The sequence below is a fragment of the Burkholderia sp. HI2500 genome (assembly GCF_002223055.1).
Lineage (GTDB): Bacteria > Pseudomonadota > Gammaproteobacteria > Burkholderiales > Burkholderiaceae > Burkholderia.
In genome coordinates this window covers 1,762,449-2,158,372 of the sequence record NZ_NKFL01000004.1, presented here as the reverse complement: position 1 = coordinate 2,158,372, position 395,924 = coordinate 1,762,449, and the positions used below count along the sequence as shown (strand labels likewise).

Sequence of the window (395,924 nt, the reverse complement as noted above, 5' to 3'; positions counted from 1 at the left end):
TTTGCCTGATGACCATAGCGAGTCGGTCCCACCCCTTCCCATCCCGAACAGGACCGTGAAACGACTCTACGCCGATGATAGTGCGGATTCCCGTGTGAAAGTAGGTAATCGTCAGGCTCCCTAAGCCAAGAACCCCCGCCCGAAAGGCGGGGGTTTTTGCATTTGGGCGGCGGAAATGCATGTGTGGTGAGAGAAGAGCGCTTCATTCATCACATCCCAACGGCACGCACACCAGATCAATCAGCCGCCATCCTGCAGTCGATCCTTATCCCGGAACGAAACCACGCGATTTGATACGATCGACGTGTCGTCGGCGATTGCACACGTCGACGTTCATGTTTGAAACCAGGGCTTGATGGAGAGAGCGGAAATGAATATCGGCGACGCGTCGCGCGAATCCGGAGTCAGCGCAAAGATGATCCGGTACTACGAACAGGTGGGCCTGCTGGCGCCAAGCAAGCGTACCGACGCCGGTTACCGGATCTACGGCGCAGACGAGATCCATATCCTGCGCTTCATCCGTCAGGCGCGACGCCTTGGCTTTCTCGTCGAGGACATCCGCAAGCTGCTGATGCTCTGGCAAGACCGTTCCCGCGCGAGCGCCGAAGTGAAGTCAATCGCCCTCGAGCACGTGGCCGAACTCGACAAGCGCATCGCCGAGCTGAGCGACATGCGCGACACACTGGCCGATCTTGCTGCGCACTGTCATGGTGACGGGCGGCCCGAATGCCCGATTTTGGCGCGTCTGTCCGACCCTGTCGGTGAACCAAATTAGTGCGTTCGCTCGACGTCCCAATCAGGCATTGACTCGATTTTGATAAAAATCAATGGGTTATGAAGTGGCGTCGGTCAGCCATTCCGATTTGGAATGGTTCCCATGCAAGTATTTCACTAGCATCTTGGTGCGGCATCGCTATAATTAGGGATAACCCTATACGGGAAATCCCTGAACACCGATTCACCAGGGGTCCCCCTTCCTTGGAGAATGTCATGATCGCCTACATCGTCGAAAAGCTGAGCAACTGGTTCGAATCCGCAGAACGTGAACGCCGTGAGGCCTACCTTGCCACGTCGTCGGACATCGTCCAGCTCGAGAGCCGCATCCGCTCGCTCGAAACCAACGGCTACTCGCTGTAATCGAAGTCACCGTCAGGTGCCACGTGGCACCGAACGATAAGCAAGCCCCGTATTTGACGGGGCTTTGTTTTTTTGTGCGTCGGATCTGGCGCAATCGTCAGTGCAGCGCTATGGTATGCACCTGCTTTTCATCCTGAAGGACACGATCATGCGTTTGCGTCTCGATGTGCGTCGAAGTGCCCGCGCGCGTCTCGTTGTGGGCGCGGCGGTGCTGGTCCACGGACTCGCGGCTGTTGCTGCGACGTCGTCCAAGCCGCTGATTCTCGATACGCAACGCGGTATCCAGGACGGCAAGGGCGGGTTGGTGCTGCAGACGGCCCCGTTGTCTTCCGAGCCGATCGTCGAGCCGGCAGGGATGCGCGCTCCGGCCGGGCAGGCGCCGAACACGTCGGTTCCGCTGTTCGTCGCGCCGTATATCAATGTCCCCGCATGGGGTGGGCAGCCGGTCAACCAGCCGAGGCTCGCGCCGAGACCTCAGCCGTAACGGCCAGTCACCCGATCAGTTTCCGCGGTGCTCGATCTGGCAGCGGGCGCCGCTATCCTGTCCGAGCATCTCGACCAGGTAGGGCAGTGCCTCGTTCATGCTCTGGGCGAGCGTATACGGCGGATTCAGAATGAACATCCCGCTGCCGTAGAGACCTAGCCCGTCAGTCGGCGGATTCGACACCGTCAGTGTCAGGTGCAGCCAGTTGTTCGGTTGCAGGCGCTTCAACTGCTCGGGAAAACGCTGCGATTCCGTCCGGGTCACCTGCGGGTACCAGACTGCATAGCAGCCCGTCGCGAAACGCTTCAGACACTCCGTCACGCAAGCCACCGTGCGCGCGTAATCCTTCTTGTCCTCGTAGGACGGGTCGATCAGCACGAGTGCGCGTCGCGGCGGCGGCGGCAGCAGCGCCTTGATGCCTTCGAAGCCGTCGCCGGCGAAGATCATCGCGCGTCGGCCTGCATCGCGGAAATTATGGCGCAGCACGTCGATTTCCGTCGTGTGCATTTCGAACAGGCGCATGCGGTCCTGCTCGCGCATCGATCGCCATGCGATGTACGGGGAACCCGGGTAGAAGCGCAGTTCACCGTCGTCGTTCAACGCGCGTACTTCATCCACATAGTCGCCCAGCGCCTCCGGCAGGTTCTTCTCGTTCCACAGTCGGCCGATGCCGGTGTCGAATTCCGACGTCTTCGCCGCGTAGCCGTCGCGCAGCGAGTACACGCCGGCACCTGCATGCGTGTCGATGTACCAGTAAGACTTGTCCTTCTTGTTCAGGTAGCGCAGCAGCTGAACGACGACGGCGTGCTTGAGCACGTCCGCGTGGTTGCCTGCGTGAAAACCGTGACGATAACTGAGCATGGCGGGCTGCCTGAAACGAAAGGTGAATCGATGAAAGCGGTCGATCGTGCGCGGCCGTCAGGCCGGGCGCCGATGCGGGCCGCGTATTGTACGCGAGTGACCGCGCATCGCCTTACTCGTACGCATCGCCGACCACCTCCTCGATGCGTTGCTTCACATCCGGCGTCAGCTTCGCGGCAACGTCGAGCGCGCGCATGTTGTCACTGATCTGCTCGATCCGCGACGCGCCGGTGATGACTGAACTCACACGCGGATTTGCGAGTACCCACGCGATCGCGAGTTGGGCCGTGCTGCAGCCGAGTTCGGCTGCAATTGTGCCGAGCCGTTCGACGATGTCGTTGGCGGCCGGATTGGTCAGGCGGTCGCGCATCCAGTCGTAACCCTGTAACTGGGCGCGGCTGCCGGGCGGCACGCCGTTACGGTACTTGCCGGTGAGCAGGCCCGATGCCAGCGGGCTCCAGGTCGTGAGGCCGAGACCGTAGTCTTCGTAGAGCCGCGCATATTCCTGTTCGACCCGCGTGCGGTGGAACAGGTTGTACTGCGGCTGCTCGACGACCGGCTTGTGCAGGTGATGCCGCTCGGCGATCTCGCACGCAGCACGGATCTCGTCGGCACTCCATTCCGACGTGCCCCAGTACAGCGCCTTGCCGCGCACGATCATGTCGCTCATTGCCCAGACGGTTTCCTCGATCGGCGTGTTCGGGTCGGGACGATGGCAATAGACGAGGTCGACATAGTCGAGTTGCAGCCGGCGCAGCGAGCCGTCGATGGCGTTCAGCAGGTATTTCCGGTTCAGCGTGTGATACTGGTTCGGCGCTTCGGCGAGCCCCCAGAAGAACTTCGTGGACACGATGTAGCTGATGCGCGGCCAGTCGAGTGCCTTGAGCGCGTGGCCCATGATTTCCTCGGATTTGCCGCCGGCGTAGACCTCGGCATTGTCGAAGAAATTGACGCCAGCGTCGCGCGCCGCAGCCAGGCATTCGCGTGCGACCCGCTGGTCGACCTGGTTGCCGTACGTTACCCACGAACCGAGCGAAAGCTCGCTGATCTGCAGGCCGGAGCGGCCTAGCCGTCGATAGTGCATGCGAATCTCCTGCGTGATGGAACCGACCTTAAGCTTAGACGTTTTGCGCGCGAACGGCGGGGCCGATCGTGCACAATGACGGCTGGCCCGCCAGCACGATCGCGCGACGGTAGCGGATGCGGCGGGCGCTTGTTTTATCGATCCGACAACGGGAGGAGACGGACATGGCAGCAGATCTGAGCGGCAAGACCGCAGTCGTCACGGGCGCCGCGAGCGGCATCGGCAAGGAAATCGCACTCGAGCTCGCGAAAGCGGGCGCGGCCGTCGCGATCGCCGACCTGAACCAGGACGGCGCGAACGCGGTCGCTGACGAGATCGTCAAGGCGGGCGGCAAGGCGATCGGCGTCGCGATGGACGTGACGAACGAGGAAGCCGTGAACAGCGGTATCGACAAGGTGGCCGAAACGTTCGGCTCGGTCGACATCCTGGTGTCGAACGCGGGCATCCAGATCGTCAATCCGATCGAGAACTATTCGTTCGCCGACTGGAAGAAGATGCAGGCGATCCACGTCGACGGCGCGTTCCTGACGACCAAGGCCGCGCTGAAGCACATGTACAAGGACGATCGCGGCGGTGTCGTGATCTACATGGGTTCGGTGCACTCGCACGAGGCGTCGCCGCTGAAGTCGGCGTACGTGACGGCCAAGCACGGCCTGCTCGGCCTGGCCCGCGTGCTGGCGAAGGAAGGCGCGAAGCACAACGTGCGCTCGCACGTCGTGTGTCCGGGCTTCGTGCGCACGCCGCTGGTCGACAAGCAGATTCCGGAGCAGGCGAAGGAGCTCGGGATCAGCGAAGAGGAAGTGGTGAAGAAGGTGATGCTTGGCAATACGGTCGACGGCGTGTTCACGACCGTTCAGGACGTCGCGCAGACGGTGCTGTTCCTGTCGGCCTTCCCGAGCGCCGCGCTCACGGGCCAGTCGGTCGTCGTCAGCCACGGCTGGTTCATGCAGTGATGCGGGTGCGGGCGGGTCGCTGCCCGCCGGTGAATGGCATAAAAAACGCGCTCCACGGAGCGCGTTTTTCATTTTGGCAGGGCGGGGCCGATGACGGCTGCCGCCTGCTCAAGCCGTGTTACTTCAGGACGGCTGCGACCGCATTGGCGACCACGTCGAGGTTGCGCGTGTTCAGTGCTGCGACGCAGATCCGGCCCGTGCCGACTGCGTAGATGCCGAACTCGTCGCGCAGGCGATCGACTTGCGCCGAGGTCAGGCCCGAATACGAGAACATCCCGCGCTGCTCGTTGATGAAGCTGAAGTCGCGATCGACACCGCTTGCCTTCAGGCGCTCGACGAGACCATTGCGCATTGCGCGGATGCGATCGCGCATTTCACCGAGTTCCTGCACCCACGAAGCGTGCAGTTCCGGCGAAGCGAGCACCGCTGCGACCACGGCGCCGCCATGGGTCGGCGGGTTCGAGTAGTTCGTGCGGATCACGCGCTTCAGTTGCGACAGCACGCGCGTCGCTTCTTCCTTGCTCGACGTGATGATCGACAGTGCGCCGACGCGCTCGCCGTACAGCGAGAACGACTTCGAGAACGACGACGACACGAATGCGTTCAGGTCAGCCGCGGCAAACAGGCGCACGGCAGCGGCATCGGCCTCGATGTTCTCGCCGAACCCCTGGTAGGCCATGTCGAGGAACGGCACGAGGTTGCGCGCCTTAACGACGTCGACGATCTGCTGCCATTGCGCTTCGGTCAGGTCCACGCCGGTCGGGTTGTGGCAGCATGCATGCAGCACGACGACCGTACCTGCCGCGTAGCTGTTCAGTGCCGACAGCATGCCTTCGAAGTTCACGCCATTGGTGGCAGCGTCGTAATACGGGTACGCAACGACTTCGAAGCCGGCTGCTTCGAACAGCGCGCGGTGGTTTTCCCAGCTCGGATCGCTGATCGCGACCTTCACGTTCGGGTTCACGGTGCGCAGGAAATCCGCGCCGATCTTCAGCGCGCCCGTGCCGCCCAGTGCCTGGGCCGTGACCACGCGACCTGCCGCGATCAACGGCGAGTCGTTGCCGAGCAGCAGCTTCTGCACGGCCGCATCGTAGGCGGCGATGCCGTCGATCGGCAGGTAGCCGCGCGGCAGGCCGGCTTCGACACGCACCTTCTCTGCTTCACGAACCGCGCGCAGCAGCGGAATCTTGCCTTCTTCGTTCGTGTACACACCGACGCCGAGGTTGACCTTGGTCGGACGCGTATCGGCGTTGAAGGCTTCGTTCAGGCCCAGGATCGGGTCGCGGGGAGCAAGCTGGACAGCGGAGAAGAGCGACATGATGATTCGGCAGTAGTGAAAAGAGGGTCAGGCTTTCAACGGGCGGGGCGGGCGCGGTGGATGGACCGCGCGCAGGCAGGCACGACGCCGGAAAGCGCAGCAGCCTGACATTGTAGCGAATTCACGCAGGCGGGGGCGGCGTTTCGGCGGCGAAATTCGGCCGGGAATCGCGATTTCGGGCGGCCGTCGCGCGTCAGGAGCCGGCAGCAGTTCGCGAGGCCGCGAAGCGCTAGAATGCTTTCTTTGCCCTCGCTCCGGCCGCATTCCATGTCCGAACATAAAGCCGAAACCGGCGACGCGCTCGACGAATCGAAATTCGTGACCTTCGAAGGGTCGCCGTTCCAGCTGTATCAACCGTATCCGCCCGCAGGCGACCAGCCGACCGCGATCCAGACGCTCGTCGAAGGGGTCGAGGACGGCCTCTCGTTCCAGACGCTGCTCGGCGTGACGGGCTCGGGCAAGACCTTCACGATGGCGAACACGATCGCGCGGCTCGGCCGCCCGGCGATCGTGTTCGCGCCGAACAAGACGCTCGCCGCGCAGCTCTACTCGGAATTTCGCGAGTTCTTCCCGCGCAACGCGGTCGAGTACTTCGTCTCGTACTACGACTATTACCAGCCTGAAGCGTACGTGCCGCAGCGCGACCTGTTCATCGAGAAGGACTCGTCGATCAACGAGCACATCGAGCAGATGCGGCTGTCGGCGACGAAGAGCCTGATGGAGCGCCGCGACGTCGTGATTGTCGCGACGGTGTCGGCGATCTACGGTATCGGCAATCCGTCCGAATATCACCAGATGATCCTGACGCTGCGCGCCGGCGACAAGCTCGGCCAGCGCGACGTGATCGCGCGGCTGATCGCGATGCAGTACACGCGCAACGAGCAGGATTTCCAGCGCGGCACGTTCCGCGTGCGCGGCGACACGATCGACATCTTCCCGGCCGAACACGCGGAACTGGCCGTGCGCGTCGAACTGTTCGACGACGAGGTGGAGACGCTGCAGCTGTTCGACCCGCTGACGGGGCGCGTGCGGCAGAAGATCCCGCGCTTCACCGTGTATCCGTCGTCGCACTACGTGACGCCGCGCGACACCGTGATGCGCGCGGTCGAGACGATCAAGGACGAATTGCGCGAGCGCCTCGAGTACTTTCACAACGACGGCAAGCTCGTCGAGGCGCAGCGCCTCGAGCAGCGCACGCGCTTCGATCTCGAGATGCTGCAGGAGCTCGGCTTCTGCAAGGGCATCGAGAACTACTCGCGACATTTCTCGGGCGCGGCGCCCGGCGATCCGCCGCCGACCCTCGTCGACTACCTGCCGCCCGATGCGCTGATGCTGCTCGACGAGTCGCACGTGCTGATCGGCCAGCTGAACGGCATGTACAACGGCGACCGCGCACGCAAGGAAAACCTCGTCAACTACGGGTTCCGACTGCCGTCGGCGCTGGACAACCGGCCGCTGAAGTTCCCCGAGTTCGAACGCAAGATGCGCCAGGTCGTGTTCGTGTCGGCCACGCCGGCCGACTACGAGAAGAGCGTGACCGGGCAGATCGCCGAACAGGTCGTGCGGCCGACGGGCCTGGTCGATCCGGAAATCGAAGTGCGGCCGGCGAGCTCGCAGGTCGACGACGTGCTGGCCGAGATCAACGCGCGCGTCAAGGCCGAGGAGCGCGTGCTGATCACCGTGCTGACGAAGCGCATGGCCGAGCAGCTCACCGAGTTTCTGGCCGATCACGGGGTCAAGGTGCGTTACCTGCACAGCGACATCGATACGGTCGAGCGCGTCGAGATCATCCGCGACCTGCGGCTCGGCACGTTCGACGTGCTGGTCGGGATCAACCTGCTGCGCGAAGGGCTCGACATTCCCGAGGTGTCGCTCGTCGCGATCCTCGACGCGGACAAGGAGGGCTTCCTGCGCGCGGAGCGCTCGCTGATCCAGACGATCGGCCGCGCGGCGCGGAACGTGAACGGCAAGGCGATCCTCTACGCGGACAACATGACCGAGTCGATGAAGCGCGCGATCGGCGAGACCGAGCGGCGCCGTGCGAAGCAGATCGCGCACAACGAAAAGATGGGCATCACGCCGCGCGGGGTCGTGAAGCGCATCAAGGACATCATCGACGGCGTCTACAACGCGGACGAGGCACGCGCGGAGTTGAAGGAAGCGCAGCAGCGCGCGAAATTCGAGGACATGTCGGAAAAGCAGCTCGCCAAGGAAATCAAGCGCCTCGAAAAGCAGATGGCCGACTACGCGAAGAATCTCGAGTTCGAGAAGGCCGCCGCGACCCGCGACCAACTTGCGCTGCTGCGCGAGCGTGTGTTCGGCGCGAACGTCGGCGATCACGTCAACGGCGGCCGGTAAATCTTTCCAAGCGTCACCGAAACCCTGCGGTAACGAACCTGTAAGCCTTGTCGGATCAGGGGTTTACACGGCTCTCCGTTTGTTCCGAAACAGGTTCGGTGCTAAACTCCGTGATTATTGAGAATTGTTCGCATTAACGTTCTTTGTCGCGTTAGTGTTTTCAGTGGGCCGGCTGGCGGTCGGTCCGCATGGTTCCAGATCAAATAACAAGGAGTGTCCATGTTGGGTTCTTCGTTCATCCGCACGACGGTTGCGGTAGCGGCGGCGCTTGCCGCGATGTCGGCCTTGGCTGCCGAATATCCGATCGGCAAGCAGCAGATCCAGGGCGGCATGGAAATCGGCGCGGTGTACCTGCAGCCGATCACGATGGACCCGGAAGGGATGATGCGCAAGGCGTCGGATTCCGACATCCACCTCGAGGCCGACATCCATGCGGTCAAGAACAACCCGACGGGTTTCGCGGAAGGCGACTGGATGCCGTACCTGCAGGTCACGTACAAGCTGACGAAGCAGGGCGACACGAAGTGGAAGGCTGAAGGCGACCTGATGGGCATGGTCGCGAGCGACGGTCCGCACTACGGCGACAACGTGAAGCTGAACGGCCCGGGCAAGTACCACCTGACGATGGTCGTCAAGCCGCCGATGCAGACGGGCCACATGGCGTTCGGCCGTCACATCGACAAGGAAACGGGCGTGGGCGCATGGTTCAAGCCCATTACCCTCGAGTACGACTTCCCGTTCGCCGGTATCGGCAAGAAGGGCGGTTACTGATCGGTGGCATCACGAACGGCGCGCTTCGGCGCGCCGTCGGCGTAGAGAACCCAGAATGAAAATTCCCCAGAAAATCGTTGCCGCAGCCGCTGCGTTGTGGCTTGCCGGCGCAGCGTACGCTGCCGATCTGCCGACGTTCAAGCTCGAGATGACGGACGGCAAGCTGAATCCCGCCCGCATCGAAGTGCCGGCCGGCCAGCGTTTCAAGATCGAGATCAAGAACACCGGCAAGGGCGCCGCCGAATTCGAGAGCGTGCAACTGCGCAAGGAGAAGGTGCTCGCGCCGGGCGCCGATTCATTCGTGGTCGTCGCACCGTTGTCACCGGGTGAATACAAGTTTTTCGACGATTTCCACCAGCAGGCGCAGGGCGTGATCGTCGCGAAGTAATGCGTTTTATCTGCGCGCGGGCGCACCTGCCTGGTGTACCGCGCGTCAGGAGGTATCGATGGGTCAGATCTTGTTCATCGTCTGGCGGGAGAGCGTCGAAGCGCTGCTCGTCGTCGGCATTCTCTATGCATGGCTGAAAAACGGCGACGACGACGCGCGCCGCGGCCTGCCTTTTCTCTGGGCCGGCGTCGGTGTCGGCTTGCTGATGGCCGTCGGCCTCGGTGCCGCACTGGTCGGTTTCACCGAAGTGCTGTCCGGCGACGCGCAGGACTACTTCCAGACTGCCATGGTGCTGATCGCATGCGTGCTGATCGTGCAGATGGTGCTGTGGATGCGCCGGCACGGCCGCACGCTGAAGCGCGACATGGAGCAATCGCTGCAGCAGAGCACGCGCGATTCGAACTGGTGGGGTGTCGCGGTGCTGGTCGCGCTCGCGATCGCGCGCGAAGGCAGCGAGACGGTGATCTTCCTGTACGGTCTCGGTTTCGGCCAGTCGGGTCACGTCGACGGCAGCCAGATGCTCGCGGTCGTGATCGGCCTCGGCCTCGCGTTCCTCACGTTCTATCTGCTGCAACTCGGCGGCAAGTATTTCTCGTGGCGGCATTTCTTCCGCGTCACGGAAGTGATGCTGCTGTTCCTCGGCGCCGGCCTGTTCCAGACGGGCGTCGACAAGCTGATCGACAAGGAAATCCTGCCGCTCGGCATTTCGCAGGTGTGGGACACGTCCGCGATCCTCGATGATTCGGGCACGTTCGGCTCGCTCGTCGCCACGCTGACCGGCTATCGTGCCCACCCGGCGCTGACCAACCTGGTCGCGTATGCGGTGTACTGGGCGGTGGTCTGGCTGCTGATGAAGCGCGCGAGCCGTCGTCCGGCAGTCGCGGCAGGTCGCGCGGCATGAGCGTTGTCGCCGCAGCCAAGCAAGGCTGGCTCGCGCAGGCCGGCCAATGGATGCAGCGCCACGGTGCGCTGATCCGCGGCATCCAGTGGGCCGTCGTCGCCGTCTATGCGTTCCTGATCATCGTGCCGGCGGTGTTGCCGCTGCCGGACGACTCCGCACACCTGTGGAACAACCTCACGCTGATCGCGCAATTCACGTTCTGGGGCATCTGGTGGCCGTTCGTACTGCTGTCGATGGTGATGCTCGGCCGTGTCTGGTGCGGCGTGCTGTGTCCGGAAGGGGCGCTCACCGAATTCGCGAGCAAGTTCGGCCGCGGCGGCCCGATTCCGCGCTGGATGCGGTGGGGCGGCTGGCCGTTCGTCGCGTTCGGGCTCACGACGATCTACGGGCAGATGGTGAGCGTGTACCAGTACCCGCTCGCGGTGCTGTTCGTGCTCGGCGGCTCGACCGTCGGCGCGATCGTGATCGGCGTGCTGTACGGCCGCGAAAAGCGCGTGTGGTGCAAGTACCTGTGCCCGGTCAACGGCGTGTTCGGGCTGCTCGCGCGGCTCGCGCCGATGCGCTACAAGGTCGACGAGGATGCATGGCGCCGGTCGTACAAGAACGGCGAGCATGGGCATCGCGTGATTCCGATCAACTGCGCGCCGCTCGTGCCGTTGCGCAACATGAAGGGCGCGGCGGACTGCCACATGTGCGGCCGCTGCAGCGGGCACCGGGATGCGATCTCGCTGTCGTTGCGCTCGCCGTCCGACGAGGTCGTGAACCTCGGCGCGCAGCAGGCGAACCCGTGGGACACCGCGCTGATCCTGTACGGCCTGCTCGGCGTCGCGATCGGTGCGTTCCACTGGACCGTCAGCCCGTGGTTCGTGCAGATCAAGCAATGGCTTGCGGGCTGGCTGATCGACCATGACATCACGTGGCCGCTCGAGACCAATGCGCCGTGGTTCCTGCTCACGCACTATCCGGATCGTAACGACGTGTTCTCGTGGCTCGACGGCGGGCTGGTCATCAGCTACATCGTCGGCACGGGGCTCGTGTACGGCACGGCACTGCTGGTGCTGCTGGCCGGCGCGACGCTGATGCTCGGCCGCTTCGATCGCGTGCGGCTGCATCATCTTGCACAGGCGTTGATTCCGATTGCAGGAGCGGGGGTGTTCCTTGGCCTGTCGGCCACGACACTGTCGCTGCTGCGTGCCGAGCAAGTGCCGCTCGGCTGGGCGACCGATGTGCGCATCGCGATCCTGGTCGGCGCCAACGCATGGAGTGCGTGGCTCGCGTGGAAAGTGACGGGGCGTTATGCGGGCTGGCCGCGCCGGCTTGCGGCGTTCGCGTGGTTCGCCGTCGCGCTTGCCGTCATCGACAGCGCCTGGTGGTTGATGTTCTGGGGTTTCTGAAGCGGATCGCGTGCCGCTTCGGCGGTCACGCAGCGACGCGGTAACGAACCTGGGCGGCATGCTTCACGCATCGGGCGCCCAAACAAAAAAGCGACACGTCGAAGGACGTGTCGCTTTTTTTCTTCCTTGTGCGAGAACCAAAAAAAGTGGCTTGGCTTGCTGCAACGGCTGCTTGAGTGTGTTTGCACGAAGGGGTCTAGATCTCGCGTGCAAGCCGTTACGCTGGCTACTGCCCAACACCTCTCAGGGAGGTGGTCCCCACAATACTCTGTCTTACTTCGTCAGGATCAGTTTGCCGAGCCGTGTGGCGCGCAACTGATAGGTCTCTCCGTTATGCGCGATGCTGACGTGGCTTTGGCCTTGCAGCAGCGCATCGCTGCTGACGACCCGCGTGCCTGCTTCGCGGTTGCCGGCGGGTTTCGCCGGCGTGGTGACCGCTGCCGTCTTCTGACGGCTGCTGCCTGCGGTGCCGGTCGTGCGGCGCAAGGTCAGCGTGGTCGGGGTCGGGCGCATGGTGTCGGTCATTCGGTTGATCGGTGACTGTCGATACGATGGAATGAATTCTAAATGATAACTATTCCCATTTACAAAAACTCTTTATCGATCGAAACGACGAGCCTGATAGCTTGAGTCAAAGGAGCGGCCCGTAGGCCGCGATCGGGTTCAGTGCAGCGGATCGGGGTCCTTGCGGCCCTGCGCGTATTCGCGGATCAGGCGGACCGTGTCGATATCCGACGTGCGGTACGCTTCCTTGACGATCCCGTGCGTCTGACGCGCGTCTTCGCTGTCGTCCGTGACGACCAGCGTCGTGCGGTATTCGAAACGCAGGAACAGCTCGTGGTCGTCGCGCTCCTCGATCGTCATCGTCAGCGAGCCGCCGATCTCGCCATCGGCGGCGAGGATGTCGTAGCGAACCTGCTGGTTCGGCGTGAACGTGACGTGGTCGCGCACGGTCGCGTGACCGTAGTGCAGCTCGCGTTCGAGCGTAGTGTCCGTCCGTTCGTGGACGACACAGCTGTCGAGACCGAGCACGAACAGTTGCGGCTGTTCGGCGCGCAACACGAGACCTTCCCAGAGCTGGTCGCGGGTGAGGGTCGGCACGGCCGGATCGTCGGAATTGATCTGGATCAGATGTTCGAAGTTCAAGGGGACGAGTTCCTTCTGGTGGCGGGCGGCCACGTGGTTCAAGAAGTCATTGTGACGCAAAACGGGCGGTTTCGCGGCACCTGCGCGCCCGTCCGTGCGTCATGCTTCGATGCGCCCCATGCGACCGGTCTGGTAGTCGACGACCGCCTGCCGGATCTCTTCCTCGGTGTTCATCACGAACGGCCCGTAGCGGACGATCGGCTCGTTGAGCGGCACGCCGCCGATCAGGAGCAGGTCGAGCGGCGTGTCGCCGGCGGCGAACGTGACGGTGTCGCCGTCATCGCAGTACACGACCATGTGTCGTGCGTCGACCGCCTGCCTGGCGGGCCCGTAGAGGCCTGTTCCGTCGATCGGATAGGCGAACACACGATAGCCTGCCGGGACGGCCTGCGTGACCGTTGCGCCCGGTTGCAGCGTGAAATGCTGGTAGAGGATCGGTGTGCGTGTCTCGATCGCGGCGCGGACGCCGAACGCTTCGCCGGCGATCACGCGCACCCGTGCGCGGCCGTCAGGTGAGGTCGCGGTCGGGATGCGGTCGGCGGGGATCTCCTGGTAGCGCGGCGCGATCAGCTTGTCGCGGCGCGGCAGGTTGACCCACAGCTGGAAACCGTGCGAGCGGCCGCCCGTTTGCGCGAATTCCGGGTCCGGCATTTCGCTGTGCACGACGCCGGCGCCCGCCGTCATCCATTGCACGTCGCCCGGGCCGAGCGTGCCGGCATGGCCGGACGAGTCGCGATGGCGGAAGCGCCCGTCGAGCGCGTAGGTCACGGTCTCGAAGCCGCGATGCGGATGGTCGGGGGCGCCCTTGGCTTCGCCGGGCGCGTAGTCGACGGGGCCCATTTCGTCGAGCAGCAGGAACGGATCGAAATCCATCAGCAGCCGGGTCGGGAACGGGCGGTGAACCACGAAGCCGCCGCCTTCGGTCGTGCGAAGCGCGGGGAACGTACGGTCAAGCGAGCGAGCGGTCGTCATGCGGAAGCCCTCGAAATCAACGGAATAGCGTTATTTTTGAAACATAGCGCTATTATATTGGGCGTTTTACCGTTCAATTCGCGAAGGTTCGCAATGGATTGTTCTGAAATTGGAACGATGACATGAATATCGATGCACATAACCTGAACGACCTCATGTACTTTTCGCAGGTCGTCGAACATGGCGGTTTCTCGGCCGCGGAGCGCGTGCTGGGCATCTCGAAATCGCGCCTGTCGCGGCGCCTGACCGAACTCGAGGCGGCGCTCGGCGTGCGCCTGCTGCAGCGCTCCACACGCAAGCTCGCGCTGACCGAGGCGGGGGAACTGTTCTACCAGCATTGCCAGGCGATGCTGGCCGAAGCGCAGGCGGCGATGAACGCGGTGCAGCAGTTGCGCTCATCGCCGCGCGGCTCGGTGCGCGTCAGCGTGCCCGTGACGCTGTCGCAGACGATGCTGTCGCGCATCCTGCCCGAATTCCTGCGTCGCTATCCCGAGGTGAAGGTGCACGTCCGCGTGACGAATCGGGTGATCGACCTGTTCGAGGATTCGATCGACGTCGCGCTGCGCGTGCGCTCGGAGCCGCCGCAGAACGCGAACATCGTCGTGCGGCCGCTGTGGCGCACCGAGCAGATGCTGGTCGGCGCGCCGAGCCTGCTGAGCCAGAATGCGCCGCCGCTGGTACCGGACGACCTGAGCGGCTTCGAGACACTCGATACGCCGAGCGTCGACGGGCGGCACGTGTTCAACCTGATCGCGCCGGACGGAACGCGTCACGTGCACGAGCACGACCCGCGGCTTGTGACGGCTGACCTGATGACGATCCGTGAAGCCGTGCTCGATGGCCTCGGCATCGCGGCATTGCCGGAGATGATGTACGGCAACGCGCTGAGGGCGGGGCAACTGTCGCCAGTGATGCCGGGCTGGACGCTGCCGGTGCCGCAACTGTACGCGGTGTTCGTGTCGCGGCAGGGGATGCCGCCGGCGGTGCGTGCGTTCGTCGACTATCTGGTGGAGAAGCTCGATCACGGCGCCTACCAGGATCCGGGGTGCCCGGAACGCGCGAAGAAGGAAGCGGCGGCGGATGTTTCGGCGACCTGAACACGACGCGCACGGCGACGCAAATTTGTTTTGTCATTGAAGCGTCGCCTGCAATCGCAAGTTTCAATCGCCGGAACCTTGAATGCGCGTGCGCGCGGGCCTATATTGAAATCCCATTTCGTGAAGGAAGTTCTGAGCGAAATCAGGTGGCCGCATATATTGTGAGCCAGATAGGGCAGAACGCGCAGTCCGTGCAGACCACGGCAGAGTCGCATTTGCGTTGCTCGAGGCGCAACCGATACCGCCAAAGAGCCCGCCGCCCGAAGGCGCCCGCGTGCGCATGAAAAAAGGCCTTCATCTGGCGATGAAGGCCTTTTACTTTGTGCGCGGCCGGCGAGGTGCGGCCGGCTAGGCGCCGGCGATGCGTTACCGCAAGACGTGCGCGCGTTACTTCGCTTTCGCGCCCGGCTCCGTCACGAAGCCGAGCTTCGTCAGGCCGCCTGCCTGCGCATCCGACATCACTTCCGCGACGTGTTCGTACGCGACCTTGCGATCCGCACGAAGGTGCAACTCCGGCTGCGGCGTGCGTTTTGCCGCTTCCGCGATGCGTTCCTGCAATTGTGCGCGCGTGACCGTGTGGTCGTCCCACAGGATCGTGCCGTCACCCTGGATCGCGACGTCGACCGTCTGCGGCTTTTCGTCGACGGGCTGGCTGCTGGCGTGCGGCAGGTCGATCTTCACCGCATGCTGCATCGCCGGGATCGTCACGAGGAAAATGATCAGGAGTACGAGCATGACGTCGACGAGCGGCGTCATGTTGATCTCGCTCATCACTGCATCGTCGTCATCGTCGCTGAAACCGGTGTTCATTGCCATGGTTCACCCCGCCTCAGCTGGCGCGCGTCGCGAGACGCAGGCCGTCGCGCGTCGACGACGAGGCCAGGCTCGCGCCCGTCACGAAGTACGCATGCAGACCGTGCGCGAAGCGACGCAGCTTGCTGACGACACCCTTGTTCGCGCGGGTGAGTGCGTTGTAGCCGAGCACGGCCGGGATCGCGACGAACAGGCCGAAGGCGGTCATGATCAGCGATTCGCCGACCGGGCCCGCGACCTGGTCGATCGACGTCTGGCCGGATGCGCCGATCGCGAGCAGGGCGTGATAGATCCCCCAGACCGTGCCGAACAGGCCGACGAACGGCGCCGTGCTGCCGATCGACGCGAGGATCGCGAGACCGCTCTGCATGCGCGAGATGCCTTCGTCCATCGTGTCCTTCAGGCAGCGCGTGACCCAGTCCGACACGTCCATGCGATCGTGCAGGTGCGGTTGCGTCTGGTGGTGGTGATCGGCGGCTTCCTTGCCCGACAGCGCGAGCGCGAGGAACGGGTTGTCGTTCGGCGTCGATGCGGCGAGGCCGAGCTTCTTGACGCCGTCGTCGAAATTGTCCGAATGCCAGAATGCCTGTTCGGCGTTCTTCGTCAGGCGGTTCAGTCGGATCACGTTCCAGCCCTTGATGACGATCACGATCCACGACAGGACCGACATCACGAGCAGCGTGATCGCGATGGCGCGCGTGACGAAATCACCTTGCGCCCAGACGTGCGCGATACCGTAGCTTTGCATTTTCTTGTTTCCTTTGAATCTACCGAATATGACGGGTTAGTCGTCAAGCGTGAAGTTGAAGGGCAGCGTATGGGCGGCGCGGATCGCCTGGCCATTCTCGATATACGGCGGGCAGGTGCTGGCGCGCGTCGCGTCGAGCGCGGCTTCGTCGAGACGCGGGTAGCCGCTGCTCTTCTGCAGCTGGACGCTTTCGATCTTGCCCGTCACGCCGATGATGAAGTGAACATAGGCCGTGCCCGTTTCGCCGCGACGGCGCGACATCGACGGATAGGTCGGCTTGACGAAATTGCAGCTGAGCGCCGACACGTTCTTCGGCGCGCTGACCTGCATCGTCTCGCGCGCCGGGCCGGGTGCTGCAGCCGGTGCAGCAGGCGCCGGCGCGGCCGGAGCCGGTGTCGGGTCGGCCACTGCCGGCGCGGGCGTCGGCGATGGTGCCTGCGAGACGGGTTGAGGCGTCGGGACCGCCTTCTGCACCGGCTTCGGCTCGACCTTCGGCTTCACGCGCGGCGTGGGCTTGGGCGGCGTAGGCTGCTGCGCGGCCGACTGGACCGCGACCGGCTGGGCAGGAGGGGCAGGCGGAATGAGCTGCGCGGTGATCGACTGAACCTCGATCTCCTTCGGCGGCGGCGGCGCGTTGCGATGGAGCCAGGCGGCCGTCAGCATGATCGCATGTGCGGCAAGCACACCGACCGCGACGACGATCACTCGGGGATTCATACGTGGTGCAGCCGGCACGGCGCCGGCAGGAGCGAGATGCGAAGCCTGCATGTTAGCTTGAAAGAACGATGTCGCACCCGGGGCGCGGCGGGTGAATCGGCATCACTTGCGGAAGATCAGCAGCGAGATGCAAACGGTGGTCACAAATCCGATCAGCAATTCCATGACAGGCTCCTGGGCAGGTAAGCCGCTGGCTCGCGCAGACGGTGGCTTGCTGACGGTCAAAACAAAAAATGCGGCCTGGGCCGCATGCGCACACTCGGCGCCGGTCAGGCGGCCTTGCGTTCGTAGAACGTGACCGGGATCGGGTGAGCGTGATGCTCGACACCGCACCGGCTCGCGCAGACGCCTTGTTCGGCCATGAGGTCGCGTACGGACTCCTCGCACTTGCCGCAGCAGGTGGCCACGCCAAGCTCGAACTGGAGTTCATCGAAAGAGTTCACGCCCTCTGCGAGGGACGCGCGAATCTTGCGATCGGAAACAGACTTGCACACGCAGACGATCATGATGAGTTGCGATAGCTAACGGTAATGCGAATTATTATCATTAAATTTGTGGACGTTGACAAGCCTGGGGCAGGCTTTTTTTAAGGGCATCGGACCCTTGAAACGTCGGGAGGGTGGAACGGCACGCGGAAGAGGGCGTGCCGGCCGGTATCAGGCGGTCGCGCAGGCGCGCGCGTTCGGCGAGGAAATGGTGACGGATTCGACCGGTGCGGCGAGGCCGAGCAGCGTCGAGGCGAGCACCTGCAACTGGCGGCCGTCGCTGGTCGAGCAGAAGCGGGGCGGTGCTGCGCGCGTGCCGGCCGGTGCGCGCAGGTTGCGCTCGTCGAGCACCCGCACGAGCTGGCGCGCGATCGCGTCGCTGGTGTCGACGAGCGTCAGGCGGTCGCCCACAAGGTCACGAATCGTTTCCGTGAAGAACGGGTAATGCGTGCAGCCGAGTACCAGCGTATCGGCGCCGTCGTCGAGCATCGGTTGCAGGTAGCTGTCGAGCAACGCGCGCAACGCGGGCGAATTCGTATCGCCGCGCTCGATGGCTTCGACAAGCCCGTGGCCGGGCTGACAGATGAAGCGGCGGCCGGCGCCGTAGCGGTCGAGCAGCGCCTGGAAGCGCGGGCTGTTCAGCGTCGACTGCGTGGCGAGTACACCCGCGACGCCGCTCGCGGACACGGCGGCGGCGGGCTTGATGCCCGGCTCGACGCCGACGAGCGGCATCGACAAGTGTTCGCGGACCGTGGCGATCGCACGTGCGGTCGCCGTGTTGCACGCGATGACGAGCGCTTTCGCCCCTTCGCGGGCCAGCCACTCGCCGATTGCCAGCGTGCGTTCCGTAATGAACGCCTCGTCGCGCGGACCATACGGCGCATGGTGCGAATCGGCGACGTAGATGAACGATTCGTCGGGCAGCTGCGCGCGCACGGCGCGCAGCACCGACAGGCCGCCCAGCCCTGAATCGAAGATGCCGATGGGCGCGACGGTCGTGGCCGTCGCAGGAATAACGGAGGGTGTCGACATGAACGGGCCGGGGGCGGTAACGGGAAGCGTGGAGCGAGTTTACTCCGGCGACCCCATCATCGTTTGCTGGTAGTTCTGCAGGCCGACCTTGCCGATCAGGTCGATCTGCGTTTCCAGCCAGTCGATGTGCTCTTCGGTGTCGTCGAGGATCTTTTCGAAGATCTCGCGCGACACGTAGTCACGCACCGATTCGCAGTAGGCGATCGCTTCCTTGCACGTGGACTGCGAGATCTGCTCGAGCTTCAGGTCGCACTTCAGGATCTCTTCGGTTTCCTCGCCGACGAGCAGCTTGTGCAGATCCTGCAGGTTCGGCAGGCCGTCGAGCATGAAGACGCGTTCGATCAGCCAGTCGGCGTGCTTCATTTCGCCGATCGACTCGTCGTACTCGTGCTTGCCGAGCTTCTCGAGGCCCCAGTGCTTGTACATGCGCGCATGCAGGAAGTACTGGTTGATCGCCGTGAGTTCATTCTTCAACTGGGCGTTCAGATATTCGATGACTTTCTTGTCGCCTTGCATGGCTTGTTCCTTGTTCAGTGGGGCTTCAGAAACCGAACGATAATCGCTCGAACGAGAAAAGCCAAGCCTCGAAGCCTTGCCGGGCCTGCCTTTTGCGTGTAATGAGAATCAGCCTCGAACAACCGGCCACACACAATAATGAGAATGAGAAGTAAAAAGGCCGGACTCGCGTCCGGCCTTTCGTTCGATCGCGCTTAAGCGGCTGCGACCGGGATCTTGCCGATCTTCGCTTGCCACTCCTTCGGACCGGTCTGGTGCACCGACGTGCCCGACGAATCGACGGCGACCGTCACCGGCATGTCCTGTACGTCGAACTCGTAGATCGCTTCCATGCCGAGGTCTTCGAACGCGAGCACCTTCGCACCGCGGATCGCCTTCGACACGAGGTAAGCTGCACCGCCGACGGCCATCAGGTAGGCCGCCTTGTGCTTCTTGATCGCGTCGATCGCGACCGGGCCGCGCTCGGCCTTGCCGACCATCGAGATCAGCCCGGTTTGGGCGAGCATCGTCTCGGTGAACTTGTCCATGCGCGTGGCCGTCGTCGGGCCTGCCGGGCCGACCACTTCGTCGCGGACCGGATCGACCGGGCCGACGTAGTAGATCACGCGGTTCGTGAAGTCGACCGGCAGCTTCTCGCCCTTCGCGAGCATGTCGGCGATGCGCTTGTGCGCAGCGTCGCGGCCGGTGAGCATCTTGCCCGACAGCAGCAGCGTCTGGCCCGGCGTCCAGCTCGCGACTTCTTCCGGCGTCAGCGTGTTCAGGTCGACGCGCTTGCTGGTTTCCGTGTTCGGTTCCCAGTTGACCTTCGGCCACGCGTCGAGCGACGGCGCTTCAAGCTTGGCCGGGCCCGAGCCGTCGAGCACGAAGTGCGCATGGCGCGTCGCCGCGCAGTTCGGGATCAGCGCGACCGGCTTCGATGCCGCGTGCGTCGGTGCCGCCATGATCTTCACGTCGAGCACGGTTGCCAGGCCGCCGAGGCCCTGCGCGCCGATGCCGAGCGCGTTGACCTTCTCGTGCAGCTCGACGCGCAGTTCCTCGACCCAGTCCTTCGGGCCGCGCGCGATGATTTCCTGGATGTCGATCGGCTCCATCAGCGATTCCTTCGCCATCAGCATCGCCTTTTCGGCGGTGCCGCCGATGCCGATCCCCAGCATGCCGGGCGGGCACCAGCCCGCGCCCATCGTCGGGACCGTCTTCAGCACCCAGTCGACGATCGAGTCGGACGGGTTCAGCATCACGAACTTCGACTTGTTCTCCGAGCCGCCGCCCTTTGCCGCGACCTGCACGTCGACCTTGTCGCCCGGCACGATCTCGTAGTGGATCACGGCCGGCGTGTTGTCCTTCGTGTTCTTGCGGGCGCCTTCCGGCGGATTGACGATCGACGCGCGCAGCACGTTGTCCGGGTGCGTGTAACCGCGGCGCACGCCTTCGTTGATCATGTCGGTGAGGCCCATCGTCGCGCCGTCCCAGCGCACGTCCATGCCGACCTTCACGAAGATCGTGACGATGCCGGTGTCCTGACAGATCGGGCGCTTGCCTTCCGCGCACATGCGGCTGTTCGTGAGGATCTGCGCGATCGCGTCCTTCGCGGCCGGGCTCTCTTCCAGCTCGTACGCGCGGCCGAGGGCCTGGATGTAGTCGAGCGGATGGTAGTAGCTGATGTACTGCAGCGAATCCGCGATGCTCTGGATCAGGTCTTCCTGTTTGATGACGGTCATGGCTGAGACTCTGTGGGGACAGTGGGGAATGCGTTTATGCGTTGACGGCTGCGTCGGCCGGCTTGCGGGACTCGTTCGCCGCGGGCGCGTGCGCGCCGTGGGCGTGCGGCTCGTGGAAATGGGCCGGGTGCGTGTGCGTCGTCAGGCGGTCGACCCACGCCATCACGAGCGCCGACACCAGGAACGACACGTGGATGATCACCTGCCACATGATCGCGTGCATCGTGTGCTGGTCGGGGTTGATGAACGTCTTCAGCAGGTGGATCGACGAAATGCTGATCAGCGCCATCGACAGCTTGACCTTCAGCACGCCCGCGTTCACGTGGTCGAGCCACTCGGGCTCGTCGGGGTGACCCTCGATGCCGAGGCGCGACACGAACGTCTCGTAACCGCCGACGATCACCATGATCAGCAGGTTCGAGATCATCACCACGTCGATCAGGCCGAGCACCGCGAGCATCACGCTGATTTCGTCGAGGCTCGTCGCATGCGACAGCAGGTGCCAGACTTCCTTCAGGAACAGGAACACATAGACGGCTTGCGCAACGATCAGGCCGAGGTAAAGCGGAACCTGGAGCCAGCGGCTCATGAAAATCAGCGCGGGAAGCGGGCGAAGCGGGCGACGCGCGGGGCGGCCGGGCGAATGCGGGGCAGACATGGTGGACAGTCGGGCGCGGTGCGCAGGTATCGGGGGTAATCTTGAAAAGGCGCGCTATTGTAACGCGTCGGCCGGCGCGACTGCAGTGACGCGCCGGCGCTGCCGGGGACGGATCAGGAGGCGGCGGCCGGCACGCGTTTCACGCGCAGGCTGGCCAGCACGATGCCGGTGACGACGCACGCGAGCGCGATGCCGTGGGCGAGCGTCGGGCGCTCGCCGAGGAACGCGATGCCATACGCGGCGGCCGCGACCGGCAGCACCGCGCTGAACACGCCGGCGAGGCTGCCCGGCACGTGCCGGATGCCTTTCATCCACAGCCAGAACGAGAAGATGCTGGCCGACAGGCCATACCAGACGATGAGCGCCCAGGTGCCGGCCGGCACGCTCGCGTAATCGAAATGCCACATGGCCGTCGCGCCGAGCGGCAGCATCAGGCACAGGCCGAACAGGTGCGTGTACGCGCAGATGTCGATTGGCGCGAGCGTCTGCGTGAGGCGGCGCGACAGGATCACGTAGATCGATTCGCAGCACACCGCGCCGAGGATCAGCAGGTTGCCGGTCAGCGACGACGTGCCGTGCCCGGCCGCGCTGCCGTTCGCGAGGTTGATCGTCACGACGCCGGCGATCGCGAGTGCGATCGATACGAGCGCACGGCCGTTCGGTTTTTCACGCAGGATCAGCCACGCGAACAGCGCGACGATCGCCGGGATCGTGCTGGTGATCACGCCGGCCGCGACCGCGCTCGTGCGCTGCACGCCGTTCAGCATCAGCAGCGTGAACATGAAGGTGCCGAAGAACGCCTGCAGGAACAGGTTCAGCCATTCGCCGCGCTTGACCGTGCGCATTTTCACCGGGCTGAACAGCGGCCACAGCACGGCGATCGCGATCACGAAGCGCAGCGTGGCGAGGATGGCGACGGGGACGAAGACGACGATCGATTTACCGATACCGACGTTGCTGCCGACGAACAGCATCGACAGCACGAGAAAGAAAGCGTAGCGATTCAAGCTGGAATCCGGAAGGCGAGTTCAGTTAGGATTGTAGGGTCGCGCTCGTTACAGCGTAAAGCTGCACGCGGGCGCCGCCCGAAGGGCGAAACGGCCGTGCCGCGTAAGTGACGGGTAAGTTCGAGCGCTTATCGTGGAAACTGTCGGGTCGCCCGGTCGCCTTCGTGCGACGTGGTGCGGCGCAGCATCGCGCAGCGGCCTTCGGGCCGTGCGCGGGTGGTGGGTAGGAGACAGCGGCGCGCTTGCGCCGGCCAAGACGCGCGGCGCGCACGATCGCGCCGCCATGCAGAGGATTCATGTTCACCAAGGGGTAGTCGATGTCTGCGATTGAATCGGTTCTTCACGAAACCCGTCAGTTTGCGCCGCCCGCGGCGCTCGAACAGGCGGCGACCATTTCCGGCATGCCGGCCTATCGTGCGCTCGCCGCCGAAGCCGAGAACGATTACGAAGGATTCTGGGCGCGTCTCGCGCGCGAGGGTCTTGCGTGGCACAAGCCGTTCACGAAAGTGCTCGACGAGTCCAACGCGCCGTTCTACAAGTGGTTCGACGACGGCGAGCTGAACGCGTCGTACAACTGCCTCGACCGTCACGTCGAAGCCGGTAACGGCGAGCGCGTCGCGGTGATCTTCGAAGCCGACGACGGCACCGTCACGCGCGTCACCTACGCGGATCTCCTCGCACGCGTATCGCGGTTCGCGAATGCGCTGAAGAAGCGCGGGATCGGCAAGGGCGACCGCGTCGTCATCTATATCCCGATGTCGATCGAAGGCATCGTCGCGATGCAGGCCTGCGCGCGCATCGGCGCGACGCATTCGGTCGTGTTCGGCGGCTTCTCCGCGAAGTCGCTGAACGAGCGGCTCGTCGACGTCGGCGCGACCGCGCTCGTCACGGCCGACGAGCAGGCGCGCGGCGGCAAGACGCTGCCGCTGAAGAGCATCGCGGACGAAGCGATCGCGCTGGGCGGCTGCGAGGCCGTGAAGAGCGTGATCGTCTATCGCCGCACCGGCGGCAAGATCGACTGGCACGCCGAGCGCGACCTGTGGATGCACGAACTGACGGCCGGCGAATCCGACCAGTGCGAGCCGGAATGGGTCGGCGCCGAGCACCCGCTGTTCATCCTGTATACGTCGGGCTCGACCGGCAAGCCGAAGGGCGTGCAGCACAGCACGGGCGGCTACCTGCTGTGGGCCGCGCAGACGATGAAGTGGACCTTCGACTGGAAGCCCACCGACGTGTTCTGGTGCACGGCCGATATCGGCTGGGTCACCGGCCACACATACATCACGTACGGCCCGCTCGCATGCGGCGGCACGCAGGTCGTGTTCGAAGGCGTGCCGACCTATCCGGACGCCGGGCGTTTCTGGAAGATGATCGGCGACCACAAGGTCACCGTGTTCTACACCGCGCCGACCGCGATCCGCTCGCTGATCAAGGCGGCCGAGGCCGACGACAAGGTGCATCCGAAGAGCTACGACCTGTCGAGCCTGCGCATCATCGGCACCGTCGGCGAGCCGATCAATCCGGAAGCATGGATGTGGTATCACAAGCACGTCGGCCAGGAGCGCTGCCCGATCGTCGACACGTGGTGGCAGACCGAGACGGGCGGCCACATGATCACGCCGCTGCCGGGCGCGACGCCGACCGTGCCCGGTTCGTGCACGCTGCCGCTGCCGGGCATCATGGCCGCGGTGGTCGACGAAACCGGCCAGGACGTGCCGAACGGGCAGGGCGGCATTCTCGTCGTCAAGCGCCCGTGGCCCGCGATGATCCGCACGATCTGGGGCGACCCGGAGCGTTTCAAGAAGAGCTACTACCCCGAGGAACTCGGCGGGCGCCTGTATCTGGCCGGCGACGGCACCGTGCGCGACAAGGACACCGGCTACTTCACGATCATGGGCCGGATCGACGACGTGCTGAACGTGTCGGGCCACCGGCTCGGCACGATGGAAATCGAATCGGCGCTGGTCTCGCACGAGCTCGTGGCCGAGGCGGCCGTGGTCGGCCGTCCGGACGATACGACGGGCGAGGCGGTCGTCGCGTTCGTGGTGCTGAAGCGTTCGCGTCCGGAAGGCGAGGAAGCGGCGGCGCTGGCGAAGACGCTGCGTGACTGGGTCGGCAAGCAGATCGGGCCGATCGCGAAGCCCAAGGACATCCGCTTCGGCGACAACCTGCCGAAGACGCGCTCGGGCAAGATCATGCGGCGCCTGCTGCGTTCGCTCGCGAAGGGCGAGGCGATCACGCAGGATACGTCCACGCTCGAGAACCCGGCCATCCTCGAGCAACTCGCCGAAGTGCGCTGATCGTACCGGTTGCGCATCACGCGCACGAGCCCCTGCGCGGCAATCCCGATTGCCCGCGCAGGGGCTTTTTGTTACATAACGGCATGACCGTTCCGACCCGTCCCGCGCCTGCCGCGCCCCCTCCCGTTCCCGAGCCGCTCGCGCGTGCCCACGCACGCTACTGGCGCTTCAACGTCGCGCTGATCGCGGTGCTGATGGTGATCGGCTTTTCGGTATCGTTCATCGTGCCGTTCTTCGGGCCCGCGCTCGCCGGGATCCGTTTCGCCGGGTTCAGCCTGCCGTTCTACGTCGGCGCACAGGGCGCGATTCTCGTGTACCTCGTGCTGATCGTCGTCTACATCGGGCTGATGCAACGCGCGGACCGCACGCTGCGCCGTGCGTACGACGATCATGCGGCACGCGCCGGCCACGTGAACGGTGGGCGCTGATCCATGCTGACGCGCCGACTGATCCGCGCCTACGCGCTCTACACGCTGGGGTTTCTCGGGTTCGTGCTGCTGATGTGGCGGATCGAGCGGGCCACCGGCTCCGGCGTCTGGATCGGCTACGTGTTCCTGTTCGTGCCGATCGCCGTGTATGCGGTGATCGGGCTGCTGTCGCGCACGTCCGATCTCGTCGAATACTACGTGGCCGGGCGGCGCGTGCCGTCTGCCTTCAACGGGATGGCGACCGCGGCCGACTGGCTGTCGGCCGCATCGTTCATCGGCCTGGCCGGATCGCTCTACGCGACAGGCTACGATGCGCTCGCCTACGTGATGGGCTGGACGGGCGGGTTCTGCCTCGTCGCGTTCCTGCTCGCGCCTTATGTGCGCAAGCTCGCGCGCTACACGATTCCCGATTTTCTCGGGACGCGCTTTTCGAGTACAGCCGTGCGCGCGCTGGCGGCCGGTGCGGCGATCCTGTGTTCGTTCGTGTACCTGGTCGCGCAGATCCAGGGGATCGGCCTGATCGCGACGCGCTTCATCGGCGTCGATTTCGCGATCGGGATTTTCTGCGGGCTCGCGGGCATTCTCGTGTGCTCGTTTCTCGGCGGGATGCGCGCGGTCACGTGGACGCAGGTCGCGCAGTACATCATCCTGATCAGCGCGATCCTGATTCCGGTGTCGCTGATCGCGATGAAGAACGGGCTCGGCCCCGTGCCGCAGTTCAATTACGGCAAGCTGATGGAGCGGGTCGCGGCGCGCGAGGCGCAGGTGCGCGATGCGTTCGACGAGCAGCAGGTGCGCGACACGTACCGCCGGCAGGCCGCGGATATCCAGACGCGGCTCGACCGGCTGCCGGCATCCCATGCGGACGCCCGCCGGAATCTCGCCGACCAGCTGGCCGACCTGCGCCGCCACAACGGGCCGCTGCGCGAGATCAGCCAGCGCGAGCGCGAACTGGCCGATTTCCCGCGCGATCCGGCGGCGGCGCGCGTCGCGTGGACGCAGGCGCGCGACGATCTGCTGGCCCGTGCCGAGCCTCCCGTGCCGATGCACGAGCCGTTTCCCGCCGCGAGCGAAGACGAACGCAAGCCGCGCGAGCGGAATTTCCTTGCGCTGCTGCTGTGCCTGTCGCTCGGCACCGCGAGCCTGCCGCACATCCTGACGCGCTACAACACGACCACGTCGGTCGCGTCCGCACGGCGCTCGGTCGGGTGGACCTTGTTCTTCATCGCGCTGTTCTACCTGAGCGTGCCGGTGCTCGCGGTGCTGATCAAGTACGAGATCCTCGCGAACCTCGTCGGGCGGCCGTTCGCCGAATTGCCGGCGTGGGTCACGCAATGGCATCACTTCGAGCCCGACCTGATCAGCGTCGTCGAGGTGATTCGGGACGGCATCGTGCACTGGTCGGAAATCCAGATGCAGCCGGACATGGTCGTGCTGGCCGCGCCGGAGATCGCCGGGCTGCCGTATGTCGTGTCGGGGCTGATCGCGGCCGGTGCGCTGGCCGCGGCGCTGTCGACCGCGGACGGGCTGTTGCTGACGATCGCGAACGCGCTGTCGCACGACGTCTATTACTGCATGGTCGCGCCCGATGCGTCGAGCCAGCGGCGCGTGACGATCTCGAAGGTGCTGCTGCTCGGGGTCGCGCTGTTCGCGTCGTATGTCGCGTCGCTCAATACCGGGAAGATCCTGTTTCTCGTCGGCGCCGCGTTCTCGCTGGCGGCCTCGAGCTTCTTTCCAGTGCTCGTGCTCGGCGTGTTCTGGAAGCGCACGACGACGCGTGGCGCGATCGCGGGGATGGTGACCGGGCTCGCCGTGTGCGTGTACTACATCGTGTCGACCTATCCGTACTTCACGCAGCTGACGGGGTTCGCGGGGAGTACGTGGTTCGGGATCGAGCCGATCAGCTCGGGGGTGTTCGGGGTGCCGGCGGGGTTCGCGGTGGCGATCGTCGTGAGTCTGTTTGACCGAAAGCCGGATGAATATACGCGGGCGCTGGTGGATTACATCCGGCATCCGTGACGCGGGTGTCGTCCGGCGTTGCTCAAGTGCCGGGACCCGTTCGTGTTGGCGCCATGACGGGTGGGTCAGAGCGCTGAAATGCCGAGCTCGGCTCCCTTGGTCGTCTGCACCCGGTTGAAATCACAGCTTCCATCCGTCACGCCTTTGGCGTTCGGGATGGCGACGCAGACATAGGCACGGATGCCATGCGGCAAGGCCACGTGGCGGAACTCGCCAACCTTGATCGTCGCGACCCGATCGACGGCAAATTGATCGTTGATCGGTGTCACGCCGGACGGGATCGACATGATTACTTCCGACGTGGCGTTCCCGGCTTGCGATGTCAGCGTCTGGCTGCTGCCGATCTCTCCGTTGACCGAGAACCGTATCGCCGCCTGTCCCTCGGACACGCGCTGGACCGTGACCGCGAGCGTCGGCTTGGCAATTCCCGCTGCGCATTTGCCTGCGGCGCAGTCGCGAACGGAAAGAAGCGTGCGAAATGGAGAGGCGGGCTGACCGATGACCGACAGGTCGGTCGACGATCCGCCGTCGCGCAGCGATTTTTCGAGCGGCGGGGGAGCGGTCACCGCGATGGTCGTGCTGATCGACGCGGGCGAAAATGCCGTCGCGCAAGCTGACAGCATCGTCGCAGCAACAGCCATCATGGCGAACCGTGGACTCAATCGCATGGATCTGACTCGCGGTGATGAAACCCTGGATATCGTCAGGAGAATACGCTTCTTTAGCGTGGGGTGTTCGGGATTTGCTGTGTGCTGCACGCTCGGATCAAGCAGGGAAGCGAGCCGGCTGCGCAGGGGCGGGGCCGCTTCCTGGTGATCAGTTTGAACCGAATTTGTCGATCGGCAGATTGACTGCGCTCAACTTCCACGACCAGAGGCCGTCGCGTTTGAAGATAAACGTCACCTCGTCGTCCGTTCCTTTTCGAGAGGTTGCAGCGACGGTCGCCCCGTTCTTGTAGCCGACCGACTCCCTTCGAATTCCCCGTGCCAGCCGACCTGTCGGCTTGCCTCTCTCCGGAAACGAAAATGCCCGCTGGCGCGGGCATTTTTGAATACTGGCGGAGAGAGGGGGATTCGAACCCCCGATAGGCGATTAACCTATACACGCTTTCCAGGCGTGCGACTTAAACCACTCATCCATCTCTCCGGAAGACCGAGAGTATAGCAAACTCCGGGGGCAGTCCGCCACTCCGTCCGACGATCCATGCAAATCGAACGGGGCGCGAGGTCGGCGGCCCGCCGGACAACCGTCGAGCGGGCGGTCGCGCCATCATGCGATTATGCTCCGTCCGCCTGCATTTTCCAGCCCTTCGTTCAACAGGAACGCCCCCGCCATGTCGCTGTCCGCCTTGCTCGCATTTGCCCTGATCCTGTCCGTCGGCGTCGCGACGCCCGGTCCGACGGTGTTGCTCGCGATGAGCAACGGCTCGCGGTACGGATTGCGTCACGCGATGGTCGGCATGCTGGGGGCTGTCACGGCCGATGTCGTGCTCGTTGCGCTGGTCGGGTGCGGTCTCGGGATGCTGCTCGACGCGTCGGAAACGGCATTCGTCACGCTGAAGCTGGCCGGTGCGGCGTGGCTCGCCTATGTCGGCGTGCGGATGCTGCTGTCATCCGGCGGCTCCGCCGCTGCGCAGGCGCTCGATCACGCGACGCCCGATCGCCGGACCGCGTTCCTGAAGAGCTTTTTCGTCGCGATGAGCAACCCGAAGTACTACCTGTTCATGTCCGCGCTGCTGCCGCAGTTCGTCGACCGGTCGCACGCGATCGCGCCGCAGTACGCGATCCTTGCGGCGACGATCGTTGCGATCGACGTTATCGGGATGACCGGCTATGCATTGCTCGGCGTGCATTCGGTGCGCGTGTGGAAGGCCGCGGGGGAGAAGTGGCTGAACCGTGTCAGCGGGTCGCTGCTGTTGATGCTCGCGGGCTACGTCGCGCTGTATCGCAAGGCCGCGAACTGACGCGGCGATGCATCGGGAACAAGCCCTCCACCAGCTGGCTCGGCGATGAAGCCGATTGAGCGCTTCACGCTCGAAACGCACGACGGTCCGTATGAAGTGTGGCCGTCGCGCACGCATGTGCTCGTGAACGGCGAACGTTGCGGCCTCACCGTTTCCGGCTATGTGCTGCTTCGCCAGTTCGAGACGCCGGACGCCTATCTGCTCGTCACCGACTACGACTGCCTGTTCGAGGAGGCCGTCACGTTCACGCTCGTGTCGAAGGATCCGTTGAAGGAACTCGCGCGGCGCACGGTCGGCGCGATGTACGCGTCGTGCCATCTGGACGACATGACGTGGGCCGACGACCGCCATTTCAGCGCGACGTTCGTGGACGTCGAAGGACGGTGGGATTTCACGATTCGTGACCGATCGGTGCCGTTCTTCCTGCCTCGGCTCGGGATGAATCGCGTGCAGGACCGGTAGCGCGCGATCGGCACTCGCGCGCGTCTCGTCCACGTAGGCGCGCCGTCTGAAACCCGCCGGAACAGGCGGTTTCATTTCTCTTTCACATTGATCTGACATGTAAGTTTCGATGCGCTCGAATCTTGCGTGGCCTGCATGCACGACGGCAGAAGCAGCGACGATCGGGCTTCGCGTCTACCCGTCACATTACAAAATGAATGGAAATTGAAAGAATTCCTTCCCTTGACGCAACGCGCTCGGGCCATTTATTGTCCGTCTGCCGCCCGTGAGAGAGCACGGCGGCAATCGCGGATGCGCGCCTCGCGCGCATGACAACACGCAGCAGAAAGCAGAAAAGGAAACGTGGTAGCCACATGAAGCCGCTCTTCGACGACAAGAATTCCGATGCGGTCAGCGATCGTCCTTCCACCCCGTCTTCGTCACCCGTTGCAGCGCCCGTCATCGTGCCTGCCGCCGCCGTTGCCACGCCGGCGGCACGCCCGACTGAGAACGTCCGCCTGATCACCGTCGACGAGATCGACCAGCTCGGCGCGACGCAGGGCACGCGGATCGCGGCCTTCTCCCAGCAGATTCTCGCGAGCGTCCGCGCGTCGGATGCCGACCAGTTCGGCGACAAGCTCAACGAACTGATCGCGACCGCCAAGGGGCTCGACCCGCGCGGCGCCGACAAGGGCGGGCTGCTCACCCAGGTCACGCGGCTGTTCCGCTCGACCAAGGAGAAGCTGCTGTCGCAATACGAGTCGGTGAGCAAGCGGATGGACACGCTCGTCGTCGAGCTCGAGAACCATGCGCAGCGCCAGAAGGCCGGCATCGACGAGCTCGAGCGGATGTACAACGACAACTACGCGCTGCACCAGGAGCTCGCGCAGTCGAAGGCGCACGGCGAAACGGCGCTCGCGACGCTGCGTGCGCATCTTGCGGCCGGCGAGCAGCCGGTGGACGACGCGTTCGCCGCACAGCGCCTGCTCGACGTGAAGCGCAAGGTCGACGCGCTCGAAAGCAAGCTCGACGATCTCGACCGCGCGATGCTGATGTCGAAGCAGCTCGCGCCGCAGATCCGGATGGAGCAGGACCAGAAACGCACGCTGACGTCGAAGTTCATGACGATCAAGACCGTGCTGATCCCCGCGTGGACCAACGCGTTCGCGCTCTACCTCGAGCAGCTCAGCACGAAGCGCGCGGCGGCGCTCGCCAATGCGACGTACGACGCGGCCGACGAGGCGATCCGCGCGCAGGCCGACCTGAACCGCCAGAACGCGCAGGAAGTCGCGAAGCTGAGCCAGCGCCCGGTGATCTCGACCGACACGTTCGAATACGCGCAGCAGCAGCTGTTCGGCGCATTCGACGACATCACGCAGATCATCGCCGACGGCCGTCGCCAGCGTGAGCAGGACGCACCGCGCCTGCGCCAGCTCGAACAGGACCTGATCACCCGATTCGCTCCGAAGCACAACTGAAAGAACCGAGAGAACACCGCATGATTACGCTTGAGAAACGCGCGGCGAAGGTCGCGATCGTCCTCGAAAAACGCCAGATCCTGAAGCCGCCCGTCGTGCGCGTCGGCGCGGCGCTCGACATCTCCGGCTCCGCGAAGCCGCTGTACCAGTCGGGCGTGATCCAGGACACGCACGACCGGATTCTCGGCATCGCATTGAAGTTCGACGACAACGGTGAAGTCGATACGTGGACCTTCACCGAAGGCTACGACCGCCTGCCGACCGCAACGCCGGACAACTACGGTTCGTATATTTCCGACCACGTGCTCAACGCGCGGATCGACAAGTGGGGCGGCACGCAGTACGCACCGGTGATGAACGACATCGTCGACTTCTTCTTCCGTGCGCCGGCGCCGTCGCCGAAGCGCGAAGAGAAGCGCGGCTTCCTGAGCCGGCTGTTCGGCGGCGCGGACGAGGCGCCCGCGCCGGCCGCCGCCGCGCCGGTGAACGGCCATCTGCCCGCATGGGTGCTGTTCGTCACCGACGGCCAGAACCCGAAGAACGACCGCAAGCGCGTGCGCCAGCTGCTCGCCGAGTCGCGGCACTACCCGCTGTACTGGTCGCTCGTCGGCGTCGGCGATCCGAGCGAATTCGGCTTCCTCGCGGAAGTCGCGGACGAGATGCCGAACGTCGGCTTCCTGCATCTCGAATCGCTCGACGTCAGCGACGAACAGATCTACGAACAGCTGATCACGCAGGAATTCTGCGACTGGGTGCGCGCGAAGTAAGTGCAGCCCGCCCGCCTTTTATCCCGAACTCGATTACCCCCATCATGTTGAAAGACTTCAAGATCCCGTTGTCGCTCACGGTGCTCGCGCTGATCGCGGCCTATCTCCTCGGCGGCGTGAAGGACATGCTGATCGTCGCGGTCCTGTCGGTGCTCGAAATTTCGTTGTCGCTCGACAACGCGGTCGTCAACGCATCGGTGCTCAAGAACTGGTCGGAGAAGTGGCGCAACCGCTTCATGGTGTTCGGCCTGCCGGTCGCCGTGTTCGGCATGCGGCTCGTGTTCCCGCTGCTGATCGTCGCGGTGATCGGCCACATCGGCATGTGGGACGCGCTGAAGCTCGCGATCGAGTCGCCGGCGCAGTACGCGTCGATCCTCACGTCCGCGCATCACCAGGTATCCGCATTCGGCGGCGCGTTCCTGCTGATGGTGTTCTTCAAGTTCATGCTCGACACCGGCAAGGACGAGCACTGGATCGGCTTCCTGGAAGGCCCGATGAGCCACCTCGGCCGCATCACGGCGCTGGAAGTGGCACTGACGCTCGCCATCGTCATCGTCGCGTCGCTCTACGTGCCGGCAGCCGAGCAGGTGGCCTTCCTGCTCGCGGGGGCGTTCGGCGTGATCAGCTTCGTGATCGCGCATGGCATCGGCGATCTGATCGGCGGCGAGGACACGGGTACGCGCGTGGTGCGCGAGGGCGTCGCGGGTTTCATGTACCTCGAAGTGCTCGATTCGTCGTTCAGCTTCGACGGCGTGATCGGTGCGTTCGCGCTGTCGAACAACATTTTCCTGATCGCGCTCGGCCTCGGCGTCGGTGCGGCGTATATCCGGGAGATGACGCTCGTGCTGCTGAAGAAGGGCACGCTCGCGCAATACCGCTATCTCGAGCACGGCGCGTTCTGGGCAATCGGTGCGCTCGCAACGATCATGTTCCTCGGCGTGAAGTTCGAGGTGCCCGAGGTCATTACCGGCCTGGTCGGTGCGGCGATGATCGCGGCGGCCGTGTGGTCGTCGATCGTCGTGCAACGCAAGGAAGACCGCACGGCTGTAGCGGGCGAGTGACCTGGCGTCGCGCGCGGGTCGAACACCATCAACGAGGGGCCGCGCAGGGCGGCCCGGCATTGCCGCCGGCACAACGGCGGTTCCAGCAGAAGAGGTTCAGATGATCAATTTGTCGAAAGGCGGTCGCGTCAACCTGTCGAAGGAAGCGCCCGGCACGCAGAAGTTCCGCATCGGTCTCGGTTGGGATGCGAACGCGACGGACACGGGTACGGACTTCGATCTCGACGTGTCGGTGTTCCTGTGCAAGTACGACGCGCAGAGCAATCCGAAGCTGATCTCGGATCAGCACTTCGTGTTCTACAACAGCGAAGTGCGCACGATGGAGCGCAAGGACACGTTCATCCAGCCGGGCGACGATTTCCCGAAGCGCGGGATGCCCGCGTCGAAGTGCCTGGGTGTCGTGCATAGCGGCGACAATCGCACGGGCAGCGGCGACGGCGACGACGAGGTGATCTTCATCGACATGACGAAGTTGGCCGCGGACATCGAGGAAATCTCGGTGGTCGTGACGATCGACCAGGCCGAAGCGCGTCGCCAGAATTTCGGCCAGGTGCGCAACAGCTACATCCAGATCGCCGACGAAGTGTCGGGCGCGGTGATCGCGAAGTACGCGCTCGAGGAAGACTTCTCGATGGAGACGTCGGTGCAGGTCGGCAGCTTCTATCGCCGCGACGGTCACTTCATGTTCAAGGCGGTCGGCGCCGGCTACAACCGTGGCCTGGGCGACTTCGTGCGCGCGTACGGCGGCGCGGTCTGACTGGCGGCAGCCCGGCCGGCGGGATACCGCCGCGCCGGGCAGGAAGCAGCGATGACGAATCCGTCCGACGAGCCGAAGCGGCTCGAATTCGATACGACGCCCGAGCGCACGCCCGGGCGTCTTGCGTTCGACGCGCCGCCCGCGGCCGCGGCGCCGGTTGCGCGCGGGCCGGAGCGGCCGGCGCCGCAGGCGCTCGACTTCGGGCCGGCGCCTGCGTCCGGCAAGACCGTGCGCACGGCGCCGGCCGAGGCGGTCGGCCGTGCGGTGTTCGGCGAATCGAACCATCCGCAGCTCGAAGCGTGCTTCCGCGCCGCGCAGGCCAGTTTCCCGAATCTCTATCCCGACTACGCGCCGCGCATCGAGCGGCACATCCGGCAACTGGTGCCGCTCAAGCTCGCGACGATCGCGACGATCGGTGACGGCGCGCTGGAGACGGCGGGCAACCTCGTCGAAGCCGTGGCGGCCACGACGCGCGAATTCAACGAGCTCGGTGCGGCCGACATGATGGCCGGCATGCTCGCGCAGGCGACACGCAAGGCGGGCATGTTCGAGCGCTGGTTCGGCGCGGCGACGGGCCATGTCGACTACCGCGCGGCGATCGGGGCGCTCAAGCAGTCGCTCGGCTTCTTCCCGCGTCGTACCGAAGAACTCGCCGCGAAGGTCCGCCATGCGGAAGAAAACCTCGTGGTCGTGCTCGCGGCGCTGAGTGCGGTGTCGGACGTCGTGCGCGCGCCGGACGATGCAGGTGTCGAGCGCACGCTGTTCGACCGCCGCAACATCGTCGGGCAGGCGGTGCAGCAGATCCGCATGCAACCCGCGCAATTGCGCGGGCTCGACGAGCGCGTGACCGATCTGCTGTCGCGCGCCGATCATCTGATGAACGTCGTGCTGCCGGCGGCGTTGGCGGCGCGGCCGCAGCGCTGAGCACACGGCGCGACGGGCACGAACGCGTGCGCTGCGGCGCGCGTGTTCGCTGCGCAGGCCACGTCGCGTCACGCCATTTCACGTGCGCCGGCGCGAGTCTGCTATCTTCCCGGGCATCTCATCGCTTTCCCGCCGATTCTCCATGACTGACCGCATCGTTGCCGCATTCGATTTCGACGGCACCATCACGACGACCGACAGCTTTCGCCATTTCGTCCGCTATGCGGTCGGCACGCCGCGCTTCGCGTGGGCCGGATTGCGCGCGCTGCCGTGGATCATTGCGATGAAGGCCGGGCTGCTGTCGCGTGGCGACGCGAAAGCGAAATTCGCATCGTTCGCGTTCGGGCCGGTGCGCGAGGATGCGCTCGATGCGCAGGCGCGCACGTTCGTCGACACCTATCTGCCGAGCCTCGTGCGCCCGGAAATGCTCGAACGCATCCGCGAGCATCGGGCACGCGGGCACGAAGTCGTGCTGGTGAGCGCGTCGCCGTCGCTGTATCTGGAGAAGTGGGCGAAGACGGCCGGCTTCGATGCGGTGCTCGCGACGCGGCTGGCATTCGAGCGCGGCGCCTTCGCCGGCCGGCTCGACGGCGAAAACTGCTGGGGGCCGCAGAAGGTCGTGCGGCTGCGCGGGTGGTGGGGCGACCGGCCGCCGAAGCAGTTGTTCGCGTACGGCGACAGCCGTGGCGACAAGGAAATGGCCGAACTCGCGAACTGGTCGTGGATCCGCGGGCAAGGGCCGATGCCGCCGATCGGCGCTTGAGGTGGTGCGTTACGCGTCGGCTTGAGCCTGGCGCGTGCCGCGCGCCGGACGATAACTGCCCCAGCGATTCGCCCGCGCGAACGTGCCGACGTCGTTGAAGCGCACGCCGACTTCGCGCAGCGCCGCATGCGCGGTGCGTGCGGTCAGCTGGCGGATGTAGAACGGGTCGCGCACCACGAAGTGATGGATCGCGTGCGTGCTGCCGAAGTTGAAGCAGAACAGCTGGAACGGCAGCATCCACCACGGGTTGAGCACCTGCGTCTGCTGGATCACGTTGCGTGAATCGATATCGCCGAAGTAATGCATGTTCGAGCTGACGAAGTTGATGCAGAAGCTGCGCACGAAGTTCGGCCCGAGCCACACCACGGCCAGGAAATCGACGACGCTCATCACGCGCTCGACCATGGCCGGCACCGTCACCGGGTAGCCGAACGCACGCAGCGCGAACAGGCCGACGTGATAGACGATGAACGCATGCCACAGCACGTAGTACACGTGACCGACCGGCATGTACGACGACACCTGCTCGACGCGTAACTGCAGGCGCTCGGACGGATCCTGCACCGGCTGCGCGGCCACGTACTGCTTCACCTTGCGGCGCATCGCGGTGGGCCGCAGCACGACGGCGAGCATGCCGTCCGCGATCATCAGCAGGCGCTTCACGCCCCAGCGCTCACCGTTCGTGATGCCGTATTCCTCGAGATCCGATTCGCCGCCCGACACCTTGTGGTGATGCAGGTGCATGCGCCGCCGCGTCCACGGGTTGATCGTGCCGGGCCGCGTGAGCCAGCACAGCGCCATCATCAGGTGATAGGCCCACGGCGTCTTCTTGAAGTACATCAGGTGGATCAGGTCGTGCTCGAGCTCGTGGATCAGCGACGTGACGAACGCGGCGAGCGGCAGCGCGACGTACCAAGCGATCGATCCGCGCGCATAGAGCCACGCGATCGCGAGCATCGCGCTCACGGAGACGGCCATCACGGTCGCGCCGACGAGGTTCTGGTTGTCGAGCAGCGGAAAGCGCGCGCGAATCGCGTCGCTCGCGGCGTTGACCTCGCGGCGGACGTACGCGACCTTGTCCGCGTCGTGGCGAAAGGCGGTTCGTGCGGGTTGGCTCATCGACCGGGATTCCTGCGGAAAGGGTGGGGCGCAATGCCGATGTGACAAGCATAGGCGCGCACCGGACCGCACGCGAGGGCCGCCGGTGCCAATGGTGGTGTCATTTCGGGCCACGATGGCCGGCCGGCGCGGCTAGAGTCACGCCCCGGTGTCATTGCGGGCCAGCGACGCTACAATCCGCCGAAACCGCTCCGGAGTCCGCCGCATGGTCCTGTCCGTCCCGGATGCCGCGCGCCAGCTGAACAAGGCGACGGTGTCGTCCGCGTATGCGCTGTTCATGCTGATGCTGGCCGAGGAGCGCGGCATCGACGGCGCCCGCGTGCTGGCCGGTTCGGGCGTCGAGCGCGACCGGCTCGCGCAGCCCGATGCGCGCATCACGCCGCTGCAGCAGGCAGCGATCGTGTTCAACCTGCTCGACGCGACGGACGACCCGTCGATCGCGATCGAGATCGGCCTGCGCAGCAGCCTGACGAAAGCGGGACTGATCGGCTTCGGGCTGATGAGCTGCGCGACGCTCGGCGAGGCGATCGCGCTCGGCATCCGCTACCTGCCGACGCGCGTGCCGTTCTTCTCGGTGCGGCTCGCGCAACTCGACGGAATCGTCGACATCGACGTGTTCGAAGCGTTTCCGCTCGGCCGGTTGCGCCAGTTCGCGGTCGAGAACTTCCTGGTCGAGACGGCGATCCTGTTCAACTCGCTGCTGCATCCGGTGCCGGGGCGCACACTGCAGTCGCGTGCCGAACTCCATTTCGAATGGCCGGAGCCGCCGTGGTTCGAGCGTTATCGCGCGCGGCTGCCGCGCTGTCATTTCGACGCGAGCGCGAACCGCATCCGCTGCGATGCCGCGTTGCTCGACGAGCCGATCGGCACCGCGAACGCGCACACCGCGCAGATGATCGTGCAGCAGTGCGAGGCCGAACTCGCGCGGCTCGGCTATGCGGAAAGCATCGTCGAGCGCGTGCGCAACCTGCTGATTTGCGGTGAGGGCGGCTATCCGTCGGTCGATGACGTCGCGCGCGAGCTGCATGTGTCGGCGCGCACGCTCAAGCGCAAGCTCGCCGAGTACGGCGCGACCTATTCGACGCTGCTCGACGAGATCCGGTTGCGCGACGCGCTGCGGTTGCTCGAAGGCACGCGGCTGCCGGTCGACGAGATCGCCGCGCGCGTCGGCTATACGGATCGCGCCAATTTCACGCGGGCGTTCAAGCGCTGGACGGGCGTCGCGCCGAGCGAGCGGCGCTGAACGCGGTTACGCACCGGCCTGCGTGGCGGGCCTGCTGCGGCATGCGCCGCGTGTCACGGCTTCAGACGATCGCGACCCAGTTCGCCCCACGTCCGCCCGGCACGCGTGCGCGCGGCGACAGGACGCCGTCGTCCGGCGCGATCGCATACACCGACACGAATTCAGACTGTTCGCCGCAGGCGACGAGCCAGCGTCCCGACGGGTCGATTGCGAACCCGCGCGGCTGCGTTTCGGTGGCGGTCGCGTGCGCGGGTTCGAACGTGCCGTCTTCGCTGCGGCGATAGCAGAGCAGGCGGCTCGACGTGCGTTCGCTGACATAGGCGAAACGCTCGTCGGGCGTCAGGTGCAGGTCGGCGGCCCAGACGGACGGTTCGGTGGGCGCGGGCGGCCGCGCATGGCCTTGCGCGAGTTCGGCGACGGCCGGATGGCGCGCGCTCACATGTGCATCACCGAGCCGGCCGGTGTCGGGGTCGCGCGCGAACGTCGCAAGCGTGGCCTGGAATTCGCTGACGACGACGAGCGTGCGGCCGTCATCCGCGAATTGCAGGTGACGCGGGCCGAACCCGGCCGGCACGCGCGTTTCGCCGTGTTCGAGCGCGCGCAGGCCGGCTGCGTCCTCGACGAGCGCGAAGCTGAACACGCGATCCGAGCCGAGCGAGCTGACGTATGCGAAACGGTTGTCCGGCGACACGATCACCGCGTGCGCGTTCGCGATGCTGCCCGTGACCTGCAGCGGCGTACCGTCGCCGTCGCGCACGCGCGCGGCGTCGTAGAGGCTCAGCGAATTCCCGCCGTACGACGCGCCGAGCAGCCAGCGCCCGCTGCGGTCGAGCGACAGGTACGCATGGCTCGCGTCGATCGCGGTGGTGCCGATGCGCACGAGCGCGCCGGTGGCCGCCACGACGCGGAACGCGACGATCGTCGGTTGTTCACCGCGCGTCGCGACGTAGAGCCGCGCACGGTCGGCCGGCACGGCGATCGGCATCGCGACGTCGGCCGCGGGATAGCGGGTGAGCGGCGCAAGCGTGCCGTCGGCCGCGAGCGAGAAGGTGGCGAGGTCGCCGTCGGCGGCATTCGAGACGACGACGGTCAGGCGGTCAGTGTTCGGCATGGCGGAGCATCGAAGCGTTCGTGAAGGACGCGTCGGCCGGCAGGCCGCGCGGCGGATCGCTGCGCCGGTGCGTGCGCGCGAACAGCGCGGCGACCGCGGCGACGAGCGAAGCGACCGCGAGCGCATACAGCCCGCCCGTGATCGAACCCGTATGTTGCTTCAGATAGCCGAACGCCGTCGGTGCGACGAAGCCGCCGAGGTTGCCGACCGAGTTGATCAGCGCGATCACGGCCGCGGCCACGCGCGTGTCGAGATAGCCCTGCGGGATCGGCCAGAACAGCGACGAGGCGGCCTTGAAGCCGAGCGCGGCGAAGCAGATCGACGCGAACGACCACACCGGATCGTGCGACGTCGACGCGAACAGCCCGCACGCGGCGAGCACCAGCGCGACCGCGAGCCAGCGCTGCGGATGCCTCCACTTCGACGACAGCACCGCGAAGCCGTACATCGCGCCGATCGCGATCATCCACGGAATCGTGTTGTACAGGCCGACCTGGAAATCGGTGAGCCCGCCCATCTTGCGGATGATCGTCGGCAGCCAGAACGTGGCCGCGTAGATCGTCAGCTGGATCGAGAAATACAGGAAGCAGAACAGCATGATCTGCGGATCGCGCAGCAGCGCGGTGGCGCGCACCGGCACGTTCGAGCGGACGTCGCGCGTCGCGCGCTCGTCGTCGAGCGCGTTCTGGAGCGCCGTGCGTTCTTCGGCCGTGAGCCAGGTCGCGTCGCGGATATGCGATTTCAGCAGCAGCCAGCTCGCGCCGCACAGGGCGACCGAGAACAGCCCTTCGATCAGGAACATCCATTGCCAGCCTTCGAGGCCGAAACCGCGGATCGACAGCAGCGCGCCGGTAACGGGCCCGGACAGCACCGACGCGAACGCGGAGCCGCCGAGGAAGATCGCCATCGCCTTGCCGCGCTCCTGCGGCGGCAGCCATTGCGACAGGTACAGCACGACGCCGGGGAAGAAGCCGGCCTCGGCCGCGCCGAGCAGGAAGCGCAGCGCGTAGAACGACGTGTCGTTCCACACGAACGCCATCGCGGCCGCGACGATGCCCCACGTCGCCATGATCCGGGCCAGCCAGATGCGTGCGCCGTAGCGCTGCATCAGCAGGTTCGACGGCACCTCGAACAGCGCATAGCCGACGAAGAACAGCCCGGCGCCGAGGCCGTACGCGGCCGCGCCGATGCCGATCGACGCCTCGAGGTGGCGATCGACGAAGCCGACGTTCACGCGGTCGATGTAGTTCGCGATGAACATGATCAGCACGAGCGGCAGCACGTGCCACTTCACTTTCGAGACGGCGGACGCGAGCGGGTCGCGTCCGGACAGGGCGGGCGAGGGCGGGTTCAAGCGTGTCTCCGGTCGGGCGGCGGCGGACGGGGCGGTGGCCCGCGTCGGCATCCGGGTGGCCGTTTGTGTAGTATGTCGTCGTATGACATGGTACGCCTGAGTGTCGATGAAGACGTCGCGGGTTTACCCGGAAATTGCCCAGAAATTGGGGAATTTCATGAGGAGCGTCAGTGACTCGTTCATGTCTGATGACGTATGACATGAGACGGGTAGGCGCCCATTGCCGCGTCTTCGGTCGCGGCCCGCACTGCGCGCGGGGGGCATCGGACGGGCCGCCCGTCCGGCGGCTGCCGTCGCCTTTGCTACGCCATCGACACGACGCTGTTGAGCAGCGTCTTCACGAGCACGGCCTGCCGTGTGGCGCCCGTCTTCGCGAAGATGCCGCGCAGGTGCGCACGTGCGGTGTTCTTCGTGATGCCGGTCGCGGCGGCCGCTTCGTCGAGCGTCAGCCCGTCGACGAGCAGCAGCGCGATTTCGGTTTCCATCGGCGTGAGCCGGAACAGCCGGTGCAGCATGTCGCGCGACGTCTGCGGCGACGACGCCGGATCGCGGACGAACACGGCGACGGCTGGCCGATGCTGGCGGTCCTCGGCGCCGCGGTAGGGCGCGAGCGGGCGCAGCAGCACGCTCAACGGCATCGCGCCGCCGGGGCGCGACAGCGTGGTGGCTTCGATGCGCGCGAGCGCGCCCGCACGGAAATGCTCGAGCGCGGCCTGCAGCGCCTTCTGCAGCCGGCGCTCGTCGAGCGGGCACGATGCGTGGAGCCGCTCCTGGCGCACGCACAGCCCGTCCTGCTGCTCGATCAGCCGCTCGGCGATGCGGTTGCGCTTGATCACGCGGCCGTCCTCGTCGACGATCGCGGTGCCGACGTCGAGCCGGTCGACGGTGCCCGCATACAGCGCGCGTTCGGCATCGAGCACGTCGAACGCCGCGTGCAGCTCGACCGCCCGCTGCAGGTGCGGCAGCAGCGTCGCGACCTGCGCGCGCTCGGCCGCGTCGAAATCGCGGCCGCCGTGCGCGCGGCTCACGAAGAACGCGCATTCGACGCCACGTTCGCCACGCAGGTTCGCGCCGAGGATGTAGCGCAGGTCGAGCGGCTGCAGGTACTGCCGGTAGAAATCGTGCGCGCGCCACGCGGTTTCGCCGAACAGCCGGTCGGCCGTGAAGACCTGGCCGGGCGGCTGGTCGAGAAACGGGCACAGCGCGTAGAACTGCTCGCTGTACGACGGCTCGCCGGGCAGCAGCGGGCCATGCGCCGACGCGTTGATGATGAGCCCGTGCCGCGCGCCGCCGGGGTTGCGCAGCACCAGCGTCGTGAAGCGCGCGTCGAGCCGCGCGCGGACCGCTTCGAGGAAGCCGGCCCACGGGGTTGTCTCTGACGGGCCCTGATAGACGAGCCCGAGCCACGCGCTGAGTTCGCGCGCCGTCCACGCCGCGTCGTCGAAACCGTCGTGCGCGGCCGGGTCGCCGGGCGCCAGCGCGATGGGCATGCTCGTGTTCTCCTGGTCGGGATGAAGGATTCCCGGACCAGCATACCGGCCGCCCGGCGGCCCGCGTCATCCGAACGGAGTAGGCGACGCGGGCAGGCCGGCAACCGCCGGGCTGCCCGCTTGCGGCGCTTACGCCGCGCGCTCGCGCAGCAGGTACGCGACGATCCGATCGGCCGCTTCTTCCGGCGACTCGGCGACCGTGTCGACGCGCAGTTCGGGCTGCGCGGGCGGTTCGTACGGCGAATCGATGCCCGTGAAGTGCTTCAGCTCGCCGCGCCGCGCCTTCTTGTACAGGCCCTTCGGGTCGCGCTCTTCGGCCACCGCGAGCGGCGTGTCGACGAACACTTCGACGAACTCGTCGGGGCCGACCCGCGCGCGCGCCATGTCGCGCTCCGCGCGGAACGGCGAGATGAACGACACGAGCGTGATGAGCCCCGCGTCGAGCATCAGCCGCGCGACTTCGGCGACGCGCCGGATGTTCTCCACGCGATCGGCCTCGGTGAAGCCGAGATCGCGATTGAGCCCGTGCCGCACGTTGTCGCCGTCGAGCAGGTACGTGTGCTTGCCGAGTGCATGCAGGCGCTTCTCGACGAGATTCGCGATCGTCGACTTGCCGGCGCCCGACAGGCCCGTCAGCCACACGATCCGCGGCGTCTGCGCCTTCTGCGCGGCACGCGCGGCGCGGTCGACGTCGACCGCCTGCCAGTGCACGTTGTGCGCGCGGCGCAGCGCGAAGTGCAGCATCCCGGCGCCGACCGTGTCGTTGGTGACGCGGTCGATCACGATGAAGCCGCCCGTGTGGCGGTTGCGGTCGTATGGGTCGAACGCGACCGGCCGGTCGAGGCTCAGGTTGCACACGCCGATCTCGTTGAGCGCGAGCGTGCGCGCCGCGAGATGCTCGCGCGTGTTCACGTCGATCTTGTACTTCGGCGTCGCGCAGGTCGCGCCGACCGTCTGCGTGCCGAGCTTCACGAGATACGGGCGGCCGGGCAGCAGCGGCGCGTCGTGCATCCACACGAGCGTCGCCTCGAACTGGTCGGCCACCTCGGGCGGCGCATCCGCGCGCGCGATCATGTCGCCGCGGCTGATGTCGATCTCGTCGGCGAGCGTGAGCGTCACCGCTTCGCCGGCGCGCGCGAGGTCGCTTTCGCCGCGTTGCGTGATCACCGACGCGACGCGGCTCTCCTTGCCGGACGGCAGCACGCGCACGCGCTCGCCGACGCGGACCTCGCCCGATGCGATGCTGCCCGCGTAACCGCGGAAGTTCAGGTGCGGGCGGTTGACCCACTGCACCGGCAGCCGGAACGGTTCGTCGCTGGTCACGCGCGCGGCGAGCGGCAGCGTGTCGAGATGCTGCATCAGCGTCGGGCCCGCGTACCACGGCATCCGCGCGCTTGGCGCGATCACGTTGTCGCCGCGCAGCGCCGACATCGGGATGCTGACGATCTCCGCCAGCCCGAGCTCGGCCGCGAACGCACGATAGTCGGCGTCGATGCGCTCGAACACGGCGCGGTCGTAGTCGACCAGGTCCATCTTGTTGATCGCGAGCACCACGCGCTTGATGCCGATCAGCGCGACGAGATGACTGTGGCGGCGCGTCTGCGTGAGTACCCCCTTGCGCGCATCGATCAGGATCACGGCAAGATCGGCGGTCGACGCGCCGGTGATCATGTTGCGTGTGTATTGCTCGTGGCCGGGCGTGTCGGCGACGATGAACTTGCGTCGCGCGGTCGCGAAGAAGCGGTACGCGACGTCGATCGTGATTCCTTGCTCGCGCTCGGCCGACAGGCCGTCGACGAGCAGCGCGAAATCGAGTTCGCCGCCTTGCGTGCCGACTTTCTTCGAATCGGCCTCGAGCTGCGTGAGCTGGTCGTCGAACAGCATGTTCGATTCGTAGAGCAGGCGGCCGATCAGCGTGCTCTTGCCGTCGTCGACGCTGCCGCACGTGATGAAGCGCAGCAGGTCCTGGGTTGGCGCGTGCGCTTCGCCGGCGGCGCTTGCCTCGGGCGCGGTGAGAACGTGTGCCATCAGAAATATCCCTCCTGTTTCTTCTTTTCCATCGAACCGGCCGAATCGCTGTCGATCAGTCGTCCTTGCCGTTCGGACGTGCGCGTCTCGCGCATCTCCTGCAGGATGTCGTCGAGCGACGTCGCGTCGCTGTCGATCGCGCCCGTCAGCGGATAGCAGCCGAGCGTGCGAAAGCGCACCTTGCGCATCTGCGGCACTTCGCCGTCGCGCAGCGGCAGGCGTTCGTCGTCGACCATGATCAGCGCGCCGTCGCGTTCGACCACGGGCCGTTCCTTCGCGAAGTAGAGCGGCACGATCGGGATATCGTGAAGCTGGATGTACTGCCAGATGTCGAGCTCGGTCCAGTTCGAGATCGGGAACACGCGCAGGCTTTCGCCCTTGCGCTTGCGCGCGTTGTACAGCGACCAGAGTTCGGGGCGCTGGCGCTTCGGGTCCCAGCGGTGCTGTTCCGAGCGCAGCGACACGATGCGCTCCTTTGCGCGCGATTTCTCCTCGTCGCGGCGGGCGCCGCCGAACGCGGCGTCGAAGCCGTAGTGATCGAGCGCCTGCTTGAGCCCCTGCGTCTTCCACACGTCGGTGTGCACGGCCGAGCCGTGCGTGAACGGATCGATGCCGTTCGCGATGCCTTCAGGGTTGATGTGCACACGCAGGTCGAGGCCGAGGCGCGTGGCCGTCTCGTCGCGAAACGCGATCATCTCGCGGAATTTCCAGGTCGTATCGACGTGCAGCAGCGGAAAGGGCGGCTTCGCCGGGTAGAACGCCTTCATCGCGAGATGCAGCATGACCGAGCTGTCCTTGCCGATCGAGTACAGCATCACCGGGTTCTCGCTCTCGGCGACCACCTCGCGCATGATGTGGATGCTTTCGGCCTCCAGCCGCTCCAAGTGGGTCAACATCGTTCGTCTCCTTGTTTCATGCCGGCGCCGCGCGACATGTGCGGCGTTTCGTGCATGACACCGACGGTATCGGGCGAGCGGCATGCCGATCTTCGTCCGGGTGGACTAAGCCGCGGCACGGCGGTGACGCGGATCTTTCCTTAGTCCACCCGGACGAAGTGGCGCGCGACGGCGACGCTTAAGGTGAGCGCTCGACCATCGGCGGAGACGACACATGACGGACGACAAACGTGCCACGCAATTGCTTTCGGGCCAGACCTGGGCCGACTTCTGCGACACCCTGAAACGCAGCGGAGAACAGATCCTGCGCGCCGAGGCGCCGGACGATCCGCTGACGCGCGCGGAAGGATTCCGCTACCTGAGCCGGCTGATGCGCATCGCGCTCGAGATGCACGTCGAGTTCGCGGACGGTGCATGGCCGGGCTTTTTCTCGCCGTCGCACGAGACCGCGAAGATCGGCGCCGACAATCCCGACAACCTGTACCAGTACGCGCGTCTCGACGGCCGCTGCGAATATCGCGTGACGGGGCGGCGCGGCACGGTGGCCTACCTGAGCTTCGGCACGCAGAAGGGCGGCTACGAGACCGACGGCAAGATGCTGCAGACGGGCTTTCTCGACGCGAAGCAGCTCGATATCGCGCCGGACGGCAGCTTCGAGATCGTGCTGAGCGAAACGCCGCGTGCGGGCAACTGGGTGCGCATGGAGCCGGGCACCAACGCGCTGCTGGTGCGCCAGACCTTCCTCGACCGGCGCGCGGAAACGCCGGCACAACTGAAGATCGAGCGCATCGGCGCCGACGATCGCCCGGCGCCGCTCGACCCGCTCGTGCTGCAGGGCGGCCTCACGCGCGCCGCGCAGTTCGTCGAGCAGACGTCGAAGCTGTTCGCGGACTGGGCCGCGAGCTACCGGTCGCACGTGAATGCGCTGCCGGCCGCCGACCAGGCGCTGTGCCAGTCGGTCGGCGGCGATCCGAACATCTATTACTACCACTCGTGCTGGTCGCTGGCCGATGACGAAGCACTCGTGATCGACGTCGACACGGTGCCCGACTGCGATTTCTGGAACGTGCAGCTCAACAACTACTGGATGGAATCGCTCGATTACCGGCACTTCGATATCTGCGTAAACAAGCACAGCGCGCGGCTGAATGCGGACGGCGGCGTGACGGTGGTCGTCGCGGCCGCACGGCCGGGCGATGCGAACTGGCTCGATACGGCCGGGCATCGCACCGGCACGATCTGCTGGCGCTGGGTGGGCGCCGCGCAGCCGGTGCATCCGCGCACGCGGGTGGTGAAGCTCGCGACGCTGAAGGAGGCCGCATGAACGCGCCGCTGGATCGAACCCGCACGCTGCTCGCGCCCGACGGGTTGATCGCCGAAGCCGTGTCGCGCACGGGCGGACTGACCGCATTCGGTGACGGGCCGTATCGCGAAGCACTCGACGTGATGTGCGCGTCGCTGATCGACGAAGCGACGCTGTCCGCACGCGGCGCGGAGATGATGCGCGAGAAGCTCGTCGGCCAGCTCGTGAACCGGCTCGTCATCGAGGATTACTTCCGGCGTCATCCGGAAATCGCGGAGATCGCGATCGACGATCCGCTCGTGATCGTCGGCCTGCCGCGCACCGGTACGACGCTGCTGCAGCGCCTGCTGGCCGTCGACCCGCGCTTCCATGCGGCCGCGTGGTGGGAAACCCGCTACCCGGCGCCGCTTGCAGGCGAGACGCTCGCCGAGCCGACGGTGCGCATCGCGCGTGCGCGGGCCGAGGTCGCGACGATGATCGACTGCATTCCGCAGATCCTGACGATCCATCCGCTCGATGCGATGCTCGCGGACGAGGAGTTCATGCTGATGGAGCATGCGTTCGTGTGCGCGATGGATTCGTATGCGAACGTGCCGCGCTACACCGCGTGGCTCGCGCGGCAGGATCTCACGCTGGTCTATACGTACCTGAGGCGGATGCTGCAGTTCCTGCAATGGCAAAAGGCGCAGCGCGGCGTCGCGCCGGCTGCGCGCTGGCTGCTGAAGACGCCGCAGCACCTGCATGCGCTCGACGTGCTGTGCCGCGTATTTCCGCGTGCGCAGGTCGTGCTCACGCATCGCGATCCGGCGCAGACGATTCCGTCGATGGCGAGCATGGCGCACACGTTGTGGCAGATGTATGCGGACGATCCGGATCCGCTTGCCGTCGGTGCGCAGTGGAACGCGGGGATGGCACGCGCGATCGGTGCGGCGATGGCCGCGCGCGATGCGCTGCCGGCCGACCGCTTCCTCGACGTGCGCTTCGAGGACACGGTGTCGAATCCGCTCGGCGTTGCCGAGGCCGTGTACGCGTTTGCCGGGATGCCGCTCGATGCGCGGCAGCGCACGGCGATGACGGACTGGATGGCGCGCAACGGCCGCGACAAGCGTGCCCCGCACGACTATTCGATCGCGCGCTTCGGCTTCACCGATGCACAGCTCGCGCGCGACTTCGCCGCGTATCGCGCGCGGCACCTGCGGGCAGCCGGCTGACGGCCATTGCTCGCGAGATCAACGACAACCAGGAGACAACCCATGTTGCTGAAGGACAAGATCGTCGTGATTTCCGGAATCGGGCCCGGGCTCGGCGTGAAGCTCGCCGTCGAGGCCGCGCGCGAGGGTGCGCGCGGCGTGGTCGTCGCGGCGCGCACGCTCGAAAAGCTCGATGACGCCGAAGCGCGAATCCACGCACTCGGCGTCGACTGCGACGTGCTGAAGGTGCAGACCGACATCACCGACCGTGCACAATGCCGCCAGCTCGCGACGCAGGCCGTCGAGCGCTTCGGCCGGATCGACGCGCTCGTGAACAGCGCATTCGTGCACGGTACGTTTCCGGAACCGGTGGAGGAGGCCGACCTGGATGGCTGGCGCGTGGTGTTCGACACCAACGTGTTCGGCACGATGGCGCTCACGCAGGAAGTCGTGCCGCACATGAAGCGGCACAAGCGCGGCGCGATCGTGATGATCAACACGCAGGCGACCCGCAAGCCGTTTGCAGGGGAAGGCGGCTACGCTGTATCGAAGGGGGCGCTCGCGGTTGCGGCAAAATACCTGGCGCGCGAACTCGGCGTGCACGGCATTCGTGCGAACAGCATCCACATGGGGTGGATGTGGGGCGTGCCGACCCAGACGTATTTCCGGCAGGCGGCTGCCGAGTACGGCATGACGGAAGAGCAGGTCATCGCGCCGATCGCGTCGAGCATCGCGCTCGCGAAGCTGCCGACCGACGACGACTGCGCGCGCGCGGCGCTGTTCCTCGCGTCGGACTATGCGAATGCGGTGACGGGCGCGACGCTCGACGCGAATGGCGGCGATTTCATGCCCTGACGATGGAGCAAAGGATCATGCAGGACAACCACGAAATACGACACTTCTTTGCATTCAACGGCGATGCGGACGGGCTGTGCGCGCTTCAGCAGCTGCGGCTCGCGGAGGGCGTGCACGGCACGCTCGTGACCGGCGTGAAACGCGACATCAAGCTGCTCCAGCGGATCGACGCGCGGGCGGGCGACATCGTCACCGTGCTCGACGTGTCGCACGACCAGAATCGCGACGCGTGTGCGCGGCTGCTGCGCGACGGCGCGACGGTCCGCTATTTCGACCATCACTTCGCGGGTGAACTGCCCGACGATCCGCGCTTCGACGCGCATATCGACACGGCGGCCGACGTCTGCACGAGCGCGATCGTGAACCGCTATCTCGACGGCCGGCACGTGCGCTGGGCGATCGTCGCGGCGTTCGGCGACGAGTTGCCGGCGCTCGGCCACGCGCTGGCGAGTGAGCACGGGATCGACGAGGCGCAACGCGACACGCTCGCCGAACTCGGGCTCTACCTGAACTACAACGCGTACGGCGAGTGTGTCGGCGATCTGCATTTCGACCCGGCCGCGCTCGCCGATGCGATGCTGCCGTGCGTCGACCCGCTCGATTTCGTGCGCGAGACAACCGTGTTCGCCGCGCTGCGCGACGGCTACCGCGACGACATGGCGCGCGCGTGCGCACTCGCGCCGCTGCGCGAGGTGCCCGGTGCGACGCTGGTCCGGATGCCTGATCATCCGTGGGCGCGGCGCGCGACGGGCATGCTCGCGAACGAACGGATGCGCAACGCGCCGCATGCGGCGCTCGCGGTGCTGTCGCCGCGCGCGGACGGCGGGCTCGTCGTCAGCGTGCGCGTGCCCGATGGCCGGCCGCTCGGCGCCGACGAATTCTGTCGCGGCTTTCCGACCGGCGGCGGGCGCAAGCGCGCGGGCGGCATCAACCATCTGCCGGAAACCGAGTTCGACGCATTTGCCGAGCGATTCGAGGCCGCGTTCAGGCTCGATTGACGCAGCGGGCTGCGACGATGCGTGCGCCGTGCACCTGCGCACGACGCGCGCATCGCGAATGGATCAACCGGTCGCGCCCGCGAGCACGGCCGGCACGTTGTGACCGTAGCAGCGTTCCTCGACGCGCTCGGCGATGCGCCAACCTTGCGCGGTGCGCACGAACCGGTCGACGTACCACAGCCCGAGAAACATCACCTGCGTGCCGCCGTCCGGCAGCGCGACTTCCATCGGATTGAAGCAGATCGTGCGGCCGCGTGCGGTATCGCCGTCGAGCCGGATCGACAGGTTGGCGACCATGTGCTGGTACTGCGGAAACTGCGGCAACACGGTGCGCAGCCAGACCTTCACCTCCGGATAGCGGCCGGCGATGCCGCCCATCGAGCGATAGTCGATCGCGGCATCGGGTGTGAACACCGCGTCGAGCGCGTCGAAGTCGCGCGTGTCGATCGCGCTCGAATACGCGACGATCAACTCGCGGATGTCGTGATGGTCGGACAGCGTTTGCAGATCGGGCATCGGCGGCTCCCGGTCACGCGCCGTTGCGCCGGCGTGCCGCGTGGAGCGCTTCGGCGCGCTGCTTCACGTCGCGCGCGCACTGGTCGAAACCCTGTTTCACCCAAGCGCCGTGGTTCTGCATGATCGTGTCCGCATTGATGCCGAGGAACTGGTCGGTCGTGAAATAGCGGCAGCGCTCCGCGCCGATCGCGTCGATGTACTGGTCGCGGCGCGCGGCGTCCTTGTTGTCGTCGGTCGGGCGCTGCTCCCACGACAGCAGGCGTTCGGGTTCGTACGCGACGAGGATCTCGTTGACGGGAATCACGGTCTCCGTGCCCGGGATGCGCACCTGCATGTGCACGAAATCGCCGAGCCTGCCGGTCGTTTCGAAGCCGACGCAGAACGTGTTCCATTCGCCGTAGCGCGGGAAGTCGGTCAGCACTTCCCAGACGACGGAGGCCGGTGCGTCGATGTCGACGGTGATCGAGGTGACGAGATTCGAGGGTTTGGTCATGGCGATGTATCGGATCGGATGAAACCGCGCCTACCCGGGTGGCGGGACGCGTCGCGGCAGTCGCAAGGAGTCGCGCCGGTATCGGTCGGCGCGCGTGACGGGTGTGGCTCGGGACGTGCGGGGGCGTTTTCGCCGGCACGTGCCGCGCAGCGCAGCGCACCCGACATCGAGCGTAGGCCGGCGCACGCGGCGAAGAATCGTCGGAATGGACTAAGGCGTTTCACCGGGGCGGCAGGGGGGGGGCGATCGCCGCGACGGTCGGCGGCAGGGGCGCGCCGGCGCATCATGCACGCAGAACGTCGACACCACGCAGCGCAGCCGCGACAATACGGGTCTCTTTCCGCTTTCGTCTTCGAGGTGCCCGTGTCCGCCAAGTCGTCCATTGCTCCCGTGATCGTCTGGTTTCGCGACGATTTGCGCGTGACCGACCAGCCCGCGCTGACGCGCGCGGTGGAATCTGGTCGGCCGCTCATCTGCGTATTCGTCGACGACACGGGCGACGGCGCCGGACGAACGCTCGGCGGCGCGGCGCGCTGGTGGCTGCACGGGTCGCTGGCCGGGCTCGACGCGGCGCTCGCGCGTCATGGCGGGCGCCTGCTGCTGTTGCGCGGCGACGCGCCGCGCGAGATCGAGCGCATCGTGCACGACACGGGCGCGCAAGCCGTGTACTGGAACCGCCGCTACGCGCAACCGCAGCGCGACGCCGACGCGGCGCTGAAGGCCTCGCTCAAGGCGCGCGGTGTCACGGTCGAGAGCAGCAACGGCAGCCTGCTGAACGAGCCGTGGGAGGTGCTGACGGGCGGCGGCACCCCGTATCAGGTGTTCACCGCGTACTGGCGTGCGGCGCGACGGGATCGCACGGTCGCCGCGCCGCTGCCGGAACCCGAGCGGATCGCGTTTCATCCGTGGCCGAAAACCCTGCGTGACCGCGCGCTGGCGCTCGACGCGCTTGCGTTGCGGCCGCATTCGCCGGATTGGGCCGGCGGCCTGCGCGATGCGTGGCCCATGCCCGACGAAGCCGGCGCGCACGCGCAGCTCGACGCGTTCCTGACGACATCGCTCGCCGGCTATGCGGACGCGCGCGATCTTCCCGACCGTCCCGCGACGAGCCGGCTGTCGCCGTTCCTGCGCTTCGGCAACGTGTCGCCGCGACAGGTGTGGCACGCGGTGCAGGGTGCCGCGAGCGCAGGCGGCGCGGCGGTTGCCGCGGACGCCGACAAATTCCTGAGCGAACTCGGCTGGCGCGAGTTCAGCTACACGCTGCTGTACCACTTCCCGGCGCTCGCGACCGACAACTTCCGCGCGCAGTTCGACGCGATGCCGTGGCGTGACGATCCCGCCGCGCTGCGCGCATGGCAGCGCGGGCTGACCGGCTATCCGCTCGTCGACGCGGGCCTGCGCGAACTGTGGACGACCGGCTGGATGCACAACCGCGTGCGGATGGTCGTCGCGTCGTTCCTGATCAAGCACCTGCTGCTCGACTGGCGTGCGGGCGAAGCGTGGTTCTGGGACACGCTGGTCGACGCCGATCCCGCGAACAACGCGGCGAGCTGGCAGTGGGTGGCCGGCTGCGGCGCCGACGCCGCGCCGTATTTCCGCATCTTCAATCCGGTCGCGCAGGGGCAGAAGTTCGATCCGGACGGCGCGTACGTGCGGCGCTGGGTGCCCGAGCTTGCCGGCCTCGACAACGCATCGATCCACGCGCCGTGGGAAGCGTCGCCGCTGGAACTCGACGCGGCCGGCGTGCGGCTCGGCGTCGATTACCCGGCGCCGCTCGTCGAGCATGCGGCCGCGCGTGCCCGTGCGCTCGATGCGCTGGCGGCGTTGCCGAAGCGCCGCTGACCGCACGCGCCGGACGGCCGCATCAATTGCAGAACGCGACGTGTTCGAGCAGCGCGTACACGACGCCCGAACTGAAATAGGCCGCGCCGCACCACGCGACGAACGCGAGCGTGCCGGCGGCCAGCGCCGCGCGGATCATGCCCATGCCGCGTTGCCCGATGCCGGGCGCGCGACGCGCGCGTCGTTGATCGGCAGGTGCAGCAACGCCGCGAGTACGCCGAGGGCGATCGAGCCGATCCACAGCGGCATGTACGAATGCGTCGCGTCGTACACCACCGCGCCGAGCCAGACGCCGAAGAAGCTGCCGAGCTGGTGCCCGAAGAACACGAAGCCGAACAGCGTCGCGATGTAGCGCACGCCGAACATCTGCGAGATCACGCCATTCGTCAGCGGCACGGTGCCGAGCCACGTGAATCCCATCACGGCCGCGAACACGTAGACGCTCGCGGGCGACAGGGGGGCTGCGACGAACGCGGCCATCGTGAGCGCCCGCACGAGGTACAGCACCGACAGCACGTACTTGCGCCGCAGCAGCCCGCCGAGATGGCCGCACGCATAGGTGCCGGCCACGTTGGTCAGCGCGATCAGCGCGAGCGCGACGCTCGCGTGGCGTGCCGGCAGCCCGTGGTCGAGCAGGTACGCGGGAAGATGCGTCGCGATGAACGCGAGCTGGAAGCCGCATGCGAAGAAGCCCGCGTTCAGCAGCCAGAAGCCGCGATGCGCGAACGCCTCGCGCACGGCTTCGCCGATCGACTGGTCGGGGCCGGCGGCGGCAGCCCGCGCGGGTCGGTCGCGTAGCAGCAGGGCGAGCGGTGCGAGCAGCGCCGCGACGAGCGCCAGTGCGATGAACGCGTGCCGCCAGCCGATGCCGCCGATCAGCGTCTGCGCGACGGGCACCATGCAGAACTGGCCGAGCCCGCCGATCGCGCCCGCGACGCCGAGCGCCCAGCCGCGGCGGTCGGGCGGAAACAGGCGGCTCAGCGCGCCATAGATCGACGCGAACGCCGAGCCCGACAGCGCGATGCCGATCACGAGCCCGGCGCCGACCGTGAACATGCCGGTCGTCGCCGCATACGCCATCGTGACGAGCCCGGCCGCATACAGCAGCATCCCGGCGACGATCACGCGCAGCGAGCCGAAGCGATCGGCGACCATCCCGGTGAACGGCTGCGCGACGCCCCAGATCAGGTTCTGCAGCGCGAGGGCGAGCCCGAACGCTTCGCGCGACCAGCCGTGGTCGAGCGACACCGGCGCGAGGAACAGGCCCTGCACGTGGCGGATGCCGAGCGCGGCGCCCATGATCAGGCCGCCGGCCAGGACGGGCAGCCAGCGGCGGCGGACTTCCTGCTCGATCGGGGTCATGCGTGTCTCCGGATGAAGGCGCGCGGCAACACGGCCGCGCTCGATCCGATTAGACGATCGCGCCCGTCGTCGCTCAAGCGATCATTCGGTCAGGTTGGCATGCGTGGCAGGAATGCGATGTGGGGCGCGCGGAGTGGGGCGGAGCGCCCGCCACAGGTCGGGATCGTTTGCTGACGCCGCGCCGGCTTAAACCGACGCAGTGCCATGCGCACGCATCGCGGTATCGCATTCGGCCGCTTCGGCGAGCATCCAGTCGCGCACGTCGGCGACTTCGCGGCGCGGGGCCGGATCGTGCTGGAACAGCCAGTAGCCGTACGCATCCGTCAGCGCCTGCGTGTGCGGCCCAAGCACCGCGAGCCGCCCGTCCGCGAGCATCGGCGCGACGAGCGCGAGCCGGCCGAGCGCGACGCCCTGGCCCGCGATCGCCGCCTGGATCACCTGGTCGTACTGGTTGAAGCGCAGCACGCCTTTCGGGCGCGCGTCGCCGAGCCCGGCCGCGTGCAGGTGCGCGCGCCACTGCAATTGCGGCTGCGGCGGCCCGTCGAATTCGAGCAGCACGTGGTCGGCGATCGCGGCCGCGTTCGTGACAGGCCGCGCGGCGAGCGCCGGATGCGCGACCGGCACGACGATCTCGTCGAACAGGCGCAGCGCGCCGGCCGGCGCGCGGTCGCGCGGACAATAGCGGATGCCGAGGTCGATGCCTTCGGCGCGCAAATCGAGTACCTTGTCGTTCGCGGCGACGCGCAGGTCGATCTCCGGCAGGCGCGCCTGCAGCCGCCCGAGCCGCGGCAGCAGCCACAGCGCGGTGACGCCGATGCTGGCGGTGATCGTGACGGGCTGGCGCTCGCGCGTGGCCGCGAGCGAGGCGATGGTGTCCTGCAGCCCGTGCAGTGCCGCATCCGCGACGCGAAACAGCCGCTCGCCTTCCGGCGTGAACGCGATCTTCCGGTAGCCGCGCTGCAGCAATGCGACGCCGAGGTGCGCTTCGAGTGCATGTACCTGGCGACTGACCGCCGATTGCGTGACGCAGAGGTCCTGCGCGGCGAGCGTGATGCTCATGCGGCGGCCGACGGCGACGAAACCGCGGACGAGGTCGAGCGACGGGAGACGGGAGACGGACGAGCGGCGTTGACATGCGCGTGACTCATGCGAACGGAGCAGCAAGATTGGTTGAGAACGCGGGGCGCGTCAAGTTCAATGGAGGCTGGCGCGGGCGGTGAAGGCGGCGCAGGCGCACGTGCGTTGACGCCCCGGCCGGCTGCGAAGCATGGACGTGGGCAGGCACTGACGCGCTCACCCGGACGGACCGCGAAGCATGGGACCGGAGACACGATGACGATTTCGAACGAAGGCAGCGAAATGACGCAGGGCACCCGCGCGGCGGACGCATTGCCGCCTGAGCCGGTGACGCTGCGCGCGGCCGACGGCTATGCATTGCGCGGCCATGTATGGCGCCATCGCGGCGGCAGTGTCGTGCGGCCGGTGACGGTCATCAATTGCGCGACGTCGGTGCGTTGCGACTACTACTTTCGTTTCGCGGCCTGGCTGTTCGCCCAGGGGCGCGACGTGCTCGTCTACGACTATCGCGGCATCGGCGGGTCGCGCCCGGCGCAGCTCGCGAAGCTGCGCGCGAACTGGCTCGACTGGGGGCGGCTCGATTGCGAAGCCGCGCTGCGCTACGCACGCGACGCGTTTCCGGGCCAGCCGATCGACGTCGTCGCGCACAGCATCGGCGGGTTCGCGCTGGGGCTCGCCGCATCGAACGTCCACGTGCGGCATGCGGTGACGGTCGGCGCGCAGTATGCGTACTGGCGCGATTACCGGCCGGCCGAACGGCGGCGCATGTGGTGGAAGTGGCACGTCGCGATGCCGGTGCTCGCGGCCGTGTTCGGCTACGTGCCCGCGAAGCGGCTCGGCTGGATGGAGGACACGCCGCGCGGCGTCGCGTTGTCGTGGGTGCGCTCGCAGGCACGCTTCGAGGAGGGCTATACGAGCGGCCCGCTCGCCGAACCCGCCGCGAGCCGCGCCGCGTTGCCCGCCCGCTTCGCGGGGCTGTCGGCGCCGATGCTCGCGATTGGCCTCGACGACGACGGGTTCGGCACGGTCGCGGCGATCGAGCGGCTGGTCGGCTACTACACGGGCAGCGACGTCACGCATCTGCGGATCGCGCCGGCCGACATCGGCGTCGACGCGATCGGCCATTTCGCGTTTTTCCACAGCCGCTTCACCGAAACACTGTGGCCGCTCGCGCTCTACTGGCTGCAACACGGCGCGCTGCCGGCCGATGCGCCGGGCAACGTGCATGCGATTCACCCGGCATCGCGCGGGCGCGGGCCCGGTAGCGGCGTGCCGGGCGTTGCAGCGAACGGGCGATAGGGCGGCCTCGTCATGCTTGGCGCATGCCGAGAGGACAAGCGCCGGCGCTCGGCATCGACGCCGGCGGGCCGCAACGGTTCGCCATGTCGCCTGATCGATTAACATCGGACGTTTCCTTCCACAGGCCGCCGCACGTCGATGCTCGTCCCGCCCGATTCCGTTTCTCCGTCTGAAAGCTCCCGCGCCTGGCGCATGCAGCGGCTCGACGCGCCGCCCGCCGCGGCGCGCGCCGGCGTGCAGATCGCGCGTGTCGATTTCGACTGGTGCGTACCGCTTGCGTCGCCAGCGTATGCGGCCCTGAGCGACGGCGAGCGCGCGCGGGCCGCACGCTTCATGCGGCATGAGGATACGGTGCGCAGCGCCGCGACGCGCGCCGCGCTGCGCGACGTGCTCGGCACGGCCCTCGGCATCGCGCCGCGGGCGGTGGCGATCGTCGTCGATGAATCGGGTCGGCCGTCGCTGGACGGCGCGCATCGCGCGTCGCTCGACTTCAACGTGTCGCATGCGGGCGATCATGCGTTGATTGCGTGGGCCCCCGCGGGGCGCGTGGGCGTCGATATCGAGTGCTGCAACCGCGCGACCGACTGGCGCGCGCTGACGCGCGAAGTCTGCGCGCCCGCCGAGGCCGCCTATCTCGACAGCCTGCCGCCGGCCGAACGCGCCGGCGCATTCATGCGCGTCTGGAGTGCGAAGGAGGCGCTGCTCAAGGCGCTCGGCACGGGCATCGTCGGCGGGCTGAGCGCGTTCGCGGTCATGCCGCCGCGCGATGGCGCGACCCCCGCGACGACGATCGTCGAGCCGGCCGCGCCCGCCGCCGGCGTCGCGGCGTTCGATGCGGCGTGGCTCGACGCGGCGCCCGGCTATGCGGCATGCGTCGCGTGGACGCGTGCGTGAGCCGCGGTCAGCGCGCGGCGCTCATTCAAGCGGCGCGTCGTTCGGCGCCGCATAGCGCGCCTTGATCACGTCGCTCATCGCGAAGTCGAACGACAGCCCCTTCGGCGGCACCGGCTTCATGAACCACTTGTCGTACAGCGCGTCGATCTCGCCGTGCTTCATCAACTGCACGAGCACGCCGTCGACGAGCGCCTTGAACTGCGGATCGTCCTTGCGCAGCATGAACCCGTAGGCCTCCGACGATTGTGGCGTGCCGACGATCTGCCAGTCGGCCGGTTTCGCAGCGAGCTGGCGCACGCCCGCGAGCAGCACGTCGTCCATCATGTACGCGGCCGCGCGGCCCGATTCGAGCGTGAGGCGTCCTTCGCCGTAATCCTTCGCGCTGATGATCTGCATGTTCATCTTCTTTTCCTCGTTCATCTTGCGCAGCAGGCGTTCGGACGTCGTGCCCTGGTTCGTCACGACCGTCTTGCCGGCGAGGTCGGGGAAGTCGCGGATCCCCGAACTCGTGCGCGTGAGCAGGCGCGTCGTCGCGACGAAGAAGGTGGTCGAGAACGCGACCTGCGCGTGACGCGCGGCGAGGTTGGTCGTCACGCCGCATTCGAGATCGACGGTGCCGTTCTGCACGAGCGGAATGCGGTTCTGCGACGTGACCGGAATGAAGCGCACCTGCAGGTCGGGCTTGCCGATGCGCGCCTTCACGGCGGCGATCACGCGGTCGCACAGGTCCTGCGAGAAGCCGATGACCTTGCCGTTCGCGTCGGCGTAGGAGAACGGCACCGACGTTTCGCGGTGGCCGATCGAGATCAGGTTGCTCTGCCGGATCTTCTCGAGCGTGCCGGACAGCGGCTCCGCGGCGAGCGACGCGCCGCACGCGAGTGCGCACGCGGCGAACAGCAGGGGGCGGCCGAACCGGATGGCGAGTCGTGACGGGAAGGACATGGCGGTCTCCATGGCGAATGGTGATCCGTATGTTGCCAAAAACAAAATAATTGCAACAACTGTTAAGCGCCGGATCGCACGGGCCGATGCGGCGGGCCGCGCCGGGCATCAGGGAAACTCCCGAGTCGAAATCGATGAAAAACGGGTTGTCTAGACAAGTTGGCGTGGCTACACTTCAATCCATTCCGAACTTGTCTAGACAGGATTGCTCACATGATTACGTTGACCCCCGGCCATCTGACCCTCCCGCAACTGCGCCAGATCGCACGCGAATCCGTGCAGCTCGCGCTCGACCCGGCCAGCTTCGCGAAGATCGACGCCGGCGCGAAGGCCGTCGCCGACATCGCTGCGAAGGGCGAGCCGGCCTACGGCATCAACACGGGCTTCGGCCGCCTGGCCAGCACGCACATCCCGCACGACCAGCTCGAACTGCTGCAGAAGAACCTCGTGCTGTCGCACGCGGTCGGCGTGGGCGAGCCGATGGCACGCTCGTCGGTGCGCCTGCTGATGGCGCTGAAGCTGTCGAGCCTCGGCCGCGGCCACTCGGGCATCCGTCGCGAAGTGATGGACGCGCTGATCAAGCTGTTCAACGCGGACGTGCTGCCGCTGATCCCGGTGAAGGGCTCGGTCGGCGCATCGGGCGACCTCGCGCCGCTCGCGCACATGTCGGCCGTGCTGCTGGGCGTCGGCGAAGTGTTCATCCGCGGCGAGCGTGCGAGCGCGATCGACGGTCTGCGCGTCGCGGGCCTCGCGCCGCTGACGCTGCAGGCGAAGGAAGGCCTGGCGCTGCTGAACGGCACGCAGGCATCGACCGCGCTGGCGCTCGACAACATGTTCGCGATCGAAGACCTGTACCGCACCGCGCTCGTCGCCGGCGCGCTGTCGGTCGATGCCGCAGCCGGCTCGGTGAAGCCGTTCGACGCACGCATTCATGAGCTGCGCGGCCACCAAGGCCAGATCGACGCGGCCGCGTCGTATCGCGACCTGCTCGAAGGCTCGCCGATCAACCAGTCGCACCGCGACTGCGACAAGGTGCAGGACCCGTACAGCCTGCGCTGCCAGCCGCAGGTGATGGGCGCGTGCCTGGACCAGATGCGCCATGCGGCCGACGTGCTGCTGGTCGAAGCGAATGCCGTGTCGGACAACCCGCTGATCTTCCCGGATACCGGCGAAGTGCTGTCGGGCGGCAACTTCCACGCCGAACCCGTCGCGTTCGCGGCCGACAACCTCGCGCTCGCCGCAGCGGAAATCGGCGCGCTGGCCGAACGCCGCATCGCGCTGCTGATCGACGCGACGCTGTCGGGCCTGCCCCCGTTCCTCGTGCGGGACGGCGGCGTGAACTCGGGCTTCATGATCGCGCACGTGACGGCGGCCGCACTCGCATCGGAAAACAAGACGCTCGCGCACCCGGCGTCGGTCGACTCGCTGCCGACCTCGGCGAACCAGGAAGACCACGTGTCGATGGCGACGTTCGCCGCGCGCAAGCTCGCCGACATCGCGGACAACACGAAGCACATCCTCGCGATCGAACTGCTGGCCGCCGCACAAGGCGTCGACCTGCGCGCGCCGTACCACACGAGCCCGAAGCTGGCGCCGGTGATGGAAACGATCCGCGCCAAGGTCGCGCACTACGAGCTCGATCACTACTTCGCACCGGACATCGCCGTGATCGCCAAGCTGGTCGGCGAGCGCGCGTTCGCAAAGGTCGCGCCGTTCTCGTTCGCGTCGGAACAGTAAGCCCATGAGCGCGCCGGTCTACCAGGAGATCAAGGATTTCATCCTGGCCCGCATCCACGCAGGCGAGTGGGAGGAGGGCGATCAGGTGCCGTCCGAGAACGAGCTGGCGCGCGAATTCAAGGTGGCGCGCATGACCGTCAACCGCGCGCTGCGCGAGTTGACGGCCGAGCAGGTGCTCACGCGCATGAAGGGGGCGGGCACCTACGTCGCGCGGCCGAAGTACGAGTCGACGCTGGTGGCGATCCGCAGCATCTCGGAGGAAGTCGGCGCACGCGGGCATGCGTATCACGCCAGCGTGCTCGGCCTCGACACGATCCGCGCCGACGACGCGCTCGCCGACGAGATGCAGGTCGCCGTGCGCACGAAGCTGTTTCATTCGCAGGTGCTGCACTTCGAGAACGACGAGCCCGTGCAGCTCGAAGAACGATGGGTGAATCCGGCGGTCGCGCCGGATTACGCCGAGCAGGATTTCACGAACACGACGCCGAACCTGTACCTGATGCGCGCGGCTCCGCTGCAGCGCGTCGAGTACCGGATCGAAGCGGCGGCCCCGGCGCCGGAGCGGCGCGAGCAGCTGCGGATGGACGACGTCGAGCCGTGTCTGGTTTTACATCGACGCACCTGGTCGCAGGGCGTCGTCGCCTCGGTGGCGAATCTGTGGCATCCCGGCAGCCGTTATCGCTTCACCGGGCATTTCTGATTCCTATTTGATAGTCATTTTCCTTCGGGAGCAGTCGTCATGAACCATCCGAAACACATCGATCCCCGTCTCGATCCGACGCGCACGATCCGCGCGCCGCGCGGCAGCGAGAAAGTCTGCAAGACCTGGCTGGCCGAAGCGGCCTACCGGATGATCCAGAACAACCTCGACCCGGAAGTCGCCGAGCACCCGCATGCGCTCGTCGTGTACGGCGGCATCGGCCGTGCGGCACGCAACTGGGAATGCTACGACCAGATCCTCGCGTCGCTGAAGGATCTCGAAGAGAACGAGACGCTGCTGATCCAGTCGGGCAAGCCGGTCGGTGTGTTCCGCACGCACAAGGATGCGCCGCGCGTGCTGCTCGCGAACTCGAACCTCGTGCCGCACTGGGCGAACTGGGATCACTTCCACGAGCTCGATCGCAAGGGCCTGATGATGTACGGCCAGATGACGGCCGGCAGCTGGATCTACATCGGGAGCCAGGGCATCGTTCAGGGCACCTATGAAACGTTCTTCTCGGTCGCGAACCAGCACTTCAACGGCGATCCGTCGGGCCGCTGGATCCTGACGGGCGGCCTCGGCGGCATGGGCGGCGCGCAGCCGCTGGCCGCGACGATGGCCGGCTTCTCGATGATCGCGGTCGAATGCGACGAGACCCGCATCGACTTCCGCCTGAAGACGCGCTACGTCGACAAGAAGGCGACGACGCTCGACGAGGCGCTCGGCATGATCGAGGAAGCGAAGCGCACCGGCAAGCCGGTGTCGATCGGCCTGCTCGGCAACGCGGCCGACGTGTTCGCCGAACTCGTCACGCGCGGCATCACGCCGGACTGCGTGACCGACCAGACGAGCGCGCACGACCCGATCAACGGCTACCTGCCGCAAGGCTGGACCGTCGCGCAATGGCGCGAAGCGCAGAAGGTCGATCCGCAGAGCATCGTGAAGGTCGCGAAGCAGTCGATGGCCGTCCAGGTGCGCGCGATGCTCGCGCTGCAGGAACGCGGTGCGGCGACGCTCGACTACGGCAACAACATCCGCCAGATGGCGCTGGAAATGGGTGTCGAGAACGCATTCGACTTCCCGGGCTTCGTGCCGGCCTACATCCGCCCGCTGTTCTGCGAAGGCAAGGGCCCGTTCCGCTGGGTCGCGCTGTCGGGCGATCCGGAAGACATCTACAAGACCGACCAGAAGGTGAAGGAGCTGATCCCCGACGATCCGCACCTGCACAACTGGCTCGACATGGCGCGTGAGCGCATTGCGTTCCAGGGCCTGCCGGCACGGATCTGCTGGGTCGGCGTGAAGGATCGCTATCGCCTCGGCCAGGCGTTCAACGAGATGGTCAAGAACGGCGAGCTGAAGGCCCCGATCGTGATCGGCCGCGACCACCTCGACACCGGCTCGGTCGCGAGCCCGAACCGCGAGACGGAATCGATGAAGGACGGTTCGGACGCCGTGAGCGACTGGCCGCTGCTGAACGCACTGCTGAACACCGCAGGCGGCGCATCGTGGGTGTCGCTGCACCATGGCGGCGGCGTGGGCATGGGCTTCTCGCAGCACTCGGGCGTCGTGATCGTCGCCGACGGTACCGCCGAAGCGCACGAGCGTCTCGGCCGCGTGCTGCTGAACGACCCGGCGACGGGCGTGATGCGCCATGCGGATGCCGGCTACGAACTCGCGCAGCAGACGGCCCGCGAAGCCGGCCTGAAGCTGCCGATGCTCGGCCGCTGAGCATGACGGCGCTCCACCAGGCGCCGGCGATTGCGACGATGATCCGCGCGGCGGATCTCGTCGCGTCGCCATGGAAGAACGGTGGCGGCGTGACGCGCGAAATCGGCGCGTTCCCGCCGGGCGCCGCGCTCGACGCGTTCGCGTGGCGCGTGAGCGTCGCCGACGTCGGCACGGCCGGGCCGTTCTCGCGTTTCGACGGGATCGACCGCACGCTGGTGCTGCTGTCCGGCGCGGGCATGACGCTCGCCGAGGCAGGCGGCGCCCGCCACGTGCTCGACGCGCCGCTGGCCCGCGCGGATTTTGTGGGGGAAGCGGCGATCGACGCGACGCTGCACGACGGCGCGACGCGCGACTTCAACCTGATGACGCGCCGTTCGGCCGCGCGCGGCGCGCTCGACGTATGGCGCGCAGGCGCGCACCGCATCGAGCATGCCGATACCGTGCTGCTGCATTGCGCGGCCGGCGAAGCCGCGGTCGAAATCGACGGCACACGCTACACCCTGGAAGAAATGGACACGCTGCGGCTCGACGGGCCGCGGCGTGCGTTTGACGTCGTCGTGAGCGGGAGCGGCGCGTTGCTCGCCGTGTCGCTCGCCATCGGCGAACGAGACTGAACGCATGAAACCGACTGTCTGGCATCACCTGAGGCTGTGTCCGCACGGCCATCCTGACGAGACGATCGACGACGCGGCGATCGCCGTCGACGAAACCGGCACGATCGTCTGGCTCGGCGCGATGTCCGCGCTGCCGCACGGTTACGCCCACTGGCAGCGCGAGGATCTGCACGGCGCGTGGGTGACGCCGGGCCTCGTCGACTGCCATACGCACCTCGTGTACGGCGGCACGCGTGCCGACGAATTCGCGCAGCGCCTCGCGGGCGTGAGCTACGAGGAGATCGCGCGGCAGGGCGGCGGGATCGTGTCGACGGTGCGCGCGACGCGCGCGGCCGACGAGACGACGCTGTTCGTGCAGGCTGCAGCACGCCTGCAGCCGCTGCTCGCCGAAGGCGTGACCGCGATCGAGATCAAGTCGGGCTACGGGCTCGACCTCGCGAGCGAACGCAAGATGCTGCGCGTTGCACGCCAGCTCGGCGAACGCTTTCCGGTCACCGTCTACACGACCTTCCTCGGCGCGCACGCGCTACCGCCCGAATATGCGGGCCGTGCGGATGCGTACATCGACGAAGTGTGCGACCGGATGCTGCCGGCGCTGGCCGACGAAGGGCTCGTCGACGCGGTCGACGTGTTCTGCGAACGCATCGGCTTTTCGCTCGCGCAGACCGAGCGCGTGTTCGAGGCCGCGACGCGGCGCGGGCTGCCCGTGAAGCTGCATGCGGAGCAACTGTCGAACGCGGGCGGCACGGCGCTGGCCGCGCGTTATCGCGCGCTGTCCGCCGATCACCTCGAATTTCTCGACGAAGCCGGCATCGAGGCGATGAAGGCAGCCGGCACGGTTGCCGTGCTGCTGCCCGGCGCGTACTACTTCATCCGCGAGACACAACTGCCGCCGATCGAGCTGCTGCGCAAGCACGGCGTGCCGATCGCGCTCGCGACCGATCACAACCCCGGCACGTCGCCGCTCGAATCGCTGCTGCTGACGTTGAACATGGGCTGCACGCTGTTCCGCATGACAGTGCCCGAAGTGCTGCAGGGCGTCACGCGCCATGCGGCCGCGGCGCTCGGCCGCGCGGATCGCCACGGCGCGCTCGAGGTCGGTCGCCAGGCCGACTTCGCCGCGTGGTCGGTCGGCTCGCTGGCGGAGCTCGCCTACTGGATCGGCCGGCCGCTGTGCGAGCAGGTCGTACGCGGCGGCACTACCGTGTTTCGCCGGATGAATGGATAGCCTCATGACCGACACGACGTTGTTCGCAGACCATGCGTACCTGCCCGATGGCTGGCGCCGTAACGTCCTGCTGCGCTGGGACGCGGCCGGCACGCTGACCGGCGTGACGCCCGACACCGACGCACCCGCGGGCGTCGCTCGCGCGGCGGGGCCCGTGCTGCCCGGCATGCCGAACCTGCACTCGCACGCGTTCCAGCGCGCGATGGCGGGGCTCACCGAATACCGCGCGAATCCGTCCGACAGCTTCTGGAGCTGGCGCGACCTGATGTACCGCTTCGCGCTGAAGATCACGCCCGACGCGCTCGCCGCGATCGCGCGCTGGCTGTATGTCGAGATGCTCAAGTGCGGCTACACGTCGGTGTGCGAATTCCACTACGTGCATCACACGCAGGACGGCTCGCGCTATCCGCAGATCGCCGAGCTCGGCACGCGCGTGATCGACGCCGCGCGCGCGGCCGGCATCGGCATCACGATGCTGCCGGTGTCGTACCAGTTCGCCGGTTTCGGCGACAAGCCGCCGCGTGACGACCAGCGCCGCTTCATCAATACGCCCGACGGCCTGCTCGAACTGCTCGACGCGATGCGCCGCGTGGCGCCGGAGCACGGCGGGCTGCGCTACGGCGTTGCACCGCACTCGCTGCGGGCGGTATCCGAGAACGGCTTGCGCGTGCTGCTCGCAGGGCTGCCCGACGATGCCCCCGTGCATATCCATATCGCCGAGCAGACGGCCGAAGTCGACGACTGCGTGCGTGCGTACGGCGCGCGCCCCGTGCAATGGCTGCTCGATCGTTTCGACGTCGATGCACGCTGGTGTCTCGTGCACGCGACGCACGTCGACGCGGCTGAAACGGCGGCGCTCGCGAAGCGTCGCGCGGTTGCCGGCCTGTGCCTGACGACCGAAGCGAACCTCGGCGATGGCGTGTTCCCCGCTGTCGACTATCTCGCGCAGGGCGGCGTGATCGGCGTCGGCTCGGACAGCCACGCGTCGGTCGACTGGCGCTCGGAGTTGCGCCTGCTCGAATACGGGCAACGGCTCGTGCACCGTGCACGCAACGTGCTGGCGAGCGAGTCGCAGGCGCATGTCGCCGATCGCCTGTTCGACGCGTCGCTCGCGGGCGGCGCACAGGCCAGCGGGCGGCGTGTCGGTGCGCTGCGTGAAGGGTGCCGCGCCGACTGGCTCGTACTCGATCCCGATCATCCGGCGATCGCCGAACACGACAGCACGTCGTGGTTGTCGGGTATCGTGTTCGCGGAGCACGGCGACACGCCGGTGCTCGACGTCTACACGGGCGGCGAGCGCGTCGTGAGCGGCCGCCGTCATCGCGACGAAGCCGTCGCGTATGCCGACTACCGCGCCGCGCTGGCGCAACTGCTGCGCTGACGCGCGCAACCGGCGCACGCCGCAAGCGTGCGCCGGCAGACCTCCAACGGTGATGCGACATGACTGAACAACCGGCTGTATTCACGCTGAAGCAGGGCACGCTGCCGCTGCTGATCTCGATTCCGCACGCAGGCACGTACATTCCCGATGACATCGCCGCGACCATGACGGCCGACGCGCGCTTCGTCGACGACTGCGACTGGCATCTCGAACGGCTGTATGGATTCGCGGCCGACCTCGGCGCATCGATCCTCGTACCGTCGCATGCGCGTTACGTCGTCGACCTGAACCGTCCGCCCGACAACGAGAACCTGTATCCGGGGCAGGACACGACGGGGCTCGTGCCGGTCGATACGTTCGACAAGGCGCCGCTGTATCCGGCGAACGCGCAGCCCGGCAACGACGAGATCATGCGTCGCCGCGATCGCTACTGGCTGCCGTATCACGAGGCGCTGCAAGGCGAGGTGGCACGACTGAAGCGCGAGCACGGCCGCGTGCTCGTGTGGGAAGCGCATTCGATCCGCTCGCACGTGCCGCGCTTCTTCGACGGCCGCCTGCCGGACTTCAACTTCGGCACGTCGAGCGGCGCCAGTGCCGCGCCTGGCCTGGCAGAGGCGCTGGCCGCGCGCGTGCTCGAACACGGCGGCTATACGGCCGTCGCGAACGGGCGCTTCAAGGGCGGCTACATCACGCGTCACTATGGCGTGCCCGATACCGGCGTCGAGGCCGTGCAGCTCGAGCTCTCGCAGATCACCTACATGGAAGAGACGCGTCCTTACGCGTATGACGAAGCACGTGCGGCGCGGATTGTGCCGCTATTGCAGACGCTCGTCGAAACCGCGCTCGCGCATCGTTGAGCGCGGGCCGCACGGATGCGGCAGCGCGGCGGAACAGGCGCGTCACGGCCCGCTGGCGCGCGGCATGCCGCACCGATGCAGTGCACAACACGGCATCGATCCACGGGATCGATGCCGTTTTTTTTCGTATGGCTTTCGTCTGTTCGATGACGTCATCGGTACCTGAAAATTTGACGCAATTTTTAGGTGATATAAGCTGAATGTCAGGAAGTCGTCACGCGCGCACGGGCGGCGGGGCCATCGATCGTGGCCGCAACCCGCCGGAATGCGCTGCGAGACACCTTGCCGACGTGTCGCCGCGCGGCATTGCCGCATGCGCTTGATCGCGACACGTGTCCTGCCTTCATCAGTCAGTCGAGTACGATCGTGAAAGCCGCCAGCCCTTCGATACGCCGGACGCGAAGTCCGTCGGCGGGCGCGCCGCCTCAGGCCGGGCCGTCCCGGCATGCTGATCGCGGCACGCGTGCCGCCTTTTTGCGCGAGCCTCGTTTCTTCGCCATTTCCCATCGCGGCCTGCGCCGCTTCAATCTCGTGACCGCGCATGTGTTCAGCGCGGTGCAGTGCGACGGCAGCGCATCGTTGTTGCCCTAGCGTCGTTTTCCACTTCCGTTCCGGGTCGCACCGCCTGTTACCGCATCGTCCGCGCGGCAGGATCGCGCATGGGCATGCGCTGCGTCATGGTGCGCGCGTGCGGCGCCGGCGCGAACCTTCAACGTCCCGTGTGCGAACGAGTCGCGCGCGATTACCGGAGAGCCGCCCATGCGTGCGCGCCCGATCGTAGCCGTCACCGCCGACCGCATCCTGCGCGGTGCGCATCCGAACCACACGGCGGGGGAGAAGTACCTGGCCGCGCTCGTCGACGGCGCTGGTGCGCTTGCGTTCGTGCTGCCCGCGCTCGGCGCGCGCCAGCCGGCCGATGCGATCGTCGCGGCAGTCGACGGCTTGCTGTTCACCGGCAGCTATTCGAACGTCGAGCCGCATCATTACGGCGGCGCCGCGAGCGAGCCCGACACGCTGCATGATCCCGCGCGCGACGCGACCGCGCTGCCGCTGATCCGCGCGGCGATCGACGCGGGCGTGCCCGTGCTGGCGATCTGTCGCGGCATGCAGGAGCTGAACGTCGCCTACGGCGGCACGCTGCATCAGCGGCTGCACGCGACCACCGGCTTCGACGATCACCGCGAGCGGCCGGCCGATCCGCTCGAACGGCAGTACGGCCCCGCGCACGTCGTGCAGTTCGCGCCGGGCGGCCTGCTGCAGCGGGTCGCGCGCGGCGCGCACGAAGCGACGGTCAATTCGCTGCACGACCAGGGCATCGCGCAACTCGGCGCGGGGCTCGTCGTCGAAGCCAGTGCGCCCGACGGGCTGGTCGAGGCCGTCAGCGTGCGCGGCGCGCGCGCGTTCGCGCTCGGCGTGCAGTGGCATCCCGAATGGCGCTACGCGGAGCAGCCGCTGTCGCGCGATATCTTCGCGGCATTCGGCGCGGCGTGTCGCGCGCGCATGACGCATCGCATTCATGCGGCCGGCGGCGCGATGCCGTCGCCGGCCGCATCCGACGTCGACTGATAGAGGCCGATCATGCAACCCGAACTGAGCGAATTCCTGCGACAGCACCGCATCACCGAGGTCGAGGCGATCATTCCCGACATGGCCGGCATTGCGCGCGGCAAGATCATTCCGCGCAACAAGTTCGAATCCGGCGAATCGATGCGCCTGCCGCAGGCCGTGATGGTGCAGACCGTCACCGGCGACTATCCGGAAGACGGCACGCTGACCGGCGTGACCGACCCCGACATGGTGTGCGTGCCCGATCCGTCGACGATCTGCCTGATTCCGTGGGCCGTCGACCCGACCGCGCAGGTGATCCACGATTGCGTGCACTTCGACGGCTCGCCGGTCGAGATCTCGCCGCGCTACGTGCTGCGACGCGTGCTCGACCTGTACAGGGCGAAGGGCTGGCAGCCGGTCGTTGCACCCGAGCTCGAGTTCTATCTCGTCGACATGAACGCCGATCCCGACTTGCCGCTGCGTCCGCCCGTCGGCCGCACCGGGCGTGCGGAGACCGGCCGGCAGTCGTATTCGATCGAGGCCGTGAACGAGTTCGATTCGCTGTTCGAGGACATCTACGAATACTGCGAGATGCAGGGGCTCGATATCGAGACGCTGATCCACGAGGTCGGCGCCGCGCAAATGGAGATCAACTTCGTGCATGGCGATGCGCTGTCGCTCGCCGACCAGGTGTTCCTGTTCAAGCGCACCGTGCGCGAGGCGGCGCTGCGCCACAACATGTACGCGACCTTCATGGCGAAGCCGATGCAGGACGAGCCGGGCTCGGCGATGCACATCCACCAGAGCCTGGCCGACGCGCGCACGGGACGCAACCTGTTCTCCAACGAGGACGGTACGGTGTCGCCGATGTTCCACAGCTATCTCGCGGGGCTGCAGAAGTACACGCCCGCACTGATGCCGATCTTCGCGCCGTACATCAACTCGTATCGCCGCCTGTCGCGCTTCATGGCCGCGCCGATCAACGTGCAGTGGGGCTACGACAACCGCACGGTCGGTTTCCGCATTCCGCAGTCGGGCGCGTCGGCGCGCCGCATCGAGAACCGGATTCCGGGCGTCGACTGCAATCCGTACCTCGCGTTCGCCGCGACGCTCGCAGCCGGCTATCTCGGCTTGACCCAGCAGCTCGCACCGACCGAGCCGATCGCGTCGGACGGCTACAACCTGCCGTACCAGCTGCCGCGCAATCTCGAGGAGGGCATCTCGCTGATGGCGGCCTGCACGCCGCTGGCCGGCATTCTCGGCGACAAGTTCGTGAAAGCGTACCTGGCGCTGAAGGACACCGAATACGAAGCGTTCTTCCGCGTGATCAGCTCGTGGGAGCGCAGGCATTTGCTGCTGCACGTCTGAGCGTGCGGCGCGGTTATCCGGAGGAAACATGACCGATAGAAATGACGCTGTATCGCTGCAATCGACCGCGGATTATCGTGCGCTCGACGCCGCGCACCACATCCACCCGTTCTCGGACATGGGCGCGCTGAACCGTGCAGGCAGCCGCGTGATCGTGAAGGCCGACGGCGTCTACCTGTGGGACTCGGACGGCAACAAGGTGATCGACGGGATGGCCGGCCTCTGGTGCGTGAACGTCGGCTACGGCCGCAAGGAACTCGCCGACGCCGCGTATCGCCAGATCCAGGAACTGCCGTTCTACAACACGTTCTTCAAGACCACGCACCCGCCGGTGATCGAGCTCTCCGCGATGCTCGCGGAAGTCACGCCGGCCGGCTTCAACCACTTCTTCTATTGCAACAGCGGCTCGGAAGGCAACGACACCGTGCTGCGCCTCGTGCACCAGTACTGGCGCGTGCAGGGCCAGCCGCAGAAGAAATACGTGATCTCGCGCAAGAACGGCTATCACGGCTCGACGATCGCCGGCGGCACGCTCGGCGGGATGGGCTACATGCACGAGCAGATGCCGTCGAAGGTCGAGCACATCGTGCATATCGACCAGCCGTATTTCTTCGGTGAAGCGGCGGCCGGCGAAACGCCGGAAGCGTTCGGCCTGGCGCGTGCACAGCAGCTAGAAGCGAAGATCCTCGAACTCGGCGCGGAGCACGTCGCCGCGTTCATCGGCGAGCCGTTCCAGGGCGCGGGCGGCGTGATCTTCCCGCCGTCGACGTACTGGCCGGAAATCCAGCGGATCTGCCGCAAGTACGACATCCTGCTGGTGGCCGACGAAGTGATCGGCGGCTTCGGCCGAACCGGCGAATGGTTCGCACACCAACACTTCGGTTTCGAGCCCGATCTCATCACGATGGCCAAGGGCCTCACGTCGGGCTACGTGCCGATGGGGGCCGTCGGCATTCACGAGCGAGTCGCGCGGCCGATCATCGACAACGGCGAATTCAACCACGGCCTCACGTACTCGGGCCACCCGGTCGCGGCGGCCGTCGCGGTCGCGAACCTGAAGCTGCTGCGCGACGAAGGGATCGTCGAGCGCGTGAAGAACGACATCGGGCCGTATTTCCAGCGCCGGCTGCGCGATGCGCTGGGCGACCATCCGATCGTCGGGGAGATTGCGGGAGCGGGGCTGGTCGCAGGTGTTCAGCTTGCGCGCGACCGGGAGCGGCGCGAGCGGTTCGGTGCGAACGTCGATATCGGCACGATCTGCCGCGACTTCTGCTTCAACGGCAACCTGATCATGCGCGCGACCGGTGACCGGATGCTGCTGTCGCCGCCGCTCGTGATTCGCGAGGCGGAGGTCGACGAGATCGTCGACAAGGCGAAGCGCGCGTTCGATGCGACGGCGGAGCGGGTGGGGTGCGCGGAGTAAGTAAGCCGGCGCAGCATCGCGTGCTGCGCCGAGGAGCAAGCGCGGCACCAAAACGAAAAGGCCCTGCGTCGTGAGACGCAGGGCCTTGAATTCTTTGGTGGGCGGTACTGGGATCGAACCAGTGACCCCTGCCGTGTGAAGGCAGTGCTCTACCGCTGAGCTAACCGCCCAAAGAAGCTGAAATTATGTCAGGGCTTTGAGGGTCTGTAAAGCACTTTCTGCAAATATTTTTCAGATCCCCGCACATACCTGCCAGCCGGCCGTTCGCTCAGCCTGCGAGCGCGGGCAGCGCGTCGATCGACGCGCGCACGTAATCCGCGAAGCGCAGCGCAACCGGCTCGGTGGTGCCGCTACGCTTCAGCGCGAGCGTGCGCGATTCGAGCGACGCATCCTTCAGCGGCCGGAACGCGAGCCGCTCGCTCTTTACCTGCTGCAGCAGGCGCGGCACGAGCGCGATGCCCATCCCGAACTCGATCATCGACAGGATCGTCTGCCACAGCCGTGCCTCGTGGCGGATCAGCGGGCTGAAGCCGGCATTCACGCACTGCGCGATGATCAGGTCGTGGTAGTGCGGCGCCGCTTCGCGCGGGAACAGGATGAACGGTTCCGCGGCCAGTGCGGCGAGCGCGACCTGCTTGCGCTTTGCGAGCGGATGCGCGGCCGGCAGGCAGCACACGAACGGTTCCGCATAGACGGGCGTCGATTCGACCTCGGGCGGGAAGTGGCCCCAGTGCGCGTAGCCGAGATCGATCTGGCCGCGCTGGATCGCCTGCACCTGCGCCTGCGTGTTCATTTCGCTCAGCACGACTTCGACACCGGGATAGTCGGCCTCGAAGCGTCGCACGGCATCGGGCAGCCCGCGATACAGCATCGAATGAACGAAGCCGATCCGCAGCCGGCCCGCGAGCCCCGACGCGGAGCGCACCGTCAGGCGTTCGGCCTCGGCCGCCTGCAGCAGCAGCCGGCGCGCTTCGCCGAGCAGCACCTCGCCCGCGTTGGTCAGCGCGACGGTCTTGTTGGTGCGCGAGAACAACTGCACGCCGAGCGCGTCCTCGAACTTGCGGATGTCGAAACTCAGCGCCGGCTGCGAGATGAACAGACGCTTCGCCGCGCGCCCGAAATGCAGCTCCTCGGCGACCGCCACGAAGTAGCGCAACTGCCTCAGTTCCATCGTGTCTCCTCGCGGCGTCGGCATCGATAAGCGATATCTATCGTACCGGATAAATCCTGTATTGGACGCTTATCGATCGCGCGCCTACGCTCTGCGGAAGGCTTTGCACGGGACTGGCCGGGCGCCGCGGCGCCCCTCCAGCCGACGGGCAGGCAACCCAGGAGACGCACGCATGAACGACACCGCTCGCACGCCGGACGCCGGCGCATCCAATATCCCCGACAGCCGGGGCATCAATTTCTTCACCATCGATCCCGATCTCGGCGCGTTGCTGAAGCTGCATCTCGGCGATGCCCGCTATGCCGAGCTCGAGCCGCAACTGCGCGCGCTCGGCGCACGCGTGTCGGGCGAACTCGACGAATGGGCGTCGCGCGCGGACAAGCACCCGCCCGTGCTCGAGCATCGCACTCGGCGCGGCGAGGCCGTGCAGCGGATCGACAAGGATCCCGCGTATGTCGCACTCGAACGCGTCGCATATTCCGAGCTCGGGCTCGCTTCGCTGAGCCACGGATCCGACTCGGTGCCGCCGCTCGTCAAGTACGCGCTGACGTTCCTGTTCGTGCAGGCGGAATTCGGGCTGTGCTGCCCGCTCAGCATGACCGATTCGCTGACACGCACGCTGCGCCGTTTCGGCGATCCGGCGCTCGTCGCGCGTTACCTGCCGATGCTTGCGTCACGCGACTTCGACACGCTGTACCAGGGCGCGATGTTCATGACCGAGCAGGCGGCGGGTTCCGACGTCGGCCGGATCACGACGCGGGCGACGCGCGAGACCGGCGCGCATGGCGAGACCGTCTGGCGCCTGACCGGCGACAAGTGGTTCTGCTCGAACGCGGATGCCGATCTCGCGATGGTGCTCGCGCGGCCCGACGGCGCGCCGGACGGCATCAAGGGCCTGGCGCTGTTCCTGCTGCCGAAGACGCTGCCGGACGGCACGCGCAACCGCTACCGGATCGTGCGCCTGAAGGACAAGCTCGGCAGCCGTTCGATGGCGAGCGGCGAGATCGCGCTGGAAGGTGCACAGGCGTACCTGATCGGCGAGATCGGCCGCGGCTTTCACCAGATGGCCGACATGATCAACATGTCGCGGCTGTCGAACGGCGTGCGCGCGGCGGGGCTGATGCGGCGCGCGCTGAACGAGGCGCTGCACGTCGCCGCGCATCGCGAGGCCTTCGGCCGCAAGCTGATCGAGATGCCGCTGATGCAGCGCCAGTTGCTGAAGATGCTGCTGCCGGCCGAGGCCGCGCGCGCGATGTTCATGCAGATCGCGCTGCTGCTGCCGCAGGCCGATGCGGGCGACGAGCAGGCCGCGCGCTGCGTGCGGATCCTGACGCCGCTGATCAAGTTCCGCGCGTGCCGCGATGCGCGGCGCGTGACGGGCGATGCGATGGAAGTGCGCGGCGGCACCGGCTACATCGAGGAGTGGAGCGACGCGCGCATCGTGCGCGATGCGCATCTCGGCTCGATCTGGGAGGGCACGAGCAACATCGTCGCGCTCGACGTCGCGCGGGCCGCGCAGCGCGAGCACGCGCTCGATGCGCTGCGCGCGTTCCTCGGCGACCGCCTCGGCGCGGCGCCGCTGCCCGATGCGAGCCGCGCGGCGCTGCGGCGCATCCTCGCGCGTGCCTGCGACGCGCTCGCGCGGGTCGCTGACGAAGGTGACGACGCGCGCGTGCGGCAGGCCGCGTCCGCGCTGTACTACGCGAGTGCGGCCGTGCTGATGGCGTGCGAGGGCGTGCGGCTCGCGCCGGATTTCCGGCGGCTCGCGCTCGCGCATCTGGTCGTGCGCCACAAGCTGCTGCCGGTCGATCCGCTCGCACCGGCGTCACGCGACGACGAATCGCCCGCATACGCAGCGCTGCTGGGCGGCACGCCGATCGCGCTCGATACCGCGCTCGACCTGCTGCCGGAGGTCGAACGATGAGCACGACGCGTGGCGCACTGGACGGCCTGAAGGTCGTCGACCTGAGCCGCGTGCTTGGCGGCCCGTACTGCACGCAGGCGCTCGCCGACCACGGGGCGACGGTGGTCAAGATCGAGCCGCCGGACGGCGACGAGACGCGCGGCTGGGGGCCGCCGTTCCTCGGCGATACCGCGTGGTATTTCATGGGCGTGAACCGTAACAAGGAAGGGCTCGCGCTCGACCTGTCGCGCGACGAGGGGCGCGCGATCCTGTGGCGCCTGCTTGAAGAGGCCGACGTGCTCGTCGAGAACTTCAAGCCCGGCACGCTCGCGCGCTGGGGAATGGACTACACGCGCGACCTGCAGCCGCGCTTCCCGCGCCTGATCCATTGCGCGGTGACGGGCTTCGGTGAAGGCGGCCCGCTCGGCGGGCTGCCCGGCTACGACGCGGTGATCCAGGCGATGGCGGGGCTGATGAGCGTCAACGGCGAGCGCGACGGCGACGCAACGCGCATCGGCCTGCCGATCGTCGACATGGTCACGGGCCTCAACGCGCTGGCCGGCATCCTGCTGGCGCTCGCCGAGCGCGAGAAGAGCGGGCGCGGGCAATCGATCGACATCGCGCTGTACGACTGCGGCGTGTCGCTGCTGCATCCGCACCTGCCGAACTTCTTCGGCTCGGGGCGCGTGCCGGCGCGCAGCGGCAACGCGCACCCGAACATCGCGCCGTACGACAGCTACCGTACGGCGACCGTGCCGATCTTCCTCGCGATAGGCAACGACCGGCAGTTCGCGCGGCTCGTCGCGCATCTCGGCGTGCCGGCGCTCGCCGGCGATCCGCGCTTCGTCGACAACCGCAGCCGCTGTGCGCACCGGCCTGAACTGAAGGCCGAACTGGAAGCACGGCTCGCCGCGCACGCCTGCGAGCCGCTCGCACGCGACCTGATGGCGGCCGGCGTGCCGTGCGGGCCGGTGCGAACGGTCGCCGACGTCGCGCACGATCCGCATGCGCTGCACCGGAACCTGTTCGTCGAGATCGGTGCGTATCGCGGCACGGCGTCGCCGGTGAAGCTGTCGCGCACGCCGGCCACCTATCGTTCGCCGCCGCCCGCGCTGGGCGGCGATACGCGCGCGGTGCTCGAGCGCCTCGGCGTCGATCCTGCGCTCCAGCAGCAACTGCTCGACGCCGGCGTGCTGAAGATCGCACCCGACCAGACGTGACCGACCGACGCGCGCGCCGGTGAGCATGGCCGGCCGACGAAACGGAACGTCAAGCAACGCAACGTCAAGCAACGCCGCCGGCCGGCGGCGCAATGCCGGCCACCCGGGAAAGGCGCGCGACAGTCGCGCCCCCGACACACCAACATGGAGACATCGATGAGCCGCCAGCAATCCCCGACTGCCGCGCCGCAACTGCGGCCCGGCCGCGCCGCCTTCGCGGCGTTCGTCGGCACCACGATCGAGTGGTACGACTTCTACATCTACGGCACGGCGGCAGCGCTCGTGTTCGGCAAGGTGTTCTTTTCGAGCACGATGGATCCCGGCGTCGCGACGCTGCTGGCGTTCGTCACGTTCTGGGCCGGCTTCGCCGCGCGGCCGCTCGGCGGCATCGTGTTCGGGCATCTCGGCGACCGCGTCGGCCGCAAGACCGCGCTCGTGATCACGCTGGTGATGATGGGGCTGGCGACGACCGGCATCGGCCTGTTGCCCGGCTATGCGCAGATCGGCGTCTGGGCGCCGGCCGGCCTCGTCGTGCTGCGCGTACTGCAGGGCATCGCGGTCGGCGGCGAGTGGGGCGGCGCGGTGCTGATCGCGAGCGAGAACGCGCCGAAGCATCGCAGCATCCTGTATGCGGCGTTCGCGCAGCAGGGCTCGCCCACCGGCAACCTGCTGGCCACGGCCGCATTCTTCGCGCTGAGCGCGCTGCCCACCCCGTCGTTCCTGATGTGGGGCTGGCGCATTCCGTTCCTGCTGTCGGCCGTGCTCGTGATCATCGGCATGGTGATCCGGCTGAAGCTCGAGGAGTCGGCCGACATGCAGCGCGTGCTCGCGCGCAAGCGCACCGTGAAGCTGCCGCTGCGCGACGTCGTGCGCGATCACTGGGTCGTCGTGCTGCTCGCGGCCGGCACGCTGCCGGTGATCAACGTCACGTACTTCCGCAGCACGTTCGCGCTGTCGTGGGCGACCAAGGAGCTCGGTTACGCGCAGGGCACGTTCCTCGGCATCCTGTCGATCTCGCTCGTCGTGCAGTTCCTGATGCAGCCGGTCGGCGCGTGGTTCGTGTCGAAGGTCGACATGCGCCGCGCGATGTGCTGGATCCTGATTCCGGAAATCGTGCTGATGCCCGTGATGTTCCATGCGCTCGCAACGCGCTCGTACTGGGTGGCCGTCGCGGGCATGTGCATCTCGACGATTCCGTCGGCGATGTTCTATGGCGCGGTCGGCGGCGTGCTCGCGCGCGTGTTTCCGGCCAACATCCGCTACACGGGCCTGTCGCTCGCGTACCAGTTGAGCGCGCTCGTCGTCGGCGGCGGCACGCCGGTGCTCGCGCAGGCGATCCTCAATTCGACCGGCAGCATCGTCGGCGTCGCGGTCGCATCGGGGCTTTACGCGCTCGTGTCGCTCGTGTGCATGCTGGCGCTGCTGAATCGCACCGGGTATCGCGCGGACGAGCTGTCGACGGCCGAACGCAGCGATGCGGCCGAATGGGGTACGGAAGGCGCCGCCGCTGACACTCCGGCCGGTGCGGTCCCGCCGCCGGACGATCGCGGCACGCTGAAGCCGGTGGGTTGAATCGGGCGGTCGGTGTGACCGGGGCGGCCCCGGCCGTGTCGCATCGCAGCGGTTCGGATGCGCCAAAAGCAAACGGCACCGTGCGATGACACGATGCCGTTTGTCGTTTCCCGCGAAGTGACCGGCGCGGCCGGCCGTCGCGAATGATGCCGGTCAGCCTTCCGTCGGCGGCACGTAGCCGGACGCCTGGTCGGCGCCGTCGCCGAAGAAGTACTTCTCGGTCTGCTTCATCAGGTACTGGCGCGCACGCGGGTCGGCCATGTTCAGGCGGTTTTCATTGATCAGCATCGTCTGCTGCTTCAGCCAGCCTTGCCACGCTTCCTTCGAGACGCTCTCGTAAATGCGCTTGCCGAGTTCGCCCGGCAGCGGCGGGAAATCGAGGCCTTCGGCTTCCTTGCCGAGCTTCGCGCATTGGATCATTCGAGCCATCGTGTACTTCTCCTGTAATCGGACTGGGGGAGGGCAGTCGTGCCTGCGCTCAGAGCTGTTTCATCAGCACGAGCGACTTGCGCTGCCAGTTATAGAGTTTGCGGCGGTCTTCCGGCAGGTCGTCGACGCTGACCTTGACGAAGCCGCGCTTGAGGAACCAGTGCTCGGTGCGCGTCGTGAGCACGAAGATGTGCGTGAGGCCGCGCGCGCGGGCACGCTGCTCGATGCGCTTGAGCAGGCGTTCGCCGTCGCCCGAGCCTTGTGCTTCCGGCGCGACCGTCAGGCACGCCATCTCGCCGATCTTCTCCTGCTGGTACGGATACAGCGCCGCGCAGCCGAACAGCACGCCATCGTGCTCGATCACCGAGAAGTGGTCGATGTCGCGTTCGATCTGGTGGCGGCCGCGCCGCACCAGCGTGCCGTCCGACTCGAGCGGCTCGATCAGCGACAGGATGCCGCCGACGTCGTCCGGCGTCGCTTCACGCAGGCTCTCGAGGTTCTCGTACGAGATCATTGTGCCGACGCCGTCGTGCAGGAACAGTTCGAGCAGCATGCTGCCGTCGAGCGATTGCGGGATCAGGTGCGCCCGGGTCACGCCGCCGCGGCACGCGCGGATCGAATGCTTCAGGAAGAACGCGTCGTCGCCCTGGACGTTGCCGGAATCGAGCAGCTCGGCCGCCGCGTCGAGCGACATTTCACGCACCAGCTCGCCTTCGTCGTCGACGATGCCGGGCGCTTCGGTCAGGAAGATGATCTTGTCGGCGCGCAGCGCGATCGCGGCGGCCGACGCGACATCTTCCATCGACAGGTTGAACGCTTCGCCGGTCGGCGAGAAGCCGAGCGGCGACAGCAGCACGAGCTTGCGGCTCGCGAGCGAATGACGGATCGATTCGGCGTCGATCTTGCGCACGATGCCCGTATGCGCGAAATCGACCCCGTCGAGAATCCCCACCGGCCGTGCGGTCACGAAGTTGCCCGACACGACGCTGATGTGCGCGTGCGCCATCGGCGAGTTCGGCAGACCCTGGCTGATCGCGGCCTCGATGTCGAGACGCACTTCACCGGCCGCTTCCTTCGCGGATTCGAGCGCGCGCGCATCGGTGATGCGCAGCCCGTGCGAAAACTCGGATTCGACACCGTGCAGGCTCAGCTGCTCCTCGACCTGCGGGCGCGAGCCGTGCACCAGCACGATCTGGATACCCATCGCCTGCAGCAGCGCGATGTCGGACACGAGCGCATTCAGCAGCCCCTGCTGCACCACCTCGCCGCCAAACCCCACGACGAACGTGCTGTTGCGGAACTTGTGGATATAGGGCGCGACGGAGCGCATCCAGTCGACGAACTGCGCGTGACTGGCGGTCGAGTCGTCGGCAGCCGGCGGCGTCGTGGCGCCGGTCTGGGCGGGAGGGAGGTCGGTTTGGGAATTCATGGGCGGGATTATAATGCGCCCCCATGTCGAATGTACCTAAAAGTCCCGCGCCGACGCGGGCCAAAGCGCCGTCGGCCCGGCACCCGGATGGTGCGGCCGATGCACGCCAGCAGCAGGGCCAGCCGCCGCGCCGGCCGCAGGAACAGCCGGCGGGCAAACCTGCACACGCGCCGCGCGGCGACGCATCGCGCGACGCGCGCCAGCCGGCCGCGAAGGATGCGTCCGCTGCGACGGGCGAGCGCGCGCCGCGCCGCGAGCGTCCGCCGCGCGCGGTCGTCGCACCAAACCCGGTTCCGCCGATCACGTACCCCGAAAGCCTGCCGGTGTCGGGCAAGCGCGACGAAATCGCGCGCGCGATCGCCGGTCATCAGGTTGTCATCGTCTGCGGCGAAACCGGCTCGGGCAAGACCACGCAGCTGCCGAAGATCTGTCTCGATCTCGGCCGCGGCCTCGGCGCCGGCGGCACGGGCCTGATCGGCCATACGCAGCCGCGCCGCCTCGCCGCGTCGTCCACCGGCCGCCGGATCGCCGAGGAGCTCGGCACGCCGTTCGGCGAAGTGGTCGGCTACAAGGTGCGCTTTACCGACAATCTCGCGCCGGGCGCGTCCGTGAAGCTGATGACGGACGGGATCCTGCTCGCCGAGACGCAGACCGACCCGTTGCTGAAGGCGTACGACACGCTGATCATCGACGAGGCGCACGAGCGCAGCCTGAACATCGACTTCCTGCTCGGCTACCTGAAGGAAATCCTGCCGAGGCGGCCGGACCTGAAGCTGATCGTCACGTCCGCGACGATCGACGCCGATCGCTTCGCGCGCCATTTCGGCACCGACGCGCGCCCGGCGCCCGTGATCGAGGTGAGTGGGCGGCTGTATCCGGTCGAGATGCGCTACCGGCCGGTGGCCGAGGATCGCCCGGCCGTGAAGCACGCCGAAGGCACGGGCGGCCGCGACCGCGTGAAGACCGCGCGCGAAGCCGAGCGCGACCTGATGGACGCGATCGTCGACGCGGTCGACGAGCTGTGCCGCGAAGGCCCCGGCGACGTGCTGGTGTTCCTGCCCGGCGAGCGCGAGATCCGCGAAGCGGCCGAGGCGCTGCGCAAGCACCATCCGCCGCACACCGAGATCCTGCCGCTGTTCGCGCGGCTCTCGGCGGCCGACCAGGACAAGGTGTTCAAGGCGTCGAACGCGCGCCGGATCGTGCTCGCGACCAACGTGGCCGAAACCTCGCTGACGGTGCCGGGCATCCGCTACGTCGTCGATACGGGCCTTGCGCGCGTGAAGCGCTATTCGTACCGGAACAAGGTCGAGCAACTGCAGGTCGAGTCGATCTCGCAGGCGGCCGCGAACCAGCGCGCGGGCCGTTGCGGCCGCGTGGCCGACGGCGTCTGCATCCGCTTGTACGAGGAAAGCGACTACCAGGCGCGCGCGCGTTTCACCGATCCGGAAATCCTGCGCTCGTCGCTCGCGTCGGTGATCCTGCGGATGAAGTCGCTGCATCTCACCGCGATCGAATCGTTCCCGTTCCTCGAGCCGCCGCCCGGCCGCGCGATCGCGGACGGCTACCAGCTGCTCAACGAGCTCGGCGCGGTCGACGACGACAACGCGCTGACGCCGCTCGGCCGCGAACTCGCGCGGCTGCCGCTCGACCCGCGCGTCGGCCGGATGATTCTCGCCGCGCGCGACCAGCAGTCGCTGCGCGAGGTGCTGATCATCGCGAGCGCGCTGTCCGTGCAGGACCCGCGCGACCGCCCGATCGAAGCGCAGGAGCAGGCCGACCAGGCGCACCGCCGGTTTGCCGACGAGCGCTCCGAATTCCTGCAGTGGCTGAAGATCTGGGCGTGGTTCGAAGAGGCGGTCGCGCACAAGAAGTCGAACCGCCAGCTGGTCGACGCGTGCCGGCAGAACTTCCTGTCGCACCTGCGGCTGCGCGAGTGGCGCGACGTCCATTCGCAGCTGCTGACCGTCGTGCGCGAGCACGGCTGGCGGCTGAACGAAGTCGAGGCGACCTACGAACAGGTCCATCTGGCCCTGTTGACGGGCCTGCTCGGCAACCTCGGCCTGAAGGCCGATGACGATCCGCACTATCTCGGCGCGCGCGGGATCAAGTTCTACCTGTGGCCGGGCTCCGTGCTCGCGAAGAAGGCCGGCCGCTGGGTGATGGCGGCCGAGCTCGTCGAGACGAGCCGGCTGTACGCGCGCTGCCTCGCGAAGATCGAGCCCGAATGGGTCGAGAAGATCGGCGCGCACCTGTTGAAGAAATCGCTGTCGGAGCCGCACTGGGAAAAGCGCCCGGCGCAGGTCAGCGCGTACGAGCGCGCGACGCTGTACGGGCTGCCGATCTACCACCGCCGGCGCGTCGCGTTCGGCAAGCAGGATCCGGCGCGGGCGCGCGAGCTGTTCATCCGCGGCGCGCTGGTCGAGGGCGAGTTCGACACGAAGCTCGCGTTCTTCGCGCACAACCGCAAGCTGCTCACCGACATCGAGCAGCTCGAGCACAAGTCGCGCCGGCAGGACGTGCTGGTCGACGACGAGCTGATCTACGCGTACTACGACCAGGCGATTCCGGAAGGGATTCACACGGGCGCCGCGTTCGAGCGCTGGTATCGCGACGAGGTGAAGAAGGGCGGCCAGCCCGAGGACAAGCTGCGGCTGCTGTACCTGTCGCGCGACGACCTGATGCGCCACGAGGCGGCCGGCGTGACGACCGAGCTGTTCCCGAAGCGGGCGACGATGGCCGGCGTCGAGATGGCGCTCACGTATCACTTCGAGCCCGGCACGCCGCGCGACGGCGTGACGCTCGCGGTGCCGCTGTATGCGCTGAACCAGGTCGATGCGCGCCGCTGCGAGTGGCTCGTGCCCGGGATGCTGAAGGAAAAGGTGCAGTTGCTGCTGAAGTCGCTGCCGCAGAAGCTGCGCCGGCATTGCGTGCCGCTGCCCGAGTACGCGGCCGGCTTCGTCGAGCGGATGGGCCGCGAGCGCTTCGGCGCGGGCGGGCTCGTCGAGGCGCTGATCGCCGACGTGCGCGGCGAGACGCAAATCGCGATGAAAACGGCCGACTTCAAGCTGGAAACGCTGCCCGCGCACCTGTTCATGAACTTCAAGGTGATCGACGAGCACGGCCGCCAGCTCGCGATGGGGCGCAATCTCGCGCAGCTTCGCCAGGAGCTGGGCGCGCAGGCGCAGCAGCAGTTCCAGAAGATCGCGGCGGCGTCGACGATCGCGGCGGGGGGCGATGCCGACGACGGCCAGGCCATCGGCCAGGCGCCGTCGGCGGTTGCCGCGACGGGTGCCGCCGGCCGCCACGCGAAGGCCGGCAAGGGCGCGGCGCCGCAGACGGCCGCGCCGGCGGAAGCCGGTGCGACCGCGCTGTACGAGAACCTGACGACGTGGAATTTCGGCAAGCTGCCCGAGCTGCTGGAGATCCGCCGGCGGGGCCAGACGCTGTACGGCTACCCGGCGCTCGTCGATCGCGGCACGCATTGCGACGTCGAGGTGTTCGATTCGCCGGAGGAGGCCGCGCGCATCCACCGGGCCGGCCTGCGGCGACTGTTCGCGCTGCAGCTGAAGGAGCCGATCAAGTTCCTCGAGAAGAACCTGCCGGGCCTGCGCGAGATGGCGATGCAGTACATGTCGCTCGGCACGCAGGACGAGCTGCGCGACCAGCTGATCGACACGGCGCTCGACCGCGCGTGCCTGCAGGACCCGCTGCCCGACGACGACGCGAGTTTCCACGCGCGCCGCGACGAGGGCCGGAGCCGCCTGAACCTGCTCGCGCAGGAAATCGCGCGGCTGGTCGGGCAGATCCTGGCCGAATACGCGGGGCTCGTGAAGAAGCTCGCGCAGGCGAAGCCGTTCGCGCAGGCGCATGCGGACCTGCAGCAGCAGCTCGCCGCACTGGTCGGCAAGCGCTTCGTGATCGATACGCCGTACGCGCAACTGGCGCACTTCCCGCGCTACCTGAAGGGCATCGCGCTGCGGATCGACAAGCTGAAGGCCGACCCGGCGCGCGACGCGAAGCAGTCGGCCGACCTGTTGCCGCTCGCCCAGCAGTACCAGCGCGCGGTGTCGCAGCGCGGCGGTGTCGCCGATGCACGGCTCGCGGAATTCCGCTGGCTGCTCGAGGAACTGCGGATTTCGCTGTTCGCGCAGGAACTGCGCACACCGATGCCTGTCTCTGTCAAGCGTCTGCACAAGGTCTGGGAGTCGATGCAGCGCTAGCGCAACAGCGGTTTCCCGGGCCCGCACCGGTGGCCGGCCCCGGCCGGCCGCGCGGCGCCTGCCGCGCCGGCCGACCGGGCCGCCGCGGCGTGCGTCGAAGTGGCGCAATGCCGGCTTCGGTCAACCGGCCGGGCCGGTTGAACGTTTTACAATGACGGTTGTTCCTCGACGTGAGTCTTCATGCGCACTTTCCTTTCCCTCGGCCGCACGCTCGCGCTGGCCGCCGCCGTGCTGGCGCCCGCCGCACACGCGAATAACGTCATCATCCTCAATTCGGCCGAAGCAACGCTTTCCCTGATCGACCAGCAGACCCGCGAAGTCGTCAGCACGATGCCGACCGGCAAGGAACCGCATCACCTGATGGCGACGCCCGACAATTCGTCGCTGATCGTTGCAAATTCGGTCTCGAACAGCCTGATGTTCCTCGATCCGAAGACGGGCAAGCTGCAGCGCACCGTCGAGGGGATCGACGATCCTTACCAGCTCGGCTTCTCGCCCGACCGCAAATGGTTCGCGGCGGCCGGCCTGCGGCTCGACCGCGTCGACATCTACGGCTACGACGGCCGCGACCTGAAGCTCGTGAAGCGCGTGCCGCTCGCGGTGATGCCGAGCCACCTCGCGTTCACGAAGGACAGCAAGACGCTGCTCGTGTCGCTGCAGGTTTCCGGCGAGATCGCGGCGATCGACCTGCCGACGCAGACGGTCAAGTGGAAGATGAAGGTCGGCAAGGTGCCGGCCGGCCTGTGGCTCACGCCGGACGACAAGTACCTGCTCGTCGGGATGACCGGCGCGGATTACGTCGCGGTGGTCGACTGGCGCAACCAGAAGGTCGTCAAGCAGATCTACACGGGCAAGGGCGCGCACAACTTCCGCTCGCTCGCCGACGGCACGCACGTCGCGGTCACGAACCGGGTCGCGAACACGATCAGCATCATCGACGAGAACACGCTCACCAACGTCGGCGACATCACCGGCCTGCTGCCGGGCCCGGACGACATGGAGCTGTCCGCCGACAAGAAGACGCTGTGGGTGACGTTCCGCTTCGCGAAGAAGGTCGGGATCATCGACCTGGCGTCGCGCAAGCTGGTGCAGACGATCGCCGTCGGCCGCTCGCCGCACGGCATCTATTTCTACGACCGCGCGCCGTGGCGCGCCGCGAACGGCGCGTGACGGGCGGGGGAGAACGATGCTGCACCTGATCGATGCATTCGTCTCGGACATCCAGACCTGGCTGTACGTCGACGTCGTGCAGCCGCTCCTCTTCAAGTTCAACCTGATGGACTATGACGAGGACACCTACGACGCGCTGTACTGGGTGATCGTCGGGGCGCTGCAGATGGTGCTGATGTTCGTGCTGCTGCGCCCGCTCGAGGCGCTGCTGCCCGTCGAGCGCTGGACGAACCGCCGGGCCGTGCGGGTCGACGTGATCTACACGGCGATCGCGAAGCTCGGCATCTACTCGCTGTTCTTCTTCTTCGCGCTGCAGCCGCTGTTCGACAACTTCCAGGCGTGGCTGCGCCTGCACGGCGTCGCGAACCTGAATCTCGACTACCTGTGGCCGGGCGTGACCTCGAAGCCGATCGTCACGTTCGCGATCTATCTCGTCGTGCTCGATTTCGCCGGCTACTGGTATCACCGCTGGCAGCACAAGTTCGGCATCTGGTGGGAGCTGCACGCGGTGCATCACAGCCAGCGCCAGATGTCGCTGTGGTGCGATGACCGCAACCACGTGCTCGACGACGTGATCCAGTCGTGCTTCTTCGCGGCGATCGCGCTCGTGATCGGCGTGACGCCGTCGCAGTTCGTCGTGCTGACCGCGTTCACGAACTTCATGCAGAGCATTCAGCATACGAATGCGCGGCTGCCGTTCGGCTGGCTCGGCGAGCGCCTGCTCGTGAGCCCGATCTTCCACCGGCGCCACCACGCGGTCGGCTACGGCCACGAAGGCACGAAGTACGGCTGCAACTTCGGCGTGCTGTTCCCGTGGTGGGACATGATGTTCGGCACCGCGTCGTGGAACCGCACGGTCGAGCCGACCGGGATCCGCGACCAGGTCGAGGGCGTGTCCTACGGCGAAGGCTTCTGGGCGCAGCACGGCCTCGCGTTCGTGCGGATCTTCCGGCGCCTGTTCCCCGCCAAGCGCGGCGCGGCATCGGCCTGACCCGGCCATTCCCACGTTGAGCGGCTCTCCCACGCGGCCCGCATGTGCTTTGGCGCATGCGGGCCGCGTGGTTTATCCTTTCCCCGTTTTTCTCCGTCGATACAGGCTCGCATGAACGACTTGCTGCGTTCCTTCGTCCGGGCATTGGCGAGTGCACTGCATCCGCGCATGCTGTGGCTCACCCTGATGCCGTTTCTCGTCTCGGCCGTCCTGTGGGGCGTCGTGCTGTGGTTCTCGTGGCAGTCGCTGCTGGACCTCGCACGCGGCGCGCTCGACGGCTTCGTGCTGACGGCCATGCTGTACCGCGCGTTCGACGCGATCGGCATGTCGCAGCTGCATGCCGTCGTCGCGCCGTTCGTGGTCGTGTCGCTCGCGATTCCGCTGATCGTGCTGACCGTGCTGCTGCTGATCGCGACGATTTCGATGCCGGTCGTGATCAAGCACCTCGCGAACCGGCAGTTCGCGGCGCTCGAGGCGAAGCGGGGCGGCACCTTCTTCGGCAGCGTGTTCAATTCGCTGTGGGCGGCGCTGGCCGGCGTCGTCGTGCTGGTCGTCACGATCCCGCTGTGGTTGATTCCGCCGTTCTTCGCGCTGCTGCCGCCGGTGATCTGGGGCTGGCTCACCTACCGCGTGATGACCTACGACGCGCTCGCGCTGCACGCGAGCCGCGACGAGCGCCGGGCGCTCGTGCGGCAGCATCGCTGGCCGCTGATCGGCATCGGCGTCGCGACCGGGCTGCTCGGCACCGTGCCGACCTTCGTGTGGGTGTCGTCGGTCTGGATGATGGTGCTGTTCCCGTTCGTCGCGGCGGCCATGATCTGGGTATACGCTTTCATCCTCGTCTTCTCGGCGCTGTGGTTCGGGCATTACTGCCTGCGCGCGCTGGAGGACCTGCGTGCGAGTTCGCGCGCCACCGCAATCGACATGGGGCAGGCATGAGCATCGGCATCATCATCATCGGCGACGAAATCCTTTCGGGCCGCCGACAGGACAAGCATCTGGCGAAGGTCATCGAGCTGCTCGGCGCGCGCGGCCTCACGCTCGACTGGGCCGAATACGTCGGCGACGATCCGGCGCGCATCACGGCGACCCTCGCCCGCGCGATCGCGTCGGGCGACATCGTGTTCTCGACGGGCGGCATCGGCGCGACGCCGGACGACCACACGCGCCAGTGCGCGGCCGCCGCGCTCGGCGTGCCGCTCGAACTGCATCCGGAAGCGAAGGTGCTGATTTCCGAGCGGATCCGCGAAACGCACACCGATCCGGCCAAGCCGGTCGATTTCGAGTCGCCGGAGAACCAGCACCGCTTCAACATGGGCGTGTTCCCGGTGGGCGCGACGATCATCCCGAACGGCTACAACCGGATTCCCGGCTTCTCGGTCGGCGACCTGCACTTCGTGCCGGGCTTCCCGGTGATGGCGTGGCCGATGATCGAATGGGTGCTCGACACGAAGTACGCGCACCTGCATCACGCGACGCCGCACGCGGAGCGCTCGTTGTACGTGTTCGAGCTGCCGGAATCGACGCTCACGCCGCTGATGGAGCGCATCGAGCGCGATTTCCCGGGCGTGCGCGTGTTCAGCCTGCCGAGCGTCGGCGATGCGGAGCGCGGCGGGATCTATGCGCGCCGCCACATCGACCTCGGCGTGAAGGGTGAGCCGGAAGCGGTCGCAGCCGCATACGTGAAGCTGCGCGAAGGCGTGCACCTGCTTGGCGGCGACGTCGTCGAACCCGATACGCCGCGCGCCTGAGCGGCCCCTCAATCAGCCGCACAAAAACCACGGGCCGCGCAACGCGGCCCGTCATCGGCATGTCATCGCCCGGCTCGACGATGGGGTTGTCGCAACCGGCGGGAGCGGCGTGCCGTCAGGCGCCGATCCACGGCAGTTTCCGGAAGCACCAGCCTTCGACCGTCTTGCGGTGGCCTTCGGCGTCCTTCGCGCCCTCGAAGCCTTCGAGCAGGTCGAAGGCCTTCGTGAAGCCGGCCTGCGTGGAGGCGACCGCGGCGAGCTTCGAGCGCGCGGCGCTGCGGCACAGGAACAGGATGGGCGTATCGGCCGGGAGGGCCGCCTTCAGTTCGTTGACGAATTCGGCGTTCGGCACGCCGCCCGGGTAGCGCGTCCATTCGAGGTGCAGGTACTGGCCGTCGCCGACGAGCGGGCGGCCGATCCAGTCGAGTTCGGCGCGGGTGCGCACGTCGACGAGGCGCGCCGACGGATCGAGCTGCAGCAGTTCGAACGCCTCGGCCGGCAGCAGCGCCCCGGCGTAGTTGAGCGCGGCTTGTGCGCGGCGTTCGTCGGCCTTCGCATAAAGCTGGTCGAGCGTACTCATGGCAGGGAGTCTCCTATCGGTCAAACGAACATTCTAGCGCGGCGTCGCGGCACGGATGTCCGCGTGGAGTACGGTGTGCGCACCCCACACGCGTTCACCAAAAGAGTGCAGAATGGTGCGCATGCACCAAGATGATTCCGCGAACGGAGCGCGCTGCGATGATTGCACCATCGCGGTGCTTCCGGTTGGCAGGCGGTGGGCAGTCGAGCCCCGGAATTGCGCAGCACAGCCCCGTCGCGACGAGCGCTGGCGCGATTCGCGCCAATCTCGCGCATAGGTGGCACGGAAGCTGCTTTATAGGATTCGGTCGAATCGGGGCGCGCTGCGCCAAAGCAAGACCCCGGTCAGCTCGATAAACGAGGCGGTTCCCAGTCCGCCGGAATTGTTCAATCAGGAGAAGAGGTTATGAGTAAAACCGTCGCCGACGTCATGCAGCTCGTGAAGGACGAGGACGTCAAGTTTGTCGATTTCCGCTTCACGGATACGCGCGGCAAGGAACAGCACGTGTCGGTGCCGGTTTCGGCGTTTGACGAAGACAAGTTCGAAAGCGGCCATGCATTCGACGGCTCGTCGATCGCCGGCTGGAAGGGCATCGAGGCGTCGGACATGCTGCTCATGCCGGACCCGACCGCTGCCTTCGTCGACCCGTTCTATGAAGAGTCGACCCTGGTGCTGACCTGCGACGTGGTCGAGCCGGCCGACGGCAAGGGCTACGAGCGCGACCCGCGTTCGCTCGCGAAGCGCGCGGAAGCGTACCTGAAGAGCACGGGCATCGGCGACACGGCCTACTTCGGTCCGGAACCGGAATTCTTCATTTTCGACTCGGTCCAGTGGAACACGGACATGTCGGGCTGCTTCGTGAAGATCAACTCGGAAGAAGCACCGTGGTCGGCCGGCAAGGAATTCGAAGGCGGCAACACGGGCCACCGTCCGGGCACGAAGGGCGGCTACTTCCCGGTCGCGCCGGTCGACACGTTCCAGGACATGCGTTCGGAAATGTGCCTGCTGCTCGAACAGCTCGGCATCCCGGTCGAAGTGCACCACCACGAAGTGGCGGGCCAGGGCCAGAACGAAATCGGCACGAAGTTCTCGACGCTGGTGCAGCGCGCCGACTGGACGCAATGGTCGAAGTACATCATCCATAACGTCGCGCACTCGTACGGCAAGACGGCGACGTTCATGCCGAAGCCGGTCGTCGGCGACAACGGTTCGGGCATGCACGTTCACCAGTCGATCTGGAAGGACGGCCAGAACCTGTTCGCGGGCAACGGCTACGCCGGCCTGTCGGAACTGGCGCTGTTCTACATCGGCGGCATCATCAAGCACGCCCGTGCACTGAACGCGATCACGAACCCGACGACGAACTCGTACAAGCGTCTGGTCCCGCACTTCGAAGCACCGGTCAAGCTCGCCTACTCGGCACGCAACCGTTCGGCATCGATCCGCATTCCGCACGTGTCGAACCCGAAGGGCCGCCGTATCGAAACGCGCTTCCCGGATCCGATGGCGAACCCGTACCTGTTGTTCTCGGCACTGATGATGGCAGGCCTCGACGGGATCCAGAACAAGATCCATCCGGGCGAAGCCGCGGACAAGAACCTGTACGACCTGCCGCCGGAAGAGGATGCAAAGATCCCGACCGTCTGCGCGGGCCTCGACCAGGCAATCGAAGCGCTCGACAAGGATCGCGAGTTCCTGACCCGTGGCGGCGTGTTCACGGACGGCATGCTCGACGCGTACCTCGCGCTGAAGGAGCAGGAGCTGGCGAAGTTCCGCATGACGACGCACCCGATCGAGTTCGAGATGTACTACTCGCTCTAATCGGCGATGGCGCTCGATTCAGCGCCGTCATGCCGGTTCGTTCCCGTCGCGCGGCCTGCGGCGGGAACGGCGGAGTCTGAAAGGGGCGGCGTCCAGCCGTCCCTTTTTTGTTCCCGTGATTTTCCTTTTCTGGCCCGTTGAGGCGCGACAAGCACGCAGATGGTTCTGAAGAATCTGATCAAGGCGAGAACGGGGCAGCCCGAGCGACTGACGGACGACGAGCGGCTCGCACGCTCGGGCCTGCTGGCGGGGCTGGAAGCGCTGCCGACGGTCGTGATCGTGCTCGACCGCAAGACGCTGCGGATCGCGTTCGCGAATCCGTCTGCCGAGGCGATGCTCGACATCTCGCGCCGGCAGCTCGCGCAGCGGCCGTGGGGCGAGATTTTTCCGAATGCGAACGAGCTGGCATCGACGATCACCGCGATCGGCGAGGAACGCTTTCACGCGACGCACCTCGATACCGTGCTCGACCGGCCCGGCCGCGAACCGCTGCATGTGCACGCGATCGTCGGCTTTCTCGAGACCGCGCCCGATTTCGTGCTCGTCGAGCTGTTCGAGAACGAGCGGCAGTCGCGTACCGATCGCGAGGAGCGCATCCACGACCTGACCGCGGTCAACAAGCAACTGATCCGCAACCTCGCGCACGAGATCAAGAACCCGCTCGGCGGCATTCGCGGCGCAGCCCAGCTGCTCGAATTCGAGCTCGGCGAGCGCGAGCGTGGCGAGTTGCGCGAATACACGCAGGTGATCATCAAGGAGTCCGACCGCCTGCAGACGCTCGTCGACCGGTTGCTGGAGCCGCACCGGCACCCGCACATCGTCGGCGACGTGAACATTCATGAAGTATGCGAACGCGTGCGCGCGGTGATGCTTGCGGAATTCCCGCGCGGGCTCACGATCGAGCGCGACTACGACGTGAGCGTGCCGGACTTGCGCGGCGACAAGGAGCAACTGATCCAGGCGCTGCTCAACATCGTGCGCAACGCCGCGCAGGCGCTGCGCGAACGCATCGCGCAGGGCGACGCGAAGATCGAGCTGCGCACGCGCATTGCGCGCAAGGTGACGATCGCGAAGCGCCTGTACCGGCTGGCACTGGACTTGCACGTGATCGACAACGGGCCCGGCATTCCGGAGGAAATCCGCGACCGGATCTTTTACCCGCTCGTGTCCGGGCGCGACGACGGCAGCGGCCTCGGCTTGACGCTCGCGCAGACGTTCGTGCAGCAGCATGACGGGACGATCGAGGTCGAAAGCCGGCCCGGACGTACCGAATTTCAGATCCTGCTACCGCTCGACCATTGAGCGGCGGCATGGCGATTCACCAGATTTACCCATATCTGACCGACCTATGAAGCCGATCTGGATAGTAGACGACGACCAATCGATCCGCTGGGTGCTCGAAAAGGCGCTCGCCCGGGACAGCTTCGCGACGAAGAGCTTCGCGAACGTGCGTGACGCGCTGGCCGCGCTCGACCACGAGACCCCGCAGGTGCTCGTATCCGACATCCGGATGCCGGGCGGCTCGGGCCTCGAGTTGCTGCAGGCGATGCACGAGCGCCTGCCGGGCCTGCCCGTCATCATCATGACGGCGTTCTCCGATCTCGACAGCGCCGTCGCGGCGTTCCAGGGCGGCGCGTTCGAATATCTCGCGAAGCCGTTCGACGTCGACAAGGCGGTCGAGCTGATCCGCCGCGCGGTGGAAGAAAGCCTGCGCGGCGGCGCGCCGCAGGACGAGCGCGTGGCCGAGGCGCCCGAGATGCTCGGCCAGGCGCCCGCGATGCAGGACATGTTCCGCGCGATCGGCCGGCTGTCGCACTCGGCCGCGACCGTGCTGATCACCGGCGAATCGGGCACCGGCAAGGAGCTCGTCGCGCGTGCGCTGCACCGTCACAGTCCGCGTGCGAACGGGCCGTTCATCGCGCTGAACACCGCGGCGATTCCGAAGGACCTGCTCGAATCCGAGCTGTTCGGCCATGAGCGCGGCGCGTTCACCGGCGCGCAGACGACGCGGCAGGGCCGCTTCGAGCAGGCCGAGAACGGCACGCTGTTCCTCGACGAAATCGGCGACATGCCGTTCGACCTGCAGACGCGCCTGTTGCGCGTGCTGTCGGACGGGCAGTTCTATCGGGTCGGCGGCCACAACCCGCTGCGCGCGAACGTGCGCGTGATCGCCGCGACGCACCAGAATCTCGAATCGCGCGTGCGCCAGGGGCTGTTCCGCGAGGACCTTTACCACCGGCTCAACGTGATCCGGCTGCGCCTGCCGCCGCTGCGCGAGCGCAGCGAGGACATCGCGCTGCTCACGCGCCACTTCCTGCAGAAGAGCGCGCGCGATCTCGGCGTGGAGCCGAAGCGCGTGTCCGACGAAGCGCTGGCTTACCTCACGTCGCTGGCGTTTCCCGGCAACGTACGCCAGCTCGAGAACCTCGCGAACTGGCTGACCGTGATGGCGCCCGCGCAGACGGTCGAGATCAAGGATCTGCCGCCCGACCTCGTGCCGGCCGGCGCGCCGGTCGCTGCAACGGGCGACGGTGCCGATGCGCACGGCGGCGGCGAGACGGCGCTCGCGCAACCGGCGACCGGTGTGGCAGCGGTGGCGTCCGCGCCCGTCGGGGCGGCGCCGAACGGCGGTGTGCCGGCCGGTTATCCGCTGTGGGAGCACGGCCTGCGCACCGAGGTTGCACGGCTGTTGCGCGAGAACTCGGCCGACGTGATGGACGAACTCGCACGCCGCTTCGAGGCGGCCGTGATCCGCGAGGCGCTCGACTTCACGCGTGGCCGCAAGGTCGAGGCCGCGGAGCGGCTCGGCATCGGCCGCAACACCATCACGCGCAAGATCCAGGAACTCCATCTGGAGCCCTGAGCACGATTTGCGGCATGCGCGGGCATCGCGCATGCCGCGATCGGACATAATCGCGGTTTGCACGCCGTTTGCCTGTAGCAGCCATATCCTAATGTCGTGTTCTGGCTATTTACAGATGTCGGGTTTTTGACTGCTGGCATGCTGGACGGCTCGTTGAGCGAGCGCGGAGCCGACCATGCAGCCAGCCGGATTGGTGACACTGACGATGCGAGAGCTTGATCGACTCAAGGTAATCCAGGCCGTGGTGGACACGGGCCTGAAGCCCGGACGTGCGGCCGAACGGCTGGGACTGAGCGTGCGACAGGTGGAAAGGCTGGTCATCCGATATCGAGAGCATGGACCTAGCGGCGTTGCTTCGGGCCGTCGTGGCCGGCCAGGCAACCGCAAGCTCGACGAAGGACTAGCGTTACGCGCCTTGACCACTATTCGAGAGCGTTACGCCGATTTCGGGCCGACGTTGGCCTGCGAGAAGCTGTGGGAATGCCATGGCATTCGGCTGGCCAAGGAAACGGTCAGGAAGCTGATGACGGACGCTGGCTTGTGGATTCCACGTCGGCAGCGTCCGCCGAAGGTTTATCAGCCGCGAGCGCGCCGGGCGTGTCTGGGTGAACTGATCCAGATCGATGGTTGCGATCATCGGTGGTTCGAGGAACGGGCGCCGGCCTGCACGCTGCTGGTGTACGTGGACGACGCGACGAGCCGGCTGATGATGCTGCACTTCACGCAGACCGAGTCGACGTTCAGCTACTTCGAGGCCACGCGAGCGTATCTGGAGCGCTACGGCAAGCCGGTGGCGTTCTACAGCGACAAGTACAGCGTGTTCCGCAATACGAGCGCCAGCAAGACAGGCCAAAGCGTGACGCACTTCGGTCGGGCGATGTACGAGCTGAACATTGACACGTTCTGCGCGAACAGCAGCTCGGCCAAGGGACGTGTCGAGCGAGCGCACTTGACGCTGCAGGATCGGTTCGTCAAGGAGTTGAGACTGCGCGGCATCAGCACGGTGGCCGACGCGAACGCTTACGCGCCCTCCTTCATGGCCATGTATAACGAGCGCTTCGCGAAGCCACCGAAGAGCGGCTTTGATGCGCATCGACCGCTGCGGTCCGACGAGGATCTGGATCTGCTGCTGACCTGGCGCGAGACACGCCGGGTCACGAAGGCGCTGACGGTGCAGTACGACCGGGTGCTCTATCTGCTGGACGATACGCCGGGGAATCGGGCGTGGATACATCGTGACATCGAGGTGTGGGAGTACCCGGACGGACGCATCGAGCTTCGGGCGGCTGGCCAGCTACTGTCGGCACAATCCTACGATCGGCTGGCCGAGGTGGATCAAGGCGCGATCGTGGATCACAAGCGCCTGAGCCATGCGTTGCAGGTGGCACAAGCGTTTCAGGCGCAGCGCGACAGCCGGCGGATCGGCACTGCGCCGTCGCGAACGCATCGGGGGCTGCCGGTGCGGGCAAATGAAGCGCAACCCGGCACGAAGAAACCTCGCCGGTTCACGGTGACTGACATGGAAGCCGCGATTCTGGAAGTTGCGTCAAAAGCAGAAACTGAGCGGCGGTCTGCCAAGGCCCGCGGGTGAGCGTAAGCGCCCTGCTGCTTCAGGCTCGGCGCTTCAACGCTGAAGGACGGAAAGGCCGATGAAACATGCGACATCTGTATTTAGCTGGCACTACGACATCTGAATCCGGGTATGACATTGCCATTCCGCCGATCCTCAATGTCCGATTCCTTCCGCTGGCCCACCGGGGCCGACCCGTTCCGTTTCCTCGAAGCGCTCGACAGCAAGCGCGCCCGCACGTGGGTCGACGAGCAGAATGCGCGCACGCGCGCCGCGCTGCGTGACGACGACGCGTATCGCGCGCTGACGGCGCGCCTCGCCAAAGCGTACCTGCCGCGCGAGCGCCCGGTGATTCCGACGCGCTGGCGCGACTGGGCCTACGACCTGTGGCAGGACGATCTCCATCCGAAGGGGCTGTGGCGCCGCACGCGCTGGGACGACTGGCGCGCGGGAAAACCGGCATGGGAAACGCTGCTCGACGTCGACGCGCTCGGTGCGGAGGAGGGCGAGTCGTGGGTGTTCGAGCAGGACGCGATCCTGTACCCGGACGGCGATCGCGCGCTGCTGTCGCTGTCGCCGGGCGGGGCCGACGCGGTCGTCGTGCGCGAATTCGATCTCGTCGAACGTCGTTTCGTCGACGGCGGTTTCACGATCGACGAGCCGGGGCATCACACGGTCGGCTGGATCGATCGCGATACTGTCTACGTGAGCTGGGATCGCGGCGAAGCGCATGCGACCGCGGCCGGTTATCCGTATGAAGCGCGGCGCTGGGTGCGTGGCACCGCGCTCGCCGACGCGCCCGTCGTGTTCCGCGGCGAACCCGACGACATCAGCGCGGGTGCGGGATTCGATCCGATCGACAACCGTCACGTCGCGTGGCGCAGCGTCGATTTCTTCGACGCACATGCGTACCGCTTGACGGAGGCGGGCGAGTGGGTGCGCTACGACGTGCCGACCCACGTCGAGGTCGGGTTCTGGGAAGGCTGGCTCATGCTGGAGCCGCGCCTCGACTGGGAGTGCGACGGCGTGCGCCATGCGGGCGGCTCGCTGCTCGCGATCCGCGAGCAGGCGTTCCTGGCCGGGTCGCGCGAACTCACGACGCTGTTCGCGCCGCAACCGTCGACATCCGCATGCACGTGGACGCACACGCGCACGACGCTGATCGCGAGCTGGCTCGACGACGTGCACAACCGCACGATGCTGTGGCAGCCGAGCCAGGCCGACGACGGCACGTGGACGTGGGACGCGCGGCCGTTCGCGTGGCCGGGGCCGGGCGATGCGCAAATCGACGTCGAGCCCGTCGAATCGACGCTGAACGACGAGATTTACGTGGACGTCGACACCTATCTCGATCCGCCCGAATGCTGGCTGGCCGATCTTGCGGATCGCGCGGACGATGCGCCGTCGCGCCGCGTGCTGCTCGACCGGCCGCCGGTGCAGTTCGATGCGGCCGGGCTCGTCGTGCGCCGCGCGAGCGCGCGTTCGCAAGACGGCACGATGGTGCCGTACACGCTGATCGGGCCGCGCGATGCACTCGACGTGGCCGACGGCGCCGCGCGTGTCGCGCGGCCGTGCCTGCTGTCGGGCTATGGCGGCTTCGCGATTCCGAACCTGCCGGGCTACAGCGATGCGTTCGGTATCGGGTGGCTCGAGCGCGGCGGCGTGATGGCGTTCGCGCACATCCGCGGCGGCGGCGAGTTCGGGCCGCGCTGGCACGTCGATGCGCAGCGCGAACACCGTCAGCGTTCGTTCGACGATTTCATCGCGGTGGCCGAGGATCTGGCCGCGACCGGCGTGACGACCGCCGCGCAGCTCGGCATCGAAGGCGGCAGCAACGGCGGGCTGCTGGTCGCCGCGTGCATGGTGCAGCGGCCGGAGTTGTTCGGCGCGGTGCTCTGCCGCGTGCCGCTGCTCGACATGCAGCGTTATCCGAAGCTGCACGCGGGCGCCGCATGGCTCGACGAATACGGTGACCCGGACGATCCGCACGAAGGTGCGGCGCTAGCCGCGTACTCGCCGTATCACCGTGTGCGCGAAGGCGTCGCGTATCCGCCGCTGCTGCTGACGACGTCGACGCGCGACGACCGCGTGCATCCGGCGCATGCACGCAAGATGGCTGCGCGCATGCACGCGCTCGGTCACGAACGGGTGTGGTACTGGGAGAATACCGACGGCGGCCACGGCAGTGCCGACGATCTGGAACGCGCGGAGGCCGATGCGGCCGAATTCGGGTTCCTGTGGGCTCATCTCGGGCCGGCGCCCGCGCGGCGCTGAACGCGCGCGGGCTGCCCGGGAGATCAGCCGACGACCGCGACGACGGGCGTGTGGTCGGACGGCTGTTCCCACGTGCGCGGCGTGCGATCGACTTCGCACGACGTGCAGGTTTCCGCGAGCGCCGGCGACAGCAGCACGTGGTCGATGCGCAGCCCCGCGTTGCGGCGGAACGCCATCATCCGGTAGTCCCACCACGTGAAGGTCTTCTCCGGCTGTTCGAAGCGGCGGAACGCGTCGACGAAGCCCAGCTCGATCAGCTGCGCGAAGTGGGCGCGCTCCTGCGGCGACACGAGGTTCTGGCCTTCCCATTTCGCCGGGTCGTGCACGTCGCGGTCTTCCGGCGCGATGTTGTAGTCGCCGAGCAGCGCGAGCTTCGGGTAGCGCTGCAGCTCGGTGCGCAGCCACGCCTGCAGCGCGTCGAGCCATTGCATCTTGTAGACGAACTTGTCGGAGTCGGGCGCCTGGCCGTTCGGGAAATAGGCGGACACGATGCGCACGCCGTCGACCGTCGCGGCGACCACGCGCTGCTGCGGGTCGTCGAAACCGGGGATGTTGCGCACGACGTCCGATTCGTCGACGGACAGCGTGTCGCGCGCGAGGATCGCGACGCCGTTGTAGGTCTTCTGGCCGGTGAACCAGCTGCGGTAGCCGACCGCCTCGAGATCGGCGCGCGGGAATTTCTCGTCCGGCAGCTTCAGTTCCTGCAGGCACAGCACATCGGTTCCGCTTTGCGCGAGCCAGTCGAGCACGTGCTGCTTGCGGACGTTGAGCGAGTTGACGTTCCAGGTGGCGATTTTCATCAATGGCTTATGTCTTTGATTTATAAGTGTTTTTCGTTGTGTTGCGCGCGGTGATATGCGTCAAGATATACAATTTCGAACATGCCGACCTGTTACCCCGAACTCGCACGCCACGTCTGCCACGCTCGCCCCGGACCAATAGCGATATCGCATACAGTCGTCGCGCTCCAGGCGTGCCGATGGCGACCTGGGCCGAATGTCCAGCTTGCCATCCAAGGTTCTATCGAGCACCGCAGCCTGCAGCGCATCGGCCGCGCTGTCGCCAACGGCGGCGCGTATCCAGTGGTTGCTTGGGATTGTGCGAGGGATGGTCAGCCATCCAGTCTTTGCGCCTTGGCGACGGTGCGCCTTGCGAAGCAGCGTGAAAAGGCCGATTCCGATCACATCGGCGATTTCCCGAGCATCTGAAGACAGGTCGCGGCGCGCACGCTCAAACACGCTGATGCGAGACCACTTGATCGACGGCAACGGCAGGAGCGCCCCGGCGTCAATCGCTTCGCCAACAGTCATGTCTTCTGGGAGATCGGAGAGTCGTTGCATGCATTGTCCAATGCAGATTTTACTGAACATCAGTGTACGGCAGTTGGCACGTGTTTGCAATAAAATAATCTTAAAAATCAACCACTTATTCATCGTTGTGAATGCTTTGACGAACAATTCAACGCGTGCGATTACGCATCCGGCGCCTCGCCTCGCTTCTCGAAGGGATTCGTGTTGTTCGCTGATGCACCGGTCGCCCATGCGAAAGTGCGGGCGATAGCTCCCGCAAGACAGGCGCATTTGCCTTTACATTTTGCTAACGATTGCTTCCCGTTGGCGTATAGTTGAAACCGAAATTTCAACCTACGGGGGCGACATGGCAGAACAAAGCTTCAGCATTTACCGGATCGATCGATGCTTCAAAACATACGGTATTCGGCCATTCGTGTTAATCGCTTCTATTAAGTATGGGAGTCCGGCAGATGCCACGTTCCGTGCGGGATACCTGATACTCCATGCGAATGGCGAGGTGCATCAAAAGCTTGATGTGATGGAGCGCTCGATTCTAAACAAGGTGCCCGCAGAAAGTAGGGTGGAGTTTTCTGAGCGAGCTGCATTGGACGATGCCCTCGATTTACTCAGCGCGGATATTGAGACGGGAGGCGAAGCAATCTCAAGCAAGTTTGCTTCGCCGGCTACGCTTCTCGATCTTTTCGCGGCTCGTATGCGCGAAGCAATAGCAGCACCCACTATGAGCGAGGATGACTATTTACCATCGCTTGGCGACGTGATCGAGAAATTGAAAGGCGCAAAGGCCTTCAAGCGGGTGTGATGCGCGGCGCTATTCCGGTAGCTGATCGACGCCGGCCGCGCGCAAGGCAGCGGCGGCCAGTGCCAGCGCATCACCGCGCCGCCGCTCGCGGTCCGCATCGGTTACGACAGGACCCAGCAGCCGTTCCACGACGGCGCCCCAGTTCGTTGCATCAGCGTCGCGCTGGGTGACTTCCCGGCCGGCGTCCGGGGCCATCCGGTAGCGGGCGACCGTCACTCGGCGACCAAATTGCGCAGCGGCGGGAGGTTGTCGTACAGCGCCTGCGCAATGCTGCGGGCAAGCCGGTTGCGCGAATCTTCATCAATTAACTGCCCCGCGAGCGGTTCAAGTGCATCCGCCGCATCGTGAGCAAGGGCGCGCGCAACATTGCGCAGGCACGCATTGGGCAACGCATCACGCTTGTCTTGCTCGGTGTGGCGCGCCAGTTCTTCGCTCGTCGGCACCAAGTTTTCGGCAGCGCGGCGCATGGCGGCAATCACCGCGTCCGGGTTGGAAAATTTCGAAGTGTCCATTTCGTTACTCGTCCTCATTTGCTTCGGGTTGGTCAAGGTATTCATTCAGGTCCGCGTCGGCCGCTTGCTGCAGCGCCTGGCGGATTTTTTCCTTCAGGATGGTTTTCCAGCGCGTCTCATCCTTCTCGCCGCTCAGGGCAAGCCACGCCACTTGAGGCATGTTGTAGAACACGTTTTGCCGGATCGCGGCGGCTTGCGCCGCTTGCGCCATCGCGAATTCATGGATTGGCGCGTACTGCCCGCGCTCGACTTGCAGCTTGTGTTCAGCCATCGCAGCGTCTGCGTCCAGCTTGCGCAGCTTGGCTTCCTGCAGTTTCGTCCCGACTTCACCGCCGCTGCCAAGTGCCTCAAACAGCGCCGGCACGGCCTGATCCAACAGGTAGGTATTGCGAGCAGACCTTTCCAGCACGCCAGTTTCAGCAAGGCGGCTGATATGACGCGCCGTCACGCCGAACCATTTGGCGAGCGTTGCGGCATTCGCCACGGGGCCGGAAACTTCGATATCTTCGTTGCGTGCGCTCATGCATCAGCCTGTTCCGTGGTTGTGGGTGCCCAGTCGCGATATTGGAAGGCCAGGCCTTTCCAGGAGCGGAGGCCGTCGCGCAGTCGGCCGGCTGCGGCGCGGCTGTCGGCTGACTGGCGCGGGTCCTGGCTTATCGTGTCGGCGGTCGCCATCGCTGCGGTAATCAGGGCAAAGATATTGCTGCTGTCCACTCCGCTCATCGGCGGTCACCCCGCAAAATCGGCTCATTCCAGTCGGCCTTGCGCGCGCCACGCGGTGCGGGATGGTGGCGCTTGCCCTTGCCGTACCTGCGCTTTCCGTCGGGCTTGCTGGGGGCCGGAGTCGGGGCAGTTTCGGCAGGGCGTTTAAACAACGCGGTCAGGAGCGCTTTCATTCTTTGTCGCCTCCTGTCAGGCGCGCCTGCTGCAGACCAATCGCAGCGTTATCCAGTTCGACAGCCAGACGACGCAGGCTAACCTGCGCTTGCCGGACAATCGCGCTGTCGGGCCGCGCGACGCTCAACATTTCGCCGTGCGCCAGCAGCGATCTGGCAATCGTCGTGCATGCGCTCGACGCCGATTGAATTGCAATTTGCGGTGTACTCATATTCGTGTGTGTTTGGTGGTGCGTCGCATTTCCGGCCCGACGCTGGCGAAGAAACGGGTCCGTTTGAGATTGCCGGTGGAACCCATACCGCGAGCCAGACCATCAACCGCACGCCTGGTCAGTGCGCCCACGCTCTTCCCAAAGTGCCGCGTCGTGAGCTACGGCATCCGGCTATTTACCCGGCCGGCGCGGTTTGGAAATTGGTTGGCCCGTTTCATCATCGTGGTGGTGCCGTACCACGCTCGCGAACTTCTAATCCGTGGCGCCGCGAGCGGCCACGTCGGCCTTACCCGGCCGCAGGGACGAAATCGTTTTGCTGGCTATCCAGCGCGCGCCGCAGCAGAGCCGTGGCGGTCTGGTTGAAACTCATTTCCGCCCCGACGCGTTGCGACATGGCGCGTTGCTCGGCGATGATCTTTTCCCGCACGTCGCGCGGAATCGTCAGACTGATACGTTGCTGTTCCATGTTCAAAACCCCAATGGCTTCCAGGCTGCCCATTCGCTGCGCAGCGAACGAGGCGCGCTGGCAGTACGTTGAAACTCCGCGACGCGGCTTGCGATCAGCTTCACGGCGCGAGCCGACTGCGCTTCGTTCAGCGCAGGGAAGGCTTGCCGCAGCCAGTCGCGCGCACCGTCGAACGAATAGCGGAACGTGCCGTGCGCGGTCATCACCAACACGCGCGGATTTCCTTCGTCGTCCGCGCCGCGATCCATGATGGTTGCGTCGACGATCACGGTTGCGGCTTCGACTGGCAGCTCGTCGCAGGCCGGCGCTTCGGCGGGCTTTCGCCCGACCACCAGGGCGCGAAGGCGGCCGAACATCAGGCCACCGCGAAGAACGAACCCGGACGCGCGATGACAGCCTGCGCGTTCACGAACGCGGTGAATTCGATGGCGCCCGACACGCTGGTGCGACGCGCCAGCAGCTTGATTTCAGGCCAGATCGCAATGCCACCACCGCGCCAGTCGGCAACGTAGGACGCGGTGCTGGCGGCCGTGAATTCCGCATCGACGCCAGCCAGGGCCAGCTTGCCGTCCTGCCGGATCGATGCGGCGGCAGCCGCTGCCGTGCCGATCAGGCCGCGCAGGTTCGTGAACTCGATGAACTGGGCCGCTGCGGCGCCCAGGCTGAACGTCGGCGGCGTCGTCACGGCCAGGGCGGTCAGGAAAATCTTGTCGATATACAGCGACGCGCCACGAACGACGGCTTCCAGAATCGAGCGGCGCAGGAATTCGCCGCCGCCCAGGCTGCGGTTCGTCGCACGATCAACAATGAACCGCACGGCCGCGCTCGGCACGTCAGGCCATAGAAATTTCGCATCGTTGTTCGGCAACGTGCCCACCGTCGCGTCGGCGCCATCGGCCACCGCCGAGAACATGGCGGGATCAGTTACGCGCAGAAGCTGGGCATCCTCGTAGAAGCCCAGCAGCCCTTCCGTCTTGTCGCCGTTGCCGATGGCGATTGCGGTGTCGCGCGGCGTCGCCCAGATCGGCCGCACGCCGGCCTGGATGACACGCGAGTGCTGCTCGATCATGGCGCGCAGGTCCAGCGTTTCGCCAGCCGGTCGCTCCGAAACGCCATGAATGCCGCCAGGGCCGACCGGGGCACCGTCTTTGAGCAGCGTGTTCACGTCGATCACGGCTGCCGACACGGCCGGCTTCGGCGTGCGAAGAACGCGCCCCTCGCCGCGATCATGCTCGACATAGCCCATCTGGCGAGATGCGTCGTCCAGCAGGGCATCGATAGGGTTGTCAACGATAGCGCGGCCATCGGTGCCACGGCCACGCGTGCCGCTGAAAGTGCGTTCGAATGCGGCGCGCACTTCGTCATCGGTGAAGTGCGACAGCGGGCGTGGTTGTTCGTTTTCGGTGTCGATCATGTGGTAGCTCGTTCTGATGGAATTTGCGTCGGCGTCGCGCTATTGCGGCGTCACTTCGCGTAGGTTATGCGCCACCTGATACGGCGTATTCTCAAAAAATTTCCACGACGGCCACCGACGAATCGGACATTGGACATGCGTTTTTGGGGCAGCCAGTTTCCCGATGGTGCGGAAGCGGTGCCCCCGCCCCCTCCACGGCCCTGGGAAGGACCCAAATGAAAGCCATTCTCATTTGTGCGCGCCATCCCAGCCACGCAGCATCCCCGCCAAGGATGCACGTACCCCGCGCCACCAGCCTCGCCACGCCGCTCGCAGGCACGTGGCAATACCTGAGCACGCTGCAGCACGCGCACGCCAGGCAATGCGTCACCCATGCGTCACCAGCCACAAACCCACGCCAGATAAGGCTTTGCGGCCAGCGCCATGAGCAAAGGTGACGGATATGACGCGTTCTCCCATATGACGGCTGACGCGCGTGCGTGCGCGCGCGGTATTCGGGGATGTGGGAAATATCCGTCATATCCGTCACCACTCCCCGGAAACCCTTGCTACATAAGGCTTTGCGAGATGACGCATAGGACAGTGAATGCGTCACCGATGCGTCACTTCCGTCACCAAAGAAAAACCCGGCACGTGGCCGGGTCGTGTGATGCTGGTGGTCGTTAGAACGGTCGGTCTGGCTCGGCGTCCCAGTCGCCTGGGAAACGCGGGTCATGTGCAGCGGCACGCGGGATCACGCGGACGCCTTCAAAACCGCGTGCGCTCTTTGTCCGCCACGTCGCGAAGCCGCGCTTGCGCATCGCTTCGCCGAACGTCTTGGTGTTGCCGGCCTTTTCCCCGGCTGCTTCCGCGTAGCGCTTCCAGCTTGCGAATAGCTCGGCGCTTGTATCCTTGTGCCGTGGCTCGCGTTCGCAGCATTCTTCCAGCCACTGACCGAACACGTCCTGGTCCTCGAAGTATTCGCGCGTAGCATCCACAACGACGGCGGGGCGCACAAGGCCGTTCGTCTGCCAGTCCAGGCAACCATCAATCGCCCACCGCAGAATGGCTGGCCACTCGTCGCGAAGCTCTTTTTCCAGCTCCGGGTTCGGCGCAGTCGGCTTGTGGATGAACGGGATGATGTTGAAACGGCGCTTCGTGGCATCGTCCACATTGTTCAGGCGCGGCTTGTGGTTGCCCACGATGACCAGCTTGAATTCGGGGCGATACGTGAAGAAGTCGCGCCGCATGAAACGCGCCGTGATCGGGTCGCCTCCGGTCATGTTCTTGATCCGCGTTTCCGCCCATGCGCGGCCATCCTCTGTTTCGCTGGCGCTCACAAGGCGCGCACCCTTCAATCCCGCAAGGTCAGTGGGGTGCTTGTCGTGCGCGGAAGCGGTGAACGTGTCCATTGCGGCAGTTTGCGCGTATTCGCCCAGGATGCCCGTCAGCGTATTGAGGAAAACGGATTTTCCGTTTCCGCCTGCCCCGTAGATGAAGAACAGCGCGTGTGCGGACGTGTCGCCCGTCAACGAATAGCCAGCCATCTGCTGCAGGAAGCGGATCAGGTCTGCGTCGCCTCGCGTGGCATCCTCCAGGAACGCCAGCCAACGGCGCGGCACCGTGCCGGTCGCAGCGGGCGCGGTAGCCGTCTGTCGCGTAATGTGGTCGTCCTGGATTGCTCGGTGCAGATCGCCGGTGCGTAGGTCCACCGTGCCGCCAGGCGTGCCCATCAGCCACGGCGTACAGTCCCAAACTTCGGACGTGACAGCGAGGCGGCGCGACGATGCGGCGAATTTCTCGACAGCGGATGCCGTGCGGGCCGTGGCGAATTTCGGCGCGTTGCCGAAGTCGCGGCAGATTTGCCGCGCCCATGCGAAGGCAAGCTGCGTCGATTCCTTCTGCCAGCGGGTGCCGGTCCACGCGTACCACGCGCCGGCCGTGTGGCAGTAGCGCAGCGCGTCGGCGTGGCGATACTCGAAAACCAGTGCGAGCGCATCCTCGCTAATCTGGCTGGGATCGAGTATCGGTGCGTCATCGGTCGCAGGCCCAAGCGCGTTTTCCTGCTCGACCATCGCGCGCAGTTCGTCGGTGTCGTGTCCGGCTTCCAGCCAGTCCGATACATCGCCCTTGTGCGGAAGATTCGGTAGCGACAGCACGCGCACGGACGCGGCGATGCCTTGCAGCTTGCTAGTCACCAGCTGCGCATGCGCACGGCCGGCGTCGTCATTGTCTGGCAGGATCACGACGTGACGGCCCTTGAAGTGCGCCGTCAGTTCATCGCGCCATTTGTTCGCCCCGCCTGCGTTGCACGTTGCCAGCAGACCGAGCGCCGCCAGGTTGTCGGCGTCTTTCTCGCCTTCGACCACGAAAATGGTTTCGTCGGCGCGCTCCAGCATCTGCGGCAGGCGATAGGGCACTTGTTCAACGCCCTTGACCGACCAGGACCAGCCGCTGCCATCGGGGCGACGCTGCCGGAAATCCTTCGGGTCCATGCGGCACACCTGGAACAGCAGCACGCCGTCTGCGTCCAGGTAGTCGTATGTCGCGACGATGCGCTTACGCGGCGCTGGCGTGTTGTCATTTGCAGTGACGATGCCGTTTTCTTCCATCCATGCGACGGCGGCGCGGCCTACGTTGCCCGTCTCGCGCTCGATCAGCGCCAGCACGCCGCCGCCAGTGCCGCCTTCGTGGTCGTGCCAGACGCCGCTTTCCAGGTCGATGGACAGGCTGCCGCGCGTGCCGTAACGCAGTTCGTGTGCCTTGCGTTCGGTCGGCTCGCCCAGCAGCAGCGTGGCGACTTGCGGCATGCAGCCGGCGTATTCGTGGCGCGCGTTCATGCAGCACCCCGCGTCATCAGCGACAAGTCGGCCACGACAGGCAGCACGAAGCCGGAGAACCCAGCGCGACGCGCGAGGAATTCCATGTCGATGGCAATGTCAGCGGCATCCTGTCCGCGCTTCAGCAGCTTGCTGGCAAGCGCGACGGCGGCAGGGTAGAAATCTGCTGCAGTGCGAGCGCAGGTGAAACGCCAGAACAGCCGGTAATCGCTGCGTGGTGATACACGCGAAGGCTGGCGTCCACGTCGATTAGGAATGCTATAATTATTGCCGTCACGCATCAAATTTTCGGGAGCTTTCATCAGTAGGTGGACGCTCCCTTTTTATTGCCGCGCATCGGCGCGCGACTTGATCCACGAATCGATTTCTGCCTCGATCCAACCGGAGGCGCGTTTTCCCAGCGATATTTGCTTAGGCAGCCCCGAGTGATGCATTGCGTAATACACGCCACCACGGCTCAGGCCAGTCTTTTCCATCACCTTGGGCATGCGAATGACGTTGAGGTTTGCTTGCATGATGTTCCCGCATCCTTTTTGGTTTGCATGGGGCCATCATCGACGTGCAGCGATGCCAAGTATTCTCAGAAAATTTCCGCTGCGCATGCCAATGCGTTTAAACGCAGGCATGCAAGAAAACCCCCGCAATAGGCGGGGGCTGTCTGATTATGTAGGCGCGCGTGATAGATCATCGACTAAATCGGCCCAGCGCTGCAGCAGCGCGCGGCGCTCATCCAGCAACTGGGCGCGGTTGTAGGCGCGGCTCACCGTAGAGCCGACGCTATGCGCCAAACACAACTCGATCACGTCGTGCGGTTCCTGGGCTTCGTGCCAATACGTGCTGAACAGCGCACGAAATCCGTGCGGCTTTGCCTCTTCCGTGAACCCCATGCGGTCCATGATGTTGTTGATGCTCCGATCAGCCATCGGACGCTTAGGGTCGCGCCGGTTCGGAAACATCACATCGCCACCAGATAGGGCGCGCAGCTGGCGCAAGAGTGCAACGGACTGGCGCGACAGCGGCACGACATGTTCTTTCGCGCCTTTCATGCGTTCCGGGGGGATACGCCACTCTGCGGCATCGAAATTGATTTCCGACCACTGGCCGCCGATTACCTCGCTCTTGCGCGCAGCGTTCAGGACAATGAGCCGAATTGCGATCTTCCCCTGCAGGTCGGCAGGGTCGGAATCCAGCGCGCGCAGGAAGTCGCCCAGACGGTCGATCTTCAGCGCGGCGTGATTCTCCTTCGGGCCTCTGCCGGTCAGCTTCAGCGGGACGATGTTGGCGGGCACAATTCCGTGGTCGGCTGCCTGTTCCCATATCGCACTTAGGTACGTGCGTAGGTTATGGGCGACTTCGGGCGTCTTCGCGGAGACGTCCTTCAACAATTCGGCTAGTTCAAACCGAGTAACGTCCGTCATCAGGCGGTCGCCCAGCTTCGGCATCAAGTGTTTGGTTATCTCGCGCTCGCGCTGGGCAATCGACGCGGGCCGCAATGCGCCGTCTGTTCGCATACGCCAGGCGGCACACATAGCACGGAATGATCCTGCTTGGCGCTGCAGCTCGGCCGCCTTTTGCTCGGCTTCCTGGCGCTTTCGATGCTCGGTCGGATGGATACCTTGGGCCACCAGCTTGCGGGCGTCCTGGTGCTTACGTCGCGCTTCTGCCAGCCCAATGTCGGGGTACGCGCCCAGCGACACCAGGATGGGCTTGCCCATCACGGCGGCGCGGTATTGCCACAGGCGTGAACCGTTTTTCTTGACTAGCAAATGAAGGCCGCCGCCATCTGGCAGCGTGTAGTCGCGCTCACGCTTCTTCGCGCTCTTGCACGTCGTGTCAGATAGCTTGGTGGCGTAGGAGTGCATGGCCTGTATATCGGTTGGTTGATATACAGGCGAATATACAGTTTTGGGCTTGATTTGGCAAAACGTCACTTGACGTTGGGAAACGCCATTCCCTTGAAAATACAGGGTTTTACGACGACCCGTTGCCTATCTTTGTTCAGCAACGTTCGAATGACGATAGCAGGTGGCGATTTTCATGAACGGGAGTGTGCGTGCGGGGTGAATGCGAAGGCCGCCATCTTACCGCGAGCACGGGGCGCGAACGAGCGCTTCGTGCGGGGCGGGGGAGGCGCCGCGCGCAGCCGTTTCGATGAACCGGGAAGAAATTGTGACAAAAGTATTGACGTGAGTACTTCCTCACCCTATAATTTATTTCTCTGACGCGGGGTGGAGCAGTCTGGCAGCTCGTCGGGCTCATAACCCGAAGGTCGTAGGTTCAAATCCTACCCCCGCAACCAAGCACACCAGACGATGTGCAGCGCAAGTGACCGATGCGCGCTTCGTCGACAGGAACCCGGCCCCGTGCCGGGTTTTTTGTTTTCCGCGCGGCAGCGATCAGCGCGCCGCCCACTCGACCGCCGCCTTCGCATGCAGCGCGGTCGTATCGAACACCGGCAGCGGCGAGTCGTCCGCGCCGATCAGCAGCGTGATTTCCGTGCAGCCGAGGATCACGGCCTGCGCACCGCGCCGGGCCAGTTCCTCGATGATCGTCACGTACGTCGCGCGCGATTCCGGCGAGACGATGCCGTGGCACAGCTCGTCGTAGATGATCCGGTGCACGTCGTCGCGCCCGCGTTCGTCCGGCACCAGCACCTCCATCCCGAACTTCCCGCGCAGCCGCTCCGCGTAGAACGGCAGCTCCATCGTGTAGCGCGTGCCGAGCAGCGCGACGCGCTCGACGCCCGCATCGCGCAGCGCAGTGCCGGTCGGATCGGCGATGTGCAGGAACGGCAACTTCACCGCGGCTTCGATCGCATCGCAGACGCGATGCATCGTATTGGTGGTCAGCACGACCAGATCGGCGCCGGCCGCTTCGAGCTGTCGTGCGGCGCCGGCCATCCGTTCGCCGAGCGCGGCCCAGTCGTGCGTGCGCTGCAGCGCTTCGATCTCCGCGAAATCGACCGTGACCAGCACGCTCTTCGCGTTGTGGTGTCCACCATGCAACGCCTTCGAATGGCGATTGATCATCCGGTAGTACTCGGCCGACGATTCCCAGCTCATCCCGCCGATCAGTCCGATCGTCTTCATCCGTCACCTTTTGCGTTTCGTGTCTTGCGGCAGACGAGTATAGGCGCGGCTGTCCGTGCCCGGCCGGTACGATCCGCGCAAGGCGGGCCAGTACGGCGCCGCCGGGCCCGGCCGCACGCGACAGTTGAAACCGGCACTGTGTTTTTGTACAGTATCGGCACCGTGAACCCGACCATCATTCCGCCTGCCGATCCGCACGTGCCGCCGCCGGCCGACGCGCAGCCGCGCATGCGCAAGATCATTCACTGCGACTGCGACTGCTTCTACGCGTCGGTCGAGATGCGCGACGACCCGTCGCTGCGCAACCGGCCGCTCGCGGTCGGCGGCCGGCCCGACCAGCGTGGCGTGATCGCGACCTGCAACTACGAGGCGCGGCGCTACGGCGTGCATTCGGCGATGTCGTCGGCGCTGGCGATGCGCAAGTGCCCGGACCTGCTGATCCTGCCGACCGCGATGGACAAGTACCGCGCGGCATCGCGGCAGATCATGGCGATCTATCGCGACTACACGCCCGACGTCGAGCCGCTGTCGCTCGACGAGGCGTACCTCGACGTCAGCGGGTCGGAGCGGTGCCAGGGGAGTGCCACGCTGATTGCACGGGAGATCCGCCAGCGCGTGTTCGACACGGTCGGCGTGACCGTGTCGGCCGGCGTTGCGCCGAACAAGTTCATCGCGAAGATCGCGTCCGACTGGAACAAGCCCGACGGGCTGTTCGTCGTGCGACCGCACGAGATCGACGCGTTCGTCGCGGCGCTGCCGGTGCGCAAGCTGCACGGCGTCGGCAAGGTGACGGCCACGCGGCTCGACCGGCTCGGCATCCAGACTTGCGCGCAGTTGCGCGACTGGCCGTTGATCGACCTGCACCGCGAATTCGGCGCGTTCGGGCGGCGGTTGTACGAACTGTCGCGCGGGATCGACGAGCGGCGCGTGCAGGCCGACCAGGAGCGCAAGTCGGTCAGTGTCGAGACGACCTACGTGACCGACCTGACGACGCTCGAGCAGTGCGCGGAGGAAATCCGCCGCCTCGTCGTGCAACTCGACGCGCGGATCGAACGGGCGGGCGCCGCGCGCTCGATCCGCAAGCTGTACGTGAAGATCCGCTTCGCCGATTTCCAGCGCACGACGGTCGAGTGCGTGGCCGATGCGACGAATGCGGACACGGCCGTCACGCTGCTCGCGAAGGGGCTGCAACGGCGGGCGCAGGCGGTGCGGCTGCTCGGCGTCGGCGTGCGTATCGACGAAGATACCGCCGAGCGCCACGGGCAGTTCTCGCTGTTCGACGACGAGTCGCCCGCGCCATGAAAAAAGGCACCGCCGAAGCGGTGCCTTTGCTCACATGCAGCCGAACGCGCTGGCGGCCCGCTCAGTGCGCGGGCGCAGCCATCCCGTTGTGGCGCAGCAGCGCATCGATCTGCGGCTCGCGGCCGCGGAACGCCTTGAACGAATCCATCGCCGGTCGGCTGCCGCCGACCTCGAGGATTTCGCGGCGATAGCGCGTGCCGGTCGCCGCATCGAGCACGCTGCCGCTCGCGGCCGCCGCTTCCTCGAACGCCGCGTACGCATCGGCCGACAGCACCTCGGCCCACTTGTAGCTGTAATAGCCGGCCGCGTAGCCGCCCGCGAAGATGTGGCTGAACGTGTTCGGCCAGCGCGAGAACGCGGCTTGCGGGATCACGTGATAGCGCTCGTTGATCTCGCGCGCAAACGCGGTCACGCCGGTGGCGCCCGCCGGGTCGAAGTCGACGTGCAGCAGCATGTCGAACATCGAGAACACGATCTGACGCAGCGTGCCGAGCCCGCTCTGGAAGTTCTTCGCCGCGATCATCTTGTCGAACAGCTCGCGCGGCAGCGCGGCGCCCGTGTCGACGTGCGACGACATCGACGACAGCACGTCCCATTCCCAGCAGAAGTTTTCCATGAACTGCGACGGCAGCTCGACGGCATCCCATTCGACGCCGTTGATGCCCGACACGCCGAGTTCGTCGACGCGCGTGAGCATGTGGTGCAGCCCGTGGCCGAATTCATGGAACAGCGTGATGACTTCGTCGTGCGTGAAGCAGGCGGGCTTGCCGCCGACCGGCGCCGAGAAGTTGCAGGTGAGATAGGCGACCGGCGTCTGCACGCTGCTGCCGCGCTTCGCGCGCGAACGCGCGTCGTCCATCCATGCGCCGCCGCGCTTGCCTTCGCGTGCGTACAGGTCGAGATAGAACTGCGCGACGAGCGAGCCGTCGCGGTTCTCGACGCGGAAGAAACGCACGTCCTTGTGCCACACCGGCGCGTCGTCCGGCTTGATCTGCACGTCGAACAGCGTCTCGGTGACGGTGAACAGGCCCTTCAGCGCGGCCGGCTCCGGGAAGTACTGCTTGACTTCGTTTTCCGAGAACGCGTAGCGCTGCTGGCGCAGCTTTTCGGCCGCGAATGCGACGTCCCACGGCGCGAGTTCGGCGAGGCCGAGTTCCTTCGCGGCGAACGTGCGCAGCTCGTCCCAGTCCTTGTCCGCGTGCGGGCGCGCGCGCGTGGCGAGATCCTCGAGGAACGCGATCACCTGCTGCGGCGATTCGGCCATCTTCGGCGCGAGCGACACTTCGGCGAAGTTGCGGAAGCCGAGCATCAGCGCCTCTTCGCGGCGCAGCTTCAGCGCATCGGCGACGATCGCCGTGTTGTCCCATTCGGCCTTGCCGTCACCGTACTGCGGCCCGAGTTCCGACGCGCGCGTCGCATAGGCGCGGTAGAGCGTCTCGCGCAGTGCGCGGTTGTCCGCGTATTGCAGCACCGGGAAGTACGACGGGAAGTGCAGCGTGAATTTCCAGCCTTCCTTGGCATCCTTTTGCGCGGCTTCGCGGGCGGCCTCGATCGCGTCGCCGGGCAGGCCGGCCAGGTCGGCCTCATCCTGCACGAAATACGCGTACGCGTTGGTCGCGTCGAGCACGTGATCGGAGAAGGCCTTCGACAGCGCGGCCTGCTGTTCCTGCAGTTCGGCGAAGCGCGGCTTCTGGTCCTCGGGCAGCTCGGCGCCCGACAGGCGGAAATCGCGCAGCGCGTTGTCCAGGATCTTCTTGCGTTCGGTGGACAGCGTCGCGTATTCGGCGCTTGCGGCGATCGCCTTGTACTTCTCGTACAGCGCGAGGTTCTGGCCGACGCTCGACCAGAATTCGGTCACGCGCGGCAGATTCTCGCCATAGGCGGCCCGCAGTTCGGGCGTATCGGCAACCGCGTTCAGGTGGCCGACGATGCCCCACGCGCGACCGAGCGGCTCCGTCGCTTGCTCGACCGTCTCGACGACGGCTGCCCAGGTTGCCGGCGTCGCGGCCGCGCTTGCCGTCTCGACCGCACGGTTGGCGTCATCGAGCAGCGTGTCGAGCGCGGGCGTCACGTGTTCCGGGCGGATCTCGCCGAAGCGGGGCAGGCCCGAGAAATCGAGCAGCGGGTTGGTGTTGGCGCTGGCGGACATAAGACTCCCTGTCTGTTGCCGGATGAACCGGAGTGAAAAGGGTAGGCGCGCAAGGCAACGCGGCGCCCGATATCGACATTATTGGGGCGCATCGCGCGCTTTCCAATCGTTAGTTTCTAACGATGCGATTGACGCGGGGTCGGATGCGGGGTGGAGTCGTTTGATGGCGCGACCGACGCAGTGCGGTGCGGCCGGCGAGGCGCCGGCGCGCGGAACCGCACGCCGGCTGAATGATGCAGGGGCTCAGGCGGCCGCGTCGGCGGCGCGCTCGGCGGCTTCGATCGTGTTGATCAGCAGCATCGTGATGGTCATCGGGCCGACACCGCCCGGCACCGGCGTGATGTGGCCGGCCACTTCCTTCACGCCCGCGAAGTCGACGTCGCCGCACAGCTTGCCCGCGTCGTCGCGGTTCATGCCGACGTCGATCACCGTCGCGCCGGGCTTCACCATGTCGGCGGTCAGGATGTTGCGCTTGCCGACTGCGGCGACCACGATGTCGGCCTGCCGCGTGTGCGCGGCGAGGTCGCGCGTCTTGCTGTGGCAGATCGTCACGGTCGCGCCGGCGTCGAGCAGCATCATCGCCATCGGCTTGCCGACGATGTTCGAGCGGCCGATCACGACCGCGTTCGCGCCCTGCAGCGGGATGTCGTGCGCCTCGAACATCTTCATCACGCCGTACGGCGTGCACGGGCGGAACAGCGGCTTGCCGGTCATCAGCGCGCCGGCGTTCGCGACGTGGAAGCCGTCGACGTCCTTTTCCGGTGCGATCGCCTCGATCACCTTGTGGCTGTCGATGTGCTTGGGCAGCGGCAACTGGACGAGGATGCCGTGGATCTTCGGATCGCGGTTCAGCGCGTCGATGTGCGCGAGCAGGTCGGCTTCCGACAGCGTGTCCGGGTACGCGTCCTTCAGCGAGAAGAAACCGTTGTCCTCGCACGCCTTGATCTTGTTGCGCACGTAGACTTCGCTTGCCGGGTTGGCGCCGACGAGGATCACCGCGAGACCGGGCTGGTGGCCGCGTGCGGTCAGGGCGGCGGCGCGTTCGGCGGCCTGTGCGCGCAGGGTCTTCGAAAGGGCGTTGCCGTCGATGAGGAGGGCTGTCATGGTGGTGGTCCTGCCGGGAAGTTGGAATGCGGTCGTGCGGCGCCCGAAGCGTCGCAGCAAAGCACGCGATTATACCGTTCGCCTGCCGCCGTCCGACAGCGAATAAGCAGGAAGCGTCATGGCCGCGGCGCTCGTGCGCCGGGAGAAAGGCCGCCGCCGCGCGAGTGGGCCGCATCGCGCGGGGCGGCCAGGGCTGGCTGCGGGCCGGGCGGGCAGCGCCGCCGCGGCCGGCGCTCGCTCAGGCCTGCTTCTTCGACAGCGCGAGGCGCAGCAGGTCAGCCACCGTGTTGACGTTGAGCTTTTCCATGATGTTCGCGCGGTGCGCTTCGACCGTCTTGATGCTGATGCCGAGATCGTCGGCGATCTGCTTGTTCAGGCGGCCCGCGATGATCCGTTCGAGCACCTGCTGCTCGCGCGCGGTCAGCTTCGACAGGCGTTCGCTCGCGGCACGCTGTTCCTGGACGCTCTTGCTTTCGCTTCGGGCCTTGTCGAGCATCCGCTCGACGAGCTTGCGCAGCTCGGCTTCGTCGAACGGTTTCTCGATAAAGTCCATCGCACCCTTTTTCATCGTCGAGACGGCCATCGGCACGTCGCCGTGACCCGTGACGAAGATGATCGGCAGCGCGGCATTGTCGGCAATCAGGCGCTCCTGCAGTTCGAGGCCGCTCATGCCCGACATCCGGACGTCGAGGATCAGGCACGCGATCTGGCCGGCCTGCTGGGCAGGCTGGTAGGCATCGAGGAACTGCTCGGCGCTCGAGAAGCATTGCACGCGATAGCCGTTCGCCTCCAGCAGCCAGCGCAGCGAGTCCCGTACGGCCTCGTCGTCGTCAACGACAAAGACGGTTTCCTGAGTGGTGGTGACAGGGCTATTCATAGTTCTCCCGTAACGGTATGTGATGCCGATGCCTCGCGCCCCCCTTGGCCGAGATCAGCGGGTTCCCCAATGGGCAGGCTGCAGTGGAACGTTGCGCCGGATATGCGGCCATCCGGCTCGACGTTGTTGACCACCCACAGACGCCCCCGATGCGATTCGATGATCGAACGGCAGATGTTCAGCCCCATGCCCATGCCATCGGACTTGGTGCTGTAAAACGGTTCAAACAGGCGCTCGGCGGTCGCTTCGTCGACGCCCGGGCCCTGGTCGATCACGCGGATGTCGACGAAGCCCGCCTCGATGTCGGCGACGACGCGGATCACGCCGTCCACCGACGCCGGCTTCACGTCGGCCATCGCTTCGGCCGCGTTCTTCATCAGGTTCACGAGCACCTGCTCGATCAGCACGGGGTCGACATAAATAATAGGCATTCTTGCGAGGATTTCCGTGACGATCCGGATCCTGCGCTTCCTGGCCTCGATTTCGGCGAGCCCGACCGCGTCGGCGACGATGTCCGCGACCCGCGCCGGCTGGCGCTTCGGCTCGCTGCGCTTCACGAATTCGCGGATCCGCTTGACGATCATCCCCGCGCGCAGCGCCTGCTGCGCGGTCTTTTCCAGCGCGGGCTGCAGCGTTTCCGGCGTGCCGCGGCCGCTCTTCACGAGCGCGAGCGTGCCCGAGCAGTAGTTGTTGATCGCGGCGAGCGGCTGGTTCAATTCGTGAGCAATCGACGACGCCATTTCACCCATCGTCATCAATCGGCTCGTGAACTGCAGCTTCTCTTCCTGCTGGTGCGCGAGTTCCTGTGCCTTCTTGCGGGTCGTGATGTCGGTCGCGATCTGCATCTGCGCGAGGTGGCCGTCCACCCACTGGATGTACTGGCGGCGCACCTCGAACCACTTCTGGATGCTCTCGACGTACACCTCCTGCGCGTCCGCCGTGCTGCTCGTCAGCGCGGCGGCCGGCAGGCCCGCGAACGCGTCGACCATGTCGATCGAGTCGGACGAGGCCTGCGCGCGGTCGAAGCCGCCGCCCGACAGCTCGAGATGGCCGTCCGGGCGAATGCCGAACAGGTGGCGGTAGTAGCGGTTCGCGAACAGCAGCTCGGCTTCGTCGGCGGCCAGCACCGACACCGCGGCGTCGAGGCTTTCGAGCACCGTCGTGAAGCGCTCGTGCGCGGCCGCGAGTTCCTCGCGCGCGCGCTTCGGCTCGGTGATGTCGGTCATCGACGACATCCAGCCGGTCTGGCGGCCCGAGCTGTCGATCAGCGGCGACACGTACAGGCGCGCATGGAACAGCGTGCCGTTCTTGCGCCGCACGCGCAGCTCGAAGCCCGAGCTCGGCGCCTTGCCGCGCAGCGTCATGTCGAGCTGGCGCTGCATTTCCGGGTACGCGTCGCGCGGCCAGTACGGGAACGGTGCGACCTTGCCGACGAGGTCGGTTTCGTCCCAGCCCGTCATCCGGCAGAACGCGGGGTTCACGTGCGTGATGCGGCCGTGCATGTCGAGCACGCGCATGCCGATCAGCACCGAGTTCTCCATCGCGCGGCGGAAGAACGCTTCCGCGTACAGCGCCTGCTGCGCCTCGAAGCGCTGGCGCGTGTGCTTCCACAGGCTCCAGAGGCTCCACAGCACGAAGCACGACAGGCCTGCGACGAGCCATACGAGCGTGTTGTTGGTCAGGTTCGTGAGCTGCGGGAATGCGTACACGCGCACGGTCAGCCCCTGGCCGGGCGGATCGAGCGGCAGGTCGTAGTGCGAGTCGCGCGGCAGGCGCGGGCGCGTCGACGTGGACGACAGCTCGCGGTTGTTCGCGTCGGTGATCGAGATCTTGTACTTCGACGACAACTCCTGCGGGATGTCGTGCTTCAGGATGCCTTCGACCGAGAACACCGCGGCGATCGAGCCGAGGTACTCGCGGTCGCCGCGCATCACCGGTGTCTGCAGCGTGATGAAGCCGTTGCCGAAGTCGTCGTAGATCAGCGGCGAATACGCCTGGCGGCGCGTGCTGCGCGCCTCGTCGTACGCGCCGCGCACGGCGTCCTGCATCTGCGCTTCACCGGGCTTCGCGAGCCGCTGGCCGAGCAGCGGCGGATGCACGGTCGGCCAGCGCTGCACGCCGGGCGACGTGTACCAGTTCAGGTAGAGGATTTCCGGATGCGTTTGCATCACGTCCGCGACCGCCATCTGGAACGCGTTCTGGTCGAGGCGGCCGGAAGCGAGATCGCGCGACAGCGCCTGGAGCTGTTCCTGCGCGCCCGTCATCGACAGGCGGATCTGCTGCTGCGCCCATGCGACGTTACGGAAGAGGGTGTCTTCCTGCTGCTGCTGTTCGCGGCGATTGAGGCTCCACAGGATGAGGCTCATCACCACCAGGAACACCAGGATCGACAGCAGGGGCGTCAGCAAATAGGAATTGGACCACCACGGTCCGTGGTGCCAACGGGACGGCTGCGACTCCGCCGGCGGGCCCGACGGTCGCGCCGAGCGTGCGAAAAGCCGATCGGTCAACATGGCAGGATTGTAGCGCAGCGCAATACATGGAAAACCTATACCGGATATGTTGAACGGAAACGGATTTGTTCAGCCGCGATGCGCCGGAGAGCCCCGGAATATGGGTGCAGCGCAGCAATATTCCGCATTGCGAGAAAAGATCTCACAATTCGAAAATTTTGTTGCGCATGCCCGCGCACGCTCATTACAATCCGTCGGAGCTTGCCCGCAGCCGGTCGCGTCGCGTCGTCTGCACGAGAGCGATCCTCACATTCCAGGACCCAGGAGACGAGAATGTCCGCTGTACCGAACGAAGTGATGAAATATGTCGCCGCCGAACATGACGACGACCCGCAGGAAACCGTCGAATGGCTCGAGTCGCTCGACGGCGTAATCTCCTCCGTGGGCACTGGCCGCGCGCACTACCTGATCGAAAAGCAGATCGAATTCGCCCGCATGCATGGCGAACACCTGCCGTTTTCCGCGAATACCCCGTACATCAACACGATCCCGGTCGCCGCACAGGCGAAGATCCCGGGTGACCAGGACATCGAGCACCGCATCCGTTCGTACACGCGCTGGAACGCGCTGGCGATGGTGCTGCGTGCAGGCAAGGACACGAACGTCGGCGGCCACATCGCATCGTTCGCATCGGCCGCGACGCTCTATGACGTCGGCTACAACCACTTCTGGCACGCAGCGTCCGAGCAGCATGGCGGCGATCTCGTGTTCGTGCAGGGCCACTCGTCGCCGGGCGTCTACTCGCGCGCGTTCCTGCTCGGCCGCCTGAAGGAAGAGCAGCTCGACAACTTCCGCCAGGAAGTCGACGGCAACGGCATTTCGTCGTACCCGCACCCGTGGCTGATGCCGGACTTCTGGCAGTTCCCGACCGTGTCGATGGGCCTCGGCCCGATCATGGCGATCTACCAGGCCCGCTTCATGAAGTACCTGGAAGCGCGCGGCATCACGAAGACGGAAGGCCGCAAGGTGTGGGCATTCCTCGGCGACGGCGAGACGGACGAACCGGAATCGCTCGGCGCGATCGGGATGGCGAGCCGCGAGAAGCTCGACAACCTCGTGTTCGTGATCAACTGCAACCTGCAGCGTCTCGACGGCCCGGTGCGCGGCAACGGCAAGATCATCCAGGAGCTCGAATCGGAATTCCGTGGTGCCGGCTGGAACGTGATCAAGGTCATCTGGGGCAGCCGCTGGGATGCGCTGTTCGCACGCGACAAGTCGGGCGCGCTGATGCGCCGCATGATGGAAGTCGTCGACGGCGAGTACCAGACGTACAAGTCGGAATCCGGCGCGTTCGTGCGCGAGCACTTCTTCAACACGCCTGAGCTGAAGGCGCTCGTCGCCGACTGGTCGGACGACGACATCTGGGCGCTGAACCGCGGCGGCCACGATCCGCACAAGATCTACGCGGCTTTCCACGAAGCCACGAACACGAAGGGCGCGCCGACCGTCATCCTCGCGAAGACCATCAAGGGCTACGGGATGGGCGAGTCGGGCCAGGCGATGAACATCACGCACCAGCAGAAGAAGCTGCCGGTCGAGCAACTGAAGAAGTTCCGTGACCAGTTCCGCCTGCCGATCACCGACGAGCAGATCGCCGACGTGCCGTACCTGAAGTTCGAGGAAGGCTCGAAGGAACTCGAATACATGCGCAAGCAGCGCATGGACCTCGGCGGCTACCTGCCGCACCGCCGCGAGAAGGCGACGTCGCTGCCGGTGCCGGCGCTCGACGCGTTCGAGCCGCTGCTGAAGGGCACGGGCGAAGGCCGCGAGATCTCGACGACGATGGCGTTCGTGCGGATCCTGAACATCCTGCTGAAGGACAAGGCGCTCGGCAAGCGCGTCGTGCCGATCGTCCCGGACGAATCGCGTACGTTCGGCATGGAAGGCCTGTTCCGCCAGATCGGCATCTGGAACCAGCAGGGCCAGAAGTACGTGCCGGAAGATTCCGACCAGCTGATGTTCTACAAGGAATCGGAAACCGGCCAGATCCTGCAGGAAGGCATCAACGAAGCGGGCGGCATGTGCGACTGGATCGCGGCGGCGACGTCGTACTCGACGCACGGCGAGATCATGGTGCCGTTCTACATCTTCTACTCGATGTTCGGCTTCCAGCGGATCGGCGACCTGGCATGGGCCGCGGGCGACATGCGTTCGCGCGGCTTCCTGCTCGGCGGTACCGCGGGCCGCACGACGCTGAACGGCGAAGGCCTGCAGCACGAAGACGGCCACTCGCTCCTGTGGGCGGCATCGGTGCCGAACTGCGTGAGCTACGACCCAACCTTCGGCTATGAACTTGCCGTGATCGTCCAGGACGGCCTGCGCCGCATGGTGGCGGACCAGGAAGACGTGTACTACTACATCACGGTGATGAACGAGAACTACGAGCACCCGGCGATTCCGCAGGGCGAGCACGTGGCGGCCGACATCATCAAGGGCATGTACGCGTTCAAGAAGGCCGACGCCGACAAGAAGGCGCCGCGCGTCCAGCTGCTCGGCGCGGGCACGATCTTCAACGAAGTGATCGCTGCCGCCGACCTGCTGAAGAACGACTGGGGCGTCGCCGCCGACCTGTGGAGCGTGCCGAGCTTCACGGAGCTCGCGCGTGAAGGCCACCAGGTCGAACGCTGGAACCTGCTCCATCCGACCGAAGAGCGTCGTCTGTCGCACGTGCAGAAGTGCCTGAAGGACACGCAGGGCCCGGTCATCGCATCGACCGACTACGTCCGTGCGCTGGTCGACCAGATCCGCGGCCAGATCGATCGCCGCTTCGTCGTGCTGGGCACGGACGGCTTCGGCCGCTCGGATACCCGCGAGAAGCTGCGTCACTTCTTCGAAGTCGACCGTCACTGGGTCACCGTCGCCGCGCTCAACGCGCTGGCCGACGAGGGCACGATCGAGCGCAAGGTGGTCGCGGACGCGATCGCCAAGTACAACCTCGATCCGTCGAAGCCCAACCCGATGACCGTTTAACGCACACGCCGTGTGATGCCGCGCGCCGCTTCCTCGAGGGGCGCGCGCGGCCATGGAGACAGAAACAGATGAGTCAAGCGATCGAAGTGAAGGTGCCGGATATCGGCGATTACAAGGACGTGCCGGTGATCGAGATCGGCGTGAAGGTCGGCGATACCGTCGAACCGGAGCAGTCGCTCGTCACGCTCGAGTCGGACAAGGCGACGATGGACGTGCCGAGCCCGGTCGGCGGCGTCGTGAAGGAAATCAAGGTCAAGGTGGGCGATTCCGTGTCGGAAGGCTCGCTGATCATCCTGCTCGAAGGCGGCGCCGCGGCGCAGGCGAACGGCGCGGCAGCGCCCGCTGCTGCTCCGGCTCCGGCGGCAGCGCCGGCTGCTGCAGCACCGGCGGCCGCACCGGCAGCTGCCGGCGGCACGCTCGAAGTGAAGGTCCCCGACATCGGCGACTACAAGGACGTGCCGGTGATCGAGATCGGCGTGAAGGTCGGCGACACGGTCGAGAAGGAGCAGTCGCTCGTCACGCTCGAGTCGGACAAGGCGACGATGGACGTGCCGAGCCCGGCCGCAGGCGTCGTGAAAGAGATCAAGGTGAAGGTGGGCGATTCGGTGTCGGAAGGCACGCTGATCGTGCTGCTCGAAGCCGCAGGCGCAGCGGCTGCCGCACCGCAGGCGAGCGCACCGGCTCCGGCCGCTGCCGCTCCGGCGCCGGCACCTGCCGCCGCACCGGCGAAGGCCGCCCCGGCACCGGCTGCTGCTGCGCCGGCGCCGGCCGCCGCGTCGGGCGAATACCGCGCGAGCCACGCGTCGCCGTCGGTGCGCAAGTTCGCACGTGAGCTCGGCGTCGAAGTTGCACGCGTGCAGGGCTCGGGTCCGAAGGGCCGCATTACGAAGGAAGACGTCACGGGCTTCGTGAAGGGCGTGATGACCGGCCAGCGCGCAGCACCGGCCGCGGCAGCCGCGCCGGCAGGCGGCGGCGAGCTGAACCTGCTGCCGTGGCCGAAGGTCGACTTCTCGAAGTTCGGCCCGTTCGAAGCGAAGCCGCTGTCGCGCATCAAGAAGATCTCGGGCGCGAACCTGCATCGCAACTGGGTGATGATCCCGCACGTCACGAACAACGACGAAGCGGACATCACCGAGCTCGAAGCACTGCGCGTGCAGCTGAACAAGGAGCACGAGAAGGCGGGCGTGAAGTTCACGATGCTCGCGTTCGTGATCAAGGCGGTCGTCGCCGCGCTGAAGAAATTCCCGACGTTCAACGCGAGCCTCGACGGCGACAACCTGGTGTTCAAGCAGTACTACCACATCGGTTTCGCCGCCGATACGCCGAACGGTCTCGTCGTGCCGGTGATCCGCGATGCGGACAAGAAGGGGCTCGTCGACATCGCGAAGGAAATGGCCGAGCTGTCGAAGGCCGCACGCGACGGCAAGCTGAAGCCGGACCAGATGCAAGGCGGTTGCTTCTCGATCTCGTCGCTCGGCGGGATCGGCGGCACCAACTTCACGCCGATCATCAACGCGCCGGAAGTGGCGATCCTCGGGTTGTCGCGCGGCCAGATGAAGCCGGTGTGGGACGGCAAGCAGTTCGTGCCGCGGCTTACGCTGCCGCTGTCGCTGTCGTATGACCATCGTGTGATCGATGGCGCCGAAGCCGCGCGGTTCAATGCGTATCTCGGTGCGTTGCTCGCCGATTTCCGTCGCATCATTCTTTGATGAGCGGGGGGGGGGCTCGCGGGGGCGTGGGGTTCTTGTTGGTTATCCACGCCCTGTCGTTGAACCTGTTTTGCTAACGGTCTATTAGCGTCGCCCCTGCGCGGGGCGGCGGTCACTTTTCTTTGTCTTCCAAAGAAAAGTAACCAAAAGAAAGGCGCGTCCTTGGGCGGACGGCAAAGGTGGTCCTGCCCAGGTTCGCGTTCTCTTGTCAGGCCGTAGTCTTGGGTTCTTTTGCGGGTTTCTCCCCCCTCTGTCTGCAGCTAATCAAGAAGGGGACAGTAATGAGTCTCATCGAAGTCAAGGTTCCGGATATCGGCGATTTCAGCGGCGTCGATGTCATCGAAGTCAACGTCAAACCCGGCGACGTGATCGAAAAAGAGCAGACGCTCATCACGCTCGAATCCGATAAAGCCTCCATGGAGGTGCCCAGCGACGTCGCCGGCACCGTCAAGGAAATCAAGGTCAAGGCCGGCGAGAAAGTCTCGCAAGGCACCGTGATCGCCATCGTCGAAGCATCGGCTGGCGCCGCCGCACCCGCAAAAGCACCCGAAGCGGCCAAGCCCGCAGCTGCTGCGCCGGCACCGGCCGCCGCCGCTCCGGCACCCGCGCCGCAAGCCGGCAGCTACGCCGGTGCAGCCGACATCGAATGCGACATGCTCGTGCTCGGCGCCGGCCCCGGCGGCTACTCGGCCGCGTTCCGCGCCGCCGACCTCGGCATGAAGACGGTGCTCGTCGAACGCTACTCGACGCTCGGCGGCGTGTGCCTGAACGTGGGCTGCATCCCGTCGAAGGCGCTGCTGCATACGTCGCTCGTCGTCGAGGAAGCCGCGGCGCTCGCGTCGCACGGCATCACGTTCGGCAAGCCGGAAGTCGATCTCGACAAGCTGCGCGACTTCAAGGGCGGCGTCGTCAAGAAGCTGACGACGGGCCTCGCCGGCATGGCAAAGGCACGCAAGGTCGAAGTGGTCACGGGCGTCGGCGCATTCGTCGATCCGTTCCACATGGAAGTGCAGGGCGAAAACGGCAAGAAGGTCGTGAAGTTCAAGCAGGCCATCATCGCCGCGGGCTCGCAGGCCGTGAAGCTGCCGTTCATGCCGGAAGACCCGCGCGTCGTCGATTCGACCGGCGCACTCGAACTGCGCCAGCTGCCGAAGCGCATGCTCGTGATCGGCGGCGGCATCATCGGCCTCGAAATGGCCACGGTCTACTCGACGCTCGGCGCCGAGATCGACGTCGTCGAAATGATGGACGGCCTGATGATGGGCGCGGACCGCGATCTGGTGAAGGTCTGGGAAAAGTACAACGCGAAGCGCTTCGGCAACGTGATGCTGAAGACCAAGACGGTCGGCGCGGAAGCGAAGGAAGACGGCATCTACGTGAAGTTCGAGGGCGAGAAGGCCCCGGCGGAAGCGCAGCGCTACGACCTCGTGCTCGTCGCGGTGGGCCGCAGCCCGAACGGCAAGAAGATCGGCGCCGACAAGGCAGGTGTCGCGGTCACGGATCGCGGCTTCATCGACGTCGACAAGCAAATGCGCACGAACGTCCCGCACATCTTCGCGATCGGCGATATCGTCGGCCAGCCGATGCTCGCGCACAAGGCCGTGCATGAAGGCCACGTCGCAGCGGAAGCCGCACACGGCGAGAAGGCGTACTTCGACGCACTGCAGATCCCGTCGGTGGCGTACACCGATCCGGAAGTGGCGTGGGCCGGCAAGACGGAAGACCAGTGCAAGGCCGAAGGCATCAAGTACGGCAAGGCCGTGTTCCCGTGGGCCGCATCGGGCCGCGCGATCGCGAACGGCCGCGACGAAGGCTTCACGAAGCTGATCTTCGACGAGGAAACCCATCGCGTGATCGGTGGTGCCATCGTCGGCCTGAACGCGGGCGACCTGATCAGCGAAGTGTGCCTCGCCGTCGAGATGGGCGCGGACGCGGAAGACATCGGCAAGACGATCCATCCGCACCCGACGCTCGGCGAATCGGTCGGCATGGCCGCCGAGCTGTACGAAGGCGTTTGTACCGACCTGCCGCCGCAACGCAAGAAGTAACGCGGCCGGCTCGGCCGGCAGTGTGCCGGCCGTGAAAAAACGCCGCCTCCCGGGTGATCCGGGCGGCGGCGTTTTCTTTTATGCGCGGCCGATGCTCAAACGAACGTTCGAGAATGGTCGGCAACGTGCCGGTTCCAGCATGTTCCGGCGCCAGAAACGAAAAAGCCGCGCTGGGCGCGGCTCTTTCAGGAGCAGGGGACGCTTACGCGGCCGGCTTGCTCGTACGACGTGCAGCAGCGGCGGTAGCAGCCTTCGTTGCGACGGCAGCAGCAGCGTTGAAGTTCGTTTCAGCGATTTCGACGGCTTGCTTCGTGGCCTTCTGAACCGTTTCGTACGTGGTGTTCGCAGCGTTCAGTGCCGACTTCAGTGCAGCGACAGCCGTTTCCGAACCAGCCGGGGCGTTCTTCGCGACGTTGTCGACGAGTGCCTGGACCTTCTTGTTCTGCTCTTCGAATTGCGCTTCAGCAACCTTCGCGAACTCGGCTTGCGTCGACGATGCGATTTCATACAGGTGACGGCCGTACGACAGCACCTTTTCCGCGACCGGCTGCGACAGGCTGGCTTGCAGCGCGATCAGTTCCTGTGCGTCCTTCACCGACAGCAGGCGCTGTGCGTTTTCCTGGCCTTCGGCCAGCGTCGACTTCACGACCTGCAGGTTGAGTTCGATCAGCTTTTCGACGCCTTCGAACGCCTTGGTCGTCAGACCGAACAGGCTTTCGAGGTTGGCTTTCTGGGCGGCGGCGATTTGCTCGGGGGTCAGCAAGGACATGTCAAGCTCCTGAAAAGCGATCGCGTCGATCGCAGGGTAAAGGGCACTACGCTGGGGAACCTCGGATGCGCGTGCTTTGTGCAACGCAGCAATGAGGCTTATTTTAGGGCAGAGAAAACCAATGTCAAGTATTTTTTGTGCGTTGCACAATCGTGACAAATTATCGATAAAACAACGAGTTATCGTGCCTGTTCGGAATCGGTTTCATGCCGCGATCCCAGATGGTGCGCACGGCTGAGGGGCAGGCGCGGCGCACCATGATCATGCACAGGTAAACCTGACAGGCCCGTGGAACGTTATCCTTCTGTTCCTGTCGAAAAATGCGCCGTTTCGATGCGCGTCCCGTGGCGACGTGCCGCCGCCACGGCCGAGACCGGCGCCCCTGGCACCCCGAGCGCCGGATACGTAGTTTCCCCGCTTTAAATCGCCTCCGAAGTGACGTTATCTCAATTAACCGTGTGCAATCGGGAGACGGGTACTGTCGGGCAGCGCATCCCATGGATTTTTTCGATGGGAGCGGGAGGGTTCATTGGTCAGAGGTTGGCCGACCCTTACATTCCGGTTTAACGACGATCGGTAAGTGCCTAATATTGCTCTTTTTTTCAGCTTTAACTACACTTGCGGAAACCTCCCGCCCGCTTTGTCCAGACCCCAATGAAAGCCGAATCGTTTTCACCGCGCAGATTGTTGCAGAGCATGACGCTCGGCACGGCTGTGTCGGTCGCAGTCGCCTTGCTGGCGACCACTGCGTCCGTCGCGCCTGCTGACGCCTTTGCCGCCACTGCGAAGACCCAACAAGCCGCCAAGAAAAAGGCTGTCGCTCCTGCTTCGTCCGCGAAGAAGAAGTCGGCCAAGGCCAGCTCCGACAAATCCGCGAAGGTCGCGGCCGCCGACGCGCCGCGCGCGAAGGCGTCGCGCAAGCGCGTGACGCTCGCGTCGAACGTGCATGGCGGCCATCACGGCGCGGTCCGCAAGGTCGCGTTCCAGCCGCGCCGGCCGACCGTCGGCCAGGCGTTCGGCCTGCACGACACGCCGGACGCGCTCGCGCTGCGTTCGAGCGTCGCGTACGTCGTCGACCAGAACTCGGGCGAGCCGTTGTTCGACAAGAATTCGCACGCCGTCGTGCCGATCGCGTCGATCTCGAAGCTGATGACGGCGATGGTCGTGCTCGACTCGAAGACGCCGATGACCGACCAGCTCGAAGTCACGGACGAAGACCGCGACTACGAGAAGGGCACGGGCTCGCGCCTGTCGGTCGGCTCGGTGCTGTCGCGTGAAGACATGCTGCACATCGCGCTGATGGCGTCGGAAAACCGCGCGGCCGCCGCGCTGTCGCGTTACTACCCGGGCGGCCGTCCGGCGTTTATCGCCGCGATGAACGCGAAGGCGAAGTCGCTCGGCATGACCGACACGCACTTCGAGAATTCGACGGGTCTGTCGAGCTCGAACGTGTCGAGCGCGCGCGATCTCGTGAAGATGGTCAACGCGGCGTACCAGTACCCGATGATTCGTCAGTTCTCGACCGATCGCACCTACGAGGTGTACACGGGCAAGCGCAACCTGGTCTACAACAGCACGAACGCGCTGATTCGCGGCAATGGCTCGTGGGACATCGGTCTGCAGAAGACGGGTTTCATCAACGAAGCGGGCGAGTGCCTCGTGATGCAGGCGACGATCCACGGCAAGCCGATGGTGATGGTGCTGCTCGATTCGTTCGGCAAGTATTCGCGCTTCGCCGATGCGGCGCGCCTGCGCAACTGGCTCGATGCCGGCGGCGGCGAGCGCCTGACGGCGGCCAACACGCCGAACGGCGGGACCTGATCGCACGATGGCGTGGCGGTTCGCCGCCGCGCCGATGGCTGAAAAAAAGCCCCGCAATCGCGGGGCTTTTTCATTGGGCGCGGGAGCGGCTTACGCCTGCCGCTGCAGCCCGTCCGCATCCTTCGCGGGCGCCGGCCGGTAGCCGAGCGATTCCGAAATGGTTAGGGCCGTGCGGCTCAACTGGCCGAGCCACGCATCCTGGAGGCGATCGGCCGGCGCCGACAGCGACAGGCCCGCGACGAGCTTGCCCGAATCGTCGTAGATGCCGGCCGCGATGCAGCGCACGCCGAGCTCCAGCTCCTCGTTGTCGCGCGCGCACGATTGCTGGCGCACGATCGTCAGCTCGCGCTCGAGCTTCGCGATGTCGGTGATGCTGTTCTGCGTATGGCCGGACAGCCCCGTGCGCGTCGCATACGCGCGCACGCGTGACGTTTCGTCGGCCGCGAGGAACAGCTTGCCGACCGACGTGAGGTGCAGCGGCGCGCGGCCACCGATTGCGCGGACGACCTGCATCCCTGAGCGCTCCGAATACGCACGCTCGATGTAGACGATCTCGTCGCCCTGGCGCACCGACAGGTTCACGGTCTGCCCGGTGAGGCGGTGCAGTTCGCGCATCGGCATCAGCGCCGCGTCGCGTACCGACAGGCGCGCCTTCACGAGGTTGCCGAGCTCCAGCAGCCGCATGCCGAGGCGGTACGTGCCGGGATCGGAGCGGTCGACGAGACGGCAGGTCACCATGTCGTTGAGGATACGGTGCGCAGTCGACGGGTGCAGCTCCGTCCGCTGCGCAAGCTCCTTCAGGCTGACGGGGTCGCTGTGCGCGGCGAGCGCGTCCAGCAGCCGCATCATGCGTTCGATCACCTGGATCGACGTTTTTGAATCCGGGGTGGGTTGGCTCATGTCGGGGGAGAAATCGGTTGACGCGTCAAGCGGTGTTGGAACGATTGTATCTCGTATTGTGAAAAAAGCGAACGCCGTTCGAGGAAATCCTCGTTTCGCGCCGTGCGGGCTTGCGTGAGCGCCGGCGTTGGTCTTGCTGGCCAAACGGCGGATAATGAGAGCCGTTTTCTCGAAGGAGCACGTATGCGAGTCGGTTTGTTCGTGACCTGCCTGGTCGATCTGATGCGCCCCGAAATCGGTTTTTCGGCGCTCAAGCTGATTCGCGACGCCGGCTACGAGGTGATCGTGCCGCCCGCGCAGACTTGCTGCGGCCAGCCGGCCTACAACTCGGGCGACCGTGCGCTCGCGCGTGATCTCGCGGAAAAGACGCTGTGCGAGTTCGAGCAGTTCGATTACGTCGTCGCGCCGTCGGGTTCATGCGGCGGGATGATCCGCGCGCACTATGGCGACCTGTTCCGCGACGACCCCGAACTGATGGGGCGCTACACGCGGTTCCAGCAGAAAGTGTATGAACTGACCGACTTCCTGGCGAACGTCGCGAAGGTGTCGCTCGCGCCGGGCGAATTCACGGGGCCCGTCACCTATCACGATTCGTGTTCGGGCCTGCGCGAACTCGGCGTGAAGGCGCAGCCGCGCGCGCTGCTCGCGCAGCGCGGCATCGCGGTCACCGAAATGAAGGACTGCGAGCACTGCTGCGGCTTCGGCGGCACGTTCGCGGTCAAGTACGGCGACATTTCGGCGGCCATTGCGGACGAGAAGTGCGCGAACGTGCGGGCGTCCGGCACGGGCGCCGTCGTGCTCGGCGATCTCGGCTGCATGCTGAACATCGAAGGGCGGTTGCGCCGCACCGGCGACCGCGACACGCGCGTGCTGCACGTCGCGCAGGTGCTGGCGGGCGACGTCTGACGCCCGGTTCCGCTCACTTTTCCCCGATACCGCGATGCAAGTCCAATCGATGCATTTCAAGGCGCGCGCCGGCCAGAAGCTGGCCGACCAGCGCCTGCAGCAGAACCTGAAGAAGCTGTCGACGAAGTTCGTGTCCGCGCGCGCCGACGCGATGACCGCGATCGACTTCCCGGCCACACGCGCCGCGCTGAAGGATCGCCGCAACCGCGCGCTGGAGAACCTCGACGTGTGGCTCGCGGCGTTCGAGCGCGAGGCGACGCGGCGCGGCACGACGGTGCTGTTCGCCGAAACGACCGAGGATGCCGCGCGGCTCGTGGCCGACATCGCGCGCCGTCACGACGTGAAGAAGGTCATCAAGACCAAGTCGATGGTGTCGGAGGAAATGCGCCTGAACGCGGTGCTCGCGGAAATGGGCGTGCAGTCGATCGAGACGGATCTCGGCGAATACATCCTGCAGATCAACGACAACGAGCCGCCGAGCCACATCATCGCGCCCGTCGTGCACAAGGACAAGGACGAGATCGCCGACCTGTTCGCGCGCACGCACCATCGCGAGCGGCTCACCGAGATTCCGGACATGACGCGCGAGGCGCGCGAGGTGCTGCGTCCGCATTTCATGTCGGCCGACATGGGCGTGACGGGCGGCAACTTCGTGATCGCCGAGACCGGTTCGGTCGCGATCGTGACGAACGAAGGGAACGAAGGCATGTGCACGGTAATGCCGCGCGTGCATGTGGCGGTGACGGGCATCGAGAAGGTGCTGCCGACGCTCGAGGATCTCGCGACCGCGATGCGCCTGCTGCCGCGCTCCGCGACCGGGCAGAAGACGTCGAACTATTTCTCGCTGCTGACCGGGCCGCGCGGGCCGGGCGACGAGGACGGCCCCGAGCACAACTACGTGGTGCTCGTCGACGGCGGCCGCACGGGGCTGATCGGCGGCGAATTCCAGGAGATGCTGCGCTGCATCCGTTGCGGTGCATGCATGAACCATTGCCCGGTGTACCAGAAGGTCGGCGGCCACGCGTACGGCTGGGTCTACCCGGGGCCGATGGGGTCCGTACTGACGCCGAGCTACGTCGGGCTCGATCGCTCACTCGACCTGCCGCAGGCCGCGACACTTTGCGGGGAATGCGACAGCGTGTGCCCGGCCGGGATTCCGTTGTCGCACCTGTTGCGCACGCTGCGCGAGAAGCAGGTCGAGCGACACCTGCGGCCGTGGCGCGAGCGGGCGGCGCTCGCCGCATGGGGTTTCTTCGCGCGCCGGCCGATGCTGTACGCGCTGACGACCAAGGTCGCTGTGCGCATCCTCGAGCGGCTGGGCGGCAACGGCGGCACGCTGCGGCGCCTGCCGATGATGGGCGGCTGGATGGACACACGCGACATGCCGACGCCGACCGGGCGCACGTTCCGCGAGCTGTACGCGGCGTCGCAAAGCCACCTCGGCTGACGACTGTTCATCGGGCGACAACAGTGCGTTCGCTATTTGTATATTTATCTCGATAGATGCGGTCTATAGAATCCTGTCTGTAGTCCCCGGAATTGGGTTTCGGGGTACGAGGTCAAGGAGGTCCGCATCATGAAAAAGACAATATCGATGTACTGGCCGCTGGCAATCGTCGTTCCGCTGGCCGCGGCTGCCTATCTGCATGCGATGGCCGAGGCGCCGTCGCGTGGCCCGCTCGCCGTTCACCAGGCATCCGCCGAGCTGGCGCGTGCGGTGTCGTTCGGGCTGGTCGACGATGCGGCGAAGCCGCTGCCGGCGGCGTCCGGCGACGTCGTGCTCGCCGTGCCGAAGGCGCTGTAAGGCATGGCGCCGTCGCTTTGCGCGGCGGCGCGATTTCGGCCGCCTTTGTATAATGGCGGGCTGTTCTCCCACGCGGCTCGCCGCGGCTTTCCCATAGTGCGATGACCCGCGTTTCGATCTGTTTCGTCTGTCTCGGCAACATCTGCCGTTCGCCCACCGCGGAAGGCGTGATGCGTCACCAGGTCGACGCGGCCGCGCTGGCGGACCGGATCGCGATCGATTCGGCCGGTACCGGCGACTGGCATGTCGGCGAGCCGCCGGATACGCGTGCGCAGGCTGCCGCTCGCGGCCGCGGCTACGACCTGTCGGCGCTGCGCGCACGACAGGTGAGCGCGGCGGATTTCGAGCGCTTCGACCTGTTGCTCGCGATGGACGAGGCGAATCTCGCGAAGCTGCGCCGCCGCTGCCCGCCGCAGCATCGCGACAAGGTGCGCCTGCTGATGGAATTCGCGCCGGATTCGGCCGAGACCGAGGTAGCCGACCCCTATTTCGGCGGTACGCAGGGCTTCGAGCAGGTGCTCGATCAGGTCGAGCGCGCGTGCGCGGGCCTGCTGGAGACGCTCAGGGCCCGTACGGAGCGCTGATCGCGCGGTTTTCAGCGATCTGCGAATACCCTTTCAAAGACATGGATACTTGACTAAAAACGTCAAATATTTATACTTGACCAAAATCGTCAAGATTGCAGTCCCCTAGACACCATGAGACTCACCACCAAAGGCCGTTTCGCCGTCACGGCGATGATTGACTTGGCACTGCGCCAGGAGCAGGGCCCGGTGACGCTTGCAGGCATCAGCCAGCGCCAGCGGATTTCGCTCTCGTATCTCGAACAGCTGTTCGGCAAGCTGCGCAGGCATGAAATCGTCGAATCCGTGCGCGGCCCGGGCGGCGGCTACAACCTCGCGCGTCGCGCGCAGGACGTCACCGTTGCCGACATCATCATCGCGGTCGATGAACCGCTCGACGCCACGCAGTGCGGCGGCAAAGGCACGTGCGACGGCTCGAAGCAGCCCGACGGCCATTGCATGACGCACGAGCTGTGGTCGACGCTGAACCAGAAGATGGTCGAATACCTCGATTCGGTGTCGCTGCAGGATCTCGTCGATCAGCAGCGCGCTCGCGAGGGCGCACCTGCGGTGCTGCGCGACCGGCGCACGCCGGAGCCCGTTGCGGCGCCGGCCGAGCCGGTTCGCACGATGCCGCTCGGCCCCAATTCGGTGTTCAACATCGCGAGTTCGTGAGCGCGAAGGCGCCGCCATACCCCATAACGCACATAGTCCCTGCACAGAATTCCCGGAGCGACAGATGACCCAAGACACTCTCCACCTGCCCATCTATATGGATTACAGCGCGACGACGCCGGTCGACCCGCGCGTGGTCGACAAGATGGTGCCGTACCTGCGCGAGCAGTTCGGCAACCCGGCGTCGCGCAGCCACGCGTATGGCTGGGACGCGGAGCGTGCGGTCGAGGAAGCGCGCGAGAACGTGGCCGCGCTCGTGAACGCGGATCCGCGCGAGATCATCTGGACGTCCGGCGCAACGGAATCGGACAACCTCGCGATCAAGGGTGCCGCGAACTTCTACAAGGGCAAGGGCAAGCACATCATCACGGTGAAGACCGAGCACAAGGCCGTGCTCGACACCTGCCGCGAGCTCGAGCGCGACGGTTTCGAAGTCACCTACCTCGACGTGAAGGATGACGGCCTGATCGACCTCGACGTGTTCAAGGCCGCACTGCGCCCGGACACGATCCTCGTGTCGGTGATGCACGTGAACAACGAGATCGGCGTGATCCAGGACATCGAGACGATCGGTGAGATCTGCCGCGAGAAGGGCATCGTGTTCCACGTCGACGCCGCACAGTCGACCGGCAAGGTCGCGATCGACCTCGCGAAGCTGAAGGTCGACCTGATGTCGTTCTCGGCACACAAGACCTACGGCCCGAAGGGCATCGGTGCGCTGTACGTGCGTCGCAAGCCGCGTGTGCGCATCGAAGCGCAGATGCACGGTGGCGGCCACGAGCGCGGCATGCGTTCGGGCACGCTGGCGACGCACCAGATCGTCGGCATGGGCGAAGCGTTCCGTATCGCACGTGAAGAAATGGCGACGGAAAACGAGCGCATCCGCATGCTGCGCGACAAGCTGCTGCGCGGCCTGTCGCAAATCGAGGAAACGTACGTGAACGGCGACATGGAGCGCCGTGTCCCGCACAACCTCAACATCAGTTTCAACTTCGTCGAAGGCGAGTCGCTGATCATGGCGATCAAGGACGTCGCGGTGTCGTCGGGCTCCGCATGCACGTCGGCGTCGCTGGAGCCGTCGTACGTGCTGCGTGCGCTCGGCCGCAACGACGAGCTGGCCCACAGCTCGATCCGCTTCACGGTCGGCCGCTTCACGACGGAGCAGGAAGTCGACTTCGTGGTCAACCTGCTGAACAGCAAGATCGCGAAGCTGCGCGAACTCTCGCCGCTCTGGGAAATGCACCAGGAAGGCATCGATCTGTCGACGATCGAATGGGCCGCACACTGAGCGCCGGATTGAACATACCCGCGGGCGGATTCGCGCACGCAGACGTAACGAGTCAAGGAGTCTGAGTCATGTCTTACAGCAACAAGGTTCTGGATCACTACGAAAACCCGCGCAACGTCGGTTCGTTCGCGAAGGACGACGACACGGTCGGCACGGGCATGGTCGGCGCGCCGGCCTGCGGCGACGTGATGAAGCTGCAGATCCGCGTCGGCGCGGACGGCGTGATCGAAGACGCGAAGTTCAAGACCTACGGTTGCGGTTCGGCGATCGCATCGAGCTCGCTCGTCACCGAATGGGTGAAGGGCAAGACGCTCGACGAAGCACTGTCGATCAAGAACACGCAGATCGCGGAAGAACTCGCGCTGCCGCCGGTGAAGATTCACTGCTCGATCCTCGCGGAAGACGCGATCAAGGCAGCCGTGGCCGACTACAAGAAGCGTCACGACACCACGGCAGGCGATCAGGCAGCAGCCTGAGCGGCATCGAGCGGCTTCAGAAGGAACGCGGCGGGCCCTGGTGGCGCGCCGCGGCAAGGACATCATGGCAATTACACTGACCGAAAAAGCAGCACAGCACGTCCAGAAATACCTCGTCCGTCGCGGCAAGGGCATGGGCCTGCGGCTCGGCGTTCGCACGACCGGGTGCTCGGGGCTCGCGTACAAGCTCGAGTATGTCGACGAGCTCGCTCCCGAGGATCAGGTGTTCGAGAGCCATGGCGTGAAGGTGATCGTCGATCCGAAGAGCCTGGCCTACATCGACGGCACCGAGCTCGACTTCGCACGCGAAGGCCTGAACGAAGGGTTCAAGTTCAACAACCCGAACGTGAAGGACGAGTGCGGCTGCGGCGAATCGTTCCGCGTGTGACCACGCGGGTCTCCGCGCGATGCGGGCAAGAGGCGGCACGGGCCGCCTTTTTAATGTGCGGCGTTTGCCGCGCGACGAACCGGAATTGAACGCGACGATGGTCTCGCTGAAAGACAGCCACTTCGACCTGTTTCACCTGCCGGCGCAATTCGCGCTCGACGAGACGGCGCTCGACGCCGCCTATCGAACGGTGCAGACGCAGGTGCACCCGGACCGCTTCGCGGCGGCCGGCGACGCGCAGAAGCGCATCGCGATGCAATGGGCCACCCGCGCGAACGAGGCGTATCGCACGCTGCGCGATCCGCTGAAGCGCGCGTCGTATCTGCTGTCGCTGCGCGGTGTCGACATCGGCGCGGAAAACAATACCGCGATGGAGCCCGCGTTCCTGATGCAGCAGATGGAGTGGCGCGAGGGCATCGAGGATGCCGCGGCCGCCCGCAACGTCGACGCGCTCGACGCGCTGCTCGCCGAGTTGCGCGAAGAGCGGCGCGTGCGGGTGGAGCGCCTTGGCACGTTGCTCGACAGCGGCGCCGATCAGGCGGCCGCCGAGGCGGTGCGCCAGCTGATGTTCATCGAACGGGTCGCGTCGGAAGTGGGCGCGCAGATCGAGCGCCTCGAAACTTAACCGCGTGCCTTGCGGCACGCGCAGCAAACGGGCCGAGCGCCCGAACGAACCAAGATGGCTTTACTGCAAATTTCCGAACCGGGCATGGCGCCGGCGCCGCATCAGCGGCGACTCGCCGTCGGGATCGATCTCGGCACGACGAATTCGCTCGTCGCGGCCGTGCGCAACAGCGTGCCTGAAGTCCTGCCGGACGAAACGGGCCGGGTGCTGCTGCCGTCGGTGGTCCGCTATCTCGAGAAGGGCGGCCGACGCATCGGCCACGAGGCGAAAGAGCAGGCCGCCACCGATCCGCGCAACACGATCGTGTCGGTCAAGCGCTTCATGGGCCGCGGCAAGGCCGAGGTCGAAGGCGCGGCGAACGCGCCGTACGAATTCGTCGATGCGCCGGGCATGGTGCAGATCCGTACCATCGACGGCGTGAAGAGCCCGGTCGAAGTGTCGGCCGAGATTCTCGCGACGCTGCGTTATCGCGCGGAAGATTCGCTTGGCGATGACCTGGTTGGCGCGGTGATCACGGTGCCCGCGTATTTCGACGAAGCGCAACGCCAGGCGACCAAGGATGCCGCGCGCCTCGCGGGCCTCAACGTGCTGCGCCTGCTGAACGAACCGACCGCCGCGGCGATCGCCTATGGTCTCGACAACGGGGCGGAAGGCCTCTACGCGGTGTATGACCTCGGCGGCGGCACGTTCGACCTGTCGATCCTGAAGCTGACGAAGGGCGTGTTCGAAGTGCTGGCCGCGGGCGGTGATTCCGCACTCGGCGGCGACGATTTCGACCATGCGCTGTTCGATCACGTGCTCGCGCAAGCCGGCATCGACGCGAAGACGCTCGCGCCCGAGGACGTGCGCCTGCTGCTCGACCGTGTGCGCGTGCTGAAGGAAGCGCTGTCGTCCGCACCGGAGGCGTCGCTCGATGTCACGCTGTCGGGTGGCGCGCACCTCGTGCAGACGATCTCCCACGACACGTTCGCGTCGCTCGTCGAGCCGCTCGTGCAGCGCACGCTCACGCCGACCCGCAAGGCGCTGCGCGACGCGCAGGTGACGCCGGCCGACATCAAGGGTGTCGTGCTCGTCGGCGGCGCGACGCGCATGCCGGTGATTCGCGACGCGGTCGCGAAGTACTTCGGCCAGCCGCCGCTCGTGAACCTCGATCCGGATCAGGTCGTCGCGCTCGGCGCGGCGATCCAGGCCGACCTGCTCGCAGGCAATCGCGGCACCGGCGACGACTGGCTGCTGCTCGACGTGATTCCGCTGTCGCTCGGTGTCGAGACGATGGGCGGCCTCGTCGAGAAGATCATTCCGCGCAACTCGACGATTCCGATCGCGCGGGCGCAGGAATTCACGACCTTCAAGGACGGCCAGACCGCGATGGCGATCCACGTCGTGCAGGGCGAGCGCGAGCTCGTCGCCGACTGCCGGTCGCTCGCGCGCTTCGAGCTGCGCGGCATTCCGCCGATGACGGCCGGCGCCGCGCGCATTCGCGTGACCTACCAGGTCGACGCGGACGGCCTGCTGTCGGTGTTCGCCCGCGAGCAGTTGTCGGGCGTCGAGGCGTCGGTCGTCGTGAAGCCGTCGTACGGTCTTGCCGACGACGACATCGCGAAGATGCTCGAGGACAGCTTCAAGACCGCCGAGATCGACATGCGCGCCCGCGCGCTGCGCGAAGCGCAAGTCGAGGCCGAGCGGATGCTCGAGGCGACGCAGGCCGCGCTGGCGGCCGACGGCGAACTGCTCGACGCGGACGAGCGCGCGCAAGTCGACACGCTGGCCGCGGCGCTGCGCGCGGTCGCGCAAGGCGACGATACGAACGCGATCGAAGCGGCGACCAAGGCGCTGGCCGACGGCACCGACGAATTCGCGGCGCGCCGGATGGACAAGAGCATCAAGCGCGCGCTGTCGGGCCGCCGGCTCGACGAGATCTGAACTCACGAACTGCGCATCGGCCGGCAACGGCCCGCGCGACAATGAACCGTGCGGCGCCTGGCGCCGCACCCTGACTGACGGAACGGACATGCCTCAACTGGTGGTGCTGCCTCACGTCGAACTGTGCCCGGATGGCGCGGTGATCGACGCGACGCCCGGCAAGAGTATCTGCGACAACCTGCTCGAACACGGGATCGAGATCGAGCATGCATGCGAGAAGTCGTGCGCGTGCACGACGTGCCACGTGGTGATCCGCGAAGGCTTCAACGATCTGACGCCGTCCGAGGAGGACGAGGACGATCTGCTGGACAAGGCGTGGGGCCTCGAGCCGACGTCGCGCCTGTCGTGTCAGGCGATCGTGAAGGAAGATTCGGACCTGGTGGTCGAGATTCCGAAGTACTCGATCAACCACGCGAAGGAAAACCACTGACAGGAACCGGAGGCAGGCGATGAAATGGACCGATTCGCGTGAAATTGCCATTGCGCTGGCGGACAAGCACCCGGACATCGACCCGCAGCGGATCAACTTCGTCGACCTGCGCCAATGGGTGCTCGAGCTCGACGGCTTCAACGACGATCCGGCGCACTCCGGCGAGAAGATCCTCGAAGCGATCCAGGCCCACTGGATCGACGAATCGGACTTCGACGACGAAGACTGAGCCCCGCGTGCGCCGCAACGGCGCAGACGGCGGTCAATGAAAAAACGGCTCGTGAGCGATTGCTCACGAGCCGTTTTCGTTTTCAGGCCGCTTGCCCGCGCACGTTGCGCGGGCAGGGGAGTCATGCGATCACGCGCCGACCAGCGTGCCGTTCTGGATCCGCACGCGCTGGCCCTGGCCGAACGGCGGCGGGTTGCGGTACGTGAACGTGCGCGTCGCGCCGCTTTCCATCTGCACTTGCACCTGGTAGTCGGTTTCCGCGCGCACCTGCTTCTCGACCTGGTTGCCGGCGAGACCGCCGCCGAGTGCGCCGATGATCGTCATCGCCGTGCGGCCGTTGCCGTTGCCGAACTGGTTGCCGAGCAGGCCGCCGGCTGCTGCGCCACCCACGGCGCCGATCCCCGAGCTCTGGCCCGGCGTGCGCGTCTGCGTGATCGCGACGACCGTGCCGCAGCTCTGGCAGTACGACTGCGCGGGTGCTGACGGCTGCTGTGCGTATTGCGGCGGCTGCGGTGCCGTGGTGTGACGGCGATGCGGCGCAGCCGGACGCGGCGCGGGCTTCGGTTCAGCCTGCGCGACGGCGGCCTTCTGCTCGGCAGCCTTTTGCTGCGCGGCGGCCTGTTCGGCCGCCTGCTGCTGGGCCTGCGCGGCCAGCGCGGCGCTGGCGGCAGCGGCTGTATCGACGGCCGGCTGCGACGCGATCAGCGCGGCCTGGGTCTGGCCGTTCTGTTCGTTGCTGCTGGTGGCTTTCGGGAAGACGCCCGTGATCGCTGCCGTCGCCGCGAGGCTGGCGACGATGACGGCGCCGGCCGCGGTGGCGATCAGCGGGTGGAGGCGTTGCTTTTGCGGCGTGGTCTGATTCTGGTTGTCCATTTTGTTCTCCAATGTCGATCCGGATCGGCGCGCTGCGCCGGAGCAGGATCCCACGCTCGGGAGCGAGCAGACTCGGCGTTCCGGCGCCTCGTTCTGGTCCCGTGGTCATGCGTGGTGACGCAACAGGAGTGTCGTCCACGGCCCAGCGGCGCGCCGTATCAAGGTGTAACGAATTGCAGCGGAGCATCGGCAGCCATGACAGGGAAAACCCGGAAAAGGCCGTCGCGACGAGGGGATAAAACGGGGGAGGATCGAAAGCCGGCGGACGCCGGCTGGCGGGATTTACGCGTCGTTACAAAGCTGACGCGTGCGCGCCGCAGGGCGCGGCGCACACGCGGGCGCGGCGATCAGTCTTCGCGGCGCAGGTGCGGGAACAGCAGCACGTCGCGGATCGTCGGGCTGTCGGTCAGCAGCATCACGAGACGGTCGATGCCGATCCCGCAGCCGCCGGTCGGAGGCATCCCGTACTCGAGCGCGCGGATGTAGTCGGCGTCGAAGAACATCGCTTCCTCGTCGCCCGCATCCTTCTGCTCGACCTGCTTCTTGAAGCGCGCAGCCTGGTCTTCCGGATCGTTCAGCTCCGAGAAGCCGTTCGCGATCTCGCGGCCGGTCATGAACAGCTCGAAACGCTCGGTGATGCCCGGCACCGTATCCGATGCGCGTGCGAGCGGCGACACCTCGACCGGGTAGTCGATGATGAAGGTCGGCTCCCACAGCTGCGCTTCGGCCGTTTCCTCGAACAGCGCGAGCTGCAGCGCGCCGATGCCCGCGTTCAGGAACGCCGGCTGCGACACGTCGACGCCGAAGCGCTTCAGTTCGGTGCGCAGGAACGCGTCGTCCGACAGCTGGCCGTCGGTGTAGTCCGGTGCGTACTTCTGGATCGCCTGTGTGATCGTCAGGCGGTGGAACGGCTTCGCAAGGTCGAGCTCGCGGCCCTGGTACTGGATCGTCGCGGTGCCGAGCGCATCGATCGCCGCCTGGCGGATCAGTTGCTCGGTGAAGTCCATCAGCCAGCGGTAGTCGGTGTACGCGGCGTAGAACTCCATCATCGTGAATTCCGGGTTGTGACGCGGCGACACGCCTTCGTTCCGGAAGTTACGGTTGATTTCGAACACGCGTTCGAAGCCGCCGACGATCAGGCGCTTCAGGTACAGCTCCGGCGCGATGCGCAGGAACATCTGCATGTCGAGCGCGTTGTGATGCGTGACGAACGGCTTCGCGGCCGCGCCGCCCGGGATCGGGTGCAGCATCGGCGTCTCGACTTCCATGAACTCGGCGTTGTCCATGAACTTGCGGATCGACGCGATCGTCTTGGTGCGGGCGCGGAACGTGTCGCGCGTTTCCGGCGTGACGATCAGGTCGACGTAGCGCTGGCGGTAGCGCATTTCCTGGTCCGACAGGCCGTGGAACTTGTCCGGCAGCGGGCGCAGCGCCTTCGACAGCAGGCGCAGTTCCTTGCACTGGACCGACAGCTCGCCCTTGTTGGTGCGGAACAGCACGCCGCGCGCGGCGACGATGTCGCCGAGGTCCCACTTCTTGAATGCGTCGTAGGTTTCCGCGCCGACGTCGTTCGGCGTCACGAAGAACTGGATCTGGCCCGAACCGTCCTGCACCGTCGCGAAGCTTGCCTTGCCCATCACGCGCTTGAGCATCATGCGGCCGGCGACCGACACCTCGACCGGGTTCGCTTCGAGCGCGGCCTTGTCCGAGTCGGCGAATTTCGTCTGCAGATCGGCTGCGTGATGTTCCGGGCGGAAATCGTTCGGGTAGGCGACGCCTTGCTCGCGCAGGGCGCGCAGCTTCTCGCGGCGCTCGGCGATGATCTGGTTTTCGTCCGCGGTGACGGGGGGCTGCGTTTGGGTCGGTTCGGTCATGATGGTCGGAATTCGGAGTGGGTGCGGCAACGCAAACGGGAAGGGCAAGGGGGCGCGACCCGGCGGGGTCGCGCCGCGGCGCTTACACGCCCTGTTTGAGGCTCGCGCTGATGAAGTCGTCGAGGTCGCCGTCGAGGACGGCGCGCGTGTTGCTCATTTCGACGTTCGTGCGCAGGTCCTTCACGCGGCTCTGGTCGAGCACGTACGAACGGATCTGGTGGCCCCAGCCCACATCGGTCTTGCTCGATTCGAGCTTGTCCTGTTCGGCCTGGCGCTTGCGCATTTCAACTTCGTACAGGCGCGATTTCAGCATCGCCATCGCTTCGGCGCGGTTGCGGTGCTGCGAGCGGTCGTTCTGGCACTGCACGACGATACCGGTCGGCATGTGCGTGATCCGCACCGCGGAGTCGGTCTTGTTGATGTGCTGACCGCCCGCGCCCGATGCGCGGTACGTGTCGATGCGCAGGTCGGCCGGGTTGATCTCGACTTCGATCGAATCGTCGATTTCCGGGTAGACGAACACCGACGAGAACGACGTGTGGCGGCCGCCCGACGAGTCGAACGGCGACTTGCGCACGAGGCGGTGGATGCCCGTTTCGGTGCGCAGGAAGCCGTACGCGTATTCGCCCGAGACCTTGACCGTCGCGTTCTTGATGCCGGCGACGTCGCCGTCGGACTCTTCGAGCACTTCGGCCTTGAAGCCCTTGCGTTCGCAGTAGCGCAGGTACTGGCGCAGCAGCATCGATGCCCAGTCGCACGCTTCGGTGCCGCCGGCGCCGGCCTGGATGTCGATGAAGCAGTTGTTCGGGTCGGCCGGGTTCGAGAACATCCGGCGGAACTCGATGTCGCCCACGCGTGCCTCGAGCTTTGCCGCGTCTTCTTCCGACGCGACGAGCGTGTCCTCGTCACCTTCCTCGCGGGCCAGCTCGAACAGGTCGAGCGCGTCGCGCAGGTCGCCATCGAGCGCGGTGAGCGTCGTGACGACGCCCTCGAGCAGCTTCTTCTCGCGACCGAGCGCCTGGGCGTTCTTCGAATCGTTCCAGACGTTCGGGTCTTCGAGTTCCTTGTTGACTTCGGTCAGACGCGCAGCTTTGGCGTCGTAGTCAAAGATACCCCCGAAGCTCGCCCGCGCGATTGCGCAGGTCGAGCAGGGAGCTTTCGATCGCGTTGAGACGTTCCGCTTCCATGATCGTTCGCTATTCTTGCTTCGTAAAAAAGCGGAATTATAGCCGATCGGCGGGGTTGCCCGGTGACGCAAACGGTGCTCGCACGCGCGCCGCGGCCCCGTCCGGCGCGGCGCGCATGCGTCGGCGGGCAGTGCGGGCCGGGCGGCCCGCGCTCAGCCGGCCGCGTGTTCGACGATCAGCTGGACGCGCGTGACGCCGTTCCACGTGTCGGCGACGAGGCGGTAGGCGACCAGCGCGCGCTCCGGCAACGGCTCCGTGTGATTGAACCAGATCGCGTTGAAGCGCTGGCGGCCGCGCGCCAGTTGCAGCTTCAGGTGCTTTTCCTTCACGAGCGACTGCGACACGACGTCGAATTCGCCGGAGAAAAGCGGGGCCGGAAAGCCTTGCCCCCAGACGGCCTCGTCGAGCAGCCCGACGAACTGCGGCGTGAAGTACGCATCCTCGAGTTCGCCGTCGGTCTCGATCACGCGGGCGAGCGCGTCGTCGGACAGCCATTCGCGCGCGACGGCCTCGAACGCGGCCGCGAAGCGCGGCACGTTCTCGGTGTCGAGCGTGAGCCCGGCCGCCATCGCGTGGCCGCCGAACGCGACGATCAGGTCCGGTTCGCGTTTCGACACGAGGTCGAGCGCGTCGCGCAGGTGGAAGCCGGGAATCGAGCGGCCCGAGCCCTTGACCCGCTTGCCTTCGTCGTCCGCGTGCGCAAACGTGAACGACGGGCGGTGGAATTTTTCCTTGAGCCGGCCGGCGACGATGCCGATCACGCCCTGGTGCCACTCGGGGTTGAAGAGGGTGATCGTGCACGCGTCCGCCGGATCGACGTCGGCGAGATCGGCGAGCGCCTGCTGCTGCATGCCGGCCTCGATCTCGCGGCGTTCGCGGTTCATCACGTCGAGCTGCTGCGCGAGATCCCACGCGCGGCCGATGTCGTCGGTGATCAGGCACTCGATGCCGAGCGACATGTCGGACAGCCGTCCGGCGGCGTTCAGGCGCGGACCGAGGCCGAAGCCGAGGTCGAAGCCCGATGCCGTACGCGCTTCGCGCGCGGCCGCGCGGAACAGCGCGGCGACGCCCGGCTGCATGCGGCCGTTGCGGATGCGCTGCAGCCCCTGCGCGACCAGCACGCGATTGTTGCCGTCGAGCCGCACGACGTCGGCGACGGTGCCGAGCGCGACGAGGTCGAGCAGGCCGTCGAGGCGCGGCTCGGCTTCCTTGCTCGCGAACGCGCCGCGGCGGCGCAGCTCGGCGCGCAGCGCGAGCAGCACGTAGAACATCACGCCGACGCCGGCGAGGTGCTTGCTCGGGAACGCGCAGCCGGGCTGGTTCGGGTTGACGATCGCGCGCGCGGCGGGCAGCGCGTCGCCGGGCAGGTGGTGGTCGGTCACGAGCACGTCGATGCCGCGCGCGTTCGCGGCTTCGACGCCCGTGACGCTCGCGATCCCGTTGTCGACGGTGATCAGCAGGTCGGGCTTGCGCGCGGCGGCGAGTTCGACGATCTCGGGCGTGAGGCCGTAGCCGTATTCGAATCGGTTCGGCACCAGGTAGTCGATCTGCGCGCCGAACATCCGCAGGCCGCGCACCGCGACCGCGCACGCGGTTGCACCGTCGCAGTCGTAGTCGGCGACGACGAGCAGGCGCCGCTTGTCGGCGATCGCGTCGGCGAGCAGCGATGCAGCGTCGGCGCAGCCTTTCAGCTCGGTGGGCGGAACGAGTCGTGCCAGCGCGGTCTCGATGTCGGCGGGGGACTGCACGCCGCGCGACGCGTACAGGCGCGCAAGGACGGGATGCAGGCCGTGGCGCGCGAGCACTTCGGCGTCGGCGGGCGCGACGGGGCGGGTAACGATCCGGGTCATACGGGGTCTGCTTTGTTATTCGAACAGGGAGGCTAGCGCGCGGCGGCGCCAGAACTTGCGCAGGTCGCCGCGCGTCGCGTGCAGCGTCACGGAACTCGTGTCGCCGCACAGCGTGAAATCGACGCTCGCGAGCTCGCCGTTCTGCAGCGCGGCAAGGGCCGGCGCGAACCAGTCGCGCTCGAGCGCGGCGAGTCCGTCGTGCCAGCGCGCCCAGTCCTGCTCGATGAACGGGGTGGTCAGCGCGGGCAGTTCGACGAGCGTCGCGCCATCGGCGGCGGGCAGCGAGCCGAACGCGGCCGGCGGCGCGCCGGCGTCGGCTTGCGCGGCGCGCGCGAGGCCGAGCGCCGCGGGCGACGCGGACAGCACGCGCGCGAACGGCTTGCCGACCGGCTTCAGCGTGCCCTGCGCATGGAACCAGATCGAATTGACGGCCGGCAGGCCACGCGCCTCGCGGGCCTCGTTGACCGGGTGCTGGAACCACGCCATCTGCACTTCGTTCTGCAGCTTCATCCACATCCGCGAGCGCTCGCCCGTATGGGCCTCGTGCGGCAGCCAGATCTCGATGTTGCGGCCGCTCGCGCGTAGCGGCGCGGCGCCGGCGAGACGGGCGAGCTGCTCGCTCGACAGGTACCAGCGTGACGGGTTCGGCGCCTCGAGCCGGACGCCGAGCTCCTCGATCAGCGGCCGCGCGACTGCGAGCAGCGCGGCGGCGTCGCCTTCGTCGAGCGCGAGGGCCGCCGGATCGACGAGCACCAGGTGATCGTGCGCGATTTCGACGTGGACGGGCTCGACGCAGGCCCACGCTTGCGCGCCGGGGTCGCCGCCGTCCGCCAGCAGCATGTAGGGCGCGAGCGGCGCCTCGTCCGCGGCGTTGCCCTGGGTGGCGCCGAACTGGCGGGCCAGCCAGCGTTCGTGCGGCAGCGTGCGCTGGAAGTCCTCGCCGGCCACGCGCTCGACGAGACTGGCGCGGGCGAGCAACTTTTCGAGCGCGGGGCTGTCCAGCGTGTGCAGGGACGAGGCCGCATCGGCCGCCGACGGCAGCGCGAACGGAACGAGAAAATGGAGGCGTCGGTCGTGCATGATGGTGCGCATTGTATGGCAAACTGCGCGCGTGATCGGGCCGGCTGACGGCCCGTTCGCGTCCGGCGGCCGTTTTTCGACCGTGCCCGGGCCGGTGGCCGCCACCGGGCGGCGGTCCGGCCGCGGGGCGCCTCCCCGCCGTAACCAGCAGAAAGGATTCGCTTGAAACTTCCGTACGAATGGCAGATCGGCTGGCGCTACACGCGCGCCGGCAAACGCACGACCGGTAACGGCTTCATTTCCTTCATCGCGCTCGTGTCGATGCTCGGGATCGCGCTCGGCGTCGCGGCGCTGATCGTCGTGCTGTCGGTGATGAACGGCTTCCAGAAGGAAGTGCGCGACCGCATGCTGTCGGTGCTCGCGCACGTCGAGGTGTTCTCGCCGACGGGCTCGATGCCCGACTGGCAACTGACCGCGCAGGAAGCGCGCCGCAATCCGTCGGTGATCGGCGCGGCGCCGTACGTCGACGCGCAGGCGCTGCTCACCCGCCAGGACGCGGTGAGCGGCGTGATGCTGCGCGGCGTCGAGCCGGCGCTCGAGCCGCAAGTGTCGGACATTGGCAAGGACATGAAGGCGGGCCAGCTCGGCGCGCTGGTGCCGGGCCAGTTCGGCATCGTGCTCGGCAATGCGCTCGCGGGCAATCTCGGCGTGACGGTCGGCGACAAGGTCACGCTGGTCGCGCCGGAAGGATCGATCACGCCGGCCGGCATGATGCCGCGGCTGAAGCAGTTCACGGTCGTCGGCGTGTTCGAGTCCGGGCACTACGAATACGACAGCACGCTCGCGATGATCAACATCCGCGACGCCGAGGCGCTGTTCCGGATGGCCGCGCCGACCGGCGTGCGGCTGCGGCTGAAGGACATGCAGAAGGCGCCGGACGTGGCGGTCGAGCTGTCGCATACGCTGTCGGGCAGCCTGTACATCCGAGACTGGACCCAGCAGAACAAGACGTGGTTCTCGGCCGTGCAGATCGAGAAGCGGATGATGTTCATCATCCTCACGCTGATCATCGCGGTGGCCGCGTTCAACCTCGTGTCGTCGCTCGTGATGACGGTGACCAACAAGCAGGCCGACATCGCGATCCTGCGCACGCTCGGCGCGCAGCCGGGGTCGATCATGAAGATCTTCGTCGTGCAGGGCGTGACGATCGGCTTCGTCGGCACGGCGTCGGGCGTCGCGCTCGGCTGCCTGATCGCGTGGAGCATCCCGTGGCTGATCCCGATGATCGAGCACCTGTTCGGCGTGCAGTTCCTGCCGCCGTCCGTGTACTTCATCAGCGAGCTGCCGTCCGAACTCGTCGCGAGCGACGTGATCCGGATCGGCCTGATCGCGTTCGCGCTGTCGGCGGTCGCGACGCTCTATCCGAGCTGGCGCGGCGCGAAGGTGAAGCCGGCGGAGGCGCTCCGCTATGAATGACCGCGCGACCGCATTCGCGGATGAAAAACAACACAACAGACAGGATTCGGCAGGTATGCAGGAATACGTGCTTCAGGCGCGCGGGATCACGAAGGCGTTCGTGCAGGGCGGCTTCAACGTGCAGGTGCTCAACAATACCGAGCTGACGGTGCGGCGCGGCGAGAAGCTCGCGGTCGTCGGTGCGTCGGGCTCCGGCAAGAGCACGCTGCTGCACGTGCTGGGCGGGCTCGACGAGCCGAGCGCGGGCGAGGTGTCGCTGCTCGGCAAGCCGTTCACGCAACTCGCCGAGCGCGAGCGCAACGAGCTGCGCAACCGCGCGCTCGGCTTCGTCTACCAGTTCCATCACCTGCTGCCCGAGTTCACCGCGCTCGACAACGTCGCGATGCCGCTGCGCATTCGCCGGATGACGACCGAGGACGCGCGCGAGCAGGCGCAGGCGATGCTCGAACGCGTCGGTCTCGGCCCGCGTGCGAAGCACCGGCCGGGCGAGCTGTCGGGCGGCGAGCGGCAGCGCGTCGCGATCGCGCGCGCGCTGGTCACGAAGCCCGCGTGCGTGCTCGCCGACGAGCCGACCGGCAACCTCGACGGCACGACGGCCGATACGGTGTTCAACCTGATGCTCGAGCTGTCCGAGACGCTCGAAACGAGCTTCGTGATCGTCACGCACGATCCCGATCTCGCCGCGCGCTGCGACCGCATCATGCGGCTGCGCGACGGCGTGCTGCACGAGGAGCCGGCGCTGCCGGTGTAAGAAGCGAACGCGCTTGGCCTGCTGCCGGGGGTGGTCCCGGTGCGGCGCCAGCGCGCAGGACTGCCGCCATGTGGATCGACACGCACTGCCATCTCGATGCCGCCGAGTTCGACGCCGACCGCGACGCGGTCGCGCACGCGGCGCGCGCGGCCGGCGTGTCGCGCATCGTGATCCCGAGCGTCGGGCGCGACAACTTCACGACGGTGCGCGAACTCGCGCAACGCACGCCGGGCGCGGTCTACGCGCTCGGCATCCATCCGATGTTTACGCCACGCGCACGTGACGAGGATCTCGACCGGCTGCGCATGGAGATCGAGGCGAGCCTCGACGATCCGCGCTTCGTCGCGATCGGCGAGATCGGTCTCGACTATTTCGTGCCGGGGCTCGACGAAGACCGGCAGCAGTTCTTCTACCAGGGGCAACTGAAGCTCGCGCGCGAATTCGACCTGCCCGTGCTGTGCCACGTGCGCAAGTCGCAGGATCGCGTGCTCGCCGGGCTGCGCCGTTTCGGCGTGCAGCGCGGTATCGCGCATGCGTTCAACGGCAGCTTCCAGCAGGCCGAAGCATATCTCGCGCATGGGCTGCATCTCGGCTTCGGCGGCAACGTGACCTTCACCCGCGCGCTGCAGATCCGCCGGCTCGCGGCGCAGTTGCCGCTCGAGGCGATCGTCGTCGAGACGGACGCACCCGACATCGCGCCCGAATGGGCGTACAAATCCCGCAACACGCCCGACCAGGTGCCGCGCATCGGCGGCGTGCTCGCCGAACTGCGCGGAATCGACGCCGGCGCGGTGTCCCTATGCACTTCGGCTAACGCGCTCGCCGCGCTGCCGCGACTCGCACTTTCATCCGCATAATCGTAGCCCTGAGGCGCTGCATGCTCGATGGCGGCGCCGGGTCGACGAGGAGGGGCGATGCGCGTGTGGTGGATCGCGTTCGCGCTCGGCGTGGTCGTACTGCAGCGGCAGGCGGCGCTGCCGGGTGCGCTCGCATGGACGAGCGGTGTGGCCGTGCTCGCGGGCTGCGCGGTGCTGAGCGTGTGGTGCAGGCGTCGCCAGCGTACGCGCAACACCGCCATGTTCGGATGGTTGCTGTGTGCGCTCGTGGCCTGCGATGCAGGGTTAGGCTATGCGGCCGCGCGGGCCGAATGGCGGCTGCGCGACAGCCTGCCCGTCGAGTGGGAGGGGCGCGACATCGTCGTCACCGGCGTGATCCGCGGGCTGCCCGTGATCGACGAGACAGGCGCGCGGCTGCTGTTCGCGGTCGAGTCGAACGATGCGGGGCTGGCCCGTTTTCCGCCGTTGATCCGGCTGTCGTGGCGCGCGTATGGCGCATCGGCGACACGCGATCCACTTCCCGATCTGCGCGCCGCACAGCGCTGGCGTTTCGTCGTGCGCCTGAAGCGCCCGCATGCCGAGGCCAATCCCGGTGTGCGCGACAGCGAGGCGGCGTGGCTGGCCGCAGGCATTCGCGCGATCGGGTATGTGAGTGCGCCCCGGCGGGCGGAATTGCTCGATGCGCGCGCGGCGGGATGGCGTGCGTCGATCGATCGGCTGCGCGATGCGCTGCGCGCGCGTATCGACGCGTCGCTCGGCAGCGACGCCGGTCATCGCGGCATCGTCGCCGCGCTCGCGATCGGCGACCAGTCTGACATCGGCGACGACGACTGGCACGTGCTGCGCAGCACGGGCACGAGCCACCTCGTCGCGATTTCCGGCCTGCATGTCGGGCTCGTCGGCGCGATCGCGGGTGGGCTCGTGTCGATGGTCTGGCGTCGCCTGCGCTGGCGCGCACGGGCTGCCACGCTCGTGTTTCCGGCACCGTACGTGGCCGCGCTGGCCGCCTTGGCAGCTGCCGGCGGCTATGCGGCGCTTGCCGGCTTCAACGTGCCGGCGCAGCGCGCATGGTGGATGATCGCGGCCGGCGGCATTGCGTACCTGGCCGGGCGCCGCGTGCCGACTTCCGCGGTGCTGTGCGCGGCGCTCGGCGGCGTGCTGCTTGCCGACCCGTGGGCCGTGCTGTCGGCCGGGTTCTGGCTGTCGTTCGGGGCGGTCGCCGTGATCCTGATGGCCGTCGCCGGCTGGCGTGGCGTGCGTGAGGTTGATACGGAAAACGAGGAGGGTGACGGCACGGCCGGCTTGTCGAGCCGGTTGCGCGCGTGGGGTGCCCGCGCCGGGCGCCGGATCGCCGAGGCCACGCGCGTGCAGTACGCGGTGACGATCGGTCTCGCACCGCTCACGGCCGCCTGGTTCGCGCAGATATCCCTGTCGGGCCCGCTTGGCAATGCGTTCGCGATTCCGTGGGTCAGCTCGGTCGTGACGCCCGTCGTGCTGGCGGGAATCGCGCTACCCGCGCCGCTCGATGCGTACGCGTTCCGGCTTGCGCATGCGGCGCTCGAACCGATGATGACGCTGCTCGGATACCTCGCCGACTGGCCGGCCGGCGTGTTCTGGCTGCGCATGCCCGACTGGCCGGTGCTGGTGCTGGCCTGCGTGGGCGTCGCATGGGCGCTGATGCCGCACGGCTGGCCGTTGCGCTGGGCGGCCCCGCTCACGTGGCTGCCGCTCGTCGCGCCGGCATCTGATGCGCCGCCGCCGGGCGGCTTCCGGCTGACCGTTTTTGACGTCGGGCAGGGCGCGTCGGTGCTGGTGGAGACCGCGCGGCGCACCTTGCTGTTCGATGCGGGGCCGGGCGCGGAGTCGACCCACGCCGGCGCGCGGATCGTCGCGCCGGCGTTGCGTGCACGCGGCATCGCGGTGATCGATTCGCTCGTGCTCAGTCACGCGGATGCCGATCACGCGGGCGGTGCACCGGCCGTCTATGCGGCAGCCGACGTGCGCCAGCTGCTGGCCGGCATCGTGCCGAACAGCCGGTTGTGGCGCGATGCGGCCGCCGCCGGCGTCGCCGACCGGCTGCCGTGCGCGGCCGGGCAGCGCTGGACCTGGGACGGCGTCGCGTTCACGATGCTGTGGCCGCCAGGCGGCCCGGGCGCGGGCTCGTCGAACGGGCGGTCGTGCGTGCTGCGCATCGACGCGGGCGAGACGTCCGCGCTGCTGACGGGTGATGTCGATGCGCGCGGCGAACGCCGGCTCGTGGACGCTGCGCCCGACGCGCTGGCCGCACAGATCCTGGTCGTTCCGCACCATGGCAGCCGCACGTCGTCGGTCGAGCCTTTCCTCGATTCGGTCGGGCCGCGCGTCGCGGTATTTCCTGTAGGCTATCGCAATCGTTTCGGACATCCGCACCGGACGGTGCTCGCCCGTTACGAGGCGCGCGGGATCCCGCTGCCGCGCACCGATCGCGACGGCGCCGTGCGGTTCGACGTCGCGCCGGCCGACGGCGGGTTTGCCTTCGAGCGTCATCGCGACGTTTGGCGGCGGTACTGGATGGATCGGTGAGCGCGGCGAAAGCCGGCGTATCAATAAAGATGGCCCGGGATCCGCGCTCAATGCCGAAGCGTGGGCCCGGCAGAACGCGAAGCATGGGGCGAGAGCAAGCGCTAAAGCACTCACTCTCGTTGACCGCGAAGCATGGGACCGGAGTAAGTGCTGAAGCGCCAACTCGGGTCGACCGCGAAGCATGGGACCGGAGTAAGTGCTAAAGCACTAACTCCGGTCGACAAAGGAGACATCGGCGTTTGAAGGACATCCTCCACTTCTCGCATGCGAACGGCTTTCCGGCATCGACGTACCGCACGATCTTCGCCGAACTGGCCGACGACTACGAGCTGCGCTACATCGAACGGATCGGCCACGACCGCCGCTACCCGGTGACGCGCGACTGGCCGCATCTCGTCGAGCAACTGCTCGACGACATCGGCAGCCGCTACGAGCGTCCCGTCTGGCTTGTCGGCCATTCGCTCGGCGGCTACCTGTCGCTGATGGCCGCGCTGAAGAAGCCGCAGTGGGTGCGCGGCGTCGTGATGATCGATTCACCGATCATCGCGGGCTGGCGCGCCGGCGCATTGCGCGCGAGCCAGTGGGCGGGGCTCGACGAGCGGCTGTCGCCGGCCGCCGCGACGCGCAACCGGCGTACGCACTGGGTAAGCCGTGACGAAGTCTGGCGGCACTTCCGCGAAAAGCCGGCGTTCGCCCGCTGGGACGAACGGATGCTGGCCGACTACATCGACTACGGGATCCCGCAGGTCGGCGCCGACGGCGAGCGCTCGCTCGCGTTCGACCGGCAGGTCGAATACCTGATCTACCGGACGCTGCCGCATACGCTCGGCCCGCGGCTCGCGCATGGCGCGCCGGTGCCGCTCGGCTTTCTCGCCGGCACGCGTTCGCGCGAGGTGCGCCAGGTCGGGCTCGATGCGACACGTCGCGCGGCGCGCGGCCGCGTCGAATGGCTGGAAGGCAGCCACCTGTTTCCGATGGAGCGGCCGCTCGAGACCGCCCGCGCATTGCAGCGGATGCTGAATTCGCTGAAGGCGGCGGAGGGCGATGTGTCGCAGGGCGTCATCCCCCTCGCGAAGCGCGCCTGACGCAGGGTTTGGCGGCCGGGGCGCCGCCTCCGGCACGCGCGGTTGCACCGGCCGGCGGGCGGTTGCGTCCCGGCGCGCACGGCTGGTGCGGGGCGGCGCGAAAGGGCGCGATCATCGAGTCAATTGCTGAGAGAAGGGCGGCCTTTACGGTATAATCCGTTTTTCCCGCGAGCATCCAGCGATGACCAAATATGTTTTCGTCACCGGCGGCGTAGTTTCTTCCCTTGGCAAGGGTATTGCCGCCGCTTCCCTCGCCGCGATCCTTGAATCGCGCGGTCTGAAAGTCACCCTCCTCAAACTCGATCCGTACATCAACGTCGACCCCGGCACGATGAGCCCGTTCCAGCACGGCGAAGTGTTCGTGACGGAAGACGGAGCGGAGACCGACCTCGACCTAGGCCACTACGAGCGCTTCATCAGCACGAAGATGCGCAAGGCCAACAACTTCACGACCGGCCAGATCTACGAATCGGTGATCCGCAAGGAGCGCCGCGGCGACTATCTCGGCAAGACCGTGCAGGTCATTCCGCACATCACGAACGAAATCCAGGCGTTCATCGAGCGCGGGGCCGCGTCGGCCACCTGCGGTGAGCCGGATGTCGCGATCGTCGAGATCGGCGGCACGGTCGGTGACATCGAATCGCTGCCGTTCCTCGAAGCCGCGCGCCAGATGAGCCTGCGCCTCGGCCGCAACAGCGCGTGCTTCGTGCACCTGACGCTGGTGCCGTACGTCGCGACGGCCGGCGAACTGAAGACGAAGCCGACCCAGCACAGCGTGCAGAAGCTGCGCGAGATCGGCATCCTGCCGCACGTGCTGCTGTGCCGTGCGGACCGCCGCATTCCGGACGACGAATCGAAGAAGATCTCGATGTTCTCGAACGTGCCGGAAGACGCCGTGATCTCGGTGTGGGACGCCGACAGCATCTACAAGATTCCGCAGATGCTGCACGACCAGGGCCTCGACCGCATCATCTGCGAGGAACTGAAGCTGTCGCCGAAGGATGCGGACCTGACCATGTGGTCGGAGCTGGTTGAGAAGCTCGAGAACCCGAAGCACGAAGTGACGATCGGCATGGTCGGCAAGTACGTCGACCTGACCGAGTCGTACAAGTCGCTGATCGAAGCGCTGCGCCACGCATCGCTGCACACGTCGACCAAGGTCAACATCGAATACATCGACTCGGAAGAGATCGAGACGAACGGTGTCGACAGCCTGAAGCATCTCGACGCCGTGCTGGTGCCGGGCGGTTTCGGTCGTCGCGGCACGGAAGGCAAGATCGCGGCGATCCGCTATGCGCGTGAAGCCAAGGTGCCGTATCTCGGCATCTGCCTCGGCATGCAGCTCGCGGTGATCGAATTCGCACGCGACGTCGTCGGCCTGAAGCAGGCGAACAGCACGGAATTCGAGCCGGACACGCCGGAACGCGTGGTCGCGCTGATCACCGAGTGGTACGACCGCGACGGCAAGGTCGAGACGCGCACCGAGGAATCCGATCTCGGCGGCACGATGCGCCTGGGTTCGCAGCGCTGCCCGATCAAGCCGGGCACGATGGCGGAAGAGATCTATGGCAAGGACGTGAACGAGCGCCATCGCCACCGTTATGAAGTCAATAACCGCTTCGTGCCCCAGCTCGAAGCCGGCGGCCTTATCATCAGCGCCCGTACCCCGAGCGAGGATCTGCCGGAAATGATGGAACTGCCGCGTTCGATGCACCCGTGGTTCGTCGGCGTCCAGTTCCACCCGGAATTCACGTCCACGCCGCGTGACGGTCATCCTCTCTTCAAGTCGTTCGTCGAAGCTGCGCTTGTCAACAAGCAAGCGCGCGGAGTGTAAGCATGAAGCTGTGCGATTTCGAGGTCGGTCTCGACAAGCCTTTCTTCCTGATCGCGGGCACCTGCGTCGTCGAATCGGAGCAAATGACGATCGACACGGCCGGCCGCCTGAAGGAGATCTGCGCGAAGCTGAACATTCCGTTCATCTACAAGTCGTCCTACGACAAGGCGAACCGCAGCTCGGGCAAGTCGTTCCGTGGCCTCGGAATGGACGAGGGCCTGCGGATCCTGTCCGAGGTGAAGCGCCAGCTCGGCCTGCCGGTGCTGACCGACGTGCATTCGATCGAAGAGATCGAGCAGGTCGCGTCGGTCGTCGACGTGCTGCAGACGCCGGCGTTCCTGTGCCGCCAGACCGATTTCATCCATGCATGCGCGCGCTCGGGCAAGCCCGTCAACATCAAGAAGGGCCAGTTCCTCGCGCCGCACGACATGAAGAACGTGATCGACAAGGCGCGCGAAGCGGCCCGTGAAGCGGGGCTGTCGGAAGACCGCTTCATGGCGTGCGAGCGCGGTGTCTCGTTCGGCTACAACAATCTGGTGTCGGACATGCGTTCGCTCGCGATCATGCGCGAGACGAGCGCCCCGGTCGTGTTCGATGCGACCCACTCGGTGCAGCTGCCGGGCGGGCAGGGCACGAGCTCGGGCGGCCAGCGCGAATTCGTGCCGGTGCTCGCGCGTGCGGCGGTCGCGACGGGCGTCGCGGGCCTGTTCATGGAGACGCACCCGAATCCGGCCGAAGCAAAGTCGGATGGCCCGAACGCGGTGCCGCTGAACCGGATGAGTGCGCTGCTGGAGACCCTCGTCACGCTCGACCAGGCGGTGAAGCGCAATCCGTTCCTGGAAAACGATTTCAATTGAAGATCGAATGAACCTTGCGACGGCTTCGCGCGTCAGTAGCGAAAGCGGTTCAGGCGCGCGCCGTCGCAGTTTGAAGAATCCATCGTCATTCTCAGAGGAAACCCATGAGTGCAATCGTAGATATCATCGGCCGCGAGATTCTGGATTCGCGCGGCAACCCCACCGTCGAATGCGACGTGCTGCTCGAATCGGGCACGATGGGCCGCGCGGCGGTGCCGTCGGGCGCGTCCACCGGCTCGCGTGAAGCGATCGAACTGCGCGACGGCGAAGCCGGCCGCTACAACGGCAAGGGCGTGCTGAAGGCAGTCGAGCATATCAACACCGAAATCTCCGAAGCCATCATGGGCCTCGACGCGTCGGAACAGGCGTTCCTCGACAAGACGCTGCTCGAGCTGGACGGCACCGACAACAAGTCGCGCCTCGGCGCGAACGCGATGCTGGCCGTGTCGATGGCCGTCGCGAAGGCAGCCGCCGAAGAGGCCGGCCTGCCGCTGTACCGCTATTTCGGCGGTTCGGGCGCCATGCAACTGCCGGTGCCGATGATGAACATCGTCAACGGCGGCGCGCACGCGAACAACAGCCTCGACATCCAGGAATTCATGATCGTCCCGGTGAGCCAGCCGACGTTCCGTGAAGCCCTGCGTTGCGGCGCGGAAGTGTTCCACGCACTGAAGAAGATCCTGAGCGACCGCGGCATGAGCACGGCAGTCGGCGACGAAGGCGGCTTCGCGCCGAACTTCGGCAGCAACGACGAATGCCTGTCGACGATCCTGCAGGCGATCGAGAAGGCCGGCTACCGTGCCGGTGAAGACGTGCTGCTCGCACTCGACTGCGCGGCATCCGAGTTCTACCACGACGGCAAGTACCAGCTCGCGGGCGAAGGCCTGCAACTGTCGTCGGCCGAATTCACCGACTACCTCGCGACGCTCGCCGACAAGTTCCCGATCGTGTCGATCGAGGACGGCATGCACGAAAGCGACTGGGAAGGCTGGAAGCTGCTGACCGATCGCCTTGGCAAGAAGGTGCAGCTGGTCGGCGACGACCTGTTCGTCACGAACACGCGCATCCTGAAGGAAGGCATCGAGAAGGGCATCGCGAACTCGATCCTCATCAAGATCAACCAGATCGGTACGCTGACCGAAACGTTCGCGGCAATCGAAATGGCGAAGCGCGCAGGCTACACGGCCGTGATCTCGCACCGCTCGGGCGAAACGGAAGATTCGACGATCGCGGACATCGCGGTCGGCCTGAACGCCGGTCAGATCAAGACGGGTTCGCTGTCGCGCAGCGACCGCATCTCGAAGTACAACCAGCTGCTGCGCATCGAGGAAGATCTCGGCGACATCGCAAGCTACCCGGGTAAATCGGCTTTCTATAACCTGCGCTAACGCGCTACTATCGGGTTCGTCATATCGACGCCGCTCTGTGCATGTGCGCGGAGCGGCGCTTCTTATATCTGCGGTTCTTACATGCGGCTTGTCACTGTCGTCCTGATTGCCTTGCTGGCGCTCATTCAGTACCCCCTGTGGTGGGGACACGGCGGCTGGCTGCGGGTGCATGAATTGCGTCAGCAGCTCGACGACCAGCTCCAGAAGAACGCGGACGAGAAGCTGCGCAACGAGCGCACCGCGGGCGAAGTACAGGATCTGCAGGGCGGCACCGCGGCCATCGAGGAGCGCGCGCGCTACGAGATGGGCATGGTGAAGGACGGCGAGGTATTCGTGCAGTTCGTGTCGCCGAATGCGCCTGCCGTCCCGCTGAACAACACGCCGTCGAATACGTCGACGCGCGGCGCCGTGTCCGCGGCACCGGTGCGTGTCGTGCCGAATCCGCAGTCGATCGCGAAGCCGTCGCGGCATCATGGCGGCGACAAGGGCAAGGCCGCGCATCACTGATGCATGATTGCTCGAACCCATTGAAAAAGCGCGGGAAATGCCGCGCTTTTTTATTTCCTGCCGGTAGTCAATTGGCTGAGCGATGCACGCTCACCACCACCATCCCGGGTAGCCGTAGCTGATGCCCGAGCCCCAGCGATTGCCCCATCCGCCGTAATACCCGCCGTAGACCGTCACCGGCGGCGGCGAGTAATAGGCCCACGCGCGCGCGGCAGCTTCGGCTGCCATCGCGCTGTTCTGTTCGCGCAGCACCTGCTGGTCGATCTCGTCATAGCGCTTGCGTTCGGCGCTCGACAGCGCGGGCGGCTGGCCGCCCGATGCACCGGGTTCGGGCAGGCGGCTCAGGATCGTGGAGGTCGGCGGCGGCATCGCGCAGCCGGCCAGCGCGAGCGTGCCGGCGGCAACGCTCGTCAGGACGATGGTGTGGAACGGACGATGAAGCGGGCTCATGTGTTTCTCCTGCAGCGCGCCGACGACGGGAAGCGGCTTGCGCCGAAGTGCGTGACTTCGGCGCCGGAGCCTTGCGTGCGACGCTCGTGCGTCATTATGCGCCCGTGCCCGGATGGCGGGCATCGGGCCACTGATCAGTGACGCTGCTCGGTCGCGGGCGCGATGCCCGTCTCGACGCCGGGTGCCGCGAACAGCTGCGCGACATCGACCGGATCGAATTCATAGCGCTGGTTGCAGAACTCGCAATGAATCTCGACATGGCCGCGCTCGACGATCACGCTGTCGACTTCTTCACGGCCGAGCATGCGCAGCATCGCGCCGACCTTCTCGCGCGAGCACGAGCACTGGAAACGCGTGCCGGCCGGTTCGAAGTGCTGCACGTTTTCCTGCCAGAACAGCCGGCGGAACACGACTTCCGGTTCGACCTCGAGCAGTTCCTGCGCGGACAGCGTGCCGCCGAGCGTGCAGACGCGCTCCCACGTATCGGTATCGGTTTCGGCGTTACGCGGCACGATGCCGCCGTCGCCCGGCAGCTTCTGCAGCAGCATGCCGACCGCGCGGTCGCGATCGGCCGCGAGCCACATCCGCGTGTCGAGCTGCTCCGAGTGATGCATGTAATGCTCGAGCACCTGCGAGACGGATTCAAGCGGGCCTTCGACGCCGTTCAGCGGCACGATGCCCTGGTACGGCTGCTGGCCCGGCAGCTTGTCGGCCGGGTCGAGCGTAATCACGCAGCGGCCGTGGCCGCTCGCATTGACGAGCGACGCGAAGCGCGTGTCGTCGCCGATCGTCTGGGCGGAGTCGCCGGCGAACTTCGCGGTGGCCCGCATCGACAGATCCGAACCGCACTGGACGACCAGCATCTGGACCGGCCCGTCGCCGAAGATCTGCATGATCAGGGTGCCGTTGAATTTCAGGTTCGCGGACAGCAGCGCGCACGCGGCCATCATCTCGCCGAGCACCGTGCGCACCGGGGCAGGGTAGTCGCGGCGGGCGAGCACTTCCTGCCACGTATTGCGCAGCGAAACGATCTCGCCGCGCACGGGCGCCGCATTGAACATGAATTTCTGTAACTGGTCGCTCACTCTTCTTCCTTGAAATCCGTGCGAATCACCCGATCCGCACGAGTTGCTCCTTGAAATGCGCACGCCGCTCGACGTACGTCTTCGCGTTCGTGCGCAGCCGCGCAATGTCTTCCGCCGACAGCTCGCGCACGACTTTCGCCGGTGCGCCGAGAATCAGCGAGTTGTCCGGGAACGTCTTGCCTTCCGTCACGACCGCGCCGGCACCAACCAGACAGTTGCGGCCGATTACCGCTCCATTCAAGACCACCGCCTGGATACCGACCAGCGAACCCTCGCCGATCGTGCAGCCGTGCAGCATGGCCTGGTGCCCGATCGTCACGTTTTCGGCAATCGTCAGCGGAAAGCCGGGATCCGTGTGCAGGACCGCGCCTTCCTGGACGTTGCTGCCAGCGCCGACGGTGATCGTCTCGTTGTCGCCGCGAATCGTCGCGCCGAACCAGACGCTCGCGTTCTCCTCGAGCACGACCTTGCCGATGATGGCCGCCGTATCGGCGACGAATACGCTTTCGTGGATCGTCGGGGCCGTATCGCCCAGCTTGTAGATCGTCACGGAGTCTCCTTGTCTCTTCGATGATGTGCGCCGGTAGAATGGCGCGTCTGGTTTGCCCGGCGCATGCGCATTGCGCCGCGGAACAATCGCCTATTGTAAACCGTCGCGTGCGTGCGCTCCCGCGATGCGCACGCAGGGTGTCCCCGTTTATGAGCATGGAGTCTTCTTCTTTCGGCAATGCGTCTGCCTGTGTGCGCCGCACCGCGCTTGCCGCGCTGCGTGACGCCGAACCCGTGGCGAAGGCCGCCCAGGTGCGCGCGCTCTACGATGCGCTGCGGGCCAGGCAGGCGGCGATCGCGCCGTCGCTCGAATTGCCCGAGCCGGCCGATTTGCCCGGCCGGCCGGCGCGCCCGCCGCTCGTCGAGCCGCGCCAGCTCGGGCGACGCAGCATGCGTTCGCCCGAAGGGCGCGCGGTGCTGCTGCACGCGCTTGCCCATATCGAGTTCAATGCGATCAACCTGGCCCTCGACGCGGTCTGGCGCTTCGCGGGCCTGCCGGCCCCGTTCTATGCGGACTGGCTGAAGGTGGCGGCCGAGGAGGCCTATCACTTCACGCTGCTGTCCGAGCGCCTGGCGGCGTTCGGGCATGCGTACGGCGATTTTCCCGCGCACAACGGCCTGTGGGAGATGTGCGAGCGGACCAAGGGCGACGTGCTGGCGCGCATGGCGCTCGTGCCGCGCACGCTCGAGGCCCGCGGGCTCGACGCATCGCCGCCGATCCGCGCGCGGCTCGTGCAGGCGGGCGACGATGCGTCGGCCGCGATCCTCGACGTGATCCTGCGCGACGAAATCGGCCATGTCGCGATCGGCAACCGCTGGTTCCGGCATCTGTGCGACGAAGCCGGCCGCGATCCGGTGCCCACCTACCGGCAGCTCGCCGAGCAATACCATGCGCCGCGGCTGCGCGGCCCGTTCAATTTCGATGCGCGCCGCGATGCCGGATTCGAGCAGGCCGAACTCGACGAACTGGCCGCGCAGGACGTGGCGGACGGCAACGCGCCACGCTAGCCGGCGCGCGTTCGGCCGCACTTCGACGTGCCGCCCGCCGTCTCGGGGGCCCGGGACATGGTGCTTCTCCGCGGCCCCGGGCTTACGCGCGCCGCTAGAGCGGCACCTCGATTGCCGGACGCCGGAAAGAGAGCAGCGCCGCTATAATCGAACGATCATTCTTTTTTCTGGCGGCGGCAATGAGTGCATCGAGTTCTGTTTCCGATTTCGTCACGGTGCGCGGCGTCCAGCTGCATGTCCGGCGCTGGGGCCGGCCCGATGCGCCGACGCTGTTCATGCTGCATGGCTGGATGGACGTCTCGGCATCGTTCCAGTTCGTTGTCGATGCGCTCGCGGGCGACTGGCAGGTGATCGCGCCCGATGCGCGCGGTTTCGGGCTGTCCGACTGGCCGGTCGCGCGGCAGGGCGGCGGTCATTACTGGTTCCACGAGTACCTGGGCGACCTCGATGCGCTCGTCGACCACTATGCGCCGGCCGGCGAAGTCAACCTGGTCGGGCACAGCATGGGCGCGAACGTCGTGTGCCTGTATGCCGGCGCGCGGCCGGAGCGCGTGCGGCGCGTGGTCGATCTCGAGGGTTTCGGGCTGGCGCCCGCGCGGGCCGAGCAGGCGCCGCGCCGGTTGCGCGGCTGGCTGGACGAGTTGCGCGAACCGCCCGTGCTGCGCCCATATGCGTCCCTCGACGACGTGGCGGCGCGCCTGATCAAGACCAATCCGCGGCTCGACCCGCGCCGTGCGGCGTTCCTCGCCGCGCACTGGTCGAAGCGCGGCGACGACGGTCAGTACCACCTGCTGGCCGACCCCGCGCACAAGATGCCGGGGCCGCAGCTGTACCGACTCGACGAAGTGATGGCCACCTGGGCGCAGGTGCGCGCGAAGGTGCTGCACGTCGAAGCCGTCAATTCGCCGACGCTGGCCCACATCGCGGGCGACATCCCGTTGCCGGAATTCAAGGCGCGCTTCAACGCGTTCCCCGACTGGCGCGAGAAGCTCGTCGAGGACGCCGGACACATGGTGCATCACGACCAGCCCGAGCAGATCGCGGCGCTGATCGAGGCGTTCTGCGCGTAGGCGCGCGGCGGCAGCGGCGTGGCACGCGGGCGGCGCATTGCCGCGTTGCAGTAGAATGAAGCCTTACCTGCCATGCCGACAATGAACGCCGATCTCCACTGCCATTCGAATGTTTCCGACGGGTTGCTGCCGCCTGCCGACGTCGCGCGCCGCGCTCATGCCGGCGGCGTGACCCTGTGGGCGCTGACCGACCACGACGAGATCGGCGGCCAGGCAGCGGCGCGCAGCGAAGCGGAAGCGCTCGGCATGCGCTACCTGAGCGGCGTCGAGATTTCGGTCACGTGGGCATCGCGCACCGTGCACATCGTCGGCCTGAATGTCGATCCCGCGAATCCGGTGCTGGTCGACGGCCTGTACCGCACGCGCCACGGCCGCGCGGCGCGCGCGGTGGCGATCGGCGAGCAGCTCGCCACGCTCGGCATTCCCGGCGCGTACGACGGTGCGTTGAAGTACGTGTCGAATCCCGACCTGATCTCGCGCACGCACTTCGCGCGCTTCCTCGTTGAAAACGGTCACGCCACGTCGACATCCGATGTGTTCGATCGGCTGCTCGGCGACGGCAAGCCCGGTTTCGTCCCGCACCGCTGGGCGACGCTGCCCGACGCCGTTGCGTGGATTCGCGCGGCCGGCGGCGAAGCGGTGGTCGCGCATCCGGGCCGCTATCGCTATACGCCCGTCGAATTCGACGCGTTCTTCGGCGAATTCATCGATCTGGGCGGCCGCGCGATCGAGGTCGTCACGGGCAGCCACACACCCGACCAGTACCGCGAATATGCGGACGTCGCACGCCGCTTCGGCTTCGAAGCGTCGCGCGGCTCGGATTTCCATGCGCCAGGCGAGGGCCGTGTCGAGCTCGGCAGCCTGCCGCCGTTGCCGCCCGACCTGACTCCGGTCTGGGAACGCTGGCTCTGACACCGGGCGGCGGCCTGCCACCTGCGTTGCTGCCGGCCGCGCGCATCCGATTTCTCCCCCTTTACGCCCCCCATGTCCCAGTTCTTCAGGATTCACCCGGATAATCCGCAGCCGCGCCTGATCAAGCAGGCCGTGGAAATCGTCAGCAAGGGCGGCGTGATCGCGATGCCGACCGATTCGAGCTATGCGCTCGCGTGCCATCTCGACGACAAGGATGCGGTCGAGCGCGTGCGCCGGATTCGCGGCCTCGACGAGAAGCAGCACCTGTCGCTGCTCGTGCGCGACCTGTCGGAGCTCGCCAACTTCGCGATGGTCGACAACCGCCAGTACCGGCAGATCAAGTCGGTGACGCCGGGCCCGTACGTCTTCATCCTGCAGGCGACGAAGGAAGTGCCGCGCCGGCTGTCGCACCCGTCGCGCAAGACGATCGGCCTGCGCGTGCCCGATCACGCGATCACGCTCGCGTTGCTCGAATCGCTCGGCCAGCCGCTGCTCGGCACGACGCTGATCCTGCCGCCGGACGACGAGCCGCTCAACGACCCCGAAGAAATCCGCGAGCGGCTCGAGAAGCAGGTCGACCTCGTGATCGACGGTGGCGCGTGCCCGCGCGAGCCGTCGACGGTGATCGACCTGACCGGCGACGAGCCCGAGCTCGTGCGCGCGGGGCGCGGCGCGCTCGAACCGTTCGGACTCTCGGCCGCGTAAGCGCGCCGTTCCATTTTTTGCGCGAGTGCGCTTGTTACAATAACGCGATATGGATGCTTCCCTGATACAGACCATCGCCGTCTACGCGCTGCCCGTGATCTTCGCGATCACGCTGCACGAGGCCGCGCATGGCTACGCCGCCCGCCTGCTCGGCGACAACACTGCCTACATGATGGGGCGCGTGTCGTTCAACCCGATGCGTCACATCGATCCGCTCGGCACGATCGCGATTCCGCTCGCGATGTATTTCCTGACGGGCGGCGCGTTCCTGTTCGGCTATGCGAAGCCGGTGCCGGTGTCGTTCGGCAACCTGCGCGATCCGCGCTGGGGCAGCCTGTGGGTATCGCTTGCGGGACCGGCCTGCAACTTCGTGCAGGCGCTGATCTGGGGTGTGCTGACCCTCGTACTGCCCGCCGTCGGCGTCGACGAGCCGTTCTTCACGCGGATGGCGTTTGCCGGCGTCAGCGCGAACCTCGTGCTCGGCGTGCTGAACCTGTTTCCGTTGCCGCCGCTCGACGGCGGCCGCATCCTGGCGGCGCTGCTGCCGACGAAGCAATCGATCGCGCTGTCGCGCATCGAGCCGTACGGTTTCATCATCGTCCTCGTGCTGGTCGCGACGGGCGTGCTGACGAACTTCTGGCTGCGCCCGCTCGTCAACGTCGGCTACGCCGTCCTGAGCGCCATCCTGTCCCCATTCGCCTCGCTTCTCTAACGACAATCATGTTCCCTGAACGTATTTTCTCCGGCATGCGACCCACCGGGTCGCTGCACCTCGGTCACTACCACGGCGTGCTGAAAAACTGGGTGAAGCTGCAGTCCGAGTACCCGTGCTTCTTCTGCGTCGTCGACTGGCATGCGCTGACGACGCACTACGAGACTCCCGAGGTCATCGAGAAGAACGTGTGGGACGTGCTGATCGACTGGCTCGCATCCGGCATCGATCCGGCGCAGGCCACGCTGTTCATCCAGAGCAAGGTGCCGGAGCACGCCGAACTCGCGCTGCTGCTCGGCATGAGCACGCCGCTCGGCTGGCTCGAACGCGTGCCGACCTACAAGGAGCAGATGGAGAAGCTGAAGGACAAGGACCTGTCGACCTACGGCTTCCTCGGCTACCCGGTGCTGATGGCGGCCGACATCCTGCTGTATCGCGGCTCGCTCGTGCCGGTCGGTGAAGACCAGGTGCCGCACGTCGAGATGACGCGCGAAATCGCGCGCCGCTTCAACTACCTGTACGGCCGCGAGCCGGGCTTCGAGGAGAAGGCGCTCGATGCCGCGAAGAAGCTCGGCGGCAAGCGCGCGAAGCTCTATCACGAGCTGCGCAACGCGTATCAGCAGGAGGGCGACGACGAGGCGCTTGAACAGGCGCGCGCGATGCTGCAGGAATCGCAGAGCCTGTCGATGAGCGACCGCGAGCGCCTGTTCGGCTATCTCGAAGGCGCGCGCAAGATCATCCTGGTCGAGCCGCAGGCGCTGCTCACCGAAGCATCGCGGATGCCGGGCCTCGACGGGCAGAAGATGTCCAAGTCGTACGGCAACACGATCGGCCTGCGGGAAGACGCCGAGACGATCACGAAGAAGGTCCGCACGATGCCGACCGATCCCGCGCGCGTGCGCCGCACCGATCCGGGCGATCCCGACAAGTGCCCGGTGTGGCAGCTGCACCAGGTCTATACCGACGAAGCGACGCACGACTGGGTGCAGAAGGGCTGCCGCTCGGCGGGCATCGGCTGCCTCGACTGCAAGCAGCCGGTCGTCGAAGGCATCCTGCGCGAACAGCAGCCGATGCTCGAGCGCGCGCAGAAGTACATGGACGACCCGTCGCTGCTGCGCGCGATCGTCGCGGACGGTTGCGACAAGGCGCGCAAGTACGCGACGGAAACGATGCGTGACGTGCGTGACGCGATGGGCCTGTCGTACAACTGATCGACCGCATGAGCGCATCCGTCATTGCCGCCGCGGGCGGCCACGTCGCCCAGGCCGAGCCGTCGCGCTGGGTCGCGCAATGGTCGCGGCTCGTGTCGCCGGGCGGCGCGGTGCTGGATGTCGCTGCGGGCGGCGGCCGCCATGCGCGCTGGTTCGCGTCGCACGGCCATCCGGTCGTCGCACTCGACCGCGATCCGCCCGCGCTGGCCGCGTTGCGTTCGATTCCGGGCGTCGATGCCCGTGACGCCGATCTCGAAGGCGCGCCGTGGCCGTTGCCGGCCGGCGAGCAGTTTGCGGCGGTGGTGGTCACGAATTATCTGCATCGTCGGCTCTGGCCCCATCTGCTCGATGCGGTGGCGCCGGGCGGCGTGCTGATCTACGAAACCTTCGCGCAAGGAAACGAAACGGTCGGGAAACCGTCCAACCCCGCGTTCCTGCTCGCCCCGGGCGAGCTGCTGGACGCCGTGCACGGCCGCCTGCGGGTGGTCGCGTACGAGGACGGGTTCGTCGCCGCGCCGCGCGAGGCATTCGTCCAGCGTCTTTGCGCAGTGCGCGAGGGCGCGACCCCGAAGGCGGGGGCGGGAATTCCACGTTACGAACTGCCCGGCTAATCCGCTACAATCTCAATGTTTACCGGTACATAATCTCATTCGCGTTTCATGGCTAACGGCACCCAAGACGGCATTCAAATCCGCGGCAGCATCCCCGCGATCGTCACCCCGATGCTCGAAGACGGCAGTCTCGACCTGCCGGCGTTTCGCAAACTGATCGACTGGCACATCGCGGAAGGCACCGATGCGCTGGTCGTGGTCGGTACGAGCGGCGAGTCGGCAACGCTCAACGTCGAAGAGCACATCCTGATGATCCGCACGGCGGTCGAGCATGCGGCGAAACGCATCCCGATCATCGCGGGCGCGGGCGGCAACTCGACCGCCGAGGCGATCGAGCTGACGAAGCACGCGAAGGCTGTCGGCGCGGACGCGACGCTGCAGGTCGTGCCGTACTACAACAAGCCGACGCAGGAAGGCATGTACCGTCACTTCAAGACGATCGCCGAAGCGGTCGACCTGCCGGTGATCCTGTACAACGTGCCGGGCCGCACGGTCGCCGACATGGCGAACGAGACGACGCTGCGCCTCGCGGAAGTCCCGGGCATCATCGGCGTGAAGGAAGCGACCGGCAACATCGATCGCGCCGCGCACCTGATCAAGGCTGCCCCGAAGCATTTCGCGATCTACAGCGGCGACGATCCGACCGCGATCGCACTGATGCTGCTCGGCGGCCACGGCAACATCTCGGTCACGGCGAACGTCGCACCGCGCGCGATGAGCGACCTGTGTCGCGCGGCGCTGGCCGGTGACGTACAGACGGCTCGCGCGCTGCACATGAAGCTGCTGTCGCTGCACAAGAACCTGTTCATCGAAGCGAACCCGATTCCGGTGAAGTGGGCGCTGCAGGCGATGGGCAAGATGCAGGGCGGCATCCGGCTGCCGCTCACGGCGCTCGACGAGCGCTGCCACGAAGCCGTGCGTTCGGCCCTCGTCGAGGCCGGCGTCCTCGCCTGATGCCGAGGCGGTCGCGTCCTGCGGCCGCCGGCTCGAACCCTGATCAACCCGCACCGGCCGGCTCCGTCCGGCGCCGCTCCTGACGAGCGTTCTAGCAAGACGAAGGATTTCATGAAACGTTTCGCCTTTTCCTCTCGCGCCATCCAGATGTCGGTGATGGCGCTGGCGCTGGGCGCGCTCGCCGGCTGCGATACGCTGAACGACTACCTGGCCCCTGACCGGGTCAACTACAAGAACACCGGTTCGGCGCCGCCGCTCGCGGTGCCGAGCGACCTGAAGCCGGTGCCGACGACGCAGCAGTTCGTCGCGCCGCCGAGCAACGCCGGCCTCGGCACACTGCCGCCGCGGGTCACGACGCAGGCGGGCAACGCGACCGACGGCATCCCGAGCGCGCAGGATCCGCTCGGCATGCACATCGAGCGCGACGGCGACCGCCGCTGGCTCGTCGTCGATGGCCGCACGCCCGAGCAGCTGTGGCCGATCCTGAAGGAGTTCTGGCAGGAGAACGGCTTCTCGCTGAAGACCGATGCGCCGTCGACGGGCATCATGGCCACCGACTGGGCTGAAAACCGCGCGAACATCCCCGACGACTGGTTCCGCCGTACGATCGGCAAGGTCATCGATTTCGCGTACTCGTCCGGCACGCGCGACCGCTTCCGCACGCTCGTGAACCGCACGTCGGACGGCAACACCGATATCTCGATCACGCACAGCGCGATGGAAGAAATGATGGTCGGCCCGCAGGGCGGCACGTCGTCGCGCTGGGAAGAGCGTCCGCGCAACCCGGTGCTCGAAGCCGTATTCCTGTCGAAGCTGATGCAGAAGTTCGGCCTGACCGATGCGCAGGCGAAGCAGCTGCTGACCGATGCCCGTCCCGCGACGGCGCCGGCGCAGGTCAGCGACACGAGCAGCGGCGGGGCGACGCTGCAACTGGCCGAGTCGTTCGATCGCGCATGGCTGCGCGTGGGCCTGGCGCTCGACCGCACCAACTTCGCGGTCGACAATCGTGATCGCGAGAAGGGCGTGTACACCGTGCGCTATGCGAACACGATGGAAGAGCTCAAGCGCGACGGCCTGTTCGGCAAGCTGTTCTATGGTGGTCCGTCGGCCGCGAAGCCGGGCAAGGAGTACCTCGTCAACGTGCGCGCACAGGGCAACGGCAGCACGCTGGTTGCGGTGGTCGGCGCAAACGGCCAGGTCGACAACTCGTCGGACGCTCAGCGGATCATTTCGCTGCTCCACGCGCAGCTGAACTAAGCGCGTGCGATTCTCCAGCCTCGGAAGCGGCAGCGAAGGCAACGCGCTGGTCGTCGAGGCCTCGAGCGGCACGACGACCACTCGCGTGCTGCTCGACTGCGGCTTTTCCGCCAAGGAGGTCGAGCGCCGGCTCGGCCGACTGAATCTCTGCATCGGCGATCTCGATGCGATCCTCATTACCCACGAACACAGCGACCACGTCGGCAGTGCGCTGACGCTCGCCCGCCGCGGATCGCTGCCGCTCTACATGAGCTGGGGCACCGCGCGCGCGGTAGGCGCGGACGAGGCCGATGTCGATCTCCACGTGCTGTGGGGCGACGAGACGGTCGCGATCCGCGATCTGGCCGTGATGCCCTATACCGTCCCTCACGACGCGCGTGAGCCGCTCCAGTTCGTCTTTATGGACGGCGCCAGCCGGCTCGGCGTGCTGACGGACGTCGGGATGGCCACGCCGCACATCACGGCCGTCCTGAGCGGCTGTGACGCGCTGGTACTCGAATCCAATCACGATACCGCGATGCTGGCCTCGAGCCGCTATCCGCAGTCGCTGAAGGCGCGTATCGGCGGCAACCACGGCCACCTGAGCAATGACGCTGCAGCGGACATCCTCGCGTCGCTGGAGCGCAGCCGCCTCAAGCACCTGGTCGCGGCGCACCTGAGCCAGCAGAACAACCTGCCGGAACTGGTCCGCCAGGCGTTTGGCGGTGTACTGGGGACGAGCGGGGACGACGTGGTCGTGGCCACGCAGGACGCGGGCTTCGACTGGCTGGCGCTCGGATGAGCGGGGCAGGGCCGCTGCGGCGGCCCGGTGCGACTGCCGTGCGATAGACGCAGAAACGACAGACGTAAAAAAACCGGCCCTCGGGCCGGTTTTTTTTCAGCTGACGCTGAGGCTTACTGGCTTGCGCCCGAAGCCGGAGCAGCCGTCGCTGCCGAAGCAGCCGACGCCACTGCAGCAGCAGCGTCGCTCGCAGCAGCCGTTGCCGACGAAGCAGCAGCCGAAGCGTCGCTCGCAGCACCAGCAACTGCCGAAGCAGCCGACGAAGCAGCAGCCGAAGCGTCGCTAGCAGCCGACGAAGCAGCTTGATCAGCGCTCTTGTTGCAAGCAGCCAGTGCAACAGCAGCCAACAGGGAAGCTACGAGGAGGGATTTCTTCATGATCACGTCCTTTTATGGTTAAAGGTAAGCAACAGCGCGAAACAATACCGGTAATGTGCTCCAACACCGACCTGGGCCGCTGGTGGAGATGCACTTCTTAGAGCGTGAATCTTCCCTACGGCTTGGGCGGAAATTATATGCACTTTCCTATCGACCGTCGACAAATGCGGGGTCAATACGTTGTCTTTCCCATACAGAATTTGATCCGTACGGGCATACGGGGCGACTCACACTAAATCCGGTTTCCGACCCGTATCCAGCCCGCACGATACCACTCGTGCAACAAGGCTGTCATCGAGGGAACCCGGGATAGTGTTACAAACCGTTTCGCCTCCATCTGGCGTTGATTGGCCAGTTCGGGCAGCCATTCGCTGGCCTGCTCGAGCGGTCCTTCTTCACCATTAATGAAGTACGAGCGCGCGTTATACATCAATGCGGCCCTTCTGTCGAGACACACGCCACGGCGTGACGCTTGCGTGACGAACGCGGCCTCGGACAGCGGGCGCGCGGGCGGGTCGAAAACGACGTTCGGCTTGGGCTCGCTCAGGTAGCAGCCGAGGAATTCGGCGACGTCCCGTTTGCGCCAGCGGATCGCGTCCACGATCTCGGCCACGCGCTCGACCATCGCCGGAGGCAGCTGGGCGGGCGTGTCGACGGCCGGCTGCTTCGGATCGCGGTAAAGATCATCGCCACAACCGTCGCGCAGGCCGCCACGCTCCGCGAGATAGTACAGGAACTGGGCGCCCAGCTCGCCGGCGGACGGGGCCCGGAAGCCGATCGAGCAGGTCATGCATTCGCCTTCGGCGACGCCATCGTGCGCGATGTGCGGCGGCAGGTAGAGCATGTCGCCGGGTTCCAGCACCCATTCGTCGCTCGGCTCGAAATTTTCGAGGATCTTCAGAGGCACGTCCGGTTGCAGCGACAGGTCTTTCTGCGCACCGACGCGCCAGCGGCGCCGGCCTTCGACTTGCAGCAGGAATACGTCATACGAATCGAAGTGCGGACCGACGCCGCCGCCGTCCGTCGCATAGGAGATCATCAGGTCGTCCAGACGCGCATCGGGGATGAAGCGGAAGCGGTCGAGCAGTGCGCGCGCGGCATCGACGTGCAGGTCGAGCCCCTGCACGAGCAGGGTCCAGGCCTTGCGCGTGACGGCCGGCAGCGAGCCGGACTCGAACGGGCCCTGCTCCAGTTGCCACTTGTTACGAAAATGGGTGATCAGTCGCGATTCCGCGTCATAGTCCGCGGCGAGCTCGAACAGTGCGTCGCGCGAGACCGGCGACGCGACGCCGGGGATTGCCTGGCGGATCAGGAGCGGCTTCTTCTGCCAGTAGCCGCGCATGAATTGCGCCGGCGTAAGACCGCCGAGCAGCGGTGTGGGAAGATCGGAAGGCGGCGCGCCGAACGGGGCGGCAGCGGCATCCCGCGGTTCGGCTTGAGACCGGTTGCGCATCGTATAATGAGATTTGTATTTGGGAGAATTGGATGAAAATCGCAAAAAACACCGTCGTGTCGGTCACTTACAAGCTGTCCGATGCACAGGGCAATCTGATCGAGGAAAGCGACGAGCCGATGGTCTATCTGCACGGCGGCTATGATGGCACGTTCCCCAAGATCGAGGAACAGCTCGACGGCCATGAGCCGGGCTACGAGGCGCAGGTTCAGCTCGAGCCGCAGGACGCGTTCGGCGACTACGATCCCGAACTCGTGAAGATCGAGCCGCGCGACCGTTTTCCCGAGCCGCTCGAAGTGGGCATGCAGTTCGAAGGCACGCCGGAAGACGGCGACGAGGAAGTCGATTCGCTGATCTACACGGTCACCGACGTCGCCGAAGACAAGGTCGTGCTCGACGGCAATCACCCGCTCGCCGGCATGGCGCTGCGTTTCGCGCTCACCGTGAAGGACGTTCGCGAAGCCACCGAAGACGAAATCGAGCATGAGCACGCACATGGCGCGGAAGGGCTCGAGATCGTCGACGAGGACGACGACGAAGACGGCGAAGCGCCGTCAGGGCGTACCCTGCACTGAGCTCGCAGGCAAGCCGGGTGCCGGCCCCGACGCAGGGGCGGGCGCCGGCCACGACGCGCCGCCCGGTGCGGCGCCGTCACCCTGCAACGGCGGCGCGACCGACGACGAGTCGGGCAGCGCCGGCAACGCAGGGATTTCCGGCATCTGCGGCAGCGGCACGTCGTCACGCGGCACGAGCGGCAGCGCGGGTGGCACGGGCAGGTTCTTCGGCACCTCCTGCAAGCTCACGTTGAAGATCGTCTGCCGTGCCGGCGACACGCTCACCTTGACCCACTGATTCGTCGGATGGCGCGGTCCGATCGCGACGCGCGTCACATTGCCCACCAGTTCACCGTCGTCTGCCCGCAGCGGGCGGTCGATCAGAAAACCGTTCGCAAGCGGCTCACCGCTCGCGTGCATCACGAGTATCGGGCCGCGGAACGTCGCCGCCGCCTTCACCAGCGTTCGTTTCAGCTCACGGAAGCCGTCGCGCACGCGCGGCCGGTTGAAACGCAGCCAAGCGAAGCGTTCCGCGCGTTCATAGCGTTCGAACTGCGGATCGCCTTCGAACATCACCACCATCGCGCGTGCCTCGCGCCGCTTCGCGTATTCGGCCGCGTGGTCGATCCAGAAACCGTTTGCAATGATGCGGTCCTCGAATTCGCCGTTGCGGCCGCCGGCCGTCAGGTAGTGGTTGTTCGGCGCCGGCGCGTTGAGTGCGACGTAGACGATGTCGTCGCGCATCCAGCGGGCGTTCTCCCGATACGGTCGGAACCGTGCGACTTCGCTTTCCCGCGTGATCTGCAGCGCGCCGGGGTCGGGCAGTGCCGAATCGGCAAGCAGCGTCTGCCGCAGGAAGTCGAGCCGCTCGACCGGATCGTAGCCGCCGCCGGCCGCGGTGTTGCACGTTACCCAGTCGTCGTGGCCGGGAATGAACACGAGCGGCACGCGGGCCGCATCCAGGATCGCGCCCCGCTGCGAATACAGTGCATCGCGGCACGCTTCCTTCGAACCCTTGAGATCGCCCGCATAGACGACGAACGCGAGGTTGCGCTCGCGCGCGATCGCATCGAGCAGCCGCTGGGCGGCCGGTTCGTCCGCAGGGGCGTTGATCACGCCCGACACGACCGCGAACGAGTAGGGCGTGGTGCTGCGCTTCGGCGGCGCGGCCAGCGCGGTGGCCTGCGCGAGCGCGAGCGCCGCCGCAACGAGCATGGCGGCCGTGCGAGCCGGCAGGCCGCACAGGATGCGCTTACGCGTGTCCGTCGACATCGTGCGACCGGACCAGCGTGCGCAGTTCGTACAGCAGGTCGAGCGCCTCGCGCGGCTTGAGATCGTCGGGATCGATGTCGCGCAGTTTTTCGAGCGCCGGATGCGGTGTGTCGGGCAGCGCCGGCGCGTCCGCGCATTCGAGATCGTCGGCGGCCGCCGGCGGCGCGCTGAACAGGTCGAGCTGCGGCGTGTGCTGCGACGCCGACTGCTGTTCGAGATACGCGAGGTGCTTGCGCGCGGCGCGGATCACGGGCGCCGGAACGCCTGCGAGCTGCGCGACCTGCAAGCCGTAGCTCTGGTTGGCCGGGCCTTCGTTGACCGCGTGCAGGAACACGATGCCGTGGCCGTGCTCGACGGCCGACAGGTGGACGTTGGCCGCTTGAGGGAATTCGGCCGGCAGTTGCGTCAGCTCGAAGTAGTGCGTCGCGAACAGCGTGTAGCACGCGTTGTGCGCCAGCAGGTGGCGCGCGATGGCCCACGCGAGCGCGAGGCCATCGAACGTCGACGTGCCGCGGCCGATCTCGTCCATCAGCACGAGGCTTTGCGGCGTCGCGTCGTTGAGAATCGCAGCGGCTTCGGTCATCTCGACCATGAACGTCGAGCGGCCGCCCGCCAGATCGTCCGCCGCGCCGATCCGTGTGAAGATCCGGTCGATGGGGCCGAAGCATGCCGACTTGGCCGGCACGTAGCTGCCCACGTAGGCCATCAGCGCGATCAACGCGGTCTGCCGCATGAACGTCGACTTACCGCCCATGTTCGGGCCGGTGATCAGCAGCAGCTTGCGCTCGGTGCCGAAGCGGCAATCGTTCGCGATGAACTGTTCGACCTGCGCTTCGACGACCGGGTGGCGGCCCTGTTCGATTTCAATGCCGATCTCGTCGGTGAAGGTCGGTGCGACCCAGTCGAGCGCGCGGGCGCGTTCGGCGAATGCGGCGAGCAGGTCGAGCTCGGCGAGCGCCGATGCGACGCGCTGGCACTCCGGGATGAACGGCAGCAGCGCCTGCAGCACCGCGTCGTACAGCGCGCGCTCGCGCGCCAGTGCGCGTTCCTGCGCGGACAACGCCTTGTCCTCGAAGGTCTTCAGTTCGGGCGTGATGTAGCGCTCGGCGTTCTTCAGCGTCTGGCGCCGGCGGTAATCGTCGGGCACCTTGTCGGTCTGGCCGCGCGTGACCTCGATGTAGAAGCCGTGCACCTTGTTGTATTCGACGCGCAGGTTCGCGATGCCGGTGCGCGTACGCTCGCGCGCTTCGAGATCGATCAGGAACTGCCCGCAGTTCTCCGAGATGTCGCGCAGTTCGTCGAGTTCCGCATCGTAGCCGCGCGCGATGACGCCGCCGTCGCGCACCATCGCGGCCGGCTCGGGCGCAATCGCGCTCGTCAGCAGATCGAGGCATTCGGCGGGCGGTGCGAGTGCTGCGTCGACGCGGGTGAGTGCGTCCGCGTTCGCGACGATCGCGCTGATGCGCTCGCGCAGAGCCGGTAGCGCGGCGAACGTGTCGCGCAGGCTCGACAGGTCGCGCGGGCGGGCGGACAGCAGCGCGAGACGCCCGGTGATCCGTTCGACGTCGGCGATCTGGCGCAGCGCGCTGCGCAGCGCATCGAGGCTTGCGTTTGCCGGCGCATCGAGCAGTGCGCCGATCGCCTGCTGGCGCGACTGCGCGGCGACCGATGCGCGCGGCGGGTGATGCAGCCAGTGACGCAGCAGGCGGCTGCCCATCGTCGTGCAGCAGGTGTCGAGCAGCGAATACAGCGTCGGCGACTCGGTGCCGCGCAACGTCTCGGTCAGTTCGAGGTTGCGGCGCGTGGCCGGATCGAGACCGATGTACTCCGTTTCGTTCTCGACCTTCAGGCTGCGCACGTGCCGCAGTTGCTGGCCCTGCGTGGCGGCCGCGTAGAGCAGCAGCGCGCCGGCTGCGCCGCACGCGCTCGTGAGCGAATGCGCACCGAAACCGTCGAGGCTCGCGACATCGAGCTGGTCGCACAGGCGCTGCGTGCCCGACGCGATGTCGAAGTGCCATGCCGGCACGCGCTTGCTTGCGCCGGCGCTGGGCGGCACAGCATCGGTCGCGCCGTCCGGCGTCAGGATCTCGGCCGGCCGGATGCGTTCGAGCGCGGCCGCGAGCTGGTCGGGTTCGATTTCGGCGAGCCGCAGTGCGCCGCTGGCGAGGTTCAGCCATGCAAGGCCGATGTTCACTGCGACGCCGCGCTTGTTGTGGCCCGTGCACATCGCGAGCAGGTAGACGTCGTTCTTGTCGGACAGCAGCGCGGCATCGGTCAGCGTGCCGGGCGTGACGACGCGCACGACCTTGCGCTCGACGGGGCCCTTCGACGTGGCGGGATCGCCGATCTGCTCGCAGATCGCGACCGATTCGCCCATCTTCACGAGCTTCGCAAGATACTGCTCGACCGCGTGATGCGGTACGCCGGCCATCTTGATCGGCGTGCCGGCGGTGGCGCCGCGTTGCGTGAGGGTCAGGTCGAGCAGGCGTGCGGCTTTCTCCGCGTCTTCGAAGAACAGCTCGTAGAAGTCGCCCATCCGGTAGAAGACAAGCGTGTCGGGATGGTCGGCCTTGATGCGCAGGTACTGCTGCATCATTGGGGTATGGCCGGCGAAGGCGTCGGGCGACAGCGTGGTCATAAGTCAGGCGTGAAGTTGTTGCTTTGGTTGCCCGAGTTTACCAGTGGCTTCACGTGCGGGCGCGAAGTTGGCCGTTTGGCCAGGTGCAGGACGAATCGGCAGTGCCCGGGGGCCTGTCCTAGCTCGCAGGCGGTAGCGCTGCAGGCACGACCCGCCACGTAGTGCTAACCCCGACACGCCAGTTGCGGTCGACAGGCTAGATTGTGACTGTACGGGTTCGTTGATCGGATATCGGACACTCTGTCCATTTCCTCGATATGTCGACCGGAGATCGCTACGTGAACGAATCGACCTACCGTGTCATTTTCGGGTTTGTCATGATCTGCTGACCGTGACGGAGGACATATGGCGCATTCCCTGTACGAATTGCTTAGCAGCCTCGACGAACGCCGCCTCTTTTATACATTGGGCCGGCATCGCCCGGACACCATTCTGGTCTCGATAACTGTGCCAGGTGAGCGTATCGAGATCGACGTCTTCGACGATGGACATATGGAAATGTCGCGTTTTGCCGGAGACGAGAGTGTAATTGACGACCCACAAATAATTTTAAAGGCTATCGAGGAGGCGTCTGAGTGAACCGGATTGGTCATGAGACGCAAAGCGCCCACTTTCCGTCGGTCGACGCAGCAACCTTCCAAACGACACGTCGCTACTTCGCACTATGGCTTGTCGCCATTTTCTACTCGTCAACGGCGCTCGCCGGGCCCAACGTTTGCACTTCAGACCAAACTCGGAGGGCCGAGGCTGTTTCTGATGCCGCCACGTCGTGGAAGCAGTTGCATCGACAATTTCGAAATTTCGCAAACTGTGACGATGGGGCAGTCGCGGAAGGGTTCAGCGAATCAAACACTCTTTTGCTCGCAGATCACTGGGGCACTATTCAGCAGTTGGAACCCATGATCGCGTCGGACCCAGCTTTCCACACGTTCATTGTTCGGCATGTTGACGCTACAGTCCCGGCAGAACGGTTGCGGCGGATCGCCCGGAATGCGGACAAACAATGCCCTGGAACTCTGAAGGACTTTTGCCGAGAGATTCAAGCAGCGGCCGAGAAGTAAGTCAATCAACATCGAAATGCATGTGAAGCACGATCAATAGCGTGTCGGTCCCGAACAGCCTGAGCGTAGGTCTTGGGGTGCGGGTGCTGCGGTGAACTGCGTGACCGGGGGAAGGTTGCTTTGGCTGCCCGAGTTTACTAGTGAGCCGGGCGCGACAGCGCGAAGTTCGCCGTCTGGCCAGTTGATACTGATGGTAAGCGCCAACTATGTGGAAATATCTAGTTGCGCTGGGACCATATGAAAAGCGCTAGTCCCATTAAGATGAGTATGATGCCATTCGCGACGATGGCCGGTCTTGCATATTTTGTTTTGAAAATGAAAGGGTAAAATCCAAACAAGTTTATCCAAGGGTGGCGCTCACGATAATCGATAAATAACGACGGTCGAGCTGCTTTGATGATGCCAATTATTATGCACGCTCCCCCAAAGATGCCTGCTGCAAGTCTCTCGTTCATCTCATGCCTTTCCTCAATTGCACACTGAAGGGCGGTTGTAACTCGTACTCTCGCTGCGCACTTGAGATGCTTCCCCGAAGGCGATCTCATATCGTCGCCCTGTTTTGCTCCGTGTGCTACTGGTGATAGCACGCAACCCGAGTCGGCCCCTATTTGGGTTTATCGATGATCCAGCTGTCGATGTTGAAGCGTGTAGCGCGTGCGACCGTTTGCCAATTTAGCTGGCGTAACTTGCAGCGTAGATTTTTGATCTTTTCCTTGTCAGATAATGCGCAGGTACTGCTGCATCATTGGAGTATGACCGGCGAAGGCGTTGGGCGACAGCGTGGTCATAAGTCAGGCGTGAAGTTGTTGCTTGGGTTGCCCGAGTTGACCAGTGGCTTCGGCATGCACGCGCGAAGTTCGCCATTCGGCCAGGTTGCCGGAGATTGCGCGACCGGCGGCGGTCGTTCTCACGCCGTCGTCCGGCCGCGCTCCTGGCCGGCCATGCGAAAGTCGGCGCCGCTCAGATCGAGAACCTTCGCGCGCCGACTCGTTTCGCACCTCAGGCCGTTTGCCCCGACGTCATGCTGAGCGCCACCGCCTGCGCGACTTCGATCCCGTCGATGGCCGCCGAATAGATGCCACCCGCATACCCCGCACCTTCACCCGCCGGATACAGCCCCTCGACGTTCATGCTCTGGTAATCGTCCTTGCGTCGAATCCGGATCGGCGACGAAGTGCGCGTCTCGACACCGGTGAGCACCGCATCGTGCATCGCGAAGCCGGCGATCTTCTTGTCGATCTCGGGGAGCGCTTCGCGGATCGCTTCGATCACGTAATCCGGCAGCGCGGTGCTCAGATCGGTCGGGTTCACGCCCGGCTTGTACGACGGCTCTACGGAGCCGAGCGACGTCGACGGCCGGCCGGCGATGAAATCACCGACCAGCTGGCCCGGCGCGCGGTAATCGCCGCCGCCGAGTTCGAACGCGCGCTCTTCCCATTTGCGCTGGAACGCGATGCCCGCCAGCGGGCCGCCGGGATAGTCGTCCGGCGTGATGCCGACGACGATGCCCGCATTCGCGTTGCGCTCGGCCCGCGAATACTGGCTCATGCCGTTGGTGACCACGCGGCCCGGCTCGGAGGTCGCCGCGACCACCGTGCCGCCCGGGCACATGCAGAAGCTGTAGACGGCGCGGCCATTGCTGCAGTGATGGACGACCTTGTAGTCGGCCGCACCGAGCTGCTTGTGGCCTGCGAACTTGCCGAAGCGGCTGCGATCGATCAGCCCCTGCGGATGTTCGATACGGAAGCCGAGCGAGAACGGCTTGGCTTCGATATAGACGCCGCGATCGTGCAGCATCTGGAAGGTGTCGCGCGCGCTGTGGCCCACGGCCAGCACCACGTGGTCGCACGGCAGCGTTTCGCCGTTCGAGAGCTTCAGCGAGCGCACCTTGCCCTGATCGATCTCGATATCGTCGACCCGCGTTTCGAAACGCACTTCACCACCCAGTTCGTGGATGGACGCGCGCATCTTTTCCACCATGCTGACGAGGCGGAACGTGCCGATGTGCGGCCGGCTCAGATACAGGATGTCGTCCGGCGCACCGGCCTTGACGAATTCGTCCAGCACCTTGCGGCCATAGTGGTTCGGATCCTTGATCTGGCTGTACAGCTTGCCGTCGGAGAACGTCCCGGCACCGCCTTCGCCGAACTGCACGTTGGATTCGGGGTTGAGCACGCTTTTGCGCCACAGGCCGAAGGTGTCCTTGGTGCGCTCGCGCACGGCCTTGCCGCGTTCGAGGATGATGGGGCGGAAACCCATCTGCGCGAGGATCAGCCCCGCGAACAGGCCGCACGGCCCCATGCCGATCACGACCGGGCGCAGGAAATTGCCGTGCTCGGGCGCCTTCGTGACGAAGTGGTACGCCATGTCGGGCGTCACGCCGCAATGCGGCTTGCCGGCGAGGCGCTTGATCGCGGCTGCCTCATCCGTGACTTCGACATCGACGATATACGTGAGCTTGATGTCGGCGCGCTTGCGCGCATCGTGCGCACGGCGGAACACGGTGTAACGGAGGAGCCCGTCCGCGGCCACGCCAAGCTCCGCGAGGCGCGCGCGAATCGCGGCCTCGAGCGCGCTTTCGGGGTGGTCGAGGGGGAGTTTAATTTCGCTTAGCCGTAACATGGGGACTCGGATGCGATTGCCACGGCGTCGTGGCGGTGTTGATACGGTCGGGGGCCGGCAGGCCGGCGGTGTTGTCCGCCGTGCGGGCATGCCGGACGCAAACCCATCATTGTCATTGCGGGAAGGGCCGTGCAAGCGGCAGTACGCTGACCGGCCCGTACAACTCAGGCAACTTCAGGATAGGCGCACGAAGCGACCCTTGTGCGGGAAGATTGTCCCGCCTCCCGGCAACCGGGAGGCGAACGGTGCGCCGTCATGACGATGCCCGCGAGCGGCGTGCGCGCAAGCCGCGCCATGCAGGCGCGGCCGGGGCTTACTCCGCTGCCGGATGCACGCGGGTGTAACCCTTCAGGATCGGGATCATCTGCGCGTAGATCTTCGGGTTCGCGGCGACGATTTCATGGCGATGCAGGAAGTCGGCGTCGCCCGTGTAGTTGCCGACGAGGCCGCCGGCCTCGGTGATCAGCAGGCTGCCCGCTGCCATGTCCCACACGTTGATGCCCTGCTCGAAGAACGCGTCGAGGCGGCCGGCCGCGACGTTCGCGAGATCGAGTGCGGCCGCGCCCGGACGGCGCAGGCCCGTGCAGGCCTGCGTCATTTCGGTGAAGAGGCGCGCGTAGGCATCGAGGCCGTCCTTTTCGCGGAACGGGAAGCCCGTGCCGACCAGTGCGTCCGACAGGCGGTCGCGGCGGCCGACGCGGATGCGGCGGTCGTTCAGGTACGCGCCGCGGCCGCGGGTGGCCGTGAACAGGTCGTTCTTGTTCGGGTCGTAGACGACAGCCTGCGTGACGACGCCCTTGTGCTCGAGCGCGATCGATACGCAGTAGTACGGGAAGCCGTGGATGAAGTTGGTCGTGCCGTCGAGCGGATCGATGATCCACTTGAATTCGGATTCGTTCTCCGACTCGCCCGATTCTTCCGCGAGGATCGCGTGGTCGGGGTAGGCGGTCTTCAGCGTCTCGATGATCGCGTCTTCGGCGGCCTTGTCCACTTCGGTGACGAAGTCGTTCTGCTGCTTCTTGCGGATCTCGATCAGGTCGAGATCGAGGGACGCGCGATTGATGATCTGTCCGGCGCGGCGCGCAGCCTTGACAGCAATGTTGAGCATGGGATGCATGAGCCTGGATCCTGTAGCTGGCGGCACGGGCCGCCACGAAGTGGAACAACCGCCCGGCACGGCGCAAGCGTGGCAGGCGAGATGAGACGCGAATTGACAAAGAACGGGGTACGACCCGCGCCGCACAGAGTGCGACGCGTAAAGGCATGATTTTACCCGATTTTTGGCGGTTTCAGGCGACCGGCGTACGGGGAAACCCCCACTATCCGTCCGGACGAGTGGGTTTGCCGCGGCGATGGCGATACCATACTGCCATTCTGATGAACCGAGTCGTATCGTAGTGGAAACCCCGCAGATCACCGCCGCGCCGTCCGAGCCGGGCGCGGCCTCGTCCCAGCCGCCGTCCGGCGGCTTCACGTCCATCCGTTTCGTGCTCGTCGAGCCGAGCCATCCCGGCAATGTCGGGGCGGCCGCCCGCGCGCTGAAGACGATGGGCTTCTCGCGTCTCGTGCTGGTCGCGCCCCGCGTGCCGCACGTGCAGAGTGATCCCGAGGCGATCGCGATGGCCAGCGGCGCGGACGACGTCCTCGCGTCCGCGCATGTCGTGCCGACGCTCGGCGACGCGCTGTCCGGCGTTCACTGGTCGATCGCGCTGACCGCGCGCACGCGCGAATACGGGCCGCCGCGCCTGGCGCCGCGTGCCGCCGCCACGCAGGCGTGCGCGCAGGTCGGCACGGGCGACATCGCGCTCGTGTTCGGCAACGAGCGCACGGGCCTCGCGAACGAGCATGTCGAGCAGTGCAGTGCGCTGGCGCACATCCCGGCGAACCCGGCCTACAGTTCGCTGAATCTCGCTCAGGCCGTGCAGGTGCTTGCGTACGAGCTGCGTGTCGCGTTGCTCGAGCAGGCGAGCGAGCCGTCGGCGCAACAGTCGGCCGAAGCCGGCACGCTTGCGCAGAGCGACGAGATCGAGCGGATGTACGTGCACCTCGAGAACGCGCTGATCGCGCTCGATTTCCTCGATCCGCGCAACCCGAAGAAGCTGATGCCGCGGCTGCGGCGCCTGTTCGCGCGCACGGGCCTCGAGCGCGAGGAGGTCAACATCCTGCGCGGCGTCGCGAAGCACATCCTGCTGAAATCGGGCAAGCCCGACGGCGACGCGTAAGCGGTCGGCGCACGGGGTGGCGGATGTGTCGGCGCGCGGGGCAACCACCCCGTCGGCAGGTGCCGGGTCGGCCGCCGAAAGCGCCGGGGCCGACCACCCCGCCAACCCAGTAACGGCAGGCGTTCCGCCGGAATACCCGCGCCGGCGGCGGGGTGAACTGGCGAGCGCGTGCGGCCGTTCGTGACTCGCCCTACAATCGCCGAACGTCATAAGTAAATTACCGGGCGCGATAACGGCCGGTCATTGCCGGCGATGCGCGCCGGCCTTTTCCCAGACCACATCATGTTCACGAGACTGCGCGAAGACGTTGCAACGATTCGCGAGCGGGATCCCGCCGCTCGCAGTGCATGGGAAGTGCTGACCTGTTATCCGGGGTTGCATGCGCTCGTGCTGCATCGCTTCGCGCACGCATGCTGGCGCGCGAAGCGCTACTGGCTCGCGCGTTTCGCGTCGCAGGCCGGCCGGTTCCTGACGGGGATCGAGATTCACCCCGGCGCGACGATCGGCCGGCGCGTGTTCATCGATCACGGGATGGGCGTCGTGATCGGCGAGACGGCGATCGTCGGCGACGACTGCACGATCTATCAGGGCGTGACGCTGGGCGGCACGTCGCTCACGCGCGGCGCCAAGCGGCACCCGACGCTCGAGGCCGGCGTGATCGTCGGGGCGGGCGCGAAGGTGCTCGGCGGCTTCACGGTCGGTGCGGGGGCGAAGATCGGTTCGAACGCGGTCGTCGTGAAGCCGGTGCCGGCAGGCGGCACGGCGGTCGGCAATCCGGCGCGCGTCGTGATGCCGGCGCAGCCGAAGCCGCAGCCCGAACGCGCGGCGTTCTGCGCATACGGGATCACGCCGAATGCCGACGATCCGATGTCGCTCGCGATTCACGGGCTGATCGATCACGCGGCGAAGGAAAGCCGCCGCGTCGACGAGATCGTCGCGGCGCTCGAACGGCTCGGCACGCATCTGGAAACACTGCAGGGCGCCGACGCGGCGCGCCTCGATCTGCGCCGGCTGTCGGCCGTGCTGGAAGGCAAGTCGGTCGAACGCCAGGCGTAATTCAATGGATGCCCGCTGCTGCCGGTGGGTGCGACGGCTGCGGCAGTGTCAGTCGAGCGGCATCGCGTGGATGCCTTCCGCGTCGACGCGCAGGTAGCCGCCGCGCGGCTTGCCGTGGTCGAGATCCCAGTCGGGCAACACCCAGCGGATGCCACCCGGTTCCATGTGCCGGGCGGGGCGGTGCGTATGGCCGTGAATGATCACGCTCGCGCGGCTTTTCCGGAACAGCGCGGCCACGCCTTCACGCGTGACATCGTAGATCGCCGAAGCAGGGCGCATCCGGCCCGCTTCGCTGTTCGAGCGCATGCGCTGCGCGAGCGCACGGCGCCAACGGAACGGCCAGGCGAGAAACAGCCATTGCGCAGCGCGGTTGCGGGCGACGCGACGGAATACCTGGTAGCCGCGGTCGGCCGTGCATTGCGCGTCGCCATGTGCGAGCACGATGCGCTGGCCGAACGCCATGATCAGCGAAGGATCGGGCAGCAGCATCGCGCCGGCTGCCTTCATGAAGCGCCGGCCGAGCAGGAAATCGCGGTTGCCGTGCATCACGTAGAGCGCAATGCCGCGCTCCGAGAACGTGTGCATCAGCGCGGCCATGCGGGCCGCGAACGGATCGTCGTCGAGGATGTCGTCGCCGATCCAGTATTCGAACAGGTCGCCGAGGATGAACACCGAGTCGGCACTGTCGGCGGTGTATTTCACGAAATGCTCGAACGCGGCGACCGTCTTCGGGATCGCTTCGCTCAGGTGCAGATCGGAGAGAAACAGGAACGGGCGTGCGGCTTGCGCGTATTCGCGCTCGCCCGGCACGCCCGCGGAGACGCTTCGCGGCGGACTCTCCTGCAACATCGAAGTGCCTCCGTAACTGCGCGTCAGACCACGACGGCCTTCTCGATCACGACGTCGTCAGTCGGCACGTCCTGGTGGAAACCAGCGTTGCCCGTCTTGACGCCCTTGATCTTGTCGACCACGTCCTGGCCTTCGACGACCTTGCCGAACACCGCGTAGCCCCAGCCTTGCGGCGTCGGCGACGAGTGGTTCAGGAAGTCGTTGTCGTTCACGTTGATGAAGAACTGGGCGGTCGCCGAGTGCGGATCGTTGGTGCGCGCCATCGCGACCGTGTAGTTGTCGTTCTTCAGGCCGTTGTTCGCCTCGTTGTCGATCGGCGCATCGGTCGGCTTCTGCTTCAGGCCCGGCTCGAAGCCGCCGCCCTGGATCATGAAGCCGTTGATCACGCGATGGAACACGGTGCCGTCGTAGTGGCCCTTCTTCACGTAGTTCAGGAAGTTCTCGACCGTCTTCGGTGCCTTCGCGGCGTCGAGCTCGAGCTTGATCACGCCGTGGTTCGTATGCAGTTCAACCATGATGAATTCCTTCGGTGAGGCGGTTTAAATGGCACGCGGCCGGTCGTGCGACGCGGCCGCGTGAGGCGCCGGACGTGCCGGCAGGTTCTTACTTCGAGACGATGCTGGCCGATTCGATCACGATCGGTTGCGCGGGCACGTCCTGCATCGGGCCGCGCGAGGTCGTCGCGACGCCTTCGATCTTCTTCACGACGTCGAGACCCGACACGACCTTGCCGAACACCGCATAGCCGTTGCCGTCCGGATTCGGGTAGTCGAGGCCGCTGTTGTCGACGGTGTTGATGAAGAACTGCGCGGTGGCCGAATTCGGATCGCTCGTGCGTGCCATCGCGATCGTGCCCGTCAGGTTCTTCAGACCATTGCGGCTCTCCAGCGGGATCGGCGCGCGGGTCGGCTTCTCCTCGAAGTTGGTCTTGTAGCCGCCGCCCTGGATCATGAAGCCCTTGATCACGCGATGGAAGATCGTGCCGTTGTACTGGCCGGCCTTCACGTAATCGAGGAAGTTGGCGACGGACTTCGGCGCCTTCTCCGGGTAGAGCTCGACGCGGATGTCGCCCTGCGAGGTCTTCAGCTGCACGACGGGGTGCGCGGTAGCCGATTGCGCGAACGCAGGTGCGGTCGCGGTCGCGAGAAGGGCGGCGCCGCCAAGCGCCAGCAACAGACGTTTCATTGCGATCCTCAGGTTGGGAGGGAAAGAAGGCCGCGCCGCTTATTGCGACGGCGCGACGTACGGCGCCGCCAGTGCGCCCGACGGACCGCTGAACTGGAACGTCGGCGACATCGGCAGCGTGGTGGTGCTCACGTTCGCGGCTGCGCGGTCGGAGTAGTCGCGCGTGGCCGGTGTGGCTGCGCGGGCATTCGGCGCGGCCTTCGGCGGCGACACGATCTTCTGGAGATCGGCGAGGCGCTGCGCGGTCGCGCCGCTCGTGCGGCCGAGCGACTGCGCGCGCTTGTACGACTCGGCCGCGAGGCGCAGGTAGAGATCGCCGAGGTTCTCGTACGCGAGCGAGTAGCCGGGGTTCGATTGCGTCGCTGTGACGAGCGCGGTGCGCGCTTCGTCGTAGCGGCCGTGCTTCGCGTAAAGCGCCGCAAGGTTGTTGTACGGCTCGGGCAGTTCGGGGTACGCCTGCGTGATCGCGACGAACTGCTGGATCGCGTCGTCATCGCGGTTCAGGCGGGCGAGCACGGTGCCGCGCTTGAACTGCGCCTGCACGTCGCGCGGGTTCGATGCGATGCGCGCGTCGAGCTGCGCGAGCGCCTGCTTCCACTGCTTGCCGGCGATCGACGCATCGATTTCGGGCGTGCCGTCGGCGGTGGCCGGGGCCTTCTGCGCATGCGCCGCGGGAGCCGCGAAAAGCGTCAGCGCGACGCCCATGACGGTGGTCGCAACGAGGGTCGCAGCGCTCTGCGCGCGGCCGCGATGAGGTTTCATAGGCGTAAATCGGAATGTTATACTCCGAGCCATTCTAACAAAACGTCTGCGCGTTCCGGCGAGCGTCAGACAGTCTTTCTTTGCCTCTCGTGGCCGTCACCGCTGTGCTTGCAGCCTGACCGCCCCATGTGATATCGAGGACGCTCGGCCTGGTGCCGCAGCAGATGGTCCGTCCGTTTCGCATGCTGGGCGAGCTTCGCCAGGGCGGTTTCCTTCGGCTCACGGTTCATCTCTATGGAATCACTGCGCATCTACAACACGCTCGCGCGTGACAAGCAAGTCTTCGTGCCGCGCCAGGCTGGCGAAGTGCGGATGTACGTATGCGGAATCACCGTATACGACTATTGTCACGTGGGCCACGCGCGCATGCTGGTCGTGTTCGACCTCGTCCAGCGCTGGTTGCGTGCGATCGGCTACCGGGTCACGTATGTGCGCAACATTACCGACATCGACGACAAGATCATCCGCCGCGCGGTCGAGAACGGCGAGACGATCAAGTCGCTGACCGACCGGTTCATCGGCGCGATGCACGACGATGAAAGCGCGCTCGGCATCCAGCGGCCCGACATCGAGCCGCGCGCGACCGAGTTCATCCCGCAGATGCTCGGCATGATCGAGACGCTCGAGACGAACGGCTACGCGTACCAGGCGACCGACGGCGACGTCAATTACTCGGTGCGCAAGTTCGCGAACTACGGGAAGCTGTCGGGCAAGTCGCTCGACGACCTGCGCGCGGGCGAGCGCGTCGCCGCGAACGACGCGAAGGAGGATCCGCTCGATTTCGTGCTGTGGAAACGCGCGAAGCCGGAAGATCCGGAAGGTACGTCGTGGGCGTCGAAGTACGGGATGGGGCGTCCGGGCTGGCACATCGAGTGCTCGGCGATGGGCTGCACGCTGCTCGGCGAGCATTTCGACATCCACGGCGGCGGGCAGGATCTGCAATTCCCGCACCACGAGAACGAGATCGCGCAGAGCGAAGGCGCAACCGGCCAGACGTTCGTCAATTACTGGATGCACAACGGCTTCGTGCAGGTCGACAACGAGAAGATGTCGAAATCGCTCGGCAACTTCTTCACGATCCGCGAAGTGCTCGAACGCTACGATGCGGAAGTCATGCGCTTCTTCATCGTGCGCACGCACTACCGTTCGCCGCTCAATTACAGCGACGTGCATCTCGACGATGCGCGCGCGTCGCTCACGCGTCTCTATACCGCACTGAAAGATGTTGAAGCCGACACGCTCGCGCTCGACTGGAACGAGCCGCACGCGCAGCGTTTCGCCGCCGCGATGAACGACGACTTCAACACGCCGGTCGCGGTGGCGACGCTGTTCGAACTGGCGGGCGAGGTGAATCGCACGGGCGACGCATCGCTCGCGCGGCAACTGAAACAGCTGGCGGGCCTGCTCGGCCTGCTGGGCCGCGAACCGCGCGCGTTCCTGCAGCAGGCGTCCGGCGCCGCGCAGGCGGGCGGGCTCGCCGCCGACGAGATCGAAGCGAAGATCGCCGCGCGTGTCGCGGCGAAGCAAGCGAAGGACTATGCCGAAGCGGACCGGATCCGGGCGGAACTGCTCGAGACCGGTATCGCACTTGAAGACAAACCGGGCGGATCGACCGAATGGCGTCGCGTATGAGCGCGGTGCGTTCCACTGACCGATCCGTCAGGTAGGAGGCAAGATGGCAACGGCCAGAAAAGCGCCGGTCAGGCGCGCGACCCCGGTCGCCGCGCGTCCGGCAGCCAAGCGCGTACCGCCGGCGAAGACGGACGCGACGCGCGCCGTGCCGAACGGCGCGCTCAACGGTCATGCGCAACCGGCGGCGGTGCCGCCGGCCGCCGACGCGGCCCGCAAGGCCCGTGCGTCCGAAGCGGACGGCGAGGAGGTCGTCGTGCGTCCTGCTTACTGGGACAAGGCATGCGCCGACCTCGTCAAGCGCGACCGGATCCTGAAGAAACTGATTCCGAAGTTCGGTCCCGCGCATCTCGTGAAGCGCGGCGACCCGTTCGTCACGCTCGCGCGCTCGGTCGTCGGCCAGCAGATTTCGGTGCCGTCCGCGCAGTCGCTGTGGGCGCGCATCGGGGATGCCTGTCCGAAACTCGCGCCGCAGCCGGTGATCCGGCTCGGCGCGGACAAGCTGATCGCGTGCGGGCTGTCGAAGCGCAAGACGGAATACATCCTCGATCTCGCGCAGCATTTCGTGTCGGGCGCGCTGCACGTCGACAAATGGACGTCGATGGACGACGAGGACGTGATCGCGGAACTCACGCAGATCCGCGGCATCAGCCGCTGGACGGCCGAGATGTTCCTGATCTTCAACCTGTCGCGGCCGGACGTCCTGCCGCTCGACGACCCGGGCCTGATCCGCGCGATCAGCGTCAATTACTTCAGCGGGGAACCCGTCACGCGCAGCGAGGCGCGCGAAGTTGCCGCCAACTGGGAGCCGTGGCGTACCGTCGCGACCTGGTACATGTGGCGCAGCCTCGATGCGCCCGACGCCGACGCCTGAGCGGCGGCTATCGGGTTTTAAACATCAATAGTTGAGAGTCGGTTTTGAGCGTCGCCCGCGCGGGTAGAATACGCGCTGCCGCAAGACCCAAGGATTCGAACACATGAAGACCACGTTTCTGGATTTCGAACAGCCGATCGCCGAACTCGAGGCCAAGATCGAAGAGCTGCGATTCGTGCAGGACGACTCGGCTGTCGACATTTCGGAAGAAATCGAGCGGTTGTCGAAGAAAAGCCAGCAACTGACGAAAGACCTCTACGCGAACCTGTCGCCGTGGCAGGTCTCGCAGATCGCGCGGCATCCGCAGCGTCCGTACACGCTCGATTACGTTGCGGAACTGTTTACCGATTTTCACGAGCTGCACGGCGACCGCGCATTCGCGGACGACGTGTCGATCGTCGGCGGCCTCGCGCGCTTCGGCGGCCATCCGTGCATGGTGATCGGTCACCAGAAGGGCCGTGACACGAAGGAGCGCGCCGCGCGCAACTTCGGGATGCCGCGTCCGGAAGGCTATCGCAAGGCCGAACGCCTGATGCGTCTCGCCGAGAAGTTCGGTCTGCCGATCTTCACGTTCGTCGACACGCCGGGCGCGTACCCGGGCATCGGCGCGGAAGAACGCGGCCAGTCGGAGGCGATCGGCCGCAACCTTTACGTGATGGCCGAACTGAAGACGCCGATCATCACGACGGTGATCGGCGAGGGCGGTTCGGGCGGCGCGCTGGCGATCGCAGTGGCCGACACGGTGATGATGCTGCAATTCTCGACCTACTCGGTGATCTCGCCGGAAGGCTGCGCGTCGATCCTGTGGAAGAGCGCCGCGAAGGCGCCGGAAGCAGCGGAAGCGCTGGGCCTGACCGCGCACCGCCTGAAGGCGCTCGGCCTGATCGACAAGATCATCAACGAGCCGCTCGGCGGCGCGCATCGCGATCCGAAGGGCATGGCTGCGCTGCTGCGCCGTGCGCTGGCCGATTCGCTGCGCCAGTTCCAGGGGATGAGCATCGATGCGCTGCGCGAGCGCCGCTTCGAGCGCCTGATGGCCTACGGCAAGTTCAAGGAAACCACGCCGGGCGCATGACCGGCTGCGTCCTCCAATCGCGCGCCGCTGCGCGCGCGTTCCTCTCGTGATTCCGCCCACCGAATTCTCCGCCGACCGCGTCGTTCTCGACGCGGTCGGCGTTGCGCTTTCCGGCATGCCGCCCGATGCACGCATCGCGATCGCGTACAGCGGCGGCCTCGACTCGACGGTATTGCTCGATGCGGCCGTGCGCGTCGCGGGCGCGTCGCGCTGTGTCGCGCTGCACGTGCATCACGGGCTCAGTGCGAATGCCGACGCGTGGGTTGCGCACGCCGAGGCGAGCGCCGCAGGGCTTGGTGTCGCGTTCGAGTCGATGCGCGTCGACGTGCCGCGTGACAGCGGCCTCGGTGTCGAGGCAACGGCGCGCGAGCGGCGCTATGCGGCGCTCGACGAGATGTGCGAGCGCCACGGCGCGGCCGCGCTGTGGCTCGCGCAGCATGCGGACGACCAGGCCGAGACCGTATTGCTGCAGTTGTTGCGCGGCGCGGGGATCGCGGGGCTGGCCGCCATGGCGCCGCGTTACCGCCCTGACGGCGTGAGCGTCGAGCGCGTGCGCCCGCTGCTGCGACTGTTGCGTGCGCAACTCGAGCGCTATGCGACGCAGCGCGATCTGGCATGGATCGACGACGAATCGAACAACGACACGCGTTACGCGCGCAATGCGTTGCGCATCGACGTGCTGCCGGCGCTGGCCGTGCATTTCCCGGGCTTTCGCGATGCGCTCGGCCGCGCGGCCCAGCATGCGGCGGCCGCGCAGCGACTGCTCGACGATCTGGCCGAACTCGACTTTGCCGTTGCCGCGCGCGATGACGGGCAGGCCCTGTCGCGCGACGCATTGGTCGCGTTCGACGACACGCGCGGCGCGAACCTGCTGCGCTTCTGGATGCGCCGGCTCGGCTTGCCGGGCGCGTCGGCAGCCCGGCTCGCCAACATGATGCGGCAGTTGCGTGCCACGCATGTCGCCCATGCGCTGCGCGTCGATCACGCGGGGCAACGCCTGCGCCTGTATCGCGATGTCGTCTACTGGGAAGCGGGCGACAGCAGCGAACCGGCCGATGACGGCACCGGGAGCCCGCATCCGGAAGCGATGCTCGCGTGGGACGGGCAGGAAGTCTGGCACCTGCCGGGATGGCGCGGCACGTTCGTGTTCGCGCCGGCCGACGCGGGAAGCGCCGACGCGGTGCCGGAGGTGTTGCTGCGCGGCGCGCGGCTGGCGGCGCGTGCCCGCGCGGGCGGTGAGCGGATGCGCACGTCGCCGGGCGGCCCGGGCCGTACGCTGAAGAACCTGTTCCAGGAGCGTGGCGTGCCCGCCTGGCAGCGCGACGTGCCGCTGCTGTTCGCTGGAGACTTGCTGATCTACGTGCCGCGCCTCGGCGTGAATCGCGATGCCGGCTTGTCCGGCGGCGGGGCGCCCGATGACGGCGCGTGGCGCCGGATCGAGTGGCGTCCCGACTTGCTGATCGCATAGCGTCGGCGGCCCGCCTGACGGCGCGATGGCACGCGCATTTTCACCATTTGGTAAACAGCGCCGGAACGGCCTCCGACGCCGCGAGCGGCTTGTCAAGCGGGCCTCTATCGGGTACGCTCGGTCGTTTGCTCGGCTCGATTTTTGAGCGATTTGTGCAGGTTTTCCGCGTGACGTACCCGGTTTGCGCGGCCTGATCGGCCTTCCGGGCAAAATCCGTCACGCTTGCGTGTTGCGTCCCAGCCGTCCCCCTCGTCGTCCGTCCACAGCCACAAGCCGCGTGACCGAACGGCTACGCGGCCTGCCCAGCGCGCCCGTGCGGTTTCTCCTCCAGTTCAGAACGACAATGGCACTCATCGTACACAAATACGGCGGCACTTCGATGGGCTCGGTCGAGCGCATCAAGAACGTCGCGAAACGCGTCGCAAAATGGCATCAGGCCGGGCACCAGATGGTGGTCGTGCCTTCGGCGATGTCCGGCGAAACCAACCGTCTGCTCGGTCTTGCGAAAGAGATTTCGAGCCAGCCGAGCCCGCGCGAGCTCGACATGATCGCGTCGACCGGCGAGCAGGTCAGCGTCGGCCTGCTGTCGATCGCGCTGCAGGAAATCGGCGTCGAGGCCGTGAGCTACGCCGGCTGGCAAGTGCCGATCAAGACCGACAGCGCGTTCACGAAGGCGCGCATTCACTCGATCGACGACGAACGCGTGAAGGCCGATCTGAATGCCGGCAAGGTCGTGATCATCACGGGCTTCCAGGGCGTCGATCCGGACGGCCACATCACGACGCTGGGCCGTGGCGGCTCGGATACGTCGGCGGTGGCGGTCGCGGCTGCGCTGGGTGCCGAAGAGTGCCTGATTTATACGGACGTCGACGGCGTCTACACGACCGATCCGCGCGTTGTCGAAGAGGCGCGCCGCCTCGATCGCGTGACGTTCGAGGAAATGCTGGAAATGGCCAGCCTCGGCTCGAAGGTCCTGCAGATCCGCTCGGTCGAATTCGCCGGCAAATACCAGGTGAAGACGCGTGTGCTGTCGAGCCTGACCGATCCGCTGATTGCGCTCGACGAAGAAATGCGCTCGGGCACCCTGATTACTTTTGAAGAAGACGAGACCATGGAAAAGGCAGTCATTTCCGGCATCGCGTTCCAGCGCGACGAAGCACGCATTGCTGTGATGGGCGTGCCCGACAAGCCGGGCATCGCGTATCAGATCCTCGGCCCGGTCGCGGATGCGAACGTCGACGTCGACATGATCATCCAGAACCAGAGCGTCCAGGGCAAGACCGACTTCACGTTCACGGTCGGCCGCGGCGATTACCAGAAGGCGATGGACATCCTCACCAACCAGGTGAAGGGCCACGTGAGCGCCGAGCACGTGCAGGGCGACCCGAAGGTGTCGAAGGTGTCGGTCGTCGGCGTCGGCATGCGTTCGCACGTGGGCGTCGCGAGCAAGATGTTCCGCACGCTGTCGGAAGAGGGCATCAACATCCAGATGATCTCGACGTCCGAAATCAAGATTTCGGTGCTGATCGACGAGAAATACATGGAACTGGCCGTCCGCGCGCTGCACAAGGCATTCGAACTCGGCCAGGCATCGTGAATTTTTCGTGATGCATTGAAGAAAATGCATCACGGAAATTGACGCGCGGTTCGAAACCCTATATTATTTCGTTCTCGTCGCACTGCCTCCCTGGTGCGAGCGAAAGTTTGGGAGACGTGGCCGAGAGGTCGAAGGCACTCCCCTGCTAAGGGAGCATCTGGGCCAAAACCTGGATCGAGGGTTCGAATCCCTCCGTCTCCGCCAAAAGCGGTGACAAAGCCCCGCAAGTTCTCGGACTTGCGGGGCTTTTTCTTTTTCGGGCCCGCCGAGCGCCGGGCACACGATGCGGCCGGTCACGCCATGAGTACTCGACTTGAGCGGTCATAGTGGGTTACATATCGCCTATCGTTTGATGCGACTTGGGGTGATGCGTTTGGCCAGCCCGCATTCTGTTCTGACTATCCTTTCTCATCGGCCTGTCGACGGACTTGTCGACAACCACGCGCGCTATGCGCAGTTGCACGGCTACCGGCATGTGACGGTCGACGGCATGCACGTGTATGGCGAGCGCCAGCCGATCCTGCACAAGTACCACGTGATCGTCGCGCAGCTCGTCGCGATGGAGCCGGACGCGTTGCTGCTCGTGCTCGACCCGTTTTCCGTCGTGTTCGATCCGCACGCGCTGCAGGATGTCGCGCAGGGTTACGATGCAATCGTCACGACGCAGACGCCGAAGTCGGCGCTGCCCGCTGCGAGCGGCATGATCTTCCGCAACGTGCCCGGCGTGCGTGAGCAGTTGCGCAAGCTGGTGGTCGAGCTGGGCAAATGGGCGATGTACCTTCCGGAGCGGCGGCACGCGTGCGAGGCGACTCTGCTGGCAGAGCATTTTTCGCCGCTGCCGTTCGATATGCCGCTCGCGAACGGTCATTTCGCATCGGTCCAGACGATCTGGAGCGACGGGCTCGCGATCGATTCGATCGCAGGCGCCCGGCCGCTCGTGGCGCACCAGGCGCCCGAGTGGCGGCAAGTGGAGGACGTCTGGGCGCCGGCTGCCGACTACGATTTCCGCTATGTGGCGGCGCTCGTCGACGATGCCGAGCGATACCAGCACGGCGATCGCCCGCACGCAATGGACGACTGGCGTGCCGCGCAGCAGAGTAAGCGCGGTGCGGAGCGGCACGTGAATCCGCAGGCCCGGATTGCGTTCGTGAGCCTGCATACGTCGCATATCGCGGGATATGGCGATCTGCACGAGGAGAATTTTGCTCGCTACTGCACGCGGCATGGTTACGCGTATCACACGTATCGCGAACCTCCCGCATTTCTGCCGGACGGCATCGGTGCGAACTGGGCGAAGCTGCATCTGATTCGCGAACACCTGCCGCATCACGCGTTCGTCTTCTGGGTCGACGCCGACATTCTGGCGATCGACCAGAGTCAGGCCATCGACAGTACGATCGACGGCCGCGACTTCGTGATCGGTACCGATCACACGGCATGGGCGATCAATTCGTGCATGATCGGCGTGCGCAACGTGGCGCCGATGCGCGACCTGGTCGAGCGCATCTGCGCCCGCATCGAGAGTTTCGGCGATCGTTCGTCGGTCTATGCGAGCGGCGGCGACCAGCAGGCGATCTATGTGGAGTTGCTGCAGTCCGGCATGATCGACGCGCGCCATATCGTCGATGCGATGACACTCGCGGCGTCGCCGGTCTATGCCACACGCGACAGCCGCTTCGTCCATTTTCCCGCGCAGCACAATCACTATCGCGCAGTGACGATGCGCATCTGGGATCGCCTGAGCCGTCAGCGGTAGGGGCGAGCCGGTCTGCCCGTCGTACGGCCTGCGCAAGGCAAGGCCGTTTGTATTGAAAATGAAAGAGTGTGTGTAAGGATAAAGGACCACTCGTTCGCAGCCGTGCCCGGCTTCAATTAGCGTCCTCCGACCCTCCGTCATAACAAGCCGACGTCAAAAATGCGGCACTGCGTCGATTTTCGCAATCGATCTCATCGGGCAATACAAAAAATTACACATAAAAATCAGTGGCATAGGATTGCGCCGAAAATCAATGCTCTGCTGCGCTGCAGAAAATAATCAATCGTCTTATGCTGGTTAACCCGATCGCATTTGAGCGGCGTCAAGTTTTCCAGTGATGCCGCTTTACATTTTGCCAACACCGGCGATTCACGAAATCTACCTGTCGATTTGATTTCGTTCCTTTCGTCTCGCCTGTCCCCGATGCAGTGCGCGACTTCATCAAGGCCTCGTTGACATGCATGATTTTCCCTTCCTGAGCCTGGCCATCTGGGCTCCGATCCTGTTCGGCGCGTGCCTGCTGCGCGCCGGTTCCGACCTTCATCCACGCCGTACGCGGCTGATCGCGCTCGTCGGCGCGCTGGTGGGGCTTGCGGCGGTCGTGCCGCTGGTTGCCGGTTTCGATGCGCACTCGGCCGCGATGCAGTTCGTCGAAAGCCGCAACTGGCTGGCGGCATTCAATTCCGGATGGCGGGTCGGCATCGACGGCGCGTCGCTGTGGCTCGTCGTGCTGACCGCGTTCACGACCCTCGTGGTGGTGGTGGCGTCGTGGGAGTCGGTCACGGTACGCGTCGCGCAGTACTACGCGTCGTTCCTGATCCTGTCGGGGCTGATGGTCGGCGTGTTCGTCGCACAGGACGGGCTGCTGTTCTTCATCTTCTTCGAGGCGACGCTGATCCCGCTTTACCTGCTGATCGGCACGTGGGGGCGCGAGCGTCGCGTGTACGCGGCCGTGAAGTTCTTCTTCATCTCGTTCGCCGGCTCGCTGCTGCTGCTGATGGCGATGCTGTACCTGTACGCGCAGTCGCATACGTTCGACATGGCCGTATGGCGCACGCTGCAGCTCGGCTTCGCGCCGCAGTTGCTGGTGTTCCTCGGCTTCTTCGCCGCCTTCGCGGTCAAGGTGCCGATGTGGCCGGTCCACACGTGGCTGAGCGACGTCTACACCGACGGCCCGACCGGCGCCGCGCTGATGCTCGCGATGCTCAAGCTCGGCGGCTACGGGTTCCTGCGCTTCGCGCTGCCGGTCACGCCCGATGCAAGCCACTTCTTCGCGCCGGCCGTGATCGCGCTGTCGCTGTTCGCGATCGTCTACGCGAGCCTGATCGCGCTCGCGCAGACCGATCTCGGCAAGCTGCTCGCGTATTCGACGGTCGCGCACATGGGGATCGTCACGCTCGGGCTGTTCCTGTTCAACCGGATCGGCGTCGAAGGCGCGATCGTCCAGCTCGTGTCGTACGGCTTCGTCGCGGGCGCGATGCTGTTGTGCGTGAACGTGCTCGTCGATCGCACGAAGCAGCGCGAGATTGCCGCTTACGGCGGCGTCGCGGGCGTGATGCCGCGTTTCGCGACCTTCACGGTGCTGTTCGCGATGGCCAACGTCGGCCTGCCGGGCACGTCGGGGTTCGTCGGCGAGTTCATGGTCATCATGGGCGCGATCCGCTTCAACTTCTGGATCGGCGCCATCGCGGCGCTGACGCTGATCCTCAGCGCGTCGTACACGCTGTGGATGCTCAAGCGCGTCGTGTTCGGCAAGGTGGCGAGCCAGCGGATCGCGAAGCTCGCCGACCTGAACCGTCGCGAGATCGTGATGTTCGCGTCGCTCGCACTCGTGGTGCTGGCGGTCGGCATCGATCCCAAGCCGTTCACCGACGCGATCGATCCGACCGTCGGACGGCTGATCGAAGACGCGAGCCATTCGAAGCTGCCGACAGGGGACGGCCCTGCGCAGCCGCAGCCGTCGTACATGGCATCGACGCGCGGCTGATCGCGGCACGTCGCGCGGAGTGGGGCGCACCGTACGGCGGTGCGGTCGTTGCACGCGCATCGATTCCTTCGCGGTCCGGCGCAGGCAGCGCCGGGCCGGCTTCCGGCTGCGTGAAATTGCCCCGCGACAATCTGTCTCACGGCAGATTCTGCAATGATGATTTTCCGCATTAGCTGGTTTTTCATCGCACTCGCGCGACGTATGATTCGGCCACTTTCGTGGATCGAATGCGCATCGGGCATACGCAAACGGATTCAATGACCCTCGGGCTGTGTGATGAAAAGAAAAGCTTCAAAAGGCGGAGTGGCGCTGATGTCGATCGGCGCGGCTTTGAGCCTGTCAGGCTGTAATTTAGATGTACTAAATCCGAAAGGAAGCGTGGGCGCTGCCGAAAAGGCGCTGATCGCTACGTCCACCTGGGCGATGCTGATCGTCGTCGTGCCGGTGATCCTGCTCACGCTGTGGTTCGCGTGGCGTTACCGCGCGTCGAACCGCAACGCCACCTACGCGCCGAACTGGTCGCACTCGACCGCGATCGAGGTCGTGATCTGGACGGTGCCGACGCTGATCATCCTGTTCCTCGGCGTGCTCACCTGGAAGACCACGCACGAGCTCGACCCGTACAAGCCGCTCGAGTCGTCGGTGAAGCCGATCGACGTCGAGGTCGTCGCGCTCGACTGGAAGTGGCTGTTCATCTATCCGGAACTCGGCATCGCGTCGGTGAACCAGCTCGCGATTCCGGTCGGCACGCCGGTGAACTTCCGCATCACGTCGGATTCGGTGATGAACTCGTTCTTCATCCCGCAGCTCGGCGGCCAGGTCTACGCGATGGCCGGCATGCAGACGCGCCTGCACCTGATCGCCGACGAGCCCGGCAACTACGCGGGCACGTCCGCCAACTTCAGCGGCCGCGGCTTCTCCGACATGAAGTTCCGCACGCTCGCCGAGCCGCGCGAACAGTTCGATGCATGGGTGCAGAAGGTGAAGGCGTCGCCGGAGCGGCTCGACGCGACCGTGTACGGCACCGTCGCGCAGCCGAGCGAGAAGGCGCCCGTGCGCTACTTCTCGTCGGTCGATCCGCGGCTCTTCCACAACATCATCGCGAAATACAACGATGGCCACGTCCTCGACCTGAAGGACGCCGCCTGCGGCACGAAGGGGTAACGCATGTTCGGCAAACTCACACTCTCGGCGATCCCGTTCGATCAGCCCATCATCATGGGGGCCGGTGCCTTCATGGGGCTGGTCGTGCTGGGCATCCTCGCCGCGCTGACGATCACCGGCCGGTGGAAATGGCTGTGGACGCAATGGCTGACCACGGTCGACCACAAGAAGCTCGGCGTGATGTACATCATCGTCGCGCTGATCATGCTGCTGCGCGGCTTCGCGGACGCGATCATGATGCGCATGCAGCTCGCGCTCTCGTACAACGGGCCCGGCTACCTGCCGCCGCACCACTATGACCAGGTCTTCACGGCACACGGCGTGATCATGATCTTCTTCATGGCGATGGTGTTCATGGTCGGCCTGATGAACCTGATCGTGCCGCTGCAGATCGGCGCGCGCGACGTCGCGTTCCCGTTCATCAACTCGCTGTCGTTCTGGATGACGGCCGTCAGCGCGATCCTGATCAACATCTCGCTCGTGATCGGCGAATTCGCCCAGACGGGCTGGCTCGCGTATCCGCCGCTGTCGGAGCTGCAGTTCAGTCCGGGGGTAGGGGTCGACTACTACCTGTGGGCGCTGCAGATCTCGGGCGTCGGCACGCTGCTGACCGGCGTGAACTTCTTCGTGACGATCATCAAGATGCGCGCGCCGGGCATGACGCTGATGAAGATGCCGGTGTTCACGTGGACCGCGCTCTGCACGAACGTGCTGATCATGGCGTCGTTCCCGATCCTGACCGCGACGCTCGCGCTGCTCGGCCTCGACCGTTACCTCGGCATGCACTTCTTCACGAACGAAGCCGGCGGCAACGCGATGCTGTACCTGAACCTGATCTGGGCATGGGGTCACCCCGAGGTGTACATCCTGATCCTGCCGGCGTTCGGCATTTTCTCGGAAGTCATCTCGACGTTCGCGAAGAAGCCGCTGTTCGGCTACAAGACGATGGTGTACGCGACTTGCGCGATCATGGTGCTGTCGTTCCTCGTGTGGCTGCACCACTTCTTCACGATGGGCTCGGGTGCGAACGTGAACGCGTTCTTCGGCATCGTGACGATGATCATCGCGATCCCGACCGGCGTGAAGGTGTTCAACTGGCTGTTCACGATGTACCGCGGCCGGATCGAATTCACGACGCCCGTGCTGTGGACGATCGGCTTCATGGTCACGTTCACGCTCGGCGGCATGACCGGCGTGATGATGGCGATTCCCGGCGCGGACTTCGTGCTGCACAACAGCCTGTTCCTGATCGCGCACTTCCACAACGTGATCATCGGCGGCGTGCTGTTCGGCTATCTCGCAGGCTTCAACTACTGGTTCCCCAAGGCGTTCGGCTTCAAGCTGAACGAGAAGCTCGGCAAGGCGGCGTTCTGGTTCTGGCAGATCGGTTTCTACGTAGCGTTCGTGCCGCTCTACGTGCTCGGCTTCATGGGCATGACGCGCCGGATCAACCACTACGACAACCCGGCCTGGCATCCGTGGCTGCTGGTCGCCGCATTCGGCGCCGTGCTGATCGCGATCGGCATTGCATGCCAGCTGCTGCAACTGGTGGTCAGCATCCGCAACCGCAACCTGCCCGAGTACCGCGACACGACGGGCGATCCGTGGGGCGGCCGCACGCTGGAGTGGGCGACCTCGTCGCCGCCGGCCGACTACAACTTCGCGGTGATCCCGCAAGTGCGCACGCTCGACGCGTATGCGGACATGAAGGCGCACGGCGAAGGCCGGCCGAACCCGGCGGCGATTCGCGACATCCACATGCCGTCGAATACCTGCGCGGGCCTCGTGGTCGCGATCTTCAGCCTGGTGCTCGGCTTCGCGCTGGTGTGGCACATCTGGTGGATGGCGATCGGCGGGCTGGTCGGGATCATCGCGACGCTCGTGATCTACAGCTCGCGTGACAACGACGGCTATTACATCCCCGCGTCGACGGTGCGGAAGATCGAAGACAAGCAGCCGACGAAGCGCGTGGCTGCGCGCGTCGACGACGTGGAACTGGAGGCCAACTGATGTTGCAGAAAACCTTGAGCGCAACCCTGCTCGAGCACGACGACCATCCGCCGTCGCATTCGGTGTTCGGGTTCTGGCTGTACCTGATGACCGACTGCGTGATCTTCGCGGCGCTGTTCGCGACGTTCGCGGTGCTCGGCCAGCAGTATGCGGGCGGCCCGACCGCGAAAGACCTGTTCGACATCCCGGGCGTCGCGGTGGAAACCGCCGCGCTGCTGCTGTCGAGCATCACGTACGGCTTCGCGATGCTCGCTGCGTACAAGCAGCGGCGCGGCGCGCTGCTCGCGTGGCTCGCGGTGACGTTCGTGCTCGGCGCGGCGTTTCTCGTGATGGAGCTACGCGAGTTCTCGCACCTGATCGCGGAGGGCGCAGGCCCGCAGCGCAGCGCGTTCCTGTCGGCGTTCTTCACGCTGGTCGGCACGCACGGGCTGCACGTGACGGCCGGCCTGCTGTGGATGATCGTGCTCGCCGGGCAGATCGTGCTGCGCGGCGGCGACCTGACCGATCGCGACCTGCGACGCCTGACGTGCCTGAGCCTCTTCTGGCACTTCCTCGACATCGTGTGGATCTGCGTGTTTTCCTTTGTTTATCTCGCGAGCGTGATCTAAATGGCCCATTCGCATTCGTCTCAACTCGAAGAAGGGCACGGCAGTGTCGGCGGCTACGTCGCCGGCTTCATCCTGTCGGTGCTGCTCACGGCCGCGTCGTTCGGCCTCGTGATGGGCGGCGTGCTGTCGCCGCACGCGTCGCTGGTCGCGCTGGCCGTGCTCGCGTTCGTGCAGATCGTCGTGCACCTCGTGTACTTCCTGCACATGAACGGCTCGTCGGGCCAGCGCTGGAACGTGATGGCGTTCAGCTACACGGTGCTGACCGCGGCGATCCTGATCGTCGGCACGCTGTGGGTGATGCACAACGTCAGCATGAACATGATGTCGCGCTGAGCGGCAGCCCAGCGCAGCGGTCGAGATCCATGCGCGTTCGTGAACAAAAGGCGGCACGCGAGTGCCGCCTTTTGTTTTTCCCGGCCGTGTTGCGCCGGGCAGCGGAATCAGTGCCGTGCGCCCGCATCCGCCGTCAGCGCGTGCGTGCAGTCGGCGCGGTACTCGGCGGCGAGCCGATCTTTCGCACCATCGAGATCGTCGGGGTAATACGGGCTCGCATGCGCCGGCTCGTAGCCGACCTGTTCGAGTTCGGTCAGCTCGCGCACGAGGTCCGCATGCGTGACGTCGTGGCCGGTGTGGACGAACGGATACGCGTTGCATTCCTGCGGTGTCAGATGCGGTGCCGCGAACGCGGCGGTGCTGGCGCATGCGAGCAGCATGCAGGCGACGGTAGTCGACAGTTTCATCCGGTAGCTCCTGGTTGCGCGGCCCGATGCCGCATGACGTCAGCGTAGGCCGCGTGCACGTCGGGGCGGGCGACGCCCGGATGAAACATGTTTCACCCGTGCGCCACGGCGCCGGATGAAGCATTTTTCATGTAACGCCGCACGGCGATCGGGGCGTCTACGATAGTCGCGGGCGCCTCGCGTGCGCCCGTCATGAGGTTCATTGCGAGGGCAACCATGCGAGTACTGACGGTCGAGGATGATGCGGTGACCGCGAACGAAATCGTCGGCGAGCTGACCGCGCGCGGGTTCGAGGTCGACTGGATCGACAACGGCCGCGAAGGCATGCTGCGCGCGATGAGCGCGTCGTACGACGCGATCACGCTCGACCGGATGCTGCCGGGCGCGGACGGCCTCGCGATCCTGACCGCGATGCGCACGGTCGGCATCGATACGCCGGTGCTGATGCTGAGCGCGCTCGGTGATGTCGACGAGCGCATCCGCGGGCTGCGCGCGGGCGGCGACGATTACCTGACGAAGCCGTTCGATTCCGGCGAGCTGAGCGCCCGCATCGAGGTGCTGCTGCGTCGCCGGCAGGCGTCGGGCGTGCCGCAGCAGACGCTGTTGAAGGTCGGCGCGCTCGAGCTCGATCTCATTTCGCGCTGCGCACGTCGCGGCGCCGACGAGATACCGCTGCTGCCGACCGAGTTCCGCGTGCTCGAATTCATGATGCGCAATGCGGGGCAGACGATCACGCGCACGATGCTGTTCGAGACCGTGTGGGGCTATCACTTCGATCCCGGCACCAACCTGATCGACGTCCACATGGGCCGGTTGCGCAAGAAGATCGACCCGCCCGGCGCGACCCCGATGATCCAGACGGTGCGCGGCTCGGGCTACATGCTCGCATGACGGAGGCCCGGATGGATGCGGCTCGCGCGGCGAACTTCACGCGCCGCTGGCACACGACGACGTTTCGGTGGCTGTGCGCGTATGCGGCGATTTTCTCGGTTTCGCTGCTCGTGCTCGCGGGCGTGATCAGCGTGGCCGCGACGCACACGATGGCGCGCGACACCGACGAGGTGCTCGCGTGGCAACTGATCTATTTCGATTCGATTCCCGATGCCGAGCTGCCGCTCGCGATTCACCGGCGGCTCGAGCACGAGCACATGCATACCAGTTTCTACGGGCTGTTCGACGCGAACGGGCGCCGCGTGGCCGGGGACATCGCGACGCCGCCCGCGTTGCGCACGGATCGCCACGGACGCACGCTGAACCGCACGCTTGCACCGCTCGACGGCCAGCCCGCGCCGATCACGCGCGCGATGGCGGTGCGCCGCGACAACGGGATGACGCTGGTGGTGGCGCGCGACCTGTCGCATTTCATCCAGATCCGCGATGTCGCGATCCGCGGGCTCGTGATCGGCGGCGTGATGATCCTGATCGCGGGCATCGCGGGCGGCAGCATGCTCGGCATGCGGCAGATGCGCCGTGTCGCCGCGATCCGGCGCGTCACGCGGCAGATCGCCGAGGGCGATCTCGGCAAGCGGCTGCCGGTCGGACGCTACGACGAACTCGACCTGCTCGCGCATCTCGTGAACCACATGCTCGACGAAGTCGAGCGGCTGATGGGCGAGGTCCGTCATACCTGCGACGGCATCGCGCACGATCTGCGCACGCCGCTCGCACGCGTGCACACGATGCTGGCCCGGCTCGCGGAGCAGCCGTTTTGCGCGGACGACCCTGCGTCGTCGGCATTGCTCGCGTCGGCGCGCGACGAGACCGACCGCTTGCTCGAGCGCTTTCGCGCGATGCTGCGCATCTCCGAGATCGGCACGCTGAGCCGGCGTGGCGGCTTTGCCGCGGTCGACGTCACGGCCTTGCTGCGCGACGTTTGCGAGCTCTATGAGCCGTTGGCCGAAGCCGTCGACGTGTCGTTCGAGCTCGCCGCGACATCGGTCGACCGCATTCACGGCGATCGCGCGTTGCTGTTCGAGGCATTCAGCAATCTCGCGGACAACGCGATCAAGTTCACGCCGCCGGGCGGCCGCGTGCGCGTCGCGCTCCATTCAACGCCGAGCGGGCCGCTCGTGCGGATCGAGGACACCGGGCCCGGCATCCCGCCCGGCGAACGCGACGCGGTGCTCGAGCGTTTCTATCGCGGCGAGCGCACGCGCCATGTGAGCGGCTCGGGGCTCGGGCTGAGCATCGTCTCGGCGGTGATGCGCGTGCACGGCTTTGCGCTGCGGATCGGCGATGCACCGCGGGCCGGTGCGGCGATCACGGTCGAATGCTGGCCGCGCTCGCTCGCGTGACGGCGTCGGGGAACGAACGATGCGCATCCTGCTGATTTCCCCGCCGAACCCGGAGGCGGCGCGGCTCGACAAGGCCTTTCGCGAGAGCACGCATGGTGTCGAGCGCGTCGACGGATGGCGCGACGGCTGCTTCGTGGCGGCGCAGGACCGGTTCGATGCCATCGTGATCGTTGCGCCCGACCCGGCTGCCGACCCGGCGATGCTCGAGGCATTGCCGCGACTCGGTGCATCGGCCGGCGGCGCGGCGATTGCCGCGATCGTGGCCGGCACGACACCTGCGCAGCGCGCGCGGATGTTGCAGGCCGGCTGCGATGTGTGCCTTGCCCATCCCTGTTCGTTCGTGGAGCTGCACGAGCGGTTGCGCGCGCTGTGGCGCCGCAACGGTGTCATCGCAATGCGCGAGTCGGTCCGGCTCGACGTGGCCGCGCGCGCACTCGAGGAGCAGGGCCGGAGGCTGGCGCTCAGCATGCGGGAATTTCGTCTCGTCGAATGCCTGTTGCGCGAAGCGGGGCGACCGGTCGGGCGCGATGCCGTGCTGCGTTATGCATGGGGCGATGCCGACGTCGAACCCGAGACGGTCAATGCACTGGTCGTGCGGTTGCGGCGCAAGCTGGCCGCACATGCGTTTTCCGCGCGCATCGAAACGGTCGCGCGATTCGGTTTCAGGTTCGACGCGGGCGGGTGACGATGCGGGATCGCGCCGTGCCGGTGGAGGGTGCGCATGCCGCGCGTCGCGCGGCAGGTTCGATTGCGTGCGTTCAGTGCGAATAGAGTTCGCGGTTGAGCTGCGCGAGCTGGCCGTCGCGTTCGGCGCGGACGAGTTGGCGATACACCTGCGCGCGTGTCAGCGGCGTGGCCGGTCGCGCGTTCCATGCCGGTTGCGACGACAACGATGCGGAAGCGGTCGCGGCGTACGTCTGCGGCGCAGTCGCGGTGTCGGGCTGCGTTGCGCTGGCCCGGCCGGGCAGCGCGACACACAGCGCGGAGAGCAGGGTGGCGAACATCAATGTCTTCATGGCGTGATCCTTTTCAAGTGACAGTGGCCGGTGCCGCGATGGCGATGCCGGCAGGATCGACGTTATCGAATGCGCCCGTGCGGGCACCGGGCGCGCCGATGAAGAAACGTTCATGAACGCGCGTCGTGCCAACCGCCGCCGAGCGCGCGCACGAGCCCGACGGATGCCTGCAGGCGTCGGGCGTCGACGTCGAGCGCCGCGATCTGCGTATCGAGTTCGGTCGTCTGCGCGGTGACCACGTCGAGATAGCTGACCGCGCCGTCGCGATAGCGCGACATCGCCAGCGCAAGCGAATGCCGCGCCGCGACGAGCGCCGCGTCGTCCTGGTCCGATTCGTCGCCGAGGCGGTGCAACTGCGCGAGATCGTCCTCGACGTCGCGGAATGCCTGCAGCACGACCGCGCGATAGCGCGCGCCCTGTTCGTCGAACTGCGCGCGCGCATGGCGGACGCCGGCGGCACGCCGGCCCCCGTCGAACAGCGTCATCGCGAGACGCGGCCCGATCGACCAGATCTCGTTGGGCGCGGCGAGCCACGGCGAGAACGTATCGCTCTGGAACCCGGCGTCGAGGCCGAGCGACAGGTCGGGAAAGTACGCGGCGCGTGCGACGCCGATCCGCGCGTTCGCGGCCGCGACGCGGCGTTCGGCGGCGGCGACGTCCGGCCTGCGTTCGAGCAGGGTCGACGCGAGTCCCGTCGGAATCGACGGCTCGCCCGGCAGCGCCGCAACGGGCGGCAGCGAGAACGTCGATGCGGATTCCCCGACGAGTGCCGCGATCGCATGCTCGTCGAGCGCGCGACGAGCGGCGATGTCGGACGCACGCGCCTGGGCGAGCGCGAGTTGCGTTTGCGCACGCGAAACGTCGAGCCCCGATGCGAGGCCGCCGCGATGGCGACTGACCGTCAGTTGCCACGCACGGCGGTATGTGTCGATCGTTTGCGCGAGCGTGTCCGCTTCACGGTCGAGCCCCGCGAGGTCGAAGTAGGTGCTGGCGACGGTGGCCTGCAAGCTGAGCCGGACCGACGCGAGGTCGTCGTCGGCTGCCTGCGCGTCGTCGCGGCCGGCCGCGACCGCATTGCGGACCTTGCCCCACAGATCGACGTCGTAGCCGAATCCCGCTTCGAGCGTGTTCGACTCATAGGTGTCGGGCTGGCCGCTGCCGCGCAGCGGCCGGCGCGCGGACTGGCGGTCGCGGTCGGTCTCGGCATCGATGCCCACGGTCGGCAGCAACGCCGCATGGGCCTCGTCGAACAGCGCCGCGGCTTCGTCGTGCCGCGCGACGGCGGCGGCCAGGTCGGGATTCGCGCGTGCGACGAGCGGTTCGAGCCGGTCGAGTGTCGCGTCGCCGTACACGCGCCACCAGCCGTCACGCGGCAGGCGATCGGCCGGTACGGCATCGACCCACGCGCCCGTTTCGCGAAACGCGGTCGGCACCGGAACGGCCGGCGCGCGATAGGCCGGCGCCAACGAGCAGCCGGCGAGCAGCGCGACGCTGCCCAGCCATACAGCGAGCAGACGGTCAGCCATGCGCACGCTCCGTCGCCGTGGTGCCGGCGATACGCACGGGGTCGCCGTCTGCGAGCGAGTCGGGCGGATTGTCGATCACGCGGTTGGTGGCCGCGAGCCCCGATGCGATCACGACACGCGTGCCGAGATCGGTCGCGATCGATACGTTGCGCAGGTGCGCATGCCCGGTTGCATCGAGCACGGCGACTTGCAACCCGTCGTGGCGGAAGATCAGCGTGCTTGCCGGAATCGACAGCGCATGCGCGGCGCCGGGCATCGCGATCCGCACTTGCGCATACTCGCCCGGGAACAGCGTGCCTGCCGGGTTGGCGATCGAAAACTGCGCGAGCAGCGTGCCGGAAGCCGGATCGATCGATTGGGCGGAATCCGCGAGCGTGGCGTCGAACGTCATGCCGGGACGCTCGGGCACGGTCAGCGCGACACGCATGCCTGTGCGGATCGCGGCCGCGTCGTCTTGCGGAACGTGGACGTACAGCCGCAGCCGCCGCGCGTCCGAGACGGTGAAGAGTTCGGCACCGTTGCCGCTGCCCGCGTCGATCAGCGCGCCGACATCGGTCTTGCGTGCCGTGACGATGCCGTCGAACGGCGCGGTGAGCCGCTTGAACGATTCGAGCGCTTCGAGCCGTCGCACGTTGGCGGTGCTCGCCGCGACGGCCGCGCGTTTCGCGTCGAGGTCGCTGCGTTTTTCGTCGGCCTCCTGCTGCGAGACGGAATCCTGCGCGAGCATCTCGGCCCAGCGGGCGGCCGTGACGGCCGCAAGCCGTTCGTTCGCGCTCGCGCTTTGAAGGTCGGCGCGTGCCTGCTGCAACTGCTGGTCGAGATCGGGCGTATCGATCGACGCGAGCAACTGGCCGGCTTTCACATGCGCGCCGATGTCGGCGTACCACGCGTGCAGGTAGCCGGGCACGCGCGCGTAGATCGGTGCGTCGACGTACGCGTCGAGCCGGCCGGGCAGCACCAGCGCGTCGGCCGCGGCCGGCTGCGGCGCAACCGTCGCGACGGTCGGGATCGCCTGTTGCACGGTCCAGGCGGCGACCGCGTGCGCATCGTGCATGCGGGCGACGAGGCCGGCCGCCGCGACGGCGAGGGCGGCGATGGCACCCGCGATCGCGAGCGGTTTCAGGAAGCGCGGCGTGCCAGGAGGGCGGACTTCGAATTCAGTGGACATGCTGTTCTCCCGGAGTGAGGGGCAGGGATTCGGAACGGGGCGCGCAATCGCGCCGGTGGACGAGGCTGAACACGACGGGCACGAACACGAGCGTCGCGACGGTCGCGCACAGCAGGCCGCCGATGACCGCACGGCCGAGCGGCGCGTTCTGCTCGCCGCCGTCGCCGAGACCGAGGGCCATCGGCGCCATGCCGATGATCATCGCGAGTGCGGTCATCATCACGGGCCGAAAGCGCGTGAAGCCGGCTTCGAGCGCGGCGACGGCAGCATCAGCGGTGTGCGCGAGCCGTTCGCGCGCGAAGGTCACGACGAGGATGCTGTTCGCGGTCGCGACGCCCATGCACAGGATCGCGCCGGTCAGGGCCGGCACCGACAGCGGCGTGCGCGTGACGAACAGCATCCAGACGATGCCCGCGAGCGCCGCGGGCAGGCCGCTCACGATCACGAATGCGTCGCGCCACGAATGGAAGTTGACGACGATCAGCAGGTAGATCAGCAGGACCGCGCCGGCGAGGCCCGCGAGCAGCCCGCCGAATGCGCCGTTCATCGTCTGCACCTGGCCGCGCACGGTCACGCGCGATCCCTTGGGCAAGCCGGCCGCGCTCGTGTGCAGGACGCGTTCGATGTCGGCGCTGACCGCACCGAGATCGCGGTCCTGCGTCGTCGCGAAGATGTCGTACAGCGGTGCGATGTCGTAGTGCGACACGACCGCGTCGGTCTGTCCGCGCACGATCGTCGCGAGCCCGCCGAGCAGTTGCGGCGCGCCCGAGCGGCCCGTGACGGGCAGCGCGCGCAGGTCCGCCAGCGACGTCATCCGGTATTGGGGCGTCTGCGCGACGATCGGATACGACACGCCGTTGTGCGGATCGAGCCAGTAGGTCGGCGACACCTGGCTTGTGCCGGACAGGCTGGCGACCACCGCATTGGTGACGTCCTGCTCGGTGATGCCGAGTTGTGCGGCCCGCGTGCGGTCGACCGACACGGTGAACTGCGGATAGGTCGACGCCTGCTGCACGCGCGCATCGGCCACCCCCGGCACGCCGCGGATGCGCCGCAACAGCTCGGTCGCATAAGCGCGGTTGGCGGCGCGATCGGGGCCGGTCACCTGCACGTCGATCGGCGCGGGCGCACCGAAGTTGAGGATCTGGCTCACGATGTCGGCGGGCAGGAACGAGAACGTCACGCCGGGAAACGCGCGCGGCAGCCGCGTACGCAACTGCTTGACGTAGTCGGCGGTCGGCGCGTGGTCGCCCGTGAGCGACACGAGGATGTCGCCGTCCTGCGGGCCGATCGTGCCGCTGTTGCTGTACGTGAGGTTGATCCCGCTGTTCGGCAGTCCCATGTTGTCGACGATGCTCGCGATCGCGTGCGGCGGCACGACGCCGCGCACCGTCTGCTCGACATGGTCGAACAGCGCGGCCGTTTCCTCGATGCGCGTGCCGATCGGTGCGCGCACGTGGATCGCGATTTCGCCCGCGTCGACCGACGGGAAGAAATTGCGGCCAAGCCACGGCACCAGCACGAACGACACGGCCACCGCCGCGAGGAACAGCGCGACGAAACGCGCACGGTGGACGAGTGCGAGACCGAGCACGACGCGGTAGCCGGCGCGCAGTGCCGCGAAGCGGCGCTCGAACCCCTGCTGGAACGCGACGAGCGGATTGCGTGCGCGTGGCGGCGGGAACGGCGCACCATGCGGCGCGAGCGCGGCCGCCGGATGCGCGGCATGCGGCTTCAACAGGTAGCGGGCCATCATCGGCACGAACGTGCGCGACAGCACGAACGACGCGATCATCGCGAAGATCACGGCTTCGGCCATCGGCACGAACAGGAAGCGGGCCACGCCGTCGAGCAGCAGCATCGGCACGAACACGATGCAGATGCACAGCAGCGACACGAAGGCCGGCGCGACGATCTGCGACGCGCCGTCGAGGATCGCATCGCGCACCGCCTTGCCCTGTTCGAGGTGCCAGTTCACGTTCTCAATCGTGACGGTGGCATCGTCGACGAGAATGCCGACCGCGAGCGCGAGCCCGCCGAGCGTCATCACGTTGAGCGTCTCGCCCGCGGCTGCGAGCGCCGCGATCGCGGCGAGCACGGCGAGCGGAATGGACGCGGCGATGATCAGCGTCGAGCGCCAGCTGCCGAGGAACAGCAGGATCATCGCGGACGTGAGCGCGGCGGCGATCAGGCCTTCGCGCGCCACGCCGCTGACGGCGCCCTTGACGAACACGGACTGGTCGCCCATCACGACGAGCCTGAGCGATGGCGGCAGGGTCGCCTCGATGCGCGGCAACTGCGCCTTGACGCCCGAGATGATGTCGAGCGTCGATGCCGAACCGCTTTTCAGCACGCTCATCAGCACCGCGCGCCGGCCGTCGACGCGCACGATGTTGCCCTGCGGCGGATAACCGTCGCGCACGTGCGCGACGTCGCGCATGAAGATCACCGCGCCGTTCACGCTCCGGATCGGCAGCGCATTGAGCTGGTCGATGGTCAGCGGGCTGTCGTTGAGCCGGATGTTGTACTCGAAGCCGCCGATCTTCTGCGTGCCGGCCGGGATGATCTGGTTCTGCTGCGCCAGCGCGGTCGCGACATCCTGCGCGGACAGCCCCTTGGCCTGCAGCGCCTGCGGATCGAGATCGATCTGCACCTGGCGCACCTTGCCGCCGTACGGCGACGGAATCGCGACTCCCGCGACGGACAGCAACTGCGGCCGGATCACGTTGGTCGCGTAGTCGCCGAGCTGTTGTTCGTTCAGCGTGTCGCTCGTCAGCGCCAGCTGCAGCACGGGCACGGTCGATGCGTTGTAGTTGAGGATCTGCGGCGGCGTGGTGCCCGGCGGCATCTGCTTGAGCACGGTCTGCGAGATCGACGTGACCTGCGCGGTCGCGGTGCGGATGTCGACGCTCGGCTGGAAGAAGATCTTGACGATCCCGAAGCTGCGGAACGATTGCGACTCGATGTGCGCCACGTCGTTGACCGTCGTGCCGAGCGTGCGCTCGTAGTAGGTGACGATGCGTCCGGCCATGTCGGCCGGCTGCAGGCCCGCGTAGTTCCACACCACGCTGATGACCGGAATCCGGATGTCGGGGAAGATGTCGGTCGGCGTGCGCAGCGCCGCGAGCGGCCCCGCGATCAGGATCAGCAGTGCGAGGACGATGAACGTGTAGGGGCGCGCGAGCGCGAGTCGGACGAGTTTCAGCATCGGCGAGGTCTCCGCCGGCGCGGGGCGCCGGCCTGTCAGCGAAGTGCCGAAGCGCGGCGGGAGCCCGGTTCGGCTCGCGCAGTGTGCGTGGCGCCGCTTAACGCGGGGCGCGGGGCAGGATGAAAGATGTTTTAGGAATGGGGCGTGAGGGGGCGGGGCGGGCGTCGATTGTTACAAGACGTTAGCGCGGGCTTACCGTTGCGATGCGGCGCATCAGTTCTTACAAAGTGGAAATATGCGGGGACGGCGCTTGCCGTTATAGTCGAATCACACATGAAACAACCAGAAGAGGAATCCATGAAGACCTTGCGTGTTGCCTCGCTCTTGACCGGTATGACGGCCTTGCTCGTGTCGGGCGCAGCAATGGCGGGAGTCAATGTCGGGATCAATCTCGGCGTTCCGGCGCCGGTCTACGTCGCGCCCGCACCCGTGTATGCGCCGCCGCCTCCGCCGCCGGTCGTCTATCAGCCTGCGCCGGTCTACGCGCCGGCCCCTGTGTATGCACCGGGACCGGCCATCGTGATCGGCTGGCACGGCGACCGCTACTGGGACGGCCGCCGCTACTGGGGCCGCGACGAGTGGTACCGCCGTCACGGCCGCGGCTGGGGCGATCGTGGCGATCGTGGCCACTGGGACAACGGCCGCCACAACGGCTGGCGCTGATCGGCAGGGCGCGCCCGCCTGATGCGCGCCCCCGATCCGCTCGTGAAGAAACCGCCCGCGTGGCGGTTTTCTTTTGGCTCGCCGGCTTGAATGGGTAGAATCGTCCCTCGTTACTCCCCTCATTCGAACGACAGGGCCTCTATGACGAAGGGTTCGCCCCGGGCCGCCGCCGCGCGCGTCCGCCGTGCGATACGAACTGCCGGCCGCACGGCCGCGGTGTTCGTGCTGCAAGCGGTGCTGGCCGCGACCGCTGCGCACGCGGCCTACGCCATTGCGCAGTACGGCGAGCCGAAGTATCCGCCGGGCTTCAGGCATTTCGACTACGTCAACCCCGATGCGCCGAAGGGCGGCACGCTGGTGCTCGCGAACCCGAACCGGCTGACGTCGTTCGACAAGTTCAACCCGTTCACGATGCGCGGCAACTCCGCGCCGGGCATCGACATGTTGTTCGAGAGCCTCGCGACCGGCAGTTCGGACGAGCCAGCCTCCGCGTACGGGCTGCTCGCCGACGACATCGACATCGCGCCGGACCGCCGGTCGGTCACGTTCCACCTGAATCCCCGCGCGCGCTTCTCGAACGGCGAGCGCGTCACCGCCGACGACGTCAAGTTCTCGTTCGACACGCTGAAGAGCAAGCAGGCCGCGCCGCAGTTCGGCGCCTATTTCGCGGAGATCGCGAAGGCCGTGGTCGTCGATCCGGCCACCGTGCGCTTCGAGTTCCGCAGCGCGAACCGCGAATTGCCGCTGATCGCCGGCGGCATGCCGGTGTTTTCCCGCAAGTGGGGATTGCGCGCGGACGGCTCGCGCATCCCGTTCGACCAGCTCGCGTTCGAGCAGCCGATCGGCAGCGGCCCGTACCTGATCGACCATTACGACAACGGCCGGACGATCACTTACCGGCGCAACCCGGCGTACTGGGGCGCCGACCTGCCGGTGCGGGTGGGCACCAACAATTTCGAGCGGATCGTCTACAAGCTGTACGGCGACGGCGTCGCGCGGCTCGAGGCGTTCAAGGCCGGCGAATACGACGTGCTCGTCGAGTACATCGCGCGCAACTGGACGCGCCGCGACGTCGGCAAGCGCTTCGACAACGGCGAGCTCGTCAAGCGTGAATTCCGCCAGCATAACGGCGCCGGCATGCAGGGCTTCTTCATGAACCTGCGCCGGCCGCTGTTTCGCGACGTGCGCGTGCGTCAGGCGCTCGACCTCGCGTTCGACTTCGAATGGCTGAACCGCCAGTTGTTTTACAGCGCCTACACGCGTATGAACAGCTACTTCGCCGACACCGACCTGCAGGCGACCGGCACGCCGGGCCCCGGCGAGCTGAAGCTGCTGGAGCCGCTGCGCGCGCAGCTCGACCCGGCCGTGTTCGGTCCGGTAGTCACGCAGCCGAACACGAATCCGCCGGGCTCGCTGCGCGCGAACCTGCTGAAGGCGCGCGCGCTGCTCGCACAGGCCGGCTGGACCTATCGAGACGGCGCGTTGCGCAACGCGAAGGGCGAGCCGTTCACGTTCGAGATCCTCGACGATTCCGGCGCGTCGATGGAAGGGATCGTGGCGGCGTACCAGCGCAATCTGGCGAAGCTCGGCATCGATGCACGTTTTCGCACGGCAGATTACGCGCTGCTGCAAAAGCGTCTCGATGCGTTCGACTACGACATGACGACGATCCGCCTGCCGGGCGTGCAGGTGCCGGGCGCGGAGCAATACTCGCGTTACGCGAGCAAGTTCGCCGACGAGCCGGGCTCCGACAACTTCATCGGGCTGAAGTCGCCGGCCGTCGACGCGCTGCTGCACGCGCTCGGTACCGCGCAGACGCGCGAAGACCTGCTCGACGCGACGCACGCGCTCGACCGCGTGCTGATGCACGGCTACTACGCGGTCCCGCAGTGGTACAGCACGACGCACCGGGTCGCGTACAAGCGCACGCTTGCCTATCCGCAGACGCTGCCGCTGTACTATTCGGCCGAGGGCTGGGTCGTGTCGACCTGGTGGGCGAAGCCCGATCACTGAGCCACGCCGCCCCAACGTCCCATCCCGCCTACCGATCGCGAGTCGACGCCCTATGTGGAGCTACATCCTCAAACGCCTGCTGCTGATGATCCCGACGCTCATCGGCGTGCTGACCCTCACGTTCGCGGTGATCCAGTTCGTGCCGGGCGGCCCCGTCGAACAGGCCGTGCAGGAATTGCGCAAGGGCGCGACGGAGCAGGGCGCGGTGCCGTTCGGGTTGCGTGCGCACACCGGCGTCGACGCGCAGCAGCTCGCGCAGCTCAAGGCGCTGTACGGCTTCGACAAACCACCGCTCGAACGCTACTGGCTGATGCTCAAGCGCTTCGCGCGCTTCGATCTCGGCGAAAGCTACTTTCGCCACCAGAGCGTGTGGTCGCTGGTCGTGCAGAAGCTACCCGTGTCGATCAGCATCGGGCTGTGGACGTTCTTCCTCACGTACCTGATATCGGTGCCGCTCGGCATCGCGAAGGCGGTGCGCAACGGCTCGCCGTTCGACGTCGCGACGAGCCTCGTCGTGCTCGTCGGCTATGCGATTCCGGGCTTCGTGCTCGGCGTGCTGCTGCTCGTGCTGTTCGGCGGCGGCTCGTTCTGGCAGCTGTTCCCGCTGCGCGGGCTCACGTCGGACAACTTCGCGCAGCTGTCGCTCGTCGGCAAGGTGCTCGACTATCTGTGGCACATCGCGCTGCCGATCACGGCGTCGGTCGTCGGCAGCTTCGCGGTCGTCACGATGCTCACGAAGAATGCGTTCCTCGACCAGATCCGCCGGCAATACGTGCTGACCGCGCGTGCGAAGGGGCTCTCCGAGCGCAATGTGCTGTGGAAGCACGTGTTTCGCAATGCGATGCTGCCGCTGATCGTCGGCTTTCCGGCGGCGTTCATCGGCGCGTTCTTCACCGGCAGCCTGCTGATCGAGACGCTGTTCTCGCTCGACGGCCTCGGGCTGCTGTCGTACGAGTCGGTCGTGCGGCGCGACTATCCGGTCGTGCTCGGCACGCTGTACCTGTTCACGCTGATCGGGCTCGCGACCAAGCTGATCTCCGATCTCTGCTATGTGTGGGTCGATCCGCGCATTCAATTCGACACCCTGGAGCGCTGACATGAAACCGTCCGTCTGCATGCCCGGCGTCACCGGGCGAGGTGCGCGATGAACCGGGCCGTCGTGTCCTCCCGCATCGACGCGGCGCGCGCCCGCGTGTCGCCGTCGCCCGCGCGCCGCGTATGGCAGCGCTTCAGGCAGCAGCGCCTCGGCTACTGGAGCTTCGTGATCTTTTTCGTGGCCTTTGCCGCGAGCGTGGCGGCGCCGTTGTGGTCGAACGACAAGCCGCTCGTCGTGCGTTACGACGGCCAGTACTATTTCCCGTTGTTCCACGCGTATCCGGAGACGACCTTCGGCGGCGATTTCCCGACGCCGGCCGACTATCTCGATCCGTACGTGCGCAAGCGGCTCGAGGCGCCCGGCAACTTCGTCGTCTACCCGCCGAACCGCTACTACTACGACACGCTGAACTACTTCTCGAACGTGCCGAACCCCGCGCCGCCGTCGCGCGCGAACTGGCTCGGCACCGACGCGCAGGGGCGCGACCTGCTCGCGCGGCTCGTGTACGGGTTCCGCGTGTCGGTCGAGTTCGGGCTGATCCTGACCGTGATCGGCACGCTGCTCGGGATCGCCGCGGGCGCCGTGCAGGGCTTCTTCGGCGGACGCATCGACATCGTCGGGCAGCGGCTGATCGAGATCTGGAGCTCGTTGCCGGAGCTGTACCTGCTGATCATCTTCGCGTCGATCTTCGAGCCGAGCTTCCTGCTGCTGATCGTGCTGCTGTCGCTGTTCGGCTGGATCGGGCTCGCCGACTACGTGCGCGCGGAATTCCTGCGCAACCGCACGCAGGATTACGTGCGCGCGGCGCGCGCGATGGGCCTCACGAACTGGCAGATCATCTGGCGCCACGTGCTGCCGAACAGTCTCACGCCGGTGATCACGTTCCTGCCGTTCCGGATGAGCGGCTCGATCCTCGCGCTCACCAGCCTCGATTTCCTCGGGCTCGGCGTGCCGCCGCCGACCCCGAGCCTCGGCGAGCTGCTCGCGCAAGGCAAGGGCAACCTCGACGCGTGGTGGATCTCGCTGTCGACCTTCGGCGTGCTGGTCGCGACGCTGCTGCTGCTGACCTTCATGGGCGATGCGCTGCGCAACGCACTCGACACGCGGATCGCCGATTCGGTGCGCGCGGCGGGAGGCCAGCGATGAGCGAACCGGTCGTATCGACGCAGCACGAGCCGTTGCTGACGCTCGAGCATCTGCACGTGCGCTTCGGCGACACGGTCGCGGTGGACGACGTGACGCTCGCGATCGGACGCGGCGAGCGCGTCGCGCTGGTCGGCGAGTCGGGGTCGGGCAAGAGCGTGACCGCGCTGTCGATCCTGCGGCTGTTGCGCGACGCCGACGTGAGCGGCGCGATCCGCTTCGCCGGGCAGGACCTCGTCGGCAAGAGCGAGCGCGAGATGCGCGGGCTGCGCGGCTCGGACATCGCGATGATCTTCCAGGAGCCGATGACCGCGCTCAACCCGCTGTATACGATCGGCGTGCAGATCGGCGAGACGATCGTGCTGCACGACGGCGTCTCGGCGGTCGAGGCGCGCAAGCGCGCGATCGCGTTGCTCGCGCGCACGGGCATCGCGGAGCCGGAGAAGCGTGTCGACAGCTATCCGCACCAGTTGTCGGGCGGCCAGCGGCAGCGCGCGATGATCGCGATGGCGCTCGCCTGCCGGCCGCGCCTGCTGCTGGCCGACGAACCGACCACCGCGCTCGACGTGACGATCCGCGCGCAGATCGTCGACCTGCTGCTGGAACTGCAGCGCGAGGAAGCGGAAAAGCGCGGGATGGCGATCCTGCTGATCACGCACGACCTGAATCTCGTGCGGCACTTCGCGGATCGCGTCGCGGTGATGGAGCACGGCCGGCTCGTCGAGAGCGGGCCGGTCGAACGGATCTTCGCGGAACCCGAGCATCCGTACACGCAGCGGCTCTTGAACAGCCGGCCGCAACGCGCGGTCACCCCGGTGATGCCGATCGCGCCCGTCGTGCTCGACGCGCAGCACGTGAGCGTGCAGTTCGCACGCAAGCGGCCGGGCATCGCGGGCTGGTTCGGCTCGGTGCCGGTGACGGCCGTCGCGGACGTGTCGGTGTCGGTGCGGCAGGGCGAGACGCTCGGCATCGTCGGCGAATCGGGATCGGGGAAGTCGACGCTCGCGATGGCGCTGCTCGGCCTGCAGAAGACGGCCGGCGGCACGATCGAATTCCAGGGGCGCGCGCTGTCGACCTATCGCGGCCGCGAACAGACGGCGCTGCGCTCGAACATGCAGGTCGTCTTTCAGGATCCGTTCAGTTCGCTTTCGCCGCGTCACACGATCGAGCGGATCGTCGGCGAGGGGCTCGAGCTGCATCGCCCGGACATGACGCCCGACGCACGGCGTGCGAAGTCGCTGGCGGTGCTGCGCGAAGTCGGCCTCGACCGCACGGTGCTGCACCGTTATCCGCACGAATTCTCGGGCGGGCAGCGCCAGCGGATCGCAATCGCGCGGGCGCTGGTGCTGGAGCCGCGCATCCTGATCCTCGACGAGCCGACGTCCGCGCTCGACGTGTCGATCCAGCAGCAGGTGCTGAAGCTGCTCGCGAATTTGCAACAGAAATACAACCTCGGCTATGTCTTCATCAGCCATGACCTGGAGGTGATCGGGGCGATGGCGCACCGCGTCGCGGTGATGCAGGACGGGGCCGTCGTCGAGTCGGGAGAGGTGGCCGACATCTTCACCAGACCGTCACATCCTTACACACAAAAGCTGTTGAAAGCGGTCTGGAAAGCGTGATAGGCGGCCAATGGTCTGACCATCTCGATTGTATTTATTAATTTGTTTTGACAAACGATTACGCGCTGGCTAGTATCGACCGAAATTTTCCGCCAATCAGCTGATTTTTAAGCACATTCCATCGACCAATGCAGCATCGATCCCTGACCCAGGCATGCGCGCGCACCATCGCCGGGCTGTTCATCGGCGCCCTGTTCGCAGCAGCACCCGGCGCGTTCGCCGACGAAGTCAGCAGTTTTAACCAGAATGTCACGAATTCGACGCAGAACGCGTCGAATGCCTCCCTCCAGCAGACCAGCGCGCAGCCGTCGAGCGGCGGCGCGAAGTCGTTCCTCGCGGGCATGGCCGGCAAGGCAGGCGACGTGGTCGTCGGCGCGCTGAACATGATCGGCGTGCGTTATCGCTGGGGCGGCAACTCGCCGGATTCGGGCCTCGACTGCAGCGGCTTCGTGCGCTACGTGTTCCAGGACACCCTCGGCATGTCGCTGCCGCGTCGTGCGGAAGAGATGAGCCGCGTCGGCGAGAAGGTGAGCATGAGCAACCTCAAGCCGGGCGACCTCGTGTTCTTCAACACGATGCGCCGTACGTTCTCGCACGTCGGCATCTACATCGGCGACAACAAGTTCGTGCATTCGCCGTCGACGGGCAGCACGATCCGCGTCGACGATCTCGACAGCGGCTACTGGGAAAAGCGTTTCACCGGCGCGCGCCGGCTCGAATCGGAGTTCCCGATGAAGCCGGAAGACCTGCGTCAGCGCGTGCGCGCGACGATCGGCGACGATTCCGCGAACGGCAACAACTGACGTTCGACGGCCGGCCCGGCCGGATCGAAAAAAACCCTGTCACCGAGAGGCGGCAGGGTTTTTTGTTTTGGGGCGGTGCAAACGGCGGGCTGAAAACCGTTGAGCCGTTGGCGGGCCGGCGGCGCGCGCCGGCCTGAACATCGCGGTGCTTTATGCGGCAGCCACGCCGCGTGCTGCCGCGAGCTTGCGCTGCAGCTCCGGCATGATGCGCGCGACGGCTTCCTCGCCCGCGAGAATCGCCGCGTTGCGCTGGTTGAAGTCGCTGCCGCCCATCGCGTTGAGATTCGGGCGGATCACGACGTCCGCATACTTGTCGAGCTCGTAGGTCTTGATCGTCTGGCCCATGATCGTGAAGGTCTGCAGCAGCATCTCGATCGGGTTATTGGTTGCCGCGCCGTCCGGCCGGGACGAGATGTCGACCGCGATCACGAAGCTCGCGCCCATCTTGCGCGCATACGACGCGGGCACCGGGCTCACGAGGCCGCCATCCACATACTCGCGGTTGCCGATCTTCACCGGCTCGAACACCGACGGCACGCTGCACGATGCGCGCACCGCGAGCCCCGTATTGCCTTGCTGGAACAGGATCGGCTGGCCGTTCTGCAGATCGGTCGCGACGATGCCGAGCGGCTTCGCCATCTTCTCGATCGGCCGGTTGTTGAGGGTCTTGTTCAGGAAGTTCTGCAGCGCCACGCCCTGCAGCAGCCCGCGCGAGCGGAACGGCAGCGCCCAGTCGCTGATCGCCGCCTGGTCCATGTCGAGCGCGATCTTGTTGATCTGAAGGGCGCTCATGCCCGATGCATAGAGTGCGCCGACCACCGAGCCCGCGCTCGTGCCCGCGACGATCTCGATCGGGATGCCACGCGCCTCGAGCGCCTTCAGCACGCCGATGTGCGAGAAGCCGCGCGCGGCGCCGCCGCCGAGGGCGATGCCGATCTTCACCGGCTTTTCCTGCGGCAGTGCGGCGCCGGGGCGGGATTTGTCGCCGAACGACGTGCAGGCGGCGAGGCTGGCGGACGCGGCGGCGATCGTGAAGTGGCGGCGCGACAGGCGAGGGGACGACATCGAATGGTTCTCCGGCGGCTTGGCGGCGGGTGTCACGGTCCGCGGCGGCGATAGGTTCCGAGCGGCCGCGCAGGGGTTCCGTGCGGCCGGTGCCGCGCCGGCTGGCGGCCGCGGCGCGCACATCATAAAGCAAGCGGCGCGCTTGGCGCGATGTCCGGCGCGAGTATAATTCCGGCTTCTTTCCCGTTCCGGGCGTCGCCGGCCCCGTTGCTGTCCGGGCTGCCGCCGTCGATCCCGCGTCGAATCATTCATGCGCCCCAGGCGTTCGAGTTACCGTTTATGACCCGTCCTGTCCGTACCCGCTTCGCGCCGAGTCCCACCGGCTTCATCCACCTCGGCAACATCCGCTCCGCGCTCTATCCGTGGGCGTTCGCCCGCAAGATGAAGGGCACGTTCGTGCTGCGCATCGAGGATACCGACGTCGAGCGTTCGTCGCAGGAAGCGGTCGACGCGATCCTCGAAGGGATGCAATGGCTCGGCCTGGATTTCGACGACGGCCCGATCTACCAGATGCAGCGGATGGACCGCTATCGCGAGGTGCTCGCGCAGATGCTCGAGAAGGGCCTCGCGTACCCGTGCTACATGTCGGCCGAGGAACTCGACGCGCTGCGCGAACGCCAGCGCGAGGCCGGCCTGAAGCCGCGCTACGACGGCACGTGGCGGCCGGAGCCCGGCAAGGTGCTGCCGGAGCCGCCGGCCGGCGTGAAGCCGGTGCTGCGCTTCCGCAATCCGCTGACCGGCACGGTTGTGTGGGACGACGCCGTGAAGGGGCGTGTCGAGATCTCGAACGAGGAACTCGACGACCTCGTGATCGCGCGCCCGGACGGCACGCCGATCTACAACTTCTGCGTGGTGGTGGACGACATGGACATGGGCATCACGCACGTGATCCGTGGCGACGACCACGTGAACAACACGCCGCGCCAGATCAACATCCTGAATGCGCTCGGCGGCGAGCCGCCCGTCTACGCGCACCTGCCGACCGTGCTGAACGAGCAGGGCGAGAAGATGAGCAAGCGGCATGGCGCGATGAGCGTGATGGCGTACCGCGATGCGGGCTTCCTGCCCGAAGCCGTCGTCAACTATCTCGCGCGCCTCGGCTGGTCGCACGGCGACGCGGAGATCTTCTCGCGCGAGCAGTTCGTCGAATGGTTCGATCTCGAGCATCTCGGCAAGTCGCCCGCGCAGTACGACCACAGCAAGCTGAGCTGGCTGAACGCGCATTACATCAAGGAAGCCGACAACGCGCGCCTCGCCGAGCTGGCAAAGCCGTTCCTCTCCGCCCTCGGCATCGACGATGCGGCGATCGCGACGGGCCCGGCGCTGGAAGCGGTGGTCGGTCTGATGAAGGATCGTGCGACGACGGTCAAGGAGATCGCGGAAGGCGCCGCGATGTTCTACCGTGTGCCGGCACCGGAAGCCGATGCGCTCGCGCAGCACGTGACCGATGCGGTGCGTCCGGCGCTGGCCGATCTCGCCGCTGCGCTGAAGGCGGCCGACTGGACGAAGGAGGCCGTGTCCGCCGCGCTGAAGTCGACGCTCGGCACGCACAAGCTGAAGATGCCGCAACTGGCGATGCCGGTGCGCCTGCTGGTGGCGGGTACGACGCATACGCCGTCGATCGATGCGGTGCTCGTGCTGTTCGGTCGCGATGTCGTGGTGTCGCGCATCGAGGCGGCGCTGGCCTGAGGTTCGAGGGCGAGCGAAGCTGCCCGTGCGTGACATCGCGGCAGCTTCGCAAAAAATTTCGCTCGAATCGCAAAAAGGGTATTTACAAGTTCAAAGTAGCTCCATATAATCTCATTTCTGTTCTGCAAGGGGGTATAGCTCAGCTGGGAGAGCGCTTGCATGGCATGCAAGAGGTCAGCGGTTCGATCCCGCTTACCTCCACCATCAGAACAAGCTGAGTTGATTTGCGAAGCAGTGGTAGTAATAAATGCTTCACAAAATGATTCAAAGCAGTTAGAATTTCGGCCTTCGCTGTTGATTGAAAAGTGAATAGCGAAAGTCAGACAGATCTGAAAAGATTTTGTCCCCTTCGTCTAGAGGCCTAGGACATCACCCTTTCACGGTGAGTACAGGGGTTCGAATCCCCTAGGGGACGCCAGATTCAGCGGCGTTTCGTAGAAATGTCGCAACGCTTGCAGGAACGTAACCGACGTCCTGCGGGTGAGGGTAAGAAAGCTGGAGCGGTAGTTCAGTCGGTTAGAATACCGGCCTGTCACGCCGGGGGTCGCGGGTTCGAGTCCCGTCCGCTCCGCCAGAACGAAGCCCGTTCAAGACGTTTTTGAGCGGGCTTTTGTATTAAGGATGTAAGCAGTACGTTGTCCCCTTCGTCTAGAGGCCTAGGACATCACCCTTTCACGGTGAGTACAGGGGTTCGAATCCCCTAGGGGACGCCAGATTCAGCGGCGTTTCGTAGAAGTGTCGCAACATCGGCAGGAACGTGACGATGTCCTGCAGGTGCGAGTAAGAAAGCTGGAGCGGTAGTTCAGTTGGTTAGAATACCGGCCTGTCACGCCGGGGGTCGCGGGTTCGAGCCCCGTCCGCTCCGCCAGAACGAAGCCCGTTCAAAGAACGTTTTTTGAACGGGCTTTTGCATTAAAGATGTAAGCAGTACGTTGTCCCCTTCGTCTAGAGGCCTAGGACATCACCCTTTCACGGTGAGTACAGGGGTTCGAATCCCCTAGGGGACGCCAGATTTCGGCGTCGTTCGAACAAACGATGCGCCGGCAGGAAGCAACCGACGCCTGCCAGGCAAGTAGCAAGACTGGAGCGGTAGTTCAGTCGGTTAGAATACCGGCCTGTCACGCCGGGGGTCGCGGGTTCGAGTCCCGTCCGCTCCGCCAGAAAATGAAGAAGCCCGCCTTGTGCGGGCTTTTTCATTTGCGTTTCCGGTTGTGCCCGCTTGCGGGCGCGTGACTGCGGAGCGGAGGAAGCCGCCTGCGCGGCTTCCGGCGGGACTCGAAGGGCTGCGCTTGCAAGCGCAGCCGCGGCCTGCGGGATGTAGGCGAGTCCCGTCCGCTCCGCCAGAAAATGAAGAAGCCCGCCTTGTGCGGGCTTTTTCATTTGCGTTTCCGGTTGTGCCCGCTGGCCGCGTAACGTCCGGTCATCCGGCGTCGAGCCGCTACGAGAAATCCGCGATTGCATCCGCACGCGACTGCGCTATCGTGGCGGGATGCGTTCTTGACCCCTGCGCGATGCTCGATCCGACCGACCTGCGACTCCTGTATCAGCTCCGGCCCGCGGAGGCTGGCGATTTTCCGTTTGCCGAAGCGCTGACGCACGGCAACATGGGCGGCTACTACAAGCGCCATGGGCTCGTGTGGCGCAGCGACCTGTTCTACGCGAGCTGGCGCGAATCCGAGAACTTCATCCTCGAGGCCGATGGCGAGCGCATCGGCGTGCTGCGCGTGACCGAGGAAGGCGACTCGCTGCACATCCGCGACGTGCAGATCGCGGCCGGTCATCGCGGGCAGGGCGCCGGCACCTACATGCTCGACATGTCGCATCGCTGGGCGCGTGCGCGCGGGCTGCACGAACTGCAACTGCGCGTGTTCGTCGACAATCCAGCCGCGCGTCTCTACCTGCGCATGGGCTATCAGGTTGCCGGGTCGCGGCTCGCGCAACTGGGCTCGATCCGCCACATGGTGCGACCGGTCTGAAGTCCTGACGGCCTGAAGCGACGCGTTCAGCGGGCAGCGTCGATCGCGTCGTCGTCCGGCATTTCGTCGTCCGCGCGGCTGCCTTCCGGGCCGCGGTGCTCGTAGCCGCGCAGCATGAATGCGCGCGGGCTTTCGCCGAATGCACGCCTGAACATCGCCGAAAACGCGCTCTGGCTCTGGTAGCCGAGTTCGCGCGCGATATGCGACAGCGGGCGCCCCTGGTTCAGCAGCGGAATGGCCCGCGCCAGCAGCGCCTGCTGGCGCCACTGCGAAAAGCTCACGCCCAGTTCCTGCTTGAAGAGCCGCGAAATCGTGCGCGTGCTGGCGCCGACCTCGCTGGCCCAATGCTCGAGCGACTCCGCGTGGGCCGGGTGCGCGAGGACCGATTCGCACAGCATGCGCAGCCTTTTTTCGTCGGGCATCGGCACCGCGAGCGGCAGCGGCTCGGCGTGACTCAGCTCGTCGAGCACGAGCCCGCACAGCAGGCGCTCGCGCGTGGTGCTCAGGTCGCGCGCGTCGAGTGCGACGATCAGCTCGCGCAGGAGTCCCGTCACCTCGACGACGCGGCACGCGTCGAGCCCGTCCGGCACGATCGACTCGTCGATATACAGCGTGCGCAAATACGCCTCTTCGACGATCACGACCTCGTGCGTCACGCGCGGCGGCACCCAGATCGCGCGGGACGGCGGCACCATCCAGGTCGTGCCGGTCGTCGCGACGCGCAGCACGCCGCGCGATGCGTATGCGAGCTGCGCCCACGCATGCGTATGCAGCGGGATGCGGTGGCCGGTATTGACCTGCCGTGCGCGCACGCGCATCGGATGGACGGCGGTCGGCGCGAATTCGGGCGGAATGTCGATGACGTACGGGTTCGGTACGTCGGCTTGGAACGGCGGGTTCATGGACGATTCGGGCAGCGCGGCGGCGATGCCGTTATTGTAGAAGGCGCCGCGAACGTGCATGCGGCGGTTTGTCGGGCGATCATGCCGCGTTCAAATGAACTTTGTGTGGGGGCCCGGCGATTTCCGGACTGCCCCGGGGCCGGGCGCGCTGGCGGGTTCGAACCATCCGGCCGGTATCGTGGTCTATCGAGGCGCGGGCGATTTCGCCACGAATCGCGTGCGGACACGGCACCATACGAATCAAAGAGGAGAACCACGATGCGCTACGTATTCGTCTACGGCACCCTGAGAAACGGGGAGGTCAACGACATCGGCCACGCGGCCGCCAGGCACGGGATTGCCGCGCCGACGCTGCTCGGCGCCGTCGCGCTGCCGGGCGAACTGTACGATTTCGGTACCTATCCGGGAATGATTGCCGGGTCGGCCGACAAGTCGCTGGTCTGGGGCGACGTCTACGAGGTCGACGACCGGCTCGTTCCGGTGCTCGACGAGATCGAGCGCGTGTATCCGGGCGTCGACTCGCTGTTCAAGCCGGAAGACGTGACCGTCGAGCTCGGCGGCCGGCAGTACGCCTGCCTTTACTATCCGGTCGCCGCGCACGCGATTGCGGGGCGTCCGCGCATTGCGTCGGGCGACTGGGTTCAGCATCGGCGCGAGCGGGAAGCCGTGTGACCGGTTGCGCGGCAGCCGCGGTAGCGGATCCTGTCGCAAAAGAAAAAGCGCCCCGCGGGGCGCTTTTTTGATGCCGTCATCGCACGCGACCGGCGCCGACGCAGGGCCGGCCCCGGTCGAGGCGGGCAGCGACGTCAGATTTCCTCGTACAGCGGCAGCGTCAGGAATTCGGTGAAGCCTTCCGACGTCGACATCTGCTCGAAGATCGCCGCGGCGCGCTCGTACGGCTGCGTGTTGCCGCCGACCGAGCGCTTCACGTTGTCGAGTTCGGCCTTCGAGAGTTCACGCACGAGTTCGGCGGTGACCTTGCGGCCGTCGTCGAGCACGCCCTTCGGCGAGCGGATCCATTGCCACACCTGCGAACGGGAGATTTCGGCCGTGGCCGCGTCTTCCATCAGGTTGTGGATCGGCACGCAGCCGTTGCCGTCGAGCCAGGCGCCGAGGTAGTGGATGCCGACGTTGATGTTGTTGCGCAGGCCGGCTTCGGTGATCGGCGCTTCCGGCTGGAAGTCGAGCAGGTTCTTGCCTTCGACCTGCACGTCGTCGCGCTGCTTCGCGATCTGGTTCGGCTTGTCGCCGAGCACCTTGACGAACTCTTCCATCGCGATCGGCACGAGGCCCGGATGGGCCACCCAGCCGCCGTCGTAGCCGTCGGTCGCGTCGCGCTGCTTGTCCGAGCGCACGCCGCCCATGGCCTTGTCGTTCGCTTCCGGATCGTTCTTGATCGGGATCAGCGCGCTCATCCCGCCGATCGCCGGCGCGTTGCGCTTGTGGCAGGTCTTCAGCAGCAGCAGCGCGTACGCGCGCATGAACGGTACCGTCATCGTGATCTTCGAACGCTCGGCGAGGCAGAAGTCGCGGTCGTTCCTGAACTTCTTGATGGCCGAGAAGATGTAGTCCCAGCGGCCGGCGTTCAGGCCCGAGCTGTGTTCGCGCAGTTCGTACAGGATTTCGTCCATCTCGAACGCGGCGAGGATCGTCTCGATCAGCACCGTCGCGCGGATCGTGCCGCGCGGCACGCCGACGCCTTCCTGCGCGGCGACGAAGATGTCGTTCCACAGGCGCGCCTCGAGATGGCTTTCCATCTTCGGCAGGTAGAAGTACGGGCCCGAGCCGCGCGCGAGCAGCTCCTTCGCGTTGTGGAACAGGAACAGCGCGAAATCGAAGATGCCGCCGGACACGCGCTGGCCGTCGACCGTCACGTGCTTCTCGTCGAGGTGCCAGCCGCGCGGACGCACGATCAGCGTCGCGACCTTGTCGTTCAGCCGGTACGACTTGCCGTTCTGCTCGAGCGAGATCGTGCGGCGCACCGCGTCCTTCAGGTTGATCTGGCCGTCGATCTGGTTCGTCCAGCTCGGCGCGTTCGAATCCTCGAAGTCCGTCATGTACGAATCGGCGCCCGAGTTCAGCGCATTGATGATCATCTTGCGCTCGACGGGGCCCGTGATCTCGACACGGCGGCATTGCAGGTCGGCCGGCAGCGGCGCGACCTTCCAGTCGCCTTCGCGGATCGCCTTCGTCTCGGCCAGGAAGTCGGGGCGCTCGCCCGCGTCGAGGCGTTTCGTGCGCTCGACGCGCGCCTGCAGCAGCGCCTGGCGGCGCGGTTCGAACGTGCGGTGCAGCGCTGCAACGAGTGCGAGCGCTTCAGGCGTCAGGATTGCTTCGTAACCCGGCTTGATTTCGCCGGTGATCGCCATGCCTTGCGGCAGCGTGATCGGGGTGCTCATGAGTCTCATCTCCTTGGTCGGTCAGTTGCGGTTTCGGTGAAGGGGGAAGGCGGCAGCGCTGCGAACGTCATGCACCCGGGCTGGGGCGCGTGCGGTTTGCGGGTCTGCCGGACGGAGCCGGGGTGGCGAGGAATGCGAGCAGGTCGGCCATGCCGGTGCCGATGCCGTCGGGCGGCGCGCTGAGTTCCTCGGCGGGCGCGCCCGTGCGGTTGAGCCAGAACGTCGTGTAGCCGAACCAGACGGCGCCGGCGACGTCCCACGCGTTCGACGACACGAACACGATGCCCCGCCGGTTCGGACCGAACGCGTTGGTGCCGAGCGCGTAGGCGGCCGGGCTCGGCTTGTACGCGCGCACGGTGTCGGCCGACAGCACGCGATCGAACAGCCCGGACATGCCGGCGCTCTTGATCGCGATGTCGAGCATCTGCGGCGTGCCGTTCGACAGGATCCCGAGCGGCGGGCGCGGGTCGAGCGCGCGCAGCTTGCGCAGCGCGGGCACCGTATCGGGATAGGTGGACAGGCACGCGTATTCGTCCATCAGCCGCTTCTCGGCCGCGCTGTTCAGCGCGAGCCCGAGCCGGCGCGCGGCGAACCGCAGCGCGTCGAGCGTGATGTCCCGGAACGGGCGATAGCGGGCGCCGGCCGGATCGGCGAGCGTGCGCAGTTGCGAGTATTCGATTTGCTTGCGTCGCCACAACTGCGACAACCGTTCCCCGTGACCGGGAAACATCTGCTCCGCCGCGGCCAGGACCGCACGCACGTCGAACAACGTGCCGAATGCGTCGAAGAGGATTGCGTCGGGAGAGGAGAGTGTCGTTGTGGCCGACATAGCCTTGCACTCCAGTTTCAGAGGTCAGGTGAATTCTATTCGTGATCGTATGTGCCAAAAAAGACGCTAAACATCACTTGATCTTTTACTTTCATCTACCTAATCTTGAGCGGTTTAAGCTATTTGAAGGGCGACGGCGCCGCCCCTGCAAGTCATGGACCGGTTCAAGCAGATCGAAACGTTCGCCGCGGTCGCGGCAAAGGGCAGCCTGTCGGCGGCCGCGCACGCGGAAGGGGTCGCGCCCGCGATCATCGGCCGCCGGCTCGACGCGCTCGAGGAGCGGCTTGGCGTGAAGCTGCTGGTGCGCACGACGCGCAAGCTCACGCTGACGTTCGAGGGCTCGGCGTTCCTCGAGGATTGCCAGCGCGTCATCAACGACATGCAGAACGCGGAGGCGAGTGTGTCCGCCGGCGGCGTCAAGGCGAGCGGCCACCTGCGCATCTCGGCGCCGGCCGGCTTCGGCCGGCGGCACGTCGCGCCGCTCGTGCCCGAATTCAGCGTCGGGCATCCGGATGTATCGGTCACGCTCGATCTGTCCGACCGGATGGTCGACCTCGTCAACGAGGGGTTCGATTGCGCGGTGCGGCTCGGCGAGCTGCCCGACTCGTCGCTCGTGTCGCTGAAGCTCGGCGAGAACCGTCGCGTGTGCGTCGCTTCGCCCGCGTATTTGGCTCGACGCGGCACGCCGGTCACGCTTGCCGAGCTGGCGCGGCACAATTGCCTCGCGCTCGCGGCAAACGCGAACCAGCAACGCGGCTGGACATTCCAGGAGGACGACAAGGTCGTGTCGATCCGCGTGAACGGCACGATGGAGTGCTCGGACGGTGCGGTGCTGCACGAGTGGTGCCTCGAAGGCCACGGCCTGGCGTGGCGCTCGTGGTGGGAGGTCGGCGAGGACATCGCGGCCGGCCGGCTCGTCAGCGTGCTCGACGCATTCGCCGCCCCGCCGATCGGTATCCACGCGGTGTTTCCGCAACGTCGGCATCTGCCGCTGCGCGTGCGGCTGTTTCTCGATTACCTGAAGCACACGTACGAGCGGCCCGGTTATTGGGGCGAGTAGGCGGCGGCCAGCCGCGCGTTTCCGATATGAGGGCGAACCCGCTGCGCGGCCCGGCCGGGTGCTTTCACGTCCTACAATCGAAACAGGCATGCCCCACGCGACGCAGCCGGACCGCCCGGACGCGCGGCGCGCGGAGTGCGATTGACGAAGGAGGGCGCGATGTTCCGGCACATCCTCGTTCCAACCGACGGTTCCGAACTGTCGCAGAAGGCGATCGACGGCGCGATCGACCTGGCGCGCGCGGTCGGTGCGCGGGTCACGGCCTACGCGTGCCTGCCGCAGTATCCGTATTCGCCGTTTTCCGAAGTGATCATCGAGCCGCCCGCCGATTTCCGGGCGCGCAGCGAGCGCGAGGCGCGTGCGCACCTCGACGAGGTCGAATCGGCTGCGAAGGCGGCCGGCGTCGAGTGCGACACCTGGACGAGCGTGCATCCGTCGCCGTATCTCGGCATCATCGAGGCGGCCGAACGCGGCGGCTGCGACGTGATCTTCATGGCGTCCCACGGACGCCGCGGGCTCGGCAGCTTGCTGATCGGCAGCGAGACGCAGCGCGTGCTGACCCATACGAAAATTCCGGTGATCGTGTATCGGTAGGGCGGCGCCCTGGAAAAAGGGCGCGCCGGACGAAGCCGGCGCGCGTCGTTGCTGGCGGCCCGCAGGCCGCGCGGCGGGTCGCGCGATCGGGATCGCGCGCCTGCCGTCTCCTCCCTGATTGTTGTCCGGTGGCCGATGCCGCGCCGCCGCGAGACGGGGCGGGCATCGGCATGACGCGTGGCGCGTCGTGCTTTTCGGCTTACGCGACCTTCTTGCCGTCGAAGAACTGCTCGTCTTCGGTCGAGCCGTGCAGCGCGGTGGTCGATGCTTCGCGCTCGACCGTCTGCGTCACCGCGTCGAAGTAGCCGGTGCCGACTTCGCGCTGGTGCTTGACGGCCGTGAAGCCCTTGTCCGCGGCTGCGAACTCGGCCTGCTGCAGTTCGACGAACGCGCTCATCTGCGTGCGGGCATAGCCGTGCGCGAGGTTGAACATCGAGTAGTTCAGCGCATGGAAGCCGGCCAGCGTGATGAACTGGAACTTGTAGCCCATCGCGCCGAGTTCCTTCTGGAACTTCGCGATCGTCGCGTCGTCGAGGTTCTTCTTCCAGTTGAACGACGGCGAGCAGTTGTACGACAGCAGCTTGCCCGGGAACTGCTTGTGGATCGCTTCCGCGAACTTCTTCGCGTACTCGAGATCCGGCTTGCCCGTTTCGCACCAGACCAGGTCGGCGTACGGCGCGTACGCCAGACCGCGCGAGATCGCCTGCTCGATGCCCGGCTTGGTGCGGAAGAAGCCTTCCACCGTGCGCTCGCCCGTCAGGAACGGCTTGTCGTTGTCGTCGACGTCGGACGTGATCAGGTCGGCTGCTTCCGCGTCGGTGCGGGCGACCAGCACGGTCGACGTGCCCATCACGTCGGCCGCGAGACGCGCAGCCGACAGCTTCGCGACGGCCTCGCGCGTCGGCACGAGCACCTTGCCGCCCATGTGGCCGCACTTCTTCACCGAAGCGAGCTGGTCCTCGAAGTGCACGCCCGACGCGCCGGCTTCGATCATCGCCTTCATCAGTTCGAACGCGTTCAGCACGCCGCCGAAACCGGCTTCCGCGTCAGCGACGATCGGTGCGAAGAAGTCGACATAGCCTTCGTCGCCCGGGTTCTTGCCTTCCGACCACTGGATCTGGTCGGCGCGCGTCAGCGTGTTGTTGATGCGCTTCACGACAAGCGGCACCGAGTTTGCCGGGTACAGCGACTGGTCCGGGTACATTTCGCCCGCGACGTTCGCGTCGCCGGCCACTTGCCAGCCGGACAGGTAGATCGCCTTCAGGCCGGCCTTCACCTGCTGCATCGCCTGGTTGCCGGTCAGTGCGCCGAGTGCGTTAACGAACGGCTCGTTGTTGACGAGGCTCCACAGTTTTTCCGCGCCGCGCTTGGCGAGCGTGTGCTCGATCGGAATCGAACCACGCAGGCGGACCACGTCTTCAGCCGAGTAGCTGCGCTTGATGCCCTTCCAGCGCGGATCGGTTTCCCATTGCTTTTGCAGTTCCTGTGCCTGTTGCTGTCGCGACATGATGAGCTCCTTGATGCGGTGCGATGCCTGATGGGTTGACTCTGACGGTGTTGACGCTGTTCTCGAAGCCGGGAGCGGTGCGTTCCGGTTCGTGAGGTCTTGTATAAGAGTCTAGGCAAATCGACTGGAGCAGGACAGGGGGCCGGCCGAGGGGTGGGGTAAATTTTTAGTTGTTTTAAATCAATATCTTGAAATCATTGTTTCAGGATAAGAAATGTCTTTTCCCATCCCGCAATCGCCCGGGTTGTGCCGCGCAGCATGATTTTTTACGACACAAAAAAATTTTCCGCATCGTGAAATTTGGGGCGGGGCGAAAAAAAACCGGCGCGGATGCGCCGGTTGGCTGGATGGGCAGGGCGGTTATCCGCGGGCCTGCCCTCCGTAGGGCGGCCGGTGGCCGCCCGTGCGTGCTTACGACGCCGAGTTGCTGCGACGCAGGCCGCCGCTGCGCTGGCCGTCGCGACGCGGGCCGCCGTCACGGCTGCCACCCGGCTTGCCGCTCCAGCCGCCGCCATTGCCGCCGCCGTAGCTGCGGCCGCTGCCGTTACCGCTGCCGCCATAACCGCCGCCCGGCTTGCCGCCGAAACGACGACCGCCGTTACCGCCGCCCGGACGGCCACGGCCGCCGGTGCCGCCGTTGCGCGGGGGCGCCTTGCGCGGCTCGAAGCCTTCGATCACGTTGACCGGCAGCGGCGCGCGCACGAAACGCTCGATGCGCTTGAGCGCGCCTTGCTCGGCGTGGTGCACGAGGCTCACGGCCGTGCCCGAACGGCCTGCACGGCCCGTACGGCCGATACGGTGCACGTAGTCTTCCGCGAACTTCGGCAGGTCGTAGTTGAACACGTGCGTGATGCCCGGGATGTCGATGCCGCGTGCCGCGACGTCGGTGGCCACCAGCACGCGCACACGGCGCTCGCGCAGCGCACGGATCGTGCGGTTACGCGCGCCCTGCGGCAGGTCGCCGTGCAGCGCGGCCGATTCGAAGCCTGCGTCGGCGAGACGGCCGGCGAGCTGGTCGGCGTCGATCTTGGTCGCCGTGAAGATGATCGCCTGGTCGAGCGCGTCGTCGCGCAGCAGGTGATCGAGCAGGCGATCCTTGTGGTCGCGGTCGTCGACGTAGTGCACGGTTTGCGCGATGTTCGCGCGCGACTCGAGGCGCTGCTGGATCTCGATGCGTTCCGGATCCTTCAGCAGGCGGCTCGTCAGCGAACCGATCTTGCCGTCGAGCGTGGCCGAGAACAGCATCGTCTGGCGCGACTCGGGGGTGGCGGCAACGATCGTTTCGATGTCGTCGATGAAGCCCATGTCGAGCATGCGGTCGGCTTCGTCGAGGACGAGCATCTTCAGCTCGGACAGGTCGATGCGGCCGCGCTCGAGGTGGTCGAGCAGACGGCCCGGCGTGGCGACCAGGATTTCCGGGTTCTTCGCGAGCAGCATCAGCTGCTGGCCGTAGGCGACGCCGCCGAGGATGCTGACCGTGCGCAGGCGCTTCAGGTGCTTGCCATAGGTCGTTGCGGCCGTGGTGACCTGCATCGCGAGTTCACGGGTCGGCGTCAGCACGAGCAGGCCCGGGCGCGCGACGGGTTGCGGGCGGCGCGCGCGGCGGTCGCCCTGGTTCGGTTCGCGCGGCGCGCGCGGTTGCTGCGCCTGCGCCTTCTGGAGCTGCGCGAAACGTTCGATCGCGGGCAGCATGAATGCGGCGGTCTTGCCCGAACCGGTCGGGCTCGAGACCAGCAGGTCACGGCCGGCGATGCCGGCCGGAATCGCGCGCTGCTGGACCGGCGTCGGCTTCACGTAGCCGGCGGCCTGCAGCGCGGAGACGATCTCCGGCGACAACCCGAGCGACGCGAAGCTCGGCTCGTCCGACGCCGGTTCGACCGCGGCCGGTGCGGCGGCGTCGTCGAGACCGAGCGCCTGGTCGGCGATCGCGTTGAGCGGGCTGGAGTTGATGCTCGAAGTCATAACAATCCTTGAAACACAGTGGGTGAAACGTCGGCGCCAATCGCGCATACCCAAGTCGTCGGATTCAGCGAGCAAATCGGGAAACGGGGGTGCAATCCGCCGAACCGTCGGCGGATGAGGCATTAGAAGCTGTTTTGGGTGCGGCGCGCTTCAGGAGCGTGGCCGCCAGCCTGATAAGTGACGACCGTGAAGGTCGAAGCAGGAGGGGACAGGTTCTAAACCGGATTGGAGCTTAACGCTACGAGGCGTCAGGCCGGAACGGCTTGCGAGCCGAGCGCGGAAGATGACGCAGGCAGCATTATAAAGAGATTTGCTGCGCTGCGCCACTGATTTGATTGCCTATTGCGGCAGGGGGCGATTCGGTCAGGAAGCCGTGCCGTTCTTCAGCGATTCGACGAGTTCGATGTACTGCTGCTTCGCCGCATCCTGCGACGTGCCCTTCAGCGCATCCCAGGCGTCGTACTTGTATTTGCCGACGATGTCGGTGAAGCCCGGCTTGTCGCCATGGGCGTCGCCGTCGGTCGCCTGCTTGAAGAGGGCGTACAGGCGCAGCAGGGTCAGGTTGCCCGGACGTTCCGTCAGTTGCTTGACGTCGATCTGGGCCTGGTCGAATTGGGCGGTGAGTTCGCTCATCGGGTGTCTCCGTAAGGGTTTCAGGTCGGGCGATCTTAACAAGCGGACCGCCGCGCGGGGTCGAGCGATCCTTCCAAACCGCCGCCCGGTGCGGCGCACACGCACGGATCGGGCCCGATCGCCCGTGGGAGCGGGGCGCCGCATTACAATGTCGCCCATGACGCAAACAGTGCTCCTCGCCATCGATACGTCGACCGAATACTGCTCGGTCGCGCTGCTGCGCTCGGCCCACGCCGATGACGCCGTTTCCACCCCGCAAACCTGGGTCCGCCACGAGCTGACGGGCGCCGTGTCGAGCACGCGCGTGCTGCCGGCCATCCAGGACCTTTTCGCCGAATCGGGGCTGACGCTCGCCGATTGCGACGCGATCGCGTTCGGCGCAGGCCCCGGCTCGTTTACGGGCCTGCGTACCGCGACGGGCATCACCCAGGGTCTCGCGTTCGGGCGCGGGCTGCCGGTCGTGCCGATCGGCACGCTGCTCGCGTGCGCCGAGCACGCGCGGCTGCGCGCGCCCGGCACGACCCGCGTGCTGGCCGCGCTGGATGCGCGGATGGATGAAGCCTACTGGGCGGATTTCGCGTGGGACGACAGTACCGGCGACTGGCGCACGCTGCATCCGGCTTCGCTCGATGCGCCGGGCGCCGTCGGCGTGCCCGATGTGCCGTTCACGCTCGCGGGCAATGCGGCCGCCGCGTTCGGCGCGCAGTTGCCGGCTGCGGCGCGCGCGGCCGTGATCGACGGCGACGCGATGCCGCACGCGCTGGCGGTCGCCCATGCCGCCCTGCGTGCGTTCCGCGCCGGCCGCGCGGTGCCGGCCGATCAGGCGGCGCCGGAGTACGTGCGCGACAAGGTCGCGCAGACCACCGCCGAGCGCGTCGCGGCACGGGCCGCGCAGACGGGCGGAGCGAAGGGATGACGGGCGTACTGCTGAGCGACCGCTATCTGGCGCCGATGACGGATGCCGATCTCGACGAGGTCGTCGCGATCGAGCACGTCGCGTACGAATTCCCGTGGAGCCGCGGCAATTTCGAGGATTCGTTGCGCAACGGCTATCTGGGCGTGTGCCTGCGGCACGTGACGGGTTCGTTGATCGGCTATTGCGTGCTGATGCCCGTGGTCGACGAGATGCACCTGCTGAACCTGTGCGTCGCGCCGGCCGCGCAGTGCGCGGGCGCGGGCCTGGCGCTGCTGCGCGAGGCCGTGCGCATTTCGCGCGCGGAAGGGCTCGACGGCGTGCTGCTCGAGGTGCGGCCGTCCAATCCGCGCGCGATCCATCTGTACGAGCGTTTCGGCTTCTTGACGATCGGCCGGCGCAAGAACTATTACCCGGCGAAGCATCGCAGCCGGGAGGACGCGATCGTGATGCGTCTGACGCTGAACAAGGACGAAGGGGACGCGCATGGCATGGGCTGAAGCGGCGCTCGAGGAAATGGGCCTCGCGCAGATCTGGGTGCGGCGCGGGCAAGGCGCGGATGCAGGCACGGACGAGGGCGCGACAGCCGAAGCGCACGCCGCCGCGCAAACCGGTGCGGTGGACGCCGCACCGGCCGTCGCGACCGGGCGGCCTGCGCGGACCGCGCGTCCGCCGGTGCAGGACGACGCACCGCCCGCAGTGGCGCGGAGCGCCGATGCTTCGCCGGCTCGCGCGCCGGCCGCCGTCCCGTCGCGGCGCGTCGACGACGGCGATCGCGCGCCTGCACCGGTTACGCCGGTCGCGTCGGCCGACACGATGCCGCCGATGGATGACATGCCGCCTGCCGGACCCGACGATTTCGCGTGGTTCGACGCGGCGCCGCCGGGCGATCCCGTGCCGATGGCCGAAGCGCGTCCCGTCGGTACGCCGGTTGCCGCGCTCGACTGGGATGCGCTGGCCGCGCGCGTGGCCGACTGCACGCTGTGCGGTCTGTGCGAGAAGCGGACCAACACCGTGTTCGGCGTCGGCGACCGCGAAGCGGACTGGATGCTGATCGGCGAAGCGCCGGGCGAGAACGAGGACAAGCAGGGCGAGCCGTTCGTCGGCCAGGCCGGCAAGCTGCTCGACAACATGCTGCATTCGCTGTCGCTCAAGCGCGGCGACAACGTGTACATCGCGAACGTGATCAAGTGCCGGCCGCCCGGCAACCGCAATCCGGAGCCGGACGAGGTCGCGAGCTGCGAGCCGTACCTGCAGCGCCAGGTCGCGCTCGTGAAGCCGAAGCTGATCGTCGCGCTCGGCCGCTTCGCCGCGCAGACGCTGCTGAAGACGGACGCGAGCATTGCGTCGCTGCGCGGCCGCGTGCATGCGTACGAAGGCGTGCCGGTGATCGTGACCTACCATCCGGCGTACCTGTTGCGCAGCCTGCAGGACAAGTCGAAGGCGTGGGCCGACCTGTGCCTCGCGCGCGACACGTTCCGGCGCGCAGAGGGCGGCGACGCGAACGGGCCGGCCGGACAATGACGACCGGCGCGGCGTGCGCATTCGTCGATACGCTGCACGACGTCGCGGTTCGGGATCTGGGCTGGCTGCTGGCCAGCCCGAGCTTGCTCACCGCGGTGCCGGACGCGCCGCTGGCGCGCCCGTGGCTGGATGCGGTGGGACAGTCGGCCGTCGAAGCATGGCTCGCCGCGCTCGATGCGCAGCCCGAGCCGCTGCATCGCGCGCTTGACGGCTTCCGGCCCACCCGCCTCGGCCGCTACGCCGAATGCCTGCTCGAGTATTTCCTGACGCACGGGCCGTCGCTGCGGCTCGTCGCGGCCAATCTGCCGCTGCGCAGCAACGGCAAGACGCTCGGCGAAGTCGATTTTCTCGTCGACGCACCGGACGGGCGGCGCCTGCACTGGGAACTCGCGGTGAAGTGCTACCTGTGCGCGCCGGTGCAAGCCGGCGCATCGCTTGCCGATTTCGTTGGCCCCAATCTCGTCGACCGGTTCGACCGCAAGCGCCGCCGGTTGCTCGAGCACCAGCTGCGGCTCGGCGATCGCGACGGGTTTGCGCGGCTCGGCTACGGCGCGCCGTCCGACGCGCAGATGTTCATCAAGGGCTGGTTGTTCTATCCGCACGGCGCGCCGCTGCCGCCGGTGTCCGCGGAAATCGCGCCGGATCACCCGCACGGTTTCTGGCTCACGCACGCGCAGTGGCCGGCCTGGGCGGCCGCTCAGCGTGCCGGCGTCGCATGGAGCGTGTTGCCGCGGCTTGCGTGGCTAGCGCCGCGACTGGCTGCCGTCGGTAGCGGATTCGAACCCGAAACGCTGGCGGCCACGCTGGAATTGCCGTCGGTGTTGACGACGCGCGAGGCGCCTGCGCTGATCGGCATTCATGAAAAGGGCAGTGACGGCACGTGGCGCGAAACGGCGCGCGGCTTCGTCGTGCCGGACGACTGGCCGGTGCGTGCCCAGGCGTTCGCGGCGCAGGATCACTGACGCCGCGTCAGCCGGCGATCACCACCAGCGATGGAAGTGATGGACGGGGCCGACGCCGTGGCCGACGTCGAGGTGGCCGCTCGCGGCGATCGCGCCGGTCAGGTAGGTCTTGGCTTCGCGCACCGCGCTTTCGAGGTCGGGCTGCTGCGGCAGCAGCGCGGCGATCGCCGACGACAGCGTGCAGCCGGTACCGTGCGTGTTGCTCACCGGTACGCGTGCGCCGTCGAGCCGCACGGTGCGGGTCGCTTCCACGAGCCAGTCGGGGCTCGCGGACGCGTCCGGCAGGTGGCCGCCTTTCATCAGCACGGCGCGCGCACCCGTCTGTAACAGTGCCTGACCTTGCCGGACCATGTCGTCTTCGGTGGTTGCGGGCACATCGTTCAGCAGCGCGGCCGCTTCGGGCAGGTTCGGCGTCACGACCGTCGCGAGCGGCAGCAGCGCATCGCGCAACGCGTCGACGGCATCGGGTGCGAGGAGCGCGTGCGAGCTCTTCGAGATCATCACCGTGTCGAGCACGACGAAGCGCGGCGCGTAGCGCCGCAGCGCGTCGGCGACCGCGTGCACGATCGCCGCGTTCGCGAGCATCCCGATCTTGACCGCATCGATACGGATATCGCCGAACACCGCGTCGAGTTGCGCGGTCACGAACGCCGCGTCCGGCGCGTGCACGCCCGTCACGCCGCGGGTGTTCTGCGCGGTCAGCGCGGTGATCACGCTCGCGCCATACGCGCCGAGCGCGGAAAAGGTCTTCAGGTCGGCCTGGATGCCTGCGCCGCCGCCCGAATCGGAGCCGGCGATCGTCAGGATGTTGGGTATCGGGTGCGTCATGAGGGCAACGCGCCGGTTCGAGGACCGGCGCCGGCGGACGGAAACGGGAAGTGTAGCGTCAGTGCCGCGATTCGCCGATCAGCGCGACCGAGTCGAACTGGCGCTGGTTCGCCTGGTGGCGGCGCATCACGAGCCACATCGTCAGGCAGACGAACGTGCCGAACAGCACGATCACGACGCCGACCGGTACGTCGAGCCACACCAGCACCGCATACAGGCACAGCATCACGAGCACCGACAGGTTCTCGTTGAAGTTCTGCACCGCGATCGAGTGGCCGGCCGACAGCAGCACGTGGCCGCGGTGCTGCAGCAGCGCGTTCATCGGAACGACGAAGTAGCCGGACAATGCGCCGACGCACATCAGGAAGATGTACGCGATGATCAGGTACACGGGCATGCGCAGGTGGCCGATGTGCACGGCCCAGTGCGACGGGAACAGGTCGCGCGTGTAGAACGCCATCAGCATCACCGCGATGCCCATGATGATGCCGACGGGCAGCACGGTCAGCGACTTCTTCAACGGGATTCGGGCGGCGGCGGCGATTGCGCCGGCCGCGACGCCCACGGCGACCACGGCCTGCAGGATCGCGCCTTCCGACAGCGACATGCCGAGCGACACTTCAGCCCACTTCAGCACGATGAACTGCAGCGTCGCGCCGGCGCCCCAGAACAGCGTCGTGACCGCCAGCGAGATCTGGCCGAGCTTGTCGCGCCACAGCACCATGAAGCAGTCGGCGAAATCCGTGAGGAGCTTGACCGGGCCGCGTTCCTGCTTCGGGTAGCGGGCGCCCGTATCGGGGATGCGCAGGTTGAACAGCGCGGCGATCACGTAGATCGCCATGATGATCGCCATCGCCGCTTCGGCGGGCGTGCCGATCCAGGCGGGCGTGTGCGCGATCACGTGCGACGCGATGTGCGGGCTGATCAGCGCGCCGCCCAGCACGGTGCCGAGGATGATCGAGCTGACGGTCGTGCCTTCGATCCAGCCGTTCGCGGCGACGAGCCGGTCGGCCGGCAGCAGCTCGGTGAGGATGCCGTATTTCGCGGGCGAGTAGGCCGCGGCGCCGAAGCCGACGATCCCGTACGCAATCAACGGGTGGGCGCCGAACAGCATGATCATGCAGCCGACGACCTTGATCGAGTTGGTGATGAACATCACGCGGCCCTTCGGGCGCGAATCCGCGAAGGCGCCGACATAGGCCGCCAGCACCACATAGGACAACACGAAGAACAGCTTCAACAGCGGTGTCATCCAGTTGGGGGCGTGGAGGTCTTTCAGCAGGGCGATGGCGGCGATGAGGAGCGCATTGTCGGCCAGCGACGAGAAAAACTGCGCGGCCATGATGGTGTAAAAACCTTTTTTCATCTGATGCGATGCTTTCGTCGCTGCGGCAGGGCCGCGTAGGCCGCCTGGTATGCGATCGGCTTATTCCGTTCGAAATGGGTTGTGCGCACGGCTTTATAACATGAAAATACGCCAATTCGGACTAGCAAGATTCCCCGATCGTTCCGCAAATTGTCGGCTTCAGTGCTCAAAAGGCGCGGTAAGCTGATGATTCGCAAGCGTCTTTACGTAAATTTCCCATGCCGCGCCCGATCTCCGCCACCATCCATACCGCCGCTCTCGCGAACAATCTCTCCGTCGTCCGCCGCTTTGCCGGCCCGTCCAAGGTCTGGGCGGTCGTCAAGGCCAACGCGTACGGTCACGGGCTCGCGCGTGTGTTTCCCGGCCTGCGCGGCACCGACGGCTTCGGCCTGCTCGACCTCGACGAGGCCGTCAAGCTGCGCGAACTCGGCTGGGCCGGCCCGATCCTGCTGCTCGAAGGGTTCTTCCGCTCGACCGACATCGACGTGATCGACCGCTACAGCCTGACGACGACCGTCCACAACGACGAGCAGATGCGGATGCTGGAAACGGCGCGGCTGTCGAAGCCCGTCAACGTGCAGCTCAAGATGAACAGCGGGATGAACCGGCTCGGCTACCAGCCGGAAAAATACCGTGCCGCATGGGAGCGCGCCCGCGCGTGCCCCGGGATCGGCCAGATCACGTTGATGACCCATTTTTCGGATGCGGACAACGAGCGCGGCGTCGCCGAGCAGCTCGCGACGTTCGAGCGCGGCGCGGAAAGCATCGCCGGCGCGCGCAGCCTCGCGAATTCCGCGGCCGTGCTGTGGCATCCGGATACCCACTTCGACTGGGTGCGCCCGGGGATCGTACTGTACGGCGCGTCGCCGTCCGGGCTGTCGTCCGACATCGCCGATACCGGGCTGAAGCCCGCGATGACGCTCGCATCCGAGCTGATCGCGGTGCAGACGATCGGGAAGGGCCAGGCCATCGGCTATGGCTCGACGTTCTCCGCGCAGGCGCCGATGCGGATCGGCGTGGTCGCGTGCGGTTACGCGGACGGCTATCCGCGGGTCGCGCCCGAAGGCACGCCGGTGATCGTCGACGGCATCCGCACGCGGATCGTCGGTCGCGTATCGATGGACATGATCACCGTCGACCTGACCCCGTGCCCGCAGGCCGGCGTCGGCGCGCGCGTCGAGCTGTGGGGCAACGCGCTGCCGATCGACGACGTCGCCCGCCATTGCGGCACGATCGGCTACGAGCTGATGTGCGCGGTCGCCGGCCGCGTGCCCGTGCGCGCGGAATAAGGGCGTTGCGCGTGGCCAAACAGAAAACCGTATACGTCTGCAGCGAATGCGGCGGACAGACCCCGAAGTGGCAGGGCCAATGCCCGTCGTGCCAGGCCTGGAACACGCTGGTTGAGTCGGTCGCCGAATCGCCCGCTGCCCATCGTTTCCAGTCGCTCGCGAAGCGGGCGCCCGTCCAGCGTCTCGTCGACATCGAAGCGGCCGACGTGCCGCGCTTCTCGACCGGCATCGGCGAATTCGACCGCGTGCTCGGCGGCGGGCTGGTCCCGGGCGGTGTCGTGCTGATCGGCGGCGATCCGGGCATCGGCAAGTCGACGCTGCTGCTGCAGTCGCTTGCGGACATCGCGAGCGAGCGGCGCGCGCTCTATATCAGCGGCGAGGAATCGGCCGCGCAGATCGCGTTGCGCGCACAACGGCTTGCGCTGCTCGACGGCGGTGCGGCGGCGGATGAGCTGAAGCTGCTCGCCGAGATCCAGCTCGAGAAGATCCAGGCCGCGATCGACGCGGAACGGCCGGATGTGGCCGTGATCGACTCGATCCAGACCGTCTATTCGGAAGCGCTCACGTCGGCGCCGGGCTCGGTTGCACAGGTGCGCGAGTGCGCGGCGCAGCTCACGCGTATCGCGAAGCAGTCGGGCACCGCGATCATCATGGTCGGGCACGTGACGAAGGAGGGCAACCTGGCCGGCCCGCGCGTGCTCGAGCACATCGTCGACACGGTGCTGTACTTCGAAGGCGATACGCATTCGTCGTTCCGGCTCGTGCGCGCGTTCAAGAACCGCTTCGGCGCGGTCAACGAGCTCGGCGTGTTCGCGATGACCGAGCGTGGGCTGCGCGGCGTCGCGAATCCGTCCGCGCTGTTCCTGTCGCAGCACGAGCAGGTCGTGCCCGGCTCGTGCGTGCTCGTCACGCAGGAAGGCACGCGCCCGCTGCTCGTCGAAATCCAGGCGCTCGTCGATACGGCGCACGTGCCGAACCCGCGCCGGCTCGCGGTCGGCCTCGAGCAGAACCGGCTCGCGATGCTGCTCGCGGTGCTGCACCGGCACGCCGGCATCGCGGCCTTCGACCAGGACGTGTTCCTCAACGCGGTGGGCGGCGTGAAGATCACCGAGCCGGCCGCCGACCTCGCGGTGCTGCTGGCGATCCATTCGTCGATGCGCAACAAGGCGCTGCCGAAGGGGCTGATCGTGTTCGGTGAAGTCGGGCTGGCGGGCGAGATCCGGCCGTCCCCGCGCGGGCAGGAACGGCTGCGCGAGGCGGCGAAGCTCGGTTTCACGTCCGCGCTGATTCCGAAGGCGAATGCGCCGAAGCAGCCGATCGAAGGGCTGAACGTGATGGCCGTCGATCGGCTCGAGCAGGCGATCGACCGCGTGCGCGATCTCGAGTGACCGGCGCGGCAGGCGCCCGTGTCATCTGAGCGGGCGATCTGTCGCGTAATTCGCTGTAAAGAAGATGTAGGGTTATGTAACCCGCCGGACATCGCTTTTCCCTATCCTTTGCCGGATTGTCGAACCGCGCAATGCGAAGGGATCCTATGTTGAAATCGTATGGGGAAGCGCCGAGCGGACGCCTTTACAACCTGCGTGGCTGCCGCGTGTCGGAGCCGATTCGCCAGCCCTGGGGCGGCGGATGCCGGATCGTCGAATGGATCGACGACGAGGGGCGCCTGGCGCGCAAGGTCGTGTCCGAGGACGTGACGGAAGCGGAAGTCGCCGCGGCGATCCGGCGGCCGACCGAAGGGCGGCGGCACCTGATGGGCGACGACGAGCAGATGCCGCGCGACACGTTGCCGCGGCGTTGAGCCGGCAACTCGGCGAATTGGGTGATTGCGGTAATGAATGAACAGGCCGGGCCGGCGCGCCCGGCCTTGTCACATCTGGGGCCGCCCACGGCCCGATGGTCTGTCGAGGTGCTGCGATGCCGAGGGGGCGCGGCGCCAGCCGGCACGCCGGGCTGGTGGGCGCATCGGTCGGCTGCGCGCCGCGACGGCGGTCAGCCGATCTGCTCGAGCTCTTCCTGCGCGGCGAGCCAGTCGGCCTCGACCGTTTCGAGACGCGTGTTGACGTCCCCGAGCTTGCGGATCGCCTCGGTCAGTTCCGTCTTGCGCTCAGCCTCGTAGCTCGCCGGATCGGCGACGAATGCGTCGAGGCGGGCCTTCTCCGCGTGCAGCGTCTCCATTTCCTTTTCGAGCTTCGTGATGCGCGTCTGCAGCGGCTTCTTCAGCACCGACAGGCGCTGCCGCTCCTCGGCTGCTTGACGCTTCTGGTCCTTGCGGTTGGCTGCGGCACCCGTACCCGCGCCCGAAGACGCCGCGCTATCGGCCTTCGCGGCCGCGCGCTGCTCGGCCGCGTGCTGCAGCAGCCAGTCGCGGTAGTCGTCGAGGTCGCCGTCGAACGGCTGCAGCCGGTGCTTCGCGACCAGCATGAACTGGTCGGTCGTCGCGCGCAGCAGGTGACGGTCGTGCGAGACGAGGATCAGCGTGCCTTCGAACTGCGCGAGCGCCATCGTCAGCGCATGGCGCGTTTCGAGGTCGAGGTGGTTGGTCGGTTCGTCGAGCAGCAGCAGGTTCGGCTTCTGCCAGATGATCAGCGCGAGCGCGAGGCGTGCCTTTTCGCCGCCCGAAAACGGCCCGACCGGGGTGGTCGCCATGTCGCCCGAGAAGTTGAAGCCGCCGAGGAAGTCGCGCAGTTCCTGCTCGCGCGTGTCGGGCGCGAGCCGCGCCAGATGCGCGAGCGGGGAATCATCTTCGCGCAGCGTTTCGAGCTGGTGCTGCGCGAAATAGCCGATCGTCAGCCCCTTGCCGTCGCGGACGTGCCCCGACAGCGGCGCGAGCGTGCCGGCCAGCGTCTTGATCAGCGTCGACTTGCCCTGGCCGTTCGCGCCGAGCAGGCCGATGCGCTGGCCGTTCTGGATCGACAGCGCGACACGCTCGACGATCGGGATTTCCGCTCCGCCGTCGGCGTGGTAGCCGCAGCGGACGTCTTCCATCACCATCATCGGGTTCGGCGCGGCATCGGGCGTGCGGAATTCGAACGTGAACGGCGACGCGATGTGCGCGGGCGCGATCAGCTCCATCTTCTCGAGCGCCTTCATCCGGCTCTGCGCCTGCTTGGCCTTGGTCGCCTTGGCCTTGAAGCGGTCGACGAAGCTCTGCAGGTGCTCGATCGTCTTCTGCTGCTTTTCGTAGGCGCTTTGCTGCAGCGCCAGTTGCTGCGCGCGCAGCACTTCGAACTGCGAGTAGTTGCCGCCGTAGCGCTTCACCTGGCGGTTTTCCAGATGCAGCGTAACGTTGCAGATCGAATCGAGGAATTCGCGGTCGTGCGAGATCACGACGAGCGTGCCGGGGTAGCGGTGCAGCCAGTCTTCGAGCCAGACGATCGCGTCGAGGTCGAGGTGGTTCGTCGGTTCGTCGAGCAGCAGCAGGTCGGAACGGCACATCAGCGCCTGCGCGAGGTTCAGGCGCATGCGCCAGCCGCCGGAGAAGCTGGCGACGGATTCGCGCGTCTGCGCGAGCGTGAAGCCGAGGCCGAGCAGCAGCGCCTCGGCGCGGGCAGGCGCGGTGTAGCCGTCGGCGTCGGCGAACGCCGCGTGCGCGTCGGCTTCGGCGGCGCCGTCATGCGCGGCGGAGGCGGCGGCGATACGGGCCTCGATCTCGCGCAGCGCGGCGTCGCCGTCGAGCGTGTAGTCGAGCGCCGAGCGGTCGACCGCGGGCGTTTCCTGCGACACATGGGCGATCCGCCACGACGGCGGCATCGAGAAATCGCCGCCGTCCGAGTGCAGCTCGCCGCGCAGGACCGAGAACAGGGTCGACTTGCCGGCGCCGTTCGCGCCGATCAGGCCGGCTTTCTCGCCGGGATTGAGCACGAAGGAGGTCGACTCGAACAGCGGCTTGGTGCCGCGCGCAAGGCTGAACTGATTGAAACGGATCACGGCGGAAATGACTGGCCAAAACCGCTATTCTAGACTGCGCGCCGCTCGCGCCGGGCATTGGCCGTTCGGCGGATGCCGCAACGGGGCAATTTCGCCTAGACTCCACGTCGATCCGGTTTCGTAAAAGGAGTGCCCGATGTCCACCCTGTATTCGTTCAGCGCAGAGACGCTTGCCGGCGCGCCGGCCTCGCTCGACGCATATCGCGGCAAGGTGCTGCTGATCGTCAACACCGCGAGCGAGTGCGGTTTCACGCCGCAGTACGCGGGCCTGCAGAAGCTGTACGACCAGTACGCGGCGCGCGGCTTCTATGTGCTCGGCTTCCCGTGCAACCAGTTCGGCAAGCAGGAGCCCGGCGACGCCACGCAGATCGGTGCGTTCTGCGAGCGCAATTACGGCGTCACGTTCCCGATGTTCGCGAAGATCGACGTGAAGGGCGACCATGCGCATCCGCTGTACCGCTACCTGACCGACGAGGCGCCCGGCATTCTCGGCCTCAAGGCGATCAAGTGGAATTTCACGAAGTTCCTGGTCGATCGTGAAGGGCGCATCGTCAAGCGCTACGCGCCGTCGACCAAGCCGGACGAAATCGCCGCGGATATCGACAAGCTGCTGTGACGGCTGCCGGCGGCGTTCGCGGCGCCGGTGCGGATCGCACGGGCGCCGCCGCCGTCGTCTAGGCCGTTAGAGGATCGGTGCGAACAGCCGCGCGACGTGCATCGCGATGCGTCGCCAGGCGGGCGATTGGCGGTATTCGCTCGCATCGACCTCGTACGCCTGCGCGAAATCGGCATCGAGCATCGTCTCGACTTCGTCGGCGAATGTGCGGTCGACGGTCAGCACCATGATCTCGAAATTGAGGCGGAACGAGCGGTTGTCGAGATTCGCGCTGCCGATCGCCGCCGCGATGCGGTCGATCAGCACGACCTTCTGGTGCAGGAAGCCGGGCCGGTAGCGGAACACCTTGACGCCCGCATCGACCAGGTCGCGCGCGTACAGCTTTGACGCTTCGAATACCACATAGTGGTCGCGCCGGCTCGGGATCAGGATGCGCACGTCGACGCCGCGCATCACGGCGAGCTTCAGTGCGGAAATCACGGCTTCGTCGGGGACGAGGTACGGCGTGGTGATCCAGACCCGTTCGCGCGCGGCGTTGATCGCCTCGACGAAGAACAGCGAGCCCGTCTCCTGCTTGTCGGCCGGCCCCATCGGCACCGCGAGGCAATGCATGTTGTCGCCGGGCTGCGCGGGCGGCGGCAACGCGAGCGGCGGCAGCTTCTGCGTTGCCCAGTGCCAGTCTTCGGCGAACACGTACTGGATGCTCGCGACCACCGGGCCGCGAATCTCGATGTGCGTGTCGCGCCACGGCGACAGGCGCGGCTTCGCGCCGAGATACTCGACGCCGACGTTGTGGCCGCCGACGAACGCCCGATTGCCGTCGACGACGACGATCTTGCGGTGGTTGCGGAAGTTGAGCTGGAAACGGTTGACGAACTTCCGGTTGGTCGCGAACGGATGAACCTCGACGCCGCCCCGGCGCAGCGTGTCGACGTAGCTGTGCGGCAGGTCGAAGCTGCCGATGCTGTCGTACAGCAGGCAGCAGCGCACGCCGGCCGCCGCGCGCGCGAGCAGCGAGTCGCGCAGCATCCGGCCGAGCGCATCGTCGCGCACGATGAAGAACTGGACCACCACGTAGTCGCGCGCGGCGTCGATGGCCGCCAGGATCGCCGAGAACGTCGCGTCGCCGTTCACGAGCGTGCGCACCGAATTGCCGCCGAGGAACGGCATGCCGCCGAGCCGCGTGAGCGCGAGCACCGCGGCCTGGCCGATTGCGTCGGCGGCCGGCCCGTCGGTCGCGTCGGTGGTGAGCCAGGGCGAGCGCGGTGTGTGCATGCGCAACATTTCCAGCTCGTGGCGCCGGGCGTCGACGTAGCCGGAAAACTTGCTGCGGCCGAGGAACAGGTACGGAATGAGCGTCAGGTACGGCATGGCCGCGAGCGAGACGGCCCACGCGATCGCGCCTTGCGACGTGCGTGTATTCATGATCGCGTGGAACGCCGCGACGATCCCGAGCACGTGGATGGTCAGGATCAGGGTGCCGAGATGTAGCCAGTCGAGGGTCATGGGCGCGTGTCGGACTCCTGAGGTCGCGCGGCCGGGCGGCCGCCTACGCGCATCTTACCCAACCGTGCGGCGCAACGGTGCACCGCACGGTGGGCGAGCCGGGAAGGCTCAGGCCTTGCGGGGCAGGTCCGACGCCTGGATCAGGAACACGGCGTCGTCGCCCGCGCTGGTGGGCAGCCACGTGAGCTCGAGGCCGCCGAACGCGGCTTCGACGTGCTCGCGCTCGTTGCCGATCTCGACGACGAGCACGCCGTCGTCGTGCAGCCAGCGATGGGCCTCGGCGACGATGCGTCGCACGATGTCCATGCCGTCATCGCCGCCCGCGAGCGCCATCTCCGGCTCGTGCCGGTACTCGGGCGGCAGCGCGGCCATCGACGACGCGTTCACGTACGGCGGGTTCGTCAGGATCACGTCGTAGCGCGAGCCCGGGTCGGTGCGGAACGTGGGCAGCGGCGCGTAGAGGTCACCGTGGTGCAGCGTGACGCGGTCTTCGAGGCCGTAGTCACGCACGTTGATCTCGGCGACTTCGAGCGCCTTGTCGGACAGGTCGACCGCGTCGATCTCGGCGTTCGGGAACGCGCTCGCCGCGAGGATCGCGAGGCAGCCGGAGCCCGTGCACAGCTCGAGCACCGCGCCGACCTGCTCGGGGTCGGCGACGTACGGTTGCAGCCCGTCGTCGAGCAGTTCGCCGATGAACGAGCGCGGCACGATCACGCGTTCGTCGACGTAGAAGCGGTGACCGTGCATCCACGCTTCATGCGTGAGGTACGCGGCCGGTACGCGGTCGGTCGCGCGCCGTTCGATCACCGCGAGCACGGCCGCGATTTCGTCGGGCAGCAGCCGCGCGTCGAGGAACGGCTCGAGCGTGTCGAGCGGCAGGTCGAGCGTGCGCAGCACGAGGTAGGCCGCTTCGTCGTACGCGTTGTCGGAGCCGTGGCCGAACGCGAGCTTCGCCTTCGAGAAGCGCGTGACCGCGTAGCGCAGCAGGTCGCGAACAGTGGCAAAAGGTGTCGTCATGCGAGGCTCCATCAGGCGATCAGTTGTTCGAGCACGCGGCGGTACACGTTCTTCAGCGGGTCGACGAAGCGCACTTCGATGTGCTCGTCGATCTTGTGGATGCTGCCGTTCGGTGGGCCGAACTCGATGACCTGCGGGCAGATGCGCGCGATGAAACGGCCGTCCGACGTGCCGCCCGTGGTCGACAGCTCGGTCGTGATGCCGGTCTCGGTGCGGATCGCGTTTTCCAGCGCGCCCGACAGCTCGCCGCGCGGCGTGAGGAACGGCAGGCCGCTCACCGACCACTTCAGCGTGTATTCGAGGCCGTGCTTGTCGAGGATCGCGTGCACGCGTGCCTGCAGGCCTTCGACCGTGCTGGCGGTCGAGAAGCGGAAGTTGAACAGCAGGTCGGCGTGGCCGGGAATCACGTTGGTCGCGCCGGTGCCGGCATGCAGGTTCGACACCTGCCAGGTGGTCGGCGGGAAGTATTCGTTGCCTTCGTCCCACTGCTCGGCGGCGAGCTCGGCGAGCGCCGGCGCGAGCAGGTGGATCGGGTTCTTCGCGAGGTGCGGATACGCGATGTGGCCCTGCACGCCCTTGACGACCAGTTCGCCCGACATCGAGCCGCGGCGGCCGTTCTTCACGACATCGCCGAGCTCGGTGGTCGACGTCGGCTCGCCGACGATGCAGTAGTCCATGCGTTCGCCGCGCGCTTCGAGCAGCTCGACGACCTTCACGGTGCCGTCGGTGGCGGGGCCTTCCTCGTCGCTCGTGATCAGGAACGCGATCGCGCCGCGGTGGCCGGGATGGGCAGCGACGAATTCCTCGGACGCGACGACGAATGCCGCGAGCGACGTTTTCATGTCGGCCGCGCCGCGGCCGTACAGCTTGCCGTCGCGATGGGCGGGGATGAACGGCGGCGAGCTCCACTGCTCGAGCGGGCCGGTCGGCACGACGTCGGTGTGGCCCGCGAACGCGAGCAGCTTGCCGTCGCGGCCGTCGGTGCCGCGCTTGACGGCCCACAGGTTGGTCACGCCGTGCGACGCGATGGTCTCGCATTCGAAGCCGAGCGCGGCGAGGCGTTCGGTCATGATCTGCTGGCAATGCTGGTCGTCGGGCGTTACGGACGCGCGGGCGATCAGCTGTTCGGTAAGGGCTAGGGTGGCGGACATGGTTCGGACCACTTTCGATAAAAAATGCCGGCGCGGTGGCCGGCAGCGACAAGACGTCGGGCTGCGCCGACAGGCGCAGCGCGGGCAGCCCTATGCGGCAAACAGCGCCGCGTATTGATCGGCCACGAAGCCGAGCGATTTCACGCGGCCGTTGATCACCAGCACGGGGCGCTTGATGACCGACGGCTTGTGGATCATCAGCGCGACCGCGCCGGCCTTCGTTTCGGCGGCCGCCTTCATCGCGTCGTCCAGGCCGCGCCACGTCGTGCCGCGCTTGTTGACGAGCGCGTCGAGCGACACGTCCTTCAGCCAGTCCTCGACGAGCGGTGCGCTGACACCGAGCTTCTTGAAGTCGTGAAACTCGAATTCGACGCCGTGATCGTCGAGCCACACGCGGGCCTTCTTCACGGTGTCGCAGTTCGGAATGCCGTAGACGACCACGGTGTGCGGCTTCGCCATCAGTCGCCTCGCAGCAGCTCGTTCAGGCCGACCTTCGCGCGGGTCTTCGCGTCGACCTTCTTGACGATCACCGCGCAGTACAGGCTGTGCGAGCCGTCCTTCGACGGCAGGTTGCCGGCGACGACGACCGAGCCGGCCGGGATGCGGCCGTAGCTGACTTCGCCCGTCTCGCGGTCGTAGATCTTCGTGCTTTGGCCGAGGTACACGCCCATCGAGATCACCGAGTTTTCCTCGACGATCACGCCTTCGACGACTTCCGAGCGCGCGCCGATGAAGCAGTTGTCTTCGATGATGACCGGGTTCGCCTGCAGCGGCTCGAGCACGCCGCCGATGCCGACGCCGCCCGACAGGTGCACGTTCTTGCCGATCTGTGCGCACGAACCGACCGTGGCCCACGTGTCGACCATCGTGCCTTCGTCGACGTACGCGCCGATGTTGGTGTACGACGGCATCAGCACGACGTTCTTCGCGATGAACGAGCCGCGGCGCGCGATGGCCGGCGGGACGACGCGGAAGCCGCCCGCGGCGAAATCTTCAGCGGTGTAGTTCGCGAACTTCGACGGCACCTTGTCGTAGAACTGCGAGTAGCCGCCGGCGGGCATCGGCGCGTTGTCCTCCAGGCGGAACGACAGCAGCACGGCCTTCTTCAGCCACTGGTGCACGGTCCAGTTGCCGTCGACCTTCTCGGCCACGCGCAGCGCGCCTTTGTCGAGCTGCTCGATCGCGTGCGCGACGGCTTCGCGGACGTCGGCCGGTGCGGCCTTCGGCGACAGCTCGGCGCGGTTGTCCCAGGCAGTATCGATGATTTGCTGAAGTTGTTGCGACATGTTCGTTTTCGCAGGAGATGGATGGAATTGATCGGATGGACGATTACCGCGCGAGAGAGCGGCAGAAATCGACGATGCGTTGCGCGCCCTCGACGCATTCGGGGGTGCCCGCGACGAGCGCGATCCGGATGAAATCGCGGCCCGGATTCGTGCCGTGCGCATCACGCGCCAGGTACGAGCCGGGCAGAACCGTCACATTATAGTCGGCGTACAGGCGGCGGGCGAACTCGGTGTCCGACAGCCCGGTGCGCGACACGTTGGCCCACAGGTAGAACGCCGCGTCGGGCAGCTTTACGTCGATCACGTCGGCAAGCATCGGCGTGACGGTATTGAACTTCTGCAGGTACAGCGCGCGGTTCTCGCGCACGTGCGCCTCGTCGTTCCACGCGGCGATGCTCGCGTGCTGCCAGACCGGCGACAGCGCCGCGCCGTGGTACGTGCGGTACAGCAGGAATTTCTTCAGCAGCGCAGCGTCGCCGGCGACGAAGCCCGAGCGCATGCCCGGCACGTTCGAGCGCTTCGACAGGCTCGACAGCATCACGAGCCGCTCGAAGCCGCGGCCGAGGCGGTGCGCGGCCTCGAGGCCGCCGAGCGGCGGCGCCGCTTCGTCGAAATAGATTTCCGAATAGCACTCGTCGGACGCGATCACGAAACCGTGGCGGTCGGACAGCGCGAACAGCTCGCGCCAGTCGTCGAGCGTCAGCACGGCGCCCGTCGGGTTGCCCGGCGAGCACACGTACAGCAGTTGCGTGCGCGCCCAGACTGCGTCCGGCACGGACGCGTAGTCGCACGCGAAGTTGCGGGCCGGGTCGCTGTTCGCGAAATAGGGTTCGGCACCGGCCAGCAGCGCCGCGCCCTCGTAAATTTGATAGAAAGGATTCGGACAGAGTACGATCGCCTTCTCGCCCTGTTCGGCCGGGCGGGCGTCGATCACCGTCTGCGCGAGCGAGAACAGCGCCTCGCGCGACCCCGACACGGGCAGCACCTGCGTGGCCGGATCGATGGCCGGCAGCCCGTAGCGGCGCTCGAGCCAGTGCGCGATCGACGTGCGCAGCGCGTCCGAGCCGGCGGTGGCCGGGTACGACGCGAGACCGTCGAGCGCGGCCACCACGGCGTCGCGGATCAGCGCCGGGGTCGCATGTTTGGGCTCGCCGATGCCGAAGCTGATCGGTTTGAGGGCGCCGGAGGGCGTCACGTCCTTGAACAGGGCGCGCAGCTTTTCGAAGGGATAGGGCTGGAGCGAGTCGAGTCGAGGGTTCACGGGCGAAGCGGCCATCGCGGCCGGTTGGAGCGAAAGAAGCGGCGGGCGCGCCGCGCGGCTGCGAACGGGCGCCGATGGCGCGCGGGTCGCAACGGACGATTATAGCGTGACGGAATGCGGTCACGGCCTGCCGGAACGGCGGCCGGGCCGGTCGAATAAAGGGTATTGAACCAAATGAATAACGCGGTACGCGGCAGCCTGCCGACGCTGGCCATCCTGATCGGCGCATCGGTATGGGGCCTGATCTGGTATCCGCTGCGGATCCTGGCGTCGCTCGGCGTGACGGGCACGCTGGCGAGCGCGCTGACGAGCCTCGTCGCCTTCCTGTTCGTGATCGTCGCGCGCCACCGCACGATCGCGACGCTGCGCTGGCACTGGGTGCTGCCCGGCATCGCGGTGACGGCCGGCGTGACGAACCTCGGGTTCGTGTGGGGCACGATCCACGGCGAGGTGCTGCGCGTGATGCTGCTGTTCTACCTGACCCCCGCGTGGACCGCGATCTATGCGCACTTCCTGCTGCGCGAGCGGCTGACCTGGGCCGGCGCGGGGCTCGCGGCGCTGTCGATCGGCGGCGCGATGCTGATGCTGTGGTCGCCGACGCTCGGCCTGCCGTTGCCGGCCACCCCGGCCGAATGGGCCGGTCTCGCGGCCGGGTTGAGCTTCGCGATGAGCAACGTGCTCGTGATCAAGGCGAGCCGTGAGCTGCCGGAGATGCGCGCCGAGATGCGTACCGCGACGCTGTTCGGCGGCGCGGCGGTGTTCGGCGCGATCGCGTCGCTGTTCGAGGGGATACCGGCTGCGCCGGCGGGCGGCCACCTCGGCACGGCCGCGCTGATCATCGTCGCGATCGGCGTGACGATGGCGTCGAACAACCTGCTCGTGCAATACGGGCTGGCGCGCGTGCCGGCGAACCGTGCGTCGATCATCATGCTGTTCGAGATCGTGATCACCGCGTTGTCGGCCTGGGTGTTCGCGAACGAGCTGCCGAGCGCGCGCGAGTGGGCGGGCGGCGCGTGCATCGTGCTGGCGACGCTGCTGTCGAGCCGGGTCCATCGTGCCGCGCCGGCACCGGACAAACCCGGCGACGGTCGGGACGGCGCACGCGCGATGGTATGATGGAAGCCGTTTGCGGGGCCCAACGCTGTATGCGCGCGGCCCCGCTTTTGAATTCCGGAGCGCATCGCGCGCATGGGCCGTCCGGCCTCGCGCAGTGCGGCTCCGTCCGTTTCACACCTTCTTCACATCCGATACCGCCGTGCGTCTGAGCTCGATCAAACTCGCTGGCTTCAAATCCTTTGTCGATCCCACGCATTTCCAGGTTCCGGGCCAGCTTGTCGGCGTGGTGGGCCCGAACGGGTGCGGCAAGTCCAACATCATCGATGCCGTGCGCTGGGTGCTCGGCGAGTCGCGCGCTTCCGAGCTGCGCGGCGAATCGATGCAGGACGTGATCTTCAACGGCTCGACCGCCCGCAAGCCCGGCAGCCGGGCCAGCGTCGAACTGATCTTCGACAACTCCGACGGCCGCGCGGCCGGCCAGTGGGGCCAGTACGGCGAGATCGCCGTGAAGCGCGTGCTGACGCGCGACGGCACGTCGAGTTACTACATCAACAACCTGCCGGCGCGCCGCCGCGACATCCAGGACATCTTCCTCGGCACCGGCCTCGGGCCGCGTGCGTACGCGATCATCGGGCAGGGCATGATCGCCCGGATCATCGAGGCGAAGCCGGAAGAGCTGCGCGTGTTCCTCGAGGAAGCCGCGGGCGTGTCGAAGTACAAGGAACGCCGCCGCGAGACCGAGAACCGCCTGCACGACACGCGCGAGAACCTGACCCGCGTCGAGGACATCGTCCGCGAGCTCGGCGCGAACCTCGAGAAGCTCGAGGCGCAGGCCGTCGTTGCCACCAAGTACAAGGAACTCGTCGCCGACGGCGAGGAGAAGCAGCGCCTGTTGTGGCTGCTGCGCAAGAACGAGGCCGCCGGCGAGCAGCAGAAGCAGCAGCGCGCGATCGAACAGGCGCAGATCGACCTCGAGGCGCAAACGGCGAAGCTGCGCGAGGTCGAGGCGCAGCTCGAGACGCTGCGCGTTGCGCATTACTCCGCAAGCGACGCGATGCAGGGCGCGCAGGGCTCGCTCTACGAAGCGAACGCCGAGGTGAGTCGCCTCGAAGCCGAGATCAAGTTCATCGTCGAATCGCGCAACCGCGTGCAGGCGCAGATCGCCGCACTGAATGCGCAGCGCGAGCAATGGCGCGCGCAGGCCGAGAAGGCGCAGGACGAGCTCGAGGAAGCCGAGGAAGCGCGCGCGATGGCCGACGAGAAGGCCGCGCTCGCCGAAGACAACGCCGCCGCGAAGCACGACGCGCTGCCGGCGCTCGAAGCGAAGTTCCGCGATGCGCAGGCGCAGCTCAACGACGAGCGCGCGCGGATCGCGCAGACCGAACAGTCGCTGAAGCTCGAAGCCGCGCACCAGCGCAACGCCGACCAGCAGCTCCAGCAGCTGCAGCAGCGCCATGAGCGCCTGAAGAGCGAAGCGGGCGGGCTCGACGCGCCGGACGAGGCTCAGCTCGAGGAGCTGCGCATGCAGCTCGCCGAGCAGGAAGAGATCCTGGCCGAAGCGCAGGCGCGCCTCGCCGACGCGCAGGAAACGGTGCCGCGCCTCGATGGCGAACGCCGTGCCGCGCAGGAGCGCGTGCAGGCCGAAGCCGCGCAGATCCACCAGCTCGAGGCGCGTCTCGCCGCGCTGAAGCAGCTGCAGGAAAATGTTCAGACCGAAGGCAAGGTGCAGCCGTGGCTCGACAAGCACGAGCTCGGCGCGCTGCCGCGTCTGTGGAAGAAGCTGCACGTCGAAGCCGGCTGGGAAGCGGCGCTCGAAGCGGTGCTGCGCGAGCGCCTCGCCGCGCTCGAAGTGTCGAATCTCGACTGGGTGAAGGCTTTTGCGACCGACGCACCGCCCGCGAAGCTCGCGTTCTATGCGCCGCCCGCGGCCGGCGAACCGCCGGCGGCCGTGGCCGGCCTGCGTCCGGTGCTGTCGCTCGTGCGCATCGACGATGCGGGCATCCGCGCGGTGCTGAACGACTGGCTCGGCAACGTGTACGTTGCCGACGACGTCGCGCAGGCGCTTGCGACGCGCACGCAGCTGCCGGCAGGCGGCGCGTTCGTCGTCAAGGCCGGCCATATCGTCACGCGCGTCGGCGTGCAGCTGTATGCGGCCGATTCGGAGCAGGCCGGGATGCTGGCCCGCCAGCAGGAAATCGAAAACCTGACGCGCCAGGTGCGTGCACAGGCGCTGCTCGCCGACGAGGCGCGCACGGCCGCTGTCCGCGCGGAAGCCACGCACACGCAGGCCACGCAGGCACTCGGCGACGTGCGCGCACAGGCAGAGCGTGCGACGCAGCGCGTGCATGCGTTGCAGATGGACGTGCTGAAGCTTGCGCAGGCGCACGAACGTTACACGCAGCGCAGCACGCAGATCCGCGAGGAACTCGAGGAAATCGGCGCGCAGATCGAAGAGCAGCGCGCGATGCGCGCGGAGTCGGAAGCGAATTTCGAGCGTTTCGACGGCGAACTGGCCGAACTGCAGGCGCGCTTCGAGGACAACCAGCTCGCATTCGAAGCGCTCGACGAATCGCTGACGCAGGCGCGTCAGGAAGCGCGTGACCTGGAGCGCGGCGCGAACGACGCGCGCTTCGCCGCACGCAATGCCGTGACGCGGATCGACGAGCTCAAGCGCAGCATCCAGGTTGCACACGAGCAGAGCGAGCGTGTCGCCGCGTCGCTCGAAGACGCACGCGCCGAGCTCGAGACGATCAACGAGCAGACCGCGCACACGGGCCTGCAGGACGCGCTCGAGATTCGCGCGGTGAAGGAAGAGGCGCTGCAGGCCGCGCGGATCGAACTCGATGACCTGACCGCGAAGCTGCGCGCGTCGGACGAGCAGCGACTCGTCGCCGAGCGCTCGCTGCAACCGTTGCGCGACCGCATCACCGAATTGCAGTTGAAGGAGCAGGCCGCGCGCCTGTCGGTCGAGCAGTTCGCCGAGCAACTGACGACGGCCGAGGTCGACGAGGAAGCGCTGCGCGAGAAGCTCACGCCGGATCTGAAGCCGTCGTACCTGCAGGGCGAGGTCACGCGCCTGAACAACGCGATCAACGCGCTCGGCCCGGTGAACATGGCCGCGCTCGACGAGCTGAAGGCCGCGAGCGAGCGCAAGGTGTTCCTCGATGCGCAGTCGGCCGACCTGATCGACGCGATCACGACGCTCGAGGACGCGATCCACAAGATCGACCAGGAAACCCGCACGCTGCTGCAGGGCACCTTCGACGAGGTTAACCGTCACTTCAGCGACCTGTTCCCGCGCCTGTTCGGCGGCGGCCAGGCGAAGCTGATCATGACGGGCGACGAAATCCTCGACGCCGGCGTGCAGGTGATGGCGCAGCCGCCGGGCAAGAAGAACGCGACGATCCACCTGCTGTCGGGCGGCGAGAAGGCGCTGACCGCGACTGCACTGGTGTTCGCGATGTTCCAGCTGAACCCGGCGCCGTTCTGTCTGCTCGACGAGGTCGACGCGCCGCTCGACGACGCGAACACCGAGCGTTTCGCGAATCTCGTGCGCGCGATGTCCGACAAGACGCAGTTCCTGTTCATCTCGCACAACAAGATCGCGATGGAAATGGCGCAGCAGCTGATCGGCGTGACGATGCAGGAGCAGGGCGTGTCGCGGATCGTTGCGGTGGACATGGAAACCGCCGCGGGTTTTGCCCAGAATTGACGTTTGACGAAACCGGACCGCGTTCGCGCGGCGCATGGGCGCCCGTTCGCGGTTCCGACGAACAAGAATTGCTGATGGAGCGTGCATGGACGAGTTGACACTCGGTTTGATCGGCGCGGGCGCCGTCGTGGTGGGCGGCGTCGTGGTCTACAACGCATGGCAGGGCGCGAAGGTGCGGCGCAGGATGCCGCGCCCGATGCCGGAGGAAGCGGCCGAGGCGATGAACCGCCCCGAACGCGAGGAAGAATTGCCGTTCATCGAGCCGGTGCGCCAGCCGGTGCGGCGCGAGCCCGCGGCACCGGCCCCGGCGGCCGCCACGGGCGGCACGCCGGCCGAAGTCGCGCGCGTCGAGCCGACGTTCGGTGGAGCGGCACCTGCCGACACGCCGGCCGATCTGCAGGCCGAGGCGACCGGTGTCGATGCACCGGCCGAATCGGTCGAGCCGGTTGCCGGCGAAGCAGCCGCACCGGCTTCCGCGCACGACACGCACGCTGAACCGGCGGAGCCGGCCGAACCGGTGCTGCCGGCCGCTACGACCATTTCGTCGGCTCCGCCGGCGATCGTCGACCGCCGGATCGACTGCATCGTGCCGATCCGCCTCGGCGGGTCGCTGCCGGGCGACAAGATCCTGCCGGCCGCGCAGCGGCTGCGCCGCGCGGGCAGCAAGCCCGTGCACATCGAAGGCAAGCCGGAAGGCGGCCAGTGGGAGTTGCTGCAGAACGGCGTGCGCTACGAGGAACTGCGCGCGGCCGCGCAGCTCGCGAACCGCAGCGGTGCGCTGAACGAGCTCGAATTCTCGGAATTCGTGACGGGCGTCCAGCAGTTCGCCGACGCGATCGACGGCGCGCCGGAATTCCCGGACATGATGGAAACGGTCGCGATGGCGCGCGAGCTCGACGCGTTTGCCGCGCAGTGCGACGCGCAGCTGTCGATCAACGTGATGTCGGACGGCGCGCCGTGGTCGGCGAACTACGTGCAGGCGGTCGCGTCGCAGGACGGGCTGCTGCTGTCGCGCGACGGCACGCGTTTCGTGAAGCTCGACGCGAAGCAGAACCCCGTGTTCATGCTGCAGTTCGGCGACACGAACTTCCTGCGCGACGACCTCACGTACAAGGGCGGCAACATGATCACGCTGGTGCTCGACGTGCCGGTCGCCGAAGAGGACATCCTGCCGTTCCGGCTGATGTGCGACTACGCGAAATCGCTGTCCGAGCGGATCGGCGCGCGGGTCGTCGACGATTCGCGGCGGCCGCTGCCGGAATCGACGCTGGTCGCGATCGATCAGCAACTGATGAAGCTGTACGCGAAGCTCGAGGAAGCCGGCATCCCGGCCGGTTCGCCGGTCACGCGCCGCCTCTTCAGCCAGTAACGCGCGCCCGGCGGGCGGCGGCTTCCGGCGCCGTCGCCCGTCGCTGCCATGCACCGTGCTTGTGTGCACTGCAGCGGGCCCGCGCGGCACGCATCGCGTGCCCCCGCTGCGGCGTCAAACTGAGATAATCGGAATTCCGATTTTTCAGAACGACTCTGCCGCCAGCATGGCCCGAACCCAAGCCGAACCGCCAGCCAGCCAGCCCGACGCGCGCGCCGCGTGGCTGCGCGATCAACTCGAGCGGGCGAACTACGCCTATTACGTGCTCGACCAGCCGGATCTGCCCGACGCCGAATACGACCGGCTGTTCCGCGAACTGCAGCAGCTCGAAGCCGACCATCCGGAACTCGTGACGCCCGATTCGCCGACGCAGCGTGTCGGCGGCGAGGCGGCCGGCGGTTTCACGCCGGTCGTGCATGACGCGCCGATGCTGTCGCTGAACAACGGTTTCGCCGACGAGGACATTGTCGCATTCGACAAGCGTGTCGCCGACGCGCTCGACAAGACGACCGATCTCGCCGGCTCGGTGACGGAGCCCGTCGAGTACGCATGCGAACTGAAGTTCGACGGTCTCGCGATCTCGCTGCGCTACGAGCAGGGCGTATTCGTCCAGGCGTCCACGCGCGGCGACGGGACGACAGGCGAGGACGTGACCGAGAACGTGCGCACGATCCGCTCGATTCCGCTGAAGCTGAAGGGCAAGAACGTGCCGGCCGTGCTCGACGTGCGCGGCGAGGTGCTGATGTTCAAGCGCGATTTCGCACGCCTGAATGAACGCCAGCGCGCGGCCGACCAGCGCGAATTCGCGAACCCGCGCAACGCGGCGGCCGGCAGCCTGCGCCAGCTCGACTCGAAGATCACCGCGCAGCGCCCGCTGTCGTTCTTCGCGTACGGGATCGGCGTGCTCGACGGGATGCCGATGCCCGATACGCACAGCGCGCTGCTCGACTGGTACGAGTCGCTCGGCCTGCCCGTGAACCGCGAGCGCGCGGTGGTGCACGGCGCCGAAGGCTTGCTCGACTTCTTCCGCAAGGTCGGCGAGAAGCGCGAGTCGCTGCCGTACGACATCGACGGCGTCGTCTACAAGGTCAACCGGCGCGACGAACAGGAGCGCCTCGGCTTCGTGTCGCGCGCGCCGCGCTTCGCGCTCGCGCACAAGTTCCCCGCTCAGGAAGCGCTGACCAGGCTCGTCGCGATCGACGTGCAGGTCGGCCGCACCGGCGCGATCACGCCGGTCGCGCGCCTCGAGCCCGTATTCGTCGGCGGCGCGACCGTGACGAACGCAACGCTGCACAACGAGGACGAGGTGCGCCGCAAGGACATCCGGATCGGCGATACCGTGATCGTGCGCCGCGCGGGCGACGTGATCCCCGAGGTGGTCGGCGCGCTGCTCGACCGGCGCCCGGCCGATGCGGCCGAGTTCGTGATGCCGACCGAATGCCCGGTGTGCGGCTCGAAGATCGAGCGCCTACCGGACGAGGCGATCGCGCGCTGCACGGGCGGCCTGTTCTGCCCGGCGCAGCGCAAGCAGGCGCTGTGGCATTTCGCGCAGCGCCGCGCGCTCGACATCGACGGGCTCGGCGAGAAGATCATCGACCAGCTCGTCGAGCTGAATCTCGTGCGCACGCCGGCCGATCTGTTCAATCTCGGCTTTGCGACGCTCGCCGAGCTCGACCGGTTCGCCGAGAAGTCGGCGCAGAATCTGCTCGACTCGCTCGAGAAGGCGAAGCACACGACGCTCGCGCGCTTCATCTACGGGCTCGGCATCCGTCACGTGGGCGAATCGACCGCGAAGGATCTCGCGAAGCATTTCGGCTCGCTGACCCCGATCATGGACGCGTCGATCGAAGAACTGCTCGAAGTCAATGACGTCGGGCCGATCGTCGCCGAGTCGCTCCATCAGTTCTTCGCGGAAGAGCACAACCGGACCGTGATCGAGCAGTTGCGCGCGCCGGGCAAGGTGACGTGGCCGGAAGGGCCGCCCGCGCCGAAGGCGCCGCAGGGCGTGCTGGCCGGCAAGACGGTCGTGCTGACGGGCACGCTGCCGACGCTCACGCGCGATGCCGCGAAGGAAATGCTCGAAGCGGCGGGCGCGAAAGTGGCCGGTTCGGTATCGAAGAAGACGGATTACGTGGTCGCGGGCGCCGAAGCCGGCAGCAAGCTCGCGAAGGCCGAGGAACTCGGCATCCCCGTGCTGGACGAAGACGGCCTGCACCAACTCCTGGAGGGTAATACGCCATGATTCGCGAGATCCTGAAGATGGGCGATCCGCGCCTGCTCGAAGTCGCCAAGCCGGTCGAGCGGTTCGATACACCCGAACTGCACGAGATCGTCGCGGACATGTTCGAGACGATGCACCATGCGAACGGCGCCGGCCTGGCTGCACCGCAGATCGGCATCGGGCTGCAGATCATCATCTTCGGCTTCGGCAACAACAACCGTTACCCGGACGCGCCCCCGGTGCCCGAGACCGTGCTGATCAACCCGAAGATCGAGTACCTGCCGCCGGACATGGAAGAGGGCTGGGAAGGCTGCCTGTCGGTGCCGGGCATGCGCGGCGTCGTCAGCCGCTACGCGAAAGTGCGCTACAGCGGCTTCGACCAGTACGGCGAGAAGATCGACCGCGTGGCCGACGGTTTTCACGCACGCGTCGTCCAGCACGAATACGACCACCTGATCGGCAAGCTGTATCCGATGCGGATCACCGACTTCACGCGCTTCGGCTTCACGGAAGTGCTGTTCCCGGGGCTCGATCCGGCTTCCGACGATTGATTGGCCGGCTTTGCCGGCTTCTCGCAGACAAGAAAAAGCCCGCTTGCGCGGGATTTTTCGTTGCGTCGCGCACGTGTATGCGCCCGCGATCAGAACGTCTCGTCGGCCGACAGATAGCGCCATTGACCCTGCGGCAGGGCGCCGAGCATCACGCGGCCCATCCGGACGCGCTTCAGGCCGATCACGTCGAGGCCCACCAGCTCGCACATGCGACGGATCTGGCGCTTCTTGCCTTCGCGCAACACGAAGCGCAACTGCTCGCCGTTCTGCCAGCTCACCATCGCGGGCTTCAGCGCGACGCCGTCGAGCTCGAGGCCGTGGCGCAGCTTCGCGAGCGATTCCGCGGGGAAGTGCTGGTCGATGTCGATGAGCCGTTCGCCGAAGCGCACGCGCACCAGGTACTCCTTGTCGATGTCCGACTGCTCGCCGATCAGCTGCTTCGCGATCACGCCGTTTTGCGTCAGCACGAGCAGGCCGGTCGAATCGATGTCCAGGCGGCCGGCCGGTGCGAGGGCGTGCAGATGCTGCGGCGAGAAGCGCACCGGCGAATGGTCGCCGCTCCAGCGGTTCGCGCGCGTGATCAGCACGGCCGCGGGCTCGTAGCCGTCTTCCGCCTGGCCGGACACGTAGCCGACCGGCTTGTGCAGCAGGATCGTCACTTGCGCGGCCTGCGCGGCGCTCGCGCGTTCGTCGATCTCGATCTTCTGGTCCGCGCGGACCTTGGTGCCGAGCGTGTCGATGCGTTCGCCGTCGACGAGCACCCAGCCCTTTTCGATCCATTCGTCGGCTTCGCGGCGCGAGCACATGCCGAGCTCGGACATCCGTTTCGACAGGCGCATCAGGCCCGATTCGTCGCCGTAGTCAACGTCGGCGGCGGCGCGCTTGACCGGTTGCGCGGTCTTGACCGCACCGAACGAGCGGCGCTCGCCGTCGCGTGCGGGGCGGGCCGGGCGGTCGCCGAAGCTGCGCTTCGCACCTTCGCCGGCAGGCTTGTCGCGATACGACGGGCGCTTGCCGTCGTCAGCGCCTGCGCGGCGCGGGCGGGCATCGTCATCACGGCGCGGCGGGCGATCGGACGACGTGCGGCGGTCGCCAAAGCTGCGCTTCGCGCCTTCGCCGGCTGCCTTGTCGCGATACGGTGCGCGTGCGTTGCCTTCACTGGAACCTGCGCGACGCGGACGTGCATCGTCATCACGGCGCGGCGGGCGATCGGACGACGTGCGGCGGTCGCCGAAGCTGCGCTTCGCACCTTCGCCGGATGCGTTGTCGCGATACGACGGGCGCTTGCCGTCTTCAGCGCCTGCGCGGCGCGGGCGGGCGTCGTCATCGCGGCGGGGCGGGCGATCCGACGACGTGCGACGGTCGCCGAAGCTGCGCTTCGCGCCTTCACCGCCTGCGTTGTCGCGATAAGGCGTGCGTGCGCCGCCTTCGCCCCCTGCACGACGCGGCCGTGCGTCGTCATCGCGGCGGGGCGGACGATCCGACGGCGTACGACGGTCACCGAAGCTGCGTTTTACACCCTCACCGCCTGCGTTGTCGCGATACGGAGCGCGTGCGCCGCCTTCGCCACCTGCACGACGCGGCCGCGCATCGTCGTCGCGGCGCGGCGGACGATCCGACGACGTGCGGCGGTCGCCGAAGCTGCGCTTCGCGCCTTCACCGCCCGCGTTGTCGCGATACGGCGCGCGTGCACCGCCTTCGCCACCTGCACGACTCGGCCGCGCGTCGTCATCACGCCGCGGCGGACGGTCCGACGACGTACGGCGGTCGCCGAAGCTGCGCTTCGCGCCTTCCCCGGCCGCGTTGTCGCGATAAGGGGCGCGCGTGCCGCGTTCCGCACCGCCGTCACGCGGTGCACGCTTGGCCGGTGCGCGATCGGCGCCGGGGCGCTCGGCGCCCGCGGCAGCGCGCGGCTTGAACGTGCGTTCGCCGGCGCCGGCCGGGGGCGCCTTCTTCGGGCGGGCCGGCTTGTCCCCGGCGGGAGGCGTGGCGGGACGCACCGCCTTGCGGGCGACGAGGCTGCCGGAGCGGACAGGGGCGCGGGTCGGCGACGCCGGCTTCGGATTCTTGACGGTTAATTTGGTGCGCATAAACGCTGGAATTCATTCAGACTGCGATCGCACGCAGCAATTCGGTTTCGAGCTGGATCTGCAGGCGGTTGTCGGACAGGCCGGCACCCGCGAGCAGGAAAATGTCCTCGACGCGTTCGCCGAGCGTATTGATCCGCGCCGCGTGGACGCCGATCCGATGCTCGGCGAGTACGCGCGCGATCGAATAGAGAAGGCCCGGCCGGTCGTTGGCCGACACGGACAGGATGTAGTACTGGCCGCGCTCGTCGGCCCGCAGGTCGACGCGCGGCGTGATCGGAAACGTCCGGGACAGCCTCGACAGGCGGCCCTTGGACGGCTCCGGCAGCGGGGCGGTTTCGGTGAGCCGCGACGCGAGTTGCTGCTCGACGAGATTCGCGATGTCGCGATACCGCACGTCACTTTCGGTCTGCGTGACGATGAAGTTGTCGAGCGCATAGCCGTGCCGCGTCGTGCTGACCCGTGCGTCGAGCACCGACAGCCCGTTGCGGTCGAAATACGCGCAGATGCCCGCGAACAGGTCCGGACGATCCTTCACGTACACGAGCACCTGCAGCGCGTCGCCGATCGGCGACGGCCGCGCGCGGACGATCGCGGTTTCGGCATTCACGTGCCGGTACAGCACGCGTGTCTGCCACGCGATGTCGGCCGCGTCGTGACGCAGGAAGAAGCCGACATCGAGCTGGTCCCACAGCGCGCGATGCGCGTCGTCGGGCACGGTCTCAAGACGCAGTAGCGCGAGCGCCTGCTCCTGCCGCGACTTCAGCTCCGAATGCGCGTCGGGATTGGCCCCGCCGAGCACCGCGAGCGTGATGCGGTACAGGTCCTCGAGCAGCTTGCCCTTCCACGTGTTCCACACCTTCGGGCTCGTGCCGCGGATATCGGCGACGGTCAGCAGGTACAGCGCGGTGAGGTACCGCTCGTTGCCGACGACTTCGGCGAAGCGCTTGATGACTTCGGGGTCGCTCGTGTCCTGCTTCTGCGCGACCTGGCTCATCGTCAGGTGATGCTGGACGAGCCACACGATCAGCGCCGCATCGTCGCCGGCGATGCCGTGCTCGCGGCAGAAGCGCCGCGCATCGGCCATCCCGAGCGTCGAGTGATCGCCGCCGCGGCCCTTCGCGATGTCGTGGAACAGCGCCGCGACATACAGCACCCACGGGCGCTCGAAGTTGCCGATCAGCTGGCTGCAGAACGGATATTCGTGCGCGTGCTCGGCCACCGCGAAGCGGCGGATGTTGCGCAACACCATCAGGATGTGCTGGTCGACCGTGTACACGTGGTACAGGTCGTGCTGCATCTGGCCGACGATGCGGCGGAAGTTCAGCAGGTAGCGGCCGAGCACGCTCGTCTGGTTCATCAACCGGAACGCGTGCGTGATCCCTTCGGGTTGCTGAAGGATCCGCATGAATGTGTCGCGGTTCTGCGGATCGCGGCGCCACGTGTTGTTCATGATCTCGCGCGAGTTGTACAGCGCGCGCAACGTGCGGGCGGACAGGCCCTTCACGCCACGGGTCGTCTCGTACAGCAGGAACGCTTCGAGGATCGCGTCGGGGTGGCGTTCGAACACGCCGTCGTCGACGATCTCGAGCATGCCCTGCTTCTCGACGAAGCGGTCGGGCGACAGCACGCGCGTGATGCCGCTCGTCGCGGGGAACAGCTGCGCCTCGATGTTCTGGATCAGGATCGTCGCGAGCTGCGTGACGGCTTTCGCGGCCCAGTAATAGCGGCGCATCAGCTGTTCGCTCGCGCGCTTGGCCTGCGTCGCCTGATAGCCGAAGCTCTCGGCGGCCTGCGTCTGCAGGTCGAACACGAGCATGTCCTGGCGGCGGCCGGCGATCACGTGCAGCCGCGCGCGCAGCGTCTTCAGGAAACCTTCGTTGCGGCGCAGCTCGCGCGCCTCGCGATCGGAGATGAGACCACGCGTGTCGAGCTCGCGCCAGCTGCTGCCGAAACCGGCCGCGCGCGCGATCCACAGGATCGTCTGCAGGTCGCGCAAGCCGCCGGGGCTTTCCTTCACGTTCGGCTCGAGGCTGTACGGCGTGTCCTGGAACTTCGCGTGGCGCTGGCGCATCTCGAGCACCTTCGCGGTGAAGAACGCGCGGGCGTCGAGCGCCTCGTGGTAGCGCACCGTGAAGCGTTCGAACAGCGCGGTGCTGCCGACGATGCGGCGCGCTTCCAGCAGCGAGGTCTGCACCGTGACGTCCTGCGACGCCTCCTCGATGCACTGCGCGACCGTGCGCACGCTGCTGCCGATCTCGAGGCCGAGATCCCACGCCATGCCGATGAAGCGCTCGATGCGCGCGTCGAGTGCCGGATCGTGCGCATCGGGCAGCAGCACGAGGATGTCGACGTCGGAATAGGGCGCGAGCTCGCCGCGCCCGTAGCCGCCGACGGCGACGAGCGCGAGCGTCGCGGGCAGCCCGCAGTCGTCCCACACGCGCTTCAGCGCTTCGTCGGTGAGTTTCGACAGCGCGTGCATCAGCGAAGCGACGTTCGCCGCGCGGCGAAAGCGCTCGAGCATCTCCGCCTTGGCGGCCTTGAATTCGGCGCGCCGCGACAGCGCTTCGGGCGAGGGGGCAGCGTGAGCGCTCATGGGCGGCCGTTCAGGTGCGGGTGGGGCGGGCTGGCGCGACGGCGCTCAGACGGCGGCGGCTGGTTGTGAGAATACCGGGCGCGCCGGCGTGCCGGCCGATACGGTCAGCACTTCGTAGCCGGTTTCGGTGACGAGCACCGTGTGCTCCCACTGCGCCGACAGGCTGCGGTCGCGCGTCTTGACCGTCCACTGGTCGGGCATCGTGCGGATGTCACGCTTGCCGGCGTTGATCATCGGCTCGATCGTGAAGATCATCCCGGCCTTCAGTTCGATGCCGGTGCCCGGGCGGCCATAGTGGACGACCTGCGGATCTTCGTGGAACACCGTGCCGATGCCGTGGCCGCAGTATTCGCGCACGACGCTGTAGCCCTGCGCTTCCGCGTGCTTCTGGATCGCGTAGCCGATGTCGCCGAGGTGCGCGCCCGGCTTGACCTGGTCGATGCCGAGCCACATGCATTCGTAGGTGGTCTGCACGAGGCGCTTCGCGAGGATCGAACCCTCGCCGACGATGAACATGCGGCTCGTGTCGCCGAAGTAGCCGTTCTTGATCACGGTGATGTCGATGTTCAGCGCATCGCCGTTCTTGATCACCTTCTCGCCGGGAATGCCGTGGCAGATCACGTCGTTGACCGAAATGCAGGTGGCCTTCGGGTACGGCGGGTAGCCGGGCGGCTGGTAGTTCAGCGGCGCCGGGATCGTGCCCTGTTCGTTGAGCATGAACTCGTGGCAGAGGCGGTCGAGTTCGGCGGTCGTCACGCCCGCGACGACGTGCGGCGTGATGAAGTCGAGCACTTCGCTCGCGAGACGGCAGGCGACGCGCATCTCGGCGATATCGTGTTCGTTTTTGAGCGTAATAGCCATCGAGGTATGCCTGGAATGCGGTGAATTGACGGATTATCGCACCTTCTGGCAGGCCTCGCAGCCCCTGCCGGCGGTGCGGATCCGGGTTTTCGCGGATTGTCCGGCCGGCTGCCGCGCGGCAGGCGAAAGTGGTGAGCGACTTGAGGGCGGACAAATCGGCGTGCTATACTCTTTGGCTAAGTCGATATCCAATTGCCGAGCTTGCCCCATGTTGGGGCGGCATCGCGGATGGAAGGCTTGCGGCACGGGCGTTTGCACGTGTCGAATCGCAAGCCGGCGCAACCAGGGTGCCGGCCGCGCGGAATTCGCGCCCTTCGGGGTGGGATCGCGCGGCGGTACGGCGGCCGGCTTAAGACCCAACCCTCGTGGAGAATTTACATGGCAGTTACGATGCGCCAAATGCTGGAAGCGGGTGTCCACTTCGGTCACCAGACGCGCTTCTGGAACCCGAAGATGGCTCCGTTCATTTTCGGTCACCGCAACAAGATTCACATCATCAACCTCGAAAAGACGCTGCCGATGTTCACGGACGCGCAGAAGTACGTGCGCCAGCTGGCAGCGAACCGCGGCACGATCCTGTTCGTCGGCACGAAGCGTCAATCGCGTGACACGATCGCCCAGGAAGCGCAGCGCGCAGGCATGCCGTACGTCAATGCACGCTGGCTCGGCGGCATGATGACCAACTTCAAGACGCTGAAGGTATCGATCAAGCGCCTGAAGGACATGGAAGCGGCCGTCGAATCGGGCGAAACCGAGAAGATGAGCAAGAAGGAAGCGCTGCTGTTCGAACGCGAAATCGCCAAGCTGCAAAAGTCGATCGGCGGCGTGAAGGACATGGGCGGCATTCCGGACGCGATCTTCGTCGTCGACGTCGGCTACCACAAGATTGCTGTCACCGAAGCGAACAAGCTGGGCGTGCCGGTCATCGCCGTGGTCGATACGAACCACTCGCCGGAAGGTGTGGATTACGTGATCCCGGGTAACGACGACTCGAGCAAGGCAGTCGCGCTGTACGCTGAAGGCGTGGCCGATGCGATCCTCGAAGGCCGTGCGAACGCGGTCAACGAAGTGGTCCAGGCCGCACGCGGCGACGACGAGTACGTCGAGGAAAACGCGTAACTGGCCCCGAGCCGGCGCAAAAAGGGGGCTCTCAACAGGCCCCCTTTTTTTAAGCTTGTGCGCCGGACCTGATCGCGCCGAATCGGCGCGGGTCCGGAAACGAATCTCGGCCGTTCGCGTCCAAGCGGGCGGCGTTGTGAATACAGACTCAAGGAGCGAATGATGGCGGCAATTACCGCAAGCATGGTGGCAGAACTGCGCGCAAAGACCGACGCACCGATGATGGAGTGCAAGAAGGCGCTGACGGAAGCCGACGGCGATCTGGCCAAGGCTGAAGAGCTGCTGCGCGTCAAGCTCGGCAACAAGGCGAGCAAGGCGGCATCGCGCGTGACGGCAGAAGGCGTCGTCGCCTCGTTCGTCGGCGGCAACGCGGGCTCGCTGGTCGAACTGAACTGCGAAACCGACTTCGTCGCGAAGAACGACGACTTCCTCGCATTCTCGAAGACGGTTGCAGAACTCGTCGCGACGCAAAACCCGGCTGACGTGGCTGCGCTGTCGGCGCTGCCGCTCGAAGGCTCGACGGTCGACGCAGTGCGTCTGGCGCTGGTCGGCAAGATCGGCGAGAACGTCTCGATCCGCCGTTTCGTCCGTTTCGAAACCGCAAACAAGATCGCAACGTACCTGCACGGCGCGCGTATCGGCGTGATCGTCGAGTACACGGGCGCGGACGAGCAGGTCGGCAAGGACGTCGCGATGCACATCGCGGCAATGAAGCCGGTCGCGCTGTCGTCGGCTGACGTGCCGGCGGAACTGATCGAGACGGAACGCCGCGTGGCCGAGCAGAAGGCTGCGGAATCGGGCAAGCCGGCTGAAATCGTCGCGAAGATGGTCGACGGTAGCGTCCAGAAGTACCTGAAGGAAGTGTCGCTGCTGAACCAGACGTTCGTGAAGAACGATAAGCAGACGATCGAGCAGATGCTGAAGGCAGCGGATGCCGCAGTGCAGAAGTTCGCACTGTTCGTCGTCGGCGAAGGCATCGAGAAGCGCCAGGACGACTTCGCCGCCGAAGTGGCCGCGCAAGTCGCAGCAGCAAAGCAGCAGTAAGCCGTAAGCAGTCAGGCAGTATCCGCGGCGGGCGTCCGCTCCGCCGCGGTCGGCGCCGCCGCCGGCCGGCCGGGAAACCCGGTCCGACCGTCGGCGCTTGCCCGAATCAGTATTTCGCCCCTACAGTTCGTGGTTGTCATCCTCTCGTCGCTCGGAAGCCCCTATGTCCAATGCCTATAAACGCGTCCTCCTCAAACTCTCCGGCGAAGCGCTGATGGGCGACGATGCCTTCGGCATCAATCGCGCGACGATCGAACGGATGGTGGCCGATATCGCCGAAGTCGTGCGTCTCGGTACGCAGCTCGCGGTCGTGATCGGTGGCGGTAATATTTTCCGCGGTGTCGCGGGTGGCGCGGCCGGCATGGATCGCGCGACGGCAGACTACATGGGGATGCTCGCGACGATGATGAACGCGCTGGCGCTGCAGGACGCGATGCGCCACGCCGGCATCGAGGCGCGTGTGCAGTCCGCGCTGCGGATGGACCAGGTCGTCGAGCCGTACATCCGGCCCCGCGCGATCCGCCAGCTCGAGGAAGGCCGCGTCGTGATCTTCGCGGCCGGTACGGGCAACCCGTTCTTCACGACGGACACGGCCGCCGCGCTGCGCGGTTCGGAAGTGGGCGCCGAGGTCGTATTGAAGGCGACCAAGGTCGATGGCGTATATTCTGCCGATCCGAAGAAGGATCCGTCGGCCACGCGTTACACGACGATCACTTTCGACGAGGCGATCAGCCGCAACCTGCAGGTGATGGACGCGACGGCCTTTGCGCTGTGCCGCGACCAGAAGCTGCCGATTCGCGTGTTTTCGATCAACAAGCCGGGCGCGCTCAAGCGCATCGTGCTGGGCGAGGACGAAGGTACGCTCGTCCACGTGTAAACTCCCGCGGATGCGGGTCATCGGCCGCGGCGCACCCGATGCGCCGGGCAGGGCCCGTGTTCTTTGAAGGTTAGAAGGTTCGGAGGTTGAAATGAGTGTCGCTGATACCAAGAAGGGCGTCGAGCAAAAGATGCAGCGCTCGATCGAAGCGTTCAAGAACGATCTGGCAAAGATCCGTACGGGCCGTGCACACACCGGTCTGCTCGATCACGTGCAGGTCGACTACTACGGCTCGATGGTGCCGATCTCGCAGGTCGCCAACCTGACGCTCGTCGATGCACGCACGATCGGCGTGCAGCCGTGGGAAAAGAACATGGTCGCTAAGGTCGAGAAGGCCATTCGCGAAGCCGACCTGGGCCTGAACCCGGCCACCGCCGGCGACCTGATCCGCGTGCCGATGCCCGCGCTGACGGAAGAGCGCCGCCGCGAGCTGACCAAGGTCGTCAAGAGCGAAGGCGAAACGGCCAAGGTCGCGATCCGCAACCTGCGCCGCGACGCGAACGAAGCGCTCAAGAAGCTCGTGAAGGACAAGGAAATCTCGGAAGACGACGAGCGCCGCGCGAGCGACGACGTGCAGAAGCTGACCGACAAGCACGTTGCCGAAATCGACAAGCTCGTGCAGAGCAAGGAAGCCGAGATCATGACGGTCTGACGACCGTCCTCGCGCGCCGCCTTCTTCCCGCATTACTGTCTCAACGGCCATGACCTATACCAGCTCTACCGTTCGCGTGCCTGACGTCGGCGTCGTGCCGCGTCACATCGCGATCATCATGGACGGCAACGGCCGTTGGGCGACCGAACGCCGCTTGCCGCGCGTCGCGGGGCACACCCGCGGCGTCGATGCCGTGCGGGCGGTGGTCGAAGGCTGCGCGCGCGCCGGCGTCGAATATCTGACGCTGTTCGCGTTCAGTTCGGAGAACTGGCGCCGTCCGAACGACGAAGTGTCGTTCCTGATGCGCCTCTTCATCACCGCGCTCGAGCGCGAGGTCGGCAAGCTTCACGCGAACGGGATCCGCCTGCGTGTCGTCGGCGATCTCGACCGCTTCGAGCCGCGCATCCGCGAGCTGATTCGCCGCGCCGAAACCAAGACGGCGCGCAATACCCGTCTTACGCTCACCATCGCGGCCAACTACGGCGGCCGGTGGGACATCCTGCAGGCGACGAAGAAGCTCGTCGAGCAGGCCGTGCGCGAGGGTCGCGAGGTCGAAGTGACCGAGGACGCGTTCGCGCCGCACCTGGCGATGGCCTATGCGCCGGAGCCCGATCTCTTCATCCGTACCGGTGGCGAGCAGCGCGTCAGCAACTTCCTGCTGTGGCAACTCGCGTACGCCGAATTCTATTTCACCGACAAATACTGGCCGGATTTCGACGGCGCGGCGCTGGCCGACGCCATCGCGTCGTATACGGAGCGCGAACGCCGTTTCGGCCGCACGAGCGCACAGCTCGAACCGCAATCGCAGAACGCCGACTCCCTTTCATGCTGAAAACCCGTGTGATCACGGCGATCGTGATGCTGGCGGTCCTGCTGCCGGTGACGCTGTTCGCGCCGCTCACCGCGTTCGGCGCGCTGATCGGCGTCGTGCTCGTGTTTGCCGCGTGGGAATGGGCGCGCCTGCTCAAGCTCGGCGGCGCCGGCCCGGTCGTCTATGCAGTCGTCGCGGCCCTGGCGCTCGCGGCAACGGCGCCGCTCGGCGTCGATGCGGCTTCGTCCCGTCCCCTTTTCATGGCAGCCGGCGTGTTCTGGCTGCTGGTCGGCCCGTTCACGCTGCGGCGCAAGCCCCAGCTCGCGGGCGGCGTTTGGCGGCCGTTCCTGCTGGCAGCCGGCCTCGTGGTCTTTGCGGCCTGCTGGCATGCGCTCGTCGCGGCGCGTGCGCAGGGCGTGCCGTTCGTGCTGTCGCTGCTTCTGGTCGTCTGGCTCGCCGATATCGGCGCATACTTCGCGGGCAAGGCCTTCGGAAAGCGTAAACTGGCCATCACGATCAGCCCCGGCAAGAGCTGGGAGGGCGCGATCGGCGGCTGGCTCGCCGTGATGGTCGTCGCCGGTGTCGCGATGGCCGTGCATGCGTTCGAGCCGACCCTGTTTTCCGCGTTCGCCGTGCGCTACGGGATGCCCGGCGCGTGGGCCGCACTGACGCTGCTGGTCGCGTACAGCGTGATCGGCGACCTGTTCGAGTCGTTGCTGAAGCGGCAGGCGGGCGTGAAGGATTCGAGCGGACTGCTGCCAGGCCATGGCGGCGTGCTCGACCGTGTCGACGCGCTGCTGCCGGTGCTGCCGCTCGCGATGCTGCTGCTTGGTTAAACCACTCATTCTTTTATGCAAAAACGTCTGACATTGCTCGGTTCCACGGGCTCGATCGGAGACAGCACGCTCGACGTGGTCGCGCGCCATCCCGAGCGCTTCTCGGTCTATGCGCTGACCGCACACCGCAACGGCGACAAGCTGGTCGAGCAATGCCTGCGCTTCGCGCCCGAAGTGGCGGTGGTCGGCGATGCCGAGACGGCCGCGCACGTCGACGCGAAACTGCGCGCGGCGGGCAGCAAGACGACCGTGCTGCACGGGCCGCAGGCGCTCGTCGACGTGTCGAAGAGCGATGGCTGCGACACGGTGGTCGCGGCGATCGTCGGTGCGGCCGGCATGGCGCCGAGCCTCGCGGCCGCGCGCGCCGGCAAGCGCATCCTGCTCGCGAACAAGGAAGCGCTGGTGATGTCGGGCGCGATCTTCATGGACGCCGTGCGCGACCATGGCGCGATCCTGCTGCCGGTCGACAGCGAACACAACGCGATCTTCCAGTGCATGCCGCGCGACGCGGCCGAGCATGGCGGGATCTCGAAGATCATCCTGACCGCGTCGGGCGGCCCGTTCCGCACGCGCGAACCGGCCACGCTCGTCGATGTGACGCCGGACGAGGCGTGCAAGCACCCGAACTGGGTGATGGGCCGCAAGATCTCGGTCGATTCCGCGACGATGATGAACAAGGGCCTCGAGGTGATCGAGGCGCACTGGATCTTCGGGCTGCCGGGCGAGCGCATCGACGTGCTGATCCACCCGCAGAGCGTGATCCATTCGCTCGTGTCGTATCGCGACGGCTCGGTGCTCGCGCAGCTCGGCAACCCCGACATGCGCACGCCGATCGCGCACGCGCTCGCGTTCCCCGAGCGTGTCGATGCGGGCGTCGAACAACTCGATCTCGCGCAAATTGCCCAGCTGTCGTTCGAGAAGCCCGATTACGCGCGCTTCCCGTGCCTCGCGCTCGCGCTGAAGGCGCTTGAGGAAGGCGGCATCGCGAGCGCCGCATTGAACGCGGCGAACGAAGTCGCGGTCGAAGCGTTTCTCGAGCGCCGCATCGGCTTCATGGCGATTGCGGCGACGGTCGACGCCGTGCTCAACACGCTGCCGAACCGTACGCCCGACGGGCTCGAGGACGTCCTGGCGGCGGATGCCGAGGCACGCCGCCTCGCCGCCGAGATCATTGCGAAAGCGCCTGCGCCACGCGTGGAGCGTACTGTCTGAATGGGGTGCTCATGAACGTGCTGGTCGAACTGATCGCGTTTGCGGTGGCGATCGGGGTGCTGGTCGTCGTGCATGAGTACGGACACTATCGCGTCGCGCGCTGGTGCGGCGTGAAGGTGCTGCGTTTCTCGATCGGCTTCGGCCAGCCCGTCGCGCGCTGGGTCAGCCGCAGGACGGGCACCGAGTGGACGCTGTCGGCACTGCCGCTCGGCGGCTACGTGAAGATGCTCGACGAGCGTGATCCCGGCCCCGGCATCGCGCCCGAGGAGCTCGGCCAGGCGTTCAACCGGCAGTCCGTCTACAAGCGCATCGCGATCGTTGCAGCCGGGCCGATTGCCAACTTCCTGTTGGCAATCGTGCTGTTTTCCGTCGTATTCGCCACCGGCGTAACCGAGCCGGCCGCGATCGTCGCACCGCCGGCCGCCGGCACGGTGGCGGCGCGCGCGGGCTTCGACGGCAGCGAGAAGATCGTGTCGATCCGCAACGCGCAGGGCGGCGAGGCCGAGCCGGTGCGGTCGTGGTCGGACCTGCGCTGGAAGCTGCTGGCCGCTGCATTCGATCACCGCGAGATCGTGCTCGGCGCACGCGACGGCAACACGACGTTCGATTTCCGCGTCGACCTCCGCCATGTTCCCGAAAGTCAGCTCGACGACGATTTCATGGCCCATCTGGGCTTCGAGACCGGCGGCGGCACGCTGTCGGTCGCGTCGGTGCAGCCCGGCAGCGCGGCGGAGCAGGCCGGCCTGAAGTCCGGCGACAAGCTGGTCGCGCTCGACGGCAAGCCGATCGGCGGCGCGTCACGCTTCATCGATTTCGTGAAACACCATGCGGGCAAGCCGCTCGAGCTGCAGATCGAGCGCGACGGCGCCGCGCAGACGGTGTCGATCGTGCCGCAGATGCAGCGCGACGACGAGTCGGGGCAGCAGGTCGGCCGGATCGGCGCGGCGCTGTCGATGCATGCGCCGTCCGTCGACGTGCGATATGGGCCGATCGAAAGCCTGCAGCTCGGCGCGCACCGTACGTGGGACATCTCCGTGTATTCGCTGAAGATGTTCGGGCGCATGATCACGGGCAACGCGTCGCTGAAGAACCTGTCCGGCCCGGTGACGATCGCCGACTACGCGGGCAAGAGTGCGCGGCTCGGTCCGTCGGCGTTCCTGTCGTTCCTCGCCCTTGTCAGCATTAGCCTTGGCGTCCTGAACTTGTTGCCGATTCCCGTTTTGGACGGGGGGCATCTGTTATATTATGCGGTTGAAGCCGCGACCGGGAAAGCCGTCTCGGAGCGCTGGCAGCTGATTCTGCAAAGAGCCGGGTTGATCTGCATCGTCGCATTGTCGGCGATCGCGCTGTTCAACGATCTGGCTCGGTTAATCCATTTCTGAAGCGTCAGGCGGCCGCCGCTGGGTAGCCGCCTGATTTGATGCAGCTAAATATTGGGGATGCATGTTGTTCAAACCTCATCGCTTTGTACCTAAGACAGTTGCAGCGGCCGCGCTCGCCGCGCACGGCCTCGCGGCCCATGCAGCGGCACCGTTCGTGGTGCAAGACATCAAGATCGAGGGGCTGCAGCGCGTCGAAGCGGGTTCGGTGTTCGCCTACCTGCCGATCAAGCAGGGCGATACCTTCACGGACGACAAGGCATCCGAAGCAATCCGCGCGCTGTACGCGACGGGCTTCTTCAACGACGTACGCATCGCCACGCAGGGCAACGTCGTGATCGTGCAGGTGCAGGAGCGTCCGGCCATCGCGTCGATCGACTTCACCGGCACGAAGGAGTTCGACAAGGACAACCTGACGAAGGCGCTGCGCGCAGTCGGCCTCGCCGACGGCCGCTACTACGACAAGGCGCTCGTCGACAAGGCGGAGCAGGAACTCAAGCGCCAGTACCTCACGCGCGGCTTCTACGCGGCCGAGGTCAAGACGACGGTCACGCCGGTCGACGCGAACCGCGTGTCGATCCTGTTCGCGGTGGCCGAAGGTCCGAGTGCGAAGATCCGCCAGATCAACTTCATCGGCAACAAGGCATTCAGCACCAGCACGCTGCGCGACGAAATGCAGCTGTCGACGCCGAACTGGTTCTCCTGGTACACGAAGAACGACCTGTACTCGAAGGAAAAGCTCACCGGCGACCTCGAGGCGGTGCGCTCGTACTACCTGAACCGCGGCTATCTCGAGTTCAACATCGATTCGACCCAGGTGTCGATCTCGCCCGACAAGAAGGACATGTACCTGACGGTCACGCTGCACGAAGGCGAGCCGTACACGGTGTCGGGCATCAAGCTGTCGGGCAACCTGCTCGATCGCGAAGCCGAACTCAACAAGCTGATCAAGATCAAGCCGGGCGATCGCTTCTCGGCCGAAAAGCTGCAACAGACCACCAAGTCGATCGTCGACAAGCTCGGTGAGTACGGCTACGCATTCGCGACCGTCAACGCGCAGCCGGACATCGACCAGGCGAACCACAAGGTGAACCTGAACCTCGTCGTCGATCCGAGCCGCCGCGTGTACGTGCGCCGCATCAACGTCGTCGGCAACACGCGCACGCGCGACGAAGTGGTGCGCCGCGAAATGCGCCAGCTCGAAAGCTCGTGGTTCGATTCGAACCGCCTCGCGCTGTCGAAGGATCGCGTGAACCGTCTCGGCTACTTCACCAACGTCGACGTGACGACGCTGCCGGTCGAAGGCACGAACGACCAGGTCGACGTGAACGTGAAGGTCGACGAAAAGCCGACCGGCGCGATCACGCTGGGCGCCGGCTTCTCGTCGACGGACAAGGTCGTGCTGTCGGCGGGCGTGTCGCAGGACAACGTGTTCGGTTCGGGTACCAGCCTGTCGGTGAACGTCAACACCGCGAAGAGCTACCGTACGCTGACCGTCACGCAGGTCGACCCGTACTTCACGGTCGACGGCATCAAGCGGATCACGGACGTCTACTACCGCACGTACCAGCCGCTCTACTATTCGACGAGCTCGAGCTTCCGGATCATCAGTGCGGGCGGCAACCTGAAGTTCGGCATCCCGTTCTCGGAAGTCGACACGGTCTACTTCGGCGCGGGCTTCGAGCAGAACCGTCTCTCCGTCGATTCGAACACGCCGCAGAGCTACCAGGCTTACGTGAACGAGTTCGGCCGCGTGTCGAACACGGTGCCGCTGACGGTCGCGTGGTCGCGCGACGCGCGTGACAGCGCGCTGATTCCGAGCCGCGGCTACTTCACGCAGGCGAACATGGAGTACGGCGTGCCGGTCGGCAAGATCCAGTACTACAAGGCCGACCTGCAGGCCCAGTACTACTATTCGTTCTCGCGCGGCTTCATCCTGGGCCTGAACCTGCAGGGCGGCTACGGTAACGGTATCGGCAACCCGTACCCGATCTTCAAGAACTACTACGCGGGCGGTATCGGCTCCGTGCGTGGCTACGAGCCGAGCTCGCTGGGCCCGCGCGACACGAAGACGAACGACCCGATCGGCGGTTCGAAGATGGTCGTCGGCAACATCGAGCTGACGTTCCCGCTGCCGGGCACGGGCTACGACCGCACGCTGCGCGTGTTCACGTTCCTCGACGGCGGTAACGTGTGGGGCAACGCGCCGGGCGGCACGAGTACGGGCGCCAACGGCCTGCGTTACGGCTACGGTGTGGGTCTCGCGTGGATCTCGCCGATCGGCCCGCTGAAGCTGAGCCTCGGGTTCCCGCTGCAGAAGCATGAAGGCGACCAGTACCAGAAATTCCAGTTCCAGATCGGGACGGCGTTCTGACCGAACGCATGACAACAGCAACGAGAGGGTAATTTTGCTAACCGGTAAGTTTTCGAAACGAGTGATGTGCGCGCTGACCGTTGCGCTGGCCTTGGGCGCGGCAACGGTGCACGCACAGGACGTCGCCCGCATCGCGGCGGTCAATTCGGATCGGATCCTGCGCGAGTCGGTGCCCGCGAAGGCGGCGCAGACGAAGCTCGAAGCCGAGTTCGCGAAGCGCGACAAGGATCTGCAGGATCTGGCGGCGCGCCTGAAGTCGATGTCCGATTCGCTGGACAAGAACGGCGCGTCGCTGTCGGCGGGCGACCGCGCGCAGAAGCAGCGCGATCTCGCCCAGCTCGATACCGACTTCCAGCGCAAGCAGCGCGAGTTCCGCGAAGACCTGAACCAGCGCCGCAACGAGGAGCTGGCGGCCGTGCTCGAGCGGGCGAACAAGGTCATCAAGCAGATCGCCGAGCAGCAGAATTACGACCTGATCGTGCAGGAAGCCGTGTACGTCAGCCCGCGCATCGACATCACCGACAAGGTGCTCAAGGCGCTCGCGTCCGGCTCGACGAACTGAACGGAGCAGACGACGAATGGCATTGACGCTTGAGGAACTCGTAAAGCGGTTCGGCGGCGAGATCGCCGGCGACGCACAGTGCAAGGTGGGCGGGCTCGCACCGCTCGACCAGGCAGGCCCGCAGCAACTCGCGTTCCTCGCGAATCCGAAGTACCTGTCGCAGGTCGAGTCGACCCGCGCCGGCGCGGTGCTGATCGCGCCGAAGGATCTGGAAAAGCTGGGCGCGGCCGCAAGCGGTCGCAACTTCATCGTGACGCCGAATCCGTACGCGTACTTCGCGCGCGTCGCGCAGATGTTCATCGATCTCGCCACGCCGCAGCGCGCCGCCGGCGTGCATCCGAGCGCGACGATCGATCCGGCCGCGCAGGTCGCCGCGAGCGCGGTGATCGGCCCGCACGTGACGGTCGAGGCCGGTGCGGTGATCGAGGACGGCGTGCAGCTCGACGCGAACGTCTTCATCGGCCGCGGCACGACGATCGGCGCGGGCTCGCACCTGTATCCGAACGCATCGGTGTACCACGGCTGCAAGGTGGGCCCACGCGCGATCATCCATGCGGGTGCCGTGATCGGCTCCGACGGCTTCGGCTTCGCGCCGGATTTCGTCGGCGACGGCGATGCGCGCACCGGTAGCTGGGTCAAGATCCCGCAGGTCGGCGGCGTCACGATCGGCCCGGACGTCGAGATCGGCGCGAACACGACGATCGATCGCGGCGCGATGGCGGATACCGTCATCGAGGAATGCGTGAAGATCGACAACCAGGTGCAGATCGGCCACAACTGCCGGATCGGCGCCTACACGGTGATCGCCGGCAGCGCCGGGATCGCGGGCAGCACGACGATCGGCCGCCACTGCATGATCGGCGGCGCGGCCGGGATCGCCGGTCACGTGACGCTCGGCGACTATGTCATCATCACCGCGAAGTCGGGCGTATCGAAGTCGCTGCCGAAGGCCGGCATCTATACCAGCGCGTTCCCGGCCGTCGACCACGGCGAGTGGAACAAGAGCGCCGCGCTCGTGCGCAACCTCGACAAGCTGCGCGAGCGCATCAAGGCGCTCGAAGCCGCGCTCGCCGCCCAGGGCGGCACGGACGCCTGAGCGCATCATGCGAGACCTCGAACCGGGTACGGCCAGCGCAACCGGCCCGGTTTGCCAGACTGGGCCGCACGCCGGCCCGCTTCAGCCTTTGCATCACCACCGCGCAGCCTCTGCGTGAGACGAACCATCATGAGCACTGAAAAAATCAATCTCGACATCCACAAGATCCTCACGCTGCTGCCGCATCGCTACCCGATTCTGCTCGTCGATCGCGTGCTCGAACTCGAACCGCACAAGGGCATCAAAGCGCTGAAGAACGTGTCGATCAACGAGCCGTACTTCCAGGGGCATTTCCCGAAGCGGCCGGTGATGCCGGGCGTGCTGATCCTCGAAGCGCTCGCGCAGGCCGCGGCGCTGCTGACCTTCTCGGAAGAGCAGCCGAAGGATCCGGAGAACACGCTGTACTACTTCGTCGGGATCGACGGCGCGCGCTTCAAGCGTCCGGTCGAGCCGGGCGACCAACTGATTCTGAACGTGACGTTCGAACGCTACATCCGCGGCATCTGGAAGTTCAAGGCGGTGGCGGAAGTGGACGGCAAGGTGGCGGCGGAAGCCGAACTGATGTGCACGGTCAAGACGACCGACGTGGCGCCCTGAGCGACGCGGCACGGACAGGCAACGCAACGCGACACATCACATCGAGAGGCAACGGCGCATGACCAGGATTCATCCCACCGCGATTGTCGAGCCGGGCGCGCAGATCGACGAATCGGTCGAGATCGGCCCGTACGCGATCGTCGGTCCGCACGTCACGATCGGCGCGCGTACGACGATCGGCTCGCACAGCGTGATCGAAGGCCATACGACGCTCGGCGAGGACAACCGCATCGGCCATTACGCGTCGGTCGGTGGTCGTCCGCAGGACATGAAGTACAAGGACGAGCCGACGAAGCTCGTGATCGGCAGCCGCAACACGATCCGCGAATTCACGACGATCCACACGGGCACCGTGCAGGACGTCGGCGTGACGACGCTCGGTGACGACAACTGGATCATGGCCTATGTGCACATCGGTCATGACTGCACCGTCGGCAACCACGTGATCCTGTCGAGCAACGCACAGATGGCCGGCCACGTCGAGATCGGCGACTGGGCGATCGTCGGCGGGATGTCGGGCGTCCACCAGTTCGTGCGCATCGGCGCGCACTCGATGCTGGGCGGCGCGTCGGCGCTCGTGCAGGACATTCCGCCGTTCGTGATCGCGGCCGGCAACAAGGCCGAGCCGCACGGGATCAACGTCGAAGGGCTGCGCCGGCGCGGTTTCTCGCCCGACGCGATCTCCGCGCTGCGCAGCGCATACCGCCTGCTGTACAAGAACGGCCTGTCGCTCGAGGAAGCGAAAGTGCAGTTGCGCGAGCTGGCGGCGGCGGGCGGTGAGGGCGACGCACCCGTGAAGGCGCTCGTCGAGTTCATCGACGCGTCGCAACGCGGCATCATCCGCTAAGCGATGCCGCTTCCGACCTCTCAGCTCCGGCTCGCGATGGTGGCCGGCGAACCGTCGGGCGACCTGCTCGGCGCGTCGCTGCTCGGCGGGCTGCGCGAGCGGCTGCCCGAATCGGCCCAGTACTACGGGATCGGCGGGCCGCGAATGATCGCGCAGGGCTTCGACTCGCACTGGCAGATGGACAAGCTGACCGTGCGCGGCTATGTCGAGGCGCTGGGCCAGATTCCCGAGATCCTGCGGATTCGCGGCGAGCTGAAGCGCCAGTTGCTCGCCGAGCGGCCGGACGCGTTCATCGGCGTCGATGCGCCCGATTTCAACTTCAACGTCGAACAGGCGGCGCGCGACGCGGGCATCCCGTCGATCCACTTCGTGTGCCCGTCGATCTGGGCATGGCGCGGCGGCCGGATCAAGAAGATCGCCAAGTCCGTCGATCACATGCTGTGCCTGTTCCCGTTCGAACCGGCGATTCTCGACAAGGCAGGCGTTGCCTCGACCTACGTCGGCCATCCGCTCGCCGACGAGATTCCGCTCGAACCCGACACGCACGGCGCGCGCATCGCGCTCGGACTGCCGGCCGACGGCCCGGTGATCGCCGTGTTGCCGGGCAGCCGGCGCTCGGAAATCGCACTGATCGGCCCGACGTTCTTCGCGGCGATGGCGCTGATGCAGCAGCGCGAGCCTGGCGTACGGTTCGTGATGCCGGCGGCGACGCCCGCGCTGCGCGCGCTGCTGCAGCCGCTCGTCGATGCGCATCCGAAGCTCGCGCTGACGATCACCGACGGCCGCTCGCAGGTCGCGATGACGGCTGCCGACGCGATCCTCGTGAAGAGCGGCACGGTTACGCTGGAAGCCGCGCTGCTGAAGAAGCCGATGGTGATCTCATACAAGGTGCCCTGGCTGACCGGGCAGATCATGCGCCGGCAGGGCTACCTGCCGTACGTCGGCTTGCCGAACATCCTGGCGGGGCGTTTCGTCGTGCCCGAGCTGCTGCAGCATTTCGCGACGCCCGAGGCGCTCGCCGATGCGACGCTCACGCAGCTGCGCGACGATGCGAACCGCCGCACGCTGACCGAAGTCTTTACCGAAATGCATCTTTCGCTGCGGCAGAACACGGCCGTGAAGGCGGCCGAAGCGGTCGTGCGCGTGCTCGAACAACGCAAGGGGCGCGCATGACCGCAGTCCGTGCACCACGCCGCCGCGCGTCGAGCGACGTGCAGGGCGGTTTCGATTTCAGCCGTCCCGACGAGATCGTCTGCGGCGTCGACGAAGCGGGCCGCGGCCCGCTCGCGGGGCCGGTGGTGGCCGCCGCGGTGATCCTCGATCCGGCGCAGCCGATCGACGGGCTCGACGATTCGAAGGCGTTGTCCGCGAAGAAGCGCGACGCGCTGTACGAGCTGATCGTCGCGCGCTCGCTGTCGTATTGCGTCGCGTCGGCGAGTGTCGACGAGATCGACACGCTGAACATCCTGCACGCGACGATGCTCGCGATGAAGCGGGCGGTCGAAGGGCTGTCGGTCCTGCCGACGCTCGCGCAGATCGACGGCAACCGCTGCCCGACGCTGACCGTGCGCGCCGAGGCGATCGTCAGCGGCGACGCGCTCGTGCCGAGCATCTCGGCCGCGTCGATCCTCGCGAAGGTCACCCGTGACCGCATGCTCGTCGACCTGCACGAACGCTTCCCGGTGTACGGCTTCAACGTGCATGCGGGCTACGGCACCGTGAAACACCTTGCCGCACTGCGCGAGCACGGTCCGTGCGAAGCCCATCGGCGCTCGTTCGCGCCGGTCCGTGCGGCACTCGACCTGATTCGATGAAAAGCATTACTTCCCGCGACAACCCGCTGTACAAGCGCCTGAAGGCGCTCGCGGGTTCGACGTCCCATCAGCGCCGCGGCGGCCAGGCACTGCTCGAAGGATTCCATCTCGCGAGCGCGTACCTCGACACGGGCGCGACGCCCGAGCTGTGCGTCACGACCGAAGGCGCACTCGGCCATGCCGAAGCGCAGGCGATCGTCGCGCGCATCGATGCGCAGCGGATCGTCACGCTGCCCGACGCGCTGTTCGGGCAGTTGTCGAACGTCGTCAACGGCGTCGGCTTCCTGCTGCTCGTCGACCGGCCGGCGCAGCCGCTGCCGGCGCGCGTCACGCAGTCGTCGGTCGTACTCGACGGCGTGCAGGACGCCGGCAACGTCGGCTCGATCCTGCGCAGCGCGGCGGCCGCAGGCGTGCGTCACGTGTTCTGTGCGCCGGGCACCGCATACGCATGGTCGTCGAAGGTGCTGCGCTCGGGCATGGGCGCGCATTTCCTGCTGTCGATCCACGAGGACGTCGACGCCGGCGCGCTCGTCGAGCGCCTCGCTGTGCCGGTCGCGCTGACCGACTCGCACGGCGCGCAGGCGGTTTACGACTGCGACCTGTCGGGGCCGGTTGCCTGGGTGTTCGGCAACGAGGGTGCGGGCGTGTCGGCGTTCTGGCGCGACGCGGCCACGCATCGCGTGACGATCCCGCAACCGGGCGGGATGGAGTCGCTGAACGTCGCGGCCGCGGCTGCGGTCTGCCTGTTCGAGCAGGTGCGCCAGCAGCGGCGTGCGTGACGCCACACGCGCGCTCGTTCCGCACCAAGAAAAAGGCCGCGTTCGACGCGGCCTTTTCGTTTCTGGCGGCGGCCACGCGGCCGCCAGCGCTCAGGCTTAGTACGACTGCCGGTCGAGACGGATTTCCTGCAGGATCGTCGTCGCGATTTCCTCGATCGACTTGTGCGTCGACGACAGCCACTTGATCCCCTCGCGGCGCATCATCGCTTCGGCTTCGTTGATCTCGTAGCGGCAGTTCTCGGGCGCCGCGTATTTGCTGCCCGGCCGGCGTTCGTTGCGGATCTCGGACAGGCGCTGCGGGTCGATCGACAGCCCGAACAGCTTCTCGCTGTACGCGGCGAGCGCCGACGGCAGCTTGCCGCGCTCGAAATCTTCCGGAATCAGCGGATAGTTGGCCGCCTTCACGCCGTACTGCATCGCGAGATACAGGCTCGTCGGCGTCTTGCCGCTGCGCGACACGCCGACGAGGATCACGTCGGCTTCCGACAGGTTGCGGTTCGACTGGCCGTCGTCGTGCGCGAGCGAGAAGTTGATCGCCTCGATCCGGGTCTTGTATTCCTCGGTGTCCGCGTTCTGGTGGCCGCGGCCCATCGCGTGGCTCGACTTGAGCTCCAGTTCCTGCTCGAGCGGTTCGACGAAGCGCTGGAACATGTCGAGCACGAGTGCGTTCGAGCGCTTGACGATGTCGTTCGACTCGCTGTCGACGAGCGTCGTGAACACGATCGCGCGGCGGCCGTCGTGCACGGCGGCCTCGTTGATCTTCTCGACGGTCGCATAGGCCTTGTCGAGCGAGTCGACGAACGGCACGCGCACGAGACGGAATTTCTGGTCGAACTGGGAGAGGATCGAATGCGCGAAGGTTTCGGCAGTGATCCCGGTGCCGTCGGAGACGATGAATACGGTAGGCAGCATGAATCTGGGCGTCGAACGTGAAGGGCGGTTGCGCGGGCGGCTGGAGGTTCGCCTCCAGACGCAGTGACAAGGTCGCGCCACATCCGGCAGCCGGCACGGTAGAATAGCGGCAACCTGTTGGATAAGCAATTGCGGGGGCAGGGCGCGAACAGCGCTCCAGGCTTCGCCGCTCGATTCCAAAATTCCCGGCAAGTTTGGCGATTTGTCTGCAAATATCGCCCTTCTGCCGGGATTTTTGTAAATCGGGTCGGAAGGTTATCCGCCGCTGCGATTGTTTCTCCAACAGGTTGCGCAAGACGCGCCGCGCCTTTTTGCAAGCGCCCGCGTCCAAGCCCACTTGCGCAATCGAGCATTTTTTTCACACTTAGGGGCTTGTATGACTAACGCAGCAAACGTCGCAAAGGACCAGGCGTATGTAATTCCGTTCGAGCAGTTGCGGATGACCGATGTGGAGATCGTCGGCGGCAAGAATGCGTCGCTGGGCGAAATGATCAGCCAGCTTTCCGAAGCAGGCGTTCGCGTACCCACCGGTTTCGCCACGACCGCGCTCGCGTTCCGCGATTTCCTCAAGCACAACGACCTTACCGACCGCATCGCCAAGCGTCTCGAGTCGCTCGACATCGACGACGTGAAGGCGCTCGCCGAAGCCGGCGCCGAAATCCGCAAGTGGATCGTCGATGCGCCGCTGCAGGCACGTCTCGAGCAGGAAATCCGTGAGCAGTTCGAAACCCTGAAGAACAGCTCGCCGGGCGAGCTGTCGTTCGCCGTGCGTTCGTCCGCTACCGCGGAAGACCTGCCCGACGCATCGTTCGCCGGCCAGCAGGAGTCGTACCTGAACGTCGTCGGCATCGAGGACGTGCTCGACCGCATGAAGCACGTGTTCGCGTCGCTGTACAACGACCGCGCGATCTCGTACCGCGTGCACAAGGGCTTCACGCACGCGGAAGTCGCCCTGTCGGCAGGCGTGCAGCGCATGGTCCGCTCGGACGTCGGCGCGGCCGGCGTGATGTTCACGATCGACACCGAATCGGGCTTCAAGGACGCCGTGTTCATCACGTCGAGCTACGGCCTGGGCGAAACCGTCGTGCAGGGCGCAGTGAACCCGGACGAGTTCTATGTGTTCAAGACGACGCTCGCACAGGACAAGTACCCGATCATCCGCCGCTCGATCGGCTCGAAGCTGATCAAGATGGAATTCACGCAGCCGGGCGAGCCGGGCCGCGTGAAGACGGTCGACGTGCCGCACGAGCAGCGCAACCGCTACTCGATCACCGACGAAGACGTGATCGAGCTGGCGAAGTACGCGGTCATCATCGAGAAGCACTACCAGCGTCCGATGGACATCGAGTGGGGCAAGGACGGCCGCGACGGCAAGATCTTCATCCTGCAGGCACGCCCGGAAACCGTGAAGAGCCAGGCGACCGGCAAGGCCGAGCAGCGCTTCAAGCTGAAGGGCCAGTCGCAGGTGCTGGCAACGGGCCGCGCGATCGGCCAGAAGATCGGCGCGGGCCCCGTGCGCGTGATCCAGGATCCGTCGGAAATGGAACGCGTGCAGCCGGGCGACGTGCTGGTGGCCGACATGACCGACCCGAACTGGGAGCCGGTGATGAAGCGTGCAGCCGCGATCGTCACGAACCGTGGCGGCCGGACCTGCCACGCGGCGATCATCGCGCGTGAACTCGGCGTGCCGGCAGTCGTCGGCTGCGGCGACGCGACCGACATCCTGAAGGACGGCGCGCTCGTCACCGTGTCGTGCGCGGAAGGCGACGAAGGCAAGATCTACGACGGCCTGCTCGAGACGGAAGTCACGGAAGTGCAGCGCGGCGAACTGCCGGAAATCCCGGTCAAGATCATGATGAACGTCGGCAACCCGCAGCTCGCGTTCGACTTCTCGCAACTGCCGAACGGCGGCGTGGGTCTCGCGCGTCTCGAGTTCATCATCAACAACAACATCGGCGTTCACCCGAAGGCGATCCTCGAGTACCCGAACATCGACCAGGATCTGAAGAAGGCCGTCGAGAGCGTCGCGCGCGGTCACGCATCGCCGCGTCAGTTCTACGTCGACAAGCTGACGGAAGGTGTCGCGACGATCGCGGCGGCGTTCTATCCGAAGCCCGTGATCGTGCGTCTGTCCGACTTCAAGTCGAACGAGTACAAGAAGCTGATCGGCGGTTCGCGTTACGAGCCGGACGAGGAAAACCCGATGCTGGGCTTCCGCGGCGCGTCGCGTTACATCGCTGAAGACTTCGCGCAGGCGTTCGAGATGGAATGCCGTGCACTGAAGCGCGTGCGTGACGAGATGGGCCTGACCAACGTCGAGATCATGGTGCCGTTCGTGCGTACCGTGAAGCAGGCGGAGCGCGTCGTCGGCCTGCTCGAGAAGTTCGGCCTGAAGCGCGGCGAAAACGGCCTGCGCCTCGTGATGATGTGCGAAGTCCCGACCAACGCGATCCTCGCCGAAGACTTCCTGCAGTTCTTCGACGGTTTCTCGATCGGCTCGAACGACCTCACGCAGCTCACGCTCGGCCTCGACCGCGACTCGGGCATGGAACTGCTGGCTGTCGACTTCGACGAACGCGACCCGGCCGTCAAGTTCCTGCTGAAGCGCGCGATCGATACCTGCCGCAAGATGGGCAAGTACGTCGGCATCTGCGGCCAGGGCCCGTCCGATCACCCGGACTTCGCGCAATGGCTGACGGACGAAGGCATCGTGTCGATCTCGCTGAACCCCGACACGATCATCGATACGTGGCAGGCGCTCGCCAACCGGAAGTAACGGTCGGTCACGCATCCTTGACGGAAGCGCGGTGGCACCGTGCTTCCGTTGAAGGCAAAATGCAAGGTTCATGCTATAAACACCCCGGTAGGCACCGGGGTGTTTTTGTTTGTGGGTACGTACCGGGCCGGCCCGTGCGCACTGGCCGTCTCCGCAGGGGCGGCGAGCATGTTGAACCGGAGTCGCGCGTCAACGCGTATTCTGGTTTCCTGCAACGCGAGTGAGCGCGGGGGATGTTTTTCTGGAGACCACAATGATGTCGGGGCATCTGTTCTGGTGGGTCGCGGTGGGCGTGCTGGTCGTGGCCGAGTTGCTGACGGGCACGTTCTACCTGCTGATGATCGCGCTCGGCTTTCTCGCGGGCGGGCTGCTGCAGCTGGCCGGTTTCGCGCCGCACGTGCAGTTCGGTGCGGCGGCCGTGGTCGCGATCGTCGCGATGGTCGTGTTGCGGCGCTCGGGGCTCGGCCGCAAGCAGAAGCGCGACACGTCGACCAATCCCGACGTCAATCTCGATATCGGCGCGACCGTCACGGTCGACGCGTGGCGTGACGGCCGCGCGCGCGTGCAGTATCGCGGCGCCGACTGGGACGTCGAGCTCGAGAACGGCGAGCGCGACGACGCGCACGTGTATCAGGTGAGTGCCGTGCGCGGCAATTGTCTCGTGGTCGTGGCGAAACCCGCGGGCTGAACGTCCGCCGATACAACAAGGAGGGAATACTTCATGGATTCGCTGATCATCTGGGTTGTCCTGCTCGTCATCGCGATCGTGATCGTGTCGAAGACGGTGAAGATCGTGCCGCAGCAGCATGCGTGGGTGCTTGAACGCTTCGGGCGCTATCACGCGACGCTGTCGCCCGGCCTGAACATCGTGCTGCCGTTCGTCGATCGCATTGCATACCGGCACGTGCTGAAGGAAATCCCGCTCGACGTGCCGAGCCAGGTCTGTATCACGCGCGACAACACGCAGCTGCAGGTCGACGGCGTGCTGTATTTCCAGGTGACCGATCCGATGAAGGCGTCGTACGGGTCGAGCAACTTCGTGCTCGCGATCACGCAGCTTGCGCAAACGACGTTGCGTTCGGTGGTCGGCAAGCTCGAACTCGACAAGACGTTCGAGGAGCGCGACTTCATCAACCACAACATCGTGTCGGCGCTCGATCAGGCCGCGGCGAACTGGGGGGTGAAGGTCCTGCGCTACGAGATCAAGGACCTGACGCCGCCGAAGGAAATCCTGCACGCGATGCAGGCGCAGATCACCGCGGAGCGTGAAAAGCGTGCGCTGATCGCCGCATCCGAAGGCCGCAAGCAGGAGCAGATCAACCTCGCGTCGGGCGCGCGCGAAGCGGCGATCCAGAAATCCGAAGGCGAGCGGCAGGCTGCGATCAACCAGGCGCAGGGCGAGGCCGCCGCGATTCTGGCGGTGGCCGAGGCAAACGCGCAGGCGATCCAGAAGATCGCGAACGCGATGCAATCGCAGGGCGGGATGGATGCGGTGAACCTGAAGGTGGCCGAGCAGTATGTCAGCGCGTTCTCGAATCTCGCGAAGCAGGGCAACACGCTGATCGTGCCGTCGAACCTGTCGGATCTCGGTTCGGCGATCTCGTCGGCGCTGACGATCGTCAAGAGCGCGGGGGCCGCCTCGGGCGGGAAGGCCTGAGTCCGGATTTCCGCCGGGCGCCGGCGGCCGCCGCGTGTGATCGGCGTGCGGCGAATCGTCGCGCAGCCGGAGGCGGATGATGCCCGTGCGGTGCCGTCGTCGGTGCCTTTCTTCGGCCGAAACCGGCGGCGTGGCGTGCCGAGTATCGTCCGTGTAGCCGCCGCGCCCGATTCACCTGACACCAAAGCAACACGGCCCGCTTCGAGCGGGCCGTGTCGTGTGTGATGCGTGTTGTCGCGCAGGTCAGGTGCCGGCGCGCATGATGCGGGCCTTTTCGCGTTCCCAGTCGCGCTTCTTCTCGGTTTCGCGCTTGTCGTGCAGCTTCTTGCCCTTCGCGAGCGCGATGTCGCACTTCACGCGACCGCCCTTGTAGTGGAAGTTCAGCGGCACGAGCGTGTAGCCGCGCTGCTCGACCTTGCCGATCAGTTTCTTGATTTCCTCGCGGTGCAGCAGCAGCTTGCGCGTGCGAACCGGGTCGGGCGTGATGTGGGTCGAAGCCTCGGGCAGCGGGCTGATATGGGTGCCGATCAGGAAGATCTCGGCGTGCTTGATCACGACGTAACCTTCCCGGATCTGGCCGCGCCCGGCGCGCAGCGCCTTGACTTCCCAGCCCTCGAGCACGAGCCCCGCCTCGTAGCGTTCCTCGATGTGATAATCGAAGTGCGCTTTCCTGTTGTCGATGATGCTCATGAAAGGATCGGGCCAACTCGTTTAAAATCACGATTTTAGCAAAGCGGGGCGGGAATCGCCCGGCTTGCGTTCTCACCTTAAGCGATGCCGCGCGATTTATGGCAGATGTCCAGAAAACCGTATTGATCCGTCACTCGGCGGAACAGATGTTCGACCTCGTCACCGACGTGGCCGACTACCCCAATTTCCTGCCCTGGTGCGGCGGCGTCGAGATTCGCCGTCAGGACGAGAGCGGGATGGAAGCGCGCATCGACATCAACTTCAAGGGCATCAAGCAGCATTTCGCGACGCGCAACACGCAGCAGCGCCCGACGCGGATCGACATGGAGTTCACGGACGGCCCGTTCAAGAAGTTCACGGGCTCGTGGCGCTTCACGGCACTGCGTGCCGATGCCTGCAAGATCGAATTCGCGCTGCACTACGAGTTCTCGAGCATCCTGCTCGAGAAGATCATCGGGCCCGTGTTCAGCCATATCGCGAACACGTTCGTCGATTCGTTCGTGAAGCGCGCCGACCAGCGCTACGGGAAGGGGTGACGCGATGCTGTCGATCGAAGTCTGCTACGCGCTGCCGGATCGCCAGACGCTGATTCCGCTGTCACTGCCCGAAGGGGCGACCGTTCGTTCGGCGATCGATGCGAGCGGCGTGCTCGCGCTGCACCCGGAAATCGATCTCGCGAACGCGAAGACGGGCGTGTACGGCAAGCTTGCGCCGCTCGACGCACCGCTCGCCGACCACGACCGCGTCGAGATCTACCGCCCGTTGATCGTCGATCCGAAGCTCGCGCGCCAGCGGCGCGTCGACAAGTCGCGCCGCGCCGGCTCCATCGAGGGCCGCAAGTGGATGCACAAGGACGCGCGCTGACGCGCCTTTCTGCGGCTTTCGTCCCGATCGTCTGATTTCGTCTGATCGAACGGTGTAGCGCTCAGTGGGCCGCGGCGTTTGCATTTGCCGGCGCGCTTCCCGACGTATCGCCGCCGGCGGGCGTGTCGCCGTGCTGCCGCACCGATCCGTAGACGCCCGCGAGCAGCAGCACCAGCGCGGCGATCTCGAGTGCATGCGGCATCCGCTGGTCGTAGACGAACGCGTAAAGCATCGCGAACACGGTTTCGAACACGATCAGCTGACCCGACAGCGTGAGCGGCAGCCGCTTCGACGCGGCATTCCACAGCCCGTTGCCGAGCCACGATGCGCCGATCGCGAGCACGAGGTTCAGCAGCCAGAACAGCTGCCAGCGCGACGCCGGGACGGCTGCCTGCACGGTGCCGGCCGGCAGCGCGACGATCGCGATCCAGACGAGCCCGCCGATCAGGCCCGTCACGACACCCCACAGCACCGACCACTCGTTGCCGCTGAAATGATGATGGCGCTGCAGATAGCGTGCGTTTGCGACCGCATACCAGGTCCAGCTCGCGAGCGCGCCGGCCGCGCAGGCGATGCCCGCGAGCTTCTGGCCGAGCGTCGTCGCATGCGCGGCCTCGGAGGTGAACAGGTCGACGTTGATGCAGACGATGCCCGCGATCACCAGCGCGAGCGGGGCCGCGAGCCGCCGCAGCGGCACGGCGCCGTGGTCGCCGAGGCCCGCGAGCGTGACCGTGACGGGCAGCACGCCGACGATCAGCGAACTGGGCGCGATGCCGATCAGGTGCACGGCGCCGGACAGCAGCATGTAGTACGCGACGTTGCCGACGACGGCGAGCCTGACCAGCGCGACGAGATCCTCGCGGGTCAGCCGCGCGAGCAGCGAGCGTGCGGCCGGCAGTGCGGCCGCCAGCGACACGAGGCCGTACATCGCGTAGCGGCCGGCGCTCAGCAGCAGCGGCGAGAAGTCGGTCAGCAGCCGAGGAACGAGAAACACCATGCCCCACAGGGCACCTGCCAAAACACCATAAACCACACCGCGTCGCATCGACCGCTCCGAACACATGACTGACGAGCGCGCATCGTAGCGACGCGGCTGCCACGTCGTCTTGTTCATTCCTGCACTCGGCGCAGGGCGGCGCGCAGGCGTGCAGCGCCCGGGAGCGATCACGGCAGGCTGCGGATCATTCGTCAGCCGAATCGGGCGGTGCGCCCGCGTTGTGGCCCGACGCCCCGGCCCGCGCGGGCCGACGTACGGCGCGCAACGTGCCGCTGTTGCCGCCGCCGCAGTAGAAGCGGTCGTGGCCGTCGGATTCGAGCCCCGATACGCCGACGCCGGCCGGCATGTCGATCTGCTCGAGCACCTGGCCGGTGCGCGGATCGATGTGCCGCAGGTCGGCCTGGTCGGCTTCCCAGGTGCCGTGCCACAGCTCGCCGTCGACCCACGTCACGCCGGTGACGAAGCGGTTCGATTCGATCGTGCGCAGCACGGCGCCCGTTTGCGGGTCCACCTGATGAATCTTGCGTTCGCGGTACTGGCCGACCCACAGCGCGCCTTCCGCCCAGGCCAGCCCGGAATCGCCGCCTTTGCCGGGAGCGGGGATCGTCGCGAGCACGCGGCCCGATTCGGGATCGATCTTCTCGATGCGGTCCTCGACGATCTGGTACAGGTGGCGGCCGTCGAACGCCGTGCCCGCATGCGCGGCGACGTCGAGCGAGCGGACGGTCGTGCCGCGTTCCGGGTCGAGCGCATTCAGCTTGTCGCCGGACGCGTACCACACGTACTGCCCGTCGTACGTGACGCCGTGTACGCCGTCGACGCCCGGAAACGGGCCGTATTCGCGAAGGATGTCTGCTCGGGAGCGTTTCATGTTCGTCACCTGGGTCGTTCGGTGAGGTCATCCTAATCGCCCGGGAGCGGGGCGGGGAGTAACAAGGTCGTCGCGAAACCGGGCAATGGCGGCGTCATCCAGCGGCGCGCGCGGCCACGGCCCAGCGCCTGGACCTTGTCGGCTTCGGCGAGCGCGTCGAGCGCACGCTGCACGGTGCGCTGGCTCGCGCCGAGGGCCAGCGCCAGCGCGGAGCTCGACCACGCTTCGCCATCGGCGAGGAGCGCGAGCACGGCTGCGTGGCGATCGTCGACCGGGCGCGCCAGCACGACGGTCTCGCGTACGCCGAGCGGTTCGAGCGCGAAGCCGCGCGGCGTGGCGACGACGTTCGCGAGCGGCCGCAGCACCGCGCGCAGCCGGCCGATCTCGACGCGCAGGCGTGCGCGATGCGATTCGTCCGCGTGTTTCGCGCGGAACGCGACGGCGACGAGCGCGTTGCGCGACACGTCGGCCGGCCAGGCCTCGCCGAGCGCGCGGGCAAGCACGAACAGCACGGGCCGCCGCGCAAGCGACACGGTCGTGCGCGCGTCGCGCACCGTGTGGCGGCACGCATCGACGACGAGCGCGTTCGACGCGAATAGCGTCTCGACTTCGTCGAGTTGCACGAGCCGCGATGTACCGCGTGTGATAAGGCGCGTGGCCGGGGCGTCGAGCACGCGCGCCGCGGTCTCGACCTCGGCCGTCAGCGCGGCGATGCCGGCGTCGCGGGCGGCTGCGCGCGCCCGGGCAAGCGCCGCGCGGGCCACGTGCGTGCGGATGCGGCGCATCGCGATGCCGGCCGCGATCAGCTCATGGGCGGCGCGCGATGCAGCCGGCAGCGGCGCGGGATCGAGATTCGCGAGCATCCGCTCGGCATCGTCGAGCTGGCCGATCAGCAGCAGCCGGCGCACGCCGAGATAGCGCGCATGCGCGGCGTTCGCGCGGTCGCCGTGCGCGTCGAGCGTCGCGCACGCGGCATCGAGCGCGCGCGTCGGCCAGCGCAGGTCGCGCGACGCGAGCGCGATCTCTGCTTCCGCGACGACGCAGCGCGCACGCGCCACGGCCTCCTTCGCGCCGAACGCACGAGCGGCGCCGCGCACGAGTGCGCGAGCGCGTTCGAAATCGCCGAGCTGCGCCATCGCGATTCCGCGCAGCGCGAGCGCCGGCGCATCGTCGCGCAGCGCGACGCGGTTCAGCGCGCCGAGCGCGTCACCGGCCGCGAGCGCGCGCGCGGCCGCCGTGATCAGCGAATCCATCCGAATCCCGACACACTTGTCACTCCCTCCGGTCCGATGCCCGCCACTAATCTAGCACCACGCACACGGCACCGGACGCCGTGCCCGGATACCCATCGGAAGGAGGAACCCGCCATGACGACTCATCTCACCGGAACCCGCGACGAATGGCTGGCCGAACGCCGCGCGCTGCTCGACGCGGAAAAGGCGCTGACACGGCAAAACGACGAACTCGCGCGGCGGCGCCAGGCACTGCCCTGGGTGCGCGTCGACAAGACCTACCGGTTCGACACCGAGGACGGGCAGGCAACGCTCGACGACCTGTTTCGCGGCCGTTCGCAACTGCTCGTCTATCACTTCATGTTCGGCCCCGACTACAAGGCCGGCTGCCCGTCATGTTCGTCGATCGCCGACGGTTTCGACGGCTTCGCCGTGCATCTGGCGAACCACGACGTGACGCTCGCCGCCGTGTCGCGCGCGCCGCTCGCAAAGCTGCTCGCGTACCGCCAGCGGATGGGTTGGCACTTCCCGTGGGCGTCGTCGGTCGGCAGCGATTTCAACTTCGACTTCAACGTGTCGTTCACCGAAACGCAGCAGCGCGCGGGCGACGTCGAGTACAACTACGCGCGGGCCGGTCACGCGATGGACATGGATCCGCCGCCGCCACCCGTCGTGGCGTTCGCGGCGACCTGCGGGACCGACGCGGTCACGTATTCGCTCGACCGGCCGGGGATGAGCGCATTCGTGCGCGAGGACGGCGCGGTTTATCACACGTATTCCACCTATGCGCGCGGCCTCGACGGGCTGTGGGGGATGTACCAGTGGCTCGATCGCGCGCCGCGCGGGCGCAACGAGACCGGCCCGTGGTGGCGCCGTCATGACGAGTACGCACGCGGCTGAGCGCGCCGGCGACGGGCGGGGGCGGGCGATGACGCGGCCTGCGGCCGGCGTTGCGGGCCCCGATCCGCGAGCCTTCGCGGTGGCGCTCGCGGCCGTGTTCGCCGTTGCCGTTGTTGCGATCGTGACGCAGCACGCGTCGATGGCCGCGATGGGCGGCGCACCCGTGTCCGGCGGCGCGGCATGGCAGCGGCCGTGCGGATGGGGCGCTGGCCGCACGTTCGCGGCGTTCGCCGGCATGTGGGGCGCGATGACGGTGACGATGATGCTGCCCGTGCTGGCTCCGGTGCTGTGGCGATACCGGCAGAGCGTTGGTCCGTTGGCGGCGGTGCGTTCGACCTGGCTCGTCGCCGTGGTGGGCGCCGGGTATTTCGCCGTGTGGATGGCAGTCGGCGCGCTCGTGTTTCCGGCCGGCGCTGCACTGACAAGCGCCGCTGCACGGCTGCCGGCGCTCGCTCGCGCCATGCCGTTCGTGGCCGGCACGGTCGTATTGGCCGCAGGCGTCCTGCAATTCTCCGGATGGAAGGCGCGCCGGCTGACGTGCTGCCGGCACGCGGCGACCGGCGCGCATCCGCCGCACGCGGAGGCCGGTGCGGCATGGCGGCACGGCGTGCGAGCCGCCACGCGATGCGGGGCGTGTTGCGGGAACCTGATGGCGGTCGCGCTGGCGGCCGGCATGATGGATCTGCGCGTGATGGCGGTCGTGACGGTTGCGATCGCCGCCGAGCGCCTGGCGCCGGCCGGCGGGCGGGTTGCGCGGATCGTCGGCTGCGTCGTGGTCGGCGGCGGCATGGTGATGATCGTCCGCGCGACCGGGCTGCCGTGAGGCCGGACGATGGGATCCGTTCGGCCCGTTGCCGGGCCGGGCTTCATCGCCGCCGCGGCCGCCGCGTGGCCCGTCCGCAACAGGCGGATGGGCCGTTTCGCGGCCGGCTGCGCGAATGGCTCGATGCGGAGGTGAAACGAAAGGCGATCGAAAACGAACCGAACGGCGATCCGAACGATTCGGCCCCCGAACGGCCGAAACCGGCTAAGCCGTTGTTCGTGTTGTGAAAATTCACGGCGCTTCGCGTATAATTCGCTTTTGCGCCCATAGGATTTGCCATGCGTCTGATCCAAAAAGCACTCACTTTCGATGACGTGCTCCTCGTTCCCGCCTTCTCCGACGTTCTCCCGCGCGACACCAGCCTCAAGACCAAGCTGACCCGCAACATCTCCCTGAACATGCCGCTCGTGTCCGCCGCGATGGACACGGTCACCGAAGGTCGCCTTGCGATCGCGATGGCTCAGCAGGGTGGCGTCGGTATCGTCCACAAGAACCTCACGCCGGCCGAACAGGCCCGCGAGGTCGCGAAGGTCAAGCGTTTCGAATCGGGCGTCGTCCGCGATCCGATCACGGTGCCGCCGCAAATGAAGGTGCGCGACGTGATCGCGCTGTCGCGCCAGCATGGCATCTCCGGCTTCCCGGTCGTCGAAGGCCCGCAGCTCGTCGGCATCGTCACGAACCGTGACCTGCGCTTCGAAACCCGCCTCGACGAGCCGGTCAAGTCGATCATGACGCCGCGCGAGCGCCTCGTCACGGTCAAGGAAGGCACGCCGCTCGCCGAAGCGAAGGCGCTGATGCACAGCCACCGCCTCGAGCGCGTGCTGGTCGTCAACGACGCGTTCGAACTGCGCGGCCTGATGACCGTCAAGGACATCACGAAGCAGACCGAGCACCCGGACGCGTGCAAGGACGAACACGGCAAGCTGCGCGCAGGCGCGGCGGTCGGCGTCGGTCCCGACAACGAAGAGCGTGTCGAGCTGCTGGTGCAGGCCGGCGTCGACGTGATCGTCGTCGATACCGCGCACGGCCACAGCAAGGGCGTGCTCGAGCGCGTTCGCTGGGTCAAGCAGAACTTCCCGCACGTCGAAGTGATCGGCGGCAACATCGCGACGGCCGCCGCCGCGAAGGCGCTCGTCGAATACGGCGCGGATGCGGTCAAGGTCGGTATCGGCCCGGGCTCGATCTGCACGACGCGGATCGTTGCCGGTGTCGGCGTGCCGCAGATCAGCGCGATCGCGAACGTCGCGGAAGCGCTGAAGGGCACGGGCGTGCCGTGCATCGCCGACGGCGGCGTGCGCTTCTCGGGCGACGTGTCGAAGGCCCTCGCGGCCGGCGCGAACGCGGTGATGATGGGCAGCATGTTCGCGGGCACCGAAGAGGCGCCGGGCGACGTGTTCCTGTACCAGGGCCGCCAGTACAAGTCGTATCGCGGCATGGGTTCGGTCGGTGCGATGAAGGACGGCGCGGCAGACCGCTACTTCCAGGACAACTCGGCGAACATCGACAAGCTCGTGCCGGAAGGCATCGAAGGCCGTGTCGCGTACAAGGGCTCGGTCAACGCGATCCTGTTCCAGCTGGTCGGCGGCGTGCGCGCGAGCATGGGCTACTGCGGCTGCAAGACGATCGACGAGCTGCACGACAAGGCTGAATTCGTCCAGATCACCGCGGCGGGCATGCGCGAGTCGCACGTGCACGACGTGCAGATCACGAAGGAAGCGCCGAACTACCACGTGGACTGATTGCCGATGAAACCGCTGCTGCGAGCCGTGCTGATCATCGATGCCGTCCTGCTGCTGGCGTTCGGCGTGCTGTTCGTGCTGACGCCCTGGCAGTCGCTCTTCAACGCGCTGCAGCTGGCGAACGTCCAGCCGGCGATGCTCGGCCAGGCGTTCGGCATCGCGTTGCTCGGGCTCGCGTGGCTCGCGTTTCATGCAGCGTTCAACGGGGATCTCACGGCGCCGGTCGCGCGTTCGGTCGGCCATGTGTATTGGCTGACCGGCGCGCTGACGATCGTCTGGTCGATCGGTACCGGCAGCGGTCCCGCGCTTGCGGCCGCCGGCCGCGTGCTGTCGGCCGTGGCCGGCGTCGCGCTGATCGTGCTCGGCCTCGGCGGCGTGCGACTCGCATCGGCCGTACGCCGGCGCGAAAAGGAGCAGGCGCTCGAGGCGCGGGAGCAGGCGCTCGAGGCGCGCGCGCCTGCGCAGCGTCCGGCCGAGCCGGCGATGGCGCCCGCGTCGTCACCTGCACCGCAGCGTGTCGAGCCCGTCGTCAGCCGCCCCGCAGCGTCCGCTGTCTCGTCGTCACCGGCCGCATCCGGCCCATCGTCGTCCGGCACCGTCGCACTCGACGAGCGCCCGCCGATGCAGGATTGACCGGCCATGCGTCGCGCGTGCCGCCTTCCGCCCGACGCCGCTGTCCATGCTATTGACGCAGCGCATGATGAAAATGATGCGCTGCTTTTCTTATTCTCTTCATCCCGTCCGCAGCCATGCACGACAAAATCCTGATTCTCGACTTCGGTTCGCAAGTCACCCAACTGATTGCGCGACGCGTGCGCGAAGCGCACGTCTACTGCGAAATCCATCCGAACGATGTGTCCGACGACTTCGTCCGCGAGTTCGCGCCGAAGGCGGTGATCCTGTCGGGCAGCCACGCGAGCACGTACGAAGACCATCAGCTGCGCGCGCCGCAGGCCGTGTGGGATCTCGGCGTGCCGGTGCTCGGCATCTGCTACGGCATGCAGACGATGGCCGTGCAGCTCGGCGGCAAGGTCGAGTGGAGCGATCATCGCGAATTCGGTTACGCGGAAATGCGCGCACACGGACACACGCGCCTGCTCGACGGCATCGAGGACTTCAAGACGGACGAAGGCCACGGGATGCTGAAGGTCTGGATGAGCCACGGCGACAAGGTTGCCGAGCTGCCGCCGGGCTTCGCGCTGATGGCGTCGACGCCGAGCTGCCCGATTGCCGGCATGGCCGACGAGGCGCGCGGCTACTACGCGGTGCAGTTCCATCCGGAAGTCACGCACACGGTGAAGGGCCGCCAGATCATCGAGCGCTTCGTGCTGCAGATCGCCGGTGCGAAGCCCGACTGGATCATGAGCAACCATATCGAGGAAGCCGTCGCGAAGATCCGCGAGCAGGTCGGTGACGAGGAAGTGATTCTCGGCCTGTCGGGCGGTGTCGATTCGAGCGTCGCCGCTGCGCTGATCCATCGCGCGATCGGCGACCAGCTGACCTGCGTGTTCGTCGACCACGGCCTGCTGCGCCTGAACGAAGGCAAGATGGTGCTCGACATGTTCGAGGGCCGCCTGCATGCGAAGGTCGTGCACGTCGACGCGTCCGAACAGTTCCTCGGCCACCTGGCCGGCGTGACCGATCCGGAGGCGAAGCGCAAGATCATCGGCCGCGAGTTCGTCGAGGTGTTCCAGGCCGAGGCGAAGAAATTGTCGAAGGCGAAGTGGCTCGCGCAGGGCACGATCTACCCGGACGTGGTCGAATCGGGCGGCACGAAGACGAAGAAGGCGACGACGATCAAGAGCCACCACAACGTCGGCGGCCTGCCGGAAACGCTCGGCTTGAAGCTGCTCGAGCCGCTGCGCGACCTGTTCAAGGACGAAGTGCGCGAGCTGGGCGTCGCGCTCGGCCTGCCGCCGGAGATGGTGTACCGCCATCCGTTCCCGGGCCCGGGCCTCGGCGTGCGGATTCTCGGCGAAGTGAAGCGCGAGTTCGCGGACCTGCTGCGCCGCGCGGACGCGATCTTCATCGAGGAACTGCGCAACACGACCGCGACCGCGCAGGATGCGGCCGCCGGCCTGTGCGGCGAAGCCGATGTCGGCAAGAGCTGGTACGACCTGACGAGCCAGGCGTTCGCGGTGTTCCTGCCGGTGAAGTCGGTGGGCGTGATGGGCGATGGCCGCACGTACGACTACGTGACGTCGCTGCGCGCGGTGCAGACGACCGACTTCATGACCGCGCACTGGGCGCACCTGCCGTACGCGCTGCTCGGCCGCGCGTCGAACCGGATCATCAACGAGGTGCGCGGGATCAACCGTGTGGTGTACGACATCTCGGGCAAGCCGCCGGCGACGATCGAGTGGGAGTGAGTACTGGTTGCTGAATCGGCGTTCGGAAGCGGACGGCCGATTCGGTTTGCATGCTGCCCGGGCTCAGGCCCGGACTAGAAACGGCTTGGCGATTGCCAAGCCGTTTTACGTTGACGCGCTGCGTGCCTGCATCACACGTGTGCGCCCACGAGCGAACGCAGGTACGTCGGCACTTTCGCCTTGGCCGTGGCCTGCACACGTGTCATGAGCGCGTGATCGATACGATTCAGTCCGTACGTCCGCGCAATGTCGTGTTGCAGCCGGCACCACAGGTGCCCGGCCATCTCGGCATCGACCATCGCCCGGTGCGCACGGCCCGATTTCGGCAACCGCAGCATATCCACCAGGCTCGACAGGCGGTGACTCTGGGCATCCGGGTAGATACGTCGCGCCACGAGCATCGTGCACGCAAACGCATGCTCGGCCGACACGCCAAGCAGCCCGAGTTCCGACTGCCAGAACCGTTTGTCGAAACCGGCGTTGTGAGCGACGACAGCATGCTTGCCGACGAACGCCGCGGCTTCCTTCATGACGGTCGACGCCGGCGGCGCCGCTGCGATCATCTCGTTCGTGATGCCGGTCAGCGCGACGACATCGGACGGTATGCGTCTGCCTGCATTCATCAGGCTCTGGAAACGGTCGACGACTTCCCCGTCCCGGAGCAGGATGACGGCGATTTCGGTCGCTCGATCGCCCATATTCGGCGAAAGTCCGGTTGTTTCGAAGTCCAGTACCGCAACGGTTTGCATGGTCGAATCCTGTGGCTTCACGCGGTGTCGTTAGAGTGGCCGAGAGGTTAGCATCTCCCGGCCCGTGACAGGCTCGTTCAGTCCGGGAAACGATCATCCGTGCAAGGGTCGAGCGCGTGGTACCGGTGCGTCGTGCATGACGCGTCACGTGGCCGCATGCGGCATGCGTGGAGCGGACCTGGTATCAGGTCGCCGCGTTCGCGTGCTCGGAGCGCATGACGCGGAGGGCGGCGCGCTATCCCGCGCCGGTCACGGTTATGCGGGCTGCGGCGACGACGACGGTTTCGCGCGATAGCGCAGGTGAATCAGCGGATAGGCGCGCCCCTGCCCATCGAGCGCCGATCGCCCGGTGCGCTCGAAGCCGAGCCGTTCATAGAAGCCTGCCGCCGCTTCGTTCTGTTCGTTGACGTCGGTCGACAGGTCGGGGTGACGCTTGAGCGCGTCTTCCACCAGCAGGCGCCCGACACCCGCGCCGTGGTGAGCGGGATCGACGAACAGTGCTTCCATGTGACTACCGTCGAGCAACATGAAGCCGATCGCCCGGTCGGTATCGTCGACGGCGAGATCGAGCGGTGCACCGGGCAGGAACGCGACGACTTCGGATTCGATCGCGCGTCGGTCGTCGTTGCTGAGGAAATGGTGCGTGGCGTCGACCGCGTTGCGCCAGATATCCAGCACGCGTGTGCCGTCGGCCGGGGTGGACTTGCGAATTCTGAGCATGGTTTGGCCCATCTTTGATTTGTAATTGGAGGTTCGTCGGCGCGTAGCCGGCACTGTCATGGTCCCGCTAGGGTCGCTCGCAAGCGCTGCGAGAAAGACAGCGGTGCTTCACGCATTCAAGTATTGGCAGGACGCTGCACGTGACCAAGTGCCGCCGCACGCTCGATCGCGCGTCGCGCGACATCACGAACACCCGCGCTCATCGGCAAGTCATCGCGGTCGAGTTCGGCGAGATCGAACCAGCGCGCGTCGAGCGCGTCGTCGCCGGCGGCAGGCGTGCCGCGCAACCATCGGCACAGCACCGCGACCATCACGAAATGCTGACGCACGTCGCCGCCGGCATCGTAATCGAACGCATCCAGCGCGGTAAAGGCGTCGAGTGCTTCGACGTCGACGGTGGTTTCTTCCGCGATCTCGCGCACGACCGCGTTCGCTATCGATTCCCCCGCTTCGATCTTGCCGCCGGGAAAGCCCCAACAGCCCGCATCGGGCGGATTGGCGCGACGCACCAGCAGCACGTCGCGCTCCCGCAGGACGATGCCGATCACGGCGGGAACCGGGCGGACGGAAGCGGGGACGCTGGTCGGGGAGCGGGGTGAGTCGGACATGGGGTGCTACGCGCAGGTGCGTTCGAGTGTATGGGGCGGCCGGTGAAGATTCATTGCGCGTGGTCGGTGCGCTGCTCGATCGCGCGGATCACGGCGACCATGTCGTCCGTACCATGTCCCGCTCGCTCGGTCTCGCCGTAGAGCGCATGGCAGATGTCGAGCAGCGGCGACGCGATGCCGATGCCGCGCGCGGATTCGGCGACGAGGCGCGCATTCTTCAGCACGTCGGTGATCGCGGCCTGCACCGAGAAATCGGCCGCGACGAGTTTGCCGAGCTTCACGCGCGACACGTCGCTCGCCATCGGGCCGGCGTTCAGCACGTCGGCGAAGCGGGCGAGATCGATGCCGTGGCGTTGCGCGAAATGCGTGGCTTCGGTCAGGCCGGTGACCATCGTGATCAGGAACAGGTTCACGGCGAGCTTCATCGTCAGCGCCGACGGCACGTCGCCGCACACGAAGCTGTCGCGGCACAGCGGCTTCACGAGCGCACGGACGGCGTCGACGTCGTCCGGTGCGCCGGCGAGCATCACGACGAGTTGACCGGCTTCGGCCGGCTTGCGTGACCCCGACACGGGCGCTTCGACATAACGGCCCGACGCGGCGGCGATGTCGTCGGCCAGTGCGCGCGAATATTCGGGTGCGTTCGTGCCCATGTTCACGATGGTGTGGCCGCCGACACGGGCGCCGAAACCGGGCGTGCCGCGCGCGAGGACACCGTCGATCGCCGCGTCGTTCGCGAGCATCAGGATCACGGTGCGGCAGGTCGCGAACACGTCGTCTACATGCTCGGCCACGCGCGCTCCGGCGTCGCGCAGCGCATCGTCGCTGCCGTGCGACCGGCTCCATACGACGAGCGGCGTGCCGGCCCGCGCAAGATTGAGCGCCATCGGCGTGCCCATCACGCCGAGGCCGATGAATCCGACTGCGGTTTGCATGTTCTGGCTCCCACGGTGGGTGGAGACGATCGTGGGCGTCAGTATCGCAGCGTTTCCGCACGCCTGCTATTTCGTCCGCGCAGCCGCGGGCGCTACGTCACGGCCGCGCGGTCATGCCCGCCAGATACGGCCACGGATAGATGCCGCGCGCATGACCGTCGCCGAACACCACGCGGATGCCGTAGCCGGCCGTTTCCAGGCTGTCCAGCGTCAGGTCGGGCCGCGCATCGACACGACCGCCGTCGATCCGGATCCTTCGGCATTCCGCACACGGGCAATCGCCGCGCAACCGTGCGTAGCTGACGCGTTGCGTGTGACCGTCCGGCCAGCGGAGTGTCAACGTGCGCGCCGGATGATCGAGCACGATTTCGGTTGGGGAGATCATCGCGACGCCTCGTCGATCTGCCGGATCGCGATCCGCACGGCCTTGCGGACTTCCGGATCGTGATCCTCCAGTGCGTGGGTCAGTGCGGGCAACGTCGCGCGGTCCCGCAATTCACCGAGCGCAAGCGCGGCTTCCTTGCGCAGGTTGCTGATCGCGTGCGAGAGCAGGGCGACGACGGCCGGTGCCGCGGCCGCATCGCGCAGTTGCCCGAGCGCACGCGCGGCACGCAGGCGCACCTGCCAGTAGTCGTCGTCGAGCGCGGCGACGAGCGGTTCGCGCGCGGTCGCAATGCGCAGCTTGCCGAGCGTCGTGGCCGCTTCCTCGCGCACCTGCCATTCGCGGTCGCGCAACGCGGCAAACAGGGCGTGGATGACCGTCGCATCGTCGGGCGTCGCGAACCCGAGCGCGCCAACGGCAATACGTCGCACGTCCGCTGCGGCATCGGTTGTCGCGGTGCGCGCGAGCGGCGGCAGCGCACGCGGATCCTTGAGCCAGCCGAGCACCGCCACGGCTTCGGCGCGCACCTCGGTGTGTTCGGCATCGAGCGCGTGCAGCGCGGGCGCGAACGCGCCGGGGTCACGCAACTCGCGCAATCCGCGCAGCACGGCACGGCGCACGAACGGCTCGGGCCGGTCGGCCCATCGGCACAGTACGGCGCCGGATGTAGCGTCCTTCAGTTCGGACAGGCTCTGCGCGGCGGCGTCGCGCACGTCGGCGTCCGGATCGAGCAATGCGCCGCACAGCGCGTCGACGACGTCGGGCTGCTCCCACGCGCCGAGCACGCGGGCGGCTTCGCCGCGCACGTCGGCCGACGGATCGTCGCTCAGCGCGGCGATGAACACGGGCACGAACCCGGGGTCCTCGAGGTCGGCGAGTTCGAACAGTGCGACGCGACGCACGGCGGCATCGGGCGCGGCGAGGCGGGCGACGAGTGCGGCTTCGTCGGGGGCGTCTGCGCGCGGCAATACGGGAGCGAAGGAGGGGGTGGTCATCGGCGACTCAAATGAGCGTTGAGGGACACGGTCAGCGCAGCAGGTAAGGGATGTCGACCTTGACCGCGCCGGTCGGGCAGTCGCGTTCGCACGGCATGCAGTACCAGCATTCGTCGAACTGCATATAGGCCTTGCCCTTGGTCACGTCGATCGCGAGCAGGTCGAGCGGGCATACGTCGACGCAGACGGTGCAGCCCTTGTCGGCGATGCAGAGGTTCTCGTCGATCGTCACGGGTGCGCTGCTGCGCTGGAAGATGTCGTGCGGGGTATGGGGCATGGCAGGTTCCTCAAAGAGCGGCCGCGAGCGCGGCCGGCTCGCGGATGCGCAGATTCGTGTAGGCGCCGCGCTCGTCGTCGGCAAGCGGCACGACGTATGGTTCGACCGGACGCTTCTCGCTGTGCATCGCGCCCGCGGCGTCCTTGCGCAGCCAGGTGTGGCAGAACCATTCGGCGTCGTTGCGATGCGGATAGTCGACGCGGTGGTGGTACAACCCCCAGCGGCTCTCGGTGCGGAACAGCGACGCGCGCGCGGCCATTTCCGCGCAGTCGCGGATCGCGCGCACCTCGGCGGCGCGCATCAGTTCGTGCGGATGGTTCGCTTTTATCTCTTCGATATCCTCAGCAATTTCATCAAAGCGTTGCAGCCCGATTTCCATCTTGCGTGTCACCTTCGGCGGTTGCAGATAGTCGTTCACCATGCGGCGCAGCTTGTATTCGACCTGCGCCGGCGCCAGGCCGCGCTCGCGCAGCAGCGGCGCAAGCACACGGGTGCGTTCGGCGGCGACCTGTTCGTCGTCCACCGGCGCATGCTCGCGGCCGGCCACGTAGTCGGCTGCGTTCTGCCCGGCAAACCAGCCGTACGTGAATGCGCCGAGCATGTAGTTGTGCGGGACGGCCGCCATGTCGCCGGCCGTGTAGAGCCCGGGCACGGTCGTCTCCGCGCGGGCGTTCACGTACACGCCGGATGCGCTGTGCCCGCTGCAGAAACCGATCTCGGAGATGTGCATCTCGACCATCTGGCTGCGGTAATCGGTGCCGCGCCCGGCATGAAAGCGGCCGCGGCTCGGCCGCTCGTTCGTGTGCAGGATCTGCTCGATGGTCTGGATCGTTTCTTCCGCGAGATGGTCGAGCTTCAGGAACACGGGGCCGTTGCCGCTTTGCAGTTCCTGGTAGAACTCCCACATCATCTGGCCGCTCCAGTAATCGCATTCGATGAAGCGTTCGCCCTTGCCGTTCGCGGTGAAGCCGCCGAGCGGGCCGGTGACGTACGCGCACGCGGGGCCGTTGTAGTCCTTGATCAGCGGATTGATCTGGAAGCATTCGAGATTCGCGAGCGCGGCACCGGCGTGATACGCCATCGCGTAGCCGTCGCCCGCGTTGGTCGGATTCTCGTAGGTGCCCATCAGGTAGCCCGAGGCCGGCAGGCCGAGGCGACCGGCCGCGCCGCAGCAGAGAATCACGGCCTTCGCGCGGATCACGTGGAACTCGGCGGTGCGGCAGTCGAAGCCGAGTACGCCGCTCGCGCGGCCCTGCGCGTCGGTCAGCACGCGCGTTGCGACGATCCGGTTCGTGATCGCAATGCGCGCGCGCTTCAGTTGCCGGTACAGCACCTTCTTGATGTCATGTCCTTCCGGCATCGGCAGCACGTACGAGCCCATGTGATGGACCTTCTTCACCGCGTAGTCGCCGGTGCCGTCCTTCTCGAACTTCACGCCCCAGCGGTCGAGCTGCTCGATCGTTTCGAAGCTGTGCGTCGCATACGCATACACGGCTTCCTGGTCGACGATGCCGTCGTTGGCGATCGTGATCTCGCGCGTGTACTGCTCGGGCGTCGCATGCCCGGGGATCACCGCGTTGTTCAGGCCGTCCATTCCCATCGAGATCGCGCCGCTGCGCTTCACGTTGGCCTTTTCGAGCAACAGCACGCGCAGGGACGGGTCGCGCTCCTTCGCCTTGATCGCCGCCATCGGGCCGGCCGTGCCGCCGCCGACCACGACGATGTCGTATTCGAGCACATGGGTAGTCATCGCTGTTTCCTTGCAGGTTGGCGCGGTTTCTGCCGGTCGATGCGCAGCCGGTACTGGAAGGCGTCGCCGCGGAAGTAGAGGTATTCGAAGTCGATCGGTGCGCCCGACGCGTCATGCGTGAGGCGCTCGATGCGCAGCACGGGGCTGCTTTCCTCGACGTGCAGCGCATCGACGATCTCGTCGTCGGCGAGGATCGCGTCGATCGATACGTCGGCATGGCCGAGCGGGATGCCGCAGTCGTTTTCCAGGACCAGGAAAATGTCGCGGGTCGCGAGATCGGCGCCCGCGAGGCGCTTGCCGAGTGCTTCGGGCACCCAGGTCTGTTCGAGCGACACGGGCTCGCGATTGAGCAGCCGCACGCGATGGATCTCGACGAGCGGCGCGCCCTCGGGCACGTTCAGCTTCGTCGCGAGATGGCGGTCGGCCTTGATGGTGCGGAAGCTGCGCACCTGGTTGACGATCTCGTAGCCCATCGACGACATCGCCTCGGCGAAGCCCTGCAGCGACGTCACGTTCTGGAATGCCTTCGGCTTCGACACGAAGGTGCCCTTGCCGTGCAGCTTGAACAGCAGTCCTTCCTTTTGCAGATCGCCGAGCGCCTGGCGCACCGTGATGCGGCTGACGTCGAACATCGCGCAGAGTTCGTGCTCGGAAGGCATCCGGCTGTGCGGCGCATAGGTGCCGTCGAGAATGCGTGCGCGCAGCGTGTCCTTGATCTGCACGTAGAGCGGGGCCGCCGACAGCGGCACGACGTTGGGGGAGGTCATCGGTCAACTTGTTATGACAAGATTGCTCGAGTGTAGTCAGCCGGGTCGCGCGGCCCAACCAACTATTTCTGATTTCGACTTTCCGATTCTGGAAAAGCGCGGCGGCAAGGGGCAGGCCGAACGGACCATTCGGCATGTAGCGTCGGCTCGCTCCGCCCGTTGCGGGCCGAGCGGATCGGCCGACAATGAAAAAATTCGTCGGCGTGTGTGCCGCACATGTCGATTTCCCGATGCGTCGCCCGTCGTATCCATGTCGACCGGGCATTGCGCGAAGCAGGTGGCACCCGGTTCCCGAGGATCGCCATCACGACAAGGAGGCACCCCATGCCGGATTCCCGATACCGCTGGGTCATCGTCGCCGCGGGCGGCCTGATGGGCTGCATCGCGATCGGCGCGATGTTTTCGCTGCCGGTGTTCCTGCGCGCGATCGCGCGCGACACGGGCTGGTCGATGACCGGCATTTCCGGCGCGATGACGCTCGGCTTCATCGCGATGGCCTTCGCGAGCATGGCATGGGGCAGCCTGTCGGACCGCATCGGCACGCGCCCGGTCGTCATCACGGGCGCCGTCCTGTTGTCGGCAAGCCTGGCGCTGGCGAGCCGCGCGCCGTCGCTGCTCGCGTTCCAGCTCACGTTCGGCCTCGCCGTCGGCGGCGCGACGGCTGCGATATTCGCGCCGATGATGGCGTGCGTAACCGGCTGGTTCGACACGCACCGCAGCCTCGCGGTGTCGCTCGTGTCGGCCGGCATGGGGATGGCGCCGATGACGATGGCCCCGCTGGCCGCGTGGCTCGTGTCGGTGCGCGACTGGCGCACGTCGATGCTGCTGATGGCGACGCTGGCGGCCGTCGTGATGATTCCGGTGTCGCTGCTGGTGCGCCGGGCGCCCGCGCTCGACGGCGCGCAGGCGGCTCCAGCGGTGCCGGCGCCCGCCGGCGGGCCTGCGGCGATGTCGGTCGCGGACGCGCTGCGTTCGCCGCAGTTCATCGTGCTGCTGCTGACCAACTTCTTCTGCTGCGCGACACATTCGGGCCCGATCTTCCATACGGTCAGCTACGCGGTGACGTGCGGGATCCCGCTGATCGTCGCGGTGTCGATCTACAGCGTCGAAGGGCTCGCCGGCATGGGCGGCCGGATCGCGTTCGGGATCCTGGGCGACCGTATCGGCGCGAAGCGCATGCTGGTAGCCGGGCTGCTTGCGCAGGCGCTGGGTGCGCTCGGGTACTACTTCGTGCGCACGCTCGACGGGTTCTACGCGGTCGCGGTCGTGTTCGGCTTCATCTACGCGGGCGTGATGCCGCTGTATTCGGTGCTGGCGCGCGAGAACTTCCCGCTGCGGATGATGGGCACCGTGATCGGCGGCTGCGCGATGGCCGGCAGTCTGGGGATGGCAGCGGGGCCCGTCGCCGGCGGCTTGATCGTCGATACGCTCGGCAGCTACGGCTGGCTGTATCTCGGCTCGTTTGCGATCGGTCTCGGCGCATTCCTGATCGCGATGATGTTCCGCCCCTTCGCGAATGCGCGGCCGGAAGCGGCGGCTGCCTGAACCAGGAAAATTGGAAGCAGGGCCGTGTCCGTTTTTCTGGGGCGGCGCGGTTCGGTTCGCATCGTCGCAAATAAAAACAGGGCCTGGCACCGGTCGCATTTGCCGGTGTCCAGATGGTCCGCAGCCCGCTGCAGCGCAGCAGAGCGGCAAATGAGACCGATCGGCGCGCATGCCCTGCGATTCGGCCCCTAAAAAACACAATATCGAGCATATATTCGAAGGGCCTGTCATACCCGCGTCACCCTGCTAGAATTCGGCCTGCCGCATTGTTCCGATTGACTGATGAGATTGCTTGATGCCCTGGTCGAACAACGTATTGCCGCCGCCGCCGCGCGGGGCGAGTTCGACGATTTGCCGGGTACCGGCGCGCCACAGGCGCTGGATGACGACCTGCTCGTGCCCGAGGAGGTGCGGGTGGCCAACCGTATCCTGAAGAATGCGGGCTTCGTGCCGCCGGCCGTCGAGCAATTGCGCGCGCTGCGCAACCTGCATGACGAAGTGCAGGCGGTCAGCGACCGCGCCGCGCGCTGCCGGCTGCAGGCGAAGATCCTCGCACTCGACATGGCGCTCGAATCGCTGCGCGGCGGCCCGATGGTGATGCCGCGCGACTACTGCCGGCGCATCGCCGAGCGCCTGTGCGAGCGCGGGCTCGACGAAGCGTCCGCCGAAGCGGGGCCGATGTGACGTCCGACGCGCTGCACGACGCAGCCCGGTCGGCAGCCGCCCCGGCGGCCGAACCCGCCGCCGATTCCCCCGTTCCCGAAGCCGCGCCCGTATCGGCACGCGACCTGCATTACATGCGTCTTGCGCAGGCTGCCGCCGAAGAGGCGCGCGCGGCCGGCGAAGTGCCGGTTGGCGCGGTGCTCGTGCGTGGCGACGAAGTGATCGCACGCGGCTTCAACCATCCGATCGGCGGGCACGACCCGTCGGCCCATGCGGAAATGGCCGCGCTGCGCATGGCCGCGCAGCATCTGCAGAATTACCGGATGCCCGGCTGCGAGTTGTACGTCACGCTCGAGCCGTGCCTGATGTGCGCGGGCGCGATCATGCATGCGCGCATCGCACGGGTCGTCTACGGTGCCGCCGATCCGAAGACGGGCGCGTGCGGCAGCGTGATCGACGCATTCGCGAATCCGCAACTGAACCACCATACCGAAGTGACCGGCGGCGTGCTCGCCGACGAGTGCGGCGCCGCGCTGAAGTCGTTCTTTGCCGACCGCCGTCGCGCGCTGCGCGAAGCACGGCTCGCCCGCGACGCCGACTCCGGCGCGTCATAGGCGCGCCCGCCGCGCCCGCCGCTCGACGCGAGCCGGGCAGGCACGGTTCCGTGAACCGGAGACGGTTCGGACCCTCTAAGCAGGTTTGACGACCCGACACCTCTCTTTGCCATGTCCTTCCAGCCCGCCGCGTCCTACACCATCCGCCTGCTTGCGCCGTCCGGCTATCCGCACGATCCGGACGCGATCAATCGCGCGCTCGAGCGCCTCAGCACCGCGCAGCACCGCATCGAGAACATCGAAGCGACGCAGCGGCGCTTCCAGCGGTTCGGCGGTACCGACGGCGAACGGGCAGGCGACCTGAACCGTCTTGCCGATCCCGAGCGGCCGCTGCCGGACATCGCGCTCGCGGTGCGCGGCGGCTATGGCGCCGCGCGCATCCTGCACGGGCTCGACTATCGCGGGCTCGAGCGCCGGCTGCGTGACCAGCCGGTCGCGCTCGTCGGCCACAGCGACTTCACGGCGCTCCAGCTCGCGCTGTACGCGAAGGCGCGCATCAAGACGTTCGGCGGCCCGATGCTGTCCGCCGATTTCGGCGCGGAAACGCCGAGCGACTTCACGATGCAGCACTTCTGGCAGACACTGACGCAGCCGAGCACGACGATCATCGCCGAAGCGCCGCAGGTGCAGAGCGTGAACGTGACGGGCACGCTGTGGGGCGGCAACCTCGCGATCCTCACGTCGCTCGTCGGCACGCCGTACATGCCCGACATCGAAGGCGGCATCCTGTTCATCGAGGACGTCAACGAGCAGCCGTTCCGGATCGAACGGATGATCTATCAACTGCATCTGTCGGGGCTGCTCGCGCGCCAGCAGGCGCTCGTGCTCGGCCAGTTCACCGGTGCGCGGCCGTTCGAGTACGACAACGGCTACGACATGCAGGCGATGATCGACCAGGTGCGCGCGGTGATCGGGATTCCGGTCGTGACGGGGCTTCAGTTCGGCCACGTGCCCGACCTGCTGACGTTGCCGTTCGGCGCACAGGCGCAACTGGTCGCGAATGCGCACGGTTTCCGGCTCACTTTGTCGGACTATCCGCACCTCGGTTGAGGCGGGCGCAGTCGGTCGAAAGGCGGGGGCGGTTCATTCCCCGCCTTTTTCTTTATGTAAGCGCGCAACTAACGGTCAAGTATTTTCGTCGACATCTGCAAGCTCGCCGCCGGATCCTGCACCAGTTTTGTCAACAAAATGGCGGGGAGGGTATACGACGAAAAGCACGTCTGTCATACGTCTTGGCCTTGTCATGCATGGATTTGACGCATCATGCACCGAACGAGGTCGCGTCGATGCACGCCGATTGTGCGCAATGCTAGAAAAGAATTGTTGACAATCTTTATGTCCACCCTAGGATGAGGATCATCACACGATGCCGATCATGAACGAGCCCGAATCCCACCCGTCCGGTGCAGCCAGTCCCGAAGCGATCGCCGAGCGGATCCGCACGGCGATCCTCGAGCATCGGCTCGCGCCGGGCGCGAAGCTGACGGAGGCGCAGCTCTGCGACGTGTTCAACGTGAAGCGCGGGGCGATCCGCCAGGCGCTCGCGCAGCTCGCGACCGACAAGCTGGTCGATCTCGAGCCGAACCGCGGCGCGTTCGTCGCGAGCCCGACGCTGCAGGACGTGCACGAAGTGTTCGAGATGCGCCGGATCATCGAGCTCGCCGTGGTCGAGCGGCTCGCGACCGGGCCCGGCGCGAAGCGGCTGAAGGGCGTCGCCTCGCTGATCGAGAAGGAACGCAAGGCGTTCCAGCGGCAGGACTTCGCGGCCTGGATCCGCCTGTCGGGCGAATTCCATACGGCGCTCGCCACGCTGATGGGCAATGCGACGCTCAGCGCGTGCCTCGAAGGGCTCGTCGCACGCTCGACGCTGATGTCGGCGCTGTACGAGTCGCACGGGCGCAGCCCGTGCTCGTGCGACGACCACGACGAGATCCTCGGTGCGCTGGAGGCCGGCGATCCGAAGCGGGCGGTGACGCTGATGGCGCACCACCTGCAGCATGTCGAACTGAAGATGCTGGACCGGCCCGCACAAGGGCAGGTCGATTTGCGCGAAGTGTTCGGCGGCGCCTGAGCGGCGACGCGAACCCGGCCGCGCGCCACAAGAACGAGCGAAATGCAGGCCCGCGGCGTGTGCCGCGGGCCGCTGGTCCGACTCCGGGCGTCGATCCGGAGCGATATCGATGACGGTGGAGCGGCCTTTCGGCCGCGTCAAGGAGAAGTCATGGCTCAGTTCAGTGTGGCGCACGACAGCGCCTATCCGGCGGACGAAGGCGGCGAGGGCGGCGACCCGACACTGCCGAATGGTTACAGCGAACGTTTGTACAACGAAGATTTGGCACCCCTGAAAAATCAGACATGGGGCTCATACAACATCTTCGCGTTCTGGATGTCGGACGTGCACAGCGTCGGCGGCTACGTGTTCGCGGGCAGCCTGTTCGCGCTCGGGCTGACGAGCTGGCAGGTGCTGATCGCGCTGATCGTCGGGATCGGCTTCGTGAACCTGCTGTGCAACCTGATCGCGCGGCCGAGCCAGCAGATCGGCGTGCCGTACCCGGTCGCATGCCGTGCGACGTTTGGCGTGCTCGGCGCGAACGTGCCGGCCGTGATTCGCGGGCTGATCGCGATCGCGTGGTACGGGATCCAGACCTATCTCGCGTCTAGCGCGCTGGTGATCGTCGTGCTGAAATTCTTCCCGCAATGGCTGCCATACGCGGACGTGCATCGCCACGGCTTCCTCGGGCTGTCGGCAGTCGGCTGGGCCGGCTTCATGCTGCTGTGGGTGCTCCAGGCGTTGGTGTTCTGGAACGGGATGGAGACGATCAAGAAGTTCATCGACTTCGCGGGGCCGGCCGTCTACGTCGTGATGTTCATCCTCGCCGGCTACATGGTGTGGCGCGCGGGCTGGCGCAACATCGGCCTCAACCTCGGCGGCGTGAAGTACCACGGCGCGGAAGTGATTCCGGTGATGATCACGGCGGTGTCGCTGGTGGTGTCGTACTTCTCCGGACCGATGCTGAACTTCGGCGATTTCTCGCGCTACTGCCGCTCGTTCGGCGAAGTGAAGCGCGGCAATTTCTGGGGGCTGCCGGTCAACTTCCTCGCGTTCTCGCTCGTCACGGTGATCACGACGGCCGCGACGCTGCCGGTGTTCGGCGAACTCATCACCGACCCCGTCGAGACGGTCGGGCGCATCGACCATCCGACCGCGGTGATCCTCGGTGCGCTGACCTTCACGATCGCGACGATCGGCATCAACATCGTCGCGAACTTCGTGTCACCTGCGTTCGACTTCTCGAACGTCGCGCCGCGCCTGATCAGCTGGCGCGCGGGCGGGATGCTCGCCGCCGTCGCGTCGATCTTCATCACGCCGTGGAACCTGTTCAACAACCCGGCCGTGATCCACTACACGCTCGACGTGCTCGGCGCGTTCATCGGCCCGCTGTACGGCGTGCTGATCGCCGACTTCTACCTCGTCAAGCGCGGCCGGCTCGTGCGCGACGACCTGTACACGATGTCGGAAAGCGGCACGTACTGGTACACGGGCGGCGTGAACCGTCGCGCGCTGGCCGCGCTGTTGCCGGCCGCGGTGATCGCGATCGTCTGCGTGATGGTGCCGGGCTGGCAGGGCGTCGCGAACTTCTCGTGGTTCATCGGCGCCGGGCTCGGCTTCGTGTTCTACCGGCTGCTCGTGAGCGCGAAGGCCTGAGGAGCATGCGATGAAGATCCGACTGATCAATCCGAATACGACCCAGCGGATGACCGACGCGATGGGCCGCTGCGCGCGTGAGGTCGCGGCCGCCGGCACGGAGATCGTCGCGGTGAGCCCGCCGATGGGGCCGCCGTCGATCGAAGGGTATTACGACGAGGCACTGGCGACGCCGGGGCTGCTCGCCGAGATCGTGCAGGGCGAGCGCGACGGCTGCGATGCGTACGTGATCGCGTGCTTCGGCGATCCGGGCCTGTACGCGGCGCGCGAGCTCGCGCGCGGGCCGGTGATCGGCATTGCCGAGGCCGCGATGCATGCGGCGAGCGTGCTCGCGCCGGGCTTCTCGGTCGTCACGACGCTCGCGCGCACCTGCGGGATGGCGTGGCATCTCGCCGAGCGCTACGGGATGAAACGGTTCTGCCGCAACGTGCGCGCGACCGACGTCGCGGTGCTCGAGCTCGACCGGCCGGGCTCGGCCGCGCGCCGGATCATCGTCGACGAATGCCGGCGCGCGCTCGATGAGGACGGCGCCGACGCGATCGTGCTCGGTTGCGCGGGGATGGCCGAGTTCGCGCACGAGATCGAGCAGCAGATCGGCGCGCCGGTGGTCGAGGGCGTCACGGCGGCCGTCAAGTGGGCCGAGGCGCTCGTCGCGTTGCGCCTCGCGACCGCGAAGCGCGGCGACTACGCGCGCCCGCTGCCGAAGCGCTACGACGGCGCGTTCGCCCGCTTCAGCCCGCCGGACGGGGATCAGGCGGAACCGGTGCCGAATTTGCCGCAACCGCACATACACACCGTCTGACACGCACTATCTGCGCCGCTGTATGGGCGCGTATGGGCGTTTTCGCTAAACTGGGCCGTCATCGCATCGGCTTGCGCAGCCGGCCTCCGGCACCCGCGCAGTCGATGCGAACCCATTATTTCAGCGAGCTTTCGCCGCACATCGAACCATGTCACTCGATCCCAACTATCCTCGCGACCTGATCGGCTACGGCCGCCATCCCGTTCAGGCGAACTGGCCGGGGCGCGCCCGCGTCGCCGTGCAATTCGTGCTGAACTACGAGGAGGGCGGCGAGAACTGCGTGCTGCACGGCGATCCGGGCTCCGAGCAGTTCCTGTCGGAAATCGTCGGCGCGGCCGCGTATCCCGACCGCCACATGAGCATGGAGTCGATCTACGAGTACGGTTCGCGGGCCGGCGTGTGGCGCATCCTGCGCGAATTCGAGAAGCGCGGGATGCCGCTGACGGTATTCGGCGTCGGCATGGCGATCGAACGCCATCCGGAGCTCGCGCGCGCCTTCGTCGAGCTGGGCCATGAAATCGCGTGCCACGGCTGGCGCTGGATCCACTACCAGAGCATGACGCCGGAACTCGAGGCCGAACACATGCGCCTCGGGATGGAAGCGATCGAGCGCGTGACGGGCGAGCGCCCGCTCGGCTGGTACACCGGCCGCGACAGCCCCAATACGCACCGCCTGGTCGCGGAATACGGCGGCTTCCTGTACGACTCCGACAACTATGGCGACGACCTGCCGTTCTGGATGGACGTCGAAGTGTCGGGCGGCAAGACATCGCCGCAGCTGATCGTGCCGTACACGCTCGACACGAACGACATGCGCTTCGCGACGCCGCAGGGCTTCAACACCGGCGATCACTTCTTCGACTACCTGCGCGATGCATTCGACGTGCTGTACGCGGAAGGCGACGAAGCGCCGAAGATGCTGTCGATCGGCATGCACTGCCGGTTGCTCGGCCGGCCGGGCCGGTTCCGCGGGCTGCAGCGTTTCCTCGATCACATCGAGAAGCACGATCGCGTATGGGTGACGCGCCGTGTCGATATCGCGCGTCACTGGCGTGAACATCATCCGTATCAGCCCAATCATCGAAACGAAGGGAAAGCATGAAGGCGATGCGCTACACGTTGGAACAACTGAATACGATGGCGCCGAGCGCATTTGTCGCGGCACTGTCGGGGATCTTCGAACATTCGCCGTGGGTGGCCGAAGTCGCCGCGGGCGAGCGGCCGTTCGCGAGCATCGACGCGCTGCACAAGACGATGTCGGGTGCGGTGGAAACGAGCGGCGAAGTGCGCCAGCTTGCGCTGATCAACGCTCACCCGGAGCTGGCCGGCAAGGCTGCCGTGCGCGGCGAGCTGACCGCCGAGTCGACGCGCGAGCAGAGCGGCGCGGGCCTCGACCAGTGCACGCAGGAAGAGTTCGACAAGCTGCTGACGCTGAACCGCACGTATCGCGAGAAATTCGGCTTCCCGTTCATCCTCGCGGTGCGCGGCTATGACCGGCACGGCATCATCGCGAACTTCGAGTCGCGCGTGAATCACTCGCGCACCGAGGAACTGCGGGCGAGCCTCGACCAGATCTACCGGATCGCGCGCTTCCGCCTCGACGACCTGATCGACGCCTGACATCGCAATACGGCCTGCTGCGTCGCAGCGGCCTGATCGTCTCACTGAAACAAGGAAACATCATGGCTGTTCCGCTTCTCGATCCCAACGCACCCGACTTCACGCGGCGCTACGTGAACCTGGCCGACCCGCGTCTCGGTGCGCAGGCGCTCGAAGCCAGCGACGATTTCTTCGCGCCGAAGGACCGGATGCTGAACCCCGAGCCGGCCGTGTTCATCCCCGGCAAGTACGACGACCACGGCAAGTGGATGGACGGCTGGGAAACGCGCCGCAAGCGCACGACGGGCTACGACTGGTGCATCGTCAAGCTCGCGCGCCCGGGCGTGATCAAGGGCTTAGACATCGACACGAGCCACTTCACCGGCAACTTCCCGCCGGCCGCGTCGATCGAGGCCGCGTTCGTGGCCGACGGTGCGCCGACGCATGCGACCGAGTGGATCGAGATCGTGCCGTCGACGACGCTGCAGGGCAACAGCCATCACTACGTCGAAGCGAGCGATGCGCGCGCCTTCACGCACCTGCGCGTGAACATCTATCCGGATGGCGGCATTGCACGCCTGCGCGTGTACGGCCAGCCGCAGCTCGACTGGGCCGGCGCGAGCGCGACCGAGCAGTTCGATCTCGCGGCGATGGAAAACGGCGGGTACGTGGTGGCCGCGAACAACCAGCACTTCGGCGTCGCGTCGAACCTGCTGCTGCCGGGCCGCGGCGTGAACATGGGCGACGGCTGGGAAACCCGCCGCCGCCGCGAACCCGGCAACGACTGGGCGATCATCGCGCTCGCGCAGCCGGGTGTGATCCGCAAGATCGAAGTCGATACCGCGTTCTTCAAGGGCAACTACCCGGATCGCTGCTCGATCCAGGCCGCGTACGTGTCGGGCGGCACGGACAGCTCGCTGATCACGCAATCGATGTTCTGGCCGGTGCTGCTCGGCGAACAGAAGCTGCAGATGGACAAGCAGCACTACTTCGAACAGGACATCGCGTCGCTCGGCCCCGTCACGCACGTGCGACTGAACATCATTCCGGACGGCGGCGTGTCGCGCCTGCGTCTGTGGGGGACGCTCGACAAATGAAGACGCTTGCCATCGAACCGCTGACCAAGGAAGCATTCGCGCCGTTCGGCGACGTGATCGAAACGGAAGGGGCGAAGCAGATCCCGATCAACCTCGGCACGACGATCCGCTTTCACGATCTCGCTAAAGTCGACGTGACCGATGAAGGCGGCCGCACGCTCGTCAACCTGTTCCGCGGCCAGCCGCGCACGCTGCCGTTCGAAGTGAAGATGCTCGAGCGGCACCCGCTCGGCAGCCAGGCGTTCGTGCCGCTGAACGACCAGCCGTATCTCGTCGTCGTCGCGCCCGCGGGCGATCTCGATCCGGCGAAGATCCGCGCGTTCGTGACGAGCGGCTGGCAGGGCGTCAACTATGCGAAGGGCGTGTGGCATCACCCGCTGATCGCGCTCGGCGGCGTCAGCGACTTCATCGTCGTCGATCGCGGCGGCGACGGCCTGAACCTGAACGAGCAGGACCTGCAGGAATCGCTGTGGCTCACCGACGAGGCGCTGCACGCGCTGACGGCCTGAGTCGCCGGCGTTTCTGCCGGCGTCCGACGAAACCCGCGCATCATGCGCGGGTTTTTTTATGTGCGACGAGTTCGGCGAGATTCAGGTCGCCGCGTTTTTGCGCGTGTCGCGCGAGCGGCCGGCGCCGCGACGCCGGTTCGCAACCGGTGCATGCTGCGCCATCAGTTCGGCGACCCACTCGATGAATACACGCAGCTTCGCGCTGACGTGCCGGTTCGGCGGGAACGCGACGTACATCGGCATCGGTTCGAGTTGCCATTGCTCGAACAGCGGCACCAGTTCGCCGCGGGCGCGATGCGCGCCGGCCATGTAGTCGGGCAGCCACAGAATGCCCAACCCGGCGAGGCCGGCCTCGAGGTACGCATTGCCGTCGTCGACCGCGAGCACGTAGCGTCCGCGCACGGTGACCTGCTCGCCGTCGCATGCCATCGAAAACGGCAGCGCCTTGCCGGTGCGCGCCCACAGAAAACCGACGATTCGGTGATGCGTATCCTCCAGCTCGTCCGGATGCGTCGGCGTGCCGGCGCGTGCGAGGTAAGCCGGCGACGCATACACGCCGAGCCGCAGGTCGCCGACGCGCCGCGCGACCAGCGAGCGGTCCGTCGGTTCGCCGCCGCGCACGACGCAGTCGACGTTCTCGCCGATCACGTCCACCACGCGGTCGCTCACGCCCATGTCGAGCTGGATGTCCGGATAGCGCGCATGGAACGCGGGCAGCGCGGGGATCAGGATCAGACGCGCGAACGGGCTCGGCACGTCCACGCGCAGCCGCCCGCGGGGCGACGCGGAAGCCGCGGACAGGCTCGTTTCGGCATCGTCCATGTCGGCCAGCAAGCGCACGACGCGATCGTAGTACGCGGCGCCGTCCGCGGTGACGACGACCTTGCGCGTCGTGCGGTTGAACAGCTTCACGCGCAGCCGTGCTTCGAGCTGCTGCACGAGTTGCGTGACGGTGGTGCGGCTCATGTGCAGCGTCTCGGCCGCCTTCGTGAAACTGCCGGCTTCCACCACGCGGGCGAACGCCTGCATTGCGTCGAATCGATCCATCGGGTCAGGGCTCCGCGTCGGTCGGAATTGTTTGGTGCGTGCAAACAGTGTTGGACAGGGTTGCCGGTTTATTCGCCGTGCAACGATCCCTAAAGTGCCTTCATCGTTGATGCCGGGGCGGCTTCGCCCCACCAACCGAAGGAGGTAGGGGATGGTAAAGCGTAGCGTGGTTTTCCCGCCCGGTCGCCGGGCACTGTACGACCGCAACCGCTATTCGCCGGCAGTGCGCTCGAACGGCTTCCTGTTCGTGTCCGGGCAGGTCGGCAGCCGTGAGGACGGTTCGCCGGAGCCGGAACTGGGTGCGCAGGTCCGCCGCGCGTTCGACAACCTGAATGCGGTGTTGCGCGCGGCCGGTTGCACGTTCGACGACGTCGTCGACGTGACGGTGTTCCTCGTCGACCCTGAAGCGACGTTCGAGCGGATCTGGGAGATCGTTCCCGAATACTGGGGCGACGCGCCGCATCCGACGCTGACCGCGGTCGGCGTGACCTGGCTGTATGGGTTCCAGTTCGAGATCAAGGCGATCGCGCGGCTGCCGGAGACGGTCGACGGGTGAGCAGGGCGCGCGGCGCGTGGCGGCGCGCGTCACGGCGCGACGGGCGGCTCCTGTTCGTATGCGCGATGCAGCAGCGCGACGAACGACGATGCGTCGGGCAGTGTCGTCGCGCCCAACCGTCGCACGGCGATCCCGGGCGTCCACGAATTCATCACGACGGCGCCGGCCATCGACGGCAGGTCGGCCGGCGTCAGTTCGCGATCGTGCTGCGCGACCCCCAGGCGCGCCAGTTGCCGGCGCACGATGCGCATCGTGACGCCGCCGAGCATGTCGGCCACCGGCCACACGACCGCGTCGCCGGTCCAGAACGCGAGATTCCAGATCGAGCCTTCGCTGATGCGCCCATGGCGATCGACGAAGGCCGCATCGTCGAAACCCTGCGCGATCGCGCGGCGCAGGAAGTGCGTCTTCGCGACTTCGCCGACGTGCTTGATGTCCGGCAGCACGCGCTCGTATTCGAACAGCGCAAGATCGAGCGGGCCCGTGGGCCCCGACGACGGCGCGGCGGTGCGGACCAGCACGTCGAGCGTTTCGTCGTCGCGCGGCGCGACGAATTCGCCCGTCGTCGCATGCACGGTCGCCGTCAGCGACAGCGCCGACGGCGCGCGCTCGAGCGCGGCGCGCAGGAGCGTGCGAATCCGGTCGTCGGGCAGGGCCTGGCCGAACAGCGTGTTCGACGCATCGCGCAGCCGCGCGAGATGCAGGTCGAGGCCGCGCACGTGGCCGTCGCGTACCTGCATGGCGGTGAAATGCGCATGGCCCGCGAACGCGAGCGCGGCGAGCGCGTCGGGCGTGGCGGCGACGCCGTTGATCTGGGCGACGGACGGGAATGATGCAGCGGTCATCGGCGACTCTCCAGGTTGGCCGCGGGCACGGGGCGGCGCGCGACATCTTCAAGAAGGCCTATTGTTTGCCGATTGATGCTGTCTTGAAAAACGAGTAGTTTTGGAACGGTCATCAAATCCTGTTTGAAGATCGATGGAACGCATGTGGCCCGGTACGCGCGCGCTGAGGACGTTCGATGCAGCGGCGCGGCACCTGAATTTCTCGCGAGCGGCCGACGAGGTCGGGCTGACGCCGGCGGCCGTCAGTCACCAGATCAAGGAAATCGAGGCGCAGCTCGACATGGTGCTGTTCGTCCGCACGAGCCGCAGCATCCGGCTGACGCCGGCCGGTGTCGTGCTGGCTGCCGCGGCCGCTGATGCGCTGGCGGGCCTGCAGCGCGCGACTACCCGGGCACGGCGCGTCGCACGGGAGCAGACGGAGTTGCGCGTGTCGGTCGGCGCGCGCTTCGCGACGCACTGGCTGCTGCCGCGCCTGCCGCGTTTCAGGGTCGAACATCCAGCGTTCGAGCTGTCGTTCGATATCACCGACCGGTTGCGCGATTTCGATGACGACGGCGTCGATGCCGCGATCCGCTTCGGCACCGGGCGTTATCGCGATGCGTGCGCGCAGCGCCTCTTCGATACGTCGGTCGTTGCGATCTGCAGCCCGGCGCTGTTGTCGGCCGGGCCGCCGTTGCGCAAGCCGCGCGACCTGCTGCGCCACACGCTGTGCCACGTGGACTGCGAAGTCGATGGCGTGACCTGGCCGCGCTGGTCCGCATGGATGGCCGCTGCCGGCATCGACGGTTTCGACGACAGGCGGTGCGTCGCGTTTCCGGATTCGAGCCACGTCGTGCAGGCCGTGACGGATGGCACGGCGGTCGGGCTGGCGGAGCCGCACATGATCGCGCGCGATCTCGCCGAAGGGCGCGTCGTGCAACTGTTCGACGTGAACGTCGACGTGGCGCCGGGGCTCGCCTATCACGTCGTGTATCCGGAGCACACGCAGGACGATCCGCGCATCGTCGCATTGCGCGACTGGCTCGCGGATGAAGTCGCGACGATGCACGCGTAGCGGTGACGGGGGCGCGTGCTATCGTGCCCGCATCTCCACCGCGCGATGCCCGATTCCGGGCATGTTCCTCCGATGAGCCAACCTGAAAACGACCTGGCGATCCTGCTGAGCACGATGCAGCCCGAACTGCATCCGGGCGCGTTCGCCTTCGTATCGCTGCCGACCGGCGCAGACGTATCGTTATCCGAAGTGATCGCAACGTTTCGCGAAGCGGAGGGGCTGACCGTCGTGGTCGAAGAGGAGACGGCGGGGCGTCATGGCTGGTCCGTGCTGTTCCGTGCGGCCTGGATCACGTTGACCGTGCATTCCGACCTTGCGGCTGTCGGCCTCACGGCGGCGTTCGCACGCGCGCTCGGCGCGGCCGGCATCAGTTGCAACGTGATGGCGGCTGCCTGCCACGATCACATCTTCGTGCCTTTCGACGACGGCCCGCGCGCACTCGATGCGCTCGTCGCGCTCCAGCGCGACGCGATGCGCGGTGAGCGGTGAGCGCTGGCAACGCCTCTGCAGCACGCGAAAAAAAACGGGCCCGTAACGGGCCCGCGAACGGAAAGGATTGCGCCGGAACACGACCCCGGCGCACGGCGGCTTACTTGTTCGCGCCACCCTCGAACCACGCGGCGAGCTTCGTGCGCTCGTCGTCGGTCATGTGCGTGACGTTGCCGATCGGCATCGCCTTCAGGCGCACGGCCTGTTCATAGATACGCTGCGCGTTCTTCGACACTTCGTCCGGCGTGTCGAACATCACACCCGCGGGCGCGCTGCCCATCAGCGTCGGCTTCGCCGAGTGGCACTCGACGCAGCGCTGCTGCAGGATCGGCATGATGTCGTTGATCACGACCTTCGGCGCGTTCGCGGCCTGCGCTTCCGGCGCGACCGGCTTCGGCGTCGTCCAGACCAGTGCGCCGGCCAGCAGCGCGACGCCGCCGATCGGCAGGTACCACAGCTGCTTGCCGCGGTGGCGCATCACGAAGAACTGGCGAATCAGCGCGCCGGCCAGCATGATCAGCACGAGCACGACCCAGTTGAACTTGTTCGTGTACGTCATCGCATAGTGGTTCGACAGCATCGCGAACACGACCGGCAGCGTGAAGTACGTGTTGTGCACCGAGCGCTGCTTGCCGCGCTTGCCGTAGATCGGGTTCGGCTCTTCGCCCTTGAGCATCTTGTCGACCATCTTGCGCTGGCCGGGGATGATCACGAAGAACACGTTCGCCGACATGATCGTCGCGAGCATCGCGCCGACGATCAGGTAGGCGGCACGACCCGCGAAGATGTGGCACGCGAGGTACGCGGCGGCGACCACGTAGATGCCGACGCAGATGCCGAGCACGCGGTCGTTGGTGCCGAGGATGCGGCACAGCGAGTCGTAGACGATCCAGCCGGCCGCGAGGAAGCCGAGTGCGGACGCGACGGCGACCACCGGGCCCATGTCGAGCACGCTCTTGTCGATCAGGTACGTGTTCGGTGCGAGCAGGTACAGCACGAAGAACAGCGAGAAGCCCGACAGCCAGGTCGTGTACGACGGCCACTTCGACCAGTGCAGGTCATCCGGCATTTCCGGCGGGGCGACCGTGTACTTCTGCATGTTGTAGAAGCCGCCGCCGTGGACGTGCCACAGCTCGCCGAACACACCGCGCTTGCGCTGGTTCGGGTCGGTCGGCGGTTTCAGGCTGTTGTCGAGCGCGACGAAATAGAACGACTCGCCGATCCACGCAATGGCGACGATGACGTGCAGCCATCGCAGCGCGAGGTTCAGCCAGTCGGTGATGAAGCCTTCCATGAAACTCCTCCAGACTCAAATCGTTTGTTTGATGCGGGCGCTGATTCGAATGTCAGCTGCCGCGATAGGTGCTGTACGACCACGGCGACACGAGCAGCGGCACGTGGTAGTGCGAGCCGGTGTCGGCGATGCCGAAGCGGAGCACGACGCGATCGACGAAACGGGGTTCGGGCACCTTCACGCCGAGCGACGCGAAGTAGTCGCCGGCATGGAACACGAGTTCGTATTCGCCGGCGGCGAGCGCGGCGCCTTCGAGCAGGGGTTCGTCGCAGCGGCCGTCGCTATTGGTCAGCACGGTCTTGATCGCGCGGCGCGATTCGCCGTCCAGCGCGTAGAGGTCCACCTTGATTGCAGCGCCGGGACGGCCGTGCGCCGTATCGAGTACGTGGGTAGTGAGCTTTCCCATTCGTTGTGTCCTTGTGTGAATGCGAGGTTCGGCGGCGACTCGATCCATTGACTGTGCGGCGGATCGAGGCTCCACGTCACGTGGCTACATACCCGTCGGCGAGATTGAAGCGAGCGCCGTGCAGGCATTGTAAAAAGGTTCCCCGCGCAAATACGGGCGCGATATCAAAGATAATGCGCCGCGCATGAGCGGCTGTCGACGGCACGCCGGAGACGGTTTCCGGTGGGCTTCCGGCGGGCATTTCGGGCCGCCGGCGGGGCGTTGCGCGGCGTACCATATCGAAACCGTGAAACGCGGTATTCCGGATCGCGCATTGTGTGCGGCGCGCGCTTGGGCGATCCTCCCGCCGTGCGCGTCGGCCCGTGGCCTGCGCGTACCCCGAAGACGGCGAGCACGCCGGGTAACCGGGCCAGGGCGTTCGAACGGACGCAGGCACCGGAGCGTGCCGCGATTCAGCGTTCGAACGGCTGTGTGACCGCTCCCAGGATCCGCCCCTGGGGGCAGACCGACGCGGAGAACGCATGAACCTCGAGCAGCACGCTGGCGCACGCGCGCCGAACCCCTCCTCATCCCGCCCGACAACCCTGCTGGTCAAGCACGCCGACGTGCTCGTGACCATGGACGACACGCGTCGCGAGCTGCGCGACGCGGGGCTCTACATCGAAGACAACCGGATCGTCGCGGTCGGTCCGACCGCCGAGCTGCCCGAGACGGCCGACGAAGTGCTCGACCTGCGCGGCCACCTCGTGATCCCGGGGCTCGTGAACACGCACCACCACATGTACCAGAGCCTGACGCGCGCGGTGCCGGCGGCGCAGAACGCCGAGCTGTTCGGCTGGCTCACGAACCTGTACCGGATCTGGGCGCACCTGACGCCCGAGATGATCGAAGTGTCGACGCTCACCGCGATGGCCGAGCTGCTGCAGTCGGGCTGCACGACGTCGAGCGATCATCTGTACATCTACCCGAACGGCAGCCGCCTCGACGACAGCATCGGCGCCGCACAGCGGATCGGCATGCGTTTTCACGCGAGCCGCGGTGCGATGAGCGTCGGCCAGCGCGACGGTGGGCTGCCGCCCGATTCGGTCGTCGAGCGCGAGCCCGACATCCTGCGCGACACGCAGCGCCTGATCGAGACCTATCACGACGAAGGCCGTTACGCGATGCTGCGCGTGGTCGTCGCGCCGTGCTCGCCGTTCTCGGTGAGCCGCGACCTGATGCGCGACGCGGCCGTGCTCGCGCGCGAATACGGGGTGTCGCTGCACACGCACCTCGCGGAGAACGTCAACGACATCGCGTACAGCCGCGAGAAGTTCGGGATGACGCCGGCGGAATATGCGGAAGATCTCGGCTGGGTCGGCCACGACGTGTGGCATGCGCACTGCGTGCAGCTCGACGATGCGGGTATCAGCCTGTTCGCGCGCACCGGCACGGGCGTCGCGCACTGTCCATGCTCCAACATGCGGCTCGCGTCGGGTATCGCGCCGGTGAAGAAGATGCGTCTCGCGGGCGTGCCGGTCGGCCTCGGCGTCGACGGCTCCGCATCGAACGACGGCGCGCAGATGGTCGCGGAAGTGCGGCAGGCGCTGCTGTTGCAGCGGGTCGGTTTCGGGCCCGATGCGATGACCGCGCGCGAAGCGCTCGAGATCGCGACGCTCGGCGGTGCGAAGGTGCTGAATCGCGACGACATCGGCGCGCTGAAGCCCGGCATGGCCGCGGACTTCGCCGCATTCGACCTGCGCCAGCCGCTGTTCGCGGGCGCGCTGCACGATCCGGTCGCGGCGCTCGTGTTCTGCGCGCCGTCGCAGACGGCGTACACGGTCGTGAACGGGAAGGTGGTGGTAAGGGAGGGACGTCTGGCGACGCTCGACCTGCCGCCTGTCATCGCGCGTCACAACGCGCTCGCGCAGGCACTGGTCGAGGCATCGCGCTGAAGGAAGGCTGGCGCCATCCGACGGCCGCGTTGCCGCCGGGCAGGCCGCCGGCTGTCGCCACGCCGCGCCGAAACGGCGCGTGCGGCCCGCGCCGTTACGCTTCGATCAGCGTGCGGGTGGCTTCGGCGACGAGGCTGCGCAGCCAGCGCACTTCATCGGAGTAGTGGCAACGCTCGTGCCACAGCTGGTAGTACTGCATCGGGGGGAAGTCGAGCGGCGCCGGCACGACCGACAGCGGCAGGAACTTCGCGTAGTGATCGGCGAACAGGCGCGTCGTCGTGAAGATCAGGTCGGACTTCACGAGCACGTACGGTGCGAGGTTGAAGTACGGCAGCGTGACGACCACGTGGCGCTTGAGCCGTTCGCGCGCGAGATGCACGTCGATCGCGCCGCGCTGGCCGACCGAGTACGGCGTCGGCGCGAGATGCGGGGCGTTCAGGTACTGATCGAGCGTGAGCCCGCCGCGCTTCGCGAACGGGTGCGTGTTGCTCATCAGGCAGACGATTTCATCGACGAACAGGTTCGACAGGTGCAGCTGCTCGGGCGGCTCGGGCCAGTTGCCGACGACGATGTCGAGCTTGCCGTCTTCCAGCGCGAGCTCGTAGTCGAACGCGGGGCCGAGCGAATGGAACTCGAGCGTCGCGTTCGGCGCGGCCTGGCGGAAGCGCTCGACCACGGTCGGCACGAACAGCACGTTCAGGTAGTCGGGGCAGCCGATCCGGTAGCAGCGGATCGACGTGGCCGGGTCGAAATTGTGCTGCTGGAACTTGATGCGCTCGATTTCACGCAGCGCGTTCTGCACGGGCTCGAGCAGGCGCAGCCCGTATTCGGTCGGCACCATGCCGGATTTGCCGCGCACCAGCAGCGGATCGCCGGTGATGTCGCGCAGGCGCCGCAGCGCGGCGCTGATCGCCGGTTGCGACTGGTTCAGTTTGACGGCCGCGCGCGTGACGCTGCGCTCCATCAACAAGGTGTGCAAGACGCGCAAGAGGTACGTGTCGATCGCCTCGCGTTGCTGACTCATGTTATCTCCGGTTTATATGGCTGGGCTGATCGAGGGGTGGGGTGGGTATATTGTTTTTAATATGAACGAAAATCAGCGTCAAGAGATGGATACCCGCAGGTACCCGCCGGCCGGGCCGCGACAAGGGGCCTGAACGGGGGCGAAGTGAAGCGCGCGGCGCCGCGCGGAAGCGCGTTGCACGGATCCGGTCAGCGGCGCGGCGTGTGATGCAGGGGGCGCGTCAGTCGTCGATGCGCATGCCGACCTTCAGCGTGACCTGCCAGTGCACGACCTGGTCGCCTTCGATGTGGCCGCGCGTTTCGGTCACCTGGAACCAGTGCAGGTTGTGCAGCGTCTTGCCGGCTTTTGAGATCGCGTTGCGGATGGCGTCGTCGCTCGATTGCTTCGACGAACCGGTCAGCTCGATCATCTTGTACACGTGGTCGCTCATGATGCGCTCCCTGGGATGTCGGTATGGATGGCCGGCGCAAGCCGTGGTCCCAAAGCGGCGCCGCGCGTGCCCGGCTTCTTGAGTAATAGGTATGATGGGCGGCAAGTTCAACCCATATCGGAGACGAGGAGCATCGTGGAAGTCGGATTTTGCGGACCGGGATTGATGGGCGCGCCGATGATTCGGCATTTGCTGGCGGCAGGGCATCGGGTCAGCGTGTGGAATCGCTCGCGCGACAAGGCCGAGGCGCTCGTGAAGGACGGCGCGCAGGTGCTCGGCACGCCGCGCGAACTGGCGGAGCGCGTCGAGACGGTATTCGTGTGCGTGCTCGACGGCCGCGCGGTGGGCGATGTCGTGTTCGGCGAGCACGGCCTCCTCTCCGGCGATGCGCGTGCGCGTCGCCTGCAGCGCATCGTCGATCATTCGAGCATTGCGCCCGCCGCCACGCGCGATTACGCGGCGCGTGCAGCCGCGCTCGGCGTCGGCTGGGTCGATGCGCCGGTGTCGGGCGGCGTGCCCGGCGCGCAGGCCGGCACGCTCGCGGTGATGGCCGGCGGCCGCGCGGCCGATCTCGACGCGGTGCGGCCGCTGATCGACGCGTATGCGTCGCGGATCACGCACATGGGCGACGCGGGGGCGGGGCAGACGGCGAAGCTGTGCAACCAGGCGATCGTCACCGCGACGGTGACCGCGATCGCCGAGGCCGTCGGTCTGGCGCAGGCGAGCGGCATCGATGCCGCGCGGCTCGCCGAAGCGCTGGCCGGCGGCTGGGCCGATTCGGTGCTGCTGCAGACGTTCGTGCCGCGCATGACGTCGGGCGGCCATGCTCCGATCGGCGCGCTCAGCACGTTCCAGAAGGACGTCGATGCGATCGCCGACGCGGCGCGCGATACGGGCGCCGTGATGCCCGTATCGGCCACCGTGCAGCAGGTGTTGCGGCTCGGCGCCGCGCAAGGGCTCGCCGGTGCCGATTTCGCCGCATTCATCGACATCGTGCGACCCGGCAACGAGCGTCAGCAGGTGTCGTGACGGGTAAGCGAGGCGCGTGAATGACAGATGGGCCACCCGGAGGCGGCCCATCGATCGGCAGGGTGATCAGCCGAGGGAGCGTGGTGTCGTGTCGCCGGCGTTCTGGCGACCGAGCCCGCCGCGCAGGCTCGCTTTCGTGCCTGCACCAAACTCGGGCAGGATGCGCGCACGCGCACGGCTGGCAAACACGAGGAAGCCGAAGCCGTTTGCTTCATACCAGTATCCGCCGTTCTCGAGGCCGTCCAGCGGTTGCTCGAGCGCGTTGGCGATCGATTCGATGCAGCGCTTGCGCAACTCGGCGATGGCGGGATAAGGCGGCTGGGCGCCGCGTACGCTGCACAGGAGCACGTCGAGACCGGGCAGCACATGTGCGTACAGGACGGGTTCGTCCTGCGCACGGGCGCGGGCAATCTTGGTGTCGAGCTGGGCAAACGGTTTCGAGTGGCGCAATACCGCGAGGAATGACTCCTGGCCATCCTGCTGGGCACGCCGACGTTTTTTCGGGAAGGACATAAACACTCGCCTCAAAAACAATTGCAAGAAATGCGGCACTTTCATGCGACCCACTCCCGGCTATGTACGCCGCATGTCGATCCTTTATAGCACACGAAAATGCTGCCTTCGTGCAGTACGACGATCAATGTCTCCCGTCGACCTGCTCGCCATGATCGACACAGCCAGCGTCTTGGCGCCCGTACTGTCGTTTAGTCTCCATCATAGACCTGCTTTCCCCGCGCGTGCATTCGCCCGTCACAAAAAAGTGAGATAGGCCGCATGCGGCGGTGCATCGCACGCGCAATAAAAAGGCCCGCACGAGGCGGGCCTGGCTGGCGGGGCGCTGGGCGATCAGCGCTGCTTCAGCGAATCGCGGATCTCGCGCAGCAGCACCGTGTCTTCCGGCGTCGCGGCCGGTGCGGCTTCTTCCGGCTTGCGCAGCTTGTTGATGAATTTCACCATCAGGAAAATGATGAACGCGAGGATGACGAAATTGATTGCCACCGTGATGAACGAGCCGTAGCCGAATGCGGCGACACCCGCGGCCTGCAGGTCCTTGAACGAATCGGGATTACCCTTGAACGTCGGGGGGATGGTGCCGAGCAGAACGAACTTGTTCGAGAAATCCAGGCCGCCGGTCAGCACGCCGATGACCGGCATGATGAGGTCTTTCACGACCGAGTCGACGATCTTCGAGAACGCGCCGCCGATGATCACGCCGACGGCGAGATCCATGACGTTGCCCTTGACGGCGAACTCCTTGAATTCCTTGATGATGCTCATGAGCGGCTTTCTCCTGTTTGGGGCGAGAGGAGGCGTGCCGCGACGCGCAGGGATGCAGAGCGTCGAATGAGGGTCGGTGGCACGCCGATGGCCGCATGATAGCGAACGCTCCCCATTGCCGGTAGTCCATCTTGAAATGATTGACAAATCCGCGCGTCGGCGCGGCCGGCCCTGCAGGGGAGCGTGGCGTGCAATGCAGCGCGTCGCGGGGGCGTCGACGCGCTGCGTAGCGTCAGGTGTTGTCGTCGGTCCAGCCGTCGTCGTTGCTGCCGAGATCCATGCCGCCGCCGCCGCCGTTGCCGTCGCTCCAGTTCGAACTGTCGCCGCGGCCGAGGTCGAAGCCCGGGTCGTTCTCCTGCCGGCGGCGCTCGCCGTCGACGATCACGTCGCGTTCGACCACGCGCTCGCGGCCACCGGACATCGCCTCGCCGAGCAACACACCGGTCAGCAACCCGCCCATGCCGCCGCCGAACCCGCCGCCGCCTTGCTGGATCACCACCGGCGGTTGCTGTTGCGGGTAGGGCTGCTGAGGATACGGCTGGCCTTGCGCGCCCGTCATGCGATCGGCTTCCTGCGCATACACGGAGCCGCTGCCGTTCGCCGGTGCCGCGGGTTGCGCGGCCGGGTCGGGACGGCCTTCGACGCGTGCCTTCACGCTTGCATGACGCTGTTCGAGTTCATCGACGCGATACGGCGGCACCGGGTTCTTGCCGTTCGACAGCGTTTCGACGAGCGTGCGCGCATCGGTCTCTATCGCTTCGAGTTCGCCCGTGAGCGCCGCGGCGCCGGGCGCCGTCGACAGCTTCGCGTCGAGCTTCAGCGGGCGGATGTCGTTCAGCACGTCGGTGGCGCGCTTGAGCTGCGTGCGGCGTTCGTCGTCGGCGCGGCTGTCGTCGGCCGTGCGTGCGCGCCGCAGCGTCCAGCGCAGCACCAGCGCGATCACCGCGGCAATCAACCCGAAGCCGATCCACATGCCGGTCGACGGGCCGTGTTTTTCGGCCGGCGCGACAGCGGGCGCGAGCCCCGGCTGCAGCGTCCCTGCCTGCGTGGCCGACGGCACGTTGCCGCTCACGCGCGCGGCGTCGGCGCGGATGCGCGACTCGGTCTGCGCGAAGCGCGATGCGTCGGTGAACTTGAGTTGCGGATCGAGCGACTTCGCGCGCTGCAGCTGCTCGAGTGCGTCGGACGCGCGGCCCTCGCGGTCCAGCACCTGTGCGTACAGGTAGCGCGCATGCGCATTGTTCGGATGGGCGTCGATGACTTGCGACAGCTGCGTGTCGGCTTGCTGCCAGTTGCGTTGCGCGATCGATTGCTCGACCTGCTGCAGCGACGGGACCGCAAACGCGGCGGACGACAGCACCATCAGCGAGAGGCCGAGTGCGGCGAGAGATTTCTTCATGGTCGAACCGGGCGCAGGCGCCCGTCTCCTGACGATCGGTTCGCGCCGCGCCCGGGGCGGGCGGCGGCGCGGTTGCCCGCAGTGGCCGTTACTGCGCGGGCGTGTCGAGCTGCTTCTTCAGCGCGGCGAGGCGATCCTCGACCGACGGGCCCTTGTTCAGCGCGGCGAGCTTGTCGTCGAGCGCCTTGCCGCTCGACGTGTCGGCCGAATTCAGGCGCGCGTCCGAGCGGGCGTTCTGCAGCGCGACCTTGTCCTCGAGCTTCTGGAAGTCCTCGGACAGGTTCTTGCCGCCGATGCCGCCCAGGGCGCTGGCCGCGACGTCCTTCGCCTGCGCGATTTCCTGCTTGGCCTGCAGGATGTTCGAGCGTGCATTCAGGTCGTTGCGGCGCTGACGCATGTCGGCGATCTGCCCCTTCAGCTTGTCGACCGACGGCTCGAGCGTCGTCAATTCGGCTGCGAGCGCGTCACGCTCGGCTTCCGCGTTCGACTGCGCGGCGAGGGCCTCGCGGGCGAGCGCTTCGTCACCGGACTGCAGCGCGCGCTTCGCGCCGTCCTCGTACTTCTTCACCTTGTCGTCGGCCGCATCGCGCTTGCTGCGCTGGGTCGCGACCTGTGCCTCGATCTCGATCAGCGAATTCTCGGCACGGCCGATGCTGTCGTCGAGCTCCCGCACGATCTGCCGTGCGTCGCGCGACGGATCCTGTACCGAATCGGCCGCATCGTTCAGCAGGCCTTTGATCGTGCGCGAAACAGAGTCGAAAAGCGACATGAAATCCTCCGTGGTTGAAAGGCGCCGCGTGAGAGCGGCAGTGCCCGTTGCGAGCCGGTTCCGACCCGCATGAGCCGGCGGATATTACACCACCGGTTCACTTAAATACGGCTTAAACGCGCGAGTTCAAGCGGCTTGCGCATCACGATGTCGAACCTTTCGCGACTGAAAGAAAGCCGGCGCGTGCGCGCGATATTGCGTGTCCATGATAGGCAGAGGATGCCGACAATACGTTCCTGAAATCACGGCATTGCGGGAATTTTTACAAAAAATCGCGAAGGCACCCGGTCGATTTCATTAAAATGCGCTGTCACGTCGCGGGAACGGATCGCCGCGCGGCGGGGTCTGTCGACGTGACAGCCGCATCACGCTGTATCCGCTCTGATTCATTCGCCTGCATTTCCGCATGCGTCCGAGGGCGCCACGACCGCCCGCCATTCCGACATGCCAATTATCAAACGACCGCCTTCTTCTTCCGACAGGAACGAACCCCACTACACGCTGCGCCGTTCGCCGTCCGGAGCCTATTACCCCGATGACGACGATCGCGACGACGACCGCCGCACCCAGCGCAGCGGCGGCGGAGGGCGCGGTCGCTCGTTCGGCTCGCGCGTCATGCTGTGGTTCGCCGGCCTCATCGCGACGCTGGCGATCGTCGGCGCGCTGATCGTCGGCTACGCGCTGGTCGTGATGGCGCCGCAACTGCCGTCGCTCGACGCGCTGACCAACTACCAGCCGAAGGTGCCGCTGCGCGTGTTCACGGCCGATCATGTGCTGATCGGCGAATTCGGCGAAGAGCGCCGCAGCCTCGTGCGCTTCCAGGACATTCCGGACGTGATGAAGAAGGCGGTGCTCGCGATCGAGGACTACCGCTTCTACGAACACGGCGGCGTCGACTTCGTCGGCATCCTGCGCGCGGGTGTCGCCGACCTGATGCACGGCGGCGCGCGCCAGGGCGCGAGCACGATCACGATGCAGGTCGCGCGCAACTTCTTCCTGTCGAGCGAGAAGACCTACACGCGCAAGATTTACGAAATGCTGCTCGCGTACAAGATCGAGAAGGCCCTGACGAAGGACCAGATTCTCGAGCTGTACATGAACCAGATCTATCTCGGCCAGCGCTCGTACGGCTTCGCGGCCGCCGCGCGCGTGTATTTCGGCAAGGACCTGAAGGACATCACGCTCGCGGAAGCGGCGATGCTCGCCGGGCTGCCGAAGGCGCCGTCCGCGTATAACCCGGTCGTCAATCCGAAGCGCGCGAAGGTGCGCCAGGAATACATCCTGAAGCGCATGCTCGAGGTTGGCTACATCACGCAGCCGCAGTACGACGAGGCCGTGAAGGAGGAGATCCACGTGCGCACGCCGGGCAACCAGTACGCGGTGCACGGCGAGTACGTCGCCGAGATGGTGCGGCAGATGATGTACCAGCAGTACAAGGACGAAACCTATACGCGCGGGCTGACCGTCACGACGACGATCAACTCGTCCGACCAGGAAGCCGCGTACCAGGCCGTGCGTCGCGGCATTCTCGACTACGAGCGCCGCCACGGCTATCGCGGGCCGGAAGCGTCGATCAAGCTGCCGGCGGCCGGCGACGACCGCGACGAGGCGATCGACGACGCGCTCGCCGATCACCCGGACAACGGCGACCTGCAGTCGGCGGTCGTGCTGTCGGCATCGCCGAATGCGGTCGAGGTGCAGTTCGTCGGCGGCGCGACCACGACGATCGGCCCGGCCGGGCTGCGCTTCGTGGCGGGCGCGCTCAGCCCCCGCGCGAACGACACGCTGCGCATCAAGCCGGGCTCGGTCGTGCGCGTGCTGAAGGACGGCAAGACCGGCTGGCAGGTCGTGCAGCTGCCGCAGGTCGAAGGCGCGCTCGTCGCGATCGCGCCGCAGGATGGCGCGATCCGCTCGCTCGTCGGCGGCTTCGACTTCAACAAGAGCAAGTTCAACCACGTGACGCAGGCCTGGCGGCAGCCGGGCTCGTCGTTCAAGCCGTTCATCTACTCGGCGTCGCTCGACAAGGGGCTCGGGCCGGCGACGATGATCAACGACGCGCCGCTGTACTTCCCGCCGAGCGTGCCGGGCGGCACCGCCTGGGAGCCGAAGGACGACGACCAGCCGGACGGCCCGATGACGATGCGCACCGGCCTGCAGCGTTCGAAGAACCTCGTGTCGATCCGGATCCTCGCGTCGATCGGTACGCAGTACGCGCAGCAGTACGTGACGCAGCGCTTCGGCTTCGATCCCGCGAAGACGCCGCCTTACCTGCCGATGGCGCTCGGCGCGGGCCTCGTGACGCCGCTGCAGCTCGCGACCGGCTATGCGGTGTTCGCGAACGGCGGCTACAAGGTCGATCCGTACCTGATCGCCGAGGTCGACGACGCACGCGGCCAGGCGCTGCAGAAGTCGCAGCCGGTGCTCGCGGGCAGCACGGCGCCGCGCACGATCGAAGGCCGCAATGCGTACGTGATGAACAGCCTGCTGCATTCGGTCGCGACGGCCGGCACGGGCGCGGGCACCAACGCACTGGGCCGCAGCGACCTGCAGGGCAAGACGGGTACGACGAACGACGCGAAGGACGGCTGGTTCGCCGGCTACCAGCAGTCGCTCGTCGCGGTCGCGTGGATGGGCTTCGACCAGCCGAAGAGCCTCGGCAGCCGCGAATTCGGCGCACAGCTCGCATTGCCGATCTGGGTGAACTACATGCGCACCGCGCTGAACGGCGTGCCCGAGCAGCAGATGCCGATGCCGGACGGCCTGACGTCGATCGACGGCGAGCTGTACTACGCCGATCGCACGCCGGGCAATGGCTTCGTCGCGAACGTCGACATCAACCCGGCCGAGAATTCGATCAGCGCGAACGATGCGCTCGGCTCGGCTGGCGCGGCGGGGCTTGCGCCGCCGCCCGTCACGCCGCAGGAGAAGCAGCAGATCATGGACATGTTCGAGAGCAAGTAAGCGGCACGCCGCGGTTCCGGCATGCGACGGGCGCCTTCGGGCGCCCGTTTTTTTTGCGCGAATGGCCGGCGGACGGAGAAGGGGGAATCAGAACGATGCGCAGGCCGGCACGACCGTCATGCCGACCGATTGCTGGTGAAAGCGCTGCATATACGCTTGCCGGATCGCGGCGAGCCGCGTGCGCGTATCGGGCGTATCGTCGGCGATGATACGGATCACGAAGCTGTCTTCGCGCGTGATCCCGCCGCTTGTCTGGTCGCGCCACTGGCCGTGTGTGTCCCAGTAGGTGAGGCCGTCGGGGAACCGTGGTGTGACCGTGTCGGCGAGGAATGCCGCGCGCTCCGCATCGGTGACGGGGCCGCGCCCCGTGATGTCGCGCCCGAACAGCAGGTCGGCCTGCAGCATGCGGTTTTCGCCGGGCTGCGTGCAGGCCGGGGGGGCGTCGACGACGGGCGACGGCGGTGCCGCGCAACCGGCGAGCAGGGCGATCGCCATGGCGCAGGCGGCCAGCGGCCGCATCTGCCCATTTCGTGACGATCGACCTCCGCGCGCGCAAAACGCTGCGCGCTCAACCACTTGCGTGCTTGTCCGGCGGGTTATCAACAGGGCTGTCAACATAATCTGGGGATAACCCTAGGTTCGTCCGCGCGTGCCCGATGTGGGGTCAGTGCTGCAGTGTCGCGTGCGCGAGATGCATGCCGAGTGTGGCCGGGTCGGTACTGGTGCCCGACAGCAGCACGCCGACGCGCTTGCCCTGCAGCGTTTCGCGCAGCGGGCCGAGCAGGGCGGCCAGCGCAGCCGCGCAAGCCGGTTCGACCGACAGTTTCAGCTGCGAGAACAGGAACAGCATCGCGGCCCGCAGCGCGTCGTCGGACACGGTGACGATGCGGTCGACGTGGCGCCGGCACAGCTGGTAGCTGTATTCCTCGGTATGCGGCGCCATCAGCGAATCGGCGATCGTCTGCATCGCGCTCATCTTGATCGTGTGATTCGCCGCGAAGCTGCGGCTCATCGCATCGGCGCCTTCCGGCTCGACGCCGTACACGTGCACACGCGGATTCGCGAGCCGCAGCGCGGTCGCCATGCCGGCCGCGAGCCCGCCGCCGCCGATCGGCACGATCACCGCGTCGAGGTCAGGCGTCTGGGTCGCCCATTCGTAGCCGAGCGTCGCGGTGCCGAGGATCGTGTGATAGCCGTTGAACGGATGGATGAAGAAGCGGCCTTCCTCGGCCTCGATCCGCCGGACCAGATCGAATGCCTGCGATGCGCTGCCGGCCAGCACGACTTCCGCGCGGTACTGCTTGCACTGCGCGATGCGCGACGGGCTTGCGGTATGGAACATCACGACCTTGGCGCTGCTGCCGAGCCGCATCGCCGCGTACGCGACGGCCGGCGCGTGATTGCCGGCCGATACGCAGGTGACGCCGGCGTTCCTGCGCGCCTCGTCGAGCGCGAGCAGGTGCGTGAATGCGCCGCGCGCCTTGAAGCTGCCGCTGACCTGCAGCAGCTCGAACTTGAAGTTGACGTGCGTGCCTTCAAGCGATGGCAGGTCGGCGCGTTCGAACACGGGCGTGCGCGCGACCCACGGCGACAGCGCGAAATGCTGCGCGGCGATTTCATCGAGCGTCGGGATCGGCTCGCCGTCGATCGTCGTATGGGCGGCGCCCTGTTGTTCAGTCGACATGACGTGGCGGGTGGCGGAGTGGGCCGGCCCGCACACGCGAGCCGGCGTGGCGGGAGGCAGTCAGTGTGCGTCGACCGACATGCTGCGGATGAACTTGCGCAGGAACTGTTCGCAGCCGGCGAGCTGCGCGAGCTCGACATATTCGTTCGGCTTGTGCGCCTGCTCGATGTTGCCGGGCCCGCACACGACGCTCGGGATGCCCGCGCGTTCGAACAAGCCGGCCTCGGTGCCGTACGCGACCTTGCGCTTGTCCTGGTCGGCCGTCAGCGCGCGCACGAGCTGCGTGATCGCGGCCTGTTCGGTGGCGTCGAGGCCGGGCGCCGCGGCGATCTTCGAGAACTCGATCGCGGCATTCGGATGCTCGCGCAGCATCTGCGGCAGCAGCGTGTCCCGTGCATACGCTTCGATGCGCGTGAAGATCTGCTCGGGATCGAGCGTCGGCAGGTTGCGGAACTCGAAGTCGAAGCGGCACTCGGCCGGCACCGTGTTGATCGCGTTGCCGCCCTGGATCGTGCTCGTCTGCGCGGTCGTGAACGGCACGTCGTACAGTTCGTCGAACGGGCCTTCGGCGCGAAAGCGGTCGGCGATGTCGCGGATGTGGCAGATGAGGCGCGCCGCATACTCGATCGCGTTCAGCCCCTTCGGCGTCAGCGACGAATGCGCCGCGTGGCCGCGCACGCAGCAGCGGTAGGCATTGATGCCCTTGTGCGCGATGATCGGCCGCATGCTGGTCGGCTCGCCGACGATGCAGCCGGACGGCTGCACGCCGCGCTTGACCAGATCCGCAATCATCAGCGGCGCGCCCGCGCAGCCGATTTCCTCGTCATAGGACAGCGCGAAATGGATCGGCTTCGCGAGCTTCGTCGCCTGCATCTCGGGCAGCAGCGCGAGAGCGGCGCCGATGAAGCCCTTCATGTCGCAGGTGCCGCGGCCGTACAGGCGGCCGTCGCGGATCTCCGGCGCGAACGGGTTGCTGTCCCATTGCTGGCCGTCGACCGGCACGACGTCGGTATGCCCGGACAGCACGATGCCGCCGTTCGTCGAGCCGTCGTGCGCGGGCACGGTGGCGAACAGGTTCGCCCAGCCTTCACGCGGATCGTGCGTGATCGTCGATGCGATGCCTTTCGCGGCGAGCGCGTCACGCACCGTTTCGATCAGGCCGAGGTTCGGCACGCGGCTCGTCGTGTCCATCGACACCAGTTGCTTGATCCAGGGCAGGCTGACGAGCGACGCTTCGCCTTGGGGTGCGGCGGACGGCGCTGTCGCGTCGAGAGTGGACATGGCAAAACTCCGTCTGATGAATGGGAAAATCATACTCAAAAACGCGTCGGCCCGCCCGCGCCGGGCGCAGTGCGGTGCAGCAACGCCGCACCTGGCGCTAGCGCGTCAGCGCACCGCGGCAGCCGCTCCCTGCTTGGGTCCGAGCGCGCGCAGCGTTTCCTTGATCGTCGACACGCGGATCGCGAGATCGGGCGAGCGCGTCTCGATGCGCAGCTTGTCCTGGCCCGCGAGCTTGATGTGCCGATGCTTCTGCACCATCTCGATGATCCGCATCGGATCGATCGGCGGATTCGGCTCGAACTGCAGCCCGATCGCGACCTCGCTCGCATCGATCTTCACGATGCCGAGCGGCTTCGCGGCGATCCGCAGCCGGTGCGTCTCGACGAGCGCGTGCGCCTGCGGCGGCAGCTTGCCGAAGCGGTCGATCAGCTCTTCCTGGATGCCGTCGATCGCGTCGCCGTGTTCGCAGTTCGCGAGCCGCTTGTACAGCGACAGCCGCTCCTGCACGTCCGCGCAGTAGTCGGCCGGCAGGATCGCCGGCGCATGCAGGTTGATTTCCGTCGTCGCGGCGAGCGGGGCGGTGAGGTCGGGCTCCTTGCCGTTCTTCAGCGCCTTCACCGCGTCGTTCAGCATGTCGGTATAGAGCTGGAAGCCGATCTCGTGGATCTCACCGGACTGCTTGTCGCCGAGCACTTCGCCGGTGCCGCGGATCTCGAGGTCGTGCATCGCGAGATAGAAGCCCGAACCGAGTTCCTCCATCTGCTGGATCGCTTCGAGCCGGCGCTGCGCCTGCTTGGTCAGCGCCTGCGGATCGTGGACCAGCAGGTACGCATACGCCTGGTGGTGCGAGCGGCCGACGCGGCCACGCAGCTGGTGAAGCTGCGCGAGGCCGAACTTGTCCGCGCGATGCATGATGATCGTGTTCGCGCTCGGCACGTCGATGCCGGTCTCGATGATGGTCGTGCACAGCAGCACGTTCGCGCGCTGCGCGACGAAATCGCGCATCACCCGTTCGAGTTCGCGTTCGTGCATCTGGCCGTGCGCGATCACGATGCGTGCTTCGGGTACGAGCGCCTCGAGCATCGCCTTGCGGTTCTCGATCGTCTCGACCTCGTTGTGCAGGAAGTACACCTGGCCGCCGCGCTTCAGTTCGCGCAGCATCGCCTCGCGGATCACGCTTTCCTCCTCGCGGCGCACGAAGGTCTTGATCGCGAGCCGCTTCTGCGGTGCGGTCGCAATCACCGAGAAATCGCGCAGCCCTTCGAGCGCCATCCCGAGCGTGCGCGGGATCGGCGTCGCGGTGAGCGTCAGCACGTCGACTTCCGCGCGCAGCGCCTTCAGCGCTTCCTTCTGGCGCACGCCGAAGCGGTGTTCCTCGTCGATGATCACGAGGCCGAGGCGCTTGAACTGCACGTCCGACGACAGCAGCTTGTGCGTGCCGATCACGATGTCGACGCTGCCTTCGTTGATCTGCGCGATCGCGGCGTTGACTTCCTTCGTGGTCTTGAAGCGCGACAGCTCGACGATGCGCACCGGCCAGTCCGCGAAGCGATCGGCGAAGGTCTGTGTGTGCTGCTCGGCGAGCAGCGTGGTCGGCGACAGCAGCGCGACCTGCTTGCCGCCCAGCACCGCGATGAACGCGGCGCGCAGCGCCACCTCGGTCTTGCCGAAGCCGACGTCGCCGCACACGAGGCGGTCCATCGGCTTGCCGCTCGTCATGTCGCCGATCACGGCGGCAATGGCGGCCGCCTGGTCGGGCGTTTCCTCGAAGCCGAAGCTTTCCGCGAACTTCACGTAGTCGCGCGGATCGAGCGAGAACGCATGGCCTTCGCGGGCCGCGCGGCGTGCGTAGAGGTTCAGCAGCTCGGCGGCGGTATCGCGGATCTGCTGCGCGGCCTTGCGCTTCGCGCGTTCCCACTGGCCGGAGCCGAGCGCGTGCAGCGGCGCGCTGTCGGGATCGGCGCCGCTGTAGCGCGAGATCACGAGCAACTGCGCGACCGGCACGTAGAGCTTGCTGTCGCCCGAGTATTCGAGATGCAGGAATTCGGTTTCGCCTTCGCCGAGATCCATCGACACGAGGCCCATGTAGCGGCCGATGCCGTGCTGTGCGTGGACGACCGGGTCGCCGACCTTCAGCTCCGACAGGTCGCGCACCATCGCGTCGACGTTGCTCGCCTGTTCCTGCCGGCGGCGGCCCGTGCGGCGGCCGAGGGCGCCGTACAGCTCGGTTTCGGTGACGACCGCGTAGCCTTCGCCCGGCACCGCGAAGCCGTTCGCGAGCGGCGCGACGCCGAGCGCGAAACGTGCGTCGCTCTCGAGCCAGCCGGCGAAGTGGTCGTTCGACGCGGGGCGCAGATGGTGTTCGGCGAGCAGTTGCAGGATCGTCTCGCGGCGGCCGGCCGATTCGACCGTCAGCAGCACGCGCTTGCCCGACGATTCGACGAACGTGCGCAGCGACGCGAGCGGATCGTCGGCATGGCGGTCGACGGTGAGCTCGGGCAGCGCCGTCGCCCAGCCGCCGGCCGGCTGTGCGGGCAGCACGACGCGGGCGAACGGCTTCGCGAACGCGAAGAAATCCTCGTCGGACAGGAACAGGCGCTGCGGCTCGAGGATCGGCCGCTCGCGATCGTGCGCGAGGAACGCATGGCGCTGCTTCGTGTCGGCCGTGAAGCGCCGGATCGACGCCTCGAGATCGCCGGTGAACACGAGGTGCGCATCCTGCGGCAGGTAGTGGAACAGCGTGGCGGTTTCGTCGAAGAACAGCGGCAGGTAGTACTCGATGCCGGCCGACGGCACGCCGTTGCCGATGTCCTTGTAGATCGGCGCACGGCTCGGGTCGCCTTCGAAGGTCTCGCGCCAGCGGCTGCGGAAGGCCGTGCGCGCGGCTTCGTCGAACGGAAACTCGCGGCCGGGCAGGAGGCGCACGTCGCGTACCGGGTAGAGGCTGCGCTGCGTGTCCGGGTCGAACGCGCGGATCGAGTCGACCTGGTCGTCGAACAGGTCGATTCGGTACGGCAGCGGCGAGCCCATCGGGTACAGGTCGATCAGCGAGCCGCGCACGCAGTATTCGCCGGGCCGCACGACCTGGCTCACGTGCTCGTAGCCGGCCAGCGTGAGCTGCGCCTTCAGCTTCGCCTCGTCGAGGCGCTCGCCCTGTGCGAACGCGAACGTGTACGCGGCCATGAACGACGCGGGCGGCATCCGGTACAGCGCGGTGGTTGCGGGCACGAGCAGGATGTCGCAGCGGCCCTCGCCGAGGTCGTGCAGCGTGGCCAGCCGCTCGGACACGAGATCCTGGTGCGGCGAGAACGTGTCGTACGGCAGCGTTTCCCAGTCCGGCAGCAGGCGCACGCGCGCGTCGGGCGAGAAGTAGCGGATTTCCTGCGAGAGCCGCTGCGCGTCGACCGCGTTCGCGCAGATCACCGCGAGGAGCGGCACGTCCTGGCGGTTGTCGGCGAGATAACGGGCGATGGCGAGCGCGTCGGCGGAACCATGCGCGCCGTCGAAGGCGAAGCGCTGGCCGGGCTTGACGCGGGCAACGGGCGAGGCGGACGGGGTGGAAGCGTTATCTGGCATAGGGACGACAGGGGTGGCGTGCACGGGCGCATCGCGGTGCGCCGGTCGAGACGAAAGACCTATTATAAAATCCGCTTCTCGATTTCATCTTTCCGGCGTTTCCCTTCGTGACTCCCCGACTTTTCGCCCTGATTCCCTGTGCCGGCACCGGCAGCCGCTCCGGCTCGGCCGTGCCGAAGCAATACCGCACGCTGGCCGGCCGCGCGCTGCTGCACTACACGCTTGCCGCGTTCGACGCGTGCAGCGAATTCGCGCAGACGCTCGTCGTCCTCGCGCCCGACGATTCCCACTTCGATGCGCGCCGCTTCGCGGGCCTGCGCTTCGCGGTGCGCCGCTGCGGCGGCGGCTCGCGCCAGGCGTCGGTGCTGAACGGGCTGCTCGAACTGGCCGAATTCGGCGCGACCGACCATGACTGGGTGCTGGTGCACGACGCCGCGCGCCCGGGCATCACGCCGGAGCTGATTCGCACGCTCGTCGCGACGCTGAAGGACGATCCGGTCGGCGGCATCGTCGCGCTGCCGGTGGCCGATACGCTCAAGCGCGTGCCGGCCGGCGGCGACGCGATCGCGCGCACCGAGTCGCGCGACGCGCTGTGGCAGGCGCAGACGCCGCAGATGTTCCGCATCGGCATGCTGCGCGAGGCGATCCTGCGCGCGCAGCGCGAAGGGCACGACCTGACCGACGAGGCGAGCGCGATCGAATGGGCCGGCCATACGCCGCGCGTCGTGCAGGGCAGCCTGCGCAATTTCAAGGTCACGTACCCGGAAGATTTCGCGCTCGCGGAAGCGATCCTCGCACGCTCCTCGAACGCTTCCTGACTTTCACCCCTCACAATCGGAATACGCATGGATTTCAGAATCGGACAAGGCTACGACGTGCACCAGCTCGTCGAGGGGCGCCCCCTCATCATCGGCGGCGTGACGATTCCGTACGAACGCGGCCTGCTCGGCCACTCGGACGCGGACGTGCTGCTGCACGCGATCACCGACGCGCTGTTCGGCGCGGCGGCGCTCGGCGACATCGGCCGCCACTTCTCCGACACGGACGCGGCGTTCAAGGGCGCCGACAGCCGCGTGCTGCTGCGCGAGTGCGCCGCACGCGTCAAGGCTGCCGGCTTCACGATCCAGAACGTCGACAGCACCGTGATCGCGCAGGCGCCGAAGCTGGCGCCGCATATCGACGGGATGCGCGTGAACATCGCGGCCGATCTCGGGCTGCCGCTCGATCGCGTGAACGTGAAGGCGAAGACCAACGAGAAGCTCGGCTATCTGGGCCGTGGCGAAGGGATCGAGGCGCAGGCCGCCGCGCTGCTGGTGAAGCAGGGCGGCTGACGCCGGGCGGCGGCGCGCGGTTCGCCCGCCGCGCTGCGCCGCGCTGCGGAAATGAAAAATGCCACGCGGGTGCGTGGCATTTTCGTTTGGCGCGGCGACCGGGCCGGCGCGGTTGCCGGCCGGGTGGTGCAACCGCTTATTCGCCTTCTGCGGCGATCACTTGCGCGGCGGCATTGATCACCGACGCGATACGGCCGACGTCGCGCAGCTGCGTGACGGTCATCCCTTGCTCGTTCTTCAGCAGCGCATAGTGCGACTTCACGCAGAAGTGGCACTTGCCGACGATCGATGCGGCGAGCGCGTACATCTCGAACTTGCGCTTGTCGACGCCACCGTGCGTCGCATACGCGCCCATCCGCAGCTCGGCGCGTTGCGTCTTCAGGTCGGCATCGTCGGCCATCTCGACATACGGATACCAGGTGTTGTTCATCCCCATCAGCGCGGCCGCCGTCAGCACGGCGTTCGTCTCTTCGGGCGACAGGACGCCGGCTTCGCGGATCGTCTTGATGAGCACCGTGCTCTTCGCCGCGATGGCCGCAGCCAGCGCGACGCCCACCGCGTCGGTGCCTTCGAGCGACGAGCGCGAGATCGTGCCGTCGAGGTTCAGGCGAATGTCCTTCGCGTAGTCGGGAATACGTGCCTTAATCGAATCGATGAATTCCATTGATATCTCCTATGGGTTGGCCGTTAAAAAAGCCCGCAGGCAGGACGTGCGCCGCGGGCTTCGTGCATCGATGCGCTTACAGCGTTGCGCCGCCGACTGCACGGTTGCACGGGCACAGTTCGTCCGTTTGCAGGCCGTCCAGAATCCGCAGGACTTCTTCCGGGCTGCGGCCGACGTTCAGGTTGTTCACCGAAACGTGCTGGATCGTGTTGTCCGGATCGACGATGAACGTTGCGCGCAGGGCCACGCCGGCTTCCTTGTCGCGCACGCCGAGCTGGTCGATCAGCTCGCCCTTAACGTCGCCGAACGAGTAGTGGTTCAGCTTGTCGAGGTCCTTGTGCTCACGGCGCCATGCGAGCTTGACGAATTCGTTGTCCGAGCTGCCGCCCAGCAGGACGGCATCGCGCTCTTCGAACTGCTTCGTGAGCTTCGCGAATTCGACGATTTCCGTCGGGCACACGAACGTGAAATCCTTCGGATAGAAGTAGATGATCTTCCACTTGCCCGGGAACGACGCTTCGGTGACGGTCTCGAACGCCGACTGGCCGTTTTCCTCGTGATTGTTGAAGCCCGGCTTCGCGGCTACGACGGTGAAAGCTTCGAGTTTATCGCCCACGGTTTTCATGCGGATACTCCTGTATGAGTTGGGAAGAAGACTGAGTCAAGCTACCTCGGTGCTGCAACGATGATGTGACAGCATGGGCAAAACTATAACACTATTAGTTAGTCGCTTCAATAGATTTTGACTAACGAGCCTCATAGCTTTTTTCAACCGGATCGATAGTGTGCAGCGCAAGAAGCGTGCGCGAGCGCGTCACGCAGTCGCACGCGCCTTGCCGGCGCCGGGGAATTCGAGCGTGACTTCGAGGCCCGCTTCCGGGTTGCGGTTGCGCAGCCGCAGCGCGCCGCGATAGCGGCCGACGAGGCGCAGCACGATCGCCATCCCGAGGCCCGTGCCGTCCGCCTTGGTGCGCGCGGTGTCGACGCGGTAGAACGGCCGCATCACGAGCGGCAGCTGATCCTCGGGGATGCCGGGGCCTTCGTCGCTCACCGACAGCTCGACGCGCGCGTGCGACACGCGCGTCTCGAGCGTGATGCGCGACACGCCGTCCTGCGTGCTCTGGCCATACTTGCGCGCGTTCTCGACGAGGTTGCCGATCACGCGGCGCATGTCGGTCTCGTCGGCTTCGATCACCGCGCTCGGCGCGAGCCGCGTGCGGATCTCGACGCCATCCTCGCCCGACACGCGGGCGGCGACTTCCTGCGCGATCGACGACAGATCGACGGGCTCCGGCTTGCGTTGCGACGGGCGGGCGTAGTCGATGAAGGCCGCGATGATGCGATCCATCTGCTCGATGTCGTCGACCATCGCGTCCTTGGTCGCCTGGTCGGACGGGCTCATCTCGGTTTCGAGCCGCAGCCGCGCGAGCGGCGTGCGCAGGTCGTGCGAGATGCCCGCGAGCATCAGCGCGCGGTCGGCTTCGAGCTGCTCGAGGTCGCGCACCATCTGGTTGAAGCTGCGATTGGTCTCGGCCGCGACGCCCATCCCGCGCTCGGGCAGCAGCTCGGGTGTCTGGCCCGAGCCGATCTGCCGCGCGGCGAGCGCGAGCCGCGAGAACGGCCGGTTCACCAGGCTGGTGATGAACGCGGAGCCGAACAGCGACAACGCGAGCGCGAACAGCCCCCAGCCGGCCCACTGCAGGCCCGTGACGTTGTCGAGCTGGTCGCGGTCGAGCGCGACCCAGTAATCGTCGTCGTCGATCTTGAAGCTGATCCACACGCCGGGAATGTCGTTGACCGACTGCGCGATCACGGTATCGTCGCCGAGGCGGCTGCGGATGTCGTGTTCGATCAGGCGGTTCAGCGATTCGTCGGGCTGCAGCTTGAACTTGTCGGTCTTCTCGCGCGGGTATACGCGCACGCCCTCGTTGCTCTCGAGATCCTGCAGCAGCGCGCGCCGCAAATCGGGATCGGAATAGAGCAGGGCGGTGCGCGTGAGCTTCACGATCGCGACGAGCTGGAGAGCCACGCGCTGCGCACGCGGCTCGCGCTCGATTACGCGAAAGCTCTGGAACCACGCGGCGAGACTGACCGAGATCAGCAGCGCGATCAGCAGGAAGGTGCGCCAGAACAGCCCGCCGAACGCGAGCTGAAGGAGGCGCCGGTCGATACGCATGGGACGGGCCGTGGGCGGGCGAAACCGGAAAGGAAAAAGATCAGGCGGCGCCGTCCGGGATGAACACGTAGCCGAGGCCCCAGACAGTCTGGATGAAGCGCGGGCTGCCCGGATCCGGTTCGATCAGCTTGCGCAGGCGCGAGATCTGCACGTCGAGGCTGCGGTCGAACACTTCGTATTCACGGCCGCGTGCGAGCTCCATCAGCTTTTCGCGCGACAGCGGCTGGCGCGGATGACGCGCGAACACCTTCAGCACCGAGAATTCGCCGGTGGTGAGCGGAATTTCCTGGCCCGACTTCGTCAGCGTGCGCGTCGCGAGGTTCAGCGAGAACTCGCCGAACTCGAACACCTCGGTGGTTTCCGACGGCGCGCCCGGCAGTTCGGCCGGCGCCTGGCGGCGCAGCACCGCATGAATGCGCGCCACGAGTTCGCGCGGGTTGAACGGCTTCGGCAGGTAATCGTCGGCGCCCATCTCGAGGCCGACGATGCGATCCACGTCCTCGCCCTTCGCGGTGAGCATGATGATCGGCGTGCGGTCGTTGCTGCCGCGCAGGCGGCGGCAGATCGACAGGCCGTCTTCGCCCGGGAGCATCAGGTCGAGCACGAGCAGGTCGAAACGCTCGCGTACCCAGAGCTTGTTCATTGCGGTCGCGTTTTCCGCGACGTAGACATTGAAACCCTGCTCGCCGAGATAGCGGCGCAGCAGATCGCGCAGGCGCGGGTCGTCGTCAACGACGAGAATCTTGGAGGGGTTTTTCGTTTCCATGATCGGCATCTTATCGCGAATGGGAATTGACGCACGGCCGCGTATTTTCGTGCGTTACAGTCGGTTACAAAATTTACCCGTAGTGTCGCGCCGAGTAAAGGCAGGCTATAGAGATTCCTTTACTCGAAGCCGAAATTCGGTAGATACTCCCCTGCACTCCATCATCCATCTTTGCACACCCGAATTCCGCAGGGTTTTTCAAGTACCAGAGGTAGCCGGTTGCCGCGTGACGAAGGGAACAAATCGACCAAAGAAGCGAGGACGGTCATGCGATCTGCCCGGATTGCACTGATGCTGACGATCGCGCTTGCCGGTCCGTATGCGTCGAACTTCGCGTATGCGCAGCGCCCCGAGCAGGGCGCATCGTCGCGCAAGCTGCCGCGCGGCAAAGCGCCGCAGTCCGATCGTACCGCCGAGATGACGGTTCGTTCCGCCGTGCCTCCCGATCTCGAACAGCGCCGCCGCGACGGGCACATGACGCCCGAGGAACGCCACCTTTTGCGCCAGCACATCGAAGACGCCGTTCGCGAGCTGTACAAGCGCTGACACGCCGTCTTTCGCCCGGAGCGACATACTTCGCGCGGAAAAGATTCGTAGCAATTTTTCCGTCAACTTTCGCCTGCCGATTGCCGTTGTACCGGCATCCGCACCGCCGGTGCGCTCCGGGAGTCCATGACAATGAAAGCGAACGCTGCCGCACCGGCGCCGTCGCCCGCCATGCAGTCGCCGCTCGATGCGGACGATGCATTGTTTTTCCTGAGTCGTACCGGTTTTTCTCCCGCGCCCGCCGATGTTGCGCGCGTCGTCGGCATGACGCGCGCGCAGGTCGTGGCCGACACGCTCGGTAACGTTCGCCGCGACCCCGTCACGACCTGGCCCGACTGGATCGCCGAGTTGCCGCCGACGCGCGCGCAGCGCCAGGCGCTGACGCCCGACATGCGGCGCGACGAGCAGCGCGAGCGCAACGTTCGGTACGATGCGCTGCGCGCGGCATGGGTCAACGAGATGATCGTCACGCCGTCGCCGCTCACCGAGCGCATGACGCTGTTCTGGCACGGGCACTTCACGTCGGGGCAGGACAAGGTGCCTTACCCGCAGACGATGGCGGCGCAGAACGCGCTGTTTCGCCGCGAGGCGCTCGGCAACTTCGGCGTGCTGCTGCATGCGGTCGCGAAGGATCCGGCGATGCTGCAGTACCTCGATGGCGCGAGCAATCGCAAGGGGCGCCCGAACGAGAATTTCGCGCGCGAGGTGATGGAGCTGTTCACGCTCGGCGAAGGGCATTACACGCAAAACGACGTGACCGAAGCCGCGCGTGCGATGACGGGCTGGACGGTCGACCCCGATACGTATCGCTTCGAGGTTCGGCCGGATCTGCACGACGCCGGCGACAAGACGATCCTCGGCGAAACGGGGCCATTCGATGGCGACGGCTTTCTCGACATCCTGCTGAAGCGGCCCGGCACCGCGCGTTTCATCGCCGCCAAGCTGTGGCGCGAGTTCGTGTCGGATACGCCCGATCCGGGCGCGCTCGATGCGGTGGCCGAACGGTTTCGTTCGAGCGGCTACGACATTCGCGCGGCGCTCGCCGCGCTGTGGTCGACCGACGCCTTCTGGGATCCTCGCAATCGCGGCGTGCTCGTCAAGTCGCCGGCGGAGTTCGTCGTCGGGTCGGTGCGGCTGTTCGAGGTTTCATACGGCGATCCGCAGATGCTCGCGAACACCGTGCGCACGCTCGGGCAGAACCTGTTCTATCCGCCGAACGTGAAGGGTTGGCCGGGCGGCGCGCTGTGGATCAACAGCACCACGCTGCTCGCGCGCAAGCAGTTCGTCGAGCAACTGTTCCGTGCGACGGAGACGGCCGGCATGCACCCGCCGGCGCATGCGATGGTGCCGCCGCCGAATGCCCGCGCGCATGCGATGCCGGTGGTCGAGACGGCGTCCTCTGCCGGCATGCGCGGAACGCCTGCCAAGCCCGCGCGCGCGGGCCTGCGTTTCGACCTCGAGCGCTGGCTTGCGCAATATCGCGCGCGGCCGCAGGCGATCGCCGGTTTGTCGACCGAGCTTCAGTTGCAGCATGCGGTGCTGCAACTGTCGCCGGTCGCGGCGATCGATACGGATTCGACCGGCAGCGCGTATCTCGAGGCGCTGCTGATGGATCCGGCCTATCAACTGAAATGATTCGAACGACGATGAAGCGGGGAGCCGGTGCGGCAAAGGTGTCGGACGGTGAACCAAAGGATGCGCGATGAACCGACGTGATTTTCTGACGCTGACAGGCGCCGCGGCCGCGGCCGGCGTGTCGATGTGGCAGGCGCCTGCGATGGCGGCTGCCGTGGCGCAGGCGGGGCGCCAACCGGCGGCCGGGTACGCGAACGTGCTGATCCTCGTCGAGCTGAAGGGCGGCAATGACGGCCTCAACACGGTGGTGCCGTATGCGGACCCGCTGTATTACCAGTTCCGTCGCAGCATCGGCATCAAGCGCGAGCAGGTGCTGCAACTCGACGCGCACACGGGGCTGCATCCGTCGCTCGCGCCGTTGATGCCGCTGTGGCGCGACGGGCAGGTCGCGGTCGTGCAGGGCGTCGGCTATCCGCAGCCGAACCTGTCGCATTTCCGCTCGATCGAGATCTGGGATACCGCGTCGCGCTCGGATCAGTATCTGCACGAAGGCTGGCTGACGCGCACGTTCGCGCAGGCGCCCGTGCCGCCCGGTTTCGCGGCCGACGGCGTCGTGCTCGGCAGTGCCGAGATGGGGCCGCTCTCGAACGGTGCGCGTGCGATCGCGCTCGTCAATCCCGCGCAGTTCATTCGTGCGGCCCGGCTTGCCGAGCCGTCGTCGCTGCGCGAACAGAACCCCGCGCTCGCCCACATCATCGACGTCGAGAACGACATCGTGAAGGCGGCCGACCGGCTGCGTCCGCGCGGCGGGATGCGTGAATTCAGGACCGCCTTTCCGGCCGGCGCGTTCGGCACGTCGGTCAAGACCGCAATGCAGGTGCTGGCTGCGTGCGAAGCGTCCGGCCCGGGTGCGCAGGATGGCGTCGCGGTGCTGCGTCTGACGCTCAACGGCTTCGATACGCACCAGAACCAGCCGGGACAGCAGGCCGCGCTGCTCAAGCAGTTCGCGGAAGGGATGAGCGCGATGCGCAGCGCGTTGATCGAGCTTGGGCGCTGGAACCAGACGCTCGTGATGACGTATGCGGAATTCGGGCGGCGCGTGCGCGAGAACCAGAGCAACGGCACCGATCACGGCACGGCCGCGCCGCATTTCGTGATGGGCGGGCGCGTAGCCGGCGGGTTGTACGGTGCGCCGCCGGCGCTCGGGCGGCTCGATGGCAACGGCAACCTGCCCGTCGCGGTCGATTTCCGCCAGCTCTACGCGACCGTGCTCGGGCCATGGTGGGGGCTCGACGCGACCCGCGTGCTGCAGCAGCGCTTCGATACGCTGCCGTTGTTGAAGGCGTGAGGCGTGAGGCGTGAGGATCAGCGGCGGCGCGCGGTGCGCCACGCGATCCACAGCTTGCGGATCGGCGTCAGCGCGATGCGCTGATGCAGCACCTGGTAGCCGTCGCGCGCGATTTCGTCGAGCAGCGAGCCGGCCAGCGCGATCTGCGCGCGCAGCGTGCGCTGGGCGCGGCGTTCCGATGCCGGGATCGCCGCTTCGGCGGCCACGAGCGCTTCGCGCGCGCGGGCCGTCTGGAATTGCAGCAATTCGGTGAAGGCCGGGCTGTAGCGGCGGTTCAGCAGATCGGCCGCGGTCACGTTGTAACGCTGCAGTTCGTCGATCGGCAGATAGATGCGGCCGTGGCGTGCGTCGTTGCCGAGATCCTGCACGAACTGCGCGAGCATCAGCGCGCGGCCGGCGTCCGCGGCCCACGGTTGCGGATCCGCCGGGTTTGGCGAACTTGCGCGCGCGACCAGCGACGCGAAGGTGCCGCCGACCTGTGCGATATAGCGCTGTAGGTTCGCGAAATCGAGGTAGCGCGCCTGTTCGAGATCCATCCCGTAACCGTTGACGAGCGTACGCAATGCATCGGCCTCGGCGGCGATCGCCGGATGATGCTGCGCGAGCGCCTTCGTGACCGGGTGCGATGGCTGCCCGTCGGCCAGCGCCGCGAGTTCCTTGTGCCACCACGCGAGCTTCGTGTGTCCGACGGTCGGGTCGCTGGTTTCCTTGACGGTTTCCTCGAGTTCGCGGCGCAGCGCGAACAGCGCGGTCAGGCGCGGCTGCGTGGCGTGCGGCGCCTGACGCAGCGCGTAGTAGACGCTGGAGCCCGCAGGGGCGGCCTTTTGCTGACAGTAGTCGTCGAAGTTCACGGGCGGAATCGTGTGGGGGGCGGGTTCGGGGGACGCGCGGCGGCGCGGTGCCGAAACGTCGAGCGCGGCATTCTAGCATCGCTGCACGACGGGTGCCGGCAGGGGCGAGACAAGCCCGCGCGGATCGGGTAGAATCTCGCGCTCGCCTGATCGGGCGTGCCGGTTGCAAGCCGGCGCGATGTCCCGGGCGCGTGGTCACGCATCTTTCGTGCCGCGTGGTCAGGCGACAGAAATGCGCGTGAGTGGCGAAATTGGTAGACGCACCAGGTTTAGGTCCTGACGCCCGCAAGGGTGTGCCGGTTCGAGTCCGGCCTCACGCACCAGAAGTCGAATGCGCCTCAGTGAGGGGCCGTTCACCCAAAAGCGCTGTCGGTCGATTGACCGCAGCGCTTTTTTGTTGATGTCGGTGCTTTTCCCGGCACGAGCGCCGGGGCAAGCGGTGCGCGAATATTCGTGCCGCGTGTAATATCGTGTTCGCTTTCCCTATAAGAAACACAATTACGCCGAGGGCCATCGATGAAAAACACCGTCCGCGTTCCGATTTCCGTACTGGCGCTGATACTCGCTGCGCCGGCATTTGCCACGACGCCCGCCGACAACGTAGCCTGGAGCGCAAAGCCAGTGCAGCGGTTCGTCATGCCCCCGGAGTGTTACGCCTACTCGAAGCGGCAGATTTCGAGTGATGAGTCGCTGACGACGGAACGTGTGCTGATAGCGGCCGCCAGGTTCCTGACCGGCACCGGGCCCACCCTCGTCATCGGCGGGAATCGGGGCACAGTCCCCGATCCGTGTGCGTCCTCCGGCCTGTGACCGGCCCGCAAGCGAACCGCGGGAATTCCCGCTTCATCTGAAACAAGCCGGATACCAGCGCCGCGCGTCGCCCGACCCGCGGCGCTGCGTCATTCCAGGCATGCCTATTCCCAGAAGCTCCGGATCGCGACCGCCACGATCACCGGCACCGAGAACACCAGCGGGATCGCGAAATATTGCGCTTCGCGATCGACGACCCAGCTATAGATCACCCACGCCGCGCCGATCGCGAACGTGATGAGGCCGACCGTCACGGCGGCGATGTTCAGGACCAGCTTCGAAGGCTGGCGGCGCGTCTTGGTATCGTCATTGTGATCGCGCGGGGACGATTTCATCGGAAGAGTGCGGCTTCGGGCCGGAACGGGGATAAAAGCACAGGAAACCCCATCCGCATCGATCGCGCAAGAGGGCCGGCGCCGGCCGGCCCTCGTCGCGTCCGCCGGCGCGCTACAACCCGAACGACGTAGCCAGTTCGTCGAGCAATTCGCGCTGGAACGCAACGAACCGTGCGCCCGGCTGCTGCGCGATCGCGAGGTCGAGCATCGGATCGGCGACGTCGGTGCGAACACCCGCCAGCGCCTCGACGATCGCGAGCCCGCAGAACGGCACGTACGCCTCCGAATAGCCGCCTTCGTGCACGATCACGAGCCGCCCGCCGCAATGGCGTTGCGCGGCCTCCTTCACCGCATGCGTCATGAACCGATAGCTGTCGGTATGCAACTGCATGCGTGCGAGCGGATCGACCGCGCTTGCGTCGAGGCCGCTCGCGACGATGATCAGCTCGGGCCGGAAACGCTCCAGCGCCGGCAGCACGATTCGTTCGAACGCGTAGCGATACGCATCGTCGCCGCTGCCCGCGAGCAGCGGCACGTTCAGGTTCGCGCCGACGCCTGCGCCTTCGCCGCGGTCGTCGGCACCGCTGTAGCCGGGCGGGAAGCAGCGGTCCTGATGCAGCGAAATCGTCAGCGTGTCCGGATCGTCGTAGTAGATCGACTGCGTGCCGTTGCCGTGGTGCACGTCCCAGTCGATCACCGCGACGCGCTCGATGCCGTGTTTCGCGCGGGCGGCCTCGATCGCGATCGGGATGTTCGCCAGCAGGCAGAAGCCCATCGGGCGATCGCGCAGGCAATGATGGCCGGGCGGTCGTGACAGCGAGAAGGCGTTCGTCGCACGTTCGCCGAGGACCGTATCGACGGCCGCGATCGCGAGTCCGGCCGACAGCGCAGCGATCTCGTAGCTGCCCTTGCCGAACGGCGCGAGATCGCCGAGGTCGCCGCCGTTCGCGTCGCTGAGTGCGCGGAACGCGTCGAGATAGTGTGCGGGATGAATGCGCAGCAGATCGGCGGTCGAGGCCGGCTCGGCGCCGCGCAGGTCGAGCTGCGCGGCCAGGCCCGAGGCCTGCACGAGCGACAGGAAGCGGCGCTTCGAATCGGGCGATTCCGCGTAGCCCGCGCTCGACGGCGGCTGGACCCAGCCGCCGACCGGGAAGAACAGCGCGTGCGTGCCGCCGGTATGCCAGAAAGTGCGTTCGTCGGTGAAGAAGGCAGTGCGATTCATGGATGTGCTTGACCTGTCACGGTTGGGTGGAAATGGAAGGGCGCGTGCGGCGATCGATGTGGCGCAACGCCGCGAAAGACACGATTGCGACGGCCGTCGCGGCCGTGAACAGCGCGCGCATCGTGCCGCCCGCATCGAGCATCAGCCCGGCGAGCAGCGGGCCGGCCGCGAGGCCCGCGCCGATCACGAAATTGAGCGTGGCCACGAGACGGCCCGACGTGTCGATCTGCGCGACGGTCGCGAGGATGAACGGCAGGACGAACGTCCACGCGAACTTGAACGCGAAGATCGCCGCGCTGTAGCCGCCGGCGTGCCGCATGACCGCGAGCGCGACGAGCGAGGCCGCCAGCAGCGCGTAACCGGCCGCGAGCATCGCGCGCCGCGCGAGCCGGCCGCCTGCGCACGACGCGAACGCCGCACCGGCGATCCCCATCACGCTTGCGATCGCGAGTACGTTGCCGGTCGACTGCGGATCGAGCCCGGCTTCGGTCGCGGCGCGGCTGGCGAACGTCCACACGCTGCCGATCGCGAGATAGAACGTCAGCACCGCGCCGATCGCGAGCACGACGAAGCTTTGCGGTGTCTGCGCCGCAGCGTTGCGCGCGTTCTGCGCGGGTGTGGCTCGCGTGCCCAGCGTGGACGGAAAGCCGCGCGACAGCGGCGCCGCGACCAGCGCGAGCGCGGCGAGTGCGACATACAGCGCGCGCAACCCGAACGCAGCGAACACATGCGGCAGCACGAACAGGCCGATCGCGCCCGCGATCAACTGGCCGACGACCCACAGGCCGTACACGCGGTCGCTGTTCTCGCTCGTCGCGGCGCTCGTCATGCAGAGCACCATCAGCGAGCCGCCGCCGAGCGCGGTGACGGCGCGCAGCGCGAGCAGCGCGACGAAGCCCGGCATCCACAGCGCGGTCAGCAGGTTGCCCGCGCCGAACAGCGCGATGGCGAACGCGGCGACGCGGCGCGCGTCGACCCGGCCGAGCCACAGGTACGACGGCACGGTCGCGAGGCTGAACGCGCCGAGTTCGACGAAGAAGTAGGTGCCGATCTGCGACGCGGACAGCCCGAGCTGCGTCGCGAGCTGGCCCGCGACGGCGGGTGCCACGAGCAGCAGCAGCGGCGTGATGGCCGCGAATACGACGAGCGCGACGAGCGTCGAGCGCGCGAAGGTCGACGCGCGGCCGTCGGACGGGAGTGCGGCATCCGGTGAAAGGGTTTTCATGGCGGGTTCTCGTGTGGGGATCAGAACAGGTGGTACATGCCGACCATCGCGCCGAACTGCGATGCGCCGGCGAGCGGCGTCGGGTCGTATTCGTAGACGGTCTGCGAACTCTGGCCGCTGTTGCGTGCGTAGCCGAGGTTCACGTAGGCGACGGTGCGTTTCGACAGCGCATACGTGGTGCTCGCGATGAACAGCGTCGGGTGGCCGATTGCCGGCGTGCGCGAGTCGGTGTGGTAGACGCCCGCGTTCAGGCCGATCTCGCTCGACATCTGGTAGCGCGCACCGCCCCAGACGATCGTGCGTGCCGCGTCGAGATCGCCGGTCAGGCGTTCGACGCCCGCATAGACGGTGAGCGGCAGTGTGGCGAACGCATAGCGCGCGGCGAGCGTGCCGACCTCGCGGCGGCGCGCCGACGTGTCGTCGGCCGCCGAAACCTCGCCATGTGCCTGATGCAGTACCGCGCTGACCGACAGGCCGTTGCTCGTGAACTGGCCGCCGAGTTCGAGCACGCGTCCGGCGCGCGTATTGCCGGCGACGCCGGACGTCGCGGCAAGCGCCTCCACGTCGAAGCCGGCGAACGTCGGCGACTGGTACTTGACCGAGTGATCGATGAAGTTCGCCGTCATCGGCACGATGACGCCCTGGCCGCTGTACGACGCATACCAGAGCGGGTCGTAGAACAGCGTCTTGTCGAACAGCACGCTGAACTGCCGGCCGAGCGTGACGGTGCCGACGGGCCCCGCGAGGCCGACGTACGCACCGCGGAAGAAGGCATAGCCGGGCACGGTCGCGGTGCCGTCGTTGAGGTTGAGGCCCTGTTCGAGCTTGAACAGCGCACGCCAGCCGCCGCCGAGATCCTCGTGACCCTTCAGCCCGATCTGCGAAGGCAGGATGCCGTAGTTCCGCAGTTGAACGGCCGAGTGGCGCCCGTCGGCATGCGTCAGGTATTGCACGCCGGCGTCGAGCGCGCCGTACAGCGTGAGACTCGACTGCGCGTGCGCGGCAGCGCTGCACGCGGCAAGCGTCGCGACGGCCGCGGCCGTGCGGATGAAGCGGGGTTTCGTCACGTGGGGTTCTCCATACCGTCCTGCATCGGTTTGTCGTTGGTGTCGTCGCGACGCAGTGTCCGCAGCGGGAAAACCTTCGAACAGTCGTACAGATGAACGGTGTGGAAAACCCGTGGTGCGCGACACACAAGCGGCGAGTAGCCGTGGCGCGGCGTGCTGCGGAGCAGCAACGTGCCGTGCACCGTTCAAATGGATGGGGCTGGCGCCCGTTCCGGCACCGTGGCCCGTCAAAAAAGCCGATCGCTATAATCGATCGGTGTCGTTGCGCACATCAGCAGCCCGAACGGGCAGGGGAGCGGAAGGTGAGGATCACGACGGATTTCGGGCAGGATCTCGATGCGCTGCGCGACGTGCCGGCCGCCATCGTGCTCGACGACTTCGCCTGGCCGCTGCTGCCGTCCCGGCGCGCCGATTTCGACGGTGTCACGCGCGGTGATGCATCGCAGCGCGAACTCGGGCTGATGCTGCTCGACCTGTACGCGGTTGCCGCACGGTCCGGCATCGGCGAATTCGAATACCGCTTCTTTTCGCTGCTGCAGGCGCTCGTCCCGTTCGACGCCGCATGGACGGGCGTCGCGACTCACGTGCCGACCGGCCCGGTGATGCACAACAGCTTCCTGTACCGTCTGCCGCACGCATTCTTCAGCGACTGGAAGCGCGTGCGCGATTGCGACCCGCTCGCGCACCGCACGCTGCGCGGCGCGCATGGCCATGCGGTGCGGCTGTCGGTCGTCGAACCGGGGCTCGATGCCCGGTTTCGCGACTGGTGCGTGAAGTACGGGCTCGCACAACTGATGTGCGTGTGCACGCTCGATCGCCGGTTCGGCCTGACGACGTTCATGTCGATCTACCGCCAGGGCCTGAATCGCCCGTTCAGCGATGACGATGCACGCCGCTTCGAGGAAGTGATTCCGCATCTCGCGGCGGCGCTGACGATCAATCGCGCCGCGCAACTCACGCGCGAACGCGGCGAAACGGTCGCGCCGGCGGCGCGTGCACTGTGCGACAACTTCGGCGTGCTTCACCATGCCGATCACGGTTTCGACGACGTGCTGCGCACCGAATGGCCGGCATGGGCCGGTGCGCGCGTGCCGGAGCCGCTCGTCGCGCATTTGCGGCGCCAGTCGGGCCAGCCGTTCGTCGGCGATGCGCTGCGAATCCAGTGCGTGCCGGTTGCGGGCCTGTTCCAGATCGAGGCGCGGCCGCGCTCGCTGCTCGACCGGCTGAGCCCGCGCGAGCTCGCGGCGATCCGCTATTACGGCGCCGGGCGCTCGCACAAGGAAGTCGCGCAACAGATGGCGATTTCGCCGACGACCGTGCGCCACTACCTGCGCTGCGCGTACCGCAAGCTCGGCATGCACGACAAGAGCCAGATCGCCGGCGTGCTCGGCGCAACGGGCAGTGCGGCCGACGACGAGCCGGTGGAAGCCGGTGGCGAGTCGCGCTGAATTGCGCTGAGTCGCACGACCGCCGCACGTTGCATGCGGTCACGCGAATGGTTGTGCCCGCAACTATTGAGCGTTATGCTCGTCAGCTCCCAGGAGACGGAATTCCATCATGAACGACACGAATTCAGGGTCGGTGTGCGCGGCGGTGGTCGGGGTCGGCGCGATCGGCGGGTTGCTCGCGGCCGCGCTGTCGCGGGCAGGCATGACCGTGAGCGCGTATGCGCGTGGCGCGACGCTCGATGCGCTGAATGCGCACGGCGTGCGTGTGATCGACGAGGCGGGCGAGACAGCGTCGGTTCCGGTGCGGGCGAGCGACGATACGGCCGCGCTCGGGGTCCAGGACTACGTGGTGATCGCCCTGAAGGCGCAGGCGTTGCCGGCGCTGGCCGCGCGCATCGCGCCGCTGGTCGGGCCGGACACCGTGATCGTCGCGGCGATGAACGGCCTGCCGTGGTGGTTCACGCACGGGCTCGAAGGGGCGCTCGACGGCGTGTCGCTCGATGCGGTCGATCCGGCCGGCGCGGTGTCGGCGGCGTTGCCGCCGGCGCAGGCGATCGGTTGCGTCGTGCACCTGTCGTCGAGTACCGACGCGCCGGGCATCGTGCGCCGTGGGCGCGGCAACCGGCTGATCGTCGGTGCGCCTGATCCGCGGCTCGACGTCGCCACGGCCCGGTTCGCCGCGGCGCTCGCCGCGGGCGGTTTCGACGTCGAGTCGACGCCCGCGATCCGGACCGAGATCTGGACGAAGCTGTGGGGCAACATGAACATGAATCCACTGAGCGCGCTGACGGGCTCGACGGCCGAGCAGCTGCTCGACGATCCGTTCACGCAGGATCTCGCGTTGCGGATGATGGAGGAGGCGGCCGCGATCGGCGCGAGGCTCGGTCTGTCGACGGGCATGAGCGGGCCCGAGCGGATCGCGGTCACGCGCAAGCTCGGCGCGTTCAAGACGTCGATGCTGCAGGATTTCGAAGCGGGGCGTGCGCTCGAGATCGGGCCGATCCTCGGCGTGTTCCCTGAACTCGGGCGCAAGCTCGGCGTGCCGACCCCGTATTGCGACTCGGTGCTCGGGCTGCTGCGCCAGCGCGCGGCGAACAGCGGGCTGTAGCGCGGGCGGGCCCGCTGCATGCGCGACGCCGGCGAGACGGAGCGCTGCAGTCCGTTTGCATCGCGACGCGCCGCATGACGCAAAGCGGGCCGCCCGCGTCGCCGGTGAGGCGACCGGGGCGGCCCGTCAAATTCGTCGGATCAATACTGCGGGCGCCGTGCCCGTGTTGCGGCTCAGTCGTCCCGCTCGGTCGCGTGCGCGACGACCTTGTCGAGCAGCCGTTCGAACGTCTGGCGTTCGCTGTCGGACAGGCACGCAAGCAAGCCGTCGTTCCACTTGCGCACGATCGGCATGATCTTGCGATGCAGCGCGCGGCCGTCGGCGGTCAGCGCGATCAGCACGATCCGGCCATCCTCCTCGCTCGCGCTGCGCTCGAGCAGCCCCTGGCGCAGCAGCGCCTCGGCTGCCCGGCTCGCCTGGCTCTTGTCGAGATTGGTGTGGCGTGCGAGATCCATGATCGAGAACGGGCCGAAGGCGCCGACGGCGGCGATCACGCGCGCCTCGGGCAGCGAGATGTCGAGCTTGTGCCGGTACACCTCGCCGATCCCGCGGTCGGATCGCTTCGTGAGCGCGTGGAGGCGATAGGTCAGAAACTGATCGAGCCCGGCTTGACGGCCTTTCATGTCGAATCCTGAAGAAAAAGGGCGGGCCCGATTGTTCCTGTATCGCGCGCTCGGGTCAACGGTCAGTGTGCGCCGTACTTCAGGCGTGTCAATTGCTCCGCTTCGTTCGCGAGCAGATTGGCCGCGTCGCGGATCGCGACGTCGAGCGTGATCGGCCCGGGAGCCGGCGAGAAGCAGCCGGAAAAATGTTCGGACAGGCGCGGCAGCGCCGCCGGGTCGACCGCCCCCGACAGCAGCGACGCCGGCACGCCGGCGGCCTGCGCGTGGCGGCACGCGATGAACGGCGCCTTGCCATGCAGCGTCTGCACGTCCGAGCGGCCTTCGCCGGTGATCAGCCAGTCGGCGCCGGTGAGCGCCGCATCGAGGCCGACCTGCCGCGCGACCACTTCGGCGCCCGCTTCGAACTGCGCGCCGAGCATGTGCAGCGCGAAACCGAGGCCGCCTGCCGCGCCGGCCCCCGGCAGGTCGCGGCTGCGACGGTCGAGGGCGGCTTCGAGGAGGTCGGCGAAGCGGGCGAGGGCGGCGTCGAGGGTCGCAACCTGCCCGGGCGTCACGCCCTTTTGCGGGCCGAACACGGCGGTCGCGCCGTGCGCGCCCGTCAGCGGGTTGTCGACGTCGGACATGCCGATGAATTCCGTTTCCTTCAGCCGCGGGTCGAGCCCCGACGCGTCGATGCGCGCGATATCGGCGAGCCGCGACGGCACGGGCTCGACCGGCTGGCCAGCCGCGTCGAAGCACTGCAGGCCGAGGCCCGCGAGCAGCCCGGCGCCCGCGTCGTTGGTGCTGCTGCCGCCGAGCGCGACGAAGAAGCGGCGCACGCCTTCGTCGAGCAGCGTGCGGATCGCCTCGCCCATCCCGCGCGTGCTGCGCGCGTCGACCGGCACGCTCATGCCGACCGGATCCGTAATGCCGACGATCTCCGCCGTCTCGACGATCGCGGTGCGCGCGTCGATCACGCCGACCGCCGCATCGCGTGCCGCGAGCGACGCGCCGGCCACCCGCAGTGCGCGCCGCGTGCCGCCGCCTGCCAGCATCGCGTCGAGCGTGCCTTCGCCGCCGTCGGCCATCGGGCAGCAGCGCACGACGGCGTCGGGCCGGGCCCGGCGGATGCCGGTGGCGATCGCGTCCGCGACCTGCTCGGCAGAAAGCGAGCCTTTGAACGAATCGGGCGCGATGACGACGACAGGCGCGGACGGGTGTTGCGGCATGGTGTCTCCGGAAGGCGTGATTGGTGTGAAGAATGGCGGGGCCGCGACGGCGGCGACCCTTCAATTGGAGCTTACAGGATGGCGGGCCCGTGGTGGATACGGCGTTCGGCATAGCGGCGATCCGCTTGCATTGCCGTGCAAAGGGCGGTTGACGCGGCGCGGACGCATGCGTGTCGCGCCGATCTGGCGGTGTGATGAAAATTGTTTGCTAGAATAGTCGATTCTTCCGGCCAAAGCCGTGCTCCGAGCCGCTTGCGCTAGCCATCCGGCGCGTGCAGGGATGGCGTGGCGCTCCGGCGCGGCGAGTGGATGTGACACACCTCACGCCGCAGGCAGGCACGGCAAGGAAAACCCGATTCGCTCGAATAATTTTAGGACGATTGAAGCCATGGCTAACGTTGTTGAGAACCTCGGCAAGCTTGAACGCCGCGTGACGATTTCCCTGCCGAAAGACACCGTGCAGAAGGAAATCGACGCCCGTATCCAGAAACTCGCGAAGACCGTGCGCATGCCGGGTTTCCGCCCGGGCAAGGTGCCGGTGAAGATGGTCGCGCAACAGTACGCGGGTCAGGTCGAGGCGGAAGTGCTGAGCGACAAGATCGGCCAGGAATTCTTCACGATCAGCCGCGCGGAAAACCTGCGCGTCGCTGGCCAGCCGAGCTTCGAGCCGAAGCAGGAGCAGGCTGAAGGTGCATACGCGTTCGACGCGACGTTCGAGGTCTACCCGGAAGTCAAGATCGGCGATCTGGCGACGGCTGAAGTCGAGCGCTCGACGACGTCGATCGGCGACGCCGAAATCGACCGCACGCTGGACATCCTGCGCAAGCAGCGCGTGCACTTCCACGCACGTGGCGAAGCCGGCGAGCACGGCGACGGCGGCGCGGACACCGCAGCGAAGGACGGCGACCGCGTGACGGTCGACTTCGTCGGCAAGATCGACGACGTCGCGTTCCAGGGCGGCACGGCTGAAGATTTCCCGTTCGTGCTCGGCGAAGGCCGCATGCTGCCGGAATTCGAAACCGCAGCGCTGGGCCTGAAGGTCGGCGAATCGCGCACGTTCGACCTGGCGTTCCCGGAGGACTACCACGGCAAGGACGTCGCGGGCAAGACGGCGCAGTTCACGGTCACGATGAAGAAGATCGAGTGGCCGCACCTGCCGGAAATCGACGCTGAATTCGCGAAGTCGCTCGGCATCGAAGACGGCGACCTCACGAAGATGCGTGCCGAGATCAAGGAAAACCTCGAGCGCGAAGCGAAGCGTCGCACGCAGTCGATCGTCAAGAACCAGGTGATGGACGCGCTGCTGAAGATTTCCGAACTCGACGTGCCGAAGGCGCTGATCGAGCAGGATCAGCAACGCCTCGTCGAAATGGCTCGCCAGGATCTGGCGCAGCGTGGCGTGCCGAACGCGAAGGACGCACCGATCCCGGCCGAGATGTTCACCGAGCAGGCAGAACGCCGCGTGAAGCTGGGCCTCGTGCTGGCCGAGCTCGTGAAGTCGAACGGCCTCGAAGCGAAGCCGGAACAGATCCGCGCGGAAGTCGACGAGTTCGCGAAGAGCTACGAAGACCCGAAGGAAGTGGTCCGCTGGTATTATTCGAACCAGCAGCGCCTCGCCGAGATGGAAGCGTTCGTCGTTGAAAGCAACGTCGTCGATTTCGTGCTGGGCAAGGCGAAGGTGACGGACAAGGAAGTGAGCTTCGAAGCACTCGCGAGCGCATCGGCGCAAGCGTAAGTGTTGCTCTAGCGGCGTGCCGGCTGTCGGAGCGACGGCCCGCACGCCGTTTTTACGTCAAGCGCACGGTTGCCATTAATATGGCGATTGAGCGGGCGGCTTCCTTCCGTTCAATTTTCCATTCGAACAAGGTTCATTGAATGATCACTCGCGCTGAATTGCTGGACATGCTTGCTTCGAACGCGCCGCAGGGTTTCGAGGCGCAAGCGCTGGGGCTGGTGCCGATCGTCGTCGAAACGAGCGGCCGCGGCGAGCGTTCGTACGATATCTACTCGCGTCTCCTGAAGGAGCGCCTGGTGTTCATGGTCGGCGAAGTGAACGACCAGACCGCCAACCTCGTGGTCGCGCAATTGCTGTTCCTCGAGAGCGAGAATCCCGACAAGGACATCAGCCTGTACATCAACAGCCCGGGCGGGTCGGTGTCGGCCGGCATGGCGATCTACGACACGATGCAGTTCATCAAGCCGGACGTGTCGACGCTGTGCATGGGCCTCGCGGCCAGCATGGGTGCGTTCCTGCTCGCGTCGGGTGCGAAGGGCAAGCGTTTCGCGCTGCCGAATTCGCGCGTGATGATTCACCAGCCGCTCGGCGGCGCACGCGGCCAGGCATCCGACATCGAGATCCAGGCACGTGAAATCCTCTACCTGAAGGAGCGGCTGAACCAGTTGCTCGCGCAGCACACGGGCCAGGACGTCGAGCGCATCGCGCGCGACACCGACCGTGATAACTTCATGTCGAGCGAGGACGCGAAGGCGTACGGGCTGATCGATCAGGTGCTGTTGAAGCGCCCGTGAGCTTAAACGGGGTGCCGCCCCGATTCGGGCGGCGCCCTCAAACGTCCCGAGTGCCCTGAGCATCTGCGGCAAGCGCATCCAGCCGGCTCCGGTCGCGCCCTAGGCGCGGCGTCCGGAGCAATCGGCGTATCATGTCATTTACCTGTCCGGAGGCTCTACATTCATGGCGGACAAAAAAGGTTCGAACAGCGAGAAGCTGTTGTATTGCTCGTTTTGCGGAAAGAGCCAGCATGAGGTGAAAAAACTCATCGCGGGCCCGTCGGTGTTCATCTGCGATGAATGCATCGACCTCTGCAACGAAATCATTCGCGACGAGGCGGCTGCCGCCGGCGTCGAGGCCAGCCTGTCCCGGTCGGATCTCCCGAGCCCGCAGGAAATTCGCGACATCCTCGATCAGTACGTGATCGGCCAGGAGCGCGCGAAGAAGATCCTCGCGGTGGCCGTGTACAACCACTACAAGCGCCTGAAGCATCTCGACAAGAAGGACGACGTCGAGCTGTCGAAGAGCAACATCCTGCTGATCGGCCCGACGGGCTCCGGCAAGACGCTGCTCGCGCAGACGCTCGCGCGGTTGCTCAACGTGCCGTTCGTGATCGCCGATGCGACGACGCTGACCGAAGCCGGCTACGTCGGCGAGGACGTCGAGAACATCATCCAGAAGCTGTTGCAGAACTGCAACTACGAGGTCGACAAGGCCCAGCGCGGGATCGTCTACATCGACGAAATCGACAAGATCAGCCGCAAGTCGGACAACCCGTCGATCACGCGCGACGTGTCGGGCGAGGGTGTCCAGCAGGCGCTGCTGAAGCTCGTCGAGGGCACGATGGCATCGGTGCCGCCGCAGGGCGGCCGCAAGCACCCGAACCAGGATTTCATCCAGGTCGACACGACCAACATCCTGTTCATTTGCGGCGGTGCATTCGACGGCCTCGAAAAGGTGATTACCGACCGTACCGAGAAAACCGGCATCGGCTTCGGCGCGACGGTCAAGAGCAAGCAGGAACGCGACGCGGGCGAAGTGCTGCGCGAAACGGAACCGGAAGACCTGATCAAATTCGGTCTGATCCCCGAATTGATCGGCCGCCTGCCGGTGGTCGCGACGCTCGGCAAGCTCGATGAAGCCGCGCTGATGAAGATCCTGGTCGAGCCGAAGAATGCGCTCGTCAAGCAGTATCACAAGCTGTTCGCGATGGAGCGCGTCGAGCTGGAGATCCGGCCGGGCGCACTGCAGGCAGTCGCCCGCAAGGCGATCCGCCGCAAGACCGGCGCGCGCGGTTTGCGTTCGATCATCGAACAGGCATTGCTCGACGTGATGTACGAGCTGCCGACGATGAAAGGGGTCAGCAAGGTCATCATCGACGAGAACGTCATCGATGGCGACGGCAAGCCTTTGCTGATCTACGAGGACACGCCGAAGGTGGCGGGTTCGAACTGACCGGCTTGCCGAGACGATGTTCTGCGAAAAAGGCCGTTCATGAGACCGTGGGCGGCTTTTTTTCGTTTATCTTGTGGGTAACTCTGACTCGACACGCGGTGGTTACTTTCTTACCGAATATTTCCCGCACTTGAAGGCTTGCAATTCGTTGTGGCGGCCTCAATTACCGAACAATTGATTCCACTCATGGGGAAATGAAATGTCAGGCACCCAACTTCTCCCGCCGGAACGCATCACGCTCCCGCTGCTGCCGCTGCGGGATGTCGTCGTTTTCCCGCACATGGTGATTCCGCTCTTCGTGGGCCGGCCGAAATCGATCAAGGCCCTCGAAGCAGCGATGGAAGGCGGCAAGCACATCATGCTCGTCGCCCAGAAAACCGCGGCCAAGGACGAACCGACCGAAAAGGACATGTACGAGGTCGGTTGTATCGCCAACATCCTGCAGATGCTGAAGCTGCCGGACGGCACCGTGAAGGTGCTCGTCGAGGGCCTGCAGCGCGCGAAGGCGTTGTCGATCGAAGAGCAGGAAACGCAATTCTCCTGCGAAGTGATGCCGCTCGAACCCGATCACGCCGACAGCGCTGAAACGGAAGCGCTGCGCCGTGCGATCGTGTCGCAGTTCGACCAGTACGTGAAGCTGAACAAGAAGATCCCGCCGGAGATTCTCACGTCGCTGTCGGGCATCGACGAAGCGGGCCGCCTCGCCGACATGATCGCCGAGCGCCTGCCGCTGAAGCTCGACCAGAAGCAGCACATCCTCGAGATGTTCCCGGTCATCGAGCGCCTCGAGCACCTGCTCGCACAGCTCGAAGCCGAGATCGACATCCTGCAGGTCGAAAAGCGCATCCGCGGGCGCGTGAAGCGCCAGATGGAAAAGAGCCAGCGCGAGTACTACCTGAACGAACAGGTCAAGGCGATCCAGAAGGAACTGGGCGAGGGCGAGGAAGGTGCGGATCTCGAGGAACTCGAGAAGCGCATCAACGCCGCGCGCATGCCGAAGGAAGCGAAGAAGAAGGCCGACGCCGAGCTGAAGAAGCTGAAGCTGATGTCGCCGATGTCGGCGGAAGCCACCGTCGTGCGCAACTACATCGACACGCTGATCGGCTTGCCGTGGCGCAAGAAGAGCAAGGTCAACAACGACCTGTCGAACGCCGAGCAGGTACTCGACGAGGATCACTTCGGCCTCGAGAAGGTGAAGGAACGCATCCTCGAGTATCTCGCGGTCCAACAGCGCGTCGACAAGGTGAAGGCGCCGATCCTGTGCCTCGTCGGGCCTCCGGGCGTCGGCAAGACCTCGCTCGGCCAGTCGATCGCCCGCGCGACGAACCGCAAGTTCGTCCGGATGGCGCTCGGCGGCGTGCGTGACGAAGCCGAGATCCGTGGTCACCGCCGTACGTACATCGGTTCGATGCCGGGCAAGATCCTGCAGAGCCTCACGAAGGTCGGCGTGCGCAATCCGCTCTTCCTGCTCGACGAAGTCGACAAGATGGGCATGGATTTCCGCGGCGATCCGTCGTCGGCGCTGCTCGAAGTGCTCGATCCGGAACAGAACCACACGTTCGCCGACCACTACATCGAAGTCGACTTCGACCTGTCGGACGTGATGTTCGTCGCGACGTCGAACTCGCTGAACATCCCGCCGCCGCTGCTCGACCGGATGGAAGTGATCCGTCTGTCGGGTTACACGGAAGACGAGAAGGTCAGCATCGCCCAGCGTTACCTGCTGCCGAAGCAGAAGAAGAACAACGGGCTGAAGGAAGGCGAGATCGAGGTCACCGAGCAGGCGATCCGCGACATCATCCGCTACTACACGCGTGAAGCCGGTGTGCGTTCGCTCGAGCGGGAAGTGTCGAAGATCTGCCGCAAGGTCGTGAAGATGCTGCTGCTGAAGAAGGCATCGGGCGCGATCAAGGTCGACGGCGAAAACCTCGATACGTTCCTCGGCGTACGCAAGTACGACTTCGGCCTCGCGGCGAAGGAAAACCAGGTCGGTCAGGTGACGGGCCTCGCGTGGACGGAAGTCGGTGGCGATCTGCTGACGATCGAAGCCGCGGTGATGCCGGGCAAGGGCAACGTGATCCGTACGGGTTCGCTCGGCGACGTGATGAAGGAGTCGGTCGAGGCGGCACGTTCGGTCGTGCGCTCGCGCTCGCGTCGTCTCGGCATCAAGGACGAAGCGTTCGAGAAGCAGGACATCCACATCCACGTGCCGGAAGGCGCGACGCCGAAGGACGGTCCGTCCGCGGGCGGTGCGATGACGACCGCGCTGGTGTCGGTGCTGACGGGTATCCCCGTGCGTGCCGATGTCGCGATGACGGGCGAAATCACGCTGCGTGGTGAAGTCCTGCCGATCGGTGGCCTGAAGGAGAAGCTGCTCGCCGCGCATCGCGGTGGCATCAAGCTCGTGCTGATCCCGGAAGAGAACGTGAAGGATCTCGCCGAGATTCCGGACAACGTGAAGAACGCGATCGAGATCGTGCCGGTCCGCTGGATCGACAAGGTGCTGGAACTCGCGCTCGAGCGTTCGCCGACCCCGCTGCCGCCGGAAGAAGAGGCGAAGGCGGCGGCACCGGTCGCCGATGCGGCGAAGGATGCCGGCTCGACGGAATTCGTCAAGCACTAAGCATCGGGACATCGTCGTTCCTGACGGTTGTTCACGAAACCCGCGGCATGGCCGCGGGTTTTTTTATGCGTAGCCGAATCGTGTGCGCGAACGTTTAAAAAATTCGCGTCAGGGCTTTGCAAAATGATCGGGGATGAATTAAACTTGCGGGCTCGCTGGTTGTTGATGCCGAAACGCAGATCGCAGCCAGAACGAATCGGAAACGGGTGCTTAGCTCAGCTGGTAGAGCGGCGCCCTTACAAGGCGTAGGTCGGGGGTTCGAACCCCTCAGCACCCACCAGTTTCCTGATTCAGCCAGACCAAGGAGCGGTAGTTCAGTCGGTTAGAATACCGGCCTGTCACGCCGGGGGTCGCGGGTTCGAGTCCCGTCCGCTCCGCCAGAAAATGAAGAAGCCCGCCTTGTGCGGGCTTTTTCATTTGCGTTTAGGGCAGCGCCTGCAAGCGCAGCCGCGGCCTGCACGATGCAGGCGAGTCCCGTCCGCTCCGCCAAACAAACGAAAGTGCCCGCCGAGTGCGGGCACTTTCGTTTTGTGCGCCTGTTTGCCGCGCCGTACTCGCGGACGCTACGTCTGCTTTTCTCCCGTCCCACCCCGTATGTTGTAATATCGGACGTTTTGTCCAATTTTCCGGTCACGCATGCTCGATTTCTTCCGTAATCACCAGCGCCTGATGATGGCGCTCCTGCTCCTGATCGTGTTGCCGGGGCTGGGTTTCGTCGGGATCCAAGGCTTCCGCGGCTTCTTCGACGACAGCGCGAACGTCGCGGCAGTCAACGGGCACAAGATCACGCGGGTCGAATTCGACGGCGCGTTCCGTCAGCAGATCGACCAGGCGCGTCAGGCGCTCGGCGGGCAGTTCGACATCAAGATGTTCGATACGCCCGAGCACCGCAAGCAGGTGCTCGACGGCCTGATCCAGCAACGCGTGCTGGCCGACGAGACCCAACGTCTGCACCTGACCGCATCCGACAACGCCGTGCGCGACGCGCTGATGAGCGACCCGATGATTGCGTCGCTGAAGAAGCCCGACGGTTCGATCGATGTCGAGCGCTATGCGCAATTGCTGTCGTTCCAGGGGATGACGCCCGAGCAGTATCAGGAGCGCGTGCGCTACAGCCTCGCTCTGCAACAGATTCCGGCCAGCATCGTGTCGAGCGCATTCACGCCGAAGAGCCTCGCGCAACGCCTGTCCGAACTCGCCGCGCAGCAGCGCGAAGTGCAGGCGCTCGTGCTGAAGACGAGCGACTTCGCCGCGAAGGTCCAGCCGACCGATGCGCAGCTCGCCGCGTACTATGACGCGCACAAGCAGAGCTTCGCGACGCCGGAGACCGCGACGATCCAGTACCTCGTCTATTCGCCGGCCGCAGCGGCCGCGAGCGCGCAGCCGACCGAGGCGGACATCAAGAAGTTCTACGACGACAACCCGACGCACTTCCGCACCGAAGCACAGGTGCGCGTGAGCCACATCTTCATCGCCGCGCCGGGCAGCGCAAGCGCGGCCGACAAGGCTGCGGCGAAGACGAAGGCCGAGCAGCTGCTGGCCGACGTGAAGGCGCATCCGGACCAGTTCGCGCAGGTCGCGCAGAAGAGCTCGCAGGACGCACCGTCTGCCGCGAAGGGCGGCGACCTCGGCTTCATTACGCGTGGCTCGACGGCGGGCGGCAAGGCGTTCGACGATGCCGCGTTCGCGCTCAAGCAGGGCGACGTGAGCGGTGTCGTGCAGTCGGATCTCGGCTTCCACATCCTGAAGGCAACGGAAGTGAAGCCGGCCGCCGTCAAGCCGTTCGCCGACGTGAAGGACCAGATCGCAGTCGAGCTCAAGCAGCAGTACGCATCGAAGGCGTTCACGGACAACGCGGAAGGTTTCACGTCCACCGTCTACGAAAAGGCGAAGACGCTGCAGCCGGCCGCGGACAAGTACAAGCTGACGATCCAGACGGCCACCGTCACGCCGACGCCGAACCCGCAGTTGCCGCCGACGAGCCCGCTGAACAATCCGAAGTTCCTGGCCGCCGTGTTCGCCAACGACGCGGTGAAGAGCCAGAACAACACGCAGGCGATCGACGTCGGCAACAACACGCTGATCTCGGCGCGCGTGACCGACTACAAGCCGGCCGCCGTGCCTGCGCTCGACGCGATCAAGGACGTCGTGCGCCAGAAGGTCGTGGCCGAACAGGCTGCGGAGCTCGCGAAGAAGGACGGCGCGGCGAAGCTTGCCGAACTGCAGAAGTCGAAGTCGGTCGACGGGTTCGCGGCCGCGCAGAAGGTGTCGCGCACGCAGTCGCAGGGCCTGACGCCGGCTGCACTGAGCGCCGTGTACAAGGTCGATGCGAAGACGCTGCCGGCGTACGTCGGTGTCGATCTCGGCGCGGACGGCTACGCGATCTACCGCGTGAACGCGGTGATCCCGGGTTCGGCGGTCGATCCGCAGCAACTGGCCGCCGCGCAGCAGCAGATGGCGCAGGTCGACGCGCAGAGCGAAGGCGAAGCGTATCTTGCTGCGCTGCGTGACCGCTCGAAGGTGAAGCTGTACGGTACGACGGTCAGCCAGTCGCAGGACGGCGACAACTGAGCGTCGTTTCGCACGCAACAAAAAGCCCCGCTTCATGCGGGGCTTTTTGTTTTCCGGCGGGGCGGCAGCGTCAGCCGCGCGGCTTGCCGAGCAGCGGCTTCAGCGCAGGCCAGACGTTGTCGAGCAGAATGCCCTGCGCCTGTTGTGCAGGGTGCATCTGGTCGGCCTGGAACAACTCCGGCTTGTTCTCGATGCCGGCCAGCAGGAACGGCACGAGCGGCACGCCGAGATCCTTCGACAGCCGCGTATAGACGGCGTGGAACTTCTGCGTGTAGTCGGGGCCGTAATTGGGTGGCACATACATGCCGACCAGCACGACCTTCGCCCGCGCCTGTCGTGCGCCTGCGATGATGTCGCGCAGGTTCTGCTCGGTCGTGGCGAGCGGCACGCCGCGCAGCGCATCGTTGGACCCGAGCTCGACGACGACGATCGACGGCTTGAGCCGTTGCAGCACCGCGGGCAGCCGCGCGCGGCCGCCGCTCGTGGTGTCGCCGCTGACGCTGGCGTTCGCGACGCTATAATCGATTCGCTCGGTCGTGAGCCGTTGCCGCAGCAATGCCACCCAGCCGGTGTCGCGCGGCAGCCCGTATTCGGCCGACAGGCTGTCGCCGAGCACGACGATCACGGGCTGGCCTGATGTCGCCGCCGGCGTCGTTGCGGCGCGCGCCGGCACGGTGGCAGCGAGCAGGGTGCCCAGCAGCGCGGCGACCGCCGCGCGTCTTTTCCAGCGAAATGTCGTGTCCATGTTCAAGATTGCCGATCCGATCATCGAAGTCCATGACGTATGCAAGCGGGTCGCCGATGCAACGGGCGAGCTGACGATCCTCGACGGCATCACGTTCGCCGTGCAGCCGGGCAGCAGCCTCGCGATCGTCGGCGCGTCGGGGTCGGGTAAATCGACGCTGCTCGGCCTGCTTGCAGGGTTGGACAGCGCGACGAGCGGCACGGTTCGCCTGCTCGGGCGTGCGCTCGACCAGCTCGACGAGGATGCGCGCGCGGCGCTGCGCAACGGCGCAGTCGGCTTCGTGTTCCAGTCGTTCCAGTTGATGCCGCACCTGACGGCGCTCGAGAACGTCATGCTGCCGCTCGAGCTGCAGGGAGGCATCAGCGCACGTGAAGCAGCCGATCGTGCCCAGGCGCTGCTCGTGCAGGTCGGTCTCGGCGAGCGTACCGCGCATTATCCGAAGCTGTTGTCCGGGGGCGAGCAGCAGCGTGTCGCGCTTGCACGCGCATTCGTCACGCGCCCGGCGATCCTGTTCGCCGACGAGCCGACCGGCAGCCTCGATGCGGCCACCGGCCATGCGGTCATCGACCTGATGTTCGAACTGAACCGCACGCACGGCGCCACGCTCGTGCTCGTCACGCACGATGTCGAACTTGCACGCCGCTGTGCGACGACCGTGACGATCGACGCCGGACGCATCGTCGAGCCGCACGCGGAGCAGCGCGGCACCTGAATTGAGCGGCCGGCCGCGCAAGCAGGGCTGCGCGGCCGGCATCGGCATGACGCCGCTACCCGAGAGCGTCAGCGCTTCAGCGCCGCGCGGGCGCGCTCGATCAGCGCGGTGGTCGACGAGTCGTGCTTGGCCGGATCGACCGACTCGGCCGTCAGGTCGGCTTCCACCACCTTGCCGAGAATCTTGCCGAGCTCGACGCCCCACTGGTCGAACGGATTGATGTCCCACACCGTTGCCTGCACGAGCACCTTGTGTTCATACAGCGCGATCAGCGCGCCGAGCGTGCGCGGCGTCAGCGCATCGACGAGCAGTGTCGTCGTCGGGCGGTTGCCCGGGAACGTCAGGTGCGGCGCGAGCGCTTCCTTGCCCGGCCCCGCGACCTTGCGCGCTTCGTCGAGCGTGCGTCCGAGCATCAGCGCCTCGCTCTGCGCAAAGCAGTTCGCCAGCAGCTTCGGATGATGGCTCGCGAGCGGATGCTCGGGCGTCAGCACCGCGATGAAGTCGATCGGCACAATCGTCGGCCCCTGGTGCAGCATCTGGAAGAACGCGTGCTGGCCGTTGGTGCCCGGCTCGCCCCACGTGACGGCGGAGGTCGGGTAGTCGACGAAGGTGCCGTCCAGGCGCGCGGATTTGCCGTTGCTCTCCATTTCGAGCTGCTGCAGGTATGACGGCAGGTAGTGCAGCGCTTCCGAATACGGTGCGACGAGATAGCTCTGCGAACCGAAGAAATTCCGGTACCAGATGCCGATCAGGCCGAGCAGCACGGGCAGGTTGCGCTCGAGCGGCGCTTCGCGGAAATGACGGTCCATGTCGTTCGCGCCGGCCAGCAGCTCGTCGAACTGCTCGGGGCCGATCGCGATCATGATCGACAGGCCGACCGCCGACCACAGCGAGTAACGGCCGCCGACCCAGTCCCACATTTCGAACACGTTGTCCGCGGCGATGCCGAACTTCACGACTTCGGCCGGGTTCGCCGACACGCCGACGAAGTGCTTCGCGAGCGCGTCCTCGGGGCAGCCGCGCGCGACGAACCAGTCGCGCAGCGAGCGTGCGTTCGTCATCGTCTCGAGCGTCGTGAACGTCTTCGACACGATGATCGCGAGCGTTTCCTCCGGATCGACCTGTTCGAGCACGCGCGCGAGATCGGCGCCGTCGACGTTCGACACGAAGTGCGTGGTGATTTCAGGCGTCGCGACGTGGTGCAGCGCATGCACGACCATCTTCGGCCCGAGATCGGAGCCGCCGATGCCGATGTTGATCACGTGGCGGATGCGCTTGCCGGTGTAGCCCGTCCACGTGCCGCTGCGCACGGCGCGCGCGAAGGTCGCCATCTTCGCGCGCTCGGCGCTGATCTGTGCATGGAACGGCGCTTGCGGATCGGTCGCGCGCAGCGCGGTGTGCAGCGCGGCACGGCCTTCGGTCGGGTTGACGATCTCGCCCGCGAACATCGCGTCGCGGCGTGCTTCGACGCCCGCGTCACGTGCGAGCTGCACGAGCAGGCGCAGCGTCTCGTCATTGATGCGGTTCTTCGAGAAATCGGCCGCGAGGCCGCCGCCTGCGAGCGTGAAGCGTTCGGCACGCGTCGGCGTGGGGTCGTTTTCCGGCGCGAACCAGTCGCGCAGGCGAGCATGGCGGATTTGCTCGAAGTGGGATTGAAGGGCAGTCCAGGCGGGGAGCGAATTCAGCGTCATGGCGGTTCGAGTGAAGCGTGAATCGGGAGGAATGCCGCGCCGGCTCATCGGGATCGGAAGGCCGGCGGACGAGAGGGCCCGCCGTGCGGCGGGGCAGTCAGTATAGCGGCCTTATGTGTCGGCGCGCGGCGACGCGTAAAAAAGGCGATTGATCAGCGTGCGCACCATCGGCGCGAGTTCGCCGGCCGTGAGTCCGGCCGGGCCGGTGCCGTGTGCGGTCAGCGTATCGGCCGCGAGGCCGTGCAGGTAGACGCCCGCGAGCGCTGCCTCGTACGGTGCGACGCGCTGCGCAAGCAACGCGCCGATCAGTCCGCCGAGTACGTCGCCGGTGCCGCCCGTGGCAAGCGCCGCGTTGCCGGTCGGATTGATCGTCACGCGGCCGTCGGGTGCCGCCATCACCGTGCCCGAGCCTTTCAGCACGACATGCGCCGCATAACGAGTCGCAAGTGCCTGCGCGGCTGCGACGCGGTCGCGCTGGATAGTCGCCGTGTCGCTGCCGAGCAACCGGGCGGCTTCGAGCGGATGCGGCGTCAGCACGCATGGATTGCCGCGCGCACCGCGCGTGGCGACGGCGGTCGCAAGATCGGCATGTGTCGCGACGAGGTTCAGCGCATCGGCATCGAGCAGCGTCGCGGCATCGTGTGCGAGCACGTCACGCACGAGCGTCGCCGCGGCCTCGCGCGTACCCAGCCCGCAGCCGGCCGCGATGGCGGTCATCGCGCCGAGATCGAGGCCGTCGGCCGGATGCAGCATCAGTTCGGGGAACGGCGGGTCGTACGGCGGTGCGCCGGCGCCGAGGAAGCCGACGTGCACCTTGCCGGCACCGGCGTACAGCGCGGCGCGGGCGGCCAGGATCGGCGCGCCGCACATGCCCGTGTCGCCGCCGAGCACTGCGAGACTGCCGAACGTGCCCTTGTGGGACGCGAATGCGCGCGCGGGCAGGGCGGCGGCGAACCGCGCGGGCGCGTTCAGCACGATGGCAGGCGCGGCGGGTGGCGCGACGTCGAGCGAGGCGACGTCGATCTCGCCGGCGAGATCGCGGCCTTCGCCCGTATAGAGGCCCGGCTTCGCGGCGATGAAGGTGAGCGTATGGGTGGCGGCGACGGCGACGCCCGCGCCGACGATCTGGCCCGTATCGCTGTCGAGCCCGCTCGGCACATCGAGTGCGAGCACGTGGCCGCCGCTGCGCGCATGCGCGGCGATGCGCTGGGCCTGCTCGGCGAATGCGCCGTCGAGCGCGCGGCCGAGGCCGATGCCGAACAGCCCGTCGACGACCCATGCAAAGCTGTCCAGCGAAGCAGGCGGTGTGGCGGATAGCGGTACGCCCGCTGCGCGCGCGAGGCCGAGCGCCCATTGCGCGTCGTCTGGTTTGACTGGCACCGGCATCCACGCTTGCGTGGCGACGCCAAGCTGCTGGAGGTGAGCGGCTGCAACCAGCGCGTCACCGCCGTTGTTGCCCGGGCCGACCGCGAACCACACGGGGCGGTCGTCGCCGGCCATGCGCTCGGACAGCCAGTGCGCGGCGGCGGCGCCGGCGCGACCCATCAGCGTATGCGGCGGCAGCGCCGCCGTGGCGTCGGTTTCGGCCGTGCGCAGGTCGGCGACGCGCAGCAGCGCGATCGGATCGGAATCGGGGAGCGGGCGGGTATTGACGGTCATCGCGGGGTCGTGGCGGCTGGCTAGGTGGCCGCCGGGGACGGGCCCGCGGCGGTCAGGTCGTGAAGCGCCCGGCGCGCAGCGCGGCGAGCGTGTCGGCGGGCCAGTGCTGCACGTCGCCGCCCAGATAGTCGGTCACCACTTTAGCAGACCCGCAGGCGAGCCCCCAGCCGGCCGGGCCATGCCCGAAATTGACGAACACGCGCGGATGCGGGGTCGGACCGACGACCGGCAGGCCGTCCGGCGACAGCAACTGCGTGCCTTGCCACGACAACGCGGCCGAGATGCGCGCGGCGCCGGGCACCCAGTCGTGGACGGCCTGGCCGAGCAGCGCGAGCGCGGCCTCGGACAGCGGCTCGGCGAGCGGCTTCGCGGTCTCGGGCAGGCTCTGCAGCACCGCGCCGCCGCCGACGCGCAGCCGCTGGTGGGTGCGCGTGATCGAGATCCGCTTGATCGAATCGATGACGTTCAGGTGCGGCGCATGTTCTTCGTACGCGACCGGCGCGGTGAGCGTATGGACGCGCACCGGATGCAGCGGCAGGCGCCAGCCGAGCCGGTCGAGCAGCGGCAGGCTGCCGGCGCCGGCGGCGACCACGATCGCATCGGCGGAAATCACGTCGACCTCGCGTGCGTTCGACGCACGCCGGTCGCCGGGCGGGACGAGCTCGACCGCGGCACGGCCGGTGTCGACGCGGATCGCGGCGACTTCCGCGCCGAAGCGGAACTGCACGCCATGCTCGTCGAGCGTCTGCTTGACCAGTTTCGCGAACAGCGGGCAATTGCCGGTGCGTTCGGTCTCGAGCAGCACGCCGCCGGCGAAGCCGGGTTCGGCCGGCACCGACGGTTCGAGCGTCGCGCATTCGTCGGCGGAGAGCAGGCGGTACGGCTGGTCGAGCGTGCGCAGCAGGTCGAGCGCCGGCTGCATCGCGTCCCAGTCGCGCGGATCGCGCACCACGTGCAGGATGCCGGGCTTCTGTTCGAATTCGAGTTCGAGGCGCGTCTCGATGTCGGCGAGCGTGTCGCGCGACGCATCGATCAGCGGGCGCAGCCGTGCGTACTGTAGGGCGAACGCGTCGGGTTCGCGCAGCGTGCCGAGCTGCTTGACGAAGCGGCGCACGCCGCCGTTGAAGCCCGGCTTGTAGACGATGCCGCTGTCGCGCGGCTGGCGCTGGCGCATGAAGGTCGGGCCGAACCAGACGTCGAGCGGGCTCGGCAGCAGCGCGCCGCCGTCGCCGTAGGTCGCACCCTGCGCGACGGTGGCGTGACGTTCGACCACGCACACGCGATGGCCGGCCGCGCGCAGCTGGTAGGCGGTGGCGACGCCGCTGATTCCGCCGCCGATGACGATGACATCCATGGATTGCTTCGATGACGGGCGGCGCGCAGGCGCCGCCCGGTGAGAATTCGCTGAGGGCCCCGGCCCGGTGAACCCGGAATGATAGCGCCAAAATCGCGGGAACCGGCGCCGGGCGAGCACGGACCGTGCAGCCGTGCCACGGCCGCCGGCTGCCGCGCCCGCGCGGGGCGGCCCGGCGGGCGGGCTGTACACGGCGCGCACCGTGGCACCGTTGCGGTGCATGCACGCTACCGATTGGCCGGTCTGGGGCGACCGACTTCCGGGTATAATTACGGCCTTCCTTTCGCCCCACGTCGCCACCTTGCGCGACTCATCGACGTCAGTCCAGCCCATGGCTCACTTCTCGTGTTTTCCCGGCGCTTCGGCCCTCTCCGATTTCCGTCAAACCCGTCTGCTCGACACGCTCAAGCAAATCGACGCCAACATCGTCGCGGTGCGCGGGCAGTTCCTGCACTTCGTCAATGCGGCCGAGCCGCTGTCGGCCGACGACAGCGCGCGCATCGACGCGCTGATGCACTACGGCGCGCCGTTCGAGCCGGCGGCCGAGAAGGGCACGGCCGAGACCTTCGTCGTGCTGCCGCGTTTCGGCACGGTCTCGCCGTGGGCGAGCAAGGCGACCGACATCGCGCAGCACTGCGGCCTCACGCAGGTGCGTCGCATCGAGCGCGGCGTCGAATTCACGGTCACGCTGAAGTCGGGCCTGCTCGGCGGCAAGAAGGCGCTGTCGGACGACGCGCGCGCAGCCGTGGCGGCCGCGCTGCATGACCGGATGACCGAAAGCGTGGTCGCGGCACGCGACGACGCGAAGCACCTGTTCGACGAACTGCCGGCCAAGCCGCTCGCGCGCGTCGACGTGCTGGGCGTCGGCCGCGGCGCGCTCGAACGCGCGAACGTCGAGCTGGGCCTCGCGCTCGCCGACGACGAGATCGACTACCTGGTCGATGCGTTCCGCAAGCTCGAACGCAACCCGACCGACGTGGAACTGATGATGTTCGCGCAGGCGAACAGCGAGCACTGCCGCCACAAGATCTTCAATGCGCAGTGGACGATCGACGGCGAGGCGCAGGACATGTCGCTGTTCGCGATGATCCGCAACACCGAGAAGCTGAACCCGCAGGGCACGATCGTCGCGTATTCGGACAACTCATCGATCATGGTCGGCGCCGAAGCCGAGCGCTGGTTCCCGCGCAACGCAGGCGCGGCCGGCGAGCCGGGTGAACGCTATGGCCGCCACACCGAGCTCACGCACACGCTGATGAAGGTCGAGACGCACAACCACCCGACGGCGATCTCGCCGTTCCCGGGTGCGGCGACCGGCGCGGGCGGCGAGATCCGCGACGAAGGCGCGACGGGCCGCGGTGCGCGCCCGAAGGCCGGCCTCACGGGCTTCACCGTGTCGAACCTTGATCTGCCCGACGCACGCCAGTCGTGGGAAAACGCACGTGACGCGGCCCAGCCGGTCGGCGAGCGCAACCCGAACGAGCAGCACGGCCCCTACGGCCGCCCGGACCGCATCGCGTCGCCGCTGCAGATCATGATCGACGGCCCGCTCGGCGGCGCCGCGTTCAACAACGAATTCGGCCGTCCGAACCTCGGCGGCTATTTCCGCGTGTACGAGCAGAACGTCGGCGGGAAGGTGCACGGCTATCACAAGCCGATCATGATCGCGGGCGGTCTCGGCAACATCGCCGACCAACATACGCACAAGCACGACGTGCCGGCCGGCTCGCTGCTGATCCAGATCGGCGGCCCGGGCATGCGGATCGGGATGGGCGGCGGCGCCGCGAGCTCGATGGCGACCGGCGCGAACACGGCCGAACTCGACTTCGACTCGGTGCAGCGCGGCAACCCGGAAATCGAGCGTCGCGCACAGGAAGTGATCAACGGCTGCTGGCAGCTCGGCGCGGAAAACCCGATCCTGAGCATCCACGACGTCGGCGCGGGCGGCCTGTCGAATGCGTTCCCCGAGATCGTCGACGGTGCGGGCAAGGGCGCGCGCTTCGAGCTGCGCAAGGTCGCGCTCGAGGAATCGGGCCTGTCGCCGCGCGAAATCTGGTCGAACGAAGCACAGGAGCGCTACGTGCTGGCGATCGCGCCGGCCGACCTGCCGCGCTTCGAGGCGATCTGTGCCCGCGAGCGCTGCCCGTTCGCGGTGGTCGGTGTCGCGACCGACGAACGCCAGTTGAAGCTCGTCGACGACGAAGCGACGGGCGTCGACGAATACCCGGTCGACATGCCGATGGAAGTGCTGCTCGGCAAGCCGCCGCGCATGCATCGCGACGTCACCCGCGTGGCGACCGAGCGTGCGCCGGTCGACGTGACGGGCATCGCCTTGTCGGCGGTCGCGGTCGACGTGCTGAAGCACCCGACGGTCGGCAGCAAGTCGTTCCTGATCACGATCGGCGACCGCTCGGTCGGCGGCACGTCGGTGCGCGACCAGATGGTCGGCCCGTGGCAGGTGCCGGTGGCCGACTGCGCGGTCACCGCGCTCGACTACGCGGGCTTCAAGGGCGAGGCGATGACGATGGCCGAGCGCACGCCGCTTGCCGTGATCAATGCGCCGGCATCGGGCCGCATGGCGGTCGGCGAGGCGATCACGAACATCGCGAGCGCGCCGATCGCGTCGCTCGACAAGCTGAAGCTGTCGGCAAACTGGATGGCGGCATGCGGCACGGCCGGCGAGGACGCCGCGCTGTTCGACACGGTCAAGGCGATCGGCATGGAGCTGTGTCCGGCGCTCGGGATCGGCATCCCGGTCGGCAAGGATTCGCTGTCGATGAAGACGAAGTGGGACGAGCAGGGCGTCGCGAAGGAAGTGGTGTCGCCGGTGTCGCTGATCATCTCCGCGTTCGCACCGGTCGAGGACGTGCGCCGTCACCTGACGCCGCAACTGCGTCGTATCGCCGACGCGGGCGACAGCGTGCTGATCGCGATCGATCTCGGCCGCGGCAAGAACCGGATGGGCGGCAGCATCTTCGCGCAGGTCACGCAGCAGGTCGGCGACACGACGCCGGACGTCGACGACGCGGAAGACCTGAAGCGCTTCTTCAACGCGATCCAGTCGCTCAATGCGCAAGACAAGCTGCTGGCCTACCACGACCGCTCGGACGGCGGCCTGTGGGCGACGGTGTGCGAAATGGCGTTCGCGGGCCACGCGGGCGTGTCGCTGAACGTCGACATGCTGACGCTCGACCCGAATCACGAATCCGACTACGGCGACGCGAAGGACTGGGCGAAGCAGACGAGCGGCCGCCGCGAGGATCGCACGCTGCGCGCGCTGTTTTCCGAGGAACTCGGCGCCGTCGTGCAGGTGCGTGCGACCGATCGCGACGCGGTGCTCGGCGCGCTGCGCGAGTTCGGCCTGTCGGCGTGCTCGCACGTGATCGGCTCGGTCAACGATCGCGACGTGATCGAGGTATACCGCGACGCGAAGAAGATCTTCGACGCACCGCGCACCGAACTCCATCGCGCATGGAGCGAAGTGAGCTGGCGCATCGCGCGCCTGCGTGACAACCCCGCATGCGCGGATGCCGAATACGACGCACTGCTCGACGCGGCCGATCCGGGCATCTCGCCGGTGCTGAGCTTCGATCCGGCCGACGACATCGCCGCGCCGTTCATCGCGACGGGCGCACGGCCGCGCGTCGCGATCCTGCGCGAGCAGGGCGTGAACTCGCATCTGGAAACGGCCTACGCGTTCGACCGCGCGGGCTTCGATGCACACGACGTGCACATGAGCGACCTGCTCGCCGGCCGTGCCACGCTCGCCGATTTCGCGGGTGCGGTCGCATGCGGCGGCTTCTCGTACGGCGACGTTCTGGGCGCGGGCGAAGGCTGGGCGAAGACGATCCGCTTCAACGCGAACCTCGCCGACATGTTCTCGGCCTTCTTCGCGCGTCCCGACACGTTCGCGCTCGGCATCTGCAACGGTTGCCAGATGCTGTCGAGCCTCGCGTCGATGATCCCAGGCGCGGATGCGTGGCCGAAGTTCACGCGCAACAAGTCCGAGCAGTTCGAGGCGCGCTTCTCGTTCGTCGAAGTGGAGAAGTCGCCGTCGATCTTCTTCGCGGGGATGGAAGGTTCGCGGATTCCGGTCGCGGTCGCGCACGGCGAAGGCTATGCGGACTTCTCGCAGCAGGGGGACATCGATCGCGTCGCGGTCGCGATGCGTTTCGTCGATCACCGCGGCGAAGCGACCGAGCGCTATCCGTTCAACCCGAACGGCTCGCCGGCCGGCATCACGTCGGTCACGACGGCCGACGGCCGCTTCTCGGTGCTGATGCCGCACATGGAGCGCGTGCATCGCACGGTCGCAATGAGCTGGCACCCGGAAAGCTGGGGTGAAGCGAGCCCGTGGATGCGCGTGTTCCGCAACGCGCGCCGCTGGATCGGCTGATCGGGATGATGTTCGACCCGCACGCGCCGGTCGAGGTCGTCACGCTGCGCGATCAGCGTGCCAGCGAGGCCGACGCGATCGGCCGCGTGATCGTCGCCGCGTTCGCGGGCGAGCCGGAAGGCGGGCAGTTCGAACGGCGGATCGTCGATACGCTGCGTGCGGACGGTGCGTTGAGCGTCTCGCTCGTCGCGGAGCGCGACGGCCGCGTGATCGGGCACGTCGCGTTCTCGCCGGTGTCGATCGGCGGCGAACCGTCCGGCAGCCAGGGCTGGTACGGGCTGGCGCCGCTCGCGGTGCTGCCCGACTGCCAGCGGCAGAGCATCGGTGCGGGGCTGGTGCGCACAGGGCTCGACGCGTTGCGCCGGCTTGGCGCGCGCGGTTGCGTGCTGCTCGGCGAACCCGCGTACTACACGCGGTTCGGCTTTGCGCCATCCGGCGACATCGTGTTCCCGGGCGTGCCGCCCGGGTATTTCCTCGCGCTGTCGTTCGACGACTCGGCGCCGCGGCCGTCGGGTGACGTTCGCTATCACGACGTGTTCTATCCCGCCTAGCCTGCCGCGCTTGCGGTGCGCGCGAATCCGGCACGGGAAAGGCCGCTCTTCGGAGCGGCCTTTTTCTTTTGCCGGGCTGCAAGCGAAGCGCATCGTGACTCGTCCGCAGGCAGTGTGCGCGGGCAATAAAAAAACCGCTCTGAAGAGCGGTTTTTCGATGCGCGTGTGGCGCGTGCCGGCGTTACTTGACCGTTGCCTGCTGGCGCAGGCCTTCCTCGAACGCCTGCAGCTTCTGCTGCACGAGCTGCTGAGCGATCTGCTGCTTCACCTGCTCGAGCGGCGGCGGGGCGATGTCGCGGATGTCGTCGACGCGGATGATGTGCCAGCCGAACTGCGTCTTCACCGGCGTGTCGGTCATCTGGCCTTTCTGCAGCTTCTGCGCGGCCGCCGCGAATTCCGGTACGTACGCCTTCGGGTCGGACCAGTCGAGATCGCCGCCGTTCTTGCCCGAACCCGGATCCTTCGAGTATTGCTTCGCGAGATCCTCGAATTTCGCGCCGGCCTTGATCTTCGCGATCAGGTCCTTCGCCTGCTGCTCGTCGCTGACGAGGATGTGGTGCAGGTGGTATTCGCGATTGCCGCCGGCGCCCTTGACGAGGTCGTCGTAGCGCGCCTTCACTTCGGCGTCGGTCGGCTGGTTCTTCTTCAGGAAGCTCTCGATCATCGAACGCAGCACGACGGTCTGCTGCGCGACGGCGACCTGCGCCTTCACGTCCGGACGGTTCGGGATGCCTTCGCGGATCGCTTCCTGCATCAGGATTTCGCGGTTCACGAGTTCCTGGCGCACGGCCTGCTGCAGTTGCGGACTGTCGGTCTGGCCTTGCTGGACGAGCTGAGCCACCATCGCGTCGGCGCGCGACTTCGGAATCGGCGTGCCGTTGACGACGGCGATGTTCTGGGCAAATGCCGGTGCCGCTGCAAAAGCAGCCGCCGCGACCCACAGGCGGGGGGATTTCAGGATCATCGGGAATTCCTAATGAGACTAGATTGAAGATTCGTTGAATTCTTCGGGCGTGTAAGCCACGATCGCGAGCGCGTGAATGCCGCGCTGCATCGCATCAGCGAGCGCATCATACACCAGCCGGTGTCGCGCGACGCGCGGCTTGCCCGCGAAGGCGGCCGACACGATCGTGACCGTGAAATGGCCGCCGGCGGACGCGCCGGCGTGGCCCGCGTGCTGCGCGCTGTCGTCGCGCACGGTGAGCGACAGCGGGGCGAGCGCCGCGGTGAGGCGCGCTTCGATCAGCGCGATGCGTTCGTCGGGCGACGCGTGGAGAAAGGCGTCCGTCATGTCACTCGTCCTTCAGGTATTTCGTGAGCCACAGGCTCTGCAGGATGATGAATACGACCATCGCGCCCGTCGTGCCGAACAGCTTGAAGTTCACCCATTGCGATTCGGTGAAGTTGTGCACCACGTACAGGTTCGCGACACCGAGCACCGCGAAGAACAGCGCCCAGGCGACGTTCAGCTTGTCCCACACGGGGTGCGGCAGCGTGAGCTGCTTGCCCATCATCTTCTCGATCAGGTTGTTGCCGAACGCATAGCGCGCGGCGAGCAGCCCGATCGCAAACAGCCAGTACAGCACAGTCGGTTTCCATTGAATGAATTTCTCGTCATGCAGGACGAGGGTGGCGCCACCGAAAACGACGATCACGCCGAGGCTGACCCACAGCATCGTGTCGACCTTCCGGTGCCGGAAGGCAACCCAGGCGACCTGGGCCAGCGTCGCGACGATCGCGACGGCGGTGGCGGAAAAGATGCCCCAGACCTTGAAGGCGGCAAAAAACAGGATGATCGGAAACAGATCGAACAGGAATTTCATGGCGCTCGCAGCTGCGTGAAAGGCCGCTTGCGCGGCCTTTCACCGTTGTAGGGACCCGCCAGGCACCGCCGGAGCGGATCGGGGCGGCGGCGCGAGGGGCGCCCCGCGGATCCGCCCGGCGCCGCTCATTCGTTTTCGGGTCGGGACTCGAAGTTTAACGCAGCCGAATTGATGCAGTACCGCAAACCGGTCTTGTCGCGCGGGCCGTCCTCGAAGACGTGGCCGAGATGCGCGCCGCAGTGGTTGCAGCGCACCTCGACGCGCACCATCCCGTGCGAGTAGTCGACTTTTTCGTCGATCACCTCGCCGTTGAGCGGCTTGAAGTAGCTGGGCCAGCCGCAGCCCGAGTGGAACTTGGCGCCAGACTCGAACAGCGGCGTGCTGCAGACGACGCATTTGTAGATGCCGTCGTCTTCGGTGTCGGTGTATTCGCCGGTGAAGGCGCGCTCGGTGGCCGCATGCTGCGTGACTTCGTACTGCATCGGCGTGAGCCGGCGGCGCAGCTCGGCGTCGTCCTTCTCGTACGGGAAGGTCTTGTCGTCGGAATCGTGGGACATGTGGGGTTCTCCTGATCGGTCGGTCGATACGCGCGGGTCGGGGCTCAGGACGAGCAGCTCACTTCGAGCGACCCGGCCCAGTCGGGCGGCAACGCCGCGTACGCTTCATGCTCCGGTTGTTCGTCGAACGGGCGGCGCAGGATCTGCGCGAGCCGCTCGACTTCCGAAAAATCCTTCTCCTTCGCGCGCCGGATCGCGACTTCGGCCAGATGGTTGCGCAACACGTATTTCGGGTTCACGCGGTTCATCGCGGCGGCACGTGCCGCGTCGTCGCGTGTTTCCTCGGACAGCCGCGCGCGGTAGAGGTTCGCCCACGCATCGAACGCGTCGCGGTCGATGAACAGGTCGCGCACGGGCGCGTCGCGGCTCGCGTCGTGCTTCGAGAGCTGCGCGAGCCGGCGGAACGTCAGCGTGAAATCCGCGTGGCTCGCATGCATCGTCTCGAGCAGCTTGTTGGCGAGCTCGGCATCGTTCTCGCGTTCGAGCTCAAGGCCGAGCTTCGCGCGCATCGCACGTTCGAGCGCGGGGCCGAAACGTTCCGGGAACGTCGCGAGCACGGCCTGCGCGTCTTCCACCGCACGTTCGGCGCGCGCATCGTCGTCGGCGATGCCGTGTTGCAGGCCGATCAGCGGCAGCAGCGCCTGCGCGAGGCAATAGCAGTTCCAGTGCGCGATGCGCGGCTGCATCCGGTATGCATAGCGGCCGCTCGTATCCGAGTGGTTGCAGATGTGGTTCGCGTCGAACGCGTCGACGAAGCCGAACGGGCCGTAGTCGATCGTCACGCCGAGGATCGACATGTTGTCGGTGTTCATCACGCCGTGGCAGAAGCCGACGGCCTGCCACTGCGCGACGAGGTCGGCCGTGCGCAGCGTCGCGGCTTCGAGCAGCGCGAGGTACGGATCGTCGGCGCGGCGACAATCCGGATAGAAGCGGTCGATCACGTGATCGGCGAGCTGGCGCAGCAGGTCGGGGCGATCGTTCGAGAAGAAGTGCTCGAAGTGGCCGAAGCGCACGAAGCTCTCCGACACGCGCGTGACGACGGCCGACGTCTCGATCTCCTCGCGCACCACCGGCTGGTCGGAACCGATCACCGTCAGTGCGCGCGTGGTCGGGATGCCGAGGTGATGCATCGCTTCCGAGCACAGGAATTCGCGGATCGACGAGCGCAGCACCGCGCGGCCGTCACCCATTCGCGAGTACGGCGTGCGGCCGCTGCCTTTCAGCTGCAGCTCGTAGCGACGGCCGTCCGTGCCGGTGCGCTCGCCGATCGTCAGCGCGCGGCCGTCGCCGAGCTGGCCGGCCCACACACCGAACTGGTGGCCGGAATACACCGCTGCATACGGCATCGCGTGCGCGGGCCAGTCGCGCGTCGGGTTGCCGGCGAACAGCTCGGCGAAGCCGGGCTGCGCGGCGATCGACGGCGGCAGGTCGAGCAGTTGCGCGACTTCGTCGGAAAAGCCGACGACATACGGCGCGGCAAGCGGCGCGGCCGGCAGCCGCGTATGAAACGCGTCGCCGAGCGTGACGAACGCGCCAGTGGCGGGCTCGCCGAGCGTGGCGGCGAGGTCGGGGAGGGTGTCAGCCGGATCGGCTGCGCTTCGGGAAAACGACATGTTGAGCGCCTCTGGGTAAGCCGATATTGTAAGGCGGCGCCGCGCCGCCCGCATGGTGGCCCGCGTACCTTGCGCCACGCCCGTCCGGGGCCGCTGACGGGCGCGCCGCAGAGGCACCGATTCGCATCCTCACGGAGAACGAGACGATGGGTAAGCCGTTGCTGGGCCAGATGATGGACATGCCGTTGCTGGTGTCCTCGCTGATTTCTCACGCCGCGCGGCACGCCGGCGACACGGAGATCGTGTCGAAGCGCGTGGAAGGCGATCTGCATCGCTACACGTACCGCGACTGCGAACGCCGCGCGAAGCAGCTGGCGCAGGCGCTCGCGCGGCTCGGCGTCGAAACCGGCGATCGCGTCGGTACGCTGGCATGGAACGGCTACCGGCATCTGGAAGCGTATTACGGGATCGGCGGGATGGGTGCCGTGTGCCACACGATCAACCCGCGCCTGTTCCCCGAGCAGATCGCGTACATCGTCAATCACGCGGAAGACCGCTACGTCTTCTTCGACATCAATTTCGCGCCGCTCGTCGAGGCCATCGCACCGCAATGCCCGCACGTGAAGGGCTGGGTCGCGATGACGGACGCCGCGCACCTGCCGTCCGGCACGACGCCGTTCCTCTGCTACGAAACGCTCGTCGAAGCGGAGGACGGCCGCTACGACTGGCCGCGCCTCGACGAGCAGCAGGCGTCGGGGCTGTGCTACACGTCGGGCACGACCGGCAACCCGAAGGGCGTGCTGTATTCGCACCGCTCGACCGTGCTGCACGCGTACGGCGCCGCGCTGCCCGACGCGATGAACCTGTCGGCGATGGACGCCGTGCTCCCCGTCGTGCCGATGTTCCACGTCAACGCATGGGGGCTGCCTTACGCGGTGCCGCTCACGGGCGGCAAGCTGGTGCTGCCCGGCAAGGATCTCGACGGGAAATCGCTGTACCAGCTGATGGAGGCCGAGCGCGTGACGTTTTCCGCGGGCGTGCCGACCGTGTGGCTCGGCCTGCTCAACTACATGCGCGAGGCCGGCGTGCGCTTCTCGACGCTGAACCGCACGGTGATCGGCGGCTCCGCGTGCCCGCCCGCGATGCTGCGCACCTTCGAGGACGAATACGGCGTGCGCGTGATCCACGCATGGGGGATGACCGAACTGTCGCCGCTCGGCACGCTCGCGAAGCTCAACTGGGCGCAGTCGCAGCGGCCGCTCGACGCGCAGCGCAAGCTGCTCGAGAAGCAGGGGCGCGTGATCTGCGGCGTCGACATGCGGATCGTCGGCGAGGACGGCCACGAACTGCCGTGGGACGGCGTCGCGTTCGGCGAACTGCAGGTGCGCGGCCCGTGGGTGATCGATCACTACTTTCGCGGCGAGTCGTCGCCGCTGTCGGACGGCTGGTTCCCGACCGGCGACGTCGCGACGATCGACCCCGACGGCTTCCTGCAGATCACCGATCGCAGCAAGGACGTGATCAAGTCGGGCGGCGAGTGGATCAGCTCGATCGACATCGAGAACGTCGCGATCGCGCACCCGGGCGTGGCCGAGGCCGCCTGCATCGCCTGTGCGCACCCGAAATGGACCGAGCGCCCGCTGCTCGTCGTGGTGCCGCGCGAAGGGGCGAACCTGAGCCGCGACGCGCTGCTCGCGTTCTACGAAGGCAAGGTCGCGAAATGGTGGATTCCCGACGACGTCGTGTTCGTCGAATCGCTGCCGCACACCGCGACCGGCAAGCTGCAGAAGCTGAAGCTGCGCGAGACGTTCCGCGACTACGTGTTGCCGACGGCGGTCTGCGAGCCGTAACACGGGTTCGGGCCGGCAGCGGCTCGTGACGCGGTCGCCCGATCCGTCCCCGGATTGGGGACAAAATTCAAATTGAACGACCGTGCTTTTTCGTTGTATGCTGACTCCGTTCATCAGGACATGCGGCTGTTCGACCGCGCACAATGAAGCGCAGCCACCCCGGCGCGCGATGCATGGAGGCAGGCAGATGGCAGTGGATTACTCGACTCGTGACGGCGTGGCCGTCCTTACGCTCAACAATCCGCCCGTCAACGGGCTCGGCCTGTCGACCCGTCAGGGCGTCATGGACGCGCTCGATCGCGCCGCGCAGGATCCGTCGGTGACAGCCATCGTGCTGACCGGCGCGGGACGCGCATTCTCGGGCGGCGCCGACATCACCGAATTCAATACGCCGAAGGCGTTGCAGGAGCCGACGCTGCACACCGTGATCCGCGCGGTGGAAGCGAGCGCGAAGCCCGTCGTCGCGGCGCTGCACAGCGTCGTGATGGGCGGCGGCCTCGAGCTCGCGCTCGGCGCGCACTACCGCATTGCCGCGCCCGGCACGCAGGTCGCGCTGCCCGAAGTGAAGCTCGGCCTGCTGCCGGGCGCGGGCGGCACGCAACGCCTGCCGCGTGCGGTGGGGCTCGAAACCGCGCTGAACATGATCGTGTCGGGCGCACCCGTGCTGTCGGAGCAACTCGCGAAGAGCGGGCTGTTCGACGAAATGGCCGATGGCGACCTGCTCGACGCGGCCGTCGCGTTCGCCCGCAAGGTCGGTGCGCAGAAGGGGCCGCATCCGCGCGTGCGCGATCGCAAGATCGTCCATGAGAACGCCGCCGGCTTCATCCAGTTCGCGCGCAATTCCGCGAAGGCCGCCGCATCGAATTTCCCCGCACCGCACAAGTGCATCGACGCGATCGAGGCCGGCGTGCTGCACGGCTTCGACAAGGGCAGCGTGGCCGAGCGCGAGGGTTTCGTCGCGCTGATGATGACGCCGGAAAGCCGCGCGCTGCGGCACGCGTTCTTCGGCGAGCGTGCCGCGAGCAAGATTCCCGACGTGCCGGCCGATACGCCGCTGCGCGAGATCCGCCGCGTCGGCGTGATCGGCGCGGGCACGATGGGCGGCGGGATCGCGATGAACTTCGTCAACGCCGGGCTGCCCGTCACGCTGCTCGAGACGAAACAGGACGCGCTCGAGCGCGGCGTCGCGACGATCCGCAAGAACTACGATGCGCAGGTGAAGAAGGGCAAGCTCTCGCAGGAGAAGCTCGACGCGCGCATGGCGCTGATCACGCCGACGCTGTCCTATGACGACCTGAAGGACGCCGACCTGATCGTCGAGGCCGTGTTCGAGGAACTCGGCGTGAAGGAGCAGGTGTTCAAGAAGCTCGACGAAGTCGCGAAGGCGGGCGCGATTCTCGCGTCGAACACGTCGACGCTCGACGTCGACAAGATCGCGGCGTTCACGAAGCGTCCGCAGGACGTCGTCGGCATGCACTTCTTCAGCCCGGCGAACGTGATGAAGCTGCTCGAGGTCGTGCGCGGCGCGCAGACCGCGAAGGACGTGCTCGCCACCGTGATGGCCGTCGCGAAGAAGATCCGCAAGACGGCGGTCGTGTCGGGCGTGTGCGACGGCTTCATCGGCAACCGGATGATCGAGCAGTACATCCGCCAGGCGCTCTTCATGCTCGAGGAAGGCGCGCTGCCCGCGCAGGTCGATCGTGCGATCGAGAAATTCGGTTTCGCGATGGGCCCGTTCCGGATGAGCGACCTCGCCGGCAACGACATCGGCTGGGCGATCCGCAAGCGCCGCTACGTCGAGCAGCCCGATCTCCATTACTCGAAGATCGCCGACCGCCTGTGCGAGCAGGGCCGCTTCGGCCAGAAGACGGGCGCCGGCTGGTACGACTACGTGCCGGGCGATCGCAAGGCGAAGCCGTCGTCGCTCGTCGACGAGATGGTCGTCGCATACTCGAAGGAGCGCGGTGTCGAGCGTCGCAAGATCGGCGACGACGAGATCGTCGAACGGCTCGTGTTCGCGCTCGTCAACGAAGGCGCGAAGATCCTCGAGGAGAAGATCGCGTCGAAGGCGTCCGACATCGACATGGTCTACCTGACCGGCTATGGCTTCCCGCTGTGGCGCGGCGGCCCGATGCTGTACGCGGACGTGGTCGGCCTCTACAACGTCGAGCGCGCGATTCGCCGCTATGCGGCGGCACCGAACGGCGACGCATGGCAGCTCGCGCCGTCGATCGCGGAACTCGCGAAGGCCGGCCGCGGGTTCAACGGCTGACGCGCCGGATCGCGGCGCCACGCACACCCGGAGAAACGCAATGAAACGCACCGACGACGTCCTGCTCGTGATCGACGTGCAATACGACTTCATGCCGGGCGGCGCGCTCGCGGTGCCGGACGGCGACGCGGTCGTGCCGGTGATCAACGCGCTCGCGCAACGCTTCGACCAGGTCGTGCTGACGCAGGACTGGCACCCGCGCGAGCACGTGTCGTTCGCGGCGAATCACCCGGGCCGCGAACCGTTCTCCACGCTCGCGCTGCCGTACGGCGAGCAGGTGCTGTGGCCCGTGCACTGCGTGCAGGACACCGACGGCGCGGCGCTGCATCGCGATCTCGACATCCCGCACGCGCGGCTCGTGATCCGCAAGGGCGGCGACGCGCAGGTCGACAGCTATTCCGCGTTCGTCGAAGCCGACCGCACGACGCGCACCGGGCTCGCGGGTTATCTGCGCGAGCTCGGCGCGAAGCGCGTGTGGTGCTGCGGGCTCGCGACCGACTATTGCGTCGCGTGGTCGGCGCTCGATGCGCGCGCGGCCGGTTTCGAAGCCGCGGTGATCAACGATGCGTGCCGCGCGATCGACCTGAACGGGTCGCTCGCCCACGCATGGCAGCAGATGCAGGCAGCGGGCGTCGCGCATGTGACGTCCGCGGGCGCACGCCCGGCGGCGTAGCGCAATTCCCCATCTGATTCAGGACATGAAGCAGGACCGAAGGAGACTCGCATGACCGAAGCCGTAATCGTATCGACCGCCCGCACGCCGCTGGCGAAATCCTGGCGCGGTGCGTTCAACATGACGCACGGCGCGACGCTCGGCGGCCACGCGGTCGCGGCCGCTGTTGAACGCGCGAAGCTCGACCCCGCACGCGTCGAGGACGTGATCATGGGGTGCGCGAACCCCGAAGGCGCGACCGGCGCGAACATCGCGCGGCAGATCGCGCTGCGCGCGGGGCTGCCCGTGACGGTGCCGGGGATGACGGTGAACCGTTTCTGCTCGTCCGGGCTGCAGACCATCGCGCTGGCCGCGCAGCGGATCATCGCGGGCGAAGGCGACGTGTATGTCGCGGGCGGCGTCGAATCGATCTCGTGCGTGCAGAACGAGATGAACCACCACATGATCCAGGAAGGCTGGCTCGTCCAGCACAAGCCCGAGATCTACTGGAACATGCTGCAGACGGCCGAGAACGTCGCGAAGCGCTACGGCATCTCGAAGGAGCGGCAGGACGAGTACGGCGTGCAGTCGCAACTGCGCGCGGCGGCGGCACAGGAAGCCGGGCGTTTCCGTGACGAGATCGTGCCGATCACCGTGCTCGCGGGCGTGGCCGACAAGGCGACGGGCCGTCTGTTCACGAAGGAAGTGACGGTCTCGGCCGACGAAGGGATTCGCCCCGACACGACGCTCGAAGGCGTATCGAAGATCCGGTCGGCCGTGCCGGGTGGCGTGATCACCGCGGGCAACGCGAGCCAGTTCTCGGACGGCGCGTCGGCCTGCGTCGTGATGAGCGCCGACGCCGCGCAGCGCGAGGGGCTGCAGCCGCTCGGCGTGTTCCGCGGGTTCGCGGTGGCCGGTTGCGAGCCGGACGAGATGGGCATCGGCCCCGTGTTCGCGGTGCCCAAGCTGCTGAAGCAGGCAGGGCTGAAGGTCGATGATATCGGCCTGTGGGAGCTGAACGAAGCGTTCGCGGTGCAGGTGCTGTACTGCCGCGACACGCTCGGGATTCCTGAGGATCTTCTGAACGTGAACGGCGGCGCGATCGCGGTCGGCCATCCGTACGGTGTGTCAGGCGCACGCCTGACCGGCCATGCGCTGATCGAAGGCAAGCGGCGCGGCGTGAAGTACGCGGTCGTCACGATGTGCATCGGCGGCGGGCAGGGCGCGGCCGGCCTGTTCGAAATCCTCTGATCTTTGGCACGGAGCGGCCGCGGTTTCGCTTCGGCGAGACCGGCGGCCGCGACGCGAATCGGCGCGACCGATCCGCCATTCGAAACAATCGGGAAGCAAAAGGCATGCGCCCGGCAATGCCGTTTCCCCTTACTTGTCAAACGAATTGCCCCACCTATACTTGCTCTGACATTTGCCTTTCGGCACGATGGGCCGGATCGTGCGTCGTGCGATCCGTGCCGCGAAGGTTCGAACCAACGCAGCAGACCGACCGGGGACCGAATGAGTACGACCTATGCAGCCGGGGAACCGCCGCGCGTCGTCAGCGCGGCCGCAAGGCTCTACGCGAAATGCCTGCTGGTCGGATTCGCGTTGCTGCCCGCCTATCTGATCGCCTATCTGTGGTTCTTCAGCGATCCGCACGTCGTGTTCGAGAACCACGCGTTCCATGAAATCGCGATCGCCGCCGCGACGCTCGAAGGCGCGTTCGTCACCTACGTGACGTGGGTCTGCTACCGGTCGTCCGGCGAGCCGCTGTTGCGCTGGCTGACACTTGGCTTTCTCGGCTTCGCGATGATCTATGCGCTGCACGGTGCGTTCACCGGGATGGCGCATCACAACATCTGGCTGTTCCTGCTGTACGGGCCCGCGTCGCGGCTCGTGATGTCGATCCTGCTGCTCACGGGCCTGCTGTCGTATTCGCGTCCGCCCGATCGCCTCGAGAAGCGCACGAGCGTGCGCACGTGGCTGCCGTGGATCGTGTTCTTCGTGATCGTCAACGTCGTCGTGGCGTACATCGCGTATTCGCCGGTCGCGGGCGCGCCGGGCACGCGGCTGTCGATGGAAGGCGGCGCGCTCCTGTTCTCGCTGCTGAACGTCGCCGTGCTGCTCGCGCGGCGGATCCGCTCGCCGCTGATGGTGATCTACGGCGTGTCGATCATGGCGTTCGCGCTGTCGTCGCTCGCGTTCATTCTCGGCAAGCCGTGGAATCACATGTGGTGGCTCGCGCATGCGATTTTCGCCGGCGGCTTCTTCCTGCTCAGCTACGGTGTCGTGCAGGCGCTGCAGACGACGCGCTCGTTCTCGGCGATCTACAGCCAGGAAGACCTGATGAGCCGGCTGTCGGAATCGATGGCGCGCACCGAGAGTGCGCTGCAGGAGCTGCGGCGCACGAACCAGAAGCTCGAATACATGGCCGCGACCGATCCGATGACGGGCGCGTCGAACCGCCGGCAGTTCATCGCGCAGGTCGAGCGCGAGATGGTGCGGGCCGAGCGCGACGGCACGCCGTTCTGCCTGCTCGCGCTCGATCTCGACAATTTCAAGAACATCAACGATGCGTACGGGCATCAGATCGGCGACGAGGTGCTGCGCGGCGTGGTGCGCCAGTGCCTCGATGCGATCCGGCCGGCCGGCGGGCTCGCGCGGGTCGGCGGCGAGGAGTTCATGGCGCTGCTGCCGGACATGCCGCTCGAAGGCGCGCGGATGACGGCCGAACGCGTGCGCTCGTCGATCGCGAGTTCGCCGTTCGGGCTCGATTTCAAGCGCGTGCAGGTGACGGTCAGTGTCGGTGTCGCGCAATACGGGGCCGACGGCAGCACGGTCGATGCGTTGCTGCGCGTGGTCGACGAACGGTTGTACCAGGCTAAGCGGGAAGGGCGGAACCGGGTCGTGGCGCGGTGATACGGCGGGCGCGGCACACGGGCGCGGGTGAACGGACGCGGAACATTCGGCCACCCGGGCGTACAGACGCTGTGTCCAGCGCCTCGATTTCTGACGAAGCCCCGGAGGCGGTCATGCCCCGGGGCTTTTGCATGTCCGGTCGGCACGCGACCGGCGACGCGCTACCGCGTTGCCAGCGCCGCCGCGCTCTGCTTCGGCTGCGCATCCTGCATCCGCTGCGACGCCTGCCACCAGTACTTGCCCGCGCGCTGCTGCGGGTCGCGGATCGCGAGATACGTCGTACTCCAGAGCTGTGCCGCGTTCGCCTCGGTGGCGTCCGCGCTGCGCGTGCCGAATGCATCGGTCTGGTACTTGCCGTTCACGTAGGACCACGTCCACATCTCCGACGTGCGCATGTCGCGCCCGTTCGAGATCACCTGCCAGATCGTCTGCCGTGCCTGCGTGAGCAGCGTGCGCGTCGCGGCCGACAGGTCCTGGCGCGCGAGCTGGCGATCGAGCCCGGCCACCCACATCGCCTGCTGCCACGACCAGATCACCGTCCCGTGATACGCGGAGCTCGTGAATTTCGGCCACAGCGCCTGATTCGCATAGGCCGGGTTCGCGATCAGCATGCCGGCATCGGTCACGAGCCCGGTCGGAAACGGCCGCGTGACGTCGGTGACGATCCGCTGAAGCTCGTCGTCCGGCGGCGTGCCGAACAGCAGCGCGAAGCCGCCGTCCGAATTCATCACCGGAATCGGGTTGCCCTGCTGATCGAGCGACAGCGCGTAGAACGCCAGCGGCGTGCCCGGTGCGGCGCCGGCCGGCACGCCCGCGGACGGCGCATAGGCCGACACGTCGGTGGCCGCCTGTGCGGCCGGCACGCTGACCTGGAACAGCGGCGGCGCCTGCGTTTCCCACGCGGCCGCCTGGTTCGCCGTGTTGGCGAGCGTCGCGCGCTGCCCGGCATCCAGATACGGATCGAGCAGGCCACGCGCGAGGAATGCGTTCGCCGCGCGCAACGCGGCCGGCACGAGCACCGCGTTGACGTCATACGGATAGACGCCGCCGCCGAGCCCGTCGGTGCTGTCGCGCCAGTTGCCGACGATTTCGCCGGGCCGCAGGTGGATCAGGTTCGCGACCGTCGGCTGTTGCGCGAACGGCTGCGCGGTCGCCGCGACGTGCAGCAGGTTGACGACCAGGCGGCTGCCCAGGGTCTGCCCGTCGCTGCCGCGCTGCGCGAGATAGGCGGCCGCGCGGGCCTGGCCGCGCGTATCGTCGATCAGCCACGCGGCCGCGATCGGCGCGAGCAGGTAGTCGCTGTCGATCATCTTGTAGTCGTAGGTCGGCGTCGGATCGTTCGGCCGCCCGTTCTTCTGGTTGTCGACGAGCGCGAATTCGCCGATCCCTTCCTCGTGCGCGACCTTGCCGTCGATCGACAGCCGGCTCAGCACCGACGACAGGCCGGCCTCGATCGCCGCGGGCTCGAGCACGGGCATCAGCATGCGGACCGAGATCAGCGTGTCGCGGCCGAAGTAGGTGTCGTACTGCCACGAGCCGGCCAGCAGCTTGTCGTGGAAGCTCAGGAATTCGAGCACGTTCTGGCTCACCGGGTCGGGGTTCACCGAGGGCGCGAGCAGGTCGGCGCGCGTGATCGGCGACAACGGCGTCTCGCCCGACAGCGCATCGACATGCAGCCGCAGCGTGTGCGAGCCCGCCGGTGCGCTCAGGACGAGCTTGCCGCCCGCTGCCGGCGTGATGCTGCCGCCGTCGCGCAGCGTGATGCGCAGTGAATAGCCGGGCGCGCCGTCGATCCGGTCGCGTTGCCATTGCGCGGCGCTGCCCTGAACCGTCGGTGCGGCGAGGATCTCCTGCGGAATCGTGGCGCCGCCGTTGAAGTCGCGCAGGAAGCGCACGTTGCTGAGCACACCCTGCCGGATCGTCAGCGTGTTGGTGTCCACCGACACGTCGGCGCCGATGCCGTACAGCGGACGGCCGTGCGCGTCGGGTGCCGATAGCGCGGACGGTGGCGTGTCGAGGCTCCAGTTCACCGGCTGCGCGGTGTCGTCGAACCACAGCCCGGTGCCGCTGTTGCCGGCGGGGAAGACCACGAGCAGACGCGGCTTCGTCGACGAGCGCACCAGCAGGTGTGCGGCGACCTTGTCCTGCCGGTAGAACGCGTTGATCTGGCCGCCGGTGTCCATGCGGAACGACAGTGCGGCGTTGTTCGACGGCGGGGTGCTCGATTTGACGTCGTCGTCATTGCAGGCCGCGAGCAGGCCGGCGCAGATGAATCCGAGACACAGCGACTTCGCAAGGCGATGCATGTTGATGTCCCTCCTGCTGACTGGCGATTTTTATGAGAATTATCGAATGAGCGGGTGCTCGACCTGCTTCGTCCGGTATTGCGGAATTCCTGGGAAATTCGGAATTAATCCGGGCGTGCTTCTGGGGTGAATTGAATGGTAATTAACCGGTTGATGGTTAATGCCGGAATTGAAAGCAAAAGGAGGCGCTGCCCCGGCCAGGCATGAAACACTTCTCTGTTGGCGTTCCGGTGCCGTGCCGACATTAGGGCGTGCACGGCGTGAAAAACGAAACGTAAGCTGTCGTAGGGGATTCTAAAGTTCGGATAAAGTCGAAGTCAATAATGATTTGATGGTTTTCGAATAGTGTTCCGGAATGAGGTCGCAATTCTTGCTTGTTGGGTCGGTAAAATATGCGGTTTCACGGAGAAATGGAGATGTTCTGATTATCGAGTTTGGTGAAAATCGATTGGCAATCGATGTCGGTATTGGTGATTGATTACGAACCGGGATTGAATGGTGGCGGTTTGCCTGTCGCGGTGTCTCGGGCGGTGCAAACGGAATGCGATGGATGCGGCGATACGGAGCGGTGAGCAACCGGCGTTCCTGCGACCGAACCGATGGGTGATCCCGAGAACCGGACTCCATGCGATCGCGTCAATGGCGCCGGCAAGTTTGGTAGTCTTGGAGACCGCTTCCGTTTACCGAATTGGAGCAGTCGGCCATTGATGCGATTCGATATTCGTCGTCTGCGGGGCTGACGATCTTGCGACCGAGCGACTTTTCATCGATGGCCGATGGTGGTTGACGTCGCCTTCACTCCGGAGAATGCACCGTGCTGCACGTGCCCGACGATTCAGTGGTCGTATTGGTTGATTTTCAGACGCGGCTGATGCCGGTGATTCACGAAGGGTCATCCGTCGTCACGCAGGCTGTCCGACTTGCCCGTATTGCGCAGATACTCGGGGTGCCGGTGATGGGTACCGAGCAGAGCCCCGTCCAGTTGGGCCGGAACGTACCGGAGATCAAGGAGCTGTGCTCGCACACCGTCGTCAAGGACCATTTCGACGCATGCGCGGAGGGCCTGGTCGACGCATTGCCGGCCGGGCGCGACAGCGTCATCGTCGCCGGTTGCGAGGCGCACGTGTGCGTGTTGCAAACGGCGTTCGGGCTGTTGCGCAGCGGCCGCAAAGTCACGGTGGTCAGCGATGCCGTGGGTTCGCGCAGGACGATCGACCGGGACGCGGGGATCGCCCGGCTCGGGGCAGCGGGGGTGCAAATCGCGACGGTCGAGATGATCGGGTTCGAATGGCTGGGTTCCAGCCGCCATCCGCGTTTTCGCGAGGTGCTGCGCCTGATCAAGTGAGTCGCGGCGCTCGTGCGCTGACGGGAACAGCGTTCCTGGAGCCGGATGCGCGAATCTCGGGATGTCGGCGCATTGGCCCCGTCAGGTTTGGCAGGCTGGCTGCCGGCGGTCGTGGGCGGCATCCTCGCGTCGGAGGGCGACACGGAGAAGAATCGTGCGTGAACGCCTGGTCGCGACCCTCCGACCGCGCGACGACAGTTCTCGTCGAACTGTCGCGCCGGCTCGAAACCTCGCCGTCGTTGAGGGTGAGGTTTCTCGGCCGCCGACAGCATTCAGGCCGCTGCCGCCTGATGCGCCGAGTCGCGCTGCTCGCCACCCAGGATATCGATGAGGCTGGCCAACATCCGCTCCAATTCACCGGTCATCAGCGTGACATCCGAGTCGAAGCGTTCATCGTCGTTCTGCGCGGTCGGATCCGCCGCTTCCTTGATCACGTCGAGCGGCGTCACGCGCTTGATCGTCAGCGACGGCGTCAGCACGAAGGAGATCCGGTTGTCCCAGGTCATCGCCAGGCGCATGCATTGCTTGCCGGCCTCGATGTGCCGGCGCATGTCGTTCGCTTCCAGCGCGTGGCCGACATATCGCACCGTGGCGCCGCCTTCGCCGCTCGAGCGCAATTCGGCGTCCTGGTCCACGGTGAATCCGCCCGGCGCCTCGCCGGACAACAGCCAATCCGTCATCGCGGCGACCGGCGAACGCACCACCTGAACACCGGCGAGCGGCAACTGATCGATCGATTTGACGAGCAGGCCGCGAACGTCGTCGGCAACAGCCTGTGAAGCCGCATCGATGACGAGCCAGCCGTTCACCGTATCGATCCACACGCGGGTATCGCGCTGAATGGTGAACGCGCGCGGGAGCAGTTCGTCGGTCACCTGCTCCTTGAGTTCGCGCATCTGTTTTCGTCCGACCTTGAAGCCCTGCTGCTCCTCGATTTCAAGCGCGCGGGCCTTGGTCACCTGAGTGACGACCGACGCTGGAAGCAGCTTCTTCTCGGCACGAAACGTCAGCAACATCTGCCGGTTGATCGAATACACGAGTGCGCCGTCGTCACGCGGCGACGCCCATCCATGGCTCTGCATCTCGACGCTGGTGCCCGGCTGGAACGCGTGGGGCGCCAGCCATTTTTCCATCTGATCGGGGGTAACGGCCCAAGGTGCAGGAAGACGATGAAGCTGAAGGTTCTTGAACCACATAGGAGTACGGGCAAAGCGCACCATTCTATATGACGGTGATGCTTCGGGTGCGGATTCGGTTGCTCGAGGTGACGGTCCGATCGTTGATGGATGTCGTGCCGGGTAGGTGGGCATCGCTCACCAAATTCGCCACGGAACGGGAGCGACGCCGGCTCGAAAAGTTGCTTTGCCTTCGCCGATAGCAAGGAGATTCTCCGTCCCGGCAATTCAGTACGTGTATCGCCAGAGCCTGGAGCCGGATGGATGCACCAACAGATCCAGCCCATCGAAGTCGGCAAGTTTGGTAGGCTTGTCGTCTGCCTTCGCTGGTCGGAACTTGATGGCATCATGTGGCACGGTAATAAAGCGGGTATCGCCTTCGGGTGAGCGAAACGATACCCGCTTTATTACCCGCATCTTGCTCGGCCGGATGCCACTTCCGGCGAACGCAAGCGAGCGGCCGAAGGGCGTAAGATGCCCGATTGGCAAGGGTGACAGGCAAGTCGCCGAACCGGAACGAACAGGAGCAACCGAAGTGATCCGTCATATCGTCATGTGGAAGTTGAAAGAATCGGCCGAAGGCGCGACGCGCGCACAAAACGCGCTGAAGCTGAAGGAAAAGCTCGAAGGCTGCCGCGACCTCGTGCCGGGCACGCTGCAGATCGATGTCGGCGTGGCGACGCCCGGCCTCGACGCGACCGCCGACATCGTGCTGGTATCCGATTTCGCGGATAAGGCCGCACTCGATGCCTACCAGGTGCATCCGGTTCACCAGGAAGTGAAGAAATTCGTCGTCGCGGTGGCCGAATCGCGCGAGTGCGTCGACTACATCGTCGACAGCGCACGATGAGCGACGCGGCAACCCCGACGGACGGCCCGTCGATCGAAAGCCCGTTCGTCGATATGCTCGGCGTGCAGCTCGTGTCCGCGAAGGACGGCGCAAGCGAGATTGTGCTGCCGCTCGAGGAGCGGCACATGAACACGTGGAGCATCGCGCACGGCGGCGTGACGATGACGCTCGCGGACATCGCGCTCGCGATGGCCGCACGCAGCCTGACCGACGACGGTATCGGCGTCGTCACGGTCGAGATGAAGGTGAACTTCATGCAGCCGGGGCGCGGCGAGCTGCGCGCTTACGGGCGCGTGATGCATCGCTCGACGACGATGGCGTACTGCGAAGGCGAAGTGCGCGACAGCGACGGCAATTTCGTCGCGAAGGCGCTCGGCACGTTCAAGTACATGCGGCGGCTCGCGGTGGGCCGCGACATCAAGCGGCAACGTTCGCGCACGGCGCCGGACGCCCAGCCCGGCCCGAGCGACGCGTAAGCGCCCGGACGCACGGCGGCCCTGCCTTTTCACAGGCAGGGCCGTTTTGTTTTGCGGCGTGTATCGCCCACCGCGGAATGTCGCAACACACGGCGCATCACGCCCGCCTGGCGCGCGCATGGCATCATGCACGCTCGTCCGTTCACGGTGCCCCGCAGGCGCCGTCCTCACCGATGCCGCTGAATCCGAAGATCGCCCAGGTGCTCGACATGATCGAGCGCGCGAAACGTCCGTCCTATCACCACCAGACGCCGCAGCAGGCGCGCGCCGCGTACGAGAAGAGCGCGCCGATCCTCGACGTCGCACCGGCGCCGATGCATTCGGTCGAGGCGTGCGTCGTGCCGACGCGCGATGGCCGCACGATCGGCGCGCGGTTGTACCTGCCGGTCGCGCCGAGCCTCGCGGAGCCGCTGCCCGCGCTCGTCTACTACCACGGCGGTGGCTTCACGGTCGGCAGCGTCGATACGCACGATGCGCTGTGCCGGATGTTCGCGCACGATGCGCAATGTGCGGTGCTGTCGGTCGGCTACCGGCTCGCGCCCGAACACAGGTTTCCGACCGCGGTGAACGACGCCGACGACGCGTTGCAATGGCTGCATCGCGAAGCGGCCACGTTCGGCATCGATGCCGAACGATTGGCCGTCGGTGGCGACAGCGCGGGCGGCACACTCGCGACCGTCTGCGCGGTGCTCGCACGCGACGCAGGCATTCGCGTTGCGCTGCAGATGCTGATCTACCCGGGCGTGACGGGCTTCCAGGATACCGAATCGCATGCACGGCTCGCGAACGGCTACCTGCTGACGCAGGACACGATCCAGTGGTTCTTCACGCAATACGTGCGCGATCGGGCGGACCGCGACGACTGGCGTTTCGCACCGCTCGACGGCACGCGCGATGCGCCGTCGTTCGCGGGCGTTGCGCCGGCGTGGATTGCGACGGCCGAATACGATCCGTTGAGCGACGAAGGCGCCGCGTATGCGGAGAAGTTGCGCGCGGCGGGAAACGCGGTCACGCTGGTCTGCTATCCGGGGATGATCCACGAATTCTTCAAGATGGGCGGCTACGTGCCCGAGGTGCGGGCCGCGCATGCCGACGCGGTCGCGGCGTTGAAGGCCGCATTCGACGACGTTTGACAACGTTTGACGGCGGTGGTTGAGCGGCGTATGCGCCGCATGAGGGCTGCGATGACGAACGGCGAGGTGGAAACGGGCGACTGGACGGTCCTGGGCGGCGACGCCGCGCGGATCCGCGACGCGGTATTCGTGCGCGAGCAGCAGATACCGCCGGAATGGGAACTCGACGACGACGATCCGTTGTCGCTTCATGCGGTGGCGTACCGCGTCGATGCGGCGACCGGCGCGCGCCGCGCGGTCGCGACGGGGCGGCTGCTGCCGTCCGGCACGATCGGCCGCGTCGCGGTGCTGGCCGATGCGCGCGGGCAGGGCGTCGGATCAGCGGTGCTGAACGCGCTGCTGGAGGCGGCGCGGCGTCGCGGCGAAATCGTCGTACGGCTCTACGCGCAGGATTCGGCCGTGTCGTTCTACCTGCGGCACGGCTTCGCGGCGGTCGGTGAACCGTTCGTCGAAGCCGGTGTGCCGCACGTCGAGATGGCGCGCGCGCCGTAGCGCGGCGCCTGCTCGCGTGCTCAGCGCGGCGGCGTGGCGTCGAGGTCGAACGTGAACGCGCGCTCGAACGTGCCCGGGCGAACGGTGCGGTGCGAGCCGTCGTCGTCGCAGCGCTCCTTGATCTCGACCGTCAGCCGCACGCCTTCCTTCATCGTGACGCGCAGCGCGGTCGTGCCGCGCGTACCGTATTCAGGCGTCTCGATGAACGCAGCCGACAGCGCACGCTCGCGCTCGATCGGAATGCCGGTGTGCGGCAGTGCGTCGTCGTCCGCGACATGCGGGTCGCGCATCAGCGCGATCAGTTCGTCGAGCGACGGGGTCGGATTGTCGGTGAGCAGCGTGCCGAGCTCCGCGCGCTTGCGCACCACTTTCGGCCAGGGCGTATCGAGTCGCGCATTCGACAACGCATGCACGCCGGGCGCGACCGCGACGGGTGCGGAGACAGCACTTTCGCCTTCGGGCGCGCGATTGCAGAACCACGCGAGCTCACGCCGTCGCCAGTCGCCGACGAGCAGGTTGAAGCCGTTGTAGACGGCCGCATGCTCCGCGAGCCGCCCGAGGTAGTCGAGCGGCGCGACGGACGGGCCGCCGAGGAAGTCGGACACGAGCTTGCCGCGGGTCGGCGCGCCCGCGCGGATGTCGAACGGCGCGCGGTAGTTCGTCAGCGCGGCGAAACGGCCGTCGCGCGATACGCCGAGCCACGTGCCGCCCGCTTCGAGATCGCGGCCGGCCAGCACGCCCGGTACATCTTCCCACCACGAGAGCGGCGCGCTGGTCCGACGAAAGAACTCGTCACGATTGGCAGTGAGGGTAAAGACGGGACCGGCGGCGACATCGGGCTGCCAGTCGAAGGCAATCAGACACATCGGGCGAATCTCTCGGAGGAAACATCGGGTGCCGGCTGCGACTCGCGAGCCGGCGCGCGAACGGGTTGTCAGTGCATCACGCTTCCGTCGGCCACGCGTACGGCAGCGTATCGAACGCGAGCGCCGGGCCGTCGGCCGCACCGAGGTGCACCGTGCCGCTGTCGAGCGCGGCGAGCTTGATCTCGACGAGCGCGTCGACACCGCCCGCGGGCGCGGCCGCCGCGTTGACGATCATCCCGCAGGGCTGGCCGGGATCGTCGCTGTGGAACAGCTCGACGCCGGCATGCACGGTATCGGTCTCGCCGGCGACGTGCGCGAGCGCCGTGCGGCGCTTGATCGTGCCGCGGTACTGGCTGCGCGCGACGATTTCCTGGCCCGGGTAGCACCCTTTGCGAAAGTTGACGGCGCCGATCACGTCGAAGTTGACCATCTGCGGCACGAACTGTTCGACGGCCGGCTGCGTGATGCGCGGTTCGCCCGCGCGGATGTCGAGCCAGTCCCAGACGGCCGGCGACACGACCGGCAGCGACCCGCCGAGCGCGGCGATGCGCGCGTCGACTTCGGCACGCGGGCCGATCCACAGATAGCGCTTGCGGCCGGCTGCATCGGGTACGCGGATCAGCGTGCCGGCGGGGCCGTCGACCTTCACGTGCACGCCGTCCGGCAGCGCGTCGAAGATGCCCGACAGCGCGTCGCGCACGTCGCCCGCGAAGCCGACCACCGCGAGCGCGTCGCTCGCATCCGTCAGCTTCGCTTTGGCACGCAGCACGAACATCGACAGCCGCTTCTGCACGGCGGGCTGCACGTCCTTCGACACCAGCAGGCGCACGCCGTGGCCGGCGCGCCACGTGAGGAACGAGCCGAGGAGGCGCCCCTTCGGCGAGCAATAGCCGGACAGCCGCGCGCTCGCGGCGTCGAGATGTTCGATGTCGTTGGTGAGCTGGCTGTGCAGGAACGTCGCGGCATCATCGCCGGCCACGTCGATCACGCCGAACTGCGGCAACGGCATGCAGGCGCCCGGCGCATCGAAATCGGCGGCGGACGGACGGGGGAAAACGGGGAGCGAGGCGGGTGCGGCCTGGACTGCCGGTGAAGCGAACGGTGTGCTCATGGAATGAGGGAACAGTCAACCCTGACTTTGACGGAGGCGAGCAAGTATTATATGGGTCTTACCTGAGTCACGTTTCCATGTCCCTACTGAAGAAATGCGCCGCGACGATCGTGGCGCTGGCCGTCGTCGTGGCCGCTGCCGGCGCGGGCGGCGGGTATTACTGGGCAACCCGGCCGCTGCTGCTGGGTTCGGCATCGCTCGACGTCACGATCAAGCCGCGCAGCAGCGTGAAGAGCGTCGCGCTGCAGTTGAAGCGTGGCGGCGTGCCGGTCGCGCCGCTCGGCTTCGTCGCGATGACGCGCGTGCTCGGGCTGTCGAGCCGGCTCAAGTCCGGCAACTACGAATTCAAGACCGGCATCACGCCTTACGAGGTGCTGCAGAAGATCGCGCGCGGCGACGTGAACGAGTACGTCGCAACGGTCATCGAAGGCTGGACCTTCAAGCGGATGCGCGCGGAACTCGACTCGAACCCCGATCTTGCGCACGCGACGGCCAGCATGAGCGACGCCGAGCTGCTGCGCGCGATCGGCGCGCCGGACAGCGCGGTGCAGCGCGGCAGCGGCGAGGGGCTGTTCTTCCCCGACACCTATCTGTTCGACAAGGGCACGAGCGACCTGAACATCTACCGGCGCGCGTACCATCTGATGCAGACGCGTCTCGACGAGGCCTGGGCCGCGCGCGTGCCGGGCCTGCCGTACAAGACGCCTTACGAAGCGCTGACGATCGCGTCGATCATCGAAAAGGAAACGGGCCATGCGGCCGACCGCGCGTTCGTCGCGGCCGTGTTCGCGAACCGGCTGCGCATCGGCATGCCGCTGCAGACCGATCCGTCGGTGATCTACGGGCTCGGCGATGCGTACGACGGCCGCCTGCGCAAGCGCGACCTGCAGGCCGACACTCCTTACAATACCTACACCCGACGCGGGCTGCCGCCGACGCCGATCGCGTTGCCGGGCGTGGCCGCGCTGCAGGCGGCGATCAACCCGGCACCGACGAGCGCGCTCTATTTCGTCGCGAAAGGCGATGGCACGAGCGTGTTCTCGGACACGCTCGGCGACCACAACAAGGCCGTGGACAAGTACATACGAGGTCAATAATGGCGAGCGGTAAATTCATCACGTTCGAAGGCATCGACGGGGCGGGGAAGACCACCCACCTGCAATGGTTCTGCGAACGCCTCCAGGGCAAGCTGGCCGCGGCCGGCCGGCAAGTCGTCGTCACCCGCGAGCCGGGCGGCACGCAGCTCGGCGAGAAACTGCGCGAGATCCTGCTGAACCAGCCGATGGATCTCGAGACGGAAGCGCTGCTGATGTTCGCCGCGCGCCGCGAGCATCTCGCGCTCGTGATCGAGCCGGCGCTCGCGCGCGGCGACTGGGTCGTATCCGATCGCTTCACCGATGCGACGTTCGCGTACCAGGGCGGCGGCCGCGGGCTGCCGCGCGACAAGCTCGAGACGCTCGAGCGCTGGGTGCAGGGCGGGTTCCAGCCCGACCTGACGGTGCTGTTCGACGTCGCGCCGCAGGTGGCGAGCGAGCGCCGCGGCGCCGCGCGCATGCCCGACAAGTTCGAGAGCGAATCCGACGCGTTCTTCTCGCGCACGCGCAGCGAGTACCTGCGGCGCGCGGAAGAAGCGCCGCACCGCTTCGCGATCGTCGACGCGACGCAGACGATTCCCGAGATCCGCCAGCAGCTCGAACGCGTGCTCGCCGCGCTGTAATTCGCAAGGAACGCACCCCATGATCTATCCGTGGCAAACCGACGACTGGAACCGCCTGCAGCAACTGCGTGCGCAATGGCCGCACGCGCTGCTGCTGCATGGCCAGGCCGGGATCGGCAAGCTGCAGTTCGCGCAGCATCTCGCGCAGGGCTTCCTGTGCGAATCGCCGCAGCCGAACGGCGAGCCGTGCGGCACCTGCGCGGCCTGCACCTGGTTCTCGCAGGGCAACCATCCGGATTACCGGATCGTGCTGCCCGAGGCGCTGGCGGGCGAGGCGCCGGGCGCCGCGGACGACGCGAAGGCGGCCGACGCGGACGAAGGCGGCAAGAAGACGCGGGCGCCGAGCAAGGAAATCAAGATCGAGCAGGTGCGTGCGCTGCTCGACTTCTGCGGGGTCGGTTCGCACCGCGGCGGCGCGCGCGTCGTCGTGCTGTATCCGGCCGAAGCGCTCAACGTCGCCGCGTCGAACGCGCTGCTGAAAACGCTGGAGGAACCGCCGTCCGGCGTCGTGTTCCTGCTCGTGTCGGCGCGCATCGACCGCCTGCTGCCGACCATCATCAGCCGCTGCCGGCAGTGGCCGATGGCGGTGCCGGCGCCCGACGCGGCCGCGGCCTGGCTCGCCGCGCAGGGCGTCGATCACGCGCCGGCGCTGCTCGCCGAGGCCGGCGGTGCGCCGCTCGCCGCGCTGGCGCTCGCGAGCGACGAGAACCGCCCGTTGCGCGACTACACGCTCGGGCAGCTCGCGGCCGGGGCGGCCTGCGACCCGTTCGCGTGCGGCGAGACGCTGCAGAAACTGCCGGTGCCGCTGGTGCTCGGCTGGCTGCAGCGCTGGCTGTACGATCTGCTCGCGCAGCGGATGGCGGGCGCGCCGCGCTACTTCCCGATGCACGCGGCGGCGCTCGCGCGCTGCGCGGAAGCGGTCGATGCGAACGCGTTCGCCCGTTTCATGAAGGCCGTGACGCGGCAGCGGACGGTCGAGAACCATCCGCTCAACGCGCGGCTCGTATTCGAGGAATTGTTTCTCGGATACCGGGAAATGTTCGCATGACCCGGCATTGTTTCTCGTGGGTTGCGAAACGATGACGGGCCCACGGCGCGACGCGACCGCGGCCGTCCGGCCCGCGAACGCCGCCCGTTGCCGCATGCCGGCGAGCGCATGAGCGCCCGCCTTACGTATTCAGGAAACACGATGTTCGTCGACTCTCACTGCCATATCAATTTCAAGGGCCTGGCCGACCGCCTGCCGGCCGTTCTCGAGAACATGCGCGAGCACGACGTCACGCACGCGCTGTGCGTGTCGGTCGATTTCGAGACGCTGCCGGAGGTCCTGGCGATCGCGGACGCGCACGACAACGTCTATGCGTCGGTCGGCGTGCATCCCGATCACGAGGACGTGCACGAGCCGACGCTCGCGGAGCTCGTCGAGCTGGCCGCGCACCCGAAGGTCGTCGCGATCGGCGAAACGGGCCTCGACTACTACCGGCTCGAAGGCCGCTCGATCGACGACATGGAATGGCAGCGCGAACGCTTTCGCACGCATATCCGCGCGGCGACCGCGACGATGAAGCCGCTGATCATCCACACGCGCTCGTCGTCGGAAGACACGCTGCGGATCATGGCCGAGGAGCGCGCGGACGTGCCGGGTGGCGTGATGCACTGCTTCACCGAGCCGTGGCCGGTGGCCGAGCAGGCGCTCGCGCAGAACTTCCATATCTCGCTGTCGGGCATCGTCACGTTCAAGAATGCGACCGACGTGCAGGACGTCGCGCGGCGCGTGCCGCTCGACCGGCTGCTGATCGAGACCGACTCGCCGTACCTCGCGCCGGTGCCGTATCGCGGCAAGCCGAATGAACCTGCGTACGTCAGCCATGTCGGACGCTTTATCGCATCCGAGCGCGGGATCGCCGTCGAGGCGCTCGCCGATGCGACGACGCAGAACTTTTTCCGGCTGTTCAAGATCGCCCTCTAACGACGGGCGCGCAGCCGACAACCCAGGGAAGGAGCCCACAACAATGACGAAGCCGACCAACCATCTGCCGAAACGCGCACTCGTTGCCGCCGCGCTCGTCGCGAGCGGCCTGTTCGCGGCAGCCGGCGCGCATGCCGAATCGCTCGATGCGATCGTCAAGGCCGTCAAGTTCGACGACATCGCCGACATCGGCAAGCAGCTCAAGAGCGGCAAGCTCGACCCGAACACGATCGCGCCGAACGGCGACCCGCTGATCGTGATCGCCGCGCGCGAGAAGTCCGACAAGGTCGCGGCGGCGCTCGCCACGACGCCGAACGTCGACCTCGAGAAGGAAGACAAGGCCGGCGAAACCGCGCTGATGCTCGCGTCGCTGAACGGCGACGTCGGCCTCGCGAAGCTGCTGATCGACAAGGGCGCGGAAGTCAGCAAGAAGGGCTGGGCGCCGCTGCACTACGCGGCCACCAATGGCCAGGACGCAGTCGTGAAGCTGCTGCTCGACCACGACGCGTACATCGATACCGCCTCGCCGAACGGCACGACGCCGCTGATGATGGCCGCACGCGGCAACCATCCGTCGACGGTCACGCTGCTGCTCGACCAGGGCGCCGATCCGCAGGTGAAGAACCAGCTCGGCATCACCGCGCTCGAATTCGCGAAGCACTACAACGCGCCGGACGCGATCGAGATCCTGAGCAAGCGGACGACCCGCATCGGGGCATCGACGCCGGCAGAGGCGCAAAAGAGTGCAAAATGACGGTTTTCGGTGCGGCAGACGGTGCCCGCCCGGCCGGATTCCGGCCGGAGCAGGGCGTCCCGGCGCCGCGCCGGCCAAGGCAGCAGGCGGCCTCGGGCCGCATTGACATAAGGAACACCATGTTGCGCGCAATGTTTTGTGCCGCGGCGTTTGCCGTGCCGTTGTCGGCGGCGGCTTTCACGGGCGCTGATCTCGACCGGCTGTGCGCGAAGACGGACGTCAAATCGCGGGCGTCGTGCGCGGCCTACATCGAAGGAGCCGCCGACGGCGTCTACAACACCATCGATGCGATCGGCGGCACGACGGGGCCGCGGGTCGGCCAGTATTTCTGCCTGCCGCCCGACATCCGGGCGCAGCAGATGACCGACGCGGTGCGCAAGTACATCGCGGAAAATCCGAAGCTGGCCGACTACAACGCGAGCACCGCGGTGTCGCTCGGTCTCGGCAAGGCGTTTCCCTGCAGGAGCGGCAACTGACCTGACGCCGTGTCCGGGCCCGCGCGCGGCCCGGGCGTCGCCGACGCATCCAGGACGAGGCGTGCGCGCCTCACAACCCACGGGCGCCGATGATTTCAATCGAGGAACTGCAGCGCATCACCGATGCGCCGTTGCATTCATGGCTCGGCACGCTGGCCGTGTCCGTCATCGTCTTGCTGGTCGTCACGGTCGTGCACCGTCTCGGCGCACGCATCGTCAAGCGCATCGCGCAGCCGTATCCGTTGATGAGCGCGATCCTGCGCTACATCGACCGGCCGTCGCTCGTCGTGCTCGCGCTGCTGGCGCTCGAATTCCTGTGGGTCCAGGCCGACGACGGCATGGCGTTCGTGCGCGGCATGCGCACGGCGGCGGCGGTCGGCTCCATCGTTTCGCTCACGTGGCTGCTGGTGCGGCTGGCGGCCGGCGTCGGCGATGCCATCATCCAGGCGCATCCGATCGATACGGCCGACAACCTCCAGGCCCGGCGCATCCATACGCAGGCCAAGGTACTCGTGCGGACCGTGATGGTGCTGATCGTGATCATCGGCACCGGCGCCGCGCTGATGACGTTCCCGAACGTGCGCCAGGTCGGCGCGAGCCTGCTGGCGTCCGCGGGCGTCGCGGGCCTGGTCGCCGGTATTGCCGCACGGCCGGTGCTCGGCAACTTGATCGCCGGGCTGCAGATCGCGCTCACGCAGCCGATCCGGCTCGACGACGTGGTCGTGATCCAGGGCGAGTGGGGGCGTATCGAGGAAATCACCGGGTCGTTCGTGTCGGTGCGGCTGTGGGACCAGCGGCGCCTCGTCGTGCCGCTGCAATG

At 66.7% G+C, this 395,924-nt stretch carries 355 protein-coding genes, 14 tRNA genes, 1 rRNA gene and 2 pseudogenes (1 of these 372 only partly in view); 223 read left to right on the top strand and 149 right to left on the bottom strand.

The features are described 5' to 3' along the window. Positions 1-4: 4 nt before the first annotated feature. The 4 genes from rrf to CFB45_RS12750 all read left to right on the top strand — a co-directional run bounded on the left by rrf (position 5) and on the right by CFB45_RS12750 (position 1,621). Positions 5-117, top strand: a 5S ribosomal RNA gene (rrf, locus tag CFB45_RS12765). A gap of 253 nt (positions 118-370) precedes the next feature. Beyond that, entirely contained in the window at positions 371-775 is a 405-nt protein-coding gene (gene cueR / locus CFB45_RS12760) for a Cu(I)-responsive transcriptional regulator (RefSeq protein WP_041493104.1), read from the top strand. A gap of 215 nt (positions 776-990) precedes the next feature. Continuing rightward, positions 991-1,137, top strand: coding sequence for a DUF3563 family protein (locus CFB45_RS12755; protein WP_006478295.1), 147 nt, complete (start codon positions 991-993; stop codon positions 1,135-1,137). A gap of 148 nt (positions 1,138-1,285) precedes the next feature. Further along, positions 1,286-1,621 (top strand): hypothetical protein, encoded by a 336-nt coding sequence (locus tag CFB45_RS12750; protein ID WP_089425961.1) that lies wholly within the window; start codon positions 1,286-1,288, stop codon positions 1,619-1,621. Positions 1,622-1,636: 15 nt separating this feature from the next. On the opposite strand, the gene CFB45_RS12745 is transcribed toward CFB45_RS12750, so the two are convergent. Both CFB45_RS12745 and CFB45_RS12740 read right to left on the bottom strand, forming a co-directional pair. After that, on the bottom strand, positions 1,637-2,482 hold the full coding sequence (locus CFB45_RS12745; RefSeq protein ID WP_069248449.1) for a 23S rRNA (adenine(2030)-N(6))-methyltransferase RlmJ: 846 nt from the start codon (positions 2,480-2,482) through the stop codon (positions 1,637-1,639). A gap of 112 nt (positions 2,483-2,594) precedes the next feature. Next, the gene (locus CFB45_RS12740) at positions 2,595-3,566 is read right to left on the bottom strand and encodes a potassium channel beta subunit family protein (RefSeq protein WP_089425835.1); all 972 of its coding nucleotides are present in this window, start codon (positions 3,564-3,566) and stop codon (positions 2,595-2,597) included. 164 nt (positions 3,567-3,730) lie between these two features. Here CFB45_RS12740 and CFB45_RS12735 point away from each other — a divergent pair, with 164 nt between their 5' ends. Next, positions 3,731-4,519 (top strand): 3-hydroxybutyrate dehydrogenase, encoded by a 789-nt coding sequence (locus CFB45_RS12735; RefSeq protein WP_046543566.1) that lies wholly within the window; start codon positions 3,731-3,733, stop codon positions 4,517-4,519. Positions 4,520-4,637: 118 nt separating this feature from the next. Here CFB45_RS12735 and CFB45_RS12730 read toward each other — a convergent pair whose 3' ends face one another. Next, a complete protein-coding gene (locus CFB45_RS12730; RefSeq protein ID WP_089425834.1) occupies positions 4,638-5,837 on the bottom strand; it encodes an amino acid aminotransferase in 1,200 nt (399 codons plus the stop codon). Positions 5,838-6,104: 267 nt separating this feature from the next. On the opposite strand from CFB45_RS12730, the gene uvrB reads away from it, so the two are divergent. The 5 genes from uvrB (at position 6,105) to CFB45_RS12705 (ending at position 11,649) form a co-directional block, all read left to right on the top strand. After that, complete coding sequence (gene uvrB / locus CFB45_RS12725) at positions 6,105-8,195, top strand: excinuclease ABC subunit UvrB (protein ID WP_089425833.1); 2,091 nt, start codon at positions 6,105-6,107, stop codon at positions 8,193-8,195. A 219-nt stretch (positions 8,196-8,414) separates the two neighbouring features. Next, positions 8,415-8,966 carry an iron transporter gene (locus CFB45_RS12720; RefSeq protein ID WP_089425832.1) on the top strand — a complete coding sequence of 184 codons (552 nt, stop codon included), beginning with the start codon at positions 8,415-8,417 and terminating at the stop codon, positions 8,964-8,966. A 55-nt stretch (positions 8,967-9,021) separates the two neighbouring features. After that, entirely contained in the window at positions 9,022-9,354 is a 333-nt protein-coding gene (locus CFB45_RS12715; RefSeq protein ID WP_027786891.1) for a cupredoxin domain-containing protein, read from the top strand. Positions 9,355-9,412: 58 nt separating this feature from the next. Continuing rightward, positions 9,413-10,255, top strand: coding sequence for an FTR1 family iron permease (locus CFB45_RS12710; RefSeq protein ID WP_027784952.1), 843 nt, complete (start codon positions 9,413-9,415; stop codon positions 10,253-10,255). Beyond that, entirely contained in the window at positions 10,252-11,649 is a 1,398-nt protein-coding gene (locus CFB45_RS12705) for a 4Fe-4S binding protein (RefSeq protein WP_089425831.1), read from the top strand. Before CFB45_RS12710 ends, CFB45_RS12705 begins: the two co-directional genes overlap by 4 nt. A 273-nt stretch (positions 11,650-11,922) precedes the next feature. Here CFB45_RS12705 and hemP read toward each other — a convergent pair whose 3' ends face one another. The 3 genes from hemP to CFB45_RS12690 form a co-directional block, all read right to left on the bottom strand. Next, positions 11,923-12,174 (bottom strand): hemin uptake protein HemP, encoded by a 252-nt coding sequence (hemP, locus tag CFB45_RS12700; protein WP_039370075.1) that lies wholly within the window; start codon positions 12,172-12,174, stop codon positions 11,923-11,925. 138 nt (positions 12,175-12,312) lie between these two features. Further along, positions 12,313-12,795, bottom strand: coding sequence for an SRPBCC family protein (locus CFB45_RS12695; RefSeq protein WP_039370078.1), 483 nt, complete (start codon positions 12,793-12,795; stop codon positions 12,313-12,315). Positions 12,796-12,894: 99 nt separating this feature from the next. Then, positions 12,895-13,767: a pirin family protein gene (locus tag CFB45_RS12690; protein ID WP_089425830.1), complete on the bottom strand. Its 873-nt coding sequence runs from the start codon at positions 13,765-13,767 to the stop codon at positions 12,895-12,897. A gap of 122 nt (positions 13,768-13,889) precedes the next feature. On the opposite strand from CFB45_RS12690, the gene CFB45_RS12685 reads away from it, so the two are divergent. Then, complete coding sequence (locus tag CFB45_RS12685; protein ID WP_069248441.1) at positions 13,890-14,864, top strand: LysR family transcriptional regulator; 975 nt, start codon at positions 13,890-13,892, stop codon at positions 14,862-14,864. A 387-nt stretch (positions 14,865-15,251) separates the two neighbouring features. Here CFB45_RS12685 and CFB45_RS12680 read toward each other — a convergent pair whose 3' ends face one another. From CFB45_RS12680 to CFB45_RS12640, 9 genes are all read right to left on the bottom strand, one after another. Then, positions 15,252-15,680: an ExbD/TolR family protein gene (locus CFB45_RS12680; RefSeq protein ID WP_039370086.1), complete on the bottom strand. Its 429-nt coding sequence runs from the start codon at positions 15,678-15,680 to the stop codon at positions 15,252-15,254. 13 nt (positions 15,681-15,693) lie between these two features. After that, positions 15,694-16,425, bottom strand: a complete 732-nt coding sequence (locus CFB45_RS12675) for a MotA/TolQ/ExbB proton channel family protein (RefSeq protein WP_085043642.1) — start codon at positions 16,423-16,425, stop codon at positions 15,694-15,696. A gap of 36 nt (positions 16,426-16,461) precedes the next feature. Continuing rightward, the gene (locus CFB45_RS12670) at positions 16,462-17,193 is read right to left on the bottom strand and encodes an energy transducer TonB (protein ID WP_089425829.1); all 732 of its coding nucleotides are present in this window, start codon (positions 17,191-17,193) and stop codon (positions 16,462-16,464) included. Between the two features lie 218 nt (positions 17,194-17,411). Continuing rightward, the gene (locus tag CFB45_RS12665; RefSeq protein WP_039370093.1) at positions 17,412-17,648 is read right to left on the bottom strand and encodes a (2Fe-2S)-binding protein; all 237 of its coding nucleotides are present in this window, start codon (positions 17,646-17,648) and stop codon (positions 17,412-17,414) included. A 150-nt stretch (positions 17,649-17,798) separates the two neighbouring features. Then, a complete protein-coding gene (gene murI, locus CFB45_RS12660; protein ID WP_089425828.1) occupies positions 17,799-18,659 on the bottom strand; it encodes a glutamate racemase in 861 nt (286 codons plus the stop codon). Positions 18,660-18,698: 39 nt separating this feature from the next. Next, the gene (gene bfr, locus CFB45_RS12655; protein WP_011352652.1) at positions 18,699-19,175 is read right to left on the bottom strand and encodes a bacterioferritin; all 477 of its coding nucleotides are present in this window, start codon (positions 19,173-19,175) and stop codon (positions 18,699-18,701) included. A 194-nt stretch (positions 19,176-19,369) separates the two neighbouring features. Then, the gene (locus tag CFB45_RS12650) at positions 19,370-20,893 is read right to left on the bottom strand and encodes a fumarate hydratase (RefSeq protein ID WP_069248436.1); all 1,524 of its coding nucleotides are present in this window, start codon (positions 20,891-20,893) and stop codon (positions 19,370-19,372) included. A gap of 34 nt (positions 20,894-20,927) precedes the next feature. Beyond that, the gene (locus CFB45_RS12645; RefSeq protein ID WP_089425827.1) at positions 20,928-21,551 is read right to left on the bottom strand and encodes a TIGR00645 family protein; all 624 of its coding nucleotides are present in this window, start codon (positions 21,549-21,551) and stop codon (positions 20,928-20,930) included. 113 nt (positions 21,552-21,664) lie between these two features. Further along, positions 21,665-22,558, bottom strand: coding sequence for a DMT family transporter (locus tag CFB45_RS12640; RefSeq protein WP_089425826.1), 894 nt, complete (start codon positions 22,556-22,558; stop codon positions 21,665-21,667). A gap of 317 nt (positions 22,559-22,875) precedes the next feature. Here CFB45_RS12640 and acs point away from each other — a divergent pair, with 317 nt between their 5' ends. The 3 genes from acs (at position 22,876) to CFB45_RS12620 (ending at position 27,305) form a co-directional block, all read left to right on the top strand. Continuing rightward, positions 22,876-24,858, top strand: coding sequence for an acetate--CoA ligase (gene acs / locus CFB45_RS12630; RefSeq protein ID WP_069248434.1), 1,983 nt, complete (start codon positions 22,876-22,878; stop codon positions 24,856-24,858). 83 nt (positions 24,859-24,941) lie between these two features. Next, positions 24,942-25,286, top strand: a complete 345-nt coding sequence (locus tag CFB45_RS12625; protein WP_089425825.1) for a DUF4212 domain-containing protein — start codon at positions 24,942-24,944, stop codon at positions 25,284-25,286. Between the two features lie 3 nt (positions 25,287-25,289). Beyond that, entirely contained in the window at positions 25,290-27,305 is a 2,016-nt protein-coding gene (locus CFB45_RS12620; RefSeq protein WP_089425824.1) for a sodium:solute symporter family protein, read from the top strand. A 65-nt stretch (positions 27,306-27,370) separates the two neighbouring features. On the opposite strand, the gene CFB45_RS12615 is transcribed toward CFB45_RS12620, so the two are convergent. Next, positions 27,371-27,973, bottom strand: coding sequence for a hypothetical protein (locus tag CFB45_RS12615; RefSeq protein ID WP_089425823.1), 603 nt, complete (start codon positions 27,971-27,973; stop codon positions 27,371-27,373). Positions 27,974-28,360: 387 nt separating this feature from the next. After that, positions 28,361-28,451, bottom strand: a tRNA-Ser gene (locus CFB45_RS12610). A 187-nt stretch (positions 28,452-28,638) separates the two neighbouring features. Here CFB45_RS12610 and CFB45_RS12605 point away from each other — a divergent pair. The 8 genes from CFB45_RS12605 to CFB45_RS12570 all read left to right on the top strand — a co-directional run bounded on the left by CFB45_RS12605 (position 28,639) and on the right by CFB45_RS12570 (position 35,459). Then, positions 28,639-29,268, top strand: coding sequence for a LysE family translocator (locus tag CFB45_RS12605; protein ID WP_069248425.1), 630 nt, complete (start codon positions 28,639-28,641; stop codon positions 29,266-29,268). Between the two features lie 45 nt (positions 29,269-29,313). After that, positions 29,314-29,730 (top strand): hypothetical protein, encoded by a 417-nt coding sequence (locus CFB45_RS12600; protein WP_089425822.1) that lies wholly within the window; start codon positions 29,314-29,316, stop codon positions 29,728-29,730. 353 nt (positions 29,731-30,083) lie between these two features. Then, the gene (locus tag CFB45_RS12595; RefSeq protein WP_089425821.1) at positions 30,084-31,187 is read left to right on the top strand and encodes a toxic anion resistance protein; all 1,104 of its coding nucleotides are present in this window, start codon (positions 30,084-30,086) and stop codon (positions 31,185-31,187) included. Between the two features lie 20 nt (positions 31,188-31,207). Then, positions 31,208-31,954, top strand: a complete 747-nt coding sequence (locus tag CFB45_RS12590; protein ID WP_089425820.1) for a VWA domain-containing protein — start codon at positions 31,208-31,210, stop codon at positions 31,952-31,954. Between the two features lie 44 nt (positions 31,955-31,998). Then, positions 31,999-33,015 carry a DUF475 domain-containing protein gene (locus CFB45_RS12585; RefSeq protein ID WP_089425819.1) on the top strand — a complete coding sequence of 339 codons (1,017 nt, stop codon included), beginning with the start codon at positions 31,999-32,001 and terminating at the stop codon, positions 33,013-33,015. A gap of 100 nt (positions 33,016-33,115) precedes the next feature. Next, complete coding sequence (locus CFB45_RS12580) at positions 33,116-33,772, top strand: TerD family protein (RefSeq protein ID WP_089425818.1); 657 nt, start codon at positions 33,116-33,118, stop codon at positions 33,770-33,772. A gap of 51 nt (positions 33,773-33,823) precedes the next feature. After that, positions 33,824-34,696 (top strand): hypothetical protein, encoded by an 873-nt coding sequence (locus CFB45_RS12575; RefSeq protein ID WP_089425817.1) that lies wholly within the window; start codon positions 33,824-33,826, stop codon positions 34,694-34,696. Positions 34,697-34,838: 142 nt separating this feature from the next. Continuing rightward, positions 34,839-35,459 carry an HAD family hydrolase gene (locus CFB45_RS12570; RefSeq protein ID WP_089425816.1) on the top strand — a complete coding sequence of 207 codons (621 nt, stop codon included), beginning with the start codon at positions 34,839-34,841 and terminating at the stop codon, positions 35,457-35,459. A gap of 9 nt (positions 35,460-35,468) precedes the next feature. Here the strand turns inward: CFB45_RS12570 and CFB45_RS12565 are convergent, their stop codons facing one another. Continuing rightward, a complete protein-coding gene (locus tag CFB45_RS12565) occupies positions 35,469-36,578 on the bottom strand; it encodes a fatty acid desaturase (protein WP_089425815.1) in 1,110 nt (369 codons plus the stop codon). A gap of 205 nt (positions 36,579-36,783) precedes the next feature. Here CFB45_RS12565 and CFB45_RS12560 point away from each other — a divergent pair, with 205 nt between their 5' ends. Next, the gene (locus CFB45_RS12560; protein WP_089425814.1) at positions 36,784-37,821 is read left to right on the top strand and encodes an AraC family transcriptional regulator; all 1,038 of its coding nucleotides are present in this window, start codon (positions 36,784-36,786) and stop codon (positions 37,819-37,821) included. 61 nt (positions 37,822-37,882) lie between these two features. Here the strand turns inward: CFB45_RS12560 and CFB45_RS12555 are convergent, their stop codons facing one another. The 5 genes from CFB45_RS12555 to cysD form a co-directional block, all read right to left on the bottom strand. Next, complete coding sequence (locus CFB45_RS12555; RefSeq protein WP_089425813.1) at positions 37,883-38,932, bottom strand: lactonase family protein; 1,050 nt, start codon at positions 38,930-38,932, stop codon at positions 37,883-37,885. Beyond that, complete coding sequence (locus tag CFB45_RS12550) at positions 38,919-40,286, bottom strand: MFS transporter (protein ID WP_089425812.1); 1,368 nt, start codon at positions 40,284-40,286, stop codon at positions 38,919-38,921. The genes CFB45_RS12555 and CFB45_RS12550 overlap by 14 nt, the downstream gene beginning before the upstream one ends. Positions 40,287-40,588: 302 nt before the next feature. Beyond that, on the bottom strand, positions 40,589-41,776 hold the full coding sequence (locus CFB45_RS12540) for a helix-turn-helix transcriptional regulator (RefSeq protein ID WP_089425810.1): 1,188 nt from the start codon (positions 41,774-41,776) through the stop codon (positions 40,589-40,591). Between the two features lie 129 nt (positions 41,777-41,905). Then, positions 41,906-43,804: a sulfate adenylyltransferase subunit CysN gene (cysN, locus tag CFB45_RS12535; protein ID WP_089425809.1), complete on the bottom strand. Its 1,899-nt coding sequence runs from the start codon at positions 43,802-43,804 to the stop codon at positions 41,906-41,908. Then, positions 43,804-44,700 carry a sulfate adenylyltransferase subunit CysD gene (gene cysD / locus CFB45_RS12530; protein WP_089425808.1) on the bottom strand — a complete coding sequence of 299 codons (897 nt, stop codon included), beginning with the start codon at positions 44,698-44,700 and terminating at the stop codon, positions 43,804-43,806. The genes cysN and cysD overlap by 1 nt, the downstream gene beginning before the upstream one ends. Before the next feature lie 214 nt (positions 44,701-44,914). Between cysD and CFB45_RS12525 the strand changes: the two genes are divergently transcribed. From CFB45_RS12525 to CFB45_RS12510, 4 genes are read left to right on the top strand one after another with little or no spacing between them, the layout of a single operon-like run. Continuing rightward, positions 44,915-46,024, top strand: a complete 1,110-nt coding sequence (locus tag CFB45_RS12525; protein ID WP_089425807.1) for a DUF1214 domain-containing protein — start codon at positions 44,915-44,917, stop codon at positions 46,022-46,024. Continuing rightward, the gene (locus CFB45_RS12520) at positions 46,021-47,214 is read left to right on the top strand and encodes a sulfotransferase family protein (protein ID WP_089425806.1); all 1,194 of its coding nucleotides are present in this window, start codon (positions 46,021-46,023) and stop codon (positions 47,212-47,214) included. The genes CFB45_RS12525 and CFB45_RS12520 overlap by 4 nt, the downstream gene beginning before the upstream one ends. Positions 47,215-47,256: 42 nt before the next feature. Further along, positions 47,257-48,048, top strand: a complete 792-nt coding sequence (locus CFB45_RS12515) for an SDR family oxidoreductase (protein ID WP_089425805.1) — start codon at positions 47,257-47,259, stop codon at positions 48,046-48,048. Between the two features lie 17 nt (positions 48,049-48,065). Beyond that, the gene (locus CFB45_RS12510; RefSeq protein WP_089425960.1) at positions 48,066-49,046 is read left to right on the top strand and encodes an acetyltransferase; all 981 of its coding nucleotides are present in this window, start codon (positions 48,066-48,068) and stop codon (positions 49,044-49,046) included. A gap of 63 nt (positions 49,047-49,109) precedes the next feature. On the opposite strand, the gene CFB45_RS12505 is transcribed toward CFB45_RS12510, so the two are convergent. Continuing rightward, positions 49,110-49,562: a nuclear transport factor 2 family protein gene (locus tag CFB45_RS12505; RefSeq protein WP_089425804.1), complete on the bottom strand. Its 453-nt coding sequence runs from the start codon at positions 49,560-49,562 to the stop codon at positions 49,110-49,112. A gap of 13 nt (positions 49,563-49,575) precedes the next feature. Continuing rightward, entirely contained in the window at positions 49,576-50,055 is a 480-nt protein-coding gene (locus CFB45_RS12500) for an SRPBCC domain-containing protein (RefSeq protein ID WP_089425803.1), read from the bottom strand. 363 nt (positions 50,056-50,418) lie between these two features. Between CFB45_RS12500 and CFB45_RS12495 the strand changes: the two genes are divergently transcribed. Then, positions 50,419-51,897, top strand: a complete 1,479-nt coding sequence (locus CFB45_RS12495; protein WP_089425959.1) for a cryptochrome/photolyase family protein — start codon at positions 50,419-50,421, stop codon at positions 51,895-51,897. Between the two features lie 22 nt (positions 51,898-51,919). On the opposite strand, the gene CFB45_RS39435 is transcribed toward CFB45_RS12495, so the two are convergent. From CFB45_RS39435 to CFB45_RS12485, 3 genes and pseudogenes are all read right to left on the bottom strand, one after another. Beyond that, the gene (locus CFB45_RS39435; RefSeq protein WP_256976638.1) at positions 51,920-52,042 is read right to left on the bottom strand and encodes a hypothetical protein; all 123 of its coding nucleotides are present in this window, start codon (positions 52,040-52,042) and stop codon (positions 51,920-51,922) included. Further along, positions 52,033-53,259, bottom strand: a complete 1,227-nt coding sequence (locus CFB45_RS12490; protein WP_089425802.1) for an MFS transporter — start codon at positions 53,257-53,259, stop codon at positions 52,033-52,035. Before CFB45_RS12490 ends, CFB45_RS39435 begins: the two co-directional genes overlap by 10 nt. Before the next feature lie 186 nt (positions 53,260-53,445). Next, positions 53,446-54,394: pseudogene (locus tag CFB45_RS12485) on the bottom strand (LysR substrate-binding domain-containing protein). Between the two features lie 197 nt (positions 54,395-54,591). Here CFB45_RS12485 and CFB45_RS12480 point away from each other — a divergent pair. Both CFB45_RS12480 and CFB45_RS12475 read left to right on the top strand, forming a co-directional pair. Further along, complete coding sequence (locus CFB45_RS12480) at positions 54,592-55,635, top strand: alpha/beta hydrolase family protein (protein ID WP_089425801.1); 1,044 nt, start codon at positions 54,592-54,594, stop codon at positions 55,633-55,635. A 138-nt stretch (positions 55,636-55,773) separates the two neighbouring features. Then, a complete protein-coding gene (locus CFB45_RS12475) occupies positions 55,774-56,529 on the top strand; it encodes a 4'-phosphopantetheinyl transferase family protein (protein WP_089425800.1) in 756 nt (251 codons plus the stop codon). Positions 56,530-56,550: 21 nt separating this feature from the next. On the opposite strand, the gene CFB45_RS12470 is transcribed toward CFB45_RS12475, so the two are convergent. After that, on the bottom strand, positions 56,551-57,471 hold the full coding sequence (locus tag CFB45_RS12470; protein WP_089425957.1) for a glutamate/aspartate ABC transporter substrate-binding protein: 921 nt from the start codon (positions 57,469-57,471) through the stop codon (positions 56,551-56,553). A 213-nt stretch (positions 57,472-57,684) separates the two neighbouring features. On the opposite strand from CFB45_RS12470, the gene hutH reads away from it, so the two are divergent. The 11 genes from hutH to CFB45_RS12415 all read left to right on the top strand — a co-directional run bounded on the left by hutH (position 57,685) and on the right by CFB45_RS12415 (position 70,055). After that, the gene (hutH, locus tag CFB45_RS12465) at positions 57,685-59,208 is read left to right on the top strand and encodes a histidine ammonia-lyase (protein ID WP_089425799.1); all 1,524 of its coding nucleotides are present in this window, start codon (positions 57,685-57,687) and stop codon (positions 59,206-59,208) included. Between the two features lie 4 nt (positions 59,209-59,212). Next, complete coding sequence (gene hutC, locus CFB45_RS12460) at positions 59,213-59,908, top strand: histidine utilization repressor (RefSeq protein ID WP_069248398.1); 696 nt, start codon at positions 59,213-59,215, stop codon at positions 59,906-59,908. A 39-nt stretch (positions 59,909-59,947) separates the two neighbouring features. After that, positions 59,948-61,636, top strand: a complete 1,689-nt coding sequence (gene hutU / locus CFB45_RS12455) for a urocanate hydratase (RefSeq protein ID WP_089425798.1) — start codon at positions 59,948-59,950, stop codon at positions 61,634-61,636. A 2-nt stretch (positions 61,637-61,638) separates the two neighbouring features. Continuing rightward, positions 61,639-62,250 (top strand): HutD/Ves family protein, encoded by a 612-nt coding sequence (locus CFB45_RS12450; RefSeq protein WP_089425797.1) that lies wholly within the window; start codon positions 61,639-61,641, stop codon positions 62,248-62,250. A gap of 4 nt (positions 62,251-62,254) precedes the next feature. Next, positions 62,255-63,478 (top strand): imidazolonepropionase, encoded by a 1,224-nt coding sequence (gene hutI / locus CFB45_RS12445; protein WP_011352606.1) that lies wholly within the window; start codon positions 62,255-62,257, stop codon positions 63,476-63,478. 4 nt (positions 63,479-63,482) lie between these two features. Then, complete coding sequence (locus CFB45_RS12440) at positions 63,483-64,859, top strand: formimidoylglutamate deiminase (RefSeq protein WP_089425796.1); 1,377 nt, start codon at positions 63,483-63,485, stop codon at positions 64,857-64,859. Between the two features lie 59 nt (positions 64,860-64,918). Beyond that, positions 64,919-65,716: an N-formylglutamate deformylase gene (gene hutG / locus CFB45_RS12435; protein WP_089425795.1), complete on the top strand. Its 798-nt coding sequence runs from the start codon at positions 64,919-64,921 to the stop codon at positions 65,714-65,716. 366 nt (positions 65,717-66,082) lie between these two features. Beyond that, positions 66,083-66,307 (top strand): hypothetical protein, encoded by a 225-nt coding sequence (locus CFB45_RS12430; protein ID WP_089425956.1) that lies wholly within the window; start codon positions 66,083-66,085, stop codon positions 66,305-66,307. Between the two features lie 168 nt (positions 66,308-66,475). Continuing rightward, positions 66,476-67,282 carry a gamma-glutamyl-gamma-aminobutyrate hydrolase family protein gene (locus tag CFB45_RS12425; RefSeq protein ID WP_089425794.1) on the top strand — a complete coding sequence of 269 codons (807 nt, stop codon included), beginning with the start codon at positions 66,476-66,478 and terminating at the stop codon, positions 67,280-67,282. 12 nt (positions 67,283-67,294) lie between these two features. Continuing rightward, complete coding sequence (locus CFB45_RS12420) at positions 67,295-68,632, top strand: glutamine synthetase family protein (RefSeq protein WP_089425793.1); 1,338 nt, start codon at positions 67,295-67,297, stop codon at positions 68,630-68,632. 28 nt (positions 68,633-68,660) lie between these two features. After that, positions 68,661-70,055, top strand: coding sequence for an aspartate aminotransferase family protein (locus tag CFB45_RS12415; RefSeq protein WP_089425792.1), 1,395 nt, complete (start codon positions 68,661-68,663; stop codon positions 70,053-70,055). Positions 70,056-70,150: 95 nt separating this feature from the next. On the opposite strand, the gene CFB45_RS12410 is transcribed toward CFB45_RS12415, so the two are convergent. Together CFB45_RS12410 and CFB45_RS12405 are read right to left on the bottom strand one after the other, a co-directional pair. Beyond that, positions 70,151-70,225, bottom strand: a tRNA-Val gene (locus tag CFB45_RS12410). Between the two features lie 98 nt (positions 70,226-70,323). Next, the gene (locus CFB45_RS12405) at positions 70,324-71,226 is read right to left on the bottom strand and encodes a LysR family transcriptional regulator (protein WP_089425791.1); all 903 of its coding nucleotides are present in this window, start codon (positions 71,224-71,226) and stop codon (positions 70,324-70,326) included. Between the two features lie 172 nt (positions 71,227-71,398). Between CFB45_RS12405 and CFB45_RS12400 the strand changes: the two genes are divergently transcribed. From CFB45_RS12400 to CFB45_RS12390, 3 genes are all read left to right on the top strand, one after another. Next, positions 71,399-73,150 carry an acyl-CoA dehydrogenase family protein gene (locus CFB45_RS12400; RefSeq protein WP_089425790.1) on the top strand — a complete coding sequence of 584 codons (1,752 nt, stop codon included), beginning with the start codon at positions 71,399-71,401 and terminating at the stop codon, positions 73,148-73,150. Beyond that, positions 73,147-74,349 carry a CaiB/BaiF CoA transferase family protein gene (locus CFB45_RS12395; protein WP_089425789.1) on the top strand — a complete coding sequence of 401 codons (1,203 nt, stop codon included), beginning with the start codon at positions 73,147-73,149 and terminating at the stop codon, positions 74,347-74,349. The genes CFB45_RS12400 and CFB45_RS12395 overlap by 4 nt, the downstream gene beginning before the upstream one ends. Before the next feature lie 156 nt (positions 74,350-74,505). Then, a complete protein-coding gene (locus CFB45_RS12390) occupies positions 74,506-75,921 on the top strand; it encodes an MFS transporter (RefSeq protein ID WP_089425955.1) in 1,416 nt (471 codons plus the stop codon). Between the two features lie 153 nt (positions 75,922-76,074). On the opposite strand, the gene CFB45_RS12385 is transcribed toward CFB45_RS12390, so the two are convergent. Together CFB45_RS12385 and argA are read right to left on the bottom strand one after the other, a co-directional pair. After that, positions 76,075-76,350, bottom strand: a complete 276-nt coding sequence (locus CFB45_RS12385) for an oxidative damage protection protein (RefSeq protein ID WP_006478357.1) — start codon at positions 76,348-76,350, stop codon at positions 76,075-76,077. 49 nt (positions 76,351-76,399) lie between these two features. Further along, positions 76,400-77,779, bottom strand: a complete 1,380-nt coding sequence (argA, locus tag CFB45_RS12380) for an amino-acid N-acetyltransferase (protein ID WP_069248380.1) — start codon at positions 77,777-77,779, stop codon at positions 76,400-76,402. Between the two features lie 23 nt (positions 77,780-77,802). On the opposite strand from argA, the gene hrpA reads away from it, so the two are divergent. The 5 genes from hrpA (at position 77,803) to CFB45_RS12355 (ending at position 85,911) form a co-directional block, all read left to right on the top strand. Beyond that, positions 77,803-81,999: an ATP-dependent RNA helicase HrpA gene (gene hrpA, locus CFB45_RS12375; protein WP_089425788.1), complete on the top strand. Its 4,197-nt coding sequence runs from the start codon at positions 77,803-77,805 to the stop codon at positions 81,997-81,999. A gap of 180 nt (positions 82,000-82,179) precedes the next feature. Beyond that, complete coding sequence (locus tag CFB45_RS12370; protein ID WP_089425787.1) at positions 82,180-83,169, top strand: YVTN family beta-propeller repeat protein; 990 nt, start codon at positions 82,180-82,182, stop codon at positions 83,167-83,169. Positions 83,170-83,185: 16 nt separating this feature from the next. Further along, positions 83,186-84,160, top strand: coding sequence for a sterol desaturase family protein (locus CFB45_RS12365; RefSeq protein WP_043190403.1), 975 nt, complete (start codon positions 83,186-83,188; stop codon positions 84,158-84,160). Between the two features lie 111 nt (positions 84,161-84,271). Then, positions 84,272-85,099 (top strand): EI24 domain-containing protein, encoded by an 828-nt coding sequence (locus CFB45_RS12360; RefSeq protein ID WP_089425786.1) that lies wholly within the window; start codon positions 84,272-84,274, stop codon positions 85,097-85,099. After that, on the top strand, positions 85,096-85,911 hold the full coding sequence (locus CFB45_RS12355) for a competence/damage-inducible protein A (RefSeq protein WP_089425785.1): 816 nt from the start codon (positions 85,096-85,098) through the stop codon (positions 85,909-85,911). Before CFB45_RS12360 ends, CFB45_RS12355 begins: the two co-directional genes overlap by 4 nt. A 115-nt stretch (positions 85,912-86,026) precedes the next feature. On the opposite strand, the gene CFB45_RS12350 is transcribed toward CFB45_RS12355, so the two are convergent. Continuing rightward, entirely contained in the window at positions 86,027-86,491 is a 465-nt protein-coding gene (locus CFB45_RS12350; protein ID WP_089425784.1) for a rhodanese-like domain-containing protein, read from the bottom strand. Positions 86,492-86,896: 405 nt separating this feature from the next. Here CFB45_RS12350 and glnA point away from each other — a divergent pair, with 405 nt between their 5' ends. From glnA to CFB45_RS12325, 5 genes are all read left to right on the top strand, one after another. Further along, positions 86,897-88,312, top strand: a complete 1,416-nt coding sequence (gene glnA / locus CFB45_RS12345) for a type I glutamate--ammonia ligase (protein WP_089425783.1) — start codon at positions 86,897-86,899, stop codon at positions 88,310-88,312. Between the two features lie 159 nt (positions 88,313-88,471). Further along, positions 88,472-89,614: a nitrogen regulation protein NR(II) gene (glnL, locus tag CFB45_RS12340; protein WP_174975551.1), complete on the top strand. Its 1,143-nt coding sequence runs from the start codon at positions 88,472-88,474 to the stop codon at positions 89,612-89,614. 46 nt (positions 89,615-89,660) lie between these two features. Then, positions 89,661-91,175: a nitrogen regulation protein NR(I) gene (gene ntrC, locus CFB45_RS12335; RefSeq protein ID WP_089425782.1), complete on the top strand. Its 1,515-nt coding sequence runs from the start codon at positions 89,661-89,663 to the stop codon at positions 91,173-91,175. Between the two features lie 175 nt (positions 91,176-91,350). Further along, complete coding sequence (locus tag CFB45_RS12330) at positions 91,351-92,766, top strand: ISNCY family transposase (RefSeq protein ID WP_089430276.1); 1,416 nt, start codon at positions 91,351-91,353, stop codon at positions 92,764-92,766. 138 nt (positions 92,767-92,904) lie between these two features. Next, complete coding sequence (locus CFB45_RS12325; RefSeq protein ID WP_089425781.1) at positions 92,905-95,019, top strand: prolyl oligopeptidase family serine peptidase; 2,115 nt, start codon at positions 92,905-92,907, stop codon at positions 95,017-95,019. A 23-nt stretch (positions 95,020-95,042) separates the two neighbouring features. Here CFB45_RS12325 and xth read toward each other — a convergent pair whose 3' ends face one another. Further along, entirely contained in the window at positions 95,043-95,819 is a 777-nt protein-coding gene (gene xth, locus CFB45_RS12320) for an exodeoxyribonuclease III (protein WP_089425780.1), read from the bottom strand. A 60-nt stretch (positions 95,820-95,879) separates the two neighbouring features. Then, a complete protein-coding gene (locus CFB45_RS38355; protein WP_144025199.1) occupies positions 95,880-96,452 on the bottom strand; it encodes a hypothetical protein in 573 nt (190 codons plus the stop codon). Between the two features lie 223 nt (positions 96,453-96,675). Between CFB45_RS38355 and CFB45_RS12315 the strand changes: the two genes are divergently transcribed. Continuing rightward, positions 96,676-97,131: a hypothetical protein gene (locus CFB45_RS12315; protein ID WP_089425779.1), complete on the top strand. Its 456-nt coding sequence runs from the start codon at positions 96,676-96,678 to the stop codon at positions 97,129-97,131. A gap of 9 nt (positions 97,132-97,140) precedes the next feature. On the opposite strand, the gene CFB45_RS12310 is transcribed toward CFB45_RS12315, so the two are convergent. The 12 genes from CFB45_RS12310 to CFB45_RS12265 all read right to left on the bottom strand — a co-directional run bounded on the left by CFB45_RS12310 (position 97,141) and on the right by CFB45_RS12265 (position 105,312). Continuing rightward, the gene (locus tag CFB45_RS12310) at positions 97,141-97,347 is read right to left on the bottom strand and encodes a hypothetical protein (RefSeq protein WP_089425778.1); all 207 of its coding nucleotides are present in this window, start codon (positions 97,345-97,347) and stop codon (positions 97,141-97,143) included. Continuing rightward, positions 97,344-97,643, bottom strand: a complete 300-nt coding sequence (locus CFB45_RS12305; protein WP_144025198.1) for a hypothetical protein — start codon at positions 97,641-97,643, stop codon at positions 97,344-97,346. Before CFB45_RS12305 ends, CFB45_RS12310 begins: the two co-directional genes overlap by 4 nt. 4 nt (positions 97,644-97,647) lie before the next feature. Continuing rightward, positions 97,648-98,166 carry a hypothetical protein gene (locus CFB45_RS12300; RefSeq protein ID WP_089425776.1) on the bottom strand — a complete coding sequence of 173 codons (519 nt, stop codon included), beginning with the start codon at positions 98,164-98,166 and terminating at the stop codon, positions 97,648-97,650. Then, positions 98,163-98,366: a hypothetical protein gene (locus tag CFB45_RS12295; RefSeq protein WP_089425775.1), complete on the bottom strand. Its 204-nt coding sequence runs from the start codon at positions 98,364-98,366 to the stop codon at positions 98,163-98,165. Before CFB45_RS12295 ends, CFB45_RS12300 begins: the two co-directional genes overlap by 4 nt. Before the next feature lie 169 nt (positions 98,367-98,535). Next, the gene (locus tag CFB45_RS38350; RefSeq protein WP_144025197.1) at positions 98,536-98,751 is read right to left on the bottom strand and encodes a hypothetical protein; all 216 of its coding nucleotides are present in this window, start codon (positions 98,749-98,751) and stop codon (positions 98,536-98,538) included. Between the two features lie 286 nt (positions 98,752-99,037). Next, a complete protein-coding gene (locus tag CFB45_RS12290; protein ID WP_089425774.1) occupies positions 99,038-99,217 on the bottom strand; it encodes a hypothetical protein in 180 nt (59 codons plus the stop codon). Between the two features lie 2 nt (positions 99,218-99,219). Further along, positions 99,220-99,573, bottom strand: a complete 354-nt coding sequence (locus tag CFB45_RS12285; protein WP_089425773.1) for a hypothetical protein — start codon at positions 99,571-99,573, stop codon at positions 99,220-99,222. Beyond that, a complete protein-coding gene (locus CFB45_RS12280) occupies positions 99,573-100,631 on the bottom strand; it encodes a hypothetical protein (RefSeq protein WP_089425772.1) in 1,059 nt (352 codons plus the stop codon). The genes CFB45_RS12285 and CFB45_RS12280 overlap by 1 nt, the downstream gene beginning before the upstream one ends. Positions 100,632-101,293: 662 nt before the next feature. Further along, positions 101,294-103,450, bottom strand: a complete 2,157-nt coding sequence (locus CFB45_RS39265) for a phage/plasmid primase, P4 family (protein WP_218828872.1) — start codon at positions 103,448-103,450, stop codon at positions 101,294-101,296. Continuing rightward, complete coding sequence (locus CFB45_RS38345; RefSeq protein WP_144025196.1) at positions 103,447-103,752, bottom strand: hypothetical protein; 306 nt, start codon at positions 103,750-103,752, stop codon at positions 103,447-103,449. The genes CFB45_RS39265 and CFB45_RS38345 overlap by 4 nt, the downstream gene beginning before the upstream one ends. A 21-nt stretch (positions 103,753-103,773) precedes the next feature. Then, entirely contained in the window at positions 103,774-103,965 is a 192-nt protein-coding gene (locus CFB45_RS12270) for an AlpA family phage regulatory protein (protein ID WP_089425771.1), read from the bottom strand. A gap of 147 nt (positions 103,966-104,112) precedes the next feature. Then, a complete protein-coding gene (locus CFB45_RS12265) occupies positions 104,113-105,312 on the bottom strand; it encodes a tyrosine-type recombinase/integrase (RefSeq protein ID WP_089425770.1) in 1,200 nt (399 codons plus the stop codon). A gap of 360 nt (positions 105,313-105,672) precedes the next feature. Between CFB45_RS12265 and CFB45_RS12260 the strand changes: the two genes are divergently transcribed. Then, positions 105,673-105,749 (top strand) — tRNA-Met (locus tag CFB45_RS12260). Between the two features lie 97 nt (positions 105,750-105,846). On the opposite strand, the gene CFB45_RS12255 is transcribed toward CFB45_RS12260, so the two are convergent. Beyond that, positions 105,847-106,539 (bottom strand): aspartate/glutamate racemase family protein, encoded by a 693-nt coding sequence (locus CFB45_RS12255; RefSeq protein WP_089425769.1) that lies wholly within the window; start codon positions 106,537-106,539, stop codon positions 105,847-105,849. Between the two features lie 138 nt (positions 106,540-106,677). On the opposite strand from CFB45_RS12255, the gene dinB reads away from it, so the two are divergent. Further along, the gene (gene dinB, locus CFB45_RS12250) at positions 106,678-107,841 is read left to right on the top strand and encodes a DNA polymerase IV (protein ID WP_089425768.1); all 1,164 of its coding nucleotides are present in this window, start codon (positions 106,678-106,680) and stop codon (positions 107,839-107,841) included. A gap of 61 nt (positions 107,842-107,902) precedes the next feature. Here the strand turns inward: dinB and CFB45_RS12245 are convergent, their stop codons facing one another. From CFB45_RS12245 to fixL, 4 genes are all read right to left on the bottom strand, one after another. Further along, complete coding sequence (locus CFB45_RS12245; protein WP_089425767.1) at positions 107,903-109,990, bottom strand: M3 family metallopeptidase; 2,088 nt, start codon at positions 109,988-109,990, stop codon at positions 107,903-107,905. A 243-nt stretch (positions 109,991-110,233) separates the two neighbouring features. After that, positions 110,234-111,094 (bottom strand): bifunctional methylenetetrahydrofolate dehydrogenase/methenyltetrahydrofolate cyclohydrolase FolD, encoded by an 861-nt coding sequence (gene folD, locus CFB45_RS12240; RefSeq protein WP_089425766.1) that lies wholly within the window; start codon positions 111,092-111,094, stop codon positions 110,234-110,236. 238 nt (positions 111,095-111,332) lie between these two features. Next, positions 111,333-111,971 (bottom strand): oxygen response regulator transcription factor FixJ, encoded by a 639-nt coding sequence (fixJ, locus tag CFB45_RS12235; protein WP_006493245.1) that lies wholly within the window; start codon positions 111,969-111,971, stop codon positions 111,333-111,335. Further along, on the bottom strand, positions 111,968-114,484 hold the full coding sequence (gene fixL / locus CFB45_RS12230) for an oxygen sensor histidine kinase FixL (RefSeq protein WP_011352574.1): 2,517 nt from the start codon (positions 114,482-114,484) through the stop codon (positions 111,968-111,970). Before fixL ends, fixJ begins: the two co-directional genes overlap by 4 nt. A gap of 273 nt (positions 114,485-114,757) precedes the next feature. Here fixL and aceE point away from each other — a divergent pair, with 273 nt between their 5' ends. The 3 genes from aceE to lpdA all read left to right on the top strand — a co-directional run bounded on the left by aceE (position 114,758) and on the right by lpdA (position 121,211). Next, on the top strand, positions 114,758-117,454 hold the full coding sequence (aceE, locus tag CFB45_RS12225; protein WP_089425765.1) for a pyruvate dehydrogenase (acetyl-transferring), homodimeric type: 2,697 nt from the start codon (positions 114,758-114,760) through the stop codon (positions 117,452-117,454). Positions 117,455-117,522: 68 nt separating this feature from the next. After that, positions 117,523-119,163 carry a dihydrolipoyllysine-residue acetyltransferase gene (aceF, locus tag CFB45_RS12220; RefSeq protein ID WP_089425764.1) on the top strand — a complete coding sequence of 547 codons (1,641 nt, stop codon included), beginning with the start codon at positions 117,523-117,525 and terminating at the stop codon, positions 119,161-119,163. Between the two features lie 281 nt (positions 119,164-119,444). Further along, a complete protein-coding gene (lpdA, locus tag CFB45_RS12215) occupies positions 119,445-121,211 on the top strand; it encodes a dihydrolipoyl dehydrogenase (RefSeq protein WP_059233710.1) in 1,767 nt (588 codons plus the stop codon). A 202-nt stretch (positions 121,212-121,413) separates the two neighbouring features. Here lpdA and CFB45_RS12210 read toward each other — a convergent pair whose 3' ends face one another. After that, complete coding sequence (locus tag CFB45_RS12210; RefSeq protein ID WP_039364780.1) at positions 121,414-121,980, bottom strand: phasin family protein; 567 nt, start codon at positions 121,978-121,980, stop codon at positions 121,414-121,416. Positions 121,981-122,634: 654 nt separating this feature from the next. Here CFB45_RS12210 and pbpG point away from each other — a divergent pair. Then, positions 122,635-123,801: a D-alanyl-D-alanine endopeptidase gene (gene pbpG, locus CFB45_RS12205; RefSeq protein WP_089425763.1), complete on the top strand. Its 1,167-nt coding sequence runs from the start codon at positions 122,635-122,637 to the stop codon at positions 123,799-123,801. Between the two features lie 90 nt (positions 123,802-123,891). Here the strand turns inward: pbpG and CFB45_RS12200 are convergent, their stop codons facing one another. Further along, positions 123,892-124,701: an IclR family transcriptional regulator gene (locus tag CFB45_RS12200; RefSeq protein ID WP_034183553.1), complete on the bottom strand. Its 810-nt coding sequence runs from the start codon at positions 124,699-124,701 to the stop codon at positions 123,892-123,894. Between the two features lie 183 nt (positions 124,702-124,884). On the opposite strand from CFB45_RS12200, the gene CFB45_RS12195 reads away from it, so the two are divergent. The 12 genes from CFB45_RS12195 (at position 124,885) to iscX (ending at position 134,008) form a co-directional block, all read left to right on the top strand. Next, positions 124,885-125,607: a (Fe-S)-binding protein gene (locus CFB45_RS12195; RefSeq protein WP_089425762.1), complete on the top strand. Its 723-nt coding sequence runs from the start codon at positions 124,885-124,887 to the stop codon at positions 125,605-125,607. Between the two features lie 34 nt (positions 125,608-125,641). Next, positions 125,642-127,054 (top strand): lactate utilization protein B, encoded by a 1,413-nt coding sequence (locus tag CFB45_RS12190; RefSeq protein ID WP_089425761.1) that lies wholly within the window; start codon positions 125,642-125,644, stop codon positions 127,052-127,054. Positions 127,055-127,183: 129 nt separating this feature from the next. Then, a complete protein-coding gene (locus CFB45_RS12185; protein ID WP_089425760.1) occupies positions 127,184-127,411 on the top strand; it encodes a hypothetical protein in 228 nt (75 codons plus the stop codon). Between the two features lie 101 nt (positions 127,412-127,512). Next, positions 127,513-127,995: a low molecular weight protein-tyrosine-phosphatase gene (locus CFB45_RS12180; RefSeq protein WP_089425759.1), complete on the top strand. Its 483-nt coding sequence runs from the start codon at positions 127,513-127,515 to the stop codon at positions 127,993-127,995. Positions 127,996-128,109: 114 nt separating this feature from the next. After that, positions 128,110-128,649 (top strand): Fe-S cluster assembly transcriptional regulator IscR, encoded by a 540-nt coding sequence (iscR, locus tag CFB45_RS12175; RefSeq protein ID WP_009691731.1) that lies wholly within the window; start codon positions 128,110-128,112, stop codon positions 128,647-128,649. A 64-nt stretch (positions 128,650-128,713) separates the two neighbouring features. After that, entirely contained in the window at positions 128,714-129,937 is a 1,224-nt protein-coding gene (locus CFB45_RS12170) for an IscS subfamily cysteine desulfurase (RefSeq protein WP_089425758.1), read from the top strand. 68 nt (positions 129,938-130,005) lie between these two features. Then, complete coding sequence (iscU, locus tag CFB45_RS12165; RefSeq protein WP_089425757.1) at positions 130,006-130,413, top strand: Fe-S cluster assembly scaffold IscU; 408 nt, start codon at positions 130,006-130,008, stop codon at positions 130,411-130,413. Positions 130,414-130,477: 64 nt separating this feature from the next. Beyond that, positions 130,478-130,801 carry an iron-sulfur cluster assembly protein IscA gene (iscA, locus tag CFB45_RS12160; protein WP_012492710.1) on the top strand — a complete coding sequence of 108 codons (324 nt, stop codon included), beginning with the start codon at positions 130,478-130,480 and terminating at the stop codon, positions 130,799-130,801. A 97-nt stretch (positions 130,802-130,898) separates the two neighbouring features. Further along, positions 130,899-131,426, top strand: a complete 528-nt coding sequence (hscB, locus tag CFB45_RS12155) for a Fe-S protein assembly co-chaperone HscB (protein WP_042973645.1) — start codon at positions 130,899-130,901, stop codon at positions 131,424-131,426. A 54-nt stretch (positions 131,427-131,480) separates the two neighbouring features. Further along, positions 131,481-133,349, top strand: coding sequence for a Fe-S protein assembly chaperone HscA (gene hscA, locus CFB45_RS12150; RefSeq protein WP_089425756.1), 1,869 nt, complete (start codon positions 131,481-131,483; stop codon positions 133,347-133,349). A gap of 88 nt (positions 133,350-133,437) precedes the next feature. Next, on the top strand, positions 133,438-133,779 hold the full coding sequence (gene fdx, locus CFB45_RS12145; RefSeq protein WP_011352558.1) for an ISC system 2Fe-2S type ferredoxin: 342 nt from the start codon (positions 133,438-133,440) through the stop codon (positions 133,777-133,779). Between the two features lie 19 nt (positions 133,780-133,798). Then, positions 133,799-134,008, top strand: a complete 210-nt coding sequence (iscX, locus tag CFB45_RS12140; RefSeq protein ID WP_069621826.1) for a Fe-S cluster assembly protein IscX — start codon at positions 133,799-133,801, stop codon at positions 134,006-134,008. A gap of 129 nt (positions 134,009-134,137) precedes the next feature. Here iscX and CFB45_RS12135 read toward each other — a convergent pair whose 3' ends face one another. From CFB45_RS12135 to CFB45_RS12115, 5 genes are all read right to left on the bottom strand, one after another. Continuing rightward, positions 134,138-134,881 carry a glycine zipper 2TM domain-containing protein gene (locus tag CFB45_RS12135; RefSeq protein WP_089425755.1) on the bottom strand — a complete coding sequence of 248 codons (744 nt, stop codon included), beginning with the start codon at positions 134,879-134,881 and terminating at the stop codon, positions 134,138-134,140. A 347-nt stretch (positions 134,882-135,228) separates the two neighbouring features. Further along, entirely contained in the window at positions 135,229-136,755 is a 1,527-nt protein-coding gene (lysS, locus tag CFB45_RS12130; protein ID WP_089425754.1) for a lysine--tRNA ligase, read from the bottom strand. Positions 136,756-136,837: 82 nt separating this feature from the next. Then, positions 136,838-137,942, bottom strand: a protein-coding gene (prfB, locus tag CFB45_RS12125; RefSeq protein ID WP_111941483.1) for a peptide chain release factor 2 whose coding sequence is annotated in 2 segments (ribosomal slippage) — positions 136,838-137,860 and positions 137,862-137,942 — 1,104 coding nt in all. Because the reading frame shifts where the segments join, the coding sequence is not laid out codon by codon here. Between the two features lie 152 nt (positions 137,943-138,094). Further along, a complete protein-coding gene (gene recJ / locus CFB45_RS12120; RefSeq protein ID WP_089425753.1) occupies positions 138,095-139,792 on the bottom strand; it encodes a single-stranded-DNA-specific exonuclease RecJ in 1,698 nt (565 codons plus the stop codon). Between the two features lie 15 nt (positions 139,793-139,807). Then, positions 139,808-140,872, bottom strand: a complete 1,065-nt coding sequence (locus tag CFB45_RS12115) for a regulator (protein ID WP_089425952.1) — start codon at positions 140,870-140,872, stop codon at positions 139,808-139,810. Between the two features lie 162 nt (positions 140,873-141,034). On the opposite strand from CFB45_RS12115, the gene CFB45_RS12110 reads away from it, so the two are divergent. The 9 genes from CFB45_RS12110 to ftsB all read left to right on the top strand — a co-directional run bounded on the left by CFB45_RS12110 (position 141,035) and on the right by ftsB (position 152,108). Further along, a complete protein-coding gene (locus tag CFB45_RS12110) occupies positions 141,035-142,288 on the top strand; it encodes a lipoprotein-releasing ABC transporter permease subunit (protein WP_089425752.1) in 1,254 nt (417 codons plus the stop codon). Next, positions 142,281-143,039 carry a lipoprotein-releasing ABC transporter ATP-binding protein LolD gene (gene lolD, locus CFB45_RS12105; protein ID WP_373452674.1) on the top strand — a complete coding sequence of 253 codons (759 nt, stop codon included), beginning with the start codon at positions 142,281-142,283 and terminating at the stop codon, positions 143,037-143,039. Before CFB45_RS12110 ends, lolD begins: the two co-directional genes overlap by 8 nt. Positions 143,040-143,107: 68 nt before the next feature. Beyond that, positions 143,108-143,896, top strand: coding sequence for a TatD family hydrolase (locus CFB45_RS12100; RefSeq protein WP_089425751.1), 789 nt, complete (start codon positions 143,108-143,110; stop codon positions 143,894-143,896). 57 nt (positions 143,897-143,953) lie between these two features. Beyond that, a complete protein-coding gene (locus CFB45_RS12095) occupies positions 143,954-146,437 on the top strand; it encodes a DNA internalization-related competence protein ComEC/Rec2 (RefSeq protein ID WP_089425750.1) in 2,484 nt (827 codons plus the stop codon). Positions 146,438-146,676: 239 nt separating this feature from the next. Beyond that, a complete protein-coding gene (locus CFB45_RS12090; protein WP_089425749.1) occupies positions 146,677-147,522 on the top strand; it encodes an alpha/beta fold hydrolase in 846 nt (281 codons plus the stop codon). A gap of 181 nt (positions 147,523-147,703) precedes the next feature. Further along, positions 147,704-149,356: a CTP synthase gene (locus CFB45_RS12080; protein ID WP_046546046.1), complete on the top strand. Its 1,653-nt coding sequence runs from the start codon at positions 147,704-147,706 to the stop codon at positions 149,354-149,356. 2 nt (positions 149,357-149,358) lie between these two features. Beyond that, positions 149,359-150,213 carry a 3-deoxy-8-phosphooctulonate synthase gene (gene kdsA, locus CFB45_RS12075; protein WP_046546045.1) on the top strand — a complete coding sequence of 285 codons (855 nt, stop codon included), beginning with the start codon at positions 149,359-149,361 and terminating at the stop codon, positions 150,211-150,213. Between the two features lie 104 nt (positions 150,214-150,317). Further along, the gene (gene eno, locus CFB45_RS12070; RefSeq protein WP_011352544.1) at positions 150,318-151,601 is read left to right on the top strand and encodes a phosphopyruvate hydratase; all 1,284 of its coding nucleotides are present in this window, start codon (positions 150,318-150,320) and stop codon (positions 151,599-151,601) included. Positions 151,602-151,682: 81 nt separating this feature from the next. Continuing rightward, positions 151,683-152,108, top strand: coding sequence for a cell division protein FtsB (gene ftsB / locus CFB45_RS12065; protein WP_046546044.1), 426 nt, complete (start codon positions 151,683-151,685; stop codon positions 152,106-152,108). A 90-nt stretch (positions 152,109-152,198) separates the two neighbouring features. Here the strand turns inward: ftsB and CFB45_RS12060 are convergent, their stop codons facing one another. The 3 genes from CFB45_RS12060 to CFB45_RS12050 all read right to left on the bottom strand — a co-directional run bounded on the left by CFB45_RS12060 (position 152,199) and on the right by CFB45_RS12050 (position 154,193). Beyond that, positions 152,199-152,558, bottom strand: a complete 360-nt coding sequence (locus CFB45_RS12060) for a hypothetical protein (RefSeq protein WP_089425747.1) — start codon at positions 152,556-152,558, stop codon at positions 152,199-152,201. 134 nt (positions 152,559-152,692) lie between these two features. Continuing rightward, on the bottom strand, positions 152,693-153,643 hold the full coding sequence (hslO, locus tag CFB45_RS12055) for an Hsp33 family molecular chaperone HslO (RefSeq protein ID WP_089425746.1): 951 nt from the start codon (positions 153,641-153,643) through the stop codon (positions 152,693-152,695). Between the two features lie 25 nt (positions 153,644-153,668). Continuing rightward, a complete protein-coding gene (locus CFB45_RS12050) occupies positions 153,669-154,193 on the bottom strand; it encodes a gamma carbonic anhydrase family protein (RefSeq protein ID WP_071334714.1) in 525 nt (174 codons plus the stop codon). A gap of 149 nt (positions 154,194-154,342) precedes the next feature. Here CFB45_RS12050 and CFB45_RS12045 point away from each other — a divergent pair, with 149 nt between their 5' ends. From CFB45_RS12045 to CFB45_RS38995, 11 genes are all read left to right on the top strand, one after another. Next, positions 154,343-155,200: a ferritin-like domain-containing protein gene (locus CFB45_RS12045; protein ID WP_089425745.1), complete on the top strand. Its 858-nt coding sequence runs from the start codon at positions 154,343-154,345 to the stop codon at positions 155,198-155,200. A gap of 179 nt (positions 155,201-155,379) precedes the next feature. Then, on the top strand, positions 155,380-156,270 hold the full coding sequence (locus CFB45_RS12040; protein ID WP_089425744.1) for an alpha/beta fold hydrolase: 891 nt from the start codon (positions 155,380-155,382) through the stop codon (positions 156,268-156,270). Positions 156,271-156,351: 81 nt separating this feature from the next. Then, the gene (locus tag CFB45_RS12035) at positions 156,352-157,182 is read left to right on the top strand and encodes a 3',5'-nucleoside bisphosphate phosphatase (protein WP_179255063.1); all 831 of its coding nucleotides are present in this window, start codon (positions 156,352-156,354) and stop codon (positions 157,180-157,182) included. 72 nt (positions 157,183-157,254) lie between these two features. After that, a complete protein-coding gene (locus CFB45_RS12030; protein WP_039364722.1) occupies positions 157,255-157,887 on the top strand; it encodes an L-threonylcarbamoyladenylate synthase in 633 nt (210 codons plus the stop codon). Between the two features lie 49 nt (positions 157,888-157,936). Then, positions 157,937-158,599, top strand: a complete 663-nt coding sequence (locus CFB45_RS12025) for a site-2 protease family protein (protein ID WP_069248339.1) — start codon at positions 157,937-157,939, stop codon at positions 158,597-158,599. An 8-nt stretch (positions 158,600-158,607) separates the two neighbouring features. Then, positions 158,608-159,810 carry a tryptophan--tRNA ligase gene (locus tag CFB45_RS12020; RefSeq protein ID WP_011352534.1) on the top strand — a complete coding sequence of 401 codons (1,203 nt, stop codon included), beginning with the start codon at positions 158,608-158,610 and terminating at the stop codon, positions 159,808-159,810. 8 nt (positions 159,811-159,818) lie between these two features. Continuing rightward, entirely contained in the window at positions 159,819-160,421 is a 603-nt protein-coding gene (locus CFB45_RS12015) for a class I SAM-dependent methyltransferase (protein ID WP_089425742.1), read from the top strand. Positions 160,422-160,469: 48 nt separating this feature from the next. Further along, on the top strand, positions 160,470-161,375 hold the full coding sequence (gene dapA / locus CFB45_RS12010) for a 4-hydroxy-tetrahydrodipicolinate synthase (protein WP_011352532.1): 906 nt from the start codon (positions 160,470-160,472) through the stop codon (positions 161,373-161,375). Positions 161,376-161,486: 111 nt separating this feature from the next. Then, positions 161,487-162,632, top strand: coding sequence for an outer membrane protein assembly factor BamC (gene bamC, locus CFB45_RS12005; RefSeq protein WP_089425741.1), 1,146 nt, complete (start codon positions 161,487-161,489; stop codon positions 162,630-162,632). A 4-nt stretch (positions 162,633-162,636) separates the two neighbouring features. Then, positions 162,637-163,413, top strand: a complete 777-nt coding sequence (locus tag CFB45_RS12000; protein WP_089425740.1) for an MBL fold metallo-hydrolase — start codon at positions 162,637-162,639, stop codon at positions 163,411-163,413. A gap of 121 nt (positions 163,414-163,534) precedes the next feature. After that, positions 163,535-163,699 carry a hypothetical protein gene (locus tag CFB45_RS38995; RefSeq protein ID WP_164725389.1) on the top strand — a complete coding sequence of 55 codons (165 nt, stop codon included), beginning with the start codon at positions 163,535-163,537 and terminating at the stop codon, positions 163,697-163,699. A 20-nt stretch (positions 163,700-163,719) separates the two neighbouring features. Here the strand turns inward: CFB45_RS38995 and CFB45_RS39750 are convergent. Next, positions 163,720-163,966, bottom strand: a pseudogene (locus tag CFB45_RS39750) (hypothetical protein). 56 nt (positions 163,967-164,022) lie between these two features. After that, complete coding sequence (locus CFB45_RS11985) at positions 164,023-165,243, bottom strand: cupin domain-containing protein (RefSeq protein WP_089425738.1); 1,221 nt, start codon at positions 165,241-165,243, stop codon at positions 164,023-164,025. Positions 165,244-165,275: 32 nt separating this feature from the next. Between CFB45_RS11985 and CFB45_RS11980 the strand changes: the two genes are divergently transcribed. Next, positions 165,276-165,818: an FKBP-type peptidyl-prolyl cis-trans isomerase gene (locus CFB45_RS11980; protein WP_059554208.1), complete on the top strand. Its 543-nt coding sequence runs from the start codon at positions 165,276-165,278 to the stop codon at positions 165,816-165,818. On the opposite strand, the gene CFB45_RS11975 is transcribed toward CFB45_RS11980, so the two are convergent. Beyond that, entirely contained in the window at positions 165,798-167,069 is a 1,272-nt protein-coding gene (locus tag CFB45_RS11975) for a hypothetical protein (protein ID WP_179255058.1), read from the bottom strand. The genes CFB45_RS11980 and CFB45_RS11975 overlap by 21 nt on opposite strands. Then, complete coding sequence (mutS, locus tag CFB45_RS11970; RefSeq protein WP_089425737.1) at positions 167,050-169,707, bottom strand: DNA mismatch repair protein MutS; 2,658 nt, start codon at positions 169,705-169,707, stop codon at positions 167,050-167,052. The genes CFB45_RS11975 and mutS overlap by 20 nt, the downstream gene beginning before the upstream one ends. Before the next feature lie 345 nt (positions 169,708-170,052). Between mutS and CFB45_RS11965 the strand changes: the two genes are divergently transcribed. Further along, positions 170,053-170,286 (top strand): hypothetical protein, encoded by a 234-nt coding sequence (locus CFB45_RS11965; protein ID WP_089425736.1) that lies wholly within the window; start codon positions 170,053-170,055, stop codon positions 170,284-170,286. 1,481 nt (positions 170,287-171,767) lie between these two features. Here CFB45_RS11965 and CFB45_RS11960 read toward each other — a convergent pair. Further along, positions 171,768-173,390: an NAD(P)/FAD-dependent oxidoreductase gene (locus CFB45_RS11960; RefSeq protein WP_089425735.1), complete on the bottom strand. Its 1,623-nt coding sequence runs from the start codon at positions 173,388-173,390 to the stop codon at positions 171,768-171,770. A gap of 313 nt (positions 173,391-173,703) precedes the next feature. Next, a complete protein-coding gene (locus CFB45_RS11955) occupies positions 173,704-174,507 on the bottom strand; it encodes an inositol monophosphatase family protein (protein ID WP_011352522.1) in 804 nt (267 codons plus the stop codon). A 280-nt stretch (positions 174,508-174,787) separates the two neighbouring features. Here CFB45_RS11955 and CFB45_RS11950 point away from each other — a divergent pair, with 280 nt between their 5' ends. After that, complete coding sequence (locus tag CFB45_RS11950) at positions 174,788-175,612, top strand: RNA methyltransferase (RefSeq protein ID WP_089425734.1); 825 nt, start codon at positions 174,788-174,790, stop codon at positions 175,610-175,612. A gap of 252 nt (positions 175,613-175,864) precedes the next feature. Next, positions 175,865-176,668, top strand: coding sequence for a serine O-acetyltransferase (gene cysE, locus CFB45_RS11945; protein WP_089425733.1), 804 nt, complete (start codon positions 175,865-175,867; stop codon positions 176,666-176,668). Positions 176,669-176,716: 48 nt separating this feature from the next. Here cysE and CFB45_RS11940 read toward each other — a convergent pair whose 3' ends face one another. From CFB45_RS11940 to CFB45_RS11925, 4 genes are all read right to left on the bottom strand, one after another. Then, complete coding sequence (locus CFB45_RS11940; RefSeq protein WP_089425732.1) at positions 176,717-177,517, bottom strand: UDP-2,3-diacylglucosamine diphosphatase; 801 nt, start codon at positions 177,515-177,517, stop codon at positions 176,717-176,719. A gap of 23 nt (positions 177,518-177,540) precedes the next feature. Then, the gene (locus tag CFB45_RS11935; RefSeq protein ID WP_006478428.1) at positions 177,541-178,032 is read right to left on the bottom strand and encodes a peptidylprolyl isomerase; all 492 of its coding nucleotides are present in this window, start codon (positions 178,030-178,032) and stop codon (positions 177,541-177,543) included. Between the two features lie 88 nt (positions 178,033-178,120). Next, on the bottom strand, positions 178,121-178,702 hold the full coding sequence (locus CFB45_RS11930; RefSeq protein ID WP_011352517.1) for a peptidylprolyl isomerase: 582 nt from the start codon (positions 178,700-178,702) through the stop codon (positions 178,121-178,123). Positions 178,703-178,741: 39 nt separating this feature from the next. Next, positions 178,742-179,464, bottom strand: a complete 723-nt coding sequence (locus CFB45_RS11925) for a tetratricopeptide repeat protein (protein WP_174975570.1) — start codon at positions 179,462-179,464, stop codon at positions 178,742-178,744. Positions 179,465-179,698: 234 nt separating this feature from the next. Between CFB45_RS11925 and cysS the strand changes: the two genes are divergently transcribed. The 12 genes from cysS to cyoD all read left to right on the top strand — a co-directional run bounded on the left by cysS (position 179,699) and on the right by cyoD (position 193,965). Continuing rightward, positions 179,699-181,096, top strand: coding sequence for a cysteine--tRNA ligase (gene cysS / locus CFB45_RS11920; RefSeq protein WP_069248324.1), 1,398 nt, complete (start codon positions 179,699-179,701; stop codon positions 181,094-181,096). A gap of 43 nt (positions 181,097-181,139) precedes the next feature. Continuing rightward, entirely contained in the window at positions 181,140-181,967 is an 828-nt protein-coding gene (locus tag CFB45_RS11915; protein WP_089425730.1) for a DNA-3-methyladenine glycosylase family protein, read from the top strand. A 103-nt stretch (positions 181,968-182,070) separates the two neighbouring features. After that, positions 182,071-183,042 carry an acetyl-CoA carboxylase carboxyltransferase subunit alpha gene (locus CFB45_RS11910; RefSeq protein ID WP_039364696.1) on the top strand — a complete coding sequence of 324 codons (972 nt, stop codon included), beginning with the start codon at positions 182,071-182,073 and terminating at the stop codon, positions 183,040-183,042. 46 nt (positions 183,043-183,088) lie between these two features. Continuing rightward, on the top strand, positions 183,089-184,510 hold the full coding sequence (tilS, locus tag CFB45_RS11905) for a tRNA lysidine(34) synthetase TilS (protein ID WP_089425729.1): 1,422 nt from the start codon (positions 183,089-183,091) through the stop codon (positions 184,508-184,510). A gap of 343 nt (positions 184,511-184,853) precedes the next feature. After that, complete coding sequence (locus CFB45_RS11900) at positions 184,854-186,107, top strand: aspartate kinase (RefSeq protein WP_089425728.1); 1,254 nt, start codon at positions 184,854-184,856, stop codon at positions 186,105-186,107. Between the two features lie 110 nt (positions 186,108-186,217). Then, a tRNA-Ser gene (locus CFB45_RS11895) sits at positions 186,218-186,311 on the top strand. Between the two features lie 163 nt (positions 186,312-186,474). Beyond that, entirely contained in the window at positions 186,475-187,863 is a 1,389-nt protein-coding gene (locus CFB45_RS11890; protein WP_089425727.1) for a hypothetical protein, read from the top strand. Between the two features lie 457 nt (positions 187,864-188,320). After that, on the top strand, positions 188,321-189,850 hold the full coding sequence (locus CFB45_RS11885; RefSeq protein WP_089425726.1) for a complex I subunit 4 family protein: 1,530 nt from the start codon (positions 188,321-188,323) through the stop codon (positions 189,848-189,850). Positions 189,851-190,126: 276 nt separating this feature from the next. Then, positions 190,127-191,014 (top strand): ubiquinol oxidase subunit II, encoded by an 888-nt coding sequence (gene cyoA, locus CFB45_RS11880; RefSeq protein ID WP_089425725.1) that lies wholly within the window; start codon positions 190,127-190,129, stop codon positions 191,012-191,014. Between the two features lie 3 nt (positions 191,015-191,017). Next, positions 191,018-193,024 carry a cytochrome o ubiquinol oxidase subunit I gene (gene cyoB, locus CFB45_RS11875; RefSeq protein WP_089425724.1) on the top strand — a complete coding sequence of 669 codons (2,007 nt, stop codon included), beginning with the start codon at positions 191,018-191,020 and terminating at the stop codon, positions 193,022-193,024. After that, on the top strand, positions 193,024-193,632 hold the full coding sequence (cyoC, locus tag CFB45_RS11870) for a cytochrome o ubiquinol oxidase subunit III (RefSeq protein ID WP_089425723.1): 609 nt from the start codon (positions 193,024-193,026) through the stop codon (positions 193,630-193,632). Before cyoB ends, cyoC begins: the two co-directional genes overlap by 1 nt. Continuing rightward, the gene (gene cyoD, locus CFB45_RS11865) at positions 193,633-193,965 is read left to right on the top strand and encodes a cytochrome o ubiquinol oxidase subunit IV (RefSeq protein ID WP_009692722.1); all 333 of its coding nucleotides are present in this window, start codon (positions 193,633-193,635) and stop codon (positions 193,963-193,965) included. A 107-nt stretch (positions 193,966-194,072) separates the two neighbouring features. On the opposite strand, the gene CFB45_RS11860 is transcribed toward cyoD, so the two are convergent. After that, positions 194,073-194,372, bottom strand: coding sequence for a DUF4148 domain-containing protein (locus CFB45_RS11860; protein ID WP_039342572.1), 300 nt, complete (start codon positions 194,370-194,372; stop codon positions 194,073-194,075). A 216-nt stretch (positions 194,373-194,588) separates the two neighbouring features. Between CFB45_RS11860 and CFB45_RS11855 the strand changes: the two genes are divergently transcribed. Genes CFB45_RS11855 through CFB45_RS11845 form a run of 3 tightly spaced genes read left to right on the top strand, consistent with a single transcriptional unit; the run spans position 194,589 to position 197,351 of the window. Further along, positions 194,589-195,263, top strand: coding sequence for a response regulator transcription factor (locus tag CFB45_RS11855; RefSeq protein WP_069248317.1), 675 nt, complete (start codon positions 194,589-194,591; stop codon positions 195,261-195,263). Positions 195,264-195,274: 11 nt separating this feature from the next. After that, complete coding sequence (locus tag CFB45_RS11850) at positions 195,275-196,666, top strand: sensor histidine kinase (protein ID WP_089425950.1); 1,392 nt, start codon at positions 195,275-195,277, stop codon at positions 196,664-196,666. A 19-nt stretch (positions 196,667-196,685) separates the two neighbouring features. Beyond that, complete coding sequence (locus CFB45_RS11845; RefSeq protein WP_089425722.1) at positions 196,686-197,351, top strand: response regulator transcription factor; 666 nt, start codon at positions 196,686-196,688, stop codon at positions 197,349-197,351. Between the two features lie 73 nt (positions 197,352-197,424). Here the strand turns inward: CFB45_RS11845 and CFB45_RS11840 are convergent, their stop codons facing one another. The 4 genes from CFB45_RS11840 to CFB45_RS11825 all read right to left on the bottom strand — a co-directional run bounded on the left by CFB45_RS11840 (position 197,425) and on the right by CFB45_RS11825 (position 203,584). Next, complete coding sequence (locus CFB45_RS11840) at positions 197,425-197,682, bottom strand: DUF4148 domain-containing protein (protein WP_089425721.1); 258 nt, start codon at positions 197,680-197,682, stop codon at positions 197,425-197,427. Positions 197,683-197,792: 110 nt separating this feature from the next. Beyond that, a complete protein-coding gene (locus CFB45_RS11835; protein ID WP_089425720.1) occupies positions 197,793-199,208 on the bottom strand; it encodes an efflux transporter outer membrane subunit in 1,416 nt (471 codons plus the stop codon). After that, positions 199,201-200,376 (bottom strand): efflux RND transporter periplasmic adaptor subunit, encoded by a 1,176-nt coding sequence (locus CFB45_RS11830; RefSeq protein ID WP_089425719.1) that lies wholly within the window; start codon positions 200,374-200,376, stop codon positions 199,201-199,203. The genes CFB45_RS11835 and CFB45_RS11830 overlap by 8 nt, the downstream gene beginning before the upstream one ends. Continuing rightward, positions 200,366-203,584, bottom strand: a complete 3,219-nt coding sequence (locus CFB45_RS11825; RefSeq protein WP_089425718.1) for an efflux RND transporter permease subunit — start codon at positions 203,582-203,584, stop codon at positions 200,366-200,368. The genes CFB45_RS11830 and CFB45_RS11825 overlap by 11 nt, the downstream gene beginning before the upstream one ends. Positions 203,585-203,881: 297 nt before the next feature. Between CFB45_RS11825 and CFB45_RS11820 the strand changes: the two genes are divergently transcribed. The 6 genes from CFB45_RS11820 (at position 203,882) to CFB45_RS11795 (ending at position 210,924) form a co-directional block, all read left to right on the top strand. Next, positions 203,882-204,247 (top strand): hypothetical protein, encoded by a 366-nt coding sequence (locus tag CFB45_RS11820; RefSeq protein ID WP_089425717.1) that lies wholly within the window; start codon positions 203,882-203,884, stop codon positions 204,245-204,247. Between the two features lie 141 nt (positions 204,248-204,388). Next, positions 204,389-206,260: an extracellular solute-binding protein gene (locus tag CFB45_RS11815; protein ID WP_089425716.1), complete on the top strand. Its 1,872-nt coding sequence runs from the start codon at positions 204,389-204,391 to the stop codon at positions 206,258-206,260. 52 nt (positions 206,261-206,312) lie between these two features. After that, a complete protein-coding gene (locus CFB45_RS11810) occupies positions 206,313-207,356 on the top strand; it encodes a microcin C ABC transporter permease YejB (RefSeq protein ID WP_089425715.1) in 1,044 nt (347 codons plus the stop codon). Positions 207,357-207,404: 48 nt separating this feature from the next. Next, the gene (locus tag CFB45_RS11805; RefSeq protein WP_011352500.1) at positions 207,405-208,502 is read left to right on the top strand and encodes an ABC transporter permease; all 1,098 of its coding nucleotides are present in this window, start codon (positions 207,405-207,407) and stop codon (positions 208,500-208,502) included. After that, positions 208,499-210,121 (top strand): ABC transporter ATP-binding protein, encoded by a 1,623-nt coding sequence (locus CFB45_RS11800; RefSeq protein ID WP_089425714.1) that lies wholly within the window; start codon positions 208,499-208,501, stop codon positions 210,119-210,121. Before CFB45_RS11805 ends, CFB45_RS11800 begins: the two co-directional genes overlap by 4 nt. 128 nt (positions 210,122-210,249) lie before the next feature. Next, complete coding sequence (locus tag CFB45_RS11795; protein WP_089425713.1) at positions 210,250-210,924, top strand: C40 family peptidase; 675 nt, start codon at positions 210,250-210,252, stop codon at positions 210,922-210,924. Between the two features lie 150 nt (positions 210,925-211,074). Here CFB45_RS11795 and CFB45_RS11790 read toward each other — a convergent pair whose 3' ends face one another. Then, positions 211,075-211,989, bottom strand: a complete 915-nt coding sequence (locus tag CFB45_RS11790) for a patatin-like phospholipase family protein (RefSeq protein WP_089425949.1) — start codon at positions 211,987-211,989, stop codon at positions 211,075-211,077. Between the two features lie 279 nt (positions 211,990-212,268). On the opposite strand from CFB45_RS11790, the gene gltX reads away from it, so the two are divergent. The 9 genes from gltX to CFB45_RS11745 all read left to right on the top strand — a co-directional run bounded on the left by gltX (position 212,269) and on the right by CFB45_RS11745 (position 215,654). Continuing rightward, positions 212,269-213,678, top strand: a complete 1,410-nt coding sequence (gltX, locus tag CFB45_RS11785) for a glutamate--tRNA ligase (RefSeq protein WP_089425712.1) — start codon at positions 212,269-212,271, stop codon at positions 213,676-213,678. Positions 213,679-213,806: 128 nt separating this feature from the next. Then, positions 213,807-213,882 (top strand) — tRNA-Ala (locus tag CFB45_RS11780). A 138-nt stretch (positions 213,883-214,020) separates the two neighbouring features. Further along, positions 214,021-214,096 (top strand) — tRNA-Glu (locus CFB45_RS11775). Between the two features lie 79 nt (positions 214,097-214,175). After that, positions 214,176-214,252, top strand: a tRNA-Asp gene (locus tag CFB45_RS11770). A 63-nt stretch (positions 214,253-214,315) separates the two neighbouring features. Next, positions 214,316-214,391: transfer RNA gene (locus tag CFB45_RS11765), tRNA-Glu, on the top strand. A gap of 78 nt (positions 214,392-214,469) precedes the next feature. Continuing rightward, positions 214,470-214,546 (top strand) — tRNA-Asp (locus CFB45_RS11760). Between the two features lie 66 nt (positions 214,547-214,612). Further along, positions 214,613-214,688: transfer RNA gene (locus CFB45_RS11755), tRNA-Glu, on the top strand. 73 nt (positions 214,689-214,761) lie between these two features. Beyond that, positions 214,762-214,838, top strand: a tRNA-Asp gene (locus CFB45_RS11750). A gap of 351 nt (positions 214,839-215,189) precedes the next feature. Continuing rightward, a complete protein-coding gene (locus tag CFB45_RS11745; protein WP_027787064.1) occupies positions 215,190-215,654 on the top strand; it encodes a GNAT family N-acetyltransferase in 465 nt (154 codons plus the stop codon). A 26-nt stretch (positions 215,655-215,680) separates the two neighbouring features. Here CFB45_RS11745 and CFB45_RS11740 read toward each other — a convergent pair whose 3' ends face one another. Beyond that, positions 215,681-216,556 (bottom strand): AraC family transcriptional regulator, encoded by an 876-nt coding sequence (locus tag CFB45_RS11740; RefSeq protein WP_089425948.1) that lies wholly within the window; start codon positions 216,554-216,556, stop codon positions 215,681-215,683. Between the two features lie 258 nt (positions 216,557-216,814). On the opposite strand from CFB45_RS11740, the gene CFB45_RS11735 reads away from it, so the two are divergent. Continuing rightward, positions 216,815-217,228, top strand: coding sequence for a gamma-glutamylcyclotransferase family protein (locus tag CFB45_RS11735; RefSeq protein ID WP_089425711.1), 414 nt, complete (start codon positions 216,815-216,817; stop codon positions 217,226-217,228). Positions 217,229-217,362: 134 nt separating this feature from the next. Here CFB45_RS11735 and aceB read toward each other — a convergent pair whose 3' ends face one another. Both aceB and CFB45_RS11725 read right to left on the bottom strand, forming a co-directional pair. Beyond that, positions 217,363-218,955, bottom strand: coding sequence for a malate synthase A (aceB, locus tag CFB45_RS11730; RefSeq protein ID WP_089425947.1), 1,593 nt, complete (start codon positions 218,953-218,955; stop codon positions 217,363-217,365). A gap of 67 nt (positions 218,956-219,022) precedes the next feature. Continuing rightward, entirely contained in the window at positions 219,023-219,784 is a 762-nt protein-coding gene (locus CFB45_RS11725) for a haloacid dehalogenase type II (RefSeq protein ID WP_089425710.1), read from the bottom strand. Between the two features lie 154 nt (positions 219,785-219,938). Here CFB45_RS11725 and CFB45_RS11720 point away from each other — a divergent pair, with 154 nt between their 5' ends. Further along, the gene (locus CFB45_RS11720; protein WP_089425709.1) at positions 219,939-220,844 is read left to right on the top strand and encodes a LysR family transcriptional regulator; all 906 of its coding nucleotides are present in this window, start codon (positions 219,939-219,941) and stop codon (positions 220,842-220,844) included. Between the two features lie 159 nt (positions 220,845-221,003). Beyond that, positions 221,004-221,438 carry a universal stress protein gene (locus CFB45_RS11715; protein ID WP_089425708.1) on the top strand — a complete coding sequence of 145 codons (435 nt, stop codon included), beginning with the start codon at positions 221,004-221,006 and terminating at the stop codon, positions 221,436-221,438. Between the two features lie 199 nt (positions 221,439-221,637). Here CFB45_RS11715 and aceA read toward each other — a convergent pair whose 3' ends face one another. The 3 genes from aceA to CFB45_RS11700 all read right to left on the bottom strand — a co-directional run bounded on the left by aceA (position 221,638) and on the right by CFB45_RS11700 (position 225,540). Continuing rightward, complete coding sequence (gene aceA / locus CFB45_RS11710) at positions 221,638-222,945, bottom strand: isocitrate lyase (RefSeq protein WP_069248300.1); 1,308 nt, start codon at positions 222,943-222,945, stop codon at positions 221,638-221,640. A gap of 411 nt (positions 222,946-223,356) precedes the next feature. Next, on the bottom strand, positions 223,357-224,907 hold the full coding sequence (locus CFB45_RS11705) for a DEAD/DEAH box helicase (RefSeq protein ID WP_089425707.1): 1,551 nt from the start codon (positions 224,905-224,907) through the stop codon (positions 223,357-223,359). A 363-nt stretch (positions 224,908-225,270) separates the two neighbouring features. Next, positions 225,271-225,540 carry an acyl-CoA-binding protein gene (locus CFB45_RS11700; RefSeq protein WP_011352486.1) on the bottom strand — a complete coding sequence of 90 codons (270 nt, stop codon included), beginning with the start codon at positions 225,538-225,540 and terminating at the stop codon, positions 225,271-225,273. 148 nt (positions 225,541-225,688) lie between these two features. Between CFB45_RS11700 and tsaB the strand changes: the two genes are divergently transcribed. From tsaB to CFB45_RS11680, 4 genes are read left to right on the top strand one after another with little or no spacing between them, the layout of a single operon-like run. After that, the gene (gene tsaB, locus CFB45_RS11695) at positions 225,689-226,456 is read left to right on the top strand and encodes a tRNA (adenosine(37)-N6)-threonylcarbamoyltransferase complex dimerization subunit type 1 TsaB (protein WP_089425706.1); all 768 of its coding nucleotides are present in this window, start codon (positions 225,689-225,691) and stop codon (positions 226,454-226,456) included. Next, entirely contained in the window at positions 226,453-226,953 is a 501-nt protein-coding gene (gene rimI / locus CFB45_RS11690) for a ribosomal protein S18-alanine N-acetyltransferase (protein ID WP_089425705.1), read from the top strand. The genes tsaB and rimI overlap by 4 nt, the downstream gene beginning before the upstream one ends. After that, on the top strand, positions 226,940-227,977 hold the full coding sequence (locus tag CFB45_RS11685; protein WP_089425704.1) for a uracil-DNA glycosylase: 1,038 nt from the start codon (positions 226,940-226,942) through the stop codon (positions 227,975-227,977). The genes rimI and CFB45_RS11685 overlap by 14 nt, the downstream gene beginning before the upstream one ends. Continuing rightward, entirely contained in the window at positions 227,974-228,939 is a 966-nt protein-coding gene (locus CFB45_RS11680; RefSeq protein WP_089425703.1) for a DUF1853 family protein, read from the top strand. Before CFB45_RS11685 ends, CFB45_RS11680 begins: the two co-directional genes overlap by 4 nt. 18 nt (positions 228,940-228,957) lie before the next feature. Here CFB45_RS11680 and thiD read toward each other — a convergent pair whose 3' ends face one another. Then, a complete protein-coding gene (gene thiD, locus CFB45_RS11675) occupies positions 228,958-229,767 on the bottom strand; it encodes a bifunctional hydroxymethylpyrimidine kinase/phosphomethylpyrimidine kinase (RefSeq protein ID WP_089425702.1) in 810 nt (269 codons plus the stop codon). Between the two features lie 58 nt (positions 229,768-229,825). Next, entirely contained in the window at positions 229,826-231,133 is a 1,308-nt protein-coding gene (gene lplT / locus CFB45_RS11670) for a lysophospholipid transporter LplT (RefSeq protein WP_089425701.1), read from the bottom strand. Positions 231,134-231,351: 218 nt separating this feature from the next. On the opposite strand from lplT, the gene alr reads away from it, so the two are divergent. From alr to CFB45_RS11655, 3 genes are all read left to right on the top strand, one after another. Next, a complete protein-coding gene (alr, locus tag CFB45_RS11665; RefSeq protein ID WP_069248292.1) occupies positions 231,352-232,422 on the top strand; it encodes an alanine racemase in 1,071 nt (356 codons plus the stop codon). Between the two features lie 11 nt (positions 232,423-232,433). Next, positions 232,434-233,810, top strand: coding sequence for a DNA repair protein RadA (gene radA, locus CFB45_RS11660; RefSeq protein WP_089425946.1), 1,377 nt, complete (start codon positions 232,434-232,436; stop codon positions 233,808-233,810). Between the two features lie 146 nt (positions 233,811-233,956). Further along, entirely contained in the window at positions 233,957-234,223 is a 267-nt protein-coding gene (locus tag CFB45_RS11655) for a DUF2866 domain-containing protein (protein ID WP_039342663.1), read from the top strand. 191 nt (positions 234,224-234,414) lie between these two features. Here CFB45_RS11655 and CFB45_RS11650 read toward each other — a convergent pair whose 3' ends face one another. Continuing rightward, entirely contained in the window at positions 234,415-236,352 is a 1,938-nt protein-coding gene (locus CFB45_RS11650; protein ID WP_089425700.1) for an ATP-binding cassette domain-containing protein, read from the bottom strand. A 136-nt stretch (positions 236,353-236,488) separates the two neighbouring features. On the opposite strand from CFB45_RS11650, the gene CFB45_RS11645 reads away from it, so the two are divergent. Next, positions 236,489-236,968 (top strand): glutathione peroxidase, encoded by a 480-nt coding sequence (locus tag CFB45_RS11645; RefSeq protein ID WP_089425699.1) that lies wholly within the window; start codon positions 236,489-236,491, stop codon positions 236,966-236,968. Between the two features lie 66 nt (positions 236,969-237,034). Here CFB45_RS11645 and cls read toward each other — a convergent pair whose 3' ends face one another. The 6 genes from cls to dapC all read right to left on the bottom strand — a co-directional run bounded on the left by cls (position 237,035) and on the right by dapC (position 243,204). After that, positions 237,035-238,474, bottom strand: a complete 1,440-nt coding sequence (cls, locus tag CFB45_RS11640) for a cardiolipin synthase (RefSeq protein ID WP_089425698.1) — start codon at positions 238,472-238,474, stop codon at positions 237,035-237,037. A gap of 108 nt (positions 238,475-238,582) precedes the next feature. Then, positions 238,583-239,491, bottom strand: a complete 909-nt coding sequence (gene prmB / locus CFB45_RS11635) for a 50S ribosomal protein L3 N(5)-glutamine methyltransferase (protein WP_089425697.1) — start codon at positions 239,489-239,491, stop codon at positions 238,583-238,585. An 11-nt stretch (positions 239,492-239,502) separates the two neighbouring features. Further along, positions 239,503-240,642 (bottom strand): succinyl-diaminopimelate desuccinylase, encoded by a 1,140-nt coding sequence (dapE, locus tag CFB45_RS11630; protein ID WP_047850710.1) that lies wholly within the window; start codon positions 240,640-240,642, stop codon positions 239,503-239,505. A gap of 90 nt (positions 240,643-240,732) precedes the next feature. Continuing rightward, positions 240,733-241,101, bottom strand: a complete 369-nt coding sequence (locus tag CFB45_RS11625; RefSeq protein WP_039342680.1) for an ArsC family reductase — start codon at positions 241,099-241,101, stop codon at positions 240,733-240,735. Continuing rightward, a complete protein-coding gene (gene dapD, locus CFB45_RS11620; protein WP_089425696.1) occupies positions 241,101-241,928 on the bottom strand; it encodes a 2,3,4,5-tetrahydropyridine-2,6-dicarboxylate N-succinyltransferase in 828 nt (275 codons plus the stop codon). The genes CFB45_RS11625 and dapD overlap by 1 nt, the downstream gene beginning before the upstream one ends. Positions 241,929-241,971: 43 nt before the next feature. Beyond that, positions 241,972-243,204, bottom strand: a complete 1,233-nt coding sequence (gene dapC / locus CFB45_RS11615; protein WP_089425695.1) for a succinyldiaminopimelate transaminase — start codon at positions 243,202-243,204, stop codon at positions 241,972-241,974. A 159-nt stretch (positions 243,205-243,363) separates the two neighbouring features. Here dapC and CFB45_RS11610 point away from each other — a divergent pair, with 159 nt between their 5' ends. The 5 genes from CFB45_RS11610 to def all read left to right on the top strand — a co-directional run bounded on the left by CFB45_RS11610 (position 243,364) and on the right by def (position 252,098). Beyond that, positions 243,364-244,305 (top strand): DMT family transporter, encoded by a 942-nt coding sequence (locus CFB45_RS11610; RefSeq protein WP_089425694.1) that lies wholly within the window; start codon positions 243,364-243,366, stop codon positions 244,303-244,305. A 139-nt stretch (positions 244,306-244,444) separates the two neighbouring features. Then, on the top strand, positions 244,445-247,957 hold the full coding sequence (smc, locus tag CFB45_RS11605) for a chromosome segregation protein SMC (protein WP_089425945.1): 3,513 nt from the start codon (positions 244,445-244,447) through the stop codon (positions 247,955-247,957). An 85-nt stretch (positions 247,958-248,042) separates the two neighbouring features. Continuing rightward, the gene (locus tag CFB45_RS11600; protein ID WP_089425693.1) at positions 248,043-249,326 is read left to right on the top strand and encodes a cell division protein ZipA C-terminal FtsZ-binding domain-containing protein; all 1,284 of its coding nucleotides are present in this window, start codon (positions 248,043-248,045) and stop codon (positions 249,324-249,326) included. 166 nt (positions 249,327-249,492) lie between these two features. Further along, positions 249,493-251,568 carry an NAD-dependent DNA ligase LigA gene (gene ligA / locus CFB45_RS11595; RefSeq protein ID WP_089425692.1) on the top strand — a complete coding sequence of 692 codons (2,076 nt, stop codon included), beginning with the start codon at positions 249,493-249,495 and terminating at the stop codon, positions 251,566-251,568. Further along, entirely contained in the window at positions 251,565-252,098 is a 534-nt protein-coding gene (gene def, locus CFB45_RS11590; RefSeq protein WP_039342702.1) for a peptide deformylase, read from the top strand. Before ligA ends, def begins: the two co-directional genes overlap by 4 nt. A gap of 89 nt (positions 252,099-252,187) precedes the next feature. Here def and CFB45_RS11585 read toward each other — a convergent pair whose 3' ends face one another. The 3 genes from CFB45_RS11585 to map are packed head-to-tail and all read right to left on the bottom strand — an operon-like array spanning position 252,188 to position 257,642. Continuing rightward, the gene (locus tag CFB45_RS11585; protein ID WP_089425691.1) at positions 252,188-254,188 is read right to left on the bottom strand and encodes a pseudouridine synthase; all 2,001 of its coding nucleotides are present in this window, start codon (positions 254,186-254,188) and stop codon (positions 252,188-252,190) included. Between the two features lie 16 nt (positions 254,189-254,204). Then, positions 254,205-256,781 carry a [protein-PII] uridylyltransferase gene (locus CFB45_RS11580; RefSeq protein WP_089425690.1) on the bottom strand — a complete coding sequence of 859 codons (2,577 nt, stop codon included), beginning with the start codon at positions 256,779-256,781 and terminating at the stop codon, positions 254,205-254,207. Positions 256,782-256,826: 45 nt separating this feature from the next. Further along, positions 256,827-257,642, bottom strand: a complete 816-nt coding sequence (map, locus tag CFB45_RS11575) for a type I methionyl aminopeptidase (RefSeq protein ID WP_089425689.1) — start codon at positions 257,640-257,642, stop codon at positions 256,827-256,829. Between the two features lie 378 nt (positions 257,643-258,020). On the opposite strand from map, the gene rpsB reads away from it, so the two are divergent. The 16 genes from rpsB (at position 258,021) to CFB45_RS11490 (ending at position 273,641) form a co-directional block, all read left to right on the top strand. Continuing rightward, positions 258,021-258,761 carry a 30S ribosomal protein S2 gene (rpsB, locus tag CFB45_RS11565; protein WP_011352461.1) on the top strand — a complete coding sequence of 247 codons (741 nt, stop codon included), beginning with the start codon at positions 258,021-258,023 and terminating at the stop codon, positions 258,759-258,761. A 162-nt stretch (positions 258,762-258,923) separates the two neighbouring features. Continuing rightward, the gene (gene tsf, locus CFB45_RS11560) at positions 258,924-259,805 is read left to right on the top strand and encodes a translation elongation factor Ts (protein WP_089425944.1); all 882 of its coding nucleotides are present in this window, start codon (positions 258,924-258,926) and stop codon (positions 259,803-259,805) included. A 163-nt stretch (positions 259,806-259,968) separates the two neighbouring features. Beyond that, a complete protein-coding gene (gene pyrH / locus CFB45_RS11555) occupies positions 259,969-260,682 on the top strand; it encodes a UMP kinase (RefSeq protein ID WP_011352459.1) in 714 nt (237 codons plus the stop codon). A 91-nt stretch (positions 260,683-260,773) separates the two neighbouring features. Next, the gene (frr, locus tag CFB45_RS11550; protein ID WP_039342717.1) at positions 260,774-261,334 is read left to right on the top strand and encodes a ribosome recycling factor; all 561 of its coding nucleotides are present in this window, start codon (positions 260,774-260,776) and stop codon (positions 261,332-261,334) included. A 49-nt stretch (positions 261,335-261,383) separates the two neighbouring features. Continuing rightward, complete coding sequence (uppS, locus tag CFB45_RS11545; RefSeq protein ID WP_048248626.1) at positions 261,384-262,166, top strand: polyprenyl diphosphate synthase; 783 nt, start codon at positions 261,384-261,386, stop codon at positions 262,164-262,166. Continuing rightward, positions 262,160-262,981: a phosphatidate cytidylyltransferase gene (locus CFB45_RS11540; protein WP_089425688.1), complete on the top strand. Its 822-nt coding sequence runs from the start codon at positions 262,160-262,162 to the stop codon at positions 262,979-262,981. Before uppS ends, CFB45_RS11540 begins: the two co-directional genes overlap by 7 nt. Before the next feature lie 15 nt (positions 262,982-262,996). Next, a complete protein-coding gene (locus CFB45_RS11535; protein ID WP_089425687.1) occupies positions 262,997-264,193 on the top strand; it encodes a 1-deoxy-D-xylulose-5-phosphate reductoisomerase in 1,197 nt (398 codons plus the stop codon). 11 nt (positions 264,194-264,204) lie between these two features. After that, the gene (rseP, locus tag CFB45_RS11530; RefSeq protein ID WP_089425686.1) at positions 264,205-265,575 is read left to right on the top strand and encodes an RIP metalloprotease RseP; all 1,371 of its coding nucleotides are present in this window, start codon (positions 264,205-264,207) and stop codon (positions 265,573-265,575) included. 61 nt (positions 265,576-265,636) lie between these two features. Next, positions 265,637-267,946: an outer membrane protein assembly factor BamA gene (gene bamA / locus CFB45_RS11525; RefSeq protein WP_089425685.1), complete on the top strand. Its 2,310-nt coding sequence runs from the start codon at positions 265,637-265,639 to the stop codon at positions 267,944-267,946. Positions 267,947-268,010: 64 nt separating this feature from the next. After that, positions 268,011-268,508: an OmpH family outer membrane protein gene (locus CFB45_RS11520; RefSeq protein WP_174972625.1), complete on the top strand. Its 498-nt coding sequence runs from the start codon at positions 268,011-268,013 to the stop codon at positions 268,506-268,508. Positions 268,509-268,524: 16 nt separating this feature from the next. Continuing rightward, on the top strand, positions 268,525-269,604 hold the full coding sequence (lpxD, locus tag CFB45_RS11515) for a UDP-3-O-(3-hydroxymyristoyl)glucosamine N-acyltransferase (RefSeq protein WP_089425683.1): 1,080 nt from the start codon (positions 268,525-268,527) through the stop codon (positions 269,602-269,604). Between the two features lie 129 nt (positions 269,605-269,733). Further along, entirely contained in the window at positions 269,734-270,201 is a 468-nt protein-coding gene (gene fabZ / locus CFB45_RS11510; protein WP_011352450.1) for a 3-hydroxyacyl-ACP dehydratase FabZ, read from the top strand. Between the two features lie 58 nt (positions 270,202-270,259). After that, positions 270,260-271,048 (top strand): acyl-ACP--UDP-N-acetylglucosamine O-acyltransferase, encoded by a 789-nt coding sequence (gene lpxA / locus CFB45_RS11505; protein ID WP_089425682.1) that lies wholly within the window; start codon positions 270,260-270,262, stop codon positions 271,046-271,048. 3 nt (positions 271,049-271,051) lie between these two features. Beyond that, on the top strand, positions 271,052-272,221 hold the full coding sequence (lpxB, locus tag CFB45_RS11500) for a lipid-A-disaccharide synthase (RefSeq protein WP_089425681.1): 1,170 nt from the start codon (positions 271,052-271,054) through the stop codon (positions 272,219-272,221). After that, positions 272,218-272,862: a ribonuclease HII gene (rnhB, locus tag CFB45_RS11495; RefSeq protein ID WP_089425680.1), complete on the top strand. Its 645-nt coding sequence runs from the start codon at positions 272,218-272,220 to the stop codon at positions 272,860-272,862. Before lpxB ends, rnhB begins: the two co-directional genes overlap by 4 nt. Beyond that, positions 272,859-273,641, top strand: coding sequence for a TrmH family RNA methyltransferase (locus tag CFB45_RS11490; protein WP_089425679.1), 783 nt, complete (start codon positions 272,859-272,861; stop codon positions 273,639-273,641). Before rnhB ends, CFB45_RS11490 begins: the two co-directional genes overlap by 4 nt. Before the next feature lie 96 nt (positions 273,642-273,737). Here CFB45_RS11490 and ppsR read toward each other — a convergent pair whose 3' ends face one another. Next, positions 273,738-274,553, bottom strand: coding sequence for a posphoenolpyruvate synthetase regulatory kinase/phosphorylase PpsR (gene ppsR / locus CFB45_RS11485; RefSeq protein WP_011352445.1), 816 nt, complete (start codon positions 274,551-274,553; stop codon positions 273,738-273,740). Between the two features lie 376 nt (positions 274,554-274,929). Here ppsR and ppsA point away from each other — a divergent pair, with 376 nt between their 5' ends. The 3 genes from ppsA to CFB45_RS11465 all read left to right on the top strand — a co-directional run bounded on the left by ppsA (position 274,930) and on the right by CFB45_RS11465 (position 278,986). Further along, positions 274,930-277,329 carry a phosphoenolpyruvate synthase gene (gene ppsA, locus CFB45_RS11480; protein WP_089425678.1) on the top strand — a complete coding sequence of 800 codons (2,400 nt, stop codon included), beginning with the start codon at positions 274,930-274,932 and terminating at the stop codon, positions 277,327-277,329. 253 nt (positions 277,330-277,582) lie between these two features. Then, entirely contained in the window at positions 277,583-278,017 is a 435-nt protein-coding gene (locus tag CFB45_RS11470) for an NfeD family protein (RefSeq protein ID WP_046545972.1), read from the top strand. Between the two features lie 33 nt (positions 278,018-278,050). Continuing rightward, positions 278,051-278,986: an SPFH domain-containing protein gene (locus CFB45_RS11465; RefSeq protein ID WP_089425677.1), complete on the top strand. Its 936-nt coding sequence runs from the start codon at positions 278,051-278,053 to the stop codon at positions 278,984-278,986. Between the two features lie 243 nt (positions 278,987-279,229). On the opposite strand, the gene smpB is transcribed toward CFB45_RS11465, so the two are convergent. Continuing rightward, positions 279,230-279,676 (bottom strand): SsrA-binding protein SmpB, encoded by a 447-nt coding sequence (gene smpB, locus CFB45_RS11460; protein WP_039342760.1) that lies wholly within the window; start codon positions 279,674-279,676, stop codon positions 279,230-279,232. 98 nt (positions 279,677-279,774) lie between these two features. Between smpB and CFB45_RS11455 the strand changes: the two genes are divergently transcribed. Together CFB45_RS11455 and CFB45_RS11450 are read left to right on the top strand one after the other, a co-directional pair. After that, the gene (locus tag CFB45_RS11455) at positions 279,775-280,212 is read left to right on the top strand and encodes a type II toxin-antitoxin system RatA family toxin (protein WP_034188832.1); all 438 of its coding nucleotides are present in this window, start codon (positions 279,775-279,777) and stop codon (positions 280,210-280,212) included. Positions 280,213-280,216: 4 nt separating this feature from the next. Next, entirely contained in the window at positions 280,217-280,540 is a 324-nt protein-coding gene (locus tag CFB45_RS11450; protein WP_043190875.1) for an RnfH family protein, read from the top strand. Positions 280,541-280,601: 61 nt separating this feature from the next. Here CFB45_RS11450 and CFB45_RS11445 read toward each other — a convergent pair whose 3' ends face one another. The 3 genes from CFB45_RS11445 to CFB45_RS11435 all read right to left on the bottom strand — a co-directional run bounded on the left by CFB45_RS11445 (position 280,602) and on the right by CFB45_RS11435 (position 283,661). Then, a complete protein-coding gene (locus tag CFB45_RS11445; RefSeq protein ID WP_089425942.1) occupies positions 280,602-281,585 on the bottom strand; it encodes a DMT family transporter in 984 nt (327 codons plus the stop codon). Between the two features lie 136 nt (positions 281,586-281,721). After that, positions 281,722-282,408, bottom strand: a complete 687-nt coding sequence (locus CFB45_RS11440; RefSeq protein ID WP_089425941.1) for a Vgb family protein — start codon at positions 282,406-282,408, stop codon at positions 281,722-281,724. Between the two features lie 32 nt (positions 282,409-282,440). Then, positions 282,441-283,661, bottom strand: a complete 1,221-nt coding sequence (locus CFB45_RS11435) for a helix-turn-helix domain-containing protein (RefSeq protein ID WP_089425676.1) — start codon at positions 283,659-283,661, stop codon at positions 282,441-282,443. A gap of 114 nt (positions 283,662-283,775) precedes the next feature. Here CFB45_RS11435 and CFB45_RS11430 point away from each other — a divergent pair, with 114 nt between their 5' ends. The 5 genes from CFB45_RS11430 (at position 283,776) to guaA (ending at position 289,471) form a co-directional block, all read left to right on the top strand. Beyond that, positions 283,776-284,540 carry a DUF899 domain-containing protein gene (locus CFB45_RS11430; protein WP_089425675.1) on the top strand — a complete coding sequence of 255 codons (765 nt, stop codon included), beginning with the start codon at positions 283,776-283,778 and terminating at the stop codon, positions 284,538-284,540. Further along, on the top strand, positions 284,518-285,363 hold the full coding sequence (locus tag CFB45_RS11425; RefSeq protein WP_373558409.1) for a DUF2182 domain-containing protein: 846 nt from the start codon (positions 284,518-284,520) through the stop codon (positions 285,361-285,363). Before CFB45_RS11430 ends, CFB45_RS11425 begins: the two co-directional genes overlap by 23 nt. A gap of 278 nt (positions 285,364-285,641) precedes the next feature. Beyond that, positions 285,642-287,102, top strand: a complete 1,461-nt coding sequence (gene guaB / locus CFB45_RS11420) for an IMP dehydrogenase (protein WP_011352433.1) — start codon at positions 285,642-285,644, stop codon at positions 287,100-287,102. Between the two features lie 6 nt (positions 287,103-287,108). Next, positions 287,109-287,735, top strand: coding sequence for a hypothetical protein (locus CFB45_RS11415; protein ID WP_089425674.1), 627 nt, complete (start codon positions 287,109-287,111; stop codon positions 287,733-287,735). Positions 287,736-287,851: 116 nt separating this feature from the next. Continuing rightward, entirely contained in the window at positions 287,852-289,471 is a 1,620-nt protein-coding gene (guaA, locus tag CFB45_RS11410) for a glutamine-hydrolyzing GMP synthase (RefSeq protein ID WP_089425673.1), read from the top strand. A 131-nt stretch (positions 289,472-289,602) separates the two neighbouring features. On the opposite strand, the gene CFB45_RS11405 is transcribed toward guaA, so the two are convergent. The 9 genes from CFB45_RS11405 to CFB45_RS11365 form a co-directional block, all read right to left on the bottom strand. Further along, the gene (locus CFB45_RS11405) at positions 289,603-290,220 is read right to left on the bottom strand and encodes a 3'-5' exonuclease (RefSeq protein WP_089425672.1); all 618 of its coding nucleotides are present in this window, start codon (positions 290,218-290,220) and stop codon (positions 289,603-289,605) included. Positions 290,221-290,475: 255 nt separating this feature from the next. Further along, positions 290,476-290,940 (bottom strand): acetyltransferase, encoded by a 465-nt coding sequence (locus CFB45_RS11400; protein ID WP_089425671.1) that lies wholly within the window; start codon positions 290,938-290,940, stop codon positions 290,476-290,478. A gap of 116 nt (positions 290,941-291,056) precedes the next feature. Beyond that, positions 291,057-291,548 (bottom strand): NUDIX hydrolase, encoded by a 492-nt coding sequence (locus tag CFB45_RS11395; protein ID WP_089425670.1) that lies wholly within the window; start codon positions 291,546-291,548, stop codon positions 291,057-291,059. Positions 291,549-291,598: 50 nt separating this feature from the next. After that, positions 291,599-292,483, bottom strand: a complete 885-nt coding sequence (locus CFB45_RS11390; protein ID WP_089425669.1) for an NAD(P)-dependent oxidoreductase — start codon at positions 292,481-292,483, stop codon at positions 291,599-291,601. 97 nt (positions 292,484-292,580) lie between these two features. Continuing rightward, positions 292,581-292,868: a gamma-butyrobetaine hydroxylase-like domain-containing protein gene (locus CFB45_RS11385; protein ID WP_089425668.1), complete on the bottom strand. Its 288-nt coding sequence runs from the start codon at positions 292,866-292,868 to the stop codon at positions 292,581-292,583. Continuing rightward, entirely contained in the window at positions 292,865-293,860 is a 996-nt protein-coding gene (locus CFB45_RS11380; RefSeq protein ID WP_089425667.1) for a HEAT repeat domain-containing protein, read from the bottom strand. Before CFB45_RS11380 ends, CFB45_RS11385 begins: the two co-directional genes overlap by 4 nt. A 31-nt stretch (positions 293,861-293,891) precedes the next feature. After that, positions 293,892-294,137, bottom strand: a complete 246-nt coding sequence (locus tag CFB45_RS11375; RefSeq protein WP_039342800.1) for a 4Fe-4S dicluster domain-containing protein — start codon at positions 294,135-294,137, stop codon at positions 293,892-293,894. A 10-nt stretch (positions 294,138-294,147) separates the two neighbouring features. Continuing rightward, entirely contained in the window at positions 294,148-295,887 is a 1,740-nt protein-coding gene (locus CFB45_RS11370; RefSeq protein WP_089425666.1) for a fumarate reductase/succinate dehydrogenase flavoprotein subunit, read from the bottom strand. Then, positions 295,884-296,654, bottom strand: a complete 771-nt coding sequence (locus CFB45_RS11365; RefSeq protein ID WP_089425665.1) for a GntR family transcriptional regulator — start codon at positions 296,652-296,654, stop codon at positions 295,884-295,886. The genes CFB45_RS11370 and CFB45_RS11365 overlap by 4 nt, the downstream gene beginning before the upstream one ends. Before the next feature lie 324 nt (positions 296,655-296,978). Here CFB45_RS11365 and CFB45_RS11360 point away from each other — a divergent pair, with 324 nt between their 5' ends. The 11 genes from CFB45_RS11360 (at position 296,979) to CFB45_RS11310 (ending at position 307,189) form a co-directional block, all read left to right on the top strand. Beyond that, positions 296,979-298,199 (top strand): MFS transporter, encoded by a 1,221-nt coding sequence (locus tag CFB45_RS11360; RefSeq protein WP_089425664.1) that lies wholly within the window; start codon positions 296,979-296,981, stop codon positions 298,197-298,199. Between the two features lie 282 nt (positions 298,200-298,481). Continuing rightward, positions 298,482-298,883 (top strand): DnaJ family domain-containing protein, encoded by a 402-nt coding sequence (locus CFB45_RS11355; protein WP_006478536.1) that lies wholly within the window; start codon positions 298,482-298,484, stop codon positions 298,881-298,883. Next, entirely contained in the window at positions 298,880-299,476 is a 597-nt protein-coding gene (gene tadA, locus CFB45_RS11350) for a tRNA adenosine(34) deaminase TadA (RefSeq protein WP_089425663.1), read from the top strand. The genes CFB45_RS11355 and tadA overlap by 4 nt, the downstream gene beginning before the upstream one ends. 111 nt (positions 299,477-299,587) lie before the next feature. Then, a complete protein-coding gene (gene ldcA / locus CFB45_RS11345; protein WP_039342808.1) occupies positions 299,588-300,526 on the top strand; it encodes a muramoyltetrapeptide carboxypeptidase in 939 nt (312 codons plus the stop codon). Between the two features lie 316 nt (positions 300,527-300,842). Further along, a complete protein-coding gene (locus CFB45_RS11340) occupies positions 300,843-301,547 on the top strand; it encodes a GntR family transcriptional regulator (RefSeq protein WP_089425662.1) in 705 nt (234 codons plus the stop codon). 150 nt (positions 301,548-301,697) lie between these two features. Then, positions 301,698-303,182, top strand: a complete 1,485-nt coding sequence (locus CFB45_RS11335) for an NCS1 family nucleobase:cation symporter-1 (protein ID WP_089425661.1) — start codon at positions 301,698-301,700, stop codon at positions 303,180-303,182. Between the two features lie 10 nt (positions 303,183-303,192). Then, entirely contained in the window at positions 303,193-303,984 is a 792-nt protein-coding gene (locus tag CFB45_RS11330) for an aspartate/glutamate racemase family protein (protein WP_089425660.1), read from the top strand. A 148-nt stretch (positions 303,985-304,132) separates the two neighbouring features. After that, entirely contained in the window at positions 304,133-305,086 is a 954-nt protein-coding gene (gene puuE, locus CFB45_RS11325; protein ID WP_027787128.1) for an allantoinase PuuE, read from the top strand. Next, positions 305,083-305,604 (top strand): 2-oxo-4-hydroxy-4-carboxy-5-ureidoimidazoline decarboxylase, encoded by a 522-nt coding sequence (uraD, locus tag CFB45_RS11320; protein ID WP_089425659.1) that lies wholly within the window; start codon positions 305,083-305,085, stop codon positions 305,602-305,604. Before puuE ends, uraD begins: the two co-directional genes overlap by 4 nt. A gap of 62 nt (positions 305,605-305,666) precedes the next feature. Beyond that, positions 305,667-306,680 carry an allantoicase gene (gene alc, locus CFB45_RS11315; protein ID WP_089425658.1) on the top strand — a complete coding sequence of 338 codons (1,014 nt, stop codon included), beginning with the start codon at positions 305,667-305,669 and terminating at the stop codon, positions 306,678-306,680. Continuing rightward, positions 306,677-307,189, top strand: a complete 513-nt coding sequence (locus CFB45_RS11310) for an ureidoglycolate lyase (RefSeq protein ID WP_089425657.1) — start codon at positions 306,677-306,679, stop codon at positions 307,187-307,189. Before alc ends, CFB45_RS11310 begins: the two co-directional genes overlap by 4 nt. A gap of 81 nt (positions 307,190-307,270) precedes the next feature. On the opposite strand, the gene CFB45_RS11305 is transcribed toward CFB45_RS11310, so the two are convergent. Then, on the bottom strand, positions 307,271-308,236 hold the full coding sequence (locus CFB45_RS11305) for a LysR family transcriptional regulator (protein ID WP_089425656.1): 966 nt from the start codon (positions 308,234-308,236) through the stop codon (positions 307,271-307,273). Between the two features lie 151 nt (positions 308,237-308,387). Between CFB45_RS11305 and CFB45_RS11300 the strand changes: the two genes are divergently transcribed. Then, positions 308,388-308,792, top strand: a complete 405-nt coding sequence (locus CFB45_RS11300) for a RidA family protein (RefSeq protein ID WP_089425655.1) — start codon at positions 308,388-308,390, stop codon at positions 308,790-308,792. Between the two features lie 29 nt (positions 308,793-308,821). Here the strand turns inward: CFB45_RS11300 and CFB45_RS11295 are convergent, their stop codons facing one another. Beyond that, positions 308,822-309,637 (bottom strand): aminotransferase class IV family protein, encoded by an 816-nt coding sequence (locus tag CFB45_RS11295; protein WP_089425654.1) that lies wholly within the window; start codon positions 309,635-309,637, stop codon positions 308,822-308,824. A 133-nt stretch (positions 309,638-309,770) separates the two neighbouring features. Between CFB45_RS11295 and CFB45_RS11290 the strand changes: the two genes are divergently transcribed. Further along, on the top strand, positions 309,771-310,691 hold the full coding sequence (locus tag CFB45_RS11290; protein ID WP_089425653.1) for a LysR substrate-binding domain-containing protein: 921 nt from the start codon (positions 309,771-309,773) through the stop codon (positions 310,689-310,691). Positions 310,692-310,763: 72 nt separating this feature from the next. Next, entirely contained in the window at positions 310,764-311,180 is a 417-nt protein-coding gene (locus CFB45_RS11285) for an ACT domain-containing protein (protein WP_089425652.1), read from the top strand. 100 nt (positions 311,181-311,280) lie between these two features. On the opposite strand, the gene CFB45_RS11280 is transcribed toward CFB45_RS11285, so the two are convergent. Then, a complete protein-coding gene (locus tag CFB45_RS11280) occupies positions 311,281-312,474 on the bottom strand; it encodes a urate hydroxylase PuuD (protein WP_039342830.1) in 1,194 nt (397 codons plus the stop codon). Between the two features lie 52 nt (positions 312,475-312,526). Beyond that, positions 312,527-312,880 carry a hydroxyisourate hydrolase gene (gene uraH, locus CFB45_RS11275; protein ID WP_011352401.1) on the bottom strand — a complete coding sequence of 118 codons (354 nt, stop codon included), beginning with the start codon at positions 312,878-312,880 and terminating at the stop codon, positions 312,527-312,529. A gap of 521 nt (positions 312,881-313,401) precedes the next feature. Between uraH and CFB45_RS11265 the strand changes: the two genes are divergently transcribed. Next, positions 313,402-314,814, top strand: coding sequence for an 8-oxoguanine deaminase (locus CFB45_RS11265; RefSeq protein ID WP_089425650.1), 1,413 nt, complete (start codon positions 313,402-313,404; stop codon positions 314,812-314,814). Positions 314,815-314,908: 94 nt separating this feature from the next. Here the strand turns inward: CFB45_RS11265 and CFB45_RS11260 are convergent, their stop codons facing one another. Together CFB45_RS11260 and CFB45_RS11255 are read right to left on the bottom strand one after the other, a co-directional pair. Then, on the bottom strand, positions 314,909-315,838 hold the full coding sequence (locus tag CFB45_RS11260) for a LysR substrate-binding domain-containing protein (RefSeq protein ID WP_006762467.1): 930 nt from the start codon (positions 315,836-315,838) through the stop codon (positions 314,909-314,911). A gap of 220 nt (positions 315,839-316,058) precedes the next feature. Continuing rightward, positions 316,059-316,268 carry a dodecin gene (locus tag CFB45_RS11255; RefSeq protein WP_011352399.1) on the bottom strand — a complete coding sequence of 70 codons (210 nt, stop codon included), beginning with the start codon at positions 316,266-316,268 and terminating at the stop codon, positions 316,059-316,061. A 135-nt stretch (positions 316,269-316,403) separates the two neighbouring features. Here CFB45_RS11255 and CFB45_RS11250 point away from each other — a divergent pair, with 135 nt between their 5' ends. Further along, complete coding sequence (locus CFB45_RS11250; RefSeq protein WP_089425649.1) at positions 316,404-317,297, top strand: NAD(P)-dependent oxidoreductase; 894 nt, start codon at positions 316,404-316,406, stop codon at positions 317,295-317,297. Between the two features lie 66 nt (positions 317,298-317,363). Here CFB45_RS11250 and CFB45_RS11245 read toward each other — a convergent pair whose 3' ends face one another. From CFB45_RS11245 to CFB45_RS11230, 4 genes are all read right to left on the bottom strand, one after another. Further along, entirely contained in the window at positions 317,364-317,810 is a 447-nt protein-coding gene (locus tag CFB45_RS11245) for a hypothetical protein (protein ID WP_027784713.1), read from the bottom strand. Positions 317,811-318,143: 333 nt separating this feature from the next. Next, positions 318,144-318,575 carry a large conductance mechanosensitive channel protein MscL gene (mscL, locus tag CFB45_RS11240; protein WP_006487991.1) on the bottom strand — a complete coding sequence of 144 codons (432 nt, stop codon included), beginning with the start codon at positions 318,573-318,575 and terminating at the stop codon, positions 318,144-318,146. A gap of 232 nt (positions 318,576-318,807) precedes the next feature. Further along, positions 318,808-319,974, bottom strand: coding sequence for a tetratricopeptide repeat protein (locus CFB45_RS11235; protein ID WP_089425648.1), 1,167 nt, complete (start codon positions 319,972-319,974; stop codon positions 318,808-318,810). An 88-nt stretch (positions 319,975-320,062) separates the two neighbouring features. Beyond that, on the bottom strand, positions 320,063-320,743 hold the full coding sequence (locus CFB45_RS11230; protein WP_059233905.1) for a PspA/IM30 family protein: 681 nt from the start codon (positions 320,741-320,743) through the stop codon (positions 320,063-320,065). Positions 320,744-321,187: 444 nt separating this feature from the next. On the opposite strand from CFB45_RS11230, the gene CFB45_RS11225 reads away from it, so the two are divergent. Further along, on the top strand, positions 321,188-323,704 hold the full coding sequence (locus CFB45_RS11225) for a penicillin-binding protein 1A (protein ID WP_089425647.1): 2,517 nt from the start codon (positions 321,188-321,190) through the stop codon (positions 323,702-323,704). Positions 323,705-323,791: 87 nt separating this feature from the next. Here CFB45_RS11225 and CFB45_RS11220 read toward each other — a convergent pair whose 3' ends face one another. From CFB45_RS11220 to mfd, 4 genes are all read right to left on the bottom strand, one after another. Beyond that, positions 323,792-324,223 (bottom strand): DUF3574 domain-containing protein, encoded by a 432-nt coding sequence (locus tag CFB45_RS11220; protein ID WP_089425646.1) that lies wholly within the window; start codon positions 324,221-324,223, stop codon positions 323,792-323,794. 145 nt (positions 324,224-324,368) lie between these two features. Then, positions 324,369-325,388: a threonine/serine dehydratase gene (locus CFB45_RS11215; RefSeq protein WP_089425645.1), complete on the bottom strand. Its 1,020-nt coding sequence runs from the start codon at positions 325,386-325,388 to the stop codon at positions 324,369-324,371. Between the two features lie 60 nt (positions 325,389-325,448). Then, positions 325,449-326,669, bottom strand: coding sequence for an acetylornithine deacetylase (gene argE, locus CFB45_RS11210; protein WP_089425644.1), 1,221 nt, complete (start codon positions 326,667-326,669; stop codon positions 325,449-325,451). Between the two features lie 105 nt (positions 326,670-326,774). Beyond that, positions 326,775-330,245 carry a transcription-repair coupling factor gene (gene mfd, locus CFB45_RS11205; protein ID WP_089425643.1) on the bottom strand — a complete coding sequence of 1,157 codons (3,471 nt, stop codon included), beginning with the start codon at positions 330,243-330,245 and terminating at the stop codon, positions 326,775-326,777. 107 nt (positions 330,246-330,352) lie between these two features. Between mfd and ispD the strand changes: the two genes are divergently transcribed. Both ispD and ispF read left to right on the top strand, forming a co-directional pair. After that, positions 330,353-331,063, top strand: a complete 711-nt coding sequence (ispD, locus tag CFB45_RS11200; RefSeq protein WP_089425642.1) for a 2-C-methyl-D-erythritol 4-phosphate cytidylyltransferase — start codon at positions 330,353-330,355, stop codon at positions 331,061-331,063. Positions 331,064-331,090: 27 nt separating this feature from the next. Beyond that, positions 331,091-331,576 carry a 2-C-methyl-D-erythritol 2,4-cyclodiphosphate synthase gene (ispF, locus tag CFB45_RS11195; RefSeq protein ID WP_089425641.1) on the top strand — a complete coding sequence of 162 codons (486 nt, stop codon included), beginning with the start codon at positions 331,091-331,093 and terminating at the stop codon, positions 331,574-331,576. 136 nt (positions 331,577-331,712) lie between these two features. Here the strand turns inward: ispF and CFB45_RS11190 are convergent, their stop codons facing one another. From CFB45_RS11190 to ompR, 4 genes are all read right to left on the bottom strand, one after another. Next, a complete protein-coding gene (locus tag CFB45_RS11190) occupies positions 331,713-332,240 on the bottom strand; it encodes a carboxymuconolactone decarboxylase family protein (RefSeq protein WP_011352388.1) in 528 nt (175 codons plus the stop codon). Between the two features lie 76 nt (positions 332,241-332,316). Beyond that, positions 332,317-332,865 carry a peroxiredoxin gene (locus tag CFB45_RS11185; protein WP_006478563.1) on the bottom strand — a complete coding sequence of 183 codons (549 nt, stop codon included), beginning with the start codon at positions 332,863-332,865 and terminating at the stop codon, positions 332,317-332,319. A gap of 189 nt (positions 332,866-333,054) precedes the next feature. Beyond that, on the bottom strand, positions 333,055-334,416 hold the full coding sequence (locus CFB45_RS11180; protein ID WP_089425640.1) for an ATP-binding protein: 1,362 nt from the start codon (positions 334,414-334,416) through the stop codon (positions 333,055-333,057). Between the two features lie 40 nt (positions 334,417-334,456). Further along, positions 334,457-335,191 (bottom strand): osmolarity response regulator transcription factor OmpR, encoded by a 735-nt coding sequence (gene ompR / locus CFB45_RS11175; RefSeq protein WP_006478565.1) that lies wholly within the window; start codon positions 335,189-335,191, stop codon positions 334,457-334,459. Between the two features lie 258 nt (positions 335,192-335,449). Between ompR and CFB45_RS11165 the strand changes: the two genes are divergently transcribed. The 3 genes from CFB45_RS11165 to CFB45_RS11155 all read left to right on the top strand — a co-directional run bounded on the left by CFB45_RS11165 (position 335,450) and on the right by CFB45_RS11155 (position 338,651). Further along, entirely contained in the window at positions 335,450-335,728 is a 279-nt protein-coding gene (locus tag CFB45_RS11165; RefSeq protein WP_011352385.1) for a hypothetical protein, read from the top strand. Positions 335,729-335,860: 132 nt separating this feature from the next. Then, positions 335,861-337,363 carry a DUF1800 domain-containing protein gene (locus CFB45_RS11160; protein WP_089425638.1) on the top strand — a complete coding sequence of 501 codons (1,503 nt, stop codon included), beginning with the start codon at positions 335,861-335,863 and terminating at the stop codon, positions 337,361-337,363. A gap of 67 nt (positions 337,364-337,430) precedes the next feature. Next, complete coding sequence (locus tag CFB45_RS11155) at positions 337,431-338,651, top strand: DUF1501 domain-containing protein (RefSeq protein ID WP_089425637.1); 1,221 nt, start codon at positions 337,431-337,433, stop codon at positions 338,649-338,651. A gap of 17 nt (positions 338,652-338,668) precedes the next feature. On the opposite strand, the gene hpnD is transcribed toward CFB45_RS11155, so the two are convergent. Next, on the bottom strand, positions 338,669-339,502 hold the full coding sequence (gene hpnD / locus CFB45_RS11150; RefSeq protein ID WP_089425636.1) for a presqualene diphosphate synthase HpnD: 834 nt from the start codon (positions 339,500-339,502) through the stop codon (positions 338,669-338,671). A gap of 236 nt (positions 339,503-339,738) precedes the next feature. On the opposite strand from hpnD, the gene CFB45_RS11145 reads away from it, so the two are divergent. Together CFB45_RS11145 and CFB45_RS11140 are read left to right on the top strand one after the other, a co-directional pair. After that, a tRNA-Leu gene (locus CFB45_RS11145) sits at positions 339,739-339,825 on the top strand. Positions 339,826-340,018: 193 nt separating this feature from the next. After that, complete coding sequence (locus tag CFB45_RS11140; RefSeq protein ID WP_089425635.1) at positions 340,019-340,312, top strand: hypothetical protein; 294 nt, start codon at positions 340,019-340,021, stop codon at positions 340,310-340,312. A 104-nt stretch (positions 340,313-340,416) separates the two neighbouring features. On the opposite strand, the gene CFB45_RS11135 is transcribed toward CFB45_RS11140, so the two are convergent. The 4 genes from CFB45_RS11135 to CFB45_RS11120 all read right to left on the bottom strand — a co-directional run bounded on the left by CFB45_RS11135 (position 340,417) and on the right by CFB45_RS11120 (position 344,161). Continuing rightward, a complete protein-coding gene (locus CFB45_RS11135) occupies positions 340,417-340,647 on the bottom strand; it encodes a hypothetical protein (protein WP_089425634.1) in 231 nt (76 codons plus the stop codon). A 112-nt stretch (positions 340,648-340,759) separates the two neighbouring features. After that, positions 340,760-341,869, bottom strand: coding sequence for a class II histone deacetylase (locus CFB45_RS11130; RefSeq protein ID WP_089425633.1), 1,110 nt, complete (start codon positions 341,867-341,869; stop codon positions 340,760-340,762). Positions 341,870-341,885: 16 nt separating this feature from the next. Then, positions 341,886-343,094 carry an MFS transporter gene (locus CFB45_RS11125; RefSeq protein WP_089425632.1) on the bottom strand — a complete coding sequence of 403 codons (1,209 nt, stop codon included), beginning with the start codon at positions 343,092-343,094 and terminating at the stop codon, positions 341,886-341,888. A gap of 20 nt (positions 343,095-343,114) precedes the next feature. Next, a complete protein-coding gene (locus CFB45_RS11120) occupies positions 343,115-344,161 on the bottom strand; it encodes a porin (RefSeq protein WP_089425631.1) in 1,047 nt (348 codons plus the stop codon). A gap of 302 nt (positions 344,162-344,463) precedes the next feature. Here CFB45_RS11120 and CFB45_RS11110 point away from each other — a divergent pair, with 302 nt between their 5' ends. Both CFB45_RS11110 and CFB45_RS11105 read left to right on the top strand, forming a co-directional pair. Continuing rightward, positions 344,464-345,609, top strand: a complete 1,146-nt coding sequence (locus tag CFB45_RS11110) for a helix-turn-helix transcriptional regulator (protein WP_089425629.1) — start codon at positions 344,464-344,466, stop codon at positions 345,607-345,609. Between the two features lie 109 nt (positions 345,610-345,718). Continuing rightward, on the top strand, positions 345,719-346,717 hold the full coding sequence (locus CFB45_RS11105) for a 2-dehydropantoate 2-reductase (RefSeq protein ID WP_089425628.1): 999 nt from the start codon (positions 345,719-345,721) through the stop codon (positions 346,715-346,717). A gap of 173 nt (positions 346,718-346,890) precedes the next feature. Here CFB45_RS11105 and CFB45_RS11100 read toward each other — a convergent pair whose 3' ends face one another. Continuing rightward, complete coding sequence (locus tag CFB45_RS11100; RefSeq protein ID WP_039367176.1) at positions 346,891-347,340, bottom strand: MarR family winged helix-turn-helix transcriptional regulator; 450 nt, start codon at positions 347,338-347,340, stop codon at positions 346,891-346,893. Between the two features lie 62 nt (positions 347,341-347,402). Continuing rightward, positions 347,403-348,548 (bottom strand): glycerate kinase, encoded by a 1,146-nt coding sequence (locus CFB45_RS11095; RefSeq protein WP_089425627.1) that lies wholly within the window; start codon positions 348,546-348,548, stop codon positions 347,403-347,405. 388 nt (positions 348,549-348,936) lie between these two features. Between CFB45_RS11095 and tig the strand changes: the two genes are divergently transcribed. The 7 genes from tig (at position 348,937) to CFB45_RS11060 (ending at position 357,706) form a co-directional block, all read left to right on the top strand. After that, complete coding sequence (tig, locus tag CFB45_RS11090) at positions 348,937-350,283, top strand: trigger factor (RefSeq protein WP_089425625.1); 1,347 nt, start codon at positions 348,937-348,939, stop codon at positions 350,281-350,283. 140 nt (positions 350,284-350,423) lie between these two features. Next, positions 350,424-351,077 carry an ATP-dependent Clp endopeptidase proteolytic subunit ClpP gene (gene clpP, locus CFB45_RS11085; protein WP_010092137.1) on the top strand — a complete coding sequence of 218 codons (654 nt, stop codon included), beginning with the start codon at positions 350,424-350,426 and terminating at the stop codon, positions 351,075-351,077. 163 nt (positions 351,078-351,240) lie between these two features. Further along, positions 351,241-352,512: an ATP-dependent Clp protease ATP-binding subunit ClpX gene (gene clpX / locus CFB45_RS11080; RefSeq protein ID WP_006489345.1), complete on the top strand. Its 1,272-nt coding sequence runs from the start codon at positions 351,241-351,243 to the stop codon at positions 352,510-352,512. A gap of 199 nt (positions 352,513-352,711) precedes the next feature. Beyond that, complete coding sequence (gene lon, locus CFB45_RS11075) at positions 352,712-355,135, top strand: endopeptidase La (protein ID WP_011352361.1); 2,424 nt, start codon at positions 352,712-352,714, stop codon at positions 355,133-355,135. 204 nt (positions 355,136-355,339) lie between these two features. Then, positions 355,340-355,415: transfer RNA gene (locus CFB45_RS11070), tRNA-Val, on the top strand. A gap of 23 nt (positions 355,416-355,438) precedes the next feature. Then, a tRNA-Asp gene (locus CFB45_RS11065) sits at positions 355,439-355,515 on the top strand. Positions 355,516-355,771: 256 nt separating this feature from the next. Further along, complete coding sequence (locus CFB45_RS11060) at positions 355,772-357,706, top strand: SurA N-terminal domain-containing protein (RefSeq protein WP_089425624.1); 1,935 nt, start codon at positions 355,772-355,774, stop codon at positions 357,704-357,706. Between the two features lie 70 nt (positions 357,707-357,776). Here the strand turns inward: CFB45_RS11060 and CFB45_RS11055 are convergent, their stop codons facing one another. Continuing rightward, complete coding sequence (locus CFB45_RS11055) at positions 357,777-358,451, bottom strand: arylesterase (RefSeq protein WP_089425623.1); 675 nt, start codon at positions 358,449-358,451, stop codon at positions 357,777-357,779. Here CFB45_RS11055 and CFB45_RS11050 point away from each other — a divergent pair. Further along, a complete protein-coding gene (locus tag CFB45_RS11050) occupies positions 358,450-359,163 on the top strand; it encodes an ABC transporter ATP-binding protein (RefSeq protein ID WP_089425621.1) in 714 nt (237 codons plus the stop codon). The two genes, CFB45_RS11055 and CFB45_RS11050, sit on opposite strands and share 2 nt — an antisense overlap. A gap of 68 nt (positions 359,164-359,231) precedes the next feature. On the opposite strand, the gene pgi is transcribed toward CFB45_RS11050, so the two are convergent. From pgi to CFB45_RS11035, 3 genes are all read right to left on the bottom strand, one after another. Then, positions 359,232-360,854 carry a glucose-6-phosphate isomerase gene (pgi, locus tag CFB45_RS11045; RefSeq protein WP_089425620.1) on the bottom strand — a complete coding sequence of 541 codons (1,623 nt, stop codon included), beginning with the start codon at positions 360,852-360,854 and terminating at the stop codon, positions 359,232-359,234. A 111-nt stretch (positions 360,855-360,965) separates the two neighbouring features. Continuing rightward, positions 360,966-362,513 (bottom strand): NAD(P)H-hydrate dehydratase, encoded by a 1,548-nt coding sequence (locus CFB45_RS11040; RefSeq protein ID WP_089425619.1) that lies wholly within the window; start codon positions 362,511-362,513, stop codon positions 360,966-360,968. Between the two features lie 52 nt (positions 362,514-362,565). Next, a complete protein-coding gene (locus CFB45_RS11035) occupies positions 362,566-363,867 on the bottom strand; it encodes an FAD-dependent oxidoreductase (RefSeq protein WP_089425618.1) in 1,302 nt (433 codons plus the stop codon). A gap of 331 nt (positions 363,868-364,198) precedes the next feature. Here CFB45_RS11035 and purL point away from each other — a divergent pair, with 331 nt between their 5' ends. Next, positions 364,199-368,263 carry a phosphoribosylformylglycinamidine synthase gene (gene purL / locus CFB45_RS11030; RefSeq protein WP_089425617.1) on the top strand — a complete coding sequence of 1,355 codons (4,065 nt, stop codon included), beginning with the start codon at positions 364,199-364,201 and terminating at the stop codon, positions 368,261-368,263. A gap of 5 nt (positions 368,264-368,268) precedes the next feature. Further along, positions 368,269-368,814 (top strand): GNAT family N-acetyltransferase, encoded by a 546-nt coding sequence (locus tag CFB45_RS11025; protein WP_089425939.1) that lies wholly within the window; start codon positions 368,269-368,271, stop codon positions 368,812-368,814. Positions 368,815-368,995: 181 nt separating this feature from the next. On the opposite strand, the gene CFB45_RS11020 is transcribed toward CFB45_RS11025, so the two are convergent. From CFB45_RS11020 to CFB45_RS11000, 5 genes are all read right to left on the bottom strand, one after another. Further along, complete coding sequence (locus CFB45_RS11020) at positions 368,996-369,778, bottom strand: peptidylprolyl isomerase (protein ID WP_089425616.1); 783 nt, start codon at positions 369,776-369,778, stop codon at positions 368,996-368,998. 18 nt (positions 369,779-369,796) lie between these two features. Continuing rightward, positions 369,797-370,105 (bottom strand): BolA family protein, encoded by a 309-nt coding sequence (locus tag CFB45_RS11015; protein WP_021163397.1) that lies wholly within the window; start codon positions 370,103-370,105, stop codon positions 369,797-369,799. Position 370,106: 1 nt separating this feature from the next. Continuing rightward, positions 370,107-370,637: a septation protein A gene (locus tag CFB45_RS11010; RefSeq protein WP_089425615.1), complete on the bottom strand. Its 531-nt coding sequence runs from the start codon at positions 370,635-370,637 to the stop codon at positions 370,107-370,109. A gap of 125 nt (positions 370,638-370,762) precedes the next feature. Further along, positions 370,763-371,194 carry a peptide-methionine (R)-S-oxide reductase MsrB gene (msrB, locus tag CFB45_RS11005; RefSeq protein ID WP_046545914.1) on the bottom strand — a complete coding sequence of 144 codons (432 nt, stop codon included), beginning with the start codon at positions 371,192-371,194 and terminating at the stop codon, positions 370,763-370,765. 44 nt (positions 371,195-371,238) lie between these two features. Next, positions 371,239-372,807 (bottom strand): protein adenylyltransferase SelO, encoded by a 1,569-nt coding sequence (locus CFB45_RS11000; RefSeq protein ID WP_089425614.1) that lies wholly within the window; start codon positions 372,805-372,807, stop codon positions 371,239-371,241. Between the two features lie 146 nt (positions 372,808-372,953). Between CFB45_RS11000 and CFB45_RS10995 the strand changes: the two genes are divergently transcribed. The 5 genes from CFB45_RS10995 to CFB45_RS10975 all read left to right on the top strand — a co-directional run bounded on the left by CFB45_RS10995 (position 372,954) and on the right by CFB45_RS10975 (position 380,434). Continuing rightward, complete coding sequence (locus CFB45_RS10995) at positions 372,954-374,597, top strand: 3-(methylthio)propionyl-CoA ligase (RefSeq protein WP_069248205.1); 1,644 nt, start codon at positions 372,954-372,956, stop codon at positions 374,595-374,597. A 187-nt stretch (positions 374,598-374,784) separates the two neighbouring features. Then, a complete protein-coding gene (locus tag CFB45_RS10990) occupies positions 374,785-376,869 on the top strand; it encodes a 3-hydroxyacyl-CoA dehydrogenase NAD-binding domain-containing protein (protein ID WP_089425613.1) in 2,085 nt (694 codons plus the stop codon). A 40-nt stretch (positions 376,870-376,909) separates the two neighbouring features. After that, positions 376,910-377,542, top strand: coding sequence for a bifunctional nicotinamidase/pyrazinamidase (gene pncA / locus CFB45_RS10985; protein ID WP_046545910.1), 633 nt, complete (start codon positions 376,910-376,912; stop codon positions 377,540-377,542). A 51-nt stretch (positions 377,543-377,593) separates the two neighbouring features. After that, on the top strand, positions 377,594-378,772 hold the full coding sequence (locus tag CFB45_RS10980) for an acetyl-CoA C-acyltransferase (protein WP_089425612.1): 1,179 nt from the start codon (positions 377,594-377,596) through the stop codon (positions 378,770-378,772). Between the two features lie 261 nt (positions 378,773-379,033). Further along, on the top strand, positions 379,034-380,434 hold the full coding sequence (locus CFB45_RS10975) for a GGDEF domain-containing protein (protein WP_089425611.1): 1,401 nt from the start codon (positions 379,034-379,036) through the stop codon (positions 380,432-380,434). Between the two features lie 161 nt (positions 380,435-380,595). On the opposite strand, the gene CFB45_RS10970 is transcribed toward CFB45_RS10975, so the two are convergent. Further along, positions 380,596-382,740 (bottom strand): hypothetical protein, encoded by a 2,145-nt coding sequence (locus CFB45_RS10970; RefSeq protein WP_089425610.1) that lies wholly within the window; start codon positions 382,738-382,740, stop codon positions 380,596-380,598. A gap of 814 nt (positions 382,741-383,554) precedes the next feature. On the opposite strand from CFB45_RS10970, the gene CFB45_RS10965 reads away from it, so the two are divergent. Next, a complete protein-coding gene (locus tag CFB45_RS10965) occupies positions 383,555-384,085 on the top strand; it encodes an isochorismatase family protein (RefSeq protein WP_089425609.1) in 531 nt (176 codons plus the stop codon). Positions 384,086-384,357: 272 nt separating this feature from the next. Here the strand turns inward: CFB45_RS10965 and CFB45_RS10960 are convergent, their stop codons facing one another. After that, complete coding sequence (locus tag CFB45_RS10960; protein ID WP_089425608.1) at positions 384,358-385,281, bottom strand: recombination-associated protein RdgC; 924 nt, start codon at positions 385,279-385,281, stop codon at positions 384,358-384,360. Positions 385,282-385,524: 243 nt separating this feature from the next. Between CFB45_RS10960 and CFB45_RS39430 the strand changes: the two genes are divergently transcribed. From CFB45_RS39430 to CFB45_RS10935, 5 genes are all read left to right on the top strand, one after another. Further along, positions 385,525-385,647 (top strand): hypothetical protein, encoded by a 123-nt coding sequence (locus CFB45_RS39430; protein WP_256978201.1) that lies wholly within the window; start codon positions 385,525-385,527, stop codon positions 385,645-385,647. Between the two features lie 148 nt (positions 385,648-385,795). Next, positions 385,796-386,110, top strand: a complete 315-nt coding sequence (locus CFB45_RS10950) for a Dabb family protein (RefSeq protein ID WP_027787175.1) — start codon at positions 385,796-385,798, stop codon at positions 386,108-386,110. After that, a complete protein-coding gene (locus CFB45_RS10945; RefSeq protein ID WP_046545900.1) occupies positions 386,107-386,586 on the top strand; it encodes a PaaI family thioesterase in 480 nt (159 codons plus the stop codon). Before CFB45_RS10950 ends, CFB45_RS10945 begins: the two co-directional genes overlap by 4 nt. Positions 386,587-386,759: 173 nt before the next feature. Then, on the top strand, positions 386,760-387,719 hold the full coding sequence (locus tag CFB45_RS10940) for an alpha/beta hydrolase (RefSeq protein ID WP_089425938.1): 960 nt from the start codon (positions 386,760-386,762) through the stop codon (positions 387,717-387,719). Between the two features lie 51 nt (positions 387,720-387,770). After that, positions 387,771-388,211 (top strand): GNAT family N-acetyltransferase, encoded by a 441-nt coding sequence (locus CFB45_RS10935; protein ID WP_089425937.1) that lies wholly within the window; start codon positions 387,771-387,773, stop codon positions 388,209-388,211. 20 nt (positions 388,212-388,231) lie between these two features. Here the strand turns inward: CFB45_RS10935 and CFB45_RS10930 are convergent, their stop codons facing one another. Next, positions 388,232-389,077 (bottom strand): NRDE family protein, encoded by an 846-nt coding sequence (locus CFB45_RS10930; RefSeq protein WP_089425606.1) that lies wholly within the window; start codon positions 389,075-389,077, stop codon positions 388,232-388,234. Positions 389,078-389,153: 76 nt separating this feature from the next. After that, positions 389,154-390,188, bottom strand: coding sequence for a CAF17-like 4Fe-4S cluster assembly/insertion protein YgfZ (ygfZ, locus tag CFB45_RS10925; RefSeq protein ID WP_089425605.1), 1,035 nt, complete (start codon positions 390,186-390,188; stop codon positions 389,154-389,156). Between the two features lie 77 nt (positions 390,189-390,265). Between ygfZ and mltG the strand changes: the two genes are divergently transcribed. The 7 genes from mltG to CFB45_RS10890 form a co-directional block, all read left to right on the top strand. Beyond that, complete coding sequence (mltG, locus tag CFB45_RS10920; RefSeq protein WP_089425604.1) at positions 390,266-391,285, top strand: endolytic transglycosylase MltG; 1,020 nt, start codon at positions 390,266-390,268, stop codon at positions 391,283-391,285. Then, positions 391,285-391,905, top strand: coding sequence for a dTMP kinase (tmk, locus tag CFB45_RS10915; RefSeq protein WP_039367036.1), 621 nt, complete (start codon positions 391,285-391,287; stop codon positions 391,903-391,905). Before mltG ends, tmk begins: the two co-directional genes overlap by 1 nt. Before the next feature lie 19 nt (positions 391,906-391,924). Beyond that, positions 391,925-392,953, top strand: a complete 1,029-nt coding sequence (locus tag CFB45_RS10910) for a DNA polymerase III subunit delta' (protein ID WP_069248155.1) — start codon at positions 391,925-391,927, stop codon at positions 392,951-392,953. Positions 392,954-393,094: 141 nt separating this feature from the next. Further along, on the top strand, positions 393,095-393,874 hold the full coding sequence (locus tag CFB45_RS10905; protein WP_089425603.1) for a TatD family hydrolase: 780 nt from the start codon (positions 393,095-393,097) through the stop codon (positions 393,872-393,874). A 43-nt stretch (positions 393,875-393,917) separates the two neighbouring features. Further along, positions 393,918-394,628, top strand: coding sequence for an ankyrin repeat domain-containing protein (locus tag CFB45_RS10900; protein ID WP_089425602.1), 711 nt, complete (start codon positions 393,918-393,920; stop codon positions 394,626-394,628). A 119-nt stretch (positions 394,629-394,747) separates the two neighbouring features. Then, complete coding sequence (locus CFB45_RS10895) at positions 394,748-395,104, top strand: Rap1a/Tai family immunity protein (RefSeq protein ID WP_006485939.1); 357 nt, start codon at positions 394,748-394,750, stop codon at positions 395,102-395,104. A gap of 89 nt (positions 395,105-395,193) precedes the next feature. Then, positions 395,194-395,924, top strand: partial view of a mechanosensitive ion channel family protein gene (locus CFB45_RS10890; protein WP_089425601.1) — the 5' portion only. Its footprint extends 442 nt past the window's final position; the window shows 731 of its 1,173 coding nt (coding positions 1-731); it begins with the start codon at positions 395,194-395,196; its stop codon lies beyond the right edge, outside the window.

What these genes read in the sequence shown, in the direction of transcription:
- cueR (WP_041493104.1), top strand. Translation starts at nt 371, where the DNA reads ATGAATATCGGCGACGCGTCGCGCGAATCCGGAGTCAGCGCAAAGATG.
- CFB45_RS12755 (WP_006478295.1), top strand. Translation starts at nt 991, where the DNA reads ATGATCGCCTACATCGTCGAAAAGCTGAGCAACTGGTTCGAATCCGCA.
- CFB45_RS12750 (WP_089425961.1), top strand. Translation starts at nt 1,286, where the DNA reads ATGCGTTTGCGTCTCGATGTGCGTCGAAGTGCCCGCGCGCGTCTCGTT.
- CFB45_RS12745 (WP_069248449.1), bottom strand. Translation starts at nt 2,482, where the DNA reads ATGCTCAGTTATCGTCACGGTTTTCACGCAGGCAACCACGCGGACGTG.
- CFB45_RS12740 (WP_089425835.1), bottom strand. Translation starts at nt 3,566, where the DNA reads ATGCACTATCGACGGCTAGGCCGCTCCGGCCTGCAGATCAGCGAGCTT.
- CFB45_RS12735 (WP_046543566.1), top strand. Translation starts at nt 3,731, where the DNA reads ATGGCAGCAGATCTGAGCGGCAAGACCGCAGTCGTCACGGGCGCCGCG.
- CFB45_RS12730 (WP_089425834.1), bottom strand. Translation starts at nt 5,837, where the DNA reads ATGTCGCTCTTCTCCGCTGTCCAGCTTGCTCCCCGCGACCCGATCCTG.
- uvrB (WP_089425833.1), top strand. Translation starts at nt 6,105, where the DNA reads ATGTCCGAACATAAAGCCGAAACCGGCGACGCGCTCGACGAATCGAAA.
- CFB45_RS12720 (WP_089425832.1), top strand. Translation starts at nt 8,415, where the DNA reads ATGTTGGGTTCTTCGTTCATCCGCACGACGGTTGCGGTAGCGGCGGCG.
- CFB45_RS12715 (WP_027786891.1), top strand. Translation starts at nt 9,022, where the DNA reads ATGAAAATTCCCCAGAAAATCGTTGCCGCAGCCGCTGCGTTGTGGCTT.
- CFB45_RS12710 (WP_027784952.1), top strand. Translation starts at nt 9,413, where the DNA reads ATGGGTCAGATCTTGTTCATCGTCTGGCGGGAGAGCGTCGAAGCGCTG.
- CFB45_RS12705 (WP_089425831.1), top strand. Translation starts at nt 10,252, where the DNA reads ATGAGCGTTGTCGCCGCAGCCAAGCAAGGCTGGCTCGCGCAGGCCGGC.
- hemP (WP_039370075.1), bottom strand. Translation starts at nt 12,174, where the DNA reads ATGACCGACACCATGCGCCCGACCCCGACCACGCTGACCTTGCGCCGC.
- CFB45_RS12690 (WP_089425830.1), bottom strand. Translation starts at nt 13,767, where the DNA reads ATGACGACCGCTCGCTCGCTTGACCGTACGTTCCCCGCGCTTCGCACG.
- CFB45_RS12685 (WP_069248441.1), top strand. Translation starts at nt 13,890, where the DNA reads ATGAATATCGATGCACATAACCTGAACGACCTCATGTACTTTTCGCAG.
- CFB45_RS12680 (WP_039370086.1), bottom strand. Translation starts at nt 15,680, where the DNA reads ATGGCAATGAACACCGGTTTCAGCGACGATGACGACGATGCAGTGATG.
- CFB45_RS12675 (WP_085043642.1), bottom strand. Translation starts at nt 16,425, where the DNA reads ATGCAAAGCTACGGTATCGCGCACGTCTGGGCGCAAGGTGATTTCGTC.
- CFB45_RS12670 (WP_089425829.1), bottom strand. Translation starts at nt 17,193, where the DNA reads ATGCAGGCTTCGCATCTCGCTCCTGCCGGCGCCGTGCCGGCTGCACCA.
- CFB45_RS12665 (WP_039370093.1), bottom strand. Translation starts at nt 17,648, where the DNA reads ATGATCGTCTGCGTGTGCAAGTCTGTTTCCGATCGCAAGATTCGCGCG.
- murI (WP_089425828.1), bottom strand. Translation starts at nt 18,659, where the DNA reads ATGTCGACACCCTCCGTTATTCCTGCGACGGCCACGACCGTCGCGCCC.
- bfr (WP_011352652.1), bottom strand. Translation starts at nt 19,175, where the DNA reads ATGCAAGGCGACAAGAAAGTCATCGAATATCTGAACGCCCAGTTGAAG.
- CFB45_RS12650 (WP_069248436.1), bottom strand. Translation starts at nt 20,893, where the DNA reads ATGACCGTCATCAAACAGGAAGACCTGATCCAGAGCATCGCGGATTCG.
- CFB45_RS12645 (WP_089425827.1), bottom strand. Translation starts at nt 21,551, where the DNA reads ATGTCTGCCCCGCATTCGCCCGGCCGCCCCGCGCGTCGCCCGCTTCGC.
- acs (WP_069248434.1), top strand. Translation starts at nt 22,876, where the DNA reads ATGTCTGCGATTGAATCGGTTCTTCACGAAACCCGTCAGTTTGCGCCG.
- CFB45_RS12625 (WP_089425825.1), top strand. Translation starts at nt 24,942, where the DNA reads ATGACCGTTCCGACCCGTCCCGCGCCTGCCGCGCCCCCTCCCGTTCCC.
- CFB45_RS12620 (WP_089425824.1), top strand. Translation starts at nt 25,290, where the DNA reads ATGCTGACGCGCCGACTGATCCGCGCCTACGCGCTCTACACGCTGGGG.
- CFB45_RS12615 (WP_089425823.1), bottom strand. Translation starts at nt 27,973, where the DNA reads ATGCGATTGAGTCCACGGTTCGCCATGATGGCTGTTGCTGCGACGATG.
- CFB45_RS12605 (WP_069248425.1), top strand. Translation starts at nt 28,639, where the DNA reads ATGTCGCTGTCCGCCTTGCTCGCATTTGCCCTGATCCTGTCCGTCGGC.
- CFB45_RS12600 (WP_089425822.1), top strand. Translation starts at nt 29,314, where the DNA reads ATGAAGCCGATTGAGCGCTTCACGCTCGAAACGCACGACGGTCCGTAT.
- CFB45_RS12595 (WP_089425821.1), top strand. Translation starts at nt 30,084, where the DNA reads ATGAAGCCGCTCTTCGACGACAAGAATTCCGATGCGGTCAGCGATCGT.
- CFB45_RS12590 (WP_089425820.1), top strand. Translation starts at nt 31,208, where the DNA reads ATGATTACGCTTGAGAAACGCGCGGCGAAGGTCGCGATCGTCCTCGAA.
- CFB45_RS12585 (WP_089425819.1), top strand. Translation starts at nt 31,999, where the DNA reads ATGTTGAAAGACTTCAAGATCCCGTTGTCGCTCACGGTGCTCGCGCTG.
- CFB45_RS12580 (WP_089425818.1), top strand. Translation starts at nt 33,116, where the DNA reads ATGATCAATTTGTCGAAAGGCGGTCGCGTCAACCTGTCGAAGGAAGCG.
- CFB45_RS12575 (WP_089425817.1), top strand. Translation starts at nt 33,824, where the DNA reads ATGACGAATCCGTCCGACGAGCCGAAGCGGCTCGAATTCGATACGACG.
- CFB45_RS12570 (WP_089425816.1), top strand. Translation starts at nt 34,839, where the DNA reads ATGACTGACCGCATCGTTGCCGCATTCGATTTCGACGGCACCATCACG.
- CFB45_RS12565 (WP_089425815.1), bottom strand. Translation starts at nt 36,578, where the DNA reads ATGAGCCAACCCGCACGAACCGCCTTTCGCCACGACGCGGACAAGGTC.
- CFB45_RS12560 (WP_089425814.1), top strand. Translation starts at nt 36,784, where the DNA reads ATGGTCCTGTCCGTCCCGGATGCCGCGCGCCAGCTGAACAAGGCGACG.
- CFB45_RS12555 (WP_089425813.1), bottom strand. Translation starts at nt 38,932, where the DNA reads ATGCCGAACACTGACCGCCTGACCGTCGTCGTCTCGAATGCCGCCGAC.
- CFB45_RS12540 (WP_089425810.1), bottom strand. Translation starts at nt 41,776, where the DNA reads ATGCCCATCGCGCTGGCGCCCGGCGACCCGGCCGCGCACGACGGTTTC.
- cysN (WP_089425809.1), bottom strand. Translation starts at nt 43,804, where the DNA reads ATGGCACACGTTCTCACCGCGCCCGAGGCAAGCGCCGCCGGCGAAGCG.
- cysD (WP_089425808.1), bottom strand. Translation starts at nt 44,700, where the DNA reads ATGTTGACCCACTTGGAGCGGCTGGAGGCCGAAAGCATCCACATCATG.
- CFB45_RS12525 (WP_089425807.1), top strand. Translation starts at nt 44,915, where the DNA reads ATGACGGACGACAAACGTGCCACGCAATTGCTTTCGGGCCAGACCTGG.
- CFB45_RS12520 (WP_089425806.1), top strand. Translation starts at nt 46,021, where the DNA reads ATGAACGCGCCGCTGGATCGAACCCGCACGCTGCTCGCGCCCGACGGG.
- CFB45_RS12515 (WP_089425805.1), top strand. Translation starts at nt 47,257, where the DNA reads ATGTTGCTGAAGGACAAGATCGTCGTGATTTCCGGAATCGGGCCCGGG.
- CFB45_RS12510 (WP_089425960.1), top strand. Translation starts at nt 48,066, where the DNA reads ATGCAGGACAACCACGAAATACGACACTTCTTTGCATTCAACGGCGAT.
- CFB45_RS12505 (WP_089425804.1), bottom strand. Translation starts at nt 49,562, where the DNA reads ATGCCCGATCTGCAAACGCTGTCCGACCATCACGACATCCGCGAGTTG.
- CFB45_RS12500 (WP_089425803.1), bottom strand. Translation starts at nt 50,055, where the DNA reads ATGACCAAACCCTCGAATCTCGTCACCTCGATCACCGTCGACATCGAC.
- CFB45_RS39435 (WP_256976638.1), bottom strand. Translation starts at nt 52,042, where the DNA reads ATGGGCATGATCCGCGCGGCGCTGGCCGCCGGCACGCTCGCGTTCGTC.
- CFB45_RS12490 (WP_089425802.1), bottom strand. Translation starts at nt 53,259, where the DNA reads ATGACCCCGATCGAGCAGGAAGTCCGCCGCCGCTGGCTGCCCGTCCTG.
- CFB45_RS12480 (WP_089425801.1), top strand. Translation starts at nt 54,592, where the DNA reads ATGACGATTTCGAACGAAGGCAGCGAAATGACGCAGGGCACCCGCGCG.
- CFB45_RS12475 (WP_089425800.1), top strand. Translation starts at nt 55,774, where the DNA reads ATGCTCGTCCCGCCCGATTCCGTTTCTCCGTCTGAAAGCTCCCGCGCC.
- CFB45_RS12470 (WP_089425957.1), bottom strand. Translation starts at nt 57,471, where the DNA reads ATGTCCTTCCCGTCACGACTCGCCATCCGGTTCGGCCGCCCCCTGCTG.
- hutH (WP_089425799.1), top strand. Translation starts at nt 57,685, where the DNA reads ATGATTACGTTGACCCCCGGCCATCTGACCCTCCCGCAACTGCGCCAG.
- hutC (WP_069248398.1), top strand. Translation starts at nt 59,213, where the DNA reads ATGAGCGCGCCGGTCTACCAGGAGATCAAGGATTTCATCCTGGCCCGC.
- hutU (WP_089425798.1), top strand. Translation starts at nt 59,948, where the DNA reads ATGAACCATCCGAAACACATCGATCCCCGTCTCGATCCGACGCGCACG.
- CFB45_RS12450 (WP_089425797.1), top strand. Translation starts at nt 61,639, where the DNA reads ATGACGGCGCTCCACCAGGCGCCGGCGATTGCGACGATGATCCGCGCG.
- hutI (WP_011352606.1), top strand. Translation starts at nt 62,255, where the DNA reads ATGAAACCGACTGTCTGGCATCACCTGAGGCTGTGTCCGCACGGCCAT.
- CFB45_RS12440 (WP_089425796.1), top strand. Translation starts at nt 63,483, where the DNA reads ATGACCGACACGACGTTGTTCGCAGACCATGCGTACCTGCCCGATGGC.
- hutG (WP_089425795.1), top strand. Translation starts at nt 64,919, where the DNA reads ATGACTGAACAACCGGCTGTATTCACGCTGAAGCAGGGCACGCTGCCG.
- CFB45_RS12425 (WP_089425794.1), top strand. Translation starts at nt 66,476, where the DNA reads ATGCGTGCGCGCCCGATCGTAGCCGTCACCGCCGACCGCATCCTGCGC.
- CFB45_RS12420 (WP_089425793.1), top strand. Translation starts at nt 67,295, where the DNA reads ATGCAACCCGAACTGAGCGAATTCCTGCGACAGCACCGCATCACCGAG.
- CFB45_RS12415 (WP_089425792.1), top strand. Translation starts at nt 68,661, where the DNA reads ATGACCGATAGAAATGACGCTGTATCGCTGCAATCGACCGCGGATTAT.
- CFB45_RS12405 (WP_089425791.1), bottom strand. Translation starts at nt 71,226, where the DNA reads ATGGAACTGAGGCAGTTGCGCTACTTCGTGGCGGTCGCCGAGGAGCTG.
- CFB45_RS12400 (WP_089425790.1), top strand. Translation starts at nt 71,399, where the DNA reads ATGAACGACACCGCTCGCACGCCGGACGCCGGCGCATCCAATATCCCC.
- CFB45_RS12395 (WP_089425789.1), top strand. Translation starts at nt 73,147, where the DNA reads ATGAGCACGACGCGTGGCGCACTGGACGGCCTGAAGGTCGTCGACCTG.
- CFB45_RS12390 (WP_089425955.1), top strand. Translation starts at nt 74,506, where the DNA reads ATGAGCCGCCAGCAATCCCCGACTGCCGCGCCGCAACTGCGGCCCGGC.
- CFB45_RS12385 (WP_006478357.1), bottom strand. Translation starts at nt 76,350, where the DNA reads ATGGCTCGAATGATCCAATGCGCGAAGCTCGGCAAGGAAGCCGAAGGC.
- argA (WP_069248380.1), bottom strand. Translation starts at nt 77,779, where the DNA reads ATGAATTCCCAAACCGACCTCCCTCCCGCCCAGACCGGCGCCACGACG.
- hrpA (WP_089425788.1), top strand. Translation starts at nt 77,803, where the DNA reads ATGTCGAATGTACCTAAAAGTCCCGCGCCGACGCGGGCCAAAGCGCCG.
- CFB45_RS12370 (WP_089425787.1), top strand. Translation starts at nt 82,180, where the DNA reads ATGCGCACTTTCCTTTCCCTCGGCCGCACGCTCGCGCTGGCCGCCGCC.
- CFB45_RS12365 (WP_043190403.1), top strand. Translation starts at nt 83,186, where the DNA reads ATGCTGCACCTGATCGATGCATTCGTCTCGGACATCCAGACCTGGCTG.
- CFB45_RS12360 (WP_089425786.1), top strand. Translation starts at nt 84,272, where the DNA reads ATGAACGACTTGCTGCGTTCCTTCGTCCGGGCATTGGCGAGTGCACTG.
- CFB45_RS12355 (WP_089425785.1), top strand. Translation starts at nt 85,096, where the DNA reads ATGAGCATCGGCATCATCATCATCGGCGACGAAATCCTTTCGGGCCGC.
- CFB45_RS12350 (WP_089425784.1), bottom strand. Translation starts at nt 86,491, where the DNA reads ATGAGTACGCTCGACCAGCTTTATGCGAAGGCCGACGAACGCCGCGCA.
- glnA (WP_089425783.1), top strand. Translation starts at nt 86,897, where the DNA reads ATGAGTAAAACCGTCGCCGACGTCATGCAGCTCGTGAAGGACGAGGAC.
- glnL (WP_174975551.1), top strand. Translation starts at nt 88,472, where the DNA reads ATGGTTCTGAAGAATCTGATCAAGGCGAGAACGGGGCAGCCCGAGCGA.
- ntrC (WP_089425782.1), top strand. Translation starts at nt 89,661, where the DNA reads ATGAAGCCGATCTGGATAGTAGACGACGACCAATCGATCCGCTGGGTG.
- CFB45_RS12330 (WP_089430276.1), top strand. Translation starts at nt 91,351, where the DNA reads ATGCAGCCAGCCGGATTGGTGACACTGACGATGCGAGAGCTTGATCGA.
- CFB45_RS12325 (WP_089425781.1), top strand. Translation starts at nt 92,905, where the DNA reads ATGTCCGATTCCTTCCGCTGGCCCACCGGGGCCGACCCGTTCCGTTTC.
- xth (WP_089425780.1), bottom strand. Translation starts at nt 95,819, where the DNA reads ATGAAAATCGCCACCTGGAACGTCAACTCGCTCAACGTCCGCAAGCAG.
- CFB45_RS38355 (WP_144025199.1), bottom strand. Translation starts at nt 96,452, where the DNA reads ATGAATAAGTGGTTGATTTTTAAGATTATTTTATTGCAAACACGTGCC.
- CFB45_RS12315 (WP_089425779.1), top strand. Translation starts at nt 96,676, where the DNA reads ATGGCAGAACAAAGCTTCAGCATTTACCGGATCGATCGATGCTTCAAA.
- CFB45_RS12305 (WP_144025198.1), bottom strand. Translation starts at nt 97,643, where the DNA reads ATGGACACTTCGAAATTTTCCAACCCGGACGCGGTGATTGCCGCCATG.
- CFB45_RS12300 (WP_089425776.1), bottom strand. Translation starts at nt 98,166, where the DNA reads ATGAGCGCACGCAACGAAGATATCGAAGTTTCCGGCCCCGTGGCGAAT.
- CFB45_RS12295 (WP_089425775.1), bottom strand. Translation starts at nt 98,366, where the DNA reads ATGAGCGGAGTGGACAGCAGCAATATCTTTGCCCTGATTACCGCAGCG.
- CFB45_RS38350 (WP_144025197.1), bottom strand. Translation starts at nt 98,751, where the DNA reads ATGAGTACACCGCAAATTGCAATTCAATCGGCGTCGAGCGCATGCACG.
- CFB45_RS12290 (WP_089425774.1), bottom strand. Translation starts at nt 99,217, where the DNA reads ATGGAACAGCAACGTATCAGTCTGACGATTCCGCGCGACGTGCGGGAA.
- CFB45_RS12285 (WP_089425773.1), bottom strand. Translation starts at nt 99,573, where the DNA reads ATGTTCGGCCGCCTTCGCGCCCTGGTGGTCGGGCGAAAGCCCGCCGAA.
- CFB45_RS12280 (WP_089425772.1), bottom strand. Translation starts at nt 100,631, where the DNA reads ATGATCGACACCGAAAACGAACAACCACGCCCGCTGTCGCACTTCACC.
- CFB45_RS39265 (WP_218828872.1), bottom strand. Translation starts at nt 103,450, where the DNA reads ATGAACGCGCGCCACGAATACGCCGGCTGCATGCCGCAAGTCGCCACG.
- CFB45_RS38345 (WP_144025196.1), bottom strand. Translation starts at nt 103,752, where the DNA reads ATGAAAGCTCCCGAAAATTTGATGCGTGACGGCAATAATTATAGCATT.
- CFB45_RS12270 (WP_089425771.1), bottom strand. Translation starts at nt 103,965, where the DNA reads ATGCAAGCAAACCTCAACGTCATTCGCATGCCCAAGGTGATGGAAAAG.
- CFB45_RS12265 (WP_089425770.1), bottom strand. Translation starts at nt 105,312, where the DNA reads ATGCACTCCTACGCCACCAAGCTATCTGACACGACGTGCAAGAGCGCG.
- CFB45_RS12255 (WP_089425769.1), bottom strand. Translation starts at nt 106,539, where the DNA reads ATGAAGACGATCGGACTGATCGGCGGGATGAGCTGGGAATCGTCGGCC.
- CFB45_RS12245 (WP_089425767.1), bottom strand. Translation starts at nt 109,990, where the DNA reads ATGTCCGCCAGCGCCAACACCAACCCGCTGCTCGATTTCTCGGGCCTG.
- folD (WP_089425766.1), bottom strand. Translation starts at nt 111,094, where the DNA reads ATGACAGCCCTCCTCATCGACGGCAACGCCCTTTCGAAGACCCTGCGC.
- fixJ (WP_006493245.1), bottom strand. Translation starts at nt 111,971, where the DNA reads ATGAATAGCCCTGTCACCACCACTCAGGAAACCGTCTTTGTCGTTGAC.
- fixL (WP_011352574.1), bottom strand. Translation starts at nt 114,484, where the DNA reads ATGTTGACCGATCGGCTTTTCGCACGCTCGGCGCGACCGTCGGGCCCG.
- aceE (WP_089425765.1), top strand. Translation starts at nt 114,758, where the DNA reads ATGTCCGCTGTACCGAACGAAGTGATGAAATATGTCGCCGCCGAACAT.
- aceF (WP_089425764.1), top strand. Translation starts at nt 117,523, where the DNA reads ATGAGTCAAGCGATCGAAGTGAAGGTGCCGGATATCGGCGATTACAAG.
- lpdA (WP_059233710.1), top strand. Translation starts at nt 119,445, where the DNA reads ATGAGTCTCATCGAAGTCAAGGTTCCGGATATCGGCGATTTCAGCGGC.
- CFB45_RS12210 (WP_039364780.1), bottom strand. Translation starts at nt 121,980, where the DNA reads ATGTCCTTGCTGACCCCCGAGCAAATCGCCGCCGCCCAGAAAGCCAAC.
- pbpG (WP_089425763.1), top strand. Translation starts at nt 122,635, where the DNA reads ATGAAAGCCGAATCGTTTTCACCGCGCAGATTGTTGCAGAGCATGACG.
- CFB45_RS12200 (WP_034183553.1), bottom strand. Translation starts at nt 124,701, where the DNA reads ATGAGCCAACCCACCCCGGATTCAAAAACGTCGATCCAGGTGATCGAA.
- CFB45_RS12195 (WP_089425762.1), top strand. Translation starts at nt 124,885, where the DNA reads ATGCGAGTCGGTTTGTTCGTGACCTGCCTGGTCGATCTGATGCGCCCC.
- CFB45_RS12190 (WP_089425761.1), top strand. Translation starts at nt 125,642, where the DNA reads ATGCAAGTCCAATCGATGCATTTCAAGGCGCGCGCCGGCCAGAAGCTG.
- CFB45_RS12185 (WP_089425760.1), top strand. Translation starts at nt 127,184, where the DNA reads ATGAAAAAGACAATATCGATGTACTGGCCGCTGGCAATCGTCGTTCCG.
- CFB45_RS12180 (WP_089425759.1), top strand. Translation starts at nt 127,513, where the DNA reads ATGACCCGCGTTTCGATCTGTTTCGTCTGTCTCGGCAACATCTGCCGT.
- iscR (WP_009691731.1), top strand. Translation starts at nt 128,110, where the DNA reads ATGAGACTCACCACCAAAGGCCGTTTCGCCGTCACGGCGATGATTGAC.
- CFB45_RS12170 (WP_089425758.1), top strand. Translation starts at nt 128,714, where the DNA reads ATGACCCAAGACACTCTCCACCTGCCCATCTATATGGATTACAGCGCG.
- iscU (WP_089425757.1), top strand. Translation starts at nt 130,006, where the DNA reads ATGTCTTACAGCAACAAGGTTCTGGATCACTACGAAAACCCGCGCAAC.
- iscA (WP_012492710.1), top strand. Translation starts at nt 130,478, where the DNA reads ATGGCAATTACACTGACCGAAAAAGCAGCACAGCACGTCCAGAAATAC.
- hscB (WP_042973645.1), top strand. Translation starts at nt 130,899, where the DNA reads ATGGTCTCGCTGAAAGACAGCCACTTCGACCTGTTTCACCTGCCGGCG.
- hscA (WP_089425756.1), top strand. Translation starts at nt 131,481, where the DNA reads ATGGCTTTACTGCAAATTTCCGAACCGGGCATGGCGCCGGCGCCGCAT.
- fdx (WP_011352558.1), top strand. Translation starts at nt 133,438, where the DNA reads ATGCCTCAACTGGTGGTGCTGCCTCACGTCGAACTGTGCCCGGATGGC.
- iscX (WP_069621826.1), top strand. Translation starts at nt 133,799, where the DNA reads ATGAAATGGACCGATTCGCGTGAAATTGCCATTGCGCTGGCGGACAAG.
- CFB45_RS12135 (WP_089425755.1), bottom strand. Translation starts at nt 134,881, where the DNA reads ATGGACAACCAGAATCAGACCACGCCGCAAAAGCAACGCCTCCACCCG.
- lysS (WP_089425754.1), bottom strand. Translation starts at nt 136,755, where the DNA reads ATGACCGAACCGACCCAAACGCAGCCCCCCGTCACCGCGGACGAAAAC.
- recJ (WP_089425753.1), bottom strand. Translation starts at nt 139,792, where the DNA reads ATGACCCGGATCGTTACCCGCCCCGTCGCGCCCGCCGACGCCGAAGTG.
- CFB45_RS12115 (WP_089425952.1), bottom strand. Translation starts at nt 140,872, where the DNA reads ATGCACGACCGACGCCTCCATTTTCTCGTTCCGTTCGCGCTGCCGTCG.
- lolD (WP_373452674.1), top strand. Translation starts at nt 142,281, where the DNA reads ATGAATGACCGCGCGACCGCATTCGCGGATGAAAAACAACACAACAGA.
- CFB45_RS12100 (WP_089425751.1), top strand. Translation starts at nt 143,108, where the DNA reads ATGTGGATCGACACGCACTGCCATCTCGATGCCGCCGAGTTCGACGCC.
- CFB45_RS12095 (WP_089425750.1), top strand. Translation starts at nt 143,954, where the DNA reads ATGCGCGTGTGGTGGATCGCGTTCGCGCTCGGCGTGGTCGTACTGCAG.
- CFB45_RS12080 (WP_046546046.1), top strand. Translation starts at nt 147,704, where the DNA reads ATGACCAAATATGTTTTCGTCACCGGCGGCGTAGTTTCTTCCCTTGGC.
- kdsA (WP_046546045.1), top strand. Translation starts at nt 149,359, where the DNA reads ATGAAGCTGTGCGATTTCGAGGTCGGTCTCGACAAGCCTTTCTTCCTG.
- eno (WP_011352544.1), top strand. Translation starts at nt 150,318, where the DNA reads ATGAGTGCAATCGTAGATATCATCGGCCGCGAGATTCTGGATTCGCGC.
- ftsB (WP_046546044.1), top strand. Translation starts at nt 151,683, where the DNA reads ATGCGGCTTGTCACTGTCGTCCTGATTGCCTTGCTGGCGCTCATTCAG.
- CFB45_RS12060 (WP_089425747.1), bottom strand. Translation starts at nt 152,558, where the DNA reads ATGAGCCCGCTTCATCGTCCGTTCCACACCATCGTCCTGACGAGCGTT.
- CFB45_RS12045 (WP_089425745.1), top strand. Translation starts at nt 154,343, where the DNA reads ATGAGCATGGAGTCTTCTTCTTTCGGCAATGCGTCTGCCTGTGTGCGC.
- CFB45_RS12040 (WP_089425744.1), top strand. Translation starts at nt 155,380, where the DNA reads ATGAGTGCATCGAGTTCTGTTTCCGATTTCGTCACGGTGCGCGGCGTC.
- CFB45_RS12035 (WP_179255063.1), top strand. Translation starts at nt 156,352, where the DNA reads ATGAACGCCGATCTCCACTGCCATTCGAATGTTTCCGACGGGTTGCTG.
- CFB45_RS12030 (WP_039364722.1), top strand. Translation starts at nt 157,255, where the DNA reads ATGTCCCAGTTCTTCAGGATTCACCCGGATAATCCGCAGCCGCGCCTG.
- CFB45_RS12025 (WP_069248339.1), top strand. Translation starts at nt 157,937, where the DNA reads ATGGATGCTTCCCTGATACAGACCATCGCCGTCTACGCGCTGCCCGTG.
- CFB45_RS12020 (WP_011352534.1), top strand. Translation starts at nt 158,608, where the DNA reads ATGTTCCCTGAACGTATTTTCTCCGGCATGCGACCCACCGGGTCGCTG.
- CFB45_RS12015 (WP_089425742.1), top strand. Translation starts at nt 159,819, where the DNA reads ATGAGCGCATCCGTCATTGCCGCCGCGGGCGGCCACGTCGCCCAGGCC.
- dapA (WP_011352532.1), top strand. Translation starts at nt 160,470, where the DNA reads ATGGCTAACGGCACCCAAGACGGCATTCAAATCCGCGGCAGCATCCCC.
- bamC (WP_089425741.1), top strand. Translation starts at nt 161,487, where the DNA reads ATGAAACGTTTCGCCTTTTCCTCTCGCGCCATCCAGATGTCGGTGATG.
- CFB45_RS11985 (WP_089425738.1), bottom strand. Translation starts at nt 165,243, where the DNA reads ATGCGCAACCGGTCTCAAGCCGAACCGCGGGATGCCGCTGCCGCCCCG.
- CFB45_RS11980 (WP_059554208.1), top strand. Translation starts at nt 165,276, where the DNA reads ATGAAAATCGCAAAAAACACCGTCGTGTCGGTCACTTACAAGCTGTCC.
- CFB45_RS11975 (WP_179255058.1), bottom strand. Translation starts at nt 167,069, where the DNA reads ATGTCGACGGACACGCGTAAGCGCATCCTGTGCGGCCTGCCGGCTCGC.
- mutS (WP_089425737.1), bottom strand. Translation starts at nt 169,707, where the DNA reads ATGACCACGCTGTCGCCCGACGCCTTCGCCGGCCATACCCCAATGATG.
- CFB45_RS11965 (WP_089425736.1), top strand. Translation starts at nt 170,053, where the DNA reads ATGGCGCATTCCCTGTACGAATTGCTTAGCAGCCTCGACGAACGCCGC.
- CFB45_RS11960 (WP_089425735.1), bottom strand. Translation starts at nt 173,390, where the DNA reads ATGTTACGGCTAAGCGAAATTAAACTCCCCCTCGACCACCCCGAAAGC.
- CFB45_RS11955 (WP_011352522.1), bottom strand. Translation starts at nt 174,507, where the DNA reads ATGCATCCCATGCTCAACATTGCTGTCAAGGCTGCGCGCCGCGCCGGA.
- cysE (WP_089425733.1), top strand. Translation starts at nt 175,865, where the DNA reads ATGCGCGCCGGCCTTTTCCCAGACCACATCATGTTCACGAGACTGCGC.
- CFB45_RS11940 (WP_089425732.1), bottom strand. Translation starts at nt 177,517, where the DNA reads ATGTTGCAGGAGAGTCCGCCGCGAAGCGTCTCCGCGGGCGTGCCGGGC.
- CFB45_RS11935 (WP_006478428.1), bottom strand. Translation starts at nt 178,032, where the DNA reads ATGGTTGAACTGCATACGAACCACGGCGTGATCAAGCTCGAGCTCGAC.
- CFB45_RS11930 (WP_011352517.1), bottom strand. Translation starts at nt 178,702, where the DNA reads ATGAAACGTCTGTTGCTGGCGCTTGGCGGCGCCGCCCTTCTCGCGACC.
- CFB45_RS11925 (WP_174975570.1), bottom strand. Translation starts at nt 179,464, where the DNA reads ATGAAACCTCATCGCGGCCGCGCGCAGAGCGCTGCGACCCTCGTTGCG.
- cysS (WP_069248324.1), top strand. Translation starts at nt 179,699, where the DNA reads ATGGAATCACTGCGCATCTACAACACGCTCGCGCGTGACAAGCAAGTC.
- CFB45_RS11915 (WP_089425730.1), top strand. Translation starts at nt 181,140, where the DNA reads ATGGCAACGGCCAGAAAAGCGCCGGTCAGGCGCGCGACCCCGGTCGCC.
- CFB45_RS11910 (WP_039364696.1), top strand. Translation starts at nt 182,071, where the DNA reads ATGAAGACCACGTTTCTGGATTTCGAACAGCCGATCGCCGAACTCGAG.
- CFB45_RS11900 (WP_089425728.1), top strand. Translation starts at nt 184,854, where the DNA reads ATGGCACTCATCGTACACAAATACGGCGGCACTTCGATGGGCTCGGTC.
- CFB45_RS11890 (WP_089425727.1), top strand. Translation starts at nt 186,475, where the DNA reads ATGCGTTTGGCCAGCCCGCATTCTGTTCTGACTATCCTTTCTCATCGG.
- CFB45_RS11885 (WP_089425726.1), top strand. Translation starts at nt 188,321, where the DNA reads ATGCATGATTTTCCCTTCCTGAGCCTGGCCATCTGGGCTCCGATCCTG.
- cyoA (WP_089425725.1), top strand. Translation starts at nt 190,127, where the DNA reads ATGAAAAGAAAAGCTTCAAAAGGCGGAGTGGCGCTGATGTCGATCGGC.
- cyoB (WP_089425724.1), top strand. Translation starts at nt 191,018, where the DNA reads ATGTTCGGCAAACTCACACTCTCGGCGATCCCGTTCGATCAGCCCATC.
- cyoC (WP_089425723.1), top strand. Translation starts at nt 193,024, where the DNA reads ATGTTGCAGAAAACCTTGAGCGCAACCCTGCTCGAGCACGACGACCAT.
- cyoD (WP_009692722.1), top strand. Translation starts at nt 193,633, where the DNA reads ATGGCCCATTCGCATTCGTCTCAACTCGAAGAAGGGCACGGCAGTGTC.
- CFB45_RS11860 (WP_039342572.1), bottom strand. Translation starts at nt 194,372, where the DNA reads ATGAAACTGTCGACTACCGTCGCCTGCATGCTGCTCGCATGCGCCAGC.
- CFB45_RS11855 (WP_069248317.1), top strand. Translation starts at nt 194,589, where the DNA reads ATGCGAGTACTGACGGTCGAGGATGATGCGGTGACCGCGAACGAAATC.
- CFB45_RS11850 (WP_089425950.1), top strand. Translation starts at nt 195,275, where the DNA reads ATGGATGCGGCTCGCGCGGCGAACTTCACGCGCCGCTGGCACACGACG.
- CFB45_RS11845 (WP_089425722.1), top strand. Translation starts at nt 196,686, where the DNA reads ATGCGCATCCTGCTGATTTCCCCGCCGAACCCGGAGGCGGCGCGGCTC.
- CFB45_RS11840 (WP_089425721.1), bottom strand. Translation starts at nt 197,682, where the DNA reads ATGAAGACATTGATGTTCGCCACCCTGCTCTCCGCGCTGTGTGTCGCG.
- CFB45_RS11835 (WP_089425720.1), bottom strand. Translation starts at nt 199,208, where the DNA reads ATGGCTGACCGTCTGCTCGCTGTATGGCTGGGCAGCGTCGCGCTGCTC.
- CFB45_RS11830 (WP_089425719.1), bottom strand. Translation starts at nt 200,376, where the DNA reads ATGTCCACTGAATTCGAAGTCCGCCCTCCTGGCACGCCGCGCTTCCTG.
- CFB45_RS11825 (WP_089425718.1), bottom strand. Translation starts at nt 203,584, where the DNA reads ATGCTGAAACTCGTCCGACTCGCGCTCGCGCGCCCCTACACGTTCATC.
- CFB45_RS11820 (WP_089425717.1), top strand. Translation starts at nt 203,882, where the DNA reads ATGAAGACCTTGCGTGTTGCCTCGCTCTTGACCGGTATGACGGCCTTG.
- CFB45_RS11815 (WP_089425716.1), top strand. Translation starts at nt 204,389, where the DNA reads ATGACGAAGGGTTCGCCCCGGGCCGCCGCCGCGCGCGTCCGCCGTGCG.
- CFB45_RS11810 (WP_089425715.1), top strand. Translation starts at nt 206,313, where the DNA reads ATGTGGAGCTACATCCTCAAACGCCTGCTGCTGATGATCCCGACGCTC.
- CFB45_RS11805 (WP_011352500.1), top strand. Translation starts at nt 207,405, where the DNA reads ATGAACCGGGCCGTCGTGTCCTCCCGCATCGACGCGGCGCGCGCCCGC.
- CFB45_RS11800 (WP_089425714.1), top strand. Translation starts at nt 208,499, where the DNA reads ATGAGCGAACCGGTCGTATCGACGCAGCACGAGCCGTTGCTGACGCTC.
- CFB45_RS11795 (WP_089425713.1), top strand. Translation starts at nt 210,250, where the DNA reads ATGCAGCATCGATCCCTGACCCAGGCATGCGCGCGCACCATCGCCGGG.
- CFB45_RS11790 (WP_089425949.1), bottom strand. Translation starts at nt 211,989, where the DNA reads ATGTCGTCCCCTCGCCTGTCGCGCCGCCACTTCACGATCGCCGCCGCG.
- gltX (WP_089425712.1), top strand. Translation starts at nt 212,269, where the DNA reads ATGACCCGTCCTGTCCGTACCCGCTTCGCGCCGAGTCCCACCGGCTTC.
- CFB45_RS11745 (WP_027787064.1), top strand. Translation starts at nt 215,190, where the DNA reads ATGCTCGATCCGACCGACCTGCGACTCCTGTATCAGCTCCGGCCCGCG.
- CFB45_RS11740 (WP_089425948.1), bottom strand. Translation starts at nt 216,556, where the DNA reads ATGAACCCGCCGTTCCAAGCCGACGTACCGAACCCGTACGTCATCGAC.
- CFB45_RS11735 (WP_089425711.1), top strand. Translation starts at nt 216,815, where the DNA reads ATGCGCTACGTATTCGTCTACGGCACCCTGAGAAACGGGGAGGTCAAC.
- aceB (WP_089425947.1), bottom strand. Translation starts at nt 218,955, where the DNA reads ATGAGCACCCCGATCACGCTGCCGCAAGGCATGGCGATCACCGGCGAA.
- CFB45_RS11725 (WP_089425710.1), bottom strand. Translation starts at nt 219,784, where the DNA reads ATGTCGGCCACAACGACACTCTCCTCTCCCGACGCAATCCTCTTCGAC.
- CFB45_RS11720 (WP_089425709.1), top strand. Translation starts at nt 219,939, where the DNA reads ATGGACCGGTTCAAGCAGATCGAAACGTTCGCCGCGGTCGCGGCAAAG.
- CFB45_RS11715 (WP_089425708.1), top strand. Translation starts at nt 221,004, where the DNA reads ATGTTCCGGCACATCCTCGTTCCAACCGACGGTTCCGAACTGTCGCAG.
- aceA (WP_069248300.1), bottom strand. Translation starts at nt 222,945, where the DNA reads ATGTCGCGACAGCAACAGGCACAGGAACTGCAAAAGCAATGGGAAACC.
- CFB45_RS11705 (WP_089425707.1), bottom strand. Translation starts at nt 224,907, where the DNA reads ATGACTTCGAGCATCAACTCCAGCCCGCTCAACGCGATCGCCGACCAG.
- CFB45_RS11700 (WP_011352486.1), bottom strand. Translation starts at nt 225,540, where the DNA reads ATGAGCGAACTCACCGCCCAATTCGACCAGGCCCAGATCGACGTCAAG.
- tsaB (WP_089425706.1), top strand. Translation starts at nt 225,689, where the DNA reads ATGTCGCCCATGACGCAAACAGTGCTCCTCGCCATCGATACGTCGACC.
- rimI (WP_089425705.1), top strand. Translation starts at nt 226,453, where the DNA reads ATGACGGGCGTACTGCTGAGCGACCGCTATCTGGCGCCGATGACGGAT.
- CFB45_RS11685 (WP_089425704.1), top strand. Translation starts at nt 226,940, where the DNA reads ATGGCATGGGCTGAAGCGGCGCTCGAGGAAATGGGCCTCGCGCAGATC.
- CFB45_RS11680 (WP_089425703.1), top strand. Translation starts at nt 227,974, where the DNA reads ATGACGACCGGCGCGGCGTGCGCATTCGTCGATACGCTGCACGACGTC.
- thiD (WP_089425702.1), bottom strand. Translation starts at nt 229,767, where the DNA reads ATGACGCACCCGATACCCAACATCCTGACGATCGCCGGCTCCGATTCG.
- lplT (WP_089425701.1), bottom strand. Translation starts at nt 231,133, where the DNA reads ATGAAAAAAGGTTTTTACACCATCATGGCCGCGCAGTTTTTCTCGTCG.
- alr (WP_069248292.1), top strand. Translation starts at nt 231,352, where the DNA reads ATGCCGCGCCCGATCTCCGCCACCATCCATACCGCCGCTCTCGCGAAC.
- CFB45_RS11655 (WP_039342663.1), top strand. Translation starts at nt 233,957, where the DNA reads ATGTTGAAATCGTATGGGGAAGCGCCGAGCGGACGCCTTTACAACCTG.
- CFB45_RS11645 (WP_089425699.1), top strand. Translation starts at nt 236,489, where the DNA reads ATGTCCACCCTGTATTCGTTCAGCGCAGAGACGCTTGCCGGCGCGCCG.
- cls (WP_089425698.1), bottom strand. Translation starts at nt 238,474, where the DNA reads ATGACCCTCGACTGGCTACATCTCGGCACCCTGATCCTGACCATCCAC.
- prmB (WP_089425697.1), bottom strand. Translation starts at nt 239,491, where the DNA reads ATGACGACACCTTTTGCCACTGTTCGCGACCTGCTGCGCTACGCGGTC.
- dapE (WP_047850710.1), bottom strand. Translation starts at nt 240,642, where the DNA reads ATGTCCGCCACCCTAGCCCTTACCGAACAGCTGATCGCCCGCGCGTCC.
- CFB45_RS11625 (WP_039342680.1), bottom strand. Translation starts at nt 241,101, where the DNA reads ATGGCGAAGCCGCACACCGTGGTCGTCTACGGCATTCCGAACTGCGAC.
- dapD (WP_089425696.1), bottom strand. Translation starts at nt 241,928, where the DNA reads ATGTCGCAACAACTTCAGCAAATCATCGATACTGCCTGGGACAACCGC.
- dapC (WP_089425695.1), bottom strand. Translation starts at nt 243,204, where the DNA reads ATGGCCGCTTCGCCCGTGAACCCTCGACTCGACTCGCTCCAGCCCTAT.
- CFB45_RS11610 (WP_089425694.1), top strand. Translation starts at nt 243,364, where the DNA reads ATGAATAACGCGGTACGCGGCAGCCTGCCGACGCTGGCCATCCTGATC.
- CFB45_RS11600 (WP_089425693.1), top strand. Translation starts at nt 248,043, where the DNA reads ATGGACGAGTTGACACTCGGTTTGATCGGCGCGGGCGCCGTCGTGGTG.
- ligA (WP_089425692.1), top strand. Translation starts at nt 249,493, where the DNA reads ATGGCCCGAACCCAAGCCGAACCGCCAGCCAGCCAGCCCGACGCGCGC.
- def (WP_039342702.1), top strand. Translation starts at nt 251,565, where the DNA reads ATGATTCGCGAGATCCTGAAGATGGGCGATCCGCGCCTGCTCGAAGTC.
- CFB45_RS11585 (WP_089425691.1), bottom strand. Translation starts at nt 254,188, where the DNA reads ATGCGCACCAAATTAACCGTCAAGAATCCGAAGCCGGCGTCGCCGACC.
- CFB45_RS11580 (WP_089425690.1), bottom strand. Translation starts at nt 256,781, where the DNA reads ATGAGCGCTCACGCTGCCCCCTCGCCCGAAGCGCTGTCGCGGCGCGCC.
- map (WP_089425689.1), bottom strand. Translation starts at nt 257,642, where the DNA reads ATGGCTATTACGCTCAAAAACGAACACGATATCGCCGAGATGCGCGTC.
- rpsB (WP_011352461.1), top strand. Translation starts at nt 258,021, where the DNA reads ATGGCAGTTACGATGCGCCAAATGCTGGAAGCGGGTGTCCACTTCGGT.
- tsf (WP_089425944.1), top strand. Translation starts at nt 258,924, where the DNA reads ATGGCGGCAATTACCGCAAGCATGGTGGCAGAACTGCGCGCAAAGACC.
- pyrH (WP_011352459.1), top strand. Translation starts at nt 259,969, where the DNA reads ATGTCCAATGCCTATAAACGCGTCCTCCTCAAACTCTCCGGCGAAGCG.
- frr (WP_039342717.1), top strand. Translation starts at nt 260,774, where the DNA reads ATGAGTGTCGCTGATACCAAGAAGGGCGTCGAGCAAAAGATGCAGCGC.
- uppS (WP_048248626.1), top strand. Translation starts at nt 261,384, where the DNA reads ATGACCTATACCAGCTCTACCGTTCGCGTGCCTGACGTCGGCGTCGTG.
- CFB45_RS11540 (WP_089425688.1), top strand. Translation starts at nt 262,160, where the DNA reads ATGCTGAAAACCCGTGTGATCACGGCGATCGTGATGCTGGCGGTCCTG.
- CFB45_RS11535 (WP_089425687.1), top strand. Translation starts at nt 262,997, where the DNA reads ATGCAAAAACGTCTGACATTGCTCGGTTCCACGGGCTCGATCGGAGAC.
- rseP (WP_089425686.1), top strand. Translation starts at nt 264,205, where the DNA reads ATGAACGTGCTGGTCGAACTGATCGCGTTTGCGGTGGCGATCGGGGTG.
- bamA (WP_089425685.1), top strand. Translation starts at nt 265,637, where the DNA reads ATGTTGTTCAAACCTCATCGCTTTGTACCTAAGACAGTTGCAGCGGCC.
- CFB45_RS11520 (WP_174972625.1), top strand. Translation starts at nt 268,011, where the DNA reads ATGTGCGCGCTGACCGTTGCGCTGGCCTTGGGCGCGGCAACGGTGCAC.
- lpxD (WP_089425683.1), top strand. Translation starts at nt 268,525, where the DNA reads ATGGCATTGACGCTTGAGGAACTCGTAAAGCGGTTCGGCGGCGAGATC.
- fabZ (WP_011352450.1), top strand. Translation starts at nt 269,734, where the DNA reads ATGAGCACTGAAAAAATCAATCTCGACATCCACAAGATCCTCACGCTG.
- lpxA (WP_089425682.1), top strand. Translation starts at nt 270,260, where the DNA reads ATGACCAGGATTCATCCCACCGCGATTGTCGAGCCGGGCGCGCAGATC.
- lpxB (WP_089425681.1), top strand. Translation starts at nt 271,052, where the DNA reads ATGCCGCTTCCGACCTCTCAGCTCCGGCTCGCGATGGTGGCCGGCGAA.
- rnhB (WP_089425680.1), top strand. Translation starts at nt 272,218, where the DNA reads ATGACCGCAGTCCGTGCACCACGCCGCCGCGCGTCGAGCGACGTGCAG.
- CFB45_RS11490 (WP_089425679.1), top strand. Translation starts at nt 272,859, where the DNA reads ATGAAAAGCATTACTTCCCGCGACAACCCGCTGTACAAGCGCCTGAAG.
- ppsR (WP_011352445.1), bottom strand. Translation starts at nt 274,553, where the DNA reads ATGCTGCCTACCGTATTCATCGTCTCCGACGGCACCGGGATCACTGCC.
- ppsA (WP_089425678.1), top strand. Translation starts at nt 274,930, where the DNA reads ATGACTAACGCAGCAAACGTCGCAAAGGACCAGGCGTATGTAATTCCG.
- CFB45_RS11470 (WP_046545972.1), top strand. Translation starts at nt 277,583, where the DNA reads ATGATGTCGGGGCATCTGTTCTGGTGGGTCGCGGTGGGCGTGCTGGTC.
- CFB45_RS11465 (WP_089425677.1), top strand. Translation starts at nt 278,051, where the DNA reads ATGGATTCGCTGATCATCTGGGTTGTCCTGCTCGTCATCGCGATCGTG.
- smpB (WP_039342760.1), bottom strand. Translation starts at nt 279,676, where the DNA reads ATGAGCATCATCGACAACAGGAAAGCGCACTTCGATTATCACATCGAG.
- CFB45_RS11455 (WP_034188832.1), top strand. Translation starts at nt 279,775, where the DNA reads ATGGCAGATGTCCAGAAAACCGTATTGATCCGTCACTCGGCGGAACAG.
- CFB45_RS11450 (WP_043190875.1), top strand. Translation starts at nt 280,217, where the DNA reads ATGCTGTCGATCGAAGTCTGCTACGCGCTGCCGGATCGCCAGACGCTG.
- CFB45_RS11445 (WP_089425942.1), bottom strand. Translation starts at nt 281,585, where the DNA reads ATGCGACGCGGTGTGGTTTATGGTGTTTTGGCAGGTGCCCTGTGGGGC.
- CFB45_RS11440 (WP_089425941.1), bottom strand. Translation starts at nt 282,408, where the DNA reads ATGAAACGCTCCCGAGCAGACATCCTTCGCGAATACGGCCCGTTTCCG.
- CFB45_RS11435 (WP_089425676.1), bottom strand. Translation starts at nt 283,661, where the DNA reads ATGGATTCGCTGATCACGGCGGCCGCGCGCGCGCTCGCGGCCGGTGAC.
- CFB45_RS11430 (WP_089425675.1), top strand. Translation starts at nt 283,776, where the DNA reads ATGACGACTCATCTCACCGGAACCCGCGACGAATGGCTGGCCGAACGC.
- CFB45_RS11425 (WP_373558409.1), top strand. Translation starts at nt 284,518, where the DNA reads ATGACGAGTACGCACGCGGCTGAGCGCGCCGGCGACGGGCGGGGGCGG.
- guaB (WP_011352433.1), top strand. Translation starts at nt 285,642, where the DNA reads ATGCGTCTGATCCAAAAAGCACTCACTTTCGATGACGTGCTCCTCGTT.
- CFB45_RS11415 (WP_089425674.1), top strand. Translation starts at nt 287,109, where the DNA reads ATGAAACCGCTGCTGCGAGCCGTGCTGATCATCGATGCCGTCCTGCTG.
- guaA (WP_089425673.1), top strand. Translation starts at nt 287,852, where the DNA reads ATGCACGACAAAATCCTGATTCTCGACTTCGGTTCGCAAGTCACCCAA.
- CFB45_RS11405 (WP_089425672.1), bottom strand. Translation starts at nt 290,220, where the DNA reads ATGCAAACCGTTGCGGTACTGGACTTCGAAACAACCGGACTTTCGCCG.
- CFB45_RS11400 (WP_089425671.1), bottom strand. Translation starts at nt 290,940, where the DNA reads ATGCTCAGAATTCGCAAGTCCACCCCGGCCGACGGCACACGCGTGCTG.
- CFB45_RS11395 (WP_089425670.1), bottom strand. Translation starts at nt 291,548, where the DNA reads ATGTCCGACTCACCCCGCTCCCCGACCAGCGTCCCCGCTTCCGTCCGC.
- CFB45_RS11390 (WP_089425669.1), bottom strand. Translation starts at nt 292,483, where the DNA reads ATGCAAACCGCAGTCGGATTCATCGGCCTCGGCGTGATGGGCACGCCG.
- CFB45_RS11385 (WP_089425668.1), bottom strand. Translation starts at nt 292,868, where the DNA reads ATGATCTCCCCAACCGAAATCGTGCTCGATCATCCGGCGCGCACGTTG.
- CFB45_RS11380 (WP_089425667.1), bottom strand. Translation starts at nt 293,860, where the DNA reads ATGACCACCCCCTCCTTCGCTCCCGTATTGCCGCGCGCAGACGCCCCC.
- CFB45_RS11375 (WP_039342800.1), bottom strand. Translation starts at nt 294,137, where the DNA reads ATGCCCCATACCCCGCACGACATCTTCCAGCGCAGCAGCGCACCCGTG.
- CFB45_RS11370 (WP_089425666.1), bottom strand. Translation starts at nt 295,887, where the DNA reads ATGACTACCCATGTGCTCGAATACGACATCGTCGTGGTCGGCGGCGGC.
- CFB45_RS11365 (WP_089425665.1), bottom strand. Translation starts at nt 296,654, where the DNA reads ATGACCTCCCCCAACGTCGTGCCGCTGTCGGCGGCCCCGCTCTACGTG.
- CFB45_RS11360 (WP_089425664.1), top strand. Translation starts at nt 296,979, where the DNA reads ATGCCGGATTCCCGATACCGCTGGGTCATCGTCGCCGCGGGCGGCCTG.
- CFB45_RS11355 (WP_006478536.1), top strand. Translation starts at nt 298,482, where the DNA reads ATGAGATTGCTTGATGCCCTGGTCGAACAACGTATTGCCGCCGCCGCC.
- ldcA (WP_039342808.1), top strand. Translation starts at nt 299,588, where the DNA reads ATGTCCTTCCAGCCCGCCGCGTCCTACACCATCCGCCTGCTTGCGCCG.
- CFB45_RS11340 (WP_089425662.1), top strand. Translation starts at nt 300,843, where the DNA reads ATGCCGATCATGAACGAGCCCGAATCCCACCCGTCCGGTGCAGCCAGT.
- CFB45_RS11335 (WP_089425661.1), top strand. Translation starts at nt 301,698, where the DNA reads ATGGCTCAGTTCAGTGTGGCGCACGACAGCGCCTATCCGGCGGACGAA.
- CFB45_RS11330 (WP_089425660.1), top strand. Translation starts at nt 303,193, where the DNA reads ATGAAGATCCGACTGATCAATCCGAATACGACCCAGCGGATGACCGAC.
- puuE (WP_027787128.1), top strand. Translation starts at nt 304,133, where the DNA reads ATGTCACTCGATCCCAACTATCCTCGCGACCTGATCGGCTACGGCCGC.
- uraD (WP_089425659.1), top strand. Translation starts at nt 305,083, where the DNA reads ATGAAGGCGATGCGCTACACGTTGGAACAACTGAATACGATGGCGCCG.
- alc (WP_089425658.1), top strand. Translation starts at nt 305,667, where the DNA reads ATGGCTGTTCCGCTTCTCGATCCCAACGCACCCGACTTCACGCGGCGC.
- CFB45_RS11310 (WP_089425657.1), top strand. Translation starts at nt 306,677, where the DNA reads ATGAAGACGCTTGCCATCGAACCGCTGACCAAGGAAGCATTCGCGCCG.
- CFB45_RS11305 (WP_089425656.1), bottom strand. Translation starts at nt 308,236, where the DNA reads ATGGATCGATTCGACGCAATGCAGGCGTTCGCCCGCGTGGTGGAAGCC.
- CFB45_RS11300 (WP_089425655.1), top strand. Translation starts at nt 308,388, where the DNA reads ATGGTAAAGCGTAGCGTGGTTTTCCCGCCCGGTCGCCGGGCACTGTAC.
- CFB45_RS11295 (WP_089425654.1), bottom strand. Translation starts at nt 309,637, where the DNA reads ATGACCGCTGCATCATTCCCGTCCGTCGCCCAGATCAACGGCGTCGCC.
- CFB45_RS11290 (WP_089425653.1), top strand. Translation starts at nt 309,771, where the DNA reads ATGGAACGCATGTGGCCCGGTACGCGCGCGCTGAGGACGTTCGATGCA.
- CFB45_RS11285 (WP_089425652.1), top strand. Translation starts at nt 310,764, where the DNA reads ATGAGCCAACCTGAAAACGACCTGGCGATCCTGCTGAGCACGATGCAG.
- CFB45_RS11280 (WP_039342830.1), bottom strand. Translation starts at nt 312,474, where the DNA reads ATGGAAGGCTTCATCACCGACTGGCTGAACCTCGCGCTGCGATGGCTG.
- uraH (WP_011352401.1), bottom strand. Translation starts at nt 312,880, where the DNA reads ATGGGAAAGCTCACTACCCACGTACTCGATACGGCGCACGGCCGTCCC.
- CFB45_RS11265 (WP_089425650.1), top strand. Translation starts at nt 313,402, where the DNA reads ATGAACCTCGAGCAGCACGCTGGCGCACGCGCGCCGAACCCCTCCTCA.
- CFB45_RS11260 (WP_006762467.1), bottom strand. Translation starts at nt 315,838, where the DNA reads ATGAGTCAGCAACGCGAGGCGATCGACACGTACCTCTTGCGCGTCTTG.
- CFB45_RS11255 (WP_011352399.1), bottom strand. Translation starts at nt 316,268, where the DNA reads ATGAGCGACCACGTGTACAAGATGATCGAGCTGACCGGTTCGTCGAAG.
- CFB45_RS11245 (WP_027784713.1), bottom strand. Translation starts at nt 317,810, where the DNA reads ATGTCCTTCCCGAAAAAACGTCGGCGTGCCCAGCAGGATGGCCAGGAG.
- mscL (WP_006487991.1), bottom strand. Translation starts at nt 318,575, where the DNA reads ATGAGCATCATCAAGGAATTCAAGGAGTTCGCCGTCAAGGGCAACGTC.
- CFB45_RS11235 (WP_089425648.1), bottom strand. Translation starts at nt 319,974, where the DNA reads ATGAAGAAATCTCTCGCCGCACTCGGCCTCTCGCTGATGGTGCTGTCG.
- CFB45_RS11230 (WP_059233905.1), bottom strand. Translation starts at nt 320,743, where the DNA reads ATGTCGCTTTTCGACTCTGTTTCGCGCACGATCAAAGGCCTGCTGAAC.
- CFB45_RS11225 (WP_089425647.1), top strand. Translation starts at nt 321,188, where the DNA reads ATGCCAATTATCAAACGACCGCCTTCTTCTTCCGACAGGAACGAACCC.
- CFB45_RS11220 (WP_089425646.1), bottom strand. Translation starts at nt 324,223, where the DNA reads ATGCGGCCGCTGGCCGCCTGCGCCATGGCGATCGCCCTGCTCGCCGGT.
- CFB45_RS11215 (WP_089425645.1), bottom strand. Translation starts at nt 325,388, where the DNA reads ATGTCGACTGAACAACAGGGCGCCGCCCATACGACGATCGACGGCGAG.
- argE (WP_089425644.1), bottom strand. Translation starts at nt 326,669, where the DNA reads ATGTCCACTCTCGACGCGACAGCGCCGTCCGCCGCACCCCAAGGCGAA.
- mfd (WP_089425643.1), bottom strand. Translation starts at nt 330,245, where the DNA reads ATGCCAGATAACGCTTCCACCCCGTCCGCCTCGCCCGTTGCCCGCGTC.
- ispF (WP_089425641.1), top strand. Translation starts at nt 331,091, where the DNA reads ATGGATTTCAGAATCGGACAAGGCTACGACGTGCACCAGCTCGTCGAG.
- CFB45_RS11190 (WP_011352388.1), bottom strand. Translation starts at nt 332,240, where the DNA reads ATGGAATTCATCGATTCGATTAAGGCACGTATTCCCGACTACGCGAAG.
- CFB45_RS11185 (WP_006478563.1), bottom strand. Translation starts at nt 332,865, where the DNA reads ATGAAAACCGTGGGCGATAAACTCGAAGCTTTCACCGTCGTAGCCGCG.
- CFB45_RS11180 (WP_089425640.1), bottom strand. Translation starts at nt 334,416, where the DNA reads ATGCGTATCGACCGGCGCCTCCTTCAGCTCGCGTTCGGCGGGCTGTTC.
- ompR (WP_006478565.1), bottom strand. Translation starts at nt 335,191, where the DNA reads ATGCCGATCATGGAAACGAAAAACCCCTCCAAGATTCTCGTCGTTGAC.
- CFB45_RS11165 (WP_011352385.1), top strand. Translation starts at nt 335,450, where the DNA reads ATGCGATCTGCCCGGATTGCACTGATGCTGACGATCGCGCTTGCCGGT.
- CFB45_RS11160 (WP_089425638.1), top strand. Translation starts at nt 335,861, where the DNA reads ATGAAAGCGAACGCTGCCGCACCGGCGCCGTCGCCCGCCATGCAGTCG.
- CFB45_RS11155 (WP_089425637.1), top strand. Translation starts at nt 337,431, where the DNA reads ATGAACCGACGTGATTTTCTGACGCTGACAGGCGCCGCGGCCGCGGCC.
- CFB45_RS11140 (WP_089425635.1), top strand. Translation starts at nt 340,019, where the DNA reads ATGAAAAACACCGTCCGCGTTCCGATTTCCGTACTGGCGCTGATACTC.
- CFB45_RS11135 (WP_089425634.1), bottom strand. Translation starts at nt 340,647, where the DNA reads ATGAAATCGTCCCCGCGCGATCACAATGACGATACCAAGACGCGCCGC.
- CFB45_RS11130 (WP_089425633.1), bottom strand. Translation starts at nt 341,869, where the DNA reads ATGAATCGCACTGCCTTCTTCACCGACGAACGCACTTTCTGGCATACC.
- CFB45_RS11125 (WP_089425632.1), bottom strand. Translation starts at nt 343,094, where the DNA reads ATGAAAACCCTTTCACCGGATGCCGCACTCCCGTCCGACGGCCGCGCG.
- CFB45_RS11105 (WP_089425628.1), top strand. Translation starts at nt 345,719, where the DNA reads ATGAACGACACGAATTCAGGGTCGGTGTGCGCGGCGGTGGTCGGGGTC.
- CFB45_RS11100 (WP_039367176.1), bottom strand. Translation starts at nt 347,340, where the DNA reads ATGAAAGGCCGTCAAGCCGGGCTCGATCAGTTTCTGACCTATCGCCTC.
- CFB45_RS11095 (WP_089425627.1), bottom strand. Translation starts at nt 348,548, where the DNA reads ATGCCGCAACACCCGTCCGCGCCTGTCGTCGTCATCGCGCCCGATTCG.
- tig (WP_089425625.1), top strand. Translation starts at nt 348,937, where the DNA reads ATGGCTAACGTTGTTGAGAACCTCGGCAAGCTTGAACGCCGCGTGACG.
- clpP (WP_010092137.1), top strand. Translation starts at nt 350,424, where the DNA reads ATGATCACTCGCGCTGAATTGCTGGACATGCTTGCTTCGAACGCGCCG.
- clpX (WP_006489345.1), top strand. Translation starts at nt 351,241, where the DNA reads ATGGCGGACAAAAAAGGTTCGAACAGCGAGAAGCTGTTGTATTGCTCG.
- lon (WP_011352361.1), top strand. Translation starts at nt 352,712, where the DNA reads ATGTCAGGCACCCAACTTCTCCCGCCGGAACGCATCACGCTCCCGCTG.
- CFB45_RS11060 (WP_089425624.1), top strand. Translation starts at nt 355,772, where the DNA reads ATGCTCGATTTCTTCCGTAATCACCAGCGCCTGATGATGGCGCTCCTG.
- CFB45_RS11050 (WP_089425621.1), top strand. Translation starts at nt 358,450, where the DNA reads ATGTTCAAGATTGCCGATCCGATCATCGAAGTCCATGACGTATGCAAG.
- CFB45_RS11055 (WP_089425623.1), bottom strand. Translation starts at nt 358,451, where the DNA reads ATGGACACGACATTTCGCTGGAAAAGACGCGCGGCGGTCGCCGCGCTG.
- pgi (WP_089425620.1), bottom strand. Translation starts at nt 360,854, where the DNA reads ATGACGCTGAATTCGCTCCCCGCCTGGACTGCCCTTCAATCCCACTTC.
- CFB45_RS11040 (WP_089425619.1), bottom strand. Translation starts at nt 362,513, where the DNA reads ATGACCGTCAATACCCGCCCGCTCCCCGATTCCGATCCGATCGCGCTG.
- CFB45_RS11035 (WP_089425618.1), bottom strand. Translation starts at nt 363,867, where the DNA reads ATGGATGTCATCGTCATCGGCGGCGGAATCAGCGGCGTCGCCACCGCC.
- purL (WP_089425617.1), top strand. Translation starts at nt 364,199, where the DNA reads ATGGCTCACTTCTCGTGTTTTCCCGGCGCTTCGGCCCTCTCCGATTTC.
- CFB45_RS11025 (WP_089425939.1), top strand. Translation starts at nt 368,269, where the DNA reads ATGATGTTCGACCCGCACGCGCCGGTCGAGGTCGTCACGCTGCGCGAT.
- CFB45_RS11020 (WP_089425616.1), bottom strand. Translation starts at nt 369,778, where the DNA reads ATGATCCTGAAATCCCCCCGCCTGTGGGTCGCGGCGGCTGCTTTTGCA.
- CFB45_RS11015 (WP_021163397.1), bottom strand. Translation starts at nt 370,105, where the DNA reads ATGACGGACGCCTTTCTCCACGCGTCGCCCGACGAACGCATCGCGCTG.
- CFB45_RS11010 (WP_089425615.1), bottom strand. Translation starts at nt 370,637, where the DNA reads ATGAAATTCCTGTTCGATCTGTTTCCGATCATCCTGTTTTTTGCCGCC.
- msrB (WP_046545914.1), bottom strand. Translation starts at nt 371,194, where the DNA reads ATGTCCCACGATTCCGACGACAAGACCTTCCCGTACGAGAAGGACGAC.
- CFB45_RS11000 (WP_089425614.1), bottom strand. Translation starts at nt 372,807, where the DNA reads ATGTCGTTTTCCCGAAGCGCAGCCGATCCGGCTGACACCCTCCCCGAC.
- CFB45_RS10995 (WP_069248205.1), top strand. Translation starts at nt 372,954, where the DNA reads ATGGGTAAGCCGTTGCTGGGCCAGATGATGGACATGCCGTTGCTGGTG.
- CFB45_RS10990 (WP_089425613.1), top strand. Translation starts at nt 374,785, where the DNA reads ATGGCAGTGGATTACTCGACTCGTGACGGCGTGGCCGTCCTTACGCTC.
- pncA (WP_046545910.1), top strand. Translation starts at nt 376,910, where the DNA reads ATGAAACGCACCGACGACGTCCTGCTCGTGATCGACGTGCAATACGAC.
- CFB45_RS10980 (WP_089425612.1), top strand. Translation starts at nt 377,594, where the DNA reads ATGACCGAAGCCGTAATCGTATCGACCGCCCGCACGCCGCTGGCGAAA.
- CFB45_RS10975 (WP_089425611.1), top strand. Translation starts at nt 379,034, where the DNA reads ATGAGTACGACCTATGCAGCCGGGGAACCGCCGCGCGTCGTCAGCGCG.
- CFB45_RS10970 (WP_089425610.1), bottom strand. Translation starts at nt 382,740, where the DNA reads ATGCATCGCCTTGCGAAGTCGCTGTGTCTCGGATTCATCTGCGCCGGC.
- CFB45_RS10960 (WP_089425608.1), bottom strand. Translation starts at nt 385,281, where the DNA reads ATGTGGTTCAAGAACCTTCAGCTTCATCGTCTTCCTGCACCTTGGGCC.
- CFB45_RS39430 (WP_256978201.1), top strand. Translation starts at nt 385,525, where the DNA reads ATGCACCAACAGATCCAGCCCATCGAAGTCGGCAAGTTTGGTAGGCTT.
- CFB45_RS10945 (WP_046545900.1), top strand. Translation starts at nt 386,107, where the DNA reads ATGAGCGACGCGGCAACCCCGACGGACGGCCCGTCGATCGAAAGCCCG.
- CFB45_RS10940 (WP_089425938.1), top strand. Translation starts at nt 386,760, where the DNA reads ATGCCGCTGAATCCGAAGATCGCCCAGGTGCTCGACATGATCGAGCGC.
- CFB45_RS10935 (WP_089425937.1), top strand. Translation starts at nt 387,771, where the DNA reads ATGACGAACGGCGAGGTGGAAACGGGCGACTGGACGGTCCTGGGCGGC.
- CFB45_RS10930 (WP_089425606.1), bottom strand. Translation starts at nt 389,077, where the DNA reads ATGTGTCTGATTGCCTTCGACTGGCAGCCCGATGTCGCCGCCGGTCCC.
- ygfZ (WP_089425605.1), bottom strand. Translation starts at nt 390,188, where the DNA reads ATGAGCACACCGTTCGCTTCACCGGCAGTCCAGGCCGCACCCGCCTCG.
- mltG (WP_089425604.1), top strand. Translation starts at nt 390,266, where the DNA reads ATGTCCCTACTGAAGAAATGCGCCGCGACGATCGTGGCGCTGGCCGTC.
- tmk (WP_039367036.1), top strand. Translation starts at nt 391,285, where the DNA reads ATGGCGAGCGGTAAATTCATCACGTTCGAAGGCATCGACGGGGCGGGG.
- CFB45_RS10910 (WP_069248155.1), top strand. Translation starts at nt 391,925, where the DNA reads ATGATCTATCCGTGGCAAACCGACGACTGGAACCGCCTGCAGCAACTG.
- CFB45_RS10905 (WP_089425603.1), top strand. Translation starts at nt 393,095, where the DNA reads ATGTTCGTCGACTCTCACTGCCATATCAATTTCAAGGGCCTGGCCGAC.
- CFB45_RS10900 (WP_089425602.1), top strand. Translation starts at nt 393,918, where the DNA reads ATGACGAAGCCGACCAACCATCTGCCGAAACGCGCACTCGTTGCCGCC.
- CFB45_RS10895 (WP_006485939.1), top strand. Translation starts at nt 394,748, where the DNA reads ATGTTGCGCGCAATGTTTTGTGCCGCGGCGTTTGCCGTGCCGTTGTCG.